This is a genomic window from Caballeronia cordobensis, from assembly GCF_001544575.2.
In the GTDB taxonomy this organism is placed as follows: domain Bacteria; phylum Pseudomonadota; class Gammaproteobacteria; order Burkholderiales; family Burkholderiaceae; genus Caballeronia; species Caballeronia cordobensis.
In genome coordinates this window covers 57,672-410,342 of record NZ_FCNY02000007.1, presented here as the reverse complement: position 1 = coordinate 410,342, position 352,671 = coordinate 57,672, and the positions used below count along the sequence as shown (strand labels likewise).

The window sequence follows — 352,671 nt, the reverse complement described above, 5'->3', positions numbered from 1 at the left end:
AGCTATTTCGTGCTGAACCAGCGCGCTTCGCGCACTGGCTTGTCAGACCGTGCGCGATCCAAGCCCGATTGGGCCTACGAGGGCACTCTTTAGGCGAGTGCCACTGTGGGCTGGCAAGCATGGTCAAACTGCGTGTGACCGCGGGCCGTGACGAGCTGCTTTCTTTGCCTACTTTCTTTGCAGCAGCAAAGAAAGTAGGTGCCGCCCCGCACAGGGGCAGTGCCAATAGACCGACACGAAAACAGGATTCCACGAAACGAAAAAAATCAAACCGCCTCAGCCGTCTGCCCGCCCAAATAAGCCTCAATAACCTTCTCATTAGCCTGAATCTCGGAAGGCTTCCCTTCAGCGATTTTCTGCCCGAAGTCGAGCACCGACACCACATCACACACGCTCATCACCACATCCATATGATGCTCGATCAACACGAGGGTAATCCCGTGATTCCGCACCTTCCGAATGATCGCGACAAGCTCGCGAATATCCGGCGCGGTCAACCCCGCCGCAGGCTCATCGAGCAAGAGCAATTGCGGATCGAGCGCCAACGCACGCGCAATCTCGAGCAGGCGTTGCTTACCATAAGGCAGATTGCGCGCTTCCTCGCCAGCGACATTCTCAAGCCCCACGAAACGCAGCATATTGAAAGCCCGCTCGCGCGCCGCGCGTTCTTCACGGCGATATCGGGAACTCATCACCCCGACATCCGCGAGATTCGACTTGAACGTGTGATGCAATCCCACGAGCACATTCTCGAGCGCCGTCATCTCGCCAAAAAGCTGCACGTTCTGAAAGGTCCGCGCGATGCCCGATAGCGCAATCTTCGACGATGTACGCCCCGCAAGCGACTGCCCTTCGTATTCGATCGCGCCCGCGGTCGGCACATAGATGCCCGTCAGCACGTTCATCATCGTGCTCTTGCCAGAACCGTTCGGACCGATGAGGCCGTGAATCGTGCCGCGCTTCACGGTCAGGTTCACGTCGTTCAATGCCTTCAGTCCGCTGAACTGCATCAGCACGCCGCGCACGTCCAGGAGCGTGTCCGCGCCTTCCGTGGCGACCGCCGCAACCGCATCGTCCTGGCGGGTGTGGCTCGCGAGTTCATCGGTATCGACCTTGGTCACGCGCACGCGTCCGAGATTCAATGTCTTGCGCACGAAGCCCACGATGCCGTCCTGCAGGTAATACACCACGAGCAGAATCATCAAACCGAAGATGGTGAGCCGCCAGTCGGTCAACGCATCGATCCAGAACGAAAACGCGGCAAGTCCCGCCGTGCCGATGATCGGCACCGCCACGCGCTGCGGCGTCGTGGTCTTGCGCATGAGCGCGAGCGCCGCGCCCGCCACGACGACCACCGCCAGCGCCGTCGCCACCACGCGAAAGTTGGCGATGTCGTCGAGCAGCTTCGGCAACAGCACGATGACCGTCGAGCCGATGATTGCGCCGGTGCGCGTCTTGCGCCCGCCCATGATGATCGCGAGCAGGAACAGAATCGTCAGCTCGAAGTTATACGTGTTCGGCGAGATGTACTGCTCCGAGTACGAATAGAGGCATCCCGCAAGGCCCGCAAAACCCGCGCTGATCACGAAGGCATACACCTTGTAGCGATACACCGACACGCCCATGCAGTCCGATGCGATCGGGCTGTCGCGCAGCGCTTCGAATGCGCGCCCCAGATGCGACTTCAGCACGCGATGCACGACGATCAGCGACACCACGAGCATCGCCGCGACGAGCCAGTAATACTCCACTTCGTCGAGCTTGTGACCTGCGAACATCGGCTTCGGAATCTTGAGGCCCATCGGCCCGTTCGTCAGAAAATCCATCTCGTTGATGAGAATCTGGATGATCGTGCCGAACGCGAGCGTCACCATCGCGAGATAAGGGCCGGAGACGCGCAGCGCGGGCAAGGCGAGGATCGCGCCGAACGCCGCGGTGACGAGTATCGAAAGCGGCGCGGTGACATAGAACGGCATGCCGAGCTTCATGAAAAGCACGCCCGCCGTGTACGCGCCCACGCCGAACAAGCCGGCGTGACCGAGCGAAACCTGCCCCGTATAGCCCACCACGATATCGAGCCCGAACAACAGGATCGCGTAGATCATGATGGTTTCTACGAGGTGGATGTAGTACGGATTGCCCGATGCCACCGGAAAAATAAGCAGTGCGGCCAGTCCGATCAGCGCCGCGATCCAGTTCTTTGCTTTCATCGTCGCCGCCTCAGACTTTCTTGATCGCCGTCTTGCCGAAGAGACCTGCCGGTTTGACCGCAAGCACGATCAAGAGCAGCACGAGTCCCGGCACGTCTTTATAGCCGGTGGAAATATAGAAACCGGTCGTCGTCTCGGCGATGCCGAGGATCATCCCGCCGACGATGATGCCCATGCCGCTCGACAGGCCGCCGATGATCGCCACGGCGAATGCCTTGAGGCCCAGCACCGCGCCCATGGTCGCGCCGGTCAGCGTGAGCGGCGCGATCAAAACCCCTGCAAATGCAGCGGTCAGCGACGAAAGCGCGTACGAGAACGTGATGACGAGACCCGTGTTGATGCCCATCAGCGAGGCCGCATCGCGATCGTTCGCGGTGGCGACCACGGCCTTGCCGAAGATCGTCTTGCGGTTGAAGAATTCGACCGCGAGCATCATCACGACCGCGCCGCCGATGACGAGCAGTTCCATCGGCAGGACATTCGCGCCGAAGATCTTGAGCGGCGCTTCGGGCAAGGGCGACGGAAAGCGCAGATCGTCGCGGCCCCAGACGTTTTCCGCGACGTTCTTGAAGATGATGCCGAGCGCGATCGTCGACATGATCCAGCCGAACTCCGACTTGATCTTGATGGCGGGCCGCACCCCGATGCGCTCGACGAACGAGCCCTGCACGAGCCCGAAGAGACAGACGAGCGGGATCATCAGCCAGTAGTTGACGCCTGCCGACACGAGCGTGAGACCGACGAGCGCACCGAGCATCAGCGCATCGCCTTGTCCGAAGTTCAGCGTTCCCGATGTGGCGAAGGTGAGTTGATAGCCGAACGCGATCACGGCGTAGATCATGCCGAGGGCGACGCCGCTGTAGATGAGTTGAAGGAGAATCATCGGGGGCTTTCTGGGTGGCTGGGTTGGGGGTGCCTTGTGCTTCTGTGAAATCCTGAATTCTTGTCGGTCTATTTGCACTGCCCCTCCCCGGGGCGGGGGTAACTTTCTTTGCTGCTGCAAAGAAAGTCACCAAAGAAAGCAGCTTTGTCACCGCCCGCGGTCACACGCACGTTGGCCACTCTTCTCCTCCGGGAACGGTCCTCGCCTAAAGAGTGCCCCCATAGGCCCAACCGGGCTTGGATCGCGCACGATCCGTCGCTTCGCGCCGCTTAGCGAACTGGTGCAGCCATTTCAAGCTCCGGCCCGCTTCGCGGCCGATGGGTTTTCCTTGCATACCCGGCGGCAGCGCGTAGCGCTGTGCCGAAGCTATTTCGTGCTGAACCAGCGCGTTTAAGGTTATGGCTTGTCAGACCGTGCGCGATCCACGCCCGATTGGGCCTACGAGGGCACTCTTTAGGCGAGTGCCACTGTGGGCTGGCAAGCATGGTCAAACTGCGTGTGACCGCGGGCCTGAACGAGCTGCTTTCTTTGCCTACTTTCTTTGCAGCAGCAAAGAAAGTAGGTGCCGCCCCGCACAGGGGCAGCGCTAATAGACCAACACGAAAACGGGATCAGTCGAAAAAAAATCAATTAGAAGCAGTAGTCTGCTTCGTGCGCAACGTCCCGCCGCCCTTCTTATCGGCGTCATACGCAAAGATCACCCGCCCGCTCTTCACCTCGCCGATAACCGGCACATTCGGCGTAATAGCTTCGTGATCGGCCTTCGTAAAAGGCTTGTCATAGACCATCACCACGCCTTCCACCTTGCCGTTCAAATTCTCGAGCGCCGCCTTGACCTTCGGGCCTTCGGTCGTGCCAGCCTGCTTGATCGCCGCAGCAAGCAGATAGATCGAGTCATAACCCTGCGCCGCCGACACCGGCGAATCGATGCGATCGTTCTTCGGCTTGAACTCCTTCAGATACGCATCGATAAATGCCTTGCGCTTCGGCGTGTTCGCCTCCTGAATGAAAGTCTGCGGCATGCGCGCGCCTTCGCCGTTCGCGCCCGCATTGTCGATGTAGTTCGCCATCGACAGCGTCCACGATCCGATCAGCGGCACCTTCCAGCCGAGCTTGGCCATGCCGTTCGCAATCTGCGCGAGCTCCGGCCCAATGCCATACGTCAGCACGGCTTCCGCGCCCGCTTCCTTCGCCTTCAGCAACTGGGCCGTCATGTCGACGTCCTTGATGTTGAACTTCTCGACCGCAACGGGCTTCACGCCCTTCGCAGACAAGGCCTTCTCCAGATCTTCGCGCCCGAGCTGGCCGTAGTTGGTCGAATCGGCAAGAATCGCGACTTTCTTGAAGCCGCGCTTCGTGATGGCTTCTTCGACGATCATCGGCGCCTGAATGCGGTCGGCGGCCGAATTGCGGAACACGTAGTTATCCGGCTGATCGTCGAATTGCTTCGTCACCACCGTGCCGGTCGCGACGTTGTTGAACACGGGAATCTTCGCTTCCTGGAAAAAGCGCTGCGACGCAAGCGCCACGCCGGTGTTGATATAACCGACGACCGCGACGACCTTCTCCTTGTTGATGAGCTCCTGCGCGATCTGCACGCCGCGCTCGTTCTTCGCTTCGTCATCGCGCTCGACGAGCACGATCTGACGGCCAAGCACGCCGCCCGACTTGTTGATTTCGGCCGTGGCGAGACGCACGCCGTCGCGCATGCTGACACCCATGGAAGACGAACCGCCCGTGAACGGACCATCGACGCCGATCTTGATCGGATCCGCCGCGTGCGCCAACGAAAAAACGCCGAACGCGAGCGCGCTCGCGATGAGCTTCATCTGCATACCCATGTGTGTCTCCGTCGCTTTGAATCGTTAATCGTTATTTGACAGCCCATGCAACGTGGCTAAATGCCGGCACTGCTTTTTAAGCGCACCGTGCGTTATCGATTACATAGGTTGAGCGAGTTTAGAAAAATGTAAGGATATGACCATATTCGGACATACCCGAAGAGCACGAGCGTTAGCGCACGTCGGACGCCAGGCGCGAAAAAAAAGCGCGCGGCTATCCCCCGGAGGACGGCCGCGCGCAACCTTGCGCACTCCACGAACTCTTTTCTAGCGCGGCGCGCCCGTCTCGATCGCGTGTGCGAACTGACGCAATACCGCGCCCGACGCATCGGTGACGGCCCAGAACGTCATGCCGTCGTGATTCCAGCGCGCGAGCGCATAGCCGTCGTCGGACTGAGTGACCACCGGTTCCGTCTTCGCATCGCCTCGGCGTTCGGGAAACACATACACGTCGATCGGATGCTTCAGGTAGCGATACACCACGACCGCCACCGGCCGATGATCGATGTAGTCCAGCCGCCCGCCGACGAGCGCGAATCCCGGCCCGGCCGGGTCGATCACCGGCGGCGCGTAGTCGATGCGGCCGTTGAACCACGGCTTCACGGTGTGCTTGTCGCTCGACAGCACGTCGATCGGGCGATCCGACATCAGCGCGCGCACATGGCTCGACACGATTTCCTGCGCGATCGGCGAGCCGCCCGATCCCGGCGACACGAGCGGCGCCGCCTGGAACCACAGCATCGTGCCGAGCACGAGCGCGGAAAGCGTCGCGCCCGCGAACGCACCGCCGAAGAACGGCAAGGGCGCCGCGAACGGATTGCTCCAGCCACGCCGGGCACGCCGCGCCGGCTCGGACCTGCGCGCGTCCTCTTCGGCTTGCTCCCGCACGCGCGCCAGCACTTGCGCCCGCAAATGCACGGGCGCGCGCTGATAGAGCGAGCCATCGGTGAGCCTCGTATCGAGCGAGGCGGTGTCGTTATTTTCCATTTCCCGACTCCTCTGCATGTCCCGGTCCCGCGCGGCGCACGAGCCGCACGTTCGGCTTGTCCTGTCCGTTCTGCGCCGCGCGCACCGCCCCCGCCAGCATCTTGCGGCCGCGCGCGAGCCGCGACATCACCGTGCCGATCGGCACGCCGGTCACGGACGCCACTTCCTTGTAGCTCATGTCTTCCAGTTCACGTAACACCAGCACCTCGCGAAAGGCGATCGGCAGCGCCTCCAGCGCGCGATGCACCAGATGAACCTCGTCGCGGCGCACGGCCAGCGTTTCGGGATCGACCGCGCCTTCCTCCGACCAGCCCGGCAAGGCTTCGTCGCCGCCGAGTTCCTCGTCGTAGGGCGTCGCGTCCGCGAGTTGCACGCGCCGCCGCCACTCGGTGAACCACGTATTGCGCACGATCGCGAGCAGCCACGCACGCGCGTTCGCGTCCTCGCCGCCCTCGAATCCGCCGAAGAAACGGAAAGCGCGCAGATAGGCTTCCTGCACGACATCGTCGGCGTCGTTCGCGCTGCCCGAGAGCCAGCGCGCGAGGTTGTACGCGGCGTCCAGATGCGGCATGACGGCCGCCTCGAAGCGCGCGTGGGCCGCCCCGGCGTCCGACTTGCCGCCGCGCCCGGACTTGTCTTGTTTCGACCTGCTCTGCCACATCGCGCGGGTCTCCTTTCGACAACCACGTTCAGGAATCATCGTTCGGGCGCCGCCGCATGCCGGCTTTGCGCGCCTTCCCCTCCGATACTCCCGGCGCATCCGCTTTATTCCCGCGTACGTCGACGGATCGAAAAAATATCGCGGGAATAACCCGCCGTCATCGCCGGTTCGATGGACACAAGCCGCTGCGGCCTCGCTCACCGAGGCAAAGCCGCCGGCCTTGCGCCCATGCATCGAGCCGCCATGCGCGTGAATTTACCGATTCGAACGACAAGAACCGCGGCCGCCAACATCAGAGGAACTGCCATGAAACCCGATCCCACCTTCCTGCCGCCGGAGCAGGAACGCGACGAACTCGACGCGCACGGCCAGCGCCGCCGCACCGCACTCTCCTGCATGGCCTGGGCCGGCGCGGGCGTGATCTGGACCGTGAGCGGCGGCGTGCCCGTTTCGCGGCTGATTTCATCGGCGGAAGCGGCCGAGAAGACCAGTTCGTTCAGCTTCGTGCAGATCAGCGACAGCCATATCGGCTTCAACAAGGATCCCAACACCGAACCGGCGAGCACGCTCGAAGAAGCCGTCAACCGCGTGAGCGCCATGAAAAAGCGCCCCGCCTTCATGATCCACACCGGCGACATCACGCATCTGTCCAAGCCCGCGCAGTTCGACACCGCGACGCAGATCATCGACAAGGCGGGCATGGACGTGCATTACGTGCCGGGCGAACACGACGTGCTCGTCGAAGAAGGCAACGCGTTCTTCGAACGCTTTTCCGGCCAATACGGCAAAGGCAGCACCCGGCACTGGTACAGCTTCGATCAGGGCGGCGTGCATTTCATCGGCCTCACCAACGTGATCGATCTCAAAGGCGGCGGCCTCGGCTTTCTCGGCGATGCGCAACTCGCCTGGCTCAAGGCCGACCTGCAAGGCAAATCGAGCAGCACGCCGATCGTGGTGTTCGCGCACATCCCGCTGTGGGCGCTGTATCCGCAGTGGGGCTGGGGCACCGACGACAGCACGCAGGCGCTCGCGCTGCTCAAGCGCTTCGGCTCGGTGACGGTTCTGAACGGCCACGTCCATCAGGTGGCGCAAAAAGTGGAGGGGGAGATGCGTTTCTATTCGGCGATGTCCACGGCGTTTCCGCAGCCCGCGCCCGGCGCGGCATCCGGGCCCGGACCGATGAAAGTGCCGTCGGAGCAATTGCGCACCATGCTCGGCTTGCGCGAAGTCACGCACGTCGCGGGGCGCGAGTATCTGGCGGTCACGGACATGTCGCTCGCAGCGGGGCAATCATGATGATCGCAAGCTACCTCTCGCCCGACACTCTGCGCCCGCTCGCCGGCAAATTCCTGCGCAAGGCCGCGTTTGCGCTCGTCGTGAAAGGCGTCATCAGCGCGGCGATACCGGCGGCCTGCGCGCAGGAACCCGCGCAGCAGATCGCGGCGGTCAACGCGCCGACGGTGTCCATCGACAACTTCGCGTTCAACCAGGCGACGATCACCGTGCCGGCCGGCACGAAGGTGACGTGGGTGAATCACGACGACATGCTGCACACCATCGCCGATGAGGGCAAGAGCTTCAAGTCCGATCCCCTCGACAACGGCGAGAGCTATTCACATGTGTTCGACAAGCCCGGCACGTACAAGTACTTTTGCTCGCTGCATCCGCACATGACGGGCACGGTCGTCGTGCAATGAAGCCGTGCGCGAAGGCGCGCATAGTCAGCCGCGCGCCTTCGCGATCGCCGCGAGATTGCCCTCGCCGAAACCGTGATGCCCGCGGCGCTCGACGATCTCGAAGAACATGTCGCCGGGCTTGCGCTCGACGAAGGTTTGCAGGAAAAGCTGCGGCGCGCCGTCGGCGAGAATCTCGCCATCGACGAGAATGCCGCGTGCGCGCAGCGCGTTCGTATCGAGCCCGTGCCCCGGCAGGCGCTCGTCGATCTCGTCGTAATAGCGCGGCGGCGGCTGCAAAAAGCGCACGCCGCGCGCGAGCAAGGCATCGACGGAAGCGAAGATATCCGCCGATGCCAGTGCGATATGCTGCACGCCTTCGCCCGCATGATCGGGAAGATACTGTTGCATCAGGTCCGTGCGATACGTGCCTTCCTCGTACACCGGAATGCGAATCGAGCCGCACGGCGACAGCGTCACGGCCGAGTCCTGCGAGACGTGCCAGTCCGGATGCACCTGATGAATCTCCGAGAAGTGCAGCACTTCGCGGTAGAAATCGAGCCATTCCTGAATGCGGCCCGCGCCGACCGTCTGCGTGAAGTGATCCACTTCGAGCAGGCCGGCGCTCTGTGCGTCTTCGCTCGCGCCCGGAATCGGCCGGAAGTCGATGTCGTAGATCGACGTCTCGCCGCTGTTCTTGCCCGGCCAGTGATCGACGAAATAGATATGCGAATCGCCGATGCCCTGGATCGCCGGAATCGCAAGCTCGTTCGGGCCGATCTTCTCGCCCTCGAAATCCCATGCGCCGTATTCGAGCGCGCGCTCATGGGCGATCTGCGCATCGAGCACGCGAATGCCGATCGCGGCGATCCCCACGCCATGCGATTCGGCGAAGCGCGACGCGAACGAATCCGGTTCGGCGTTGAGGAGAAAATTCATGCTGCCCTGCCGGAACAGCGTCACCGCCTTGCTGACGTGCCGGGCGACCGGCACGAAACCGAGCGTGCCGAACAGCGAGGCGAGCCCTTCGGGATCGGGACTCGAAAACTCGACGAACTCCAGCCCCGCGATGCCGAGCGGATTGTCGCCGACGTTCGGATCGGGCATCGCGCGGGCGGGGGAAGAGGAGTCGGGCTGGGTCATCGGCAATACCTCGAAAATGGTCGATCTGGTTCACGGACGCAAAACTACCACGACCTGCCGTATCCGTGCGACCCGGCGACTGCATCGAACCGCCGCGATGGTCCAGCTAGATTAGCGGCAGCGGGATTGCCGTGTCAAAGCCGGGGAGCCCGACGCGCCCCGGCCGATCGCCGTCAAATCGTGACCGTTCAGGCGGCAAGGCGCTCCGCGCTCATCGACGGGCGCTTTGCCTGCGGCGGAAACACGTTCCAGGTGCCGTCGTCGTGGCGGAAGAAGATAATCGCGAGAGGGCCGCCCGGATGCTGCGCCTCGATGCAGACATAGCGCGCGCCGGTCACGTGCGAACGGCACAGACGCACGACGCGTGCCGGATGCGCCGGCGTCGGGGCGAGCCATTTGTCGACGGCCCAGTGCAACGAGTTTTCGGTGGTTTGCATGATGGTCTCCTCGCGATCGGATCTGAATGGACGGCTAGGCTTGAGGTTCAGGCTGCGAGCGCCGCGTTCATGCGGCGGCGGCGTTCGGCGGCGACATAGGCGCGAAACAGGCCCGTCACGGCGCGAACCGCGGCGCTCGGGTGGACGAAGCAGGCTTGCACTTGACGGCTGCGTGCGCGGCCGTCGAGGCACCACGTGACGAAGTGCTCGCAGTTGTTGGTCAGCAGGTGATAGTTGTCTTCGCCGAGGCGGCTGCGCGCGCGGCGCACCGCTTCCATGCCGACGAACTTCGCGGCCGGGTTCTGACGGATCGTGACTTCATGACCGGCGGCGAACTGTTCGACAGTGACTTCTTCCACCGGGCCGCGATGCAGCGACTTTGCGAAGCCCGCGTAGTGGATGACCATGCCGTTGCCGGCATAGACGCCGTGGTGTTCGTAGCCCGAGCGGCGCGTCACGAGTTCGGTGCCGAGCGCCGGTTCGTTGTCGAGCGAGAAACCGCAAGCGGGTTGCTGGTCGATCAGTCCGGATTGTTGGTTGGTTGACATGGCTGGCTCCGATTTTTCTCTGCTGGGCGCCAGGTGTTTGTTTGGCGCCGGGTTGCCATGTCATTTGCATCTTCCTTGCCAGGTTTGTTAAGCCATTGATTTATATACATTTAGCGCCGATCGAGAGCATTCCGCCGTGCCGTTGTGTTTTTGTTAAGCCAACAGATTTCGGCGGTGTTTGTCGGGTTCAGAGCGTCAGAAATGGAGGCATCGAAATCATGGCCGGACGGGCCGCTAAAAGCGCGCGGCCGTTCGATCGCCGAAGTGTTGGTTCGTCTTCGCTGCGCCAACATCGCCTGTTGGCGGTCATCCAACTGATGCGAAGCGAGGCGTTCTGAAGCGCGGGTCGCGCAAAGCCGCCACGACCCCACGCAGACGGCGATACGCCGAAAAGTCCGGAATGGACGGGCGTGTCGGCACGGGCCTTGCGTTGAATGCGGGCGTCCTGCTCACAGGCCCTTACGGAGAAACAACATGTGCGCCCTCACCATCAGCGATCTTCAGTACGACCGCGAGCTGGATCATGCGGCGATGTCGGCCATCGGCGGTGGAGGCGGCGCGCCGTGGGTGTTCGGCTGGATCGTGCCGTTCGTCGAGCGTCCGTCGGGCGGCGGCGGTGGTGCGTCGGCGGTGACGCTCATCGATGTCACCAACAACATCTATCAGGTCACCAACAACATCACGAACAACAACATCACGGTCGGCCAGATGGTCAATCAATTCCAGAGCGTCGCGGTCAGCAACACGGGGAACGGCGCGACGCTCACCGTCAATCCGAATTCGGTGGCGGGCAATCGCGCGGGTTGATGCCGTGCAGATCAAGATTCGTTTCAGGCGCGGCTTGGGTCACAATGAGCAGGACCCTCGGCGCGAGCCGTCCGACGCCGCGCCACCCGAAATTCCGGAGGTTGCCATGACCTTCAGCACCGAATTCCGCTGGACGTCCGCCGCCCGCACCGATACCGGCTGCGTGCGGCAGATCAATGAAGACGCACTGCTCGATGCACCCGAGCGCGGCTTGTGGGCCGTCGCGGACGGCATGGGCGGGCACGCGGTCGGCGATCTGGCGAGCCGCATGGTGATCGAGAGCCTGGCGAAGGCGGCGGGCGCGAACGGCCTCGCGAGCGTCGTCGCCGATGCCCGCACGCGGCTGCTCGACGTGAACGAGCGCTTGCGCGTGGAAGCGGCGCGCCGTCAGGTATCGCGCATCGGCAGCACGGTGGTGCTGCTCGCGGCGCGCGACGGCGCGTGCGCTTATCTCTGGGCAGGCGACAGCCGCATCTATCTGTTCAGGCAGGGCCGGCTGGTGCAGCTCACGCGCGATCACAGTCACGTCGAGGAACTGAAGGCGCGCGGTCAGTTGACGGCCGAGGAAGCGCTGCATCATCCCGCGCAGCATCTGATCACGCGAGCGGTCGGCGCACTCGACGTACTCGAACTCGACGAAAACACGCTCACCTTGAACGACGGCGATACGTTCCTGCTATGCAGCGACGGTTTGTCGAACGAGGTCAGCGAAGCGGAGATGGCGAGCGAACTCGCGCCGGGCAACTGCGAAGCGGCGGCGCAGCGGCTTCTGGAGATCGCGCTCGCACGCGGCGGGCGCGACAACATTTCGGTTGTGGTCGCGCATGCGGAGGATTTGATGGCGAGTGATAAGACGCAGGTGAATCCGTCTATTTGAAGGCGTGCTAGCCCCCCGCCTCCCGATTCTTCTGCGCCGCCGCCCGAAACTCCTTCGAATGCAGCCCATGCTTCTTCAAGAGCATCTGCAGATGCGACCGGTTCATCTCATACCGCCGCGCAAGCTCGGCGACCGTGCCGCCGGTCTCCTGCAATCCGCGCTCGAGGAACGCGCGCTCGGCCTCGTCGCTCGCCACGCGTTTCGCTTCCGCGAGCGAACTCGCCGTCGCAATGCCGTTGCCGCTCGCAGCCGGCCCGCCCATCGCCAGCGACAACGATGACTTCGGCCGGATATCCACCGGCAGATGATCGATGTCGGCCATATCGCCCGCAAGGCACGCGAGCCGGTACACCACGTTGCGCAACTCGCGGATATTGCCGGGATAGTCGTAGTTGCGCAGGAAATCGCGCAGCCTCGGCGACAGCTTCACCGGCCGACGCTTCAACGTCGCCGCCGCCTCGTCGCCGAAATAGGCGAGCAGCAGCGAAATCTCGTCGCGCCGTTCGCGCAACGCGGGCAGCGTCAGATGAATCACGCTCAGCCGGTAAAACAGGTCCTCGCGAAAGCGACCTTCGTCGCAGAACTTGCGCAGGTTGCGATTCGTCGCCGCGACGATGCGCGTATCGACCGCGATCGGCTCGTCGGAACCGACGCGCTGAATCTCGTGCGATTCCAGCACGCGCAGCAGCTTGACTTGCCCCGACAATGGCAACTCGCCGATTTCATCGAGAAAGATCGTGCCCGTGTGCGCGCTTTCGAACTTGCCCTTGCGATCGTTGGTCGCGCCCGTGAACGCGCCCTTGCGATGCCCGAATAGTTCGGACTCCAGCAGATTTTCCGGAATCGCGCCGCAGTTGACCGATATATACGGTTTGTCCGCGCGCGAGCCGTTCGCGTGAATGACCTTCGCCATCAGTTCCTTGCCGGTGCCGCTTTCGCCGTCGATCAACACGGGCAGATCCGTCGGCGCAGCTTTTTCCGCTATTTCCAGCGCTTCGAGCAGCTTCGGGTTATCGCCGAACGTGCCTTCGAACACGAAGCTGCGTTCGATCAGCGCCTGACGCCGTGCGCCCGCCGACAATTCACGCTTCGGCTCGGCGGCGGCCGCCTGCACGAAGCGCTCTTTGTGCGAAAGCTGCATGACTTCGTCGCGCAAGGTGCTCGCCTGCCGCAGCAGTTTTTCGATTTCGGGCCGCTCCAGCCGCGAGGTCCATCGAAGCGTCGAGCGCAAAATCTCGATCTTTTCGATGAGCCCCGCATACGAAATCGCCGATGACGCGGGCGCGCTGCTATCGCTTTCCGGTTGGTCGAGTATTTTCATGCTGCGCTCAGTTGCTTTTGCACGAGTTGGTAATACATGCCTTTTCTCGCGACGAGTTCGTCGTGCTTGCCCTGCTCGACGATACCGCCTTCGTACAGCACGAGAATCTTGTCGGCGCGCATGATCGTCGAAAGACGGTGCGCGATGATGACCGCCGTGCGCCCTTTCAGAATCTCCTGCATGTTGCCGAGAATATTGCTTTCCGATTGCGTGTCCAGCGCGGACGTGGCTTCGTCGAAAACGAGCAGGCGCGGATCGTGATACAGCGCCCGCGCAATGCATAGCCGTTGAATCTGCCCGCCCGAAAGCCCCACGCCGCGCTCGCCCACGACCTGCTCGTAACCGAGCGGCATCTTCGCAATGAAACCGTGCGCATCGGCCATCTTCGCCACTTCTTCTATGCGCCGCCTGTCGGGCGCTTCGTCGCCGCTCGCGATGTTATCCGCGATCGTCCCCGAGAACAGCAGATTGCTCTGCATCACATAGCCGATCTGCGCGCGAAAGAAGCCTTTGTCGACGACGTTGATGTCGTAACCATCGACGGTCATTTTCCCTTCGCTCGGCGCATAGAAACCGACGAGCAGTTTCGCGAGCGTCGTCTTGCCCGAGCCGCTGCGCCCGACGATCGCAATCAGTTCGCCCGGCTTGATATCGAAGCTGATGTTTTCGAGCACATAGGGCGCGTCGCCTTCGCCATAACGGAAGTACACGCCCTTGAAACTGATGTCGCCCTGCAGGTCCGGCAACATCACGCGCTGCTGCATGTCCTGAGGCTTTTGCTCCGGCTCGATGTCGAGCACGTCGCCGAGCCGCTCCATCGCCACGCCCGCATCGTTCAACAGGCTCCACAGATTGATGAGGCCCATCAGCGGCGCGAGCACGCTGCCCATGTATGCATTGAACGCGATCAGTTGCCCGATCGTGAGTTCGCGCGCGAGCACGAGATTCGCACCGACCCACAAGATGCCGATGGTCGTCGCCGCGTTCAGCAACTGGCTGCACAGGCCCACCGCGATATTGAAGCGCTGCGACTTGTACTGCACTTCCAGCGACTTCGCGTACTTCTTCTCCCACTTCAGCCGCACCGCCCGCTCGATGCCCATGCCCTTCACTGTTTCCACGCCGCCGAGCGCTTCCATCAGATAGGAACGCGCATCCGTTCCCGCGTTGAAGGTCTCGCGCGCGTTGTGCTTGATGCGCGGCGTCGCGAGCACGGTCAGCGCCATCATCGGGATCACGAATGCGATGAGCAACAACGTGAGCTTCACGTTGTAGAGGAACATGATCGTGAAGTAGATGAAGATCATCAGCAGGTTCAGCACGGTCGACACCGTCGATTCCGTGAGAAACGCGCGGATCGTGTGATTCTCCTGAAAGCGCGCGAAGACGTCGCCGGTCTTGCGCTTCGCGAAGAAGCCGAACGGCAGCGAGAACGTGTGCTTGAAGAACTGCGACATCATCGCGAAGTCCATGTTGCGGACCATGAAGTTCGCGAGATACGCGCGTATGGTGGTCATCAGTTGCGTGAAGAGACTCGCGATGACGAGCCCGCCGATCAGCACATGCAACAGGCTGATGTTCTGATGCACGATCACGCCGTCGAGAATGTTCTGGATGATGAGCGGCGGAATCACGCCCAGCACCTGAATCACGAAGGTCGCGAGAAAAAGATGCAGCAGGATCTTCTTGTACGGCTTCAGATAGCCGACGAAGCGCAGCCACGGCGAGCGCGACACGGCTTGCTGGGCGAGATCCTGGCCGGGCGTGAAAAGCAGGCAGGTGCCGCTCCAGCCGCGCTCGAATTCGCCGACGGTCATCTTCTTGAAGCCGATCGCCGGGTCCGCGACCCAGACGTTCTCGCTCGAAATACCGTAGATGATGATGTAGTGGTAGCCCTCCCAGTGCGCGATGAACGGCATCTCGAAGCCGCGCAGCGATTCGAACGTGCATTGCACGCCGCGCGTCGTGAAGCCGAGCGATTCGCCCGCGCGCGCAAGCGAATCGAGCGTCGCGCCCGATGTCGTCACGTTGGCGAGCTCGCGCAGCTTGCCGAGCGTCATGTTGATGCCGTAGTGCCGGCAGATCATCGCGAGGCAGGCCGCGCCGCAATCCATCTCTTCGGCCTGCTCCACCCACGCGAAGCGCTTGATCACGCGCTCGCCCAGTTCGGGCTTCGTGTGCAGATCGAGCATGGCGGGCAGCTTGCGCTTTTCCGCGATCTTCTTTTGCCGCTGCAATTCGCGCTCGGTGAAACGGATGCGTTCTTCGAGCACTTCGCGCAGCTTCACGTTGCGCTCGATGATGAAGTGCACCGTCTTCTCGGGAATCACGAGCAGGCGTGTATCGACGCTCGCAATGGCCGACGCCATCTGTTCCTGGCGCATCACGCAGGCCTTTTCGCCGAAGATCTCGCCGGGGCCGAGCGTCGCGAGTACGTGTTGCGCGCCACCCTCTTCGCGCACGATGCGCACTTCCCCCTGACGCACGACATAAAGACGCCGGTCGTCGCGCGAATCCTGCTTGAGAATCTCCTTGCCTTCGCCGACACGCTTCACGCCCACGCTGCGCACGCACTCTTCGAGTTCGGCGCGATCGAGCTTGCCGCGCAGATCGAAGAGCTTGGCGACGAAACCGCCCGCCGAATTGATCGCGACATAGCTCGTGACGAACGCGAGCGCCGCGGGATTCTTCTCGATCACAGGATCGATCGCGGTACGCGGGATATACAGCAGTTCCGTCTTGCCCGAGGAGCGCACCGACGACTCATGGCGGTAGTCGCGCAGCATCGCGATATCCGCGAAGGTCTCGCGCTCCTTCTTCACCCCCATGCTGATTTCCTTGCCGTGCTCCTCGGTGAAGATGCGCACGGAGCCCGCCTTCACGATATAGAGCCCGGCGGCCGCATCGCCCACATTGCACACGGTTTCGCCGAAGCCGAAGCGCCGCGACTCGGTGTGCGCCGCCAGATGCTCGATTTCCTCGCGCGTGAACGGCGAAAGAATCTCGACCGACGCAAGGAAGTCGGCGGGCGAATCAAGGCTCGATGGAGCGTCCATGTTTTATCGCGTGTCCGATGAGATCAGCGTGCTTCGATGACGTGCTCCTGCGCGCGCGCCATCATCCATTCCTCGCGCAGCAGGCGGCGGATTTCCGCGGACACGTCTTCGTCGAGCGCGGCGGGATACTTCGCCGTCACCGCGAAGATTTCATACGACGCGCCGTCCGCCGAGATGAACGGCCCGAGCAGGTCGCCGACTTCCGCGTTGAACACCTTGGCCTCGACTTCGGGCTTCATCTGCCCGCGCATCACGCGGCCGATCACGCCGCCCTGGTCGCGCGTGTCGGCCAGCGAATGCTCGCGCGCCATCTCGGCGAAGCTGTCGGGATCGTCGTTGAGATACGAGATCATTTCCTTCGCGCTGCCCTCGGTATCGAGCAGGATGTGGCTCACTTCGATGCTGTCGAACCGCGGCGAATTGAGCTGGAAATATTCCTCGACCTCGCGCTGCGTGCCCACCCGGTCGAGCATCTTCTCGTGATAGAGCGTGTCGGTGATGAAGACCTCGAACTCGTCGAGGCTCACGTGCAGCGCATCGAGGTAATTGTTCATGTCCGCCGCGCGATGCAGGCCGCGAATGCGGCGGAACTGATCCGCTCGATTCTGGATTTCGTCATCGCTCACGGCGACGCCGGATTTCTTCGCCGCGCGCACCGTGAGCTTGTCGCGCACGAGCTGCTCGATGAGACCATCGAACTGTCCGTTCAATTTCAATAACCTGATGAATTCGCCGACATCGACCACTTCGTCGTCGATACGCACAATCGCCGTCATGTCGTTCTCCGTTCGGTTCTAGGTTGAATTGCGCATCATCTTCGCGTTTGGGCGGGTACGTAACCCTCCCTCCTTATCCCGCCAGATTGCGGAACGGGTCGAGCCCGAGATCGATCAGGCGCCGCTCACGCACGACAATCTCGGCGCTCGCCGTCATGCCGTAACGCAGCGGATACTTCGTGTCCGCCACCTGATAGAAATCGCGATCGAGCGTCACGCGTCCTTCATACACCGGCTGCTTGGAGGTCGGGCTCGGCTTGGTCGCGGGCGATATGAACGCGAGCGTGCCGTCGATCACGCCATAACGCTGATACGGAAACGCGTTGAACTTGAGCTTCACGCGCTGCCCTTCGCGCAGGAACGCCCGGTCGTGCTCGGCGATCTCGATCTTGAGCACGGGCTTCGCATTGGCCGGCGCGATGCCGCCGAGCGGCGTGTTCGCCTGAATCTTGTCGCCGGGCTGCGTCGATGTCACGTCCGTGACCACGCCCGAAACGGGCGCGAGAATCAGCAGGAAATTGTCCTTGTCGATGTTCTCGAACTTGATGCGCGCGGCGGCATCCGCGACGAGACGCGCCGTCTGCAGTTGAAGGCGCAGCTTGTCTTCGGTGCTCGCCACTTCGCGCATCGCGGCTTCGTATTGCAGGCGCAGACTGGTCGCTTCCTGACCGCTCGTTTCGAGCTGGCGCTTGGCCTGCGTGAAATCGTGGCTCAGACGAAAGTCCAGTTCCGCGAGCCGCGATTGCTCGACGCGATACGCGCCGTCCGCTTCCAGATACGCATTGCGCTTCTGATCGACCTGCGCTTCCGCGATGCCGCCGCCGCCCGGCAGCGCAAGCAGGCGCTGGAAGCGGTCGAGTTCGACCTTCGCCGCATCGCGTGCGCGGCGCGCGTTTTCCAGCGTGCTGCGCGCTTCCTGCAACTGCGCCTTCTGGCCTTCCGCGAGCTTGCTGGTGCCTTCGGACACGCGCTGCTGATGCTGATGCTCCTCCACATCCATCTGATCCTTGAGCGCGGCGATCCTGCGCTCCATCAGGAGCTTTTTCTCGGGGAACTGCTTCCACTCGCGCTCGGCGTCGTCGAGCTTCAATTGCGCTTCGAGCGCGTTGGTCGCCGCCTCGATCGCGCCGCGCGCATTGAGCCGCGCGACCACATCGTCCTTGCGCACGGGCTGCCCTTCGGCGATGAAGAGATCCGCGAGCTCGCCGTCGATCGGCGCATAGAAGCGCCGCACTTCGGATTCCGGCGCGAGCGTGCCTTGCGCCGTGACCATCACGTCGGCATGACCGACGAACGACCACACGAGCGCGGACGCGACCAGCGCGACCATGGCGACGACGAGCCCCTGCGTGACCCTGGCCGGCTCGGCGGTGAGTATTGCGATGCCTTCGGCGCCGTGCTCTCCGAGCGCCTCCGACAGCGGCTTAAGGTGTCCGTCTCGCTTCACTGCTCGTGCCTCCGCCGATCAGACTCAGCTTTGTGTTGAGAAGCCCCGGTTCGAGCACCATGCGCAGGTCCTGCAGCGAACGCCGCTGCAAGTCCGCTTCGGTGTCGATCTCACTGGCGAGCGCGGACCACTTCGCCGTCGCGCTGTCCGCCTTCACTTGCCTGAAGATGCGCATGCCGCGCGTCGCCGCATCCTGCGCATCCGTCAGAAGCCGCGCCTGCGTCCTGAAGGTATCCGAGACGCCCGATTCGAGCCGCTGCGATCCGCCAATGCCGCCGTTCGTCCGATACTGCTGCCACTGCGTCTGCGCCTGCGCCATCAAGCTCTGCGCGCGGCCGATCGCGCGGTCTTTCAGCGCCGCGACTTCAGGCGCGAGCGCTTTCGCGTAGAACGTATCGGCGTCCAGATCGAGCGTTTCGTAGAACGAGAGCAGCGCATCTTCATAGCCTTTCGAGCCGCGCGCCTTCTGCAGGTCGGCGTACTGCGCGGCCACGGCCTTCTTGTGCGCGAGTTCCTTCTGCACCATCGGCGACCACGTTCCCTGCGGCAGCTTTTGCAGCGCGTCGATGGCCTGCGCGCTCTGGCCGCGATTCCACGCATCGGCAACGGTCGCGTATTGCGCGAGCACCTCCGGCGGCGGCAACTGGCCCGCGCTCATCTGCCTGAATTTTTCCTGGAACGGCGGCGTCGAGAACGTGGCCTTGCCCGCCGCGCCCGCGAGCGGCGCGAGGCTCGTCCCGGCGAGCCCGCGCCGCAGGACCGTATACGCGTCGAGATCGGCGCGCACGCGATCGAGGCCCGCGAGGCGCGGATACTTGTCCGCGTATTCCTTCAGCGTCGCGCCGATCGCATCGGCATCGTCCTGAGCGAGACTCTTGGCGATGCTCGCATCGAGCCGGTCGATGGCCGCGAGATACACGGAGTCGTCGCTTTGCAGCTTGCGCAGATGGCTCAGCGCGAGCGCATACGGATCGCGGAATTCGGGCACATAGCCCGCGATGCGGTCCAGATCGCGCTGATGCCCCGAGGCATCCGCTTCCCAGTGCTTCAGAATCGCGCCGATGCGCGGCTCGTCGCCATACATGCGGATCGGCGCTTCGGCGCCGCCGCGGCTCATCACGAAGCTCTCCAGCTTGCCGACCCATTCGAGTTCGTCGATGAGCGAATGCACGTCGGCGTTGTGCTCGGCGAGCGTGCGCATTTGCGCGATGATCGCGTCCGCGCTCGCGAAATCGCCCTTTTTCAAGGCCGCGAGCCAGCGCGGCACGTTCGACTTGAGCACGGCCTCGGTGTTTATCGACGCGAACTGCGCGCTGCCCGGATGCGTCTTCAGATAGTCGTTCGTGACCGACGCCGCCTCGCCGAATTCACCGCTCGCCATGAGCGATTTCGCCTGACGTTCCGGCGTGCCGCTATAGAAGAGCGCCGCGCCGCCCGCAACGAGCACGGCCAGCACGCACGCGCCGATGATGCGCGTGCGCCGCGCGGCGTGCGGATCGTCGCTTGCGAGCGCACGGCGCAATTCGCCGACGAAAAGCGCGAACTTGCCGCGCTTCGCCTGCCGCTTCGTCTGCCCCGCCTCCTGCCGTTTCTCTTCGGCGGGCGCCGGCTGCGCTTCCTCATTGACTTCGTCCTCGCGCGCCGCGGCCTGATCGACGCAGAAGATATCGAGGAACGAATGCGCCGAGCCGACGAAGGTGGTCTTGTCGCTGTCGAGTTCGTCGCGATGATCGTGACTGGAGGGCGCCGCCGCCTGCGCCACCATTTCGGTGAGCGTCGATTCGCCCTCGTCGCCGTGCAGTTGCACCTTGTACGCGAAGTGCGTGCCGCCGAACGCGAGCGTATCGCCATTGTTCAGTTCGACCGCCGACGCGCCGAGGCGCTCGCCGTTGACGAACGTGCCGTTGGTGCTGCCGAGATCCTCGACGAAAGGCGAGCCGCCCTTGATGAACACATGCGCGTGCCGCCGCGACACGTAGTTCACCTGATGCGGATACTGCTCGCGATAGCGCGCGAACGTGTCATCGGTCTTGCTGACGAGAAACGGAAACTGCGCGAGTTCGATCGGATGCAGACCGATGTCGTCGCGTTGCGGCGTGAGCGTGATGCCGACCGGCCTCGGCGCATCGAGACGGCGCGTGCGCGGCGCGAATTGCGTGCGGTACGAGAGCCGGTTGCCAAACGAAATGATGTCCCCGCTGCGCACGCGCGCCGGCGTTTCGCGCACGGGCGTGCCGTTTACCGCAGTGCCGTTCTTGCTGCCGAGATCGGCGATATAGACGAACCCGTGCTCGATGAAGATGCGCGCATGGCGCCGCGAAAGCTGCGCGACGGCTTCCGGCGGGCTCGTGTCGAACGGCGCTTCCGCACGCCCGATCGCGAACAGATTTTCGTCGATGCGGATTTCCGTGAGCCTGTCCGCCAGTTCGCGGGCAAGCTCGGGGTGCGGGGCGGGCTTCAGAATGACGTCGAACGCCTCGCCCACGCTCGGCTGTTGTTCCGCTACGGAAGCGCCTTGAGCCATGTCCATGTCACGAGGTACGTCCAGCCGCTGCCGCGCACGCGTCAGAGGAACGCCCGGCAAGTCCGGGCGCATGGACAGGTTGGACCGCGCCGTCATCGACGTCATTGGGAACCGGCGGCTGTTGAGAGTTTAAGTCACGCATCGTCGTAGTCAATCGGGCGGCACCGGCGCATTGCGCCATGAAATAGCGATTTGAAACGATCGTTAGTTCTTCATATGATTGCAGTCACTATTCATGGAGCGCTTCACTTCAAGCCGTCCTTGCTCACGGCCTGCACGTCCACCGTCGGCCAGCCGCCGCCGAGCGCCTTATACAGCGTCACGGTGTCGGAAAGAATCTGCTGATGATTCGCGAGCAGCGCGAGTTGCGCGGCGAGCAGCGTGCGTTCCGTCTCGAATACCTGAAGCTGCGAAATCACGCCCTCTTTCAGTTGCGCGTCGATCTGCGCGGCCACCACGCTCAACTGATCGACTTCCTGTTGCAGCTCGACGCGCTGCTTCATGTGCGAGTCGAGATTGACGAGCGCATTCTCCACTTCCTCGAACGCATTCATCACCGTGCTGCGGTATTGCTGTTCCGCGACGCCGGTCTGCGCTTCGGTCGTCTTCACGCGTGCGCGCACGGCTGGATCGAGAATCGGAATATTGATGCTGGGCACGAAGCTCAAGGTGAACATCTTCAGCAGATCGGTCAGTTGAAAGCTCGCCGAGCCCGCGCGTCCGGTCAGATTGATGGTCGGCAGTTGCGCGAGCTTCGCCTGGCCGACGAGGTCATACGCTTCGAGCACGCGATATTCGGCCGCGATCAGATCGGGACGGCGCGCCAGCAATTGCGACGGCAGCCCGCTCGGCACCGGCGGCGGCTGCACGCGCTTTTGCAGCTTGCCGTCGGGCATCTTGAATTCGCCGGCGGGCACGCCGATCAGCGTCGAAAGCGCGTTGTTGGCGAGATCGCGCGCGCGGCGCAGTTCGAGCAGCTCGCGCGTCAGGCGGTTGAGTTCCGCGCGTTGCGTCAACACCTGCGTCTTCGGCACGAGACCGTTCTTCTGCATGCCTTCGAAGATCGTCAGGATCTGCTGGTTGGTCGCGATGGTCTGCTTCTGTTGCTGGATCTGGTCATCGAACTGGAGAATCTGGAAGTACGTCGTCGAAACGAGCGCGACGAGTTCGAGATAACCCGCGCGCCAGTCGGCCTCGGTCGCGCGGAATTCGGCCTTCTGCGCCTGCACGCCCTTCTCCACCGTGCCCCAGATGTCGATGTCCCAGCTAACCTGCGTGGCCAGGTTGTATTGCTTGGAGAACTGCTGGCCGGTCGTCTTCTCGAAGCTCGCGCCCGCGCCGAGATCCATCGACGGCAACGCGCCCGCGCGCGCCTCGCCGATCTGCGCGCCCGCCACCTGAATGCGCGCGGCCAGCACCTTGATATCGAAGTTGCTGCTGATGGCCTTCTCGACGAGCGAGTCGAGATACGGGTCCTGGAACTGCTTCCACCAGTCCGGCTGGATGGTGTCGGCGGGAGCGACCTTGGGCGCATCGATCTTCGAGAAGGATGTTTTCTCGGGCGTGTCGGGGCGCTGATACGTCGGCACCTTCGTGTCGATGCAGCCGGCGAGCAGCGCGGCCGCGGCCAGCGCCGGCAATACGGTCCATTTTCGCTCGATGGCGACGCGCAACGATGGCAACAAGGCTTGCACGATCTCGCTCCCGGTGAACGCGCACCGACGGTCAGATTATGTTGGGTGAGAAGCGCGGCGCCGGCCGTTCGGTACATCAAGTAAATCACACGGCGCGCCGGGACTCCATACGGGTTAAGTCACGGGTTAAGTCACGTGGCGCGCGCGTGCTCTGTGGCACGTCGCGCGTTTCGTGACGCGGTTCGATTGCGCTGCCCCTGCCGCGCTCGAACCGCGACGCCCATGAAGCAGGCGGTGTTATAGCGAAGCTCCCCGCGCCCCGCTTTTACTGCTGACTGCATGGATGCTTTACCGCATCGACTTATGATTCATTCCTTGCACGACTCGCCTTAAGCGAGATTGCCCGCCAGACCGAAGTTGACGTTGGCGATGTTCTGCGCGCTTTGCGTCGGCGCGACGTTCGATTGCGACTTGAGCGCTTCCGCGAACGCGACGTTGCTGCCGACCGAATTCGTCGTCGTCTGCGTCTGATTGATGAACTGCTGCGGGCTGAAGGGCATCGACAGCGTGACGCCGTCCATCGAAATGAAGCCGGGGAACAGCACCGCAGCGCCGCCGCGCACCGCGGACATCGCACGGCTGTCGAGCTCTTCGGTCACGGGAAGATCCTTGATGGTCAGCGTCTTCATTTCGGTGCTCCTTGGGTGCGCGTCGCGCAGTCGGTGGTGGCTTCGAACAACTTGTCTGCTTGCAGCCATTCAATGCATGAGCCGTGCCAATTGCGTGACGCTGCGCTTCGATTTCCGCGTTTCCCTTGCTGCATAAGGCGTTGAACGCTTCTATCGTCGAGCTGCCGATAACCTCGTGTGATGCTGCCGAGCCAACACTCCCTGCTGCGGCTGTCTGTTTCATGGCGACAGCGGCCAAATGCAGAAGACAAACGCGTCCCCGCCGCGATAAAACACGCGGGTTGGAAACGCGATTAAAAAGCTATCGGGAACGACTACTTGACGTAGATCGTGATCTTCCTGGAATAGACGGGCGGGTTATGCGGTATGTGCTTGTCATCGCCCATCAGAAGCTGAATCGTGTGCTTGCCCGGCGGCAGTTCGAGCATCGTTTCGGTTTCGCCGGCGCCGTAGTGCAGATGATTGCGGTCCGATGGAATCTCCTGATCCATCGGCGGCAAATCCACATCGATCAGCAGATGATGATGCCCCGTGTTCGGAAACTTCACGCCGCGCGGCGCGACGCCCATGTAACGCAACCCGAACCAGACCTTGAACGGTTTGCCCGCGGGCAAGGTCTGACCATCGTTCGGATAGCCGATGTACGCATACGCGTTGGCGGGCGCGGGCGTCGGCCCGGCGAGCGCGCAAGGCGCGGCGAACGCCGTCGCCAGCATGGCGGCGACGAGGAGCGAACGCGAGAGCGCGAGCGCGTCAGCGGATCGATTCTTCATGTCGTATGCCCTCTGCAAATACGCGGTTTTCGCTCATGTAACGGTGATCGTGATCTTCTTCGAGTAGACCGGCGGATCGTGCGGGACGTGGTTGTAGTCGCCCATCAGCAATTGCAGCGTGTGCTTTCCCGGCGGCAGTTCGAGACGCGCATCGGTTTCGCCCGCACCGTAATGCAGGTGATTGCGATCCGACGGAATCTCCTGATCGAGCGGCGGCAGGTCCGTATCCACGAGCAGATGGTGATGACCCACGTTCGGCAGATCGACGCCCTTCGGACAGACGCCCATGTTGCGCAAGCCCATTCGCACCCACAGCTTGCCGCCGGAGATCACGGCGCCATCGGGCGGCCAGATGATGTACGCCTCGGCGTTCGGCGGCGCGGGCGTACGCGTGCGCGCGGCGGCGGAAAACGTCGAATCGGCGGCCAGCGCGGCCAGGGAAGCCAGCGCGCCAAGCACGGTTCTTCTCATCATGTTATGCACGCCCCTCTTGTTGAAAGGCCTCGCGAACGGCCCGGGAATCGATCCTTGCGCGCGCGAACGCTCGTGCAAGGCGCACGATGCAGCCAGCGCAACGCATCGTCTTCGGCTTTTAGATTAGGACGTAACGTTTAAAAAAACTACGTGCACACGACGGTCGTTCGCCCCCGATGACGGATACCTCCTTTCAGGGGATTAAGCGCCGCGTGAGTGCGTGCTATCGTTGTTAATGCTGTAGTTGAAGTGTCGTTGATGCTGGCTATCGAGGGCGCGGACCTCGCCCCGAAGCCTCGGCATAACATGCGCGAACGCAGCGCTATGCCATCCACTCAAAGCCGGACGGACAGGGTGTGAATATGTGGCGAACTTTTCTTCTCGCGGGCGTGTTCCTGATGACCGGTGCGATCGCGCCAGCGTGCGCGGCCGCGGTCACAACGCCGCCCGCTTCATCGTTCACGACGAACGCACACGCATCACAGCGTTTCGCGCTCGTGATCGGCAATGCAGATTATGTCGATAAACCGCTTGCAAGCGCCTCGCGCGATGCCGACGATATGAGCGACGCGCTGCTGTCGCTCGGCTTTCAGGTCACGCGTCTCACGAATCTCGATGAAGCCGCGATGCGCCGCGCGCTCGATGCCTTCGCCGCGCGTCTCGGCCCCGGCGATACGAGCTTCGTCTACTTCGCCGGCCACGGCGTGCAGGCGGGCGGCGACGCGCTGCTCGTCCCGCTCGACGCGCGCGAAGCCCGCCCCGTCACGCTCGTGCGCGATGCGCTTTCGGCGCGGGACATCGTCGAGCGCATGACGCGCGCGCGTCCCGGCGCGGCAAATATTGTCGTGCTCGACATGTGTCTCGACGAGCCGTTCGAAAAGACGCCCGCGCGCATCTCGAACCTGCCGCCGCGCACGCTCGTCGCCTATGCGGCCGCGCCCGGCGCCGCGGCCGCCGAAGACGCGCGCAACGGCCGTTATACGGCAGCGCTCCTGCGCGCGCTCGATGCAGAGCGCGCCGTGACGCCGGCAACGTTCACGGCCGCGGCAGCCGACGTCGCGCATCGCTCGCACGGCGCACAGCGTCCGTGGATCGCATCGACGCTCGAAGCGGCCTTTGCCATCGCCGATGCGCCGGAGACCCTGCGTATCGCGAATGCGGACACGCACGCCATCGAATCGGCCGAATCGGCCAGCGCCATCCGCATGCGCGGCATCCTGCCGAAGGACAGCAACGAGCAGTACGAACTGACCTTCTGGGATTCGATCAAGGACAGCACCTATCCCGGCGACTACGAGGCGTATCTGAAGTCGTATCCGAACGGACGTTTCGCGGCGCTCGCCAAGGCGCGCATCGAGCGTCTCAAGGCGTCGGGCACGGCGAGCGCGAAGCCGGCCACCCCCGCGGCGCCCCCGGCGGCGACCGCCACGCCCGCCGCACCGGCGCCCAAGCCCGCGCCGTCCGCACCCTCGACGCCCGCCACCGCCGCCGCGCCGGAAAAGCCGCGCCCGAGCGCGCCGCCCGTGGCCGCGACGCCCGCCGCGCCCGCCGCCGCCAACGCCAAACCCGCCGCGAAGACGGCGAGCGGCGGCGAAGTCAAGGATTGCCCGTCGTGCCCCGTGCTGATCCCGCTGTCGGCCGGCAGCTTCACGATGGGCAGCAACAACGACGATCCCGCCGAGAAGCCGCCGCATCGCGTATCGATCGGGCATCCGTTCGCCATCGGCAAATACGAAGTGACGGTCGAGCAATGGAACGCGTGCGCCGATGCGGGCGCATGCACGCGCATCGCGCTGGACGGCGACGGTTCGACGCCCCCGGCCGGCAACGCGCCGATGCGCAACGTCAGCTGGGACGACGCGCAGGTCTACGTCAAATGGCTGAGCAAGGTGGGCGGCAAGGCGTATCGGCTGCCGACGGAAGCGGAATGGGAATATGCGGCGCGCGGCGGCACGCAATCGACCTACTGGTGGGGCGACCAGATGAAAAAGGGCAACGCGGACTGCAAGGATTGCGGCGATCCGTACAAGCCCGAAGCGCCGACGCCGGTCGGGTCGTTCGCGGCGAATCCGTATGGCCTCTACGACATGAACGGCAGCGTCTGGGAATGGGTCGCCGACTGCTGGCACAGCTCGTACAAGAACGCACCCGCCGATGGCCGCGCGTGGGACGACCCCTCGTGCTCCGTGCGCGTGATTCGCGGCGGCTCGTGGCGCGAAGGCTCGACCTACATGCAGTCGGCGACGCGCTTCAAATACAGCTCCAGCGTGCGGCAGTCGCAAAACGGCTTTCGCGTCGCGCGCGACATGGAGTAGTGACAGCGGGCGCGCGCGTCATCGTCCCGCCGCCTTGACGATGATCTGCGCCTGCGTGTCGCGCTCGATCTTCCTGAGCGCGGGCAGCGCCGCCTGAAAATCGTCCGGCGTGCAGACCTGCCGGCCGAAATGCGCCCGCAGCGTGCGCGAAATCTGAATCACGTTTGTCGCCGGATCGAAGACATAGCGCGCGCGATAGCGGAAGACATCGTTCGTCAGGTCCACGTCGTCGGGCACTTCGGTCACGCGCATCGCTTTGGGCAGCGTGATCTGCGACACCTCGTCGAAGCTGCCGCCGATGCATAGATACGGCTGCGTGCGCGTGCGCTCGGCGAGCCAGTTGCGCGTCGTCGTGGCGATGCCGCCCGAGAGGCTCGTGAGCGCGGGCAGCGCCGTCGTGCCCGTCGGCCAGACGATGTCGTCGAGCGTGCCGCGCAGCGTCGTCGCGAACGGGCCGCTGGTTGCATCGACGTCGCTCGTCGTCAGCGCGCCCGCGCCGCGCAGATTCGTGAAGCGCAGCCGGTCCGCCGCGATCTGATCGCGCCGCTGCGTGTTCGCGAGGCGCAAGGTGATGCGCTCGATTTCCGCGCTCCATCCCGAATCCTCGACCCAGTACGCAAAGTTCGCCTCGCCCTCCGGCGCGACTTCGATCTGCAGGCGCACCGTGCGCGCGAGCGGCTGCGTCGCCGGCGTGCGCGACAGCGCGCCGGCATTCACGAGCAGCGCGGGCCGGTCCATGTCCGCGAGCGGCAGAAAGCCGAACTCGACGCTCGACGCCGTGCTGTCGGCATACATGTTCAGGTCCGGCAGCCACGTGATCACATGATTGATCGCGCCCGATCCGTACCCCGGCACCGACGGCAGCGTATACACCGCGCCCAGACCGATCAGCGCCGGCTCGTTGCGAATGCCGACGGCATCGAGCAACGCGCCGTAGAGCGCGACGTGATCCTTGCAATCGCCGTAGCGGTTCGCCAGCACCTCCATCACGCGATGCGGCGCGGCCGGACTCTGGCCGATGAACATCGCGACATAGCGGATGTTGCGGCGCACCCAGTCGTAGAGCGTTTTCGCTTTCGCGCGATCGTCCGGGTCGTTTTTCGTGAGCGATTGCGCGAGCGCGCGGATGGCGGGATCGCTCGCGCCCGCATCGATGGCGGCGTCGCGATAACTCGCCGCGAAGGCCGCGTAATCGGGAAACGTCGACACCATCAGACGATCGCCATACTGCGCGTAGCCCACCGAGCCGCCTTCGATGCGCGCGATCCGCTCGCGCCGGTAAGCGAACGCATAGCGCGTGCGGCCGTTTTCCGTGACGGGCGGCTCGGCGACATAGCCGCGCGCGTCGGCGTACAGCGGCTTGCCGGCGGGCAGATCGAAGACGAGCCGCTGTTGCAGCACGGGCCGCTGCCCCGGATCGACGAAATAGTTGAACTGCCCCGGAATCACCGCCGCCGCCTGGCTTTTGCGAAAGCGCAGATGCACCGTCGATCCGATGCCGACCGCCGGAAAGATCACCGCGCGCAGTTTTGCGTCCTGAAACGTCGGCGCGCCCGCCGAGCGCGGCTCCTGAATGTCGCGGATCTGGTCGGGCGTGACGTCGTGGCGCGCGCCGTTCGCATCGACGGAATACGCCTCGACGATCTCCACGTTCGACACGCTCCTGTCGTACCAGACGTAGCGCTGCGCGATCTCGTCGACGCCCGCGGACGTGTTCGCGCGCAGCACGGTGGTGTCGTCTTCGGTGAGCGAGCCATCCGCCGCGACGACGAACGCGTGGTCGTCGCTGACGATGGTCGAGGGATCGTCGTCCGGCGCGGCCATGACGCCGGTCCACACGCAAAATCCGGCGAGAAGAACGAGGCAGCGAACCATGTCGAGCGTGATGGGCAGAGGCGCGAGGGATAGCTCATCGTACACGCCGCGAAACAACGCACGCGACAATTTGTATCATGTTGCGATAGAATTTCGTGTTTTACGCACGCTCGCTTTCGCGTCATCGACCCGGGCAGCCAGTGTTGTGTATGTCCACTGACTTTTCCGGGAACACTGAAAACGTGTCGCGATCCGCTTTGCTTCGCTGGCTGCATGGCTTTCTTCCCGCCCCCGTCACGCTGCGCTGGTCCGAGCGCCTGCGCGCGGGCGTCGGCGCGCTGATCGGCATTGCGCTGACGGGCGGCATCGCGCATCTGCTGATCGGCGACGCGTCCGCGATTCCGTTTCTGATCGCGCCGATGGGCGCTTCCGCCGTGCTGCTGTTCGCGGTCCCGGCGAGCCCGCTCGCGCAGCCGTGGTCGATCATCGGCGGCAATATCGTCTCGGCGACGGTCGGCGTCACCTGCGCGATGTTCGTCCACGATCCCGTCGATGCCGCCGCGCTCGCCGCGTGTCTCGCCATCTGCGCGATGTTCGCGCTGCGCTGCGTGCACCCGCCCTCGGGCGCGGTCGCGCTGACGGCGGTGCTCGGCGGGCCGTCGGTTCACGCGCTCGGCTACGGCTTCGTGCTCGCGCCCGTCGCGATTCAGTCGGTGGCGTTGCTCGGCTCCGCGATCGTGTTTCATGCGCTGACCGGGCACCGCTATCCGCACGGTCATGCCGCACCGAAGCCCGCGAGCGCGCCGCCGGATGCGTCGTCCTTCACGCGCGCCGATCTCGAGGCCGTGCTCGCGCGACGCAGCGAAATGCTCGACGTCGATCCGGACGATCTCGAAACGCTGCTGCGCGAAACCCAGTTGCAGGCGTATGCGCGCCGCTTCACCGAGTTCACCTGCGCCGACATCATGTCGCGCGCGATCGTCTCGGTGAGCCCGGATACGAGCGCGCAGGCGGCGCTCGCGCTCATCGACCGGCATCGCGTGAAGGCGCTCCCGGTGATCGATGCGACGCGCCGCGTGCAGGGCATCGTCACGCGCGCGGACCTCGCGCCCGTGCGCGGCGGCGGCATCACGGAAGGCGTGAAGCACGCCATCGAAAAGCTGCTGCGCGGCCCCTCGACGACGCCGCCGCTCGTCGCCGCGCTCATGACGACGGATGTCTGCACCGTTCGGACCGAGACGCCGATCGCCGAACTCGTGCCGATGTTCGCGCACTTCGGGCACCACCATATCCCCGTGATCGGCCCGCACGATCAGCTTGTCGGGATGATCACCGAGACCGACCTGATTTCGGGCCTTTATCGACAATCGTTCGCGGGCGAGCGCAAGAGCGCGTGAGCCGCGTCGCAGGAAACCGGAATCCATGAACGAACCACGTCATCTCAACAAGCCGGACTTCGAGCAGTTGTCCGAATTCCGCTATCAGATGCGGCGTTTCGAGCGCTTTTCCGAACGCGCCGCGCAGGACGAAGGCATCACGCGGCTGCAATACCTGCTGCTTTTGCATATCAAGGGCTATCCGGGCCGCGACTGGGCGACCGTTGGCGAACTGGCGGAGCGCATGCAGTCGCATCACCACGGCGTCGTGGCGCTGGTGACGCGCTGCGAGGCGGCCGGGCTCGTGCGCCGCGCGCAGAGCGTCGAGGACCGGCGTCAGGTGCACGTGTATCTCGAGGCGCGCGGCGAAGAAGTGCTCGAACGCCTCGCAGCGCTGCATCGCGCGGAACTGAAGTCGCTCGAAGGCGCGTTCCGCGTGCCGCAAATCGATCTTTGAATCAATCGACGTTTGAATCTCCGGGAGCACACGACATGGACCATCACAAACGGGACTTTTCGGTCAACGACCGGCTCCTGAAAATCTGCGGGCTCGCCGCCGTTATCGGCGCGATCGCGACGCTCGCGGCCGTCGTGCTCCTCGCGCTCATCCATCTGTTCACGAACCTGTTCTTCTTCGGCACGTTCTCGATCGCGGACCGCTCGCCCGCCCTCAATACGCTCGGGGCCTGGGTCATTGCGATTCCGGTGATCGGCGGCCTGATCGTCGGCATGATGGCGCGCTTCGGTTCGGACAAGATTCGCGGTCACGGCATTCCCGAAGCCATCGAAGCGATTTTGTTCGGCAAGAGCCGCATGTCGCCGAAAGTGGCGATTCTGAAACCGCTTTCGTCGGGCATCGTGATCGGCAGCGGCGGGCCGTTCGGGGCGGAAGGCCCGATCATCATGACGGGCGGCGCGCTCGGCTCGCTGATCGCGCAATGCATCGACGTGACGGCGGCGGAGCGCAAGACGCTGCTCGTCGCGGGCGCGGCGGCGGGCATGACGGCGGTGTTCGGCACGCCGGTCGCGGCGGTGCTGCTCGCGGTCGAATTGCTGCTGTTCGAATGGCGGCCGCGCAGCTTTTTGCCGGTGGCGCTTGCGTGCGCGGTCGCGGGCTTCGCGCGCGCGGCGGTGTTCGGCACCGAAGCGCTCTTTCCGCTCCAGACCGAGCCGCCGCACATGATCTCGCTGCTGTCGTGCCTCGTCGCGGGTCTGCTGTCGGGCGCGCTGGCGTCGGGGCTGTCGGCGGCGCTCTACAAGCTCGAAGACCTGTTCCACAAGCTGCCGATCCACTGGATGTGGTGGCCGGCGCTCGGCGCGGTGTTTGTCGGCATCGGCGGATATCTGGAGCCGCGCGCGCTCGGCGTCGGCTATGACGTGATCGGCGACCTGCTGCATCAGCACATCGCGATTTCCGTCGCGCTGTCGATCCTCGCCGTGAAGGCGATCATCTGGGTCGTGGCGCTGGCCTCGGGCACGTCGGGCGGCGTGCTCGCGCCGCTGTTGATGCTCGGCGCGGGCCTCGGCACCGTGCTCGGCGCGGTCCTGCCGGGACACGACGCCGCACTGTGGCCGCTCGTCTGCATGGCGGCGACGCTCGGCGCGACGCTCGGTGCGCCGCTCACCGCGATCGTTTTCGCGTTCGGTCTCACGCACGACGCCAACGCGCTCTTGCCGCTGCTCGCCGCGACGCTCGTCGCGCACGGCTTCGCGACCGTCGTGATGAAGCGCTCGATCATGACTGAGAAAATCGCGCGGCGCGGGTATCACATCTATCGCGAATACGGCGTGGACCCGCTGGAGCGCCATCACGTCGATGAAGTCATGACCCGCGACGTGCTGACGATCGATGCCGCCACGCCGCTCGCGGATGTGCTCGCGAAGCACTTCGGGCCGCAACAGGTGCATCGCGCGTATCCCGTGGTGCGTGATGGCGTGCTGGCCGGCATGCTCGACCGGGCGTCGCTGGGCGCGTTGATCGGGGCGTCGGCGGCGGATGAGGCGGGCCTGACGGTCGGCGATGCCTTGCAGCGCTCGAACCATGGCGCACCAGCGTTCGCGCTGCCGGGCGAGCCATGCCGTCTCGCCGCGACGCGCCTCGCGGTGCATGAGCTGGAGCGCCTGCCGGTGGTCACGGACAAGCAGTCGCTGAAGCTCGTCGGCATCGTGTCGCGCAGCGATCTCGTGAAGCCGGCGAAGGCGCACTTCGACGAGGAGCATCGGCGGGAGCGGTTCAGGGGGTTTCGGCGTGAGGTGGTGTTGAGGAAGCATTGAGCGTTGCGAGGTAACCCATGTATACCCCACAAATCCGGGCGGGCGTTCGTCTCGCTGCTGGATGCCTGCCGCGTGTTGGGCATTTCGCGCGGCGCGCTGGCAAGTTACCGGCGCGGGGATGCGCCGCACGCGGACGGGTTCACCTTCCACGAAGAACCCGCGTTCCGGCATATCGTGCAGCGCACCCCAGAGCCACCGGACCCGCGTCTGACGAGTTGGCGGTAGGCTTTACGCTTAACCTCACGCGACTGTCCGCATCATGCTGTGAATCTGTCATCGGTGTAGGAAACTAACCGCCAGAAGCCGTCCGTGTGCATGCGGCGAGCGCCCAACATGTTGTCGAGCAGTGCGAATGCACGTGGTTGCTCTACGTCGAGTAGTGGCAACTTCTCGCCTTTATGGAAAGTGCGCGTTGCCGGTGTTGCGACATAGCCTGAAGGCGAGCAGGCTTGCCACACGCCTGCTTGTGGGCACGCCTCGAACGCGCGCACGGTCTGGCCCAGTGGCACCTTGGGTTCGAGTGCGCTGCGTTGCTGAGGCGAGAGCGGCAAGCCAGTCGACGGATCGAGCTTCTTCTCCTTCGCCAAGCGATTTACCAGCTCATCGGACGGCTTTTGCGGTGGCACGGCTGTGTCTTGCTGCTTTTGCCACTGGAATGTGCCGTCCCACTCGGGCAGCTTCGCGGGCGGTAGCGGCACGATCTGGTCGATATCGGGCACCTTGGGATTGAGGCCGTCATGGTCGTTCAGGAATTTCCAGATTACCTCGTATCGGCGTGAGCGTTCGGGGTCGTTAGATTGCCCAATGTAATAGAGTCTGTCGGATGGTTGAGTGTTAAAGCCATTCTGGAGGAACGACGCAGATGTCACGTCACCTGCAGCCACTCCCGTCTGAAAAACATTAACAGCCTCGGAATAGAGTTTGTCTGTCATCAAATCAATGCCTAGCTCATTCGCTGCATCACGATTACCTTGATCAGTCGCACATTGCCGCATTTGGCGAGCGATTTCAGGAGCGCGATCTTTAGGTTCAAGCAATTTTGCAACGTAGGCTTGTGCCTCTGGACTGCCCAGGTCCGCAGCCTTGCGGAAATAAATCCGCGCCTTCTTCTCATCCTGCTTCACGCCATAGCCGAGTTCGAGGTAATGCCCCATGTCGTAGTAGCCACCAGGGATGCCGGCAGCGATCAACTGTTCGGCCAGGTCAATCGTTTCCGTGGCCGCATGAGGAGACGACGCCTGTCCAGTAGACACCAGCAGTTGCAGGTTATGGTTGGCCTTGTAATGACCATATGTGGCGGCGATTCGATAGTAGCGGGCCGCTGCATTAAAGTCCTCGGGACCGGGTTTCTTTTCGATGAACAGAGCATACTGGAAAAGCATATCGGCCTGCGGATCGAGCGGCGGCAGGTGGTCGGTTTCGTGAGCGCAGGTAAAGGCTAGTTTCGCGCGCATGGCGCTCATTTCGGTTTGAGTCGGCATTGGATTGTCCTTATCCGAGCAGGCGCAAAGCGCAAACGTCAGACAGATTGCAATGGCTGTGTTGTGTTTCATCGTTCAGTCCAGCCGCAAACGGCTCTTGCCAGTCCACATGAAACCGATGAGTGAAGCGATAGGCGATAGATTGCCTGACTGGTTTCGTGAATTCCGCTTAACGATGTCCTCCCAAGTCTTTGCTGCAATATCAGGATCATCCTGCGCACCTCGTCCATCCGTGTGCATATCCCACAACCGCCTGCGCAACGGCTGCGTCACATCCATCCTCTCATGACAGATATTCAGTTCACTATCCACTTCCATACTGCGCCGGTTGACATTGGCCGAACCGTGCGTAAGGAACACGTCATCGATAATCATGATCTTGCTGTGCACATAGACTGGCACCCAAGGACTACCCGCTGGCGAATCCGGCGCAACCAGCGAGCAGACGTGAACCTTGAGTCCCGGAACCTGTTCGGGTAGGACCGTCTTGCTCGCGTCGAGGTTGGCATCGTACTGCTGATGGAGTTTGGCCTTGTCGATGGCCTCGTAGAGCGCGCCGAACGCATCGTGGCCGTTCACAAGTGGCTTGTATGTGGCCTGCTCAGGCCCATATTCAGTCCGCTGCACGAACCAGGGCAGGGTTATCGCGGCGCTTTGAGTCTGTGACAGCGCAATGGGTACGGTAATCGACGGGTGCTGAGTCATGTTGGACGGTTGTTGTTCAGCAATGCGTTGTAGCTCATGTATCGCTCGGCGCGATCAATCGCAGTCACATCGGTAGTGCATTGCCGGTTTTAACCGTGAAGTTATACCCCCCACATAGCGCTTGGAATCTGAATAACTGTCATTTATTGTTGACTGCCATTTCCCCAAGGCAAAAAGCCCCGCTGATGCTTTGATGAGGCAAAAGGAACTGTCGTCAAACTCATCCGTAGCCGCTACTCATAACCAGGGCCGGCTGCACCGACGCACGGATTGCGATTCCCCTTTCGGAGTTTTAGTGCTAACGTCTCGGCCGGAGCTGCCTCCGGCTCGTAGTGCGCATCCTCCGAAACATTCGGAGATAGACCGACCAGGTGTCAGAACGAACGCAATCGGTACTCACATCCTCCGTATTCGACGGAGACAATCGAGGTGTTTCGGCGATCCAAACACCTCGACTCATTCTCCCAATCGACTAGCGCACGTCGATCAAACTCGACTACCCCTTGCCTGAATAGCGAGATGACAGCTTCTTGTCATCTTTTTGCGCTTTCTATCCAGCGCGATTTTAAATAGGACAAAAGGCATCCAAATTTATAAACTAGCTGATTAAAGTCCCATTTTATTTAGGACATTTAATCTATCCAATCAACTTCAACGCCGCTATGATCAACCGCGCTGTTCTTTCAAACACCAGTTGAAAAATCGACCGAATATCAGATGTTTCATGCGAGGCTGACATGCAACCAAGGAATGCGAACAAGAAATCCAAAAATATCGGACGTGCGGGGGCGAATCGAATGCACCCGCGACGACACGAGCCTGCTCAGCTTAAATGCCGCCGAGTCCAGTCGTCCATGTCGCACGAAACCCGCATCGTTCGGATCGCCGCCCGCACATTGAGAAATCTTCTTCGCGGGCTATTTACGTCTGGCTTTGGTTTCAGTGGCATAACGGTATTCGTAGTGCTTTTTCCGGTCAGCAAGATCGTCTTCAATTTGCAGATATTCTATTGATCCACGTTACTGCCTGTCTATGGCTTGAGGCCGAAAAGCAATGCTTCGCCGGACCACGTTACTATTGGACGTTTCCTCCGTTCAAGCGACTGTCGGACGAGTCGTTGCTTCGGCGTTTCGCGAGGAGACCCGGCGTGCATTCGTGCGCTAATGAAAGGCATACTACGACCCATGCCCACCCGCCGCCACTTCCTCCGCACGGCCACCGCCACAGCCCTCGCGACGCACCTCGCCCGCGCGCCCCGCGCCGCTGAAACACAGCCCATGCTCACCCGCCCCATCCCCTCGACGGGCGAAAAGCTGCCCATCGTCGGCTGCGGCACCTGGCGCACCTTCGACGCCGGCGACGACTTAGCCCGCCGCCGCGAACTCGCCGGTGTCCTGCGCGCGCTCTTCGCGGCCGGCGGCTCGGTGATCGATTCATCGCCGATGTACGGCTCGTCCGAAGCCGTCGCGGGCGCGCTGCTCGCCGAATCGAACACGCGGAACAAGGCGTTCATCGCCACCAAGGTCTGGATCGATGGACGCGCAGCCGGCATCGCGCAGATGGAGCAATCGATGCGCTTGTGGCAAACCGATCGCATCGACCTGATGCAGATCCACAACCTGCTCGACTGGCGCACGCACCTCGCCACCCTGCGCGACTGGAAAGCCACCGGGAAAATCCGCTACATCGGTATCACGCACTACACGTCGAGCGCGTTTGCCCAGGTCGAAGCGGTGCTGCGCTCGGAGCGCATCGACTTCGTGCAGATCAACTACGCCGCCAACGACCGCGACGCCGAAGCGCGCCTCCTGCCGCTCGCAGCCGAACGCGGCGTCGCGGTGATCGTCAACCAGCCCTTCGGCGGCGGCTCGCTGCTCGCAAGCCTGCGCAACCGCCCGCTGCCCGCGTTCGCGCAGACGCTCGGCTGCACCTCGTGGGCACAGCTCCTGCTCAAATTCGTGCTGGGCCACCCCGCCGTCACCTGCGTGATTCCCGGCACGGGACGGCCCGAATACATGATCGACAACGCGCACGCGGGCATCGGCATCTATCCCGATGCCACGATGAGACAGCGCATCGCCGATGCGATCCCGTAAGGAGCCCATCATGAGCGATCCCCACGACCTTCAGCGTTTCGTCGATGCGCAGGCCAGCGTCATCGACGATGTCCGCGCCGAGCTTTCCGCCGGCCGCAAACGCACGCACTGGATGTGGTTCGTCTTTCCGCAGATCGCCGGCCTCGGGCACAGCGCGATGGCACAGCATTACGCCATTTCGTCGCGCGACGAAGCCCGCGCCTATCTCGCGCATCCGGTGCTCGGCGCGCGGCTCGTCGAGCTGACGCGCATCGTCAACGGCGTGCAGGGACGCGGTGTCGAGCAGATTTTCGGCTATCCGGACGACCTGAAATTCCATTCGTCGATGACGCTCTTCGCCCACGTCGCCGACGACCCAGCCGTCTTCGACGAAGCCCTGCGCCGCTATTTCGACGGCCACGCCGACGACGCGACGCTCGCCCGCCTCGCATGACGGGCATGGCCGTTGCGCTGCCCGAAACACCCAAGTTTCGCGAGGAGCCCGACGCCATGAGCCAGTCCTTCAAGCTGCACGATCACGTCCGCTGGAACACGCCGCAAGGCGAGACCACAGGCCGCATCGTGCGCATCGTCACCGAACGCACGACGCTCGACGGCCACACCGTCAACGCCTCGCGCGACGATCCGCACTTCGAAGTCGAAAGCGACAAGAGCGGCAAGCGCGCCGTGCACAAGGCCGACGCGCTCAAGCGCATCGCTGGCTGAAAACCTTTCATCGCGCGCGCACGTTCGCACTATTCCGGTGCGCGCGCGGCGCGACCTTACACCGTTGCTGCAAAAACCCCGATTAGCGGTCAAACTTCTACCGCGCTGAAAAATCGAAACGCGCATTCCATAGAACCGCTTTGCCCAATCCTTTGAGGAATCGAACCAATGAAATCGAAACTCGTGGCACTGCTCGTTGCATCGTCGGCACTCGGCCTGACTTCCACGGCATCGTTCGCCCAGGTTGCGGGAAGCCAGCCGCTCGGCGTGTCGGTCGAAGTCTCGACCGCCATCATCGACGGCTGGAGCGTCAAGAAGTCCGTCCTCAATAAGCCGGTCGTGAACGAACAGGGTCAGCGCGTCGGCGTGATCAACGACATCATCGTCGCGCCGGACAAGTCGGTTTCGTTCGCGATCATCGCGGCGAACAAGTTCCTCGGCGTGGCGCGTCACGACGTGGCCATTCCCATCGAGCAACTCGACGTGAAGAACGGCCAGTTCGTGCTCGCGGGCGCGACCAAGGACGCGATCAAGGCGCTGCCCGAGTTTCAGTACAACAAGGTGAAGACCACGCCCAAGCCGCGCGCCGAATACGAGCATCATTGATGCTTGGTCTCATAGCGTCATAGCGTCATGACGTCGTAGTGTCACGGCGAGGCGGCCGCGCGCCGCCTCGCCGTCTGCCGTCAACCGGAGCCCCCGATGTTCAACGCCCTCATGCTCGACAAACAGGACGAGCGCACCGTCGCGTCCATTCGGTCGATCGACGAAGCCAGCCTTGCATCGTCGGGTAACGGCGACGTGCTCGTGCGCGTCGAATTCTCCACGCTCAATTACAAGGACGGACTCGCGATCACGGGCAAGGGCCCGGTCGTGCGTCAATGGCCGATGGTGCCCGGCATCGACTTCGCGGGCGTCGTCGAAGCGAGTTCGCATCCGGACTACAAGCCCGGCGACAAGGTCGTGCTCAACGGCTGGGGCGCGGGCGAAACGCATTGGGGCGGGCTCGCGCAGAAGGCGCGCGTGCCGGGCGATCATCTGATCGCGCTGCCCGCGAACATCACGACGCGCCAGGCGATGGCGGTCGGCACCGCGGGCTATACCGCAATGCTGTGCGTGCAGGCGCTGGAAAAGCACGGCGTGGCGGCGCAAGACGGCGACGTGCTCGTGACCGGCGCGAACGGCGGCGTCGGCAGCTTCGCGGTCGCGATTCTGGCGAGGCGCGGCTATCGCGTGATCGCGTCCACCGGACGTCCCGAGGAAGCGGCGCGCCTGCGCGAACTGGGCGCGGCGGATATCGTCGAGCGCGCGACGCTGTCGGAGCCGGGCAAGCCGCTGCAAAAGGAACGATGGGCCGCAGCCGTCGATTGCGTCGGCAGCCACACGCTCGCCAATGTCTGCGCGAGCCTGCGCTACGGCGGCGCGGTCGCCGCGTGCGGCCTCGCGCAAGGCATGGATCTGCCGGCGACGGTCGCGCCGTTCATTCTGCGCGGCGTCGCATTGCTGGGCGTGGACAGCGTCTACGTGCCGCGCGCACGGCGCATCGCCGCATGGAATGCGATCGCCGACGAAGTGCCGGTCGCGACCATCGAAAGCGTCGCGACGACGATCCCGCTCGCCGACGCGCCCGAGGCCGCCGCGCGTCTTTTGCGCGGCGAGATCAAGGGGCGCGTGATCGTGGACGTCAACGCCTGAGGCGTCAGAACGTGCTCCAGCCGTCGTCGGCGGCTGCCGTTGCTGTCGCCGCCGGCCTCGCTGCGGCAACTTTCGCGGCAGCGCGCGGCGCGGGCTTCGCGACTGGCGCGCGCGCCGCACGAGGCGCGTTCGGCTTGAACGCAGCCGGTGCGCCTTCCACCGTGAAAAACGCCACCGCTTCGTTGAGCCTGCGCCCCTGATCTTCGAGCGACGTGGCCGCGGCCGCCGCCTCCTCGACGAGCGCGGCGTTCTGCTGCGTGACTTCGTCCATCTGCGTGATCGCCTGATTCACCTGCTCGATGCCGCGTCCCTGCTCCGCCGACGCCGCCGCGATCTCCTGCATGATGTCCGTCACGCGCGCGACGGCCTGCGTGACTTCGGCCATCGTCGTGCCCGCTTCGTCCACGAGCACGGAGCCGTCGCGCACCTTATCGACCGACGCCGCGATCAGCTCCTTGATCTCCTTCGCCGCCGTCGAGGAACGCTGCGCGAGGCTGCGCACTTCGCTCGCCACGACCGCGAAACCGCGTCCCTGCTCGCCCGCGCGCGCGGCTTCCACCGCCGCGTTGAGCGCGAGAATATTGGTCTGGAACGCGATGCCTTCGATGATCCCGGTGATGTCCGCGATCTTGTCGGAACTGTGGCTGATGCCGTTCATCGTTTCGACCACGCGGCCAACGACATCGCTGCCCTTTCGCGCGATATCCGATGCATTCGACGCCAGCGTGCTCGCCTGCTGCGCGTTCTCCGCGTTCTGACGCACCGTGGACGTGAGTTCTTCCATGCTCGCCGCCGTCTGCTGCAGCGAGGCGGCCTGCTCTTCGGTGCGCTGGCTCAGGTCGGTGTTGCCCGAGGCGAGTTCCTTCGCCGCCCCGCCCACCGCGCCGCTGCTTTCGCGCACGCGGGCGACGGTTTCGGTGAGGCGCGCGTTCATGGTGGCGAGCGCGCGCAGCAGGTCGCCGGTTTCGTCCTTCGTGTCGGCGACGATGCGGCTCGTCAGATCGCCGCGCGCTACCGTCTGCGCGATGCCGACCGCCTCGCCGATCGGCGTCGTGATCGAACGCGTGATCGTGATGCCCGCGCCGATCGCGAAAAACGTCGAAACCGCGCACAGCGCGATCAGCAGGTTGCGCTGCACGCGATAGCCGGCCTCGTCCGCGCGCACGATCTCTTCGCGGCGCGTGGCGGTGTAGGTCGCGTAATCGTCCGTGGCCTTCACGAGTTGCGTGAGCAGCGGCCGGCACTGATCGTCGAGCTTGACGACGGCCTCTTCGTGCCGGCCCGCGAGCACGGTGGCGACGATATCCGTCGCCACCGGCCCGTACAGCGCCTCGACGCGCGCCATTTCCGCGACGAGGCTCTTCGCCTTCTCGCTCGTATCGGTCGCGGCGGCGATCATGTCCTGCAAGCGCTTGAGCCGCGTCTGCACGTCCTCGTGCGCCCGCGTGACTTCGGCCTTTTCCAGTTCGACATCGGCGGGCTTCGTGACGAGCACGAGATTGCGCGCGGCGATCGCGCGGCGATCCACGGCCGTGCGGATCTGCGCGGCGACGTCGGCCCGCGCGTTGATGCCGTTGACGTAATCGGCGAAACCCGCCGTTGCGTCGGACAGCGCGCGCAGCGACATGCCTGCCACCAGCACGACCAGTACAGCCAGGATGCCGAAACCTGCGATCAACTTGTTTTTGATCGTGATGTTCTTGAGGTTCATGTTGTGGGTTCTCTCTCAGTGTCCGTTCTCGCGGATAAACGGCGTCATCGCTCGCCGCGCGCGGCATCCCACTCCGCGCGAGCGAACGTTTGCTCTGCTTCGGGCGCAACGCTCTTCCTGCTGATTACGGCGGCAGCGTCTTCCGTCTGAAGGGTAAAAGATGCATCCGGTCCGCATTTTGTCCATGCACGGCGGTCGGAACGACCGACGCAGTCCGGTAATCGCCTACTTGCATGCGCGATCGGCGATACTGAACGCTCGTGCTCGCTTTTCTTCCCAACCCAAGAGTTCCGATGCCCGATTCCCTCGACTTCCGCACGCCCGAATTCGAAGCCGCGCTCGCCGCGCTGCCGTCCACGCCCACGGCGAACCTTGCCGCCGACGACACCTACTGGCACGCCGTGCGCCGCCTGTGGCGCCACTCCGACGCGCTGATCAATCTGGAGAACGGCTTCTGGGGCGCGATGACCGAGCCGGTCAAGGCGATGTTTCATCACTGGACTGAGCGCGTGAACCACGAGACGACGCTGTTCATCCGGCCGCATCTGATGCCGCTGTATCAGGGCTTGCGCGAGCGCCTCGCCGCCGCGATGGGCTGCGCGGTCGAGGAAATCGAGCTGACGCGCAACGCGACCGAAGCGCTGCTCGCGCTCATCAGCGGCTACAACCGTCTCGCGCCGGGCGACACCGTGCTTTACAGCGATCTCGACTACCCGTGCGGCAAGGACGCGATGGAATGGCTGCGCGAGCGGCGCGGCGTGACGCCCGTACGCATCGTGATACCCGAGCCCGCGACGCGCGAAGCGGTTCTCGATACCTACGCGAAAGCTTTGCGCGAGCATCCGCGCGCGCGGCTCATGCTGCTTTCACACGTGTGCTTCGCGACGGGCCTCGTGCTGCCGGTATCCGAAATCTCGGCGATGGCGCGGGACGCAGGCGCGGACGTGATCGTCGATGCGGCGCACTCCTGGGGCCAGCTCGATTTCGACGTGCCCGACCTGAACGCGCCGTTCGCCGCGCTGAATCTGCACAAGTGGATCGGCGCGCCGCTCGGCTGCGGCGCGATCTATATCCAACGCGGCCATGTCGCGTCGATCGATCCGTATTTCGGCGACCGCTCCTGGCCCGCCGACGATATCCGCGCGCGCGTGCACACCGGCTCGCCGAACTTCGCCGCGTGGTTCACGTTGCCGGCCGCGCTCGACGTGCATCTGCGCATCGGTGCGAAGGCGAAGGAAGCGCGTCTGCGGGCACTGCGCGACGCCTGGGCGGAGCCGGCGCGTGCGCTGCCCGGCGTGCAGATCATGACGCCCGCGGATGCCTCGATGACCGCGGGCATCACCGCATTCCGGCTCAACGGGCGCGCGACCAAAGCGGCTTGCGATGCGATCGTCGCCGCGTTGCGCGACCGCTTCGGCGTGTTCACCGTGACGCGTCCCGGTCCCGACGCGGGCGAAGTCGTGCGCGTGACGCCCGCGCTGTTCTCGACGATGGCCGACGCCGCGCGTTTGCTCGAAGGCATCGAAACGCTGGCGCGCGAATCGAAGTAGGCGTCAGCGCGCGTCGAGGCGCTCGATCAGGCGTTCGAGCGCCTCGGAGCACGGCGCTTCGATCTTCAGCGCGAGGAGCGCGTCGGCGCGCGTCTTGCCGATGTTGATCGCGGCGATCGGCTTGCCGCTCTTCGCCGCCCATTCGCAGAAGCGATAGCCCGAATACACCATCAGCGAGGAGCCGACGACGAGCATCGCGTCGGCGGCTGCGAGCGAATGCGCCGCGTCGTCGACGAGCGCGCGCGGCACGCTCTCGCCGAAGAAGACCACGTCGGGCTTGAGCACGCCGCCGCAGCGCGTGCAGCCGGGCACATCGAAGGCGGCGAAGTCGAGGTCTTCGATCTGCGCGTCGCCGTCCGGCACCGCCGGCGCCGTGTGGCCGACAAAATCCGGATTCGCCGCCTCCAGCATGCGCTGCACCGCCGCGCGCGTGTGCCGCTCGCCGCATTCGATGCAGCGTACGCGCCCGATATTGCCGTGCAGTTCGATCACATCGGGATTGCCCGCGCGCGTGTGCAATCCATCGACGTTCTGCGTGACCAGCCGATGCACCCGCGAGCGCGCCGCCAGCGCCCGCAACGCGTGATGCGCGGCGTTCGGGCGGGCCTTGTCGACGACCGGCCAGCCGATCAGGCTGCGCGCCCAGTAGCGCTGCCGCGCATAGTCGGAGCCGAGAAAATCCTTCAGCAGGATCGGCGCGCGGCCGGTGCGCTGGCCCTCGCGGTCGCGATAACAGGGAATGCCCGATTCCGTGCTGATGCCCGCACCCGACAGCACGAAAAGCCGCGGATACCGTTCGACGAATTCATGAAGCTGCTGCACGTGCCATTCCTTTCGCGCGTCGGCGCGCTCGTCATCGGAATATAAGGCGAAACCGGCCGCGCCGCTGGCCTTACCACTTTCACGCTAATGAAATTGGCTTGACCAAATGGACGCGCATCGTTAGATTGTGGTTCGCCCCACTCCAAAGACATCAAGAGACAAGAGCATGCTGACCGTCATTTGCGAAACGCCCGGAACCCTGAAAGCCGAACAGCGCGAGAAACCGCAGCGCGGCGAAAACGAAGTGCTGCTGCGCGTGAAGCGCGTCGGCGTGTGCGGCACGGACCTGCACATCTTCACCGGCAATCAGCCGTATCTGTCGTATCCGCGCGTGATGGGCCACGAACTCTCCGGCGTGATCGAGGAAGCCGACCCGGCGAGCGGCCTGAAAGCGGGCGACACCGTCTACGTGATGCCCTATCTTTCGTGCGGCAAGTGCATTGCATGCCGTCAGGGCAAGACCAATTGCTGCGTGAACATCCAGGTGCTCGGCGTGCATCGCGACGGCGCGTTCACCGAATATCTGAACTTGCCCGCGCAGTTCGTGCACAAGGCCGAGGGCGTCACGCTCGATCAGGCCGCGATGGTCGAATTCCTCGCGATCGGCGCGCACGCCGTGCGCCGCGCGGACGTGCAGCCGGGACAGCGCGTGCTGGTCGTCGGCGCCGGTCCGATCGGCATGGCGGCCATCACCTTCTCGCGGCTGCGCGGCGCGAACGTCACCGCGCTCGACACGCGCGAAGACCGCCTCGCGTTCTGCCAGCGCGAACTGAAGGCGGACGCGACCGTGCAGATCGGCGAGCATGACAAAGAGGAATTGTCGAAGCTGACGAACGGCGAATTTTTCGATGTCGTCTTCGACGCGACCGGCAATTCACGCGCGATGGAACGCGGCTTCGAGTTCATCGCGCACGGCGGGAAGTATGTGCTGGTATCGATCGTGCCGGATCGCATCTCGTTCGCCGATCCCGAGTTTCACAAGCGCGAAGCCACGCTGCTCGCGAGCCGCAACGCGACGCCCGAAGACTTCGAGACGGTGCTCGCCGCCATGCGAAAGGGCGAAGTGCCGACCGATGCGCTCAACACGCATCGTCTGACGCTTTCCGGCGTGCCGGAACAGTTCGCGTCGCTGCTCGATCCGAAGGCGGGCGTCGTGAAGGCGATCGTCGAGTGCTGAGGGTCTAGTCAGGGCGCGCCGCGTGCATAGCGCGGCCGCCCTTGTGCGTCGTGCCACGGCTCGGCGCTCTTGCACCAGATTTCGTACTGCGGCGGATACAGCCCGGTTTCATCGAAGATGCCGGTCGGCACTTCGATCTCATCGACGCCATCGAACGCCAGATAAACGGGCGAACCGCAAGCCGGGCAATGATGCCGCCTGCCCGTCGCCGAGCTTTGCCACGCGACGGTGTCGCCCGATACCGCGAACGCGGCGCGCGGAAAGATCGCGTAGACGCCGAACGGCGCGCCGTGAATGCGCCGGCACGTCATGCAGTGGCACAGGTTCACTTCCTTGGGCTCGCCCGTCACACGCACCCGCACCGCGCCGCATGCGCAACCGCCTTCGTGGACCGGCTGAGGGTTCATGCGTCGTCTCCCGCGACCCCGGTGATTTATCGCACGAAGTAGCCGCGGTTCGACATGCAGTCGCTATAGGCGCGCCAGTAGCGCGTCATCGGCGGTTCGGGCGGCGGCAGCGGCGGCATCTTCATGTCGCCGCCGTAGATGGCGTCGGAGGCGCCGGACGCGCCGGCCGCAATCGATGCCGGCAGTGTCGGCATCGCCGACGATGCGTCGCGCGGCGCGGAAGCGCCTGCGACCGTCGCCGCCGGTGCGCCCGACGCCGCAATGGCCGCCGACGCCGGCACGGCGGCGGAAGCCCCATGCGCACCCGAAGCGAGCGCGGGCAACGGCGGCTCGACCGGACGCGGCGGCGTGAGCACACGCGTTTCGCGCGGTGCATCGCGCGGCGCGGTCTGCGGCTCGCGCGCCATGTTCACTTTCGTCGTCTGATTGGCGTAGCCGTAGCAGGCGGCGTTATCGACCGATTGCTGCCACGAACTCTGGCTGCGTCCCGGCACGGTGAGCGGCTGCTGCGCGAAGGCGGCGCCACACGCCGCGAGCAAGGCGATTCCCGCGTAAGTGGAAGGTCTCATTGGCTTGCAGTTCCCCGATGCGGTGTTATTTGTCGTTGCAGGCCGCGCCGCTTAGCTATGTGCGAACGGCGCGGGCCTGCGCCGGGCCTGCTGTCAAGGATACCGCGACCGCACAACCGTCCACGCCAGAAGCACCGGCATCTTCCGCCATTTTTCAGACGAAGCGCGGCCTCGCGCACACGCGGGAAGACCGAAGCCGCGCGTCAGAACTTCATGCCGACGCCCACGCCGATCACCCACGGATCGATCTTCAGCGAGCCGAGATCCGTGCCTTCGGCCGAAGCGCTCGTGCGCATCCAGATCTTCTTCAAATCCGCGTTGACGAAGAGATTCTTCGCCACCTGCACGTCGACGCCGACTTGCAGCGCCGGCCCGAAACTGCTGCGTTTGATCGACACCGGCGTGTCGCCGGCCTTCAGCTTGTCGTTGTAGAAGTACGTGTAGTTCAGACCCGCGCCCACGTACGGACGCACGCGGCCCGCGTGATTGAAGTGGTATTGCAGGAGCAGCGTCGGCGGCAGCACGCCCACGCCGCCGAGTCCGCCGATGTTCGACGTGACCTGGTGCCGCGATGTCGCGAGAATCAGCTCCGCGCCGATCTGATCGGTGAACATGTACGTGAAGTCGAGCTCAGGCACGATCGCATTGTTCACGCCGACGCCGAGCGTGCCCAGCGCACCGCCCGCCGACACGTCGGGCTGAATGCTGATCGCGCGCAGCCGCACGAGCACGTCGCCCGCGTGGATGCCGTCCATCGAACCGCCCGGCGATACCTCGCCCGCTGCCTGCGCCGCGCCTGCGAACAACGCCGCGCACGCCATCACGATTGCCCCGAGACCTTTTCTCATTTCTATCGTTCCCACGTTAAAAACGAGAATTGTCCCGGCCGCGTTGCATGCCGCCTTTGATGGCAGTCAAGCCGTCCGTGCGCGTGCACACTCGCATGCCGCGAGCTTGCGCGCCGACAAGCAACGTGTACGCAAGCCGTCCGAATGCGGGTCCGCGCCTTGCTAAATCAAGGGGAAAGTGCAGAACAAATGGGAGGCAACCGATGAGACCCAAACTTGGCGCATTCGGCACATCCGGCGCACTCGGGCGCATGGCGGCGATCCTGCTCGGCGGCACGCTCGCCGTCGTGGCCAGCGCTCAGCAAGCGCCGCAAAAACCGAACAAGCTCGAATACGACAGCACGCCCGCGTACTCGGAGAAGAACGTCACGCCGCCCGCCGCGGCGGCGGCCAACGCGAGCGATGCGTTGAAGACACGGCCGGGCGAAACGTCGGCGGGCAAGGGCGCGAAGCCCGACCGGCCGAACGGACTCGGCTTCGATGCGGGCGCGAGCGGCATGAGCAAGAAGCAGTAGCGCCGCCGGTTACGCCCCGGCTGGTTTGTCGGGCCACGGCCACGTTGCATAGCGTGACTTCTTGCCCGGCTTGGCCGCAGGCGCAGGCGTCTCGGCTTCGTGCGCGGGCGCCGCGCTTTGCGCGCTTTCGGGAAGATCTTCGCCGAACCACGGCACGTCGCGCTGCCGCTCTGTCCTGTACGCGTCCCAGCCCGTCGCGTTGTCCGCGAAGAGATCGTGCTTGACCGTGTTCGCGAGCATCGGGCGATTCAGCGTTTCGTCGAGCAAACCTTTCGGCCAGACGAAAAACGCGCCCGACGCGCGACGGATGAAATCGCGCGGCGTCATCTTCTCGTCGACGAAGCCGAGCAGCGTGAAGCCCGCGAGCGCATCGTTGCCCTTTACCGCCTCGCCGATGCTCGCGTATTCATCGGCGCATTGGCTCAGGCAAAACACCGTCTCCAGCACATCGCCCAGATGCAGCAGCAACGCGCGTCGTTCGTAGGGATCCTGCATGGCGGTCTGTTGTTTCGTCATTCGCTGTTCCGATATGTCGAGGGTGGATTCTGCGGCGCGCGCACTGCCGCACGTGCCGCGTTCATCTTGAATTTTAGCGAACCCGCCGTGATGCGTCGGCGCGCGAGCGCTCCGGTCACTTCGTAAAGCGGGTGCGAAAACTCAGCCGATAGTCGTTCGGCGACACGCCGAGCCGCCGCGCGAACACGAGCCGCATGCGGTCCGCCGTGCCGAAGCCGCAGTCGAACGCGACGGTTTTCAACGGCGTGTCGCTACTTTCGAGCATGTTTCGGGCCGCGTCGACGCGCGCACGTTCGACGAATTCATGCGGCGTCATCTGCGCGAGTTGCACGAAGGCGCGCGCGAAATTGCGCTCGCTCATGCCGGCGACGCCCGCCAGCCGCGCCACCGAGAGCCGTTCGCCGATGTGCTCCATCACGTAGGCCTGCACCTTCGCGACCGGCGAGGTTTCATCGGCGGGCGCGCTGAGGTACGGGCTGAACTGCGACTGGCCGCCGCGCCGCTGCGCAAACACCACAAGGCGCTTCGCCACCGCGAGCGCGACCTGCGCGCCGTGATCCTCGGCGACGAGCGCGAGCGCCACGTCGATGCCCGCCGTCACGCCCGCCGACGTGACGAGATTGCCATCGCGCATGTAGATGCGGTCCAGTTCGACGCGCGCGCGCGGAAAGCGTTCGGCGAGACGCGGCGCGTCCTGCCAGTGCGTGGTCACGTCGCGGTCGTCGAGCAGGCCCGCGTGACCGAGCGCGAACGCGCCCGTGCAGATCGAGCCATAGCGGGCGCAGCGCGACGCGATATCGGTGAGCCACGCGTTCAGGCGCGGATCGGGCGCATCGACGGGAAGAGTCGGGCCGCCCGCGACGAGCGCCGTGCCGTAGCGCGCGCTGGCTTCGTCGAAGCTCAGGTCCGCGACGAGCCGCGTGCCGTTGGATGCGCGCACGATGCGCTCCTCAGGCCCGACGAGTGCGATCTCGTAGGCCTCCGACGCAGCGATGAAACCGTTCGCTTCCGCGAAGACATCGACGGGACCGGCGACATCGAGCGCCTGCACGCCCTGAAAGATTGCGATTGCAACTGTGCGCATCGGCGTGAATGTCCGTGTTGGGCTCGCGTGGCAGGAGACGGCGTGCGCTTGGCAGGCTTCGACGCGTCGTTCCGATTGAGCTGCCAGGGCGTTTTGACGAGACTGATAAGCATCCGACGCGCTGCGCGATTTTAGCAACGCACAGGCATTCGCGTCTCCGGACGCCCGATCCACCGATCAACATTACGGAGCCATACTCATGAGCGAAATCATTGCAGGCATCAGGATTCCCGACAGTCAACTCGCGCGCGAAGCCACGCAACTCGTGCGCGACACCGAGCCCGACCTGCTCTATCACCATTCGCGCCGCGTCTTCCTGTTCGGCGCGCTCGCGGGCGAGCGCAAGCAATTGCAGTACGACCCGGAGCTGCTGTATATCGGCGCGATGTTCCACGACATGGGGCTGACCGAAGCCTATAGCAGCGCGCACGATCGCTTCGAGGTCGATGGCGCGAACGCCGCGCGCGATTTCCTGCGCCAGCATGGCATCGGCGAAGTCGAGATCGAGCAGGTATGGGACGCGATCGCGCTGCATACGACGCCCGGCATTCCGCAGTACAAAAAGCCGGTGGTCGCGCTGGTCACGGCGGGCGTCGAGATGGACGTGCTCGGCCTCGCCTACGACGAGTTCAGCGCGGATCAGCGCCGCCTCGTGGTGGCCGCGCATCCGCGCGAGGCGAACTTCAAGGAGAGCATCATCGATGCGTTCGCCAAAGGCACGCAAAACAAGCCCTTGTCGACGTTCGGCAACGTCAAAGCCGATGTGCTCGCGCTGAAGGACCCGAACTACAAGCGCCTGAACTTCTGCAGCATCATTCTCGGCTCGGCGTGGAACGATCAGCCTCACGATCATTCGACGTGCCGCAATCCGGCGCATCATCACGCGTGATTCAGCGGCAGACGCGGTATGGGCCCATGTCGACATGAAAGTGCGTTTTGTGAAGCGCGTTGTAGTCGGGGCCCAGCGTCGTGTCGAACGAACGGCACGCGCCTTCGTGGACGCGTCGCAGGAACTGTCCGTCGAGCGACGATGCATCGTCCCAGCGCGCCAGCGTGATGCGTCGTCCGTCATCGAGCACAAAGCCCGTCAGGTCGATCGCGTTCGCGCTCGCGTGCTGGCTCAGCGCCGCGTCCTGCTGGTGATTGACGTTGCGGCACGCATAGCTGCCCACGTGCTCGATGCGCGTGACGCGTGCGCCGAAGGTTTCGAGCGCCGCGGTCTGAAGATACTGATGCTCGAAATACGCGAGGCCGAGCGCGAGCGGGCATGTCGCGAGAAACGGCGAACTGAAGCGCAGGTCCTCTGACTGCGTGATGCGCACCACGTCGTTCAACTCACAGCCGCCCTGCCCGGTCGCATCGGCCATGGCGCGATAGACGAGCCCGGAACGCGCGAGCGCCGCGTCGCACAGTTTCGCATCGTGCATCGCGCGCCATAGCTTGAGGCGGGTGAGCGGACCTTGCGGCGCGCGCACGTCGAGCGGCGCGAACGGATCGTAGCGTTCCGGCACGGCGATGCGCTTCGAATACACCGCATAGCCGAACGCGATCGCGCCGGCGAGCGACGCCAGCAACAGCCACGCGATGAGGCGTGCGATCACGCCTGGCTTATGCGCCGTCGGCGCCGTCGGCGGCGTGCGCGGCGTTCACACGCTCGGCGAGCTTGGCGTCGTAACTCGAATGCACGTGCACGCGCTTTTTCTCGGGATACGCATACGCATAGGCCTTGCGCAGCGCGAGCGATGCCTCGTGAAAGCCCGACAGGATGAGCTTCTGCTTGTTCGGATAGTTCGCGATATCGCCGACCGCGAAAATGCCGGGCCGCGACGATTCATAGTTCGACGTATCCACTTCGATGCGCCCGCCGCGCACGTCGAGATTCCATGTCGCGATCGGTCCCAGTTCCGAGACGAGGCCGTAGAGCGCGACGATCTTGTCCACGCGGATATCCGTCGCGCCTTCCACTTGCTTGATGCGCGCGCCGCGCAGGACGCCATCGGGCGCATCGAGCGATTCAATCATGCCGACGACGAACTCGATCTCGCCGGCTTCGACTGCGCGCTTCATCGTCGCCACCGAGTTCGCCGCCGCCGAAAAGCCGTTGCGCCGATGCACGAGCGTGAGCTTTTTCGCGATGTCCTTCAACGCGAGCGCCCAGTCGAGCGCGGAGTCGCCGCCGCCCGCGACGATGATCTCCTTGCCCGCGAAATCCGCCGCGCGCGACACGCTGTAGTGCACGGCCTTGTCTTCGAGCGCGGCCGCTTCCGGCAATTGCAGGCGCTGCGGCACGAAGGCGCCGTTGCCCGCGGCGATGAGGATCGCGGCGGCATCGAACGTCATGCCGTTTTCGGTTTCGATCGTCCAGCGATGATCGTCTTCGCGCTGCCCGACGGATTGCACGCGTTGATCAAGATGAATGGGCACGTCGAAGGGGCGGATCTGCTCCAGCAGGCGATCGACGAGCTCGCGCGCGGTGCATGACGGAATCGCGGGAATGTCGTAGATGGGCTTGTCGGGATAGAGCTCGATGCACTGCCCGCCGATGCGCCCGAGGGTATCGACGATCTGGCACGTGAGGCCGATCACGCCGGCCTCGAAGGCGGCGAACAGGCCGACGGGGCCTGCGCCTATGATCAATACGTCGGTTTTTATGGCTTCGCGTTGGGGTTCCATGTCGGGCGTTTCCGTTTCTTTGGCGTTCAGCATTCCTTGGGCCACGATACAGAAAGCGTTTTGATGGAGCAATGAAGCCCCTTTTGGCTTAGCGGCGATTGGGTCAGGCGCGGGCTTCGAAGGCTTCGTCGAAAGTGACGGTTCCGGAAGGGATGTTCTTTTTGAACGCGATGGCCTGGAAGTATTCGGCGGGCACATCGGGAAGGATGAGCGCGGCTTCGGGCTTGAAACCGAAACGGGCGTAGTAGTCTGGGTCACCGAGTACGACGCAGCCTGCTGCGTCTGCGTTTTTCAGGTGTTTGAGCGCTTCTTTTACCAACGCGCTGCCAATGCCTTCGCGTTGACGCGCGGGTGTCACCGAGAGCGGGCCGAGGCCAAACCAGCCGGCTGCGTTTCCTGTGATGGAGACGGGGGAGATTGCGATGTGGCCGAGGATTTCGTCGGTTGCGCTTTCGATCGCGACCAGCGATAGCGTAAGACGGCCCGCCCGGCGTAATGCGTTCACGATGAAATGCTCTGTGTGGCTCGAATAGGGCATTTCGAGGAATGCCTTTGCCGTCAGGGATTCGATCGCGTAGATGTCCTTTGCGGTTTCTTTTCGGATTTTTTTGGGGGGGGTCATAGGGTTCTGCTCGGCGGCTGTTTGCTATGAAGCGCATTCTAGCGGGCTTGTTTCGTCGCCGGATCCCGTTTTCGTATGGGTTTATTAGCACTGCCCCTCCCCGGGGCGGGGGTAACTTTCTTTGCTGCTGCAAAGAAAGTCACCAAAGAAAGCAGCTTTGTCACCGCCCGCGGTCACACGCAGTTTGGCCATGCTTGCCAGCCCACAGCGGCACTCGCCTAAGTGTCGCCCTCAAGAATCAGCCCGGCTTGGATCGCGCACGGTCTGACAAACCATAACTTTGAGCGCGCTGGTGCAGCACGAAATAGCTCCGGCACAGCGCTACGCGCTGCCGTGGGGTATGCAAGGGAAACCAGCGAACACGAATGCACTCGCAGACCCGATCAACCCGTCGGCCGCGAAGCGGGCTGGAACTTGAAATGGCTGTACCAATTCATTAGTGGCGCGATGTGACGGACCGTGCGCGATCCAAGCCCGACTAGTCCTTCGAGGGCACTCTTTAGGCGAGGGCCGTTCCCCGAGGAGAAAAATGACCAAACTGCGTGTGACCGCGGGCGGTGACAAAGCTGCTTTCTTTGGTGACTTTCTTTGCAGCAGCAAAGAAAGTTACCCCCGCCCCGGGGAGGGGCAGTGCTAATAAACCACCACGAAAACGGGATCCGGCAAAATCAAAGACCCCCCTCACTTCCCCGAATTCAACTCCCTCGCGTAATACATCGCCGCCGCATCGATCTCCCCAGCAGTCATATTCCGCGCCACATTGCGCATAACCTCATTGATATCGTTCGTCCGCGTCCCATTGGCAAACGCAACCAACTGCGCCTTGGTATAAGCCGCCGGCAACCCATCGAGCCAGGGACTTCCAGCCTTGTTATCAATCCCCCCATGACACGCCGCACACGGCGCGATATTACGCATCGGCGCACCATGCGCCACAATCGGCGGCGCAAGCGAATCGCTCACCTTGCGTTGCGCAGGCGGCCGCGGCAGGCTCGCGTAATACGCCGCGAGATCGCGCATATCCTGATCGGACAGGTTCATCGCCATCGGCGACATCACCGCGTTGGTGCGCGCGCCCTTCTGAAAATCGATCAGCTGCTTGTAGATCACCGACGCATACTGCCCCGCGAGATTCGGCGAATTCGCCTCGCTCATGCCGCGCTCGCCATGACACATCGTGCAGCGCAAGGCGAGCGTCGCACCGCGCCCGATCGAGTTCGCGTTCACCTCGACGAGCAATTGCGGCGTGACCTCGACGCTCGTGAGCTTCACCTTCGGTGCGATGATCGCTTCGTCGCCCGCATACCAGCTACGCGGCACGCCGGCCGCGCTGCAGATCGCGTTCCAGATGCCCGCGAACTGCGCATCGCGCTGCACCGATGGCAGCCACACGAAACCGATCAAGGCCGATACCACCGCAATCGCAATCGTCCCCAGCACGCTGACCGTGAACCAGCGGTTGCGGAATGTGAAAAGGCGTTCATCGCTCATCGCTGCGCTCCGATCGGCACCGCAGGCACCGCCGTGTCAGACCGCGCGATAAGCTGCGCAATCGGATAGCCGTAGTTGACGAGCGTGAGCCCGATCATCAGCACGAGCCACAGCGCGAAGCTGTTCAACGCCACCGGAATGCTGCGCGGCTCATGCACCGCACGGGCGAAACGAAACTCCTCGACCGCGATCTTCGGCGCGCGATGCCCCTTGATCAGCACGATGAAAAACAGCACCGCCGAGACCACCAGAATGAATCCGCCGATCACCGAAATGATCACCGAAAGCGCCTGCGCCGCGATCGCCGGGTCTGTGTAGTCGTAGAACGCCATGCGCCGCGGCATCCCGAGAATACCGACGAAATGCCACGGGAACGTCAGCACGATCATGCCGATGAACCACAGCCACAATTGCCAGCGCATCAGCTTCACGCTCTGCAATGCGCGGCCCGTCAGATGCGGCCACAGGTCGTAGGCGATCACGAAGTACATGATGACGATCGCGCCCGCGAATATCAGATGGAAGTGGCCCGTCACCCATTGCGTGTTGTGCACGGTCGAATCGAGCTGATAGCTCATGTTGATGAGCCCGCCCGCGCCGCCGAAGCCGAGCATCACAAAGGAAAACGCGACGGCGAGCATCATCGGGTTATCCCACGGCAGCGCCTTGATCCAGCCGAACGGCCCCTTGCCGCCGCGCAGCCGCGCCGCGATCTCCACCGACGCGCAGATCGTGAACACCGTCAGGAACGTCGGCACGGCGACGAGCGCGGTGAACACCGAATGCATGAACTTGAAGCCCGAGCCCACTTGCGGATCGGCGAAAAGATGGTGAATGCCGATCGGCATCGACACCACGAGGAACAGGATGAACGAGATGCGCGCCATCGCATCGCTGTAGAGACGCCCGCCGATCGCGCGCGGAATGATCGTGTAGTACGCGATATACGCCGGAATCAGCCAGAAATACACGATGGCGTGCAGCGTCCACGAGAAGAACACGCGCGCAAGGCCAGCGTCGATGGTCGTCTTCCAGCCGATCGCCACGGGCAGGATCATGAAGATCACTTCGATGGCCGCGCCCACCGCCGTCCAGCCCCACAGATACGCGCCCGCTACCGTTGCGAACATCGCGAGCGGGATCGGCTTGCCACGGTTCGCGCGCTTCCACGATGCAAGATTCACCGACATCAGCGCAACCCACACCCACGAGCCGACCACGACGAACACGACGCCGACGTAATAGAAGACGTTGCCGATCATCGGCGGATAAAAGGTGTAGAGCACGGAGGCCAGGCCCATGGCGACGGGCACGGTCGCCGTCACCGCGCCGATGGCGACGAGCCAGAAGCCAAGCCACGCCCAGCGCAGGCCCACGAGCGGGCGCTTGAGCGCAAGCTCGCTCACCGCGTAGCCGAAGCCCATCGCGACGAGCGTCGGGAACGCATAACCCATGACGGTGCCGTGCTCCGTCACCGAGCGATAGTAAAGCTCCGGATTCTGCAGCCACGGATGCAGCGGGCTGCGCACGAGCATCTGCCATGCGCCGAGCAGGAGCGCGACGCCGAAGGCGCCGAACGCCAGCCAGAAATGCGCGAGTACGAGGCGCTTGCTATTGAACACAGGAGACTCTCCGCGAATCGGCCGGCAGCTTGTCGGCCATCTGCATGAATTCGGCGCGATCGACCACCTTCACGTGCGCCCACATGTTCTGATGCCCGGTGCCGCAGAACTCGTGGCACGGCATCAAATGCTCGCCGGGCTTGGCGAAGGTCGTCTTGAAGGTCGAGACGTAACCCGGCTCCAGCATCGAATTGATGTTCGTATCGGTGATGAGAAAGCCGTGCACCACATCCGAGCTCGTCGCGCGGAACGTGACCGGCACGCCCGCCGGCACGACGAGGCATTGCGGCGTGAACGAATACTGCTGCGCGACGATGCGCACCGTCACCGAGCCGTCCGCCTCGGGCGCGCTGCCGAGATTGCTTTCGATGAATTCGCCCGATATGTGCAGCGTTTCCGGCCGCACCGTCTCGACGCGCGAGGGCGGCATCATCGCCCAGTGCACGCCGGTATAGACGACCATCGCGACCAGCACCACGACGATCGCGAGTACGAGAATCGCCCAGCGCCGTTCGACCTTGTCGGCGACGTCGTGCGAACTTGGATCAATGGCCATATGCGATGCCTTAATAAGCCTTGCGAATCACTGGATCACGCCGCGCGGCAGAAACACGGCGAAGTAAAAGACGAACCAGAGGCCGATCACGATCGCGGTCGAAATGCCCGCGAGCGCGAGCGCGCCGGACGGGCCGCGTCGCACGATCTCGTCGACCTTCGCGTCTTCGGCCGAGGCTTCCTTCGGGTCTTCGTTCATGGTCGATGTTCAATAAAGTGGCGCCGAGCGCAGCTCGTTGACTTCCTTCACCGTGACCGGCGTGCCGTGATTGCCCCACGCGGTGCGGATATACGTGACCACCGCGGCGACCTCGACATCCGACAGCGACTGCGCGAAAGGCGGCATGCCGTAGGGCTTCGGGTTCTTGAAGGTGCCCGGCGGATAGCCGCCGTTGAGCACCATGCGGATCGGATTGACGGCCGAACTCATCACGATCGACTGGTTGTTCGCGAGCGGCGGAAAATCGGGCGGCTTGCCCTGGCCCTGCGCGGCGTGACATTCGGCGCATTGCGCGTCGTAGATCTTCTTGCCGAGCGGCGACAGGCTCGTCTTCTGCTCGGCGACCGCCTGGCTCGGCGGCTCGGACTTGTCGCCGGAACGCGCGGGCAGCGCCTTCAGATAGACGGCCATCGCGCGCACGTCTTCCTCGGTCAGATATTGCAGGCTGTCGTAGACAACTTCGGCCATCGGCCCATAGACCGCGCCGCGATTGCTGACGCCCGCATGCAGCAGGCCGACGATGTCCTCGATGCTCCAGTCGCCGAGACCCGCTTCCTTGTTCGACGTGAGCGACGGCGCATACCAGTTCTGAATCGGGATAAGGCCGCCTTCGAACGCCTTCGAGGTCACGTTGCCGCCGAGCGCGTTGATCGCGGTATGGCACATCGAGCAATGTCCCAGACCTTCGACGAGATACGCCCCGCGATTCCATTCCACCGACTGCTTCGGGTCCGGCTGATACTCACCCTCTTTGAAGAACAGCGAGCGCCAGCCGAGCAGCAGTTGCCGCTTGTTGAACGGAAAACGCAGTTCATGCGGCCGGTTCGGCTGATGCACGGGCGGCGTGGACATCAGGAAGGCGTAGATGGCGTCCGAGTCCGCGCGCGTGACCTTCGTATAGGACGCGAAGGGCATCGCCGGATAGAGCAGCGAGCCGTCGCGCGACTTGCCCGTGTGCATCATCGCGTAGAACTCGTCGGCGCTCCATTGACCGAGGCCCGTCTCCTTGTCCGACGAGATGTTCGGCGTATAGAGCGTGCCGAAGGGCGTGTCCATCGGGCGGCCGCCGCCGAAGGTCTTGCCCGCCGGCAGCGTATGGCACGCGATGCAATCGCCCGCGCGCGCGAGGTATTCGCCGCGCTTGATGGTGGCGGCGTCCGCGCCCTGCGCCAGCGCCTGCGCGGCTGGCGCGGCGCACGCCGCCATGAAGACCGCGACGGTCAGCGCTCGGAGATGTCGAAAACGGAGCACGACGGGTCCTCGGTTAGTTATGAACGCTGCCGCACTGGAGCGGCATCCTGAACGAGCCGGCGGCGACGGGCACCGGATTGGCCGGCGCCGGCAGCGACGCGAGATAGGCGGCGATCGCGGTGATGTCGCGCTCGGAGAGCAGCTTCGCGACCTGCCCCATGCAATCGGGCGCGACGGTCGAGCGCGTGCCGTAGCGCCATGCGCCCAGTTGCGCGCTGAGGTAGTCCGCGTGCAGGCCGAGCAGGCCGGGAATCGCCGGCTCCATGCCCGTCATCGAGGTACCGTGACAGGCGACGCACGCGGGCACCTTGCGCGACGCATCGCCCTTCATGACGAGCGTCTTGCCGAGATCGAGCGTCTTGGCATCGACGGTGACGGCAGCGGGCGGCGGAAACGGCGGACGCTCGCTCGCGAAGTACTCCGCGATCTGCTTCAGATACGCGTCCGGCAGATACGCGAGCAGGTAGTTCATCGGCGGATACTTGCGCCGGCCATCGCGAAAGGCGAGCAACTGGTTGTACAGATAGCCGGCGGGCTTGCCGGACAGGCGCGGGAAGTAATCGTTGTCGGTGCCCTCGCCGCGCGCGCCGTGGCATGCGGCGCATCCGAGGACGCGGGCCTGCATCGTGTCGGGCGCGCGTTCGAGCGGTGCGCCGCCCGCAGCGTCCGCCGCAAACGCCGCGACGCTGAAAAAGGCGAAGAGCGCGGACGAGATGAAAGCGCTGCGCTTTGCCACGTTTCGCACGTAACCCCCGTTGTCGATTTGCCGTATTCGATTGATCGGGCGTGTGCTGCTCTTCACCCGACGCGGTTCTTCAAGGCGCTGCAATGTTCTTGCTGCCGATGGGTTGCGCTTGGCTTTTCTGATCTTAGAAGAGACAGCCTGTTTTTCCCAGCTTCAGAATTGTCTCAATGTGTCGCGCCAATGCATGCGACTCACTTGATCGTTTTTTGCGTTTGAACAATAAAACGCATCTTTTTGAGATGCGCAATGTCCCTGCGCCGATCCGATGGAGACTACAGATAGCCGCTTTGCGCGGCCTTGTCGATCATTTCGGGACAAACGATGCTATTTGAGGCCGAGCCGCCTGGCGAGCCGGTTGAGATTCGCGCGATCCATGCCGAGCTCGCGCGCGGCCGACGCCCAGTTCTGGTTGTGACGCGTGAGCGCGTCGAGGATGAGCGTGCGCTCGTAGGCCGTCACCGTTTCGCGGAAGTCCGCGCCGGGCGCGGGCAATGGCGGCGCCGCAGCGGGCGCGGTCGCTGGCGCGGTGTCGCCGGAGAGCGTGAGATCGGCGGCCGTGAGCGTCAGGATGCGCGGCCGTTCGCGATGCGCCGCAAGCGCCTTCAGTGCGCTGCGTCCGATCAGGTGTTCCAGCTCGCGCACGTTGCCGGGCCAGCGGTACGCGAGCAGCGCCGCCTGCGCGTCGGCGGACAGACGCAGACTCAGCAAGCCGAGCCGCGAACGGTTCTCTTCGAGAAAGTAGCCCGCGAGCAGCAAGACGTCGCGCCCGCGCTCGCGCAGCGGCGGCACGACGAGCGGATACACCGACAGCCGATGATAAAAGTCCGCGCGGAACCGCCCTTCGCGCACTTCCTCGGCGAGATCGCGATTGGTCGCCGCGATGAGCCGCACATCGACCTTGTGCTCGCTGTCGGAGCCGATGCGTTGAAGCTGGCCGTTCTGCAGCACGCGCAGCAGTTTCGCCTGCACGGGCAGCGGCAGTTCGCCGACTTCGTCGAGGAAAAGCGTGCCGCCGTCGGCCAGTTCGAACTTGCCGCGCCGGTCCGACGACGCGCCCGAGAACGCGCCGCGCACATGCCCGAAGAGTTCGCTCTCGACGAGCGTATCGGGCAGCGCCGCGCAGTTCAGGCTGATGAGCGGCTTGTCGGCGCGCGGCGACAGCGCATGGATCTCGCTCGCAACGAGTTCCTTGCCGACGCCGGTTTCGCCGGTCACGAGCACGGTCAGATCGCTCGACGCGACAATCGCAATCTCCTCCTGCAAGCGGTTGTGCGGCCCGCTGCTGCCGATCATCTCGCGCCGCCGCGGGCCGCTCGCCTGCCGGTAAACCTCGGCGCGCTGGCGTTCGGCCTCGCTCGTTCGCGCGAGCGTATCGATGCGCTCGGCCACGCTCACGGTCGCCGCCGCGAGACTGAGAAACGCCTGAAGCGAGGCCATGTCGATGCCGTCGAAACGTGCCGGATCGAGCGCATCGAGTGTGAGCAGGCCCCACGCGCGGCCGTTGATGACGAGCGGACAACCCAGGCAGTCATGCACTTCCAGATGGCCGCTCACGCCCTTCACGAGACCGTCGTAAGGATCGGGGAGATCGGAGCTGGCGGAAAAGCGCGTCGGCCCTTCGCGGGCCAGGATGCGCGCGAACCGTGGATGCTCGCTCACGCGAAAGCGCCGCCCGAGCGTGTCGCTGGACAGACCGTCGATGGCGAGCGGCACGAGCGTATCGCCATCGAGCCGTAGCAGCGCGGTTGCGTCGCTGGGAAAAAGCGCGCGCAGCGTGTGCAGCAAACGCCGGTAGCGCTCGGTCTCGGGCATCTGGCTCGACAGATCCTCGATGAGCGGAACGAGCGCGTCCAGCAGGACACGCGAAGTCATTGCGACTACTTCTGCAGTCTTTTTGACTAGCGTCGAATCGACCATGTGATGTCTTAAGCGGTTGATTTATCGACGATTCTACTCTGGCATGGTTCGTGTATAAGATTCTGCCGAAAGATTTCGATGCGGAAGCGCCCCGCTGCCGCCTTCATCACACGAGGAACCGAAGCATGCTGTCAGCAGAACACCGCGCCATCGTCAAGGCCACCGTCCCCCTTCTGGAAAGCGGCGGCGAAGCGCTCACCAAGCACTTCTACAACAAGATGCTCACCGAGTACCCCGAAGTGCGCCCCATGTTCAATCAGGCGCATCAGGCAAGCGGCGCACAGCAGCGCGCGCTGGCCAACGGCGTGCTGATGTACGCGCGTCATATCGATGAACTGGAAAAGCTCGGCGGCCTCGTCGGGCAGATCATCAACAAGCACGTCGCGCTGAACATCCAACCCGAGCATTATCCGATCGTCGGAAGCTGCCTGCTCAAGTCGATCCGCGAAGTGCTCGGCGAGGAAATCGCCACCGACGCGGTCATCGATGCCTGGGCGGCCGCGTATGGCCAGCTTGCGGATCTGCTGATCGGGCTCGAAGAAGGCATCTACAGCGAACGCGAACAGGCGCCGGGCGGCTGGCGCGGCACGCGGCCTTTCGTCGTCGCGCGCAAGGTCAAGGAAAGCGACGAAATCACGTCGTTCTATCTCGTGCCGGAAGACGGCGGCGCGCTGCTCGATTTCCATCCGGGCCAGTACATCGGTTTGCGCGTGTTCATCGACGGCGTGGAACTGCGCCGCAACTACTCGCTCTCGGCCGCGCCGAATGGCCGCGAATATCGCATCAGCGTGAAGCGCGAAACGAACGGAAAGGTGTCGAATTTCCTGCATGAGACCGTGCACGAAAGCGACGTGCTCAATCTCTATCCGCCCGCGGGCGACTTCCGGCTCGAAGCCGGCGAGAAGCCGCTCGTGCTGATCAGCGGCGGCGTCGGCATCACGCCCACGCTCGCGATGCTGCAAGCCGCGCTCGAAACGAAGCGCCCGGTCCACTTCATCCACTCGGCGCGGCACGGCGGCGTGCATGCGTTCCGCGCGGCGATCGAGGAACTCGCGGCGCGTCATCCGCAGTTGAAGCGCTTCTACTGCTACGAGCACAAGCGCGACGGCGATCACGATGCGCACGGCATCGGTTTCGTCGATGAAAAACTGCTGGATACGTGGCTGCCGAAGAACCGCGACGTCGATGCGTACTTCCTCGGACCGAAGGCGTTCATGAAGGCGGTGAAAAAGCATCTGAAGGCGCTTGGCGTGCCTGAAGCGCAGAGCCGTTACGAGTTCTTCGGCCCGGCCGCGGCGCTCGACTGAAGCGCGCGCGCGTGACACTGCGCCTCTCGACCCGCGGCGCATTCGCCCGCGGGTTTTTTTATGCGCAGTGGCCGCGACACCGTCGCGCATGTGTTTAATGTGAGGATGTCATGAAGATCGCAGAACCCAGCACCGTTTTCGTCGCGGCGCCCGAGCGACGGCAGCCCAAGCATCGGCGGCTCGCGCTGTTCAATCTCGGCTTCCGGCCGTTCTACCTGTGCGGCGCGGCGTTCGGCGCGGTGGCGCTCGCCGTGTGGCTGCTCGTGCTGTCGGGCGTGCCGGTGCGCGGCGGCTATCTGCTGCGCGCGGACCCGATCGGCTGGCACGCGCACGAGATGGTGTTCGGCTTCGCGGCGGCGATCGTCGTCGGCTTTCTGCTGACCGCCGTGCGCGCATGGACCGGGCGCGACACGGCCAAGGGCGCGACGCTCGCCGCGCTCGCGCTGCTCTGGCTCGCGGGGCGCGTGCTCGTATGGAGCGGCCCGGCGCTGCCGGCCGCTGTCGTCGACAGCGCGTTTCTGCCCGTCGCGGCGCTCCTGCTGCTGCGCGTGCTCGTGAAAGCGGGCAACCGGCGCAATTACTTCGTCGCCGCGGTGCTGCTCGCATTCGGCGCGCTGAACGCGGCGTTCCACAGCTTGTCGATCGACGCGCGCCCCGATCTCGCGATGCGCGCCGTGTACGCATCGGCGGGGGTCGTCGTGCTGCTCGTCGGCGTGATCAGCGGACGCGTGATCCCGATGTTTACCGCCAACGCGATTCCCGGCTTCGTCGCCCGCCGCTGGCGTTTCGTCGAAGCGACGGTCGCGCCGCTCACGCTCGCGGCGTTCTTCGCCGACGCGTTCGGCCTCCATGCCGCGGTCGTCGCGCCGCTCGCGCTCCTCTCGTGCGGCGTGCATCTGGCGCGCATGATCGGCTGGCGCTCGTACGCGGTGCGCGGGCGGCCGATTCTCGCGATCCTGCATCTCGCGTATGCCTGGCTGCCGCTCGGTTTCGCGCTGCTCGCGCTCGCCGCGATCGGCTGGCCGCGCGTGCCGCACAGCCTCGCGATGCACGCATTCGCCACGGGCGCGATCGGCGGCGCGATCATCGGGATGATCACGCGCACCGCGCGCGGTCACACGGGCCGGCCGCTCGTTGCGGACCGGCGCGACGTCGCCTGCTATGCGCTCGTCCTGGCGGCGGGTGCGCTGCGCGTGCTCGGGCCGCTCGCCGCGCCCGCATGGCATTCGACCTGGATTTACGCTGCGGGGATCTGCTGGGCGCTCGCCTTCGCGCTGTATGTCGCGGCGTACGCGGCGCCGCTCGTCAGGCCGCGCGAGGACGGCAAGCCGGGTTGAGGCCCACACGCTTTTTGACATCGGGGCCGGCGTGTTCCGCGAGAATCGCGCCCGGCTTTTCACTTATCGATGTCGTCATGAAGCAACTCCGTTTTCTCTGCGCCGCGGCGGCGCTCGTCGCCGCTTCCCTCATGCTCGGCGGCTGCGGCCTGTTCGGCTGCGGCGGCTTCGCGACCAACGGCGGCGGCTTCGGCGGCTGCAGCGTGGGCACGCGGTTCTGATCCGCCGCCCCCACTCATGCGGGGCTCGTTTCGTCTATCTCCTGAATAATCGCAAGCTCCCTGCGCGAGCCGGGTTTGCGCGCGCATCGTTCACGGCGACACTACAGTCACTGGGCAACATCACATCGACCGGAGACACGCATGAACGCTCACGTAAGTCTGGCCCTTCTCGCTCTCGTATCGCCGGCTTGCGCGCTGGCCTTCGTCGCGTGGAGCGCCAGCATCGACGTCCGTATGCCGCGGCTCGCGTATCGCGCCGCGCGCGGTGCTTCGAATCCGCGGCGTCATCTGCTTTCGTTTCGCGCATCGCCATAGAACGCGCATCGTGCTGCCTCGATCACGGGGATAAGGGAGCGAGGAGACCACCTGCCGGCGGCACGATAAAAACGCGCATCCGCAATGCGGCGCACGCGCCGCATCATCAAAATCAGTCGCAAAAGCGGAGAGCGCGAGCTCGATAACAAGAAACGGGCGACACGCCGGGTCGCCCGCCCTGCCACAACACGCTTTAAACCGTCATTCCTTCACGATCGGCGTGTACGACATGTCAAGCGATGCCGCGCGCGCGTGCTTCTGCGAATGCGCATTGCGCATCGGCTTGAGCACGAAGAGCGCGAGGAACGCCGATACCGCCGCCATCCCCGCCGCGAGCATGAACACCGCGTGCCAGCTTCCGGTCATATTCGTGATGACGCTCGAGAACGGCACCAGCAGCGCGGCCGTGCCCTTCGCCGTGTAGAGCAGACCCGCGTTGGTCGCCGCGAACTTCGGACCGAAGGTGTCGCCGCACGTCGCCGGGAAGAGGCTATAGATTTCGCCCCAGGCGAAGAACACGATGCCGGTCAACACGACGAACGCCACGGGGTCATGCCCGTACTTCGACAGCGCGACGATGCCCACCGCTTCGATCGCAAACGCGATGAACATCGTGTTCTCTCGCCCGATGCGGTCCGACACCCAGCCGAAGAACGGCCGCGTCAGGCCATTGAGCACGCGGTCGATCGTGAGCGCGAAAGTCAGCGCGGGCAGCGTGAGGCCGAGAATCGACACGGGCGAATCGTGCAGGCCGAAGTCCTTCGCGATCGGCCCGAGCTGCGCGGTGGCCATCAGGCCGCCTGCGGCCATCATCACGAACATCAGGTACATGACCCAGAAGATCGGCGAGGCCAGCACCTGCTTCGGACTCGCGTTGTAGACCGCGGCCTTGACCGTGCTCTTGACCGTCGCGAGCAATTGCGCAGGCGGCGCATACAGCGCCATGCCGAGCAGGAACACGACGAGACCCTGGCCGAGACCGAACCAGAGGAAGGTCGATTCATAGCCGCTCGCCTTGATCATGTGCGCGATCGGCACGACGGTCGCAGCCGAGCCCATCCCGAAGCCCGCCGCCGTGATGCCCGCGGCCAGCCCGCGCCGCGTCGGGAACCACTTGAGCGCGTTGCCGACGCAGGTGCCATACACCGCGCCCGCGCCCACGCCGCCAACGGCCGCCGCGAAGTACAGCAAGGGCAGCGACGACGCCACCGAGTTGAGCGCCCACGCAATCGCGCATAGCAGTCCGCCGCCCACGACGACCGGGCGCGGACCGTACTTGTCGACGAGATAGCCTTCCACCGGCACGAGCCATGTTTCCGTCACGACGAAGATGGTGAAGGCGACCTGAATCGCCGCGCGGCCCCAGTGATACTTCTCGTCGATCGGATTGACGAAGAGGGTCCAGCCGTACTGCATGTTGGCGATCATCGCCATGCAAATCACGCCGAAAACCAACTGCAGCCACGGCGACGCAAGACGCGACGCTCCTTCCTGGCGGTCCATCTGGTTCATTCCCATGCCTGTCTCCTGGGCAAATTTGCCTTGTGTATGCGGACGCCGAACGGCGCCTCTCACGACGCGTTTGTCATGCTGCGTCGCATATACACAGTATGTGATATATCAAGTAAGTCAAGCGAAAGAATTGACGGGGTTTTCACTTAGACGAACCCATGCTGTAAGCGCATGAAAGCTGCAGTGGGCCGCGCTTTGAGCAGACAAAAAAAAGCCCGGCAGAGACAGGCCTGCCGGGCGATGAGCGTGGGGCGAGACATGGCAATCCGCAGCACGCACCCTCTTTATAAATGAAAGTTAAACGTAATGTAAATGAGTTTTTTTGTAGGGTTTACGCTGCAACAAATTCAGCCGTTTTCAGAACACGTTCACCGGGACGTTCACCATCAAGCGATACACGTTGCTCGTGCCGTCCGGATAGTAAGCGCTGTTGCTGTGATGGTGCATGTAGTAGAACTTGACCGACGTGTTCTTGAACTTGCCGTCCGGCACCGTGTAACTCGGAATCACGCCAAGTTCGTAGTGCGTGCCATGAAGCGGCTCGCCATTCACGACGTAGTTGCCCGCCTGCGCCGTACCGCTGCTGGCCATTGCGCTGCCGTCGGCGCCCCATCCGTAAGCACCCCACATCGTCAGCTTGAGTCCGGGCACGCCGTACTGCTTCATGTTGAGCGAGTACGAGAGGCTCACGGACTTTTCATGCGGCTGGTTGTAGTCCACGTCGAGCGAGTTCGAGAGAAAGTCGCCCGCGGACTGGCCGATATAGTCGAAAGTCTGATCGCTCACGATCTGCTGAAACGCGAACTGCACCGTGTGCGCGCCGTGCGTGCCGGCGAGCGCAAGCGAGTACGCGTTGTTGTTGATGGAGCCTTGCCGCTTGTCGCCGATCGCGCCGGTGTAGTAGTAGTTCAGCGAACCGGTCCAGCGGATGCTCTTCGGATCGCCGATGCTCTGCGTCGCCGTCAGGTAGTACTGCTGCCATACATCGTTCGCAATGCTGCCGTATAGCGTCACCGCCGTGTCTTCGCCACGCGTCCAGTCGCCGCCGAAGTATGTGAAGCGCGAGATGTGCGTGCCGCCGTATTCGGTCGTGAGACCGGTCACGGTCGTCATGCCGCGCGCGATCACGCCATCGACTGTACCGGCCTTGAGCGTGAGATTCTTGATCTCGTCGCTCGCGAGCGAGAAGCCGCGGTACGTCGGCGGCAATGCGCGGTTGTCGTGCGGCACGAGGAACGGATTGTCGAAGAGTTGCTGACCGTACTTGAGCACCGTGTTCGACACACGCGCTTTCACGTCCCACACGCCCGGATACGCCCACGCGAGCTGATTCGCGCCGCTCGGGTCGCCGCTCGACGAAACATGCACGCGATTGCCCGCGCCCTGCCCGCCATTCAGCTTCAACGCGCCGAAGAGCGAGACATCGCCGCCCAGCCCGATCAACCCTTTCGTATAACCCGATTCGAACACCGCCTGCGCGCCGAGCACCCATGCGTCCTTTTTACCCGCGCCTTTGAACTCGTCGTGCTCGGTGAAAGAGCGCATCAAGAGATTCAGATGCGAATCCTCGACGAAACCCTTCGACTTCGCCTGACTGCTCACGGGCGCATCCGCTTCGGTGTTCGGCGGCGAATCCGGCGGCGCCTCGGTATGGCGTGACGGCGGCTCGGTATCGGTTTCATCGGCGTGCGCGGCGAACCCGGCGGCCATGATCCCGCTGAACAACAAAATCGATAGCGCGAGTGAACGTTTTTGTTTTTTCACGAAAAAGATCTCCACTTTTAATTCAACTTCTGACGGCTTGATCGAAACTAAGGATGACGAATTACCCTGCCCGGCGACGTCCGAAAACGTCGAGGCATTGAGGCGGTTTGGTGAACTGGGGTGAACTCGATTAACGGGCGTGGATTATGGCTGGGGCGTGGTTTCCTCGAATGTCATTGATCTTTTTTCGGCGCGCGTTACCTGTCATGCGAACAGGCACGCCGCCGAAGCATCCGGGCCGAGCACGCGCAGCGCAGGCACTTCGCGCGCGCAGCGGGGCTGCGCCATCGGGCAACGCGTATGGAACACGCATCCCGAAGGCGGGGCGATCGGGCTCGGAATATCGCCGGACAGAATCTGCACGGTCTTCGCACGCTCCACGGATGGGTCCGGCACCGGCACCGCCGACAGCAGCGCGCGCGTGTACGGATGCCGCGGCGTCTCGTAGAGCGCGTGCTTGTCCGCGAGCTCCATCACGCGGCCGAGGTACATGACCATCACGCGATCGGAAATGTGACGCACGACGGCCAGATCGTGCGCGATGAAGATGAGCGCGAGCTTCATCTCCTTTTGCAGCGACTTGAGCAGATTGACGATCTGCGCCTGAATCGACACATCGAGCGCGGACACCGGCTCGTCGCAGATCACGAGCTTCGGCTCGACGATCAACGCGCGCGCAATGCCGATGCGCTGGCACTGCCCGCCCGAAAACTCGTGCGGATAGCGATTGATCATCTGCTCGCGCAGGCCGACCTTGGCCATGATCGCGCGCACGCGTTCGTCGATGTCACGCTTGCCGATACCCGGCCGATGCTCGACGAGCGGCTCCGCGATGATCTGCCCGACCGTCATGCGCGGATCGAGCGACGCGAGCGGGTCCTGAAAGATCATCTGCACGTCGGCGCGCACGCGAAGCCATTCGCGCTTCGATGCGCCCGAGAGCGTCGCGCCCATCCACACGATATCGCCGCTCGTCGCGGGAATCAGGTTCAGGATCGCGCGCGACAGCGTGGACTTGCCGCAGCCCGATTCGCCGACGACGCCGAGCGTCTCCCCCGCCTTCAGATCGAAGCTCACGCCTTCGACCGCCTTCAGCGTGCGGCGCGGCGCCCAAGGCAGGCGGCTTTTCGACTTGACCTGAAAATGCACGCGCATGTCGCGCACGGAAAGAATCGTCGCGTCAGACATGGCTCGCTTCCTTCGTGATCAGTTCGACCGGACGATGGCAGGCGCGCAGCCAGCCCGGTTCGACGGCTTTCAACGCGGGCGCTTCGGCCGCGCATTCGGCGCTCGCATTCGCGCAGCGTTCGTGGAACGGACAGCCTGCCGGCGGATGCGCCATGTTCGGCGGATTGCCGGGAATGCCCGTGAGTTCGCCGCCTTCGTGATCGAGACGCGGCAGCGCGCGCAGCAAACCGATGGTGTACGGATGCGAAGGCTTCGAAAACAGCGTGGCCGCATCGCACTGCTCCATCACGCGGCCGCCGTACATCACCATCACCTTTTCGCAGAGGCCGGCGACGACGCCCAGATCGTGCGTGATCAGCACGATCGACGTGCCGAAGTCGTGCTGCAGATTGCGCAGCAGTTGCAGGATTTGCGCCTGCACGGTGACGTCGAGCGCGGTGGTCGGCTCATCGGCGAAGAGCACTTCGGGCTCGCAAAGCAGCGCCATCGCGATCATCACGCGCTGGCGCATGCCGCCCGACAGCTCGTGCGGATACTGCCCGATGCGATGCGCCGCTTCCGGAATGCGCACGGCTTCGAGCATCGAAATCGCGCGCTTTTTCGCTTCGCGCCGCGTGACGTTCTTGTGCAGTTCCAGCACTTCGGTCATCTGCCGCTCGATCGTGAGATACGGATTGAGCGAGCTCATCGGGTCCTGGAAGATCATCGAAAGGCGATTGCCGCGGATGCGGTTCATCGTCTTGTGCGGCATGCCGATGAGATTCTCGCCGCGATAAAGCGCCTGTCCGCGCGCGCGTCCGTTCGATGCGAGCAGGCCCATCATCGCGAGAATGCTCTGGCTCTTGCCCGAGCCCGACTCGCCGACGATGCCGAGCGTCTCGCCCTCTTCCAGCGCGAAATTCACGCCGTTGACGGCGCGCACGGTGGCGTCGTGCGTCTTGAATTCGACCTGCAAATCTTTGACTTCGAGTAGCGGCATGGCTCACCTGTCCTTCGGATCGAGCGCGTCGCGCAGCCCGTCGCCGACAAAGTTGATGCAGTAGAGCGTGATCGACAACAACGCCGCCGGGAACAGCAGAATCCACGGCGACGCTTCCATCACGCCCACGCCGTCCTGGATCAGCACGCCCCAGCTCGTCATCGGTTCCTGCACGCCGAGGCCGAGGAAGGACAGCACGGACTCCGTGAGAATCACGGCGGGCACGGTGACGGTCGTGTAGATCGCGACGATGCCCAGCAGATTCGGCACCACGTGCCGCGCGATGATGCGCCGCGTCGGCACGCCGATCGCACGCGCCGCTTCGACATACTCTTTCGAGCGGATCGACAGCGTCTGGCCGCGCACGACGCGCGCCATGTCCATCCACGAAAACACGGTGATGGTGACGACGACGAGATAGAACTCGCGCCCGAGCAGCGTCACCATCAGGATCGCGATGAGCAGATACGGAATGGCGTACATCATGTCGACGATGCGCATCATCGCGTTGTCGACGCGCCCGCCGACGAAGCCCGCGATCGCGCCCCACACGATGCCGAGCGTCACCGATGTGAGCGTGGCGAGCGCACCGATCAGGAGCGACACGCGTCCGCCGATCAGGCAGCGCACGAGCAGGTCGCGACCGGTATCGTCGGTGCCGAAGAGATGCCAGCCGGCGAGCGTGGGCGGCACGCTCGTCGCGTTCCAGTCGGTGGAGTCGAATTCGTTCGGCAAAAGCCACGGCCCGACGATGCACGCGAGCGTGATCAGCACGAGCAGCGCCAGGCTCACGACGGCGGCCTTGTTGCGCAGGAAGCGCGCACGCGCGTCCTGCCACGGACTGCGGCCCGCGACCGCCTTGTCGAGCATGGGAGCCAGTGAAGCAGATTTCATTGCGCGCCCTCTCAATAGCGAATCTTCGGATCGAGCCACGCATACGCGAGATCGACCAGCAGGTTGAGCAGCACGGCCACGACCGTCACGAGCACGACGAGTCCGAGCACGAGCGTGTAATCGCGATTGGCCGCGCCGTTGACGATCAGCTTGCCGATGCCCGGCAGCGAGAACACGGATTCCGTGACGACCGCCGCCGTGATCGACGAGATCGCGAGCGGCCCGATCACGGACACGACCGGAATCAGCGTGGGCCTCAACGCATGGCGCAGCACGATGGTGCGCGTGGACAAGCCCTTGGCGCGCGCGGTGCGGATGTAGTTCGTGTTCAGCACTTCGATCAGGCTTGCGCGCGTCACGCGGCCCACGGTCGCCACGTTGATCATCACGAGCAGCGCGACGGGCAGCGCCATGTAGCGCAACTGGAAGTCGTTCCAGCCGCCCGCGGGCAGCCACTTCAGCAGGATCGCGAACACGAGGATCAGCACCGGCCCGAGCACGAACGACGGAAACGCGTTGCCCGCGTTGCTGGCGAGCATCAGCGCATAGTCCGCGAGGCTGTTGCGACGCAGCGCCGCCACGATGCCGAGCGCGACGCCGATCACGATGGCGAGCAGCATCGACACGCCGCCGATTGCGAGCGACACCGGCAGCGCGCGCAGCACGAGGTCGTTCACGCTCCAGTCGGCATAGCGGAACGACGCGCCGAGATCGCCGTGCAGCAAGCCGTCGAGATAGTAGGCGTACTGCTTCCACAGCGGCTCGCCGAGGTGATACTTCGCCTGCAGATTGGCGAGCACTTCGGCGGATACTTTGCGCTCGCCGTCGAACGGGCCGCCGGGCGTCGCGTGCAGCAGCAGATAGCAGACCGTGACGACGATCAGCAGCGTCGGCAGCGTGAGAAGCACGCGCCGTAGCGTGTAAGACCACATGAGAAAGGCTCCTTGCCGTCAGTGCTTGACGATGTACAGATCCTTGCTGCCGTAGTGATCCATCGGGTTCTTGAGCGAGTATCCGCCCACGTAGCTCTTCACGAGGCGCGGCAGGCCGTATTGCAGCAGCGGCAGGAACGGATAGTCGTCCATTGCGAGCTTCGCGGCCTGCGTCTGCAACTGTGCGCGCTTCGCGAGATCGGTGGTTTCGCCGGCTTGCTTCATGAGCGCGTCGGCCTTCGGGTTGCAACTGAAGTTGTCGTTCTGCTCCGACTTGCACTGCACGAGCGTGAGGAAGGTGGTCGCGTCGTTATAGTCGGCCACCCAGCCGTTGCGCGCGATCTGATAGTCGCCGCCATGACGCTTCTTCAGCAGCACCTTGAACTCCATCGACTCGATATCCATGGTGAGGCCGAGCTTGGTCTTCCATTCCGACGCGACGAAAATCGCCATCTTCTTGTTGTAATCGCTCGTGTTCATCGCGAAACGCAGCTTCGTGCCCGGCTTCACGCCCGCCTCCTCGAGCAGCTTCTTCGCTTCTTCGACGCGCTTGGCCATGGGCCACGACGACCATTCGTAGTTCGACACGTCCGCGCCGCTCACGCCCTTCGGCAGCAGGCCGTAAAGCGGCGTCTGGCCATCGGCGGTCACGCGCTGCGCGAGCAGGTCGCGGTCGATCACCATCGACAACGCCTTGCGCACGCGCACGTCCTTCAGAAGCGGATCGCGATTGTTGAAGCTGTAATAACGCGTACCGAGAATCAGCGAATTGCGGATGTCCTTCGGGAACTGCTGGCTGTATTTCGGGTACGTGCCGGTGGGCAGTTGATACGTCATGTCGTTCTCGCCCGACTGGAACATCTTGACGTCGGTGTTCTCGTCCTCGATCGGCAAATACGTGACTTGCGTCAGTTGAACGTTGGTCTTGTCCCAATAGTTCGCGTTCTTCGACAGCACGAGCTTGCTGTTGACCTGCCAGTCCTTCAACTGGAACGCGCCGTTGCTGACGATATTGCCGGGCTTGGTCCAGTCCTTGCCGAATTTTTCGATGGTTGCGCGATGCACCGGCCCGAGGTTGGGATTCGACATCAGTTCCGGCAGGAACGGCACCGGGCCGTCGGTTTTGACTTCGACGGTGTTCGCGTCGATGGCGCGCACGCCGAGCGCGCTGACGGGCTTCTTGCCCGCGACGATATCCGCGCCGTTCAAGAGGAACGGGCCATACACGCTCGCGTACGACGACGCGGTTTTCGGATCGAGAAAGCGCTGGCAGCCGTAGACGAAATCGTTTGCGCTGACGGGATCGCCATTGGACCAGCGGGCATTCTTGCGCAAGTGGAAGATCCAGGTCGTGGCGTCCTTCTGCTCCCACTTCTCGGCGACGCCGGGCACCACGGCGCCATCGTTGTTCGTCGCGGTGAGGCTTTCGAACAGATCGCGCGACACGTTGGCCGCCACCACGGTTTCCACCAGCGCCGGATCGAGCGTCTCGACTTCAGAGCCGTTGTTGCGCACGAGTTCCTGTTTGACGGCGAGCGCGACGCCGGGCGGCACCACGGCGGCCGTCGCGTTCAGTGCGCTCAGTGAGCACATGGCGAGCAGCGCCGCGGCGGCGGCAAGCTTCGTGCGTTGGATCGATGCATGGGGAACGGCAAAAAACGTCATGGGGAGTCCTCTTTGTTCGTCTCGTCTTATTGCTTGTGGTGCTTCGTTGGCTTGCGTGCTTTTCGTTTCGGCGTGTTTATCGAAATAGAGATAAACACGCGCTGCGAATTTAGCAAATCTAACAAAAAGCTTTCCGCCAATCGTCGACGCGATGCGTCGATTGCGCGCTGGCGTGTCACGTCGGGTAGTCGGTTCTGACGCAAACGCTTTCATCTGCGCTTTCAGGCTGGCGGCGAGTATTTCGCATCAATAAGACGGATGCCACTCACATGTGCTTATAGTCACTAAATTTTTCGAATAGTCGTGCATTTTGTTGGGCCGGCGCGCGGAAAGTTTGGGCCGATCGCCAAGGTTAGAGGCAGCAAGTGCTTGTTTCCTATAAGATCTGCGTCGCCGTATCCCACGTTCACCGTCGCCTCACAGCCGTCCGCAAGATGATCCGTTTTCGCCAGATCGAGGCTTTTCGCAGCCTCATCATGACCGGCACCAGTGTCGGCGCAGCCAAGAAGCTCCACGTCACCCAGCCCGCGATCAGCCGTCTGATCGCCGATCTCGAAGCCGACCTGGGCTTCAGCCTCTTTTCGCGCGTCGGCGGCCGTCTGAATCCGACGACGGCGGGCCTGCGTTTCTACAAGTCGGTCGAGGAAAACTTCCTCGGGCTGGAGCGCTTGAAACAGGTCGCCGACATGATTCGCGAGGAAGCCTCCGATGGCCTGACGGTCGCCTGCATGCCCGTGCTCGCGACGACACTCCTGCCGCCCGTGCTCGCCGACTTCACCGAGCGGCATCCCGGCGTGCCGATCAAGGTCGATTCGGTGAAGGTGCCCGAAGTGCTCGTGAACCTTCAGAACCACAAGGCCGACATTGCGCTGAGCCTCGCGTTTCCCGCGGTCGCGGGGATCGAAGTGGAGACCTTGCTCAAGGCGCCTGCCGCGTGCGCCATGCCCGCCACGCACAGGCTCGCGAAAAAGAAGATCGTCCGGCCGGCCGACTTGCGCGGCGAAAAGCTGATCGGCTGGCTGCCGAACTCGCGCCAGCCTTACGAGGCCGAGCAGTCGCTCATTTCGTCGACGGAAGACCGGCCGCGCTATACCGTGTTCACGGACACGGCCCACACCCGCTACGCAATGGTTGCGGGCGGCCTCGGCATTTCGATCGTCGAGCCGTTCGCGGCCAAGGTCTGGCGCGCGCACGGCGTGGTCGTGCGGCCGTTCGAGACGGATATCGAATACGAATACGTGCTGTCGTATCCGAGCAGCGGCATCCGCTCGGATCTCGTCGCGTCGTTCCGCCATTCGGTGAAGCGCGTGGTCGAACATTATTCGTTCGAAGCCCCGCAAGACGTGCGCGTCGAAACAGACTGACGCACGCGCTCGCGCTTCGCTTCATACTCTCGTCTGCAGCGCACGCTTCAAACCTGTTCATGCAGCGCCCGCCGCGCGGCGGGCCCTCTTCCACTCGGAGCATTCATGCACGATCTCAAAGGCAAATCGATCCTCATCACCGGCGCGAGCACGGGCATCGGCGCGGCGGCGGCGCGTGCGTTCGCGCAGTACGGCGCGAATGTCGCGGTGCATTACAACAGTTCGAAAGAGCAAGCCGAGGACGTCGCGAAAGACGTGCGGGCGCTCGGCGTCTCGGCGATCACGATCGGCGCGGACGTGCGCGATTCGAAGGCGATCGACGCCGCCGTCGCGCAGGTCGTCGAAAGCTTCGGCAAGATCGACGTGCTCATCAACAACGCGGGCAGCCTCGTGAAGCGCGAGCCGATCGCGTCCGTGAGCGACGAGCTTTTCGACGAGATCATGCACATCAATGCGCGCTCGGTCGTGGCGTTCACGCGCGCGGCGCTGCCCTCGCTCAAGGAAGGCGGCGGCGGCTCGATCATCAACGTGACGTCGGTGGCGGCGCGCAACGGCGGCGGACCGGGCGCGCTGCTGTACGCGGCCTCGAAGGGCTTTGTCAGCACCATCACGAAAGGCATGGCCAAGGAGCTGATGCCCGATCGCATCCGCGTGAACGCCGTCGCGCCGGGCGTGATCCAGACGCCGTTTCAGGAGCGCTTCACGTCGCCTGAGCAACTCGAATCGTTCCGCAAGTCGATCCCGATGGGCTTCATCGGCGAGCCCGACGATTGCAGCGGCGCGTTCCTTTACCTCGCCTCCGAAGCGATGTCGCGCTACGTGACGGGGCAGATCATCGACGTGAACGGCGGCCAGTTGATGCCCTGAATCTGACCGCGCGCGGCTCATGGTATAAGCGTGGTGTTTTCGTCGCACGTAACGTCGCACGTAACAAAGGAGACGCAGGACATGTTTTTCAAACAAGAACCGCGCGTGCGGTCCCTCGCGCTGAGCGCCATCGTCGCGTCGGCGCTCGTCGCGGCAGGATTCGTCGATACCTCGCCCGCGCACGCGAAAACCACCGACGCTCAGCCGCAGGTCTTGACGGCGTCGGCCGTCGCGGTCGCCGACACCTACGCCGCCGACACCGCCGAGCAGATCTTCAAACAAGGCGGCAACGCGGTCGATGCGGCCGTCGCGATCGCCTTCACGCTCGCCGTCACGTATCCGGAAGCAGGCAATATCGGCGGCGGCGGCTTCATGACGCTGTACGTCGATCATCGCCCGTACTTCCTCGACTATCGCGAGCGCGCGCCGATGTCCGCGACGCGCAACATGTATCTCGACGAAAAAGGCGAGGTCATCAAGGGCATGAGCCTCTTCGGGCATCGCGCGGTGGGCGTGCCGGGCACCGTGGACGGCATGTGGGAAGCGCAAAAACGCTTCGGCAAGCTGAAGTGGAAACAGGTGCTCGCGCCCGCGATCAAGTACGCGAAGGACGGCTTCGTCGTCGACGATCAGCTGATCAAGCGGCGCGACGCGGCCTCGAAGGACTTCGAGGGCAAGACCAACTTCGATCTCTACTTCGGCGGCATGAAATCGGGCCAGACGTTCAAGCAGCCCGATCTCGCCAACACGCTGCAACGCATCTCCGACAAAGGCGCGAAAGGCTTCTACGAAGGCGATACGGCCGATCTGATCGCCAAGTCGATGGAAGGCCACGGCCTCATCACGAAGCGCGATCTGAAGGACTACAAGGCCGTGTGGCGTCAGCCGATCACCGCGAGCTGGAACGGCTATCGCGTGATCACCGCGCCGCCGCCGAGCTCGGGCGGCGTCGGCCTCGTGCAGTTGCTCAAGATGAAGGCCGATCTCAAGGACAAGTTCGACGGCGTGCCGCTCGATTCCGCGCAATACATTCATCTCGTCGCGGAAATCGAAAAGCGCGTGTTCGCCGATCGCGCGCAGTATCTCGGCGATCCGGACTTCTACAAGGTGCCGGTCGCGCAGCTCATCAACGACGACTACATCCTGAAACGCGCGCAGGAAGTGAATCCCGACACGCCCTCGGACACGAAGAGCGTCCAGCCGGGACTCGGCACGTCGATGCCGGAGAAGGCGGAAACCACGCACTTCTCGGTGGTCGACAAATGGGGCAACGCGGTGTCGAACACGTACACGATCAACGGCTATTTCGGCTCCGGCGTGATCGCGGAAGGCACGGGCGTCGTACTCAACGACGAAATGGACGACTTCGCCTCAAAGCCGGGCGTGCCGAACATGTTCGGCGTGGTCGGCAGCGACGCGAACGCCATCGCGCCGAAGAAGCGCCCGCTTTCCTCGATGACGCCGACCATTCTCACGAAGGACGACAAGGTCGCGATGGTGATCGGCACGCCGGGCGGCTCGCGCATCTTCACGTCGATCTTCCAGGTCATCACGAACGTGTACGACTTCAATATGCCGCTGCCCGAAGCCGTGGGCGCGACGCGCTTTCACCATCAGCTGCTGCCGCCGGACACGATCTACCAGGAGCCGTTCCATCAGCTCGATCCGGAAGTGATCAAGGCGCTCGAAGCCAAGGGCTACAAGTTCACGATGCAGGGCTTCAACGGCGACATTCAGGCGATCCGCATCGACGGCGACAAGCCCGAACCGATGTCCGACCCGCGCGGACGCGGCGTCTCGCGCATCATCCGATAATGCGCCGCACAACGCCGCGCGAGTAAAATAGCGCCCCTGGCCGGACTAAGCGTTTGCCCTAGTCCGGCCTTTTTCCACTCATGCGCAAGCCCCGCCCCGTGCGGGATTCGCGGCATATAAGCCCTTCGGCATGAGCGGCATGTTTTTCATGGGATTGGACCCCGCGTTCTGTTCCCCTAGTCTCTGTCCTGACCGAGTGCAGCCGGCAACGCCCGTCACTCGGCACTATCCAGAACTACACATACGAGACGACCCTGACGACGGACCGAAGTGCGTATCGGCATACCCGATGCGTGCACGGTATTTCCGTTTCAGCGTGCTGATAAAGGAGCAGTCATGTTGGAATCCTCCGCCCAGCAGCTTGGCGATATCGACGTTTCCCCCACCGAACGCGAGGAACACAAAGAGGCCGTGAGCGGCGGCTTTCTCGACCGCTATTTCGGCATTTCCCAAACCGGCAGCACCGAGAAGCGCGAAGTCGTCGCGGGCATCACGACGTTCCTCGCGATGGTCTACTCCGTGTTCGTCGTACCGGGCATGCTGGGCAAGGCCGGCTTCGATACCAGTGCGGTGTTCGTGGCCGTGTGCCTCACGACCGCGTTCGGCTCGCTGCTGATGGGCGTGTGGGCGCGCCTGCCGATTGCGATCGGCTGCGCGATTTCGCTGACCGCGTTCACCGCCTTCGGCCTCGTGCTCGGCAAGGGGCTGACGCCCGCCATCGCGCTCGGCGCGGTGTTCCTCATGGGCGTCGTGTTCACCGCGATCTCAGTCACCGGCGTGCGCTCGTGGATCCTGCGCAATCTGCCGACGGGCGTCGCACACGGCACGGGCATCGGCATCGGCTTGTTCCTGCTGCTGATCGCCTCGAACGATGTCGGTCTCATCATCAAGAATCCCGCGCCCGGCATGCCGGTGTCGCTCGGGCATATCACGGCCTTTCCGGTGCTGATGTCGGTGCTCGGTCTCGCGGCGATTTTCGGTCTGGAGCGCCGGCGCGTGCCGGGCGGCATCCTGCTCGTCGTGATCGGTCTCTCGGCAATCGGCCTGATGTTCGATCCGTCCGTGCGCTTTCATGGCGTGTTCGCGCTGCCGTCGCTTTCCGCGCCGGGTCATTCGTCGCTGATCGGCGCGATGGACATCAAGGGCGCGCTCTCGATGGCCGTGCTGCCGAGCGTGCTCGCACTCGTCATGACCGCCGTGTTCGACGCGACCGGCACGATCCGCGCGGTCGCGGGCCAGGCCGGCCAGATCGACAAGAACGGGCGCATCGTCAACGGCGGCCGCGCGCTGACCGCGGATTCGCTGAGCTCGATCTTCTCGGCCTGCTTCGGCGGCGCGCCGGCGGCGGCGTATATCGAATCGTCGGTGGGCGTGGCGGCGGGCGCGAAGACGGGGCTGGCTGCGACGGTCGTCGGCGTGCTGTTCCTCGTGGTGATGTTCCTCTCGCCGCTCGCCGCGCTCGTGCCCTCCTACGCAACGGCGCCCGCGCTGATGTACGTCGGCCTGCTGATGCTCGGCAACGTGAGCAAGCTGCACTTCGAAGACACCGTCGACACGATGTCGGGCCTCGTCTGCGCGGTGTACATCGTGCTGTCGGCGAACATCGTGACGGGCATCATGCTCGGCTTCAGCACGCTGGTGATCGGCCGGCTCGTCGCGGGCGAATGGCGCAAGCTGAACGTCGGCACGGTGGCGATCGCGGTGGTGCTCGCGGTGTTCTATCTCGGGGGCTGGGCGATCTAGTTGTATTGCGGGAACGGCGCGCTCGTTCGACAGGACGGCGCGCCGTTTTTGCGTTTACTTCGTCTCGATGGCGACACGTCCCGTTTCCAGCAGCGACTTGAGATTCGAAAGAATCTTCGGCCATCCGCCCGACACGGCTTCGATGAACTTCCTGCCTTCGCTCGCGTGCGTGACGGTGAGCTTCACGGCGTCGTCGCCATGCCTTTCGATCTCGTACGTGCAGCGCGACCAGCCCTCGTCTTTCAGATCCTCGCGGAATTCGTTGCGCCATTTCAGCACCAGGCGCTTGCCCGGCTCCGCTTCGAGCACTTCCCCCGCATCCGCGACGCGCCCGTCGGAAAACAGCATCTTCCACGCCGAACCGGCTTGCCAGTCGGATTCCTGATGCATCGAGAACCAGTATTGCCGCTGCCACTCGGGCGTCGTCAGCGCGGACCAGAGCTTCTCGGGCGTCGTGCGGATGTAGGTCACGTACACAAAGTGGTCGCTAGTCATGATCGTCTCCTTCGAGCTTGCGTTTGAGGTCGGTCAGAGCATCCAGACGCGGACGCTCGAACTTGCTGATCCAGCGTTGCGCGATCTCGTGAATCGGCACCGGATTGAGGAAATGACGTTTCTCGCGACCGTGACGCTGCGTCGATACGAGGCTCGCGGCCTCCAGAATCGCGAGATGCTTCGACACGGCCTGGCGCGTCATGCGAAGGCCGTCGCAGAGATCGCCGAGCGTCTGGCCGTTTTCATCGTGCAGGCGGTCGAGAAGCTGCCTGCGGCTCGCGTCCGCGAGCGCGCGAAAAACCGAATCGTCATCCATGAGGATCATTATGCAACCATTTGGTTGCATGTCAAGGCGATCGTCGCCGGAAACGACGACGCCCCCGGAAGCCTGAGGCTTCCGGGGGCGTCGACCAACGCGCTTAACCGACTACTGCGCTTACTTGCGGCGATACGATTCGACGAGCACTTCGCAGTTTTGCAGATGCAATTGCAGCGCACGGTCCCACTCGCGACGCAGCGTAGCCTTTGCTGCGCGCAGCCAGGAACCGAACGAAACGAGCAAGGATTGTTGTGCGGTGGTTTTCATGTGCGTCTCTCAGGGTAAGTAGCTAGGGGATAACCCTGACTATACGCCTTTCACGCTGCATTGCAACAACTTGTCAAAAAAGCAACAGGGTATTCCCTAGTGCGCCGGTCAATTTTGCTGCGGCGCGTCGGGCGCGAGTTGCACGCCCTTTTTGAAGATGAAGCAGCCGTACCCGCGCGTTTCGCCGGTCGCGATGACGCAATAGGCGCGTTTCGCCCGCTCGTAGAACGCGAAACGCTCGACCGATGCGAACGGCACGGCGCGCCCTTCCGCGGCGTCCACTTCGTGCTGCGCCTCGCGCTGAACGGCAGGTTGCGCGCTTGCATCGCCGACGACTTCCATGCGCTCGGCCGGATGATCGACGAACGTATCGAGCGGCAACACCGAGAGCACCGCCCGCACGGCGCGCGGCGCACTCACGCCGTCGAGGCGCAGCACGCGGCCGAGCACGGTCTCGCGTGCGACGGAATCGGCGGGGAAATTGGCGTCGCAGATCACGACTTCGTCGCCGTGCCCCATGGCGCAGAGCGCGTGCAGGATGTCGGCGTTGAGCAGCGGATCGATGTTCTTCAGCATGCTTTCTTGTTCTCCAGTGACGTGAGGTCAGAGCCGAATCTATTCTAGGGGACGAGCAAATCGCCGGTGCGCGCCGCCTCTGCGCCCGCGATGCGCGCGACCAGCATGCCCGTCGTGGCGAAACGGGTCCAGTGACGCGCGTACAGCACGCCTTCGGTCTGCGCGACGAGCGGCACGAGCCGGTCGCCGAGCGGATCGAGCACATCGGCGATCGTCTCGCCCGCGCGCACCGTGTCGCCGATTTCGCGCCGATGCAGGATCACGCCCGACACCGGCGCGTGCACGTACTCGCATCCGGCGAGCGACGTCGCGGGATGGCGCAGCGCGGGCGGCTCGGGTGCCTCGCCCGCGATCATCCCGATATGCGTCAGATAGTCGATGATCGCCTGCGCGTCGCGCGCCGCCATCTCGTGCGACACGTCGCGCACGCCGCGCAGTTCCAGCGTGACCGGCTTCATGCCCATCGGAATCGGAAAACGCTCGCCGAACGCACCGCGCAGATAGCGCCACGCCGATGCGCACGCTTCGTCGAACGGCTCGCCGCCCGACACGTCCGCGAGCAGTTGCGCCTCGCTGCCGAGAAAGCGCGCGAGCGGCTCGATCGCGGGCCACGCTTCAGGCGTCGTGTACAGATGCGCGACGGCTTCCCAGTCGCAATGCAGATCGATGACGAGATCCGCGTCGCAAGCGAGCTTCATCAGTTCGATGCGTTGCGATTCGAGCTCGGTCGCCGCCTTCATCGCCTCGAAATGCGCGCGCAAGGCGGCGCGGATGAGGCGCGCGTTATGCGCCGCGTCGTCCGTCAGGCGGCGCTTCAGTTCGAGCGCGAGGGCCGGTCCGCACGCGGGAAAGCGCCGGTTGAAATCCTGGCCCGATAACAATTCGAAGCGGCCCATTTGCGCGCCGAACCAGTGTTGATTCAGCCCCGCCGGATTGGCGAGCGGCACGAGCACCACGCGCGCCGCGAGCCGCCCGGCCGCTTCCAGCTCGGCCAGACGCTGCTTGAGCCGCCACGCGACGACCATGCCCGGCAGTTCGTCCGCGTGCAGCGACGCCTGGATATAGATCTTCGGCGATGTATCGGCGTCGCTGCCTTGCGGACCGAATCGATAGCTCGTGATCGCGCGCGCGGTGCCGAGCGACGCGCAGACGAGCGGATGATGATGGACCTGCATCGTGTCGGATTCCCTCGTCAAAAAAGAAAGGCACCGCGAACGATGCCTTTTTCGTGTGACCGTGTCAGACGGCGATCACTGGATCGAGATATCGGTCTCGAAGTATTTCGCCATGATGCGCTTGAACGTGCCGTTCTTCTTGATCTCGGCGAACGCGTTGTTCAGGCCGTTCTTCAGATCGGCATCGCCCTTGCGCAGCCCGATGGCCGTGCCCGGACCGATGATCGCCTTGTCTTCGACGATCGTCCCGACGAGCGCGAACGGCTTGCCCTGCGGCTTCTTCAGAAAGCCGATGGCGGCTTGCGCGGCGTCGGTAAACATCGCGTCGATGCGGCCCGCGACGAGATCGGCCTCGACCTGCTCCTGATCGCCGTAAGGCACGACCGTCACGCCCTGCGGCTCCCACTTCACTTTCGCGTAACGCTCCTGCACCGTGCCCTGCTCCACGCCGACGCGCTTGCCCTTGAGCGCCTGCGGCGTCGGCAAGATGCCGGAGCCCGCGCGCGCGACGAGCTGCGCGTGCGTGTCATACAACGGATCGGTGAAATCGATCTGCTTGAGGCGCTCGTCGGTAATGCCCATGTCGGACAGCACGGCATCGAACTTGCGCGCCTTCAGGCCGGGAATCATGCCGTCGAAATTGTTTTCGACCCACACGCACTTGACCTTCATCTGCGCGCACAGCGCATTGCCGAGGTCGATATCGAAACCGGCGAGCTTGCCGTCGGCCTGCTTGGATTCGAACGGGGGATAAGACGGATCGACGGCGAAACGGATTTGCGTGATCTCTTTGGCCTGCGCGGAAAACGAAACGGCGGCCAGTGCGGCGAGCATCGCAAGCGATGCGGACTTCTTCAATGACATGCTCTTCCTTCGGGACTTTCGATGAGACGACGACACGTCGCGCGCCAGCGCGCGCGAAACCGCGAATGGTAACAAAAACGCACGCCTGAACGCACGACGTCCATCAAGGCACAACGGAGAGGAAGAGGAACGCCGCGAAGATCACGAGATGCACGACGCCTTGCAGCACCGTCGAGCGGCCCGTGCCGAGCGTGATGACGGATACGAGCAGCGTGAGCGCCAGCATGACGATTTCCTTGGGCGCGAGGCCGAGCGAGATCGGCTGGCCGATGACGATCGATACGACCGCCACCGTCGGAATCGTCAGCCCGATGCTCGCGAGCGCCGAGCCGAGCGCGAGATTCAGGCTCGTCTGCAACCGGTTCAGGCGCGCGGCGCGCAAGGCGGCGAGCCCTTCGGGCAGCAGCACGAGCGCGGCGATCACGACGCCCACCACGGCCTCGGGCGCGCCCGCCGCCGCGACGCCCGCCTCGACCGCCGGCGACAGCAGCTTCGCGAGCCCGACCACCGCCACGAGCGACAGCATCAGAAACGCGAGCGCGGCCCACGCTTCGCCATTCGTCGGCGGCGGCGCGTGCGGCGCGTCTTCTTCGCCGTTCGCATTGACCGCGGCGGCGGGGATGAACGGCAGGAAATAATCGCGATGGCGGATCGTCTGCACGAACACGAACGTCACGTACAGCACGAGCGAGATCACGCCGACGAAAATCAGTTGCGACGTGGACAGCGCCGGGCCGACGACCGTGCTCGTGAAGTTCGGCAGCACGAGCGTGAGCACGGACAGCGCGCAGAGAATCGCGAGCGCCGCGGCCGCGCCCTGCAACTGAAAATCCTGCACGTGATGCCGCAAGCCGCCGATGAGCAGACACAGGCCGACGATGCCGCAACTGCAGATCATGATGGCGGCGAACACGGTGTCGCGCGGCAGGCCGGCCTTTTCGGGGCCGCCGGAGAGCATCACGGAGACGATCAAGGCCACCTCGATCACCGTGACCGCGATGGCGAGCACCAGCGTGCCGAACGGTTCGCCGACGCGATGCGCGACCACTTCCGCGTGATGCACGGCCGCGAACACGGAAAACGCGAGCGCGATAGCTGCGAGCGCAGTCATGACGGCGCCCGGCATCAGCGCGGCCGCGCCGAGCACGACGAGCGCGACGATCGGGGTAACGAGGGTCCAGTCCAGCTTGAATTTCATCGGCGCTCCGGGGAATCGGGTGAGGGGAATCGTCGGCTCATGCAATGCGGCCGCAAGGTCGCTGCAAGAACGCGCCGAATGCATCCGACCCGATCGAGCGCCGCGCGTGCAAGAAACTTGCCGTGACAAAGGGCCGCAGACCATCGGCATGATAGCGAAAACGCCGTGTGGCGCGCGTTCTCGCGCGCGATGCCGTCACCGGGTGAATTAATCGCGCAATTGTCGGAGAATAAGGCCTTCGCGCTCACGAAGAGGAACCGAAAGACACATGCTCGTCGCCCCCAAACCCGAGAACGAACCCGCCCGCCTCGCCACGCTGCGCTCGCTCGGCATCCTCGACACGCCCGCGGAAGAACGCTTCGATCGCCTCACGCGCCTCGCGCGGCGGCTTTTCGACGTGCCGATGGCGCTCGTCAGCCTCATCGACGAAAACAGGCAGTGGTTCAAATCGTGCGCGGGCCTCGGCGCGCAGGAGACGTCGCGCGATGTGTCCTTCTGCGGGCACGCGATCCTGCAGGACGACGTTTTCATGATCCCCGACGCCCGCGCCGACGCGCGCTTTCACGACAATCCCCTCGTGACGGGCGATCCGGGCATCCGCTTCTACGCGGGCCAGCCGCTCACGGTCCCGAACGGCATGAAGCTCGGCACGCTGTGTCTCATCGACACGCGGCCGCGCGAGCTCGACGCCGACCAGCGCGGCCTGTTGCGCGATCTCGCGCATATCGCGGAACACGAGATCGCGGCGATCGAACTCGCGACCGTCGACGAACTCACGCTGATCGCGAACCGGCGCGGCTTCGAGGCGCTCGCCCAGCACGCGCTGAACGTGTGCAAGCGCGTGGGCCGCGACGCGTCGCTGCTGTTCTTCGATCTCGACGATTTCAAGCGCATCAACGATACGTTCGGTCACGCCGAGGGCGATCGCGCGCTCGTGGCGTTTGCGGACGCGCTGCGCGGGTCATTGCGGGAAAGCGATGTGATCGGGCGGCTGGGCGGCGACGAGTTCGTCGCCCTTCTGACCGACGCCCGCGGCGATGAAACGCAAGGCGCGCTCGACCGGTTGCGCGACGCGCTCGCGGCGAGCGACGCGGCTTCGTCGCGGGGCTACCAGATTCGCTTCAGCGTCGGGCAGACGCAGTTCGATGCGAAGCGGCACGCGTCGGTCATCGATCTGCTCGCGTCGAGCGACAGCAAGATGTACGCGCACAAGGCCGCGCGGAAGCACGGCCGAGCACACTAGCAAGCCTTACTCGCTGCCGCTTTCCCGGAAGTACAGACGGCGCGGCAAGCCCCAGACGATCAGCATCGCGCCGAGCAGGCACGCGAACGCAATGGCATAGAGGCCGGGCGTCGCGCTGCCGGTCATCGTCTTCACCTTGCCGACCATGTACGGGCTGATGATGCCGCCGAACTGGCCCACCGAATTGATGAGCGCGATGCCGCTCGCCGCCGCGATGCCGGTCAGAAAGCGCGTCGGCAGAATCCAGAACAGGCCGAGCGAGGTAATGATGCCGGTCGCCGCGATCGTGAGGCCGATCACGAGCATCACCGTATTGCCCGGAAAAAAGCCGCACAGCACATAGCCGACCGTGCCCGCGAGCGCGCACGCGCCGAGGTGATAGCGCCGCTCGCCGGTCTTGTCCGAGTGCTTGCCGATCAGGATCATGCCGATGCCCGCGACCGCGTACGGCAGCATCGAAATCAGGCCGATCATGAACGGATCGCTCGTGCCCGCCGTCTTCACGAGTTGCGGCATCCAGAAGACGAGGCCGTAGATACCCATCGCGAGAAAGAGATAGATGAGCGCCATCACGAGCGTGACGGGTTCGCTGAACGCGGCCTTCAGCGAATGCACTTCGCCGACTTTCGGGTCGCTCGCGAGTTGCGCCTTGAGCGCGCGCTTTTCGCCGGCGTCGAGCCATTTCGCGTGATCCACGTCGTCATCGACGAAGGCAAGCACGACGAAGCCGAGCAGCACCGACGGAATGCCTTCGAGCAGGAAAAGCCATTGCCAGCCCGGCATGCCGTTGAGACCGTCGCAGAACTTCATGATCGCGCCCGAGAGCGGACTGCCGATGATGCCGCACAGCGCGATCGACGCCATGAAGAACGAATTGATGCGTCCGCGCCGCGACGACGGGAACCACTTCGTGAAGAAGTACAACGCGCCCGGCACGAAACCCGCTTCGAGCGCGCCGATCAGAAAGCGCAGTACATAGAACCACGTGTCGGTGCGCACGAACATCATGCACGCCGATGCGATGCCCCAGGTGATCATGATGCGCGCGATCCAGCGCTTCGCCCCGACGCGATGCAACACAATATTGCTTGGCACTTCGAACAAAAAGTATCCGACGAAGAACACGCTCGCGCCGAAGCCGTACATCGCATCGGAAAAGCCGAGCTCGCTTTGCATCTGCAGCTTCGCGAAGCTGATATTGATGCGGTCGAGATACGAGAACACGAAGCACGCAACGAACAGCGGCACGAAGCGCCAGAACACCTTGCGGTAGATCTGGGCGTCGTCGTGCGCGAGCGCACGCGGGGCGGCGATGGAATCCACGGGGTAGTCTCCTTGATTTTTATGGATGCTGCGCTGTCAGTACGTTGCACGTCCCCCGGAAAGATCGAACACCGCGCCCGTCGTGAACGAGTTCTCCGACGACACGAGCCACGCGACCATCGACGCGATTTCCTTCACTTCGACGAAGCGCCCACGCGGAATCTTCGAGAGCATGTAGTCGATGTGCTCCTGCTTCATCTGCTCGAAGATTTTCGTGCGCGCGGCGGCCGGCGTGACGGCGTTCACCGCGATATCGAGCCCGGCCGTTTCCTTGCCGAGGCTCTTGGTCAGCGCGATCACGCCGGCCTTGGCCGCGCTGTACGCCGACGCATTTGGATTGCCTTCCTTGCCCGCGATCGACGCAATATTGACGATGCGTCCATAGCCGCGCGCGATCATCGTCTTGACGATGGCCTGATTCACGTGGAAGGCCGCGTTCAGATCGACGTCGATCACGCGCGACCATTCTTCGGGCGCGTAATCGGCGACCGGCGCGTTCGCGCCCGCGATGCCCGCGCTGTGCACGAGTACGTCGATCTTGTCGAAGCGCGCGAGCGTGGCCGACGTGGCCCGTGCGACAGCATCGCGATCGATCAGATCGACGCACACGGTTTGCACATCGCCCAGTTGCGCGCGCGCTTCGGACAGCGCGCCTTCATCGCGATCCCACAGCGCGACGCGCGCGCCGCCTTCGAGCAGCCGCGCGGCCACCGCAAAACCGATGCCCTGCGCGCCGCCCGTCACCACGGCCGCGCGATTCGTGAAGTCGTACTGGTTCATGCGTCCACCGTCCGTTGCTGTTGTTCGCCCAGTCCCTCGATGCCAAGACGCATCACCTGCCCCGCGCGAAGATAGACGGCTTCCGGCTTCTGCCCCATGCCGACGCCCGGCGGCGTGCCCGTCGAGATGACATCGCCCGGTTGCAGGCTCATGAAGCGCGAAAGATATGAAACGATCTCGCCGACCTTGAAGACCATCGTGCTGGTATTGCCGTTCTGATAGCGCTTGCCGTCGACTTCGAGCCAGAGCGGCAGCTTGTGCGGATCGGGCACTTCGTCGGTGGTGACGAGCCACGGGCCGATCGGGCCGAACGTGTCGCAGCCCTTGCCCTTGTCCCACGTGCCGCCGCGCTCGATCTGATACTCGCGCTCGGAGACGTCGTTGATCACGCAGTAACCGGCGACGTGGCTCATCGCGTCGGCTTCGTCGATATACGCGCCGCCCTTGCCGATCACGACGCCCAGTTCGACTTCCCAGTCGGTCTTTTTCGAGCCGCGCGGAATGCGCACATCGTCGTTCGGGCCGACGACCGCCGAGAGCCACTTGTTGAACACGACCGGCTCGGACGGCACCGGCAGATTCGACTCGGCCGCGTGGTCGGCATAATTCAGCCCGATGCAGATGAACTTGCCGATACGTCCGACGCACGGCCCGATGCGCTCGCCCGCGGGCACGCTCGGCAATGTCGACGGGTCCAGCTTCGCCAGGCGCGCGATGGATTCGGGCAGAAGCGCGTCGCCCGCGATATCGCCGACGACGCCCGACAGATCGCGGATCGTGCCGTTGGCATCGAGTAAGCCGGGCTTTTCGCGGCCAGGCGCGCCGTATCGCAAGAGCTTCATGGGTCGGGGCTTCCTTGAACAGTTGATGGGAAGCCCACAATGTAGAGAACCCCGGCGCGCTTGAATAATGAAAGCTGCGGCACGGGGGATAACTTTGCGTTATCTTCGTGTTCTCCCTGATCTCCTTTCGAGCGCATGCTGCCGAACGCCGATTCCATTGCCGCGCGCCTGCGGCTCAAGCAACTGCGCCTTCTGATCGCCCTCGACGATCACGGCTCGCTGCACCGCGCCGCCGACGAAATGGCGCTCACGCAGCCCGGCGCGACCAAAGCGCTGCGCGAAATCGAAGCCACGCTCGGCGCGACCTTGTTCACGCGTTCCGCTCAGGGCATCCAGCCCAACGACCTCGGCCGCTGCGTGATCCGCTATGCGCGGCTGATTCACATGGACGTCGCGCATTTGCGCGAGGAGATGGCGGGCATTCTTCAAGGCACGGGCGGGCGGCTCGCGATCGGCGCGATCACGGGCGCGGTGTCGGGCGTGCTCGTCGATGCGCTCGCGCGTCTGCGGGAACGGCAGCCGGCGCTGACGGTGGAAGTGGTCGAGGACACGAGCGCGCGGCTGCTCTCGCTGCTCGACCAGGGACGGCTCGATGTCGCGATCTGCCGTGCGAGCGTCGCGCGGCAACCGGATCACTATCACTACGTCGAGTTGCGCGACGAACCGCTCGCGATCATCGCGGGAATCGCGCATGCGCTCGTGGATGCGCCGCGCGTCGAGCTCGCCGATCTCGCGTCGAGCCGATGGATCGTCTATCCGGCCATCATGCCGATTCGCAGCCTCTACGAGCGCGAATTCAAGGAAGCGGGCCTGCCGCTGCCCCAGCATCCGGTCGAAACGGCGTCGACCATCACGACCGTGCTGCTGCTGCAGCGCGACCCGACGCTCGTCGCGATGATGCCCCTCGACATGGCGACCTTCCTCGCCGGACACGGACTCGCGAAGCGCCTCGCCATTGCCGTGCGTTCGCGCACGGAGCCTTATGGCGTCGTGACGCGCAAAGGCGCGGCGCTGCCGGCCCCGGCGCGGCTGATCATCGAGGAACTGACGCGCGAAAAAAACGCGGACGGGTGACACGCCCGTCCGCGTGGCTTTGCCGCGCGTGCCGCGTGCTCAGGACACGAGCTCGGCGTTCAACGTGATTTTCGTGTTGCCCGCGAACAGTTTCGAGACCGGGCAGCCTTCCTTCGCGGCCTGCGCCGCCTTGTCGAAAGCGGCCTTGTCGGCGCCCGGAATCTTCGCCTTCAGGTCGAGCTGGCAAGCGGTGATCGTGAAGCCATCGCCGTCTTTGTCGAGCGTGACCGTGGACTTCGTTTCGAGGCTTTCGGCCTTCATGCCGGCCAGTTCGAGTTGCAGCGAGAGCGCCATCGTGAAGCAGCCCGCGTGCGCCGCGCCGATCAGTTCTTCGGGATTCGTGCCCGGACCTTCCTCGAAGCGTGACTTGAAGCCATAGGGCGCTTCGTTGAGCACGCCGGTTTGCGTCGTGATGAAACCCTTGCCGTCCTTGATGCCGCCGCTCCATTTTGCCGATGCTGTCTTTTGCACGAGAGTTCTCCGAAAGATGAAGTGGAATTGCGATGACCGGCGCTCACGCGATGCCGATCGGCGAAGCGCACGCGTCATGAAGACCCGCACGCGCCGTGCCCGATTCGATAGCCCGAACGGTTTGGACAGGCCCGCCGTCGAGCATCGTAGCGGAACGTGCGAACGCGCGCAGGGACGATGCGGAGCGGACTATGACGTTCGGACTATGCCGCCCGCAACGCCTTCTGCGACGGGGCTTTGCGGGCAATCGTCGCGATCTCGATGCCTTTAGGCAACTTCATTCGTATGGTCAAACGCGAACGATTCACTTAGCATCCTTTGACCCGCCGTTTTGACCGATGCGCGATAAAGCGCACTGCTTCGCGCATCGGCTACGGCACTGTTTTTCGCATTTCCCGGCAATCAGCATGAACGCAATACCGCAACCGAAAACGCATCAGATCGTGGATCGCCTCAACGCGCTGCAGGCCGCATCGCCGCGCTTTATCGACACCTCGGAAGTCACGCCGCTGTCGCGTGAATGGAATGCCATCAGGCATGACATCGACCGTCTCATGCGCGTGGACGCGTGCGCCGCGTGGGAACTGACGGGATCGTGGCGCGCGCTCGCCGGCGACGTCGAAGGCGCGGAGGCGGCGTTCAGAAATAGCGTGGCGCTCGGATGCACGGGCGTGAATCGCGAGAACTGGATGATCACGCGGCTGAACCTGGGCCTGTTCTCGGGGGCGCAGGCGTTGTTTCGCGAGCTTGCGGACCGGCGCGCTTCGGATATCGCGACGATCGCGCGGTATGGGTTCCTTGCCGGGGCGATCGGACGCACGGCGGAGTTGATCGAAGAGGCGCGCAGGACGGGCGTCAGTCTCGACGAGGCGTGGTCGGCGGACGTGCTGGAAGCGCATTCGATCATGTCGGATGCGGATGTCGCCGACGAGCAAATCGCGCAACGGCTCGATTGCGGCGGCGTGGTGTTGCGGCGGCATGGGTATCAGGCGGTTATCGCGACGCAGGTTATATCGGTGGAGGGTGTCTGGCGCACGGTGACTTACAGGCTGCGAGTGCCGCTTGCGTTCGAGCCGGCACGGGGCATGGACCACGAGGTCATGCTCGAGGAAAACAAGCTGGACGGTATCGAACCCATCGCCTTTGCCGTCAGGATCACAGGAGCGTGTGTATGAGCAGCACCGCCGAGGAACTTGTCGAATGCGCGACTGCGTTGCTGAGCGACGCGGCAGATGAACCCCGGTATCGGGCTGTCTGCAGCCGGGCGTACTACGGTGCATTTCATGCGGCCCATGCGTTTCATCGGCGACTGCCGGTTCCCGGCACCGTCGGACGCGCGCGTGGCCGTCACGAACAACTCATTGCGCAACTGAGTCGTCCCATGATCAACCCGGCCGATAGGCAATACGACGTGTCGCAAGCGATCGCCAGAGACCTGGTTGAATTGCGAAATGCACGCGTCATGGCTGACTATCACCTTGACCAGCACGTCGATCACGAACTCGCCTCGAAGTCCGCGAGGATCGCCCGGAACGTCCTGAAAACTACGACATAACATGGGTCCACCTACCGAACGCATCACCGAAGACCGCACGCTCCCGGATCGCGTCGACGTCGTCATCGTCGGCGGCGGCATCATCGGCATCAGCACCGCGCGCGCTCTCGCGGAGAAAGGGCTGTCGGTCGCCGTCTGCGAGAAAGGCGCCATCGCCGGCGAGCAGTCGAGCCGCAACTGGGGCTGGTGCCGCGCGACGCACCGCGACTTGCGCGAACTCGAACTTAGCCTCGAAAGCCTGAAGCTGTGGCGGCGCATCGATGCGGAACTCGGCATCGACACGGGCTTTCGCGAATGCGGCATCCTCTACGCCGCCGACGATGCCGACGCCCTCGCCGATCACGAAGCCTGGCTCGCGCGCGCCATCGCGCTCGTCGGCCGCGGCGCGCTCGATTCGCGCATCGTCTCGCCGGACGAAACCGCAGCGCTGATGCCGGGCGCGTCACGGCGCTTCGCAGGCGGCATCTACACGCCGAGCGACGGCCGCGCCGAGCCGCAACGCGCCGTGCCCGCGATGGCCGCCGCGCTGCGCGAGCGCGGCGTGAAAGTGCTGACGCCCTGCGCGATTCGCGGCATCGAGTCGAGCGGCGGCGCGATCAGCGGCGTCGTCACGGAACACGGGCGCATCGGCTGCGCGAGCGTGGTCGTCGCGGGCGGCGCATGGACGCGCTATTTCGCGGGCAGCCTCGGCGTCGATGTGCCGCAACTCATGGTTCGCTCGTCGGTCATGCGCACGTCGGAAGTGGAAGCGCACGAAGACGGCCCGGCCGTGAGCGCGTGCAATCAGGAGATGGGATACAGAAAGCGGCTCGACGGTGGCTACACCATCGCCAACGCGTTTCACAGCTATCACGACATCACGCCGGACAGCTTTCGCCTGTTCGCCAAGTTCCTGCCCGCGCTGAAGAGCCAGATCGGTTCGATCAAGCTCGGCCTGAACGCACGCTTCTTCGACGAACTGCGCAGGCCGCGCCGCTGGCCGCTCGACCGCCCGACCGTCTTCGAGACCGTGCGCACGCTCGATCCCGCGCCGGTCGAATCGTTCAACGAAGCGGCCCTTAAGGAGTTCCGCGCCGTCTTTCCGGCGCTCGCCCGTTTGCGCATCGAGCAGGCGTGGGCCGGATACATCGACGTCACGCCCGACGCGGTGCCTGTCATCTCTGGCGTCGAACGCAGGCCGGGACTCTTCATCGCGACGGGTTTCTCGGGCCACGGTTTCGGCATCGGGCCGGGCGCGGGCCAACTGATGGCCGATATCGTCGCGAACGATGCGCCGCTCGTCGATCCACGCGCGTTTCGCCTGTCGCGCTTTTTCGACGGCAGCACCATCGAGATCGACGGCGGCTTCTGACGCGCCGGGAAGACACGCGGCTGCCGCCCGCACGCGCTAACATACCGGTTTTGCGGCCGCCGCTCTTCGCAGCGTCCGCCTGGTTCGGTCAAACGGCGCATGGGCGCCGTTCGTTTTGGGGCTCACATGGCATCCACGCCTGTTCTTTTTATCGACGTCTGGTCGGACTTCACCTGTCCGTTCTGCTATCTCGAGACGCCCGTGCTCGACCAGTTCCGCAACGCATACGGCGATGCGGTCGAGATCCGCTGGCACGCGTTCGAATTGCGTCCGGAACCGACGCCCCTGCCCGATCCCAACAGCGAGACGATCGTCGATTCCTGGGAAAATTCGGTGCGCCCGCTCGCGGCGGAGCGCGGCGTGACGATGCGTCTGCCGCCTGTCGCGCCGCGTAGCCGCAAGGCCTTCGAAACCGCGATGTTCGCGCGCGAATCGGGCCGCTACGATCTCGTGCATCGCGCGATCTTCAAGGCGTACTTCGAGGAAGGTATCGATATCGGCGACACCGACGCGTTGCTCGACATCGCGGCAACCTGCGGCGTCGATCCCGAGATGCTCGAAGAGGCGCTCGATGACGGCACCTATACCGATCTCGTGATCGAAGACGAAGAGTTCGCGAAGAAGCTGGGCGTGACCGGCGTGCCGTTCGCGGTGTTGTCGCGGGAATCCGCGCCGGGGCAGGAACCGCCGCCGCCCATCGCTCTGCGCGGCGCGGCGCCGGTCCAGCACTTCGAAGCGGCGGTCGAGCGGCTTTTCCCGGACGGCTTTCCTGGCAACTAAAGCCGCGCAGGCGGCCCGCCCATCTTAGCTGTGCTCGGCCATGAACGATTTCAGCGCGATACGCTGCGACGGCTCGATCGATTCGAATTCGAGCCCGTAGGCCGCGCTGCCATCGGCCGGATCGATCGTGCCGACATGGCGCACGATCGCGATGGTGTCGATCTTTACATCGACGCCATCGGTCTTGAACTGGAACGAGAGCTTCAGACGGTCGCCCACGCGCGCGGCCGGATTCGCGACGGTCAGCGACATGCCATATGGACTGATGTCGCTCACGCGGCCCAGATGCGGCGCGGCGTGAGTTTGGCCATCCGCAGCGAAATGGGCCGCAAGGCGTGTCGGCATGCGCGCGAACTTGCGCGTGCGCAATCGGCGGATCGCCCCCGGCGCCGATAGCACCGCATAGTTGAACGGCTCGCGGCAGGTGGCGTCGACCGTGCAGGCAAAGCGGAACACGCCCCGCCCCGTCAGCGCGACGAGATCGACCTGCTCGCCGAGCGTCAGGTCGAGCGGATCGAAACCCGTCATCACCGGTTGCGTCACGAAGAGCGACCGCTCGCCATTGCGGCGCGGCGTCGAAAATCCAATCACGCGGCTCGCATACATGGCAGAGCCCGTGCCGCCGGTGCCGCGCAAACCGACCCGCGCGCCGATGGTCAGACCGATATCGTCCAGCGTCAGCGGACCATCCTTCGCGGCCTCGTCGTCGGGCACGCTCGGCGCGGGCTCCTGAAGCACGCGGTGCGGCTCGAAATGGCGAAACATGAACGCGCGCGCCGACGCGTCCGGCACGACGGCGCCCGCATCGAACAGCAGCGCGCCATCGGCGGAAACGATGGGCCACTTGAGCGACGCGTTCAAGGGAATGTCGGAAGCTGCGAGGCGAACCGTTAACGGGCGCGCCTCTGCGACGGTTTCTTCGGTCATCTTATAGGACGATTCTTAAGCGTTTTCGCAATCGTCGTGCTTACCGAAGCCGTCGTCAAGTGTCAGGCGGCAACTTTTACGTTAGCGCACTGATATGTGTTTCAGATTTACGACTTTTTACGCGACGCGGCGCGCCGCGCAAAAAGTTTTATGCGCATAAAAGTTTTATCGAGATAACGCGCGCGGCGCGCTGGCGGACACCGTCACGCTTTCGATGGCGGCGAGCACTTGCTGCACGTTAGGCGGCGCGCCTTCATCGCCTACGGAAACCGAGCGGCCCGGATCGTTCACGCCGAAGTGCTCGCGCGAGGTTGCCGCGAACAGCATGACGGTCCGGCGCTGCAACGCATGCGCCAGATGCACGAGGCCCGTGTCCGCGCCGACGACGAGTTCCGACGCGCGAATCCAGTGTGCGCATTCCAAGACGGAGAGCTTCGGCAACACGATCGCGCCGGGGACGAGCGCGGCGATCGCCTGCGCTTCGCCCTGCTCGCGCTCGGTGCCCCACGGCAAGGCGATCGTATGACCGCGCGCGGTGAGCCAGCGGCCCACTTCGCCCCAATGTTCCTTCGGCCACTTCTTCACGTCCGCCGACGTCGCATGGAACAGCATCGCGATGGGCTGTCCGCGCGGAATGTTCAGATCGCGCGCGACCGGCGGCAACTGGATGTTGTAGTCGGGCGTCTCGTCGAAACGATAGCCGAGCGCTTCGGCGACGCTAACGCGCATGCCGCGCCACGCATCGGTGTCCGGCCGCGGGCCGAAGCGCGCGTTATAGGCAAAGGCCGCGCCCCGTTCCCCGAGATCCTTGTTCTGATAGCCGTAGCGGCCCCGCCCGCGCGCAATGAACGCGATGATCGCGCTCTTGTAGACGCCGTGAATATCGAGAATCGCGTCGTATTTTTCCGCCCGCAGCTCGCCGATCGACCCGGCGATGTCCTTCAGATCGTTCCAGTTGCGCGCCTTCTTGAACTTGCGCAGCGGCGCGCTCAGCACACGATCGACGCCCGGATTCCAGCGGATGATGTCGGCAAAGGCGGCGTCCGCGGCCCAGTCGACCTGGGCGGATGGAAACGCGCGCCGCAGGTCCGCAACGACCGGTAGCGTCTCGACGATATCGCCGAGCGACGTGACTTTGACGATCAGAATTCGCTTCATGAAGAGAACGGGAATGCTCCGGTGCGTGTCGGGTCCGGAGGACGTCACGTCGCGCGGCACCTGGCCGCGCCCGGAAAACCAGCGATTCTAATGACTTTAAGACAAACGCGTGTCAGCGTTTGTAAGCACCGGCGGCAAGCCGCGAGGCGATGCGGCCGCGCCTCGACGGTTCAGCATAGTCCATTTCGAGACGAAAGGCCGCTTTCGGCCGCGCCCGACGAACACTCAGAGCGAGCGCGCCGAGAAGGTGTCGCACTGACTGACATCGCCCGTCGACATACCGCGCCGCAGCCAGCGCTGGCGCTGCGCGCTCGTGCCGTGCGTGAACGCCTCGGGCACGATGCGCCCTTGCGACTGCTGCTGCAGACGGTCGTCGCCGATCGCGGCCGCGGCGTTCAAGCCCTGTTCGAAATCGCCGGGCTCGATCAGCTTCGCGTTCTGCTGCTGCGCGACCGCGGCCCAGACGCCCGCGAAGCAGTCCGCCTGCAACTCGACGCGAACCGACAGCGCATTGGCCTGCTCTTTCGACATCCGCGAGCGGGCCTGATCGACCTTGCCCATGATGCCGAGCACGTTCTGCACGTGATGCCCGACTTCGTGCGCGATCACGTAAGCCTGCGCGAAGTCGCCGCTCGCGCCGAAGCGGTCGCGCAATTCGCGATAGAACGAGAGATCGATATAGACCTTGCGGTCGCCCGGACAATAGAACGGACCCATGGCGGCCTGTCCCGTGCCGCAGGCGGTCTGCGTGGCGCCCGAAAACATCACGAGCTTCGGCGCCGGATAGTCCTGATTGAACTGCGTGCGGAAGACTTGCTGCCAGGTCCGCTCGGTATTGCCGAGCACGCGGCGCACGAAGACCGCGCCGGGATCGTTGGCGGGCGGCGCGTTGCTCGGCGCGGCCTGCTGCTGCGGCGCATTGCCTTGCAGCACCTGCGCGCCGTTGATGATGGTCATCGGATTGATGCCGAAGAAATACGACGCTGCGAGCGCAATGACGATCGTGCCGATGCCGATCGATCCGCCGCCGACCCGAAAGCCGCCGCCCCCGCCGCGCCGGTCTTCGACATTCCGGCTTTCTGCTTCGTCATCGAGGCGCATGATGCTTCTCCTTCCTGCTCGCGCGGTGCGCGTGTCCAAAAGTCATTATGGTACCCGCCCCGTTCGCACGTCTCGTGCCGGCGCATCGTAAAAGTTCTTTCCGGGCCTGCCGCGCACCGACTCCAGCCGTGCGGTCGATTGTCGCGAAAGCGTCTGCGCGCTCTTGCCGCACCGCACTATCCCGGCATCTCGAAATCATCGGCAAATCAATCTGGTAGCTGCGCTAAGCCCTTGAAACTGCGGCATTTGCGCGCAATGAATAACGTCTGACGCAGCGCAACAGTTTGTCGAAATGGCGCTAAGCTCCGGCCCGTCAGACGTCTCATTCAGCACCGGACTCGCCCGCCTTCCGACGCGGGCCGCGCGTGAATTTCCAAGGCACAGTCAATCATGCAATCGACTCCCGAAGCACTCGATCTGGCGCGGATCCAGTTCGCGTTCACCGTCTCGTTTCACATCATCTTTCCCGCGCTTTCCATCGGGCTCGCGAGCTTCATCGCGGTGCTCGAAGGCGCGTGGCTCAAAACCGGCAAGCCGGTCTACAAGGAGCTGTGCCTCTTCTGGTCGAAGGTGTTCGCCGTCGCGTTCGGCATGGGCGTCGTGTCGGGCGTCGTCATGGCTTACGAATTCGGCACCAACTGGGGCGGCTTTTCGAGCTTCGCCGGTCCCATCACGGGCCCCTTGCTCACGTATGAAGTGATGACCGCGTTCTTCCTCGAAGCGGGCTTCCTCGGCATCATGCTGTTCGGCTGGAACAAGGTCGGTCCGAAAGCGCACTTCGGCGCGACGCTGATGGTCGCGATCGGCACGCTCATCTCGACGTTCTGGATTCTCGCGTCCAATAGCTGGATGCAGACGCCGCAAGGCTTTCGTATCGAGGGCGATCACGTCGTGCCGGTGGACTGGTGGGCGATCATCTTCAATCCGTCGTTTCCGTACCGGCTCGCGCATATGGCGATCGCGGCGTTCATCGTCGCGGCGCTCGTGGTCGCCGCGACGGGCGCGTGGCATCTGCTGAAAGGCCGCCGCGACCCCGCCATCAAGAAGATGTTTTCGATGTCGCTCTGGCTGCTGCTCGCGCTCACGCCGATCCAGGCGATCGTCGGCGACGCGCACGGCCTGAACACGCGCGAACATCAGCCGGCGAAGATCGCGGCGATCGAAGGCATCTGGGAGACCGAGAAAGGCGGCACCGCGCTCAATCTCTTCGGCATTCCCGACATGGAAGCGGAAACGACCAAGTACGCCGTGTCGATTCCACATCTCGGCAGCCTCATCCTCACGCATAGCTGGGACGGCGAGATTCGCGGCCTGAAGGAATTCCCGAAGGAAGACCGTCCGAATTCGACGCTCGTGTTCTGGAGCTTTCGCGTGATGGCGGGACTCGGCGTGCTGATGATCGCGATGTCGTTCGCGGCGTGGTGGCTGCATCGCAAGCGCAGGTTGTTCGATGCGCGCTGGTTCCATCGCTTCGCGCTGGCGATGGGCCCGAGCGGTTTCATCACGCTGCTCGCGGGCTGGGTCACGACCGAAGCGGGCCGCCAGCCGTGGGTCGTCTACGGCGTGATGCGCACGGCGGATGCCGTGTCGCCCATCACGGCGCAGCAGGTCGGCGTGTCGCTGCTTGCGTTCGTGATCGTGTACACGATCGTCTTCGGCACGGGCATCTACTACATGTTGAAGCTGCTGCGCCACGGTCCCGCCTTGCCCGGCGCGCCGAGCCAGCCTTCCGACGGCAGCGCGCGACGCCCGCTCAGCCTGCCGCAACAGTCCATCGAAGGAGCATAAGCATATGGATCTCACGCTCGCCTGGGCCGCGATCATCGCGGCGGGCCTCTTCCTCTACGTGGTGCTCGACGGCTTCGATCTCGGCATCGGCATTCTCTTTCCTTTCTTTCCCGACCAGCACGACCGCGACGTGATGATGAACACCGTCGCGCCCGTCTGGGACGGCAACGAGACCTGGCTCGTGCTCGGCGGCGCCGGGCTGTTCGCCGCCTTCCCGATGGTCTATTCGACCGTGCTGTCCGCGCTCTATCTGCCGCTCGTGCTGATGCTCGTGTGCCTGATCTTCCGCGGCGTGTCGTTCGAGATCCGCGCGAAGGCGCAGCGCACGAAGCACATGTGGGACCTCGCGTTCATCGGCGGATCGGCGGGCGCGACCTTCTTTCAGGGCGTGGCGCTCGGCGCGTTCCTCGGCGGCATTCCCGTCGCCGACGGCCGCTTCTCCGGCGACGCCTTCGGCTGGTTCTCGCCCTTCTCGATCTTCACGGGCGGCGCGCTCGTCGTCACATATGCGCTGCTCGGCGCATGCTGGCTGATCGCGAAGACCGAAGGCGACTTGCAGCGGCGCATGTATCGCGTCGTGTGGCCGCTCACGGTATTGCAGCTCGCGACGATCGCGGTCGTCAGCATCTGGACGCCGTTGCAGGATGCGGGCATCGCGTCGCGCTGGTTCGATTCGCCGTGGTTCTATCGCATGCTGCCGGTGCCGGTGCTTGTCGCGGCCTGCGCGTTCGCGATGCGCCGCGCGATCAAGTCCCGCCACGAAAAACAGCCGTTCGCGATGGCGCTCGGCTTCGTGTTCCTCGGCTATACGGGACTGGTTCTGAGCCTTTCGCCCGATGCCATTTTCCCCGGCGTGTCGATCTGGGACGTGGCCGCGCCCCGTTCGAGCCAGCTCTTCACGATCGTCGGCGCGGCGGTGATCTTGCCCGTGATCGTCGCGTACACGACGCTAGGCTATTGGGTTTTCAGAGGAAAGGTGCGTCATGGCGAACATCACTACCATTGAACGCGCGCGCAAGGTGTTCTGGTTCGTCGCGCTATGGGTGGCGGGCGTCGGCGGCGCGATGCTGCTCGCGCTGCCGTTCAAGCTGCTGATCAAGGCGGGCGCGGCGATTCATTGAGCGGGCACGCTCAAAACCACGCCGCCGCGATCAATCCGCTCACGATCCCGAAGCCCACCACCGCCACCGACACCACCGCCAGCACGCGCGGCGGAAACGATCGCGCGAGCATCGCGAGCGACGGCACGCTGATGGGCGGCAAGGTCATGAGGAGCGCGCCGGCGGGCCCCGCCGCCATGCCGAGCGACAGCATCGCCTGAATGATGGGCACTTCGCCGGCCGTCGGAATGACGAAGAGCGTGCCGGCGACCGCGAACGCGACGATCCAGAGCATGCCGTTGTCGATGTCCGGCCCGATATGCGGAAAGAGCCACGCACGCGCCGCGCCGAGCAGCAGCACGAGCACGATGTATTCGGGAATCAGGCGCAACGCCATGCGCCCGAGAATCGCGATCCAGCGTGAGAACGCCGTGCCCGGTTCGTCTTCTTCGACGAGCTTGGCGAGCGTGGCGCGCGATGCCGCCGCCTGCGCGGGCGTCACCATGCGGTTCACCGCGTAGCCCAGGCCGAACACCATCAGCACGCCGAGCACGAGGCGCAAACCCGTCCACTGCCAGCCGAGCACGAAACCCATGAAAACCAGCGCCGCGGGATTGAGCACGGTATTGCCGAGCCAGAAAGCGACTGCCGCGCCGGGCGCGGCCTCGCGCGCCCGCAGACCCGCGACAACGGGCGCCGCGCAGCACGTGCACATCATGCCGGGCAAGGACATCAGCCCGCCGTTCACGACGCTGCCGAAGTTATGCTCGCCGAGCGCGCGCGCGACCCAGCGCGGCGGAATCAGCGCCTGCACCGCGGAGCCGAGCAGCAGGCCCAGTACCATCGCCTGCCAGATTGCCTTGCCGTAGGCGATCGCGTAATCGAGCGCGGCCTGCCACGACGGTTCCGGCGCGCTCGCGGCGGTGCCCATCAGAATGGACTTGCCGATCGAATGCTGGCTCGCCGCGACGAACGCGCGGTTGTAGTACGGAAACCATTTGACATAGAACAGCCCCACGACGGCGATCAGCAGGAACACCAGCCAGCCCAGAGCGACGCGCGGTTGTCGAAGCGTGGTCATATTTTTCTTGAAAGAAGTGAGTTGAATCAGAGCGCGGGCGCCGTCTCGGCGAGCCGGGCAAGCAAGGCCTTCGCCTGATCGACGCTATCCGCATCGTTCGGACGAAACAGCATGCGCGACGCGTGCGGCAACGCCCTGTAGAGCGCCTGGCTGCTGCGCCCGTACGCGGGATCGTAGTGATAATCGATCAATTCGGCGAAAAGCGCAGCGCGCGCGTCGTCGTCGATCAGCCGATGCCAGCGTTCCACGCGCTCGCGGCTGTGCAGCGCGACGAGCTTCGACAACTGCGCCTTGAAAAACGCGGGATCGTCGAAGAGATGCGCGTAATCTTGCAGCAAAAATGCGATGCGGTCTTCGCGGCGCGCTTCCACCTGCACGCACGACGCCGCGTGCAGGTTGTCGAGCACGGCGTCGGATATCGTGATCGAGCCGATGCGCCGCCCTTCCGCTTCGGCAAAAACCGGTTTCGCCGGATCGAAGCCCGAAAGCCTCGCCAGCAGCGCGGAATCGAACGCCTTTTGCGACGGCTGCGGATGTCCCGGCAACGCGCCGAGCAGCGATCCCCGATGCGCCGCGAGCCCTTCCAGATCGAGCGTCTGCGCGCCCGCCGCGGACAGCGCCTTCAAGAGCCGCGTCTTGCCGCTGCCCGTGGGACCGATCAGCACGACATAGCGGAACCGCCCCGGCAGCATGCCGAGCCGCTCCATCACGTCGCGCCGGTAGCTCTTGTAGCCGCCTTCCAGTTGACGCGCCTGCCAGCCGATCATGTTCAGCCACGTCGTCATCGCGCCGGAGCGCTTGCCGCCGCGCCAGCAATACACGAGCGGCCGCCAGTTGCGCGGCTTGTCCGCGAACAGCGTGTCGAGATGATGCGCGATGTTGCGCGCGACCATCGCCGCGCCGACGCGCGTGGCCTCGAAAGGCGAGACCTGCTTGTACATCGTCCCGACGATCACGCGCTCCTCGTTGCTGAGCACGGGCGCGTTGATCGCGCCGGGAACGTGGTCCTCGGCGAATTCGAGCGGTGTGCGGACATCGACGATTTCGTCGAAATCGCGCAGACGGTCGATGGAAACGAGCAGGTTTTTCACGGGTTTGCGGGCGTGCGCGGACTGAATCGAACGAAAAATTATCGCACGCGGGCGCATTTCGGCCCGGGCGGCGCTTTTTTGTCCGCGCGCGATGCGGTTAAAGTGAGCGGATCGATCCGTTCGGGGAAAGAGCGATGAGCTATCACGCGACGATCGGCGCGCGCCGCTACCGTTTCGACGATCTGAAGACGCTGCTCGCCCGCGCCAGTCCGCGCCGCTCCGGCGACGAACTCGCGGGCATCGCGGCCGACACGGAGGAAGAGCGCGTCGCGGCGAAAATGGCGCTCGCGCAGACGCCGCTCTCGGCCTTCCTCGACGAACCGCTCATTCCCTACGAGCACGACGAAGTCACGCGCCTCATCGTCGATACCCATTCGCGCGAGGCCTTCGCGCCCATCGCGCATCTGACGGTCGGCGAATTCCGCGAATGGCTGCTCGCCGACAGCACCGGCGCCGCCGCGCTCGAAGCCCTCACGATGGGCGTCACGCCGGAAATGGCCGCGGCCGTCTCCAAGCTCATGCGCAATCAGGACCTGATCCTCGCCGCGAAAAAGCGCCCGGTGGTCACGCGCTTTCGCACGACGATCGGCCTGCCCGGACGTCTGTCGGTGCGCCTGCAGCCGAATCATCCGACCGACGACGCGAAAGGCATCGCCGCATCGATGCTCGACGGGCTGTTCTACGGCTGCGGCGACGCGGTCATCGGCATCAATCCCGCATCGGATTCGCCCGCCGCCATCGGCAGCCTGCTCGCGATGATGGACGACTTCCGCCAGCGCTACGACGTGCCGATGCAATCGTGCGTCCTCACGCACGTCACCAACACGCTCGCGGCGATCGAACGCGGCGCGCCGGTCGATCTCGTGTTTCAGTCGATCGCTGGCACCGAGCGCGCGAACGCGAGCTTCGGCGTGTCCCTCAAGCTGCTGGAGGAAGCGCACGACGCGGCGGCGTCGCTCAAGCGCGGCACCGTCGGCGATAACGTCATGTACTTCGAGACCGGACAAGGCAGCGCGCTGTCGGCGAACGCGCATCACGGCGTCGATCAGCAGACCTGCGAGGCGCGCGCGTACGCGGTTGCGCGCCGCTTCAAGCCGTTGCTGACGAACACGGTGGTGGGCTTCATCGGGCCGGAATATCTCTACGACGGACGGCAGATCATCCGCGCGGGCCTCGAAGATCACTTCTGCGGCAAGCTGCTCGGCGTGCCGATGGGCTGCGACATCTGCTACACGAACCATGCCGAAGCCGATTCCGACGACATGGACACGCTGCTCACGCTGCTCGGCGTGGCGAACGTCAACTTCATCATGGGCGTGCCGGGCGCGGACGATGTCATGCTCAACTATCAGAGCACCTCGTTTCACGATGCGCTGTATATCCGCCGCGCGCTGAACCTGAAGCGCGCGCCCGAGTTCGAGGCGTGGCTGGAGAAGATGCACGTCACCGATGCCCGCGGCGAGTTGTTGCCACCGCCGGCGCACCCATTGCTCGAATGGATCGAATCATGACGAACGCCGACACCTGGGACGCGCTCAGACGCTTCACGAACGCGCGCATCGCGCTCGGCCGCGCGGGCAGCAGCCTGCCGACCGCGCCCTTGCTCGCGTTCGAGCTTGCGCACGCACAGGCGCGCGACGCCGTGCACCAGCCGCTCGATACCGCCGCGCTCGGCGACGCGATCCGCGCTACGGGCTTCGACACGCTCGACGCGCGAAGCGCCGCGCCCGACCGCGATGTCTATCTGCGACGGCCGGATCTCGGCCGCGTGCTGGACGATGAGAGCGCACGGCGGCTCGCGGCGCACGCGTGCGAGACCGAAGGCGAATGCGAGCTCGTCTTCGTCGCCGCCGATGGCTTGTCGGCGTTCGCCGCGCAACGCCACGTCGCGCCGCTGCTTGCGGCATTGCGCGGGCAACTCGACGGCTGGAACCTCGGGCCCGTCGTGATCGCGACACAGGCGCGCGTCGCGCTGGGCGATCGCATCGGTGAGCTTTTACAGGCACAGATCGTCGTCGTGATGATCGGCGAGCGGCCGGGCCTGAGTTCGCCCGACAGCCTCGGCCTCTATGTGACCTACGCGCCGCGCGCCGGCCGCCACGACGCCGAACGCAACTGCATCTCCAACGTGCGCCCGGAAGGACTCGGTTACGACGCCGCCGCGTTCAAACTGCTGTGGCTTCTGAACGAGGCGCGCAGGCTGAAGCTGACCGGCGTCGGCCTGAAGGATCTGAGCGGCTCGCTGCCGCCATCCGCAAACAAAGCGAAACCGCTCGAAGGCTAAACCCTCAACTTGCGATACAAGGTCGTGCGCGAGATGCCGAGCGCGCGCGCGGTGGCCGATACGTTGCCGCCGTGCGCCTTGAGCGCCGCCGCGACCGCGCCCGCTTCGATATCGGCGAGACGGGCGCCGCTCGTACTTGCCGGCGCGTCGTTGGCCGGTACGCGTTCGCCCAGTTCATCGACGAAATCGTGCGGCAGATGTTCGACGCGAATGTGCGTATCGTGATCGTCGAGCATGGCGGACGCGGTGCGCAGCACGTTGCTCAACTGCCGGAAATTGCCCGGCCACGGATGACGCGCGAAGAGCGCGAGCACGTCATCGCCGATGCCGACGACGCGGCCCGCGAAACGCTCGTGGCGCAATAGCTTGTCGACGACGGCGCGCAGGTCGGTGCGCGCGGCGAGCCGCGGCAGCGTCACCGAAAGACCGTTGATGCGGTAGTACAGATCCTCGCGGAACTCGCCTTGCGCGACGCATTCGCGCAGCTTGCGGTTGCTCGCGCAGACGAGCGTGAAATCGACCGGCACCGCGCGCGCCGCGCCGAGCGGCTCGACGACGCGCTCCTGCAACACACGCAGCAGGCGGCTCTGCATCGCGAGCGGCATGTCGCCGATCTCGTCTAGAAAAAGCGTGCCGCCGTTCGCCTGCACGATCTTGCCGGTCGCGCCGCGCTTCGCCGCGCCGGTGAACGCGCCCTGCGCGTAGCCGAACAGTTCGGATTCGATCAGCGTCTCCGGCAGCGACGCGCAATTCACCGCGACGAACGGCCCCGCGCGGCGCGGCGAATCGGCGTGAATGGCGCGCGCGAGCATCTCCTTGCCCGCGCCCGTTTCCCCGCCGATCAGAATCGGTATGTTCTTGCCGATGACCTTGCGCACGCGCGCGACGATGTCGCTCATCTGGGCGTCGCCGGTGCAGAGATCGTCGAGCCCGGATGCGCGCGGCGGCTCACGCACGGCGACGGCGCTCGCCGCCTGCACCGCGTTCGACGCCGCGCGCGCGTGGAAATCGACGCTCGCGAACACCACCACGCCGCTATGCAGTTCCAGTCGGCAAGGCGCTTCGCCCGACCGGGCGATGAGCGCATCCGCGCGTTCGCCGAACAATGCTTCGAGCGTCAGCACGCGCAGGCGCCCGAGTTCGTGACCGAATTGAAACTGCGCGCTGCGGTTCGCGCAGAGCAGCCGCCCGTCGAGATCGAAGACGGCGATGCCTTCCATCAGCGTGCCGATGAACTCGGGCCGGCTATGGAAGCGGATGCGCAGGCCGTCGCCGAATGCGCTCGCGATCAGCCGGTTCTCGATCATCTGGGCGGACATTTTCACGAGCGCCATCGTGTGCTGGTGATAGCCGCGCCGGTCGCCGGTGACGTCGAGCACGCCCGAGATATTGCCGTGCGGATCGAGGATCGGCACGCTCGAACACGTGAGGAAACGATTGGCGCGCAGATAGTGCTGGTCGCCGTGCACGGTGACGGCGTTGCGCTCGGCGAGCGTCGTGCCGATTGCGTTGGTGCCCTGATGCGCCTCACTCCACACCGCGCCCGCGCGCAACGCGACTTTTTCGGCGCGGGCGAGGAAATCGTCGTCGCCGAGGGAATGCAGGATGAGGCCGCCCGCATCCGTCAGCGCGATCATGCTGTGCGTATTCGCGATCTGCGCGTACAGCGTTTCCATGACCGGCAGCGCATGCGCGAACAGCGCGCGGCTCTTGTCCAGCTTGACGGCGAGTTCCGCGCCCGAGAGCACGGCATAGTCCGGGCGCATGGTCTCGCAAAGGCCGAACGTGGCCGAACGCTCGTGCGAATGACGGATGACGTCGCGCTGTTCCGGCCGCAAGGCCGCGCCGATGGCTTGCATTGCCCCTCCTTGTCGCGTTACGCGGCGGCTTCGGCCGAAGCCGCCGTGTCCGCCGTGTCCGCCGTGTCTCTTCGGGGCAATGTAACACCGTCGCGGCGCGCGGGTCGATTCGAGGAAGCGCGGAGTTCCCGCGCGCCCTCCCCGCTACAGCACCAGCGATCCGGCCGAGATCGCGACGATCAGGAAGATCACGAACAGGATCAGGAAGATAAAGAAGCAGATTTTGGCGATGCCCGCCGCGCCGGACGACACGCGCGTAAAGCCGAAGAAACCGGCGACGACGGAAATGACCGCGAAAAGAATGGCGAGCTTGAGCATGGCAGGTCCGGTTTTAGTTGTGGTGACCTGTGCATGCAAGCCGTGTGCCTTGGCGCTCTCGGTTCGAGGCGGCGAAAAAACCAGACCGTTAGTTGCCTATCGCTCGAAAATAAAAGCGGGCAGCGAACTGCCCGCTCGATTGCGCCTATCGCATGCGGTTGTCGGTCGCGGCGACGGCACGCGCGGCGGCCACCGGCGGTGCACGGCGCGTGCCGAGCCAGCCCGACACCCACTTATGCACGCGCGGCACGGCAAGGAGCGCGCCGATCGCGATGGCGTCGGCGGCGAGTCCCGCTGGCACGTTGACGAGGCCGTCGGTGAGCGTGAAGAGGATCGAATCGACAGTCAGCGAAATCACCGTGCCCGCGACGAACGACACCATGCCGTCGCGCCCCACTGCGCCGACCCACGGCAGCCGTTTGGCGATTTCCTTGACGATGCCGTAGCGCGCCAGATTCGCCGCGATCCACGCGATCGCGAGGAAATTGACGACGCGCGGACCGGCCAGGTCGCGCTTGAAGGCGCTATCCAGCACGGGCGGCAAAACGAGCAGCTTGTAGTACGCCATGCCGGCGATCAGCGCGGCCGCGCCCGCGCTCACGATCCAGCCGAAACGGTTCGCGCTCACGCGCTGATAGATGGGCTGGCAGCGCGCCAGCACGCCGAGCACGAACATGAGCTGCCACGCGGCGGGGTTGAAGTCCCAGAGGTTGTCATCGACGGACGGCATGTGTTCGCCGATCTGCGCGGCGAACGCCCACAGCGCGAGGCTCAGACCGAGCAAGAGCCACGGCTTGCTGCGTGCGAGCGGCAGCATGACGGGCACGGCGAGCGCGAAGAACGCGTACATCGGCAGGACGGCGGCCAGATACGGCTGGCGCTCGAACGTCAGAATCTGCGCGATGGAGGAAACCGGCTCGGACAGGAGACTGTCGAGGTCGTGCAGCGCGAGATTCGGCGCGTGACCGAACAACGGCCGCAGCACGAACGAGGCGACGAGCATCAGCACGGCCGTGACCACAAACGCGCGATACAGTTCGAATGCGCGCTTCAGGAACCGGACCCGCGCCGCGCTTTCGGAGCGGCGCTCGGCGAGCGAGACATACGCCGTGGCCGTGGCGAAGCCGCCGAGGAACACGAAGACTTCGGCGGCGTCGTTCAGCGCGAACGAATGCAGCGTGAAGCGGGACAACATGCTGCCGCCGATGTGATCGATGACGATGATCAGCAGAACCAGTCCCCGGAAAAAATCCAGTTCGACGAGACGTTGCGATTTTTGCTGCATGCGGCTTGGCGTGTTGTCCTGCGGCGACAGGATGGTTTAATGACGCCGCAAAAGACGCGGCCAGGTAAGCGTAGGAGTTTACCCGTAAATGACGCGTCGCATCATCAGAAGTAGCGCAAATAATCGTTTCAAATCCGGTATTTGTGGCGGGTCTGACTAATTTCGTTGACAGAATTACCGGCGCGCGTGGAAAGCGCCTCGTGCGCGCCACAAGTTTTCAGACTCCTTTCAATTCCCGGGCCGATCAGGCTAAGATCACGCCCTCACCGTCGAACCTCATTCGAACCATCATGGATTACATCGTCGCCCTCCTCGCCGATCCCGCCGCCTGGGCCGCCCTCGCGACGCTCGTCGTGATGGAAGTCGTGCTCGGCATCGACAACCTGATCTTCATCTCGATCCTGACCAACAAGCTGCCCGAGGCGCACCGGGAGCGCACGCAGCGCATCGGCATCGCGCTCGCGCTCGTGATGCGGCTCGGCTTGCTCGGCACCGTCGCGCTGATCGTGCGGCTCACGACACCGATTTTCGAGGCGTTCGGACACGGTTTTTCGTGGCGCGACATCATCCTGATCGCGGGCGGCGTGTTCCTCGTCTGGAAGGCGACGACCGAAATCCATCATCACGTCGCGCACGACGCCGACGCGCAGGCCGGCGCGGCATCGCCGAAGCGCCTGACGCCGCTGTCGGCGATCGGTCAGATCCTGCTGCTCGATCTCGTGTTCTCCATCGACAGCATCGTGACGGCGGTCGGCATGACCGAGCACATCCCGATCATGTTCGTCGCGGTGATCGCCGCCGTCACGGTGATGCTGTTCGCCGCGGGCCCGCTGTCGCGCTTCATCGAGCGCAATCCGACGATCGTGATGCTCGCGCTCGGCTTTCTGCTCGTGATCGGCATGACGCTGATCGCGGAAGGGTTCGGCTCGCACGTGCCGAAGGGCTATATCTATGCGGCGATGGCGTTCTCGGCGCTCGTCGAAGGCCTCAACATGCTGGCGCGGCGCGCGAAGACGCGGGCGGCCGCGCCTCGCCACGAGTAGCCTTCAGAACGGCAGTTCGCGCTGCGGATTGGCGGGCGCCGGTGCCGGCTGAGTCGGAAGCGGCTGCGCCCGCAGCCAGCGCTCGATGGCATCGACCACATGCCGGCGCTCGGCGTCGTCGAGCGCGCTGCCTGCCGCGATGCCGTGCCATTTGGCGAGACAAGAGCGGCAGCACGTCGCCGTCGCGTGTTGCGCGATGAACACCGGATGCCCGCGAAACGGCGTCTGCTTGCCGTCGTTCAGAGGCGCTTGCGGCGCGAGCCGCTTGCCGATGAGTTCGTGCGCCTGCGCGAGCACCGTGTCGATGCCCTTTTCCCGCAGATATTTCCCCTCGCGCACGCCGAGCGCGAAGCGCCGCCGGAAGGCCGATTTCGCGAGCGCATCGAACACGGCGTCGAGGTCGCGCATGGCGTGATCAGTCCTTCGCGTAGAGCGTGGAATCCGCGAAACCGTCGGCGGCGAGCACGCGGCCGACGAGAATCATCGCCGTGCGCTCCATGCCCGCCGCGCGCACTTTCGACGCGATATCGGCAAGCGTTCCCTCCACGCGCGTCTCGTCCGGCCAGCTCGCGCGGAACACGACCGCGACCGGGCAATCCGCGCCGTAGTGCGGCAGCAGATCCGCGACAATCCGCTCGATATGCCGCACGCCGAGATGGATCGCGAGCGTCGCGCGATGGCGCGCGAGATCCGCGAGACTTTCGCCCTCCGGCATCGACGTTTTCGTCGCGTAGCGCGTGAGAATCACCGTCTGCGAAATGCCGGGCAGCGTCAGTTCGCGCTTGAGCGCCGCCGCCGATGCCGCCGCCGCCGTCACGCCGGGAACGACTTCGTAGGGAATCGCGAGCGCATCGAGCCTGCGGATCTGCTCGCCGATCGCGCCGTACAGCGACGGATCGCCCGAATGCACCCGCGCCACGTCCTGGCCGTTCGCGTGCGCTTGCCGCAAGAGCGCCACGATCGCGTCGAGATCGAGCTCGGCCGTATCGATGCATTGCGCCGCGCGATGCCCCGCCAGCACCGCTTCCGGCACGAGCGAGCCGGCGTAGAGAATCACCGGGCATTCGCGGATGAGCCGCTGCCCCTTGACGGTGATGAGTTCGGGATCGCCCGGTCCCGCGCCGATGAAATAGACAGTCATTGTTCCGATGTGTGAAGCCAATGGGTGAGCGCATCGAGTGCGCTCGCGGCATCGTCGAAGGTGCGGTGGGCATCGGGCAGCACGGGCCGCGCGAGCATCACGACGGCAAGGCCCCGCTCGCGCGCGACCGCGAGTTTCGCCTCGGTCGCGCGACCGCCGCTGTTCTTGCTGATGACGACATCGACGCCCGCTGCATCGAACAGGGCGCGCTCGCCATCGAGATCGAACGGGCCGCGCGCATCGACGATCGTCGCGCGGGCATTGCCCGGATGCGCGTCGAGACAGCGGATCGTCCAGTGCTGCGATGCGGGAATCTCGTCGAGATGCGCAAGCGGCTCGCGTCCGAGCGTGAAAAGCGGCCGCCGATAAGACCCGATCCGCTCGACGATGCCGCGCCAGTCCGGCGCATCGCGCCAGTCGTCGCCCGCTTGCGGTTGCCATGCCGGACGGCGTACGGCCCAGAGCGGCACGTGCGCGCTCGCGCACGCCGCGTGCGCATGGCGGCTCATCTGCGCGGCATACGGATGCGTCGCATCGACCACGAGCGCGATGCGCTCGTCGCGCAGATAGCGAACCAGCCCGTCGATGCCGCCGAAGCCGCCCACGCGCACCGAACACGCGAGATCGGCCGGCACGCGCCCGAGGCCCGCGAGACTGTAGACATGCCCGGCGGGCAGACCGCGCGCGATGGCGAGCCCATCGCCCGTGCCGCCGAGCACAAGCACGCGCTTCATGCCGCACTCCCGACGATGTGCCCCTGCCGGTCGATCGCGAAAGTTTCGACGTCGATGCCCGGCGGCAGCACGTCGAGCGCGACGGCGCGCGCGCGGCGGCACACGATATCGCCGAGCGCGATGCCTTCGGCGCGTGCCAGCTTGAGCGCTTCCTGGCTCGTGTTGGCCGCGCGGATCGCCGCCTGCAGCGCGTCGCTCGCGCCCGCGTCGGCGGCCCAGACCGCGAGCAAGGTCAGATCGATGCTGGAACTGCGGCTGTGCAGATCCATATGCCCCGCCGCGAGCTTGGACAGCTTGCCGAAGCCGCCGCACAAGCTCAGTTTGTCCACGCTCGCGCGCCGCAGATGCTTGAGCACCGCGCCCGCGAAGTCGCCCATTTCGATCAGCGCGATGTCGGGCAAGCCGTACAGCGCGCGCATCGCGTCCTCGCTCTGATTGCCCGTGCACGCGGCGATATGCCGATAACCGTTCGCCCGCGCCACATCGATGCCCTGATGAATCGACGCGATATACGCCGAGCACGAAAACGGCCTGACGATGCCGGTCGTGCCGAGTATCGACAGACCGCCGACGATGCCGAGCCGCGGGTTCATCGTCTTCAGCGCGAGCGCCGCGCCGTTCTCCACGCCGATGCTCACCTCGAAGCCGCCGCGATAGCTCGCGCCGGCGGCGAGCGCTTCGAGATGTTCGGTCATCATTTTGCGCGGCACCGGATTGATCGCCGGTTCGCCGACCGCGAGCGCCAGCCCGGCGCGCGTGACCGTGCCGACGCCCTCGCCCGCGTGAAACCGCACGCCGGTCGAATCGGACAATTGCACGCGCGCGAAGACGAGCGCGCCGTGCGTCACGTCGGGATCGTCGCCCGCGTCCTTGATCACGCCCGCTTCGGCGGCATCGCTGCCCGTCGTCCGGCAGAACGAGAGCGTCATCGTCACGTGGCGGCCCTTCGGCAAGACGATGTCCGCGCGCTCGCTCGTCTCGCCGAGCAGCAGCAGGCGCGCGGCGGCGAGGCTCGTCGCGGTGGCGCAGCTTCCCGTCGTGTAGCCGCTTCTGAGCGGCGCGGCCTGTTCCGGCGACTCTTCACGCATGACGCATCACGGCTTGCTCGCGTGCAGGAGCGTGATCGGCAGCGCCGGCCGCCAGGTGTCGAAGCTGCCGAGCGGCTCCGCCTGCGCGATCCCGATGCGCGTCAGCTCGCCGCCGTGCCGCGCGCGCCATTCGACGAGCGCCGCTTCGCTTTGCAGCGTCACCGCATTGGCGACGAGCCGCCCTCCCTGACGCAGACGCGCCCAGCACGCATCGAGCAGGCCGGGCACGGTCAGGCCGCCGCCGATGAACACGGCATCGGGCGCGGGCAGGCCGTCGAGCGCGCCGGGCGCCACGCCCCGCACGAGTTGCAGCGCGGGCACGCCGAGCGCGTCGCGATTATGTTCGATGAGACGCTGCCGGCTTTCGTTCGCTTCGATGGCGATCGCGCGGCAGGCGCCGTGCGCGCGCATCCATTCGATGCCGATCGAGCCGCAGCCCGCGCCCACGTCCCACAGCAATTCGCCCGGCTGCGGCGCGAGATGCGCAAGCGTCACCGCGCGCACGTCGCGCTTCGTGAGCTGGCCGTCGTGCCGATAGGCGTCGTCGGGCAGGCCCGGCGTGAGCGGCGGCCCGGCGTGGCCCGCGTGCGTGCGGCATTCGATCGCGACGAGATTGAGCGCGGCCACGAGCGGCTCGCGCCAGTCGTCGGCGCGTTCGTCGATGCGGCGTTCGTTCAGCCCGCCGAGATGCTCGAACACCGTCATGCGGCTCGCGCCGAAGCCATGCGCCGTCAGCAGCGTGGCGACGGCGGCGGGCGTCATGCCGTCGGCGCTCAAAACGAGCAGGCGCACGCCGCGATGCAGGCTCGCGAGCAAGGACGCGACCGGCCGCCCGACGAGCGACACGCACACCGCGTCCTGCAACGCCCAGCGCAAGCGCGCCGCCGCGAGCGACAGCGACGACGGCGCGGGAATCACGCGCATTTCGCCGTTGGCGACTTCGCGCGCGAGCGTCGCGCCGACGCCGAAGCACATCGGATCGCCGCTCGCGAGCACGCAGATGCGTGTGTGGCCGTCGCCGCGCTCGGCGAGCACGGCATCGAGCGAAAAGGGCTTGGGCCACGGCACGCGCCGCGCCGCGACGCGCGCGGGCAGGAGCGCGAGATGGCGCTCGCCGCCGTGAATCGACTGCGCATCGACGAGCGCGCGGCGCGCCACGCGCGACAGCCCGTGCCAGCCGTCTTCGCCGATCCCCACCACGGTCAGCCAGGTCGACATGCGCCGTCTCCTTTTTGCGGTTCGGAATACGCTTCGCGTTGCGGCCCGGAAGCGTCCGGATGGTCGATAAAAGCGGGCATAATACAGGTCCGTCGGTGCCCGAGGGTTCAGCCCGAGGGCCTAAGAGGGAACACAGCGAAACTGTGGCTGCCCCCGCAATTGTACGCAGCGAGTCCGCGCTCCACTGCCACTGGTTTTTACCGGGAAGGCCGGCGCGAATGAAGACCTGCCAGCCAAGAGACCTGCCGACTCAACGCATTCGCGCAACGCCAGCCGGGCGGGGTGTACCGGTTCGCTCGACATGCGCGAAGCCCTGACGGGTCACGCTTTTGACTTCATTCGACCACTCACCGCTGACGACCGCCGCGCGCGCATCCGCGTGTCCGGGCCTCATGCGCATCGTGCCCGCGCGCGACGGCGGGCTCGCCCGTCTGCGCCTCGCCGGCGGCGCATTGAGCGCGCACGCGGCGCGGGCCGTGGCGCGCGCCGCGCGGGAGTGCGGCTCGGGCGTGATCGAAGTGACCAATCGCGCGAATCTGCAACTGCGCGGCATTCGCGACGACGCCCACGCCGCGCTCATCGATATCGCGCTCGATGCCGGCCTCGGCCCGGCCGCGGCGACCGGCGACGACATCCGCAATCTGATGCTGAGCCCGCTCGCGAGCGACGGCACGCGCGCGCTCGCGGCGAAACTTATCGCGGCGATGCAGGCCGATGCCGCGCTTCACGCGCTGTCGCCCAAGTTCGCGTTGCAGCTCGACGGCGGCGAGCGCCTCGCGATGCTCGATCATCCGCACGATCTCTGGCTCTCGTCCATCGACGGCGGCGCGCGCTTCGCCTTCGGGCTTGCCGGGACGCCGCAACAGCCCGCGCTCGGCGCCATCGCGGCGGACAAGCTGGTCACGTTCGTTCCCGCCATCTTGCGCGCGTTTCTCGCGATGGCCAGGCCCGAAGAAAACCGCATGCGCGATCTGCTCGCGCGTATCGGCACTACGGGCACTGCGCGTTTTCTCGAAGCCTTCGCCTTCGATACCGGTTTGGAAACATGGCGACGCGCCCCCGCCGATGCCTCGTTACGGCTCGGCGCGCACGAAGAGCCGCAGCGCGCGACATGGTATGCGGGCGCGCAGACGCCGCTCGGGCGGCTCGACGCCAGCACGCTCGATGCCCTCGCCGATCTCGCCGACGAGCACGCGCAAGGCCGCCTTTCGATGACGCCGTGGCAAAGCGTGCTGATCGCGGGCATTGTGCCGGCGGACACGCACGACGTGCTGCGGCGCCTGACCGCACTCGGCCTCGCCACCGACCCGCGCGCGCCGCTTGCGCGCCTCATCGCGTGCGCGGGTTCGGCGGGCTGCGTAAAAAGCCGCGCCGACACCAAAGCCGATGCGCTTCGCCTCGCCCCGCTGCTGCCCGCGCACGACACGCATCAGGTGCATCTGAGCGGCTGCGAGCGCTCGTGCGCGGCGGCGCATCCGGTTCCGGCCACGCTCTATGCCGCCGCGCCGGGCCGTTACGACCTACATCGCGACGATGGAACCGTCGCGCGCAATCTCACTATCGAAGAGGCGGCCGAACGGCTCGCCCGGAGCCATGCCGATGTCTGACTATATCCGCGACGGCGCGGAGATTTACCGCCAGTCCTTCGCGACGATCCGCGCCGAAGCCGACCTGACCGCCCTTCCCGCCGATCTGGAAAAGCTCGCGGTGCGCCTGATCCACGCCTGCGGCATGGTCGATATCGTGAGCGATCTGCGCTTCTCGCCGGGCGCGGGCATGGCGGGCCGGCGAGCGTTGGCGGCAGGCGCGCCGGTCCTATGCGATGCGCGCATGGTCGCCGAAGGCATCACGCGTGCGCGTCTTCCCGCAGGCAATCGCGTGATCTGCACGCTCGGCGATGCCTCGGTGCCCGAACGCGCCCGTGCGATGGGCAACACGCGCTCGGCGGCCGCGCTCGAACTCTGGCGTCCCGATCTGGACGGCGCAATCGTCGCGATCGGCAATGCGCCCACCGCGCTCTTTCATCTGCTCGACATGCTCGATGCGGGCGCGCCGAAGCCCGCGCTCATCCTCGGCTTTCCGGTCGGGTTCATCGGCGCGGCCGAATCGAAAGCCATGCTCGCCGCCGACAGCCGCGGCGTGCCCTTCGTCGCGCTGCTCGGCCGGCGCGGCGGCAGCGCGATGGCCGCCGCCGCAGTGAACGCACTTGCTTCGGAGACCGAATGATGCGCGGACGTCTTTTTGGCCTGGGTGTCGGCCCGGGCGATCCGGAACTGATCACCGTGAAGGCATTGCGGCTTCTGAAGGCCGCGCCCGTGGTTGCGTATTTCGTCGCGAAGGGCAAGAAGGGCAATGCGTTCGGCATCATCGAGTCGCATCTCGATGCGGCGCAAACGCGCCTGCCGCTCGTCTATCCGGTGACGACCGAGGCGCTCGAACCGCCGCTGTGCTACGAGACGATCATCAGCGCGTTTTACGATGAAGCCGCGCTCACGATCTCCGGTCATCTGGAAGCCGGACGCGACGTCGCGGTGATCTGCGAAGGCGATCCCTTCTTCTACGGCTCGTACATGTATCTGCACGATCGGCTCGCCGCGCGCTTCGAAGCGCAAGTCGTGCCGGGCGTGTGCTCGATGCTCGGCGGCGTCGCGGTGCTCGGCGTGCCGCTCGTGTATCGCAATCAGAGTCTGTCGGTGCTTTCGGGCGTGTTGCCCGAAGACGAGTTGCAGCAACGTCTCGAAACGGCGGATGCGGCCGTCATCATGAAGCTCGGACGCAACTTCGAGAAAGTGCGGCGCGTGCTCGGCAAGCTCGGGCTCGACGAACGCGCGCTCTATGTCGAACGCGCGACGATGAGCAACCAGCGCATCGTGCCGCTCGACGAAGTCGATCCGATGGCCTCGCCGTATTTTTCACTGCTCGTCGTGCCGGGGAAAAAATGGCGGGCCTGAGTTCTCCGTTGGCGATCGTGATTTTGGGCCCCGCCGCGCTCGATACGGCGCGGCGCATTCAATCGCGTTTTGATGCAGCGCGCGTGCATGGCCTCGCGCATCGCGTAAGCGCGGATATCGCTTATGACGATTTCGGCGAGCATATGCGCGAGCTGTATCGCGCGGGCGTGCCGATCGTCGCGCTGTGCGCGGCGGGCATCGTGATTCGCGCGCTCGCGCCGTGCCTCGCCGACAAGTCCGCCGAGCCGCCCGTGCTCGCCGTCGCGCAGGATGGCAGCGCGGTCGTGCCCTTGCTTGGCGGCACGAGCGGCGTGAATGCGCTGGCGCGCGAGATCGGCGCGGCGCTCGATATCGCGCCCGCGATCACGACGAGCGGCGAATTGCGCTTCGGCCAGTGTCTGCTCGCGCCGCCCGAGGGTTACGCGCTCGCGGATATCGAGCAAGGCAAGCGCTTCGTGTCGGACTTGCTTGCGGGAGCAACGACGCGCATCGAAGGCGGCGCGCCGTGGCTCGACGCGGCCGCCCTGCCCCTCGCGGACGATGCGCGTCTCACGGTGCGCATCACGCCGCACACGGTGGACGACGAACACAGCCTCGTGATTCATCCGCGCTGCGTGCTGGCCTGGATCGACGACGATACCGGCATCGTGGAACGCGTGCGTATCGCCTTGCGCGAACGAGGGCTGTCGCCGCTGGCGCTTGCGGCCCTGGTCGCGCCCGTGCATCTGATGACCTCGGCATCGCTCGCCGATGCCGCGCGTGCGCTGGATCTGCCTCTACGCTTCTCCGATGCCGCGCCGTTCGATAGCGACGACGGCATCGCGTTGCAGGTCCACGATGCGCCCGTCGATGCGCAGTCGATAGGCCGCGCGCGCGGCACGCTGACCGTCATCGGGCTCGGCCCCGGCAACGCGGAGTCGATGACGCCCGCCGCGCGCGCCGCGCTCGACACTGCGCAAGACGTGCTCGGCTACGAGACTTATGTGCGCATGGCGGGCCCGTTTCGCGACGATCAGCGCGTGCACATCACCGACAACCGCGAGGAACTGCAGCGCGCGCGCCACGCGTTCGAACTGGCGAGCGAAGGGCGGCGCGTGGTCGTGGTGTCGTCGGGCGATCCGGGCGTCTTCGCGATGGCCGCGGCCGTGCTCGAAGCGCTCGACCGCGCCTACGCATCGCAGCCCGCATGGCGCGCGGTGAAACTCGCGATCCTGCCGGGCGTGTCGGCATCGCTCGCGACGGCCGCGCGCGCGGGTGCGCCGCTGGGCCATGATTTCTGCGTGCTGTCGCTATCGGACAACCTGAAACCGTGGAGCGTGATCGAGAAACGTATCGCGCATGCTGGCGAAGCGGATCTCGTGATGGCCTTCTATAACCCGCTGTCGAAGGCGCGGCCGTTGCAGTTCGATCGTGCTATAGACATCGTGAAGCGTTATCGGAAACCGCAGACGCCCGTGGTGCTGGGAAGGGATATCGGGCGTCCGGCCGAGGCCTTGCGGGTCGTGACGCTCGGCGAGCTGAAAAGCGAGTGGGTCGATATGCGGACGATGGTGATCGTCGGCTCATCGACCACGCGCGTGGTGGGCGACTGGGTTTATACGCCGCGCTGGTACGAGTAGGACAGCGCGTCATCGGCGGTGACGTATTGCGCGTTCCAGTCGCTAGCGAAGCGCTTGCCGCGCCCCGCCCGTATCGCACCTTCCTCGAAATCCACCACGACGATTTCATCCGCCGATGCAGGCGCGTCGGGCCGCTCGTTCGTGCGGCCATCGGTCAGCACCCACAGCCAGCGTTTCTGCGAAGGCCTGCGCCTCGCCGCGCGTTCGAGCACCGTCGCCGCACTCGCCAGGCCGAGCGCGAGCGGCGTTCCTCCGCCGCCGCCGATCGGCGCAACCCATCGCTCGTTGAACCAATGCGCCGCGCCCGGCTGACGACGCACCTCCGCACGCCCGCCGCCGAAGCACACGAGCGCGATCTGCGCGCGCTCGCGGTAAGCCCGGTCGAACAACGCGACGAGCATCCCTTTCGCGCGCGCGAGCCGCTCGCCGGCGAGCATCGAACCGGAGCAATCGAGCACGAAGCAATGCAGTTGCGCGCCCTCGCCCTGCGTGCGGCGATAGCGCAGATGCCGCGCATCGAGCGGCGCGGAACGCTTCGCGCGCAGCGTCGCCATCCAGTCGATGGACGCGCCCTGTTCGCCTTCACGCGACGCGAAACGGCCCGTGTTCCACCGAAGGCGATGCCCTGTGTCGAAGGCATCCGCGTCGCGCCTTCGATGGCTCAGGCTTTTTTTGCGGCGAGCGGCCTCACCGATTTGACGTGCGCGGTTCCCGCCGGCTCGGGCGGCATGTAACCCCAATCCCCGTCGCCTTTGTTTGTATCGCCCGGTGTCGGATCAGCCGTGTTTTGCGGCGATTCCGAACCGGCTTGCGCTTCACGACGCCGATGCTTCAACACGGCATCGGCGACGCGTTCGACATGCGTCACTGAGACACTTGATGCGCCTTCGAGCGCCGCCAACGCCCGCGCTGCACGCAGCATCACGATATCCGCGCGCAAGCCATCGACATGCGCCTCGATGCAAAGGTCGCTCACGCGCGCATGAACGGCATCGTCGAAATCGAATGTGGAGAGCGACGCGCGCGCCGCGTGAATGCGCTCGACCAGGGAAGCCTGTTCGTCTGCATGCCGTTCGCGAAATGCTTCGGCATCCATATCGAATTCAAGGCGCGCTTTCACGATGCGCTGCCGCACGCTCGCATCGAAATGATTGCTCATCTCGACCGCAAGCCCGAAGCGATCCAGCAACTGCGGACGCAAGTCGCCCTCTTCCGGATTCATCGTGCCGATCAGGACGAAGCGCGCGTCATGCTGATGCGAGATGCCATCGCGCTCGATGATATTCACCCCGCTCGCCGCGACGTCGAGCAACTGATCGACGAGCGGATTCGGCAGCAGATTGACCTCGTCGACATAGAGCACGCCGAGATGCGCTTTCGCGAGCAGGCCCGGAGAAAAGCGCACCGCGCTATCGCGCAATGCGCTTTGAATATCCAGCGTGCCAATGAGTTGCTCCTCGCTTGCGCCGAGCGGCAGCGTCACGAGCCGACCTTCGGGCAGCAACTCGGCGAGCGCGCGCGCCGCCGTCGATTTCGCCGTGCCGCGCGGCCCGCTGACGAGCACGCCGCCGATCGACGGATCGACCGCCGCAAGCAAGAGCGCCTGCTGCAAGGGCGCTTGCGCAACGAGCGCGGAGAAAGGAAACACGGAAGATGACATGGATGCTATCGGCCTTCGATTCGCTGTTCGACATCGAGCAGATGGCGTTCCACCTGCTCGCGATAACCCGCCGGCTCACGCCACAAGCCACGCTCCATCGCTTCGAGCAGGCGCTCGCAGATCGATTGCAGCGCGTGCGGATTGTGCTCGGCGATGAACGCGCGCGTGCCGGCATCGTTCACGTAGGCATCGGTGACGAGCGCGTATTGATGATCCGACACGACGCGCGCGGTCGCATCGTAGCCGAAGAGATAATCGACGGTCGCCGCCAGCTCCGACGCGCCCTTGTAGCCATGCCGCTTCACGCCGTCGATCCACTTCGGATTCACGACGCGCGCACGCACCACGCGCGCGATTTCCTCGTTCAGCGTGCGCACGCGCGGCGCGGCGGGATTGCTATGGTCCGCGTTATAAGTCTGCGGCTGCACGCCCGACAGATAACGCACGGCCGCGACCATGCCGCCCTGAAACTGGTGATAGTCGTTGGAATCGAGCAGATCGTGTTCGCGATTGTCCTGATTCTGCACCACGACATCGAGCGTGGAAAGCCGCGCACCGAAGCTCGCGCGCGCTTCCACGCCATCGCCGGATTGCGAATACGCGTAACCGCCCGTGCTTTGATAAGCCGCCGACAAATCGGCGTCGGTCTGCCATTGCCGCGCGTCGATCAGTTCCTGCAAGCCTGCGCCATAGGCGCCCGGTTTCGTGCTGAACACGCGCCATCCCGCACGACGCCGCGCCTCCTTCGCATCGATGCCGCGCGAGATGAGTTCGTCGCGCTCGCGAAGAATGCGCGCGCGAATCGGGTTGACGTCGTCGGGCTCGTCGTCGAGTTCGGCGACGGCTTGCACCGCCGCATCGAAGAGATGCATGAGATTCGCGAACGCATCGCGAAAGAAGCCCGACACGCGTAGCGTCACATCAATGCGCGGACGATTGAAAATGGAAATCGGCAGGATCTCGAAGTCGGTCACGCGATGACTACCCGCGGCCCATTTCGGCCGCACGCCGATCAACGCGAAGGCCTGCGCAATATCGTCTCCGCCGGTGCGCATCGTCGCCGTGCCCCACACGGACAAGCCGATCGCGTGCGGGAAATCGCCGTGATCCTGCACATGACGTTCGACCAGCGCATGCGCCGACTTGACGCCGAGCGACCAGGCGGCCTGCGTCGGCAATGCGCGCGTATCGACGGAATAGAAGTTGCGGCCCGTGGGCAAGACATCGGGCCTGCCGCGCGATGGCGAGCCGCTCGGGCCTGGCGGCACGAAACGTCCTTCCAGACCGCGTTTGAGTTGCATCAGTTCCTGCGGTCCGCATGCATCGAGCCGCGGCAGCACGTCGCCGCGCAAGCGTTCGAGCACACACGCCGAATGCGGACCGGGCGCGGCGGCATCATCGTTGGATAGCAATTGCATGGCGAACGATTCGAGGCGCTCGCGCGTATCGCCATGATGACGCCACGGCACATCGATGATATCGGCGAGCGCTTGCGGGCGCGGCCCATTCCACGGCGCGGCCCAGTCGGCGTCGAGCGGATCGAAGTCATCAGGCAATTGCAGATCGCGCGCAAGGGCCGCGATGAGACTCGCGTTCGCGCCCTGACCGTCGCCCACAGGAAAGCGCCCGAGCGCAAGCAAGGTATCGCGCCGTTGCACGCCTTGCGGCGAAACGCCGAACACATGCAAGCCGTCGCGAATCTGCGCTTCCTTCAACTCGCAAAGGTAAGCATCGGCACGCGTGAGCAAGGCATCTTCGCCGGCCACATCGCGCGGCGCATCGAGGCCGAGTTCTTCGTGAAGGCTGTTCTCGACGATGTTCTCGAGGATCGATTTGCGCAACAGCTTCGCGCGGCGCGCATCGACCATCAGCGCTTCGTAGTATTCGTCGACCTGACGTTCGAGATCCTGCAACGGCCCGTAGTTCTCGGCGCGCGTGAGCGGCGGCATCAGATGATCGATGATCACGGCCTGCGCGCGGCGTTTCGCCTGACTGCCTTCGCCCGGATCGTTCACGATGAACGGATAGAGATGCGGCATCGGTCCGAGAATCGCATCGGGCCAGCACGACGACGACAACGCGACGCTCTTGCCCGGCAGCCATTCGAGATTGCCGTGCTTGCCGACATGCACGAGCGCGTCGGCCTCGAAGCGCAGCCGCAACCAGAAATAAAACGCGAGATACGAATGCGGCGGAACGAGTTCGGCGTCGTGATAACTGGCGTAATCGTTGCGCTCGCGCGAGCGCGACGGCTGAATGCCGATAAAGACCTGACCGCAGCGATAACCCGCGATCATGAAGCGGCCGCGCCGCACCGTCGGATCGTCTTCGGGCGCGCCCCAGGCTGTTTCGAGTGCGATGCGCGCATCGGCGGGCAGCGCGCGATACGCTTCGCGATAGTCTTCGAGCGACAGACTTTGCAACGCGGGCCGCAGATCGCGCACGACGGCATCGTTGGTCACGCCTTCGGTCAGCGCGGCGATGAGCGCATCGCCATCCGCGGGTATCGTGCCGACGCGATACGCTTCGCGCGCGAGCATCGACAGAATGCCGATGGCCGACGCGGGCGTGTCGAGGCCCACGCCATTGCCGATGCGCCCTTCGCTTGCCGGATAGTTCGCGAGCACGAGCGCGATGCGCTTTTGCGCATTCGGCGTGTGACGCAGCGCGCACCAGCGGCGGCTCAGTTCCGCGACGAAACGCACGCGTTCCGCATCGGCCTGATAGCGTACGACATCCACTTGCGTGTGCTTGCAGTGATACGCGAGGCCCTTGAAACTGACCGCCCGCGTGATGATGCGGCCATCGACTTCGGGCAGCGCAATATGCATGGCAATGTCGCGCGAATTCAGGCCGTGATTGTCCTTGAGCCAGTCGTCGCGGTTGCCGCCGCTCAGAATGACTTGCAGCACCGGCGCATCGCCCGCGACTTCGAATACTTCGTCTTCGCCGATCACACTGGCCGCGAACGCCGTCGTATTCAAGACGAGCGACGCGCGATGCTCGGCGCACAAACGCTCGACCACTTCGCGGCTCACGCTTTCCTTCAGCGACGAAATCGCGATCGGCAGCGGGTTCAACCCTTCTTCTTCGAGCGCTTCGATGAGCGCGTCGAACACGGCGGTGTTGCCCGCCTGCAAATGCGCGCGATAGAACAACAGGCCGACGACAGGCGCGTCTTGCGTCCAGCGCGCCTGCCAGTCGTCGATGACGGCAATATCGCGCTCCGGATGATAAATCGCGACCGCGGGCAACGGACTCGGCGACTGCGGCGCGCGTCCGAAGCCGAATGCGCGATGTGCAATGCTGCGCAGAAATTCTTCCGCGTTGCGCGCGCCGCCTTCGCGCAGATAGCGCGACAGCTCGCGGCAGAACGGCGCGTCCGCGGTGCTTTTCGCCGTCAGGTTGGGGTCTTCGGCGAGATCGCCCGAGAACATCGCGAGCAGTTGCTTTTCCTGCTTCGCCAGCGCGACGAGCCGCTCGATGCCATACGGCCAGTATGATTCGCCGCCGAGATGATCGACGATCACGACCTGCGCGTGCCGCAATACATCGTCGATATAAAAGTCGACGGACGCGGGCTGACGCAGAAACGACTGATTTACGAGCCGCACTTCGGGAAAGCCCGCTTCCAGACGCGGAAACACGCTTGCGAGCAAGGCGAGCGTCGTATCGGCGGAACTGAGCACGACGATCGGCGCGCGCGTCTGATCGATGCGCATGACGCCCTGCGCGTCGTCGACGAAGCCCCCCGGTGTCGTGCGAAGCAGATGCATCGCGTCAGGCCTGCACGGGCGCGCTCGCGAGCGCGGCGTCGAACGCGCGTTGCAACGTGTCGCGATCGAGATCTTCGCCGATCAGCACGAAGCGGCTTTCGGTCTTCGCATCCTTCAGTTCATTCAGTTCATTCACGTTCCAGCGCCGGTCGAAATAACTGTCGAAGCGCCGCCCTACACCTTGCACGACGAGCCGCATCGCCGCGCCGGGCAACGCGGCGAAACCCTTCACGCGATAGATCGTGTGATGCTCGACGAGCGCATGCAGCGCCGCGATAGCCTGCTCGCGCGATTCGACGCGGCCATGCACGACGACCGAATCGAATTCGTCATGGTGATGGTCCGCATGACCTGCATCGTCGGGCGAGCCGTGATGATCGTGCCGCAGGTGAATGGTTTCCTCCGATGCCGATTCGAGCCCGAGCAGCGTATGCGCATCGAGCTGACCCATATGCGCGGGCACGATCTTCACTTCGGGCGGAATTTCGGGGCGCACGAGCGCCACGACCTTTTGCAGCGCATCGTCGTCCATGAGATCGGTCTTGTTGACGATGACGAGATCCGCCGACGAAAGCTGATCCTCGAACAACTCGTGCAGCGGAGATTCGTGATCGAGATTCGGGTCCGCTTTGCGCTGCGCATCGACCGCGACGGGATTGGCCGCGAACTGGCCGCTCGCGGCGGCGGGGCCATCGACCACGGTCACGACCGCATCGACGGTGAACGCGTTCCTGATCGACGGCCAGTTGAACGCCTGCACGAGCGGCTTGGGCAACGCGAGCCCCGACGTTTCGATCAGCACGTGATCGATGCTGTCGCGCCGCTCGACGAGTTGCTCCATGACCGGATAAAACTCTTCCTGCACCGTGCAGCACAGGCAGCCATTCGCCAGCTCATAAAGATTGCGATCGGCGGAACCGGCCTCGTCGTCGCAGCCGATGCCGCAACCCTTCAGGATTTCCCCGTCGATGCCAAGCTCGCCGAATTCGTTGACGATGACGGCGAGACGTTTTCCCTGCGCGTGGGAGAGGATATGCCGCATCAACGTGGTCTTGCCGCTGCCGAGAAAGCCGGTCACGACCGTGACGGGGATCTTGCGGGTTTGCATCGTAGCTCCGTGGCGGATGAAGCGTGAAAGTCGGCGCGATGCGTTGCGGGACCGCGTGCGTCGTGCCGCGCTTCGATGGATCATGGACCGCGCCGCATCCCCGCGGCATCGATCCCTCTGAAGTCTGGCCGGTATCCGGGCTGACGATGACGCCGCTTCGCCTTCCCGCGCGTTTTCGCGCAGTGGCTTCGAAGCCGGCTTCCCGCACACGCGATGAAAAACACCGTGCGCGCGGGGAATCGCTTACCGTTGCGGGGGCAGCGCAGGTTGACGTCCGTTCGATCGGCCGAATGGAACGCGCCCTGCTTCCCGTTTAACTGCGCGCGAGAGAATCCGCGTGCGAGCACCAAAACTGCGTGAAAGTCTAGAGCCGGCGGGGCCGAGCGTCAAGAAAAGGCGGACAGGCGTTGTATCATCTTCGGTCTTTACGGGAGGCCGGTTTCGTCATGGAGCAGAGCATCATGCGGCTCGCGATCGGCATCGGCTGCAGGCGCGGTGCGAGCGCGGATTCGATCGAGCGAGCGGTGCGCATCGCGCTCGGCGCGCATGATTTCGGCGCGATCGCCATCGTCGCGAGCATCGATGCGAAAAGGGAAGAAGCGGGGTTGCTCGCGTTCTGCGAGCGCCATCGCGTGCCGCTCGCCTTCTTTACCGCCGATGAAATCGCCCAGGCGCCGCGCACCGCGATTTCATATCATGCGCGACAAGCAATGAACGTCGATGGCGTATGCGAGCCGTGCGCGCTGCTCGCGGGCAACGCGGACACGCTCATCGCGCCAAAAACGATCTATTGCGGCGTAACCGTCGCGATTGCAAGGGCGCGCGATTTCTCTGCGGACGGAACATGAAGAGCGGCTTGCTCATCGCCCGCGGTGCTTCGTTTGCAGCGGACTTTTTCTGGGCTCGCGCTTTGAACATGTCCTTGCAGACGTAGACGAGTAAGACGAGCGCAATGAGTTCCATATATAAGTAGATCGCGTCCATTTCCTTGCTCCTCGAATCGGTTGCTGCATGGTTTCATGATGCACACCGATTGTTAGCGCCGAGTTAGCACGCGAAGTTATCTAGGGTACGATACGGCCCTTCCTTCACACTGGAGATCATGTGAAAACCGATACCGAATCGCATCTGCGCATGACCCAGCGTCGCAAAGAAGGGCACGAGAAAAAGCAGGCCGCGGCCGATCACGAGAAAGGTCTGTTGATCGTCAACACCGGCAACGGCAAGGGCAAGACCACGGCGGCTTTCGGCATGGCCGTGCGCGTGCTCGGTCACGGCATGAAGCTCGGCGTCGTGCAGTTCATCAAAGGCGCGCTGCACACGTCGGAGCGCGATTTCCTCGGCGCGATCGCGCAATGCGATTTCGTCACGATGGGCGACGGCTACACCTGGAACACGCAGAACCGCGAAGCCGATATCGCCACCGCGCGCAAAGGCTGGAACGAAGCGCGGCGCATGATCGAAAGCGGCGAGTATCAAATGGTCGTGCTCGACGAACTGAACACCGTGCTCAAGTACGAGTATCTGCCGCTCGACGAAGTGCTCGGCGTATTGAAGTCACGGCCCGCGATGCTGCATGTGGTCGTAACGGGCCGTCACGCGCCGGACGTCCTCATCGAACTCGCCGATCTCGTCACGGAGATGCGCCTCGTGAAGCATCCGTATCGCGAGCAGGGCGTGAAAGCGCAACGCGGCGTCGAATTCTGAACGCGATGCCCGACTGCCCCGCTCTTTTCATCGGCGCGAGCGCGTCGCATCAAGGCAAGACCACGGTCACGGCCGCGATTGCGCGGCATCACGCGCGCCGCGGCCTGAAGGTGCGCGTCTTCAAGACCGGCCCGGATTTCCTCGATCCGATGATCCTCGAACGCGCATGCGGTACGCCCGTCTATTCGCTGCATCTGTCGATGGTCGGTCTCGAAGCATGCCGCGCGCTGCTCGCACAGGCCGCGCGCGAGGCCGATCTCATTCTTATCGAAGGCGTGATGGGCCTCTTCGACGGCACGCCGAGCAGCGCCGATCTCGCCGCCGCGTTCGACGTGCCCGTGCTCGCGGTGATCGGCGCGCACGGCATGGCGCAGACCTTCGGCGCCATCGCGTTCGGCCTCGCGCGTTATCGCGCGGACGTGCCGTTTCATGGCGTGCTCGCGAATCGCGTTGCGTCGCCGCGTCATGCGCAGATGTTGTCCGAGACCATTCCAGAAGGGCTGCGCTATTGCGGCCATCTTTCGAATGCCGACGATATCGCGCTGCCCGAGCGTCATCTCGGCCTCACGCAGCCGGACGAGGTCGCCGGGCTCGATGCGCGTCTTGACCGCGCCGCCGATGCGATCGCGCAAACGACGCTCGCCGCGCTTCCGCCGCCCGTCCATTTCGCCGATGCGACGCTTCCCGCGCCGCCGCGCCTTCTGGAGGGCCTCGATATCGCAATCGCGCGCGATGCCGCGTTCTCGTTCGTTTATCCGGCGAATATCGATCTGCTCGTCGCGATGGGCGCGCGCATCCGCACGTTTTCGCCGCTCGCCGACGAGCCCGCGCCGCCCGAAGCCGATGCGCTCTATCTGCCCGGCGGGTATCCCGAGCTGCATGCCGCAACGCTCGCGGCCAATGCCCGCACGCGCGCGTCGATCGCGCATCACGTCGCGCGCGGGAAGGCGGTCGTCGCGGAATGCGGCGGCATGCTGTATCTGCTCGATACGCTGACCGACGTCGAAGGTACACGGCATGCCATGCTTGGCGTGCTGCCCGGCGATGCCGCGATGCAACGCAAGCTGTCGCGCCTCGCGATGCAGCGCATCGAGACGGCGCATGGCGCGATGACCGGGCACACGTTCCACTACTCCACGCTCGACACGCCGATGCAGCCCGCACTCAGCGCAACGCACGCGACCACGGGCGCGGCCGGCGAAGCGCTGTATCGGCATGGTCCGGTGACGGCCACGTACATGCATGCCTACTGGCCGTCGAATCCAGCCGCAGCCGCCGCGCTCTTTCGCGGCGAAACACTATGACGACCACGCAAGACATCCGCACGCCGCTCGATCTCGCCGACACCATCGAGCGTGCAAAAACGCAGCAGCCGGTCGGCTCGCCGTGCACCGACGTCTGCAAGCTCGATGCCGAAAGCGGCCTGTGCCTCGGCTGTTTCAGAAGCCGCGAAGAGATCAAGACCTTCAGGTCGATGGACGACGCCGCGAAGCTGGCTCTGTTCGACGCCCTGCTTGCGCGGCGCGCGGCGAAAGCGAAGTAAGACGCTCAGGCCGCAGCCATGCGCCGCAGCGCCGGCCGCTCCAGCTCCCGCGCGGCGAGCGCGCCGAACACGAGGCCGAGCGTGGTCCAGATCAGCGCCTGAATGCCGATGGCGGCCACGCGGAAATTCCACAGCAGCGACGCGGAGAACCCGGCGGGCACTTCGTCGATACCCGGCAGCGCAACCTGCGCAATCGCGATCACAACGACATACGCCGCCACGGCGATGAGCGTCGCGTTCCAGCCGCCGTGCCGTGCCGCCATGCGCCGCTGCATGCGCACGGCAAAGACGGCCGCCGCGAGGGAAATCGCGACCATGCCGAAGAACAGCGCCGTGCGCGGCCCGATGGTCTCGGCATTGCCCACGGCAGGCGGATTCGGCGGGTACTTGAGGAACGGCACGATCGCGACGCTCACGAAGCCGAACAACGCCAGCAACGCCGCTGTGCCCCGCGCCCGCAACGCGCCGAGCCGCCCATAGGCGAACGCGAACACGAGCGAGAAGAGCCCGCCCAACGCGGTGCCGAATACGGCGACGCCCGTCAGCAGGCCGAGGCCCGCTTGCGTATCGCGCGAGACCACGTCCTCGCCGCCGTGATCGTGCGAGTGCGCGGCGTTGGCCGACGCATCGGCGGGCGCGTGTTCATGCTCGTGTTCGTGCGCGGGCTGCGCCTCTTCGTGTTGTTCCTCGAACGCGATGGCGCGCGCCACCGACGGCTCGCCGAACGCACGCGCGAAACCGAAGCCGATCAGGCCTGCGACGAGTCCCGCGATCATGCCGCGTATCAGCAAGGTGCGAATCATGACTCGCCCTCAGTGGCACGGAAAGCCGAGCAGATGCCGGCCATCGTGGACGAATTCGTGGACGTAAGTGCCCGAGAAGATCGATGTCGCGCCCTGCTCCGCCCCGACGAAATAAATGGCGATCAGCAGAATGAGGCCGATGAAAATGGCCCAGGGCAGCACCTCGCGCACCGGAATGGGCACGGGTGCATCCAGCGACGAGGGAGCCGAAAAGACCGGCGCGTTGGAAGCGTTCATGGTGGTTCTCCAGGGAAAAGCGCGTCCCGATTGACGAAGAGCATGCAGCGGGGTCTGACTCGCGGCGCAGCGCCTTTCGGCTCTGCCGCATACAGTGGCGCGACCGTGCCGGGTTTGCACCGGCTTCCTCGCACTGCAAGCTTGCCATTCTATGATGATTGACGGCAAAGTGAAACGATTCCGATCCGCCCGTCACGCTCCCTTGGAACTCATCTTTCTGTGCCACGCCGCCACGCGCGCGATGAAAGCCGGCCGTTTTCCGACCGGCGACGAACCGGCCGCCCACGATGAGCGCGACCGGGTCGCTTCGCTGCGCGCACGCGGCGGCACGCGCGTCATCGCGAGCCCGGCGCGTGTTGCGCGGCAGACAGCGGAATGGATCGCCGATGCCTTCGAGATCGTGCCCACGTTCGACGACATCGATTACGGCCGTTGGCGCGGACTTTCTCTACGCGAAGCCGGCGAGCGCGAACCCGCGCAACTCGCCGCATGGCTCGCGGACCCGGAGGCGCATCCGCACGGCGGCGAAAGCGTCGCGATGCTCGCGGCACGCGTCGCTCAGGGCTTTGCGTTTATCGACCGGCTCAATGCGCGCGAGCGCTGCATCGTCGTCACGCATGCGATCGTCGTGAAAGCCGCGCTCGCGCATGCGCTCGGCATGCCGCTTCGATCGGTCTACGGGATGGACCTCGCGCCGCTGTCCGCGACGGTGCTGAAACGCGCTTCGCCCGCCGATGCATGGATCGCCTGAACTTCGCTCCTCGCGAACGGCTCAAAGCAGACAGCGTATCGCATGCGCGGTGCGCGCCCGAACCGTTACAGGAGACTCAGATGGCGCACTACGTGGATGGATTCGTCGTACCCGTTCCCATCGACAAAATCGATGCCTACCGTGCGATGGCCGAAGCAGCCGGCAAAATCTGGCTGGAACACGGCGCGCTGCAATTCGTCGAGACCATCGCCGACGATGTGAAGCCCGGCAAGGTCACGTCTTTTCCGCAGAGCGTGCAGTTGAAGGAAGGCGAGACCGTCGTGTTCTCGTATATCGTCTACGCATCACGCGAAGAGCGCGACAGCGTCAACGCGAAAGTCATGGAAGACCCGCGCCTCAAAGCCATGATGGAAAACGGCGAGCCGCCGTTCGACGGGAAACGCATGTTCTTCGGCGGCTTCACGACCATCGTCGAACTCGAACGCAACTGATTTTTTTATTCAATCGCGAAGGAAACATATCGACATGTATATCGCCATGAACCGCTTCAAGATCGTGCCCGGCGCCGAGGCCGACTTCGAACGTCTCTGGACCAGCCGCGACACGCATCTGAAAGACGTGCCGGGGTTCGTCGAGTTTCATCTGCTCAAAGGTCCGGCGAAGGACGATCACGTCCTCTATTCGAGCCATACGATCTGGGCCAGTCAGGCGGCCTTCGAAGACTGGACGCGCTCGGACGCGTTTCGCGCCGCGCATCGCAACGCGGGCGGCGAAACGCGCCAACTCTATCTCGGGCATCCCGAGTTCGAGGGATTTGACGTCATTCAGACCGTTAAATAGGCACTGGCGCGTGGATTCGAACGGTCGCGCGCTTCTCCGGTGAAACACGTTCGTTTTACACAGATGTGAAAAAACGCGCTTTGCATTCGTGCTTTTTTCAGACGGTTGTCAGGCCTTTGCGCCGCGCGCCATGCGCTGCAACGTCGACGAATCGATCGCCGCCGCGCAGATGCGCACGGCTTCCTTCAACGTACGAGGACGCCCCGCGCCGAATTGCGATTCGAGCATCGCCACGGCGCGCACACGCTCGTCGTTGCCGAGCTTCTCGCCGGTGGCAAGCTCGAGCACGGATATGAAGTATGCCGCCGGCGGCGCGGCGCTTGGCCGGGCCGCCCCCTTGCGGTCCCCGCCCGCGCCCTCTCGTCCGTCCTCGTGTGCCGGAATCCACGGGTGCCATTTGCTGTCGTATCGACTTTTCATGGGTCAGTTCGCTGGCTCTATTGCTGTGGCGCGCTGTGCGCCGTTCATCCGATGGCGTCTTCGCGCCTTCATCGCTCAAAAAAAACAGTCAGCAAGTCCCGTTCCAACCCGCACGGCCTTATGGGGTCTGGCGTTACGCGCCTTTTTCCTCCGACAAAATCGCGCGCGCGACGCGGCACGCCGCCAGGTCCCACGCCGCGCAGCCGACCGACTTGAACATCACGGCGCGCGTGGCGTCGGCGTTCTTCGACGAAGCCGCGAGCGCCTCGGCCAGCGGATGCACCGCGTTCCAGTCGATGCCCGCAAGAATGAAGTCGCCCGCTTCGTGCCGCGCGCCCGCGGGGTCGTCGACGTAAAGCGCGCTCGCATGAACGGTCGCGGCGGCGATCTCGGCGGCATCGGCGGTGAAGGCGCCCACGCCGATCACGAGGCGCCCCGCGCGCGCAGGCATCGTGTAGACGGGCGTCTTGCTCGTGGTCGCGGCGATGACGACATCGACGGAATCGGGAATCGCCGCGTCGTCCAGCGCGGCCAGATTGGCCGACAGCGACGCGTGCGCCGCGCAGAATTCGCGCGCACGTCCCGCACGCGAGCCCTGCACGCGGATGCGCGCATCGGGATAGACGGCGGCGAGCGCCTCGATGTGATACGCCGCCTGCTTGCCCGTGCCGATCACGAGCACCTCGCGCGGCGCGCCCGCATGCAGCGCGCGGATCGCGAGCATCGAGACCGACGCCGTGCGCCGGCCCGTGACGGTCGGACCGTCGAGCATGAATTGCGGCACGCCGGTGACGGCGTCATAAGCCGTGACCTGGCCGTGAATCGTCGGCAGGCCGAGCGCGCCGTTGCCCGTGCAGACGTTCACGAGCTTGTGCATGGCGAGATCGGCGGCGCTCGCGGGCATCGAGAGCATCACGCCGCCTTCGATCGGCACCACCATGCGCTCCGGACTGACGATGCGCCCCGCCGCGTAATCGAGCATGGTCGCGGCGAGCGTGTCCACGAGCCGGTCGTACGGCACCAGGCGTGCGGTGTTGGCTTCGTCGAAACTGTGGATCGTCGCGGTCATCGTGTTCGCTCGCTGTTAGGGTTGAAAGTGCCATCGGCATGCCATCGAAATGCCGGAACATTCTAACGGCGCGCGCCGTCGTGTCATAAAGCGCGCGCGCTTTCTAAAATGAATCAGCGAATCGCCGATGCGGTCATTGTCATATGACTGCCATCGAATGCCGTCATAATCGGCCGTCCCGCGCCGCAACTCGAAACCACGACAGCGGCCGCCCCAGAACGCCACGGAGCCCTTCATGAACACGACGGAGAAACAGCGCCGTTTCCATGCCGACATCATCGACAGCTACGACGAAGAGTTCGAGATGGAGGTCGACGATCGCTTCCTGGACGGCGAGTCGACCTTCTCGGAAGAAGAGCGCCAGTTGCGCAAGACGTATTTCCGCGAACTGTTCCGTTTGCAGGGCGAGCTCGTGAAGCTGCAGGACTGGGTCGTGCACACGGGGCACCGGCTGGTCGTGCTTTTCGAAGGACGCGATGCGGCGGGCAAAGGCGGCGCGATCAAGCGCATCACGCAACGCCTGAATCCCCGCGTGTGCCGCGTGGCTGCGCTGCCCGCGCCGAACAATCGCGAACGCACGCAATGGTATTTCCAGCGCTATGTCTCGCACTTGCCGGCGGCCGGTGAAATCGTTTTATTCGACCGGAGCTGGTATAACCGCGCGGGCGTCGAGCGCGTGATGAATTTCTGCAGCGACGAAGAGTATGAAGAATTCTTCCGCTCGGTGCCCGAGTTCGAGAAGATGCTGGTGAGAAGCGGCATCCAGATCGTGAAGTACTGGTTCTCGATCACCGACGACGAACAGGAAGTGCGCTTCCAGGCGCGTATCGAAGATCCGCTCAAGCAGTGGAAGCTGAGCCCGATGGATCTGGAAAGCCGCCGCCGCTGGGAAGCGTATACGGCGGCCAAGGAAGTGATGCTTCAGCGCACGCACATTCCCGAGGCGCCGTGGTGGGTCGTCCACGCGGTCGACAAGAAGCGCGCACGGCTGAACTGCATCAGCCACCTGCTAAGCCAGGTGCCGTATCACGATGTCGAGCATGCGTCGATCGAACTGCCCGACCGCGTGTTCAATCCCGATTATCTGCGTCAGCCCGTGCCGGACGATATGTACGTTCCCGAAGTGTATTGAGCGTCGATATCAGCAGCAGTTGTTGCAGGGCAGATGCTTGACGGCGGCGCTGCTGCGCTGACGCGCCACCGTATGACGCAGCGCGAACTGATACGCGTGCTGCGAACCCTTCAGCATCATCACGAACATCACCTGGGCGAGATTGAAGTCGAGCGTGACCATCAGGCGCGTCAACAGCAGCAGTGGCAGCACCACCGCCGGCTGATACAGTTGCTTTGCGATCAAGTCTCTCATCATCGGCTCCTTATCCCTTGATTGAATTCTAAGGATTCGAGCCCTGCGGATAAACGCTAGATAGGTGAAGACATATGTTCCGGGAAACGAACAATCGCGTTTACCCGGCTCCCCAATGAATATGGCCCTGCATTGAGCAGGGCCATATTCAAGCATTACTTCTGCGCGAGACTCGGCTCGGGCACGGGTTTGGGCATCGCATCGCCCCAACCGCCGCCCAGCGCGCGGATCAGATTCACCGTCGAGATCGCCTGCGCGCCCTGCAATTGCACCGATGAACGCTGCGTTTGCAGCACGGTGCGCTCGGCGTCGATCACGTCGAGATAATTCACCGCGCCCTCGGTGTACTGCGTGCGCGAGAGCTGCGCCGCGCGCACCGACGCCTTCACGGCATCTTCCTGCGTGGCCGTCTGGTCTTCGAGGATGCGCAGGTCCGAGAGGTTGTCCTCCACCTCGCGGAACGCGACCAGCACCTGCTGACGATAGCTCGCCACATCCTCTTCATAGATCGCGCGCGCATTCGCGAGATTGCCCTTGCGCCGGCCGCCATCGAAGATCGGGATATTGAGCGCCGTGCCCGCGAACGGCCCGAGCAGGAACGTGCGGCTCGACCATTTGAAGAGATCGCCGAGCGTCGCCGATTCGAAACCGCCCAGGCCCGTCAGCGTGAGCGACGGGAAGAACGCCGCCTTCGCCACGCCGATGCGCGCATTCGCCGCCGCCATAGCGCGTTCCGCCGCGGCGATATCGGGACGACGCTCCAGCAGCGACGAAGGCAGGCCCGGCGGCACGCGGATCGTCACCGGCTTGAGCGGATTCGCGGCCATCGTGAACTCGGCGGGCGCCTTGCCTAACAACACCGCAAGGCTATGCTCCGATGCCGCGCGCAGACGTTGCACCGTCATCGCTTCGGAGCGCGCCGTCGCAAGCTCCGACTTCGCGCGCGCCAGGTCCAGTTCGCTGATATCGCCTTCGTTGAAGCGCTTTTGCACGAGCTTCAGCGCTTGCTCGCGCAGTTGCACCGTGCGCGTGTAGACATCCGCTTCGGCATCGAGCTCGCGCAGATTGAAGTAGTTCTGCGCGACATCCGCCTGCAGCGCGAGCTGCACCGAACGGAACAGCGCCTCGCTCTGCTGCGTCTCGGCGTTCGCGGCCTGCACCGTGTTCGCGACGCGGCCGAACAGATCCACTTCATACGACACGCTCGCCTGCGCGCGCCACAAGGTCTGCGCGGGCACGTTGCCATTGGGCGGCAGGAACTGCGAGGCGGGCGAGAACTTCTCCCGCGTCGGCCCGAAGCCCGCGTCGAGCGTCGGGAACAGTCCGGCGCGCGCCGTCTGGTTGATCGCGCGCGCTTCCTTCACGCGCGCCGCGGCGGCCCGCAGATTCTGGTTTGCGTCCTGCGCCTGCTTTTCCAGATCGTCGAGCGTGGCGTCGGCGAAAATCGTCCACCATTCGCCGCGCAGCATCTCTTCGGAAGGCTGCGCGGCTTTCCATGTGCCCGCTTCCGACGCCTGCAAAGCAGGCGTTTCCTTATACGCGGAAGGCGCGTTGACGTCGGGCTTCTCGTACGTGGGCGCAAGCGAACATCCGACCAGCAGCAACGCGGCCATCAGACTCGAAACAACATGCAGCTTATTCATCATTGACCTCATTGCGCTTCGACCGAAGCACCGATACCGCGCATCTGCGGATGCGTGCCGTGCTTGTCCGTCACATGCTCCGTGCGCGAGAGCTTGCGCAGGATCACATAGAACACCGGCGTGAGCATCAGACCGAAGAGCGTGACGCCCAACATGCCGAAGAACACCGCGACGCCCATTGCATGACGCATTTCCGAGCCCGCGCCCGACGACAGCACGAGCGGCACCACACCCATGATGAACGCGATGGACGTCATCAGAATCGGGCGCAGACGCAGGCGGCTCGCTTCAATTGCAGCCTGCACGATGGAACGTCCCTGCATCTCCAGTTCGCGTGCGAACTCCACGATCAGAATCGCGTTCTTCGCCGACAGGCCCACCAGCACCATCAAGCCGATCTGCGTGAAGATGTTGTTGTCGCCATCGGTGAGCCATACGCCGAGCAAGGCGGAAAGAATGCTCATCGGCACGATCAGGATGACCGCGAGCGGCAGCGTCAGGCTTTCATACAGCGCGGCGAGCACGAGGAACACGAGCAGCACGCTGATCGGGAAGACCCACAGCGCGGCATTGCCGGCGAGAATCTGCTGATACGTGAGATCGGTCCATTCGAACTTGATCCCGCGCGGCAGCACTTCCGCTGCAATGCGTTCCGCCGCGGCCTGCGCCTGGCCCGACGAATAGCCCGGCGCGGGCCCCCCGTTGATATCGGCGGCGGTGTAGCCGTTGTAGCGCACGACCATTTCCGGGCCATACGTCGGCGTCACCTTCACGAGCGAGGACAGCGGCACCATGTCGCCATTCGCGTTACGCGTCTTCAGCAAGCCGATATCTTCGGGATTCGCGCGGAACGGCGCATCGGCCTGCACGCGCACCTGATACACGCGTCCGAAGCGATTGAAGTCGTTCACGTAGAGCGAGCCGAGATAGACCTGCATCGTGTCGAACACGTCCGTCACGGAGACGCCGAGCTGCTTCGCCTTCACGCGATCCAGATCGACGTTGAGTTGCGGCACGTTGATCTGATAGCTGGAGAACGTCGGTCCGAGCTCGGGCGTCTGCGCGGCGCGCTTGATGAACGCCTGCGTGGCATCGTTGAGCGCCGCATAACCGAGCGCGCCGCGATCTTCCAGTTGCATCTTGAAGCCGCCCAACGTGCCGAGGCCCAGAACCGGCGGCGGCGGGAACACGGCGATGAACGAGCCCTTGATGCCTGCGTACTTCTGATTCAGCGCGCCGGCGATCGCGCCCGCGGACAGCGCCTTGTCATGCACGCGTTCCTTGAACGGCTTCAACGTGACGAACACGATGCCCGCGCTCGACGAGTTGGTGAAGCCATTCACCGACAAGCCCGGGAATTCCACCGCGCTCTCCACGCCCGGCTGCTTCAGCGCGATATCGCTCATCTGGCGGATCACGCCTTCGGTGCGATCGAGCGATGCGCCGTTCGGCAGTTGCGCGAAGCTGATCAGATATTCCTTGTCCTGCGCGGGCACGAAGCCGCCCGGCACGACCTTGCCCATCAGCACCGCGCCGCCGAGCAGCACGGCATACACGCCCATCATCAAGGCCTTGCGATTGATGACATTCTTCACGCCCTTGCCGTACGCATCGGAACCGCGATGAAACACCTTGTTGAACACATGGAAGAATCCACCGAACACGCGATCCATGCCACGCGTGAGCCAGTCTTTCGGTTCATCGTGACCCTTGAGCAGCAAGGCGGCGAGCGCGGGCGACAGCGTCAGCGAGTTGAACGCGGAGATCACCGTCGAGATCGCGATGGTCATCGCGAACTGCTTGTAGAACTGGCCCGTGAGACCCGACATGAACGCGAGCGGCACGAACACGGCGACGAGCGTCAGCGCGATGGCGATAATCGGCCCGCTCACTTCGCGCATGGCCTGATAGGTCGCCTCTCTCGCCGATAAACCCGCCTCGATGTTGCGCTCGACGTTTTCCACGACCACGATCGCATCGTCGACGACAATGCCGATGGCCAGCACCATCCCGAACAATGACAACGCGTTGATCGAGAACCCGAACGCAAGCAGCAGCGAGAACGTCCCGACAATCGACACCGGCACCGCGAGCAGCGGAATGATCGACGCGCGCCACGTCTGCAGGAACACGATCACGACCAGCACGACGAGCGCGATGGCTTCGGCGAGCGTGTGGATCACCGCTTCGATCGACGAGCGCACGAACTGCGTCGGGTCATAGACGATCTGATATTCCAGGCCTGCGGGCATGTCCGCCTGCAGTTCCTTCATCGTCTTGCGGACTTCGTCGGAAATCTGCAGCGAGTTCGCGCCCGGCTGCTGATTGATCGCGATCGCGACCGCCGACTTGTTGTCGAGCAGCGAGCGCAAGCCATATTCCGACGCCGCGAGTTCGACACGCGCCACATCGGAGAGATGCGTGACCGCGCCGTCGGGCGAAGTCTTCAGCACGATGTCGCGGAATTCCGACTCGTTCTGCAAGCGGCCGCGCGCGTTCACGTTCAGTTGCAGCGGCACGTTCGGCAGTGTCGGCGAGCCGCCGATCACGCCTGCGGCCACCTGCACGTTCTGCTCGCGAATCGCATTGACGACATCGGTCGCCGTCATGCCGCGCTGCGCGACCTTTTGCGGATCGAGCCACACACGCATCGAGTAATCGCCCGAGCCCCACAACTGCACCTCGCCCACGCCCGCGATGCGTTCGAGCCGGTCCTTCACGTTGATCAGCGCGTAGTTGCGCAGATACGTCATGTCGTAACGGCCATTGGGCGAGTTCAGGTGGACGACCATCGTGAGCGTGGGCGACGATTTGATCGTCGTCACGCCGAGACGCGTCACGTCCTGCGGCAGGCGCGGCAACGCCTGATTCACGCGGTTCTGCACGAGCTGCGTGTTCTTGTCCGGATCGGTGCCGAGCTTGAACGTGACGGTCGTCGTGAGGTTGCCGTCGCTATTCGCCTGCGACTGCATGTAGAGCATGTCCTCGACGCCGTTGATCTGCTCTTCGAGCGGCGAGGCCACGGTTTCCGCAATCACCTTCGGGTTGGCGCCGGGATACTGCGCATGCACCACGACCGAAGGCGGCACGACTTCCGGATACTCGGAGATCGGCAGCTTGAACATGGCGATGATGCCCGCCAGCAGCACGATCACCGAGAGCACGCCCGCAAAGATCGGGCGGTCGATGAAAAATTTGGATATGTTCATGACGAGTTCTGTCTGTTGCGGAACGGCCCTTACTGCGCGGACGCCGTCTTCACGGCGGGCGCCTTGTCGTCGTCGTTCATCGCGACGTTGTTGGCCTTGATCACGTCGTTCGGACGCACGCGCTGCAAGCCGTTCACGACGATGCGCTCGCCCGCCTGCAGGCCCTTGCTGATCACGCGCAGGCCTTCATGCGTCTGGCCGAGCGACACTTCGCGGTACTGCACGCGGTTGTCCTTGTCGACCACCATCACGAACTTCTTGTCCTGATCGGTGCCGATGGCTTCGTCCTCCACGAGTACGGCCGGATGCGGCGTGCCGCCGCCCACTTTCACGCGGGCATAGAGGCCCGGCACCAGCGAGCCGTCCGGGTTGTTGAAGCGCGCGCGCACGCGAATCGTGCCGGACGTCGTATCGAGCCGGTTATCGACGGAATCGACCACGCCGTCGCGCGAATAACCGTCTTCGTTCGCGAGACCGAGCGACACCGGCACGTTGCTGCCCGCATCGCGGCCGAGATAGCGCAAGTACGTTTGTTCATCGACATCGAACGATGCGTAGATCGGCGAGACCGACACGAGCGTCGTCAGCAAGGGCGCGTTGCCGCCCGTCGAGACGATGTTGCCCACCGTGAGCTCCGCGCGCGATACGCGGCCCGACACGGGCGCCGTGATATGCGTGTACGCGAGATTGATCTTCGCGGCTTCGAGCGCGGCCTGCGCGGCCTTCAGGTTGGCGACGGCCTCGCGCGCGGCGTTCTGCTTCTCGTCGTAATCGCGCTTGGCGATCGCGTTGTCGGCGAGCAGGCGCTCGGCGCGCGCCGCATCCGTCGACGTATATCCGTTGCGCGCCTGCGCCGCCGCGAGCTGCGCCTGCGCGCGATCGACTTCGGCTTCATACGGGCGCGGATCGATCGTGAAGAGTGCATCGCCCTTCTTCACGAGCTGACCGTCCTTGAAATGCACGGCGACGATCGTCCCCGGCACCAGCGGACGAATATCGACGTGATCGACGGCTTCGAGCCGGCCCGAATAGCTTTGCCAGTCGGTGATGGTCTTCGATACCACGGTCGCGACATCGACTTCGGTGGCGGTCGGACTATGAGCGGCGGCTTTGGCTTCGCTGATCGCCGCATCGCCGTGGCCGCGCCAGGCGGTGTATCCGCCCGCGCCGACGATGATCAGCGTCGCGCCCAGCGCGGCGTAGATGCGTTTGCGAGTGAAAGACATGGTGAGAGGCTCCGGTTTGCGTTGAGATTGTTGTTGTGTGGGGCGATTCGTGCGTGCCGAATCTTGCGGTCACTTTGCCCGCGCGAGACGCTTCCTGAAGAACGCTACGACATCGGCGAGCGCGTCGGGATGCGCGGCCAGCGCGTTGTGCGAGGCCTTGTTATGGCGCGTGACTTCGGTCGGCACGCCGGCGGCGATCAGCTCGCCCGCGTATTTCTCGGCTTCGATATGCAGCAGATCGTGCTCGGCGCTCGCGATCAGCGCGGGCGGCAGGCCCGCGAGACGGCGCGATTCGAGCGGCGCGGCATACGGATGCAAACGTTGCGACGGATTCGGCAGATACGCGCGATAACAACGCGCGCACTCGCTCGCCTCCAGATCGGGGCACAGCACTTTGCGCTCGTCGGCGAGGCGCGTCATGCTCGGGTCGAGCAGCGGCGCGAGCAGCACCTGCGCCGAGATGCGTATATCGCCGCGATCGCGCGCGATGGCCGCGACACAGGTGGCGAGATTGCCGCCGGCGTCGTGGCCCGCGATGCCGATGCGCTGCGGGTCCGCCCGCTGCGCGCGGGCCTGCGCAACCGCCCATTGCACCGCGCGATAGCCGTCTTCCGGCGCGGCGGGAAACGGATAGGCAGGCGCGAGCGAATAACCCACCGACACGACCCACGCGGGCGTATCGCGCGCAATCGTCGCGGCGGCGGTATCGGCGTCGTCGAGATTGCCGCGAATAAAACCGCCGCCGTGGAAGTAAAGAACGATGGGCAGTAGCGTGCCGTCCGAGGCCGGACGATAACTGCGCAGCGTGATCGGTTGCGCGTGTCCGGTGATGTGCACATCCTCGACGCACAAGCGCGGACCCGACTCCAGATCCAACAGTGTTGCCATGGTTATTTTCGGTGCAAGGCCGGTACTGCAAGGCCTTCACGCATAAGTTGCGATGGTGCGAATGATGGAGTCCGCGCCTTTTTTGATAAATGCCTATAATCCGGCAACACAATTCGGTCGCACCGAACAATCGTGGTTATCCCTTGCGATTGTTTGTATCGGCCATTCTTTAGCGCTCGCTTAATAAAGTGCGTCGCTAAGCCAGGAAGGTGAGAGAACATGGATCGGCTACAGGCAATGCAGGTCTTCACCCGCGTCGTGGACACGAATAGCTTTTCGCGCGCGGCGGATACGCTCAATCTCCCGCGCGCGTCGGTCACGACGATCATTCAGAATCTCGAAGCGCATCTGAACGTGCGGCTCCTTCAGCGCACGACGCGCAGACTCAATCTCACGCCGGACGGCGCCGCGTATTACGAGCGCTGCGTGCGCATTCTCGCGGATATCGAAGAAGCGGAAAGCACGTTCTCGAATAACGGCAAGGGACCGCACGGCAAGCTGCGCGTCGATATGCCGGGCGCGATCGGGCGGCTTATCGTCATGCCGCAGCTATGCGATTTCCACACTCGCTATCCGGATATCGAACTGATGATGGGCTTCGGCGACAAGCCCGTCGATCTCATTCAGGAAGGCGTGGATTGCGTGATTCGCGTCGGCACGCTGCAGGATTCGAGTCTCGTCGCGCGGCGCATCGGCGTATTTCAGGGCGTGACGGTGGCCGCGCCGCAATATCTGGAACGCAATGGCACGCCGAAAACGCTCGAAGATCTGCAGAATCACACGGCGGTGAATTACTTTTCGAGCCGCACGGGCCGCATTCTGGATATGGATTTCGTCGTCGACGATGAAACCATCGAAGTGAAGATGCGCGGCATGATTGCTGTGAACGATGCCGAAGCGTATCTGAGTTGCGGCCTGAAGGGCGTCGGCATCATTCAGGTGCCGCGCTTCATGGCGCTGCCGCATCTGCGCGCGGGCGAGCTCGTCGAAGTGCTGCCGCAATGGAATCCGCTGCCGATGCCGATTTCCGCGGTGTATCCGCATAACCGGCACTTGTCGCCGAAAGTGCGCGTATTCGTCGATTGGGCCGCCGAGTTGTTCGAGCGCTGCCCGCTTCTGCAAGGCCAGAAAGAAGCGGAAGAACGCTGCCTGCCGACGAGCACGGCATCGCCGACCATCATTCGGCATGGCACGCCGGAAGTCGCCGGCACCGAAGATGTCGTTGCATAACCTGCGGTCTTGAGCCGCGCACGAATGACGATAAACGAAAACACATTCGTGCGCCGCGTGAGCGCGGATGAAGCGCTGAGCTATGTCGATGCGCTTGCCGACGTGCTCATCGACTGCGTGGAAGGCGGTGCTTCGGTGAGCTTCATGCTGCCGATCTCGCGCGCAACGGCTATCGCGTTCTGGACGCGTGTCGCGCAAGGCGTCGCGCGTGATGAGCGCATTCTGCTCGTCGCCGAAGACGCGCATGGCGATGTCGTCGGCACGGTGCAGTTGATCCTCCATCAGCCCGAGAATCAGCCGCATCGCGCCGATATCGCGAAGATGCTCGTCGCGCGCCGTGCAAGGCGCAAAGGCATCGCGCACCGTCTGATGGCCGCTGCCGACGATGCCGCGCGCCACGCGGGCAAGTCCGTGCTCGTGCTCGATACCGTGACCGGCGGCGATGCCGAACGCCTCTACGAACGTGCCGGCTGGCAGCGCGTGGGCGTCGTGCCGAACTATGCATTGATGCCCGACGGCACGTTGTGCGGCACCACTTTCTTTCACAAGCAACTCGCGTAAGCGCTTGCCCGACAAGGGTTTACGCGATTATTCGCCGATTTCAATAAATCTTTTCGCGGATACGGCATTTATCCGCATGTGGCGCGAGACTACATTCGCTCCTACCGCAGCGTGCTTAACGCGAATTGCAATCCGCATTTGCCCGCACGCCGCATCGGAACGAAGGAGTCGCAAGCATGAAGCAGCTCATCACGGGGTTCTCTCTCGCCGCCATCTCGGCCGTCGTCACGACCACCGCCTTCGCGGAAGGCGGACAGGGCATTGGCCGCGCAGGCAATTATCAGGTTCAAACGCAGACGCAAGCCAATGCGGGCGATACGCCGAAGAGCCGCGCACAAGTGCGCGCGGAACTGGTGGCCGCCTTTTCGAATGGTTCGCTGCCCGCGTTGAACCGCAATAGCTACCCGGAACGCAGCATGTGGGGCGACGCCATCGCCGCGCAAAGCGAGCAACGCGCTCGCGATGCGGCGCAAGCGGAAGCACGCAATCGTGAAATCGTCGAGTACGCAAACGGCTCGGCAACCGGCAACGTGACGGCGCGCTGATCGCGCCGTGATTCAGGCATCAAGAGGTCATCATGTTCGATAACACATCACTCGATCAATTCTCGCTTCTCGACGAACTCCCTTCGACGACGCCGGTATGGCGTCCCTTCGTGCCGCACGCAGCGGATACGATGCAGGACGCTAAACAGGAAAGCGATTCGAAACATTGAACGAAGGCGCGGATGCTGAATCCGCGCCTTTTTTCATTCAACCGCACGCGCCGATTTCACCGCACGACGTGCAGAAGTCGCAGCCATCCTTGCGGATGACGGCATTCGCACCGCACGTCGCGCATTTGCGGCCGTGCATTTGGGGAAGGCCATGAGGATCGATTTCGCCTTGCGCGACACCCTCGGAAACATCTTCGCCTTCGTCGCCTGCAGCTACCGCATGCGCCGCGCGATCGGCGCTCTTGCGCGCAAGCACGCGCGACGGTACCTGGTTGCCCTCTGCATCGAGGAAGCCACGGCGATGAAGAATCTGCTGGATCGCATACGCTAGCGCCGCGACTTCCGAATCGTGCCAGCGCGGACTGCGATGACCGTCGAGCCGCTCGACGTCGCCAAGCCGCACTTGCCCGCGATCCCACGACACCTTGCGCATGTCCTGCAGCGTGCGCGCGGCGAACCCGCCGCGCGCGGCCAGCGACAGCGAACGCATCGTCGCCGTGATCCACTGCTGCGATTCGTCGCTCTGCCCCGTCGGAATGAAGAACTCGATGGGCCGCTCGATCGTGACGTCCCCACCCGCGATGCGCCCCGTCACTTCGATAAACGACACCGCGAGATAGAGCGACTTCTTTCCCGCCTGCGTCAGATATTCGACCTTCTCGATGATGGCAGGCAATTCGCCCCTCGGCCGATGATCGATCGCGATGCGCAGCGGATCGAGATCGAGCTCGGGGTCCGGCGAATCGCTCGGCGTTTCAGCCGGCGCGACGGAGAGCACCGCGCCCAGCGTCTCGTTGGGCCGGTACGTGGCCAGCCCCTTGAGTCCGCGCCGCCATGCTTCGAAATAGAGATCCTGAAACTTGTCGAACGGATAATCGGCGGGCACGTTCACGGTCTTCGAGATCGAGGTATCGACGAACGGCTGCACCGCCGCCATCATCTCCATGTGATCGTGCGCGGACATGTCCAGCGCGCTCACGAAGTAATCGGGCAGCGCGTTCACATCGCCGCCCATCTCGCGATAAAGCCGGTACGCATGATCTTCGACGGCGAAGGTCTGACGCGAACCGTCCGCCATGCGCTTCGTGCGCTGATACGTCCATGAGAACGCCGGCTCGATGCCGTTCGATGCGTTGTCCGCGAACGCGAGGCTTACCGTGCCCGTCGGCGCGATCGACAGAAGATGGCTATTGCGGATGCCATGCTCGCGAATCGCGCTTTGGATGTCGTCCGGCAGGCGCGAAGCGAACGTGCCCTCTTCGAGATAACGCTTCGCATCGAAGCGCGGAAACTTGCCGCGCTCGCGCGCGAGATCGACGGAGGCGCGATACGCTTCGTCGCGCATCGTGCGTGCGACGCGCGTGGCGAAGTCGCGGCCTTCCTGCGCGTTGTAGCGCAAGCCGAGCATCACGAGCGTATCGCCCAGCCCCGTGAAACCCACGCCGATGCGCCGCTTCGCAGCCGCTTCGTCCGCCTGTTCTTCGAGCGGCCAGAGCGTGACGTCGAGCACGTCGTCGAGAAAACGCACCTGCGTGCGCGTGGTGCGTGCAAGGCCGTCCCAGTCGAACGAAGGCGCGCCGCCGCGCATCTGCGCGAACGGATCGCGCACGAAGCGCGTGAGATTGAGCGGGCCGAGATTGCAGCAGCCGTATGCGGGCAGCGGCTGTTCGCCGCATGGATTGGTCGCGCGGATCGCTTCGATGGCGCGCAAGTTGTTGTCGTCGTTCATGCGCGACATGAACACGACGCCCGGCTCGGCGACATCGTAGGTCGAGCGCATGATCGTGTTCCACACTTCGCGCGCCTGCACTTCGCGATAGACCCACATGCCGTCTTCACGCTGATGCATGTCTTCGGCGGCACGCTGCGCGGGCGAAGGCTCGGCCTTGTGCACGAGCTGCCATGCGGCATCGTCGGCGACGGCCTGCATGAATTCGTCCGTCACCGCGATCGATACGTTGAAATTGTTCCAGCGTCCCTTGGTGTGCTTCGCCGCGATGAATTCGAGCAGATCGGGATGCGTGCAATCGAGAATGCCCATCTGCGCGCCGCGCCGCGAGCCCGCGCTTTCGACGGTGCGGCACGAGGCGTCGAACACATCCATATAGCTGCACGGCCCCGACGCCGCCGATCCCGTGGAATGCACGCGTGCGCCGCGCGGGCGGATCGCAGAAAAGTTATAGCCGACACCGCCGCCGCGGCGCATCGTCTCGGCTGCCTGCAACAGCGCAACGTAGATGCCCGGCAAGCCATTGCTGTCCACGCCCTGGATCGCATCGCCCACGGGCTGCACGAAGCAGTTGATGAGCGTCGCGTCGATGCCCGCGCCCGCCGCGCTCATGATGCGCCCCGCGCCGAGCGCGCCGCGCCTGAAGTTATCGACGAACTCCGCTTCGATCTTCGCGCGCGCTTCTTCCGGCTCGGCCTTTGCGACGCCGCGCGCGACGCGGCGGTAGATATCCTCCACGCGCGTCTCGTCGCCCTTGGCGTATTTTTCGAGCATCACGTCGATGGAAAACTGCTGCGGTGCGAGAGCGGTGCTGGGATTGTCTTCGGCCATGTCGGTTCCTTTGAAATCTGCGTGAACTGCCGCAAAGGGAATGCCCGACGATAGCGCGATTTTCCGCCGCTCGCCATCGACCCGTTACACTCGTCTGATCCAGAACAGAACAATCAGCCGACCATTCGCATGAATTCGCCTCATCCGCCGCTCTTCGGCATCTCGGGCCGCTCGGGCCAGGGCAAGACCACCTTGATCGAAGCGCTGTTGCCCTGGCTGCGCGCGCAATGCCTCATCGTCAACGTCATCAAGCACAGTCATCACTCGATCGAACTCGAACCGCCAGGCAAGGACAGTGCGCGCTTTCGTCGCGCGGGCGCGGGGGAAGTGCTGATCGCATCGCCGTACCGGTATGCGATCCTGCGCGAATTGAATGGCGAACCGGCGCCGTCGATCAGCGAACTGGCGGCGCGGCTCTCGCACGCGGACCTCGTGATCGTCGAAGGCTTCGCGCGTGAAACGATGCCGCGGCTCGAAGTCGTGCGGCCCTCGGCGGGCCGCGATCCGCTCTATAAGACCGACGTGGAGATCATCGCCATCGCCACCGACGATGCCGCCGCCATCGACACGATCTTGCCCACGCTCGCGCTCGACGACATCGCGGGTATCGGCGCGTTCATCTGCGAGCGTGTGGGCATTGCATTGAAGGATTAGCTCGCCGCGAGGCCATGACGCGCCATCGCCAGCGCTTCTTTCAACACGTCGTTATCGCCGATGTGATTCGCGAGCAAGAGCACGAGCTTCGCGTTGAGCAACTGGCTGTCTTCGTCGGAGAGGCCGTTGTGCGTGTCGATTAGGCGCTCGTAGAACGCATCGTGGTCCGCGATATTCAGTTCGAGATTGAGCTTCATACGATTCATCATCCGTTGCAGGTTGCATGCTTGACCGCGGCCGTGACCGATGCGGCATCGAAGGCGCGCCAGCGCGCGCATACGTGCTGATCGGGGCGCAGCAGATAGAAGGTTCCCGGCCGCGCGTCGAAGCGATGCGCGACCATGCCTTCCACGTCCTCCACCACGGTCACGCCCGGCACGGCGCACGCCATGCCCCGCGGCACGACGATCAGCTTGCGCACCGGCAGCGCAGCGTTCGACAAACCCGCGAGGCTCTGCGCGCATGCGTCGGGGCCGTGGCCGAGCCCGCAGAAATAGAGGCCCGTGAACGCGCCGCCATGCGTTTGCGGCAAGAGCCACGCATCGCGGTCATCGACGCGCACGGGTGCATCGACGCACGGCGCGCCGGGCATCATCGCGCCGTCGAAGACATCGTCCTTGCTATCGGGCGTATTGAGCGCCGAGTCGCGCAGCACCGCCGGCACCGAAAGCCGCCCGCTGTTCGCGATGCGCCGCGCGAACGCGGCGTCCTTCGCGAGCTTGAGCGTCGCGTCGCGAAAGAGCCGTGAGACCGCGCTCTTCGGCGTGATGAAATCGGTGGAACGCGTGGAATTGAGGATGTTTTCATCGGCGGCGTATTCGCGCTCGGACGCATAGGTATCGAGCAGCGCGTGCGGCGCATCGCCGTTGACGACGAGCCTCAGCTTCCATGCGAGATTGTCCGCGTCCTGCACGCCGCTATTCGCACCGCGCGCGCCGAACGGCGACACGCCGTGCGCGGCATCGCCCGCGAAAATGACGCGTCCATGCCGGAAGCTTTCCATGCGCACACACGAGAACGTGTAGACGCTCACCCATTCCAGCTCGAATTCCGCGTCTTCGCCGAGCAGCGCCTTGACGCGCGGAATCACGCGCTCGGGCGCTTTCTCCGCGACGGGGTCGGCGTCCCAGCCGAGCTGGAAATCGATGCGCCAGACATCGTCGGGCTGGCGATGCAGCAGCACCGACTGGTTGCGATGAAACGGCGGATCGAACCAGAACCAGCGCTCGGTCGGAAACGGCGCTTTCATCTTCACGTCGGCGATCAGGAAGCGGTCCTTGAACGTGCGGCCCTGGCTGTCGAGATTGAGCGCGCGGCGCATCGGGCTGCGCGCGCCATCGGCGGCGACGACGTATTGCGCTTTCAGCGCATAGACGCCATCGGGCGTTTCGACCTGCAGCTCGACGTGATCCTCATGCTGCGTCACGCCGACGACATTGCTTTTCCAGCGCAATTGCAGTTGCTCCAGCTCCATCGCGCGTTCGGCGAGAAAGCCTTCGACGTAGTACTGCTGCAAATTGATGAAGGCCGGACGCGAATGCCCCGTTTCGGGCAGAAGATTGAAGGTGTACACGAGGTCGTCGTGCAGAAAGACCTTGCCGACATTCCAGCTCACGCCCTTTTCGATCATTTTGTCGCCGCAGCCGAGCCGGTCGAAGATCTCCAGCGTGCGCTTGGCGAAGCAGATCGCACGCGAGCCGGTGGACACGGTGTCGTCGTTGTCGAGCAGCACCGTGCGCACGCCCTGTTGCGCGAGATCGATGGCGGTGGCGAGGCCGACCGGCCCCGCGCCGACCACGGCCACGGGATAAGGCGAGGATGCGGGGGCATCGTGATCGGGCGCGCGCTCGTATTCGAAACGCAGACTGGCGTAGTTCACGGACATTCGATCGTCTCCATCGTCGATGGGCGAATTGCTTCGCTTTCGGTTATCTGTTTATCATTGTACAAGCCGTTTTATATTGTTGAATCTGCGTTTACCCGTACGCAGGCCGCGGCGCGATTGCCGCAAGTCTCATCTGAACATTGAACGCGATGCGTTCGCTAACGCATCATGCGACGAAGCCGAGCATCTTCGACACGCGTTGCGCGCAGTCGCGCAAGGCCTTCGAAATAGCGCCGTCCCAGGCGCCGTCGAACGAGCCGCTCGGCCCGATCGCCGTGATCGCGAGCACGATATTGCGCGTGTGGTCGAAGACCGGCGCACTCATCGCACCGATGCCGGCGACGGGTTCATCCACCGCTCTCGCGATGCCGTGCTCGCGCACTTCGGCGAGCATCGCGTCGATCTGCGCACGCGTGTAATCGCGACGTTCCGCGCCGGTCTGCAATGCGCCCGCACGCTCCATCGCGACGAGCGCATCGACGGTCATCGGCGGAAGATAGGCGGCGAACGCGCGGCCTGTTGCGGTCTGCAGCAGCGACATCACGGTGCCCGTACGCATCGTCACGTGAATCGGCACGCTTGCCTGCTGAATATGCACGATGGTCGGGCCGTAGCTGCCCGCGCTCGCGAGCGCGACCGTATGCTCGATGCGCGGCGTCATGTTCGCCACCTCCGCGATCGCGAGGCGCACCGGATCGACGCGCTGCAAGCTGATCAGGCCCATCTGCAACGCAAACGGCCCGAGCTCGTAGCGGCCGGTGGCGGGGTCCTGCTGAATCAGGCCGAGATTGCCGTACGAGACGAGATACGGATGCGCCTTCGCCGAAGGCATGCCCGCCTTCTTCGCGAGATCGCCGAGCAGCATCGGGCCGCCGTGGTCCACGAGCGCGCGCAAGAGCGCCCCGCCTACTTCGATCGATTGAATGCCCCGGCGCGCTCCGTTCATGCCTGACCCTGCGTGGTAGTTGACGATGCGCGCGATGATAGCGGACCCAGCCGCGCAATCAATTCCCGATGCTGCGGATAACGCGCTTCGAGCATGCCGGGCGTGGCCATTTCGAACTCGCTGAATTCGAAACCGGGCGCGACCGTGCAGCCGACGAGCGCCGCGCCGCTCGCCTCGCGGCACTCGGCGGCGAACCAGTCGCCCGCTTCGACAACCGCCTGAAACACGGTATCCGGATGATGCAGCGCATTGCCGAGCCGATGCGTGACGAGCGCGCCGTTTGCATCGAGCACATGCACATCGACCGGATCGCCCGCATAGAAATGCCAGACCTCGTCGGAACGAATGCGATGCCATGCCGAATGCGCGCCGTCGCATAGCAGGAAATAAATCGCGGTGGAGGCACTACGCACATCGCTCTCTTGCTCACGCGTGACCTTGCCCTTCGCGCGATACGTCTCGCGGAAGAATCCGCCCTCCGGATGCGGTTCGAGCTTCAGACGCTCGATCCAGACTTTACTGTCGATGCGGTCACGTTGCATGTCGTTCCCTTTGCAAGAGCGGTTGCGGTTCGCGTATTCTGCATCGGATATTCGCTCCCCACTCGACGACCCACACCATGACGCTTTCCTCTTCCTTGCTGAATGCCTTCGCTCCGACCGGCACGTTGCGCGCGTCGATCAATCTTGGCAATCCCGTCCTCGCGCGCCGCACGGACAGCGCCGAACCCGGCGGCGTATCCGTCGATCTCGCCCGCGAGCTGGCCTCGCGGCTCGGCGTGCCGGTTTCGTTCACCTCATTCGAGCGCGCCGCGGAATCCGTCGCCGCCGTCACGAACGAAGACGCCGATATCGGCTTCTTCGCGATCGATCCGTTGCGCGGCGCAGGCATCGCATTCAGCGCCGCTTATGTGCTGATCGAAGGCTGTTATCTCGTGCGCGATGCATCGCCGGTCACGCGTAACGAAGACGTGGATCGCGAAGGCAACCGCATCATGGTCGGCACGGGCAGCGCGTACGACCTCTTTCTTACGCGCGAGATCAAAAAGGCGCAGATCGTGCGCACGGCGTTGTCGGAGAAGGTGGTCGATGCGTTCCTGCGCGAGAACATCGAAGTCGCGGCCGGCGTGAGGCAGCAACTCGAAGCCGATGCCGCGCGCACGTCCGGATTGCGCCTGCTCGACGGGCGCTTCATGGTGATCCAGCAGGCGATGGGCATGCCGAAGGCGCGTGGCGACGAGGCCGCGCAATATTTGCGCGAATTCGTCGAGGACGTGAAGCGCTCGGGCTTCGTCGCGGATGCGCTCGCGCGGTACGGCATCGAGGGCGCATCGGTCGCGCCGGCCACGCCCGTCTGACGATGAGCGCGGACGTCACGCTCGCGATCACCGACTGGATCGACGCGACGTTCGAGCATGACGTCGCGGGCGGTCTCGCGGCGTTCAATCGTGCGCAACTCGGGCCGAGCCATCAGCGCGATCTCGCGGTGTCGCTCTATCGCGATGACGATTTTCTCGGCGGGCTCGCGGGCTTTACCGCGTGGGACTGGCTCTTCGTGAAATGGCTCTGGATACGCGAGGACGCGCGCCGCGCCGGACTCGGCACGCGCGCGCTCGCCGCCGCCGAAAACGAAGCGATCAAGCGCGGCTGCCGCGCGGCGTGGCTCGACACGGTCAATCCCGCGGCGCACGCGCTCTACGCGCGCTGCGGCTACGAGACGTTCGGCGAGCTCGCCGACTTTCACGCGGGCAAGCCGCGCTATTTCATGCAGAAGCGCTTCTAGCGTTTCACATCACGCATTCGCTTTCAGGCGTTCCGCGACGCGCGTGGTAATCGCACTGCGCGCCGCGAAAGACGATTCGAGCCGCTTGCGCACATCCTCCACGACATCGACGGGCGCGCTGTTCGGATCGCCCGCATCGAACGGCGGCGCGGGCGCGTATTCCATCTGCAACTGCACGGCCTGCGCCTCCTGTTCGCCGACGAGTTCCGCCGCAAGCGTCAGCGCGAAATCGATGCCCGCGGTAATCCCGCCGCCCGTGAACAGATTGCCGTCGCGCACGACGCGCTCGTGCACCGGGATGGCGCCCAGCTTCGCGAGCAACGCGTGATACGCCCAGTGCGTCGTCGCGCGCTTTCCGTGCAGCAGCCCCGCCGCGCCGAGCACGAGCGAGCCGGTGCACACGGAGGTCACGTAGCGCGCGCCCTTCGCCTGCTCGCGCAGGAACGCGAGCGTCGCCTCGTCCTCCATCAGATCGCCGACGCCCGCGCCGCCCGGCACGCACAGCACATCGAGCGCGGGGCAGTCGTCGAAGCTCGCGTCGGGCGTCAGGATCATGCCGGCGCTCGATTTCAGCGGCTCGCGCGTTTTCGCGACGAGATGCACGCGCGTATCGGGCAGGTGCGCGAATACGTCGTACGGGCCGGTCATGTCGAGTTGCTGGACGCGCGGAAACAGCAGCAGGCCAATATGCAGGGTCATCGTCTTCTCCTCGGTAGGCGGTTTTTCCAATGGACGAACCCATGCTACGCCGCTACCCTATGGCGAAATTGACATAGACCCCACGTTTTCCGCCACGTCTCGCGAGGAAAGCCGCCGTGCAAACCGAATCGCCGCGCATGATCGACGTGCTCGCCTTTCCCGACGTCCAGTTGCTCGACGTCGCCGGTCCGGTGCAGGTGTTCGCGTCCGCGAACGATCTGGCGGCAGCCGCGGGCCTGCCGCGTCCGTATCGCCCGCGCGTGGTTGCGCAAAGCGGCACGGTGAGCGCGTCGGCGGGCCTGGGGCTCGTCGGCGAAGCGTTGCCCTATGCGCGCGAACCCTGCGACACGCTGATCGTCGCGGGCGGCTGGGGCGTGCATCAGGCGGTGCTGAATCGCGAGCTCGTCGACTGGGTGCGCGCGCGCTCGGCGCATGCGCGGCGCACGGCGTCGGTTTGCACGGGCGCGTTTCTGCTCGCCGCGGCGGGCCTCCTGAACGAGCGGCGCGCCGTCACGCACTGGACGCGCTGCGCCGAACTGGCCGCGCGCTTCCCGGCGGTGCGCGTCGAGTCCGACCCGATCTTCATCCGCGATGGCGACGTCTGGACGTCGGCCGGCGTCACGGCGGGCATCGATCTTTCGCTTGCGCTCGTCGAAGACGATCTCGGCCGCGCGCTCGCGCTCGATGTCGCCCGCCAGCTCGTCGTGTTCCTGAAACGCCCCGGCGGTCAGGCGCAGTTCAGCGCGGCGCTCTCGCTGCAAAAATCGGGCGAGCGCTTCGCCGAACTGCACGCGTGGATCGCGGAGCATCTGGAGGCGGATCTGTCGGTCGGCGAGCTGGCCGCGCGCGTGGGCATGAGCGAGCGCAGTTTCGTGCGCCATTACCGCGCGCAAACCGGCACGACGCCCGCGCGCTCGATCGAACGCATGCGTCTGGAAGCGGCCCGTCGCTTGCTCGCGGATACGGCGTTGCCGGTGAAGCGCGTCGCCGCGCGCTGCGGCTTCGGCACGGAGGAAACGATGCGGCGCGGCTTTCTGCGCTCGCTCGGCGTGTCGCCGCAGGCGTATCGCGACCGGTTCGCCGCGCGACCGGAATGAAGGCCCGCCCCGGCCGCGCGACGTTTTTTTGTCCTGCGCGCTCAAGCCTGTAAGCTGCGTGCCGTTACCCCGTTAAGAACGTTTGCTTGAGACGCGCGCCCCAGGCGGCGTGCGAGCGCTGTCGCTAATGAGAACCGCCCGCCGTGGCGGCAATATGGCCTGGAGCGCCGATGAGTGTGTTTCCCGCGTACGACGCGCTGGTTGCCCACGCAACCGCGGTCGAACCCGCAACCGTAACGGCAAGCGGCGAGAAGAGCGGCGCCTGCGCCGCGCCATCGATCGACGCCCTGCTGCGCGAAGCCGCCGCGACGGGCTGCCCGCAGCAGTGGGCGTGGTATCGCGCGGGCGAGCAGTTGCATCTGGAGCGGCGCGGCGAAGCGCCGGACGGCCGCAACGACTGGCCGCATAGCCTCGCCGAGGAGCGGCTCGACGAGACCTGCGCCGCGCACGGCTGGCATTGCTGGCCGACCGGGCGCGGCGAGTGCGTGCTCGGCTGGCTGCTCGCACCCGCCACGCTCCGCGACGATGCGCATCTTGCCGAACTCGCGCGCACGCTCGGCGAGCGCGTGCAGTCCGATGCCCTCGCGCGCGCTCAGCTCACGCAGCGCGTGCTGTACGAAATCGCTTATCTGGCGAGCTCGGTGCCCGAGCGCGCCGACTTTCTGCGCGGCGTGCACGAGCGCCTGGGCACGCTCATCGACGCGGAAAACTTCTATCTCGCGCTCTACGACCGCAAGACCGGCAGGATCACGTATCCCTATTACGTCGACGTGATCGATACGGACGTGGTGGCCGCCGAGAACTACGACCTCCTGAATCCGGCGCGGCTCTCGATGACCGGACAGGTGCTCACGAGCGGGCAGCCGCTTTTCATCACCGCCGGCGATATCTGCGAGGCCGAGCGCACGGGCCGTTTCTACTGCATCGGCGATCGGCCCGAGTTCTGGATGGGCGCACCGCTCAAGAACGCCAGCGACGAAGTGTTCGGCATGCTCGCGATGCAGGTCTATGATCTCTCGCGCATTTACACGGCGGAAGACCGCGCGCTCTTTCTCGTCGTCGCGCGGCACGTGGCGATGGCGCTCGACCGTATCCTGCACCGCGCCGATCTCGAAGAACAGGTGGCGCGGCGCACCTCCGAACTGTCGAAGCTCAACGCGGCGCTGCGACACGGCATCGCGGAGCGCGAGCGTTCCGAGCATTTGCAAGCTGCGCTCTATCAGATCGCAGAATTGTCGAGCCGCCCCGGCGACATGATGGAGTTCCTGCGCAGCCTGCATGGCATCGTCGGCGAGCTGCTGTATGCGCGCAATTTCTTCATCGCGCTCTTCGAAACGGAAACGGGCGAAGTGTCGTTCCCCTATTACGTCGATGAAATCGTGCAGGATCGCCCCGCGCCGCGCCGCGGCCAGCGCGGTCTCACGGAATACGTGATTCGCGAGCGGCGCGCGCGGCTCATCGACCATTCGGAAGCGCTGCGTCTCATCGAAGAAGGCGCGTTCGAGATCGAGCACAGCGAAGTGCGCCTGCGCTCGTGGCTCGGCATTCCGCTCTTCGACGGCGATGTCGTGCGCGGCGTGCTCGCCGTGCAGAGCTATTCGCCGCTCGTGCGTTATTCATTGCGCGATCAGGAATTGCTGACCTTCGTGTCGCGTCATATCGATACCGCGCTCTCGCGCCGACGCGATGCCGAAGCGCTGCATGCCGCGAATCTCGAACTCGAAGCGCGCGTGCAGGCACGCACGCGGGAGCTCGACGACGTCAACGCGCGCCTGCTCTACGAGAACGCGCACGACTCGCTGACGGGGCTTCCCAATCGCAGCCATCTGATGCACAAGCTGCGCTGCGCGTGGCAGGACTATCAGACGCGCGGCCACGAACTGTCCGTGATGTTCATCGACCTCGACCGCTTCAAGGTCGTGAACGACAGCCTCGGGCATCACTTCGGCGACATGCTGCTCGTGCAGGCCGCTTCGCGTCTGCGCGATTGCCTGCGCTCGACGGATCTGCTCGCGCGCCTCGGCGGCGACGAGTTCGCCGTGCTGTCGCCGGATGCGTCGGTGCGCGATGCGGTGTCGATCGCGAAGCGCATACTCGCCGCGTTCGATCTGCCGTTTCATATCGAAGAGCACGTGGTGTTTTCGTCGTGCAGCATCGGCATCGTAAGCGCGGACAGCCAGTTCCATACCGAGCCCGCCGATCTGCTGCGCGATGCCGATACCGCGATGTATCGCGTGAAAAACGCGGGCCGCGACAGCTTCGTCGTGTTCAATCAGGAACTGCGACGCCAGGTGTCGGACCAGGTCGAACGCGAAGGCGCGCTGCGCAACGCAATCAAGCGCGACGACGAACTGCTGCCCTACTTCCAGCCGATCGTCGATGTGAAGAGCGGTGAAGTGGTCGCGCTCGAAGCGTTGATCCGCTGGCGTCAGCCGGATGGACATATCGTGGGGCCGGCCGAATTTCTGCCTTCGGTGGAAGGATTGCGACTCATCGGCAGGCTCGATCTGTATATGCTCGAACGCGTCGCCGCGATTCTTTCGAATGCGCGTTTCGCGCACTGGCCGCCCGTGCATGTGAACTGCTCCAGTTACAGCATGACGCGCCCAGAATTCGCCGACGACGTTCTCGCGCTGTTGCGGCGCTATCGCGTATCGCCGTCGCGCGTGTGCCTCGAACTGACCGAAGGCGCGCTCGTCGCCGAGCCGGATCTCGCGCGGCGCACGATGCAACGGCTCGCGGACAATGGCATGTCCGTCGTGCTCGATGACTTCGGCGCGGGCTTCTCGTCGCTGAGCTACGTGCATCAGTATCAGTTCACCGGACTGAAGATCGACAAGTCCTTCATTCTCGAACTGACTGAGAGCCCGCGCAGCCGCGCGATCGTTCGCGCGATCGTGCGCATGGCCGAGTCGCTCGATCTGACGCTCGTTGCCGAAGGCGTCGAAGATGCGGCGACGCTCGCCGTGCTGCGCGACATGGGCGCGGCGCAGGCGCAAGGCTATTTCTTCGACAAGCCGCTGCCGTTGGAAGCGCTCACGCGCGCCTCGCTGGCACCGCGCGCGACGACGATAAGCGCCGCGCTGTAGTCATGCGCTGCGTTGCGCAAAGCTTGCGATAGCCTGCGATCCGACGCTTTCAATAGAGGAAAACGTAATGGCTGAAAAACCGTGTTCCCGCACACGCGCCATAAGCGGCACGCATCGGACGGCAATAATCTGAGCAATATCGTTCCCGAAGAGGCCGACAGGGTAATCCCGCAGGCGAAAAAAGGCGTGACAGACCTGCGCGTCGAGCGCGCCTGACAAACTCGGTACGACGCCTGACGATTCGGGAAATCGCCCGCAACCGCTATAAATAAATTAAATGAACGCCGGTGCAATTTCCAATCGTGCATCCGGCTAACTGCGCTAGGATTGAAGGTGGGTCGATTTGGGGTGCGCGGCTTTGCACGGCCCTTGGCAGGAGATCCGCGCAATGGCCTGGCATCCGTCTGGCCAATCAATGCACAAGGAGGCTCTATGAAGTGGGAAACCCCGAGTTTCACCGATATGCGCTTTGGCTTTGAAATAACGATGTATATTGCGACGCGTTAATCGGAAATGACAAAACGGCCATGTGAGTGGCCGTTTTGTTTTATTGGCGTCACAGTGCATTTCATTCGCGTCTGATCGGTTCGGTATGCTTGTTCGCCGGATCGGGCTGATCGGCATTTTGTGCATCCAGACCGCCCTTTCCAGGAATTTCGGGCGCATTGCCCGAGCCATACGGCACTTCCGCCGTCTGATGCGGATGCTGATCCAGACGACGGTTCTCCGGTTCGATTTCACCCGCATTCGGCTGGCGCACGCCCTGCTTCGGATCGCCGCCCGTCGCCGATCCCGGCCCCGGCGTATTGCCGATGGAACCGCCGCCGCTCGCGCCGCTGCCTGCATCGCCCAAAGGTTTGTCGGTGCTTTCCCTTTGCTGTTCGCTCTCGCTCATCATGGTTCTCCTTTTCGAACGTCATCGGAGAACTATGAGCAACGCGCATTCCAGTTCCATTGCGAATGAAAAGGCCCGCGCTTGCGCGCGGGCCCGTGGTGCCGCTTTTGCTGCGAGAATCAGATAGCCTGCGTCGCAAGCGCCGAGCCGATCACTTCGTTCGCCACCGCATCGACAGCCTGCTTCACGATGCCGACGATCTCATCCACTTCGGCGCGCGTCGTCGTGAGCGGCGGCGCGAAACCGAGGATATCGCCATGCGGCATGGCGCGCGCGATCACGCCGCGTTCGAGCGCCGCCGCCGAGACCTTCGGCCCGACCTTCAACGCCGCATCGAAGGGCTTGCGCGCGTTCTTGTCGGCCATGAATTCGAGCGCCGCGAGCATGCCCGCGCCACGCACTTCGCCGACGAGCGGATGCGAATCGAATGCCGTATGCAACTGCTGCTGCAAGTAAGCGCCGACATCCGCGGCATTCTGCGTGAGGTTTTCGCGTTCGAGGATGTCGAGATTGGCGATTGCCGCGGCCGCGCAAATCGGATGTCCCGAGTACGTCCAGCCATGACCCATCGGGCCGAATTCCTTCGAGCCTTTCTCGATGACGTCCCACACCTTTTCGCCGACGATCACGCCCGACAGCGGCGCATACGCGCTCGTCAGCCCCTTCGCGACCGTGATGAGATCCGGCTTGATGCCGAAGTGCTGCGCGCCCATCTTCGAGCCGAGACGTCCGAAGCCGCATACGACTTCATCGGAGATCAACAGGATATCGTGCTTGCGCAGCACGTCCTGAATCGCTTCCCAGTAACCTTGCGGCGGCGCGATGATGCCGCCCGTGCCCATCACCGGCTCGGCGATGAAAGCGGCGATCGTATCCGCGCCTTCCCTGGCGATCAGCTTTTCCAGCTCTTCGACGCAGTATGCCGTGAATTGCGTTTCGCTCATGCCGGCCGGCGCTTTGCGATACCAGTGCGGACACACCGTATGCTTCACGCGATCGACGGGCAGATCGAAGTTCTGGTGAAAGCTCGGCAAGCCCGTGAGACTGCCCGTCACGATGCCCGAACCGTGATAGCCGCGCTCGCGCGAAATGATCTTCTTCTTGTTCGGACGGCCGAGCACATTGTTGTAGTACCAGACGATCTTGATCTGCGTTTCATTCGCATCGGACCCCGACATGCCGTAGTACACCTTCTTCATGCCTTCGGGCGACCAGTCGATGATGCGTGAGGACAACTCGATGATCGTATCCGTCGAGTGCCCGACATAGGTGTGGTAATACGCGAGCTTCTTCGCCTGCTCATAGATGGCCTCGGCCACTTCGGTGCGGCCATAACCGATATTCACGCAATAGAGCCCGGCGAATGCATCGATATAACTTTTGCCTTGATGATCCTCGATGCGAATCCCCTTCGCGCCCGTGACGATCTTGCCGGGCAGCGCGCCGCTCGCGTGATCCTGCGCGTGCGTGGACGGGTGCATGAAGTGCGCGCGGTCTTCGGCGAACAACTGGTCGAGCGATTGTTTTTGCTGGGTCATGTGCTTCTCCTTGATTCGATGATGCGTGTCTTTGAGGATAGTTCTTTCAGGCCGCGCTCGTGAGCGGCAGGCCGAGATTGCCGAGGCAGAAGTATTTCGTTTCGACGAAGGGCTCGAAGCCTTCCGCACCGCCTTCGCGGCCGAGACCCGATGCCTTCATGCCGCCGAAGGGAATCGGCGCGCCGGTGAATTTCACGCCATTGACCGACACCATCGCGAAATCGAGGCGGCGCACGAGTTGAAAGATCGTGTCGATGCGCGTCGCGCAGATATACGCCGCGAGGCCGTATTCGGTATCGTTGGCGCGCGTGACGGCTTCGTCGAGCGTATCGAACGGGGAAATCGCGGAGATCGGCGCGAAGTTCTCTTCGTCGTAGATACGCATGCCGGGTTTGGCATCGGCGACGACGGTCGGTTCATAAAACCAGCCACCGAGCGCATGCGCCTTGCCGCCGACGGTGATGCGCGCGCCTTGCGCTTTCGCGTCGTCGATGCGTGCCACGGTCGAATCGAATGCGGCCTGATGCATGAGCGGACCGACATCGACATTCGCTTCGAAGGCAGTCCCTACTTTGAGTGCCTTGACCGCTTCCGTATAGCGTTCGACGAATTGCTCGTAGAGCGGACGCGCAACCAGAATGCGGTTCGCGGCGCAGCAATCCTGACCGGACGTCTGGAACTTCGCGCCCACTGCCACGCGCACGGCCTGTTCCAGGTCGGCGTCTTCCGTGACGATGAAAGGTGCATTGCCGCCCAGTTCGAGCGCCACCTTCTTGATGCCCGATTGCGCCGCCGTTTGCGCGACGAGATTGCCGACACGCGTCGAGCCTGTGAAGCTGACGGCGCGCACGCGTGTATCGCTCACGAGCGTTTCCATCGCCATGTGCGGCTCGCCGATCACGACGTTGAACACGCCCGGCGGGAAGCCTGCTTCTTCCGCGAGTTGCGCGAGCGCGATCGCGGAGAACGGCGTTTCGTGCGCGGGCTTGACGACCACCGTGCAGCCTGCGGCGATGGCCGCCGCGGCCTTGCGCGTGATCATTGCGACGGGGAAATTCCAGGGCGTGATGAGCGCCGCGACCCCGACCGGTTCCATGATCGTGCCGAGATGCGCGCCGTCGATATGCGTGGGAATCGTGCGGCCCGAGAGACGTTTTGCTTCGTTCGCGAACCATTCGACGAAGCTTGCCGCGTAGGGGATTTCCCCTTTCGACTCGGCGAGCGGCTTGCCTTGTTCGAGCGACAGAATGCCCGCGAGATCCGACTGATGACGCATGATCAGTTCATGCCAGCGGAGCAGCAGTGCGCTGCGTTTTTGCTGCGGCATCCAGCGCCATGACTGGAATGCGCGGTCGGCGGCATCGATCGAGCTTTTGATTTGCGCCTTGTCGAGCATCGGGACATGGCCGATGACGTTTTGATCCGCGGGGTTCGTCACCGCGATGGAGGCGGCGCTGTCGCTGTGGATCCAGCGGCCGTCGACATAGCAAAGGGATTTGAATAGGACGGGATGGCCTAGAAGCATGGTCGTCTCCTTGCGTTTCGTTTCGCTTTAGTTGATTCGATGTTTGTCAGTTTATGGACGTTTTGGGGTTTGGGTTTTTTGTTATTCGGGGCTGGGGTTGGTGTTTTTTCTGTTTGCTTCGGTGTTTTGGTTTGGCTTTTCTGGAAGCTTGTATTCGTGTTGGTCTATTAGCACTGCCCCTCCCCGGGGCGGGGGTAACTTTCTTTGCTGCTGCAAAGAAAGTCACCAAAGAAAGCAGCTCTCTCACCGCCCGCGGTCACACGCACGTTGGCCATTTTTCTCCTCGGGGAACGGCCCTCGCCTAACGAGTGCCCTCACAGGCCCAACCGGGCGTGGATCGCGCACGGTCTGACAAGCCAGTGCGCGAAGCGCACTGGTTCAGCACAAAATAGCTTCGGCACAGCGCTACGCGCTGCCGTGGGGTATGCAAGGGAAACCAACGGAAGGCGAGCGCGCACGCATACCCGATTGACCCGTCGGCCGCGAAGCGGGCTGGAGCTTGAAATGGCTGTACCGATTCGTTGAGCGGTGCGATGTGACGGACCGTGCGCGATCCAAGCCCGATTGGGCCTATGGGGGCACTCTTTAGGCGAGGGCCGTTCCCCGAGGAGAAAAATGGCCAAACTGCATGTGACCGCGGGCGGTGACAAAGCTGCTTTCTTTGGTGACTTTCTTTGCAGCAGCAAAGAAAGTTACCCCCGCCCCGGGGAGGGGCAGTGCTAATAGACCGACAAGAAAACAAGTTCAACGCAAAAATCAACCGAAGCTATCCCCCCACTCCGGCGCCCCCTCGCCAAAGTCCTTAACAACCTTAGTCACAATATAAGTAAAGTACCTCTCAATCCCCAACTCCTCGACGAGCAACGAATCAATGAACCTTTGATAATGATCGATATCCCGCGCCACGACATGCAGCACATAATCCACCCCCCCCCCGGTGGCATAACACTGCACAATCTCGGAAGCCCCTAAAACCCGCTCCTCGAATCGCCGCATATCCTGCGCGGTATGACGCGAAAGCGTCACCTCAACAACGATACGGCTGCCCTTGAAAGCCGCCGCCCAATCGATATCCGCGCGATAGCCGCGTATCAGTCCGCTGTCTTCGAGTTTCTTCACACGCTCCCACGCCGGCGAGATGGAAAGATTCACCTCTTCGGCCAGGCGCGATTTCGTAATGCGGCCATCCCGCGCAAGGATGCGCAGAATGGCCAGATCGTAGCGGTCGAGCTTGATCAACTTATACGCTCACGGCAATGTTGCGTTCGACGATATCCGCCACGACAGCCACGGTATCGCCCGTCTGCACGAGGCCCGGAAAATGCCGCGCCGCAAGCAGTCCATCACGCTTCGCACGATACTCGATCGCAGGCTCGCCCGTGCGCGCAATGTCATACACGCGCGCGAGCACGTCGCCGGTTTTCACGCTATCGCCGAGATCGCGGCACATTTCGAGCAGGCCCGTATGTTCGCTCGTGGTGTAGCACGAACCATCGGGCATATCGAGCAGCGTCGTCGTGCGCGCTTCGCCCTGCACCACCGATTTCTCGATGATGCCCGCATAAGCGAGAAAGCCATACACGCCCCGCTCCGCGATCGCCACGCTCTTCGCCGTCGACGATCCGCCGCCGCCCAGTTCCGTCGATACGAATACCTTGCCCGCTTCTTCCGCCGCGCTGTCGTAAAGCCCGATGCTGTCGAGTTCGAGCATGCGCATCGAATACGGCGCGCCAAATGCGCGCATCGCGGCTTCGCAGCGCGATTGCTGTGTCGCGTCGTCGAGCACGTGTATCGCCGCGAACGGCAGGAAATCGAGCGTGCGGCCACCCGCGTGAATATCGAGCACGTAATCGGCGAGCGGCAGCAAATGACGCTGGAAGTAATCCGCGATCTTCTCCGTCACCGTGCCGTCCGGCTTGCCGGGAAAGCTGCGATTCAGGTTGCCCGCATCGATCGGTGAGGTGCGCGCGCCCGCGCGAAACGCCGGGTAGTTCATGTACGGCACGATGATCACTCGACCGTTCACGTCGCCTGCCTTCAACGTCGATGCGAGCTTCGCCAGCGCGATCGGCCCTTCGTATTCGTCGCCGTGATTGCCGCCCGTGAGCAGCGCAGTCGGTCCGTCGCCGTGCTTGATCACGGTGACCGGAATCATCACGGCGCCCCAGGCGGAATCGTTGCGCGAGTACGGCAGTTTCAGAAAGCCGTGCTGAACGCCTTCGGCGTCGAAATCGACGGTCGGGCTGATCGGTGACGCGCGCATCGTGTTACTCCTTCACGAACAGTTTTCGAGGCGTGTTGCAAAAGGTCTCGACGCCGGTATCGGTAATCAGGATGCTCTCCGTGATTTCGAGGCCCCAGTCGTCGAGCCACAGCCCCGGCATGAAGTGAAACGTCATGCCGGGTTCGAGGACAGTCTTGTCCCCCGGACGCAGGCTCATCGTGCGCTCGCCCCAGTCCGGCGGATAACTCGCCCCGATCGGATAACCGCAACGGCTGTTCTTTTCGACGCCGAACTTGGCCAGCACCGCGAAGAACGCATTGGCGATATCCTCGGTCTTGTTGCCCGGCTTCGCCATCGCAAGACCCGCTTCGATGCCTTCGACCACCGCCTTCTCGCCTTCGATGAAATGCAGCGGCGGGCGTCCGAGATACACCGTGCGCGACAGCGGGCAGTGATAACGCTTGAAGCATCCCGCGATTTCGAAGAACGTGCCCGCGTTCGCGGTGAAGGCCGAGTCGTCCCATGTGAGATGCGGCGCGGCGGCATCGGAACCGGTCGGCAGCAGCGGCACGATGGCGGGATAATCGCCGCCATAGCCTTCCACGCCCGTGATGCCCGCTTCGTAAATCTGCGCGACGAGATCGCTTTTCTTCATGCCCGGCTCGACCTTGTCGAGAATGCGCGCATGCATCTTTTCGACGATACGCGCAGCCACGCGCATGTATTCGATCTCGCGCGGCGACTTCACCGCACGCTGCCAGTTGACGAGCGCAGTCGCATCGACGAACTTCGCGCTCGGAAGATGCTGCGTCAGCGACGCATAGGCCTTCGCGCTGAAGTAGTAGTTATCCATCTCCACGCCGATGCGCTTGCCATCCCAGCCGCGCGCGGCGATCACTTCGGTGGAGAGATAGTCCATCGGATGGTGCAGCGTCGATTGCACGTAATGATCAGGATACCCGATGATATTCTCGTGCTTCATGAACACCGTGCGCTTTGCCCCGTTCGCATCCTGACCGCGACCGTACCAGACCGGCTCGCCGTCCATCGCGAGCAGCACGCACTGGTGTACATAGAAGGACCAGCCGTCATAGCCCGTGAGCCACGCCATGTTGGTCGGATCGGTCACGATCAACAGATCGACGCCCGCCTTCTCCATCGCGCGCCGCGTCTTCGCGATACGCGCGTCGTATTCGCTGCGCTCGAACGGCAGGCGTACCACAGGCGCCTCGCCTTTCTTGTCTTGCATGATTTCGGACATCGTCCCCTCTATCAAGCGGTCACATCGTTGTGGAAAATGGTTCCTGCCTTGGCCGCGCGCGCACGCTGAATCGCTAACGTTGCAATCGCGGTGTCCTGCGCGCCCGTGCCGGTGAGATCGCACACGGTCACTTCGTCGTCGTTCGTGCGGCCGGGCGCCTGTTGCGCGATCACTTGCCCGAGTTCGGCGAACGACGCACCGGCATCGATCATGCCTGCCTCGATCGCATGATGCAGTTCGCCCAGCACGCGCACTTGCTGCAGGCGGTCGCAGACGTAGCGCGCTCTCGCGAACACGTCCGGCGCGATTTCGTTCTTGTGCTCGGCATCCGATCCCATCGCCGTGATATGCAGGCCGGGATGCAGATCGCGCGCATGAATCAAAGGTTCGCGACTCGGTGTCGTCGTGATGGCGATGTCGGCACGCTTCAGCGCACTGCTCACGCTATCCGCGACATCGCAATCGATGCCGTCGCATTCGCGCGCGAACTGCACTGCGCGATCGCGCTCGCGCGCCCACACCGTCACATGATCGATATCACGCACGAGACGCAAGGCCTTCAGTTGCAAGCGCGCCTGCTCGCCCGCGCCGATGATCGCGACGCGCTTCGCGTCCTTGCGCGCAAGCCAGCGCGATGCGACCGCGCCCGCCGCCGCCGTGCGCACCGCGGTGAGATAACCGTTATCGAGCAAAACCGCTTCCGTGAGGCCCGTGCGCGCCGACAGCACCAGCATCAGGCCATTCAAACTCGGCAGGCCGAGCGACGGATTGTCGAAGAAGCCCGGACTCACCTTGATGGCGAAGCTCGGAAAGCGCGGCAAATAAGCGGTTTTTACATCGACTTCGCCGGCGTGCTCGGGAATGTCGAGACGCAAAATCGGCGGCATCGCAACGGCTTCGGTCGCGAGCGACTTGAACGCGGCTTCGACTTGTTCGATCGCGTCGAGGTCGAGCGGCACGAGCTTGCGCAATTGCGCCTGCCCGAGCAAAACGGTGGAAGTGTCGATGTTGGACATGAAGTTAGGCCGCTCCGATCAGGCGACGATGTGTTTCGATATCGATGTTGCTGCCGCTCACGACAATGACGATCGGCCCGCCCTGCGTTTCGATCGCGCCATCGAGCAGCGCCGCCATGCCGACCGCCGCCGCACCTTCGACGACGAGCCGCTCCTCGCAATACGCATGCACGATGCCGCGCGCGATCGATACTTCATCGAGCAGCACGACGTCGTCGATGAGATCGCGCGTCATGGTGAAGGTATGCCGGTTATCGAGGCCGATGCCGCCGCCGAGCGAATCGGCCAGCGTTTCGAGTTCATCGACGAATACGGGCTTGCCGGCCGCGAGACTCGCGTGCATCGCGGCGCCGCGCTCCATCGACACACCGATCATCTTCACGTCGCGGCGAATGTGCTTCGCAGCGAACGCGACACCACTGAAGAGTCCGCCGCCCGACAAGGGCACGACGATGCTCGCCGCATCGGGCAAGGTTTCGAGAATTTCGAGGCCGATGGTGGCCTGTCCCGCGATCACGCGTTCATCGTCGAAAGGCGGCACGAAGGCATAGCCTTCCTCGCGCACGAGACGTTGCGCTTCGACCTGCGCATCGTCCTGGCTCTTGCCCGCAATCACGACACGCGCGCCGAGCGCAGCCACGGCATCGACCTTGTTTTTCGGCACGAGCGACGACATGCACACCGCCGCTTCGATGCCGAGCGCGCGCGCCGCATGCGCAACGGCGCGGCCATGATTGCCCGTCGATGCAGTGACCACGCGCGTGCATCCCGCCTCGGCAATCTGCGCAAGCGCATTGGTCGCGCCGCGCAGTTTGAAGCTGCCGGTGGGTTGCAACGTTTCGAGCTTCAGATGAACCGGCACGCCCGCGGCACGCGAGAGCGCCATCGACTGGACGAGCGGCGTGACGAGCGCGCGCCCTTCGATACGTTGGCGGGCACGGTAGACATCAGCGAGCGTGAGAGCGGACATGTGAGACCGGATTGCATGTTCAGGTAACGATGCAAACCAGTCTAATGTCCTAAAAAATCGTTTTCGATTGTCCTAGTTCAATCGCGCCGATTAATTGAAATCGTGCACGTGCGGGTATTGGCCGAAGACTTCGCGCATCGTCTGCACGGCCGCGCGAAAGGTGCTCTCGCCCACTTCCGCGCCCACGCAAAGACGCACGGCATTGGGCCGTTCCGCACCGCGCACGAGAAACGGATCGGGCGATGTCACCGCGATATTCCGGTTGCGCAGCTCGCGCGTGATGCGTTCGGCTTCCCATTCATCCGGCACGCGCAGCCACACCGAAAGCGCATTCGGATGACTGCCGAGCACGTAATCGCCGAGCAGTTCGCGCACGACGCTCTGCCGCGCGGCAAGACGCTCGCGCTGGATCTGCACGAGACGCTGCGCCGTGCCGTCCATGATCCAGCGCGCGGTGACTTCGGCGATCGGCGATGTCGCCATCCAGCAGCTCACACGCAGCACGCTTTCCGCGCGCAACGCGAGACGGCGCGGCACCGTCATGAAGCCGGTGCGCAAGCCGCTCAGCACGGACTTGGTCATGCTCGTGCAATAGAACGCGAGCTCGGGAATGAGGCTCGCAATCGGCGTCTGCGTTTTCGCGGGCAGCGCGCCATAGACATCGTCTTCGATCACATAGACGCCATAGCGCTCGGCAATGCGCGCAATCGCGCGGCGGCGCGAATCGGGCATCATCGCGACGGTCGGATTGTTCAGTGTCGGCGTGCAGACGAGGGCGCTCACGCGTTCGCTGTCGCAGACTTCCTCGAAGTGTTCCGGGCGAATGCCGTGCTCGTCTATTTCCAGACCTTTGAGCGTAAACCCCAGCACGTTCGCCGAGCCGATCACGCCGTGGTCGGTGAGGCTTTCGCACAGCACCGTATCGCCGGGACCGACGATGCTCGCGAGCGCGAGAAAGATGCTATGCGCAACGCCATTCGTGACGAGCAGCGTCTCCACCTTCGCGGGCATGTTCAGCGACGCGAGCCATTCCACACCCGCCTGCCGGTGACTGTCGAAGCCCGCGATCGGCCTGAATGCGCGTATCCACGGCTGATCTTCTATCGTCGATAGCGTCGCGCAGACCTTGCGCCACATCGCGTCGTGCTCGGGCGTATGCACGATGCGCGCGATCGAAAAATCGACGACGGAGCGCTCGGCCGTATCGAGCATGTAGTTGGACATCGTCTCGGTCACGCGCGCGGACACGAAGCTGCCGCGTCCCACTTCGCAGCGGATCAGCCCTTGCCTTTCGAGTTCCTTGTAGGCGTTGGTGACGGTCTGCACGCTGATCGCGAGATCGGCGGCAACCTCGCGTTGCGGCGGCAAGCGCTCGCCCGAGGCCAGCGCGCCGCTTTCGATATCGGCGGCCATCGCCTTGACGAGCCGCTTGTATTTGGACTGCACGCCCTGCACCGTGCGCACGGCGTCGCGCCATCTTTCATTCACGTCCTGCTCCTCGCTTGCCTGGTTCCTTGCGCAATAGTGGCGCAAAAACGCGCGTGAAAATAATTGTCCTAGAGCAATCGGAACAAATATATGGCTTTGTATTCTGCGTCGGTGGCTGTGCGGCGTGAGGCGTCAAAGCCCTTTGGAGTCAGGGTTTTCCTCGGTCTCTCGCGCATGTCCTCGCCCTATTCGACCACGCTTGAAGAACCATCAATACGGGAACGATATGAACACGAAGCGACTGTCTGGACTGCTGGCAGCGGCGTGCGTCGCGGCAGCGAGCCTTGCCGCCTATGCCACGAGCGCGAGCGCGGAAACCACGCTGCAGCGCATTCAGCGCACCGGCGAGGTGCGCATCGGCTATGCGAACGAAACGCCCTTCGCCTACACGACGCCCGATGGCACCGTGACCGGCGAATCGCCGGAGATCGCGAAGAAAGTGTTCGCGAAGCTCGGCGTGAAAAAGGTCGATGCGGTGCTGACCGAATGGGGCGCGCTGATTCCGGGCCTGAAGGCCGGCCGCTTCGACGTGATCGCGGCGGGCATGTACATCACGCCCGAGCGCTGCAAGCAGGTCGCTTTCGCCGATCCGCAATATCAGATTCCCGACACGCTGCTGACGATGAAGGGCAACCCGAAGAACCTGCACAGCTACGCCGATGTCGCGAAGCAACCGGACACGAAACTTGCTGTGATGGCAGGGACGGCCGAACTCGGTTATGCACGTCAGGCGGGCATCAAGGATGACCAGATCCTTCAGGTTCCGGACACGACCGCGCAATTGCAGGCCGTGCGCGCGCGCCGCGCCGATGCCGCCGTCGGCACCGCGCTGACGATGAAGGGACTCGCCGCGAAGGGCGGCCCGCAGGTCGAAGCGATCAGCCAGTTCAACGACGATCCAAAACACACGGGCTACGGCGCGCTCGCGTTCCGCCCCGAAGACACGGATCTGCGCGACGCCGTGAACAAGGAACTTCATCAATGGCTCGGCACCGACGATCACCTGAAGACGGTCGCGCCCTTCGGCTTCGACAAGTCCAACGTGACGACGAAGAAAGCGCCCGAACTGTGCGCCGGCTGAACATCGGCGCTTGGCGATGCGCGGCGTCCATCAACTAGCGAGGAACCGTCATGAGTGACCTCAATCAGCTTCTGCCCTTGATGATGAAGGGCACGCTCGTCACGATCCAGATCGCCGTCATCAGCATCGTGCTGGCGATCGTGATGGCGGGCGTCGCGACGGCGTTGCGCGCCGCGCCCTACCGTCTCGTGCGCTGGGCCGGCAACGTGTATGTCGAAGTGTTCCGCGGCACATCCCTGCTCGTGCAGTTGTTCTGGCTCTTCTTCGTGCTGCCGCTGCCGCCCTTCGATGTGAAGCTGACGCCCTTCACGGTCGCCATCGTCGGACTGGGGCTGCATTACGGCGCATACGGCTCGGAGATTCTGCGCGGCGCGCTGCGCTCGGTGCCGGGCGGCCAGTATGAAGCGGCGCTCGCGCTGAACATGCCGGCGGCCGCGCGGCTGCGCCGTATCGTGCTGCCGCAGGCGATGATCAATGCGCTGCCGCCCGCCACGAACCTGATGATCGAACTGCTCAAGGGCACCTCGCTCGTCTCGCTGATCACGCTCTCGGATCTCACGTTCCGCGCGCGCCAGCTCGACGAGGCGACGTTCAAGACGGCCGAAGTCTTCGGGCTCACGCTGCTCATCTACTTCGTGCTGGCGCAGATCATCGTCGCCGTGATGCGTGTGTTCGAACGCCGCGTGAGCAGTCATGTCGCAATCCGCAAGATCAGCCGCACGCCTCAGGGAGCTGCATCATGACATCGCTCGGCCAGCTCTTCGATGTGAACTACGCGCTGCATATCCTGCCCGAACTCGCGCGCGCGGCCATGTACACGATCGGCATCACGCTGGTCGGTTTCGCGATCGCGCTCGTGCTCGGCCTCGTGCTCGCGATCATGCGGCGCAGCGATTTCGCGCCGCTCGCGAAGACGACCGCGTTCTTCATCGAGTTCATCCGCAGCACGCCGCTGCTGATTCAGGTGTACGTGCTCTTCTATGTCGCACCGCTCTACGGCTTCACCATGTCCGCGCTGACGGCGGGCACGCTCGGCATCGCGGTGCACTATGCGTGTTATGTCTCCGAGGTCTATCGCGCGGGGCTCAACGGTGTGGCGCGCGGACAGTGGGAAGCATCGTGCGCGCTGTCGATCTCGCCGTGGCGCACGTATACCGGCGTGATTCTGCCGCAGGCGATTCGTCCGGTGATTCCCGCGCTCGGCAATTATCTCGTCGCGATGTTCAAGGACACGCCCGTGCTCTCCGCGATCACCGTCGTCGAACTGATGCAACAGGCGAAGAACATCGGCTCCGAGACCTTCCGCTATCTCGAACCGATCACGATGACCGGTATCTTCTTTCTCATCATCAGCGTGACGTTCGCCTCGGGCGTGCGTCATGTCGAACGGCGCGTGAGGCTGCCATGACCGCCACCCACATTCAGGAGCAGCACATGAAGCGAGACCTCGACCCGCACCTGAGCGCGGCCGCTGAAGCGCAGGCCAACGCGGCAATCGTGCGCTTTCGCAACGTCACAAAGCGCTACGGCGCGCTGACCGTGCTCGACGGCCTCGATCTCGATGTCGCGCCCAACGAGAAAGTGGCGATCATCGGGCCGAGCGGCTCGGGCAAGTCCACGCTGCTGCGCGTGTTGATGACGCTCGATCCGCTGACCGACGGCGTCATCGAAGTGGACGGCGAGCCGCTCACGCACGAGATGCGCGGCGGCAAGCTCGTGCCCGCTTCGCCGCGTCACGTGCGGCAGGTGCGCAGCAAGATCGGCATGGTGTTTCAGAGCTTCAATCTGTTTCCGCACATGACCGCGCTCGCGAATACCATCGAAGCGCCGATGAGCGTATTGGGGTTATCGAAGAAGGAAGCGACCGAGCGTGCGCGCGAACTGCTCTCGATGGTCGGCCTGGCCGAGAAATGCAATCACTATCCGTCGCAACTCTCGGGCGGACAGCAGCAGCGCGTTGCGATTGCGCGCGCGCTCGCGATGCGCCCGAAGATCATGCTGTTCGACGAAGTGACGTCCGCGCTCGATCCTGAACTCTGCGGCGAAGTGCTCAACGTGATTCGCCGCCTCGGCGAGGAACATAACCTGACGATGCTGATGGTCACGCATCAGATGGGCTTCGCGAAGGAATTCGCCGATCGCGTGTGCTTCTTTTCGCAAGGCAAGATCATCGAGCAGGCACCGCCGCAGCAGTTCTTCACCGCGCCGCAGCATGAGCGCACGCGTCAATTCCTGCGCGCCGTGACCGACGCGCTTTGAGCTTTTTTCAACGTCCCGCGGTCCGATAATTGCTTCGCGCTCTTCGATGGCTTGGCCTTTCAGCCAACGGAGAGTGCGATGTCCCCCACCCTGCATAAAGTCGCGCGTTTCGCGGATCTTTCCGCCGAGCGCGGCACACGCGTGTGCATCAAGAGCGATGCAAAAGACGCCAAGGAAACGCCGATTCTGCTCGTGCGCGATGGCGACGCCGTGCGCGCCTATACCGCCGAATGTCCTCACGCGGGCGGCCCGCTCGATGAAGGCGCGATCTGCAACGGACGCATCGTGTGTCCGTGGCATAAAGGCACGTTCGAAGTCCGCGACGGCAGTCTCGTCGAGCCGCCGCCATTGAAGGCATTGACGCGCTACGACGCAAGCGTCAAGGACGGCGACGTCTATGTGTCCCTGCCGCCCGCCGACAGCGGCGCGGTGAAAGAGACACGGCATACGAAAGACCGTACGATGCTGATCGTCGGCGCGGGCGCGGCGGGCGCGGCGGCATGTTCGGCATTGCGCGAAGCGGGCTTCGACGGCCGCATCGTGCTTGCGGGCGACGACGCGCGCGAGCCTTACGATCGCACGTCGCTCAGCAAGTTCACGCTCGCGGGCGACATGCCGCCCGACGACGTTCCGCCGCTGCTCGATCAGGATTTCTTCGCCACGCACGATATCGAGCGCATCGAATCGCAGGCCGTTCGTCTCGATGCGGGAGAGAGGCACGCCGAACTCGCGAACGGCCAGCGCATCGATTACGAAGCCGCGCTCGTCTGCACGGGCGGCGTGCCGAAGCCGCTCGATATCGCGGGCTCCAATCTCGACCATGTTCATCTGCTGCGCACGCGCGAGGATGCGCGCGCGATTCTCCAGTCGCTCGAAGGGCGCAAGCGCGCGGTAATCGTCGGGGCGAGTTTCATCGGGCTCGAAGCGGCGTCCTGTCTCAGGAAGCGCGATATCGACGTGACGGTGGTCGCGCCGGGCAAGGTGCCGTTCGCGAAGCAGTTCGGCGAGCGCATCGGCGAGATGTTCAGGAAGCTGCACGAGAAGAACGGCGTGAGCTTTCATATGAATGCGCGCGTAAACGCTTTCCGGGGCGGCAATGCGGTGCGCGAAGTCATCCTCGATTCGGGCGAGAAGCTCCTGGCCGATGTGGTGCTCGCCGGTACGGGCGTCGGACCGGCGACATCGTTTCTGTCGGGCGTGACGCTCGATGACGATGGCGGCATCGCCGTCGATGACACGATGCTCGCCGCGCCCGCGCTGTACGCCGCCGGCGATATCGCGCGTTTCGCGCTGCCGCGCTCGGATCAGCGCGTGCGCATCGAGCACTGGCGCGTCGCGCAGCAGCATGCGCGCGTCGCCGCGTACAACATGGCGGGCAACCCGCGCAAATACGTGGGCGTGCCCTATTTCTGGACCTATCACTACGAGAAGACGTTCGATTATCTCGGGCACGTGAAGGAGCCCGATAGCATCGAGATAGACGGGGATCTCGATGCGCAGCATTTCATCGCCTATCTGATGAAAGACGGCCGCGTGGGCGCGGTCGTCGCATGTGAGCACGACGCCGCCGTGTGCCGCCTTGCCGAAGCGATGCGCAAGCCGCTCACGCTCGCCGACGCGCGGCACATCGCGAACGCTTGAGCGGCTGACATGGCCGCGACGAAGCAGCCGCAGCCCGGCGTCGAACCGGAGCAGGCGCCCGAATCGCTCGACGCGTGTCGCCGCTGCGCGCTCTGGGAACACGCGACGCAGGCCGTGCCGGGCGTGGGTCCGCGTCACGCGCCGATGATGATCGTCGGCGAGCAGCCGGGCGATCAGGAGGACTTGCAGGGCAAGCCCTTCGTCGGGCCGGCCGGCGCGATGCTCGATCGCGCGCTCGAAGAGGCTGGCGTCGCCCGCAAGGCGGTGTACGTGACCAACGCCGTCAAGCACTTCAAGTGGGAACCGCGCGGCAAGCGGCGCATGCACAAGACGCCCGGCCAGCGCGAAATCGATGCATGCCACTACTGGCTCGATCGCGAGACGGGCAAGGTCGAACCGAAGGTGATCGTCGCGCTCGGTTCGACCGCGCTCAAATCGGTGCTGCGCAATTCGAAGGCGACGTTGCAGGCGTCGATGGGGCATGCGATCGAACACGAGGGACACGCGATCATCGCGACGTATCACCCTTCGTTCGCGTTGCGCGCGCCCGATCCCGAAACACGCGAACGCGCCTACAAGGCGATCGTCGATGCGTTGCGCGAGGCGCATCGGTTGGTCACGCATCACAGGACACGATAATGGCAACGGCTACCAAAACGGCATCGAAGAAAAAGAGCAGCAAGACGGGCAGCGGCAAGCGCCCGAGCACGCGGCAAAGACACGCGCTCGCGGGCGCGCGCAAGAAGCCGGAGCGGTCGTCGCACCGCTGGTCGCATCACGTAATGGAAACGAGCGACGCGATGGATATTCAGCGCGATATCTTCAAGAGCGGCAATGCGCAGGAAATCGCCGATTCGCTCAAGCGCTCTTCCACGCGCAGCACGCGCCGCAAAGGGTCGCCGTTTCAATCGGCGATGTCGATGCTCAATTTCTATATCAATCGTGCGGGACGCAATATGCCGAAGTCGCGCAAGAGTACGCTCGAACGCGCGAAGAAAAGGTTGCGCGAAGCGTTTGGGCGCAAGCCGTGAAGACGATAGCGCGCGGCCTCGCGAAGGCGAGACCGCGCGCGTTGCTTACTGCCACGACTCCAGGATGATCAAGGTTGACGCTGGCCGCCCTGATGTTGCGGCTGCGGCTGATTCTGTTGCCGCTGACCAGACTTCTGACCTTGTTGCGATTGCCCCGGTGACTTCTCTTGTTGTCCGTGCTGCCTGTGAGACTCGTTCGATTGATTCGGCCTGGACGGTTCACTGCCCATCTGCTTTTTGTTTCCGCTCATAAAGTCCCTCCTGGCTTTGTCGTCACACGGCGAAAAAATCCGCGCGACGGCGTTTGCAGTGGTAAAAGCCGCGACTCGCGCCGCATGAAAGTAAAAGCATCGTGCGTACCAGAACAGCGCCCCGCGCAGCAAGGGATTGCGGGCCCCTGCGCGCGGCACGTATGAAAAAACTTCCAGACGGATGCAAGCCTTGCAAAAGCGATGAGGAACGCTGATTGCTCCCTTCAAGGCATTGCAACGCTTCAGAAGCGAGGAGACGGCGATGGCGCAACAACCTCCACTCAGCCCCGGCGATGAAGCCGAACCCGGCGCACCCGGCAGTGGCGAAGACATCTGTCCCGACTGCAACGGCTCGGGCAAGATCGAAGGCGCGGACTGCAAGACATGCGGCGGCACCGGCAAGGTGACGCAAGGCATCGGCGGCGGTTGAATGGGCCGCGTCGAACTCTCATTGGCGTCGAACTCTCATTGGTCAGGAGCGCTCGCTTGAACAATCGATCCAGGCAACTCGCGCAGGCAACGGCCTTCACACTGGTCCTGGCGAGCGGCGCAGCCATCGCCGACGATTACGCGCAGGACTTCGGCCCGAATCCGACGCTGCCCGCGCCGCATAAATCGTTGATGCCGACGGTGAACATCGCGCCGGCAAAACCCTGGCCGCAAGGACAAAAGCCCACGGCTGCCGAAGGCTTCAGCGTGAACGCGTTCGGCACGGCGCTCGATCATCCGCGCTGGCTCGCGACGCTACCCAACGGCGATGTGCTCGTCGCCGAAAGCAACGCGCCCGCGAAGCACGACGAGAACGCGGGCATCAAGGGCTTCGTGATGAAGAAGATGCAAAAGCGCGCGGGCGCGGCCGTGCCGAGCGCGGACCGCATCGTCCTGTTGCGCGATGCCGATGGCGACGGCGTCGCGGAAACGCGAAGCGTGTTCATCGACAAGCTGCATTCGCCCTTCGGCATGGCGCTGGTCGGCGACGAACTCTACGTCGCGAACACGGATTCGATCGTGCGCTTCAAGTACGAAACCGGCGCGACGCAAATCACGACGCCCGGCGAGAAGCTCATCGACCTGCCCGCCGGCGATATCAATCATCACTGGACCAAGAACGTCATCGCGAGCCGCGATGGCAAGAAGCTGTATGTGACCGTCGGCTCGAACAGCAACGTCGCCGAGAACGGCATCGCCGCGGAGAACGGGCGCGCGGCAATCATGGAAGTGGATATCGAATCGAAGCAGTCGCGCCTGTTCGCCTCGGGCCTGCGCAATCCGAACGGCATGGCATGGCAGCCGCAAAGCGGCGCGCTCTGGACTGTCGTGAACGAGCGCGACGAACTGGGCAACGAACTCGTGCCGGACTATCTGACTTCGGTGAAAGACGGCGCGTTCTACGGCTGGCCCTATAGCTATTACGGACAGCATGTCGATGACCGCGTGAAGCCGCAGCGCGCGGATCTCGTGCAAGCGGCGATCGCGCCCGATTACGCGGTCGGCGCGCACACCGCATCGCTCGGGCTGGCGTTCTACGACGGCAGCGCGTTCGCCGAGCGCTATCGCAATGGGGCGTTCATCGGTCAGCACGGCTCGTGGAATCGCAAGCCGAGAAGCGGTTACAAGGTCATCTTCGTGCCCTTCGAGAATGGCAAGCCAGCCGGTCCGCCCGAAGATATCCTGACGGGCTTTCTCTCGTCGGATGGCCATGCGCTCGGACGCCCTGTCGGTGTCGCGGTCGATGGCAAGGGCGCGCTGCTCGTCGCGGACGATGTCGGCAACACCGTGTGGCGGGTCACGCCCGCTTCGAAGTGAATGGCCGCGAGAAAGCCTCGACGGACGCATGGCGCGCCGAGCCTCTTCGCGCTCGCGGAACGGCAGATTGTCGCGCTTTACGATGCCGGCGTGATGTCGCCCGCGGTGCTGCATCACGTCGTCGCGGCGTATGCGGATAGCGGCATCGACTGGGACGAGGAAGGCACGCTCCAAACCGTGGACGATCACAGCGTGCAGGAAGCCGTGGTGCTCGTGATGATGCCCGCGCGCGGCCTTAAAAGCGCGCGCAAGGACTTCATGTCGATCGTCGGGCATCTTGCAGCGAGTGAGCCGCAGGAAGGAACGCAGGACGCGGCCCAGCCCGAAGACGACGAAGACTTGCTGAGCCAGCTAAGCGGCGGCGATACCGAACCGAAAACCCGCACGGCGAAGAAAGCCTCGGCCGCCGAACCGAAGCGCGCCGCCTTCAATCCCCTCGTCGGCGCGCGCGCCGTGCCCGCGCGCAACAAGCGCTGAGTGCGCGTCGATGACAGGACCTATCAGCGCAGGGCGTGTCTGCGCCAGTCGTCATAGGGCGTGATTGGCAGCACGCGCTTGTGATGCGTCGCATCGTAGAAACGATAGACGGTCGTGTAGACCTCGTCCGACACCGGCTTGCCTTCGAGGAAGTCGTCGATGTCTTCGTAGCTGATTCCGTAGCTGTCCTCGTCGGGCTTCATCGGCGTGAGCGTTTCGAGGTCGGCGGTCGGCACCTTTTTCGATATCTCGACGCTCGCGCCGAGCGCTTCCGCGAGCGCGCGCACGCGGCGCTTGTTCAGGCCATAGAGCGGCAGCACGTCCGCGCCGCCATCGCCGAACTTGGTGTAGAAGCCCATCAGCGATTCCGCGGCGTGATCCGTGCCGATCACGATGCCCGCGTGCGCCGCGGCCACCGCGTATTGCGCGATCATCCGCTGACGCGCCTTGATATTGCCGAGCACGAAATCCTCGTGGCGTTCGTCGCGAAACAACAACTCGCCGGCCTTGAGCGCTTCGCGCATCGCATCGGCGGCGGGCTTCACGTTCACGGTGATCGTTTCGTCGGGGCGGATGAAGGCGAGCGCGCGCTGCGCATCGGCTTCGTCGCGCTGCTCGCCGTAGGGCAGACGCATCGCGATGAAGCGTGCATCGACGTTGCGCGCGCGCAGGCGCTCGACCGCGAGTTGCGCGAGCCGGCCGGCCGTGGACGAATCCACGCCGCCGCTGATGCCGAGTACATAGGTCCTGAGCTTTTGCGCCTCGAGATAGTCGGCGAGAAACGCAATGCGGCGCTCGCGTTCCGCTTCGAGATCGAAGACGGCGGGAACCTTCAGTTCCTCGATGATGCCGGGCTGGCGGGAAGCGTGATCGTTCGACATTGTCCTGGCTCGTTTGATGGATGAACTTCGCTACGTTACCCCAAAGTCCGAGCCAAGACTTTACCCCGCCATTTCGCGATCCGGCGTCGACGAGATGCGATGAATCGCGAGATCCGCGCCGTTGAACTCTTCCTCGCGATCGAGCCGCAGACCGACCGTCAGCTTGATCGCGCCATACACGGCCGCGCCGCCCGCGAGCGCGAGCGCCACCGCGCCCACCGTGCCGATAAGCTGCGACCAGATCGAGACGCCGCCGATGCCGCCGAACGCCTTCTGCCCGAACACGCCCGCCGCGATGCCGCCCCACGCGCCGCACATGCCGTGCAGCGGCCACACGCCGAGCACGTCGTCGATGCGCCAGCGGTTCTGCACGCAGGTGAACATCTGCACGAACAGCACGCCCGCGACCGCGCCGACGATCAGCGCACCGAGCGGATGCATCAGGTCCGAACCCGCGCATACCGCGACCAGTCCCGCGAGCGGCCCGTTATACGTGAAGCCCGGATCGTTGCGCCCCGCGAACCATGCGGCGAGCGTGCCGCCGACCATCGCCATCAGCGAATTGACGGCGACGAGTCCGCTGATCTTGTCGACGGTCTGCGCGCTCATCACGTTGAAGCCGAACCAGCCGACCGCGAGCACCCATGCGCCGAGCGCGAGAAACGGAATGCTCGACGGCGGATGCGCGGCAATGCGCCCATCCTTGTGATAGCGCCCGTGACGCGGCCCGAGCAGCAGCACGGCCGGCAGCGCGACCCAGCCGCCGAACGCATGCACCACGACGGAGCCCGCGAAATCGTGGAACGGCGCGCCGAACGCATGGGCGAGCCAGCTCTGAATGCCGAAGCGCTCGTTCCACGCCACGCCTTCGAGCAGCGGATAAACGAAGCCGACGATCACGCAGGTCGCGAACAGTTGCGGATTGAATTTCGCGCGCTCCGCAATGCCGCCCGAGACGATCGCCGGAATCGCGGCGGCGAACGTGAGCAGAAAGAAGAAGCGCACGAGCGCATAACCATTGTGCTCGGCGAGGATATCGGCGCTGTGCATGAACTGCACGCCATACGCGATGTTATAGCCGATGAAGAAATACGCGAGCGTCGATACCGCGAAATCGACGAGGATCTTCACGAGCGCGTTCACCTGGTTCTCGCGGCGCACCGTGCCGAGTTCGAGGAAAGCAAAGCCCGCATGCATCGCAAGCACCATCGCGGCGCCAAGCAGCAGAAAGAGAGTGTCGGTTCCGGACTGAAGTGCCTGCATGATCGAACGGTCGGTGGAGACAAGGCCGCCTTTTTTGCAAGTTCCGGGCCAAGTTGGCGCATGAGCATCGAAACGGTGCGTGGGCGTTGTGCGTCGCGGCTTAGGGATGGTGCAGCGCGTCGTTGCATGCCGATTTATCTTCGCCCTCTCCTGGTGCATTGCCCCGTTACGTGGCATCGCATGCACCGCACGCGAGCGAAATATTTCATGACGCAGGCCGCGTGTAGGGCGATCGCAAGGCTTTTATGTGACGCACGCCCGCACCGCGCGGCGAGTATCCTGAGATGTAATCGGAATGCAACGGAGCCGTCGATGTCGCCTCGCATCGAATCTGTTGGCGAGCACGTGCGCATGGAAAAGCTCGCGCGCGATCCGCGCGTCGTCACGGTCGTGCTCGATAGGCCCGCGCGCCGCAATGCGGTCGATCGCGGCATCGCCGACGCCTTGCGCGAAGCCTTCGAATGCTTTGAAGCGGACGATGCGTCGTCGGTCGCCGTGCTGTGGGGCGCGGGCGGCACGTTTTGCGCGGGCGCGGATCTCAGCGCCCTGAACGACGATGCGCGCCGCAACGAAATCCATGCCGACGGCAGCGGCCCCGGCCCGATGGGTCCGACGCGCCTCGCATTGACGAAACCCGTGATCGCGGCCATCGCCGGTCATGCGGTCGCGGGCGGCCTCGAACTTGCGGCGTGGTGCGATCTGCGTGTCGCGGAAGAGGATGCGGTGCTCGGCGTGTTCTGCAGACGCGTCGGCGTGCCGCTCATCGATGGCGGCACGATACGGCTGCCGCGCCTCATCGGCACGTCGCGTGCGCTCGATCTGATCCTCACCGGGCGCGCCATCGATGCGCACGAAGCGCTCGCCATCGGCCTCGTCAATCGTCTCGCGCCGCCGGGCGAAGCGCGCAGCGTCGCCGAGGCGCTCGCGTGCGAACTGGCCGCGCTGCCGCAAAGCGCGTTGCGCGCGGACTTGCGCTCGGTTCACGAGAACGCGTTCGATGACGATCTCGGCCGGGCCTTGCAGCGCGAAGGCGCGAATGGTTATGGCACGATATTCGATGAAGGTCTCGACGGCGCGGCGCGCTTTGTCGCGCGGCCATCGGACAAAGGACGGGCGACATGAACTCAGCGTTCGAGAACCGCAGGGAAGCGGGCCGCGAACTCGCCAGGCTTCTGAACGAGTACGCCAATCGCGACGACGTCACCGTGCTCGCGCTGCCGCGCGGCGGCGTGCCGGTCGCCTATGAAGTCGCGCGCGCGCTCGGTGCGCGGCTCGACGTGCTCGTCGTGCGCAAGCTCGGCGTGCCCGTGCAGCCGGAACTGGCGATGGGCGCGATCGCATCGGGCGATGCGTTCTTTCTCGACGAACGCATCGTCGACTATGCGGGCGTCGACAAGCACGATCTCGAACGCGTGATCGCACGCGAGCGCGCCGAGCTCGAACGGCGCGAGAAGCTCTATCGCGGCGACAGGCCGCCGCTCGACATGAACGGCCGCATTGCGATCGTCGTCGATGACGGCATGGCCACCGGCGCGACCATGAAAGCCGCGGCGATGTCCCTGCGTCATGCGCATCCCTCGAAGATCGTCGCGGCGCTGCCGGTCGCGCCGCTGGATTCGGAAGCGCGCATCGAAGATATCGTCGATGACTTCGTCTGCGTACTGCGGCCGGAGCGGTACTTCGGCGTCGGGCAGTTCTATGTCGACTTCGATCAGACCAGCGACGACGAAGTGCGCGAACTGCTCGATGCGGCGCGCAAGGACGCCTAGCGCAGCCAGGGCGCGTCGTGCGCTTCCTGCGTCTTGCCGTATTTGTCGCGCGCGGCCTTCAGCATCGTTTTATCGATGACGCCTTCATCCGCGAGCGCCTTCAACGCCGCGATGACGATCGACACGCGATCCACTTCGAAGAACGCGCGCAAGGCTTGACGCGTATCGCTGCGGCCGAAGCCATCGGTGCCGAGCGTCACGTAGCGGCCCGGCACGTAGGCGCGAATCAGCTCGGGCACGGCGCGCACGTAGTCGGTTGCGGCGATGACCGGCCCGCGCGATGTTGCCAACGCGCTCGTGACGAAGGGCGTCGATGCGTCGTCGTTCAGGCGCGCGAGCCGCTCGCACGACGCGCCATCGCGATGAAGCTCCGTGTAGCTCGTGACGCTCCACACGGCGGCCTCGATGTTCCAGTCGCGCTTCAACATCTCGCGCGCGGCGATGGTTTCGTTGAGGATCGCGCCGGAGCCGAGGAGTTGCACTTGCGCTTGCGCCTGCGTCTCGTCGCCGCCGATGCGATAGATGCCGCGCAGAATGCCTTCGCGCGTGGCTTCGTCGAGCGAGCCGCCGGGCGCGGACGGCTGCGCGTAGTTCTCGTTGGTCACGGTGACGTAATAGAACACGTCGTTCTGGCGTTCCATCATCTCCTGCATGCCTTCGTCGACGATCGCCGCGACTTCGTAGGCGAACGCGGGATCGTAGGCGCGGCAGTTCGGTATCGTCGATGCGGCGAGATGGCTCGTGCCATCCTGATGCTGCAAGCCTTCGCCGCCGAGCGTCGTTCTGCCCGCCGTCGCGCCGATCAGAAAGCCGCGCGAACGCTGGTCCGCCGCCGCGAAAATCAGATCGCCGATGCGCTGAAAGCCGAACATCGAGTAGTAGATATAGAACGGCAGCATCGGCAGATCGTGCACGCTGTAGGATGTCGCCGCCGCGATCCACGACGACACCGCGCCCGCCTCCGAGATGCCTTCCTCCAGAATTTGCCCGCGCGTGTCCTCGCGGTAATAGAGCATCGAGCCCATGTCTTCCGGCTCGTACAACTGGCCGAGCGGCGAATAGATGCCGACCTGCCGGAACAGATTCGCCATGCCGAAGGTGCGCGCCTCGTCCGCGACCACGGGCACGACGCGCGGCCCGAGCGTCTTGTCCTTCAGCAGGCTGCCGAGCATGCGCACGAAGGCCATCGTGGTCGACATTTCCTTGCCGGAAGCATCGAGCGCAAACTGGCCCCACGTGTCGAGCACGGGCGGCGTGAGACCTTGCGAGGCCTTCGCGCGGCGGCGCGGCAGATAACCGCCGAGCGCCGCGCGGCGTTCGTGCAGATAGCGCATTTCGGGCGCATTGTCGGCGGGCTTGTAGAACTTGAGCTGTTCGACATCTTCGTCCGACAGCGGCAGACGGAAGCGGTCGCGAAACGCCTTGAGATCGTCGAGATCGAGCTTCTTCTGCTGATGCGTCGTCATGCGGCCCTGCCCGACCGCGCCCATGCCGAAGCCCTTCATCGTCTTCGCGAGAATCACGGTCGGCTGGCCCTTGTGCGAAAGCGCCTTCGCGTAAGCCGCGTGCAGCTTGCGCACATCGTGGCCGCCGCGCCGCAGACGGTCGATGTCTTCATCCGACATATGCGCGACGAGTGCGGCCAGTTCGGGATTCTGTCCGAAGAAACGCTCGCGGTTATAGCGGCCGTCATTCGCCGAGAAAGTTTGGAATTGTCCATCGACCGTATGCGCGAATGCGCGCAGCAAGGCATTCGTGCGATCGCGCGCGAACAGCGCGTCCCAGTCCGAACCCCACAGCACCTTGATGACGTTCCAGCCCGCGCCGGTGAATTGCGCTTCCAGTTCATCCACGATGCGTCCGTTGCTGCGCACGGGGCCGTCGAGGCGCTGCAGATTGCAGTTGATGACGAACACGAGGTTATCGAGCTGCTCGCGCGCCGCGAGCGACAGCGCGCCGATGGATTCGGGCTCGTCCATTTCGCCGTCGCCGAAGAAGCCCCATACCTTGCGGCCATCGGTCTGCAGCAGATTGCGGTTTTGCACATAGCGCATGAAGCGCGCTTGATAAATCGAATTGATCGGACCGATGCCCATCGAGCCGGTCGGGAATTGCCAGAAATCGGGCATCAGCCACGGATGCGGATAAGAACACAGGCCCGGCCCCGCGATTTCGCGCCGATAGTGCTGCAGATGTTCTTCGCCGAGAAAGCCTTCGAGGAACGCGCGGGCATAGACGCCCGGCGACGAATGCGGCTGAAAGTAGACGATATCGCCGCCATTGTTCGCGTCCGCGGCTTTAAAGAAATGATTGAAGCCGACTTCGAAAAGATCCGCCGCCGAGGCATAACTTGCGATATGTCCGCCGAGTTCGCCATAGGCGCGATTGGCCCGCACGACCATCGCGAGCGCGTTCCAGCGCAGCACGGCGGCGAGCTTTTCCTCGACGTCCAGATTGCCCGGATAAGGCGTCTGCTGCGAGACGGGAATGGTGTTCGCATAAGGCGTCGCGCGGGCCCGCGCCGATTCGACGCCCACCGACAGTGCGTGCTCCGCGAGCCGGTCGAACAGATATTGCGCGCGCTCGCGGCCGACATGCGCGACGACCGCATCGAGCGCCTCCAGCCATTCTGCGGTTTCCTCGGGATCGATGTCCTCACGTCCTTTGGCAATGGAAAGAAGCTGGCGGGTTCCGCTCGATAAGTCGGTCATGGCGCGACTCCGTTAAGGCTTGAGAATGCATTCAAGCATATCCATAGCGGCGCAGAATGTGCGTCTCATTTGGCTGCCGTCCCGCTTTGCGGTAGTGTACTTATTCTTCAAAAACGCCCGAAACCGGAATCTTTCGACTATGACGGCCAATGCCAAGCAACGCCTCGACCGCACCGATATCGGCATCCTGAATCAGCTTCAGCAAAATGCGCGCATCACCAATTCGGAACTCGCGCGCGCGGTGAATCTTTCGCCGACGCCATGCTTCAACCGCGTGCGCGCGCTCGAGAAAGCGGGTCTTTTCAAGCAGCACGTCACCTTGCTCAATCCGGAAGCACTGGGCTTATCCATCAATGTATTCATCCAGGTAAGTCTGGAAAAGCAGATCAAGGACGCGCTCGCGCGCTTCGAACAGGCAATCAGCGAGCGGCCAGAAGTGATGGAGTGTTATCTGATGACAGGCGATGCGGATTACCTCTTGCGCGTGGTATTGCCCGATGTCGCCGCGCTTGAACGGTTCATTCTCGAACGGCTGACCAAGATGCCCGGCGTTTCCAATATCCGTTCGAGCTTCGCGCTCAAGCAGGTGCGCTACAAGACCGCGCTGCCGCTGCCCGCATCAGGGCTTACCCTGCCCGATCAGAACGCCGATGAAGCCGAATGGACGTGACCGTTGCGGTTGCACGGTCGAACCTTCCGATCAAACTTAAACATTCCTGTAATTCTTGCGATGACGCAGTGCGTCGCCTATAACTTGTCAGGCCTGTCGGCATGATTTCCCGGTCGGACACGTTATCTGGCGCAGCGCTACACGAGCGAGAACGACATGAATATCGAAACCGTACGTGTATTCATCATGACGCGCGGCGTCGACTTCGCGATCATGGTTATTGGCGCGATTGCGTTATGGATCATCGGGCGCTGGCTCATCGGTCTCGTCACGGGCACGCTACGCAAGCTGCTGTCGCGCAACGGCCGCGTCGATCCGACGCTCGCGCATTATCTCGGCTCGATCCTCGGCGTCATTCTCAATCTGCTGCTGGTTCTCGCGATTCTGCAGATTTTCGGCGTTCAGACCACGTCGTTCGCCGCGCTGCTCGCCGGTCTCGGTCTTGCCATCGGCACCGCGTGGGGCGGGCTGCTCGCCCACTTCGCGGCGGGCGTGTTCATGCAGGTGCTGCGGCCTTTCAAAGTGGGCGATTTCGTGACGGCGGGCGGCGTCACCGGCACTGTCACCGAGCTTGGCCTGTTCGGCACGACGATCACGACGCCCGATAACGTCGCGGCCATCATCGGCAATAACAAGATTTTTTCCGACACGATCTGGAATTTCAGCCTGCTTCCGCATCGGCGCGTGGAGCTGACGGCGAAGATCGCAAACGGCGTCGATCCGCTCGATGCGATCGCGCGCCTCAAGGAAGCGGTCGCCAAGATTCCCAACGTCGCGACGACGCCGCCGCCCGATGTCGAAGTGCTGTCCTTCACGCCGGAAGGACCGCTCCTGTGCGTGCGGCCCTATACCAATACGAGCGACTACTGGCAGGTCTATTTCGACACCAACCGCGCGATCATCGAAACATTCAAGCAGGCGGGTTATCCCACGCCGGAGACGCCGCTCTCGCGTCGCGTCGTGAACTGACTTTGCTGCGCCAATGCTGAACTAGAATGGGTTGAACCGGCGCTCATCGCGCCGGATCACAGTCGCGCGCGGAGGAAGCCATGCCGACTTATCAATACCGTTGCCAGGATTGCGGCGAGACCTTCGAACACGCGGAGCACATCGCCGAGCATGCAACGGTGCAACTCAAATGCCCGAAGTGCGGCAGCGAGAAGATCGCGCACGCGCCGGCGCCGTTCGTCGCGAAGACGACCAAGAAAAGCTGACGCATTGACGCATCAGGCGGCGCGGAATCGCACTTCGTGCGACGGCAGGCCGCCTAGCCGCGATGCGACGTGATCGATGAACGCGCGCAGGCGCGGCGCTTCGTGACGGCTCGGCGGCCAGAGAATATGGAACACGCCTTCCGTGCCCATGTGCGCGCCGAGCACCGCGCGCAGCAGGCCGCCTTCGAGCGCGCCCTTCGCGATGAAATCCGGCACGCATGCGAGGCCTAGCCCCGAGATGCAGGCGGCGAGCACGGCTTCCATGTCGTTGAAGGTGAGCGTCGCGTGCGGATCGATGGCGAAGCTGTGATCGTCGCGCGCAAAGCGCCATGGCTCGGACCGCCCGCTTGCCGGGGAACGGAAGCGGATGCACGCATGGCCTTCGAGATCGGCGGGCGTCGCGGGCTCGCCGTGACCCGTAAAATAGGCGGGCGAGCCGACCACGACCGGGCCGTATTGCGCGAGCGGGCGCGCGAGCAACTGCGAATCGGCGAGACGACCGGTGCGGATCACCGCGTCATAGCCTTCCTGCGTGACATCGACCATGCGGTCGCTGAAATCGATATCGAGTTCGATGTCGGGATAGCGCCGCCTGAATTCCGGCACGAGCGGCAACAGGAGACGGCCGCCGAGCGATGGCGCGGCGATGCGCAACCGCCCGCGCGGCGACGAGGTCGAATGAAACAGCTCGTTCTCCGCCTCTTCGAGATCGGCCAGCATGCGTTTGCAGCGCGCGAAGAAGCGCGCGCCTTCGTGCGTGAGGCCGATCCTGCGCGTCGTGCGATTGAGCAGTTGCACGCCGAGTTTCGCTTCCAGCCGCATCACGCTCTTGCCCACCGCCGACGCCGACAGGCCGAGCGCGCGTCCCGCCGCCACGAAACTGCCCGATTCCGCCGCGCGCACGAAAGCGACCATGCCGGAGAGGCTTTCTGTCGAGGGAGGTCCGTTGGGTGCGGGATGGGCCTGCGAGGGAACGGTCGTCATGTGCGTGATCATCGGGAAATGCGGCGCAACGGAATGCGCCTGTCTCCTGCATGAACGTCCGCGACGCCGATTTATTCCCGACTATTGCACGCGTCGCATCATCCGTTCAGTTCCTCGTGCAGCGCGAGATACTCTTGCGCGAGCTTGTGACGCGGTTCGAGGTAGATCATCGGGCGCGCGTGCTGATGACTCTCGCGGATTTTCACGGAGAGCGACAGATGCGAATTGAGCACGGGCAAGTCTTCGCCGCGCAGTTCGTCGACGAGTTGCTGCGGCAGGCTCGCGCGCGGCTGAAACTGATTGATGACGATGCCTTCGACGCTCAGGTCCGGATTGTGATCGTGGCGGATTTCCTGCACGTTTTCGAGCACGGAGTACAGCGCGCGGCGCGAGAAATCGTCGCAATCGAAGGGAATCAGACAGCGCTCGACGGCGATCAGCGCGGAGCGCGTGAAGAAGTTGAGCGCGGGCGGCGTGTCGATATAGACGGCGTCGTAGTCTTGCAGGCCTTTCAGCGCGTCGCGCAGCTTATAGATCTTGTAGCGCGATTCGAGCTTGCTTTGCAGCGATTCCAGATTCGGATGCGACGGCACGATGTCGAGATTTTCGAACGGCGTCGAATGGATGAAGGAAGCGAACGCCGGTTCGCGAAAGCTGTAGCTCAATGCCGATTCGAAGAAACTCGCGAGATTCGGCTGGGCGTCGCGGGCGTCGGCGCCGAGCAGATACTGGCTCGCATTGCCTTGCGGATCGAGATCGATGACCAGTGTGCGCAAGCCGCGGGAGGCGCTGATCGCGGCGAGATTGCAGACGATGGTGGATTTGCCTACGCCACCCTTTTGATTGAAGACCACACGGCGCATCGGGGTTTTGTTCCTTCGGGGGTTTTTGAACGTTCGTTCGGGTTTGGGGTTTGGGGTTTGGATTGCTGTTGATGGGGGATATTAGCGCATCGTGCGTGACGAAACGTTTGCGGTCTTTGTTTTCGTCGTGGAGCTTGTATTCGTGTCGGTCTATTGGCGCTGCCCCTCCCCGGGGCGGGGGTAACTTTCTTTGCTGCTGCAAAGAAAGTCACCAAAGAAAGCAGCTTTGTCACCGCCCGCGGTCACACGCAGTTTGGCCACTATTCTCCTCGGGGAACGGCCCTCGCCTAAAGAGTGCCCTCATAAACCCAATCGAGCTTGGATCGCGCACGGTCCGTCACATCGCGCCGCTTAACGAACCGGTACAGCCATTTCAAGTTCCGGCCCGCTTCGCGGCCGATGGGTCAATCGGGTATGCGTGGGTTTCCCCGGCATACCCAACGGCAGCGCGTAGCGCTGTGCCGAAGCTATTTCGTGCTGAACCAGTGCGCTTCGCGCACTGGCTTGTCAGACCGTGCGCGATCCAAGCCCGATCGGGCCTATGGGGGCACTCTTTAGGCGAGGACCATTCCCCGAGGAGAAAAATGGCCAACGTGCGTGTGACCGCGGGCGGTGAGAAGGCTGCTTTCTTTGGTGACTTTCTTTGCAGCAGCAAAGAAAGTTACCCCCGCCCCGGGGAGGGGCAGTGCTAATAGACCAACACCAAAGCAAGTTCCACGAAACCAAAACCAAAAACCTCAAGGAAAAGCAGGAATAGTAGGATCCGCCCCTTCAAGATCCGCCTCCGGATGATGACTCTTGACAAGAGCCTCGATCTCCTCGAGCCGCCCCGTAGGCACATCCACCATCATCAACAATTCCCCTTGATCGATCGCATGCTCGAACCGCCGCAACCGCGTATTAGGAATCCCAACCCCGATCATCGTGGCGGCCCACGCCCCAAACCCCATGCTCGCAAGCGTCATGCAAACCACGACCCCACCGGCAATCGTCAACCCCGCCGGCGGAAACGCCATCGCCACGAGCCCGGCGAGCGCGCCCGTCACGCCGCCCGCCGCCGTTCCGCGCGCAAGCGCCGGCAATAGATCGGTGCGTTGAACCAGCGTAGCTTCCGGCAAGTCCGCAAGCGGCGTATGAGGCCGCGCGAGCACATGAATATGCCGCCATTCGATCCGCTTGAGCAGCAGTTCGTCGATGATTCCCTTCGCGCTCGCTACGCTGGGCAGTAGAAAATAGATGCGCCGCATTTCGCGCCTCCAACTATCGAATCCCATGCATTCAATATAGACGACGCACGAAAGTACGTTTTTCAAACAGCTTTCTTGATGCGCGCACCGCTCTCGTCGAAGAAGTAAATGCGTTCGCGATTCACACGCACGCCCGCAGCGCCCCCGATCTCGCCCGCAAAAGTATTCGGCACCTTCACGACGATCGGCTGCTCGCCCACGTGCAGCGTAACGAGCGAATGATCGCCGATCAGTTCGACCGAATAGATGCGTCCCTGCAATTCGCCCTCGCCCGGGCGCGTCAATGCACATTCCTCGGGACGCACGCCGAGCGTCGCGCTGCCTTCGTGACGCAATGGCGCTTCAGGCTGAAGTGACAGGCCGGGTGCATCGAAACGTCCCTGCGCCAGCGTGCCGCGCAGAAAATTCATCGGCGGCGAACCGATGAAGCCCGCCACGAACAGGTTCGCCGGATCGGAATAGATGCGCGCGGGTGTATCCAGCTGCTGCAACGCGCCCTTGTCGAGGACAGCGACGCGGTGCGCGAGCGTCATCGCTTCGATCTGATCGTGCGTCACGTAGATCGTCGTGATGCCGAGCTCGTGTTGCATGTGCTTCAATTCGGCGCGCATGTGACCGCGCAGCTTGGCGTCGAGATTGGAAAGCGGCTCGTCCATCAGGAACGCGGCAGGCCGCCGCACGATCGCGCGCGCAAGCGCCACGCGCTGACGCTGCCCGCCCGACAACTGACGCGGCAAACGCGCAAGCAAAGGTTCGAGCTGCACGCTCGCGGCCACTTCGCGCACGGCCGCCTCGATCTCGGCCTTCGGGCGCTTTCTCACGATGAGCGGATACGCAATGTTCTCGAACACCGTCTTGTGCGGATAGAGCGCGTACGACTGAAACACCATCGCCACATCGCGGTCGCGCGGAAGCTGATGCGTGACATCGGTATCGCCGACGAACACCGCGCCTTCCGTCGCCGATTCGAGCCCCGCGACGATGCGCAAGGCCGTCGTCTTGCCGCAGCCCGATTCGCCGAGCAGCACAAGAAATTCGCCCGCCTGCACGTCGAGCGACAGGTCGCGCAGCACGCGCGTGTCGCCGAACATCTTGCCGACGTTTCGCAACGACACACTCTTGGACTGTCGCGCCGCCGCGATCTTCGTCAGGCGGGTGTCGTCGAGCTTCGCCGCCTCGCTTTCCATGACCGTCATCCTTTCACCGCTCCCACGAGAATGCCCCGCACGATGAAGCGCTGCAGCGTGAGCGTGAGCAGCATCACCGGCAGGATCATGATGAGTATCAGCACCGACATGTTCCACCATTGCGGACCCCGCGTCGCGTTCTGCGCGGCGACGAGCAGCGGCATCGTCTGCGCATTCGCGGTCGTCAGAAAGAGCGCGAAGAGGTATTCGTTCCACGACAGGATCAGCACGAGCAGACTCGTCGCAACGAGGCCCGGCGCCACTAAGGGCAGCACGATGCCGAAGAGAATCGAGAAGCGCGTCGCGCCGTCGATCTGCGCGCTTTCTTCGATCTCGCGCGGCACGCCTTCGAAGAAATCGAACATCAGCCAGACCACGATCGGCAGGTTCGCCGTCGCATACGTGATGATGAGCGCGAGATGCGTATCGAGCAGCCCGACATCCCTGAAGATGAGATAGATGGGGATCACCGTGACGACGGGCGGCAGAATGCGCTGCGACACGACCCAGAACAGAATGTCGTCATTGTTGAGCCGTCGATGCGCGCGGCGCATGATCGGCCGCAGCAGCAGAAAGAAGAGCGCGAACGCCACCGCAAGCGCGATGCGCAAATCGGCATGCCCCCACGCGACGGCCGCGATCAGCAGCGCGATCAACACCACGCCGAGGCCCACCGCCGCAACCGGTGGCCGGTACTCGATGCGCGCGAGCGCATACGCCGCCATCGAGCCGAGAAACACCGTGGCCGCCGTGCTGCCCGCGGCGATGATCAGCGAGTTCATGTAAGGCCGATACGTGTCGGGACCGAGATCGACGAAGATGTAATGCCACGCGTCGAGATGCGGTTTGAAATCGACGAACGGAAGATAGAGCGGTCCTGTGGAAACATCCACCGGCAGCTTGAACGATGTGATCGCCATCCAGTACAGCGGAAACAGCACGACGAGCGACCAGAACCCGAGCAACAGATACGCGATCGCCTTGCCGCCGGCAGGCAATTCGTCCACGCGCGCGGGCACGAACCAGCGTTTGAGCGCGTTCATGACTGGTCTCCCCGCGCGCGCCGCACGACGAACTGGAAGAACGACACGCATGCGATGGTCGAGACGAAGAACAGCATGTACGCCACCGCCGACGCGCCGCCGAGATTCAGCGCGCGCCATTCGATGAACGCATGCAGCGTCATCGATTCGGTCGCGATGCCGGGGCCGCCATTGGTCAGCACGTTCGGCAAATCGACGATCTTGAACGCTTCGATCAAACGAATCAGCACGGCGCTCGCCGCGACCGGCGCGATCGACGGCCACGTCACGTCGCGAAACACGCGCCATGCAGATGCGCCGTCCAACTGCGCCGCTTCGATCTGTTCGCGCGACGTGCCTTCGAGCGCCGCCAGCATCACGAGGAACATGAAGGGCACCCATTGCCACGTATCGCCGATCACGACCACGAGCCGCGCGAGCCACGGGTCGGCGGCCCACGCGATCTGACCCAGGCCGAGCCACGACCATAGCGGCGCGAGCGGGCCGATCGACGTATCCGCCATCATGCGGAACATGTAGGCGATGCCGACGGGCGTCACCATCAGCGGGAGAAAGAACAGCAGCCGGAAGAAGCGCCCGCCTTTCAGCGGCAGCGTGCACAGATAGGCGAGCCCGAGTCCGATCAGAAATTGCAGCGCGACGCCCGAGAGAACATAGAAGATCGTGACCATCAGGCTGCCGAGCGCACCGCCGCCGCCCAGCGTGTTCGCCGCAAGCCAGACGAGTGCGAGAAACGTGCTCGCCGCGATCAGCCGGCCCAGCGCGCCCATGATCGAGCGCCGTGCGCTTGCGAAGTAACGATAGAACCAGACGAGCACCGCGAGCACGGCTATCGCCATCGCTGCGATGCTGACGATGCCCGGCGCGCGAAACACGCCGGTGAAGTGATACTGCTGACTGCCGGAAAAGAGCCGCACGAAATTGCGCAGGCCCGTGAAGGTCAATTGATATCCGCCTTCGCCCAGTTCGAAACGCGTCAGCGAAAGATAGGCCGACGTGACGAGCGGAAAGATCGAGAACCCGAGAATCAGCAGCACGGTCGGCAGCACGAAGACATAAGGCGCCTGCCTGTCGAGCCAGTTGGCGACGCGTGCGCGCGAGCCACGTTCGTGCGCGCTAACCGGCGATGCGTGCGACGGCGTATTCATCGAGTCTCCATGACGGCGCGGACCACGATCCGCGCCGCGTGACAACATCACTTCGCGCCGATCGACGCCTTGTATGCGCGCAACTGGGTGTCCTTGCCGAGATCGTCGGTGATCTCGCTCCAGCCGCTGTCGATGGCTTTCATGGTTGCGTCGGCATCGAGTTCGCCCGCGACGAAGCGCGCCACCGCCGTGTCGAGCACCACCTGCTCGTAGCGCTGATTCTGCGGAATGCGCAAATCGATGATCATGTTCGGGCTTTGCAGGCTCTGTTGAATCGCGCCGAGATAGGACTTCGCCGCGGCATCGCTCATGCCCGCCTTCTTCCATGCCGACATGTCCGTGAACTGCGAGCGCCGGTATGGATTGAAGCCCGATGCGCCGATCGTCACATCCACGTTCGACTGTGCCGGCTGGCTCATGAACGAAAGGAACGCATAGGCCGCGTCCTTGACCTTTGGCTTCGCCTTCGCATTGATGCCGCCCGACCAGCCGCCGAACGCGGCGAACGGCGCATGATTCACGCCGTCGATTGCGTAGGGACACGTGGTTTTATCGCACGGCACGAGCTTGCCCGTATCGCGATCGAGCACCTTGCGCGAGCCGGGCAGAATCACCGCGCCGACCTTGTCGATCACTTTCGATTGCTTCGGATCGATAGCGAGCACGCCGATATCGCCCCAGTCGAGCGTCAGGGCGCAATGGCCGGAGATGAACGCGCTGCGCGTATCGCCGACATCGAGATTGATTTCGTTGGGCGGGCCGTAGCTCGTCGATTCCTTGTAGATGCGCAAGGCTTCCTTGAAGCCGTCGTTGTTCACGAGCGACTTGAAGTTGCGCGGATCGAAGAATGCGCCCTGCGCGGTGCCCTTCGATTGCAGATAGCCGCCCGCAATGGAAATGATCGCCCAATACGCCTGCGCATTGCGCTTCTTCGAAATGCACGAGCCCGCGACCGGCTTGCCGTCGCCGCCGAAGGCCTTGCCGTTCGCGGCCTTGGCGATGTCGAGATAATCGTCCCACGTCTTCGGCGGCTCCTTGCCGAGCTGCTTCAGAATATCGGTGCGGTAATAGACCATCTGAAAGTCGCCGTCGAGCGCGACCAGATAGGTCTTGCCGTTGTACTTCTGCGAGAAGTCGACGAAGAACGGCATCACGTCGTCTTCCTTCAGCGCCGCGTCTTTCGCGACGCGCTGCGTCAGGTCTTCGAGAAACGCGCCCTTGGTGTAGTCGACCATCCATTGCGGCGCGAACACGGCGGCATCGACGGAATTCGTGCCGGACGCCCAGTCCGTCAGGAGCTTCTGATAGAGATCGGAGAACGGCACCGTCAGCACGTTCACCTTCGCGCCCGTCAGCTTTTCGAACTCGGGCGCGCGGCGTTGCAGCGGCTCGGCGATCTGCGGGCCGACGAAAGTCATCACGTTGACGGTCACGCCCTTGAAGTCATCGGCGGCCATCGCGGGCGATGCGGCACAGCAGGCCGCCGCGAGCGCCGCCACGGCGCCCGCTTGCTTGAACAGGTTCATTGTGTGTCTCCTCCATTGCGGTTGATCACGCTGGGTTCTTTCTTGTCTTCTACTCCCTGAACAGGTCCGGTCTTTCAGCCGAAAAGCGCCGCAGTTCCGCGACGACTTCATCGAGGTGATCGTGCATCGCGCGCGCGGCGGCCTCGCCGTCACGCTTGCGGATGGCATCGGCAATGCGCCTGTGCTCCGCGAGCGTATGCGCGTGCCGCTCGGGACTCGCCATCAGCCGGCGCGCGCGATCGAGCGCGTTGCGCGAGGCCGCGACGATCTCCTTCACGCGCGGCAGGTCGATTGCATCGAGCAGCAGCGCATGAAACGCGAGATCGAGCACATGAAACTCGCGGCGCAGGCCTTGCTGCACCGCATCGTGTTCGCGCTCGAGATTGGCGTCGAGCGCATCGAGCGTGGTTGCATCGCACGCAACGGCCAGCGTGCGAACGGTCTCCACTTCGAGCGCGCTGCGTATGAAGAGATGCTGGCGTATATCGTGCATGACGATCGGCATGACGCGCGTGCCGCGTTGCGGCAATACTTCGACGAGACCCGCCGCCGCGAGCTTGGCCAGCGCGGACGAAACCGGAAAGCGCGACACGCCCATGCGCTCGCACACCGCGAGCTTGTCGATCATCATGCCCGGCTCCAGCGCGAGATTGACGATGGCCGCGCGCAAGGCTTCCTCGACCGCGTCGGTGAGGCTGCCGCGCTCCGAACCGTGCAATCGAGGCAATGCGCGATACGGGTCGGCGGCAAGACTGTTTTCATTCGTCGATGAGCTCACGCCGCCCCGGATTTCGCACTAACATGCTAGCAGGCTAGGAGGCGAAACACGGGTTGTCAATGTCGATAAACCCCTTGATTCTCAGCATCTGAAGCCGTCACGCCACTTTTGGAGGAGATGAAGATGACCCGCATCACGAAGCTCTCCGTGCGCGATATCCGCTTTCCCACTTCGCGTTCGCTCGACGGCTCGGACGCGATGAACGCCGCGCCCGACTACTCCGCCGCCTACGTGATACTCGAAACCGATGCGCCCGGACTCGCCGGTCATGGCCTCACGTTTACCATCGGGCGCGGCACCGAAGTCGTCGTTGCGGCCGTCGAGGCGCTCGCGCCGCTCGTCGCAGGCAGAACGATCGAAGACATCGCCGCGGACATGGGCGGCTTCTGGCGCGCGTTCACGTCGGACAGTCAATTGCGCTGGATCGGCCCGGACAAAGGCGCGATTCATCTCGCCACCGCGGCGGTGGTCAACGCCGTGTGGGATCTCTGGGCCAAGAGCGAAAAGAAGCCCGTCTGGAAGCTGCTCGTCGATATGAGCCCGGAAGAACTCGTGCGCTGTCTGGACTTCCGTTACGTGACCGATGCGATCACGCCATCGGAAGCGCTCGCCTTGCTCAAGCGCCTGCAAGCCACGCGCGGCGAACGCGAAGAGGACATGCTCATGCAAGGCTTTCCCGCTTACACGACATCGGCGGGCTGGCTCGGCTACGACGACGACAAGATCCGCCGGCTCGCGCGCGAAGGCGTCGCGGCGGGCTGGACGCACTTCAAGCAGAAAGTGGGCGGCAATCTCGAAGAAGACATCCGGCGCGCACGCATCTTGCGCGAGGAGATCGGCCCCGACCGCAAGCTCATGATGGATGCGAATCAGGTGTGGGAAGTCGATGAAGCCATTGCCAACATGCGCCGTCTCGCGGCCTTCGATCCGTGGTGGATCGAAGAGCCCACGAGCCCCGACGACGTGCTCGGGCATGCCGCCATCCGCAAGCGCCTCGCGCCGATGATCGGCGTGGCGACCGGCGAGCATTGCCAGAACCGCGTCATCTTCAAGCAACTGTTGCAGGCCGAAGCCATCGACTTCTGTCAGATCGATAGCTGCCGTCTCGGCGGCCTGAACGAAGTGCTCATCGTGCTTCTGATGGCCGCGAAGTTCGGCGTGCCGGTGTGTCCGCATGCGGGCGGCGTCGGCCTGTGCGAGTATGTGCAGCATATTTCGCTGTTCGATTACATCTGCGTGTCGGGGTCGCTCGAGAATCGCGTGCTCGAATACGTCGATCATCTTCACGAGCATTTCCTCGATCCCGTCGTGATCCGCAACGGGCGCTACATGCCGCCGCACGCGCCGGGCTACAGCATCGAGATGCACGCTGCATCGCTCGACCGGTACGAATTCGGCAAAGGAGAAGCATGGCGCACATGACCGCACCTTCATGGTCCGATGTCGTCGCGCAAACCGGGCGCGCGCTCGCATGCGGCGCGCTGCGTTCGTTCGATACCGTGCAAAGCGTGATCGAGGACGGTGGCGTGCGCTTTCTCGTGCGGCAGGCGGCGAATCTCGCGCGCAAGGAACAGGCGTCGAAGCTCGCGGCGAAATCGGCCGCGGACGCCGCGAGCGAATGGCGCGATCCGTTCTCGCCGTGCGAGGAAGCGTTGCGTGTCGGCGATATCGGCGCGCGGCATTTCCTGTTGCTCAACAAGTTCAACGTGCTCGCGCATCATCTGCTGATCGTGACGACGGACTTCGAGCCGCAGGAATGCCTGCTCGGTGAAGCGGATTTCGCCGCGCTGTTCGCCTGCCTGAACCGCTTCGACGGCCTGGGCTTTTATAACGGCGGCGCGATTGCCGGTTCGAGCCAGCCGCACAAGCATCTGCAAATGGTGCCCTTGCCGCTCGACTCGAACGCGCGCGACGCCCTGCCGATCGAGCCGTATCTCGACGCCGCGCGCAAGGACGGCGTCTTTCGCGCGCCCGAACTGGCGTTCGCCCATGCGGCCGCTTTTCTCGAAGGACACGACGCAGCGCACGCACACGCAACCTATCTGCGCCTGATGAAAGCGATCGGCGTGGAAGCGCTCGATGTCGCGGGCGTCGCGCATCAGAGCGCGCCTTACAACCTGCTCGTCACGCGCCGCTGGATGCTCGCGGTGCCGCGCGGCGTGCCGCATGTCGAAGGCGTCGCGGTGAATGCGCTCGGCTTCGCCGGCTCGCTTTTCGTGCGCGACGACGCGCAGCGCGGCATCGTCGAATCGCTCGGGCCGATGAAGCTGCTCGCCGCCGCGACGGTCTCTTGAAATCGGCGGCGGCGGCCCGCATGTCGGCTTCCAGACATCGGGAGTTCAAGCAACATGGGAAGCCGGCCTCAATTCATCGACGACCTCGCGCGCGGCGCGCAGGACGCCGCGCCCTCCGCCCCGCTCGACGACACCGCGCTGCTCGACGCCTATTCGCGCACGGTGATCGGCGCACTGGAGCGCGTGCAGCAAGCCGTGGTCTTCATCTCCGTCGAGCGCCAGGTCGCCGATCAGCGCGGCGCGCGCCGTACTGTCGGCGGCACGGGCTCGGGATTCATCTTCACGCCGGACGGTTATCTGCTGACCAATAGCCATGTCGTGCATGGCGCGACGCATATCGCCGTCACGCTCGCGGACGGCGCGCGCTTCGATGCCGATCTCGTCGGCGACGATCCCGCGAGCGATCTCGCGGTGCTGCGCATCGGCTCGGCCGAACCCTTGCCGCATGTCGAACTCGGCAGCTCGGGCGCCTTGCGCGTCGGGCAGATCGCCATCGCCGTCGGCAACCCGCTCGGGCTTGCACAGACTGTCACGACGGGCGTCGTGTCCGCGCTCGGCCGCACGCTGCGCTCGACCTCGGGCCGCATGATCTACGACGTCATCCAGACCGATGCCGCGCTCAATCCCGGCAATTCGGGCGGCCCGCTCATCGATTCGGCGGGACGCGTGATCGGCGTGAACACGGCGATCATTTCGGGCGCGCAGGCCATTTCCTTCGCCACCGCGATCGACACGGCGAAGTGGGTCATCATGCAGATCTTCGCGCATGGGCGCGTGCGGCGCGCCTATATCGGCGTCGCGGGCACGACCACGCCGATCTCGCGCCGCGTGCAGCGCTTCTTCGGCCTGAGCGCGGCAAGCGGCGTGCATGTCATGGAGATCGTGAAAGGCAGCCCGGCCGCGCTCGGCGGATTGCGCACGGGCGATCGCATCGTCGCGGTGGACGATATCGCCATCGATAGCGTCGATGGCCTGCAGCGCACGCTGGATGCGTCGCGCATCGATCGGCCTGTGACGATCGCCGTGCTGCGCGGCGCGCAGAAGCTCAGCGTCGACGTGACGCCCGTCGAGCAGGCCGGATGATGACGCCGCGGCGGCTTCGTTTCATTTTCTGCCGCCGGTCTCCCGCGCAACACGCTCCTCCGCGTGCCCCGTGTCTCGTTCATGGGCCTCGGCGAACACGTCCGCCAGGCGCTCGCGCAGCGCAGCCGCATCGCGCCGCAGCGGCTCGTTCGGGCAAGCGCCGAGCAATGCATCGATGCGCCGCTGCCAGTATTCCTGCCGCATGACGGCAGGACGCATCGGCGCGGCGCGTCGGCTCGTCGCGACGCGCTCAAGCTCCGCGATCATCCGCCCGATGTGCGCGAGCTCTTCTTGCGCACGCTGATCGGCGCTCACACGCTTTCTCCTCCACTTGCCCCGTCTCCATGCCAGCGCGGGTTCATGCCGTGTTAAACGGCCGGGCCGGCACCTTTATTCCGGATTCGCAAGCGAATGGCCCCCGCGTGCGCCAGGCGCGCGCTTTGCGCTATCGCGTATGTGTTGACGACTATGTGCGCTAACAGCCAGTGGCGCGAGCGCGCCTACGGCTTAATGTGGCAGCAGGCAGTGTTCGCGCGCACGGGTCGCCCCGTCGAACGACCCTGCCCTGTCGGGGAAGGTCCTAGAAAAGGATTGCCATGACCACGCACAAGAAAAACCAGACAGCGCCGCGCCGCGCGGGAATCCGCTGCACCGGCCAGCAACTGGACGCCATCTTGCGTTTCGCCGAGGAACGCAAGCTCGATCATCAACCGCTGCATATCGTGGTCGCCGAATACTGGCGCTATCACGCGCACGCCAAAGCGGCCTGATCGTTCGTTCTTCTGCCGGACTCAAGCGCACGGCCCATGCGGGCACCGCGGGCGCTATCGTCTATCGTTTATTGTCCAGAAAGCACACGCTGCTTGAGCACCCAGATCGCGGTGGGCACCGCGTAATAACCGCTGACGTTGCCCGTCACCAGCTTGCCCGTAAGCTGGATGCGCGCGTTCTCAGGCGGCGTCGCGTCGATGATCTGCACCGCCGATACGTTCGACTGCTGCCGCCCGCCCTGCCCCGTGCCCGCGCTCAACACGCAGATCGGACTCGACAGCGAAAGCACCCACGCTGATTTCGCGGACGCATCGCCTTCGTGCGCGGCCTGGCGCGCCGCCGTGCCTTCGAGCATGACGACATCGCCGTCGTTATAGCAAGGCGCCGCCGCCGCAGAGCCCGCCATCAGCATGAGCACCCAAGCACAGGCTTTCGCAGTCATTCGAACCTCGCGAAGAGCGCGTCACGCGACGCACGGTTCCGGGAAAAGAAGCTCAGTTACTTTAGGTGATAGCCGTGGGGGTCGCAACCCGCGGAAAACCGCTTATCGACCTGCTACTTTCAAACTGTCATGCGGGAACGGGTGTTGCTGATGTTCATATGACAAATCGAACAGCGTGCATCATACGCATGAAGACATCTGTTGCTTGGTCCGTGCGATAAGGCGGACTGACAGAGGGGGCGACGATGAATCAGGTCATAGTTGGCGTGTTCGGCTCCTATCGGGACGGACACGACGCGCTTCGCGCATTGCAGCTTGCAGGCCTGCGACGCGACGATGCGCATCTTTACAGAGCGGGACGCGGCGACATGAATCTCGACGCGCTCCTGCCGCCCACGCACGACGAAGACGACGCGGAATACGTCGCGCACGGCGAGCATCAGGGCGTGATCGGCGCGCGTAACCGCTTCGTTCCGCACGAGCCGTTGCCACGCCATCCGCCCGCGCCGCACACGACCGACGACGGCGCGCCGCAACGCACCTTGCTCGTCATCCGCATATCGGACGACATCAAGCCGGGCGCCATCGGCGAGGTATTGCACGAGCATGGCGCGATCGCGGTGAAGGACGCGAGCGGACACTGGCGCTTCTCGCCCTTCAGGAATTCGGCGCGCGTATAGCGGTCGGCGGTCGGGCGCTCAGTGCATGCCGCGATGCGGCTTGCGCGACGCGAGCCGTTCATCGGCCGCCGATGTTTCCGCACGTTCGTCCTCCTGCGCTTCGTCCGGTGATTCTTCGTCGGCGAGGGCGCGCGCTTCCTGCGCCGCCGCAGCCGCACGCAGGCGCCGGCAATGCGCCGAATGGCGGAATGTCGCGAGCATGCGCACGACTTCGCGGGTTCTCGTTCTCATCGTTGCCTCCTTCGAAGCAGTTGAGAAACTACTTTAAGTGTAGGCGGCAGATCAGCATCGGAAAAGGTGGAACGCGAAATATTGAATCGCGGCTGCGCAAACTCGATGCGCGCGTTATTGATACGACATCGTGAACGTGGCTTTTGCCTTCACGCTGCCGGGAATGAGCGTGCCGGCCGCGCGAACGTAGCGCGCCGTGAGCGGTATTTGCATCTGACCGCCTGCCGCCGCGCCAGCCGTCCATTGATTCACGGTGCCGGCTACGGCCGAATCGGGGCCGAACGCGATGGCGGTCGAGCCGTTCAGAATCTGGATGCCCAATCCGGATGCCGACGATTCCGGGGCCAGCGCCAACGCCGTCGAGCGGTTTGCCGAATTGACGGAATCCGTGATCGTGATCGCGACCTTGACCCCTGCCGGACAGTCGAGCACGAGCGGAACGGTCGTGTCTCCTGTGGTCGCGCCTGCGGTGAGCAGATCTTTGGCGAAGGCTTTCGGAAGATTGAATTCGAGCGCCGGCGTGGAGACGCTGCACGTGTTGCCCGTGATGATGGTTGTTCCTGTCACGGGCTGTGTGGCCATCGTAGTCGAAATGCAGGGTCCCGAAAACGAAACGTTCATGCTTGGCCAGTTCGTGATACTGCCGCTGCCGATCGGCCCGGTCACCACCAGATCAGCCCGCGTGTAGTACTGCGTGTTTATGCTTATGGGCGGCAAAGACTCCGAGATCGGCACGGCGACGAAGGTGCTGTTCCAAGAGCCCGTGATATTGAAGCGTACGCCGACGCCCGGCACGCCGGACTGATAGACATTCGAGAATCCGGGAACCAGCGTGCCCGTCACCGTGACATTTTTGGTCGTGGTACAGGTGGTGTTGGCCACCAGCCCCGGAACGGTCACTTGATTCGAGATAAGCGTCCCGACTGCCGTATCCCGTCCCGCCGACACCGAAGCAGGAAACGACAGAACCGGCATCGTGGACCTGGGGAACGTGACCGAGTCGGCAGCAGCGTGAGACACCGCTGCTGAGAGCACGATCGTGACCAGGATACGGAGCGCACTAACCGCGTCGTTATACACGCGCGTCGTGGTGATAAAACAGGCATCGTTGTTATGTTTCATCTCGCCTTTCCTGAGTGATCGAACGCCTACACCCCCGCGCCGGCACGTTGTCCCGCTTCGTGCACCGAATCGCCCGCGGTCGTGGTCGGCCATCCATCAATACACTTTGATTGCACCGTGGCATAGCCCATGTCCGGACCTGTTTTCGCGGACAACGTGTACCCGATATTGCATTGCTCGCCGGCCCCGTCGCCCCACTTGACCCGCAGTGCGCCCTTGTCCGCGAGACCGCGCGCAAAGATGCGGCTGTCCTGCGCCACCACGCCGACGACATGCCCTTCGCCATCCGTCACGTCGGCACCGAACGGCAGCGGCTCGCCGTCCAGCCGCGGCGCGCGGATCAACGCGGCGCGGCCCGTGACGGTCTTGTACTTGAGCATCACGATCGAACCCAGACGCGGCGCCGCGCTTTCCGATGTCGACTGGAACTCCACATCGGTGGACGAGCCCTTCGGGTCGATATCCACCATGTTCATGCCATACGGCGTCATATACGGCACGACCGCATAACCGCGCGAATCGACCTTGACGTCTTTCGAGCTCGAAATCGTCGCGCCTTGCGCCCCTTTCGCTTCGACGATGGCGAAGGTATCGCCGACCGTCTGCGACAAGGTCACGCCGCCCGGATGCGCAACGATCGACCCGCTCACGCCCGCCGACATCTGCGACGAATTCGCGCCGCCGCTCGCCGATGCCGTCACCGTTGCATACGGCGCGCGATAGACGCCGCTCGCGCCGGCATTCGCATTCACGCCCGCGTTCGAGCCGGACGTCGCCGAGCCGTACACGTTGTACGAATACTGATCGCGCTCACCCGCGGCGCCGCTCACGCTCGCCTGCATGCCCGATGCGCCCTGCCCGGTGCTCGCGTTCAGACTCAGTTGCGGCGCATGTTGCGAATGACCCAGCGGAATGCTCGTGCTCACCATGATTTCGTTCGACAAGGTGCCGTCGGCGTTGACGGAACGTCCGGCCGTCACGCTATAGGTGCCGTATTTGAAACTGTTCGAATACCCCGCCTGGAAGAACACATCGCGCCCCGGCCGGTTCCAGTAACGTTGCGATGACGCCGTCGCGAACACGGAGCCGTGGTCCTTCAGCGGCTGATTGACCGTGAGTTGCATGCGCCCCCGCTGACGGTCCATCACGTTGCCGCCGTTCTCCGCGTAGTCGCGAACGCGCGCCGCATCCGCGAAGCCGAGATAGCCCGTGTCCGAATAGCGGTACGCGCCGAGTGTGAAGTTGGTGTCGGTTGCATCGAAGAACTTGCTGTAGCCCAGATGCAGGCTCTTGCCCTGCATCGTCTGATAGCCGGGAATCTCGGTGCGCGCGCCGGTGATGTCAACCGCGAAGGCGCCGTACTTCGTATTCAGCGCAGCGCCGACATTCGCCGCCGCATAGCCGTTCGATGCAATGCCGCCGCCATATACCGTGATGAGATCGGTCAGGCCGCGCTGCACGGTGAACTGCGTGAAGCCGGGCTTCATTTGCAGGCTGTCGTCGCGCAACTGGCCGGCGGTGAAGGCAAAGCGCGTCGTGCCGGGGCGCAACGATTGCGCCACCGATGCATACGGCACGGTGAAGCTCTTCGCGTGACCATCGGCTTCCGTGACGGTCACGTCGAGATCGCCGCCGTATCCCGTCGCGTACAGATCGCGAATTTCGAAAGGCCCGGGCGATACGCTCGTCTCGTAGATCACCTGTCCGCCCTGACGCACCGTCACGCGCGCATTCGACGCCGCCGTGCCGCGCACGACCGGCGCATAGCCGCGCAGCGATTCGGGCAGCATGCGGTCGTCGGTGGACAGTTGCGCGCCGCGAAACGCCACGCTGTCGAAGACGTCGCCGGGCGTTTGCGCGTCGCCGAGCGTCGCCTGCGCCTTGAGCTTCGGCACATCGTGCTGAACGTAAGTGGCGATATTGTCGAACTGCGTCGCCTGGCCGGTCGCCGCCGTCAACGACGACTGATGCCTGAAGTGCCATCCGCCGATGTTCACGCCCGCATTCAGGCCGAGATACGACTGCGTCGAATGCGCGCCGCCGCTGTGGCTGTCGTACGCATTCGCGTTATAGCTGAGAAAGGCCGCGTTGACGCCTTTGTCCCACAACTCGGGCGACACGTATCCGCGCGCCGTGTTGCGCATGTACTTTTGCGGCACGGAGAGCACGAGCTTCTGCTCGGAGAAATCGAAGTCGACCGTTGCATCGGGAACGGCTGCAGGCAGGTCGATACATTCGACGCCGGCCAATGCGCTCGCGTCTTGCGGTCGATCCGCCGCAATCTTCGCGAAGTCGAGGCCGAAGCGTTCGAGCATGGGGCGCGTCAGGCAAGCACGCGCGCTTTCACCCGCATTCGCCGCGGCGAAGCGCACTTCCTGCCGTGCGATGCGGATGTCGTTCAGCCAGATGTCCACGGCGTACACGCCGGGCGATACGACGTTGCCATGCGCGAAGCGCGCGATATCGACGCGCTCTTTCGAATCGAGCTGCAGGAAAGTCGTGTCGAATTCGACCGCCTGATTCGCTTCGTTTGCCGCCGCCACGCTTGCCGTGCTCGCGGTTATCGCAAAGAGCGACAACGCCACCGCAACCAGCGGATTCAGAACAAATGAATCAGCCTTCGCATTGCGCAGCGTGTTGGATTGCCCTTTGCATGACGACTTCATAACGTTAGCCTTCGGTTCGGATGGATCGAATTGATTGACGACCAGCAAACCGATGCTACGTATTTCCGAGATAGAGATATCTAGGACGAGTTCGAATTTTAAGATGCAGATAGGCCTATAAAAAAGGCTCGGGCGCATCGACAAACGATTCGCCCGAGCCTTTTCGAGATTTGAAACAGCGTGATGCAGTTACGGTGATGCCATCGTCGTGCGTCGCGCTTCGCGTTGCTCACTCGGTGGCATCAGCATCGCCTTCTATCGCGCCGCCGAAATCGCTGATCGCGATGTAGTGAACCTTGCCCGCATGCACGCCGCTCATCTTCGGGATGGCGATGATCTCTTTGCCATGCGGCGCGACCATGCCACCGGTTTCGTTCTTGTAGCTTCGTCCGTTGGCGGAAACCTGAATTTCGCTGAACGAAACGTAGTACGCAGTCGGATTCGATACGGCCAGCGCATTGCCGCCGCCCTGAGCCGCCGGCACGATCTTCCAGTCGAGCATGCGCGGTGCGTCCTCCGGCTTGCCCGGCAACTTGGGCGGCCGCACGAACACCTTGATGCGCGTGCGATAAGCCAGTTGCAGCGTGTTCACATCGGGATTGGCTTCCGCCTTGGGCGGCACGTCGAGCACGTTGAGCCAGTAGATGGACTCGCGGTCTTGCGGCAACGCTTCGCCGCTGAACATCACGCGCAGCGTTTGCGACTTGTTCGCGTCCATGCGGAAAATCGGCGGCGTGATGACGAAGGGTGTCTTGCTCTCGGCGGGCTTCGTGTCGGCGTTGCCGTCATCCATCCAGACCTGCACCAGCGACGGCGTGCGGCTGTCATTGTTCAGCTTCACGGTGACTTCGCGCTGATCCAGCGGATAGACAACGCGCGTTCCGCCGATCGTTACGCTTGCGTGAGCCGCGCCCCCGAACATTGCAATCATCAACCCCATTGCGGCTATCCATCGCTTCATCGTCTGCTCCCTGGCTTGTGCTCATGCTTACGGGCGTTGACCAGCGCCAACGCCCGGCTTACTGCGTACGCCCTGCTGCTTACTGATACTGCATCGTGTATTCGACCGACGTGTTGACGCTGCCCGCCGTCGCCTTGCCCGTCGCGTAGTACTGCGCGAAGTAGTTGAGCGTCGCCGCACCGCCCGAAATGGCCGCGCCGCTGGTGGCGACGTCGTTGTTCGTGTTGGTGAGGATGTTGATCGGCTGGAGGTTCGCATTGAGCAGGCGCACCTGAACGTTGTTCGCCGGCGAAGCCGATGCCAGATTCTTCAGATTGCCGCTGCTCTGGTCAATGGTCGTACCGTTTTCGAAGCGTGCGACGGCTTTGGTCGCCGCGCCCGAGCAACCGCTCAGCGTCAGCTTGATGTCGCCGAGGTTCGAGATGCCCGCCGTCGCACCCGCCGCCGACAGCGCGCCTGCGGTCACGGTCGGAAGCGTCGCGGTGACGTTCGCGGGCGAGCCGCTCGCGACGCCATTGATCGAGCACGTCGTATCGGAAACCGCACCGTTGACCGTGATCGTGCCATCCGAGGCGTGAGCGTTCATGGAGGTGAGGGCGACGAGGCTCATCGAAACGATGCCGGCTGCGAACAAGATGCCTTTTTTCATGGGGTGTCCAGATAACTTGAATAAATGGTTAAAACTATTTATGGAGTCGTCGGCGCGCTTTTTTTTGCGCATCGTCTCCGCGGATGACGCGTGTACCGTGTCCAACTTTCTGGTTGATCCGGCGTTCTGCGTTGAGGGAATAGTAGAAAACCGCGGGTAAGAAAGATCTAATCTTCGTCTTAGATTTTCAAGACAAGCATTAAGATTCGATCGGAGAATGGCCTCTAAGCCCCTATTGGCGGGCTTCCCGGCGTATGTTTCGGAAACTGCAATGCGCTATTTCCAGCGCGCGAGGCTTATTGCACGCCGCTTCGACAGCGCGTTCATCGCGATCGAAAGGCACGTTCGTTCGAACTGGATAGTACATTTCCGACAACGTGACTCTCGCACAACAATGTGGGAAGTTCTTGACTGTTGCCTTGCAAGCGGGCCGCTGCGCCGGGACAATGAAGCACGGCCCGATGGGCCGCTCTTTCATGAAGAGCCGTTATCAGAAGCGTTGCCGCGATGCCATCCGGGCCGTTGGACGCGCTTCACCGTGCGGCGGCGAACCGACAGGAAATCGATGGCAAGCTTAGAGGGCAAAGCGCGATACCGCATTGATACCGATAACACCGGAGCCGGTATCGGCATCATGATCCTGACGACGGCGACCTTCGCGGCCAGCGATTCCACCGTCAAGGTGATCGGCGACGCGGTCCCTCTACTGGCGCTTCTCTGGGTGCGTTATCTGTTTCAGATGATCGTGCTGGGCGTCTGGCAAGCGCGACGCGGCGCGTTCGGTCTCTTTCGCACGGGCAGCGTGAAGCTGCAGGTCGTGCGCGCGGTGCTGCTGCTCACCAATTCCGCCTGCACGTTCGCGGGCCTGCGCCATCTGCCACTGCCGGTCACGACATCGCTCGCGATGCTCGCGCCGCTCATTTCCACGCTGCTCGCCGCGCTCGTGCTGAAGGACGACGTGCCGCGCAGCAAATGGGCGATGGTCGTGCTCGGCTTCATCGGCATGCTGCTCGTCGTGCGGCCGGGCGGCAGCCAGTTCAGCTGGACGGTGGCCTATCCGATCGGATCGGCGCTCACCTTCGCGTGCTTCCAGGTCGTGTCGAGCCATCTCTCGCGCGTCGACGATGCGATCACGACCAACTTCCTCACCGCGCTCGTCGCGACCGTCGTGCTGTGCGTGCTCGTCTGGATGGACCAGGCGGAAATGCTGCCGGCGCTCGCGCAGGTGCGAGCGGGAAGCTGGCTGCTCGTCGTCTTCATGGCGACGATGGCGACGCTCGGCCAGGCGCTGATGCTTCAGGCGCTCAAGCGTGCGTCGCTGTCGATCCTCACGCCCTTCTCCTACGGTCAGCTCGCGTTCGCGGCGCTCTTCAGCTGGCTGCTGTTCGGCCAGGTGCCGGACACGTGGATGGCGATCGGCATGGGCGTGATCGCGGCGAGCGGCATCGGCACGGTGCTCTTGCACGGACGCAAGCCGTCCCCGGCCGTATCGACCGAAATCTGACGCTGAAGGAGGTTGGCGAGCGCCGCGAACGCGGTCAGTTCGCCGGATGCGCGCCCTGATCCTGGCCCGTGCAGAGCCAGTGCGGATCGATATCGAGCGCTTTCGCGATGCGGTTGAATGCGTAGAACGGCGGAACCGTAATGCCGCGCCGCCAGAATTGCACGTCGTGCTCGCTCACTTCGAGCCAGCCGGCGGCTTTTGCGGAACTGACGTTGGCCTTCTGCAAGGCCCGGTCGAGTCGTGCGGCCATGGCGCGCCGCAAGGTGTTGTCTTCGTGGCTACGTTCCAGGTGGCCAAGTGTTTGGGTATGTCGCCCCATTTTCTTCAATTCTCTCGATTTATATTTTATGCCGTTCAGCGCCGGCTCATTCGCGCGAAAAAGAATCGTACGCATTCCCGATGACGTGGCAGTGACAACCAAAACCCGGAAATGCTTGCCGATAATCCGTGAATTCTTCACGCGTATTGCAGTGCGAGATTGTTCCAACTAGCGCATGAATGCGTCAAGTGGGGAAACAACGCATTCGGTAACTTTGGGCTTAGGTGTTTACGAGGGGAATGCCGTTAAATCGCGCGTGGGCAGTGTTGGCGAACGCACGTTCGCCATCCGCGCGAACGGGAATTACTCCGATTTATGGAAGACTGCCCAGACCTTAAAATAGTCATACTGTTTATGTGATGTCTGATCACTTTGTCTTATCCGCGAATATCTATATGCGCACACGGTCGGGTTCTTTTTGGAAAAAATGAACGTATGATTTAATGTCAAGCGGGGAAAACGTAATTGACACTTCACTCGCTTTCCTTAAAATAGGTGATTCGCTGCACTGCACAAATTCATCGCGTAATCAATGGGGAACATCCATATGGAATCGAGCATCAGCAGTCTTGCGCCGGAAAACGTCATTGCGTCACAAAAGGCGGGAGTCAATACGACTTTCGGCCTCGCCGCCCAAGCCGTCGAAGGTTTTGAAAAGCTGGTCGATCTGAACGTGCGTACGGTCAGGACGGTGCTCGACGAGCATCAGGCGCTCTTCGCCCGGTCGCTGTCGGTGCGCGATCCGCAGGAATTCTTCGCGCTTCAGAACCAGCATTTGCAGGACAGCGCCCAGCGCGTGCAGGCGTACTGGCTGAACGTCTATGAAATCGCCACGGGCGTGCGCGGCGGCTATCTGGAAGCGGCGCAGGATCAGATCGAGAAGTCGCAGCGCAATGTGCAGGCGTTCGTCGAAAGCCTGGCGAGCAATGCGCCCGCCGGGAGCGAAGCGGTCGTTTCCGCGTGGAAGTCCGCCATCGATGCCGCCACGGAATCAGCGAATTCGGCTTACGAAGCGGCTCGCAAAGCCGCGCGTCAAGTGGTCGAGGCCGCGCAAAACGACGCCACCGTCGCAAGCCAGTCGGCCGTGCGCGCCGTGACGCCGAAAACGGCCAGCGCGAAGAAGTAATTCCGCGGGACGTTTCAGGAAAAAGGCGGACGCGTTCCGCCTTTTTCTTTTTCCGTGTCAGGCGATCAGCCAATTAGCCGATCAAGCACGAGCGCGTGCGACCGGCCAATCCACACCGCCGAATCGCGATGATCGACGAGCGCATCGCCGGTATTCGGGTGCATGAAGACATCGAGCGCGCCGTGGTTGAGCGCCAGCCAGGAAAGCATCGGCGCGAGCAGACTGTCGCCGAATCCCAGTTGAAACGACCACATCGGATGCGGTCCGACCGGACGTTCGTGAAAGCGGCCGAGGCGCAATGCACCGCTTTGCAGTTCGCTCCCAAAGCGCGCCTCGATGACCTGCCGCAACTGCCACGCGGCGTCGCGAGTCACGGCGTCGAAGTAAATATGCGCGTGCCAGTCGGCGATCGTACGGGTGCGGGTGTCCGTGGTGTCCATCGTTTCGTCCGTGCGCGGCAATATCGAGATACGTTTATTTTATCGGGCGCTTTCTAGCCGCGCTCGAACGTCCAGAGCAACGCGCCCTCCTTCCATTCACGATGATGCAACGCGCGCATGCCGATGCCCGCGCCGAGCTGCGCCAGCACGAACGCATCGGAAAAGCGTGTCAGGCCGCCGATCGCCGCTTCGTTCGACAGGCGCTCGAACCACAGCCAGCCCGCATCGCCCGAAAGCGAGACGACGCGCGCGCCGTGCTCGTTCATGCGACGCACCAGCACACGGCTTTGCGGCAAGTCTTCGTCGATAACCCACGTTCGCGCCGAAGGCGCTACAGCCGCGACGCACGGAATCCACATCGAACCCGTTGCGAGCAGGAAGGCGCGTCGCGTGACGTTCATCGCGTGGGCCAGATGCCCTGCTTGCCCGGCGACAGAATGCCGTTCGGATCGAGCGCGGTCTTGATCGTATTCGATAAGCGCATCAGCGCGTGGTCGTTGAAATCGTACTGCGCGGCGGCCAGATCCATATACGCCAGATGCGCGCGATATTGCCCGTAGCCCGCCGCGCCCGCGTCGCGAATCAGCGTTTCGATCAGCGCGCCGGCGTTACGCGATTGCCGCGGATCGTCGCGATCGAAAATCGCCGCGAAGATGTGATGCATCGCGCGTTCGCCCACCGTGAAACCGCCGTAGTAATCGAAGCCGAACTGCGCGGCGCGTTCGCGCACCATGCGCGCCTGCTTCGCGGCATCGCGTCCGAGCGGCGGACAAATCGGCGAATAGTCGATATGCGCGCCCGAGCCGCCGCGCCAGTCGAGCAAGCGAAACGCTTCGAGCCCCGGAATGCCGACTTGCGCGCGATCGCCGCCGCCTTCCGGTTCGACGCCGCCATCGCGATACGGCATCTCGAAGAGCGTCGCGCCTGCTATTGGCGCAAACCGCGCGTGAACGATATCGCGCCGCGCCTTCACGAGCGAAGGCGGCCCATACAGGCAAAAGCGCAGATTCCAGCGCCCGATGCCGATCTTGCGCGCCATTGCGTCGATGGCGTCGTCGGGCATGGCGCCGTCGCCGTCGTACCATTGCTTGCGGGTCGAGACGCCCGCCGCCCAGCGCACGGCGCTTTCGATCACCGCGTTGCTCTGAATCGTGCCGTCCATCCTGAGCGGACGCAGCGTATCGACGACGCGCTCCAGATCGTCTTCGCGCGCGAACGCGTATCGGCAGATCATGTAGCCCTCCGGCGCGGGCATGAGCCAGATGCCGAGCTTCGTGACGACGCCGAAACTGGACTGCATGAACATACCGTCATACGACGGTCCGAAGCCGCTCTTGAACACTTGCCAGGCGCGGCTCGCGGACATCGCGCCCATGCCGGTGCGCACCACGTCGCCGTTCGCGAGCACGACTTCCATGCCGCATTGATTCGCGGCGTGGTCGCCATACGGCGTCGTGCCATAGCCGCGTTCGAGCGTGTTGCCGACGACGCTGCCCCAGCCCGCCGCGGGCGGATCGAGCCAGAAGCGCCTTGGCGAGCCGAGCGCGCGATGCAGGTCGTAGTACGTCACGCCCGGTTCGACGAGCGCGTACCCCAGCGTTTCATCGATCTCGATGATGCGATTCATCCGCCGCAAGTCGAGCACGACCGAGCCGCGCAGGCGCGGTGCAGCGCCGCCGTACGCGAAGTTGCGTCCCGTCGATACGGTCCAGAGCGGCACGCCATACCGATTCGCCACGTCGAGCGCCGCGCGCACGCCCTCGACATCGCGCGGCAGCACGACGGCGGACGGCGCATGCGCGAGCGCATCGCCGGGCGCGAACGGATCGAGATACGAAACGTCGTCGCCGGCTTGGACGGCATCGTCGCCGAGGGCCGCCGCGAAAGCCGCGAGCGCCGCGTGGAACCGCGCCGCCGTCATGCCCGGAGGCAGCGGCGCGGCATCGAAAGGACTCAATATCCGCCGCTGCTGCCGCTGCTCGATGTCGTGCCGGACGAACTGGACGAACCGTCCGTCTGACATCCCGCGAGCAGACCGGCGAACAGCACCATCATGACCGTGGCGATTCTGGCGAGCTTCATGACACACCTCCAAAAGGAACGTAGGCATTGAACGCGGCGACCCAGCCGCTCGTTCATTAAACGCATGACGGCCAGCCGATATTCCTTCGCAAATCCGTGTGAGACAATTTCGCGCCCGCTCTTTCACGGTCTTTTCACGCACTTTTCAAGCATGCGATGAAGCGTTACCAAGCCCTTGCCGACACGATGGCCGCCGAGATTCGCGCGGGACAACTGCCCGTCGGCACGCGCCTGCCTTCCGTGCGGCATCTGACGACGCAATACGGCGTCGGCCAATCGACGGTCTTTCGCGCGTATTACCTGCTCGAAGAGTGGGGCTTGATCCGCGCGCGCGAGCGCTCCGGCTATTACGTCGCGCCAGGCGCCGCACTCGCGCCGAAAGTGCACGCGACGCTGACCGAACCCGCGCCCATCGACGTAAGCAGCCTCGTGTTTTCCGTGCTCGATGCAGTGAAGCGTCCGGATGTCGTGCCGCTCGGCTCCGCGTTTCCATCGCCGAAACTGTTTCCGCTGGCGCGTCTCGCGAAGTCGCTCGCGCACGCGTCGCGCATGCTCGATCCGTGGAGCACCGTCGTCGACATGCCGCCGGGGAACGAGGCGTTGCGGCGGCAGATCGCGCTGCGGTACATCGGCATGGGCATCGCGCAGCCGGTGGAGGAACTCATCGTCACGAACGGCGCGATGGAAGCGCTCACGCTCTGCCTGATGGCCGTGACCAAGCCGGGCGATGTCGTCGCGATCGAATCGCCCTGCTTCTACGCCGCGTTGCAGGCGGTCGAGCATCTCGGCCTGCGCGCGGTCGAGATTCCCGTCGATCCGCGCGACGGTCTCGATCTCGACGTGCTCGCCGAAGCGCTCCAGAAGCATCCCGTGCGCGCTTGCTGGTTCATGACCAACTTCCAGAATCCGACGGGCGTCACGCTCTCCGTCGAGAAAAAGCGCGCGCTCGTCGACCTGCTCGCGACGCACGGCGTGCCGCTCATCGAAGACGACGTCTACGGCGAGCTGCATTTCGCGCAGGATCGTCCGCCGCCTGCGAAAGCCTTCGACACGCAAGGTCTCGTGATGCATTGCGCCTCGCTGTCGAAGACGCTCGCGCCGGGCTATCGGCTCGGCTGGGTCGCGGCGGGCCGCTTCGCCGACGCGATCCGCCGTCTCAAGCTGATGACGAGCATCTCGACCAGCATCCCGATTCAGGCGGGGATCGCCGATTATTTGCAGCACGGCGGTTTCGACAAGCATTTGCGCAAGCTGCGCGGCGCGCTGCTCGTCCAGCGCGATGCGATGGAGCACGCTATTGCGCGCTGGCTGCCGCCGGACGTCGAATTTCAGCGGCCCGACGGCGGCTATTTCCTGTGGCTGCGGCTCGCCGAGCACGTCGATGCGATGCAGTTGCATAGGCGCGCGCTCGAAGACGGCATCAACGTCACGCCGGGGCCGATCTTTTCCGCGCGTCACGCGTATGGAAATTACGTGCGCATCAACTTCGGCCATCCGTGGTCTCCGCAGATCGAAAGCGCGATGAAAACGCTCGGGGAATTGCTGCGCGCGGCGTCGTGATAGCCGATTCCCGCATGCTAGACTGCTGTACATGCATACAGTATCCGCGCCCGCCTACACGGTCGCCGTGCGCGCGCTGTGCGAGTTCACGGCGAAACAGGGCGATCTGGACCTTCGCTTCACGCCGACGCCGAGCGCGCAGGAAGGCGTCGCGGGCCACGTGACCGTCACGGGCCGGCGCGCGGCGGGTTATCAGAAGGAGATTTCGCTTTCGGCGGAATACGGGCCGCTTCTCGTGCGCGGCCGCGCCGACGGCTACGATCCCGCGCTCAATCGCCTGGAAGAGATCAAGACGCATCGCGGCAGGCTCGATTCGATGCCGCTCAATCATCGGCATCTGCACTGGGCGCAGGCGCGCGTCTACGGGCATCTGATGTGCCGCAAGCTCGGGCTCGAAGCCATCGAGATCGCGCTCGTGTATTTCGATATCGTCGATCAGACCGAAAGCGTGCTCGTCGAAACGCAAAGCGCGAGCGCCCTCGCCGCGCATTTCGAGGCGCAATGCGAGCGCTTCATCGCGTGGGCGCGGCAGGAACTCGCTCACGGCGCGGCGCGCGATGCCGCGCTCACGGCGCTCTTGTTTCCGCATGCGGATTTCCGGCCGGGCCAGCGCGCGCTCGCCGAAGCGGTGTATCGCTCGGCGGTGTCCGCGCGCTGTCTCGCGGCGCAGGCGCCCACGGGCATCGGCAAAACGGTCGGCACGCTGTTCCCGCTGCTTAAGGCGTGGCCGGGCCAGCGGCTCGACAAGATCTTCTTTCTCACGGCAAAAAGCGCGGGGCGCCAGCTCGCGCTCGATGCGCTGACAACGCTCGCGGCCACGCCCTTGCGCGTCGTCGAACTCGTCGCGCGCGACAAGGCCTGCGAGTATCCCGACCGCGCGTGTCACGGCGAATCGTGTCCGCTTGCGCGCGGCTTCTACGATCGCCTGGCCGGTGCGCGCGCCGCCGCGCTCGAATGCGCGCAGCTCGATCGCGCGGCAATCGCGGACGTGGCGCGCCGGCATGAGGTCTGTCCGTACTATCTGAGCCAGGAGCTGTCGCGCTGGGGCGACGTGATCGTCGGCGACTACAACTATTACTTCGATACCAGCGCGATGCTGTTCGCGCTCTCGGAGGCGAATCGCTGGCGCGTCGCGGTGCTCGTCGACGAAGCGCATAACCTCGTCGAACGCGCGCGCGGCATGTACTCCGCGACGCTCGATCAGGCCGCGTTCAACCTCATGCGCCGCGCCGCGCCGCCGTTGCTGAAGAAAGCGTTCGGCCGCGTCGCGCGAAGCTGGAGCGAGACGGCGGCCGGGCAGCATGCGGCCAACATCGACTACGCCGCGCACACGGAACCGCCCGCGCGCTTTCTGGCCGCGCTCGGCCAAGCGGTCTCGCTGATGACCGAAACGCTCGGCGAGCAGCCGGACGCCTTCACGCCCGACACCCTGCGCTTCTATTTCGATGCGGTGCACTTCACGCGCATCGCGGAGCGCTTCGGCACGCACTCGATCTTCGATATCACGCTCTCGGGCGCAAAGTCGAATGCGAAGAAGCGCCATGCCGTGCTGTGTCTGCGCAATGTGATTCCCGCGCCGCACCTCGCGCCGCGTTTCGCGCGCGCTCACAGCGTCGCGCTCTTTTCCGCGACGCTCACGCCCGCGCATTTCTACGCCGATACGCTCGGCTTGCCGGCATCGAGCGTGCGCATCGACGTCGAATCGCCCTTTTGCGCCGATCAACTCGATGTGCGCGCGATCGCGGATCTGTCCACGCGCTACCGCGATCGCGAGCATTCGGTCGATCGCATCGCCGATCTGATCGCCGCGCAGTTCGTTCGCGCCGAGGGCAACTATCTGAGCTTTTTCAGCAGCTTCGAGTATCTCGCGCAGGTCGCGGCGGCGCTCGCGGCACGGCATCCGTCGATTCCGTGCTGGCAGCAATCGCGCGCGATGAGCGAGGCCGCGCAGCGCGAATTCCTCGCGCGCTTCGTGCCCGATGGCCGCGGCGTCGGCTTCGCGGTGCTGGGCGGCGCGTTCGGCGAGGCGATCGACCTGCCCGGCACGCGGCTCATCGGCGCGTTCGTGGCGACGCTCGGCCTGCCGCAGTTGAACCCCGTGAATCAGCAGATGAAGGCGTGCATGCACGAAGCCTTCGGCGAAGGTTACGCGTACACGTATCTTTTTCCCGGCTTGCAGAAAGTCGTGCAGGCCGCCGGGCGCGTGATCCGCGGGCCGCTCGATCGCGGCGTGCTCTATCTGATCGACGACCGCTTTGCGCGCGCCGAAGTGCGCCGCCTGCTGCCCGCCTGGTGGCAGGTGAAAGTGCTGCGTCAGCGCGACCTGAGCGGTTCGAGGGAATCGCCTATTTAGACGCGCGGACGGCCGCCGTTAACTCGTCAATCGCGGGCATTCGTCTTGCTGCTCTCGGGCGCTTCGAGGACACGAAGAGGACACGAAGATGGTCCTCGCGGGCCCGTCAGCGCCCTTTCTGGAGAACCCACATGTCCACCGCTCATACCCCGCGACCCGTCGATGCGCTCGACATGCTCGAAGCCGACCATCGTGCGATCGAACAATTGTTCGACGCCTTCGAACGCGCTGACGCCGCCGACCACGAACGCAGGAATACGCTCGTGCAGCGCGCGTGCGAGTTGCTGACGATCCACACGATCGTCGAGGAAGAACTGTTGTATCCGGCCGCGCAGACGGCGCTCGCCGCGCATGACCGCATCGACGTCGACGAGGCGTACGTCGAGCATTTTCTCGTGAAGACGCTGATCGACCGGTTCGCGACGCTGAAGGCCGGCGAAGACGGCTTCGATGCGACCTTCAAGGTGCTCCGGGAGAACACGGCGCATCATATCGAGGAAGAGGAAACGACGCTCTTTCCCGCGGTGCGCAAGACGCAGATCGATCTCGTCACGCTCAGCGCGAAGATGGCCGCGCGCAAAAAGACGCTGCAGGAGCGCATCGCCGAAACCGCGGCGGCGCACTGAATTGCACCGCAAGACCCGGAGTGCGTGACGTGAGCGGGCAGTGCACACTGCATGCAAACTCACGCCTATCCGGAGAAAGCCAATGAAGGTGCTCGAACGCGCGACGACCGAAGACATGGAAGCACGCATCGGCGCGCTCGACTGGGCCGCGCTCGAATCGCAACTGAACGACTACGGCTGTGCGGTCGCGCCCGCCCTGCTCTCGCGCGACGAATGCGAAACGCTCGCCGCGCTTTACGATCGCGACGACGTGTTTCGCAGCCGTGTGGTGATGGAGCGCCACGGTTTCGGGCGCGGCGAGTACAAGTACTTCGCGTATCCGCTGCCCGACCTGCTCGACGAGGTGCGGCGCGCGGTTTATCCGCGTCTTGCGCCGCTCGCGAATCGCTGGAACGAGGTGATGCACATCGAGACGCGCTATCCGCGCGAGCATGCGGCGTTCGTCGAGCGCTGTCATCGCGCGGGGCAGACGCGGCCGACGCCGCTATTGCTGCGTTACGTGCCCGGCGATTTCAACTGCCTGCATCAGGATCTGTACGGCGAGCACGTCTTCCCGATTCAGATGGCGATCCTGCTTTCCGCGCCCGGCCGCGATTTCACCGGCGGAGAGTTCGTGATGACCGAGCAGCGCCCGCGGATGCAGTCGCGCGCCGAAGTCGTGCCGCTTTCACAGGGCGACGCGGTGTTCTTCGCGGTGCATCACCGGCCCGTGCAAGGCACGCGCGGGCCGTATCGCGTGAACATGAAGCATGGCGTGAGCCGCCTGCGCTCCGGGCGGAGGCACATGCTCGGCGTGATTTTTCACGACGCCAAGTAGGCCGCGCTTACTCGTTTTCGTCGAAATAATGGCCGAAGCGCGCCTGCTTCGTCTTGATGTAGCGCTCGTTTTCCTCGCGCATCGGAATGGCGAGCGCGACGCGTTCGCACACGGGAATATCGTGCTTGAGCAGCGTGTCGAACTTCGACGGATTGTTGCTCATCAACCGCACCGATTTCACGTTCATCGCGCGCAGGATCGCGGCGGCCGAATCGTATTCGCGGGCGTCGTCGGGCAAGCCGAGATGCAGGTTCGCATCGACGGTGTCGAGCCCCTGCTCTTGCAGCGCATACGCGCGAATCTTGTTCGCGAGACCGATGCCGCGCCCTTCGTGCCCGCGCAGATACAGCAGAATGCCGCGGCTCTCGGCGGCGATATAGCGCAGCGCCAGATCGAGCTGCTCGCCGCAGTCGCAGCGGTAGGAGCCGAAGACGTCGCCCGTCACGCATTCGGAATGCAGGCGCGTGAGCACCGGCTCGCCGCCGCTCACGTCGCCCATCACGAAGGCGATATGCTCGACGTCCGTATGCTTCACGCGATACACATAGGAACCGAAGGTGCCGTAGCGGGTCGGAATGGTGGCGGTAGCGACGAGTTCGACATCCGCGCACTCGTCACACTCGCCGAAGCGATGTTGCGGGGCCTGCACGTCCTGCGGGGGAGAAGCGGTTTTCATAAGTCAATCTGCGAGTCCACGACGCCGGACCTTGGCCTGATGAAGTGCGCCAGCCCGGTTCGTCATGGTAAAGCCCATCGGGAAAGTTTGCAGATTGTCGCACGGCGCGCGCCGCTTCCCGCGCTTTCCCGTACGAGCGTTCCGCGTAATCGAATTTTCTGAATTCGATGCTGCTGCCGTTGAAACCGCGACGCACGCCGCCATGTCTTCCAGATGTGCGCGCCAACCGCGGGCAAACGTGAAGCGGGCGACATATCGTCGCGATAGGAAAACCCTATCCCGACAATAAAATCAATCCACTTCGCAACTACGATAGCTTTCCTGTATAGTTCACTCACTTCTTCAACACCACTCCAAAAAGGAAACCGGTAAATGCCCATCATCAACAGCCAAGTCAAGCCGTTCAAAGCAACCGCCTACCACAATGGCGATTTCGTGACCGTCACCGATGAAAGCCTGAAGGGCAAGTGGTCGGTGTTCGTGTTCTACCCGGCCGACTTCACGTTCGTGTGCCCGACGGAACTGGGCGACCTGGCTGACCGCTACGAAGAGTTCAAGAAGCTCGGCGTGGAAATCTACTCGGTCTCGACCGACACGCACTTCACGCACAAGGCCTGGCACGACACGTCGGACACGATCCAGAAGATCCAGTACCCGATGGTCGCCGACCCGACGCTCGCGATCTCGCGCGCTTTCGACGTGCTGATCGAGGAAGAAGGCCTGGCGCTGCGCGGCACGTTCGTGATCAACCCGGAAGGCGAGATCAAGCTGTGCGAAATCCACGACAACGGCATCGGCCGCGACGCAGGCGAACTGCTCCGCAAGGTTCAGGCTGCGCAATACATCGCCAAGAACCCGGGTCAAGTGTGCCCCGCCAAGTGGACGCCGGGCGCTGAAACGCTGACCCCGTCGCTCGACCTGATCGGCAAGATCTAAGCTCGTACCCTCTACGAGCCGTATCGAATCTGCCGCGCGTCAGCGGCGGATTCACCCCAAAAACGCGTTCGTCCGGCACTGCGATCTTCGCAGCGCCGCGGCGCGACGCGTCTGCACCACCCAGTCAAGGAACGGACATCGCCATGCTCGACGCCAATCTCAAGAATCAGTTAAAAGCGTATTTGGAAAAAGTCACCCGGCCGATCGAACTCGTCGCCTTCCTCGACGGCGGCGACAAGTCGCGCGAGCTGAAAAGCCTGCTCGATGAAATCGCCTCGCTGTCCACGCGGATCAGCGTCGTCGAGAAAGAGGACGCCAGCGTGCGTCGTCCGTCCTTCACCATCGGCGAGCCGGGCAAGCCCGCGGGCATTCATTTCGCCGGCATTCCGATGGGCCATGAATTCACGTCGCTCGTGCTCGCCTTGCTGCAGACGGGCGGCCATCCGGTCAAGCTCGACGACGCCACCATCGAGCAGATCAAGAATCTCGACGGCGACTTCGCGTTCGAGACGTATTTCTCGCTGTCGTGCCAGAACTGCCCGGAAGTCGTGCAGGCGCTGAACGTGATGTCGATCATCAATCCGCGCATCAAGCACGTCGCGATCGACGGCGCGCTCTTCCAGCAGGAAGTCGAAGCGCGTGAGGTCATGTCCGTGCCGATGATGTTCGTCAACGGCGAGAGCTTCGGCTCGGGCCGCATGGGCGTGAAGGAAATTCTCGCGAAGCTGGACACGGGCGCTTCGGCGCGCGCCGCGAAGGAACTGGAAAACAAGCCGGTGTTCGACGTGCTGATCGTCGGCGGCGGTCCGGCGGGCGCGGCGGCGGCGATCTACGCGGCGCGCAAGGGCATCGCCACGGGCGTCGTCGCGGAGCGCTTTGGCGGCCAGGTGCTCGACACGATGGCCATCGAAAACTTCGTCTCCGTGCAGGAAACCGAAGGGCCGAAGTTCGCGACCGCGCTGGAGCAGCACGTCAAGAGCTATGAAGTCGACGTGATGGACGTGCAGCGCGCCGACAAGCTCGTGCCGGGCCGCGTGAACGAGATTCATCTCGCGAGCGGCGCGGTGCTGAAGGCAAAGACCGTGATTCTCTCGACCGGCGCGCGCTGGCGCGAAATCAACGTGCCGGGCGAGCGCGAGTACCGCGGCCGCGGCGTGGCGTACTGCCCGCACTGCGACGGCCCGCTCTTCAAGGGCAAGCGCGTCGCGGTGGTCGGCGGCGGCAATTCGGGCGTGGAAGCGGCGATCGACCTCGCGGGCCTCGTGTCGGCGGTGACGCTGATCGAGTTCGGCACGGAGCTGCGCGCCGACGCGGTACTGCAAAAGAAGCTGCGCAGCCTGAAGAACGTGACGATCGTCACGAACGCGCAGACCACGGAAATTTCCGGTGACGGCAAGAAGGTCAGCGGCATCGCCTACACGGACCGCGCAACGGGCGCGTCACATCACGTCGAGCTGGAAGGCGTGTTCGTGCAGATCGGTCTCGTGCCGAACACCGAATGGCTCAAAGGCACGGTGGAGTTGTCGAAGCACGGCGAGATCGTCGTCGATGCGAAGGGCGCGACCTCGCTGCCGGGCGTGTTCGCCGCGGGCGACGTGACCACGGTGCCGTTCAAGCAGATCGTGATCGCGGTCGGCGAAGGCGCGAAGGCATCGCTGTCGGCGTTCGATCATCTGATCCGCAGGTCGGTGGAAGACGAAGCAGTGGTCGAAGAAGAAGCGGCGGCCTGAGCGTTCAGTCAGGCGTCGAGTTGACCGGAGGCGGACGGGGCGACCCGTTCGCCTTTTTTATTTCGTATCCGCGCCCGGCTTCGGCTCCAGCACGAGCGGAAACGTGACTTCGAACACGCTGCCGTGCCCTTTCGTCGACTGGAAGCGCAACTCGCCGTCGAGCGCGCGCGACAATTCCTTGACGATGGCAAGCCCGAGCCCCGCGCCGGGAATATCGTCATCGGCGGCGCGCTCGAACTCTTCGAACACGCGCTCCTGATCCGCCGCGCCGATGCCCACGCCCGTATCGGCGACGAGCAGCTTCCAGCGCGCGTCGGCCACGCCGGTGATCGACAGCACGATCTCCCCCGACGACGTGTACTTGATCGCGTTCGACAGCAGATTCAGCGCGACCTGCTTGACCTTCAGCCGGTTCGACGTCACCACGCCGAGCGCCGGGTCCAGATGGCCGACGAGCTTCAGCCCCTTCGCCTCGGTCGAGACGCGGCAGGCCTGCATCAGTTCGTCGAAGAGTCCGACGAGATCGAAGGCTTCGACGGTCAGCGCCGAATCGTCGCCGAGCACTTTCGAGTATTCGACCATTTCGTCGACGAGCGTCGCCATGTCCGCGACCTGCCGGTTGGCGAGGCCCAGCGCCGTTTCGCGCTTCGCGGGCGAGCGCGAAGCGAGTTGCAGCGCCGTCGAGAAAACGTTCAGGAAATTGCGCAGATCGTGCGCGACGCGGCGGGTGATCTGCATGCGCGTTTCGTAGAGATCGCTGATCAGCTTTTGCCTCAGCGTCAGTTCGAAGTTCGCGCGCTCCAGCATGCCGGTGTATTCGTCGATCTTGCGGTCGCGTTCGCCGATCGCCTCGCGAATCGACGCGAGCGTCACGAAGCTCAAGACTTCGTCGGTCATGAGGCGGGCGTGCTCTTCGTCGGCGCGGGCAAAATCGTCGTGCGTGGCGGCGTAATCGCCGATGGCGAGCAGCAGCACCTGACGGAACAGATCGAGCTCGCGCACCAGTTCGTCGACACGATAGCCCTGCTGCCAGCGCCATTGGCCGTGCTGGCGCGCATCGCGTTCGATCGCGCCTTCCTGATCGCGCAGATTCCGCGATTCCAGCACGATGCAGATTTCATCGAAGATGCTCGGCAGGTGATCCGCAAGCTGCCGATAGGTGAGTTGGTCGGAATGTTCGACTTCCTGATCGCCGAACACGAGTTTCATCCATCGTTCGGTGAGCGCGTGTTGCTGCTCGCGCAACGCGGCCACGAGACCGCTCAATCCGCCGACTGACGTATCGCTCATCTGCGAGTTCCCGATTGCTTGAGGCGCCGGACGCGGCGCGCGTGGTGATCGTGATATGCAGTCGAAAGCCATGCCCCGATGCCGCCTGGAGCCGCCCGTAGACGCTTCGCCAGTATAGGCCCGATGCCTGCGCGGAAAGCGCATATCCGAGTGTTCTTCTTGATTTTGCGACGCGCGCCGGATTCAGCGTTCCTTTCATAGTTCGCCGCGGCTCACAGCGCGAATTCATTTTACGCTGCGAGCGCACGCGTTCAGAATCGCGGCTGTCTTCACAAAAAAACCGATTGCGGAGTTCCCCATGTCAGACTGGCAAGCACGGCAATACACGCTTTTCGAAGCGCAGCGCACGCGCCCCGTGCGCGATCTCCTGAGCGCGGCTCAGCCGGACACCGCACGCACGGCGGTGGATCTCGGCTGCGGCCCCGCCAATTCGACCGAAACGCTGCTCGACTTCGCGCCGCACGCGCAGGTGATCGGCGTCGACAATTCCGCCGACATGATCGATGCGGCGAAAAAGCGTCTGCCGGCCGTGCGTTTCGAACTCGCCGATATCGCCGCGTGGCAGACCGAAAGCGCCGTCGATCTGATTCTCGCGAATGCGTCGCTGCAGTGGGTGCCGGACCACGATGCACTATTGCCGAAGCTCGTCGGCATGCTCTCGGAAGGCGGACGGCTCGCCGTGCAGATGCCCGACAATCTCGACGAGCCCGCGCACCGGCTGATGCGCGAAGTCGCCGCCGACGGCCCCTGGCGCGACAAGCTGAAGGGCGTGGAACGCACCGCGCGCTATCGCGCCGAATGGTATTACGCGCTGCTCAAGCCGCTGTGCGCGCACGTCGATGTGTGGCGCACGACGTATCATCATCCGCTGCAAGGCGGCGTCGATGCGATCATCGAATGGTTCAAGGGCAGCGGGCTGCGTCCGTTTCTCGCGAAACTCGACGAAGACGAGACCGCCGCGTATCTCGCGCGCTATCGCGCCGGCCTCGAAGCGGCGTACACGGTCTTCGACGACGACACCGCGCTCCTGCCCTTCCCGCGCATTTTCATCGTCGCGACACGCTGAACGCGTGTTTCAGTGCGGCCGGCTCTGTTCGCGCAGCATCTGCACGAACTGCCGCGCCGCCGGCGACAGCGCGCCGCCCTTGCGCGTGACGATGCCGTAGGTCTGCGATTTCGATTTCATGCGCACCGGCAGGATGCGCAGCAAGCCGTGACGCTCGAAGACCTTCGCGACGCTCGCGGGCAGGATCGACACGAGTTCGGCACTCTCCCGCAACAGCGTCACGGTCATGAGCGGCGAGGCGGTCGAAATGGGATTGGCGGGCATCGGCAGGCCAGCGAGATCGAGTTCGCGTTCGAGCAGCGCACTCATCGGCATATAGCTCGGATACGTCACCCAGCGGTAGTGCGCGAGATCGTCGAAACCGACTTCGCGCGCGCCCGTGCGCTCGTGGCCATGCCCGACGACGATGCAAAGCGGCTCGTCCGCCAGCGGCTGATAGTGATATTTCGACGGCTGATCCGACACGCTCGATCGGCCGATCACGAGATCGACGCGGCCGTCGTCGAGCATCGGCAGCATCCGCGCGCTCGTATCCTCGACCACCTCGATGGCGAGATCAGGATGCTTCGCGTGCATTTCATTGACGATGGGCGCGACCACGTCCGGCACCGCGCCCATGATCGTGCCGACCGTCAGACGCCCGCCCGTGCCCGCGCGAATCTGCGCGACTTCCTGACACAGCGCGTTCAGATCGGCGGCGAGCACGCGCGCATAGCGCACGACGCAGCGGCCGAACGGATTCGGAATCAGTCCGGTTTTCGCACGTTCGAAAAGCGGCGCTTCCAGCATGGATTCGAGCTCCGCGAGCGCCTTGCTCGCGGCGGATTGCGTGATCGACATCGCGCTCGACGCCTTGTGCAGCGATTTGTGATCGTCGAGCGCGATCAGCAATTGCAACTGCTTCATGCGCAGCCGCGACATGAGCACGTCCAGCGTGTTCTTCATAAAGCGGGTGATTCCCAAAAGCGATCATGCGATGGAAAGGTTTCACTATACAGGCGCGCCAGCCAGGCCGTATAGTCGGGCAAGGTGGCAGTCATCGTACAACTGCCCGCTCGACACATTTCAAGCAAGGACGAGACAACATGCAACTCACTGGCAACCTGCTCATCGGTCAGGAATCGGTCTTCGGCTCGAACGGCGCGATCAAGGCCGTCAACGCCTCGACCGGCGCGGCCATCGAACCGGCTTTCGGCGGCGCGACGCTCGCCGATCTCGACCGCGCCTGCGCGCTCGCGTGGACCGCATTCGACGTGTATCGCGAGACCGCGCCCGAAGCGCGCGCCGCGTTCCTCGAAACGATCGCGCAGAACATCCTCGATATCGGCGACGACCTGATCGAGCGCTGCATGATCGAAAGCGGCCTGCCGCGCGCGCGTCTCGAAGGCGAGCGCGGCCGCACGGTCGGCCAGTTGCGCATGTTCGCGGACGTGGTTCGCAACGGCGATTTCCTCGGCGTGCGCATCGATCCGGCGCAACCGGAACGCAAGCCGCTGCCGCGCGTGGATCTTCGCCTGCGTCATGTCGGCGTCGGCCCGGTGGCGGTGTTCGGCGCGAGCAACTTCCCGCTCGCGTTTTCGGTCGCGGGCGGCGATACGGCGTCGGCGCTCGCCGCCGGCTGCCCGGTCATCGTCAAGGCGCACTCGGCGCATCCGGGCACGGCGGAGCTCGTCGGGCGCGCGGTGCAGAAGGCCGTGAAGGATTGCGGCATGCCTGAAGGCACGTTCTCGCTGCTGTTCGACAGCGGCCGCGACGTCGGCCAGGGTCTCGTGGCGGACAACCGCATCAAGGCGGCGGGCTTCACCGGCTCGCGCGGCGGCGGCACGGCGCTGATGAAGATCGCGGCGGCACGCGCCGAGCCGATCCCCGTCTACGCGGAAATGAGCAGCATCAACCCGGTCCTGCTGTTCCCGAACGCGCTCAAGAACCGCGCGGAAGGCATCGCGAAGGCGTTCGTCGGCTCGCTCGTGCTCGGCGCGGGCCAGTTCTGCACGAATCCGGGGCTGATCCTCGCCGTCGACGGCCCGGATCTCGAGACGTTCATCGCAGCGGCCTCGGCGGCGCTGAACGAAACCGCCGCGCAGACGATGCTCACGCCGGGCATCTGCAAGACCTACCAGAGCGCCGTGTCGCGCGCCGCCGGTCATGAAGGCGTGACCACCGCCGCGCGCGGCGTCGAGGCGAAGGGCGAGAACCAGGGCCAGTCGGCGCTGTTCGTCACCACCGCCGACGCCTTCCGCAAGAGCCACGAACTGCAGGAAGAAATTTTCGGCGCGTCGTCGCTCGTCGTGCGCTGCCCGGATCTCGCGACGATGCTCGCGCTGGTCGAATCGCTGGAAGGCCAGTTGACGTCGGCGCTGCACATCGACGAAGCGGATCACGCCGACGCCCGCGGCTTCCTGCCCGCGCTCGAACGCCGCACCGGCCGCATTCTGGTGAACGGCTTCGGCACCGGCGTGGAAGTCGGCCACGCGATGGTCCACGGCGGCCCGTACCCGTCCACGGCGGATGGCCGCTCGACCTCGGTCGGCAGCCTCGCGATCAACCGCTTCCTGCGCCCGGTGAGCTATCAGGATCTGCCGGACGCGCTCCTGCCCGACGCGCTCAAGACGGACAATCCGCTCGGCCTGAACCGCCGCATCGACGGCAAGCTGCAACTGGCCAAGTAAGCCTTTCTCCGGTCCAGTCGCTACGGCCCGCGGCGCGAGATTTCGCGCCGCGGGCATTTTTACGTCTGCCCGGCGGACGAAAAGCGCTGATTCCGGACGACGATTCGGAAACCTTATCGATTTTAGCCCGCCTTTTTCCTGCCGCCAGCATCCCGCCGTTGGCGCGCTACAACGCCCGGCCGCGCGCGAGAATCGCTTTGGCATCAGTGGGTTATCCGGCCGCCACGCTCCCTTGTCGTCTAACGGCTAAGGATTGGCGGTTCACTACCGCCGGCGCCATCCCAAAATGTCAGAAACATCGTGAGCGAGACGCCTCGCGCTTTGCGCCGTACCAGGCGCGCCGCGCAGTGGTGTAGTCGCTTAAGATCGCGGTCCGGAATAGGTGCGAAAGGCAATTGACGTCCGATAGCGGTTGAACCATAGTCGGAATGTCGTTTCCCGCCAGCGCCCATCGCAAGCGAGGAAACAAAACGAAGGATTGCTGCCGCGGGACCGCGTCCCTGCGACTACGCGCGACTCGGCGCGCATTGGCCACGCGAAATCGGCAAGCTCACGCAAACGTCCTTCGAGGGCTCCAGCATGACCACGCGTCTGACGTTTCCCGCATCCATGTTCTCCGTCGTCTGCCAGCGGTGCGGCAGCACGGTGCGCAAGAACGCCGACAGTTGCCCCAATTGCGGCGCCGACCGCAGCGCCGCGTTCGGCCAGAAGCGCGAGGCCCGCGCCGAGAAACCGCGCGCACCCATTTTCGACGAGGCGGCCGCGCCGCTGGCGTCCGCTTCGGCTTCCGCTTCCGTTTCCGCATCTCATGCTTCCGGCTCGATCGGCGGGCGGGGAGAGGCGTCCGAGCGCGTCGAGCCGGGCCTGCGCTCGCGCTGGACGGAGCGCGCGAGCGAGCGCATCGCCCAGAAAGCGGCGGAATATCGCACGCGCCGCGCCGAGGAATCCGCGCGCAACGCCTACGCCGAATCCAGCAACGATCCCGACGCCCTGCCCGGCTCCGACCGGTGGAGCCAGAAGAAGACGATCATCGCGGGCGCATGCGGGCTCGTCCTCGTGCTCGGCGCGATGTTCTACTACCAGCTCGGCGATTCCGATCACGTCGGCACGCCGTCCGCCGAACACAGCGTCTCGGGCGCGATCGACTCAAAGGTTGGTGCGCTCGTGCGCGGCGCGACGGACACGTCCAGCACCTCCGTCATGCCGACGGCGCCCGTCACGGCCGAGCGTCACGCACCGGCCGACACCCGCACGGCCAGAGCCAGTTCCGGCGATGCGCTGCAAGACGTGCGCTTCGCGCTCGATCAGCACGACCTCGCCAGCGCCCGCGCGTTGCTCAAGGTCCTGCCGGCGCAGCAGCAGGCGCGGGCCGAGTACGAAACCCTGAAGGACGAGCTCGTCAAGCGCGAAGCGCAGCGCGACGCCGCGTTGCAACTCGCGCGCGCGTGCGAGCGGACGTCCGCGTGGGCGTGCGTGCAGCAGAATGCGGGCGAGGCGCTCGCGCTCGACGGCAGCAACATCGAATCGCAGGCGATGCTCGAACGCGTGATCTCGCATGCGGGCTGGCTCGCCCCGACGGCGGCCGCCGCGCTCGCGAAGAAGATGCCCGGCGCCGGGCCTGCCGCGGGCGACACGGCGAACACCGCCGCCGCGGCTGCGCCAAGGGCCGGCGCAGCGGCTCCCGCGCCCGTTCCCGCTCAGGCAAACGTTGCAGCGGCCGCGCCGAGCGCGAAACCCAACGCCTTCGCGCAGAAACCCGCGGCGGAACGCCGGCCGGGGCAACGGAGCGCCGCCGCCGCGCGCCAGGCCGAAGAAGATGCGCGCGCGGATAAGATTGCGCGGGGCCAGGCGGCGACCGACGCGCTCACCGCGACGATCATGCCGCCGCCCACCGTCGCGACGACGATGACGCCGCCGCCCGCGCCCGCCGCGCAGGCACCCCGGCCGGCGACGCCATCGGCGCAGGCTGCGGCGCCATCGTCACCGCAGCCTGCGGCGAAGAGCAACACGGCGCGCGCACCCTACTACCTGGGCGATGAAGAAGCGCAGCCGTCCGCTTCGGCCAACGCCCGAAGCGCGAATCCACGCGCGCCGTACTATCTCGGCGACGAGGCCGCGCAGCCCGCGCGCCCGGCCAACTCGCGCGGCGCGTATTACCTGGGCGAAGATCCGCCGCAACCGTCCGCGCCCGCCCCGCGCGCCTCGGCGCCGCGCGCGGCCCAGCCCGCCAACCAGAGCAGCGCGCTGCCGCCTTCCACTTCGACGATGCAGGCCGCCGTGCCGCGCACGCCCGCGGCCAGCGCGCAGCCGGCCGCCCAGACGGCCACCGCGCAGCCGCAGCGCGTTCCCGTCGTCAGCCAGCCCGGCACGCCGGCGGCCGCCGCCCCGCGCGCCACGCAGCCGGCGGCCGCCGCGGCGACGTCGCCCCAGTTCGCCGCCATGCCGGCGGGCTCGCATATTGACTCCGACAAGACCGAGGAGCTCGAACGCGCCATCAAGCAATACGGCTGGAGCGGCGGCGAATCGACGCCGAAGCCGTCGCGTTAAAAATAAAGAACGACGCAAGAACAAGTACATACAGAGACAACCGCACGGCAGGCACACACGTCACGCAGCTTCGCGTGCCAACGCATGTGAATGACCGGGCATGAGCAGATTGCGCGCGCCGCGAAGGGTCAACCGTATCGCGCGAGTTTAAAAAGCACCCGTTCCAACTCCGATTAAAGGGTCAATCATGTTCACCAGGAAAGACATGCGCAACGCCGCACGGGGCGCGCTGGCGCTTCTCGCCATCGCCGGGCTGATCGGCGCGACATCGAGCTTTGCCGCCGATCCGATTCCCTACAAGATCACGACGGGCCAGGAACGCGGCACGTATATCCAGATCGGTCAGGATCTGTCGAAGTACGTGGCCGAGCCGGCGGGCATCGAACTGGAGGTGCTGCCCTCGAAGGGATCGGCGGAAAACGTGCAGCGCATGCGCTACGAGCCCGGCGTGAAATTCGCGCTCGTGCAGTCGGATGTGTATCAGGCATACATGGACATGGCGACCTCGGGCAACACCGACGCCGGCAAGATCATCAAGCCGCTGCGGCTCATCATGCCGCTCTACGACGAAGAGATTTACTTCGTCGCACGCGCCGATTCGCCGATGAAGTACATCCACGAGATCAAGGGCAAGAACATCAGCGTGGGGCCGATCGGCAGCGGCACGGCGCAATCGGCGGAAACGCTGTACCGGCTGATGTTCGGCGAGCCGATCGCCGAGGCCAGCGAGCAGCATCTGAACAACGAGGATTCGCTCGCGCGGCTGATCGTCGGCAAGATCGATGTCGCGGTGATCGTCGCGGGGCAGCCGGCCAAGCTCTTTCAGGACATGAATCCCGAGTTGCTGAAGCAGATCAAGCTGCTGCGCCTCGATTCGGCCGCGCAGGAAACCGCGCGCGCCAAGCAGACGTATTTCCCGGCGACGATCCGCACGACGAGCTATCCGAACTGGATTCAGGAAGACACGCCGACACTCACCGTGAAGGCGTTTCTCGTGACCTACGACTACGGTTTGCGCGGCACGGTCGGCGCGCTGTCGAAGTTCGCCGATTCGCTGTGCACGAACTTCGACACGCTGCAGGCGCAGGGCCATCCGAAGTGGAAGCAGGTGCATCTGGAATTGCCGCCGCTCACGAAGGGCTGGAAATACTATCCGCCGATGGAAAAGCACTTGCGCGCGTGCATCGCGCAGCGCAATGCGGCGGCGGATCAGTCGCAGAATCCGACGCGCAGGGTCGCGACGCGTCAGCAGGACGCCACCACGCAAAAGCCGAAGAAGGAAAGCTGCACCGCGCAGGAAAAGCTGCTGTTGCTGTGCGATCAGTGATGGTGGAGCGTTCGAGGTGAGCGCGGGGCGTCATCCCGCGCTCTTTTCAGCCGCCCTGATCGAATACCGCCTCGCAAAACCCCACGCCATCCTCCGTCAGCCACGCGCTGCCCGTCCCTTCCTCGCTCGTCCGCACCTCGACCAGCCCGCCTTCCGCCAGCGCGGTCAATAGCCGCCGCAGCGCGCTCATCGGCAGGCCGGACTGCTTCGCGAGCTTCGCCAGCGACCACGCGCGCGCCGGCGTTTCGCCGTGCGCCCGCCAGAGCTGCGCCAGCACGGCGACGAGCGCCGGATCGATGTCATCGTTCACTTGCATGCTCCTTCACGAGCGCGCCCAGCCGCTGCAGCGCGGCCTCGCTCTGTGCTGTCCACGGATAACTGTAATTGAGCCGGATGAAGTGGCTGAACGCATTGCGCGTCGAAAACATATAGCCCGGCCCCACGGTGATGCCGCATTCGAGCGCCGCGCGATAAAGCCGCATCGAATCGACGCGCTCCGGCAACTCGACCCACAGCACGTAGCCGCCCTGCGGCGCCGACATGCGCGTGCCCGCCGGGAAAAAACGCTCGACCATCGCGCTCATGATGCGCGCCTGCTGGCGATACAGCTTGCGCACGCGCCGCAGATGCCGATCGTAGCCGTCCTGACGCAGATAATCCGCGATCGCGACCTGCGGCACCGATGGCGTCGTCAGCGTATTGAGAAACTTGAGCTTCTCGACCTGCGCGCGATACCGCCCCGGCATCGCCCAGCCGATCCGGTACGACGCCGTCAGGCTCTTCGAGAAGGACGCGCAATGCAGCACGAGCCCTTTCGTGTCGAAGTTCTTGAGCGCCGACGGCCGCGCATCGCCGTAATAAAGCTCGTGATAGACATCGTTTTCGATGACGGGAATCTCGTGCGCCGATAACAGTTCGACGAGCCGCCGCTTGCGCTCGTCCGGCATCTGAAAGCCGAGCGGATTCTGAAAGTTCGGCATCACCATGCACGCGGCGATCTTTCTGCGCGCGATGATCTGCGCGAGCGCATCGATATCGATGCCCTCCGCCGGATGCGTCGGCACTTCGATCGCGCGCATGCCGAGGCGCTCGATCGCGTGCAGCATCGCGTAATACGTCGGCGATTCGACCGCGACCGTATCGCCCGGTTTCGCGACCGCCTGCAGGCTCAGGTTGATCGCCTCGGTCGCGCCGACGGTGATCACGATCTCCTCCGGGTCCACCGGCACGCCGTTTTCCGCATAGCGCCGCGCGATCTGGCGAATCAGTTCGCCATTGCCCGGCGGCAGATCGTCGATGAGATTCCAGGTCGCATGCCGCCGCGCGATCGCGTTCGCGTACTGGTTGATGCGCCGCCACGGAAACGGCTCGGGATCGGGATACGGCGAGCCGAACGGCACGGCGTCATGCGCGCGGATGCTGCGCAAGGTCGAGAGCACGAGCCGGCTCACATCGACTTCCGACGCCACCGCCAGCGCGCGCGCCGGGCGCTTCGGCTCGGGCTTGAGCGTCGCGAGCGTCGCGCGCACGAAGTAACCGGACTGCGGGCGCGTCTCCAGAATGCCGCGGCTTTCCAGAATCGCGTACGCGTGCAGCACCGTCTTGATGCTCACGTCGTGCTGCTGACTGGCCTGCCGCACGGACGCGACCTTCTCGCCCGGCGCGAATACGCCGCGGCGCACGGCTTCCTCGATTTCGTCGGCGAGCTTCTCGTAGAGCTTCAACGCGCGTTTTCCTTTCTGATCGATATGAGTCGCAGTCTATGTCAAAACGTCGCAACTGTATCCCTCTGATTTCGCATTTTCTGTGCGCCGCGCTCGATTCGGAACACAGTACGCTTCGTTCATCGCTTGCTCCGTCTTGAACCAACGCCATGAAGAAGCCTGAAGTCCGCGTCGAACCGCGCATCGAGCCCTACACGCATCCCGCCGCCGGCTGGGGCGCGCTGAAGCAGGTCGCCATCAATCTCGTCAAGGAGCGGGTCGCGGGCGGCAACTACCGGACGCTCTTCAAGCAGAACCAGCCCGACGGCTTCGATTGCCCCGGCTGCGCGTGGCCGGACCGCGAGCACGCATCGACGTTCGAGTTCTGCGAAAACGGCGTGAAGGCCGTCGCCGCCGAGGCGACGAGCAAGCGCGTCACGCCCGCGTTCTTCGAAGCGCACACGGTGGCCTCGCTGATGACGCAATCGGACTACGAGCTGGAGCAGCACGGACGGCTGACCGATCCGCTCGTCTACGACGCGAAGCGCGACCGCTATGTGCCGATCGAATGGGAGCAGGCGTTCGAGCTGATCGCCTGGCATCTGAAAAAGCTTCACGACCCGGATCAGGCCGCGTTCTACACATCGGGCCGCGCGAGCAACGAAGCCGCGTTTCTGTATCAGTTGTTCGTGCGCATGTTCGGCACCAACAATTTCCCCGATTGCTCGAACATGTGCCACGAAGCGACGAGCCGCGGCTTGCCGCATACGGTGGGCATCGGCAAGGGCACGGTCACGCTCGACGACTTCGAGCACGCTGACACGTTGCTGCTCTTCGGCCAGAATCCGGCGACGAACCATCCGCGCATGCTCGGCGAATTGCGCGACTGCGCGAAGCGCGGCGCGACCATCGTATCGATCAATCCGCTGAAGGAGCGCGGCCTCGAACGCTTCGCGAGCCCGCAGCACCCGCTCGACATGCTTTCGCCGAAGGGCGTGAAGATCAGCTCGGTGTTCATCCGTCCGAAAGTGGGCGGCGACTTCGCCCTGATCAAGGGCGTCGCCAAGCGCGTGATCGAACTGGATGACGCCGCATTGGCCGCCGGCGCGCAACGCGTGCTCGATGTCGAATTCATCGCGGAACACACGGTCGGCTTCGACGCATTCGCCGACGACCTGCGCGCCGAAAGCTGGGATGCGATCGTCGCGGAATCCGGCGTGGACATGGACGGCATCCTCCAGCTCGCCGATATCTACGCGAAGGGCCGCGCCGTCATCGCGACATGGGGCATGGGCCTCACGCAGCACAAGAATTCCGTGCCGACGATTCAGCTTCTGTCGAACCTGATGATGATGCGCGGGAATATTGGCCGGCGCGGCGCGGGGCTATGCCCGGTGCGCGGCCATTCGAACGTGCAGGGCGACCGCACGGTGGGCATCGAGGAAAAGCCGGCGCAGGCGTTTCTCGACCGGCTCGGCGCAGCCTACGATTTCGCACCGCCGCGCGAGCATGGCTACGATGTGGTCGACACGATCCACGCGATGCTCGAAGGCAAGGTGAAGGTGTTCATCGGCCTCGGGGGCAATTTCTCGATCGCGACGCCCGACACGCCGCGCACCTGGGAAGCGATGCGCGCGTGCGATCTCACCGTGCACATCACGACGAAGCTCAATCGCAGCCATCTCGTGCATGGCCACGACGCACTCATTCTGCCGACGCTCGGCCGCACTGAAATCGACATGCAGAACGGCGTGCCGCAAGGCGTGAGCGTCGAGGATTCGATGAGCATGGTGCACATCTCCTACGGCATGAACAAGCCGGCCTCGCCCAACCTGCTTTCCGAAGTGGCGATCGTCGCGCGCATGGCGGATGCGACGCTCGGCTCCGGCAAGGTCGACTGGCTCGCGCACGCGAACGACTATGCGCTGATTCGCGATGGCATCGAGAAAGTCATCGACGGCTTCGAGCGCTATAACGAGCGGCTGAAGCAGCCCGGCGGCTTCCATCTCGGCGTAGCCTCGCGCGATCGCGTCTGGATGACGCCGAGCGGCAAGGCGCAGTTCATCGTGCACGAGATCGCGTTCGATACGCCGATTCACCGCGCCCGCGCCCTTCACGGCGAGCGCCTGATGACGCTCATGACCACACGCTCGCACGATCAGTACAACACGACGATCTACGGTCTCGACGATCGCTACCGCGGCGTGTATGGGCAGCGGCACGTTCTGTTCGCGAATCGCGAGGATATCGATATGCTCGGCTTCGAGCCGGGCGAAGTTGTGGATATTACGAGCGTGTGGGACGACGGCGTGCAGCGCCGCGTGCACGGCTTCACGCTGGTCGAATACGACATTCCGCGTGGCTGCCTCGGCGCGTATTACCCGGAGACTAACCCGCTCGTGCCGCTTTCGTCGGTCGCGGATGGCGCCGGTACGCCGACGTCGAAGTCCATTCCCGTGTTGTTGACGCGCTCCCGTCAGGCCGTGGCTGCCTGAAAACGCCGCTTGCCGGTCCGCCGCAAAGCGCATGCAGACGCGCCTTCTGCCGCCGGCGGATGCGGCGTTCGAGCGCCTTCGCGCCGCTGAACCGGCGATCGACGAATGCGCCCAGCGTAGCGAGAATCGCGACCCATGCGATCAATCCGGCCGCAACGCTGTTGAGTTCGCTGCTGAACCACACGCCGCCCAGCATGGCGGCGGCAAACACGAGCATGACCATGACGAACGGCGGGCACTGCTCGTTTTCGAAGTGGGCCACACCGGTCACGCCCGTGCTCAGCCGATAGCCACTCATGGAATAAGTATCAACAGAACGATTCATTCCGTTCTCCAAACTGTTTCAGGTACTTGTAATTTGTCAATGTACCCAGTCGGAGACGCAAGCAATACAAGATTATTCCGAACTACGGCTTCGGCGTAACACGGTTGACTTTTCGTGAAACGCCGAAACTTCGTGGTCCGTCATTTTGCGCCGGCAAACTCCTGAATGTCCGCATCGGCTTCGCCCGCGAGCGGCACCACGCCGGACGGCCCCGTCGCATGCGGTTGCAGCAGCAGCGCAACCAGTCCACTCCAGCCGGTCTGATGCGATGCGCCGACGCCGCGCCCGTTGTCGCCGTGAAAGTATTCGTGGAACAGCACGAGATCGCGCGAGCGCGGATCGGCCTGCAGCAGCGGGTACGCGGCCATGACGGGCCGCTCGCCGTTCCGGTCGAGCAGAAAGAGCGTGGTCACGCGGCGCGCGAGCTCGTCGGCGATCTGCGCGAGCGAGAACTTCTGCCCCGAACCCGTCGGATACTCGATGCGGAAATCGTCGCCGTAATAGCGATGAAACTCGTGAATCGATTCGATCAGCAGATAGTTGACCGGCATCCAAACGGGGCCGCGCCAGTTCGAGTTGCCGCCGAATACGCGCGAATCCGATTCCGCCGGCAGATAGCGGATGCTGAAGCTTTCGCTGTTGTGATAGAAGACGAACGGATTGTCGAGATGCACGCGTGAGAGCGCGCGCACGCCGTGATCGGAGAGGAATTCGGTTTCGTCGAGCATGCGCCTCATGAGCGCCTTCATGCGATGCCCGCGCAACAGCGACAACAGCACGCTATTGCCCTGCCCCTGCACGTTCCAGCGCGACACGAGCCGCGCGAGATCGGTGCGATGCTCCAGGAACCAGTGCAGACGCTCGCGCAGTTCCGGCAGCGAACGGTACACCTTCGGCTCCAGCACATGCACGGCGAAAAGCGGAATGAGCCCGACGATCGAGCGGATGCGCATCGGCACGTTCGAGCCGTCCGGCAGGCGCAGCTTGTCGTAAAAGAATTCGTCCTCGCTGTCCCAGAGTCCCGTCTCGCAGTTGTCCTCGCAGCTCACCGCTTCCGCGATATACAGAAAGTGCTCGAAGAACTTCACGGCGATATCGACGAACACCTTGTTCGCATACGCGAGCTCCAGCGCGATGCGCATCAGGTCGAGCGCGTAGGCGGCCATCCAGGCGGTGCCGTCCGCCTGATCGATGTGACCGCCGGTAGGCAGCGGCGACGAGCGATCGAAGATGCCGACGTTGTCCAGCCCGAGAAAGCCGCCCTGAAAGATGTTCTTGCCGTCGGCGTCCTTGCGGTTCACCCACCACGAGAAATTCAGCAGCAGCTTGTGGAACACGAGTTCCAGAAAATCGCGGTCGCCGCGTCCGGTGATCGCGCGATCGATCTCGTACACGCGCCAGGTCGCCCAGGCGTGCACGGGCGGGTTCGCGTCGCTGAACGCCCACTCGTAAGCGGGCAACTGGCCGTTCGGATGCTGATAACGGTCCTTCACGAGCAATAGCAGCTGACGCTTCGCGAACTCCGGGTCGATCAGCGCGAACGCGGCCGCATGAAACGCGAGGTCCCACGACGCGTACCACGGATATTCCCATTTGTCCGGCATCGACACGATGTCCGCGTTGCACAGATGCCGCCAGTCCGCGTTGCGCCCGGAGCGCCGCTGTTTCGGCGGCTTCGGCTGAAGCGGATCGCCGTCGAGCCAGCGCGTCACGTCGAACTGATAGTACTGCTTCGACCACAGCATGCCCGCGAGCGCCTGGCGCTGCACGAGCCGCTGATCCGCGTCGGCGATGTCGTGTTGCAGCGCGCCGTAGAACTCGTCCGCTTCGGCGAGCCGGCGGGCGAAGAGCGCTTCGGCGTCGAGCGCAACCGCGTCCGGCGCGGATTCCGGCCGCCAGCGCATATAGACCACGGCCTTGCCATGCGCTTCGAGCCGCAAGTGCGCGTGCGCCGCCGCGCGCGTGCCCGTGTCGCGGCGGATCGCGTCTTCGTCGCCGTTCAGGATGTAGTCGTTGAAGCCGTCCTTGAACGGACCCTCGCCTTCCATGCGAAAGAGCCGCTTCACGTTGGTTTCGTTCTCGCAGAACAGCCATTCGATGTTCGCGCCGCCCGGCGACCAGGCGGTCACGACCATCGGCTCGTGCGCGGCCTGCTGCGCGAGCACGTAGGTGCCCTCGCCTTCCACGGTCGCGACTTTCAGCGAAGGCCTGATCGGCGCGGGCTTCCACGACCACGTATTGCGCGCCCAGATTTGCGGCAGCACGTCGAGCGTCGCGGCCACGTTGCCGCGATTTTCGACCGTCACGCGCATGAGGATGTCGTCGGCGGTGTGCTTCGCGTATTCGACCTGCACGTCGAAGTAGCGCTCGTCGTCGAACACGCCGGTGTCGAGCACTTCGTACTCGGGCATGTCGGCGCCACGGCGCGCGTTTTCATCGACGAGATCGGCATACGGAAACGCCGCATGCGGATACTTGTAGAGCATGCGCATGTAGGAATGCGTCGGCGTGCCGTCGATGTAGAAATAGAGCTCCTTCACGTCCTCGCCGTGATTGCCCTCTTCGTTCGTCAGACCGAAGAGGCGCTCCTTGATGATCGGATCGCAGCCGTTCCAGAGCGCGAGCGAGACGCACCAGTTGAGCTTGTCGTCGCCGAAGCCCGCAATGCCGTCTTCGCCCCATCGATACGCGCGGCTGCGGGCGTGATCGTGCGGGAAGTACTCCCACGCGGTGCCGAATTCGCTGTAATCCTCGCGCACCGTGCCCCATTGACGCTCGCTCAGATACGGTCCCCAGCGCTGCCAGCGCGGGCCGTCCTTCGAATGCAGCCGGGAGCCTTCGACGGTGTCGATCTGATTGACGGGACGCGATTTCGGCATGAACCTCTCCTCGTTGCGGCGTGCGAGCCGGCGGGCAAGACTCGTAATTTAGCGCGTTTTGATGCCGTCACGCGCGCCGCGCGCTCAAGTCCCGCCGAGCAGCTTGTCGAGGCGCATGAATTCGGCGAGCGACCATGCCTGAAAGGGCGTGCCGCCGGGCACGTGAGGCGCGTCGGCATCCGCGACTTCGCTGATGTGATCGAGCCCGTAATGATCCAGATGGTCATAGAGCGGCGTCAGGAAACGCTCGCGCGCGCCCGCCGCGCCATGCACGCGCACCCAGGCCTCCACGAACGGGCCGATCAGCCACGGCCACACGGTGCCTTCGTGATAGGCGCCGTCGCGTTCCAGCACGCCGCCCGCGTAGTGGGCCTTGTAGGCCGGGTCGGACGGCGCGAGTGTGCGCAGGCCGAGCGGCGTCAGAAGCTGCGTCTGAACCTGTTCGACGACGGCGCGCGCGATCTCGCCATCGACGAGCGCGAACGGCAATCCGCCGACCGCGAAGATCTGATTCGGGCGAATGGCGTGATCGATCTTGCCGGGCGCGTGATCGGCGTCGACGACATCGAAGAGCGTGTGCGTATCCGGATCGACGAAGCGCGCCGCGAACGATGCGCGCGCCTGATCGCGCAACGCCTGCCAGCGCGGGTTCCACGCGCTCGCGATGGACAGCGCGTTGATCCACAGCGCCTGAATCTCGACCGGCTTGCCGATGCGCGGCGTGACGACCCAGTCGCCCGCTTTCGCGTCCATCCACGTGAGTTGCACGCCGGGCACGCCGGCGCGCAGCAGGCCGTCGGCATCGGCGGCAATGTTGAAGCGCGTGCCGCGCGAGTAGCCGTCGAGGATCGCATCGACGGCGCGTTGCAGGCGGCTCGTGGTCGCGGCGTGCGCGTGGCCCGTGGCCAGATAATCGTGGACGGCGACGACGAACCACAACGAGGCGTCGACGGAGTTGTATTCCGGCAGGCCGCCGCTGTCGGGGAAACGATTCGGCACCATGCCTTCGGAGATCGTGTCGGCCCATTCGAGCAGGATCGATTCCGCTTCCTGATACCGGCCCGACGCGAGCAGCAGACCGCGCATCGAGATGAAGGTATCGCGGCCCCAGTCGGTGAACCACGGAAAGCCCGCGATGATCGTCTTGCCGACGTTGCGCCTGACGACGTAGGCATCGGCGCTGCGCGCGAGCCGCGAGCCGAACGCCGCGCGGCGCTCCGTTTCGCGCGATGCGAGGAGCGCCGCGCGTGCCGTTGCGGTTTCGTCGAATGGTTTCTCGTGGCCCGTGTGGGCGTGCAGGATCAATACGGCTTCGCCGCGCGCGAGATCGAAGGTGAAGACGCCGGGCGTCGCGAGGTCCTCGGTGAAATCCAGCCCGCGTTCGCGTTCGCGCACGTAGCAGAAGTTGCGGTACCAGTCGGGCGCGTGCTGGTAAGCGCCGTTCGACGTCGCGCAGATCGTGGGCAGGTCGCCGTAGGGTTGCCATTGCACGCGCTCGCCTTCGAGCGTGGCATCGAAGGAAAAGGCCGGATTTTCGTGGTGCAACGCGTGGTAGTCGCGGCCCGACAGGAGCGGGCGGACTTCGAGTTTTATCGCGTTGTTTGTTGTTTGTGCGATGCGCCAGCGTAGGACCGTTTCGCTGGTTTCCTTTGCGACGAATGTTTCGGCGATTACGGTTGTGTTTTCATCGATGCGATATTGCCAGGTTGGCCATGGGTCTGTGTCGAACGAAAGCAAGTTTGCTGAAGTGTCGGGATAGAGAATGTCGGGGGCGTAACGTTGCATCGATAGCGGGATGCGTGTGCCGTTCATGTCTAGCCATGCTTCGATGCCGTTCACAAGTACGACCCGGCCGGCGGGCGGTTGGGTTGCCGTGAGCAGCAGCGCCTGGTAGCGGCGGGTGCGCATCGTGCCGACCGTGCCTGAGGCAAAGCCGCCGTAGGCGTCGGGTTCTAGCCATTCGGCTTCCAGGTTTTCTTGTCCTTCTGGGCGGTTTATTCGAGTCATGGGCTTTGGGCTTCTTTCGTTGAACCTGCTTTCGCGTCGGTCTATTAGCACTGCCCCTGTGCGGGGCGGCAGTTACTTTCTTTGCTGCTGCAAAGAAAGTAACCAAAGAAAGCAGCTATCCCCATCCAAAGTACTTCATGCCGGCCGCGGCACAGGCGATTGGCTGAATGGAACCCGGAGTAGCGAGTGCCCTCGTAGGCGAACCGGGCTTGGATCGCGCACGATCCGGCAAGCCAGTCCACCAACGTAACTGGATCAGCAATCATACATCCGGCACAGCGCTACGCGCTGCCGAGGGGTTTGCGAGGGAAACCTGCAGGAAAGAAGCGCGCGCAAACCCGCTCTTCCCGTCGGCCGCGAAGCGGGCCGGAACTTGAAATGGCTGTACCAACACATTAAGTGGCGCGATGCGGCAGACCGTGCGCGATCCAAGCCCGATGGGTCCTTCGAGGGCACTCTTTAGGCGAGGGCCATTCCCCGAGGAGAAGAATGGCCAAACTGCGTGTGACCGCGGGCGGTGAGAAGGCTGCTTTCTTTGGTGACTTTCTTTGCAGCAGCAAAGAAAGTTACCCCCGCCCCGGGGAGGGGCAGTGCTAATAGACCAACACGAATACAAGTTCTACGAAACAACCACCCCCACAGCGTGAATCAAAATCCCCACCGCCCCCCCAACCAACGTCCCATTCACCCGAATAAACTGCAAATCCCGCCCAATATTCAACTCAACATCCCTCACCAGCGTCGCGTCATCCCACTGCTTGACCGTAGCGGCAATATGCTTCGCAATCCCATCCCGCAACTCCGGCGCAAGCGCTTTCAAAGCATCGCGCATATGCTCGTTAATGGAATCGCGCAACGCCGGATCACTGCCGAGCGACGCGGCGAAATTCCCCGCCATCGCCGTCACCTTCGCGTGCAGCGCCGAATCCGCGCGTTTGATATCCGCATCGAGCCACGCGATGAACTCGTCCCACAACCCGTTCACATAAGCACGCAACTCCGGCCGGCCGAGCCATTCGCGCTTGTGCTCGTCGATGCGCGTCTTGAACGACGCATCCGTCTTCAACCGCTCGACGAAGCGTTCCACCGCCGCATCGAAAGCCTTGCGGCGTTCGTGCTCGGGATCGCTGCTCACGTCGTGCAGCCACTGATTCGCGCCGCGCACGAGGCCCGCCGCGAACTTCGCGCCGAGTTCATCGGCGTTCAGTCCGACGAAACCCAGCATGCCGATGAGCTTCGGATACTCTTCACCCGCCACCGCGACGATGCGCCCCGCCAGCATCTCCTGCACTTCGGGCTTGTCGAGCCACGCGGCCATCTGCTTCAGGCCTTCGTCGAGCAGCAACTGATGACGCCGGTCCGAAGTCAACGCCGACAGCACGCTGCCCGCGGCGTTCGCGAGATCGAACGTGTCCGCGCGTCGACGCAGCGTGTTGTAGAGCATGTTCTTGACGCGCTCGTCGTCGACGAAGGACAACAACTGCCCGACCGCCGTCACCGCCTTCCGGCCGAGCAGATCGGCGTTTTTTGGCTCGGCGAGCCACATCGACAGACGGCTCGCGGGATCGAACGCGTTCACGCGCGCGACCAGCGCGTCAGTGCCGAGAAAACGATCGCGCACGAAAACGGCCAGGTTGTCCGCGACGCGCGCCTTGTTCGCCGGCAGGATCGCGGTGTGCGGAATCGGCACGCCGAGCGGATGACGAAACAGCGCGACGACGGCGAACCAGTCCGCGAGCGCGCCGACCATCGCCGCTTCCGCGAACGACGACACCCACGCCCACGCGCCCGCATCGTGCTGGCTTTTCGCGAGCGCGAACAACGCGCCGGCCGCGATCAGCAGCGCGAAGGCGAACCACTTCATTCTTTTGAGCGCTAAGGCTTTGTCCTGGGCTGTGTCCTGCGTGTCCATCTATCTTCGCTTCATGGTTTCGGAAAGAGCGAAAGCTTACCAGCAGAACGCTGCAAATCCTGCAACGCATCCATCGCGCGCGCGGCATCGTCCACCGGTACGAAAATATGATCGTGATACGCCGCCGCAATCACGTTGCAACTGATGTTCGCCTCGCCGAGCGCACGCGCGAACGCCGCCGTCAGGCCGACCGCGTTCAGGTCCGAATGCACGGTCAGCGCGATCCACGCCGCGCGAAAAAGCGGCGCGATGCCGGCCGCCTTCGCCGCCTCTTCTTCCATCACGACGGTCAGGCCCTCGCGCTCGCGAAAGGTCGCGACGATGCCCGCGCCGCTCACGGCCGCACCGTGCGGCAGCGCAGCGAACACGTAGACGCCCGGCTGCAATTCGGGCTCCATCGAGGCGATGAGCGTAGCGAGATCACGCAGCATTTTCAGTCGCCCTCGTTCTGCCTAACACCGGCCGCAGCGCTGCGCCCGTATGGCTGCGCGGATGCGTCGCGAGCGTATCGGGATCGGCCGCTGCGACGATCGTGCCGCCGTTCACGCCGCCCTCCGGCCCGAGATCGAGCACCCAGTCCGCTTCGGCAATCACATCGAGATCATGTTCGATGACGATCACGCTATGCCCGCCATCGACCAGCCGATGCAGCACGCGGATCAGCTTCGCGACGTCGGCCATATGCAGGCCGACCGTCGGCTCGTCGAGCACGTAAAGCGTGTGCGGCGGCTTCTGGCCGCGCCGCGTGATGTCGTCGCGCACCTTCGACAACTCGGTGACGAGCTTGATGCGCTGCGCCTCGCCGCCCGAGAGCGTCGGCGAAGGCTGGCCGAGCGTCAGATAGCCGAGGCCGACGTCGCGCAGCAATTGCAACGGATGCGCGATGCTCTGCATCGACGAGAAGAACTCGACGGCTTCGTCGATCTCCATCGTCAGCACTTCGCCGATGTTCTTGCCGCGCCATGTCACCGCGAGCGTCTCGGGATTGAAGCGCTGGCCGTGGCACACGTCGCACGGCACCTTCACGTCGGGCAAAAAGCTCATCGCGATGGTGCGCACGCCCTGGCCTTCGCACGCCGGGCAGCGCCCGTCGCCCGTGTTGAACGAGAACCGCGACGGCGTGTAGCCGCGCGCACGCGCTTCGAGCGTATCGGCGAAAAGCTTGCGGATCGTGTCCCACATGCCGATGTAGGTCGCCGGGCACGAACGCGGCGTCTTTCCGATCGGCGTCTGATCGACTTCGAGCACGCGGTCGATCGCCTCGTAGCCGGTCACGCCGCTGCACCCCTGCCACGCATGCGTCACGTCGAACTTCGGACGCGGTGCTTCGCGCGCGAGCACGCTGGCGCGCGATTTCGTCGCCGGGGCATCGGCTTGCGCCGCCTTGCGCGCGCGCCGCACCGCGGGCGACGAGAGCACCGAGCGGCCGACCGCATCGAGCAGGTTCGTCATCAGCACGTCGCGGGCGAGCGTCGATTTGCCCGAGCCCGACACGCCCGTGATCGCGACGAGCCGGTTCAACGGCATGCTCGCCGTCACGTTGCGCAGGTTATGCAGCGTCGCGCCTTCGACCGTGAGCCATTGCTCCGGCACGGCGGCGCGCCTGGCCGTCGCCGTGCGCACTTCGCGTCGCGGCTGCAGCGGATGCACGATCGGATTCGCCAGGAACTGCCCGGTGAGCGACGCCTTGTGCGCCGCGAGATCCGTCACGTTGCCCTGCGCGACCACCGTGCCGCCGCGCTTGCCCGCGCCCGGCCCGATATCGATGATGTGATCCGCGCGGCGAATCGTGTCCTCGTCATGCTCGACGACGACGAGCGTATTGCCCTTGTCGTTCAGCTTCTTGAGCGCGGAAAGCAGGATCAGGTTGTCACGCGGATGCAGACCGATGGTCGGTTCGTCGAGCACGTAGCACACGCCTTGCAGGTTGCTGCCGAGTTGCGCCGCAAGACGAATGCGCTGCGCTTCGCCGCCCGAGAGCGTCGGCGCGGCGCGATCCAGGCTCAGATAGCCAAGCCCGACTTCTTCGAGAAACTGCAGGCGCCCTTCGATTTCACTGACGACATCGCGCGCGATATCCGCATCGCGGCCCTTCAGCTTCAGCGATGCAATCCACTCGCGCGTATCGCTCACGGTCCAGCGGCCCACCTCGGTGATCGGATAATCGCCGAACGTCACCGCGCGCGCGACGTCGTTCAGACGCGTGCCTTCGCAGTCCGGGCACGGCTGATCGACGATATCGTCCGGCTCCTGATCCACCGAGCCGATGCTCTGCTCGCGCCCGCGATCGTCCTGCGCGAAGAGCGTGTCGTCGAATGCGGCGCGCTGCTCTCGCGTCAGCTTCACGCCCGTGCCGACACAGGTATTGCACCAGCCGTGCTTGCTGTTATACGAGAACATGCGCGGATCGAGCTCGGGATAACTCGTGCCGCAGACCGGGCATGCGCGCTTCGTCGAAAACACGCGCGTCTCTTCCTTGCCGCGACGCACGCCGTCGTGCCACGCGCCGTACAGCTCATCGAGCGGCGCGCACAGATGCATCACGCCCTTGCCGATTTCGAGCGTTTCGTCGAGCAGGCGGCGCAGTTCGGCCTCGTTATCCGCCGATACAACGAGATCCGCGACCGGCAATTCGATCGTATGTTCGCGGAAGCGGTCGAGCTTCGGCCACGGGCTGACGGGCAAAAATTCGCCATCGACGCGCAGATGCGTATTGCCGCGCGCCTTCGCCCATTTCGCGAGATCGGTATACACGCCCTTGCGATTGACGACGAGCGGCGCAAGCAAGCCGACGTGCTGCCCCTTGAAATCGCGCATGATCTGCGCCGCGATCGATTCCGAGCTTTGCGCCTGAACCGGCGTGCCGTCGTGGATGCAATGCTGGATGCCGAGCTTCACGTACAAGAGACGCAGGAAGTGCCAGACTTCGGATGTGGTCGCGACCGTCGACTTGCGTCCGCCGCGCGACAAACGCTGTTCGATCGCGACGGTCGGCGGAATGCCGTAGACCGCATCGACTTCCGGACGGCCCGCCGGCTGCACGATGGAGCGCGCATACGCGTTCAGTGATTCGAGATACCGGCGCTGGCCTTCATGGAACAGAATGTCGAACGCGAGCGTCGACTTGCCCGAGCCCGACACGCCCGTCACGACATTGAACTTGTTGTGCGGGATATCGACATCGAGCGACTTCAGATTGTGCTCGCGCGCATTGACGATGCGCACCACGTCTTCGCCCTGCAATGCGCGCCGCGCGCTCGCCACTTCCGCCGCGAGCTGCAAGGGCACGCCCGCGCGCTTCTCCGCCGCGCCCGGCTGCATCGCTTCTTCGTAGTCGATCAGCGCGCGGCCCGTGTGCGACGCCTCGCACGCGGCCACATCGTCCGGCGTGCCGACGCAGACCACTTGCCCGCCGCCATCGCCGCCTTCGGGACCGAGATCGATGATCCAGTCCGCCGCGCGAATCACGTCGAGATTGTGTTCGATGACGATCAGCGAATGCCCGCGCTCGAGCAAGCGGCGCAATGCCTGCATCAGCTTGGCGATGTCGTCGAAGTGCAGGCCGGTCGTCGGTTCGTCGAACATGAAGAGGCGGCTGTCGCTCTTCTTCGCTTGCGAGGTTTCCGCGAGATAGCCCGCGAGCTTCAGGCGCTGCGCTTCGCCGCCTGAGAGCGTCGGCACCGGCTGGCCGAGCTTCACGTATTCGAGACCCACATCGACGATCGGCTGCAGCACGCGCAATACTTCGGCATCCGAAGCAAATGCTTCCACCGCTTCGCTGACGGTCAGTTCGAGTACATCGGCGACGCTCAGCTCACGCCCGCCGCGCTCGATTTTCACTTCTAGAACTTCGGCGCGGTAACGGCGTCCGTCGCAATCCGGGCAGCGCAGATACACGTCGCTCAAGAATTGCATCTCGACGTGCTCGAAGCCCGAGCCGCCGCACGTCGGGCAGCGGCCATCGCCCGAGTTGAAGCTGAACATGCTCGCGCTATAGCCGCGCTGCAACGCGAGCGGCGCTTTCGCGTAGAGCTTGCGGATTTCATCGAACGCGCCGACATAGCTCGCCGGATTCGAGCGCGCCGTGCGGCCGATCGGCGACTGATCGACGAACACGACATCGCTCAACTGCTCCGCGCCTTTGAGCGACCGGAACGCGCCGGGCGCTTCCGTGGCCTTGCCGAAGTGACGCATCAGCGCGGGCGCGAGCACGTCCTGAATCAGCGTCGATTTGCCCGAGCCGGACACGCCCGTCACGCAGACGAGGCGTTGCAGCGGAATATCGACGGTCACGTCCTGCAGATTGTGATCGCTCGCGCCTTCGAGAACGAGGCGCGGCGTATTCGCATCGACGACGCGGCGGTTCCAGTTCGACGCATGCGCAACGTGCTTGCGGCCGCCGAGATACGCACCGGTCAGCGTGTCGGTGGCCTGGATATCGTCGGGCGCGCCGTCGTAGACGATTTGGCCGCCGCGTTCGCCCGGCCCCGGTCCCATGTCGATGAGACGATCCGCCGCGAGCATCACCGACGGATCGTGCTCCACGACGACGAGCGTATTGCCCGCGTCGCGCAGCCGGTGCATCGCCTCGACGATGCGGCTCAGGTCGCGCGGATGCAGCCCGATGCTCGGTTCGTCGAGCACGAAGAGCGTGTTCACGAGCGAGGTGCCGAGCGCCGTTGTCAGATTGATGCGCTGCACTTCGCCGCCCGACAGCGTGCGCGATTGCCGGTCGAGCGTCAGATAGCCGAGGCCGACGTCGCAGAGATATTTCAGACGCGTGCGCACTTCCGCGTGCAGCAGCTTGAGCGCTTCGTCGAGCAAGGTGGACGGCAGCGTGAGCGAATCGAAGAAACGGCGGATGCGCTCGATGGGCATCAGCATCAGATCGTGCACGGTCAGGCCCGGCAGCGCTTCGAGCTGTTCGCGGCTCCAGTCCACGCCTTGCGGCATGAAACGATCCGCCGGCGACAACACCGCGTCGGCCTGTTCCTTCGTGCCGAGACGCCACAGCAGCGATTCGGTCTTGAGGCGCGCGCCGTCGCACACGGGGCACGTCGTGTAGCTGCGATATTTCGACAGCAGCACGCGAATGTGCATCTTGTACGCCTTCGATTCCAGGTAGTCGAAGAAGCGCTGCACGCCGTACCACTGGTTCTGCCACTTGCCGGTCCAGTCGGGCGAGCCCTTGATGACCCAGTCGCGCTCCTGTTGAGTCAGATCGCGCCACGGCACGCCGAGACGAATGCCCGCCTTCGCGCCGTACTTCACGAGATCGTCCTGATTTTCCTTCCACGCGGGCGTCTGCAGCGTTTTCACCGCGCCTTCGCGCAGCGTCTTGCTTTCGTCGGGAATGACGAGGCCGTAATCGACGCCGATCACGCGCCCGAAGCCGCGGCACGTTTCGCACGCGCCGTAGGCGGAGTTGAAGGAAAAGAGCGCGGGCTGCGGGTCGGCGTAGCGCAGATCGCTTTCCGGGCTGTGCAGTCCGGTCGAGAAGCGCCAGATTTCCGGCTCGGCTTCTTCCTTCAGCACATAGACATTCACGCGGCCGGTACCGCGCAGCAGCGCGCCTTCGATCGCTTCCAGCGCGCGCGAGCGCTCGGTGTTCTGCAGGCGGAAACGGTCCGCGACGACATCGAGCATCTGCCGCTTGCCGCTGTCGGTTTCGACGTGGCGCTTCGCCTGCACGCGCGTATAGCCGCTCGCGGACAGCCATTGCGCGACTTCCTCGTCGCTCGCCGTGTCGGGCAATTCGACCGGAAACGTGATCGCGAGACGCGGATCGTCCGCGCGCGTGCGTTCGAGCAGTTCGGCGTAGATCGTCTCGGGCGTGTCGTGCCGCACGCGATGCGAAGTCTTCCTGTCGAAAAGCTCGGCGGCGCGCGCGTAGAACAGTTTCAGGTGATCGTTCAGCTCGGTCATCGTGCCGACGGTCGAGCGCGAACTGCGCACCGGATTCGTCTGATCGATGGCGATGGCGGGCGGCACGCCGTCCACGCGATCGACCTGCGGGCGGTCCATCCGGTCGAGAAACTGGCGCGCGTAGGCGCTGAAAGTCTCGACATAGCGACGCTGGCCTTCCGCGTAGAGCGTGTCGAACACGAGGCTCGACTTGCCGGAACCGGACGGGCCGGTCACGACCGTCATCTGGCCGGTGTGCAGGTCGATGTCGAGATTCTTGAGATTATGTTGACGGGCGCCGCGAATGCGGATTGCGTTGTTCGATGCCAATTTTTCAACCGGTTCAATGAGTTTGACGGTCTTCCTCGACCGATGGCGGCGCCGCGCGGGTGTTCGGAAGCGCGCGGCGGACGCAGCGAACAGTACTGTACACGCATACAGTATTTGTCGCAAAACGTGTCACGAGGTCCGAACCACCGGCGCAAGACGCTCGCCTGATCCGCCTTTCTATTTCAGATGCGCGATGACCGCGTCCGCGACGGCGCCCGGCGCTTCGCGCAGCGGAAAATGCCCCGCGCCGTCGATCACGACGCGCCGGTAGCCCGCCGTGAAATAGCCGTCCTGCCCTTCCGAGCTTGCCGGTTCATCGCAGAAATCCGCGCCGCCCTGAATCATCAGCGCGGGCACGCCGATACGCTCGATCGTCCCAAGCCGCGCGTATAAGCCGGCGAGCGCCGGATCGGACGGCTGATCGCCGCGCCAGCGCCGCCGATAGGCGTTGAGCGTGATCGGCACCCAGTCGGGATTCTCGAAGGCGCGCGCCGTCGCCGCGAATTCGGCTTCGTCGAACCAGCCGGGCGGCGACCACGTATCCCACTGAATGCGCGCGAAGCCTTTCGGATCGGCGGCGACCGCGTCCGGGCCGCCATCGAGCGACATGAACCATTGGTACCAGAAGCGCCGCGCCTGCGAGAAATCCGGCAGCCTGAATTCGCCGCGGGGCTGAAACGCCAGTGCCAGCGCGGCCATGCGGCGCACGCGTTCGGGAAACAGCGCCGCGATCGTGTACGCGGCGCGCGCGCCCCAGTCGTGACCGACCACATCGAATGTGGCGATGCCGAGCGCATCCGCAAGCGCGACGGCGTCGTTCGCGAGTGCGACGCCCGAGCCGTCGCGAACGGCGTCATCGCGCAGAAAACGCGTGCCGCCCGCGCCGCGCATTTCGGGCACGATGGTGCGATAACCGGCGTCGTTGAGCCGCGCCGCCACCGCATTCCATGCGCGGGCCGCATCGGGCCAGCCATGCAGCAGCATCACGATGGGGCCGCCGGCGGGACCGGAATCGGCGTAGGCGATATCGAGCGTCGGCGTGCGCGCGTGGCGTTCGAAGTCCAGCATGGCGAGACTCCTCGAAGGGGATCGGTCATTCTAGCGAGCACGGAAAACGCCCGCTCGGACCGACGCCCTCACGCCCCGATCAACACGCCCGTCCTGATCGGCGTCTCGCCCGTCACGCGTCCCATCGGTGCGCCGGCATGCACGAAGCGAATCGCACGGCGCATGTACAGCACACCGTCGTTGTTCGTGGTGACGGTCGTGACCGCATCGCTGAGCGGATCGACGATATCGAAAACCGGATCGCCTGCCTTCAGCCGCGCGCCCGTTTTCGCGCGATACACAACGATCCCGCTCACCGGCGCCGTCAACTGCTGGCTGCCCGCGAGCGGCGTCGCGGGTTGCGCGAGCGGCGGTGCATCTTTCGAGTCGCCTTCGATCACCCCGCGCGCGATCAGATAGTCGACGATGGCATTCGCGTCCTGCGACGCCGTGTCGTAATCGACGTCGCGCTGCCCGCGATGCTCGATCGTGGCCGCGATATTCGGCGCGCCGAGCGGCGCCCGATCGCCGAGAAGCGCGCGCACTTCGTTCCACAGCAGCGCGTGAACTTCATCGAACGACTGGCCGCCGGAATCCGTCGCGAGCAGCACGCCGTTCGCGCCGAGATGACGCGCGAGCGGCTCGATCGCGGGCCAGCTCGCGGGGCTCGTGTAAATGTGCATCGTCGCTTCGAGCGAGCAATGCAGATCGAGCACGATATCGGCGCGCGAAGCCAACGTGAGCAGCGCGAGCCGCAACGATTCGAACTCGTTCTTCGCGCGCATTTCGCCGAGCATCTCGACGAGCGCGCCACGCAGAATACGCGCGTTATGCGCGCCGTCGCCCGATGAAAAGCGCGCGCCCACGCGTTCGATCAGCGCGGCGGCGCTCGGCATCGGGAAGCCGCGATTGAAGTTGTGGCCGCTGTTCGCCTCGAAGCGCCCGAGAAATTGCCCGAGCACGTGTTGCGAAAGGCCGATCGGATTCGCCACCGGCACGAGCGCGATTTCGCCGCGCACGCGTCCTCGTGCTTCGAGTTCGATGAGCCGCCGTTTCAGCGTCCACGCGGTGAGCATCGCGGGCGTCTCGTCGGCGTGCAGCGAGGCCTGGATGTAGACCGTTTCGCTCGGATCGCCAGCGTCGCCGAAATGAAAGCTGACGAGTTCGCGCGAGGTCCCGAGCGTCGTCGAAACGAGTGTCTTGCGTTCAGTTCGCATGGTCAGTCGCCGCTCAGTCGCCGTACACGTCGAAGTCGAAATACTTGCGCGCGATCTTCCGGTACGTGCCGTCGGCGCGCATGTCGGTCACGGCTTTGTCGACCTTGGCCTTGAGCGCCGTGTCGTCCTGGCGCAAGCCCATGCCGACGCCGTGATCGCCCATCGAAAGCGGTTCGCCGACGAACGCGAAACCCGCGCCGCGCGGCGTCTTCAGAAAGCCGTGCTCCGCTTCCACCGAGCCGAGCAGCGCCGCATCGATGCGGCCCGCGCTCAGGTCGTTCAGCACGCCGTCCATGCTCTGATACGCGACGATTTCGACGCCGCCGGGCTGCCAGTTCTTCATCGCATAGGTTTCAAACTGGCTGCCGCTCTGCACGCCGATGCGCTTGCCGCGCAAGCCCTGCGCCGTCGCGGTGAGCGGCGCGCCCTGTTTCGCGAGCAGACGCGAGCGGAACTGAAAGAGCTTGCTGGAAAACGCGATCTGCTTCATGCGCTTGTCGGTGATCGCCATCGACGACATGATCCCGTCGATCTTGCGGGCCTGAAGCGCGGGAATCATCCCCGAAAACTCCAGCTCGACCCACTGACAGCGCATCGCGATGCGGCGGCAGATTTCATCGCCGAGATCGACGTCGAAGCCCGCGACATGGCCGTCGGGCGTTTTCACGTCCATCGGCGGATAGCCGGGGTCGATGCCAAGGCGAAGCGTATCGGCGTCTTTCGCGTGAACGGACGCGGCGGCGATCAGCGCGGCGGCGATGAAGAGGGCTTTGGGTTTGAACATGAACGCGGTGTCTCCGAAATTTGACACCGATGGTACGAGCGCGAAACGCTCGCAAAAAGAGCCGTTTTGCTTATCATGATCATTTTTCGAGATCATTCGACGGAACGCCGACGTGGACCTGACTCTGACGCAGTTGCGCATGTTCGTCGCCGTCGCCGAAGCCGGCAGCGTGCGCGCCGCCGCACGCCGTCTCGATGTCGCGCAGAGCGGCGTCACGCAGCAGTTGCACAAGCTCGAAGCGCAGGCGGGCGGGCCGCTCTTCGAACGCGACGTGCGCGGCGCGCGCCTCACGCCCATCGGCGAGCGGCTGCGCGTGCGCGCCGAGCTGATTCTCGGTGAATGCAGAAAGACCGAAGAGGAGATGCGCCAGTTGCGCGGCGAGCTGACGGGCCGCGTGTCGCTCGGGCTCGCCGCCGAAGCGACCATGCGGCTTTTTCCCGCGCTGCTCGCGAGCTATCGGGAACGCTGCCCGCGCATCGACGTGCACCTGACGAGCGCGACGTCGCGCATGCTGACGTCATGGGTGCGCGACGGCAGTCTCGACTTCGCGCTCGCGCTGATCGCCCCCGACGCCGATATCCACGACATGGACACGGTGCCGCTTTTCGATTCGGAAGTTGCGGTGATCGCGCGGCGCGGTCATCCGCTGGCGCGCTCGCGAACGCTGGCGGCGTTGAGAGAAGCCGAATGGGTCAGCACGCGGCAGCGCGGCGGCGGCGCGGCGGGCAACAAGCTGTCGGCCCTCTTCGACCATGCGAAACTCGCGCCGCCACGCGTCGCCGCGACGACCGAAGCGGTCTTCGACACGCTCCATTGCATCGCGTCGAGCGACTATCTCGGCCTCGAGCCCGCGAGCCTCGCGGGGCATCCGTTCTTTCGCGAGCACGTCGAGATCGTGCCGGTCGCCGAACGCGCCGCCGCAACGCCGGTGTGCCTGCTGCGCCGCGCGGGCGTCCCGCTCACGCCCGCGGCGCAGGAACTCGCGACGATGGCCGTCTCGTTCTCCCGGATACTTCCCGCTCAGCGCGACGCGTGACGCGTACGTGAGCCCTTCGACCCGGCAGCCGCGTTCGCGCGGCGCGTCGCCCAGCCCTTCTTCGCCGCGGCGGAGCGATCGGCCGCAGAACGCCGGCTCGCCGCCGCATGCGATTGCCGCGACAGCGACTTGGGCGAAGCCGCCTTCGTGCTTTCGCGCTTCAGCACGCGCGTGGACGTTGCCGAGCGCTTGGCCTTCGACTCGGTGCTCGGGCTCTTCTTCGTACGATGCGCGGCCTTCGTATCCTGCGCGGCCTTCTTGCGCGTCGCCTCGGACGCCGCGCCCTTCTTCGGCGGCTTCATCTTCACGCCCGAGCGCCGCGCCTCGGACAGCCCGATCGCGACGGCCTGCTTCGCCGACTTCGCGCCGTGCTTGCCCTCACGGATGTGATCGATCTGCTCCTTCACGAATGCGCCGGCTTGTGTGCTTGCGGACTTGCCATCGCGCTTCGCCCTGGCCGCGCGCTCGAGGGTTTTCTTTTCGGGCATGTCAGACCTCCGTATGAAGTGAACGTGACGTCGACGAATCGAGCAACGCACGTGCCCGCGACTTTCACTCACGCAAACGTTTGGCAATGTGCGAAAACCCGGCGATGACCTCGAATCGCGTCATCGATGAACGGCATAGCCCACGCCATCAATCGTTGGCGACGCTATCGGGACCGCGGGCAAGCCAATCCCGGCAAGCTTTTCCGCGATTTCGCCGCATCGGAAACATTTTCGTCGGTTCGGTTAAAGGCGGCTCAAGGACTGCCGTTAACGGGCTTATCCATAGCACCCGAGTCAGTTTGAAATGAGGCCAGTTTCGCCTTTTGTTCTCGCGATTGGCTGCGGAAGCCGTGGATATGATCCAAACGGTTAGCACCCCCCTGGTACTGCAAGGCCTATCTCACTCATCAAGGAACAACATGCAAAAACTTCTCAAAGCCTTCGTGCGCGACGAACGTGGCGTCAGCGCCATGGAATACGCCATTCTGGCCGGCATCGTCGTGGTCGCGCTGGTGGCCGTCGGCTCGGCTTTCAGCACCAACATGACGGACATCTTTTCGAACCTGACCACCAAGGTCAAGAACGCGGCAGGCAGCTAAGCAGTCGAGTCCCGGGTCCGGGCTTTCAAACGCCCGGACCTCAATCTGGCTTAACCCGACCTGAGTCCATCGTGTCGATCTTCTCCGTTGCCATCCGTCTCCTCGTGCTCGGCGTGCTCCTGTGGCTCGCTGTGGTCGACGTGCGCACCCGACGGTTGCCGACGACCCTCGTCCTCACGATCGGCGCACTCTTTTTCGTCGATGCGCTCATCGCCGGCATGCCGCTCGATGACGTCATCTCGCATCTGCTGCTCGCAGTCGTCGTGTTTCTCGTCTGCGCGGTCCTGTTCGTCGCCCGGATGCTCGGCGGCGGCGACGCCAAGCTCGCATCGGTCATTTTTCTGTGGGTGGGATTGAGCCTGTCGCTCGCCACGCTGACGCTGATCTCCGTGATCGGCACCGTGGTGTCGCTCGTGAGCCTCGCCACCCGCAACATGAATCCGGCCCAGCGCTTCATGCCGCTGCGCGCGCTCGCGATGTTCTCCGCGGCGCGCGGCGTGCCCTATGGCGTGGCGCTCGCCTTCGGCGGCGGCCTCGTCATCGTGCTGCCGGCCCTGCTGCACTTCATTTCGACGCGATAGGACGGCGTCCCTATGTCCAACATCATCAAGTTTGCCGTTCTGCTCGTCGGCGCGCTGCTGATCGCGCTGATCGTGCGCGTGGTCCTCGCGAGCGCGTCGAAGCCGTCGAAGCCCGTCGTGACGACCGAGAAGGTGCTCGTCAGCGCCGCCAGCCTGCCGCAAGGTCTCTTGCTGCGCGACGAAGACCTCTCGTTCAAGGACATGCCCAAGGCGCAGTTGCCAACGAACGCGATCATCTCCGGCGATCCGAACGCGCCCGACCTGAAAGGCGCGCTGCTGCGCCATCCCGTCGAGGGCGGCGCCGTCCTCGTCGCCGACGATGTCTTCCTGCCGAGCGCGCCGGGATTTCTCGCCGCGACGCTCAAGCCCGACATGCGCGCCGTCTCGGTCGCCGTGGACGACGTGTCCGGCAATGCCGGGCTGATCCAGCCGGGCGATTACGTCGATCTGCTGCTCACGCAGCAAATGGACCGCCGCACCGAATCGCCGGATCTCGCGGTGTCGAGCGAGACGGTCGTCGAACACGCGCGCGTGCTCGCAGTCGGCTCCGAAATCAAGCGTCCGAAGGCGAACGGCGACAACGACGTCGCCATCAGCCGCGCCCGCACCGTCACGCTCGAAGTCACGCCGCGCATGGGCGAAGTCGTCGCGGTCGCGGCGCGGCTCGGCAGCCTGTCGCTCGCGTTGCGCAGCTTCGCGACCGTCAGCCGCGATCCGGCGTCGCCCACCGGCGCCTCGGCGGCCACCGAGCGCAAGCCGATCTGGGCCGGCGACATTTCCCGCGCCGTGCGCGAACTGCCGCGCGCGCCCCGCGCCCCGGCAGGCGCGCCGAGCGTCGCACCCGCCATGCCGCGCACGGTGACCATTTACCGCGGCTCCGAGAAGTCGGACACATCGAGCGTCGCGCAGGCGAACGGTTCCGGCCAGGGCGTTCCACCGCTTCCGACCGTCCCTGCGGAGCGTTGACATCGTGCCCACGTTCAGCAGCGCGCCATCGCCAGGATTCACCGTCATGAAAACGCAGTTCAGTCCGAGCCGCCTCGCCAAGATGTCGATGCCGCCGTTCGCGGCATGCGCGGCGCTCCTCGTTTGCGCCGCCGCGCACGCCGCGCAGCCGTCGATGCCGCCGTACGCCGGCGCGGCCTCGCCCGCGCGCGCCGCGAACGTCGCGAATGCCGGACGTCCCGGCGTGACCGAAGCGGCGCCAGGCAGCCTGCAAGGGCCGCTCATGCTCGACGCGGGCAAGGGCACGATGCTGCAGCTCAATGAAAATGTCGTCTCGGTGTTCGTCGCCGATCCAAGCGTCGCCGACGTGCACGTGCCGTCGAACAAGGCGGTGTTCGTGCTCGGCAAGAAGACCGGCTCGACGACGCTCTACGTGCTCGGCGCCAACAACAAGCCGCTCGTGCAGCGCACGGTCGTCGTGTCGCGCGACATGATCTCGCTGCGCAACCTGCTGAGCGCGCGCTTCCCGAACACAAACGTGCAGGTCGCGAGCGGCCAGGGTTCGCTCGTGCTGACGGGCCAGGCGGCCAACTCCGCCGATGCCGACGCGATCGTTCAGGCCGTGACGCCGTTCATGGCCGAAAAGGAAGTGCTCATCAACCGCATGACGATCGATCGTCCGCTGCAGGTGCAACTGCGCGTGCGCATCACCGAAGTCGACCGCAACATCACGCAGCAGCTCGGCATCAACTGGCAGGCGATGGGCAATGCCGCGGGCAACTTCTACAGCGGCATCTTCAGCGGCCGGCCGATCTACAACCTGACCCAGCCGATCACGGGCGCGAACGGCAACGTGAGCTATCCGGTCAATCTGCCGACGAACAACGCGTACTCGATTTTCGGCGCCTTCAAGACGAACAACGTGGACATCCGCGCGCTCGTCGATGCGCTGAATCAGGAGGGCCTCCTGACCGTGCTCGCCGAACCGAACCTCGTCGCGCTCTCGGGGCAAACGGCGAGCTTTCTCGCGGGCGGCGAATTTCCGATTCCGGTGTCGCAGACCAACGGCGCGATCACCGTCGAGTTCAAGCAGTTCGGCGTCAAGCTCGACTTCACGCCGACCGTGCTCAACGATCGCCGCATCAGCCTGAAAGTGCGCCCCGAAGTCAGCCAGATCGATTCGAGCGCGAGCGTGACCACCGGCGGCGTCACGGTGCCGGGGCTGTCCGTGCGCCGCGCCGATACGACCGTCGAGCTCGCGAGCGGCCAGAGCTTCGCGATCGGCGGGCTTTTGCAGAGCAATACGAGCGACGTCGTTTCCCAGGTGCCGGGACTCGGCTCGATTCCGGTGCTCGGCAAGCTGTTCTCGTCGACGAATTACCAGAACAACAAGACCGAGCTGGTGATCATGGTCACGCCGTATCTCGTCGAGCCCACCGATCCGTCGCGACTGCGCACGCCGCTCGATTCGCTGATCTCGCCGTCGAGCGATGTCGAATACAGCTTCAGGCGCCAGAACGGCGGCGTGCCGGCGCAGGCCGGACAGCCGCGTCTCGTCGGCGCGGCCGGCTACGTCTATTGAGCCCGTCATGAAACACACACGAGTCCTCACGCTTCTTCTCGCCGGCGCGTTCGCCGTGGCCGGCAGCGGCTGCTTCAAGCCGCCGCGCAACATGCCGAACGAGTCCGTGATCGGCTTCGACGGCGCTTCGGCCGTGCCGCCCGACTGCGACAGCCTCGCGCGTCCGTCGCTTCTGACCGATGCGGGCATCCGTCGCCCGAGCATGCAATGGGGCTGCGCGACCTACACGAATCTCGCCGCGCAACTCGCGCATCCGGAAGACGCCGTGCATCCGCAGACGCTCGGCCCGGCGAACGCCACGGCGGCGGCGGGCGCGGTGCGCCGCTATGAAACCGGCAAGGTGATTCCGCTCGACAAAGCGACCTCGCGCGACAGCAAGTGATGCAAAGACAAGGCCAGCCATGAGCACAGAGTTTTCCTTCTCGAAGACCAAGTCCGGCACGCGCAACGCGGACTTCATCGCGTTCGTCTCCGATCGCAAGACCGAGCAGATCGTGAGGAATTTCGTGCTGGAACAGGCGATGCCGCACGCGCACATCGCCGTCGGCAGCGTGGACAACGCCATCGCGCATCTCGCGAAAGCGGACCGCTCGCCGCTTTTTCTGCTCGTCGATCTGCAGGATTCGGTGATGCCGCTCTCCGACCTGGGACGCCTCGCCGAAGTGTGCGAGCCGTCGGTGCAGGTGGTCGCGCTCGGCGAGCGCAACGACGTCGGCCTGTTCCGCAGCCTGCTCAAGATCGGCGTGCGCGACTATCTCGTGAAGCCGGTCACCGTCGAGCTGCTCAAGCGCACCGTCAACGTGTCCGACGGCAAGGTCAGCCCGGTGATGCTCGCGCGCGCCGGCAAGACGATCGCGTTCGCGGGCGCGCGCGGCGGCGTGGGCGTGACGACGCTCGCGCTCAACGTCGCGCGCCATCTGTCGGAAGACACCCATCGCCGCGTCGCCTATGTCGATCTGAACCTGCACGGCGGCGCCGCCAACTCGATGCTCGGTCTGCAGAGCAACAACGGGCTAATCGACGTGCTGCAGAACGTGCATCGTCTCGATCCGCAATATGTGGAACGCACGCTCGTCGCGAAGGGCAGCCGTCTGTTCATGCTGTCGGCGGAACTGGAATACGGCGCGGCGCGGCCGTTCGGGCCCGGCGCGCTGCCGCGCGTGCTCGAACTGCTGTGCGACAGCTTCCACTACGTCATTCTCGACGTCGGCACCGTGACGGACCCGCTCGCGCAGGAAGCCTTCGATCACGCCGCGCGCGTCTACGTGGTCGCGGACCGCTCGGTGCATTCGACGCGCGAGACAATCCGCCTGCTGCGTCACATCGAGGATCGCGACAACAATCCGCCGACCTCGCTCCTGCTCAACAATCCGAACGCGGTGTCGGGCGGCAAGGTGCAGGCGAACGACCTGATGACGGCCATCGGCCGCAACGTGCTGTACGAGATTCCGTTCGAGGCCAAGGCGCTCGCCACGGCCGAAAACCTTGGCGAAGCGCCCAAGGAAAAAGCGGCGAACGGCTTCAATCAGATGATCAGGCGCATCGGCGGCGATCTGACCGGCCAGCAGATGACCGCCGAGCGCTCGTTCTTCCAGAAGCTCAGGCTGAGGAGAGGCTGATGTTCGGTCAGAAGCAGGTTGCCCGCCCGACGCCCGACCCGGACGCAGCGCCCGGCGCCGAAGCCGCGAGCGGCGAGCAAGCGCCGGCGCCGGCCGCGCCGCCGCCGCGCGCGCACGCGCCGGAAGGCAGCGAAGTGCTGGTGCGCTCGGAGCTCTTCAAAGTGATCCGCGCCGGCGTGTTCACGGCGATGAATCCGTCGGCGGCCGTCGGCAAGACGCGCGAGCAGATGAAGCCGGGCGTCGAGCAGCTCGTGCTCGACGTGGCGGAGCGCGAGCGTCTGAACATCACGATCGCCGAGCAGGTGCAGATCGTCGGCGAACTGCTGAACGACATGTTCGGCCTGGGCCCGATCGAACCGCTGCTCGCCGACGACACCATCACCGACGTGCTCGTCAACGGCCCCGATCAGGTGTGGGTCGAGCGCCACGGCCGGCTCGAACTGACCAACTGCAAATTCCGCGACAACACGCACGTGACCAACGTCGCGCAGCGCATCGCGGCGGGCGTCGGGCGGCGTGTCGACGAAAGCAGCCCGATGGTCGACGCGCGTCTCGCCGACGGCAGCCGCGTGAACGTGGTGCTGCCGCCGCTCGCGATCCACGGCGCGTCGATCTCGATCCGGAAGTTTTCCAAGCGCAATATCACGCTGCACCGCATGGCCCAGCAGGGCAACATGTCCGCCGCGATGGCCACCGTGCTCAAGCTCGCGAGCACCTGCCGGCTGAACGTCATCGTGTCGGGCGGCACGGGCTCCGGCAAGACGACGCTGCTCAATGCGCTGTCGCACTTCATCGGCCACGGCGAGCGCACCGTGACGATCGAGGACGCCGCCGAACTGCAGCTCGTGCAACCGCACGTCGTGAGTCTGGAAACGCGCCCCGAAAACGCCGAGGGCCTTGGCGCCGTGAACCAGCGCGATCTCGTGCGCAACGCGCTGCGGATGCGCCCGGACCGCATCATTCTCGGCGAAACGCGCGGCTCCGAAGCCTTCGACGTGCTGCAGGCGATGAACACGGGCCACGACGGCTCGATGACCACCATCCACGCGAACACGCCGCGCGACGGCATCACGCGTCTCGAATCGATGGTGATGATGGCGAACGGCAACCTGCCGCTCCTGTCGATCCGCCGCCAGATCGCGAGCGCGGTGCACATGATCGTGCAGATCGAGCGGATGCGCGACGGCATGCGGCGCATCACGCGCATCACCGAACTGGTCGGCATGGAAGGCGACGTCATCATCACGCAGGATCTTTTCGCCTTCCAGTACGACGCGAGCGCCTATAGCGAGGAAGTGCGCGGCGTGTTCGAAGCCGGCGCAATGCGTCCGGCGTTCTCGCAGCGCGCCGCGTACTACGGTCTGGAAGACGCGTTGCTCGAGGCCATGCGCTCATGATCAACATCGATCTCATCACCTTCAGCGCATTCGGCGTCGTGCTCGTGGTGGGCATCATGGTGCTCGTGATGCAGGACATGCGCCGCCAGCGTCCCGACGCGCGCATCCAGGCGCGCGTGCAGGCCGCGTTTCCCGCGAGCGGCCTGAACCCGCGCGAGACGCGTCACGACGATCCCGATCTCTTCACCTTCTCGCGCCACGACAACGTCTTCAGCAAGTGGTTCGGCCCGAAGATCGCGCGCCTGAAGACCGTCGCCGGTGCGAATGGGTTGCGCGTGGTGATCGTCGCGGCGATCTTCGCGGAACTCGTCGCGCTTCTGATGGCGAAGTTCCTGCCGCTGCCCGCCTTCGCGCCGGCGGCGCTCCTGATCGGCATGCCGATTCTGGGCGTGGTGCAGGCGTACCGCTTTCTCGTCGAGCGTTTCAAGCGGCGCTTCCTCGACGGCTTTCCCGATCTCATCGACCTGATCGTGCGCGCCGTGCGTGCGGGCGTGCCCGTGACGCACGTGATGGGCGTCGCGTCGAGCGAATGCGCCGAGCCGCTCAAGAGCGAATTCAGGCTCATGGGCGACGCGCTCAAGGTCGGTCTCGATCTCGAAGAAGTGCTCGACACGGCGGTCACGCGCATCGGCATCGCGGATTTTTCGTTCTTCTGCGTATGTCTCCTGCTGCAACGCGAGACCGGCGGCCAGCTCGGCGAAACGCTCGAAAACCTCGCGGGCATCGTGCGCCGCCGGCGCGAGATTCGCCAGAAAACCAAAGCGCTCACGGGCGAAGCGCGCATCACCACCAAGATTCTCGCCGCCGTGCCGTTCTTCATCATGGGCAGCATGTTCGCGCTCAACCGCGCATATCTGATGTTGCTGTTCAGCACGCCGGCGGGCAACAAGGTGCTCACGGCCGCCGCGATCTGCCTGGCGCTCGGCCTGAGCATCGTTCACAAGATGTCGAAACTGGATACCGCGCGATGAGCCAGGACAGCATCGAAACGATCATCAACCTGCTGATGCTGCTGGCGCTCGTGGTCGGCATCTTCATCCTGTGGGCGACGAAGCACGGCGGCCAGCGCGGACGCATCGCGGAGCGCGCGCGTCAGGCGGCGGTCATGCACCGCAACGAGAGCACGCTGCCCGAGGAAGACGAAGACGAAAGCGCCCTCGCGCGCATCGCGCAACGCCTCGCGCGCCTGGGCGACCGGCTGCCGCTCTTCGATGCCAAATATCGCGCGAAGCTGCGCAAGACCATGCTGCGCAGCGGCTATCGCAGCCAGTCGGCCGTGTCCGTGCTGCTCGCGTTCAAGTTCGTCGTCGGGCTGATCTGCGCCGCGTTCACCGTGATGCTCGGCTCGCACATCCCCGTCGTGGGCGGCTATCCGGCCGTGCGCGGCGCCATGATGCTGCTCGTGTTCGTCGTGGGGATGATCGTGCCGGAATACGTGATCGCGTTCTTCGCGGCGCGCCGCCGCAAGGCGATGGCCTCGTGCCTGCCCGACGCGCTCGATCTGCTCGTCATCTGCACGAACGCGGGCAACAGTCTCGGCGTGTCGATCCGGCGCGTCGCCGACGAACTGAAGACGATCTGCCCGCCGCTGTCGAGCGAATTCTCGCTGACCGCCGACGAACTGAAGCTGTCCGGCGACAGCACGCGCGCGTTGCAGGCGCTTGGCGAGCGCATCGATCTGCCGTCGATCCGCGCGCTGATCTCGACACTCACGCAGTCGATGCGCTACGGCACGCCGATCACGCAGGCGCTGCGCACGCTTTCACATACCGAGCGGCTCGCCCACATCGTCGCGATGGAAGAAAAGGCGGCGAAGCTCGCACCCAAAATGGCGGTCCCGATGATGCTTTTCATCCTCCCGGCGGTGATGCTCATCGCCGCGGGACCGTCCGTCATCCAACTCTTGAGCGTCTTTGCAAAGCGATGAAGACCACACCGAACTCTCTTTCCCGCCTTCCGCGTCTTGCGCGCCTGCATCGCCTCGGCGCGGCCGTCTGCTGCGCGGCGCTCGCGATCGCGCTCGCCGCCTGCACGACGACGACCCGCAAGACCGTCGATACGCGCGCGGTCACGCGCAACTCCGCGCCGAGCGCGGTGAGCGAGCTGCGCATCGCGGACACGGCGCTCGAATCGGGCAATGTCGAACTCGCGACGACCCTATACGAAAAGGCCGTGCAATCCGATCCGCATTCCGTGGCGGGCCTGACCGGTCTCGGCAACACGCTGTACACGGTCGGCGACTTCACACGCGCGGGGGTCTATTACGATCGCGCCAGCAAGATCGACGCGAACGCGCCCGCGCCGCTCGTCGGCCTTGCTCGCGTCGCGATCCGCCAGCGCCGTTTCGACGACGCCATCGTCACGTACCGGCGTCTGCTCGAACTGACGCCCGACGACGCGCTCGCGTCCGCCGGGCTCGGCGCGGCCTACGACATGAAGGGCGATCACAAGGGCGCGCAAGCCGTGTTGCGCACCGCGCTGAGAAAGAATCCCGGCGATCCGATGTTGTCGGTGAATCTCGGCTTGTCGCTCGTGCTCGGCGGCGAACCGCGCGAAGGCGCGAACGTGCTGCTCGACGTGACGCGCTTCCCCGCCGCGCCGCCGCAAGCGCGCCAGAATCTCGCGCTCGCCTACGGCCTGCTCGGCAACCGCGAAGCCGCCGCCGAAATCCTGTCGCGCGATCTGCCGAAAGCATCGGTCGAAGACAATCTGCGCTTCTACGACATCCAGCGCGAAATGCTGACGCAGCGCGCGCCTTCGATGTCGTCCGCGCAACCGGCGGCGCCCGCCGCCATCCCGACGGCGCTGGTTCAGGCCACGCGCCTCAAATGAAAGCCGCCGCACGCCGCCGCACGCGCTCGCGCGATTTCGCGAAGCGCTATCTGCGCGACGCGAGCGGCATCGCGTCGATCGAATTCGCGCTCGTCGCGTTCATCTCGGTCGCACTCATCGCCGGGACGCTCGAGCTCGCGATAGACATGATCGTCGATGCGACCGTGCAGGCCGCGGCGCAAGAAGCATCGCGCGTCGGGATCACGACGACGACGCCCGCCACGGGCACGCGGCAGGACGCGGCGCAGAAGGTCATCGACACGATCCTCGGCGGCTGGAAACAGCTCGGCGCGACGGTCGAGATCACCGCGCTGAACTACGGCACCTACGGCAACCTTTCGAACTCGGCCTACAAGCCGACCAGCGACATGGGCGGTCTCGGCGACGTGATCGCCTACAACATCAAACTCACGATGCCCGGCGTCACCGGCATTCCCAAGATGTTCGGCATCGACACGCTGACCTTCGAACGCAACTACATCGTGCAGAACGAGAAATGAAAACGGCCTGCGGCACCGCGCGCGCGATTCGGAAGAAGCTCGGCCGCCTGTTGCGCTCGGAGCGCGGCAGCGTGTCGATCGAGTTCGTCATCATCGTGCCGATGATGCTGCTCGTCATGCTCGGCTTCACGGAGCTATACATGTACATGCGCGCGGCCAGCGCGGTCGATCGCACGGCGTTCACGCTCGCGAACTCCATCGGCCAGATGAGCACCGTGATCGCCGACGCCACCGACACGACCGACGCCAACAGCTACGGCTCGCTCTGGCAGGACGCCGCCCTGCTCGCCGCGCCCTACCAGATCAAGGCCAACGGCATGGTGTACGTGACGTCGGTGTGCGACACGCCGACGTCGGGCACCTGCAAGTTGATGAACGCGAGCTCGAATCTGATGTCGCCCGGCACCGCCGGCATGCTCTGGACCGCGTCGACGAGCGCGTGGGCCAACAGCAAGAACAGCCTGATGACATCGCGCGTTTCGTCGACGAACCCGCTGCCCTCGACCTGGCCGTTTCGCATCGGCGATTCGGCGATCGTCGTCGAGGTCTTTCTGGCGTACAACCCGTTCACGATGACATCGAAGCTGATCTCGGGCATGCCGGGCGAGCAGATCCTCTATCGCCGCGTGTATGTGCGGCCGCGCTCCGGTCAGCCGCTCACCAAACAATGACGCCCATCAGACAGGACAAGGCCCGGATCATGGCGATTGCATCGACATTGCGCCCGCGCGAGCGTCTGTTGAAAAGCGATAACGGCGCGATCGCGATCCTCTTCGCGATGTCCGCGAGCATGATGATCGGCTCGATGTGCGTGTCGCTCGACGCGATCGACTACGTGATGACGCAAGGCCGCGTGCAGATGGCGCTCGACGCGGCCACGCTCTCGTCGGGCGCGAATCTCGCGCACTACGGCAACACGCCGACCGGCGCCAGTCTCACGTTGTGGCAGCAGGACGCCCGCGCCTATTACGACGCCAACATGCCGAGCGGCTTCATGGGCTTCAGCGTGCCGTCCACGAATTTCACGGCGACCGTGTCGGGCGCGCCCGCGACAGGCCAGACGATCAAGCTGTCGGCGAGCGGCGCGCTGCCGCTGCTCGCACCGAAGATTCTCGGCACGTCGAGCGCAAACCCGGGCAACGGCGACGGCAGCACCGGCGGCGGCATGACGCCGGATACGTCGGAGGTATCGGCGAACAACACGGCATTGCGCCTGCCGCAGAGCACGCTCGAACTCGTGATGGTGCTCGACAACACCGGCTCGATGAGAGACGCGGCCAACGGCGTGAGCGGCGCGACGAAGATGAGCGGCTTGCAGACCGCGGCCAAATCGCTCATCAACGACCTGTTGCCGACGACCGGCACCACGACTGGCAACAAGAATTACATCGGCCTCGTGCCGTTTGCGAGCACCGTCAACACAACGGGCGCGCTGTCGTCGTCGGGAAGCTGGCTCAGTACCGTGCTGCCGACCTACAACACGACCGGCGTGCAGGCGAACGCCTGGAGCGGCTGCCCGATCGAGCCGCGCATCGGCACGAGTCTCTATCCGAGCGCCTACGCGCCGCCGAATCCCGCGATCAAGACGCCGCAGCCGCTGTTCCAGCGCTACTACTACAACGTGCCGAAGAACGGGCTGAAAATCGTCACCTACAGCTCGCAGAGCCGGTACAACTCCTGCACGACGACGAGCGCCACGACCACGACCGACACCGGCGTAAGCGTGACGCTCGGCTCGGGCGGCTCGGCGAACAAGTGCAACAGTCCAACGGGCGGCGCGGGCACCGGCATCGCCACACAGTTCGACCAGTACAACAGCTCGGGGCAGACGATCACCCAGAATTCGAGCTGCCTCGGCACCTCGATGACCTTCCTCACGCAGAGCAACAACACCTTGATCACGGCGGTCGGCAAGATGACGCCTTCGGGATCGACGATCATCCCGGTCGGTCTTTTGTGGGGCTGGCGCATGCTGGAGCCGGCGTGGTCGCAGGACTCGGCGGGCGCGGGCAACGGCTGGATTTCGTCCGACACGAGCCTGCCGAAACCGACCAACGGCACCGTGCAGAACCTGCAACGCGTGATGATCGTGCTCACCGACGGCCAGAATCAGGTCGGCGCGGCGGGCTCGATTCCGAATACGCTGTGGTTCAACGGCTTGTCGGGCGTGGGGACGAACAGCCTGTCGGCGCCTTCGGTGGCGCGGCCGGGCGGCGGCGACATGTCCAACGCGCTGATGGATTCGTCGGAATTGCATAACGGCAGTCCGATCGATCCGTCGAGCGGCAACAACGCCGGCTGGCCCGACGACGTCAACACGTTCCAGCAGGCCGTGTGCTCGGCGATCAAGGCGGCGGGCATCACCGTCTATGCGATCACGTTCGGCGCGTCCGCGTCGAGCTCCAGCGCGCAGACCAACATGCAGAGCTGCGCGAGCCCCGGCAACTACTATCACGCGCCGGACAACACGACGCTCAACAACATCTTTCAGCAGATCGCGGGCAATCTGGGCGTGCTGCGGCTTACGCAGTGACGGGCTAGCGCTTTGCTTCGTTCGGGCGATCGCCGTCGCGCCCGAACGAAGGCATTTCAATATCGCTGCTTGCCGACCGAAAGTTATCGCGCGCCTCTTGCGCGAGCTTCTCGTAGCGCTTGCGAAAAACCGTGAGTTCCTTTTCGTCGAGCTCTTCGAGATCGAGCAATGCGTTATGCGCCTTGTCCATCGCGCGGATGAGTTCGTCGAGCTTGATCTGCATCGCGGCGGTGTCGCGGTTTTGCGTGTTTTGAATCAGGAAGACCATTAAAAACGTGACGATGGTCGTGGACGTATTGATGACGAGCTGCCACGTGTCGCTGAAATGAAAGAACGGTCCGGAGAGGCCCCAGACGACCACGAGCGCGACCGCAATCATGAAAGTCGATGCGCGGCCCGCGATCTGCGCGAGCGCATTCGAGAACTTGAGAAACCACGACGTGTTCATTTCGGCGTCTCCTGATCGTTGGGTTTCGATGCGGCGGCGAGGGCGCGGCTAGAATACCGCCTGTGAACAGGAAACCCAAACCCATCGATTTTTACGCGCCGTCCGAAGAAGTCGCGCAACGCCTGATCGGGGCGATCGTGACCTTCGACGGTGTCGGCGGCCGCATCGTCGAAACGGAAGCGTACGATCGCGAAGATCCCGCGTCGCACACGTTTTCCGGGCCGACACCGCGCAACGCAGCAATGTTCGGGCCGCCCGCGCACGCCTACGTCTACCGCTCATACGGCATTCACTGGTGCCTGAATTTCGTGTGCCGCGAGGCCGGTCACGGCGCGGGCGTGCTGATTCGCGCGATCGAGCCGCTTGTCGGCATCGATCTGATGCGCGAGCGGCGCGGGATGGAGCCGCTCAGGCTTTTATGCTCGGGGCCGGGCCGTCTCGCGCAGGCGCTCGGCATCACGCACAAGCAAAATGGCATGTCGCTGCTGGAAGCGCCGTTCGAGATCGAGCCGCCGGAACACGACTTTCCGATCGCGGTCGGCCCGCGCATCGGCCTCACGAAAGCGATCGACGTGCCGTGGCGTTTCGGGCTCGCCGGATCGAAATTCGTCAGCAAGCCCTTCCCCAAGGGTTAATCGGCGGGACGCAGTTTCTTCACTTCCTCGTCCGATGGCTGCACGCTCGCGCCATCGACATAACGGAACGTCGTCATCACGCCTTTACCGTCTTTCTGGCCCGTCACGCCGACATACGCGCCCATCGTCGATTGATTGTCCTGCTTGCGATAGGTGATCGGGCCGAACGGCGTATCGACGGACAATCCCTTGAATGCGGCGGCGAGCTTGTCGGGGTCGGGCGAGCCGGCTTTCTTCAGGCCGTTGGCGAGCGACATCATCGCCGCATAGCCGACGACCGAGCCCAGGCGCGGATAGTCGTGATACTTCGCCTGATATGCGGCGACGAATTTCTTGTTCTCGGGCGTCTCGATCGCATACCACGGATAACCCGTCACGATCCAGCCAACCGGCGCTTCCTTGCCAAGCGGATCGAGATAATCCGGCTCGCCGGTCAAAAGCGACACGACCGCGCGATCCTTGAACAGACCGCGCGTATTGCCTTCGCGCACGAACTTGCCAAGGTCCGCGCTGAAAAGCACGTTGAAGATGGCGTCGGGCTTCGCGTCGGCGAGCGCCTGCGTGACCGCGCCCGCATCGATGTTGTTGAGCGGCGTGGCCTGCTCCATCACGAATTCGACATCCGGCTGCGCCGCCTTCAGCAAGCGCTTGAACGTGGCCACCGCCGACTGTCCGTACTCGTAGTTCGGATAGACCAGCGCCCAGCGCTTCTTCTTGAGCTTCGCGGCTTCGGGCACGAGCATCGCGACCTGCATGTAAGTCGATGGCCGCAGCCGGTACGTGTACTTGTTGCCGTCCTGCCAGACGATCTTGTCGGTAAGCGGTTCGGCCGCGAGGAAAAAGATGCGCCGCTGCTTCGCGTAGTCCGCGAGCGCGAGGCCCGTGTTCGACAGATAGCCGCCGAACAGGAGCTTCACCTGCTCGCGCGCGACGAGCTCTTGCGCGACTCGCACGGTATCGCCGGGATTGCCGTTGTCATCGCGCGAGATGACTTCCAGCTTGTTGCCGTTGACGCCGCCCGCCGCGTTGATTTCATCGAGCGCGAGATTCCAGCCGTTCTTGTACGGCGTCAAGAATGCGGGCACGACTTTATAGCTATTGATCTCGCCGATCTTGATGGTATCGGCGTGCGCGGCGAAAGCCATGCTCGCTGCGATGGCGGCGACGGTGAAGCGCATTGACGTCATTGGGTACTGTCCTCTCTGTTTGGATTCGTTTCGTTCATACGCCAAGGAATTCGCGGCGCGCGGCGTCGTCGTGTGCGAACGCGTTCATCGCGCCTTCGTAGCGAATCTGGCCTTTTTCGAGCACATAGACGCGGTCGCTGACGAGTTCCGCGAAATGCAGGTTCTGTTCCGACAGCAGGATGGCGAGTCCTTCGCGCTTCAGTTCGAGAATCATATCGGCCATCTGCTCGACGATCACGGGCGCGACGCCTTCCGATGGCTCGTCGAGCAGCACGAGGCGCGGATTGCCCATCAGCGTGCGCGATACCGTGAGCATCTGCTGCTCGCCGCCGCTCATGCGGCTCGCGCGGCGTTCGCGCATCTCGCCGAGATTCGGGAACACGCGAAAGAGCTTCTCGGGCGTCCACGATGGCGCGCCCTCGCGCGGTGGCTGGCGGCCCGTGTCGAGATTTTCCATTACCGTGAGATCGCCGAACACGCGGCGATCTTCCGGCACATAGCCCAAACCCTTTCGCGCGATGCGATACGGCGCCATGCCGGCGATGTTCTCGTCCATGAACGATACCGTGCCCGCGATGCGCGGCAACAGCCCCATTACGGCCTTCATGGTCGTGGACTTGCCCGCGCCGTTGCGGCCCATCAGCGCAACGACTTCGCCGCGCCCGACTTCGAAGCCGACATCGAACAGGATTTGCGCGCGGCCATAGAACGCATTCAGCGCGTCGACTTTCAGCAGCGTCATGACGCGGCTCCCGCGCGCAAGGCGGCGCGCGGCGCGAACGATGCGCCCGTGCCGAGATAAACCTCGCGCACGCGCGCATCGTTGCGGATCGCTTCGGCGTCGCCTTGTGCAATGAGCTTGCCGCGCGCGAGCACGATGAGCTTGTCCGCGTGCGAGAACACCACGTCCATGCTGTGCTCGGTGAACAGCACGCCGATATGGCGCTCCTTCGCGAGACGCGCGGTGAGCGACATCAACGCGTTGCGTTCCTGCGGCGCCATGCCTGCCGTGGGTTCGTCCATCAGCAAGAGCTTCGGGTCATGGGCAAGCGCGATCGCCAGCTCCACGCGCTTCACGTCGCCATAGGCAAGCACGGCGCAACTGCGTTGCGCATGCGCCGTCATGCCGACGAGACCGAGCAAGGCCAGCGCTTCCTCCTCTTTCCATGACGCGACGCGCCTGAACAGGCCATAGATGCGCCGCTCGCGCGACAGCAGCGCCATCTGCACGTTTTCGAGCACGGTCATCGAATTGAAGGTCGCGGCGATCTGGAACGTGCGGCCCACGCCGAGACGCCAGATATCGCGGGAACGCATGCCGGCGATATCGTGACCGTCGAAGCGAATCGCGCCCGCGTCCGGCTTCAGTTGCCCGTTGATCATGTTGAAGCATGTCGATTTGCCCGCGCCGTTCGGACCGATCAGCGCGAGCAATTGTCCGGCTTCGAGATCGAAGGAGACATCGTCGACGGCCTGCACGCCATCGAACGACTTCGAGAGATGCGCGACGGAGAGCAGCGTCATTGCGCCTCCTTCGTGAAACGGTCGCGCACGAAGCCCGCGATGCCTTGCGGGAACGCGATCACGAGCACGAGAATGGCTGCGCCGAGCAGCGCCTGCCAGTAATCCGTCTGACGCGCGACGGTATCCTGAAGCCAGGTGAACACGCTCGCCCCCACGATGGGACCGGCGAGCGTCTGAATGCCGCCGAGCAGGACCATCACGAGGCCATCGACGGAGCGGCCCACGCTGATCGCCTCGGGCGAGATGTTGCCCTTCGAGAACGCATAGAGCGAACCCGCGAGCCCGCACACGAGCGATGCGACGACGAACGCCGCCCATTGCACGCGCGCGACGTTCATGCCGATGGCTTCGGCGCGCAACGGCGAATCGCGGCCCGCGCGCATCGCGAGTCCGAGCGGCGAGAACAGCATGCGCCGTAATAGCCACACGCCGATCACCGCGAAGCACAGCGTGAGGTAATAGAACGCGACGGGCGACGCGAGCCACGGCGACGGCCAGATGCCCAATATGCCGTTGCTGCCGCCCGTGACCGCATCCCATTGAAAGACGACGGACCAGACGATCTGCGCGAACGCGAGCGTGAGCATCGCCAGATAGACGCCCGACAGACGCACGCAGAACCAGCCGAACACGATCGCGCCGATGCCCGCGATGAGCGGGCCGAGTATGAGCGCGGCTTCCATCGGCAGCGCGAAGACCTTGAGAAAGAGCGCCGCGCCATACGCGCCGAGGCCGAAGTACGCCGCGTGACCGAACGAATGCATGCCGCCCGGCCCCATGATGAAGTGCAGGCTCGCGGCAAACAGCACCGCGATCATGATCTCGACGAAGAGCACGGGCATGTAGGGAAACGCGTCGGCGGCAAGCGGCGCGAGCGCCAGCGCGATCACGACGGCGCCCGCGGCGATCTTCATCTTGCGTGTGGCGGCGCGCAAGGGCTGATCGGCGGGCGCGGCCGAACGCGCGATGGCTTGCGGGCGGCCGAACAGTCCCCACGGCCGCAACACGAGCACCACGGCCATCACGACGAACTCGGCGACTAGCGTGAACTTCGACAGCGAAAAGTCGATGCCCGCGACCGACACATGGCCGATGCCGATGCACATCGCCTTGATTTCGGCGATCAGCAGCGCCGCGACGAACGCGCCCGGAATCGAGCCCATGCCGCCGACCACGACGACGACGAACGCGTTGCCGATGGTCTCCAGATCGAGCGACAGATTCGCCGACATGCGCGGCACCTGCAGCGCGCCGCCCAGTCCCGCGAGCAACGCGCCGACGAAGAACACGCCGGTGAAGAGCCACGCCTGATCGACGCCGAGCGCGCCGAGCATTTCGCGATCCGCGCTCGCCGCGCGCACGAGCGTGCCCCAGCGCGTGCGCGTGAGCGCATACCAGAGCGCGAGCAGCACGAGCGGACCGATGACGATCAGCGCGAGATCGTAGGCCGGCAGCGCATGCCCGAGCAATTGCACGGCGCCTTCGAGATGCGGCGCGCGCGGGCCGAAGCGGTCTTCCGGTCCCCATAGATAGAGCGCGGCGTCGCGAATGACGAGCACGAGCGCGAACGTGGCCAGCAGGTGAAAGAGCTCGGGCGCGCGATAGATGCGCCTCAGCACGCTCACTTCGATCGCCGCGCCGATTGCGCCGACGACGAGTGCCGCTGCCACCACCGACGCCCAGAAGCCCACGACGCTGTCGCCGAAACGGCTGGTGAGGCTATATGCGACATAGACGCCGAGCATATAGAGCGAGCCGTGCGCGAAGTTGACGATGCGCGTGACGCCGAATATCAGCGACAGGCCGGAGGCGACGAGAAAGAGCGCACAGGCATCGGCCAGGCCGTTGACGAGTTGGACGAGCAAGTTGGAGAGCATCGGGCTCGATGGGTATTTCGGCTGAAAGAGCCGACATTATCGATGAATCGGGCGACAGCCTTCGCGCGCGACAAAATAGCCCGCGCCCGACAGACATGGAAAAACCGTATTGACGGCGTTCATGTTCCGTATATGCTCCTCGAAGGGCAATCGTAATCGTCTGCGTTGCCCTGCAAATCAACTCGCCAAACGAGTGTTATCGTGAAAGTCCAAAGCCCTCTGGCACGTCGGAGCCTTCGCCGCTCCAGCGCCGATCGCTGCGGCAAGACTCCCGATCGCCGCTTCCTGTCGGTTCTGACCGTCCTCTCCCGCCGCTCGGTGCGGCGTCGCAACGTCCTGTCCGCGCGCGCGTTCATCGCCGTGCATTGCGTCGGCGCGGCATCGCTGCTGCCGTAGCGCCTCTTCCTTTTCTTCGCTGACTGACCGCTTCCGCGCGTGAACCGTCACGCGTGAATGCGCGCGCGCCTTTGCGATGCATCGCGAAGGCCGTGGAAACGCGCGCCTGTGCAAACCACGAGAACGAAAATGGAACGTATCGACGAATTCCTCCGAAAGCATCGCATCACCGAGATCGAGGCGATCATCCCCGACATGGCGGGCACCGCGCGCGGCAAGATCATTCCGCGCAGCAAGTTCGAGTCGGGCGAATCGATGCGCCTGCCGCAAGCCGTAATGATCCAGACCGTGACGGGCGACTATCCCGACGACGGCAGCTTCACCGGCCTCACCGATCCGGACATGATCTGCGTGCCCGATCCCGCGACGATCCGCCTGATTCCCTGGGCCACCGATCCGACCGCGCAAGTCATTCACGACTGCGTGCATTTCGACGGCACGCCCGTGGCGATTTCGCCGCGCCGCGTGCTGCGCGAAGTGCTTCAGAAATACGCCGCGAAGGGCTGGCGGCCGGTCGTCGCGCCCGAACTGGAGTTCTTTCTCGTCGACGTGAATCGCGATCCGGACCTGCCGTTGCAGCCGCCCGTCGGCAGAACGGGCCGCGCGGAAACGGGACGGCAGGCGTATTCCATCGATGCGGTCAACGAATTCGATCCGCTCTTCGAAGATATCTACGAATACTGCGAGGTGCAGGAGCTCGAAGTGGACACGCTGATCCACGAAGTCGGCGCGGCGCAGATGGAGATCAACTTCATGCACGGCGATGCGCTCAATCTCGCCGATCGCGTGTTTCTCTTCAAGCGCACGGTGCGTGAAGCGGCGCTGCGTCACAAGATGTACGCGACCTTCATGGCGAAGCCGATGGAGAACGAGCCAGGCTCCGCGATGCACGTGCATCAGAGCATCGTCGATGAAGAGACGGGCCGTAACCTGTTTACCGATCGCGACGGCGAACCGACTAGCCTGTTCTACGGCTATATCGCGGGCCTGCAGAAGTACACGCCTGCGCTCATGCCGATCTTCGCGCCGTATATCAATTCCTATCGCAGGCTATCGCGTTTCATGGCCGCGCCGATCAACGTGCAATGGGGCTACGACAATCGCACCGTGGGCTTTCGCGTGCCGCATGCGTCGCCGCAGGCACGGCGCATCGAGAATCGCATACCGGGCGTGGACTGCAATCCGTATCTCGCGATCGCGGGGACATTGGCCGCGGGCTATCTCGGCATGACGCAGCATCTCGAACCGACCGAGCCGCTCGCCAGCGACGGTTATCGTCAGCCGTATCAGTTGCCGCGCAATCTCGACGAAGGTCTTGCGCTGATGGGCGCTTGCGAGCCGCTTGCGGACATGTTCGGCGACAAGTTCGTGCGCGCCTATCTCGCGCTCAAGGAAACCGAATACGAAGCGTTCTTTCGCGTGATCAGTTCGTGGGAACGCAAACATCTGCTGCTGCACGTTTGATATCGGGAGACGACGACATGAACGATCGAATCGATTCGACCGCGCACTATCGCGCACTCGACGCCGCGCATCATCTGCATCCGTTCTCCGACATGGGCGCATTGAACCGCGCGGGCAGCCGCGTGATCGTCAAGGCCGAGGGCGTGTATCTGTGGGACTCGGACGGCAACCGCATCATCGACGGCATGGCGGGCTTGTGGTGCGTGAACGTCGGCTATGGACGCCGCGAACTCGCCGATGCCGCGTTCGCGCAGATGCAGGCCCTGCCCTTCTACAACACGTTCTTCAAGACAACGCATCCGCCGGTGATCGAATTGTCCGCGATGCTTGCGGAACTGATGCCGCGCACGTTCAACCGCTTTCTCTATTGCAACAGCGGTTCTGAAGCAAACGATACGGCGCTGCGCGCGGTGCATCGCTATTGGGCCGTGCAGGGCAAGCCGGACAAACGCTATGTGATCGCGCGAAACAATGCTTATCACGGCTCGACCATCGCGGGCGCGACGCTCGGCGGCATGCACTACATGCACGAGCAGATGCCGTCGAAGATGGAGCACGTCGCGCATATCGACCAGCCTTACTGGTTCGGCGAAGGCGCGGCGATGGATGCGCAAACCTTCGGCATGGAGCGTGCGCGCCAGCTCGAAGCGAAGATTCTCGAACTCGGCGCGGAGAACGTCGCGGCGTTTATCGGCGAGCCGTTTCAGGGCGCGGGCGGCGTGATCTTTCCGCCATCGAGTTATTGGCCGGAGATCGAGCGCATCTGCCGCAGGCACGACGTGCTGTTGATTGCCGACGAAGTGATCGGCGGTTTCGGGCGCACGGGCGAATGGTTCGCGCACCAGCACTTCGGTTTCGAGCCAGATGTCATCACAATGGCCAAGGGCCTCACGAGCGGCTATGTGCCGATGGGCGCGGTCGCGTTATCGGATGCCATCGCGGACGCGATCGTGAATCACGGTGAGTTCAATCACGGCTTCACGTATTCGGGGCATCCGGTCGCGGCGGCGGTTGCGCTCGCGAACCTGAAGTTGTTGAGAGACGAAGGTATCGTCGCGCGCGTGAAGGAGGATATCGGTCCTTACTTCCAGCGGCGTTTGCACGAAGCGCTGGACGATCATCCGATCGTCGGCGAGATCGTGGGCGCGGGTCTCGTCGCGGGCATTCAACTGGCCGCCGATCGCACGGCGCGCACACGCTTCCCGAATGGCGACGATATCGGCACGCTATGCCGCGACTTTTGCTTCGCGGGCAATCTCGTGATGCGCGCGAGTCACGATCGCATGTTGCTGTCGCCACCGCTCGTCGTCACGCACGGCGAGATCGATGAGATCGTCGACAAGGCGAAAGCGGCGCTCGACGCGACCGCGCGCGCGATCACGCACGCCGCCTAGCGAAGTACTCCGCCGCCATGTGCCGGAAGGCCGTGACGGCGGGATTGTCCTGATCGGCACGCCAGGCCATGCTCATTTCGGCCTGAACCGGTTTTCCGGCGATTGTCCTGAACTCGACGTTGTCGTAATGAAATCGCTGCGACGATGCCGGCAGAATCGATACGCCCAGTCCCGCGCGAACGAGCGAGAGAATTGTCGGCGTCTGGTCGATGTATTGCGTGAAATGCGGCTTCACTTCATCGGCGACGAGCATGCTCAGGATGCGGTCGTAGAAGTATTTGCCATGCGTCGGCGAATGCATGATGAACGGCTGCTCGTGCAACTGCCTGAGCGCAATGTCCTCGAAGCGGCACAACGCGTGCCCCGCGGGCAGCGCGACGATCATCGGTTCGCGATCGACGAGAAGAAACTCCACTTTCTGTCGCGACGGCAAGGGCCGCATGAAGCCGAGGTCGATCGCGTTCGCTTCGAAAGCCTCGATCTGCGCGACGGAAATCATTTCGAGCAGCACGACATCGATATCCGGCAAGTCATGCTTCGCCGCCACGAGCAGTTCGGGAATCAGCTCATAACCCGCCGCGCCCGTGAAGCCGATGCGCACGCGCCCCGTCTTGCCCTTGCTCGCACGCCGCACCGTGCTTTCGGCCTGCTCGGAAAGATTGAGCAGTCGCGTGGCGTCGGCGAGAAACACGCGCCCTTCGGTGGTCAGCTTGACCGTGCGGCCGACGCGCTCGAACAGCTTCACGCCGAGGTTCTCTTCGAGCAGATGAATCTGCCGGGAAAGCGGCGGCTGCGTCATGTTGAGCAACGCGGCCGCGCGCCTGAAGTTCAGCTCCGTCGCGGCGGCGACGAAGCAACGCACTTGTCCGAGATCGAGCATTCGTAATCGACGTTGAAGTGATAGCCGATCATTATATGTTCGCGCCGGACCTGCGTTCGCGCATGCGTCAGGTCGTCAGACTGCCTTCGGGACGTTGCCCCGCGAGACCTTGCGCGAGGCTCGCGAGCACCATCTCGCCCATCGCCGTGCGCGATTCGACCGTGGCGCTCGCGCGATGCGCCTGCAGCACGACGCGATCCATGCCGAACAATTCGGCGGGCACGTTCGGTTCATCCACGAATACATCGAGGCCCGCGCCCGCGATCGCACCGCGCGACAGCGCTTCGACGAGATCGCTTTCCACCACGAGCTTGCCGCGCGCGATGTTGATGAGATAACCGTCCTTGCCCAAGGCATCGAGCACGGCGGCGTTCACGATGCCCTTCGCTTTATCCGCTGCGGCGGCCAGCACGAGAATGTCGCTTTCGCGCGCGAGCGAGAGAAGATCCGGCACGAAGCGATAGTTGATGTCGTCCATCTGCCGCACGTCCGTATAAGCGATCGGACAATCGAAGGCGGCGGCACGCTGCGCAATTGCGCGGCCAACCTTGCCGAGACCGACGATGCCCACGCGCTTGCCGCTGAAACGGCGCGACAGCGGAATCGCGCTCGGGCTCGGGTTCTCCACCCATTTGCCGGTCTTGACGAAGTCGTTGCCCGGACAGATTTCGCGCAGCGCGGTGAGGATCAGGCCGATGGCGAGATCGGCCACGTCTTCGGTCAGCGCCCCGAACGTGCCCGTGACCGGCAGGCCGCGCGAGCGCGCGAATTCCAGATCGACCGCATCGGTGCCGACGCCGTTCACGGCGATCACCTGCAATGCGGGCAGGCGCTCGATCAGCTCATTCGAAATGCCCGTGTGTCCACCGGTAATCACGCCGCGAATCGATGCGCCGTGCTCGCGGATATAAGCGTCCTTGTCGTCCTGTTCGAACAGGCGATGCATCGTGTAGAGCGCATCCAGCTTTTCGTTGATGGCCGGTACGAGGATGGGGTTCAGTTGCAGAATGTTCGGCTTCAATTCGCGCGCTCCTGGAATTCGGTTTCTGATGTGGAGCGGATCATCTCTGCTTTTAGCGATGACGTCCAATCCCAAAAGGCTATCAATTGATCCACGAATCGAAGCGACGAAATTAGCGCGTCGAATCGATTCAATCCGGGAATCAGGTAATAGCAATAAAAGATTGGACGCTCTTGCGGGTCATCCCCACAATTCGAAGCATCGGAAGGCATATCAACAATAAAGCCTTTAAAAATGACATCGGAGACAACAGCGTGAACCTGCGCCCTACCCGCTATCCATCCATTCGCCTTTTCCACACGGCAGTTCATGCGCAGGAGACATCGCGATGAGCAATGCCGACGGCATCATCGGGTCCGCAAAAGCGGAGCCTATCGCTGAGAAGCGCACGAAGCATCGCTGGGTCGTGATGGGACTGATCTTCTGCATCTGGGCGATCGCCTGTGCGGATCGCGCCAACTTCGGCATCGCGCTGCCGTATCTGAAGAAGGAATATCACATCACCAACACCGAGGCGGGACTCATCGTGAGCCTGTTCTCGTTCGCATACGGCTTCGTGCAGATTCCGGTGGGACTGCTGTACAAGCGTCTCAGCGAAAAGACGACGGGCCTGCTGTTCTCCGTCTTCATGATCTTCACTTCGATCTTCACGGGCCTGATGGGCACCACGTCGTCGGTATTCCTGCTCATGGCGTATCGCGTGGGTCTGGGCCTGTCGGAAGGGCCGCTCGGCATCGGCTGCACGAACGTCATCAACCGCTGGTTTCCCGCGCAGGAAAAAGGCACTGCGACGGGCCTGTGGATCGCGGCTTCGAAGCTCGGGCCGCTGATCGTGCCTTCGGTGTGCATCATCGTGATTCACTTGTGGGGATGGCGCGAGATCTTCTATGTTTTCGCCGTGCCGGGCATCATCCTCGCGATCGTGTGGCTGTTCTTCGTGACGAACTCGCCTGGCGAAAACCGCTTCTGCTCGCCCGCCGAACGCCGCTATATCGCCGATGAAACCACGATCGGCAACGGCAGTGGCAAGCCGCTCGCTCGCGCACGCATGACGCCGATGCCCCGCCTCGATGCGATCAATCGCACGAAACGCGTGCCGCAGCTCGAAACCATTCGCCAGGTGTTCGGCTCGTGGAATATCTTCGGCATTGCGCTGGGTTATGGCTGCATGATCGGCATCAGCAATATCTTCATCTCGTGGATTCCCACTTATCTCGTCACGGTGAAGGGCTTCGCTTCGGTGAAGATGGGCTTTCTCGCCTCCGCACCTTTCATCGGCGCGGTGACGGGCAACATGCTGGGCGGCATCATCTCGGATCGCCTGCTCGGTGGCCGCCGCAAGCCGATGATGATGCTCGGCGCGCTCGGCACCATGATCATGACCTTCCTTTTGATCGATGCGCCCGACAGCGTCGCGTATCTCGGCGCGGCGCTGATGCTGGCGGGCCTCATGCTCGGCATCGGCTTCGCGGGTTATTCCGCGTATCCGATGGGCCTCGCGACGAAGGCCACTTATCCGACGGCGTTCGGCATCGTGAACTCGGTGGGTCAGATCGGCGGCGCGTGTGCGCCACTGGCTGTCGGCCTCCTGCTCGACAGCTATAGCTGGAGCGCGGTGTTCCTCTACATGGTCGGGACGGCGGCGCTCTGTCTACTGCTGCTCTTGAGCGTGGTCGAGCCAATAGCGGAAGAGAAGCGATAAAACGAATCGCGCCGCTTCATGCGGCGCGATGCGCATTTAAAGGCCGTTTTCGACCATATCGAGCAAACGCCCCGCCAGCGGCTCGATCTGCGCGCGCTTCAATGCTTGCAACGGGCCTTCGATTACAAGCAGCGCGAAACCATGCACCGCGCTCCAAGCAAGATATTCGGCTTCGGCGCGGCGTTTCGTATCCAGCGCGCCTGCCTCCACCATCTCATCCAGCGCACGGCTCAGCAACTGAAACGGATCGAGCCCGCTTGGCCCCACGCCATACGGCCCTTCGTGCTGCGCCCACTCCGCTTGCGGCGCGGCGAAAGCCGTGCGAAAGAGCCCCGTTTCCGTCTGCGCAAAACGCAGATAACCTTGGCCGATAGCGCGCAATCCCGCACGCGCAGCGTCCGCGCGCCAGCGCTTTTTGGGGCGCGCCGCGAGCTCTTCTTCCATCGCCTGCGCAACCTGCGACAGCGCCGCGGAACGCACCGCCGATAGCAATTCCTGACGGCTCTCGAAGTGGCGATAGGCCGCATTCGGCACGACGCCCGCGCGGCGCGTGGCTTCGCGCAACACGATCGCGTCCGGACCGCCTTCGCGCGCCAGTTCGATGCCCGCTTCGATCAGCGCGCGTCGCAAATCGCCATGTCGGTAGGTGCTGCGCGGCTTGCCATTCGTCATCTGATTCGTCGGGCTTTTCATATGTGGACACTGTCCATTATCTCTGCTACTTTTTGTGGACGGTGTACACAAGCGAAAATTTAGTTTCACATCGGTGCTTGCCGTTGCTTTGTCACGACGCGGCGGCATCGTGCTTAACGAGACGGAGGCAGTCATGACCCAGCCGAACGAGCGTGCGCAAGAGCGCGACGATGTTGCGCGCATACGCGAACTCATCGAGGCGTGGCGGCAGGCGGTGCTCGCGAAAGACGTGAGCGCGCTCGTGAGCCACTACGCCGCGGATGTCGTCGTGTTCGACGTCGTGCCGCCCGCTTCGCTGCGCGGCGTCGCGCACTACCGCGAGAACTGGCAGCGCTGGTTCGACAGCATGAAAGGCCCGCTCACATTCGAGATGCGGGACGTGGAAGTCGCCGCGAGCGGCGATCTGGCTTATGCGCACTCCGTCAATCGCGTCGCCGTGGGCGAGCAGGAAGACATCGTGCGCGCCACCGTGTGTTTCAGAAAGATCGATGGCGACTGGCGTGTGGTGCACGAACACGCATCGGTGCCGCTCACGATGGATATGGACCCCGACGAGAAGTCATAACCGCAAGGCATCAATCAAGGAGCAGACATGCAAGTGCAACCCTATCTGTTTTTCGAAGGCCGCTGCGAAGAAGCGATCACGTTCTATCGCGAGCATCTCGGCGCGCAAGTCGTGATGATGATGCGTTATAGCGAAAACCCCGAAGCCGGCGAAGTGGAAGCCGCCGGCGGATGCGGCATTCCGCCCGGATCCGACAACAAGATCATGCATGCGGCGTTCACCGTCGGCGATTCGTTGCTGATGGGCTCCGACGGCATGTGCAGCGGCAAGCCGGAATTCAAGGGCATCTCGCTTTCGCTCACGGCCAACGACGAACAGGAGGCGGAGAAATACTTCAATGCGCTGTCGAATGGCGGACAGGTGCAGATGCCGATGGAGCAGACCTTTTTCGCGAAGCGCTTCGGCATGGTTGCCGACAAGTTCGGCATAACCTGGATGGTGCTCGGCGGGGCTCAAGGTAAGCCGGAATAAGGCAAGCATCGATACGTCCGGCTGGAACGCGGCTTGCGCGCCTTTCATCGCATCATTTGAAAGGAGACGCGACATGAGCAGCAACAACTACGCCGGACGTTCGCAGGAAGACCGCATCGCGCAGCGCAAGGGCAATCGCCCGACATCGCAGGAACAGCCGGGCGGGCCGATGGCCGAGCCCGGCACCGAACCCGACAAGGACCACAGTAGCGGCCAATTGAGCGAAGAAGGCAAGCAGGTCTGGCGCACGGGCTCGGGCATCGACGGCGGCGGAAAAACCTGACATTCATATCGACCATCGGAAACGTGAAACAATGGCGGGATGCAAAAGGCACCGATTGCACCGATTGCATTGACCGACAGGAGTTTTCGATGAGCGCCCCGCGCAAAAACCATCTTTCAGGCTCGGACATGCCTGCTGAACAAGCCGATCGTCCGACCCGCGAGGAAGCCGAAGCCGCCGTGCGTGTCCTGCTGCGCTGGGCAGGCGACGATCCGCGCCGCGAAGGTCTGCTCGACACCCCGGCGCGCGTCGTGCGCGCGTACGAGGAGTTCTTTGCCGGCTACACGCAGAGCCCGCACGACATCCTCGCGCGCACGTTTTCCGAGGTGCAGGGCTATGACGAAATGATCGTCCTGAAGGATATCCGCTTCGAAAGCTATTGCGAGCATCACATGGTGCCGATCATCGGCCGTGCGCATGTCGCGTATCTGCCGAACAAACGCGTGGTCGGCATATCGAAGCTCGCGCGTCTCGTCGATGCCTTCGCGAAACGCCTGCAGATTCAGGAGAAGATGACCGCGCAGATCGCGGACACGCTCGACGAAGTGCTGCAACCGCTCGGCGTCGGCGTGATTCTCGAAGCGGCGCATCAATGCATGTCGACGCGCGGCGTGCACAAGGCGGGCGTGTCGATGGTCACATCGCGCATGCTCGGCTCGTTCCGCGACGATCCGTCGACCCGCCGCGAGTTTCTTTCCATCGTCGGCAATCAGACCGCGTTCAGCGTGTCGAACACCTGACGCTACGCCTCGAACGGGCACGCGAAAAACGAAAGGGCCTCGCGGCCCTTTCGTCGTTTCATGCGCCGAATCCGTTGCCCGGCACTTCCGGCCCGCTGCCCTCGCGGACCTTGCCTTGCGAGACGTTGCTGCCCGGCGGCACGCTGTGCGTGAGCCACACGTTCCCACCGATCACCGAGCCTTTGCCGATCGTCACGCGGCCGAGAATCGTCGCGCCCGCATAGATGACGACATCGTCCTCGACGATCGGATGGCGCGCGTTGCCCTTGACGAGCGAGCCGTCCGTCGTCGAGGGAAAGCTCTTCGCCCCGAGCGTCACGGCCTGATAGACGCGCACGTGCTGCCCGATCACCGCCGTCTCGCCGATCACCACGCCCGTGCCGTGATCGATGAAAAAGCTCGGCCCGATGGTCGCGCCAGGGTGAATGTCGATGCCGGTGAGCGAATGCGCGATCTCGTTGATGAAGCGCGCGAGCAGCGGCACGCCGAGCCGGTGCAGCGCGTGCGCGAGCCGGTGATGCGTCATCGCCCACACGCCCGGATAACACAGAAGAATCTCGGTGATGTGCTGCGCGGCGGGATCGCCCGTGAAAGCGGCCTGAATGTCGCTGACCAGCAGCGCGCGAATATGCGGCAGATGCGCGCCGAACTCGCGCGCGATCGCGAACGCTTGCGCGGAGAGCGCCGCCTCGCTCGTATCGCGATACTCGGGCAGGAAGCGCAGCGCGCGGCGAATCTGCTCATGCAGCAGCCGCAAGGTGCTTTCGAGCGTCTGGCCGACGTAATAGTCGACGCTTTCGTCGGTCAGATCGGGCGCGCCGTAATGCGTCGGAAAGAGCGCGGAGCGCAGGCCGTTCACGATTCTTACGATCGCCTCGCGCGAGGGCAGCTCGCGTATGCCGAGCGGATGCCGCGTGCGATGCAATTCCTCGCGCGACTGACGCAAGTCCGCGACGATTTGGGCAAGGCCCCATTCCTGCGGCTTGTCGTGCGTGGCGTCGTGAGCAATATCGAGCGGCGGTATGAAGCCAGGCGTGGGCGTGTTCTGCATGTCGGCCATGATGCGAGAGAAGCGGCCGCCGCGCTTGCGCACGGCGGAGGAAACCTCAAGCGTAACCGGTTTTGGGGAAGCCTGCCGCGCGGCGCTTTGCGCCCGTCGTGGCGTCTTCGCGCTTCATGCACGCACGGCGCTCACACCGTGACGTTGCTCGCGTCGATCCAGCGCACGGCCCAGTCGCGCGCGTGCGCGATGGCGTCGTCCTCGCTGCGAAATCGCAACTCGGACGGAAAGAAGCGGTTCGCGACGAGTTCGCCATCGCTCGTTCGCGAGATCACCACATAGGGCTGGTAGCTGCCATCTCCGGCCCGGGCGGGCGCGCAGTTCAGAAGGTAGCCTCGATGTGAAAAGGCTGCATCGTGTTGCATGAGTCACCTGAGTAAAAGTGCCCTGCTCGTTCGAATCGCATTGCGCTTATCCGGCAGCAATGACAGATGCGCCCTCCTCGTGTTCGCATCGTGCCTGTTGCGCTTTGCCGCCGACAGGTTCCAAATGATACTTGCAGGACATCGGCTTGGGGTTGAAAAAAAAGCCTGAAATTTTTGGCATCTATCAGGACGCCTTCCTGCAAGGCTTGCGGTTCCGTCGCCAAATAGCCGGAATGAGATTTGCGTAACGGGCCGGGTCAGTGATATGCAACGGAGGATGCGATGAACAACGCTGAAGGAAACGAAGCGCAAGGCAAACAGAACGATCGCGCCGCCGATAGCCCGATCAAGACGCCGGCCGCCGAAACCGCGCACGTGACGATGAGCGATGCGGCGAAGGCCGCGGCGGGCAGCGAGGCTCACGCGGGCGCGGGCGATAAAACGAAAGCGAAAGCGGAAACGACGAAATCCGGCATGCACGTGGGGCCGCAAGGTTTCTACGAGAAATCGCCGCGCGGAGTCGATGTGGCGAACGACGACGGACTCGACGACACCGTCGACGCCGACGCGAAGAGCATCCACGCGCGGCGCGAAGCGGAGATGCTCGCGCGCGAGCCGGACTCCGTCATCAACTCGAATGCCACGACGGTGAACTATGTGGCCGAACCGGGCGATGGCCTCGGCGGCTTCGACAGCCGTCCGGCGCGCAGCGGCGTGCTGGTCGCGCTGGAGCGCGGTTATCGCCTGATCGATCGCGGCATGGTTGCGCCGACGGTGCCCGAAGTCGAAGACAAAGTCCGCTACGAAGGGCGCGATCCGCATGGCCATACGCTGCGCGGTCGCAAACATTACGCGCTCAATCATTTGCGGCCTTCGCGTCTGATCGAGCTGGAGCGTAGCTGAGCATAAGCAAAGAGCCGCCTGGAATAAGCGGCTCTTTTACTTCATCGCGCTTTCAGCTTACTTCTTTTCTTCCTTGTCTTTGTCCTTATCGGTTTCGATGCGCGTCACGCCGCCCGTCGCCGGCGGGTCGCTCGCGGGAAACGTGTCTTCGACCGCCTTGTCGACGTCTTCGTCGTCGCGTTCGGAATGAGGGTGTTGCTCTTTCGTGCTCATCATGGGCTCCCTGTGCCGTTACTCATCACATCATGTGACGAGCAACGGCCGTGCCGTGACCCTGGCACGGCGTATGCGGTTGACACGACGCAAAGCGACGTGCCCAACGCGGCCTAGAATCGACAAAAGGGGAAACGCAAGATGACCACCATCCACGCCTACGACGAGTACGAGCGCGAGCCTGACGACGCAGCCCGGATCGAGCCGGCCGCGCGCCCGCTGGCGACGCCCGAGCAGCGTTTCACGTCCGCGATCGCATGCCTCGGCGCGGCTTACGCGTTGTCATGGACCGAGCTTGCGTTGACGCTTGCAATCGGGCTGCCCGGCGACGCGTCGAGCCATCCGCTCGCGGCGTCGGTCGCGTCGCGCGTGCTGGTCGGCCTGCTTTACCTATGCGTTGCATCGCGGCTGCAATGGGCGCGCTGGCTCACCGTTGCGCTCGGCTTCGTTTCCGTCGCGCTCGTCGCGCCGACGCTCGCCCTGCAATGGCATGTGTTTCCCGCCGGCGCATTCGTGAGCGGCGCGGCGCTGGTCTGCAAATTCGCCGCGTCGCTCTATCTGCTTTCGCCGATGCCCGCGCGCCTCGCGACGCGATAGTATTCGAAACCGGCGGTTTGCAATCCTTGAAGCGTGCGCGCCTTGTTCGCGCGCACGCGCGCTCGCACAATGGCTGACCTCCTTCCACCTTGCGAGCTCGAACATGAAAATCGCTGTCATCGGTGCAACCGGCACGGTCGGTCGCGCGGTCGTCACGGAACTGAAAGCGCGGCATGACGTCATCGAAATCGGTGCGACGCGCGGCGCGCATCGCGTCGATCTGCTCGATCTCGATAGCATCAAACGGCTCTTCGACGAGATCGGCCGCGTCGATGCGATCGTCGCCACGGCGGGTCACGTGCATTTCGGCGAGCTCGTCAAAATGACCCCCAAGCAGTTCCGTCTCGGTCTCGACGACAAGCTCATGGGCCAGGTCAATCTCGTCCTCACCGCGCGCGATTATCTGAACGACGGCGGCTCGTTCACGCTGACGAGCGGCATCGTGGGCGCGGCGCCGATTCGCGAAGGCGCGAGCGCGGCAGCGGTCAACGGCGCGATCGAAGGCTTCGTGCGCGGCGCGGCCATCGAATTGCCGCGCGGGCTGCGCATCAACGTCGTGAGCCCGACCATGCTCGAGGAGGCGCGCGAGAGTTTCGGCCCGTACTTCCGCGGCTTCGAGGCCGCAAGCGGCGCGCGCGTGGCGCTGGCATACAGCCGCAGTGCCGAGGGCGCGGAGACCGGACGCATCTACAACGTGCACTGACAGGCGCCAACTGTGCATGGAGCACGGCGCATCGATCGCTTATCCTCGGCGCATCATGACGACGACGGAGCGGCGCGATGCAGTGGAACCGGGACGACTATCGGCTGAGCACGGACATCGATGAATTCGACTTCGATGTCGTGCATCGCTACCTGAGCGAAGTGGCTTACTGGTCGCCGGGCATCGCGCGCGAGAAGGTCGAGCGCGCCGCGCGTCATTCACTTGCTTTCGGGATGTTTTTGCGCGGCGAGCAGATCGGCTATGCGCGCATGATCACCGATACCGCGACCTTCGCCTATCTCGCCGATGTCTTCGTGCTGCCCACGCATCAGGGCGCGGGGCTCGGCACGTGGATGATGCAATGCGTGATGGCGCATCCCGATCTGCAAGGGCTGCGCCGCATGATGCTCGTGACCTCGGACGCGCACGGGCTCTACGCGCGCTTCGGGTTTGCGGCGAGCAGGCATCCGGAGCGGATCATGGAGAGGATCGGCAAGGCTTAGCCACCCTTCGCGCCCTGCGTATTCACATAAACCGCATACAACCCGTGGCTCGCAGCCATGAACAACCGGTTGCGATGCCGCCCGCCAAAACACACGTTCGCGCAACGCTCCGGCAAATCGATATGGCCAATCGCTTCGCCTTGCGGCGTGAACACGCGCACGCCATCGAGCTCTGAGTCGCCCATGCCCCAGCCGCACCACAGATTGCCGTGGATATCGACGCGAAAGCCATCGGGCGTGCCCGGTCCCGCATCGATCAGAAGGCGCGGCTCGCCGAGCCTGCGGCCGCCGTCGATGACGTCGAACGCATAGATCCTGCGCGGCGTCGAACGCGATTCGACCACGTACAACACGGATTCGTCCGGTGAGAACGCGAGACCGTTGGGGCCCACGAAGGCATCGATCATCATCGTGATTTCGCCGCTTTGACCATCGACGCGATACACGCACGGCTTCAGTTGCGCGTCGCGCTTCTCGCCTTCATAGAAGCCGTCGATGCCGAAGCTCGGATCGGTGAACCAGATCGAGCCATCCGATTTCACGACGACATCGTTCGGCGAATTGAGCGGCTTGCCATCGTAACGGTCGGCGAGCACGGTGATGGCGCCGTCGTATTCGGTGCGCGTCACGCGCCGCGTGAGGTGCTCGCAGGTTACGAGACGCCCTTCGCGGTCGCGCGTGTTGCCGTTCGCGTTGTTCGACGACTTGCGAAACACGCCGACCTGGCCGCTCTCCTCGTCCCAGCGCAGGATGCGATCGTTCGGAATGTCGCTCCACAAAAGCATGCGGCTATCGCCGAACCAGACCGGCCCTTCGGACCAGCGCGCGCCCTGATACAGACATTCCACCGACGCCGACGCGATGCGCAGCGCGTTGAAACGCGGATCGAGCACGCGGATGGCGGGGTCGGGATAGCGGCGCTCAGGGTGAATCATGTTCGAGTGTCTCCTTACGAAGCGGACGCGCGGTCCGTTGTGATCAGACTGGCATGCCGGTCGCGGGCATCGCTTCGAGCGCGGCAAGCGACTTGCGCATGCCGGCGAAAATGCGCTCGGCGACGCGCTGCGGGAAGTCCTCCGGCAGTTGCGCCGCAACTTCGTCGATGACGGCCGGCGTGCGTTCGACGATCCGCTGGATGATCGGCTCGGCGCTCTCGCCGAAACCGCACTTCAGCGCCATCGCGTTGAAATGCCGCCGCTTGACGTCGCGAAACCCATAGTGCCGGCTCTTGCCCGGTATCGCCATCGCGAGACTGGCCTTGTACCACGACCACTGATTCGCGCCGTCGCCCTCCACCGGCCAGATCGACATGACGTCATACAGCGGCGTGAGGCGGTATTGTCCGCCCCTCAGCAGATGAATGCTGAAGTTCTTCGCGTGGCCGTCCGGCGCGGCGAGCAGCCAGAAGAGAATCTGCGCCGTCATCAACGTTTCGATGTCACCGCGCGCATGGATCGATTGCTGCAGCACGCGCGCGAGCGCAACCACGCCGGGACCGCCGTCCTGCTCGTACTTCTTGTGCGGCGGCAAGCCGCTCACCTGACAGAAATCCTCCTGCGGCAAGCGAAGAATCCATTCCCCGCCGGGATGCAAACGGCGGTCGAAACGCTCGACGGCGAGCACCCGCCGCCTGCCGAACCTCGCGATCTCGACATTCGCCACGGGCACGCCGAACGCTTGCAGCAGGCGCATGCACAGCCATTCGTTCTCGACGGATGTCGTGAGGTCGGCGCGACGATTCCCGACGAGTCCAATCGGCAATTTGAGGATGTGCGTGGTCGGCGTTGCGCCGTGCGGTTTGAGCCAACGGCCATCGTGCCGCAGCAGCGCGGTCTTCTCCTGCGCGCCGGCGAGGGAGATGCGGAAATCGTCGTGATCGTCGGAACCGAAGGGCGTGCCGCCGGCGACCTGATCCAGCAGGCTTTCGATGTCCGCGTCGGTAAGCGGCGTGCCTTCGATCGTTTCGACGTGCGTGGGCGATTCATCCTCGGCGAGCAGTTGCACCGCACCGACACAGTCGCGCCCGATGGCCTGCAGCAAATCGAAAGCATCGGCACTTTCAGTCTGGAAGCGCTGAGCGATGCGGCGCCGGATCGGTTCGCTATCGGGAAGCAGATTGTCGAAGTAGTTCACCACCGCGTCGCCTCTCAGCGGCGCGCCGTCGAGCCGGATCGGCAGTGACAGGGACAGCGGGCGCGCCTCGTCCGAGCGGATCCAGGCATCGTCGTAAATGAGTTCGGCCGCGCCGCGTGCAGGCAGATGCCACGTCGCGACGCGCCTTCCGTTGGCCCAGACGGACAGCGACCGGGCGTGAGACCGGCGGCCCGCCATTACCAGTCCGCCCCGCTCGGCTCGTTCGCCTCGAGTACGAGCGGCTCGGGCCGGTCCCGCACCAGAAGTTGCAGTCCGTAGACGCCGAACATTGCGAGCAGTTGATCTAGCGTCAACGAACCGGAATCGCGTTCGAGCGTCGAAATGCGGCTCTGGCTGATGCCGAGATGCGCCGCTGCTTGCGCCTGAGTCAAACCGGCGCGCTTGCGGCCCGCCGCGAGAACGTGGCCCATGTGGCCGATGGTGGCGATGACTTGTTGCATGGCGCGTTTATCTGCATGACGAATAAAAGGATTTTATTCGCTGCACGCATATTGTCAAACTCGCGTTCACATCCGCGCCAATTATCTCCCTAACGAATAAACGGCTTTTATTCGCGTGAGAGATAATCTCAGCGCTGGTTCAATTCGGCCCCAGCTCCCCATCTCTCAGCCGCCAGAGCGACAGCGGATTGTCGTCCGCCAGCGCTTGCGGAAGCAGCGCCGCCGGCAAGTCCTGATAACACACCGGCCGCAGGAACCGCTCGATCGCCATCGCGCCGACCGACGTGGCGCGGCTGTCGGACGTCGCGGGGAACGGTCCGCCATGTACCATCGCGTAAGAAACCTCGACGCCGGTCGGAAAGCCGTTCGCCAGAATCCGCCCCGCCTTGCGTTCGAGCACAGGCAAAAGCCGCCGCGCGAGTTCGATATCCCCCTTCTCCATCAGCAGCGTCGCGGTGAGCTGGCCTTCGAGATGGCGCGCGACCGAGATCATTTCGTCCTCGTCGCGGCAAATGACGATGACCGAGGTCGGCCCGAAAATCTCGCCGGACAACTGCGGCGTCGCCAGAAATTCCTCGGCGTTCACGCGATACAGCACCGGCAGCGCGCCGCTCGCCGCCTTGCCCTTCACGCCGGTCGCGATATTGCGCGCGCCGGACTCGTCGCGTTCCTTGATTCCGCTCGCATACGCGCCCGCGATCTGCGACGTGAGCATCGTCTGCGTGTCCTTCTTCATGATCGCGGTGGCGGCAAGATCGATGAAATCATCGAGATCCGGGCCGTCTAGCGCGATGACCAGGCCCGGATTCGTGCAGAACTGGCCGACACCGAGCGTCACCGAATCGATATAAGCCACCGCGAGCTTGTCGCCGCGCGCTTCGAGCGCGCTCGGCAGGGCGAACACCGGATTGACGCTGCTCATTTCGGCGAAAACGGGAATCGGCGTGGGCCGCTTCGCCGCGATATCCACGAGCGCGAGCCCGCCGCGCCGCGATCCCGTGAAGCCGACCGACTGTATCGCCGGATGCGCGACGAGCGCCTCGCCGATCGCATTGCCCTCGCCGACGACGAGCGAGAACACGCCTTCGGGCAAGCCGCTGTCCGCGACCGCCTTCTGCACCGCGCGCCCGACGAGCTCGGACGTACCCAGATGCGCCGGATGCGATTTCACGACGACCGGGCACCCCGCCGCGAACGCGGACGCGGTATCGCCGCCCGCCACCGAAAACGCCAGCGGAAAGTTGCTCGCGCCGAACACGGCGACCGGCCCGACGGGAATCTTTTGCAAACGCAGATCGGAACGCGGCAGCGGTTTCCTGTCCGGCTGCGCGGAATCCAGCGTGGCCGCGAGCCAGCGGCCCTCGCGCACGAGCGACGCGAACAGGCGCAATTGCCCGACCGTGCGGGCGCGCTCGCCTTCGAGACGCGCCTTCGGCAGCGCGGATTCGGCCATCGCGCGCTCAATCAGCGTGTCGCCGAGCGCGATGATGTTGTCCGCGATCGCTTCCAGGAACTGCGCACGGGTTTCGAGCGGCGCGTGGCGATAGTCGTCGAAGGCGGCCTCGGCGAGTTCGCACGCGCGCGCCACTTCCGCCGCGCCGCCGCCGCCGAACGCGGGCTCGAGATCGATATTGCGCGCGGGGTCGAACGCGCGGAGCGTGGCGTCGGCGCCCCGCACGGCCGATGCGCCGATCAGCATTTCTCCGGTGATCTTCATGTCAGCTCCTCATCTCCGTGGGCGGTGAACGGCGCGCGCGGCGCAGCCGTTCGTCAATCCGAGTGACCCGCGGCCCGCGCAAGCGTTCCGTTTGAACGCGGCGGGCCGCCGTCGAGGGCGGTGAAGCAAATGCGGTGCACGGTCCCTGTCGGTGTGAACCCGCAGGTGTGAACCGCGCCGTGAATTCGGTCGCGCAGCGGGCCGCCCGCGCGACGCCAAAAACTATAGTCGGGGCGCGGCGCTTCGCAAAGGCGACGTCTTCAGGACTTCAGGACTTCGGAACGGCCGTCGCGCTCTTGCGAAACGTGATGTGCGCGATGCGCCGCACCAGCAACGCCGCCACGAGCGCGGCGACGGCCGTCAGCATCACGCCGATGTGGATCGACTGCACGAGCGCGTCGCGGGCCGCGTCGAGCAGCGCGGGGGCGTCGAGACCGGCGGCGGACAATTCGCCGAGCGTGCGGTCGCGCAACGCCTCGTCGACGAGAATGCGCGGGTCCGACAGGCGCGGCAGCCATTGCGCCGCCACCGGCGCGCCGAGCACGCTGACCGTGCGCCCGACGACGCTCGCGTAATGATGCGCGACGATCGTCCCGACGATGCTCGTGCCCATCATCCCGCCGACCATGCGCGTCGATTGCAGCAGCGCCGTCGTGATGCCGAAACGCTCGCGGCCCGCGATCTCCTGCCCGAAAATGTTCATGTTGTTGAGAATGAAGCCGAGGCCGATGCCCGTCGCGGCCATCGGAATCTCGATCCACAGATACGGTGTCGAGGCGCGCGCGAACGCCAGCGCGACCGACGCGAACAGCAGCAGCGTAAAGCCGATCGACAGAATGTTCACCGGCTTCTTCATATGAATCACGATGCGCGTGTTGATGAAACTGCCGAGCGCGATGCACGCGGCGATCGGCGTCGCGAGCAGCCCGGCGTCCTGCGGCGACAGCCCGAAGCCGCCTTGCAGCAGCAGCGGCGCGAAGAAGATCAGCGAGAACATCACGAAGCCCGCGAGGAAGGACAGCGTGAAGAGCGTGTTCATCTGCCCGTCGCGGAAAATGTCGAGCGGAATGATGGGATGCGTCGCGCGCCGCTCGCAGATCAGGAGCGCCGCCGCGCACGCCACCACGCCGATGCCGAGCGCGATATTGGCCGTCGTGAGGCCGTCCTGCGGCAGCGCTTCGATCAGCGCCTGGAAGCCGCCGAGCACGAGCGCGACGAGCGCCGCGCCGGTCCAGTCGATCTTCACGCCGCCCTCGCGCGGCCGGTGCAGATTCGGCAGATGCAGCCAGATGAAGTAAAGCGCCGCCGCGCCGACCGGAAGATTGACGAGAAAAGTCGAGCGCCATCCCCAGTGCTGGCTCATCCAGCCGCCGAGCGACGGCCCCGCCGCCGTGCCGATGCCATACGCCGCCGCCAGCACGACTTGCCAGCGCACGCGCGTGCGCGCATCGGGAAACAGATCGGGGATCGATGCGAACGCGGTGCCGACCATCATGCCGCCGCCCACGCCCTGCAAGCCGCGCGCGAGCACGAGGAACAGCATGCTCGGCGCGAGCCCGCACAGCACCGACGCGACCGTGAACGTGATCACCGCCGCGATCACGAAGCGCTTGCGCCCGAAGTAATCGCCGAGCCGCCCGAACACCGGCACCGTGACGACGGACGCCAGCAGATAAGCGCTCGCGATCCACGCGTAAAACTCGAAGCCATGCAATTCCGCGACGATCGACGGCAGCGCCGTGCTGACCACCGTCTGATCGAGCGCGACGAGCATGTTGACGAGACCGATGCCGAGCATCGCGAAAAGAGCGGTTCTGAACGGTAAGGCGTGCGGCGGCTGAGTCACGGTCGGGCGGGCAGGCTGAAGAAGTGCTAAAAAAGAGTGCGCGCAGACGCTTTTAAGCAAGCGCTGACGTCGAGAACCACGAATTGTACGGCTTGAGTTTGCGCTGGATCGACTTATCGCAAAAAAGCGGCGCAGCCGTGCAACGCGTGCGCCCTATCATGCGAGGGCGTGAAAGACGGCGCACGCCGCCCTTCAACCGATCGCTTCATGGAAGGAAACTTCATGTTCAAACGCATTCTCGTCGCCATCGACGGCAGCCGGACTTCCGAGCGCGCCTTTGCGGCCGCCCTCAATCTCGCCGTCACGCATCAGGCGATCGTGCAGCCGTATTACGTCGTCGAAGCCGGGCCGATGTATCTCGACGTGCCCGGCTACGATCCTTCGACGCTCCAGGCGAGCCTGACGGAGCAAGGCGCGGCGCTCGCGGCCGAAGCCACCGGTCAGATGAAGGCGCGCGGCGTGAGCGGCGAAGTCGTGACCGTCGAGGCGACCGCCAGCGACGACGTCGCGGCGCTCATCATCAAGGCGGCGGACGCCTTCAAGGCCGATCTGCTCATCATGGGCACGCACGGCCGCAAGGGCTTTCAGCGGCTCATTCTGGGCAGCGTGGCCGAGCGCTGTCTGCGTCAGGCGACGCTGCCGGTGCTGTTGATTCCATCGGCCGCGGGGGAGCCATCCGAAAAATCAACCGGCTAAGGTAAAGAAGGTTGATAAATCCCCGGGGTGCGTCAATTTATGACTGAGCCGGGGCGGTGGCCTATGGGACAATCGTTTTGTCATTCATCAACAAACGAAGCCCAGAAAAATGACCGCCACGTCCGACCTTTCCCGCGCGCGACGCAATTCCGCGCACTGCTCGACCTGCGCGATGCGGCATCTGTGCATGCCCGAAGGCCTGTGCCCGAACGACGTCGCCAAGCTGGAGAACATCATCTCCGCCACGCGCAAGGTCAAGCGCGGTGAAGCGCTGTTTCGCGCGGGCGACCGCTTCGACGCCCTGTTCGCCGTGCGCTCCGGATCGATCAAGACCGTCGTCACGCACGATGGCGGGCGCGAGCAGGTCACGGGGCTGCTGCTCGCGGGCGATGCGCTCGGCTTCGAGGGCATCGAGGAAGGCGAGCATATGTGCGACGCCGTCGCGCTGGAAGACAGCTCCGTGTGCGTCGTGCCCTACACACTCTTCGAACGCATGTGCCGCGAAACCGACGCACTGCAAAGACGCCTGCATCGCATGATGAGCCATGCGATGAACCGCGAGGTGAATCATGTCGTGCGGCTCGGTATGCTGCGCGCGGACGAACGCGTCGCGCGGCTGCTGCTGGACCTGTCGTCGCGGCTGTCGCGGCGCGGTTATGCTTCGTCGGAGTTCACCTTGCGCATGACGCGCGACGACATGGGCAGCTATCTCGGCATGACACTCGAAACCGTGAGCCGCACGCTGTCGCGTTTCGACAAGGCGGGGCTCATCGAGGCGCAAGGCAAGTTCATCCGCATCCGCGACTTCGACGCCCTGCGCGCCGTCTGACGGAACGCCACGCGCAATTATTGCGCTTTCGCGAATAATCGCCGCCCATATTTCGGTTGGCACGCGCTTCGCTACGCATTAGTCTCTTGTGTTCGGCCAAAGCTGGCGATATCGCCGGCTCCGGCCGCATGCGAAGCCATTGGCCAGCCACGGAGATTGGGCGACATGAACCGCGAACCTTCCCTGCGTCATCCGCTGCTCGAACGCCTCGCCGAAGCGCGCCGCGTCACCGACGCGCTCTTTGACGTCGTCAAGCGCGAGCATCTTTACGACCGGCCGATTGCCGAGCGTCATCGCATCGTGTTCTATATCGGGCATCTCGAAGCCTTCGACCGCAATCTCTTCGATCAGCGGCTCTTCGACCTGCCGAGCCCGAATCCCGCCTACGACCAGTTGTTCGCCTTCGGCATCGACCCGGTAGACGGCGGATTGCCTACCGACCAGCCTTCCGACTGGCCCTCGCTCGACGAAGTGCGCGCGTACCGCGACACGGTTCGCGCCGATATCGACGCCCATTTCGATCCGATCAAGCTCGCCGCCGCGCCCCTTTCCGCGGACGAGCCGCCCGCCAAGCTGCTCGAAGTCGCGATCGAGCATCGGCTGATGCATGCGGAAACGCTCGCGTACATGCTGCATCAATTGCCGGTCGATAGAAAAATTGCACCATCGAATGCGCTTTCCGGGCGCGCGTCGGATCGCGCATACCGCCCCGAAACGGTGCGCGTGCCGGCGGGCAGCGCCACGCTCGGTCTCAAGCGCGAGAGCGGTTTGTTCGGCTGGGACAACGAATTCGGCGAGGAGCGCATCGACGTGCCCGCCTTCGAGATCGACCGCTATATGGTCACGAACGGCGACTATCTGCGCTTCATCGATGCGGGCGGCTACTGGAACGCCGCCTACTGGGACGACGCGGACTGGTCGTGGAAAGAAGACGAGCGCATCGCGCATCCGGCCTTCTGGATTCCCGTCGACGGCGACGACGGTGAAGGGTCGTGGAAGCTGCGCACGATGTTCGACGAGATCGAACTGCCGCTCGACTGGCCCGTGTATGTGAGCCACGCGGAAGCGAAAGCGTATGCGCGCTGGGCCGGCAAATCGCTGCCGACCGAAGCGCAATGGCAGCGTGCCGCGCTCGGCGTGCCGCACGTCGTGGAAGGCAATTTCGATTTCCGCCGATGGGACCCGTCGCCGGTGCAGGCGCATCCGGACAATCGCAGCGAGTTCGGCGTCGAAGGTCAGTTCGGCAACGGCTGGGAATGGACCTCGACGGAATTCGGCCCGCTCAATGGCTTCGAGCCGTTTCCGTTTTATCTCGGTTATTCCGCGAATTTCTTCGACGGCAAGCACTTCGTGATCAAGGGCGGCTCGCCGCGCACCGCGGCCTGCATGTTGCGGCCGAGTTTCCGCAACTGGTTCCAGGCGCATTATCAATACGTGTACGCGGGGTTCCGGTGCGTGAGCGGCTGACGACCCCGCGCAAGCCACTTTCGCCTGCCCCATCGATATGAATTTCAGGTCCTTGCAGTGCTTCATCATTCTTGCCGAGGAACTGAACTTCAGCCGCGCGGCCGAGCGCCTGCATATCGCGCAACCCGCGTTGAGTCAGCAAATCCGGCTGCTGGAAGAGCGGCTCGGCACGCAGCTCGTCGATCGCGCGAGGCGGCCGCTGCGGCTCACCGAAGCGGGCCATTATCTCTGCACCGAAGCGCGCCAGATTCTCGGTTCCTGGGAACAGGCGAGTCTCGGCGCGCAGGAAATCGGCATCGGGCGGCGCGGCTGGCTGTCGATCGGCTTCACACGATCCGCGATGTACAGCATTCTGCCGCCCGCGCTGAAGGCCTTCCATCACGCGTATCCGCAAGTCGAACTCAAGCTCTTCGAAATGCTGACCGAAGAGCAGACCGACGCGCTGCGCGACTTGCGCATTCACGTCGGCATCGGACGGCAGCCGCTCGAGATCAACGGATGCACGTCGTATCCGCTCCTGCGTGAGCATGTGGTGGCGGTGCTTGCGCCGGACCATCCGCTGGCGGCGAAGAAAAAAGTGCGCATCGCCGATCTCGCGGACACGCCGCTCATCCTCTATCCGAAGCATCACAACGCGCAGTTCAAGCGCACCGTGCAGTCCTTGTATCGCGATGCGGGCGTGACGCCGTTCGTCGCGCATCAGGCCTACGAGATACAGACCGCGATCGCGCTCGTCGCGGCGGGGCTCGGCGTGACGTTCGTCGGCGAGTCGGTGGCGCGGCATGGACGCACGGACGTCGTGTTCCGTCATCTCGCGGGGCCGGGCGGAACGCTCTGGTCGACGCTCGCCGCGACCTTCCGAACCGACGACGATTCGGCGCACCTGCGCGCGTTTCTCGGCTGCCTGCCCGCGCCGCTCGGCGACGCCGCACTATAAGCGAAGTTATATAGAAGAATAAGGAACGCGTCTTGGACGCGGACCTCCGCGCTTTCTATCATCGGTTTTCGTGCTCGGACCGCCTCGCCATGCGAGCCCGTTTCGAGCCGGCACGCGGCGCAAGCCGTGTGTAAGGCAGGGCCGCAGAGCCCTCGCGATCCGACGAAAAGAACGTGGAGACGGCATGACCCCATTCAACGAAGCGGCGACCATGCGAAAGGTGTACGGGCGGCTCATGCCGCTGCTTTTCGCGATGATGTTCTTCAACTACCTCGACCGCATCAACATCGGCTTCGCAGCGCTCGACATGAACCGCGCGCTCGGCTTTTCGCCCGCCGTGTTTGGATTCGCGGGCAGCATCTTCTTCGTCGGCTACATGGTGCTCGAAGTGCCGAGCAATCTGCTGCTGCATCGCGTGGGCGCACGCCGTTGGATCGCGCGCATCCTGCTCACGTGGGGCGCGGTGGCGGCGGCCACGGCATTCGTCTTCGACGACAAGAGCTTTTACGCGCTGCGCTTTCTGCTCGGCGTGATGGAAGCGGGCTTCCTGCCGGGCGTCGCGGTGTATCTGACGAAGTGGTTTCCGGAGCGCTACCGAGCGCGGGCCGTGGGCGGCTACATCATCGCGGGATCGTTTTCGGCGGTGCTCGGCGGCCCGATCTCGACCGCGCTGATGACCTATGCCAACGGCATGCTCGGCCTGCAGGGATGGCAATGGATGTTCATCCTCGAAGGCATTCCGGCGATGCTGCTGGGCCTCTTCACCCTGCGCATCATGACCGAGCGCCCCGCCGACGCCGACTGGCTCGCCGACGACGAAAAGCAATGGCTCGAAACGACGCTCGCGGCCGAGCGCGAAGCCATCGGCGGTCACACGCATTTTCCGCTCTTGCGCGTGGCGGGCGATATTCGCGTATGGAGCCTCGCGTGTCTGTTCGGCTGTGCGCTGGTCGGCATCTACGGGCTCTTTCTCTGGCTGCCGCAGATCGTCAAAAGCCTCGGACACCTGAGCAATATCGAAGTCGGTTTCCTTTCGGCCGCGCCGCCGCTTCTGGGCGTGCTCGGCACGTTCATCATCAGCCGCAGTTCGGATCGCACCGGCGACCGCAAGAAGCATCTCGCGTTCGTCTACGGCATGAGCGCCATCGCGATTGCAGGCAGCGCCTACGCGCCGAACCCGGTCATCGCTTACGCGCTTCTCTGCGCGACCGGCCTCTTCATTTACGCGGGCAACCCGCTCTTCTGGAGTCTCGCCTCGTCGTTCAGAACCGGCGCGGCGGGCGCGGCGACCATCGCGCTCATCAATACCATCGCGCAGTTCGGCGGGCTGGTCGGACCGTGGAGCATCGGCCTCGTGCGCAACGCGACGGGCAATTTCAAGCTCGCACTCTTGACGATCGCGGCCTTCCTCGTCGTCGCGACCGTGATCGCGCTCGTGATGCGCGTGAAACCCGCCGACGACGAAGACACCTCGCTGCCCGCATCCGATTCGCGCTCACAACGTCAGGAAAATCACGCATGATCATCGACTGTCACGGTCATTACACGACCTCGCCGCCTCAACACGAAGCGTGGCGCGCGAAGCAGATCGCCGCGCTGAAGGACGGCGCTTCGCCCCCGCCGCGCCCCGCCATTGCCGACGATGAAATCCGCGAGAGCATCGAGCATGGCCAGTTGCGCATCCAGCGCGAGCGCGGAACCGACCTCACGATCTTTTCGCCGCGCGCCGCCGGCATGGGCCATCATCTCGCGACGGCGCAAGCCAACGCGGTCTGGTCGGAAGCATGCAACGACCTCGTGCATCGCGTGGTCGACATGTTTCCGCGCAATTTCATCGGCGTGTGCCAGTTGCCGCAAGCGCCGGGCGTGCTGCCTGCCAACTGCATCGCGGAGTTGCGTCGCTGTGTGAACGAGCTTGGGTTCATCGGCTGCAATCTGAATCCCGATCCGTCGGGCGGCCACTGGTCCGGGCTGCCGCTCACGGACCGCGCGTGGTATCCGCTCTACGAGGCGATGGTCGAGCTCGACGTACCCGCGATGATCCACGTGTCGTCGTCGTGCAACCCGAACTTCCATGCGACCGGCGCGCATTACATCAATGGCGATACGTCCGCGTTCATGCAGTTGTTGCAGGGCGATCTGTTCGCCGATTTCCCGACGCTCAAGTTCATCATTCCGCACGGCGGCGGCGCGGTGCCGTATCACTGGGGGCGTTATCGCGGACTCGCGCAGGACATGAAGCGGCCGCTGCTCACCGAATATCTGCTGAACAACGTCTTCTTCGACACCTGCGTCTATCACCAGCCGGGCGCGGAACTGCTCGCGAAAGTGATTCCGGCGAAGAACATCCTGTTCGCCTCGGAGACGATCGGCGCGGTGCAGGGCATCGATCCGGAAACCGGCCACTATTTCGACGACACGCGCCGCTATATCGACGCGATCGACTGGCTGAGCGATGCGGACCGCCAGCTCATTTTCGAAGGCAACGCGCGCGCGGTGTACAAACGCCTTCCCGCGCAACTCGAACGACAACAACGATCGACCGAAGGAGCGACGACATGAATCACATCGGATGGCGCGAGTATGACTCCGCGACGCAGGCGAACCCGGCGACGCTCGCCGTGCTGCGCGAACTCGCGGTCTCGCTCCTGAGCGACAACATGGCCCGCGTGAGCGGCACGAGCGGCCTGCGCCCGTTTCATCGGCCGAAGCCGATGGCCGGCACCGCGGTCACGGTACGCACGCGCGGCGGCGACAATCTCGCGATTCATCGCGCGTTCGACTACTGCCGTCCGGGCGACGTGCTCGTGATCGACGGCGCGGGCGAGCTCACGCAGGCGCTGATGGGCGACATCATGGCGAGCTACGCGGAAAGCCTCGGCGTGCAGGGTCTCGTGATCGACGGCGCGATCCGCGATGTCGGCGCGCTCGGCCAGCGCGATTTTCCGGTGTACGCGCGCGGCGTGACGCATCGCGGGCCGTACAAGAACGGGCCGGGCGAGATCAACGTGCCCGTGACGGTCGGCGGGATGGTGGTGCATCCGGGCGATATCGTCGTCGGCGACGAGGACGGCGTGCTCGCCATTTCGCCCGCCGATGTCGAAGCGGTGATCGAGGGCGCGCGCAAGCAGGCGGCCAAGGAAGCGGCGGCGCTCAAGTCGATCGCGGAAGGACGCTTCGACCGCGCGTGGGTCGCCGTGCAGCACGACCGCATGATGAACGGCTGACCCCTTGCCGAGCCGTGGCGAACGCGCGCATGATGGCGCGTTCGCTTCCCTGCCCCATCGCCATGCCCGACTATCTGACCGCAGCAACACTGCTGGACCTCGCGCGACGCGCCGACGCTCGCGCGCCCGGTCCATGCGCGTGCACCAAAACGCCGCTCGACGGCTGGCAGTCGCAGCCGCTTTCGCTCGACGAATCGCAACTCCGCGAAATCGGCACGCTGCTCTCTGAACACGATCCCGAACCGACCTTCGCCGAATACCTGCCTGGCAAAATCGATTACTGGTCGGCCGATGCGCCCATCGCGCCGCGCTATTTTCCGTACAACCGCTGCGGCGTGTGGGAATGCACGTCTTGCGGGCGGCTTTATCTGCGCTACACGGAAGGCGGCGGCTATTTCGTCGATCGGAGAATCCGCGCGCTGCGTCTTGCCTTGATCGAAGACGTGCCGTTGTGAGCGGCACGCGCATCGATTAGCGGATAAGCCTGTTAGAAGACTTACGCGCCAGTGACCGATTTCACTTCCTTCCTGAGCGCATCGACGATCTGCTTCAACGCCTGCTTCTGCTCGTCGTCGAGCGGCTGCAACGGCGTGCGCAATCCGCCGGTGCGCAGTCCGGCGAACTCGCATCCCTGCTTGATCGACTGAACGAACTTGCCTGCGTCTTCGAGGAAATCCATCAGCGGCATCATCGCGGACATGATCCGGCGGCCCTTGTCGAAATCCTTCTCGACCACGCACGCCTCGTACAGCGCGATATGTTCTTCCGGCAGGAAGTTCGATCCCGCGCACACCCAGCTTCGCGCGCCCCACGCAAAGAATTCGAGCGCCTGATCGTCCCAGCCGCAAGAGAGATTGATGCTGGGAAAGTGTCGCGCGAGCATGTGCAACTGGCCCGTGCTGCCCGAGCTCTCCTTGATCGCGATGAAGTTCTTCGATTTCGCCACGACCGCTTCGAAGAACTTGCGTCCCATCAGCGCATTCGTGCGTCCGGGATAGTTGTAGAGCATCGCGGGCAGACCGGCGGCCTGATCGACCGCGAGCGCATGAATGGCATTCTCTTCCTCGGTCGGCAACGCATACGGAGGCGAGCTAACGAGGATCGCATCCGCGCCGATCGACTTCGCCGCCTTGGCATACTCGACCGAATCTTCAGTGCGAATCGCGCCCGTTCCAACGATGAGCGGCACGCGCGTACCGATGATCTCCTTGGCGAGCGCTGCAAGCTCGAAGCGCTCCTGCGGCGTATGCGAATAGTATTCGCCCGTGGACCCGCCAATGATGATGCCATGCACCTTCGAAGCAATCAGGTGCTCGATGACGTCGGCGAACCCTTGTTTGTCGATGCTTCCATCGCTCGACAAGGGGGTGATCGCGGGGGTGTAAATGCCTTCGAATTTCATGGTCCAGCCTCAGCTAAGAAAAGGTACGGGTAATGGATTGCTTCGCTACGGATGACTGAGTGTCGTTGCGGCTCGCTCAACTCTCGAGACCGGCCATTTGCTGCCCCCACCATAAGGTTGCGTTCACGCCCAGCGAGAGGAACGGTTCGGGCGGAGCCGTTTTCGGTCCCGGCGACTTCAAGAGATGCTCCACGAGCCTGTTGCTCTTGCCGGCGATCCAGTCGGCTAGCAGCGTGCCCGTCACCGTCCCGCGCGTGATGCCCAGACCGTTGCAGCACAGCGCACCATAGACGTTCGGTCCCAACTGGCCGAAGAACCCTTCGTGGTTCTGCGAGAGCGCCAGCGAGCCGCTCCACGTGTAATCGAAGCCGACATCGGGCAGCATGGGAAACCGTCGCTGAAACGACAGCTTATGCCTTTTCGCCATGCGCGCCAGATACTGCGGTTTCGGCCGTCCATCGGGATTGAAGCTGAAGCTGTTGCGAATCAGGATCCGGTTGTCAGGCGTGCGTCGCACCGTGCTGCCGAACGGGTCCGCCGGAATGACGCCCCAGAACGGCTTGCCGCCCAGCGCCTCCTGCTCTTGCGGCGTCAACGGTCTGCTCAGGCTCGCATACAGGAAAACGGGCAGCATGGAGCGTTTGAGAAAACCGAACCTCATGCCGAAGGCGTTGTTGGCGAGAATGAGCTTGTCGGTCACGATCTGCCCTTGCGCATGGCCCAGCACGACCTTCTTGCCATACTCCACCTCGGTGATCGGCGTGCGCTCGTATAGCGTCACGTTGGGCGGCAGGCTGTCGGCAAGACCTTTGACGAGCGCGGATGGCTGCACGAGAATCGTGCCGGGCGTATAGAGCGCGCGCTTGTAGAAGTGCGTCCCGATATGCGCGGGCAAGTCGCTCCCCTCGATCATTTCGTATTGCTGACCAAGCTTGTCGAGGCCGCGCCGATACGCATCGAGCACTTCGACGCCGCGGCTTTCCACGGCGGCCTGATACTTGCCGGACGCGTGCATCGCACAGTCGATCCCATGCTTCTCGACGATATCGCGAAGAATCGACTGCCCGAGCAGATTCAACTGCAAGGTCGCTTTCGCCGTCTCGATGTCGCCGATATAGTCGTCGGCCCCGATATCGTGCGGCAGATCGATGGCGAAGCCTGCGTTGCGCCCGGCCGTGCCAAAGCCCACTTCCTGCGCTTCGACGAGCACGATCTCCTCGTCCGGGAAATTCAGCGCAAGCTGCCGCGCGGCGGCGAGACCGGTGTATCCCGCGCCCACGACCGTCCAGCGCGCATCCTTCTTTCCTGTGTGCGGCGGCCTGGGCGTGCGGGGGCCGCTAAGGTGATACCAGCCACACGCGGAATCATCCGCAGGCGTTGAAGTGACCTTTTGCATTGTCGATTCCAGCTTCTAATCTTTTTAGGCATCTCCCACGGCGCACCTTGTCTCCAGAATCGGCGCGTCGCAGGCTTCTGATACGTATCTTGGGTACAACGATATCCAATCGAAATCTACGCCACCACCGATATTTTCTTGGGTCGTAGCACTACTTTTCGTTATGCAAGCGATGACGACGCAGGCACGCGTCAATGGCCGAAGCCCGCTGCCGTCTCCGAGAGACTCTTGCCTTTGGTCTCGGGCGCAAGCCATTGCGACAATGCCGCGCCCAGACCGGCGATGCCGGCCGCGATCAGCATGGTCCCCGAAGCGCCGATATGGATCATCGACCAGGGCAGCAGGAACGTGCCGAGACCCGCTCCGACCCGGCTCACGGCGGCCGCGAAGCCCGTCCCGATGCAGCGCACCTCGGTCGGGAAGACCTCGCCGGGATAGATGCCCGTCAGCGTGTTGTACCCTGCGTTGAAGAACGAGAAGACGAGGAACAGCGCCAGCACGGCGACCGGCGGCGCGCCCGTCCATAAGCCGATGATTGCGAGCACCACGGTGCACAACCATTGCGGCGGGACCGTCAGCGTGCGGCGGCCGAGCTTTTCGATCAGGAGGACCGTTACCACGACACCGGCGAGCGCGACCGCGGACAGGCCGATACCGCCCGCAAGCCCGCCGCCGAGACCGTACTTCTGGAGCACGCTATCCGCGAACGTGCCGATCGCGAAGTACGGCGTCACGGCGCAGAACCAGAACATCGACATGAACAGCGTGGCGCGCCAATGCTTCGGCGAGAAGAGCATACCGATCCGCGCGCCGTCCACGCTTGCGCATTCGCGCTCGACGTCCGCCGCGTCGGCGGGACTCTCCATGTAGCGCCGGGCAATCGCGCGCGCCTCGCGCTGGCGTTTCTGGTTCCACAGCCACCGCGGCGACTCCGGCAGACCGAAGCGCGCGAGAAACAGGATCGCCGCGATGAATGAACTCGTCCCCAGGATGAAGCGCCAGCCGAGGTGAGTCGATTCATTAAGCGCGTATCCGACAGCGAAGGCGACCATGAATCCCGTGTACCACGCGACCTGGGTCAGGCCCATGAGCCGTCCTCGCAGCCGGGAAGGCGCGAACTCCGACATGAGCGGCCAGCCGACGGAGTATTCCGCGCCGATCGCGACGCCCATCATCAGCCGCACGAAGAACAGTTCCAATGGCGAGTTGACGAAGAACTGCATGACGGAAGAAATCAGGAACAGCCCCATATCCGCCATGAAAAGCGGTTTGCGGCCGTACTTGTCGGCGGCCCAGCCGCCCAGCGGCGAGCCGAACAGAATGCCGAACAATGCGCCGGCGGCAATCAGGCCTTCCCAGAACGTCGAGATGCCGAGCTCGGCGGTCAGCCTCGCGCTCACCGGGCCGACGATGCCGAGGATATAACCGTCGAGAAACATGCCGCCCGTCAGGACGAAAATCATCCTCATCATGAAACGTCGTTTGAACGCGGCCGAAGTCTCCGTTTCGGGCATTTCGCCGAATGCGCTCAAACTCTTGTTCTGCAATGACATAACAGCTCCTCCAGTTTCCGGCTTGTGCGCTCGCTCTTTTTATTCTGTTTCGCACAAGCGCGTTTCAGACCCAACGAATGCGCTGTTTTTATTTCGACATCCGAATTATTATGGGCTTTGAAAAAGATGAGACACGCAAATGAGCGGACGGGACGCTTTCGTCCCGTCACGCTATTTGCAGTCAGACAGGCATGAGTCGGCTAGAACGCCGCCCGCACTCAGATCTCGTCCGTCTCGTCGTCGGTGAGATCGAGCCAGAGGGTCTTGAGCTGCGTGTACTGATCGTGTGCATGCAGCGAGTTGTCGCGCCCGCCGAAGCCCGATTGCTTATAGCCACCGAACGGCGTGGTGATATCGCCCTCGCCGAACGAATTCACCGTCACGGTGCCCGCCCGAATCGCACGCGCGGCGCGCAACGCCCGCTTGCCATCGCCGATGAAAACGGACGCGCACAGGCCGTATTCGGTGTCGTTCGCGATCTCAATCGCGTCCTTGAGGCTGTCCACCGTGATCACCGCGAGAATCGGCCCGAAAATTTCTTCGCGCGCATGCTTCGCGTCGTTGCTTTCGACATCGATGATCGTCGGATGGACATAGCGCCCCATGCTCGTCTCGCCGCCGAACAGCACGTTGATATCGCCCGACAGATACGACTGGACCTTCTCGAAATGCTGCTTCGAAACCAGCGGCCCGACGCGGTTGGCGGGATCGAGCGGGTCGCCCACGCGCCATTCGGCGGCCAGTTTCACGACGCGTTCGAGCAGCGCCGCCTTGATGTCGCGATGCACGATCAGCCGCGCGATCGCCGAGCAGTTCTCGCCCATGTTCCAGAGCGCGCCGTTGACGATGTGCGCCGCCACGGCGTCGAGGTTCGCTGCGTCGGGCATCACGACGCACGGATTCTTCCCGCCCATCTCCAGCACGACTTCCTTGAGATTGCTTTCCGACGAGTAGGTCAGGAAGCGGCGGCCCGTGGCCGTCGAGCCGGTGAACGACACCATGTCGATATCCGGATGGCGGCCGATCGGCTCGCCCACCGAACGGCCGCTGCCGGTCACGACATTGAACACGCCAGCGGGAATGCCCGCCTCCAGCGCGAGTTCGGCGACGCGCATCGTGGTCAGCGAGGTTTCGACGGCCGGCTTCACGACGAGCGAGCAGCCCGCGGCAAGCGACGGACCGATCTTCCACGCCAGCATCAAGAGCGGAAAGTTCCACGGCAGAACCAGACCGACGACGCCGACCGGTTCACGCACGATCATCGAGATGTGATTGTCCGATGCGGGGGACACCTGATCGTAAATCTTGTCGATCGCCTCGGCGTGCCAGCGCAGCACATTGACGGTCTCGGGGACATCGACGGTCTGACAGTCGAAAATGGTCTTGCCGGCATCGAGACTTTCCATCACCGCGAGTTCGAGCGCGTTCTTTTCGATCAGATCGGCGAGACGGAGAATGGCGTGCTTGCGCTCGGCGGGATGCAGCTTCGACCAGCGGCCGTCGTTGAACGCCGTGCGCGCGCTTGCGACCGCCGCGTCGACATCGGCCTTCGAGCAGGCGGGCACGTCCGCGAGGCGTTCGCCCGTCGCCGGATTGGTGCTCGTGAACGTCTCGCCGGACAACGCTTTGCAGAGCTTGCCGTCGATGATCGCGGAACTCGGCAAGGTCAGGTCGTGAGCGATTCGGTGATATTCACTCGCGGAAAGAAAGTCGGTCATTCGTGTCTCCGTTGATATCAGTTTTCGAGAACCGGCCGCACTGCATGGCCATTCCCGATGTCGGAAACACAATATCGAACTGCCGACGCGCTCACCAACGATATTTTCTGGGAAGAAACCGGTACTTTTGGTTATGGGCGCGCTCAGTTCGACCGCTTGAGCCGCATCGCGACTGAAAAGCGTTCGGCGGGATGAATGCTCACGGACGTCTCGAAACTCTCGCCCGCCGGATCCAGATAGCGCCGCACGATTTCGAGCGCCGCCGTGCCCGGTTCCACGCGCAGCCGCTTCGCCATTTCGTCCGGCACCAGCACCGCCCGAATCGCCTGCTGAATCTCCGCGATGCCGTGCCCGTAGCGTTCCTCGATCATCGCGCTGATCAATGTGTCGGGCTGCTCGCGCGCGCGCTCGGCCACGTCGGCATAGTCGGGCGCGATATACACGTCCGTCCAGCCGACCGGCGCACTGCCCTTTCCTCCTTCGATGCGCAAGCTCGATATGCGCAGAAACCGCGTGCCTTCGTCGCATTGCAGTGTCCGGGCGAGATCGCGATCCGCGGCGATCACCTCCGTCGATTGCACGAGCCGCAAATGCTCGGAACCGAATTGCGCGAGATCGTCGACGGAAGCGAGCGTCGGCCGGAACTCGCTTCGCGGGCGCGACGACTCGACGCGCGTTCCGGCGTTTTTCCGTCGCGAAACCAGACCGAGTTGCTGGAGTTCATGCAGCGCCGCGCGCACCGTATGGCGGCTCGTGCGGTAGTGATCCCGCAATTCGAGTTCGGTCGGCAGCACCGTGCCGACGGGATAGCGCCCCGAAGCGATCGCCTCGGTCAGTTCGCGCGCGATGTCTGCGAAATGGGGTCGGTTGGTCATCGTGTCCCTGAGTCTGTCTTTTCTGCTTGCTAGGGTAAATCATAGCTTGCCCGTACATGTCCGGACATATTATTCTGCATATGTCCGGACTTATTCCGATCTTCGAGGTTGCAATGACACACTCTCCCGTTCCGATGGCCAGCACCGTGGTCGACTCCATCCTGTTTCGCGACGCCTTCGGAACCGCGAAGATGCGCGCGCTGTTTTCCGATCATGCGCTGATCCAGCGCTATATCGACGTCGAAGTGGCGCTGGCCAAGGCCGAAGCGCGCACCGGCGTGATTCCCGCCGAAGCCGCCGACGTGATCGCGCGCGAGTCGACCATTCAGCGCATCGATTTCGATCACATGCGCGAAGAGACCGATATCGTCGGCTATCCGATCCTGCCGCTCGTGCATCAACTGGTCGAGATGTGCGGCGACGCGGGCCGCTACGTCCATTGGGGGGCGACTACGCAGGACATCATGGACACGGCGGTCGCGCTGCAAGTGCGCGACGCGCTCGACTCGATCGACGGCGATATCCGCGAACTGCGCGCGATTCTCGCGGATCTGGCGAAGAAGCATCGCGACACGCCGATGGCGGGCCGCACGCACCTGCAGCAGGCCTTGCCGGTGACGTTCGGCTACAAGGTCGCGATCTGGCTCGCGATGTTCGATCGCCATCAGGAACGCCTGGCGCAGATGCGCGAACGCGTCGCCGTCGTCGAATTCGCGGGCGCGGCGGGCACGCTTGCATCGCTCGGCGACAAGGGCTTCGAAGTACAAAAAGCGCTCGCCGAAGAACTGAAACTCGGCGTGCCCGCCACGACCTGGCACGTCGCGCGCGACGGCTTCGCCGAGGCCGTCAACCTGCTCGCGCTGGTGACAGGATCGCTCGGCAAGATCGCGCTCGACATCATGATCATGGCGTCCACTGAATTCGCGGAAGTCTACGAGCCGTTCGTAAAGGGACGAGGCGCGAGCAGCACCATGCCGCAAAAGCGCAATCCCATTTCCAGCGAACTCATGCTTGCCGCGGCCAAGGCCGTGCGCCAGCACGCGGGCCTGATGGTCGATGCGATGGTGCAGGACTTCGAGCGCGCCACCGGCCCGTGGCACGCGGAGTGGATCGCGATTCCCGAAAGCTTCATCCTCACGGCGGGCGCGCTGCATCAGGCGAAGTTCGCGCTCGGCGGCCTGATCGTCGATGAAGCGCGCATGAAGCACAACCTCGGCATCAGCAAGGGCTTGATCGTCGCGGAAGCGGTGATGATGGGCATGGCGCCGCACATCGGACGTCAGCAGGCGCATGACGTCGTGTACGACGCGTGCCGCACGGTGAACGAGCATGGCGGCACGCTGGCAGAAGCGCTCGCCGCCCTGCCCGAAGTCACGCGGCACTTCGACCGCGCCGCCATCGACCGCATGACCGATCCCGCGAACTATCTCGGTCTCGCGCCGCAGATGGTGGACCGCGCCATCGCGCTGTCGAGCGAAATCTGAACGTGACGAATCATGGAGGAGCAGGCGATGCATAACCAACCCGCATCACACGACGCAACCGCCGCAGCGAAAAAGAAGCTGCCGTGGTACCGCAAGCTCGGCATGCAGGTGCTATTGGCGCTCGTCATCGGCATTGCGGTCGGATTGTTGTTTCCGAAGTTCGGTGCCCAGCTCAAGGTGCTCGGCGATATCTTTCTCGCGCTCATCAAGGCCGGTGTCGCGCCGCTCGTGTTTCTCACGATCGTGCATGGCATCGCCTCCGCGGGCGACGTGAAGAGCGCGGGACGCGTGGGCTGGCGCTCGATCGTCTACTTCGAAGTCGTTTCGACGATCGCGCTCGCCGTCGGCCTGCTCGCGGGCAATCTGCTGCAGACCGGCAAGGCGATGACATCCGTCACCGTCGGCGCGGTGCCCGCGATGGCGGTCAAGGCCGCGCCGCAGGGTTTCACCGAGTTCGTCATGCATATCGTGCCGGACAACTTCATCGGCGCGTTCGCGAAGGGTGAGTTGCTGCAGGTCGTCGTGCTCGCGGTGATGGTCGGCATCGGCATTCTCGCGATTCCCGAGCGCCGCCGCGTGCGCATCAACGAAGGGCTCGATCTCATTTCCGAGGTGCTGTTCTCGTTCATCAACCTCGTGATGAAGCTTGCGCCGCTCGGCACGCTCGGCGCGATCGCCTTCTCCGTGGGCAGCAACGGCACGGCGGTGCTGATCGCGCTCGCGCAGCTCGTGTTGAGCTTCTATGCCGTGGTCGTGCTGTTCATCGTCGTGGTGATGGGCGTGATCGCGAAGCTCGCGGGCTTCAGCCTGTGGCGCTTTCTGCGCTATATCAAGGACGAAATCTTCATCGTGCTTGGCACCGCTTCGTCGGAAAGCGCCCTGCCGCGTCTGCTGATCAAGCTCGAACGGCTCGGTTGCGCGAAGCAGACCGTCGGGCTCGTCTTGCCGACCGGCTATGCGTTCAATCTCGACGGCACGTCGATCTTCATGTCGATGGGCGTGATGTTCATCGCGCATGCGTATGGCGTGCCGATCACGCTGGATCATCAGATCGGCATTCTGCTGCTCATGCTGCTCACGTCGAAGGGCGCGGCCACGGTGTCGGGCGGCTCGTTCGTGGTCTTTGCCGCGACCGTCACGTCGACCGGCATTCTGCCCGTGGAAGGGCTCGCGCTGATCTTCGGCGTGTACCGCTTCATGTCGATGGCGATCGCCACCTGCAATACCATCGGCAACAGCCTCGCGACGGTCGTGATCGCCAAGTGGTCGCGCACGTTCGATGACAGCGTCGCCGAGCGGCATCTGCATCCCGAACGCTACCCGGACATTGCGCAGGCCGACGAGAACCTTGCGGACGGCAATCTGTTGCCCGAAGATATGAACGACGCCAATCCGCATCCTCACGGCATTTCAATCACGAGATAGTGTCACGCGCCATGACCACACCATCGCGAATCGAACATGATGCATTCGGCCCCGTCGAGATTCCGTCGGATCGTTACTGGGGTGCGCAGACGCAACGCGCCCTCGGGCTTTTCGAAGTCGGCGAGGAGCGCTTTCCGGTGGTGCTGTTGCGCGCCTTCGGTCTGCAGAAGTTCGCGGCCGCGCGCGCCAACGTGCAATGCGGCGCGCTCGCGCCCGAGCTGGCTTCGGCAATCGAGCAGGCCGCGATCGAACTGCGCGAGGGAAAATGGGACGGCCATTTTCCGCTGACGATTTGGCAAACGGGGTCCGGCACGCAGACCAACATGAACGCCAACGAGGTCATCGCGAACCGCGCGAACGAGTTGCTCGGACAGCCGCTCGGCACGAAGGCGCCGGTGCATCCGAACGATCACGTCAACCGCTCGCAATCGTCCAACGACAGCTTTCCCACGGTGATGCACGTCGCGGCCGCCATCGAGGTGAGCGAACGTCTGCGGCCCGCGCTGGACGAACTCCGCGCGGCGCTCGCGGAACGCAGCCAGGCGTTCGCCGATGTCCTGAAAGTCGCGCGCACGCATCTGATGGACGCCGTGCCGATGACCATGGGGCAAACGTTCGGCACCTTCGCGCAGCAGCTTGCGAACGCGCTCGCCCGCCTCGACGATGCCTTGCCGCGCCTTCTGATCCTGCCGCAGGGCGGCACCGCTGCCGGCACGGGGCTGAACGCGCCGAAGGGTTTCGACGCCTACTTCTGCGCGACGCTCGCGGAGGCGACTGGCTTGTCCTTCGTTCCCAATGCGCACAAGTTCGAAGGCATGGCGGGACACGACGCGCTGGTGGAACTGTCGGGCGCATTGAACACGATCGCGACTTCGCTGCTGAAAATCGCGAACGACATCAGGCTGCTCGCGTCCGGCCCGCGCTGCGGTCTCGGCGAATTGCTGATTCCCGATGACGGTCTCACTTCCTCCATCATGCCGGGCAAACGGAACCCGACCATCGCGGAAGTCGTCGCGCAGGCGTGTTTTCAGGTCATCGGCAATCACCAGACGATCACCGTCGCCAACGCATCCGGCAACTTCGAACTGAACGTCGCCAAGCCGGTGCTCGTGTACAACCTGCTGCAATCGATGCGCGTGCTCGCCGATTCAGCCCGCGTGTTTGCGAGACGCTGTATCCGCGGCATTGATGTGAACCGCGAACAGCTCGCGACGAACGTCGAGCGGTCGCTGCTCGCAGTCACCGCACTCAATCCGACACTCGGTTACGACCGTGTCGCGCAGATCACGGCGAAAGCCCTGCGCGAGCGCATCACGCCGCGCGCGGCGGCGATTGCGCTCGGTTTTCTCGATGGCGACGAATACGACCGGCTGGTCGATTTCGCCGCGCTCGCCGCGGGTGACGCCTCGAAGCGCTGACCGGCTTCAGAAATCGGTCGTCATCGACAACAACACAGTGCGCGGCGCGCCCATCGTCAGATAGCCGCCGATGGTCGATGCCCAGTACGACTTGTTCGCCACGTTCAGCACGCTCGCGCGGAAGGTCGTCGGCTTGCCGAACAGCACGGTCGCGTAACGCGCGCCGAGGTCGAAGCGATCCCAGGCGGGAATCGCGAGCGTGTTCGTCACGTTCAGATACTGCGAGCCCGTGTGGATCCAGCGCGCCGTCAGCGTCAGGCCGCTCAGCACGGGCACGTCATACTCCGCGTTGACGTTGAACAACATGGTCGGGACGCCGATCGGCTTGTTGCCGTCGGTCGCGCCGCCGGCCGTGCCTTCCTGCGTCGCGTGAAGATACGTCGCGCCCGCGATCAGGCGCACGCCCTTCAGCGGCTCGCCGTAAATCGATGCCTCCAGCCCGCGATGCTTCTGCGTCCCGTCCGCGACGAACACGTTCGAACTGTTGACGAACGTGAGCGGCCGCTCGATCTGGAACGCCGCGAACGACGCGCCGTACTGGCCGTTGTCGTATTTCGCGCCGACTTCCCATTGTTTCGACTTCGCCGGCGGAAGCTGGTCGCCGAAGTTCGCGGCGGTATTGGGCGCGGCGTCGCCGATGGTCAGCGCTTCGCTATGGTTCGCGAACAGCGCGACGTGCTCCATCGGCCTGACGACGAGACCGAACACCGGCGTCGTGATCGAGTCGTTGTAATTGCGCGTCTGTGTGCCGGTGTACGCGTAAGTGTTCGACAGCAATTCCTGATGGCGCGCGCCAATGGTGAACAGTACGCGGTCGTTCAGGAAGCCGAGCGTGTCGGAGACGGCGATGCTGCGCATCAGGTTCAACGCCGTCGTCTGCGGATCGGCCAGATTGCCGCCCGAAAGCGTCGTCGGCGGATACGGCACTTGCGGCGTGTCGTAGAGGCTCGTCGGAAACGCGCTGCTGAACGTGAACGCCGACATCGAATCGACCCGCACGATCGACGCGCCCGCCGTCACGAAATGCGACACCGGACCCGTGTTGAAGTGGCCGCGCACGCCCGCTTCCGCCGACGCGCCGTCTTCCTTGTGCGGCACGCCGAGGCGCGTGGCCGTGGTCGTGCCGTTCGCCTGAACGCTCGGCGACGAGTATTCGCCCTGCTCGTCGGTGTGGCGTACGCCGCCCGTCACGTAGGCCGTCCAGCCGGGCAAGAAATCGTACTCCGCGCGCAGGATGCCGACCGTATCCTCGATCGAGCTGAAGCTCCAGGTCTGCGCGTAGTTATAGGTCGCCGCCGGCGGGCCGGGAATGAAGTTCGCGAAGTCGTTGACCGTCGGACGGCCGCCGTTGATGCGCTGGCGCTGGTACAGAAAATCGCCGTAGAGACGCAGCTTGTCGCCGCGCCAGTCGAGCGACACGGCCGTGGTGTTGTCGCGGCGATGTTCGCCGTCGATGCTCGTCTCGCCGTCGTGATTCGCCTGATTCACGCGGATGCCGAACTGCCCTTCGCTGCCGAAGCGCCGGCCGATATCGACGTGCGCCCCGATCTCGCCCGATGCCGTGCCGTCGAGCGTGACGCGCGTGAGCGGCTTGTCGTCGGCGCGCTTGAGTTGCAGATTGATGCCGCCGCCCACCGCCGAGCCGTTCGGCGACGCGCCGTTCAGGAACGCATTCGCACCCTTGAACACGTCCACGCGTTCGAGCGCGTCGGTCGCGACGAGCTGGCGCGGCGTGATGCCGTACAGGCCGTTCAGCGAGACGTCGTCGCCCTGCAGCTCGAAGCCTCGGATCACGTACGTCTCCGCGAAATTGCCGAAAGCATACGCAGTCCGAACCGACGGATCGTTCGCGAGCACGTCGGCGATGGTGCGCGCCTGCTGGTCTTCGATCAGCTTCGACGTATAGGTCGTCATGCTGAACGGCACGTCGAGCATGTTTTGCTGGCCGAGCACGCCGAAATCGGCGCCCCGGGCGACCTGACCGCCCGCGAAGGTCGGCGCGAAATCGCCGGGTAGTGACTCCTTCGACGCCTGGACCTTGACGGCCGGCAAGGTGCTTTCCTGAGGCGCGGCGGCGGCATCGGCCGATTGCGCGTGCGCCGACAGGGAAAAGACCATCGCAACGGCTGCGACGATGATGGCGCGATGTGGCAGCGCGCGGATGGGCGCGGTCTGCGAATGTGAAGTACGGGACGAACGTGAGGCGGACATGAATGCGGACACTACGGGATGGGTCGGTCTTCCGTCCCGGGGCGCGACTGGAATCCGGGCGGCATTGTTCTGACTCGCACGAGGCAAGACTGAATTATGCGCGGATTATAGAGTGAATAAGAGTCGTTATCATTCACGAATTGAAATGTTTTGCGCGAACGCAACATCCCACCCGCGTGTGGTGTTCTTGTCGAGCTTTATTCGAGGTATCAATGCGAGAGTCGAACAGTGGCGGGGAGCCGTTATGACGCCACGGACCCGCCGCGCGCGGCGCGTGCGTCCGCAGCCGCCGCCGAATGTCGGCGCGCCGCCCGCTTTCTGAACCAGATGATGAGGCCGGTGGCGCTCAGCACCGCCACGGCAATGCCCACCGCGCTCACGAGAATGCGCCCGCTCAGGCCCACGATGCGCCCCGAATGCAGCGGAAACTGCGCCTGCATGAAGATGTCGCCCGCCGAGCCGCGGCCTGGGATCGTCGAGCCAGCAAGCGCGCCCGTCTGACCGTTGTAGTAGAGCCAGGCGTTGCCGAGACCCATGTCGCCATGATCGCGGCCGGGGGCGAAAAAGCCGACGCCATACGCCTTGAACATCGGCGCGTAGTAGAGCGCGCCCATCGGTTCGGTGAGATTTTCGCGCTGCGCGTCGCGGGCGGCGGCGGCGATGATCGCTTCGCGCGTGGCCACGGGCTTGCCCGGCGGGCCGGCGCGCACGAGTTCCGGATTGTCGAGGAACGACGGCGAAAGCTTCGAGAACATCGAGACGACCGGGCGCATCACCGGCTCGGCGAGATTCATCGAGATCGACGTGAGCGCCATCACGAGCAGCAGGCCCCAGATCCACACGCCGCCCGAGCGATGCAGGTCGAATGTGAGCGCGTAGCCGCCGCGTTTTACGCGAAACGCGAACGACTTGCGCCATGCTTTCACGCTCGGAAACGAGAGGATCAGCGCGATGCCGCTGTCGAGAAACCACATGATGCCGACAATGCCGATCAGCCACGTGCCGACATCGAAACCGCCGACGATCGGCAAATGCAGCGTGTAGTGCAGCTTGTAGAGAAACGGCATCAGGTCGATGCGCGCCAGCGAGAACGCGCCCCACATGCGTTGCGCCTGAACCTGGCCCGTCGCGGGATCGACGGCGATCTGGTTGTACGGCACGTCATACGGCGCGTTCGTCGCCGGATTCGTGCGCGGCATGACCATCATCTGCGCGGTGTGTCCCGGCTCGACGCCGAGCGGCATGTACGTCACCTCGACGCGCGGATCGGCGGCCTCCACGCGGCGCGCGAGTTCGAGCGGCGGCAGCGCCGGGCCCCCGGTGCGCGCGTGGAAAAAGGCGGGATTGAGTATCTCGTCGATCTCGTGATCCCACGCGATGATCGCGCCGGTGAGACCCGAGACGAACAGAAAGAGCGCGGTCGCGACGCCGAGCCATCGATGCAGGCGAACCAGAACCGGCCTCATGCCCGCGATCCTTCGAAGGGGCCGTGCGAAAACGCAATCATCGTTACGATGTTATGTAAATAGGAATTGTTCGCATTTTATAGACATTCGATCCGATATACAAGGTTCTCGTAAGCTGCTTACCAGGATTACCGCTTCACGCGGCGAGCGGGCGGAAAGGGTCCTGCGACACACTTCGACATAACTCCCGCGTCACGCCCGTCCCTTGTGCGACAAGGCTTTGCGGGCGACCCGTGACATTCCATGAAATAGTTTGTGCGTGGTTTTTAACCGGGTCGATCGCCACAATGGGTTCATTCGCAACCACCCACCAAGGCGAACCATCATGGAACCCGCACTGCTCGCAAAGATTTCGATGTACGCGCTGGGCATCGTCCTCGCCGCGTCGATGATCGAAGCCATCGTTCTGCACTTCAAGCACAAGGGCACCGACAAGGCCTTCGACTGGCACGAAACCTGGATTTCGCTCGTCGATCTCGTCGGCCGCAAGCTGCTCGCGTTCGTGCCGATCTCGCTCGCGACGCCGGTCTTCAACTTCGCGTGGGAGCATCGCATCCACACGGTCACGACGAACACCGCGCTCACGCTCTTTCTGCTCTTCATCGGACAGGAGTTCTGCTACTACTGGTACCACCGCGCGTCGCACACGATCCGTTTCTTCTGGGCGAATCACGCGGTGCATCACTCGCCGAACCAGTTGACGCTGTCGTCCGCGTACCGGCTGGGCTGGCTGACCAAGCTCGCGGGCTCGGCCATCTTCTTCACCCCGCTCGTGTGGCTCGGCGTGAAGCCGGAAGTGGTGCTCGCGGTCGTGTCGATCAACCTGCTCTATCAGTTCTGGCTGCACGCAACCTGGATTCCGAAGCTCGGCTGGCTCGAATACGTGTTCAACACGCCCTCGTCGCACCGCGTGCACCACGCTTCGAACGCGACGTATCTGGATGCGAACTTCGGCGGCGTGCTCGTGATCTTCGACCGGCTGTTCGGCACCTATGTGGAAGAACGCGCCGATGAACCCTGCGTCTACGGTCTCACGACCCCGGTGACGTCGCACAACCCGATCGTCGTCGAGATGGAGCACTGGGTCAGCCTCGTGAAGGACATGTTCAACGCGAAGAGCGTGTCGGATGCAGTCGGCTTCCTGCTGCGCCCCCCGGGCTGGCTGCCGAACGGCGAAGGCAAGACGACGGAAGAGTTGCAAAAGCGCGCGGCGCAGGCGGTCGAACAACCGGTTCACGCCGGACACTAAGAAGCGCTTCGCAGCGGTACTTTCGAATCCCGATGCCGGCATCGGGATTTTTTTATTGCTTACGGCGGATCGTGGCCGACGCGACGCCCGCCGCGCCAAAGGCGCACGCCGCCGAAAGCAGCGCGACGGCGCGCAACGCCTCGGCGATGGCTTCGGCCTGCGCGCGGGCAAGCGGCGTCGCGGGCTCGGCGGGCGCGGCGGGAAGCACGTCGGCGTCGAGCACGGACATGCTCTGGCGCGGCACATGCAAGCGGTCGAGCCGCGCCGACAAAGCCGCATCGTGCGCGCGCACGAACACGATGCCGAGCACGGCGATCGCGAGCAGGCCCGCCACGCGCGCGACCGCATTGTTGATCCCCGACGCGACGCCCGCGCGCTCGCCCGGCACCGACGCCATCACGGTCGTGGTCAGCGGCGCGACGGTGATCGTCAGACCCACACCGAGCACGACGAGCGCGGGCAGAAATCCCGCCCAATAGCTTCCCGCGACGAACGGCAGCCCGAGCATCGCAAAGCCGAGGCCCGCGACGCACGGCCCGGCGATCAGCAACGCGCGCGCGCCGAAGCGGCCCGTGAGTCCGCCCGTGAACCGCGACAGCAGGCCGATGATGAGCGGCATCGGCAGAACGGCGGCGCCCGCTTCGGTCGCGCTGTAGCCGTACGCGCGAATCAGCGTGAACGGCAGAAAAAACAGCGCGCCGCCGAGCCCGAAGTAAAGCAGCAGCGTGACGAGATTCGCGCCGCTGAAATCGCGCGAGCGGAAGATGTCGAGCGGGACCATCGGATCGCGCGATCTCGCCTCGATCGCGACGAACGCCGCGAGCAGCGCGACGCCCGCGCCGACCATGCCGAGCACGAGCGGATCGGCGAAGCCGCGCGACGGCGCTTCGGTGAGGCCGAACGTGAGCGCCGCGAGACCCGCCGCCGTGGCCGCCGCGCCCGGCCAGTCGAGCGTCTGCGGGGCGTCGGCGTCATGGCTGTCGGGCACCGCTGCGAGCGCCAGCGCGATCGTCGCGGCGGCGAGCGGCAGATTGAGGAAGAAGATCGCGCGCCACGAATAGACGTCGACGAGCCAGCCGCCCGCCGCCGGCCCCACCGACGACGTGATCGCGCCCACGCCCGCCCACGTGCCGATGGCGCGGCCGCGCGCTTCGCCCTCGAACACCGCGCCGATGATCGCGAGGCTGCCCGGCACGAGCAGCGCCGCGCCCACGCCCTGCAACGCGCGCGCCGCGATCAGCCAGCCCATGCCGGGCGCCGCGCCGCACGCCGCCGACGCAGCCGTGAAAATCGCGATGCCCGCGATGAACACCTTGCGCCGCCCGAGCTTGTCGCCCATCGAGCCGCCCACGAGCACGAGCGCGCCGAGAAACAGCAGATACGCGTCGACGACCCATTGCATCGCCGCGATGCTCGCGCCGAGTTCGCGCTGTATCGACGGCAACGCGACGTTCACGACCGAGCCGTCGATGAACGCCATGCTCGACCCGAGGATCGTCGCCGCCAGCGCGAGACGCTTGCGCCGGCACGGGCGGTCGGTGGCGACGGGCTGCGCGCGGATGACGAGCTCGTCGCACGGACTCGCCTGCGAGGCGACCGCGTGCGCGTGCGTGCGCGCCCGGCTTTCGAGAGGTCGGCTGGCCAAAGTCGCTTCCTTGTTTTGGCGAAAGGCCAAGTAAAGCATGTCCACGGCGACAACGTGAGATACGCGCCGTTACGCGCGCCGGCGTCAAGCGTTAAGCTAACGGCTTCCGCTTGCTCGAGATGACGCCATGAATCGAACAGCAGGAGTCGCGCAAAGCCGATGGCTCGCCGACGCGCGCGAAGAAATCGCCGCCGCGCTGCGAACCTCCGACGAAGCCTGGCTGCACGACATGAGCATGCGCTGGGGATGCCGCCTCGCGATGCTCGTCGCCGATTTCGGCGTGCGCGTGATGCTTCACGAAGAAGGCGTCGTCATGAAGCTGGAATTGCCGGCCGACGCGAACAACGCGCTCGTCGATGGCGACATCGACCTGCCCGATTCCCTCGCGCGCGCGGCCTGGATCAAGCTGTCGAAATTCGAAGAGCACGCGACCGCCGTGCTGGAGGCGAGCGCGCTCATTCAGGGCGAGGCGCGCTGCAACGCCTGCCACGAGACGATTCTCGCGTGGCGACAGATGCTCATCGCGGCGAACGAGTGGCCGAGAGACGAAGCGGACCCGTACATCAGCCATGCGTGCCGGCCGATCCTGAAGCAGTTCATGAACGTGGCCGCGTGCGCGACGAACGGACATCAGTTCGAACTCGCCCGCGCCGGCGACTATGAAGAAGCGTGGCGCGAATTCGAGAGCTTCTGCGCGAACGAACACGCGAGCCCCGTGACGGAATGGGGCCGCAAGTATCGCAACCGGCAAGGCGCGGCGAGCCGCCGCTTCGCGGGGTCTACGGACTCGATTTGGTTCAGAACCGATGCCGCAATCCGACCGTCGCCTCGACCTGATTACTCGTCGAAGACGGCGCGGTGATGCCGTTGATCCACGACACACCTAAAGGCGATCCGCTGCCCGCGCTCACGCCCTGCCACACGCCTTGAACATACACATCCGTGCGCCGCGTGAAGCTGTAGCCGGCCATCGCGCTGACCTGGTTCCAGTGCGGATTGCCGCCGCCCGCGAGCGCGCTCGCCCGCGTGTACGTATAAGCGGCCGAGAGTTCGACCGCGGGCGTCAACGCATAACGCAGATTGCCTTCGAAGTTCTGGAAGTGCGTGCTGAGCCCGGTCTGGAACAATTGCGTGAGATTCGTCTGCGTATAGACGAAGCCCGCCACGGCCGGGCCGAACGAATAGTTCACGCCCGCGCCCCACGTCTGTTGACGGCTCGACAATGCGCCGAGCGGCACGCCTTGCAGCGATGAGGCGCTCGTATCGGTAACAGCGCCATTCGAATTCAGTTGCGCGGGCGTTTGCGCGTCGCCATTGAGTTGCAGGAATCCGGCGCCGAAGTTGAGCGGCCCCCACATGTACGACATGCCGAAGCTATACGCGCGATTGTTCGAAAAACCGCCCGCCTGATTCGAGAACCCATAGAGCGCGCCGAGTTTGAAGCCCGCGAAATCGGGGCTTTGATATTTCACCGCGTTATTGATCTGGAACGAATCGTTGAGGTTATCGACATCGAACGGATGCGCGAAATGCGTGCCGCCGTATTCGGTGCCGGTCAACGAAAGCGGACCGACGAAGTCCACCATGTCGTCGGTCTGACGACCGAACGTCAGCACGCCGTAGTCGCGGCTCGACAAGCCCACGTATGCCTGCCGGTTGAAAATGCGGTTGCTCGACGTGTTCTGCCCGCTGTTCAGGTTGAAGCCGTTTTCCAGATTGAAGATGGCTTTCAGGCCGCCGCCCAGATCTTCCGCGCCGCGCAAGCCCCAGCGGCTGTATTGCACGGGCCCGCTTTTCAGTTCCCAGTTGCTATGCCCGGCGCCTGTCGGGCCGACCTGATTGTTCGTGTAGGTCACGCCCGCGTCGATCAGCCCGTAGAGCGTCACGCTGCTTTGCGCGTGCGCCGCGCCGGCCAGCGTGAACAACGTCGCCGTGCCGGATATAAGCAACTTGTTCATTTGCCTGGGCTCCATCGATGTCATCACGGGACGCAGCGCGTTTCATCCACATTATGCGACCGCATCGGCAAACGGCAACCGGAAAATATGAACGCTCAGAAGTCGCGGCGCACGGAGAAAGTCATGCCTTTCTCATGCTCGTGATTCACGCCGAGCTGCGGATTCGCCGAGAAGTGCCATTCGTCTTCGTCACTCGCGACGCCGTCTCGCGGCTTGACCGGCCCGGGCACGGAAGTCGTCGACGGCGATTGCGGATAAAGCCGCGCGACCTGGCCCAGATCGGGATGAATGCTGTTGTCGTATTTGGATAGCGTGACGGCGTCCAGCACGCTCATGCCCTTGAAAAGATATCGCAGGCGCTGCGGCTTGACCGAATGCGCGGAAGCGGTCGAGACGATGGCGGGATAAGGGAAAAACAGCACATTCGCCGCGACTCGCGTAATGGGAATCACGCGAGTTTGCTCATTGGCTGATGCAGTGATGCCGACGAATAAAGCCACGATGCCGGCAAACCAGTATCTTCGGATATGGCGTGTCATCGAATGCCCAAAAGGCCTGCTATCGAAATATATCAGGCGTCATTAAAGCATTTTAATTCATTCGACGAAGGTTTTCCTGGCAACGACGCCGTTCATCGTGCAGGAAATCGAAATGATCGCGCGCACCGCTATAAGGCTTTCACAAGTGCGCGCGCAACACCTATCTTGAAGAGCGCCCTTCGCAGCAGCACGGGCACGTCGCCTTCCGTGCATCGGCGCAGTGCGTTTCGTTTGTTCATGTCTCCCCTTTCCGTCGCACTTTCGCCACAAGGAGATGTTTCGATGAGCAAGCATTCCAGAAATGGTGCATCGCATTCTTCCGCGCTCGCAGGCGATGAACTTCGACTCGTCGATGCCTGGTGGCGCGCGTGCAACTATCTCTCGGCGGGCATGATCTTTCTCGCCGACAATCCGCTCCTGCGCGAACCGCTGAAAGCGGATCACGTGAAGCGGCGTCTGCTCGGGCACTGGGGCGCGAGTCCGGCGCTGTCTTTCGTGTGGGCGCATCTGAATCGCGTGATCAGGCGTGAGGATCTCGACGTGATCTTCATGGCCGGCCCCGGTCACGGCGCGCCCGGCGTGCTCGGCCCGGCGTATCTCGAAGGCACGTATTCCGAGGTCTATCCGGACAAGAGCGAAGATGCCGAGGGCATGCAGAAGTTCTTCAAGCAGTTCTCCTTTCCCGGTCATATCGGCTCGCATGTGACGCCTGAAACGCCGGGGTCCATTCACGAAGGCGGCGAACTGGGCTATAGCCTTTCGCACGCTTATGGCGCCGCGCTGGATAACCCTGACCTCATCGTCGCGTGTGTCGTCGGCGACGGTGAAGCGGAAACCGGCCCGCTCGCGACGGCGTGGCATTCGAACAAGTTCATCAATCCCGCGCGCGATGGCGCGGTGCTGCCGATCCTGAACCTGAACGGCTACAAGATCGCCAATCCGACGATTCTCGCGCGCATCAGCCATCAGGAACTCGAAGCGCTGTTCGTCGGTTATGGCTACCGGCCGTATTTCGTCGAAGGCTCGGATCATGCGCAGATGCACGAAAAGATGGCGGAAACGCTCGATGCCGCCGTCGCCGATATCCACGCGATCTGGGAAAAGGCCCGCAGCGGCAAGGCCACGGAACGGCCGCGCTGGCCGATGATCGTGCTGCGCACGCCGAAGGGATGGACCGGCCCGAAGGAAATCAACGGCCATAAAGTGGAAGGCTCGTGGCGCGCGCATCAGGTGCCCTTCTCGGACGTGCATAACAATCCCGCCAATCTCGCCGTGCTCGAACGCTGGATGCAGAGCTACAAACCCGAGGAGCTATTCGACGAAAGCGGCCGCCTGCGCGCGGAAATCAGGGCGACAGCGCCCGCCGGAACGCGGCGCATGAGTGCGAATCCTCACGCGAACGGCGGCATGCTGCGCAAGGAACTGAAGATGCCCGACTTCCGCGACTATGCCGTCGATGTCGGTCAGGCGGGCAAGATCCTGCACGAGAACACGCGTCCGCTCGGCGCCTTCCTGCGCGACATCATGCGTTGCAACATGGAATCGTTCCGCGTGTTCGGCCCCGACGAAACCGCGTCGAACCGGCTTCAGGCCATCTATGAAGTCAGCAAGAAAGTCTGGATGGCAGATTTTCTACCGGAAGACGAGGACGGCGGCGAACTCGCGCGCGATGGCCGCGTCATGGAAATGCTCTCCGAGCACACCTTGCTCGGCTGGCTGGAAGGCTATCTGCTCACGGGGCGGCACGGCTTTTTCCACACGTACGAGGCCTTCGCGCATGTGATCGACTCCATGTTCAACCAGCATGCAAAATGGCTCGATATCTGCAAGAACCATGTGCCGTGGCGCGCGTCGGTGTCGTCGCAAACCATTCTGCTTTCGTCCACCGTGTGGCGGCAGGATCATAACGGCTTCTCGCATCAGGATCCCGGCTTCATCGATCTCGTCACGAACAAGAGCCCGTCCGTCACGCGCGTCTATCTTCCGCCGGATGCCAATACGCTGCTCGTCGTGGCCGATCAATGCATGCGCTCGACCGATTGCATCAACATCATCGTCGCGGACAAGCAGAAGCATCTGCAGTTCGCGACCATCGACGAAGCGGTCGTGCATTGCGCGAAAGGCATCGGCGTATGGCGGCGCGCCAGCACCGACGAAGGCGAAGAACCCGATGTGGTGCTGGCCTCATGCGGCGATGTCGCGACGCAGGAAGCGCTCGCCGCCGCCGCGATTCTGCGCGAACGCCTGCCCGAGTTGAAGCTGCGCTTCGTGAACGTGGTCGATCTCTTCCGCATGCAGCCCGATACCGAGCATCCGCACGGATCGAGCGCGCGCGAATTCGACAGCCTCTTCACGCTCGACAAGCCCGTGATCTTCAATTTTCACGGCTATCCGTGGCTGATTCACAAGCTCGCGTATCGCTTCCATAACCATGAAAATCTGCATGTGCGCGGCTATAAGGAGAAAGGCAACATCAACACGCCGCTTGAACTGGCGATACTCAATCAGGCGGATCGTTTCAATCTCGTGATCGACGTGCTCGATCGCGTGCCGCGCCTGCAAAGCCGGGCCACGCATCTGCGGGAAGACATGCGAAACGCGATCATCCGTCATCTGGATTACGCGCACACGCACGGCACCGACAAGCCGGAAATCGCCGAATGGGTCTGGCCGTTCTGATTCAGGGCGATTCCTTCAGCACGCGGAGCTCCGGCTGCGCCGGGGTCTCCGCGGCGTGACGACCCTCCGCCGGGCCGCGCTCGCCCGGCGCGGCGTGAATCTGCATTTGCGGCAACAGCATCTCCAGCCCCGCCTCGTCCATCTTGAGCTTGAGTCTCGCGTTGAACGCGCGCGCCACGCTCCATTGCTGCAACGGCCGCGTCTTGATCTGCCCTTTCACGACGATGCAGTTCGCCTCGAAACGATCCAGCCCGAAGATCTCGACGGGACCGAGAATGTCCTGGCGAAAGCGATAGTCCTGCATCAGCTCCGCGCCCACTTCCACGATCATCCGGTTGATGTCGTCCATCTTCGCCGAGAACGGCACCCTGATTTCGAAGACCGCATTCGCGAAATCGCGCGAGAGATTCTTCACGATCTTGATCTGCGAAAACGGAATCGTGTGCACCGCGCCCTGACCGTCGCGCAGGCGGACCGTGCGGATCGTGAGGTCCATCACGGTGCCGGCATGACCGCCGTCGATATCGATCCAGTCGCCGACCGAGATCGTCTCCTCGACGATGATGAACAGTCCCGTGATGAGATCGGTGACGAGCGACTTCGCGCCGAAGCCGACCGCGAGACCGATCACGCCGGCGCCCGCGAGCAGCGGCGTGAGATTGATGCCGAGCGTCGCGCAGGCGACGATGGCCGCCAGCGTCGCGACCGTCACGAAGATGGCGTTGCGCACGAGCGGCAGCATCGTGCGGGCGCGCACGCCGGGGCTCAGCGCCTTGTTGCGCGAACTGTTCGGCCCGAGCGCTTCGAGAATGATGCTGTCGATCAGAATCCAGATGAACCACGCGCCGAACACCGTCGCGACCACGGCGATGAGCGCGTGCCGGAAGCCGGGCGTCATCGCGCTGTGCTTGATGAGCCGCGCGATCGGCCCGCTCCATAGCTCCAGCTCGAAGCGCAGATACGCGAGCCAGATCATCAGCACGACGAGCGTACAGCCGAAGCGCAGAAGCCGCGTGAGATGCGGCGCGCGCCGCTGCGCGCGCGTGTCGCGCCGGCGCGTCAGATGCAGCAGCAGCGCCGAGACGAATAGCGTCAGCACCAGCAGCACCGCGCTCAGCAGCGATGGCCGCAGCACGTCGCCTTCCGCGCCGCGCCCGTCGAGGATCGCCACCACCGAGGCCGCCGCGATCAGCAGCATCGGGATATGCCACAGCGAAGCGAGAATATCGAGCGCTTCGGTCGCGAACTGATGATCGCGCCTGCGCGCATACGGCCGGTTGCGGATCAGATGCGTGACGGGCCGCCGGTAAGCAAGCGCGAAATAACCGCTCAACAGCGCCGCAGCCAGCGTCGCGAAGGTCGATATGACGCCCGCGAGATTCGGGCCGAGCTGACGCGTGACATCGGCGTTGGCGGTCGCATCCCCGAGCGCGCCGCATGCGCCGATCGCGAAGAGCGGCCAGAACGTGCGCGCGAGCAGTTGCTGCACGGCGACGCGGCGATGCGCGGTGCTGAAGATCGAGAACACGATCATGCAGATCGCGGAAAAAATCGAACCCGCGACGATCGCATAAGCGATGACGAGCCCGAGCGTGCGCCCGAGCGCCTCCGGCATGTTGCGCGCGAGAAGCAGCACCGCGAAGAACGCGACGACCCACGGCCCGGTCTGCCGCAAGGCGAAGGTCAGCAATTGGATCCATGTTGGATTCGGCGAAAGCGCGCCCTTGCCGCCATCGCGCAGGAAGAAGCGCCGCTGCAGGCGGATCAGCACGAACGCGCACAGGCCCCAGACCGCGAGCGTCGCGCTCATCCGCGCAACGATCTCGCCGATCGATTCGCCATTGGCATCGGCGCCGATCGCGCGCAGCTCGTTCGCCGCGGCGCTCGACCGCGCGCTCCAGAAACGCAACGGCGTAATGCCTGCGCTGAGATTCGTTTCGACCGATGCAATGCCCGATGCGATCGCGCCGAGCAGATCGCCGCCGACGGGCGCGGGCGCGGGCGGCGCGGTTTTCTGCGTCGCGTCGCGCAGCATTTTCAGTTGCGCGACGAACGCGCTGCGTTGCGCATCGTTGTCGAGCGTGCCGATGAGCGTGTTCAGCGCGCGCACCATTTCGGCCTGACTCGCGGGCGTCGGCACGGACGCGGCCTGCGGCGACGAGGCGGCCCAGTTTGAGATGATGCCCTGCATCGACGCGGGCAGAGGCGCGGCCTGCGCGCATCCGCATCCGATGAAGACGCCGAGCGCGATCATCCACGCGCGAGCGTAAGCAAGGACATGCCCGACTTCGATGCGCCGCGTGAATGCGCTCATGGAGAGACCTCCAGGGATTCATTCCCGTTTCGCGAGATCGCGAACGACTTCGAGAGGCTGCATGCGGCTGCTTTGGCTCTCGCGCAAAGATTAGCGCATCGAATTCAGGCGTGTCATCCCTCGCGCTGTCCGCCGGCTTGCGAGCCGACGAACGCGCATCACTGCGCGCCGCCGCTCAGCACCACACGCCGGAAGAACTGCCCGAGCACGTCTTCGGCGAACTGCGCGGGCACCGATTGCGGGTCGGACGAATAGAAGAACTGCACGCCGTCGCACAGCGCGATCAGGCCGAGCGCCATCTGCTCGGCGGGCATGGTGAGCGGCGTGCCCACGCGCTCGGAGAAGGCGCGGATGTAATCGGTCGTGGTCTGCCGCAGCTCGCGCATGAGCGCATTGAAGCTCGCGCGAAAGCTCGCGTCGCGGCTCGCGTGCAGCTTCGCCTCGACCCACAGCAAAAAGCACGCGTTGTTCTGATAACACTCGCTGTAATACTGCAGCACGCGCGCTTCCATGTCGGCGCGCGAGGCTTCGCCATCCTCGAAAAGGGTGGAAAGCCGCTGCATGATCGTGTCGTGATCGCGCTTGAGCACTTCGAGCAGAAGCTCGGCCTTGCTCGAAAAATTCGAATAGAACGCGCCGCGCGTATAACCCGCGTCGGCGGCGACATCCTCGACGCTCGACGCGCCGAATCCCTTCGTGGTGAAAACCGCCTGGGCAGCGTCGAGCAGACGCTGGCGCGTCTGGTCACGGCTCTGCTCGCGGGTGAGACGTACTGGTTTCATCCCCAAAGTGTAGCACCGCGCGGCTTACGAATCCGGCTTTGCATTCAGATACAACTGTGTATTAGAATTCACTTCGTACTGACGTCCGGGTCGTCGAAACCCTTGCCGGACGCGGCTTCCAGGTCTGTTCGACGACCTATGCCGCGCAGGCTCGTTTCTCGAATTTGCCTGCCGGACCACCGTTTCCCTTGCTTCGCCCATGAACGGCGCGCCTCGCTTCGAAGGCGTGCCGCACCATGCCCTTGCGGGCGCCGAGGTTCCTGTGAAGCTCTTCCCCTCACCCGCGCCTGTCGTGGCGCGCGCGGCACTTCTTTCGATCGTCTGCGCAGCGCTTGTCGCCTGCAAGCGGCATGAGACGCCCGCACCCGCGCCGCGTCCGGTCGTCGCCGTGGCGGCGCAGGCCGATGGCCACGCGAGCTCGTCGAGCCTGCCCGGTCAGATTCAGTCGCGTTATTCGACGCCCCTTTCGTTTCGCATCAACGGCAAGATTCTCGAGCGGCGCGTGCGGCTCGGCGACAACGTGAAGGCCGGGCAGATCGTCGCGCGTCTCGATCCCGCCGATGTCGAAAAGAACAACGCCAGCGCCCGCGCGCAGCTCGATGCCGCCGAGCATCAGCTCATCTATGCGAAGCAGCAGCTCGACCGCGACCGCGCGCAGGCCGCCGAAAACCTCATCGCGCCCGCACAGCTCGAACAGACGCAGAACGCTTACGCGTCCGCGCTCGCGCAGCGCAATCAGGCGCGCCAGCAGGCGGGACTGTCGTCGGATCAACTGCGCTACGCCACGCTTTTGGCCGATCACGCGGGCGTCATCACGGCGGAGCAGGCCGACACGGGCCAGAACGTCACCGCAGGCCAGGCCGTATACACGCTCGCCTGGAGCGGCGATATCGACGTGATCTGCGACGTGCCCGAAACCGCCCTGCCCGCGTTCGCCGTCGGCAAGGAGGCGATCGTGAAACTCGCCGGTCTGCCGGGCAAGACCTTCAAGGCGCGCGTGCGCGAGCTTTCGCCCGCCGCCGACTCGCAAAGCCGCACCTGGCGCGCCAAGCTCACGCTCGAAACGCCCGCGCCCGACGTCCGCCTCGGCATGACGGCGGATATCGCGTTCGCCTCGTCGGATGCGGATAAAGGCGCGTTCACGGTGCCATCGACGGCGCTTTTCCACGACAACGGCCATCCCGCCGTGTGGATCGTGAAGCAACCCGGCGATGCGCTCGAACTGCGGCGCGTCGAAGTCGCGCGCTATGGCGAGCGCACCGTGACGATCGCAAGCGGCGTCTCGGCGGGCGATCGCATCGTGTGGCAGGGCGTGCATACGGTCACCGCGGGCGAAAAGGTGCGCGTTGTCGCGCCCTTGCATCCCGAGGACTTCGCCTCATGAGCGACACCAGCAAAACCCGCGACGCACCCGAAGACGACAACAACGCGCATCGCCACGAAGAAGGCCGCTTCAATCTCTCGGCGTGGGCGCTGCGGCACCGCGCGCTCGTCGTGTTTCTCATTGCGATGTCGACGCTCTTCGGCATCCTCGCCTACACGCGGCTCGCGCAATCCGAAGATCCGCCCTTCACGTTCCGCGTGATGGTCATTCGCACCTTCTGGCCGGGCGCGACCGCGCGTCAGGTGCAGGAAGAAGTGACCGACCGCATCGCGCGCAAATTGCAGGAAACGCCGTACACGGACTTCATGCGCAGCTATTCGCGCCCCGGCGAGTCGCTCTTGTTCTTTCAGATGAAGGACTCCGCGCCCGCGAAGGACGTGCCCGAAGAGTGGTATCAGATCCGCAAGAAGGTGGGCGATATCGCGGCGACCTTGCCGCCCGGCGTGCAAGGCCCGTTCTTCAACGACGAGTTCGGCGATGTCTACACCAACATCTACGCGCTCGAAGGCGACGGCTTCTCGCCCGCGCAGTTGCACGATTACGCCGACGCCCTGCGCACCGTGCTCCTGCGCGTGCCGGGCGTCGGCAAGGTCGATTACTTCGGCGATCAGGAAGAGCGCATCTACGTGGAGATTGCCAATACCACGCTCACGCGCCTGAACATCTCGCCGCAGCAGATCGCGCAGGCCATCGACGGACAGAACGCCGTCTCGCCCGCGGGCGTGCTGACCACGCCCAACGACCGCGTGTTCGTGCGCCCGAGCGGCCAGTTCAAAAGCGTGGACGCGCTCGCCGATACGCTCATCAACGTGAACGGCCGCTCGTTCCGTCTCGGCGACATCGCGACGATCAAGCGCGGCTACATCGATCCGACCGTCACGCAGATGCGCTCGGCGGGCACGCCCGTGCTCGGCATCGGCGTCACGATGCAGCCGGGCGAAGACGTCGTGCGCCTCGGCAAATCGCTCGACGCGCAAATGACCACGCTGCGCGCGCAACTGCCGGCGGGCCTCAAGCTGACCGAAGTGTCGAGCATGCCGCGCGCGGTCTCGCATTCCGTCGATGACTTCCTCGAAGCGGTCGCCGAAGCGGTCATCATCGTGCTGATCGTGAGCCTCGTGTCGCTTGGCGTGCGCACGGGCATGGTCGTCGTGATCTCGATTCCGATCGTGCTCGCCGTCACCGCGCTCTTCATGTATCTGTTCGATATCGGCTTGCACAAGGTGTCGCTCGGCACGCTGATTCTCGCGTTGGGCCTGCTCGTCGATGACGCGATCATCGCCGTCGAAATGATGGCCGTGAAACTGGAGCAAGGCTGGAGCCGCGCGCGCGCCGCCGCGTTCGCCTATACGAGCACCGCGTTCCCGATGCTGACCGGCACGCTCGTCACGGTTGCGGGCTTTCTGCCGATCGCGCTCGCCAAATCGAGCACCGGCGAATACACACGTTCGATCTTCGAAGTGTCGGCCATTGCGCTGATCGCGTCGTGGCTTGCCGCCGTCGTGCTGATTCCGCTGCTCGGCTACAAGCTGCTGCCCGAGCGCAAGAAGGAAGCGCATCTGCCCGACGATCACGAACACGATATCTACGACACGAAGTTCTACGGCCGTTTGCGCCGCTGGGTCGGCTGGTGCGTGGAGCGGCGCTTCGTCGTGCTCGCGATCACGGTCGTGCTGTTCGTCGTCGCGATGGCCGGCTTCTCGCTCGTGCCGCAGCAGTTCTTTCCGAGCTCGGACCGGCCCGAACTGCTCATCGACGTGCGCCTGCAGGAAGGCGCGTCGTTCGATGCGAGCTTGCGCGAAGCGAAGCGCCTCGAAGAAGCGCTCAAGGGCCGCGATGAAATCGATCATGTGGTGAGCTTCGTCGGCACGGGCGCGCCGCGCTTTTATCTGCCGCTCGATCAGCAATTGCCGACGCCGAACTTCGCGCAGTTCGTCGTCACGGCCAAGTCGGTCGAAGCGCGCGAGGCGCTTGCGCGCTGGCTCGAACCGATGCTGCGCGAGCGCTTCCCCGCCGTGCGCACGCGGCTCTCGCGGCTGGAGAACGGGCCGCCGGTCGGCTATCCGGTGCAGTTCCGCGTGAGCGGCGACGAGATCGGCACGGTGCGTCACATCGCCGAGCAAGTGGCCGCCGACATGCGCGCCGATTCGCGCACGACCAACGTGCAGTTCGACTGGGACGAGCCTTCGGAGCGTTCGGTGCGCTTCGAGATCGACCAGCAGAAGGCGCGCGATGCGGGCGTCACGTCGCAGGACGTATCGAGCTTTCTCGCGATGACGCTCTCCGGCACCACGGTGACGCAGTATCGCGAGCGCGACAAGCTCATCAGCGTCGATCTGCGCGCGCCCCGCGCCGAACGCGTCGATCCCGCGCGCCTCGCCACGCTCGCGATGCCGACGCCGCATGGCCCCGTGCCTCTGAGCGCGCTCGGGCGCGTCGTCGATACGCTCGAATACGGCGTGATCTGGGAACGCGACCGTCAGCCGACCATCACCGTGCAATCGGATGTGAAGGGGGACGCGCAAGGCATCGACGTGACGCACGCCATCGACAAGAAGCTCGACGAGATTCGCCGCGCGCTGCCGGTGGGTTATCGCATCGAAGTGGGCGGCCCGGTCGAGGAAAGCGGCAAGGGCCAGGCGTCGATCAACGCGCAGATTCCGGTGATGGTGATCGTCGTGCTCACGCTCTTGATGATTCAGTTGCAAAGCTTCTCGCGCGTGATGATGGTCGTGCTCACCGCGCCGCTCGGGTTGATCGGCGTCGTGGTGACGTTGCTCGCGTTCGGCAAGCCGTTCGGCTTCGTCGCGATGCTCGGCGTGATCGCGATGTTCGGCATCATCATGCGCAACTCGGTGATTCTCGTCGATCAGATCGAGCAGGACATCGCCTCGGGCCACAAGCGTTTCGATGCGATCATCGGCGCGACGGTGCGGCGCTTCAGGCCGATCACACTGACGGCGGCGGCCGCCGTGCTTGCGCTGATTCCGCTTCTGCGCAGCAACTTCTTCGGCCCGATGGCGACCGCGCTGATGGGCGGCATCACGAGCGCGACCGTGCTCACCCTCTTCTATCTGCCCGCGCTCTACGCCGCGTGGTTCCGCGTGAAGCTCGACGAACGCGAAGGAGCACCGTCATGAATCGCCGGCTATCGATGACTTTGGCGTGCCTCGCGCTCAACGCCTGCGCATTCGGCCCCGACGGCAAGCCGCCCGCGATGCCGCAGCCCGCGCATTACGGCGCGCAACCGCAAGCGGGATCGAGCGTGACGGCCGAAGGCGCGTCGCAGCATTTCGACGTCGGCGCGAAGCCCGTGCCCGAATGGTGGAAGCTGTACCGCTCGGATGCGCTGAACGCGCTCGTCGACGAAGGCTTGCGCGCAAGCCCGAATCTCGCCGCCGCCGACAAGAGTCTCGTCGCCGCGCGCGAGCAATTGCGCGCGCAGGTCGGCTCGTCGCTGCTGCCCACCATCGATGCGGGCGGTCAAGTCACACGGCAACGCGGCCTCGGCATTCCGCAAGGCGGGCCGCCAACGGTGCTCTATAACCTCTTCGTCGGGCAGATTCAGGCGCAATACACGTTCGATCTCTTCGGCGCCGCGCGCTATGCGAATGCCTCGCTGGCCGCGCAGGTCGACAGCCAGGCCTTTCAGCTCGATGCCGCGCGCCGCGCGCTCGCCGCGAACATCGTGACCGGCGCGATCGGCGCGGCGGCGCTGCATGCGCAGATCGACGTGACGGCCCGTCTCGTCGCACTGGCGCAAGACGACGCGCACGATGCCGAGCGCCGTTACGCGCTCGGTTCGGCTTCGCGCACCGAGATGCTGAACGCGCAGCAGAACGCGGCGTCGCTCGCCTCGCAATTGCCGGGCTTGCGCGCGCAATGGCTCTCGACGCGTCATGCGCTGGCCGTCCTGCTCGGACGCACGCCCGATCGCGCGCCCGACGATCTCGATCTCGCGAGCCTCGCCGTGCCGTCCGACGTGCCGGTCGTGCTGCCATCGGAGCTGTTGCAGACGCGCCCCGACATCCAGGCCGCCGACGCCGCGCTGAAAGGAGCCGCCGCGCAGGTCGGCGTGGCGACCGCGCAGTTGTTTCCGAGCCTGTCGCTCTCGGCATCGATGGGCAAAGGCGGCTTCGACTGGCCGACGGCGCTGTCGGGCGCGGGCGCGCTGTGGAGCATCGGCGCGTCGCTGTCGCAGCCGATCTTTCATGGCGGCGCGCTGCTCGCGCAACGGCGCGCGGCCATCGCCACTTACGACGCCGCCGTCGAGCAATACAAGCAGACCGTGCTCGCGGCCTTCCAGAACGTCGCGAACACGCTGGCCGCGCTCGAAACCGACAGCGAAGCGCTCGCCTTCGCCGACACCGCGAGCCAGGCAGCGCGCGACGCCTCGGCGGATGCGGCGGCGCGCGTGCGCCTCGGCGCGATTGCTCCGCGCGCCGCGCGCGGCAGCGAGCAGCAATACCTCAACGCGCGGCTATCGACCATTCGCGCGAGCAGTGCGCGCATGAGCGACACCGCCGCGCTGTTCCAGGCGATGGGCTCGCCCGTCGCGTCCGGCGCGACGCTATCAAAAGGCGATGAAAGCACCATAAAGTAAAGCGAAGGCCGTCCGTAAACAGCATGAAAGCATTGGGTTTCCCATTGGCGGAAACCCTGCCTCATCCTGTCCACGGAGAATTCCAACCATGAAGGTCGTCACCAAACTGAGCCTGGGCTTCGGCATCGTGCTGTCGATGTTGTTCGCGGTGCTCGTCTTCGGACTCGTCAGCATGGCGCAGATCCAGGCGCGTTTCGACGAGGTCGTCGAGGTCAACAATGCCGAAGCGAAGCTCGCGCACACACTGAGCCTGTCGGTGAGCGACCGCATGATCGCGCTGCGCAATATCGCGCTCCTGACGGACACGGTGGCGGTCGAGGCGGAAAAGGCGCGCGTGCGCGAGCAGGCGCGCGGCTACACGCAGGCTTACGACGCACTCGCCGCGCGCTTCAGGGAGAACCCCGATACGTCGGCGAACGAACGTGCGGTCCTCGACAAGCTGCGCGCGAACGACGCCGCCGCCGCGCCGATCATCGAAAAGGCGATCTCGCTTGCCGAAGCGCGCGAGCAGCAGGCGGCGGTGCGCGTGCTGACGGGCGAATTGCGGCCCGTGCAGCGCGACTGGATGAACGCCACGCACGAACTGGTCGCGCTGCAGGATGAACAGAACGACATCGCGAACCGCGACGCCGACGCCGCCTATGCGCGCGCGAAGGCGATCATGCTCGCGCTCGGCGCGGCGGCCGTGCTCTGCGGCATTGCGGCGGCGCTCGTCATCACGCGCGGCCTCACGCGTGCGCTCGGCGGCGAGCCGGACGAAGCGAAGGCGCTCGCCGCGCGCATCGCGGAAGGCAATCTGCGCGAGCCGGTCGGCATCGACGGACGCGATCCCGGCAGCCTCATGGTCTCGCTCGAAACGATGCGCGCGCGCCTCAACACCATCGTGCTCGGCATTCAGTCGTCGAGCGTGGCGATCGCGGAAGCGGCCGGCGAGATCGCGCAGGGCACGGTCGATCTGTCCAAGCGCACCGAATCGCAGGCGGCCTCGCTCGAAGAAACGGCGGCGAGCATGGAAGAGCTCGCGAGCACCGTCGCGAAGAACGCCGACAACGCGGCCGAAGGCACGCACGCCGCGACCCGCGCGTGCGGCGACGCAACCCGCGGCGGCGAGACCGTCACCGATGTCGTGGCGACCATGCGCGGCATCACGCAGGCTTCGTCGCAGATGGCGGACATCATCGGCGTGATCGAGGGCATCGCGTTTCAAACCAATATTCTCGCGCTCAACGCGGCCGTGGAAGCCGCGCGCGCGGGCGATCAGGGACGCGGCTTCGCGGTCGTCGCGGGCGAAGTGCGCGCGCTCGCGCAGCGCAGCGCCGTGGCCGCGAAGGAAATCAAGACGCTCATCGACGATTCGACCGCGCGCGTGTCGAACGGCTCGGCGCTCGTCGAGCACGCGGGCGGCACGATCGACGGATTGGTGGCTTCCGTGACGCGCGTGACGGCCATCATGAGCGAAGTGGCCGCGGCGTCGGGCGAGCAGCGCATGGGCATCGATCAGGTGAATGTCGCCGTCGCGCAGATGGACGAAGTCACGCAGCAGAACGCGGCGCTCGTCGAAGAGGCGTCGGCTGCGGCGCAATCGCTGGCCGAGCAGGCCGACGCGCTGCGGCAGGCGGTGGCGGTGTTTCAGGTGGAGCGCGCGGCGTAGCGGCGAAGCGGCGCACGGTCAATCCGACAGCCCGCCCAGCGTCTTCTCATGCGCAACCGACGGCGGCGCTGCGGGCGCGGCCGTCGCCACCCGCGCCTGTGCGAGCGCGCGATACGTGACCATCGCGCCGGCGATCGCGAGCCCGAGCGGGATCAGGAACGCCTGCTCGACACGCGTGAATTCGAGCGTGAGCACGAGCGCGGTCAGCGGCATCTGCATCGCCGAGGCGAGGAAGGCGGCCGCGCCGATCACCGCGAACGCGCCGAGCGGCGTGCCCGGCCAGAACATGTTGAATGCGCTGCCGAGCACCACGCCGAGCAGCGCGCCGTTCGTCAGGCTCGGCGTGAGCAGGCCGCCCTGCGCGCCCGCGCGCAGCGAACTCACTTCGATGGCCACCTTCAGCACGAGCAGCACGCCCGCGAGCGCGAAGCCCAGGCGATCGTCGAACGACAGGCCGGCGGCGCTCTTGCCGTTGCCGGCCAGCTGCGGATACCACATCACGAGCACGCCGATCACCGCGAAGTTGAGCACCAACAAGAGCGGCAGCGCATTGCCGCGCGCCGCGTTGTCGCGCGCCGCCTTCGTCAGCACGACGAAAAGCCGCGCCGCCGCGCCGAACAGCGGGCTCGTGACCACCGCCCAGGCGATGAGCTGGGCATCGAGCGAATACACCGGCAGACGATATGTCAGTTCGTCGCCGAGGCCGATCCACGCGACGACCGCGCCGATCGCCGAGGTCGCCAGCGCCGCCGTGACGATCGGCCATTCGAAGGTGCCGAGCAGCACTTCGAGCACGAAGACCGCGCCGCCGAGCGGCACGTTGTAGACGGCGGCGAGCCCCGCGCCCGCGCCGCACGCGACCATGACGCGCGCCTGCGCCGGCGTCAGATCCGCATAGTGCGAGAGCCAGCCCGCCCACAGCGCACCGATCTCGCGCGGCGCGACTTCGCGGCCGAGCGGCGAGCCCATTGCGACGGTGACGATCTGCAGGACCGTATGCGCGAGCGTCGTCAAGACGGGCATGCGCGGATCGTCCGACTTGAGCGCCTTCGCGATGCTCACGAGCGGCTTGCCGAAACGATAGATGCACCACCAGCCGACGCCCGCGAACACGCCGCACAGCGTCAGCACGATGAAGCGGCGCAGCGGCGGCGCGCCGCTGATGCCTTCGAGAAAGCTCTCGCTGCCGGGCAGCGCATCGAGGCTGTAACCGAACGCGACGTGCTGGATCGCGTGCAGCAGGAGCGCGAGCGACATGCCGCCCAGACCCGCGCCGAGCCCGACGAGCACGGTGACGATGACGAGCTTCGTGGCTTTTATCGGCGAGGGCATCGCGTTCACCTCGGGGGAAAAGACGAGAGCGTAGCGCGGCCGCGATGCGCGGGTCTTCGCGGGATGCGCGGAATTTCGAATATACACGGCTTTGTTTTGCGGGCGGGATATCGCGCGCGCCTGCCGGTCGTCCTTGGGAAATGCGCAAAGTCTCACTATGATCGAATCGTTCATCAGGGAGGCAGCGTGAGTCTCGTGATCTCCGGCCGCATCGTGCCACTTGCGCGGAACGCTGAGAAGAGCACGTTCCAGGGCAAGGTATGGATCGGCGACGACGGGCGCATCGAGCGCGTCACGCGCGGCAACGCGGCCGGTCCGCGAAGCGGCTTCGACAAGGCCGCGAAGGTCGATGCGGGGCACAACCTCGTGCTGCCCGGCTTCATCGACCTGCATAGTCATCTCGCCTACGCCACCCTGCCGCTCTGGACCGAGCCGGGCCGCACCAAGCCGTTCCTGCATCACGATTCGTGGCCGTCCGCGAGCACCTATGCCGCCGACATCACCTGGCCCGCCTACGCCTTCATCGAAGCCGCACCCGAAGCGCTGCTCGCCTATGCCGAAGTGCGCGCGCTCGTGGGCGGCACGACGAGCATTCAGGGCTCGCCGCCAAAGAACCGCCCGCTCGACGGCTGGATGGTGCGCAACGTCGAAGACGAAACGTTCGGCGGCACTATTGCATCGACGCGCGTGCTGGCCTCGACCCTCACGCTCAAGCCCGACGTGCTCGCGACGCGCGCATCGCAAATGAAGGCGGGCGCGAGCTTCATCTATCACTGCGCCGAAGGCCAGCCGAACTCCATCGTCGCGGGGGAATATCAGAGCGCGCGCAAATGCGGCTGCCTGCAAAAGGACTTCGTCGCGATCCACACCAACGCGCTCGATCCCGGCGATTACGCCGCGTGGACCGATCCGGGCACCATCGTCTGGTCGCCGTTCTCGAATCTCTGGCTCTATGGCGGCACGACCGACGTGCCCGCCGCGCTCGCACGACACATCCGCGTGTGCGTCGGGTCCGACTGGGGGCCGTCCGGCACGCGCAACGTGCTCGGCGAAATCAAGGTCGCCGCGCTCGTGAGCAAAAGCCGCGGCTGGAAGCTCACGCCCTTCGATCTCGTGCGCATGATCACCTGCCATCCCGGCGACGCGCTCGCCGGACCGTGGAACGTGCAGGCCGGCCGCCTTCAGCCCGATGCGCTCGGCGATGTCGTGATTCTCTCGGCGCGCGCCGCCGCCGATCCGTTCGCGGCCGTGCTCGCCGCGACCGAGCGCGACGTGCGGCTCGTGGTCATCGGCGGACAGGCGCGCTATGGCGACGCCGCGCCGATGAAAGCCGCGAAGGCGGCGTTTCCTTCGCCGCTGACGGTCGCGGGCACGCGGCGCGTCCTGTCGATGACGCAACTCGACGACGCATCCGCGCCGTGGACCTTCGCGCAGGTTCTCGCGCGTCTGAAAGCGGTGCGCGACGATCCGAAGAAGGCGCTCGACGCCGCCGCGAACGCCTCCGCCGAAGCGCGCATGACGGGCGCCGCGCCCCGCTTGCGGCTCGCGCTCGACATGCCGCTCGGCAAGGTGCCCATCGGCGGGCTGCCGAAGAATCTCGGCCAGATCGTGGTGCCGCCGATCCAGCCGCTTAGCCACGATGCGGCGTTCTTCGCGTCTGTCGCCGGGCGAGGTTTTCACGGCGGCCTGCTCGACGGGCTCGCCAGGTTCTACGCGTGATTTCGCGAGCGGATCATGGCCACCAGGACACCTTCCTTACTTCAGTCGCAAACGGGCGTGCTGCTCGCCGAACGCGCCGGTCTGCTGAAGGCGCCGCACACAAAGCTGCCCGCCGCCGCCCGCGATCAGCTCGACGCCGCCGAGCGCGAAGTCGTCGTCGATGCGCTGCTGACCGCCATCGGCGGCGCGTACTGTCATCTGCATCAGAAGCGCGCGGGTTACGCGAACGATCCCGTGCAGGCGCTCGAACTGCTGCGCACGCACGCCGCCGACATGAGCGAAGCCGAGTTCCACATGATCGTGACGGGCATCGTCGTCGATCTGCGCGATGCGCACACGCTCTATGCCGGACCGGCGTCGCTCGCGGGCGCGGTGGCGCAGCTTCCGTTTCTCGTCGAGCAATACGGTTCGACGGACACGCCCTCGTTTCTCGTCACGAAAGTGGCCCACGGCAAGCTCATCAAGGACGCCGCGTTCAGGCCCGGCGTGCTGCTCGATACCTGGAACGGCATGCCGTTCGAGCGCGCGGTGGCCCTTCACGCCGACCGCGAAACCGGCGGACGTCCCGACGCGCGTCTTGCCCGCGCGCTCGAATCGCTGACGTTCCGCTCGCTGCAATACGGCCCGCCGCCCGATGAACTGTGGGTGGATATCGGCTTTCGCGACGGCCCGGGCAAGGCGCGGCGCGAAGTGCGCATCCCGTGGCGCATCGTGTGGCCGGGCCGGCCCGCGACCGGCGTGCGGCCCGGCGCGCACGCGGCGCTGCGCGTCGCGATGAGTCCGGCCGCGGAACAGGTCCGGCGCGCCAAGAAGCTGATGTTCTCCGGCAAGGAATGGCGCGCCGAAAACCTGCGTGCGGAAATCGCGCGCGACGCGGGCTGGATCAAGACGCGCTTTCCCGATGCGCTTTCCGCGAGAACGTATGCGACCAAAGCGCTCGGCGAGGTCGGCTATGTGCGCATCTGGACCTTCGATGTCGGCGATCACGAAGCCTTCGTCGATGAAGTCGTGCGCCTCGTGGAACGCTTGCCGGACCGGGGTCTCATCGTCGATGTGCGCGGCAATCCCGGCGGCCTCATCTGGGCGGCGGAGCGCCTCTTGCAGATCTTCACGCCGAACAAGGTCACGCCGACGCGCTTCAGTCTCGTCGCGACGCCGCTCACGCGCGCCATGGCGAAGAGCGCGTTCAACCGCATGGAGCTGGAGCCGTGGATCGCGTCGCTCGAATCCGCGATCTCGACCGGCGAGGCGTATTCGCAGGCGCTGCCGATCACCGATCCGTCGTGGTGCGACGACATCGGCCAGCGCTATGGCGGCCCGGTCGTGTGCGTCGCCGACGCCAACACGTATTCGTCGGGCGATCTCTTTTGCGCGGGCTTCGTCGACAACGAAATCGGCGCGCTCGTGTGCGTGGGCCAGGCGACCGGCGCGGGCGGCGCGAACGTGTGGACGAGCCACGATCTGACCGATGCGCTCGACGGCACCGACTTCGCGCTGCCGCGCCTGCCCGACGGCGTGAGCTTCACCATGGCCTTTCGCCGCGCGGTGCGCTCCGGCGGCGCGGCCGGCGTGCCGATCGAAGACCTGGGCATCGGCGGCATTCCGTATGCGATGACCCGGCGCGACGTGCTCGACGGCAATGCCGATCTCATCGACTGGTGCGCGCAGTTGCTCTCTGGCGCGCCGTATTCGAGCCTGCGCGTGACGCTCGGCAAGTCCGACGTCACCATCGCGACGGCCGGTCTCGACGAGCTCGAACTGTATGTGGACGGCAGGCCCGCCGAAGCGGCGCGCGCCATCGCGGACGGCACGCTTAAACTGCCGCGCCCGGCGGCGGGCGCAATGCTCGAAGTCGTATGCCGCAAGTCCGGCTTCGTGGCGCAGCGCCGCCGCGTCGCGCTCGCCTGACCAACGGCGTCAGTTCTTGTCGGCGACGACCTGATCGAACGTGCCGCCATCGGTGAAATGCGTCTTCTGCGCCTGCTGCCAGCTACCGAACATCTGTTCGACGGTGAATGTTTTCAGCGGCTTGAACTCGCTCGCATGTTTCGCGAGCACATCGGCATTGCGCGGACGCAGATGATGCTTCGCGATGATCTCCTGCGCGGCGGGCGTGTACAGGAAGTCGAGATACGCCTGCGCCTCTTTGCGCGTGCCGCGCTTGTCCACGACCTTGTCGACGATCGACACCGGCGGCTCGGCCAGCAGGCTCACCGACGGATACACCGCGTCGAAGTCCTTCGCGCTCGCGCCCGCGCTCATCAGGCCGACTTCGTTTTCGAACGTGACGAGCACGTCGCCGATGCCGCGCTGCGTGAAGGTCGTCGTCGCGCCGCGGCCGCCCGTATCGAGCACGGGCACGTTCTTGAAGATCGCTTTCTCGAAGTCCTGCACCTGCGCGTCGCTCGCGCCCTGCTGCTTCTTGTAGCCCCATGCGGCGAGATACGCATAGCGCCCGTTGCCCGAGGTCTTCGGATTCGCGATCACCACCTGCACGCCGGGGCGCGCCAGGTCGTTCCAGTCCTTGATGTTCTTCGGATTGCCCTTGTGCACGAGAAAGACCATCGTGGTCGTATAGGGCGCGCTCGCGTCGGGCAGACGGCTGCGCCAGTTCGCGGGCACGAGCTGGCCGCGTTCGGCGAGCAGGTCGATGTCGTTGGGCTGGTTCATCGTCACGACATCCGCCTGCAGGCCTTGCGTGACGGATAACGCCTGCGCGCTCGATGCGCCATGCGATTGCCGCACCGCGACCGTCTCGCCCGTTTTCCTGGCGTAGTCCGCGACGAAGGCCGCGTCGATATCCTTGTAGAGCTCGCGCGTCACGTCGTAGGACACGTTGAGCAGCGACGTCTCCGCATGCGCGATGCTCGCCGATGCCGATGCGATGCAAAGCGCGACCGCGATAACCAGCTTCTTCATTTCTTCTCCGTAGACAGGGTTTCGATCCGCACAACACACAAAGGCCGCCCGAGGGCGGCCATGCCATTCAATTTTCCGGAAGCGGGGCTAAGCGTAAGCGCGTCGCGCCTCCTCTTCGTATTCGGGCGATGCACGGCGCGCGAGCGTCTCGATGAAATGCTTCGCGAGCGGCCACGGCCCGAAGCCCGCCGCCGTGTTGATATGACCCGCCTTGCCGAGATTCACGAACGCGCTATTCCAGCGCTGCGCGAGCGTGCGCGCTTCGTCGAGCGGCATCCACGGATCGGTCTCGCTGCCGACGACGAGCGACAGCGTATCGAGCCTGCGCGCGCTGAATGCGCCGGCGAAACGGAACTTCGCGGGGCTCGCGGGCGCAACGAACAACACGCCCTTCACCTTCGAAGCCTGCGCGTGATTCGCGTCCGGCTGCCCGAGCGCATGCGCGGTCGCGAGGCAGCCGAAGCTATGCGCCGCGATCACGACGTGCCCCTCGACGCTTGCGAGCACATCGCGCACGGCGTCGCTCCAGATGGCGAGATTGGGCGTGTCCCAGTCGCGCTGGCCGACGCGCCGCGCGCCCGGCACCTCGGTTTCGAGCCAGCTCTGCCAGTGCGCCGCCTCGCTGCCGTGCAGGCCGGGCACGGTCACGAGCGTGACCGACGACAACGACGACACCTCCACGCTGCGCTCATTCATCTTCGTTCCTCGCCGTCACTCGAATGGGTCAGGCTCCATTCTCGATGAACGCGCGATGGCGGCTAACCAATATTTCGTCATTTGTTTATGGGTATGGAAGTCGCAACGGGCGGCGACCGTGCCCATCAGCGCCCATCAGTGCCCGGCGCGCTTCACATAGCGCGCGATGAAGGTGCGTGTCTCGTCATCGGCAAAGCGCACGGCGACGCGATCGGCGCTGACCATTTCGACGACGCCTTCGCCATAGCGCCGCACGCGCACGCGATCGCCCTGCGCGAACTTCGGCATACGGCTTTCCGGCGACGATTGTTCTTTCTCACGCATTTCACGCGGGCTCTCGATCACCTGTGGCGGATGCACGCAGTTGTCGCATGCGCCGCACGTTGCGCCGCCGAGTTCGTCGTCGGGGGCGCGGTAATCGACATCGCTTGCGCAAAGCGGCGCCGATGCGCGTGCGCCGTTCATGTCGTCGGCGAAGTAATCGAGCAGCATGCGCCATCGGCATTGCGCGCTCTGCGCATAGCCGATCATGCGTTCGAGCACCGCACGGTCTCGCTCGGCCCGCTCCGCATAAAGGCGCGATGCATCGTCGAGCTTCGCAAGCGGCGCATCGTCGCCGACGAGCTTCATGCCGCCGCGCCGCGTGCGCCGCGTCATGCCGATATCGTTGAGCAGCGTCGCCGCAACGCGCAGCTTGTTCGCGCCCACGTTCGGCAGGGCTTCACGCAACCGCGCGAGCGGCTGCGCCAGCGTGCGGCCGCTGTCTTCCATCGCCAGTTCGCGCACTTTCTCCGCGACGCGCGCAATGGTCTCTGCGCTCGGATAACGCCCGCTCATGAAAAACTGCTGCACCTGCCTGTCCTTCATGTCGAAGAGCAGCGTGCAGCGCGCGGGCTCGCCATCGCGCCCGGCGCGGCCCGCTTCCTGATAGTACGCATCGAGACTGCCCGGCATCTGCGCATGAATGACAAAGCGGATATCGGGCTTGTCGATGCCCATGCCGAACGCATTGGTCGCGACCATCACGCGCGCGCGATCCGCCATGAACGCATCCTGCGCGTCCGAGCGCGCGCCCGATGACAACTTCCCGTGATAACGCTCGGCCAAAACGCCCGCATCGACGAGTGCGGCATGCAGCGCCTCGCATTCCGCGACGGTCGCGCAATACACGATGCCGCTGCCCGCTTCCTGCGTCGCGAGTTCGATCGCGCGCTTGCGCCTGTCTTCGGGATTGGTCAATTGCTCGACGTTGAAATGCAGATTGTCGCGATACACGCCCGTGTGAATGACATGCGGATGCCGCATCTGCAACTCCCGCACGATATCGACGATAACGGCGGGCGTCGCGGTCGCGGTGAGCGCGAGCACGGGCGGACGGCCGAGCATTTTGATCGCGTGGATCAGCTCGACATACGCGGGCCGGAAATCATGGCCCCATTGCGAAATGCAGTGCGCCTCGTCGATGACGGCGAGCGCGATGGGCGGCATGTCCTTCGCGGTGAGCTCGGCGCTGAAGTCGGCATCGACGAGCCGCTCGGGCGTGACGAAGAGCATGCGGATCTCATGACGCGCGAGCGCCTGCATGGCGTCGCGCGCTTCGCTCGCCGACAGCGCGCTGTTGAGCACGGCGGTCGCGATGCCCGCTTCGGTCAGTTTCGTCGCCTGATCGCGCATCAGCGAAATGAGCGGCGACACGATGATCGTCATGCCGTCGAACTGCAGCGCGGGCAACTGATAGCACAGCGACTTGCCCGCGCCCGTCGGCATCACCGCGAGCGTGTCGTGGCCGTCGAGCACGCTGCGGATCACGTCTTCCTGTCCGGGGCGCAGATGCGGAAAGCCGAAGACCTTGCGCAGCGCGGTTTCGAGATCGTGATCGCGCGGCTTGCGCGATCGTGCGTGGAGGGCGTGAGTGTCGTTCATGCGTGCCGGAAGCGAATCGTCTGCCGGTCGCACAGCGCGACCGATTCGCCAACGGCACGAGCAAACGCCGTTCCATGCGCGGCGCTGCTAGTGGCTGATCATCCAGGGCCGGCCGCCGGGCGATTTCATCGACGGCCGTGTCTGATCGCTCGCGGCAGGCCTTGGCTTGCAACAGGCGCATCCCGGGCCGTGACGGTATCCGAGACTCTTCGAACTCGTGGGCGCGTGCGCGCTGCGCTCGTTCGTCGCGTAAGCGTCGCGGCGGGATTGCGGCATCAGGGAAAGCATCGCGGAGCCCGTGATCGCGCGCGCGGTTTGCACGCCGCATTCGGGGCATACGTGCGGCAGATCGCGATCCGCGATGCTGCGCATCACGTCGAAGCGGCCGCACGATGCGCATTCGTATTGATAGATCGGCATTGCATTCGCATCCGAAAGCGTCGGGCGCGATGCACACAGCGCATCGCGCCCTTCGGTTGGCGGGATCAGGCCTTGTCTTGCGAGAGCGGAATATCGACGCCGCCCTTCACCGCCTTCACCGGACCATCGGCGTTGGGGCGAATATCGAAGTCGAAGATCTGCGTGGGCAGCCACAAGGTCGCGCATGCGTTCGGAATATCGACGACGCCGCTGATATGCCCCTGCACCGGCGCCGTGCCGAGAATCGAATACGCCTGCGCGCGCGTGTAGCCGAACTTCGTCAGATATTCGATCGCGTTCAGGCACGCCTGACGGTACGCGATATGCACGTCGAGATAGTGCTGCTTGCCCGCTTCATCGACGGAAATGCCTTCGAAAATGAGGTAATCGTCGTAACGCGGCGTGATCGGGCTCGGCTTGAAGATGGGATTCTTGATGCCGTATTTCGCCATGCCGTCCTTGATCACGTTCACGCGCATATGCACCCAGCCCGCCATTTCGATCGCGCCGCAGAACGTGATTTCGCCGTCGCCCTGACTGAAGTGCAGGTCGCCGACAGACAGGCCCGCGCCGTCCACGTACACCGGGAAGAAAATCTTCGAGCCGCGCGACAGGTCCTTGATGTCGCAATTGCCGCCATGCTCACGCGGCGGCACCGTGCGCGCGCCTTCGGCGGCGGCTTTCTCGCGCGTGTCGCCGGTCATCTTGCCCATGTGCGCGGTCGCGGCGAACGGCGGGTTCGCGAGCGGCGGCACGCGATCCGGCTGCGTGGCGATGAAATCGACTTCACGCTGATTCCATGTCGCGAGCAGCTTCGGATCGGGCAGGCAACCGATCAGCCCCGGATGAATCAGCCCGGCGAACGACACCTGCGGAACGTGGCGCGAGGTCGTATAGAGCCCGTGGAAATCCCAGATGGATTTCTGCGCGAGCGGGAAGTGATCGGTCAGAAAGCCGCCGCCGTTCTTCTTCGAGAAGAAGCCGTTGAAGCCCCACTGGCTTTCCTGCTTCGCGCCGATATCGAGCAGGTCCACGACGAGCAGATCGCCGGGCGCCGCGCCGTGCACGCCGATCGGCCCCGAAAGGAAGTGGACGATCGACAGATCGATGTCGCGCACGTCGTCCGCGGAATCGTTGTTCTTGATGAAGCCGCCCGTCCAGTCGTAGGTTTCGAGCACGAAGTCGTCGCCGGGCTTGACCCACGCGGCCATCGGAATGTCGGGGTGCCAGCGGTTATGCACCTGCTCGTTGTCGAATGCGGACTGATTCAGGTCGACCTTGATGAGCGTTTCAGCCATGACGAATGTCTCCTTGTCGGATCAGGCCGGCACTCGCGCCGGCATAGGACAGCACTTCGATTCAGCTCAGCGTGCCGTTGAGCAAGAGGTAGCCGGGAAGCCAGCCGGTCACGATGCCCGCGATGACGGTGACGGCCCCCGTCAGCTTCACGATGGGACGCTGCAGCGCGAGCAGCACGAAAAACAGGAACCACAGGAACGCCCAGCCGAACCAGCACAGCGCGAACCAGACGGACCATGTGGAGTTCGCATGCGCGATCGAGTCGATGCCGACGGGAATGATCGTGATCGCGACGAACAGGCTGAACCAGCCGAGCCCGCGGCCATCCGCGCCGTTATAGCGATTGATCGCCACCCAGAAGTACGTGAACGTGAAGAGCAAGGTGAGCGCGGCTGCCTTGATCGACGCGGCGTCCGCTCCCGAGCCGAACGCGAGCTTGAGCGATGCGAGCAGGGTCACGCCGCCCGCGAAGACGTTGATGACCCATATCTCCCGATCGCCGATTCGGCCCAGCAGCCAGAGCCCGTTCAGGAACAGGACCGCGCCGACATAAAGCAAGCACAAACCCAGCATGGTGATCTCCTCGGCGCGCACTGGCGCAAGGTTCGTGGTCTGGAATACGAACCATGATAGGGATGCGCGATCACGCGCGAATCCCCCAGCGCGAGGATTTTGATTCGCCCTTCTGGGTGAGGCGGTCTCACCCGAATGGGTGAGGAGTGTGAGGAATGGAGGAGATCAGATCGCGACGCAGATGCGCCCGTGCAGATGCACGAGCTCCATCTGGCTATGCGTGTCGGTCTTCTGGAAGATCTGCTTGAGATGACTGCGCGCGGTGTTCTCGGAAACGTGCAAGGCACGCGCCGCGCTAGCGATGGAATGCCCCGTCACGATGAGCGAACTCATGCGCGCCTGCGCCGGGCTCAGTCCGAATTGCCGCACGAACGCGCAATCGGCGTGATCGTCTTCGGAAGGCGCGTTGAGCGCCGTGACGATGGCGAGGCGGCGCATCTCGCCAAACTCCGCGCTGAACACCGAGCCCGCCGCGCGTATCGATATCACGCTCGGTTGCGATTGCCCCGGCGCGGAGAGCGACAACACCTGCGCAGCGCGTTCGTCGGCCTCGGCGGATGCATGCGTGGCGCGCGCGATGGCCTCCTGCAACACGCGATCGTCCGCGCTCGCGGCCGCGACGATACGCCCTTCTTCGATACGCAGCCCCGCCACCGGTTCGCACGCGCCCGGCGCGCCGTCGCTGCCGAACACCATGCGCGCGTCCGAATCGACGAGCATCGCCGCGCGCGCATGCGTGTTCACGATGCGCCTGAGAGCGCGATTCATGTCGTCTGTTTCGCGCAGGCGCCAGCGCAGATCGAGCGCAAGCGTCAGATGCGGCAGCAGCGCGGCGAACGCGCTGCGCTCGCGCGGGCCGAAGCGCGGTTCGTCGGGACCGCGATGCAGGTCGAGGTAATAGACGAGCGTGTTGCGCCGCGCAATCACGCCGCACAGCCGGTGATAGAGACCATGCGGCAGCAAGAGACCGCGATAGAAGTCCGTCTTGACCAGTTCGCGATTGCTGAGCAGTTCATCGCCGGCCATCACGCGGCCTTCGCGATAGGCATCGCTCGACAGAAACCACGGATTGCGCGATGCGTAATCGGACAGCGCGGCGCTCAGACGCGGGTCGCGGGGCGCGGAATAGAGCGCGACGCCTTGACGCGTGGCAAAGCTGTGACGCGCAAGCGCGGCCCAGCGCACGCGGAATCGCTCGCGGATCTGCGCGAGCACGTTGCACCAGGCGTCGTCGGAATCGCCTGCCGCATGAACACGATAAACAAGGTCGTCGCTGGCGACAGGTGCCACGGCGCTCGCAAAAAGCGGCGTCATGTCTGCTCCAAGGCGAAAGATGAGGCGTCGGGAAAAGATGCGCAACGAAGTCCGCTTGCCAGTGTTCGCAGATGCGCACGCACGGTCAATCGGCACAAACCCGCTGCGCGCCGTGCTCGAAGCACTCGCCGCAATATTGCGGCAATGCAGCTTTGAGCGAATAATCGGATCGTCCAATCGAATGCTGGCAGACTCGCGGCCACCGTCATGCGAATCAAACGCGACTATCAATCCTGGGTGGCCAACGAAACACTCGAAGATTACGCGTTGCGTTACGCGGCCAGTTCTTATCGGCGCTGGTCGCCCGCGACGCTCGCCAACACCGCCATCGGCGGCATCTCGTTTCTTGCGCTCGAAGCCATCGGCGCGAGCATCACGTTGAGCTTCGGCTTTCATAACGCGTTTCCCGCGATTCTCGTCGTGTGCGCGCTGATCTTTCTCGTGAGCGTGCCGATCGCGTATTACTCGAGCGAGGCCAATGTCGATATCGATCTGCTCACGCGCGGCGCGGGCTTCGGCTATGTCGGCTCGACGATCACTTCGTTGATTTACGCATCGTTCACGTTCATCTTCTTCGCGCTCGAAGCCGCGATACTCGCGCAGGCTCTGGAGCTTGCGGCGGGCATCAATATCGTCATCGGTTATCTGCTGTCGTCGCTGCTGATCATTCCGCTCGTATTCTTCGGCGTCACGCTCATCAACAAGCTGCAGCGCTGGACCCAGCCCTTGTGGGCCGTTCTGCTCGTCGCGCCGTTCTTCTTCATTCTTTGGCAAGATCCGGACGTGCTGCACCGCTGGGCGGCGTTTCCCGGTCTCGGCGCAACCGCCGAAGCGCGCGGCGGCGGCATCGACGTCCTGCTGTTCGGCGCGGCGGCGGGCGTGCTGTTTTCGCTGATGGGTCAGATCGGCGAGCAGGTCGATTATCTGCGCTTCCTGCCGGACCGCACCGCGCGCAATCGCGTCTCATGGTGGACCGCGATGCTCGCGGCCGGCCCCGGATGGATCGTCGTGGGCGGCCTCAAGCTGCTCGCGGGCAGTCTGCTCGCCGTGCTCGCCTTGCAGGATGGCCTGCCCGCCGTCGATGCCGTCGTGCCCGTGCACATGTACGTCACCGCCTATCGCCATGTGTTCGAAAGCCCCGCGCTGGCGCTCGCGGTCGCGACCGTGTTCGTCGTCATCTCGCAGGTGAAGATCAACGTGACCAATGCGTATGCGGGCTCGCTCGCGTGGTCCAACGTGTTCGCGCGGCTCACGCACTATCATCCGGGGCGGGTCGTGTGGCTCGTATTCAACGTGATGATCGCGCTCCTGCTCACGCTGCTCGGCATCTTCAAGACGCTCGAAACCGTGCTGTCGGTGTATTCGAATCTCGTCATCGCATGGCTCGGCGCGCTGGTCGCGGATCTCGTGGTGCTCAAGCCGCTCGGCGTGAGTCCGAAGCGCATCGAATTCAAGCGCGCGCATCTGTATCAGGTGAATCCGGTCGGTTGCGGCGCGATGCTGATCGCATCGGTCGTCTCGACGTGCGCGTTCGCGGGATTGTTCGGCGATGTCGCGCGCGCCTATTCCGCGTTCATCGCACTGTTTCTCGCGTTCGTGAGCGCGATCGCGATCGCTTACGCGACAGGCGGCCGCTACTACATCGCGCGGGCCGACGAGCATCATGCGACGGTGCCGCGCACGCAACTCGTGCGCTGCTGCATCTGCGAACGCGACTACGAAGCCGCCGACATGGCGTGGTGCCCGTTCAATCAAGGCTCGATCTGCTCGCTATGCTGCGGTCTCGACAATCATTGCCGCGACCGCTGCAAGATGCCGGCCGCATCGCATGCGGACGAGTTCGCGCAGCCGCCCGGGCCCAGCACGCTCGCGCCGCATTTCGGGCGGCGCATCGGGCGTTTCTTCGGCTTGTTCGTCATCGCATCGACGGCGACGGGCGCGGTGTTTCTGCTGTCGTACCGCCTGATCGAAATCGCGGACGTGATGGCGCGCGCCCAGATCGGCGACGTGCTGCTGCACACGTATGCGGCCACCCTGCCCTTGCTCGCGTTCGGCGCATGGTGGATCGTGCTCTCGCAGGAAAGCCGCGAACTGACGCAAGCGGACCTGCTCCAGTCGCTGCACAACCTCGAAGCGACGCGCAAAGAACTCGTCGAATCGGAACGCATGGCGTCGCTCGGCGGGCTCGTCGCGGGCGTTGCGCACGAGATCAACACGCCGGTCGGTATCGTCGTGAGCGCGGCGTCGTATCTGCGCGACCGGACCGAATCCATCAGCGAGAGTCTGAAACGCCAGGATCTCACCGAAGACGCGCTCGGCAGCTATCTGCGCGATGCGGGTCAATCGACGCGGCTCATGCTGTCCAACGCCGATCGCGCCGCGCGTCTCGTGCAGAGCTTCAAGCAGGTCGCCGTCGATCAGGTCAGCGAGGCGCGCCGTCAGTTCGATCTCGGCGAATATATCCGCGAGACCGTGCTGAGCGTCGAGCCCAGGCTGCGCGGCACGCGTGTGGCGCTGCGCATCGACTGTCCGCCCGGCATTCTGATGGACTCCTTTCCCGGACCGCTCGCGCAGGTGCTGACCAATCTGATCCTCAACTCGCTCGTGCATGCGTTCGCGCCGGGCGAGGTCGGGCATATCGTGATATCGGCGTGGCGCTCGGGCGAGGCGCACGTTGTGCTCGAACACGAAGACGACGGCTGCGGCATTCCCGATGAACTGCACGAGCGCATTTTCGAACCTTTCTTCACGACGCGGCGCGGCTCGGGCGGCAGCGGCCTCGGTCTGCATCTCGCCTATGCGCTCGCCACGCGCGCGCTCGACGGCACGCTCGCAGTACGCAACGGCGCGCGGGCCGGCAGCGTGTTCGTGCTCACGCTGCCGCGCGTCGCGCGCGCCCGCGACGGCGCGATCCCTAGCGTGCCGCGCGTTCAGGGAGAACGACCATGACCGCGCCTTCCTGGCTGCGCGCCGAACCGCCGCGCACGCTCACGGGGCCGCAGGCGCCGCCGTGGCACGTGCTGCTCGTCGACGACGCGCCCGAGATCCACGAAGTCACGCGGCTCGTGCTCGCCGATGCCGCGTTCGCGGGCAGGCCCATCGAGCTTTCGAGCGCGCTGTCCGCCGCCGAAGCGCGCGCGTATCTTGCGGCGCATCCGGGCACCGCGCTGATCCTGCTCGATGTCGTGATGGAAGCCGACGATGCCGGTCTCGAACTCGTGCGCCATATCCGCGACACGCTAGGTGACCACGACGTGCAGATCATCCTGCGCACCGGTCAGCCCGGCATGGCGCCCGAGCGCGAGGTCATCACGCGCTACGAGATCAACGGCTACTTCCTGAAGACCGAACTAACCGCGCAGAAACTCACGTCGATCGTCGTGACCGGCTTGCGCACGTACGAGACGATCATGGCGTTGCGCCGCGCCCGCACGCTCGCGACCCTGCCCGCGATCAACGACACGGACGGGCCGATCGACCGCGAGCGCGAACGCAATCTGCGCGCCGATCTCGAAGCGGCGCTTCGCGCGGATACGTGGATCGTGCACGCGCTGCCGCAGATCGATCTCGCATCGAGCGCGCTGAAAGGCGTCGAGATGAAGCCCGTGTGGCCGACTAAAGAAGGCGCGTTGCCGCCCGAACGCATCGCCGCGCTCACCGACGATCCCGCCTTGCTGCTCTCGCTCGACGAGGCGATGCTGCGCCGCGCCTGCATGATTGCGCGCGCGTGCCGCGACAGCGGCGAAACGCCCGCGCCGCGCGTGTCGATGCCGCTTCTGTCGAAGCATTCCAGCGATGCGCAGTTGATCGCGATGGTGAAGGCATCGCTCGCCGAAGCGAAGCTGCACGGCGACGCGCTCGACCTGCAGTTCAGCGGCGCGCTGCTCGACGCGCGCCGCGAGGCCGCGCGCGCGCTGCAGGCGCTCGGCGTATCGATCACGCTCGTGGACTTCGGCCTCGAACGTATCTCGCTGCTCGATCTTCAGGCGCTGCGGCCCAATCGCATCAAGATCCATTCGAAGTTCGTGAGCGACGTCACGCATCAGCACGAGCGCGCGGTCGTCGCGCGCGCCATCGTCGCGCTTGCGCATACGCTCGGCGTCAGCGCGATCGCCGATGGCGTCTCGGATAGCGAAGACCTGCAGTTCTTCCGCTGGGAAGGCTGCGATCTCGGTCAGGGCGACGCGCTCGCGGCCGCGCGGCGCGTGTGATCTATTGATGCACGCTCTGCGCCAGCGCGCGCAAAAGGCCCGCGCCGTCGCCGCTCCACGCGCTGCCGTGCATGCAGGCGAGCGTCACCGGTTCGAGCCGGGCGAGGCGCTCGAACATCGCATCGGCGTTGCGCGTGTGCGAGAAGTAATCCATGCTGCGCCGGAACGATTCGCTCGGCCCCAGAATGTCGGATGTCGTGAGCGGCGGCAGGTTTGCGCCGCCCTGCGTGAAGAGATCGCCGCATAGCAGCGTGCCGGTGCGCTCTTCCATCAGAAAGCCGCATTCCCACGCGTGCGGAAGATGCGGCGTATCGAACCAGCGCACGGTGTGACGGCCCAGGCTCACGGCTTGTTCGTCGGCAAGCGCGACGGGCGCGCGATCCGCGAGGTCCGTGATCGACACCATCGCCGCGATCGTGCCGCAGAGCGGCGCGGCTTCGGGCGCGATGGCGAGCCATTCGTTGAGCGAGCCGCATTCGTCCGCCTCGACATGCGAAAAAGCGATATAGCGCAGCGTCGCCGGGTCCATGATGCTCGCGACCGCTTCACGCACGAGCGGGAACATCTTGCGCGGCCCGGTGTGAAATAAAAGCGGCGCGTCGTCGACGATCAGGTATTGATTGAAGGAAAAGCCGCCCGCGTCGCCGGGCAGCACGACGGGCGTACTGATGCGATACACGCCATCGGCGATTTCTGCGACGTTCGTGCCGGATTGCGAGTTCGTGGTGATCATGTGCGTGCTCCGATGGCATCAAGCCTTTGCGCGAACGCCGGATCTTCAAAACATAGTCGGAACCCCCGCGAAGACGCAAGCTTCCGGGCGCGCTCATCTCACGCTAATTCTTATCTTCGATCATGCAGGCAGTGGGACAGCCAAGCTATAAGGATCGCGTCCCGATTGGTATGAAAATACAACCCTGGAGACATCCCGATGAGCGCTGCTGCTGAAACCCCTGTCCTCGCCCAGACGAAAGCCCGGCGCTTTGGACTCTTCGTGTGCTTCATGGCCGCGCTCGCCGGGCTGCTCTTCGGTCTCGACATCGGCGTGATTTCGGGCGCGCTGCCGTTCATCGCGAAGCACTTCGTGCTGAACGACCGCGCGCAGGAATGGATCGTCAGTTCGATGATGGTCGGCGCGGCCATCGGCGCGCTCGGCGCGGGCGCGCTGTCGTGGCGGCTCGGACGCCGCTATGCCCTCGCGCTGGCGGCGGTGCTGTTCATCGTCGGGTCGCTGTGGTCGGGATTCGCGGGCAGCCCGGAACAGTTGATCGGCGCGCGCCTGCTGCTCGGTCTCGCGGTCGGCATGGCGTCGTTCACCGCGCCGCTCTACCTTTCGGAAGTCGCGCCGCGGCAAGTGCGCGGGGCCATGATCTCCACGTATCAACTGATGATTACCGTCGGCATTCTGGCCGCGTTCCTGTCGAACATCGGGCTTTCGTATATTGCCGACTGGCGCTGGATGCTCGGCGTCATCGCCATTCCCGCCGCGTTCTTTCTGGCGGGCGTCCTTGCGCTTCCCGACAGTCCGCGCTGGCTGCTGCAACGCAACCGCGCCGCCGAAGCGCGCGCTGTGCTGCAGCGTCTCTATGGCAATCCCGCCGACGTTCAGGCCGAGCTCGATCAGGTCAATGAAGACAGCACGCGTCCCCAGCGCGGCTGGAGCCTGCTGCGCGCGAATTCGAACTTCCGCCGCTCGGTGCTGCTCGGCGTCGTGCTGCAAGTGTTTCAGCAACTGACCGGCATCAACGTCGTGATGTATTACGCGCCGCGCATCTTCGAAATGGCCGGCTTCGGCACGCACGAACAGCAGCTCTGGGCGACGGTCATCGTCGGCCTCGTCAACGTAATCGCCACCTTCGGCGCGATCGCCTTCGTCGATCGCTGGGGCCGCAAGCCGATTCTTTATGCGGGATGCGCCGTCATGGCATTCGGCATGTGCGCCCTCGGCTTTCTCATGCATGCCGGCGTGGTGGGTCTCACGGCGCAGGTTCTGGCTGTTGCATCGTTGCTGCTCTTCATCGCGGGCTTTGCGATGTCCGCCGGCCCGCTCGTCTGGATTCTCTGCTCGGAGATTCAGCCTCAGCAAGGCCGCGACTTCGGCATCGCCGTCTCGACGCTGGTGAACTGGGTGGCGAACATGGCGGTCGCGGCCACGTTCCTGAGCCTGCTTTCCACGGTCGGCGAAGCCAATACGTTCGTGCTCTATGCGGTCCTCAACGTGGTCTTCGCCGTGGTCGTGTTCTTCTACGTGCCCGAAACGCGCGGTGTCTCGCTCGAAAAGCTCGGCCGCGATCTGATGGCCGGCAAGCGCCTGCGCGATCTCGGCAAGGACGATCTGGCGCCTTCCGCGCGCGGTCAGGCGGTCGTGAAAACGAACGAAGCGCTGTAATCAGATACTCAATCAAGCCGCGGAAATTGTCGCGGCTTTTACGCTGTCTGCACTATGCTCAATGATGGCCGCGCAGGCGATCGAAGGGAGACGACAGGTGCACACGCTATCGGATTTCATGACCTTGCTCGGGCTATCCAAAGCTGCGCCGCGCAAGGGTCCGATGCCCGGAGGCAGCCGGCACGTCATGGTGCACGTGACCATCGACGCACAGCATGCGACACCGCTGCGCAGATCGCTCGTGCGCGACTGCGCCGGCGAGCCCTGGACGATGCGCGTGACGCCGCTGCGCGACGCGCACCGCGTCCGGCTCACGTTGATCGTGCCGAAAGCGGCCATCGGCGGGGCCATTGCGCGCCTGGCGGACCTCGCGCCTTCCGCTCAGGTCAGCAGCCCGCTCGACGTGCCCGACGCGCCTTCCGATGCGTGGCGCAATCTGATGGACCGCAGTGTCCATCGCGGCGGCGAGACGCACGAACACCCGCACGAACACCCGCATGACACCGCAACGCCGCAAGGCACGCTCGCCACGTTGCTGAGCGCGGATCACGTCCTGCTCGGCGCGGATGCCGCCAGTCGCGACGCGCTCTTCGATCTGATCGGCGGCTTTCTCGAACGCCGGCACGGGCTGTCCGCGCAGGCGGTTTCAGCGTGTCTCGCCGCGCGCGAGGCGCTCGGTTCGACGGCGTTGGGCGAAGGCGTGGCCGTGCCGCACGGGCAACTCGACGAGGCTCACGAGCCGATGGCGCTGTACGTTCGGCCGCGCACGCCGATCGCGTTCTCCGCGCCCGACGGCAAGCCCGTCAGCGATGTGATCGCGCTCTTCGTGCCCGAGCGCGTGACGATGACGCATCTGCATCTGCTCGGGGAAATCGCCGAGCATTTCTGCGACCAGCGCTTTCGCGGCCTGCTTCGCGAATGCAGCGACGCCGATGCCGTATGCCGTCTCTTCGCCGCGTCTTCCGCGAATCACCTCGCGCACTGATCGCCGCGCGATTCAAAACGGACTGATGCCCGACATGCCGCCGTCCACCGCGAGATCGGCGCCGGTCATGTAGCGGGAGGCATCCGAGGCGAGAAAAAGAATGGCCCCGGCGATTTCCGCGGGCTCGGCCGGACGCTTCATCGGAATCACGTGCGACCATTGCAGCAGTTCCGCTTCGGACATGCCGAGGCTGTCGAAAATCGGCGTTTTCGCCACGCCCGGCGAGATGCTGTTGACGCGTATGCCGGATTCGACGAACTCCGCCGCGAAACTCTTCGCGAGCGACACCACGGCCGCTTTCGACGCGCAATACGCGGAAAAATGCTTCGTGCCCTGATTGGCCGCCAGCGACGCGACCAGAATGACCGATGCAGGCCGTGCGAGAAACGCCAGCGCCTCGCGCACGGTCACGTACACGCCGCCGACGTTGATGTCGAACACCTGAGCAAACTGCGCGAGCGATGTTTCGCGCACCGGCGTCTGCCGCGAAACGCCCGCATTGGCGACAATCACATCGACCGCGCGGCCGAAGTGCGCGACCGCGGTTTCGTAGAGCCGCCGCATGTCGGCTGCATTCGCGGCGTCGGCGACGACGGGCAGCGCGTTCGCGCCGAGCTTGTCCGCCGCGCGTTGCAGTTTCTCCGCGTCGCGCCCGCTGATGACCACACGCGCGCCTTCGGACACGAATCGTTCGGCGGTGGCGAAGCCTATGCCGCTGCCGCCGCCCGTCACGACCGCCAAAGCATCCTGCAATAGCATCGCTTTACCCCCGCAAGTTGACGACCAATGCGCGGCCCGCGCGGATCGCGCGCGTCGTGTGGCCCGTACCCTGAAGATCGCCGGCCAGGAAAACCGCGCCCGCCGCGAACCGCCGCGCGGCATCGCCGCCCTGCACGGCGACTTCGAGCTCGCCTTCGAGCATCACGACATATTGTCTCGATGGCGGGTTATGCCAGCCGAGGAAATAGTCCGCGTCGAACTCGTGCACGAGGACGCTCTCGCATGGCTGCGGCGACGACAACGACACGGCAACGCCGTTGAACGTCACGGGCGCGACATCGAACGCCTGAATGGCCCGGAACGCCGAGTGTCCGTCGCGGGTGGTGTAAGTCTCGATGCATTCCATCGTCTCTCCTTCGATGGCGGGGCGAGCGGGAAACCGGCGCGATTCAGCGTTCGTGATAGATCGCGAGCCAGACGGACGGCTCGTCGGCCTGCGTGCGCGCGACGCGATGCCGGCAGTGCGGTTCGATCAGCACGTAATCGCCGGGACGCATCTCGTGCAGCGCCGGGCCGTCTTCGAATTCGAGCGCGGCCGCGCCCGACAGCAGCACGACCCATTCGGCGCGCGAGTCGTCGTACCAGAAGCCTTCGGGGCTCGCGTGTCCCATCGACACGATGCGCTCCACGTTCAGGCGCTGCCCCGTGACGAGCACGTCGATCCGCTCCTGCGCCTCGCGCTTCGCCTCGACGCTGAAGAGATTACCTGTCTGAAGTTGCATGATCGACAACCCTCCAGGGCCGCAAAGGCGCGCGGAACGAACCCGCCTGTTTCACTTTAGTTCATATTCGACGCCACGAAGCCACGTCCTGCATCCCTCACTCCGCCTTCGCGCCCGCCACGGACAAGCGCAGCGCATGCCGTGCGCTCGCCGCCAGCAGGGCGCACGAGAGCGCGTTGAACAGGAACAGCCCGCTCGGGCCGATCAGCGTCATCAGCCCCGAAGCCAGCGTCGGGCCGGTCATGCCGCCGAGCGAAAAGAGCACCAGCAACATGGTCGACACCGCGACGCGCAAATGCGACTCCGTGCGATCCTGCACGTGCGACACGATGAGCCCGTATTGCGTGAACGTCACCGCGACATACGCCAGCGTCGCGCACCACGTGACGATGCGAAAGTCGAAGCACAACAGCACGAGACTCAGCACCGCCGAGACCGACGCCGTCCAGAAAACGAGACGCCGCCGGTCGATGCGGTCCGAGAGACGCCCCATCGGATACTGCGGCAAGAGTGCGCCGATGAGCGCGACGCCCATGAAGGTCGCGATGTCATGCGTCGAAAAGCCCGTGCGCTGAAGATACACCGGCATCAGCGCATAGAAGTTGCTATAGATGAAGCCGGCGAGAATGCAGCCCGGCACGCCGAGCGGGGCCAGCACCAGCATTTCCTTGAAGCTCGCGCTCCAGGAACGCGCGGGTACGCGGTCGAGGTTCGCGTCATCGACCTTGGCGGGCCAGCCTTCCATCAGCGTGACCGGCAGCACGGCCGCCGCAAAAAACGCCGCGGCGATCGAGAACTGCTGCGCCCCGGACCCCGCGCCCACATTCAGCAGAAACTGGCCGCCGCCCACCGCGAGGTAGTTGATGCCCGCGTACAGGCCGAAGACCTGGCCGCGCTTTTCGTTCTGGACCGTGCCGTTGAGCCAGCTTTCGACGGACGTGTACAGCGCCATGAAAGCGACGCCCGTAAGCAGGCGCACGAAGCCGAGCAGCCACGGCGACTGCACCGCGCCGAACGCGAGCGCCAGAATCGACGCGGCCGCCGAGAACGCCACGAACGTCCGGTGCTGGCCGATGCGGTCGATGAGCCGCCGGTTGACCACCGCGCCCAGAATAAAGCCCGCGTAGTAGCTCGACTGGATCAGGCCGGTGACGAAGGTCGAATAGCCCGATTCGATGATCCGGAGCGGAATCAGCGTCTGGAACAGCCCGTTGCCGGCGACGAGCAGCGCGAGGCCGAGCAGCAGCCCGGCGAGCGCGCGCATCGTGTCCGGCTCGCCCGCGCGCGCCCGATGACCCGGATTGGCCGCCGCCGAATCCGGCCACGGCGGCGTCTTGCGCCCGAGCAGCGCCGCCTCGTTGAGCGGCCCGGTGCGCCCGACCGCCGACGGGTCGTGCTCCGCGTTCGTTCCCTCGCCTTCTGGCGCACGATGGTTCGCGCTCGTATTCGATTGCTCGTCTTCGAGATATGACATGGCACCTGTGCGTTGACTGAAGCCACCTCATGATGACAGATGCGCTGGGGGTCTGTCCGCCAGCGTGACAATCGTGGCTGGCGCGGCGCGCAGATTAATGTTTCGCATGCCTTATCTTCCTGATGACGACATCGCACCGTCGATACGCCGAAAGCTGGAAAGCAAAGCATAAAAAACCGTTTGTCACCGCGATGCCCGGCAGCCTCTAATAGCTAGCTCGCCTTCGATACAGCCCATTCCTCTCATGACACATCCGGTAACGACATGGCCGACCTGACTTCTCCCGGCAAGCGCTACGTCGCTTCGAAGCGAACCGCCTCCGGCATCCCCAAGGCCGCGCTCTATCTCTGGCTTTCGTGGATCGTGCCGGTTCTGATCCTGCTCGTCTGGGAAGGCGCCGCCCGGGCCGGGCTGATCGCGCCGCAAGTGCTTCCCGCGCCGAGCAAGGTCATCGGCACCGCGTTCGACATGGCGAAAGACGGCGAGCTTTTCATTCACCTCGGCGTATCGCTGCTGCGCGCGTCGGCGGGCTTCGTCATTGGCGGCGTGCTCGGGCTCGCGCTCGGCATTCTGGTCGGCTTTTCGCCGCTTGCGCAGGCGTTTCTCGACCGCTCGATCCAGATGGTGCGCGCCATTCCCTTCCTCGCGATGCTGCCGCTCGTGATCGTCTGGTTCGGCGTGGGCGAGGTCGCGAAGATTTTCCTCGTCTCGCTGGCCGTGCTCTTCCCGGTCTATATCAACACGATGCTCGGCATCCGGCTGATCGACCCCAAGCTGATGGAGCTCGCGAAGGTCGTCGGCCTCGACCGCACCGCGATCGTGCGCCGGATCGTTCTGCCGGGCGCGATGCCCTCGATCCTCACGGGCGTTCGCTACGCGCTGGCGCATGCGTGGCTCGCGCTCGTGATCGCGGAAACGCTCGCGACGACCCGCGGCATCGGCTTTCTCGCGATGGATGCGCGCGAGTTCCTCAACACGAACGTCATTCTGCTCACGATCATCATCTACGCGCTCATCGGCGTCGCGGCGGACGCGCTCGTGCGCCGGCTCGAAGCGCGCTTTCTTTCGTGGCACGCGAATTACGACAAGGGAGCGCAAAAGTGACGCAAGGCCTCGCCGTTTCTCCTGTTTCGCCGCCGCAGCCGCACGCGCACGATGAAGCCGCGACGCGAGCGCCGCTTGCCGTGTCCGTGCGCGGGCTCGTGCGGCGTTACGGCAGCCGCGTCGTCATCGACGCGCTGGACCTCGATATCCGCAAGGGCGAATTCGTCGCGCTGCTGGGCGAAAGCGGCTGCGGCAAGACCACGCTGCTGCGCGCGCTCGCCGGACTCGATTTACCCGACGCCGGCAAGATTCGCGCGCCGGAGCGGCCGTCCGTGGTGTTCCAGGAGCACCGGCTGCTGCCCTGGGCGACGCTGTGGGAGAACGTCGCGCTGGGACACGAGGCCACGATCGGCCGCGCGGGCGCGTCGCGCGCGCTGGGCGAGGTCGGACTCGCGGGGCGCGAGGCAGACTGGCCGCGCAACCTCTCGGGCGGACAGGCGCAACGCGTCGCGCTCGCGCGGGCCCTCGTGCGCGATCCCGCGCTGCTGCTGCTCGACGAACCGTTCGCGGCGCTCGACGCGCTCACGCGCATCAAGATGCACGGGCTCGTCAAAGAGCTGGTTGCGCTGCATCAGCCGGGCGTGCTGATCGTCACGCATGACGTCGATGAGGCGCTCACGCTCGCCGACAGGATTCTCGTCATGCGCGCCGGACGCATCGCCGCCTCGTTCGCGCCGAAAGACGAGGCGCATGACACGCTGCGGCCCACGCTGCTCGCGGCGCTCGGCGTGCACGCTCACTAATCACTTTTCCGCTTCACATCAAGGACTCGACAGGAATGAACGATTCATCGCTGAGCCGCCGCCAGCTTCTGCGCGCGGCGGGTGGACTGCTGGCCGGAGCAGCAGCGGGCAGTCTGTTCCCGGCGCGCGCCGCCGAACCGCGCAAGCTCACGCGCAATACCGACACCGTGCGCATCGGTTGGGGCTACGGCAGCCTGCCTGATATCGCCCGGCAACGCGGCGTGTTCGAGAAGACGCTTGCCGCGAAGGGCATCAAGGTGGAATGGATCGGCCCGTTTCCCAATCACGCGCCATCGATTCAGGCGGTGGTCGGCGGCAGCGCGGACTTCGGCTTCTGGGGCTCCACCACGCCCGCGCTCGCCGCGATGCTCGCCGGTTCGCCCATCGTCTTCACCGCTTTCGATATCTATTCGCCGCGCTCGACGGCCATCATCGTGAAGAAATCGAGCGGCATCGATTCGATCGCGGGGCTCGCGGGCCGCAAGGTCGCGGTCAATCGCTCGGGGCTCGGCGAATTTTTGCTGATCGCGGCGCTGGAGAAGCATCGCATCGACCGGGACAAGGTTCAGTTCGTCTATCTGAATCCGCCGGATGCCGCGCCCGCGTTCGCGCAAGGCAAGGTCGATGCGTGGTCGATGTGGTCGCCGGGCGTGGACATCGCGCGCTTCTCGAACGAGGCGAAAGACATCTTCAACGAAGGCCGCGACCTCGATTTTCTGATCGACTACAGCTCGCTCGTCTCGCGCCGCAAGTTCACCGAAGAGAACTCGGAACTCGTGCGCGCCGTGATCGATGCGTACTACGTCGAAGGCGCGTGGCAATCCACGCATTCCGCCGAAGCCGAACTGCTCGTGCAGCGCGAGGGGAAGTATCCGGATCAGGTGCGCGACTACCTCACGAGCCTCAAGCGCGTGAACCAGTTCCACGAAGCCGATGACGCCGCCTTCCTCGCGCAATTCCAGCGCGCCGCGGACTGGCTCGCCGAACGCAAGATCATCAACTCGCGCATCAAGGTCGCGGATTACAGCGTCAGGGTTTGACGACGAGGCACTCGAATGACTGACAGAACACACACGGCAGAACTCGCGTTCGGCGGACCGCGTCTGGTTTCGCCGCTCGCAGCGAAGCTCGGATTCGCGCAAAGCCTCGCGGATATCGCGTCGACGGCGGCAGCGCGCGAGCGTGAGCACCGGCTGCCGCACGAGGAGATCGCGCAACTCAAGGCGCTCGGCTTCGGCGCGCTGCGGCTGCCCGCCGACGCCGGCGGGCATGGCGTATCGCTACGCGAACTGCTCGTCGTCGCACGCGATCTCGCGGCGGCGGATTCGAACATCGCGCATGCGTTTCGCAATCATCTGTGGCAGGTCGAAGCGGCGCTGCGGCAGCGGGATCATCCGTTCCATGCGCATGTGCTCGGGCTGACGGGGCGCAACAAGACCTTTGGACTCAGCTTCGCCGAAACCGATGTGATCGCGGCGGGCGCGCGGCCGACACGCGTCCTCAGCCGGCTCGAATGGGACGAGATCCGTCAGGCCTATGTCGGCTCGGGCGACAAGATCTACGCGACGGGCAATCTCTACAACGACGCGTTCATCGGCATGGCGGTCGAAAGCCGCGCGGGACGCACGGTGCAGTATGTGCTCGAACGCGGCGAAGGCGTCGGGACCGGCGACGACTGGCAGGGCTTCGGACAGCGCCTGACCGGCTCGGGCACGGCGACGTTTCGCGACGTGCTCGTGCAGCCCGCGCATGTGTATCCGCCCGACCCGCCGAAGTCCGGCGATGCCGCGCCGTGGGGCTACACGTTTCATCAGGTGTATCTGACCAACTGCATCGCGGGCATCGCGCGGCGCGTCGCGCTCGATGCGGTGGAGGTGCTTCGCGCGCGTGGCCGGAACTTCTATCACGGCGAAGCGGAGCATCCCGTCGACGAACCGGTATTGCAGGCGCTCGTCGGGCGCATTCGCGGCTATGCGGCAGGCGTGGAAGCGAGCGCGGACCGCGCGGCCGATGCGCTGCAACGCGCATGGGACAGCCACGGCACACCCGGCGAGCACGACGCCACACTCGCCGCGACGCTCGCGGCCATGGAAGCGAAGATCGTGATCGACGATCTCGCGCCGCAGATCGCGAGCTGGCTGATTGATCTCGGCTCGGGCTCGGTCGTGTCGCGCGTGGGCGCGCTCGACCGGCACTGGCGCAACATCAAGGTGATCGCGTCGCACAATCCGCGGGTCTACAAGGAGCGCCTGCTCGGACAGAACGCGCTCACCGGCCAGCTTCCGCCGACCGGCGCGTTTTTCTGAACGACTTGCAAGCGCGCCGCCGGCGTCACGCGCCGAGCAGGCGGCGCACGCGCGGCGCGACTTCTTCGGCGAAGACGCGCATGTCGGCTTCGAACGGCTGAAACTGGAGCATGAACAGTTCGATGCCCGCCCGATGAAACGCCGCGATGCGGCGCGCCACCGTGTCGTAATCGCCGACGAGTCCGGCCGCGGTGCCGCCGTTGGACCCGACTCGCGCCGAGCGCGCGAAAGTCTGATGCATCACCGCCTGCGGATCCGTATTGGCCTTTTGCCGCTCGCGCAGCGGCTTGTCCAGTTCCGCCAGCTCGAAGAGGTGCTGCAGATGTTCGTCCGCCTGCGCCTGCGTCTCGCGCGCGATGACGAAGGCCGAGAGCCCGAAGCGCAAGGGCTCGTGGCCGGACGGGCGCACCCGCGCGGACACATCGGCGATCAGGCCCGCCACGTCGTCGTGCGGCTGGCCGTTGATGAACCACACGTCGCCGTGCGCGGCCACCAGCGAGCGCGCCGGTTCCGACTCGCCGCCGACATAGATGCGCGGCCGCGCGCGATACGGATCGGCGGGCAGCAGCCGATAACCGTCGATGCGAAAGTTGTCGCCGCGATGCGTCACCGTCTCGCCGCGCAAGAGCCTTTCGACGACCGAGATCCATTCGCGGCCATACGCATAGCGTTCGTCATGCTCCGCGAAGCCGATGCCGG

Annotated in this window: 323 protein-coding genes, 1 pseudogene and 3 riboswitches (1 of these 327 cut by a window edge); of the genes and pseudogenes, 148 read left to right on the top strand and 176 right to left on the bottom strand. The window is 64.5% G+C overall.

Annotated elements, in window-relative coordinates:
* Positions 1-266: 266 nt before the first annotated feature.
* From AWB70_RS16390 to AWB70_RS16370, 5 genes are all read right to left on the bottom strand, one after another.
* Positions 267-2,210 (bottom strand): branched-chain amino acid ABC transporter ATP-binding protein/permease, encoded by a 1,944-nt coding sequence (locus tag AWB70_RS16390; RefSeq protein ID WP_053569212.1) that lies wholly within the window; start codon positions 2,208-2,210, stop codon positions 267-269.
* A gap of 10 nt (positions 2,211-2,220) precedes the next feature.
* Positions 2,221-3,093 carry a branched-chain amino acid ABC transporter permease gene (locus AWB70_RS16385; RefSeq protein ID WP_053569211.1) on the bottom strand — a complete coding sequence of 291 codons (873 nt, stop codon included), beginning with the start codon at positions 3,091-3,093 and terminating at the stop codon, positions 2,221-2,223.
* Positions 3,094-3,719: 626 nt separating this feature from the next.
* Positions 3,720-4,928, bottom strand: a complete 1,209-nt coding sequence (locus AWB70_RS16380; protein WP_374730242.1) for an ABC transporter substrate-binding protein — start codon at positions 4,926-4,928, stop codon at positions 3,720-3,722.
* Between the two features lie 273 nt (positions 4,929-5,201).
* Positions 5,202-5,921, bottom strand: a complete 720-nt coding sequence (locus AWB70_RS16375; RefSeq protein ID WP_053569210.1) for an anti-sigma factor family protein — start codon at positions 5,919-5,921, stop codon at positions 5,202-5,204.
* The gene (locus AWB70_RS16370; protein WP_053569209.1) at positions 5,911-6,582 is read right to left on the bottom strand and encodes an RNA polymerase sigma factor; all 672 of its coding nucleotides are present in this window, start codon (positions 6,580-6,582) and stop codon (positions 5,911-5,913) included. The genes AWB70_RS16375 and AWB70_RS16370 overlap by 11 nt, the downstream gene beginning before the upstream one ends.
* 306 nt (positions 6,583-6,888) lie before the next feature.
* Here AWB70_RS16370 and AWB70_RS16365 point away from each other — a divergent pair, with 306 nt between their 5' ends.
* Together AWB70_RS16365 and AWB70_RS16360 are read left to right on the top strand one after the other, a co-directional pair.
* Positions 6,889-7,878 (top strand): metallophosphoesterase family protein, encoded by a 990-nt coding sequence (locus AWB70_RS16365; protein ID WP_085952652.1) that lies wholly within the window; start codon positions 6,889-6,891, stop codon positions 7,876-7,878.
* Entirely contained in the window at positions 7,875-8,279 is a 405-nt protein-coding gene (locus AWB70_RS16360) for a cupredoxin domain-containing protein (protein WP_014250792.1), read from the top strand. Before AWB70_RS16365 ends, AWB70_RS16360 begins: the two co-directional genes overlap by 4 nt.
* Before the next feature lie 24 nt (positions 8,280-8,303).
* Here the strand turns inward: AWB70_RS16360 and AWB70_RS16355 are convergent, their stop codons facing one another.
* The 3 genes from AWB70_RS16355 to AWB70_RS16345 all read right to left on the bottom strand — a co-directional run bounded on the left by AWB70_RS16355 (position 8,304) and on the right by AWB70_RS16345 (position 10,383).
* Positions 8,304-9,398 carry a 4-hydroxyphenylpyruvate dioxygenase family protein gene (locus AWB70_RS16355; RefSeq protein ID WP_053569208.1) on the bottom strand — a complete coding sequence of 365 codons (1,095 nt, stop codon included), beginning with the start codon at positions 9,396-9,398 and terminating at the stop codon, positions 8,304-8,306.
* A gap of 188 nt (positions 9,399-9,586) precedes the next feature.
* Positions 9,587-9,835: a hypothetical protein gene (locus AWB70_RS16350; protein WP_014250790.1), complete on the bottom strand. Its 249-nt coding sequence runs from the start codon at positions 9,833-9,835 to the stop codon at positions 9,587-9,589.
* A gap of 47 nt (positions 9,836-9,882) precedes the next feature.
* Positions 9,883-10,383 (bottom strand): lecithin retinol acyltransferase family protein, encoded by a 501-nt coding sequence (locus AWB70_RS16345; protein ID WP_053569207.1) that lies wholly within the window; start codon positions 10,381-10,383, stop codon positions 9,883-9,885.
* A 474-nt stretch (positions 10,384-10,857) separates the two neighbouring features.
* Between AWB70_RS16345 and AWB70_RS16340 the strand changes: the two genes are divergently transcribed.
* Together AWB70_RS16340 and AWB70_RS16335 are read left to right on the top strand one after the other, a co-directional pair.
* Positions 10,858-11,190 (top strand): hypothetical protein, encoded by a 333-nt coding sequence (locus AWB70_RS16340; RefSeq protein WP_045453833.1) that lies wholly within the window; start codon positions 10,858-10,860, stop codon positions 11,188-11,190.
* 106 nt (positions 11,191-11,296) lie between these two features.
* Positions 11,297-12,067 carry a PP2C family protein-serine/threonine phosphatase gene (locus tag AWB70_RS16335; RefSeq protein ID WP_053569206.1) on the top strand — a complete coding sequence of 257 codons (771 nt, stop codon included), beginning with the start codon at positions 11,297-11,299 and terminating at the stop codon, positions 12,065-12,067.
* 7 nt (positions 12,068-12,074) lie between these two features.
* Here the strand turns inward: AWB70_RS16335 and AWB70_RS16330 are convergent, their stop codons facing one another.
* The 9 genes from AWB70_RS16330 to AWB70_RS16290 form a co-directional block, all read right to left on the bottom strand.
* The gene (locus AWB70_RS16330; protein ID WP_014250786.1) at positions 12,075-13,388 is read right to left on the bottom strand and encodes a sigma-54 interaction domain-containing protein; all 1,314 of its coding nucleotides are present in this window, start codon (positions 13,386-13,388) and stop codon (positions 12,075-12,077) included.
* Entirely contained in the window at positions 13,385-16,444 is a 3,060-nt protein-coding gene (locus AWB70_RS16325) for a peptidase domain-containing ABC transporter (RefSeq protein ID WP_014250785.1), read from the bottom strand. Before AWB70_RS16325 ends, AWB70_RS16330 begins: the two co-directional genes overlap by 4 nt.
* 23 nt (positions 16,445-16,467) lie before the next feature.
* The gene (locus tag AWB70_RS16320) at positions 16,468-17,220 is read right to left on the bottom strand and encodes a peptidylprolyl isomerase (protein ID WP_014250784.1); all 753 of its coding nucleotides are present in this window, start codon (positions 17,218-17,220) and stop codon (positions 16,468-16,470) included.
* A 73-nt stretch (positions 17,221-17,293) separates the two neighbouring features.
* Positions 17,294-18,667, bottom strand: a complete 1,374-nt coding sequence (locus tag AWB70_RS16315; protein WP_014250783.1) for a beta-barrel domain-containing protein — start codon at positions 18,665-18,667, stop codon at positions 17,294-17,296.
* Entirely contained in the window at positions 18,645-21,191 is a 2,547-nt protein-coding gene (locus AWB70_RS16310; RefSeq protein ID WP_053569288.1) for an FHA domain-containing protein, read from the bottom strand. Before AWB70_RS16310 ends, AWB70_RS16315 begins: the two co-directional genes overlap by 23 nt.
* Before the next feature lie 245 nt (positions 21,192-21,436).
* Complete coding sequence (locus AWB70_RS16305; protein ID WP_014250781.1) at positions 21,437-22,885, bottom strand: efflux transporter outer membrane subunit; 1,449 nt, start codon at positions 22,883-22,885, stop codon at positions 21,437-21,439.
* A 329-nt stretch (positions 22,886-23,214) separates the two neighbouring features.
* Complete coding sequence (locus AWB70_RS16300; protein WP_053569205.1) at positions 23,215-23,514, bottom strand: hypothetical protein; 300 nt, start codon at positions 23,512-23,514, stop codon at positions 23,215-23,217.
* Positions 23,515-23,828: 314 nt separating this feature from the next.
* Positions 23,829-24,230: a DUF4399 domain-containing protein gene (locus AWB70_RS16295; protein WP_053569287.1), complete on the bottom strand. Its 402-nt coding sequence runs from the start codon at positions 24,228-24,230 to the stop codon at positions 23,829-23,831.
* 90 nt (positions 24,231-24,320) lie between these two features.
* Positions 24,321-24,761 carry a DUF4399 domain-containing protein gene (locus tag AWB70_RS16290; protein WP_041731661.1) on the bottom strand — a complete coding sequence of 147 codons (441 nt, stop codon included), beginning with the start codon at positions 24,759-24,761 and terminating at the stop codon, positions 24,321-24,323.
* 362 nt (positions 24,762-25,123) lie between these two features.
* Between AWB70_RS16290 and AWB70_RS16285 the strand changes: the two genes are divergently transcribed.
* The gene (locus AWB70_RS16285; RefSeq protein ID WP_053569204.1) at positions 25,124-27,076 is read left to right on the top strand and encodes an SUMF1/EgtB/PvdO family nonheme iron enzyme; all 1,953 of its coding nucleotides are present in this window, start codon (positions 25,124-25,126) and stop codon (positions 27,074-27,076) included.
* Between the two features lie 18 nt (positions 27,077-27,094).
* Here AWB70_RS16285 and AWB70_RS16280 read toward each other — a convergent pair whose 3' ends face one another.
* The gene (locus AWB70_RS16280) at positions 27,095-28,951 is read right to left on the bottom strand and encodes a DUF3857 domain-containing transglutaminase family protein (RefSeq protein WP_053569286.1); all 1,857 of its coding nucleotides are present in this window, start codon (positions 28,949-28,951) and stop codon (positions 27,095-27,097) included.
* A gap of 182 nt (positions 28,952-29,133) precedes the next feature.
* On the opposite strand from AWB70_RS16280, the gene AWB70_RS16275 reads away from it, so the two are divergent.
* Genes AWB70_RS16275 through AWB70_RS16265 form a run of 3 tightly spaced genes read left to right on the top strand, consistent with a single transcriptional unit; the run spans position 29,134 to position 32,541 of the window.
* Complete coding sequence (locus AWB70_RS16275; RefSeq protein WP_053569203.1) at positions 29,134-30,288, top strand: HPP family protein; 1,155 nt, start codon at positions 29,134-29,136, stop codon at positions 30,286-30,288.
* Positions 30,289-30,313: 25 nt separating this feature from the next.
* The gene (locus AWB70_RS16270) at positions 30,314-30,724 is read left to right on the top strand and encodes a MarR family winged helix-turn-helix transcriptional regulator (RefSeq protein WP_014250774.1); all 411 of its coding nucleotides are present in this window, start codon (positions 30,314-30,316) and stop codon (positions 30,722-30,724) included.
* Positions 30,725-30,759: 35 nt separating this feature from the next.
* Complete coding sequence (locus AWB70_RS16265) at positions 30,760-32,541, top strand: chloride channel protein (RefSeq protein ID WP_053569202.1); 1,782 nt, start codon at positions 30,760-30,762, stop codon at positions 32,539-32,541.
* A 257-nt stretch (positions 32,542-32,798) separates the two neighbouring features.
* On the opposite strand, the gene AWB70_RS16260 is transcribed toward AWB70_RS16265, so the two are convergent.
* Both AWB70_RS16260 and AWB70_RS39710 read right to left on the bottom strand, forming a co-directional pair.
* Positions 32,799-34,094, bottom strand: a complete 1,296-nt coding sequence (locus tag AWB70_RS16260) for an SEL1-like repeat protein (RefSeq protein WP_075644258.1) — start codon at positions 34,092-34,094, stop codon at positions 32,799-32,801.
* Positions 34,095-34,097: 3 nt separating this feature from the next.
* The gene (locus tag AWB70_RS39710) at positions 34,098-34,727 is read right to left on the bottom strand and encodes a phospholipase D-like domain-containing protein (RefSeq protein ID WP_053569200.1); all 630 of its coding nucleotides are present in this window, start codon (positions 34,725-34,727) and stop codon (positions 34,098-34,100) included.
* 1,184 nt (positions 34,728-35,911) lie between these two features.
* Here AWB70_RS39710 and AWB70_RS16250 point away from each other — a divergent pair.
* The 5 genes from AWB70_RS16250 to acuI all read left to right on the top strand — a co-directional run bounded on the left by AWB70_RS16250 (position 35,912) and on the right by acuI (position 39,223).
* Positions 35,912-36,823 (top strand): aldo/keto reductase, encoded by a 912-nt coding sequence (locus tag AWB70_RS16250; protein ID WP_053569199.1) that lies wholly within the window; start codon positions 35,912-35,914, stop codon positions 36,821-36,823.
* Between the two features lie 10 nt (positions 36,824-36,833).
* On the top strand, positions 36,834-37,256 hold the full coding sequence (locus AWB70_RS16245) for a DUF1810 domain-containing protein (protein WP_053569198.1): 423 nt from the start codon (positions 36,834-36,836) through the stop codon (positions 37,254-37,256).
* A 56-nt stretch (positions 37,257-37,312) separates the two neighbouring features.
* A complete protein-coding gene (locus AWB70_RS16240) occupies positions 37,313-37,528 on the top strand; it encodes a hypervirulence associated TUDOR domain-containing protein (protein ID WP_045455653.1) in 216 nt (71 codons plus the stop codon).
* Positions 37,529-37,696: 168 nt separating this feature from the next.
* Positions 37,697-38,134 carry a PRC-barrel domain containing protein gene (locus AWB70_RS16235; RefSeq protein ID WP_014250767.1) on the top strand — a complete coding sequence of 146 codons (438 nt, stop codon included), beginning with the start codon at positions 37,697-37,699 and terminating at the stop codon, positions 38,132-38,134.
* Positions 38,135-38,230: 96 nt separating this feature from the next.
* Positions 38,231-39,223: an acrylyl-CoA reductase (NADPH) gene (gene acuI / locus AWB70_RS16230; RefSeq protein ID WP_053569197.1), complete on the top strand. Its 993-nt coding sequence runs from the start codon at positions 38,231-38,233 to the stop codon at positions 39,221-39,223.
* Between the two features lie 4 nt (positions 39,224-39,227).
* On the opposite strand, the gene AWB70_RS16225 is transcribed toward acuI, so the two are convergent.
* The gene (locus tag AWB70_RS16225) at positions 39,228-40,934 is read right to left on the bottom strand and encodes a methyl-accepting chemotaxis protein (protein WP_053569196.1); all 1,707 of its coding nucleotides are present in this window, start codon (positions 40,932-40,934) and stop codon (positions 39,228-39,230) included.
* 293 nt (positions 40,935-41,227) lie between these two features.
* Here AWB70_RS16225 and AWB70_RS16220 point away from each other — a divergent pair, with 293 nt between their 5' ends.
* Positions 41,228-42,484, top strand: coding sequence for an aminotransferase class V-fold PLP-dependent enzyme (locus tag AWB70_RS16220; protein WP_053569195.1), 1,257 nt, complete (start codon positions 41,228-41,230; stop codon positions 42,482-42,484).
* 3 nt (positions 42,485-42,487) lie between these two features.
* On the opposite strand, the pseudogene AWB70_RS16215 reads toward AWB70_RS16220, so the two are convergent.
* A pseudogene (locus AWB70_RS16215) lies at positions 42,488-43,345 on the bottom strand (NAD-dependent protein deacetylase); the annotation flags it as partial.
* Positions 43,346-43,472: 127 nt separating this feature from the next.
* On the opposite strand from AWB70_RS16215, the gene AWB70_RS16210 reads away from it, so the two are divergent.
* Entirely contained in the window at positions 43,473-44,483 is a 1,011-nt protein-coding gene (locus AWB70_RS16210; RefSeq protein ID WP_053569193.1) for a zinc-binding alcohol dehydrogenase family protein, read from the top strand.
* Between the two features lie 8 nt (positions 44,484-44,491).
* Here the strand turns inward: AWB70_RS16210 and AWB70_RS16205 are convergent, their stop codons facing one another.
* From AWB70_RS16205 to AWB70_RS16195, 3 genes are all read right to left on the bottom strand, one after another.
* Positions 44,492-44,890 carry a GFA family protein gene (locus tag AWB70_RS16205; RefSeq protein ID WP_053569192.1) on the bottom strand — a complete coding sequence of 133 codons (399 nt, stop codon included), beginning with the start codon at positions 44,888-44,890 and terminating at the stop codon, positions 44,492-44,494.
* A gap of 26 nt (positions 44,891-44,916) precedes the next feature.
* Complete coding sequence (locus AWB70_RS16200; protein WP_014250760.1) at positions 44,917-45,459, bottom strand: hypothetical protein; 543 nt, start codon at positions 45,457-45,459, stop codon at positions 44,917-44,919.
* Positions 45,460-45,662: 203 nt separating this feature from the next.
* On the bottom strand, positions 45,663-46,280 hold the full coding sequence (locus tag AWB70_RS16195; RefSeq protein WP_053569191.1) for an OmpW/AlkL family protein: 618 nt from the start codon (positions 46,278-46,280) through the stop codon (positions 45,663-45,665).
* 230 nt (positions 46,281-46,510) lie between these two features.
* Here AWB70_RS16195 and AWB70_RS16190 point away from each other — a divergent pair, with 230 nt between their 5' ends.
* A complete protein-coding gene (locus AWB70_RS16190; protein WP_053569190.1) occupies positions 46,511-46,822 on the top strand; it encodes a hypothetical protein in 312 nt (103 codons plus the stop codon).
* Between the two features lie 9 nt (positions 46,823-46,831).
* On the opposite strand, the gene AWB70_RS16185 is transcribed toward AWB70_RS16190, so the two are convergent.
* Both AWB70_RS16185 and AWB70_RS16180 read right to left on the bottom strand, forming a co-directional pair.
* On the bottom strand, positions 46,832-47,338 hold the full coding sequence (locus tag AWB70_RS16185; RefSeq protein WP_235024267.1) for a hypothetical protein: 507 nt from the start codon (positions 47,336-47,338) through the stop codon (positions 46,832-46,834).
* A 115-nt stretch (positions 47,339-47,453) separates the two neighbouring features.
* Complete coding sequence (locus AWB70_RS16180; RefSeq protein WP_053569189.1) at positions 47,454-48,422, bottom strand: GlxA family transcriptional regulator; 969 nt, start codon at positions 48,420-48,422, stop codon at positions 47,454-47,456.
* Between the two features lie 199 nt (positions 48,423-48,621).
* On the opposite strand from AWB70_RS16180, the gene AWB70_RS16175 reads away from it, so the two are divergent.
* Positions 48,622-49,311: an HD domain-containing protein gene (locus AWB70_RS16175; RefSeq protein WP_014250756.1), complete on the top strand. Its 690-nt coding sequence runs from the start codon at positions 48,622-48,624 to the stop codon at positions 49,309-49,311.
* A gap of 1 nt (position 49,312) precedes the next feature.
* Here the strand turns inward: AWB70_RS16175 and AWB70_RS16170 are convergent, their stop codons facing one another.
* The 10 genes from AWB70_RS16170 to norR all read right to left on the bottom strand — a co-directional run bounded on the left by AWB70_RS16170 (position 49,313) and on the right by norR (position 59,518).
* Positions 49,313-50,023, bottom strand: coding sequence for an extensin-like domain-containing protein (locus AWB70_RS16170; RefSeq protein WP_041731649.1), 711 nt, complete (start codon positions 50,021-50,023; stop codon positions 49,313-49,315).
* A 7-nt stretch (positions 50,024-50,030) separates the two neighbouring features.
* A complete protein-coding gene (locus AWB70_RS16165; protein ID WP_053569284.1) occupies positions 50,031-51,095 on the bottom strand; it encodes an NAD(P)/FAD-dependent oxidoreductase in 1,065 nt (354 codons plus the stop codon).
* 103 nt (positions 51,096-51,198) lie between these two features.
* Positions 51,199-51,717: a GNAT family N-acetyltransferase gene (locus AWB70_RS16160; RefSeq protein ID WP_053569188.1), complete on the bottom strand. Its 519-nt coding sequence runs from the start codon at positions 51,715-51,717 to the stop codon at positions 51,199-51,201.
* A gap of 681 nt (positions 51,718-52,398) precedes the next feature.
* Positions 52,399-53,208 carry a c-type cytochrome gene (locus AWB70_RS16150; protein ID WP_053569187.1) on the bottom strand — a complete coding sequence of 270 codons (810 nt, stop codon included), beginning with the start codon at positions 53,206-53,208 and terminating at the stop codon, positions 52,399-52,401.
* Positions 53,205-54,830 (bottom strand): cbb3-type cytochrome c oxidase subunit I, encoded by a 1,626-nt coding sequence (locus AWB70_RS16145; protein ID WP_053569186.1) that lies wholly within the window; start codon positions 54,828-54,830, stop codon positions 53,205-53,207. Before AWB70_RS16145 ends, AWB70_RS16150 begins: the two co-directional genes overlap by 4 nt.
* A complete protein-coding gene (locus AWB70_RS16140) occupies positions 54,820-55,386 on the bottom strand; it encodes a cupredoxin domain-containing protein (RefSeq protein ID WP_014250750.1) in 567 nt (188 codons plus the stop codon). Before AWB70_RS16140 ends, AWB70_RS16145 begins: the two co-directional genes overlap by 11 nt.
* 27 nt (positions 55,387-55,413) lie before the next feature.
* Positions 55,414-55,584: a hypothetical protein gene (locus AWB70_RS39040; RefSeq protein WP_087086280.1), complete on the bottom strand. Its 171-nt coding sequence runs from the start codon at positions 55,582-55,584 to the stop codon at positions 55,414-55,416.
* Between the two features lie 9 nt (positions 55,585-55,593).
* Positions 55,594-56,811 (bottom strand): c-type cytochrome, encoded by a 1,218-nt coding sequence (locus AWB70_RS16130; RefSeq protein ID WP_087086279.1) that lies wholly within the window; start codon positions 56,809-56,811, stop codon positions 55,594-55,596.
* Between the two features lie 58 nt (positions 56,812-56,869).
* Positions 56,870-57,571 carry a c-type cytochrome gene (locus AWB70_RS16125; RefSeq protein WP_087086284.1) on the bottom strand — a complete coding sequence of 234 codons (702 nt, stop codon included), beginning with the start codon at positions 57,569-57,571 and terminating at the stop codon, positions 56,870-56,872.
* A gap of 354 nt (positions 57,572-57,925) precedes the next feature.
* Positions 57,926-59,518, bottom strand: a complete 1,593-nt coding sequence (gene norR / locus AWB70_RS16120) for a nitric oxide reductase transcriptional regulator NorR (protein WP_053569184.1) — start codon at positions 59,516-59,518, stop codon at positions 57,926-57,928.
* Between the two features lie 125 nt (positions 59,519-59,643).
* On the opposite strand from norR, the gene hmpA reads away from it, so the two are divergent.
* The 4 genes from hmpA (at position 59,644) to AWB70_RS38755 (ending at position 62,698) form a co-directional block, all read left to right on the top strand.
* A complete protein-coding gene (gene hmpA / locus AWB70_RS16115) occupies positions 59,644-60,825 on the top strand; it encodes an NO-inducible flavohemoprotein (protein ID WP_045455640.1) in 1,182 nt (393 codons plus the stop codon).
* A 110-nt stretch (positions 60,826-60,935) separates the two neighbouring features.
* Positions 60,936-62,162 carry an NnrS family protein gene (locus tag AWB70_RS16110; RefSeq protein WP_053569183.1) on the top strand — a complete coding sequence of 409 codons (1,227 nt, stop codon included), beginning with the start codon at positions 60,936-60,938 and terminating at the stop codon, positions 62,160-62,162.
* Positions 62,163-62,239: 77 nt separating this feature from the next.
* Positions 62,240-62,383 (top strand): hypothetical protein, encoded by a 144-nt coding sequence (locus AWB70_RS39035; protein WP_167350995.1) that lies wholly within the window; start codon positions 62,240-62,242, stop codon positions 62,381-62,383.
* A gap of 141 nt (positions 62,384-62,524) precedes the next feature.
* Positions 62,525-62,698, top strand: a complete 174-nt coding sequence (locus tag AWB70_RS38755) for a hypothetical protein (RefSeq protein ID WP_159680246.1) — start codon at positions 62,525-62,527, stop codon at positions 62,696-62,698.
* A 201-nt stretch (positions 62,699-62,899) separates the two neighbouring features.
* On the opposite strand, the gene oxlT is transcribed toward AWB70_RS38755, so the two are convergent.
* From oxlT to AWB70_RS16075, 7 genes are all read right to left on the bottom strand, one after another.
* Complete coding sequence (oxlT, locus tag AWB70_RS16105) at positions 62,900-64,216, bottom strand: oxalate/formate MFS antiporter (RefSeq protein ID WP_085952650.1); 1,317 nt, start codon at positions 64,214-64,216, stop codon at positions 62,900-62,902.
* A 351-nt stretch (positions 64,217-64,567) separates the two neighbouring features.
* Entirely contained in the window at positions 64,568-65,974 is a 1,407-nt protein-coding gene (locus AWB70_RS16100; protein ID WP_053569283.1) for an OprD family outer membrane porin, read from the bottom strand.
* 204 nt (positions 65,975-66,178) lie between these two features.
* Entirely contained in the window at positions 66,179-67,162 is a 984-nt protein-coding gene (gene oppF / locus AWB70_RS16095) for a murein tripeptide/oligopeptide ABC transporter ATP binding protein OppF (protein ID WP_053569182.1), read from the bottom strand.
* Entirely contained in the window at positions 67,155-68,141 is a 987-nt protein-coding gene (locus AWB70_RS16090) for an ABC transporter ATP-binding protein (RefSeq protein ID WP_053569181.1), read from the bottom strand. The genes oppF and AWB70_RS16090 overlap by 8 nt, the downstream gene beginning before the upstream one ends.
* A gap of 3 nt (positions 68,142-68,144) precedes the next feature.
* Positions 68,145-69,035, bottom strand: a complete 891-nt coding sequence (locus tag AWB70_RS16085; protein ID WP_045453765.1) for an ABC transporter permease subunit — start codon at positions 69,033-69,035, stop codon at positions 68,145-68,147.
* 11 nt (positions 69,036-69,046) lie between these two features.
* Entirely contained in the window at positions 69,047-69,967 is a 921-nt protein-coding gene (gene oppB / locus AWB70_RS16080) for an oligopeptide ABC transporter permease OppB (protein ID WP_053569180.1), read from the bottom strand.
* Positions 69,968-69,985: 18 nt separating this feature from the next.
* A complete protein-coding gene (locus tag AWB70_RS16075; RefSeq protein ID WP_082378092.1) occupies positions 69,986-71,632 on the bottom strand; it encodes a peptide ABC transporter substrate-binding protein in 1,647 nt (548 codons plus the stop codon).
* Between the two features lie 434 nt (positions 71,633-72,066).
* Here AWB70_RS16075 and AWB70_RS16070 point away from each other — a divergent pair, with 434 nt between their 5' ends.
* From AWB70_RS16070 to AWB70_RS16055, 4 genes are all read left to right on the top strand, one after another.
* A complete protein-coding gene (locus AWB70_RS16070; RefSeq protein WP_014250736.1) occupies positions 72,067-72,996 on the top strand; it encodes a LysR substrate-binding domain-containing protein in 930 nt (309 codons plus the stop codon).
* Positions 72,997-73,101: 105 nt separating this feature from the next.
* Positions 73,102-73,863 (top strand): SDR family NAD(P)-dependent oxidoreductase, encoded by a 762-nt coding sequence (locus AWB70_RS16065; RefSeq protein ID WP_053569179.1) that lies wholly within the window; start codon positions 73,102-73,104, stop codon positions 73,861-73,863.
* An 81-nt stretch (positions 73,864-73,944) separates the two neighbouring features.
* On the top strand, positions 73,945-75,678 hold the full coding sequence (ggt, locus tag AWB70_RS16060; protein WP_053569178.1) for a gamma-glutamyltransferase: 1,734 nt from the start codon (positions 73,945-73,947) through the stop codon (positions 75,676-75,678).
* A gap of 336 nt (positions 75,679-76,014) precedes the next feature.
* Entirely contained in the window at positions 76,015-77,421 is a 1,407-nt protein-coding gene (locus AWB70_RS16055) for an NCS2 family permease (RefSeq protein WP_014250733.1), read from the top strand.
* 54 nt (positions 77,422-77,475) lie between these two features.
* Here the strand turns inward: AWB70_RS16055 and AWB70_RS16050 are convergent, their stop codons facing one another.
* From AWB70_RS16050 to AWB70_RS16025, 7 genes are all read right to left on the bottom strand, one after another.
* A complete protein-coding gene (locus tag AWB70_RS16050; protein WP_053569177.1) occupies positions 77,476-77,916 on the bottom strand; it encodes an SRPBCC family protein in 441 nt (146 codons plus the stop codon).
* Positions 77,909-78,232: an ArsR/SmtB family transcription factor gene (locus tag AWB70_RS16045; protein ID WP_053569281.1), complete on the bottom strand. Its 324-nt coding sequence runs from the start codon at positions 78,230-78,232 to the stop codon at positions 77,909-77,911. The genes AWB70_RS16050 and AWB70_RS16045 overlap by 8 nt, the downstream gene beginning before the upstream one ends.
* A gap of 120 nt (positions 78,233-78,352) precedes the next feature.
* The gene (locus tag AWB70_RS38750; protein ID WP_156903120.1) at positions 78,353-78,502 is read right to left on the bottom strand and encodes a hypothetical protein; all 150 of its coding nucleotides are present in this window, start codon (positions 78,500-78,502) and stop codon (positions 78,353-78,355) included.
* A gap of 108 nt (positions 78,503-78,610) precedes the next feature.
* Positions 78,611-79,078, bottom strand: a complete 468-nt coding sequence (locus AWB70_RS16040; protein ID WP_053569176.1) for an RbsD/FucU family protein — start codon at positions 79,076-79,078, stop codon at positions 78,611-78,613.
* Positions 79,079-79,122: 44 nt separating this feature from the next.
* Positions 79,123-80,253, bottom strand: coding sequence for a succinylglutamate desuccinylase/aspartoacylase family protein (locus tag AWB70_RS16035; protein WP_053569280.1), 1,131 nt, complete (start codon positions 80,251-80,253; stop codon positions 79,123-79,125).
* A gap of 75 nt (positions 80,254-80,328) precedes the next feature.
* On the bottom strand, positions 80,329-81,117 hold the full coding sequence (locus tag AWB70_RS16030) for an ABC transporter substrate-binding protein (RefSeq protein WP_053569175.1): 789 nt from the start codon (positions 81,115-81,117) through the stop codon (positions 80,329-80,331).
* Between the two features lie 103 nt (positions 81,118-81,220).
* Complete coding sequence (locus tag AWB70_RS16025; protein ID WP_053569174.1) at positions 81,221-82,315, bottom strand: calcium:cation antiporter; 1,095 nt, start codon at positions 82,313-82,315, stop codon at positions 81,221-81,223.
* A gap of 268 nt (positions 82,316-82,583) precedes the next feature.
* Between AWB70_RS16025 and AWB70_RS16020 the strand changes: the two genes are divergently transcribed.
* On the top strand, positions 82,584-83,558 hold the full coding sequence (locus tag AWB70_RS16020; RefSeq protein WP_053569173.1) for a GGDEF domain-containing protein: 975 nt from the start codon (positions 82,584-82,586) through the stop codon (positions 83,556-83,558).
* Positions 83,559-83,564: 6 nt separating this feature from the next.
* On the opposite strand, the gene AWB70_RS16015 is transcribed toward AWB70_RS16020, so the two are convergent.
* Genes AWB70_RS16015 through AWB70_RS16005 form a run of 3 tightly spaced genes read right to left on the bottom strand, consistent with a single transcriptional unit; the run spans position 83,565 to position 86,503 of the window.
* Complete coding sequence (locus AWB70_RS16015) at positions 83,565-84,881, bottom strand: MFS transporter (protein WP_014250686.1); 1,317 nt, start codon at positions 84,879-84,881, stop codon at positions 83,565-83,567.
* A 36-nt stretch (positions 84,882-84,917) separates the two neighbouring features.
* Entirely contained in the window at positions 84,918-85,661 is a 744-nt protein-coding gene (locus tag AWB70_RS16010; protein ID WP_014250685.1) for an SDR family oxidoreductase, read from the bottom strand.
* Positions 85,658-86,503 (bottom strand): fumarylacetoacetate hydrolase family protein, encoded by an 846-nt coding sequence (locus AWB70_RS16005; RefSeq protein ID WP_053569172.1) that lies wholly within the window; start codon positions 86,501-86,503, stop codon positions 85,658-85,660. Before AWB70_RS16005 ends, AWB70_RS16010 begins: the two co-directional genes overlap by 4 nt.
* Positions 86,504-86,638: 135 nt before the next feature.
* Here AWB70_RS16005 and AWB70_RS16000 point away from each other — a divergent pair, with 135 nt between their 5' ends.
* The gene (locus AWB70_RS16000) at positions 86,639-87,577 is read left to right on the top strand and encodes a LysR family transcriptional regulator (RefSeq protein ID WP_053569171.1); all 939 of its coding nucleotides are present in this window, start codon (positions 86,639-86,641) and stop codon (positions 87,575-87,577) included.
* Between the two features lie 39 nt (positions 87,578-87,616).
* On the opposite strand, the gene AWB70_RS15995 is transcribed toward AWB70_RS16000, so the two are convergent.
* Positions 87,617-88,048 carry an OsmC family protein gene (locus AWB70_RS15995; RefSeq protein ID WP_014250682.1) on the bottom strand — a complete coding sequence of 144 codons (432 nt, stop codon included), beginning with the start codon at positions 88,046-88,048 and terminating at the stop codon, positions 87,617-87,619.
* A gap of 407 nt (positions 88,049-88,455) precedes the next feature.
* On the opposite strand from AWB70_RS15995, the gene AWB70_RS38745 reads away from it, so the two are divergent.
* From AWB70_RS38745 to AWB70_RS15980, 4 genes are all read left to right on the top strand, one after another.
* On the top strand, positions 88,456-89,223 hold the full coding sequence (locus AWB70_RS38745) for a hypothetical protein (RefSeq protein ID WP_053569170.1): 768 nt from the start codon (positions 88,456-88,458) through the stop codon (positions 89,221-89,223).
* Positions 89,220-89,603, top strand: coding sequence for a HEPN domain-containing protein (locus AWB70_RS38740; protein ID WP_053569169.1), 384 nt, complete (start codon positions 89,220-89,222; stop codon positions 89,601-89,603). The genes AWB70_RS38745 and AWB70_RS38740 overlap by 4 nt, the downstream gene beginning before the upstream one ends.
* A gap of 1 nt (position 89,604) precedes the next feature.
* Positions 89,605-90,954: an NAD(P)/FAD-dependent oxidoreductase gene (locus AWB70_RS15985; protein ID WP_053569168.1), complete on the top strand. Its 1,350-nt coding sequence runs from the start codon at positions 89,605-89,607 to the stop codon at positions 90,952-90,954.
* Between the two features lie 126 nt (positions 90,955-91,080).
* Positions 91,081-91,734 carry a DsbA family oxidoreductase gene (locus tag AWB70_RS15980; protein ID WP_053569167.1) on the top strand — a complete coding sequence of 218 codons (654 nt, stop codon included), beginning with the start codon at positions 91,081-91,083 and terminating at the stop codon, positions 91,732-91,734.
* Between the two features lie 24 nt (positions 91,735-91,758).
* Here the strand turns inward: AWB70_RS15980 and AWB70_RS15975 are convergent, their stop codons facing one another.
* The 3 genes from AWB70_RS15975 to ypfJ all read right to left on the bottom strand — a co-directional run bounded on the left by AWB70_RS15975 (position 91,759) and on the right by ypfJ (position 94,920).
* Positions 91,759-92,595: a flagellar brake protein gene (locus AWB70_RS15975; protein WP_235024265.1), complete on the bottom strand. Its 837-nt coding sequence runs from the start codon at positions 92,593-92,595 to the stop codon at positions 91,759-91,761.
* A gap of 231 nt (positions 92,596-92,826) precedes the next feature.
* Positions 92,827-93,819, bottom strand: a complete 993-nt coding sequence (gene waaC, locus AWB70_RS15970; RefSeq protein WP_053569165.1) for a lipopolysaccharide heptosyltransferase I — start codon at positions 93,817-93,819, stop codon at positions 92,827-92,829.
* A 225-nt stretch (positions 93,820-94,044) separates the two neighbouring features.
* Complete coding sequence (gene ypfJ, locus AWB70_RS15965) at positions 94,045-94,920, bottom strand: KPN_02809 family neutral zinc metallopeptidase (RefSeq protein WP_053569164.1); 876 nt, start codon at positions 94,918-94,920, stop codon at positions 94,045-94,047.
* 390 nt (positions 94,921-95,310) lie between these two features.
* Between ypfJ and AWB70_RS15960 the strand changes: the two genes are divergently transcribed.
* Genes AWB70_RS15960 through AWB70_RS39030 form a run of 3 tightly spaced genes read left to right on the top strand, consistent with a single transcriptional unit; the run spans position 95,311 to position 97,829 of the window.
* Entirely contained in the window at positions 95,311-96,708 is a 1,398-nt protein-coding gene (locus AWB70_RS15960) for a cytochrome ubiquinol oxidase subunit I (RefSeq protein WP_053569163.1), read from the top strand.
* A gap of 4 nt (positions 96,709-96,712) precedes the next feature.
* Complete coding sequence (cydB, locus tag AWB70_RS15955; protein ID WP_053569162.1) at positions 96,713-97,714, top strand: cytochrome d ubiquinol oxidase subunit II; 1,002 nt, start codon at positions 96,713-96,715, stop codon at positions 97,712-97,714.
* A complete protein-coding gene (locus tag AWB70_RS39030) occupies positions 97,692-97,829 on the top strand; it encodes a hypothetical protein (protein WP_167350994.1) in 138 nt (45 codons plus the stop codon). The genes cydB and AWB70_RS39030 overlap by 23 nt, the downstream gene beginning before the upstream one ends.
* 10 nt (positions 97,830-97,839) lie before the next feature.
* Here AWB70_RS39030 and AWB70_RS15950 read toward each other — a convergent pair whose 3' ends face one another.
* Together AWB70_RS15950 and mnmH are read right to left on the bottom strand one after the other, a co-directional pair.
* On the bottom strand, positions 97,840-98,889 hold the full coding sequence (locus AWB70_RS15950; protein WP_053569161.1) for a permease: 1,050 nt from the start codon (positions 98,887-98,889) through the stop codon (positions 97,840-97,842).
* A gap of 26 nt (positions 98,890-98,915) precedes the next feature.
* Positions 98,916-99,980, bottom strand: a complete 1,065-nt coding sequence (gene mnmH, locus AWB70_RS15945; RefSeq protein ID WP_053569279.1) for a tRNA 2-selenouridine(34) synthase MnmH — start codon at positions 99,978-99,980, stop codon at positions 98,916-98,918.
* Positions 99,981-100,114: 134 nt separating this feature from the next.
* Here mnmH and AWB70_RS15940 point away from each other — a divergent pair, with 134 nt between their 5' ends.
* Together AWB70_RS15940 and eutC are read left to right on the top strand one after the other, a co-directional pair.
* On the top strand, positions 100,115-101,491 hold the full coding sequence (locus tag AWB70_RS15940; protein WP_053569160.1) for an ethanolamine ammonia-lyase subunit EutB: 1,377 nt from the start codon (positions 100,115-100,117) through the stop codon (positions 101,489-101,491).
* The gene (gene eutC, locus AWB70_RS15935) at positions 101,488-102,264 is read left to right on the top strand and encodes an ethanolamine ammonia-lyase subunit EutC (protein WP_053569159.1); all 777 of its coding nucleotides are present in this window, start codon (positions 101,488-101,490) and stop codon (positions 102,262-102,264) included. The genes AWB70_RS15940 and eutC overlap by 4 nt, the downstream gene beginning before the upstream one ends.
* Here the strand turns inward: eutC and AWB70_RS15930 are convergent.
* The 3 genes from AWB70_RS15930 to AWB70_RS15920 form a co-directional block, all read right to left on the bottom strand.
* On the bottom strand, positions 102,261-104,123 hold the full coding sequence (locus AWB70_RS15930) for a sigma-54-dependent Fis family transcriptional regulator (protein WP_053569158.1): 1,863 nt from the start codon (positions 104,121-104,123) through the stop codon (positions 102,261-102,263). The genes eutC and AWB70_RS15930 overlap by 4 nt on opposite strands.
* 144 nt (positions 104,124-104,267) lie before the next feature.
* Positions 104,268-104,441, bottom strand: coding sequence for a DUF1328 domain-containing protein (locus AWB70_RS15925; RefSeq protein WP_041731592.1), 174 nt, complete (start codon positions 104,439-104,441; stop codon positions 104,268-104,270).
* Positions 104,442-104,586: 145 nt separating this feature from the next.
* Entirely contained in the window at positions 104,587-105,726 is a 1,140-nt protein-coding gene (locus AWB70_RS15920; protein WP_053569157.1) for an OpgC domain-containing protein, read from the bottom strand.
* Positions 105,727-106,016: 290 nt separating this feature from the next.
* Between AWB70_RS15920 and AWB70_RS15915 the strand changes: the two genes are divergently transcribed.
* Positions 106,017-106,769 carry a TerC family protein gene (locus tag AWB70_RS15915; protein WP_014250665.1) on the top strand — a complete coding sequence of 251 codons (753 nt, stop codon included), beginning with the start codon at positions 106,017-106,019 and terminating at the stop codon, positions 106,767-106,769.
* A gap of 3 nt (positions 106,770-106,772) precedes the next feature.
* Here AWB70_RS15915 and AWB70_RS15910 read toward each other — a convergent pair whose 3' ends face one another.
* Genes AWB70_RS15910 through AWB70_RS15890 form a run of 5 tightly spaced genes read right to left on the bottom strand, consistent with a single transcriptional unit; the run spans position 106,773 to position 110,950 of the window.
* Positions 106,773-107,177, bottom strand: coding sequence for a DUF4186 domain-containing protein (locus AWB70_RS15910; RefSeq protein WP_053569156.1), 405 nt, complete (start codon positions 107,175-107,177; stop codon positions 106,773-106,775).
* Positions 107,178-107,184: 7 nt separating this feature from the next.
* Positions 107,185-107,910, bottom strand: coding sequence for a precorrin-4 C(11)-methyltransferase (cobM, locus tag AWB70_RS15905; protein WP_053569155.1), 726 nt, complete (start codon positions 107,908-107,910; stop codon positions 107,185-107,187).
* Entirely contained in the window at positions 107,907-108,644 is a 738-nt protein-coding gene (locus tag AWB70_RS15900; protein WP_053569154.1) for a cobalt-precorrin-6A reductase, read from the bottom strand. The genes cobM and AWB70_RS15900 overlap by 4 nt, the downstream gene beginning before the upstream one ends.
* Entirely contained in the window at positions 108,641-109,732 is a 1,092-nt protein-coding gene (locus AWB70_RS15895; protein WP_014250661.1) for a cobalt-precorrin-5B (C(1))-methyltransferase, read from the bottom strand. The genes AWB70_RS15900 and AWB70_RS15895 overlap by 4 nt, the downstream gene beginning before the upstream one ends.
* Before the next feature lie 6 nt (positions 109,733-109,738).
* A complete protein-coding gene (locus AWB70_RS15890) occupies positions 109,739-110,950 on the bottom strand; it encodes a bifunctional cobalt-precorrin-7 (C(5))-methyltransferase/cobalt-precorrin-6B (C(15))-methyltransferase (RefSeq protein ID WP_014250660.1) in 1,212 nt (403 codons plus the stop codon).
* 76 nt (positions 110,951-111,026) lie between these two features.
* A riboswitch (cobalamin riboswitch) is annotated at positions 111,027-111,214 on the top strand.
* Between the two features lie 65 nt (positions 111,215-111,279).
* Between AWB70_RS15890 and cobG the strand changes: the two genes are divergently transcribed.
* Genes cobG through cobJ form a run of 4 tightly spaced genes read left to right on the top strand, consistent with a single transcriptional unit; the run spans position 111,280 to position 115,520 of the window.
* Positions 111,280-112,557, top strand: a complete 1,278-nt coding sequence (cobG, locus tag AWB70_RS15885) for a precorrin-3B synthase (RefSeq protein ID WP_053569153.1) — start codon at positions 111,280-111,282, stop codon at positions 112,555-112,557.
* The gene (locus AWB70_RS15880) at positions 112,550-113,176 is read left to right on the top strand and encodes a precorrin-8X methylmutase (RefSeq protein ID WP_014250658.1); all 627 of its coding nucleotides are present in this window, start codon (positions 112,550-112,552) and stop codon (positions 113,174-113,176) included. Before cobG ends, AWB70_RS15880 begins: the two co-directional genes overlap by 8 nt.
* Entirely contained in the window at positions 113,173-113,901 is a 729-nt protein-coding gene (locus AWB70_RS15875) for a precorrin-2 C(20)-methyltransferase (RefSeq protein WP_045453682.1), read from the top strand. Before AWB70_RS15880 ends, AWB70_RS15875 begins: the two co-directional genes overlap by 4 nt.
* Positions 113,889-115,520 (top strand): precorrin-3B C(17)-methyltransferase, encoded by a 1,632-nt coding sequence (gene cobJ, locus AWB70_RS15870; protein WP_200826420.1) that lies wholly within the window; start codon positions 113,889-113,891, stop codon positions 115,518-115,520. The genes AWB70_RS15875 and cobJ overlap by 13 nt, the downstream gene beginning before the upstream one ends.
* Here cobJ and AWB70_RS15865 read toward each other — a convergent pair.
* The 4 genes from AWB70_RS15865 to cobW all read right to left on the bottom strand — a co-directional run bounded on the left by AWB70_RS15865 (position 115,496) and on the right by cobW (position 122,064).
* Complete coding sequence (locus AWB70_RS15865; RefSeq protein WP_053569152.1) at positions 115,496-116,074, bottom strand: vWA domain-containing protein; 579 nt, start codon at positions 116,072-116,074, stop codon at positions 115,496-115,498. The genes cobJ and AWB70_RS15865 overlap by 25 nt on opposite strands.
* 107 nt (positions 116,075-116,181) lie before the next feature.
* Positions 116,182-117,180, bottom strand: coding sequence for a magnesium chelatase ATPase subunit I (locus tag AWB70_RS15860; protein ID WP_053569151.1), 999 nt, complete (start codon positions 117,178-117,180; stop codon positions 116,182-116,184).
* Positions 117,181-117,185: 5 nt separating this feature from the next.
* Positions 117,186-120,956 (bottom strand): cobaltochelatase subunit CobN, encoded by a 3,771-nt coding sequence (gene cobN / locus AWB70_RS15855; protein ID WP_053569150.1) that lies wholly within the window; start codon positions 120,954-120,956, stop codon positions 117,186-117,188.
* 4 nt (positions 120,957-120,960) lie between these two features.
* On the bottom strand, positions 120,961-122,064 hold the full coding sequence (gene cobW, locus AWB70_RS15850) for a cobalamin biosynthesis protein CobW (RefSeq protein WP_053569149.1): 1,104 nt from the start codon (positions 122,062-122,064) through the stop codon (positions 120,961-120,963).
* Positions 122,065-122,173: 109 nt separating this feature from the next.
* Positions 122,174-122,430: riboswitch (cobalamin riboswitch) on the bottom strand.
* 80 nt (positions 122,431-122,510) lie between these two features.
* On the opposite strand from cobW, the gene AWB70_RS15845 reads away from it, so the two are divergent.
* From AWB70_RS15845 to AWB70_RS15825, 4 genes are all read left to right on the top strand, one after another.
* Positions 122,511-122,912, top strand: coding sequence for a cobalamin biosynthesis protein (locus tag AWB70_RS15845; protein ID WP_235024264.1), 402 nt, complete (start codon positions 122,511-122,513; stop codon positions 122,910-122,912).
* A gap of 256 nt (positions 122,913-123,168) precedes the next feature.
* Positions 123,169-123,771 carry a cob(I)yrinic acid a,c-diamide adenosyltransferase gene (gene cobO, locus AWB70_RS15835; RefSeq protein WP_053569147.1) on the top strand — a complete coding sequence of 201 codons (603 nt, stop codon included), beginning with the start codon at positions 123,169-123,171 and terminating at the stop codon, positions 123,769-123,771.
* A 5-nt stretch (positions 123,772-123,776) separates the two neighbouring features.
* Entirely contained in the window at positions 123,777-125,075 is a 1,299-nt protein-coding gene (locus AWB70_RS15830) for a cobyrinic acid a,c-diamide synthase CobB (RefSeq protein WP_053569146.1), read from the top strand.
* Positions 125,072-125,314 carry a DUF1289 domain-containing protein gene (locus tag AWB70_RS15825; RefSeq protein WP_053569145.1) on the top strand — a complete coding sequence of 81 codons (243 nt, stop codon included), beginning with the start codon at positions 125,072-125,074 and terminating at the stop codon, positions 125,312-125,314. The genes AWB70_RS15830 and AWB70_RS15825 overlap by 4 nt, the downstream gene beginning before the upstream one ends.
* Before the next feature lie 5 nt (positions 125,315-125,319).
* Here AWB70_RS15825 and AWB70_RS15820 read toward each other — a convergent pair whose 3' ends face one another.
* Together AWB70_RS15820 and AWB70_RS15815 are read right to left on the bottom strand one after the other, a co-directional pair.
* Positions 125,320-126,117: a CbtA family protein gene (locus AWB70_RS15820; RefSeq protein ID WP_053569144.1), complete on the bottom strand. Its 798-nt coding sequence runs from the start codon at positions 126,115-126,117 to the stop codon at positions 125,320-125,322.
* A 9-nt stretch (positions 126,118-126,126) separates the two neighbouring features.
* Positions 126,127-126,354 (bottom strand): CbtB domain-containing protein, encoded by a 228-nt coding sequence (locus AWB70_RS15815; RefSeq protein ID WP_053569143.1) that lies wholly within the window; start codon positions 126,352-126,354, stop codon positions 126,127-126,129.
* A 29-nt stretch (positions 126,355-126,383) separates the two neighbouring features.
* Positions 126,384-126,507, bottom strand: a riboswitch (cobalamin riboswitch).
* A 49-nt stretch (positions 126,508-126,556) separates the two neighbouring features.
* Between AWB70_RS15815 and AWB70_RS15810 the strand changes: the two genes are divergently transcribed.
* From AWB70_RS15810 to hmuQ, 3 genes are all read left to right on the top strand, one after another.
* Positions 126,557-127,105, top strand: a complete 549-nt coding sequence (locus AWB70_RS15810) for a histidine phosphatase family protein (RefSeq protein ID WP_053569142.1) — start codon at positions 126,557-126,559, stop codon at positions 127,103-127,105.
* Between the two features lie 80 nt (positions 127,106-127,185).
* Positions 127,186-127,557, top strand: coding sequence for a DUF1428 domain-containing protein (locus tag AWB70_RS15805; RefSeq protein WP_014250644.1), 372 nt, complete (start codon positions 127,186-127,188; stop codon positions 127,555-127,557).
* 34 nt (positions 127,558-127,591) lie between these two features.
* The gene (gene hmuQ / locus AWB70_RS15800; protein WP_014250643.1) at positions 127,592-127,906 is read left to right on the top strand and encodes a heme-degrading protein HmuQ; all 315 of its coding nucleotides are present in this window, start codon (positions 127,592-127,594) and stop codon (positions 127,904-127,906) included.
* A gap of 108 nt (positions 127,907-128,014) precedes the next feature.
* Here the strand turns inward: hmuQ and AWB70_RS15795 are convergent, their stop codons facing one another.
* Entirely contained in the window at positions 128,015-128,326 is a 312-nt protein-coding gene (locus AWB70_RS15795) for a hypothetical protein (protein ID WP_053569141.1), read from the bottom strand.
* Positions 128,327-128,459: 133 nt separating this feature from the next.
* Positions 128,460-129,395, bottom strand: a complete 936-nt coding sequence (gene lhpI, locus AWB70_RS15790; RefSeq protein ID WP_053569140.1) for a bifunctional Delta(1)-pyrroline-2-carboxylate/Delta(1)-piperideine-2-carboxylate reductase — start codon at positions 129,393-129,395, stop codon at positions 128,460-128,462.
* Between the two features lie 235 nt (positions 129,396-129,630).
* On the opposite strand from lhpI, the gene ppk2 reads away from it, so the two are divergent.
* Positions 129,631-130,527, top strand: a complete 897-nt coding sequence (gene ppk2, locus AWB70_RS15785; protein ID WP_014250641.1) for a polyphosphate kinase 2 — start codon at positions 129,631-129,633, stop codon at positions 130,525-130,527.
* A 9-nt stretch (positions 130,528-130,536) separates the two neighbouring features.
* Here the strand turns inward: ppk2 and AWB70_RS15780 are convergent, their stop codons facing one another.
* The 5 genes from AWB70_RS15780 to AWB70_RS15760 form a co-directional block, all read right to left on the bottom strand.
* Positions 130,537-130,761: a hypothetical protein gene (locus tag AWB70_RS15780; protein ID WP_041732154.1), complete on the bottom strand. Its 225-nt coding sequence runs from the start codon at positions 130,759-130,761 to the stop codon at positions 130,537-130,539.
* A 155-nt stretch (positions 130,762-130,916) separates the two neighbouring features.
* Positions 130,917-132,407 (bottom strand): efflux transporter outer membrane subunit, encoded by a 1,491-nt coding sequence (locus AWB70_RS15775; RefSeq protein ID WP_321167014.1) that lies wholly within the window; start codon positions 132,405-132,407, stop codon positions 130,917-130,919.
* Positions 132,408-132,412: 5 nt separating this feature from the next.
* Positions 132,413-135,613: an efflux RND transporter permease subunit gene (locus AWB70_RS15770; RefSeq protein ID WP_053569137.1), complete on the bottom strand. Its 3,201-nt coding sequence runs from the start codon at positions 135,611-135,613 to the stop codon at positions 132,413-132,415.
* A 29-nt stretch (positions 135,614-135,642) separates the two neighbouring features.
* Entirely contained in the window at positions 135,643-136,839 is a 1,197-nt protein-coding gene (locus AWB70_RS15765; protein ID WP_014250638.1) for an efflux RND transporter periplasmic adaptor subunit, read from the bottom strand.
* Between the two features lie 69 nt (positions 136,840-136,908).
* Positions 136,909-137,727: an alpha/beta hydrolase gene (locus AWB70_RS15760; protein ID WP_053569136.1), complete on the bottom strand. Its 819-nt coding sequence runs from the start codon at positions 137,725-137,727 to the stop codon at positions 136,909-136,911.
* 219 nt (positions 137,728-137,946) lie between these two features.
* On the opposite strand from AWB70_RS15760, the gene AWB70_RS15755 reads away from it, so the two are divergent.
* The 4 genes from AWB70_RS15755 to AWB70_RS39025 all read left to right on the top strand — a co-directional run bounded on the left by AWB70_RS15755 (position 137,947) and on the right by AWB70_RS39025 (position 140,233).
* On the top strand, positions 137,947-138,957 hold the full coding sequence (locus tag AWB70_RS15755; protein ID WP_014250636.1) for a LysR family transcriptional regulator: 1,011 nt from the start codon (positions 137,947-137,949) through the stop codon (positions 138,955-138,957).
* Positions 138,958-138,981: 24 nt separating this feature from the next.
* The gene (locus tag AWB70_RS15750) at positions 138,982-139,518 is read left to right on the top strand and encodes a GNAT family N-acetyltransferase (RefSeq protein ID WP_374730239.1); all 537 of its coding nucleotides are present in this window, start codon (positions 138,982-138,984) and stop codon (positions 139,516-139,518) included.
* A 176-nt stretch (positions 139,519-139,694) separates the two neighbouring features.
* Positions 139,695-140,063 (top strand): DUF4148 domain-containing protein, encoded by a 369-nt coding sequence (locus AWB70_RS15745; protein WP_053569135.1) that lies wholly within the window; start codon positions 139,695-139,697, stop codon positions 140,061-140,063.
* A gap of 32 nt (positions 140,064-140,095) precedes the next feature.
* The gene (locus AWB70_RS39025; protein ID WP_175582504.1) at positions 140,096-140,233 is read left to right on the top strand and encodes a hypothetical protein; all 138 of its coding nucleotides are present in this window, start codon (positions 140,096-140,098) and stop codon (positions 140,231-140,233) included.
* A gap of 37 nt (positions 140,234-140,270) precedes the next feature.
* On the opposite strand, the gene AWB70_RS15740 is transcribed toward AWB70_RS39025, so the two are convergent.
* Positions 140,271-142,793 (bottom strand): adenosylcobalamin-dependent ribonucleoside-diphosphate reductase, encoded by a 2,523-nt coding sequence (locus AWB70_RS15740; RefSeq protein WP_053569134.1) that lies wholly within the window; start codon positions 142,791-142,793, stop codon positions 140,271-140,273.
* 129 nt (positions 142,794-142,922) lie between these two features.
* On the opposite strand from AWB70_RS15740, the gene mobB reads away from it, so the two are divergent.
* Positions 142,923-143,447, top strand: a complete 525-nt coding sequence (gene mobB / locus AWB70_RS15735; RefSeq protein WP_053569133.1) for a molybdopterin-guanine dinucleotide biosynthesis protein B — start codon at positions 142,923-142,925, stop codon at positions 143,445-143,447.
* Here mobB and AWB70_RS15730 read toward each other — a convergent pair.
* The 4 genes from AWB70_RS15730 to AWB70_RS15715 all read right to left on the bottom strand — a co-directional run bounded on the left by AWB70_RS15730 (position 143,444) and on the right by AWB70_RS15715 (position 146,820).
* Positions 143,444-143,653 carry a DUF2783 domain-containing protein gene (locus AWB70_RS15730; RefSeq protein ID WP_014250631.1) on the bottom strand — a complete coding sequence of 70 codons (210 nt, stop codon included), beginning with the start codon at positions 143,651-143,653 and terminating at the stop codon, positions 143,444-143,446. The genes mobB and AWB70_RS15730 overlap by 4 nt on opposite strands.
* Complete coding sequence (locus AWB70_RS15725) at positions 143,653-145,332, bottom strand: FAD-dependent oxidoreductase (RefSeq protein ID WP_053569132.1); 1,680 nt, start codon at positions 145,330-145,332, stop codon at positions 143,653-143,655. The genes AWB70_RS15730 and AWB70_RS15725 overlap by 1 nt, the downstream gene beginning before the upstream one ends.
* Positions 145,333-145,498: 166 nt before the next feature.
* Entirely contained in the window at positions 145,499-146,278 is a 780-nt protein-coding gene (locus AWB70_RS15720) for an IclR family transcriptional regulator (protein WP_041731567.1), read from the bottom strand.
* Entirely contained in the window at positions 146,275-146,820 is a 546-nt protein-coding gene (locus AWB70_RS15715) for a cupin domain-containing protein (protein ID WP_053569131.1), read from the bottom strand. Before AWB70_RS15715 ends, AWB70_RS15720 begins: the two co-directional genes overlap by 4 nt.
* 77 nt (positions 146,821-146,897) lie before the next feature.
* Here AWB70_RS15715 and AWB70_RS15710 point away from each other — a divergent pair, with 77 nt between their 5' ends.
* Both AWB70_RS15710 and AWB70_RS15705 read left to right on the top strand, forming a co-directional pair.
* Entirely contained in the window at positions 146,898-147,635 is a 738-nt protein-coding gene (locus AWB70_RS15710; protein ID WP_053569130.1) for an ABC transporter substrate-binding protein, read from the top strand.
* Between the two features lie 2 nt (positions 147,636-147,637).
* Positions 147,638-148,060 carry a GNAT family N-acetyltransferase gene (locus tag AWB70_RS15705; protein WP_053569129.1) on the top strand — a complete coding sequence of 141 codons (423 nt, stop codon included), beginning with the start codon at positions 147,638-147,640 and terminating at the stop codon, positions 148,058-148,060.
* A 9-nt stretch (positions 148,061-148,069) separates the two neighbouring features.
* Here AWB70_RS15705 and AWB70_RS15700 read toward each other — a convergent pair whose 3' ends face one another.
* Positions 148,070-148,759, bottom strand: coding sequence for a DJ-1/PfpI family protein (locus tag AWB70_RS15700; protein WP_053569128.1), 690 nt, complete (start codon positions 148,757-148,759; stop codon positions 148,070-148,072).
* 137 nt (positions 148,760-148,896) lie between these two features.
* Here AWB70_RS15700 and AWB70_RS15695 point away from each other — a divergent pair, with 137 nt between their 5' ends.
* From AWB70_RS15695 to pqqA, 4 genes are all read left to right on the top strand, one after another.
* Positions 148,897-149,856 (top strand): GlxA family transcriptional regulator, encoded by a 960-nt coding sequence (locus AWB70_RS15695; protein ID WP_063177200.1) that lies wholly within the window; start codon positions 148,897-148,899, stop codon positions 149,854-149,856.
* 170 nt (positions 149,857-150,026) lie between these two features.
* On the top strand, positions 150,027-152,945 hold the full coding sequence (locus AWB70_RS15690; protein WP_053569127.1) for a sensor domain-containing phosphodiesterase: 2,919 nt from the start codon (positions 150,027-150,029) through the stop codon (positions 152,943-152,945).
* A gap of 81 nt (positions 152,946-153,026) precedes the next feature.
* Complete coding sequence (locus tag AWB70_RS39535; protein ID WP_268760565.1) at positions 153,027-153,161, top strand: hypothetical protein; 135 nt, start codon at positions 153,027-153,029, stop codon at positions 153,159-153,161.
* A 216-nt stretch (positions 153,162-153,377) separates the two neighbouring features.
* Positions 153,378-153,452 (top strand): pyrroloquinoline quinone precursor peptide PqqA, encoded by a 75-nt coding sequence (pqqA, locus tag AWB70_RS39530; protein ID WP_008353049.1) that lies wholly within the window; start codon positions 153,378-153,380, stop codon positions 153,450-153,452.
* A 61-nt stretch (positions 153,453-153,513) separates the two neighbouring features.
* On the opposite strand, the gene AWB70_RS15680 is transcribed toward pqqA, so the two are convergent.
* From AWB70_RS15680 to ehuR, 9 genes are all read right to left on the bottom strand, one after another.
* Positions 153,514-153,840 (bottom strand): hypothetical protein, encoded by a 327-nt coding sequence (locus tag AWB70_RS15680; RefSeq protein WP_235024263.1) that lies wholly within the window; start codon positions 153,838-153,840, stop codon positions 153,514-153,516.
* Between the two features lie 119 nt (positions 153,841-153,959).
* The gene (locus tag AWB70_RS15675; RefSeq protein WP_053569126.1) at positions 153,960-155,378 is read right to left on the bottom strand and encodes an aspartate aminotransferase family protein; all 1,419 of its coding nucleotides are present in this window, start codon (positions 155,376-155,378) and stop codon (positions 153,960-153,962) included.
* A gap of 46 nt (positions 155,379-155,424) precedes the next feature.
* Positions 155,425-156,903 carry an NAD-dependent succinate-semialdehyde dehydrogenase gene (locus AWB70_RS15670; RefSeq protein ID WP_053569125.1) on the bottom strand — a complete coding sequence of 493 codons (1,479 nt, stop codon included), beginning with the start codon at positions 156,901-156,903 and terminating at the stop codon, positions 155,425-155,427.
* A 756-nt stretch (positions 156,904-157,659) separates the two neighbouring features.
* Positions 157,660-158,142: an Lrp/AsnC family transcriptional regulator gene (locus AWB70_RS15660; RefSeq protein WP_041731565.1), complete on the bottom strand. Its 483-nt coding sequence runs from the start codon at positions 158,140-158,142 to the stop codon at positions 157,660-157,662.
* Between the two features lies 1 nt (position 158,143).
* Entirely contained in the window at positions 158,144-159,166 is a 1,023-nt protein-coding gene (gene doeB / locus AWB70_RS15655; protein ID WP_053569124.1) for a N(2)-acetyl-L-2,4-diaminobutanoate deacetylase DoeB, read from the bottom strand.
* A gap of 4 nt (positions 159,167-159,170) precedes the next feature.
* On the bottom strand, positions 159,171-160,376 hold the full coding sequence (doeA, locus tag AWB70_RS15650; protein WP_374730238.1) for an ectoine hydrolase DoeA: 1,206 nt from the start codon (positions 160,374-160,376) through the stop codon (positions 159,171-159,173).
* 23 nt (positions 160,377-160,399) lie between these two features.
* Complete coding sequence (locus AWB70_RS15645; RefSeq protein WP_053569122.1) at positions 160,400-161,404, bottom strand: cyclodeaminase; 1,005 nt, start codon at positions 161,402-161,404, stop codon at positions 160,400-160,402.
* A 4-nt stretch (positions 161,405-161,408) separates the two neighbouring features.
* Positions 161,409-162,374, bottom strand: a complete 966-nt coding sequence (eutB, locus tag AWB70_RS15640; RefSeq protein ID WP_053569121.1) for a hydroxyectoine utilization dehydratase EutB — start codon at positions 162,372-162,374, stop codon at positions 161,409-161,411.
* A 90-nt stretch (positions 162,375-162,464) separates the two neighbouring features.
* A complete protein-coding gene (gene ehuR, locus AWB70_RS15635) occupies positions 162,465-163,862 on the bottom strand; it encodes a MocR-like ectoine utilization transcription factor EhuR (protein ID WP_045453590.1) in 1,398 nt (465 codons plus the stop codon).
* A gap of 226 nt (positions 163,863-164,088) precedes the next feature.
* On the opposite strand from ehuR, the gene ehuB reads away from it, so the two are divergent.
* From ehuB to AWB70_RS15590, 10 genes are all read left to right on the top strand, one after another.
* On the top strand, positions 164,089-164,943 hold the full coding sequence (gene ehuB, locus AWB70_RS15630) for an ectoine/hydroxyectoine ABC transporter substrate-binding protein EhuB (protein WP_041731560.1): 855 nt from the start codon (positions 164,089-164,091) through the stop codon (positions 164,941-164,943).
* Between the two features lie 50 nt (positions 164,944-164,993).
* Positions 164,994-165,686: an ectoine/hydroxyectoine ABC transporter permease subunit EhuC gene (gene ehuC / locus AWB70_RS15625; RefSeq protein WP_014250612.1), complete on the top strand. Its 693-nt coding sequence runs from the start codon at positions 164,994-164,996 to the stop codon at positions 165,684-165,686.
* Positions 165,683-166,351, top strand: coding sequence for an ectoine/hydroxyectoine ABC transporter permease subunit EhuD (gene ehuD, locus AWB70_RS15620; protein ID WP_014250611.1), 669 nt, complete (start codon positions 165,683-165,685; stop codon positions 166,349-166,351). Before ehuC ends, ehuD begins: the two co-directional genes overlap by 4 nt.
* Positions 166,352-166,377: 26 nt before the next feature.
* Positions 166,378-167,202 (top strand): ectoine/hydroxyectoine ABC transporter ATP-binding protein EhuA, encoded by an 825-nt coding sequence (gene ehuA / locus AWB70_RS15615; RefSeq protein WP_053569120.1) that lies wholly within the window; start codon positions 166,378-166,380, stop codon positions 167,200-167,202.
* A 78-nt stretch (positions 167,203-167,280) separates the two neighbouring features.
* Positions 167,281-168,843, top strand: coding sequence for an FAD-dependent oxidoreductase (locus AWB70_RS15610; protein WP_053569119.1), 1,563 nt, complete (start codon positions 167,281-167,283; stop codon positions 168,841-168,843).
* A 9-nt stretch (positions 168,844-168,852) separates the two neighbouring features.
* The gene (locus AWB70_RS15605; RefSeq protein ID WP_053569118.1) at positions 168,853-169,482 is read left to right on the top strand and encodes a UdgX family uracil-DNA binding protein; all 630 of its coding nucleotides are present in this window, start codon (positions 168,853-168,855) and stop codon (positions 169,480-169,482) included.
* The gene (locus AWB70_RS15600; protein ID WP_053569117.1) at positions 169,482-169,874 is read left to right on the top strand and encodes a DUF3175 domain-containing protein; all 393 of its coding nucleotides are present in this window, start codon (positions 169,482-169,484) and stop codon (positions 169,872-169,874) included. The genes AWB70_RS15605 and AWB70_RS15600 overlap by 1 nt, the downstream gene beginning before the upstream one ends.
* A 513-nt stretch (positions 169,875-170,387) precedes the next feature.
* Complete coding sequence (locus tag AWB70_RS39020; protein WP_167350993.1) at positions 170,388-170,555, top strand: hypothetical protein; 168 nt, start codon at positions 170,388-170,390, stop codon at positions 170,553-170,555.
* A 101-nt stretch (positions 170,556-170,656) separates the two neighbouring features.
* Positions 170,657-171,931, top strand: a complete 1,275-nt coding sequence (locus AWB70_RS15595) for a PQQ-dependent sugar dehydrogenase (RefSeq protein WP_053569274.1) — start codon at positions 170,657-170,659, stop codon at positions 171,929-171,931.
* Positions 171,932-172,408: a hypothetical protein gene (locus tag AWB70_RS15590; protein WP_053569116.1), complete on the top strand. Its 477-nt coding sequence runs from the start codon at positions 171,932-171,934 to the stop codon at positions 172,406-172,408.
* Between the two features lie 23 nt (positions 172,409-172,431).
* Here AWB70_RS15590 and nadE read toward each other — a convergent pair whose 3' ends face one another.
* Together nadE and AWB70_RS15580 are read right to left on the bottom strand one after the other, a co-directional pair.
* Positions 172,432-173,289 carry an NAD(+) synthase gene (nadE, locus tag AWB70_RS15585; RefSeq protein WP_053569115.1) on the bottom strand — a complete coding sequence of 286 codons (858 nt, stop codon included), beginning with the start codon at positions 173,287-173,289 and terminating at the stop codon, positions 172,432-172,434.
* Positions 173,290-173,349: 60 nt separating this feature from the next.
* A complete protein-coding gene (locus AWB70_RS15580) occupies positions 173,350-174,552 on the bottom strand; it encodes an ammonium transporter (protein ID WP_053569114.1) in 1,203 nt (400 codons plus the stop codon).
* 312 nt (positions 174,553-174,864) lie between these two features.
* On the opposite strand from AWB70_RS15580, the gene AWB70_RS15575 reads away from it, so the two are divergent.
* A complete protein-coding gene (locus AWB70_RS15575; protein ID WP_053569113.1) occupies positions 174,865-175,674 on the top strand; it encodes a crotonase/enoyl-CoA hydratase family protein in 810 nt (269 codons plus the stop codon).
* Positions 175,671-176,321 carry a phosphoribosyltransferase gene (locus tag AWB70_RS15570; RefSeq protein WP_053569112.1) on the top strand — a complete coding sequence of 217 codons (651 nt, stop codon included), beginning with the start codon at positions 175,671-175,673 and terminating at the stop codon, positions 176,319-176,321. The genes AWB70_RS15575 and AWB70_RS15570 overlap by 4 nt, the downstream gene beginning before the upstream one ends.
* Here AWB70_RS15570 and mdeB read toward each other — a convergent pair.
* Positions 176,318-179,032 carry an alpha-ketoglutarate dehydrogenase gene (gene mdeB / locus AWB70_RS15565; RefSeq protein ID WP_053569111.1) on the bottom strand — a complete coding sequence of 905 codons (2,715 nt, stop codon included), beginning with the start codon at positions 179,030-179,032 and terminating at the stop codon, positions 176,318-176,320. The two genes, AWB70_RS15570 and mdeB, sit on opposite strands and share 4 nt — an antisense overlap.
* Before the next feature lie 139 nt (positions 179,033-179,171).
* On the opposite strand from mdeB, the gene AWB70_RS15560 reads away from it, so the two are divergent.
* From AWB70_RS15560 to AWB70_RS15550, 3 genes are all read left to right on the top strand, one after another.
* A complete protein-coding gene (locus AWB70_RS15560) occupies positions 179,172-179,702 on the top strand; it encodes an Lrp/AsnC family transcriptional regulator (RefSeq protein WP_014250598.1) in 531 nt (176 codons plus the stop codon).
* 156 nt (positions 179,703-179,858) lie between these two features.
* The gene (locus tag AWB70_RS15555) at positions 179,859-180,671 is read left to right on the top strand and encodes a mechanosensitive ion channel family protein (protein WP_014250597.1); all 813 of its coding nucleotides are present in this window, start codon (positions 179,859-179,861) and stop codon (positions 180,669-180,671) included.
* A gap of 80 nt (positions 180,672-180,751) precedes the next feature.
* A complete protein-coding gene (locus tag AWB70_RS15550; RefSeq protein ID WP_014250596.1) occupies positions 180,752-180,916 on the top strand; it encodes an FmdB family zinc ribbon protein in 165 nt (54 codons plus the stop codon).
* Between the two features lie 12 nt (positions 180,917-180,928).
* Here the strand turns inward: AWB70_RS15550 and AWB70_RS15545 are convergent, their stop codons facing one another.
* The 8 genes from AWB70_RS15545 to AWB70_RS15510 form a co-directional block, all read right to left on the bottom strand.
* Positions 180,929-181,831 carry a LysR family transcriptional regulator gene (locus AWB70_RS15545; protein WP_053569110.1) on the bottom strand — a complete coding sequence of 301 codons (903 nt, stop codon included), beginning with the start codon at positions 181,829-181,831 and terminating at the stop codon, positions 180,929-180,931.
* Positions 181,832-181,998: 167 nt separating this feature from the next.
* Complete coding sequence (locus AWB70_RS15540) at positions 181,999-182,763, bottom strand: ParA family protein (RefSeq protein ID WP_053569109.1); 765 nt, start codon at positions 182,761-182,763, stop codon at positions 181,999-182,001.
* Positions 182,764-183,500: 737 nt separating this feature from the next.
* Positions 183,501-184,010, bottom strand: coding sequence for a hypothetical protein (locus AWB70_RS15535; protein WP_014250592.1), 510 nt, complete (start codon positions 184,008-184,010; stop codon positions 183,501-183,503).
* A 62-nt stretch (positions 184,011-184,072) separates the two neighbouring features.
* Positions 184,073-185,206, bottom strand: a complete 1,134-nt coding sequence (locus AWB70_RS15530) for an ABC transporter ATP-binding protein (protein ID WP_087086275.1) — start codon at positions 185,204-185,206, stop codon at positions 184,073-184,075.
* The gene (locus AWB70_RS15525) at positions 185,203-186,240 is read right to left on the bottom strand and encodes a carbohydrate ABC transporter permease (protein ID WP_053569107.1); all 1,038 of its coding nucleotides are present in this window, start codon (positions 186,238-186,240) and stop codon (positions 185,203-185,205) included. The genes AWB70_RS15530 and AWB70_RS15525 overlap by 4 nt, the downstream gene beginning before the upstream one ends.
* Complete coding sequence (locus AWB70_RS15520) at positions 186,237-187,388, bottom strand: carbohydrate ABC transporter permease (protein WP_041731553.1); 1,152 nt, start codon at positions 187,386-187,388, stop codon at positions 186,237-186,239. The genes AWB70_RS15525 and AWB70_RS15520 overlap by 4 nt, the downstream gene beginning before the upstream one ends.
* Positions 187,389-187,435: 47 nt before the next feature.
* Positions 187,436-188,914, bottom strand: coding sequence for an extracellular solute-binding protein (locus AWB70_RS15515; RefSeq protein ID WP_053569105.1), 1,479 nt, complete (start codon positions 188,912-188,914; stop codon positions 187,436-187,438).
* 49 nt (positions 188,915-188,963) lie between these two features.
* Positions 188,964-189,692, bottom strand: a complete 729-nt coding sequence (locus AWB70_RS15510; protein WP_235024262.1) for a GntR family transcriptional regulator — start codon at positions 189,690-189,692, stop codon at positions 188,964-188,966.
* A 123-nt stretch (positions 189,693-189,815) separates the two neighbouring features.
* On the opposite strand from AWB70_RS15510, the gene AWB70_RS15505 reads away from it, so the two are divergent.
* The 3 genes from AWB70_RS15505 to AWB70_RS15495 are packed head-to-tail and all read left to right on the top strand — an operon-like array spanning position 189,816 to position 193,069.
* Entirely contained in the window at positions 189,816-191,114 is a 1,299-nt protein-coding gene (locus tag AWB70_RS15505; protein WP_053569103.1) for an L-fuconate dehydratase, read from the top strand.
* Entirely contained in the window at positions 191,102-191,986 is an 885-nt protein-coding gene (locus AWB70_RS15500; protein ID WP_053569102.1) for an ATP adenylyltransferase family protein, read from the top strand. The genes AWB70_RS15505 and AWB70_RS15500 overlap by 13 nt, the downstream gene beginning before the upstream one ends.
* A 54-nt stretch (positions 191,987-192,040) precedes the next feature.
* A complete protein-coding gene (locus AWB70_RS15495; RefSeq protein WP_045453537.1) occupies positions 192,041-193,069 on the top strand; it encodes a S1C family serine protease in 1,029 nt (342 codons plus the stop codon).
* A 21-nt stretch (positions 193,070-193,090) separates the two neighbouring features.
* Here the strand turns inward: AWB70_RS15495 and AWB70_RS15490 are convergent, their stop codons facing one another.
* Positions 193,091-193,384 (bottom strand): hypothetical protein, encoded by a 294-nt coding sequence (locus AWB70_RS15490; protein ID WP_045453534.1) that lies wholly within the window; start codon positions 193,382-193,384, stop codon positions 193,091-193,093.
* 281 nt (positions 193,385-193,665) lie between these two features.
* Here AWB70_RS15490 and AWB70_RS38735 point away from each other — a divergent pair, with 281 nt between their 5' ends.
* Positions 193,666-193,839, top strand: a complete 174-nt coding sequence (locus AWB70_RS38735; protein ID WP_156903116.1) for a hypothetical protein — start codon at positions 193,666-193,668, stop codon at positions 193,837-193,839.
* 68 nt (positions 193,840-193,907) lie between these two features.
* Here AWB70_RS38735 and AWB70_RS15485 read toward each other — a convergent pair whose 3' ends face one another.
* Positions 193,908-194,282, bottom strand: coding sequence for a hypothetical protein (locus tag AWB70_RS15485; RefSeq protein ID WP_232355506.1), 375 nt, complete (start codon positions 194,280-194,282; stop codon positions 193,908-193,910).
* Between the two features lie 245 nt (positions 194,283-194,527).
* On the opposite strand from AWB70_RS15485, the gene AWB70_RS15480 reads away from it, so the two are divergent.
* Complete coding sequence (locus AWB70_RS15480) at positions 194,528-194,962, top strand: hypothetical protein (RefSeq protein ID WP_053569101.1); 435 nt, start codon at positions 194,528-194,530, stop codon at positions 194,960-194,962.
* 18 nt (positions 194,963-194,980) lie between these two features.
* Here the strand turns inward: AWB70_RS15480 and AWB70_RS15475 are convergent, their stop codons facing one another.
* The 5 genes from AWB70_RS15475 to AWB70_RS15455 form a co-directional block, all read right to left on the bottom strand.
* On the bottom strand, positions 194,981-195,193 hold the full coding sequence (locus AWB70_RS15475) for a hypothetical protein (protein ID WP_053569100.1): 213 nt from the start codon (positions 195,191-195,193) through the stop codon (positions 194,981-194,983).
* A 114-nt stretch (positions 195,194-195,307) separates the two neighbouring features.
* Entirely contained in the window at positions 195,308-196,315 is a 1,008-nt protein-coding gene (locus tag AWB70_RS15470; protein ID WP_053569099.1) for a fimbrial protein, read from the bottom strand.
* A gap of 26 nt (positions 196,316-196,341) precedes the next feature.
* Positions 196,342-198,981: a fimbria/pilus outer membrane usher protein gene (locus AWB70_RS15465; RefSeq protein ID WP_053569098.1), complete on the bottom strand. Its 2,640-nt coding sequence runs from the start codon at positions 198,979-198,981 to the stop codon at positions 196,342-196,344.
* A gap of 229 nt (positions 198,982-199,210) precedes the next feature.
* The gene (locus AWB70_RS15460) at positions 199,211-199,942 is read right to left on the bottom strand and encodes a fimbrial biogenesis chaperone (RefSeq protein WP_053569097.1); all 732 of its coding nucleotides are present in this window, start codon (positions 199,940-199,942) and stop codon (positions 199,211-199,213) included.
* Positions 199,943-200,021: 79 nt separating this feature from the next.
* Positions 200,022-200,591 carry a fimbrial protein gene (locus AWB70_RS15455; protein WP_045453518.1) on the bottom strand — a complete coding sequence of 190 codons (570 nt, stop codon included), beginning with the start codon at positions 200,589-200,591 and terminating at the stop codon, positions 200,022-200,024.
* Between the two features lie 565 nt (positions 200,592-201,156).
* Here AWB70_RS15455 and AWB70_RS15450 point away from each other — a divergent pair.
* Positions 201,157-202,095 carry a DMT family transporter gene (locus AWB70_RS15450; RefSeq protein WP_053569096.1) on the top strand — a complete coding sequence of 313 codons (939 nt, stop codon included), beginning with the start codon at positions 201,157-201,159 and terminating at the stop codon, positions 202,093-202,095.
* 34 nt (positions 202,096-202,129) lie between these two features.
* Here the strand turns inward: AWB70_RS15450 and AWB70_RS39280 are convergent, their stop codons facing one another.
* Positions 202,130-202,555 carry a hypothetical protein gene (locus AWB70_RS39280; RefSeq protein WP_235024261.1) on the bottom strand — a complete coding sequence of 142 codons (426 nt, stop codon included), beginning with the start codon at positions 202,553-202,555 and terminating at the stop codon, positions 202,130-202,132.
* Between the two features lie 406 nt (positions 202,556-202,961).
* On the opposite strand from AWB70_RS39280, the gene phaP reads away from it, so the two are divergent.
* The gene (phaP, locus tag AWB70_RS15440; RefSeq protein ID WP_045453514.1) at positions 202,962-203,540 is read left to right on the top strand and encodes a TIGR01841 family phasin; all 579 of its coding nucleotides are present in this window, start codon (positions 202,962-202,964) and stop codon (positions 203,538-203,540) included.
* 65 nt (positions 203,541-203,605) lie between these two features.
* On the opposite strand, the gene AWB70_RS15435 is transcribed toward phaP, so the two are convergent.
* From AWB70_RS15435 to AWB70_RS39525, 4 genes are read right to left on the bottom strand one after another with little or no spacing between them, the layout of a single operon-like run.
* Complete coding sequence (locus AWB70_RS15435) at positions 203,606-203,980, bottom strand: DOPA 4,5-dioxygenase family protein (RefSeq protein ID WP_053569095.1); 375 nt, start codon at positions 203,978-203,980, stop codon at positions 203,606-203,608.
* 53 nt (positions 203,981-204,033) lie between these two features.
* The gene (locus AWB70_RS15430; protein ID WP_053569094.1) at positions 204,034-204,381 is read right to left on the bottom strand and encodes a hypothetical protein; all 348 of its coding nucleotides are present in this window, start codon (positions 204,379-204,381) and stop codon (positions 204,034-204,036) included.
* The gene (locus AWB70_RS15425; protein ID WP_053569271.1) at positions 204,378-205,901 is read right to left on the bottom strand and encodes an FAD-binding oxidoreductase; all 1,524 of its coding nucleotides are present in this window, start codon (positions 205,899-205,901) and stop codon (positions 204,378-204,380) included. The genes AWB70_RS15430 and AWB70_RS15425 overlap by 4 nt, the downstream gene beginning before the upstream one ends.
* Positions 205,902-205,933: 32 nt before the next feature.
* Positions 205,934-206,062, bottom strand: coding sequence for a hypothetical protein (locus AWB70_RS39525; protein ID WP_255724411.1), 129 nt, complete (start codon positions 206,060-206,062; stop codon positions 205,934-205,936).
* A gap of 156 nt (positions 206,063-206,218) precedes the next feature.
* Here AWB70_RS39525 and AWB70_RS15420 point away from each other — a divergent pair, with 156 nt between their 5' ends.
* The 4 genes from AWB70_RS15420 to AWB70_RS15405 all read left to right on the top strand — a co-directional run bounded on the left by AWB70_RS15420 (position 206,219) and on the right by AWB70_RS15405 (position 211,418).
* Positions 206,219-207,622 carry an aminotransferase-like domain-containing protein gene (locus AWB70_RS15420; RefSeq protein ID WP_053569093.1) on the top strand — a complete coding sequence of 468 codons (1,404 nt, stop codon included), beginning with the start codon at positions 206,219-206,221 and terminating at the stop codon, positions 207,620-207,622.
* Positions 207,623-207,653: 31 nt separating this feature from the next.
* Positions 207,654-209,975, top strand: coding sequence for an ATP-dependent DNA helicase (locus AWB70_RS15415; RefSeq protein WP_053569092.1), 2,322 nt, complete (start codon positions 207,654-207,656; stop codon positions 209,973-209,975).
* Between the two features lie 131 nt (positions 209,976-210,106).
* Positions 210,107-210,601, top strand: a complete 495-nt coding sequence (locus AWB70_RS15410; protein WP_053569091.1) for a hemerythrin domain-containing protein — start codon at positions 210,107-210,109, stop codon at positions 210,599-210,601.
* A gap of 115 nt (positions 210,602-210,716) precedes the next feature.
* Positions 210,717-211,418: a 2OG-Fe(II) oxygenase gene (locus AWB70_RS15405; RefSeq protein ID WP_374730241.1), complete on the top strand. Its 702-nt coding sequence runs from the start codon at positions 210,717-210,719 to the stop codon at positions 211,416-211,418.
* 7 nt (positions 211,419-211,425) lie between these two features.
* Here the strand turns inward: AWB70_RS15405 and ribA are convergent, their stop codons facing one another.
* Positions 211,426-212,094 (bottom strand): GTP cyclohydrolase II, encoded by a 669-nt coding sequence (gene ribA / locus AWB70_RS15400; protein WP_041731543.1) that lies wholly within the window; start codon positions 212,092-212,094, stop codon positions 211,426-211,428.
* A 372-nt stretch (positions 212,095-212,466) separates the two neighbouring features.
* On the opposite strand from ribA, the gene ahpC reads away from it, so the two are divergent.
* On the top strand, positions 212,467-213,030 hold the full coding sequence (ahpC, locus tag AWB70_RS15395; RefSeq protein WP_014250566.1) for an alkyl hydroperoxide reductase subunit C: 564 nt from the start codon (positions 212,467-212,469) through the stop codon (positions 213,028-213,030).
* Between the two features lie 143 nt (positions 213,031-213,173).
* Positions 213,174-214,760, top strand: coding sequence for an alkyl hydroperoxide reductase subunit F (gene ahpF, locus AWB70_RS15390; RefSeq protein WP_053569089.1), 1,587 nt, complete (start codon positions 213,174-213,176; stop codon positions 214,758-214,760).
* Between the two features lie 57 nt (positions 214,761-214,817).
* Here the strand turns inward: ahpF and AWB70_RS15385 are convergent, their stop codons facing one another.
* Positions 214,818-216,050: a sensor histidine kinase gene (locus tag AWB70_RS15385; RefSeq protein ID WP_053569088.1), complete on the bottom strand. Its 1,233-nt coding sequence runs from the start codon at positions 216,048-216,050 to the stop codon at positions 214,818-214,820.
* 298 nt (positions 216,051-216,348) lie between these two features.
* Between AWB70_RS15385 and tam the strand changes: the two genes are divergently transcribed.
* A complete protein-coding gene (gene tam, locus AWB70_RS15380) occupies positions 216,349-217,116 on the top strand; it encodes a trans-aconitate 2-methyltransferase (protein ID WP_053569087.1) in 768 nt (255 codons plus the stop codon).
* 9 nt (positions 217,117-217,125) lie between these two features.
* Here tam and AWB70_RS15375 read toward each other — a convergent pair whose 3' ends face one another.
* The gene (locus tag AWB70_RS15375; protein WP_053569086.1) at positions 217,126-218,061 is read right to left on the bottom strand and encodes a LysR family transcriptional regulator; all 936 of its coding nucleotides are present in this window, start codon (positions 218,059-218,061) and stop codon (positions 217,126-217,128) included.
* Positions 218,062-218,201: 140 nt separating this feature from the next.
* Here AWB70_RS15375 and AWB70_RS15370 point away from each other — a divergent pair, with 140 nt between their 5' ends.
* The 3 genes from AWB70_RS15370 to AWB70_RS15360 all read left to right on the top strand — a co-directional run bounded on the left by AWB70_RS15370 (position 218,202) and on the right by AWB70_RS15360 (position 223,659).
* Positions 218,202-219,785, top strand: coding sequence for an aldehyde dehydrogenase (NADP(+)) (locus tag AWB70_RS15370; protein WP_053569085.1), 1,584 nt, complete (start codon positions 218,202-218,204; stop codon positions 219,783-219,785).
* A gap of 579 nt (positions 219,786-220,364) precedes the next feature.
* Positions 220,365-222,332: a zinc ribbon domain-containing protein gene (locus tag AWB70_RS15365; RefSeq protein ID WP_053569084.1), complete on the top strand. Its 1,968-nt coding sequence runs from the start codon at positions 220,365-220,367 to the stop codon at positions 222,330-222,332.
* A 187-nt stretch (positions 222,333-222,519) separates the two neighbouring features.
* On the top strand, positions 222,520-223,659 hold the full coding sequence (locus tag AWB70_RS15360; RefSeq protein WP_063177198.1) for a TAXI family TRAP transporter solute-binding subunit: 1,140 nt from the start codon (positions 222,520-222,522) through the stop codon (positions 223,657-223,659).
* Between the two features lie 46 nt (positions 223,660-223,705).
* On the opposite strand, the gene AWB70_RS15355 is transcribed toward AWB70_RS15360, so the two are convergent.
* Positions 223,706-223,975 (bottom strand): helix-turn-helix domain-containing protein, encoded by a 270-nt coding sequence (locus tag AWB70_RS15355; RefSeq protein WP_053569270.1) that lies wholly within the window; start codon positions 223,973-223,975, stop codon positions 223,706-223,708.
* Positions 223,959-225,383: an aminotransferase-like domain-containing protein gene (locus AWB70_RS15350; protein ID WP_014250557.1), complete on the bottom strand. Its 1,425-nt coding sequence runs from the start codon at positions 225,381-225,383 to the stop codon at positions 223,959-223,961. The genes AWB70_RS15355 and AWB70_RS15350 overlap by 17 nt, the downstream gene beginning before the upstream one ends.
* A 149-nt stretch (positions 225,384-225,532) precedes the next feature.
* Between AWB70_RS15350 and AWB70_RS15345 the strand changes: the two genes are divergently transcribed.
* A complete protein-coding gene (locus AWB70_RS15345) occupies positions 225,533-227,857 on the top strand; it encodes an FdhF/YdeP family oxidoreductase (protein WP_053569083.1) in 2,325 nt (774 codons plus the stop codon).
* A 465-nt stretch (positions 227,858-228,322) separates the two neighbouring features.
* On the opposite strand, the gene AWB70_RS15335 is transcribed toward AWB70_RS15345, so the two are convergent.
* The 8 genes from AWB70_RS15335 to AWB70_RS15300 all read right to left on the bottom strand — a co-directional run bounded on the left by AWB70_RS15335 (position 228,323) and on the right by AWB70_RS15300 (position 244,262).
* A complete protein-coding gene (locus AWB70_RS15335; protein WP_053569081.1) occupies positions 228,323-231,061 on the bottom strand; it encodes an MGH1-like glycoside hydrolase domain-containing protein in 2,739 nt (912 codons plus the stop codon).
* Between the two features lie 84 nt (positions 231,062-231,145).
* Positions 231,146-233,068: an amylo-alpha-1,6-glucosidase gene (locus tag AWB70_RS15330; protein WP_053569080.1), complete on the bottom strand. Its 1,923-nt coding sequence runs from the start codon at positions 233,066-233,068 to the stop codon at positions 231,146-231,148.
* Positions 233,069-233,687: 619 nt separating this feature from the next.
* Positions 233,688-234,932 (bottom strand): DUF445 domain-containing protein, encoded by a 1,245-nt coding sequence (locus AWB70_RS15325; RefSeq protein ID WP_235024260.1) that lies wholly within the window; start codon positions 234,930-234,932, stop codon positions 233,688-233,690.
* Positions 234,933-234,991: 59 nt separating this feature from the next.
* On the bottom strand, positions 234,992-235,411 hold the full coding sequence (locus AWB70_RS15320) for an ACT domain-containing protein (protein ID WP_053569078.1): 420 nt from the start codon (positions 235,409-235,411) through the stop codon (positions 234,992-234,994).
* Complete coding sequence (gene uvrA, locus AWB70_RS15315; RefSeq protein WP_053569077.1) at positions 235,401-241,214, bottom strand: excinuclease ABC subunit UvrA; 5,814 nt, start codon at positions 241,212-241,214, stop codon at positions 235,401-235,403. The genes AWB70_RS15320 and uvrA overlap by 11 nt, the downstream gene beginning before the upstream one ends.
* A 177-nt stretch (positions 241,215-241,391) precedes the next feature.
* Complete coding sequence (locus tag AWB70_RS15310; protein ID WP_053569076.1) at positions 241,392-242,282, bottom strand: alpha/beta fold hydrolase; 891 nt, start codon at positions 242,280-242,282, stop codon at positions 241,392-241,394.
* A gap of 68 nt (positions 242,283-242,350) precedes the next feature.
* Positions 242,351-243,478, bottom strand: coding sequence for a succinylglutamate desuccinylase/aspartoacylase family protein (locus AWB70_RS15305; RefSeq protein WP_053569075.1), 1,128 nt, complete (start codon positions 243,476-243,478; stop codon positions 242,351-242,353).
* A 13-nt stretch (positions 243,479-243,491) separates the two neighbouring features.
* Positions 243,492-244,262: a transporter substrate-binding domain-containing protein gene (locus AWB70_RS15300; protein ID WP_053569269.1), complete on the bottom strand. Its 771-nt coding sequence runs from the start codon at positions 244,260-244,262 to the stop codon at positions 243,492-243,494.
* 112 nt (positions 244,263-244,374) lie between these two features.
* Here AWB70_RS15300 and AWB70_RS15295 point away from each other — a divergent pair, with 112 nt between their 5' ends.
* A complete protein-coding gene (locus tag AWB70_RS15295; RefSeq protein ID WP_053569074.1) occupies positions 244,375-245,298 on the top strand; it encodes a LysR family transcriptional regulator in 924 nt (307 codons plus the stop codon).
* Here the strand turns inward: AWB70_RS15295 and AWB70_RS15290 are convergent.
* Positions 245,283-245,786, bottom strand: a complete 504-nt coding sequence (locus AWB70_RS15290; RefSeq protein ID WP_053569073.1) for a DUF6496 domain-containing protein — start codon at positions 245,784-245,786, stop codon at positions 245,283-245,285. The two genes, AWB70_RS15295 and AWB70_RS15290, sit on opposite strands and share 16 nt — an antisense overlap.
* A 419-nt stretch (positions 245,787-246,205) precedes the next feature.
* On the opposite strand from AWB70_RS15290, the gene AWB70_RS15285 reads away from it, so the two are divergent.
* From AWB70_RS15285 to AWB70_RS15225, 13 genes are all read left to right on the top strand, one after another.
* Positions 246,206-246,385 carry a Flp family type IVb pilin gene (locus AWB70_RS15285; RefSeq protein ID WP_035510689.1) on the top strand — a complete coding sequence of 60 codons (180 nt, stop codon included), beginning with the start codon at positions 246,206-246,208 and terminating at the stop codon, positions 246,383-246,385.
* Between the two features lie 71 nt (positions 246,386-246,456).
* Positions 246,457-246,966: an A24 family peptidase gene (locus AWB70_RS15280; protein WP_053569072.1), complete on the top strand. Its 510-nt coding sequence runs from the start codon at positions 246,457-246,459 to the stop codon at positions 246,964-246,966.
* Between the two features lie 12 nt (positions 246,967-246,978).
* The gene (gene cpaB / locus AWB70_RS15275) at positions 246,979-247,932 is read left to right on the top strand and encodes a Flp pilus assembly protein CpaB (protein WP_053569071.1); all 954 of its coding nucleotides are present in this window, start codon (positions 246,979-246,981) and stop codon (positions 247,930-247,932) included.
* 154 nt (positions 247,933-248,086) lie between these two features.
* The gene (locus AWB70_RS15270; RefSeq protein ID WP_053569268.1) at positions 248,087-249,493 is read left to right on the top strand and encodes a type II and III secretion system protein family protein; all 1,407 of its coding nucleotides are present in this window, start codon (positions 248,087-248,089) and stop codon (positions 249,491-249,493) included.
* A 7-nt stretch (positions 249,494-249,500) separates the two neighbouring features.
* Complete coding sequence (locus AWB70_RS15265) at positions 249,501-249,875, top strand: CpaD family pilus assembly lipoprotein (RefSeq protein WP_041731530.1); 375 nt, start codon at positions 249,501-249,503, stop codon at positions 249,873-249,875.
* Positions 249,876-249,894: 19 nt separating this feature from the next.
* Positions 249,895-251,112, top strand: coding sequence for a CpaE/TadZ family protein (locus AWB70_RS15260; protein WP_053569070.1), 1,218 nt, complete (start codon positions 249,895-249,897; stop codon positions 251,110-251,112).
* Positions 251,112-252,509 (top strand): TadA family conjugal transfer-associated ATPase, encoded by a 1,398-nt coding sequence (locus AWB70_RS15255; protein ID WP_053569069.1) that lies wholly within the window; start codon positions 251,112-251,114, stop codon positions 252,507-252,509. Before AWB70_RS15260 ends, AWB70_RS15255 begins: the two co-directional genes overlap by 1 nt.
* Positions 252,506-253,480 (top strand): type II secretion system F family protein, encoded by a 975-nt coding sequence (locus tag AWB70_RS15250; RefSeq protein ID WP_053569068.1) that lies wholly within the window; start codon positions 252,506-252,508, stop codon positions 253,478-253,480. Before AWB70_RS15255 ends, AWB70_RS15250 begins: the two co-directional genes overlap by 4 nt.
* The gene (locus AWB70_RS15245; RefSeq protein ID WP_045453464.1) at positions 253,477-254,436 is read left to right on the top strand and encodes a type II secretion system F family protein; all 960 of its coding nucleotides are present in this window, start codon (positions 253,477-253,479) and stop codon (positions 254,434-254,436) included. Before AWB70_RS15250 ends, AWB70_RS15245 begins: the two co-directional genes overlap by 4 nt.
* Positions 254,433-255,341 carry a tetratricopeptide repeat protein gene (locus AWB70_RS15240; protein WP_235024259.1) on the top strand — a complete coding sequence of 303 codons (909 nt, stop codon included), beginning with the start codon at positions 254,433-254,435 and terminating at the stop codon, positions 255,339-255,341. The genes AWB70_RS15245 and AWB70_RS15240 overlap by 4 nt, the downstream gene beginning before the upstream one ends.
* Positions 255,338-255,841 (top strand): TadE/TadG family type IV pilus assembly protein, encoded by a 504-nt coding sequence (locus AWB70_RS15235; protein ID WP_053569067.1) that lies wholly within the window; start codon positions 255,338-255,340, stop codon positions 255,839-255,841. Before AWB70_RS15240 ends, AWB70_RS15235 begins: the two co-directional genes overlap by 4 nt.
* Complete coding sequence (locus AWB70_RS15230; RefSeq protein WP_014250535.1) at positions 255,838-256,512, top strand: TadE/TadG family type IV pilus assembly protein; 675 nt, start codon at positions 255,838-255,840, stop codon at positions 256,510-256,512. Before AWB70_RS15235 ends, AWB70_RS15230 begins: the two co-directional genes overlap by 4 nt.
* Positions 256,509-258,374 carry a TadE/TadG family type IV pilus assembly protein gene (locus tag AWB70_RS15225; RefSeq protein WP_235024258.1) on the top strand — a complete coding sequence of 622 codons (1,866 nt, stop codon included), beginning with the start codon at positions 256,509-256,511 and terminating at the stop codon, positions 258,372-258,374. Before AWB70_RS15230 ends, AWB70_RS15225 begins: the two co-directional genes overlap by 4 nt.
* A gap of 4 nt (positions 258,375-258,378) precedes the next feature.
* Here AWB70_RS15225 and AWB70_RS15220 read toward each other — a convergent pair whose 3' ends face one another.
* On the bottom strand, positions 258,379-258,822 hold the full coding sequence (locus AWB70_RS15220; protein ID WP_053569066.1) for a low affinity iron permease family protein: 444 nt from the start codon (positions 258,820-258,822) through the stop codon (positions 258,379-258,381).
* Between the two features lie 62 nt (positions 258,823-258,884).
* Here AWB70_RS15220 and AWB70_RS15215 point away from each other — a divergent pair, with 62 nt between their 5' ends.
* On the top strand, positions 258,885-259,457 hold the full coding sequence (locus tag AWB70_RS15215) for a DNA-3-methyladenine glycosylase (protein ID WP_082378088.1): 573 nt from the start codon (positions 258,885-258,887) through the stop codon (positions 259,455-259,457).
* Here the strand turns inward: AWB70_RS15215 and AWB70_RS15210 are convergent.
* Genes AWB70_RS15210 through AWB70_RS15195 form a run of 4 tightly spaced genes read right to left on the bottom strand, consistent with a single transcriptional unit; the run spans position 259,454 to position 264,045 of the window.
* Positions 259,454-260,644 (bottom strand): ABC transporter substrate-binding protein, encoded by a 1,191-nt coding sequence (locus AWB70_RS15210; RefSeq protein ID WP_014250531.1) that lies wholly within the window; start codon positions 260,642-260,644, stop codon positions 259,454-259,456. The genes AWB70_RS15215 and AWB70_RS15210 overlap by 4 nt on opposite strands.
* A gap of 34 nt (positions 260,645-260,678) precedes the next feature.
* Positions 260,679-261,386 carry an ABC transporter ATP-binding protein gene (locus AWB70_RS15205; RefSeq protein ID WP_053569064.1) on the bottom strand — a complete coding sequence of 236 codons (708 nt, stop codon included), beginning with the start codon at positions 261,384-261,386 and terminating at the stop codon, positions 260,679-260,681.
* Complete coding sequence (locus tag AWB70_RS15200) at positions 261,383-262,168, bottom strand: ABC transporter ATP-binding protein (RefSeq protein WP_053569063.1); 786 nt, start codon at positions 262,166-262,168, stop codon at positions 261,383-261,385. The genes AWB70_RS15205 and AWB70_RS15200 overlap by 4 nt, the downstream gene beginning before the upstream one ends.
* Positions 262,165-264,045 carry an ABC transporter permease gene (locus AWB70_RS15195; protein WP_053569062.1) on the bottom strand — a complete coding sequence of 627 codons (1,881 nt, stop codon included), beginning with the start codon at positions 264,043-264,045 and terminating at the stop codon, positions 262,165-262,167. The genes AWB70_RS15200 and AWB70_RS15195 overlap by 4 nt, the downstream gene beginning before the upstream one ends.
* 201 nt (positions 264,046-264,246) lie before the next feature.
* On the opposite strand from AWB70_RS15195, the gene AWB70_RS15190 reads away from it, so the two are divergent.
* From AWB70_RS15190 to AWB70_RS15180, 3 genes are all read left to right on the top strand, one after another.
* A complete protein-coding gene (locus AWB70_RS15190; protein ID WP_041731521.1) occupies positions 264,247-264,441 on the top strand; it encodes a hypothetical protein in 195 nt (64 codons plus the stop codon).
* A 129-nt stretch (positions 264,442-264,570) separates the two neighbouring features.
* Positions 264,571-265,905, top strand: a complete 1,335-nt coding sequence (locus AWB70_RS15185) for a glutamine synthetase family protein (RefSeq protein WP_014250527.1) — start codon at positions 264,571-264,573, stop codon at positions 265,903-265,905.
* 17 nt (positions 265,906-265,922) lie between these two features.
* The gene (locus AWB70_RS15180) at positions 265,923-267,299 is read left to right on the top strand and encodes an aspartate aminotransferase family protein (RefSeq protein ID WP_053569061.1); all 1,377 of its coding nucleotides are present in this window, start codon (positions 265,923-265,925) and stop codon (positions 267,297-267,299) included.
* On the opposite strand, the gene AWB70_RS15175 is transcribed toward AWB70_RS15180, so the two are convergent.
* The 3 genes from AWB70_RS15175 to AWB70_RS38275 all read right to left on the bottom strand — a co-directional run bounded on the left by AWB70_RS15175 (position 267,283) and on the right by AWB70_RS38275 (position 269,499).
* Positions 267,283-268,179 (bottom strand): LysR substrate-binding domain-containing protein, encoded by an 897-nt coding sequence (locus tag AWB70_RS15175; RefSeq protein WP_053569060.1) that lies wholly within the window; start codon positions 268,177-268,179, stop codon positions 267,283-267,285. The two genes, AWB70_RS15180 and AWB70_RS15175, sit on opposite strands and share 17 nt — an antisense overlap.
* Before the next feature lie 67 nt (positions 268,180-268,246).
* Positions 268,247-269,200 carry a 2-hydroxyacid dehydrogenase gene (locus AWB70_RS15170; RefSeq protein WP_053569059.1) on the bottom strand — a complete coding sequence of 318 codons (954 nt, stop codon included), beginning with the start codon at positions 269,198-269,200 and terminating at the stop codon, positions 268,247-268,249.
* The gene (locus tag AWB70_RS38275; RefSeq protein ID WP_143281641.1) at positions 269,197-269,499 is read right to left on the bottom strand and encodes a hypothetical protein; all 303 of its coding nucleotides are present in this window, start codon (positions 269,497-269,499) and stop codon (positions 269,197-269,199) included. The genes AWB70_RS15170 and AWB70_RS38275 overlap by 4 nt, the downstream gene beginning before the upstream one ends.
* Positions 269,500-269,528: 29 nt before the next feature.
* Here AWB70_RS38275 and AWB70_RS15165 point away from each other — a divergent pair, with 29 nt between their 5' ends.
* On the top strand, positions 269,529-270,902 hold the full coding sequence (locus AWB70_RS15165; protein ID WP_053569058.1) for an MFS transporter: 1,374 nt from the start codon (positions 269,529-269,531) through the stop codon (positions 270,900-270,902).
* Positions 270,903-270,938: 36 nt separating this feature from the next.
* Here the strand turns inward: AWB70_RS15165 and AWB70_RS15160 are convergent, their stop codons facing one another.
* On the bottom strand, positions 270,939-271,574 hold the full coding sequence (locus AWB70_RS15160) for a TetR/AcrR family transcriptional regulator (RefSeq protein WP_053569265.1): 636 nt from the start codon (positions 271,572-271,574) through the stop codon (positions 270,939-270,941).
* Between the two features lie 154 nt (positions 271,575-271,728).
* On the opposite strand from AWB70_RS15160, the gene AWB70_RS15155 reads away from it, so the two are divergent.
* The 4 genes from AWB70_RS15155 (at position 271,729) to folE (ending at position 273,654) form a co-directional block, all read left to right on the top strand.
* The gene (locus AWB70_RS15155; protein ID WP_053569057.1) at positions 271,729-272,160 is read left to right on the top strand and encodes a YybH family protein; all 432 of its coding nucleotides are present in this window, start codon (positions 271,729-271,731) and stop codon (positions 272,158-272,160) included.
* A gap of 27 nt (positions 272,161-272,187) precedes the next feature.
* Complete coding sequence (locus tag AWB70_RS15150) at positions 272,188-272,631, top strand: VOC family protein (RefSeq protein WP_045453432.1); 444 nt, start codon at positions 272,188-272,190, stop codon at positions 272,629-272,631.
* A 73-nt stretch (positions 272,632-272,704) separates the two neighbouring features.
* Complete coding sequence (locus AWB70_RS15145; RefSeq protein WP_041731516.1) at positions 272,705-272,914, top strand: hypothetical protein; 210 nt, start codon at positions 272,705-272,707, stop codon at positions 272,912-272,914.
* An 89-nt stretch (positions 272,915-273,003) separates the two neighbouring features.
* Positions 273,004-273,654, top strand: a complete 651-nt coding sequence (folE, locus tag AWB70_RS15140; RefSeq protein WP_014250518.1) for a GTP cyclohydrolase I FolE — start codon at positions 273,004-273,006, stop codon at positions 273,652-273,654.
* A gap of 58 nt (positions 273,655-273,712) precedes the next feature.
* Here the strand turns inward: folE and epsC are convergent, their stop codons facing one another.
* Both epsC and AWB70_RS15130 read right to left on the bottom strand, forming a co-directional pair.
* Entirely contained in the window at positions 273,713-274,714 is a 1,002-nt protein-coding gene (gene epsC, locus AWB70_RS15135) for a serine O-acetyltransferase EpsC (protein WP_374730240.1), read from the bottom strand.
* Positions 274,715-274,845: 131 nt separating this feature from the next.
* Positions 274,846-275,079, bottom strand: coding sequence for a hypothetical protein (locus tag AWB70_RS15130; RefSeq protein WP_014250516.1), 234 nt, complete (start codon positions 275,077-275,079; stop codon positions 274,846-274,848).
* A 282-nt stretch (positions 275,080-275,361) separates the two neighbouring features.
* On the opposite strand from AWB70_RS15130, the gene AWB70_RS15125 reads away from it, so the two are divergent.
* Positions 275,362-275,982, top strand: coding sequence for a DUF3005 domain-containing protein (locus AWB70_RS15125; RefSeq protein ID WP_053569056.1), 621 nt, complete (start codon positions 275,362-275,364; stop codon positions 275,980-275,982).
* Between the two features lie 57 nt (positions 275,983-276,039).
* Here the strand turns inward: AWB70_RS15125 and AWB70_RS39015 are convergent, their stop codons facing one another.
* Positions 276,040-276,195 (bottom strand): hypothetical protein, encoded by a 156-nt coding sequence (locus tag AWB70_RS39015; protein ID WP_175585617.1) that lies wholly within the window; start codon positions 276,193-276,195, stop codon positions 276,040-276,042.
* Positions 276,196-276,336: 141 nt separating this feature from the next.
* On the opposite strand from AWB70_RS39015, the gene AWB70_RS15120 reads away from it, so the two are divergent.
* The 3 genes from AWB70_RS15120 to AWB70_RS15110 all read left to right on the top strand — a co-directional run bounded on the left by AWB70_RS15120 (position 276,337) and on the right by AWB70_RS15110 (position 277,998).
* On the top strand, positions 276,337-276,792 hold the full coding sequence (locus AWB70_RS15120) for a hypothetical protein (protein ID WP_053569055.1): 456 nt from the start codon (positions 276,337-276,339) through the stop codon (positions 276,790-276,792).
* A 73-nt stretch (positions 276,793-276,865) separates the two neighbouring features.
* Positions 276,866-277,495, top strand: a complete 630-nt coding sequence (locus AWB70_RS15115; protein WP_075644252.1) for a short chain dehydrogenase — start codon at positions 276,866-276,868, stop codon at positions 277,493-277,495.
* Positions 277,496-277,572: 77 nt separating this feature from the next.
* The gene (locus tag AWB70_RS15110; RefSeq protein WP_053569053.1) at positions 277,573-277,998 is read left to right on the top strand and encodes a GNAT family N-acetyltransferase; all 426 of its coding nucleotides are present in this window, start codon (positions 277,573-277,575) and stop codon (positions 277,996-277,998) included.
* On the opposite strand, the gene AWB70_RS15105 is transcribed toward AWB70_RS15110, so the two are convergent.
* From AWB70_RS15105 to AWB70_RS15085, 5 genes are all read right to left on the bottom strand, one after another.
* The gene (locus AWB70_RS15105) at positions 277,995-278,933 is read right to left on the bottom strand and encodes an SMP-30/gluconolactonase/LRE family protein (protein ID WP_053569052.1); all 939 of its coding nucleotides are present in this window, start codon (positions 278,931-278,933) and stop codon (positions 277,995-277,997) included. The genes AWB70_RS15110 and AWB70_RS15105 overlap by 4 nt on opposite strands.
* Positions 278,934-278,976: 43 nt before the next feature.
* Positions 278,977-280,329 (bottom strand): type II toxin-antitoxin system HipA family toxin, encoded by a 1,353-nt coding sequence (locus AWB70_RS15100; protein ID WP_053569051.1) that lies wholly within the window; start codon positions 280,327-280,329, stop codon positions 278,977-278,979.
* The gene (locus AWB70_RS15095; protein ID WP_053569050.1) at positions 280,329-280,592 is read right to left on the bottom strand and encodes a helix-turn-helix domain-containing protein; all 264 of its coding nucleotides are present in this window, start codon (positions 280,590-280,592) and stop codon (positions 280,329-280,331) included. Before AWB70_RS15095 ends, AWB70_RS15100 begins: the two co-directional genes overlap by 1 nt.
* A gap of 139 nt (positions 280,593-280,731) precedes the next feature.
* A complete protein-coding gene (locus AWB70_RS15090; RefSeq protein WP_053569049.1) occupies positions 280,732-282,309 on the bottom strand; it encodes an aldehyde dehydrogenase (NADP(+)) in 1,578 nt (525 codons plus the stop codon).
* Between the two features lie 268 nt (positions 282,310-282,577).
* Complete coding sequence (locus AWB70_RS15085) at positions 282,578-284,107, bottom strand: MFS transporter (protein WP_045453414.1); 1,530 nt, start codon at positions 284,105-284,107, stop codon at positions 282,578-282,580.
* 270 nt (positions 284,108-284,377) lie between these two features.
* Here AWB70_RS15085 and AWB70_RS15080 point away from each other — a divergent pair, with 270 nt between their 5' ends.
* The 8 genes from AWB70_RS15080 to AWB70_RS15045 all read left to right on the top strand — a co-directional run bounded on the left by AWB70_RS15080 (position 284,378) and on the right by AWB70_RS15045 (position 291,766).
* Entirely contained in the window at positions 284,378-284,851 is a 474-nt protein-coding gene (locus tag AWB70_RS15080) for a universal stress protein (protein WP_053569048.1), read from the top strand.
* 109 nt (positions 284,852-284,960) lie between these two features.
* Complete coding sequence (locus tag AWB70_RS15075; RefSeq protein WP_045453411.1) at positions 284,961-285,680, top strand: helix-turn-helix domain-containing protein; 720 nt, start codon at positions 284,961-284,963, stop codon at positions 285,678-285,680.
* A gap of 165 nt (positions 285,681-285,845) precedes the next feature.
* A complete protein-coding gene (locus AWB70_RS15070; protein ID WP_053569047.1) occupies positions 285,846-287,147 on the top strand; it encodes an SUMF1/EgtB/PvdO family nonheme iron enzyme in 1,302 nt (433 codons plus the stop codon).
* A gap of 37 nt (positions 287,148-287,184) precedes the next feature.
* The gene (locus tag AWB70_RS15065) at positions 287,185-288,084 is read left to right on the top strand and encodes a LysR family transcriptional regulator (RefSeq protein ID WP_014250502.1); all 900 of its coding nucleotides are present in this window, start codon (positions 287,185-287,187) and stop codon (positions 288,082-288,084) included.
* Positions 288,085-288,268: 184 nt separating this feature from the next.
* Positions 288,269-289,606, top strand: coding sequence for an MFS transporter (locus AWB70_RS15060; RefSeq protein WP_014250501.1), 1,338 nt, complete (start codon positions 288,269-288,271; stop codon positions 289,604-289,606).
* A complete protein-coding gene (locus AWB70_RS15055) occupies positions 289,603-290,646 on the top strand; it encodes an amidohydrolase family protein (RefSeq protein WP_053569046.1) in 1,044 nt (347 codons plus the stop codon). Before AWB70_RS15060 ends, AWB70_RS15055 begins: the two co-directional genes overlap by 4 nt.
* Positions 290,643-291,311 (top strand): RraA family protein, encoded by a 669-nt coding sequence (locus tag AWB70_RS15050; protein WP_045453403.1) that lies wholly within the window; start codon positions 290,643-290,645, stop codon positions 291,309-291,311. Before AWB70_RS15055 ends, AWB70_RS15050 begins: the two co-directional genes overlap by 4 nt.
* A 62-nt stretch (positions 291,312-291,373) precedes the next feature.
* Positions 291,374-291,766 (top strand): hypothetical protein, encoded by a 393-nt coding sequence (locus AWB70_RS15045; RefSeq protein WP_053569263.1) that lies wholly within the window; start codon positions 291,374-291,376, stop codon positions 291,764-291,766.
* Positions 291,767-291,807: 41 nt separating this feature from the next.
* Here the strand turns inward: AWB70_RS15045 and AWB70_RS15040 are convergent, their stop codons facing one another.
* The 5 genes from AWB70_RS15040 to AWB70_RS15020 all read right to left on the bottom strand — a co-directional run bounded on the left by AWB70_RS15040 (position 291,808) and on the right by AWB70_RS15020 (position 298,255).
* The gene (locus tag AWB70_RS15040; protein ID WP_053569045.1) at positions 291,808-292,713 is read right to left on the bottom strand and encodes a dihydrodipicolinate synthase family protein; all 906 of its coding nucleotides are present in this window, start codon (positions 292,711-292,713) and stop codon (positions 291,808-291,810) included.
* Between the two features lie 76 nt (positions 292,714-292,789).
* Positions 292,790-294,109, bottom strand: a complete 1,320-nt coding sequence (locus AWB70_RS15035; RefSeq protein WP_053569044.1) for an NAD(P)/FAD-dependent oxidoreductase — start codon at positions 294,107-294,109, stop codon at positions 292,790-292,792.
* 191 nt (positions 294,110-294,300) lie between these two features.
* Complete coding sequence (locus tag AWB70_RS15030; protein WP_235024256.1) at positions 294,301-295,581, bottom strand: MFS transporter; 1,281 nt, start codon at positions 295,579-295,581, stop codon at positions 294,301-294,303.
* A 299-nt stretch (positions 295,582-295,880) separates the two neighbouring features.
* Positions 295,881-297,380: an aldehyde dehydrogenase gene (locus AWB70_RS15025; protein ID WP_053569042.1), complete on the bottom strand. Its 1,500-nt coding sequence runs from the start codon at positions 297,378-297,380 to the stop codon at positions 295,881-295,883.
* 143 nt (positions 297,381-297,523) lie between these two features.
* Positions 297,524-298,255 carry a GntR family transcriptional regulator gene (locus AWB70_RS15020; protein WP_053569041.1) on the bottom strand — a complete coding sequence of 244 codons (732 nt, stop codon included), beginning with the start codon at positions 298,253-298,255 and terminating at the stop codon, positions 297,524-297,526.
* A 113-nt stretch (positions 298,256-298,368) separates the two neighbouring features.
* On the opposite strand from AWB70_RS15020, the gene pcaB reads away from it, so the two are divergent.
* From pcaB to AWB70_RS15005, 3 genes are read left to right on the top strand one after another with little or no spacing between them, the layout of a single operon-like run.
* Entirely contained in the window at positions 298,369-299,739 is a 1,371-nt protein-coding gene (gene pcaB, locus AWB70_RS15015; RefSeq protein ID WP_014250492.1) for a 3-carboxy-cis,cis-muconate cycloisomerase, read from the top strand.
* 27 nt (positions 299,740-299,766) lie between these two features.
* Positions 299,767-301,164, top strand: coding sequence for a cation:dicarboxylate symporter family transporter (locus AWB70_RS15010; RefSeq protein WP_053569262.1), 1,398 nt, complete (start codon positions 299,767-299,769; stop codon positions 301,162-301,164).
* 11 nt (positions 301,165-301,175) lie between these two features.
* Positions 301,176-302,582, top strand: coding sequence for a class II fumarate hydratase (locus tag AWB70_RS15005; RefSeq protein WP_053569040.1), 1,407 nt, complete (start codon positions 301,176-301,178; stop codon positions 302,580-302,582).
* Positions 302,583-302,588: 6 nt separating this feature from the next.
* On the opposite strand, the gene AWB70_RS15000 is transcribed toward AWB70_RS15005, so the two are convergent.
* Both AWB70_RS15000 and AWB70_RS14995 read right to left on the bottom strand, forming a co-directional pair.
* Positions 302,589-304,700, bottom strand: a complete 2,112-nt coding sequence (locus tag AWB70_RS15000; protein ID WP_235024255.1) for a TonB-dependent receptor — start codon at positions 304,698-304,700, stop codon at positions 302,589-302,591.
* Between the two features lie 335 nt (positions 304,701-305,035).
* Positions 305,036-306,259: a PepSY-associated TM helix domain-containing protein gene (locus AWB70_RS14995; protein ID WP_053569038.1), complete on the bottom strand. Its 1,224-nt coding sequence runs from the start codon at positions 306,257-306,259 to the stop codon at positions 305,036-305,038.
* 325 nt (positions 306,260-306,584) lie between these two features.
* On the opposite strand from AWB70_RS14995, the gene AWB70_RS14990 reads away from it, so the two are divergent.
* A complete protein-coding gene (locus AWB70_RS14990; RefSeq protein WP_053569037.1) occupies positions 306,585-307,508 on the top strand; it encodes a sterol desaturase family protein in 924 nt (307 codons plus the stop codon).
* Between the two features lie 52 nt (positions 307,509-307,560).
* Here the strand turns inward: AWB70_RS14990 and AWB70_RS14985 are convergent, their stop codons facing one another.
* Positions 307,561-309,153 (bottom strand): MFS transporter, encoded by a 1,593-nt coding sequence (locus AWB70_RS14985; RefSeq protein WP_053569036.1) that lies wholly within the window; start codon positions 309,151-309,153, stop codon positions 307,561-307,563.
* 127 nt (positions 309,154-309,280) lie between these two features.
* Here AWB70_RS14985 and AWB70_RS14980 point away from each other — a divergent pair, with 127 nt between their 5' ends.
* Complete coding sequence (locus AWB70_RS14980) at positions 309,281-310,015, top strand: hypothetical protein (protein WP_053569035.1); 735 nt, start codon at positions 309,281-309,283, stop codon at positions 310,013-310,015.
* Here the strand turns inward: AWB70_RS14980 and AWB70_RS14975 are convergent.
* Together AWB70_RS14975 and AWB70_RS14970 are read right to left on the bottom strand one after the other, a co-directional pair.
* Positions 309,951-311,111: a porin gene (locus tag AWB70_RS14975; protein WP_053569034.1), complete on the bottom strand. Its 1,161-nt coding sequence runs from the start codon at positions 311,109-311,111 to the stop codon at positions 309,951-309,953. The genes AWB70_RS14980 and AWB70_RS14975 overlap by 65 nt on opposite strands.
* A gap of 95 nt (positions 311,112-311,206) precedes the next feature.
* Positions 311,207-311,650 carry a hypothetical protein gene (locus tag AWB70_RS14970; protein ID WP_235024254.1) on the bottom strand — a complete coding sequence of 148 codons (444 nt, stop codon included), beginning with the start codon at positions 311,648-311,650 and terminating at the stop codon, positions 311,207-311,209.
* A gap of 282 nt (positions 311,651-311,932) precedes the next feature.
* Between AWB70_RS14970 and AWB70_RS14965 the strand changes: the two genes are divergently transcribed.
* The gene (locus AWB70_RS14965; RefSeq protein WP_053569033.1) at positions 311,933-314,329 is read left to right on the top strand and encodes a phosphoketolase family protein; all 2,397 of its coding nucleotides are present in this window, start codon (positions 311,933-311,935) and stop codon (positions 314,327-314,329) included.
* A gap of 1 nt (position 314,330) precedes the next feature.
* Here AWB70_RS14965 and AWB70_RS14960 read toward each other — a convergent pair whose 3' ends face one another.
* Positions 314,331-316,643 (bottom strand): mechanosensitive ion channel domain-containing protein, encoded by a 2,313-nt coding sequence (locus AWB70_RS14960; RefSeq protein WP_053569032.1) that lies wholly within the window; start codon positions 316,641-316,643, stop codon positions 314,331-314,333.
* A 158-nt stretch (positions 316,644-316,801) separates the two neighbouring features.
* Entirely contained in the window at positions 316,802-317,425 is a 624-nt protein-coding gene (locus AWB70_RS14955) for a TetR/AcrR family transcriptional regulator (RefSeq protein ID WP_014250480.1), read from the bottom strand.
* Positions 317,426-317,687: 262 nt separating this feature from the next.
* On the opposite strand from AWB70_RS14955, the gene AWB70_RS14950 reads away from it, so the two are divergent.
* From AWB70_RS14950 to AWB70_RS14935, 4 genes are all read left to right on the top strand, one after another.
* On the top strand, positions 317,688-318,809 hold the full coding sequence (locus AWB70_RS14950; RefSeq protein WP_053569260.1) for an efflux RND transporter periplasmic adaptor subunit: 1,122 nt from the start codon (positions 317,688-317,690) through the stop codon (positions 318,807-318,809).
* Complete coding sequence (locus AWB70_RS14945) at positions 318,806-321,949, top strand: efflux RND transporter permease subunit (RefSeq protein ID WP_053569031.1); 3,144 nt, start codon at positions 318,806-318,808, stop codon at positions 321,947-321,949. The genes AWB70_RS14950 and AWB70_RS14945 overlap by 4 nt, the downstream gene beginning before the upstream one ends.
* Positions 321,946-323,412 (top strand): efflux transporter outer membrane subunit, encoded by a 1,467-nt coding sequence (locus AWB70_RS14940; protein ID WP_053569030.1) that lies wholly within the window; start codon positions 321,946-321,948, stop codon positions 323,410-323,412. The genes AWB70_RS14945 and AWB70_RS14940 overlap by 4 nt, the downstream gene beginning before the upstream one ends.
* Before the next feature lie 88 nt (positions 323,413-323,500).
* Positions 323,501-325,063 carry a methyl-accepting chemotaxis protein gene (locus AWB70_RS14935; RefSeq protein WP_053569029.1) on the top strand — a complete coding sequence of 521 codons (1,563 nt, stop codon included), beginning with the start codon at positions 323,501-323,503 and terminating at the stop codon, positions 325,061-325,063.
* Between the two features lie 18 nt (positions 325,064-325,081).
* Here the strand turns inward: AWB70_RS14935 and AWB70_RS14930 are convergent, their stop codons facing one another.
* Positions 325,082-326,395, bottom strand: a complete 1,314-nt coding sequence (locus tag AWB70_RS14930; RefSeq protein WP_053569259.1) for a chloride channel protein — start codon at positions 326,393-326,395, stop codon at positions 325,082-325,084.
* Positions 326,396-326,581: 186 nt separating this feature from the next.
* Between AWB70_RS14930 and AWB70_RS14925 the strand changes: the two genes are divergently transcribed.
* Both AWB70_RS14925 and AWB70_RS14920 read left to right on the top strand, forming a co-directional pair.
* Positions 326,582-328,114: an amidohydrolase family protein gene (locus AWB70_RS14925; RefSeq protein ID WP_235024253.1), complete on the top strand. Its 1,533-nt coding sequence runs from the start codon at positions 326,582-326,584 to the stop codon at positions 328,112-328,114.
* Positions 328,115-328,129: 15 nt separating this feature from the next.
* Positions 328,130-330,022 carry a S41 family peptidase gene (locus AWB70_RS14920; protein WP_053569028.1) on the top strand — a complete coding sequence of 631 codons (1,893 nt, stop codon included), beginning with the start codon at positions 328,130-328,132 and terminating at the stop codon, positions 330,020-330,022.
* A gap of 9 nt (positions 330,023-330,031) precedes the next feature.
* On the opposite strand, the gene AWB70_RS14915 is transcribed toward AWB70_RS14920, so the two are convergent.
* The 7 genes from AWB70_RS14915 to AWB70_RS14885 form a co-directional block, all read right to left on the bottom strand.
* Complete coding sequence (locus AWB70_RS14915) at positions 330,032-331,033, bottom strand: sulfate ABC transporter substrate-binding protein (RefSeq protein ID WP_053569027.1); 1,002 nt, start codon at positions 331,031-331,033, stop codon at positions 330,032-330,034.
* 87 nt (positions 331,034-331,120) lie between these two features.
* Positions 331,121-331,729: an RBBP9/YdeN family alpha/beta hydrolase gene (locus AWB70_RS14910; protein WP_053569026.1), complete on the bottom strand. Its 609-nt coding sequence runs from the start codon at positions 331,727-331,729 to the stop codon at positions 331,121-331,123.
* Positions 331,730-331,864: 135 nt separating this feature from the next.
* Positions 331,865-333,652 carry a RecQ family ATP-dependent DNA helicase gene (locus AWB70_RS14905; RefSeq protein ID WP_053569025.1) on the bottom strand — a complete coding sequence of 596 codons (1,788 nt, stop codon included), beginning with the start codon at positions 333,650-333,652 and terminating at the stop codon, positions 331,865-331,867.
* A gap of 87 nt (positions 333,653-333,739) precedes the next feature.
* Positions 333,740-334,072 carry an FmdB family zinc ribbon protein gene (locus AWB70_RS14900; protein ID WP_053569024.1) on the bottom strand — a complete coding sequence of 111 codons (333 nt, stop codon included), beginning with the start codon at positions 334,070-334,072 and terminating at the stop codon, positions 333,740-333,742.
* A gap of 65 nt (positions 334,073-334,137) precedes the next feature.
* Positions 334,138-335,370: a formamidase gene (fmdA, locus tag AWB70_RS14895; protein ID WP_014250468.1), complete on the bottom strand. Its 1,233-nt coding sequence runs from the start codon at positions 335,368-335,370 to the stop codon at positions 334,138-334,140.
* A 61-nt stretch (positions 335,371-335,431) separates the two neighbouring features.
* On the bottom strand, positions 335,432-335,944 hold the full coding sequence (locus AWB70_RS14890; protein ID WP_014250467.1) for an AmiS/UreI family transporter: 513 nt from the start codon (positions 335,942-335,944) through the stop codon (positions 335,432-335,434).
* A 165-nt stretch (positions 335,945-336,109) separates the two neighbouring features.
* Entirely contained in the window at positions 336,110-337,258 is a 1,149-nt protein-coding gene (locus tag AWB70_RS14885; protein ID WP_014250466.1) for a helix-turn-helix transcriptional regulator, read from the bottom strand.
* Between the two features lie 207 nt (positions 337,259-337,465).
* Between AWB70_RS14885 and AWB70_RS14880 the strand changes: the two genes are divergently transcribed.
* Complete coding sequence (locus tag AWB70_RS14880) at positions 337,466-340,207, top strand: ATP-binding protein (protein ID WP_053569023.1); 2,742 nt, start codon at positions 337,466-337,468, stop codon at positions 340,205-340,207.
* Positions 340,204-341,469: an EAL domain-containing response regulator gene (locus AWB70_RS14875; protein ID WP_053569022.1), complete on the top strand. Its 1,266-nt coding sequence runs from the start codon at positions 340,204-340,206 to the stop codon at positions 341,467-341,469. Before AWB70_RS14880 ends, AWB70_RS14875 begins: the two co-directional genes overlap by 4 nt.
* A 1-nt stretch (position 341,470) precedes the next feature.
* On the opposite strand, the gene AWB70_RS14870 is transcribed toward AWB70_RS14875, so the two are convergent.
* A complete protein-coding gene (locus tag AWB70_RS14870) occupies positions 341,471-342,202 on the bottom strand; it encodes an oxygen-binding di-iron domain-containing protein (protein WP_053569021.1) in 732 nt (243 codons plus the stop codon).
* 198 nt (positions 342,203-342,400) lie between these two features.
* On the opposite strand from AWB70_RS14870, the gene AWB70_RS14865 reads away from it, so the two are divergent.
* Together AWB70_RS14865 and AWB70_RS14860 are read left to right on the top strand one after the other, a co-directional pair.
* A complete protein-coding gene (locus tag AWB70_RS14865) occupies positions 342,401-343,858 on the top strand; it encodes a sugar porter family MFS transporter (protein ID WP_053569020.1) in 1,458 nt (485 codons plus the stop codon).
* A gap of 97 nt (positions 343,859-343,955) precedes the next feature.
* The gene (locus AWB70_RS14860) at positions 343,956-344,843 is read left to right on the top strand and encodes a PTS sugar transporter subunit IIA (protein WP_235024252.1); all 888 of its coding nucleotides are present in this window, start codon (positions 343,956-343,958) and stop codon (positions 344,841-344,843) included.
* 12 nt (positions 344,844-344,855) lie between these two features.
* Here AWB70_RS14860 and AWB70_RS14855 read toward each other — a convergent pair whose 3' ends face one another.
* From AWB70_RS14855 to AWB70_RS14840, 4 genes are all read right to left on the bottom strand, one after another.
* Positions 344,856-345,602, bottom strand: a complete 747-nt coding sequence (locus AWB70_RS14855; protein ID WP_053569019.1) for an SDR family NAD(P)-dependent oxidoreductase — start codon at positions 345,600-345,602, stop codon at positions 344,856-344,858.
* A gap of 4 nt (positions 345,603-345,606) precedes the next feature.
* Complete coding sequence (locus tag AWB70_RS14850) at positions 345,607-345,969, bottom strand: cupin domain-containing protein (RefSeq protein WP_053569018.1); 363 nt, start codon at positions 345,967-345,969, stop codon at positions 345,607-345,609.
* 43 nt (positions 345,970-346,012) lie between these two features.
* Positions 346,013-346,345: a cupin domain-containing protein gene (locus AWB70_RS14845; RefSeq protein WP_014250458.1), complete on the bottom strand. Its 333-nt coding sequence runs from the start codon at positions 346,343-346,345 to the stop codon at positions 346,013-346,015.
* A gap of 97 nt (positions 346,346-346,442) precedes the next feature.
* The gene (locus AWB70_RS14840; protein WP_053569017.1) at positions 346,443-347,819 is read right to left on the bottom strand and encodes an MFS transporter; all 1,377 of its coding nucleotides are present in this window, start codon (positions 347,817-347,819) and stop codon (positions 346,443-346,445) included.
* A gap of 264 nt (positions 347,820-348,083) precedes the next feature.
* On the opposite strand from AWB70_RS14840, the gene AWB70_RS14835 reads away from it, so the two are divergent.
* Genes AWB70_RS14835 through AWB70_RS14820 form a run of 4 tightly spaced genes read left to right on the top strand, consistent with a single transcriptional unit; the run spans position 348,084 to position 351,972 of the window.
* On the top strand, positions 348,084-348,923 hold the full coding sequence (locus AWB70_RS14835) for an ABC transporter permease subunit (RefSeq protein ID WP_053569016.1): 840 nt from the start codon (positions 348,084-348,086) through the stop codon (positions 348,921-348,923).
* On the top strand, positions 348,920-349,666 hold the full coding sequence (locus AWB70_RS14830) for an ABC transporter ATP-binding protein (RefSeq protein WP_053569015.1): 747 nt from the start codon (positions 348,920-348,922) through the stop codon (positions 349,664-349,666). The genes AWB70_RS14835 and AWB70_RS14830 overlap by 4 nt, the downstream gene beginning before the upstream one ends.
* 35 nt (positions 349,667-349,701) lie before the next feature.
* The gene (locus AWB70_RS14825; protein WP_045453325.1) at positions 349,702-350,706 is read left to right on the top strand and encodes an NrtA/SsuA/CpmA family ABC transporter substrate-binding protein; all 1,005 of its coding nucleotides are present in this window, start codon (positions 349,702-349,704) and stop codon (positions 350,704-350,706) included.
* A gap of 15 nt (positions 350,707-350,721) precedes the next feature.
* Positions 350,722-351,972 carry an acyl-CoA dehydrogenase family protein gene (locus AWB70_RS14820; RefSeq protein WP_053569014.1) on the top strand — a complete coding sequence of 417 codons (1,251 nt, stop codon included), beginning with the start codon at positions 350,722-350,724 and terminating at the stop codon, positions 351,970-351,972.
* A 25-nt stretch (positions 351,973-351,997) separates the two neighbouring features.
* On the opposite strand, the gene AWB70_RS14815 is transcribed toward AWB70_RS14820, so the two are convergent.
* Positions 351,998-352,671, bottom strand: the 3' portion of a protein-coding gene (locus AWB70_RS14815; protein ID WP_053569013.1) for an LLM class flavin-dependent oxidoreductase. Its footprint extends 388 nt past the window's final position; the window shows 674 of its 1,062 coding nt (coding positions 389-1,062); its start codon lies off the right edge, out of view; it ends in the stop codon at positions 351,998-352,000.

Excerpts from the sequence above, each read along its gene's own strand:
- AWB70_RS16390 (WP_053569212.1), bottom strand. The coding sequence starts at position 2,210 with ATGAAAGCAAAGAACTGGATCGCGGCGCTGATCGGACTGGCCGCACTG.
- AWB70_RS16385 (WP_053569211.1), bottom strand. The coding sequence starts at position 3,093 with ATGATTCTCCTTCAACTCATCTACAGCGGCGTCGCCCTCGGCATGATC.
- AWB70_RS16380 (WP_374730242.1), bottom strand. The coding sequence starts at position 4,928 with ATGCAGATGAAGCTCATCGCGAGCGCGCTCGCGTTCGGCGTTTTTTCG.
- AWB70_RS16375 (WP_053569210.1), bottom strand. The coding sequence starts at position 5,921 with ATGGAAAATAACGACACCGCCTCGCTCGATACGAGGCTCACCGATGGC.
- AWB70_RS16370 (WP_053569209.1), bottom strand. The coding sequence starts at position 6,582 with ATGTGGCAGAGCAGGTCGAAACAAGACAAGTCCGGGCGCGGCGGCAAG.
- AWB70_RS16365 (WP_085952652.1), top strand. The coding sequence starts at position 6,889 with ATGAAACCCGATCCCACCTTCCTGCCGCCGGAGCAGGAACGCGACGAA.
- AWB70_RS16360 (WP_014250792.1), top strand. The coding sequence starts at position 7,875 with ATGATGATCGCAAGCTACCTCTCGCCCGACACTCTGCGCCCGCTCGCC.
- AWB70_RS16355 (WP_053569208.1), bottom strand. The coding sequence starts at position 9,398 with ATGACCCAGCCCGACTCCTCTTCCCCCGCCCGCGCGATGCCCGATCCG.
- AWB70_RS16350 (WP_014250790.1), bottom strand. The coding sequence starts at position 9,835 with ATGCAAACCACCGAAAACTCGTTGCACTGGGCCGTCGACAAATGGCTC.
- AWB70_RS16345 (WP_053569207.1), bottom strand. The coding sequence starts at position 10,383 with ATGTCAACCAACCAACAATCCGGACTGATCGACCAGCAACCCGCTTGC.
- AWB70_RS16340 (WP_045453833.1), top strand. The coding sequence starts at position 10,858 with ATGTGCGCCCTCACCATCAGCGATCTTCAGTACGACCGCGAGCTGGAT.
- AWB70_RS16335 (WP_053569206.1), top strand. The coding sequence starts at position 11,297 with ATGACCTTCAGCACCGAATTCCGCTGGACGTCCGCCGCCCGCACCGAT.
- AWB70_RS16330 (WP_014250786.1), bottom strand. The coding sequence starts at position 13,388 with ATGAAAATACTCGACCAACCGGAAAGCGATAGCAGCGCGCCCGCGTCA.
- AWB70_RS16325 (WP_014250785.1), bottom strand. The coding sequence starts at position 16,444 with ATGGACGCTCCATCGAGCCTTGATTCGCCCGCCGACTTCCTTGCGTCG.
- AWB70_RS16320 (WP_014250784.1), bottom strand. The coding sequence starts at position 17,220 with ATGACGGCGATTGTGCGTATCGACGACGAAGTGGTCGATGTCGGCGAA.
- AWB70_RS16310 (WP_053569288.1), bottom strand. The coding sequence starts at position 21,191 with ATGGCTCAAGGCGCTTCCGTAGCGGAACAACAGCCGAGCGTGGGCGAG.
- AWB70_RS16300 (WP_053569205.1), bottom strand. The coding sequence starts at position 23,514 with ATGAAGACGCTGACCATCAAGGATCTTCCCGTGACCGAAGAGCTCGAC.
- AWB70_RS16295 (WP_053569287.1), bottom strand. The coding sequence starts at position 24,230 with ATGCTGGCGACGGCGTTCGCCGCGCCTTGCGCGCTCGCCGGGCCGACG.
- AWB70_RS16290 (WP_041731661.1), bottom strand. The coding sequence starts at position 24,761 with ATGATGAGAAGAACCGTGCTTGGCGCGCTGGCTTCCCTGGCCGCGCTG.
- AWB70_RS16285 (WP_053569204.1), top strand. The coding sequence starts at position 25,124 with ATGTGGCGAACTTTTCTTCTCGCGGGCGTGTTCCTGATGACCGGTGCG.
- AWB70_RS16280 (WP_053569286.1), bottom strand. The coding sequence starts at position 28,951 with ATGGTTCGCTGCCTCGTTCTTCTCGCCGGATTTTGCGTGTGGACCGGC.
- AWB70_RS16270 (WP_014250774.1), top strand. The coding sequence starts at position 30,314 with ATGAACGAACCACGTCATCTCAACAAGCCGGACTTCGAGCAGTTGTCC.
- AWB70_RS16265 (WP_053569202.1), top strand. The coding sequence starts at position 30,760 with ATGGACCATCACAAACGGGACTTTTCGGTCAACGACCGGCTCCTGAAA.
- AWB70_RS16260 (WP_075644258.1), bottom strand. The coding sequence starts at position 34,094 with ATGAAACACAACACAGCCATTGCAATCTGTCTGACGTTTGCGCTTTGC.
- AWB70_RS39710 (WP_053569200.1), bottom strand. The coding sequence starts at position 34,727 with ATGACTCAGCACCCGTCGATTACCGTACCCATTGCGCTGTCACAGACT.
- AWB70_RS16250 (WP_053569199.1), top strand. The coding sequence starts at position 35,912 with ATGCCCACCCGCCGCCACTTCCTCCGCACGGCCACCGCCACAGCCCTC.
- AWB70_RS16245 (WP_053569198.1), top strand. The coding sequence starts at position 36,834 with ATGAGCGATCCCCACGACCTTCAGCGTTTCGTCGATGCGCAGGCCAGC.
- AWB70_RS16240 (WP_045455653.1), top strand. The coding sequence starts at position 37,313 with ATGAGCCAGTCCTTCAAGCTGCACGATCACGTCCGCTGGAACACGCCG.
- AWB70_RS16235 (WP_014250767.1), top strand. The coding sequence starts at position 37,697 with ATGAAATCGAAACTCGTGGCACTGCTCGTTGCATCGTCGGCACTCGGC.
- acuI (WP_053569197.1), top strand. The coding sequence starts at position 38,231 with ATGTTCAACGCCCTCATGCTCGACAAACAGGACGAGCGCACCGTCGCG.
- AWB70_RS16225 (WP_053569196.1), bottom strand. The coding sequence starts at position 40,934 with ATGAACCTCAAGAACATCACGATCAAAAACAAGTTGATCGCAGGTTTC.
- AWB70_RS16220 (WP_053569195.1), top strand. The coding sequence starts at position 41,228 with ATGCCCGATTCCCTCGACTTCCGCACGCCCGAATTCGAAGCCGCGCTC.
- AWB70_RS16210 (WP_053569193.1), top strand. The coding sequence starts at position 43,473 with ATGCTGACCGTCATTTGCGAAACGCCCGGAACCCTGAAAGCCGAACAG.
- AWB70_RS16205 (WP_053569192.1), bottom strand. The coding sequence starts at position 44,890 with ATGAACCCTCAGCCGGTCCACGAAGGCGGTTGCGCATGCGGCGCGGTG.
- AWB70_RS16200 (WP_014250760.1), bottom strand. The coding sequence starts at position 45,459 with ATGAGACCTTCCACTTACGCGGGAATCGCCTTGCTCGCGGCGTGTGGC.
- AWB70_RS16195 (WP_053569191.1), bottom strand. The coding sequence starts at position 46,280 with ATGGCGTGCGCGGCGTTGTTCGCAGGCGCGGCGCAGGCAGCGGGCGAG.
- AWB70_RS16190 (WP_053569190.1), top strand. The coding sequence starts at position 46,511 with ATGAGACCCAAACTTGGCGCATTCGGCACATCCGGCGCACTCGGGCGC.
- AWB70_RS16185 (WP_235024267.1), bottom strand. The coding sequence starts at position 47,338 with ATGACGAAACAACAGACCGCCATGCAGGATCCCTACGAACGACGCGCG.
- AWB70_RS16180 (WP_053569189.1), bottom strand. The coding sequence starts at position 48,422 with ATGCGCACAGTTGCAATCGCAATCTTTCAGGGCGTGCAGGCGCTCGAT.
- AWB70_RS16175 (WP_014250756.1), top strand. The coding sequence starts at position 48,622 with ATGAGCGAAATCATTGCAGGCATCAGGATTCCCGACAGTCAACTCGCG.
- AWB70_RS16165 (WP_053569284.1), bottom strand. The coding sequence starts at position 51,095 with ATGGAACCCCAACGCGAAGCCATAAAAACCGACGTATTGATCATAGGC.
- AWB70_RS16160 (WP_053569188.1), bottom strand. The coding sequence starts at position 51,717 with ATGACCCCCCCCAAAAAAATCCGAAAAGAAACCGCAAAGGACATCTAC.
- AWB70_RS16150 (WP_053569187.1), bottom strand. The coding sequence starts at position 53,208 with ATGAGCGATGAACGCCTTTTCACATTCCGCAACCGCTGGTTCACGGTC.
- AWB70_RS16140 (WP_014250750.1), bottom strand. The coding sequence starts at position 55,386 with ATGGCCATTGATCCAAGTTCGCACGACGTCGCCGACAAGGTCGAACGG.
- AWB70_RS39040 (WP_087086280.1), bottom strand. The coding sequence starts at position 55,584 with ATGAACGAAGACCCGAAGGAAGCCTCGGCCGAAGACGCGAAGGTCGAC.
- AWB70_RS16130 (WP_087086279.1), bottom strand. The coding sequence starts at position 56,811 with ATGGCGGCGTGCGCCGCGCCAGCCGCGCAGGCGCTGGCGCAGGGCGCG.
- norR (WP_053569184.1), bottom strand. The coding sequence starts at position 59,518 with ATGGTCGATTCGACGCTAGTCAAAAAGACTGCAGAAGTAGTCGCAATG.
- hmpA (WP_045455640.1), top strand. The coding sequence starts at position 59,644 with ATGCTGTCAGCAGAACACCGCGCCATCGTCAAGGCCACCGTCCCCCTT.
- AWB70_RS16110 (WP_053569183.1), top strand. The coding sequence starts at position 60,936 with ATGAAGATCGCAGAACCCAGCACCGTTTTCGTCGCGGCGCCCGAGCGA.
- AWB70_RS39035 (WP_167350995.1), top strand. The coding sequence starts at position 62,240 with ATGAAGCAACTCCGTTTTCTCTGCGCCGCGGCGGCGCTCGTCGCCGCT.
- AWB70_RS38755 (WP_159680246.1), top strand. The coding sequence starts at position 62,525 with ATGAACGCTCACGTAAGTCTGGCCCTTCTCGCTCTCGTATCGCCGGCT.
- oxlT (WP_085952650.1), bottom strand. The coding sequence starts at position 64,216 with ATGGGAATGAACCAGATGGACCGCCAGGAAGGAGCGTCGCGTCTTGCG.
- oppF (WP_053569182.1), bottom strand. The coding sequence starts at position 67,162 with ATGTCTGACGCGACGATTCTTTCCGTGCGCGACATGCGCGTGCATTTT.
- AWB70_RS16090 (WP_053569181.1), bottom strand. The coding sequence starts at position 68,141 with ATGCCGCTACTCGAAGTCAAAGATTTGCAGGTCGAATTCAAGACGCAC.
- AWB70_RS16085 (WP_045453765.1), bottom strand. The coding sequence starts at position 69,035 with ATGAAATCTGCTTCACTGGCTCCCATGCTCGACAAGGCGGTCGCGGGC.
- oppB (WP_053569180.1), bottom strand. The coding sequence starts at position 69,967 with ATGTGGTCTTACACGCTACGGCGCGTGCTTCTCACGCTGCCGACGCTG.
- AWB70_RS16075 (WP_082378092.1), bottom strand. The coding sequence starts at position 71,632 with ATGACGTTTTTTGCCGTTCCCCATGCATCGATCCAACGCACGAAGCTT.
- AWB70_RS16070 (WP_014250736.1), top strand. The coding sequence starts at position 72,067 with ATGATCCGTTTTCGCCAGATCGAGGCTTTTCGCAGCCTCATCATGACC.
- AWB70_RS16065 (WP_053569179.1), top strand. The coding sequence starts at position 73,102 with ATGCACGATCTCAAAGGCAAATCGATCCTCATCACCGGCGCGAGCACG.
- ggt (WP_053569178.1), top strand. The coding sequence starts at position 73,945 with ATGTTTTTCAAACAAGAACCGCGCGTGCGGTCCCTCGCGCTGAGCGCC.
- AWB70_RS16055 (WP_014250733.1), top strand. The coding sequence starts at position 76,015 with ATGTTGGAATCCTCCGCCCAGCAGCTTGGCGATATCGACGTTTCCCCC.
- AWB70_RS16050 (WP_053569177.1), bottom strand. The coding sequence starts at position 77,916 with ATGACTAGCGACCACTTTGTGTACGTGACCTACATCCGCACGACGCCC.
- AWB70_RS16045 (WP_053569281.1), bottom strand. The coding sequence starts at position 78,232 with ATGGATGACGATTCGGTTTTTCGCGCGCTCGCGGACGCGAGCCGCAGG.
- AWB70_RS38750 (WP_156903120.1), bottom strand. The coding sequence starts at position 78,502 with ATGAAAACCACCGCACAACAATCCTTGCTCGTTTCGTTCGGTTCCTGG.
- AWB70_RS16040 (WP_053569176.1), bottom strand. The coding sequence starts at position 79,078 with ATGCTGAAGAACATCGATCCGCTGCTCAACGCCGACATCCTGCACGCG.
- AWB70_RS16035 (WP_053569280.1), bottom strand. The coding sequence starts at position 80,253 with ATGCAGGTCCATCATCATCCGCTCGTCTGCGCGTCGCTCGGCACCGCG.
- AWB70_RS16030 (WP_053569175.1), bottom strand. The coding sequence starts at position 81,117 with ATGTCATTGAAGAAGTCCGCATCGCTTGCGATGCTCGCCGCACTGGCC.
- AWB70_RS16025 (WP_053569174.1), bottom strand. The coding sequence starts at position 82,315 with ATGAAATTCAAGCTGGACTGGACCCTCGTTACCCCGATCGTCGCGCTC.
- AWB70_RS16020 (WP_053569173.1), top strand. The coding sequence starts at position 82,584 with ATGCTCGTCGCCCCCAAACCCGAGAACGAACCCGCCCGCCTCGCCACG.
- AWB70_RS16010 (WP_014250685.1), bottom strand. The coding sequence starts at position 85,661 with ATGAACCAGTACGACTTCACGAATCGCGCGGCCGTGGTGACGGGCGGC.
- AWB70_RS16005 (WP_053569172.1), bottom strand. The coding sequence starts at position 86,503 with ATGAAGCTCTTGCGATACGGCGCGCCTGGCCGCGAAAAGCCCGGCTTA.
- AWB70_RS16000 (WP_053569171.1), top strand. The coding sequence starts at position 86,639 with ATGCTGCCGAACGCCGATTCCATTGCCGCGCGCCTGCGGCTCAAGCAA.
- AWB70_RS38745 (WP_053569170.1), top strand. The coding sequence starts at position 88,456 with ATGAACGCAATACCGCAACCGAAAACGCATCAGATCGTGGATCGCCTC.
- AWB70_RS38740 (WP_053569169.1), top strand. The coding sequence starts at position 89,220 with ATGAGCAGCACCGCCGAGGAACTTGTCGAATGCGCGACTGCGTTGCTG.
- AWB70_RS15985 (WP_053569168.1), top strand. The coding sequence starts at position 89,605 with ATGGGTCCACCTACCGAACGCATCACCGAAGACCGCACGCTCCCGGAT.
- AWB70_RS15980 (WP_053569167.1), top strand. The coding sequence starts at position 91,081 with ATGGCATCCACGCCTGTTCTTTTTATCGACGTCTGGTCGGACTTCACC.
- waaC (WP_053569165.1), bottom strand. The coding sequence starts at position 93,819 with ATGAAGCGAATTCTGATCGTCAAAGTCACGTCGCTCGGCGATATCGTC.
- ypfJ (WP_053569164.1), bottom strand. The coding sequence starts at position 94,920 with ATGCGCCTCGATGACGAAGCAGAAAGCCGGAATGTCGAAGACCGGCGC.
- AWB70_RS15960 (WP_053569163.1), top strand. The coding sequence starts at position 95,311 with ATGCAATCGACTCCCGAAGCACTCGATCTGGCGCGGATCCAGTTCGCG.
- cydB (WP_053569162.1), top strand. The coding sequence starts at position 96,713 with ATGGATCTCACGCTCGCCTGGGCCGCGATCATCGCGGCGGGCCTCTTC.
- AWB70_RS39030 (WP_167350994.1), top strand. The coding sequence starts at position 97,692 with ATGGCGAACATCACTACCATTGAACGCGCGCGCAAGGTGTTCTGGTTC.
- AWB70_RS15950 (WP_053569161.1), bottom strand. The coding sequence starts at position 98,889 with ATGACCACGCTTCGACAACCGCGCGTCGCTCTGGGCTGGCTGGTGTTC.
- AWB70_RS15940 (WP_053569160.1), top strand. The coding sequence starts at position 100,115 with ATGAGCTATCACGCGACGATCGGCGCGCGCCGCTACCGTTTCGACGAT.
- eutC (WP_053569159.1), top strand. The coding sequence starts at position 101,488 with ATGACGAACGCCGACACCTGGGACGCGCTCAGACGCTTCACGAACGCG.
- AWB70_RS15930 (WP_053569158.1), bottom strand. The coding sequence starts at position 104,123 with ATGCAAGCCATCGGCGCGGCCTTGCGGCCGGAACAGCGCGACGTCATC.
- AWB70_RS15925 (WP_041731592.1), bottom strand. The coding sequence starts at position 104,441 with ATGCTCAAGCTCGCCATTCTTTTCGCGGTCATTTCCGTCGTCGCCGGT.
- AWB70_RS15920 (WP_053569157.1), bottom strand. The coding sequence starts at position 105,726 with ATGCAGCAAAAATCGCAACGTCTCGTCGAACTGGATTTTTTCCGGGGA.
- AWB70_RS15915 (WP_014250665.1), top strand. The coding sequence starts at position 106,017 with ATGGATTACATCGTCGCCCTCCTCGCCGATCCCGCCGCCTGGGCCGCC.
- AWB70_RS15910 (WP_053569156.1), bottom strand. The coding sequence starts at position 107,177 with ATGCGCGACCTCGACGCCGTGTTCGATGCGCTCGCGAAATCGGCCTTC.
- cobM (WP_053569155.1), bottom strand. The coding sequence starts at position 107,910 with ATGACTGTCTATTTCATCGGCGCGGGACCGGGCGATCCCGAACTCATC.
- AWB70_RS15900 (WP_053569154.1), bottom strand. The coding sequence starts at position 108,644 with ATGAAGCGCGTGCTTGTGCTCGGCGGCACGGGCGATGGGCTCGCCATC.
- AWB70_RS15895 (WP_014250661.1), bottom strand. The coding sequence starts at position 109,732 with ATGCGTGAAGAGTCGCCGGAACAGGCCGCGCCGCTCAGAAGCGGCTAC.
- AWB70_RS15890 (WP_014250660.1), bottom strand. The coding sequence starts at position 110,950 with ATGTCGACCTGGCTGACCGTGGTGGGGATCGGCGAAGACGGCTGGCAC.
- AWB70_RS15880 (WP_014250658.1), top strand. The coding sequence starts at position 112,550 with ATGTCTGACTATATCCGCGACGGCGCGGAGATTTACCGCCAGTCCTTC.
- AWB70_RS15875 (WP_045453682.1), top strand. The coding sequence starts at position 113,173 with ATGATGCGCGGACGTCTTTTTGGCCTGGGTGTCGGCCCGGGCGATCCG.
- cobJ (WP_200826420.1), top strand. The coding sequence starts at position 113,889 with ATGGCGGGCCTGAGTTCTCCGTTGGCGATCGTGATTTTGGGCCCCGCC.
- AWB70_RS15865 (WP_053569152.1), bottom strand. The coding sequence starts at position 116,074 with ATGGCGACGCTGCGCGCGAAGCGTTCCGCGCCGCTCGATGCGCGGCAT.
- AWB70_RS15860 (WP_053569151.1), bottom strand. The coding sequence starts at position 117,180 with ATGTCATCTTCCGTGTTTCCTTTCTCCGCGCTCGTTGCGCAAGCGCCC.
- cobN (WP_053569150.1), bottom strand. The coding sequence starts at position 120,956 with ATGCATCTGCTTCGCACGACACCGGGGGGCTTCGTCGACGACGCGCAG.
- cobW (WP_053569149.1), bottom strand. The coding sequence starts at position 122,064 with ATGCAAACCCGCAAGATCCCCGTCACGGTCGTGACCGGCTTTCTCGGC.
- AWB70_RS15845 (WP_235024264.1), top strand. The coding sequence starts at position 122,511 with ATGGAGCAGAGCATCATGCGGCTCGCGATCGGCATCGGCTGCAGGCGC.
- AWB70_RS15830 (WP_053569146.1), top strand. The coding sequence starts at position 123,777 with ATGCCCGACTGCCCCGCTCTTTTCATCGGCGCGAGCGCGTCGCATCAA.
- AWB70_RS15825 (WP_053569145.1), top strand. The coding sequence starts at position 125,072 with ATGACGACCACGCAAGACATCCGCACGCCGCTCGATCTCGCCGACACC.
- AWB70_RS15820 (WP_053569144.1), bottom strand. The coding sequence starts at position 126,117 with ATGATTCGCACCTTGCTGATACGCGGCATGATCGCGGGACTCGTCGCA.
- AWB70_RS15815 (WP_053569143.1), bottom strand. The coding sequence starts at position 126,354 with ATGAACGCTTCCAACGCGCCGGTCTTTTCGGCTCCCTCGTCGCTGGAT.
- AWB70_RS15805 (WP_014250644.1), top strand. The coding sequence starts at position 127,186 with ATGGCGCACTACGTGGATGGATTCGTCGTACCCGTTCCCATCGACAAA.
- hmuQ (WP_014250643.1), top strand. The coding sequence starts at position 127,592 with ATGTATATCGCCATGAACCGCTTCAAGATCGTGCCCGGCGCCGAGGCC.
- AWB70_RS15795 (WP_053569141.1), bottom strand. The coding sequence starts at position 128,326 with ATGAAAAGTCGATACGACAGCAAATGGCACCCGTGGATTCCGGCACAC.
- lhpI (WP_053569140.1), bottom strand. The coding sequence starts at position 129,395 with ATGACCGCGACGATCCACAGTTTCGACGAAGCCAACACCGCACGCCTG.
- ppk2 (WP_014250641.1), top strand. The coding sequence starts at position 129,631 with ATGAACACGACGGAGAAACAGCGCCGTTTCCATGCCGACATCATCGAC.
- AWB70_RS15780 (WP_041732154.1), bottom strand. The coding sequence starts at position 130,761 with ATGAGAGACTTGATCGCAAAGCAACTGTATCAGCCGGCGGTGGTGCTG.
- AWB70_RS15775 (WP_321167014.1), bottom strand. The coding sequence starts at position 132,407 with ATGATGAATAAGCTGCATGTTGTTTCGAGTCTGATGGCCGCGTTGCTG.
- AWB70_RS15770 (WP_053569137.1), bottom strand. The coding sequence starts at position 135,613 with ATGAACATATCCAAATTTTTCATCGACCGCCCGATCTTTGCGGGCGTG.
- AWB70_RS15765 (WP_014250638.1), bottom strand. The coding sequence starts at position 136,839 with ATGTCTTTCACTCGCAAACGCATCTACGCCGCGCTGGGCGCGACGCTG.
- AWB70_RS15760 (WP_053569136.1), bottom strand. The coding sequence starts at position 137,727 with ATGGCAACACTGTTGGATCTGGAGTCGGGTCCGCGCTTGTGCGTCGAG.
- AWB70_RS15755 (WP_014250636.1), top strand. The coding sequence starts at position 137,947 with ATGGATCGGCTACAGGCAATGCAGGTCTTCACCCGCGTCGTGGACACG.
- AWB70_RS15750 (WP_374730239.1), top strand. The coding sequence starts at position 138,982 with ATGACGATAAACGAAAACACATTCGTGCGCCGCGTGAGCGCGGATGAA.
- AWB70_RS15745 (WP_053569135.1), top strand. The coding sequence starts at position 139,695 with ATGAAGCAGCTCATCACGGGGTTCTCTCTCGCCGCCATCTCGGCCGTC.
- AWB70_RS39025 (WP_175582504.1), top strand. The coding sequence starts at position 140,096 with ATGTTCGATAACACATCACTCGATCAATTCTCGCTTCTCGACGAACTC.
- AWB70_RS15740 (WP_053569134.1), bottom strand. The coding sequence starts at position 142,793 with ATGGCCGAAGACAATCCCAGCACCGCTCTCGCACCGCAGCAGTTTTCC.
- mobB (WP_053569133.1), top strand. The coding sequence starts at position 142,923 with ATGAATTCGCCTCATCCGCCGCTCTTCGGCATCTCGGGCCGCTCGGGC.
- AWB70_RS15730 (WP_014250631.1), bottom strand. The coding sequence starts at position 143,653 with ATGAATCGTATGAAGCTCAATCTCGAACTGAATATCGCGGACCACGAT.
- AWB70_RS15725 (WP_053569132.1), bottom strand. The coding sequence starts at position 145,332 with ATGTCCGTGAACTACGCCAGTCTGCGTTTCGAATACGAGCGCGCGCCC.
- AWB70_RS15720 (WP_041731567.1), bottom strand. The coding sequence starts at position 146,278 with ATGAACGGAGCGCGCCGGGGCATTCAATCGATCGAAGTAGGCGGGGCG.
- AWB70_RS15715 (WP_053569131.1), bottom strand. The coding sequence starts at position 146,820 with ATGCAACGTGACCGCATCGACAGTAAAGTCTGGATCGAGCGTCTGAAG.
- AWB70_RS15710 (WP_053569130.1), top strand. The coding sequence starts at position 146,898 with ATGACGCTTTCCTCTTCCTTGCTGAATGCCTTCGCTCCGACCGGCACG.
- AWB70_RS15705 (WP_053569129.1), top strand. The coding sequence starts at position 147,638 with ATGAGCGCGGACGTCACGCTCGCGATCACCGACTGGATCGACGCGACG.
- AWB70_RS15700 (WP_053569128.1), bottom strand. The coding sequence starts at position 148,759 with ATGACCCTGCATATTGGCCTGCTGCTGTTTCCGCGCGTCCAGCAACTC.
- AWB70_RS15695 (WP_063177200.1), top strand. The coding sequence starts at position 148,897 with ATGATCGACGTGCTCGCCTTTCCCGACGTCCAGTTGCTCGACGTCGCC.
- AWB70_RS15690 (WP_053569127.1), top strand. The coding sequence starts at position 150,027 with ATGAGTGTGTTTCCCGCGTACGACGCGCTGGTTGCCCACGCAACCGCG.
- AWB70_RS15680 (WP_235024263.1), bottom strand. The coding sequence starts at position 153,840 with ATGAGCGAGAGCGAACAGCAAAGGGAAAGCACCGACAAACCTTTGGGC.
- AWB70_RS15675 (WP_053569126.1), bottom strand. The coding sequence starts at position 155,378 with ATGACCCAGCAAAAACAATCGCTCGACCAGTTGTTCGCCGAAGACCGC.
- AWB70_RS15670 (WP_053569125.1), bottom strand. The coding sequence starts at position 156,903 with ATGCTTCTAGGCCATCCCGTCCTATTCAAATCCCTTTGCTATGTCGAC.
- doeB (WP_053569124.1), bottom strand. The coding sequence starts at position 159,166 with ATGCGCGCGTCACCGATCAGCCCGACCGTCGATTTCGACGCCGAAGGC.
- doeA (WP_374730238.1), bottom strand. The coding sequence starts at position 160,376 with ATGCAAGACAAGAAAGGCGAGGCGCCTGTGGTACGCCTGCCGTTCGAG.
- AWB70_RS15645 (WP_053569122.1), bottom strand. The coding sequence starts at position 161,404 with ATGTCCAACATCGACACTTCCACCGTTTTGCTCGGGCAGGCGCAATTG.
- eutB (WP_053569121.1), bottom strand. The coding sequence starts at position 162,374 with ATGTCCGCTCTCACGCTCGCTGATGTCTACCGTGCCCGCCAACGTATC.
- ehuB (WP_041731560.1), top strand. The coding sequence starts at position 164,089 with ATGAACACGAAGCGACTGTCTGGACTGCTGGCAGCGGCGTGCGTCGCG.
- ehuC (WP_014250612.1), top strand. The coding sequence starts at position 164,994 with ATGAGTGACCTCAATCAGCTTCTGCCCTTGATGATGAAGGGCACGCTC.
- ehuD (WP_014250611.1), top strand. The coding sequence starts at position 165,683 with ATGACATCGCTCGGCCAGCTCTTCGATGTGAACTACGCGCTGCATATC.
- ehuA (WP_053569120.1), top strand. The coding sequence starts at position 166,378 with ATGAAGCGAGACCTCGACCCGCACCTGAGCGCGGCCGCTGAAGCGCAG.
- AWB70_RS15610 (WP_053569119.1), top strand. The coding sequence starts at position 167,281 with ATGTCCCCCACCCTGCATAAAGTCGCGCGTTTCGCGGATCTTTCCGCC.
- AWB70_RS15605 (WP_053569118.1), top strand. The coding sequence starts at position 168,853 with ATGGCCGCGACGAAGCAGCCGCAGCCCGGCGTCGAACCGGAGCAGGCG.
- AWB70_RS15600 (WP_053569117.1), top strand. The coding sequence starts at position 169,482 with ATGGCAACGGCTACCAAAACGGCATCGAAGAAAAAGAGCAGCAAGACG.
- AWB70_RS39020 (WP_167350993.1), top strand. The coding sequence starts at position 170,388 with ATGGCGCAACAACCTCCACTCAGCCCCGGCGATGAAGCCGAACCCGGC.
- AWB70_RS15590 (WP_053569116.1), top strand. The coding sequence starts at position 171,932 with ATGGCCGCGAGAAAGCCTCGACGGACGCATGGCGCGCCGAGCCTCTTC.
- nadE (WP_053569115.1), bottom strand. The coding sequence starts at position 173,289 with ATGTCGAACGATCACGCTTCCCGCCAGCCCGGCATCATCGAGGAACTG.
- AWB70_RS15580 (WP_053569114.1), bottom strand. The coding sequence starts at position 174,552 with ATGCAGGCACTTCAGTCCGGAACCGACACTCTCTTTCTGCTGCTTGGC.
- AWB70_RS15575 (WP_053569113.1), top strand. The coding sequence starts at position 174,865 with ATGTCGCCTCGCATCGAATCTGTTGGCGAGCACGTGCGCATGGAAAAG.
- AWB70_RS15570 (WP_053569112.1), top strand. The coding sequence starts at position 175,671 with ATGAACTCAGCGTTCGAGAACCGCAGGGAAGCGGGCCGCGAACTCGCC.
- mdeB (WP_053569111.1), bottom strand. The coding sequence starts at position 179,032 with ATGACCGACTTATCGAGCGGAACCCGCCAGCTTCTTTCCATTGCCAAA.
- AWB70_RS15560 (WP_014250598.1), top strand. The coding sequence starts at position 179,172 with ATGACGGCCAATGCCAAGCAACGCCTCGACCGCACCGATATCGGCATC.
- AWB70_RS15555 (WP_014250597.1), top strand. The coding sequence starts at position 179,859 with ATGAATATCGAAACCGTACGTGTATTCATCATGACGCGCGGCGTCGAC.
- AWB70_RS15550 (WP_014250596.1), top strand. The coding sequence starts at position 180,752 with ATGCCGACTTATCAATACCGTTGCCAGGATTGCGGCGAGACCTTCGAA.
- AWB70_RS15545 (WP_053569110.1), bottom strand. The coding sequence starts at position 181,831 with ATGGTCGCTTTCGTGCGCGCGGCGGAATCGGGCAGTTTCGTGGCGGCG.
- AWB70_RS15540 (WP_053569109.1), bottom strand. The coding sequence starts at position 182,763 with ATGCGCCGTGTGGTCTTCAATCAAAAGGGTGGCGTAGGCAAATCCACC.
- AWB70_RS15535 (WP_014250592.1), bottom strand. The coding sequence starts at position 184,010 with ATGCGGCGCATCTATTTTCTACTGCCCAGCGTAGCGAGCGCGAAGGGA.
- AWB70_RS15530 (WP_087086275.1), bottom strand. The coding sequence starts at position 185,206 with ATGACGGTCATGGAAAGCGAGGCGGCGAAGCTCGACGACACCCGCCTG.
- AWB70_RS15525 (WP_053569107.1), bottom strand. The coding sequence starts at position 186,240 with ATGAACGCGCTCAAACGCTGGTTCGTGCCCGCGCGCGTGGACGAATTG.
- AWB70_RS15520 (WP_041731553.1), bottom strand. The coding sequence starts at position 187,388 with ATGAATACGCCGTCGCACGCATCGCCGGTTAGCGCGCACGAACGTGGC.
- AWB70_RS15515 (WP_053569105.1), bottom strand. The coding sequence starts at position 188,914 with ATGAACCTGTTCAAGCAAGCGGGCGCCGTGGCGGCGCTCGCGGCGGCC.
- AWB70_RS15505 (WP_053569103.1), top strand. The coding sequence starts at position 189,816 with ATGACCCGCATCACGAAGCTCTCCGTGCGCGATATCCGCTTTCCCACT.
- AWB70_RS15500 (WP_053569102.1), top strand. The coding sequence starts at position 191,102 with ATGGCGCACATGACCGCACCTTCATGGTCCGATGTCGTCGCGCAAACC.
- AWB70_RS15495 (WP_045453537.1), top strand. The coding sequence starts at position 192,041 with ATGGGAAGCCGGCCTCAATTCATCGACGACCTCGCGCGCGGCGCGCAG.
- AWB70_RS38735 (WP_156903116.1), top strand. The coding sequence starts at position 193,666 with ATGACCACGCACAAGAAAAACCAGACAGCGCCGCGCCGCGCGGGAATC.
- AWB70_RS15485 (WP_232355506.1), bottom strand. The coding sequence starts at position 194,282 with ATGACTGCGAAAGCCTGTGCTTGGGTGCTCATGCTGATGGCGGGCTCT.
- AWB70_RS15480 (WP_053569101.1), top strand. The coding sequence starts at position 194,528 with ATGAATCAGGTCATAGTTGGCGTGTTCGGCTCCTATCGGGACGGACAC.
- AWB70_RS15475 (WP_053569100.1), bottom strand. The coding sequence starts at position 195,193 with ATGAGAACGAGAACCCGCGAAGTCGTGCGCATGCTCGCGACATTCCGC.
- AWB70_RS15470 (WP_053569099.1), bottom strand. The coding sequence starts at position 196,315 with ATGAAACATAACAACGATGCCTGTTTTATCACCACGACGCGCGTGTAT.
- AWB70_RS15465 (WP_053569098.1), bottom strand. The coding sequence starts at position 198,981 with ATGAAGTCGTCATGCAAAGGGCAATCCAACACGCTGCGCAATGCGAAG.
- AWB70_RS15460 (WP_053569097.1), bottom strand. The coding sequence starts at position 199,942 with ATGAAGCGATGGATAGCCGCAATGGGGTTGATGATTGCAATGTTCGGG.
- AWB70_RS15455 (WP_045453518.1), bottom strand. The coding sequence starts at position 200,591 with ATGAAAAAAGGCATCTTGTTCGCAGCCGGCATCGTTTCGATGAGCCTC.
- AWB70_RS15450 (WP_053569096.1), top strand. The coding sequence starts at position 201,157 with ATGGCAAGCTTAGAGGGCAAAGCGCGATACCGCATTGATACCGATAAC.
- phaP (WP_045453514.1), top strand. The coding sequence starts at position 202,962 with ATGGAATCGAGCATCAGCAGTCTTGCGCCGGAAAACGTCATTGCGTCA.
- AWB70_RS15435 (WP_053569095.1), bottom strand. The coding sequence starts at position 203,980 with ATGGACACCACGGACACCCGCACCCGTACGATCGCCGACTGGCACGCG.
- AWB70_RS15430 (WP_053569094.1), bottom strand. The coding sequence starts at position 204,381 with ATGAACGTCACGCGACGCGCCTTCCTGCTCGCAACGGGTTCGATGTGG.
- AWB70_RS15425 (WP_053569271.1), bottom strand. The coding sequence starts at position 205,901 with ATGACGGCGGCGCGGTTCCACGCGGCGCTCGCGGCTTTCGCGGCGGCC.
- AWB70_RS39525 (WP_255724411.1), bottom strand. The coding sequence starts at position 206,062 with ATGAAGCTCGCCAGAATCGCCACGGTCATGATGGTGCTGTTCGCCGGT.
- AWB70_RS15420 (WP_053569093.1), top strand. The coding sequence starts at position 206,219 with ATGAAGCGTTACCAAGCCCTTGCCGACACGATGGCCGCCGAGATTCGC.
- AWB70_RS15415 (WP_053569092.1), top strand. The coding sequence starts at position 207,654 with ATGCATACAGTATCCGCGCCCGCCTACACGGTCGCCGTGCGCGCGCTG.
- AWB70_RS15410 (WP_053569091.1), top strand. The coding sequence starts at position 210,107 with ATGTCCACCGCTCATACCCCGCGACCCGTCGATGCGCTCGACATGCTC.
- AWB70_RS15405 (WP_374730241.1), top strand. The coding sequence starts at position 210,717 with ATGGAAGCACGCATCGGCGCGCTCGACTGGGCCGCGCTCGAATCGCAA.
- ribA (WP_041731543.1), bottom strand. The coding sequence starts at position 212,094 with ATGAAAACCGCTTCTCCCCCGCAGGACGTGCAGGCCCCGCAACATCGC.
- ahpC (WP_014250566.1), top strand. The coding sequence starts at position 212,467 with ATGCCCATCATCAACAGCCAAGTCAAGCCGTTCAAAGCAACCGCCTAC.
- ahpF (WP_053569089.1), top strand. The coding sequence starts at position 213,174 with ATGCTCGACGCCAATCTCAAGAATCAGTTAAAAGCGTATTTGGAAAAA.
- AWB70_RS15385 (WP_053569088.1), bottom strand. The coding sequence starts at position 216,050 with ATGAGCGATACGTCAGTCGGCGGATTGAGCGGTCTCGTGGCCGCGTTG.
- tam (WP_053569087.1), top strand. The coding sequence starts at position 216,349 with ATGTCAGACTGGCAAGCACGGCAATACACGCTTTTCGAAGCGCAGCGC.
- AWB70_RS15375 (WP_053569086.1), bottom strand. The coding sequence starts at position 218,061 with ATGAAGAACACGCTGGACGTGCTCATGTCGCGGCTGCGCATGAAGCAG.
- AWB70_RS15370 (WP_053569085.1), top strand. The coding sequence starts at position 218,202 with ATGCAACTCACTGGCAACCTGCTCATCGGTCAGGAATCGGTCTTCGGC.
- AWB70_RS15365 (WP_053569084.1), top strand. The coding sequence starts at position 220,365 with ATGACCACGCGTCTGACGTTTCCCGCATCCATGTTCTCCGTCGTCTGC.
- AWB70_RS15360 (WP_063177198.1), top strand. The coding sequence starts at position 222,520 with ATGTTCACCAGGAAAGACATGCGCAACGCCGCACGGGGCGCGCTGGCG.
- AWB70_RS15355 (WP_053569270.1), bottom strand. The coding sequence starts at position 223,975 with ATGCAAGTGAACGATGACATCGATCCGGCGCTCGTCGCCGTGCTGGCG.
- AWB70_RS15345 (WP_053569083.1), top strand. The coding sequence starts at position 225,533 with ATGAAGAAGCCTGAAGTCCGCGTCGAACCGCGCATCGAGCCCTACACG.
- AWB70_RS15335 (WP_053569081.1), bottom strand. The coding sequence starts at position 231,061 with ATGCCGAAATCGCGTCCCGTCAATCAGATCGACACCGTCGAAGGCTCC.
- AWB70_RS15330 (WP_053569080.1), bottom strand. The coding sequence starts at position 233,068 with ATGACTCGAATAAACCGCCCAGAAGGACAAGAAAACCTGGAAGCCGAA.
- AWB70_RS15325 (WP_235024260.1), bottom strand. The coding sequence starts at position 234,932 with ATGAAGTGGTTCGCCTTCGCGCTGCTGATCGCGGCCGGCGCGTTGTTC.
- AWB70_RS15320 (WP_053569078.1), bottom strand. The coding sequence starts at position 235,411 with ATGCTGCGTGATCTCGCTACGCTCATCGCCTCGATGGAGCCCGAATTG.
- AWB70_RS15310 (WP_053569076.1), bottom strand. The coding sequence starts at position 242,282 with ATGCTGGACTTCGAACGCCACGCGCGCACGCCGACGCTCGATATCGCC.
- AWB70_RS15305 (WP_053569075.1), bottom strand. The coding sequence starts at position 243,478 with ATGCGAACTGAACGCAAGACACTCGTTTCGACGACGCTCGGGACCTCG.
- AWB70_RS15300 (WP_053569269.1), bottom strand. The coding sequence starts at position 244,262 with ATGTTCAAACCCAAAGCCCTCTTCATCGCCGCCGCGCTGATCGCCGCC.
- AWB70_RS15290 (WP_053569073.1), bottom strand. The coding sequence starts at position 245,786 with ATGCCCGAAAAGAAAACCCTCGAGCGCGCGGCCAGGGCGAAGCGCGAT.
- AWB70_RS15285 (WP_035510689.1), top strand. The coding sequence starts at position 246,206 with ATGCAAAAACTTCTCAAAGCCTTCGTGCGCGACGAACGTGGCGTCAGC.
- cpaB (WP_053569071.1), top strand. The coding sequence starts at position 246,979 with ATGTCCAACATCATCAAGTTTGCCGTTCTGCTCGTCGGCGCGCTGCTG.
- AWB70_RS15270 (WP_053569268.1), top strand. The coding sequence starts at position 248,087 with ATGCCGCCGTACGCCGGCGCGGCCTCGCCCGCGCGCGCCGCGAACGTC.
- AWB70_RS15265 (WP_041731530.1), top strand. The coding sequence starts at position 249,501 with ATGAAACACACACGAGTCCTCACGCTTCTTCTCGCCGGCGCGTTCGCC.
- AWB70_RS15260 (WP_053569070.1), top strand. The coding sequence starts at position 249,895 with ATGAGCACAGAGTTTTCCTTCTCGAAGACCAAGTCCGGCACGCGCAAC.
- AWB70_RS15255 (WP_053569069.1), top strand. The coding sequence starts at position 251,112 with ATGTTCGGTCAGAAGCAGGTTGCCCGCCCGACGCCCGACCCGGACGCA.
- AWB70_RS15250 (WP_053569068.1), top strand. The coding sequence starts at position 252,506 with ATGATCAACATCGATCTCATCACCTTCAGCGCATTCGGCGTCGTGCTC.
- AWB70_RS15245 (WP_045453464.1), top strand. The coding sequence starts at position 253,477 with ATGAGCCAGGACAGCATCGAAACGATCATCAACCTGCTGATGCTGCTG.
- AWB70_RS15240 (WP_235024259.1), top strand. The coding sequence starts at position 254,433 with ATGAAGACCACACCGAACTCTCTTTCCCGCCTTCCGCGTCTTGCGCGC.
- AWB70_RS15235 (WP_053569067.1), top strand. The coding sequence starts at position 255,338 with ATGAAAGCCGCCGCACGCCGCCGCACGCGCTCGCGCGATTTCGCGAAG.
- AWB70_RS15230 (WP_014250535.1), top strand. The coding sequence starts at position 255,838 with ATGAAAACGGCCTGCGGCACCGCGCGCGCGATTCGGAAGAAGCTCGGC.
- AWB70_RS15225 (WP_235024258.1), top strand. The coding sequence starts at position 256,509 with ATGACGCCCATCAGACAGGACAAGGCCCGGATCATGGCGATTGCATCG.
- AWB70_RS15220 (WP_053569066.1), bottom strand. The coding sequence starts at position 258,822 with ATGAACACGTCGTGGTTTCTCAAGTTCTCGAATGCGCTCGCGCAGATC.
- AWB70_RS15210 (WP_014250531.1), bottom strand. The coding sequence starts at position 260,644 with ATGACGTCAATGCGCTTCACCGTCGCCGCCATCGCAGCGAGCATGGCT.
- AWB70_RS15205 (WP_053569064.1), bottom strand. The coding sequence starts at position 261,386 with ATGACGCTGCTGAAAGTCGACGCGCTGAATGCGTTCTATGGCCGCGCG.
- AWB70_RS15200 (WP_053569063.1), bottom strand. The coding sequence starts at position 262,168 with ATGACGCTGCTCTCCGTCGCGCATCTCTCGAAGTCGTTCGATGGCGTG.
- AWB70_RS15195 (WP_053569062.1), bottom strand. The coding sequence starts at position 264,045 with ATGCTCTCCAACTTGCTCGTCCAACTCGTCAACGGCCTGGCCGATGCC.
- AWB70_RS15185 (WP_014250527.1), top strand. The coding sequence starts at position 264,571 with ATGGAACGTATCGACGAATTCCTCCGAAAGCATCGCATCACCGAGATC.
- AWB70_RS15180 (WP_053569061.1), top strand. The coding sequence starts at position 265,923 with ATGAACGATCGAATCGATTCGACCGCGCACTATCGCGCACTCGACGCC.
- AWB70_RS15175 (WP_053569060.1), bottom strand. The coding sequence starts at position 268,179 with ATGCTCGATCTCGGACAAGTGCGTTGCTTCGTCGCCGCCGCGACGGAG.
- AWB70_RS15165 (WP_053569058.1), top strand. The coding sequence starts at position 269,529 with ATGAGCAATGCCGACGGCATCATCGGGTCCGCAAAAGCGGAGCCTATC.
- AWB70_RS15160 (WP_053569265.1), bottom strand. The coding sequence starts at position 271,574 with ATGACGAATGGCAAGCCGCGCAGCACCTACCGACATGGCGATTTGCGA.
- AWB70_RS15155 (WP_053569057.1), top strand. The coding sequence starts at position 271,729 with ATGACCCAGCCGAACGAGCGTGCGCAAGAGCGCGACGATGTTGCGCGC.
- AWB70_RS15150 (WP_045453432.1), top strand. The coding sequence starts at position 272,188 with ATGCAAGTGCAACCCTATCTGTTTTTCGAAGGCCGCTGCGAAGAAGCG.
- AWB70_RS15145 (WP_041731516.1), top strand. The coding sequence starts at position 272,705 with ATGAGCAGCAACAACTACGCCGGACGTTCGCAGGAAGACCGCATCGCG.
- folE (WP_014250518.1), top strand. The coding sequence starts at position 273,004 with ATGAGCGCCCCGCGCAAAAACCATCTTTCAGGCTCGGACATGCCTGCT.
- epsC (WP_374730240.1), bottom strand. The coding sequence starts at position 274,714 with ATGGCCGACATGCAGAACACGCCCACGCCTGGCTTCATACCGCCGCTC.
- AWB70_RS15130 (WP_014250516.1), bottom strand. The coding sequence starts at position 275,079 with ATGCAACACGATGCAGCCTTTTCACATCGAGGCTACCTTCTGAACTGC.
- AWB70_RS15125 (WP_053569056.1), top strand. The coding sequence starts at position 275,362 with ATGAACAACGCTGAAGGAAACGAAGCGCAAGGCAAACAGAACGATCGC.
- AWB70_RS39015 (WP_175585617.1), bottom strand. The coding sequence starts at position 276,195 with ATGAGCACGAAAGAGCAACACCCTCATTCCGAACGCGACGACGAAGAC.
- AWB70_RS15120 (WP_053569055.1), top strand. The coding sequence starts at position 276,337 with ATGACCACCATCCACGCCTACGACGAGTACGAGCGCGAGCCTGACGAC.
- AWB70_RS15110 (WP_053569053.1), top strand. The coding sequence starts at position 277,573 with ATGCAGTGGAACCGGGACGACTATCGGCTGAGCACGGACATCGATGAA.
- AWB70_RS15105 (WP_053569052.1), bottom strand. The coding sequence starts at position 278,933 with ATGATTCACCCTGAGCGCCGCTATCCCGACCCCGCCATCCGCGTGCTC.
- AWB70_RS15100 (WP_053569051.1), bottom strand. The coding sequence starts at position 280,329 with ATGGCGGGCCGCCGGTCTCACGCCCGGTCGCTGTCCGTCTGGGCCAAC.
- AWB70_RS15095 (WP_053569050.1), bottom strand. The coding sequence starts at position 280,592 with ATGCAACAAGTCATCGCCACCATCGGCCACATGGGCCACGTTCTCGCG.
- AWB70_RS15090 (WP_053569049.1), bottom strand. The coding sequence starts at position 282,309 with ATGAAGATCACCGGAGAAATGCTGATCGGCGCATCGGCCGTGCGGGGC.
- AWB70_RS15085 (WP_045453414.1), bottom strand. The coding sequence starts at position 284,107 with ATGCTCGGCATCGGTCTCGTCAACATGCTCGTCGCGCTCGATCAGACG.
- AWB70_RS15080 (WP_053569048.1), top strand. The coding sequence starts at position 284,378 with ATGTTCAAACGCATTCTCGTCGCCATCGACGGCAGCCGGACTTCCGAG.
- AWB70_RS15075 (WP_045453411.1), top strand. The coding sequence starts at position 284,961 with ATGACCGCCACGTCCGACCTTTCCCGCGCGCGACGCAATTCCGCGCAC.
- AWB70_RS15070 (WP_053569047.1), top strand. The coding sequence starts at position 285,846 with ATGAACCGCGAACCTTCCCTGCGTCATCCGCTGCTCGAACGCCTCGCC.
- AWB70_RS15065 (WP_014250502.1), top strand. The coding sequence starts at position 287,185 with ATGAATTTCAGGTCCTTGCAGTGCTTCATCATTCTTGCCGAGGAACTG.
- AWB70_RS15060 (WP_014250501.1), top strand. The coding sequence starts at position 288,269 with ATGACCCCATTCAACGAAGCGGCGACCATGCGAAAGGTGTACGGGCGG.
- AWB70_RS15055 (WP_053569046.1), top strand. The coding sequence starts at position 289,603 with ATGATCATCGACTGTCACGGTCATTACACGACCTCGCCGCCTCAACAC.
- AWB70_RS15050 (WP_045453403.1), top strand. The coding sequence starts at position 290,643 with ATGAATCACATCGGATGGCGCGAGTATGACTCCGCGACGCAGGCGAAC.
- AWB70_RS15045 (WP_053569263.1), top strand. The coding sequence starts at position 291,374 with ATGCCCGACTATCTGACCGCAGCAACACTGCTGGACCTCGCGCGACGC.
- AWB70_RS15040 (WP_053569045.1), bottom strand. The coding sequence starts at position 292,713 with ATGAAATTCGAAGGCATTTACACCCCCGCGATCACCCCCTTGTCGAGC.
- AWB70_RS15035 (WP_053569044.1), bottom strand. The coding sequence starts at position 294,109 with ATGCAAAAGGTCACTTCAACGCCTGCGGATGATTCCGCGTGTGGCTGG.
- AWB70_RS15030 (WP_235024256.1), bottom strand. The coding sequence starts at position 295,581 with ATGATGAGGATGATTTTCGTCCTGACGGGCGGCATGTTTCTCGACGGT.
- AWB70_RS15025 (WP_053569042.1), bottom strand. The coding sequence starts at position 297,380 with ATGACCGACTTTCTTTCCGCGAGTGAATATCACCGAATCGCTCACGAC.
- AWB70_RS15020 (WP_053569041.1), bottom strand. The coding sequence starts at position 298,255 with ATGACCAACCGACCCCATTTCGCAGACATCGCGCGCGAACTGACCGAG.
- pcaB (WP_014250492.1), top strand. The coding sequence starts at position 298,369 with ATGACACACTCTCCCGTTCCGATGGCCAGCACCGTGGTCGACTCCATC.
- AWB70_RS15010 (WP_053569262.1), top strand. The coding sequence starts at position 299,767 with ATGCATAACCAACCCGCATCACACGACGCAACCGCCGCAGCGAAAAAG.
- AWB70_RS15005 (WP_053569040.1), top strand. The coding sequence starts at position 301,176 with ATGACCACACCATCGCGAATCGAACATGATGCATTCGGCCCCGTCGAG.
- AWB70_RS15000 (WP_235024255.1), bottom strand. The coding sequence starts at position 304,700 with ATGGTCTTTTCCCTGTCGGCGCACGCGCAATCGGCCGATGCCGCCGCC.
- AWB70_RS14995 (WP_053569038.1), bottom strand. The coding sequence starts at position 306,259 with ATGAGGCCGGTTCTGGTTCGCCTGCATCGATGGCTCGGCGTCGCGACC.
- AWB70_RS14990 (WP_053569037.1), top strand. The coding sequence starts at position 306,585 with ATGGAACCCGCACTGCTCGCAAAGATTTCGATGTACGCGCTGGGCATC.
- AWB70_RS14980 (WP_053569035.1), top strand. The coding sequence starts at position 309,281 with ATGAATCGAACAGCAGGAGTCGCGCAAAGCCGATGGCTCGCCGACGCG.
- AWB70_RS14975 (WP_053569034.1), bottom strand. The coding sequence starts at position 311,111 with ATGAACAAGTTGCTTATATCCGGCACGGCGACGTTGTTCACGCTGGCC.
- AWB70_RS14970 (WP_235024254.1), bottom strand. The coding sequence starts at position 311,650 with ATGACACGCCATATCCGAAGATACTGGTTTGCCGGCATCGTGGCTTTA.
- AWB70_RS14965 (WP_053569033.1), top strand. The coding sequence starts at position 311,933 with ATGAGCAAGCATTCCAGAAATGGTGCATCGCATTCTTCCGCGCTCGCA.
- AWB70_RS14960 (WP_053569032.1), bottom strand. The coding sequence starts at position 316,643 with ATGAGCGCATTCACGCGGCGCATCGAAGTCGGGCATGTCCTTGCTTAC.
- AWB70_RS14955 (WP_014250480.1), bottom strand. The coding sequence starts at position 317,425 with ATGAAACCAGTACGTCTCACCCGCGAGCAGAGCCGTGACCAGACGCGC.
- AWB70_RS14945 (WP_053569031.1), top strand. The coding sequence starts at position 318,806 with ATGAGCGACACCAGCAAAACCCGCGACGCACCCGAAGACGACAACAAC.
- AWB70_RS14940 (WP_053569030.1), top strand. The coding sequence starts at position 321,946 with ATGAATCGCCGGCTATCGATGACTTTGGCGTGCCTCGCGCTCAACGCC.
- AWB70_RS14935 (WP_053569029.1), top strand. The coding sequence starts at position 323,501 with ATGAAGGTCGTCACCAAACTGAGCCTGGGCTTCGGCATCGTGCTGTCG.
- AWB70_RS14930 (WP_053569259.1), bottom strand. The coding sequence starts at position 326,395 with ATGCCCTCGCCGATAAAAGCCACGAAGCTCGTCATCGTCACCGTGCTC.
- AWB70_RS14920 (WP_053569028.1), top strand. The coding sequence starts at position 328,130 with ATGGCCACCAGGACACCTTCCTTACTTCAGTCGCAAACGGGCGTGCTG.
- AWB70_RS14915 (WP_053569027.1), bottom strand. The coding sequence starts at position 331,033 with ATGAAGAAGCTGGTTATCGCGGTCGCGCTTTGCATCGCATCGGCATCG.
- AWB70_RS14910 (WP_053569026.1), bottom strand. The coding sequence starts at position 331,729 with ATGAATGAGCGCAGCGTGGAGGTGTCGTCGTTGTCGTCGGTCACGCTC.
- AWB70_RS14905 (WP_053569025.1), bottom strand. The coding sequence starts at position 333,652 with ATGAACGACACTCACGCCCTCCACGCACGATCGCGCAAGCCGCGCGAT.
- AWB70_RS14900 (WP_053569024.1), bottom strand. The coding sequence starts at position 334,072 with ATGCCGATCTATCAATACGAATGCGCATCGTGCGGCCGCTTCGACGTG.
- fmdA (WP_014250468.1), bottom strand. The coding sequence starts at position 335,370 with ATGGCTGAAACGCTCATCAAGGTCGACCTGAATCAGTCCGCATTCGAC.
- AWB70_RS14890 (WP_014250467.1), bottom strand. The coding sequence starts at position 335,944 with ATGCTGGGTTTGTGCTTGCTTTATGTCGGCGCGGTCCTGTTCCTGAAC.
- AWB70_RS14885 (WP_014250466.1), bottom strand. The coding sequence starts at position 337,258 with ATGACGCCGCTTTTTGCGAGCGCCGTGGCACCTGTCGCCAGCGACGAC.
- AWB70_RS14880 (WP_053569023.1), top strand. The coding sequence starts at position 337,466 with ATGCGAATCAAACGCGACTATCAATCCTGGGTGGCCAACGAAACACTC.
- AWB70_RS14875 (WP_053569022.1), top strand. The coding sequence starts at position 340,204 with ATGACCGCGCCTTCCTGGCTGCGCGCCGAACCGCCGCGCACGCTCACG.
- AWB70_RS14870 (WP_053569021.1), bottom strand. The coding sequence starts at position 342,202 with ATGATCACCACGAACTCGCAATCCGGCACGAACGTCGCAGAAATCGCC.
- AWB70_RS14865 (WP_053569020.1), top strand. The coding sequence starts at position 342,401 with ATGAGCGCTGCTGCTGAAACCCCTGTCCTCGCCCAGACGAAAGCCCGG.
- AWB70_RS14855 (WP_053569019.1), bottom strand. The coding sequence starts at position 345,602 with ATGCTATTGCAGGATGCTTTGGCGGTCGTGACGGGCGGCGGCAGCGGC.
- AWB70_RS14850 (WP_053569018.1), bottom strand. The coding sequence starts at position 345,969 with ATGGAATGCATCGAGACTTACACCACCCGCGACGGACACTCGGCGTTC.
- AWB70_RS14845 (WP_014250458.1), bottom strand. The coding sequence starts at position 346,345 with ATGCAACTTCAGACAGGTAATCTCTTCAGCGTCGAGGCGAAGCGCGAG.
- AWB70_RS14840 (WP_053569017.1), bottom strand. The coding sequence starts at position 347,819 with ATGTCATATCTCGAAGACGAGCAATCGAATACGAGCGCGAACCATCGT.
- AWB70_RS14835 (WP_053569016.1), top strand. The coding sequence starts at position 348,084 with ATGGCCGACCTGACTTCTCCCGGCAAGCGCTACGTCGCTTCGAAGCGA.
- AWB70_RS14825 (WP_045453325.1), top strand. The coding sequence starts at position 349,702 with ATGAACGATTCATCGCTGAGCCGCCGCCAGCTTCTGCGCGCGGCGGGT.
- AWB70_RS14820 (WP_053569014.1), top strand. The coding sequence starts at position 350,722 with ATGACTGACAGAACACACACGGCAGAACTCGCGTTCGGCGGACCGCGT.